Origin of the sequence: Vibrio sp. Isolate33 (genome assembly GCF_022397895.1) — a bacterium.
Classification (GTDB): domain Bacteria; phylum Pseudomonadota; class Gammaproteobacteria; order Enterobacterales; family Vibrionaceae; genus Vibrio; species Vibrio pomeroyi.
The window spans coordinates 461,371-786,057 of sequence record NZ_JAKEUP010000001.1; the positions used below are offsets into that span (position 1 = coordinate 461,371).

Here is a 324,687-nt window from a genome sequence, read left to right on the forward strand (position 1 = left end):
GACCAAATATCAAAGCGAGAGCCGTGATGTATCGCCTTCATAATGCCTAAGGGTATCGAAATCACATAGATGATTAACGTACTCCACAACCCTAAGGAGATGGAGACAGGTAAACGCTCAATGATTAAATCAATCACGTTACCGCCCTTAAACAGGCTTTCACCAAAGTTAAAGGTCGCGTAATTTTTCAACATATCGAAGTAGCGAACGTGAATCGGTTTATCAAAACCAAACTGCTTTTTGATCTCTTCTACCACTTCTGGATCCAGCCCGCGCGAGCCTTTATAGCCACTGGCAGATGCTTGGTCACTTTCGCTTAAATCAACTTCTTGTCCACCACCGGAAAAACGCTCCATGATGCCAGAATTGTGGCCTTCCAATTGAGCAACAGCTTGCTCTACCGGGCCACCAGGGGCGATCTGAATAATGAAAAAGTTGATGGTGATGATCGCCCACAGCGTGGGGATCACCAACAGTAAACGCCGAAATATATACGCGGCCATGCTAACTAACTCCTAGCGACGTTTTTCAGGAAGCAATGCCGCCTTCTCTTCTGAAATCCACCATGTATCGATACCTAAATCGTATTTAGGTAATACATCTGGACGCTCAAACTTGTCCCACATTGCAACGCGATATTCACCAACGTGCCATTGAGGGATGTTGTAGAAATTCCATTGCAATACTCGGTCTAGTGAACGACCTAAAGTCAGAAGCTTTTCTGGATTCTGTTGGTTGCTCGCGATTTGTTCTGTTAATGCGTCAACCACTGGATCCATCACACCTGCAGTATTGTAAGTAGAATCAATGTAGTTAGAGTTCCAAACAATCATTAAGTTCGGGCTAGGATAAGGGTTTGCTGAAAATGACGAAGACACCATGTCGAAGTCACGATCACGAAGACGCTTGATGTACTGAGTCGTATCGATGGTACGGATCTTCATCTCGATACCCATGCGCTTCAAGTTCTTCTGAACAGGCGTTGCGATACGCTCTGTGGTTGGACTGTAAATCAACAACTCAAATGACAGCGGCTTGCCAGTCTTTTCGTTGGTCATGACCTTGTCTTTCAGCACCCAACCAGCTTCCTTCAATAGTTTGAAAGCTGTACGCATTTGGCTACGAATACGACCGCTACCATCGGTGACTGGTGGTTGGAACTCTTCAGTAAAGACTCTCGGTGGAATTTGGTCTTTGTATTGAGACAGCAGCTCAACTTCAGCTTCGCTTGGTAAACCTTTCGCTTCATAGTCGGTGTTTTGGAAGTAACTACGCGTGCGCTTGTACTGACCATAGAACATGTTCTTGTTCATCCATTCAAAGTCCATCGCGTAGGTTAACGCTTCACGAACCTTTGGATCTGAGAACACAGGAGATTGAATGTTAAAGACAAAACCTTGAGTCGTTTCTGGCTTCTCATGGTTGATCTCTTCTTTGATGATGTAGCCTTTGTCGAAGTTTGCGCCTGTGTAAGAGTTGGCCCAGAACTTAGCTGAGTTCTCTGTTCGCAGATCGAACTCCCCTGCTTTGAAGGCTTCTAGCATTACAGTGTCGTCACGGTAGTAATCGTATTGCACTTCCTTGAAGTTATTACGACCGACGTTAACAGGCAGGTCGGCTGCCCAGTAATTTTCATCTAAACCGTAAGTCACGCTTTGACCCGATTTATAGCTGATGATCTTATAAGGGCCACTGCCTACCGGCGGCTCACTTAGAGGTTCAGACAGCTTCTTATCTTTCCAATAATGCTCTGGCAATACACGAGTGCTTTGGGCAAAGCTAAACAACTTCTCACGGTTTGGCTTCTCCATCTCAATACGAACCACTAAATCAGATACAGCGGTAACTGACTTAATTTCTTTGTAATACACACGATATTGAGGCACACCCTCGGTTGAAAACTTATTAAAGGTGAATGCCACATCATGAGCCGTAATAGGCTCGCCATCATTGAATCTGGCTTTTGGATTGATATCGATTTCCATCCATGTGAAATCACTGGCGTAGCGAACCTTTGAGGCGATCAATGGATAATACGCATCAATCTCGTCGCTCGGAGAAAACATCAAGGTATCGTAAATCTCACCCGTGTAACTTGCCGCAACGCCGCGAGAACCGAATCGATTAAAGCTATCGTAGGTGCCAATGCTGCCATAGGTTACTTTACCTAACTTTGGCGCATCAGGATTAACGTAATCAAAGTGAGTGAAATCGACTGGATATTTTGCTTCACCAAAACCAACCAGTTGAGTGGTTTCAATAACGGTAACGGCAGGAGTTTCGGTATCAGAGGCATGTGTAACGGAGGGATATAGAGCAATAAGCGGCAGCATGACTGCACATGAAGTTAAATTTAACCTGAAAAACTGAGTGCGCTGCGAGGCTTTGCTTCGGAAAACTGTTCCCATTTGACTCTCCCTTCAAATGTTATGAATTCGATATTCAACTTGATTAATCGGCTTTGAATGCACACCGTTAAAACAAGTATAGGTTCAAATCTAACATCATGTAATAACTAATAAAACCATCAGCACTTCATCTCTGACGGTTTATTTACAAATTACTCGGGTTCAGTCTAAAGAAATACGACGCGCCCTAACTACCGAACGTGGTACTCATCAAAGATAAGTTCACCAATTTCATTAATCACCGTGTCACGCTCTGGAATGGTTAGTTCTGTTTCTGTAAGAGAGATACTGATAATCAACGTAGCGCGAGTTTCACTCCACACGATAGCCGTGATAGCGCGTGAGCCATAAGCGCCCGCACCTGATCTATCCGCAATCTTCCAACCATCAGGCAGAATCGAACGTATCATCCCATCAGAGACTTTGTTATCCATCATCCAAGTCTTGAGCTGAGCTTTAGATTCTTCTGATAGCACGTTGCCATACACCAATTCATTTAACGTTTTCACCATAGTGTTTGGTGTCGTGGTGTCACGCTCATCGCCCGGACGAGCATGGTTCAAATCGGGTTCGATATGATCAAGGCGCGTTTTGCTGTCTCCAATAGCACGCAAAAACTCGGTTAATCCGTTAGGCCCACCAGTACTAGCTAACACAATATTAGCGGCCATGTTGTCGCTCATTGCCATGGTGGCGGCACATGCGTCTCTGAGTGAGATTTCTTTACCGACAAACGCTTTAGTCAGCGGAGACCAAGCGATAAGCTCATCAGATTTAACCTCAACCTTAGACTCTAAATCTAACCCTTCATTCTCATGGTCATAAAGAAGATTCGCGCACGCTAAAGTTTTAAAGGTACTCATCATTGGAAAACGTTCGTCACCCTTATAACTCCATGTTTGCTCAGTCGCGGAGTCATACACTGCGACACCAATTCGCGCCGAGACACGAGATTCGATTTGCGCAATAGATTGAGCCTCAAGGGAATGACTCCATGATGACGCGGAGAAAAGAGCACTCAATAACATAAGAGCAAGTGAAGTGTATTTTTTCATTGTTGAAACCATTTAAAAAACGATTGATTCATCGTAGATAAAAAGAAACGCGACGCCTTAAAGACGTCGAGCGGAGAGAATCTAATCAGAAAGTGACTCCCTAATCTAGAGCCAATGAAAATAACTGACTAAACCCGAACAATATCTTCATATTTTAGATATCCTTAAAAGAGTGATTTCAATAGGATTCAACCTTGAACAAACCAAACCAAATAACATTCTCAACGTTCAATCTTTTGAACTACCTCGAACCACCGAATGCTTATTATGATTTTGAGAACATCTACAGCTTCGAGGAGTGGCAAAAGAAACAAGGCTGGATAGCTGAAGCGATCCGCTCGTCCGATTGTGATGTGATTGGCTTTCAAGAGATCTTTAGCCCTGAATCTTTAGAGCAGTTAATGAAGCAACTGGGTTACCCATACTTTGCGGTGGTCGATAGCGCACATGTTGAAGATGATTACCTGTACACCTCTCCTGTCGTTGGTATCGCATCGCGTTACCCGATTGAAAATGTGCAGCCTGTGACACCGGATTTAGAGCTACTTTCAGCCTTCAACCTTGACGACAAATTCTCATTCAACCGAACACCTGTTCACGCCACGATTACGTTACCCCATTTAGGTTCGACCGACTGTTATGTTGTGCACTTCAAATCGCAACGTCCAACCGAACCCAAAGCTGAACCGCTAGAATCCAGTGGCCGCTCAGCAGATAAAAAGCCACAAAGCGACACCTTGATTAAGCTTCATCAGGAACAACTAGGATCGTGGTTATCGAGTGTTCAACGTGGCCTAGAAGCTCAAATGCTGCATCAATACATCACCAATCAACGCTACCAAACCGATCAACCTGTTGTGTTGATGGGCGACTTTAACAAGCCCCTATTCAACGATGAGTTCAAAGGGCTGTTGAGCTATTCATTGAATCGAGATGAAGCGAGCAGACATTGGTTATCGCATTTTCGATTGAGAGACAGTTGGGATCTCTATCATCAGTTGCATGAAGAAGACTTACTAGAACAACGCAAACCAACCCACTATTACGGTGCCTCTGGTTCTGTTCTGGATTACATCTTGATGTCGAACGAATTTGACTGTCAGAACTCATCGAGCTTGATGGAGATCTCTAGCTACGCAGTGTTAGACCATCACCTCATCAACCCAAGCTTTGAACACGACCAATTCAGTACTGACCATGCCGTAGTATCAGTTACCGCTCACATCCGTGACGCCTAGCGATTTTGTGACATTCTCACTCGATATTCACCAAAGATAAGTATTAAAAAAGCCGCAGTTCAAAACTGCGGCCTTCCACTTTAGCCAAACGGGTTGAGCCAACCGACGCCCCATTTAGAAACCGATTTACCGTTTAGCAAAGTGTGAAACTTAAAAGTTGTATGTTGCGCCAAGGTAGAACGAATCAAGTACTACGTCTTTCTCAACTTTTCTTTGGTTCCAGCTGTACCCCTCGTAAGTGTCTACCGTAAATGTATCCGCTTCGTAACCGAGTCTTAAACTAAATTCTGGGTGTTTTGTTGGTGTGTATTCAACACCAACACCCAAACGTACGCCTGTACCTGTATCGTCAAAGTCTGCGCCTGAAGGACGTGAACCGTCAGAGTTCTTCATATCTAAATCGATTGAAGATAAACCAATTGTACCAAATGGGCGCACGCCATTATCAAATGTGTAGCCAAGATTTGCAGCAGCCGAAAAGATTTGAGGAGTCCATGTAAAGCCGTCTCCGCTTCGTGGGAATTTAGCAACAACATCACCGAAATCCGTGTACTGTAGTTCAAGTGATACAATACGGTTAAACCTGTAGCCTGCGATAAGTCGGTAAGTATTGTCTTCTGCTTTGAAAGTCACAGGATCGTTATTTCCCGAAAACATACCACCATCATCCACACCAGACGTGCCGATTGCGCCGCCTAGGTAGAAACCATTGTCCGCTGCCATTACATTGTTTGCTGCCACTGCTGACATCATCGCAATGCTTAGAATAAATTTGTTGTTCATTACTGCTTGACCTTACTTATTGCAAATCAAGATTGTTACGCCTTCCTCTGCTGCACAATCTTGTTAGAGTTATCCGACACCCCGTCGAATTCGCAAGCAGGTTAAGCTCACAGAAAACAAAAAAATAAATAAAAATGTAATCACTTTGTCATTTCAAACAACACAATCAGTAATAAGCAAATAAACACATGAATAATAAAGAAATAAAAACAAGCCCTTTCTAAAGAAAACCTTCCACTCAATTTTCAAACCGTCTCATTTTTAGATTTTATTCGCGCAGACTTACGAACGCTTACTTTCAAGAGTGGTGTTATTTCGCATAATCCGCGCGCTTTGAATCACTAGCACACCTAACGAACTACTCGATCAATCTCCACCATTCAAAATAAGACGAACAGAAACACGATGAACCACATCATAAACCTCAACGGCTTAAGCCTTGATATCGACGCTCGAACTATCACCAACCCACAGGGAAACAAAATAACGTTGCGCCCTCATCTTTTGGCGGTGCTCTGCTTACTGCTAGAAAATGTGGGAAAACCCATTTCGAGAGAACACATCGTAGATATCTGCTGGGACGGAGAACTCTCGTCACCTCATGCTCTGGCTAATGTGGTTTATAACCTTCGTAATGTCTTTGCACGATTGAGAGCACCGAGTGTCCAAATAATTACCATCAACAAGTTTGGCTATGCGTTATCCGTTGAGCCCACTTAGTTAGCTAGAATTGGGGATTACGAACCGCCAGATTCAAACAACACTGTGCGAGTAACGCATCGCAACCATCCCCACTTTCTATTCAGTCTGATGTTCAATGAATACACCTTGTAGTCGCCAGTTTTGTACGTATTTATGCAATCAATGTCGGTGACTAAGATCACCAAAAAACACCCCATCGAAACGTTTCGATGATCGTTATCACACTCTAAGAAAGTGAATAGTGCAAATGATAAATCAGACACTATTATCACTATCGAAACGTTTCGATGACTTTTTCTTGAGTTGTTCTCAACCCATCAAACGTTATTTTTCGATAGGTCGTGATATGAAAAAAAGTACTCTAATAAACTCTGAACTCTCTTACCTAGTGGCGACTCTTGGCCACACAGATGAAATCACGATTTGTGACGCTGGCTTGCCGATTCCGGATCATGTAACTCGTATTGATCTTGCTTTGACTCACGGTGTGCCGAGCTTCGCTCAAACAGTGAAGACCATGCTTGATGAGTCTCAAATCGAAGGCGTTGTGATTGCAGAAGAATTCGCGAAAGTCAGCCCTGAACATCACGCGGCGCTGATTGATCAAATCAAAACGGAAGAAGCACGTTGTGGAAAACCACTTTCGATTACTTACATCACTCATGAAGAATTCAAGCAGCGTACACATGATAGCCGCGCTGTGATTCGTACAGGTGAATGCACGCCTTACGCGAATGTTATTTTCCAAGCTGGCGTAACCTTTTAATTAATCAAAACGCAACGACAGCTCAGTGTCATCACTGAAAAAATACATATACAGAACAATCAAATACAACTGGCCCCGAGTAAAGGAACCGACATGACTCAAGCCATTTTAGAACTTAGCTCAATTGAGAAAGCCTTCCCTGGTGTGAAAGCACTGGATAAGGCAAGCCTCAACGTTTACCCAGGACGCGTAATGGCGTTAATGGGTGAGAACGGTGCAGGTAAATCAACCCTCATGAAAGTGCTGACAGGTATTTATCACTTGGATGGCGGTACTATCGCCTACCAAGGAAAGCCTGCTGCATTCAAAGGGCCGCGTGATTCTCAACAAGCAGGCATTAGTATCATTCACCAAGAATTGAACCTAATCCCTGAGTTAACCATCGCCGAGAACATTTTCTTAGGTCGTGAAATCACGGGCACCATGGGTCGCATCTTGTGGAACGAGATGTACCAAGAAGCGGACAAACTACTTAAACGCCTTAACGTAAAACACAGCTCGAAAACACCTCTAGGCCAGCTAAGTCTTGGTGAGCAACAAATGGTAGAGATCGCGAAAGCCCTATCGTTTGAATCTAAGGTCATCATCATGGATGAGCCTACTGATGCGCTAACCGATACTGAAACTGAGTCTCTGTTTAAAGTGATTAACGAACTGCGTGATGAAGGCTGCGGCATTGTTTACATCTCTCACCGTTTGAAAGAGATCTTTGAGATTTGTGACGACATCACCGTACTTCGTGACGGTAAATTCATTGGTCAATGTGAAGTAAAAGACACAGATGAAGATGGCCTAATCGAGATGATGGTTGGCCGTAAACTGGATGAGCAATACCCAAGAATCCACTCTGGTTTTGGCGAGACTTGCCTTGAAGTGATTGGCCTAACCGGTTCTGGCGTTCATGACGTGAGCTTTACTCTAAAACGCGGTGAAATCTTGGGTGTATCAGGGCTGATGGGCGCAGGTCGTACCGAGCTGATGAAAGTGATTTACGGTGCCCTTCCGAGTGAGCGTGGCGTTATCAACCTAGAAAACAAAACCATTAACCCGGTAAGTCCGAAAGATGGCCTTGCTAATGGCATTGCTTACATCTCTGAAGACCGTAAAGGTGACGGCTTAGTGCTTGGGCTTTCAGTGAAAGAGAACATGTCTCTTTGTTCACTGGATCTACTGACTAAGAGCGGCCAAATCCAACACAAAGACGAAGTGATTGCGGTTGATGACTTCATCAAGCTATTCAACATCAAAACCCCTACTCGCGAGCAAATCATCGGCAACCTTTCTGGTGGTAACCAACAGAAGGTGGCTATCGCTAAAGGCTTGATGACCAAACCAAAAGTACTGATTCTCGACGAGCCAACGCGTGGTGTCGATGTCGGTGCTAAGAAAGAAATTTACCAACTCATTAATAAATTTAAAGCCGACGGCATGAGCATTATTTTGGTCTCATCTGAAATGCCAGAAGTGTTAGGAATGAGTGACCGCATCATGGTGATGCATGAAGGCCGTGTAAGCGGTGAATTTGATGCTAAAGAAGCAAACCAAGAATTATTACTGGCGTGTGCGGTCGGTAAAAAGATCAACGAGGACGCAGCATGAGTACTAAAACCATGAGCAAAACAACTGAAACTGAAGCGCCAAAGAAGAAACCATTAATCAGCAAAGAGTGGCTGATTGATCAAAAGTCATTGATTGCTTTGATCTTCCTGATTGTTGTCGTTTCTTTCTTAAACCCGAACTTCTTTACTGTCGACAACATTCTAAACATCCTGCGCCAAACCTCGGTTAACGCAATCATCGCTGTAGGTATGACGTTGGTTATCCTAACCGCGGGTATCGACTTGAGTGTTGGTTCTGTACTGGCGCTTTGTGGTGCGTTCGCAGCCAGCATGATTGGCATGGAAATCCCTGTGATGATCGCAGTACCAACCGCTCTTGTAGCTGGCGCAGCATTAGGTGCTATCAGTGGTGTGATTATCGCTAAGGGTAAGGTTCAAGCCTTCATCGCAACGCTTGTCACCATGACACTACTTCGTGGTGTAACCATGGTTTACACCGATGGTCGTCCTATCTCAACAGGCTTCACCGACACAGCAGACGCATTCGCTTGGTTCGGTACAGGCTACGCAATGGGCATCCCAGTTCCAGTATGGATCATGGTCGTGGTATTCGCAGCGGTATGGTACCTACTTAACCACACACGCTTTGGTCGTTACGTTTACGCACTGGGCGGCAACGAATCAGCAACTCGCCTATCAGGCATCGACGTAGACAAAGTAAAAATCGGTGTTTACGCAATCTGTGGTCTGTTAGCAGCGGTTGCAGGCATCATCGTGGCATCTCGTTTGTCATCGGCTCAACCAACCGCAGGTATGGGTTATGAGCTAGACGCTATCGCAGCCGTGGTTCTTGGCGGAACAAGCTTAGCGGGCGGTCGTGGCCGCATCATGGGCACATTGATTGGTGCATTGATTATCGGCTTCCTAAACAACGCCCTAAACCTACTAGACGTATCTTCTTACTACCAGATGATTGCAAAAGCAGTGGTTATTCTTCTGGCAGTATTGGTCGACAACAAAAACAAATAAAACCTATTCACACTCTAGGTTAATACAAGTAACACCCTGTTTTACCTTTAAATATTAGAATCTATAAATAATGTAACAACGAGCTAGGACTCACCTCCTAGCTCACCCTACACAAAGGACTTACACCATGAAAAAATTAGCGACTCTTATTTCTGCTGCTCTTCTTTCTACAACGGTATCTGTGTCTGCACAGGCTCAAGATACAATGGCAATCGTTCTGTCTACATTGAACAACCCATTCTTTGTAACCATGAAAGATGGCGCAGAAGCGAAAGCTGAAGAGCTAGGCTACAAGCTTATCGTTCTGGATTCTCAAAACGACCCAAGCAAAGAGCTGTCGAACATTGAAGATCTAACCATTCGTGGTGTTAAGGCAATCCTGATCAACCCAACAGATTCAGATGCTGTGTCTAACGCGATTCGCATGGCTAACCGTTCAAACATCCCAGTACTAACACTAGACCGTGGCGCAAGCCGTGGTGACGTAGTGAGCCACATCGCTTCTGATAACGTAATCGGTGGTGAAATGGCAGGTCACTTCATCATGGAAAAAGTGGGCGAAAAAGCGAAAGTAATCCAACTTGAAGGTATTGCTGGTACCTCTGCAGCTCGTGAACGTGGTGAAGGCTTCATGAACGCAGTAAACGGCAGCGACCTTGAACTTCTTGCAAGCCAACCTGCTGATTTCGACCGTACTAAAGGTCTGAACGTAATGGAAAACTTGCTTGCAGCTAACCCAGATGTACAAGCAGTATTCGCGCAGAATGATGAAATGGCACTAGGTGCACTTCGCGCAGTTCAAGCTTCAGGTAAAGAAGTAATGATTGTTGGCTTTGATGGCACAGACGACGGCATCGCAGCAGTTAACCGTGGCCTACTAGGCGCTACAGTTGCACAACAACCTGACCTAATCGGTTCTCTAGGTATCGAAATGGCAGACAAAGTACTGAAAGGCGAAACAGTAGACGAGTACGTACCAGTACCTCTAAAAATCATCGCTAAATAATCGTTACTAGGTAACGCGATATAAAGCAGGGAGTCCCCTATCTCCCTGCTTTGATTAGCTCACTGACTCAAACAAAAAGCAAAACCCGACAGTGCATCGCTGTTTCTCATAAGCCGCTAACAAGGCGAGCAATTTACGTAACGAGAATTAACGTAATGAGAAAGACCCATGCATTTTCAAATACGATATATCATAAGGCTCGTATCATGACTCAACTGATTGTTTTAGGTAGCGTTAACGCTGACCACGTACTGCAAGTTCCTTCGTTCCCTCGTCCGGGTGAAACCTTGATTGGCGGTAACTATCAGGTCATCCCTGGCGGTAAAGGCGCAAACCAAGCAGTCGCTGCTGCGCGATTAAACGCAGATATCGGCTTTATCGCCTGTGTCGGTGACGACCCATTCGGCATCAACATTCGTCAAGACTTCGCTAAAGACGGCATCAACATCGACGGTGTTATCGTGGCAGACAACACTCCAACTGGCATCGCGATGATCCAAGTATCCGCAACGGGCGAAAACAGCATTTGTCTTTCTGCAGAAGCCAATGACAAACTGACTTGCGACCAAATCGAACCACATCTAGAGAAGATTCGTGGTGCTAAATACCTGCTAACTCAACTTGAAACGCCAATTGAAGGTATTGAATACGCAGCGAAAACCGCAAAAGAGAGCGGTACTCGCGTGATTCTAAACCCTGCCCCTGCTCGCCCACTATCGGACACCTTATTAGCTTGTATTGATGTGATTACACCAAACGAAACCGAAGCAGAAGTACTGACAGGCGTTACCGTAACCGACAGCGCATCTGCTCATCAGGCGGCTTTGGCTCTGCATGCGAAAGGCATCGAGACGGTGATGATCACTCTTGGCGCTAAAGGTGTTTGGGTAAGTAGAAACGGTGAAGGTGAGTTAATCGCCGGCTTCCGAGTTGAAGCGACAGACACCACAGCTGCGGGTGATACCTTCAACGGCGCATTAGTGACGGGCTTACTTGAAGACATGCCATTAGAACGCGCAATTAAGTTTGCTCACGCTGCGGCAGCAATTTCAGTGACACGCTTTGGCGCTCAAACCTCGATTCCAAGCCGTGCAGAAACCGATGCGTTTTTAGCAGAGCAACTGTCTGCTTAGTTGATTTTTGACTGTTAACCTTAAGATTCGTTAACAACAAATAACAAGCATAAGCCCCTGTTTTCAGGCAGAATATTGCGCAACGTGGCAAGTTACTCCCACAAGGATTTTTTATGGCAACAATGAAAGACATCGCTCGGCTCGCAAAGGTTTCGACTTCTACCGTGAGCCATGTGATCAACAAGTCACGTTTTGTCAGTGAAGAGATAGCTGAGCGTGTTAACAATGCGGCTAAAGAACTCAACTACGCACCCTCTGCATTGGCTCGTAGCTTGAAAATGAAGCAAACCAAAACCCTTGGAATGCTGGTGACGACTTCTACTAACCCATTCTTTGGCGAGGTAGTAAAAGGCGTTGAGCGTCGTTGTTACGAAAAAGGCTACAACCTGATTTTGTGCAACACCGAGGGTGACAGCGAACGCATGAAATCATCCATCGATACTTTGCTGCAAAAGCGTGTCGATGGCTTAATGCTGATGTGTTCTACCCTTGAAGGCGAACATATCGATGTGTTTGAACGTTACCCTGAACTGCCTGTAGTGGTTATGGATTGGGGCCCAATGTTGTTTGCCAGCGATAAGATCCAAGACAACTCGCATCAAGGTGGTTACATGGCAACCAAGCACTTGATCGATAACGGTCACTCTCAAATTGGTTGTATCACTGGCCCGCTTCATCGCAATCAAGCCTCGTCTCGTTACCAAGGCTTCAAGCAAGCGATGGAAGAAGCGAACTTAGAGATCAACCCTAACTGGATTGTAGAATCTAACTTCGAATGTGATGGCGGTTTTGATTCTTACCAAACACTAAAAGCGCGTGGTGGAATGCCTAGCGCACTGTTTGTGAGTAATGACATGATGGCTATGGGCGTGATTCACGCAGCGGCTCAAGATGGCACTTCGATTCCGAATGACCTATCTATCATTGGTTACGATGACATCCACCTGTCGAAATACATGACACCAGCGCTAAGCACTGTCCACCAGCCAAAACACCGTTTAGGTAAAGCGGCTGTGGATACACTTTTGAGTAGATTACAAACGCCAGACGCTTACCCGCAAGTGGTTGAATTAGAGCCAACATTAGTTGAGCGAAGCAGCGTAAAAGCTATTTAAAGCGCTTTCTTACAGCTCTAATCAACAGTTAAAAGTAACAAAGGGCAAGGTTAAACAACCTTGCCCTTTTCGATCCTAATGCACTTCACTTATCTTCTTAGCGATTCAACACAAATGCGATTTGCTGTATTTCGTCTAACACATCGACGCCATTGTATTGAGGCGCGATAGACAAATCCTGAATCACCACCGTTTCTACAAACTGCTGTTCATTCAGCTCAAGTAACAAATCGCCTTTTGGAGAATAAACTCGACTGCCACCACAGTATGTCGCGGTAAACGCATCAACCACATCTTGCCCAACGCGATTACAAGTAACTATATGACACCCTTCCTCCAAGGCTCTCGCTTGAGCAATGGCAAAGCTATGATGGCCGCCAAAATTCGCTGGATGAAGAACAACGTCTACCGACTGATACGCTCTCATGATCTCTGGGAACCAAACATCAAAACAAATCGCCACACCAAACGTTAAGCCCTTGTGCTCAAAGGTTAGCACCTCTGAACCTCTCGAAAAGTACTGCTTATCGAACTTTGTTTGGCTGACTTTTCTGTATTTATGGCGCAATCCAGATCCATCAATCACAGCCACACTGTTGTAATACTGGCCGTTATCTAGTTCTGCAATACCAGCAACGATTAACGTCTCATGCTTCGCAGCTAAAACCGTTAACGAATCAATGGTAGGGCTATTAATGAAGTCTTCACACAACTCATGAATTTCTTCAGCATCGTTAAAAATATACCCCGTAGAGAAAAGTTCAGGCAGCAATGTTATATCACCCACCGACGTCTCGGCTTCTAAAAGCTCAGAGACCGACGAAATGTTCTTCTGTTTATTTTTGTATTCAACCTCAAGCTGAATAAGGGTTATGCTAACACTGTCCAAAATCGAATCCTTACTGGGTAACACTTAAACTTGAACCTAAGAACGGCAGAGTAACGAAATCCTCTCTCACTTACTGACACGAACGCGAATGGTTGAAGCAAGCGCACACTCTCATAAGCAGGTCATCTACTTCATCAGCTTAGGCTCTGGTAAAACGGGCGGCGTGCTATCCATATAAGTTAAGAAGTTTTCCCACACCTCATGTGTTCTTTGCTTGGTGAGTTTGGTTTTGCAAGAAAGTGCCATCAAGCCACGAATAGAGCCATCGCGCCATTGGGTATATACAGAGTCACAATGCGCTGTCATGTACGCTTGCCAACTCTCTTGAGCGACCTTTATGGAACTCACCAACTCCTCGTCATACGCGTTGTGTTCAAAGCTCGATTCAAGGTATTGATCAAGTTCCACTTGTGCAGATTCCAACTCAATCGACGCACAGTGGTTAATTTCTAACGTCGTCATCGCATTTTCACAATCGACAGCCTGTTCATCTGCTAATACAGAGCCAGACAGCAAAGTGAATGCGAGTACTGATATCAATCTTTTCATAAACATCCTAAATATTGTCACCCGTGAATGGTTCGATGACATTTCCTTATAACCTTGTTTAACTTGTGACCATATCAGCTAATTAGATTGAACATGGCTCAATATTTAAATCTCTTTCGATCTTTAAGCAAATAACATCAAAAATTATCGGGATATAAGCGCTTGTTATACGTATGAATCATGCAAAATATCACCAACTCCACCAAGAAAAAACGAGATAACATCAAGATTTCGCTGGTAAAAATGGAAAACATATTATCTTTATCAATAATTCATGCGCGTATTCACAATATTTATTATTACTATTGCTACGTAATCGTTAAATTTATAAATTAAATTGAATGCTCACCCAATCGGTAACGCTTCTCCGACTATGGATATCAAGTACCAACATTTTGCCAAGACTTCGTTCTACTTTGCCATTTCTTTCTTCTTCTCTATGGCATTGCTTATCCCGTTTACACCGTCTCACTACCAGAATTTAACCCAAGACACATCAAAGCTCGTCGAAACACGACTTGAAGGCATCCAATCAAGGTTCAACCGTTTTTTGTCGGGCATCACCCCAGACCAATCTTGCGATGCAATTGTTAGAGAGCTAAGACAAAACGTTTTTGATGCCGATTGGGTAAAAGAAGCCGCCGTATTCAACAAACAGAACCGATTTTATTGTTCGACCACCGATGGTGAGGTTTCGTTTCGCCTTTACAGCACGATCAGAGAAAGACTCAACGACGATCCAAATTTAACCACCCTATCGTATTCCAATTCAGCCATCACCCAAGTGCAATCCATCATGCTTATTTTCTCGAATAAGGAAGATGCAGGGGTGAGCCTGATGATTCCGCCGCACTTTATCTATGACATTGTAGAAGCGAACCTTCACAATCATGGCATTCAGGCCAAAGTTGATGTAATCCAAAGAGATATCCACCCTTCGAATATCGACGCATCCATTGCCAAAGTGCGGATACAATCGAACATCTACCCGCTGACCATCACCTCATACATTGGCTATCAGTATTATCTGCATTTCTTGTTGAGCTACTTGTGGTTTGGCTTTTTGATGGCTGGAATTACCACCATCATTCTTCTTTCTCTCAAGCATAAAAAACAGAGCCAACGCAGCTTAGAGTACTCGTTGTCTAGCGCACTCAAAAACAAACACCTACATGTTCACATGCAGCCTATCGTTAACCGAAACACAACTGAAATTGTGGGCTGTGAGTCGCTGCTCAGGTGGAACGACCCTATTGAAGGCAATGTATCCCCTGCCATCTTCATCCCTCTTGCAGAGAGCTTAGGGTTGATTGAAGACCTAACCTACTTTGTGTTGCGTGAAGTGCTGTACACAATGAAGAATCATCGCGAGCTGTTTGAGTCAAAATACATCAGCGTCAATATCAGCCGAAACGTTGTCTCTAACAGTAACTTCGCAAACAAAGTGATTAGTATCTACAAAAAGAATCCAGACATTCTCAAGCAAGTGGTTTTTGAAGTGACAGAAGATGGCGAGTGTTCTGATGCGGATATGGTAAAGATCAAAAACAACTTAACCAAGCTTGCTGATTTAGGCGTGAGAGTCGCGATTGATGACTTTGGTACTGGCTATGCGGGCTTGGATTTTGTGAGACAATTTCCGTTCAGCATTCTCAAGATCGACCGTGTGTTTGTGAAGAACATTTCTGACGAATCAAGCCTTGGTATCCCTTTGCTGGAGTCCATGCTTCAGTTGTCACAAACCTTAGGCATGCAAGTCATCGTTGAAGGCGTTGAGTACGAATCCCAAGTAAACATTTTGTCTAAACTGGGTGTCGATTATATCCAAGGCTTCTACTTTTATAAGCCGATGCCAATCAACCTAACAATAAGCTTGCTCAGGCAGCAACATGTAGAATCTAGCCTTGGTTTTCCTGCGTCATCGCCTTCGACTACAGCGTTAGAGTAACCTAGGCGCGATTGATACATTGTGTATCATTGATGTTTACCTAAAGCCTCGAAATAATAGAGCTAGAGCCCTGTTTTTAGTGCCCTAGCTCTACTTTTCGTTAACTACTATACCCAACCACACACTATGCATTTGTACACCCAACAATCTCACCTACACTAACAATAGGTTTTTAGTGTGTGGAATGCGTGTCTTTATGTTTGCGAGTTGGTTTGATGATATATCCCTACAATGGAAGTTATTAGTCAGTTTTTCCACCCCTATTGCGTTAATGGTTCTCGTCTCGTTTTCTGTCCATCAAAACACGCAGTCCATCGTCGAAGATAACCATTGGGTGGTTCACACCCACAAGGCCATTGCTCGCGCTCAAGAACTCCTTAACCTTGCGATTGATATGGAAACAGGCCAACGTGGATACCTGATTACCGGTGATCCTGTCTTCCTAGAACCTTACGATCTTGCACTTGATGTGTGGAATCAAAAAATCAGTACCTTGAGTGATCAAGTCAGTGATAACCCACCCCAAGTTGAACGACTAAAGCGCATAGATGATCTTCACGAAGCATGGCTAGCAGAAGCCGGAGAAAAAGAAATCGCTCAACGTAGCCTCGTCGGTAATGGCTACACCACAATGCAGAATGTTATCGAGCTAACTCAGAAACAAACCGGAAAGAAAATCATTGATGAGATTCGCAGCGAAATAGCCGTATTCATAGAAATTGAACAGAAACTCATTCAGATTCGAGTCGAAAAGTCCGAAAACTCCGCAAGCCAAACCACCTATGTACTGTTTCTTGGAACACTACTTTCAACGTTTATTTCGCTGCTTGTTGTTACATGGTCGTCAAACAGAATCAATAAACGTATTCACCTACTTCTCAATGCTGCAAACCAAGTGTCGGCAGGTCATTTGAAACAAGTCGCTTCAACCTTAGAACGTAACCCTTCAATGAAAGGTAAAGACGAGGTGGCTCAGCTCACCCACAGCTTCCACAAAATGGCGACAAACCTAGTAAGAAGTAACAGCCAGATGGAAGCATCCAATCAGGAACTGATCGCGGAACGTAAAAAAGCCGAAGCCGCTGCCAAGGCAAAAAGCGAGTTTCTTTCAACCATGAGTCACGAAATACGTACCCCGATGAATGGTGTGCTCGGAATCTCGCAAATCATCGCTTCTCAAACCAAAGAGCCCTCAACCAAAGAGAACATCAATGTCATCCTCGATTCAGGTCAGCACCTCATGACCATACTCAATGACATCCTAGACTTCTCTAAAGTTGAAGAGAACAAGCTTGAATTGGACATAGCGCCGTTTAACTTTGAACAAGTCATTAAACCGGTTTGTAGCGCTATCAAACCCATGGCCGATGAGAAAAGTATCCGCTTGATTGTCGAGAACGAGGTGCCTAACAACATCGACATCGTTGGTGATTGTGCAAGGTTACGACAAATCTTGTTTAACCTAGGCGGTAACGCAACCAAGTTCACCAACGAAGGCCATGTGTTGATTCAAGCCGAGCTTAACCAACCCATGAACGAACTATTACTGACAGTCACGGATACTGGCGTCGGCATTCCACAAGATAAGCATCAGCACATCTTTAACTCATTCGAGCAAGCAGACGCATCAACCACCAGAAAGTTTGGCGGTACAGGACTTGGCCTTGCGATTGTTAAGAAGCTTGTCGAATTAATGGAAGGACAGATAACGCTAAACAGCGCTGTTGGGTTGGGCACTAAATTCAAAGTATCACTTCCCATCATGTGGCAAGAACGCCAAGCAACCGACATACACCCCAACCTACTGAGCACAGCAGAGCCGTTCAATACACCATTGAATGTGCTTCTGGTGGAAGACAACCGAATTAACGCGATTGTGGCAAAAGGCTTTTGTGAAAACCTCGGCTACCATGTCGAGCTAGCTGAAAACGGAAGAATCGCAACGGAATACCTCAAAACGGCTAAGTATGATCTTATCTTAATGGATAACCACATGCCTGAGATGAACGGGATTGAGGCAACACAGTTTATTAGGCAACAACTTGGTTTAGAGACGTTGATCTTTGCGTATACCGCAGATGTGTTCCGCGAGGCACATGACAGCTTTATTGAAGCAGGCGCAGACCACGTTTTGACTAAGCCTCTACAGCAAGAAAGCTTCTTCGATGCACTGCAGCAGTTCTCGTCACGCCTTCCCAAACAAGCCAGCAGCGATAAAACCATCGACCCAACCAGCAACGTGATAGAACTTCACCGAGAACCGATTGAAAAACTGAGCCTGACTGAAGAAGAGATAAGCAAATCTGAAGTGATTCAATCATTCAAAGAGAACCACCATGAGTTGATCATACTGCTAGAGTCGACATCCAGAGAGCTTGAGGAGTCGATAGACCAACTCATCGAGTACTACATGCAACATAACATCAACTCACTAAGGCAAACCCTGCACTCCATTAAAGGGATGTCGTTGAACCTTGGCTTGAAAATGCTCTCTCACCAAGCCCTTACCCTTGAGAAACAAGTAAGGCATCAACAATTGCCAGACATCGAGCAACTTCAAAAACTCATCAACCGCATCTTAGTGAATGAACATCAGGCTCAGCGCATGATGATGGCTTATGCTCCGCAACTGCCTAATCGAACGGGTTAGGTGTGTTAGGATCATAGACACCAACCTTCTTTTAGCAAACAAGCCATACTCAAACCGCCATTTAGGCTTTCAATCACAAGCGATTCAACCAGACACTCCTTGTTACATAAGGCTTTGAAAAACCGCGAAAGAAAAACCAACGGCCATGGGTCTCCTTTGATGGACATTTAACTTCATCGCATCTTGAGTGCACAAAAGGAATATCATGGAAAAGACACTTCAAACCAAACTGGCAACCAGCCTACTGCTGCTGAGAATCGGCATTTTTATCGTCTTCTTGTTCTGGGGCTTAGATAAGATCCTAGTACCTGAACACGCTACAAAGGTGCTGTCTGGCTTTTACGGCATCGACATGCCGGTGAATGCGATGATGGCGCTGGGTGTCGCTCAACTCGGATTTTTAGGCGCGTTCGTCGTCGGCATGTGGAAGAAGTACACCTACGGTGCGATTTTGGTCCTGCATGCAGGTTCTACCTTCGCCTCTTTCGCAAAGTACATGGACCCGTTCAATAACCTACTGTTCTTTGCCTCTTGGCCAATGCTCGCAGCCTGTGTTGCACTCTTCTTACTGCGCGACTACGACACTTATAGTGTTGCTAACTAACACAAAGGGCGCCTGTTGGCGCCCTTTGTGACTCTTTAATACTAGTTATGCGTCTTTAAAGTTTGCCTTTTTTTGTACCTGCAACTCCGCAACAGGCTTAGCTCTTCGATATAACGCAAGCAACATTTTAAGCTGAACTAGTTCATCACCTTTGGATAGTTGGTGTAGCGCTTTAACTTGCTTTGAAGTTAACTTGAATGTTTCATGTAGGTCTACTACCGATTTTTTAACAAAAGCAATTTCGTCTCTCAATTGCTTTGCTTCCAAATCCTTGATCTTTAGCTGAGTGAGTTTCCTCTTTTGATATTGAGAATAAATAACATGATACGTGCCTGCTGCACTTGTAATTGCACCAGCAAGAGCACTAACGATAATGCCAATATCTTTGGCTACTTCAATTAAAAGTGTAAGTTCAATATAACCTGGTGAAGCATATTGAATCCGTTTGACCACAGGTTGCTCCTCATGGCTAACAAACTTTCCGACAATACTGAAAAAGCCAACGACGCTTCCACCACCAAGCCAAGGCATCCGCTCAAATTCTAAGTTAGAAAACTTTCCTTCATCGATTGCTCGCAACGCATGGAAAAAGCCATAAAGCTGCTGGTATTCTTTAGTGAGAATTGTAAAGTCTTCCAATTTCCAACGTTCAGCCAACAGTATTGTTGATTGACCTTTATTCATAAATTGCCTCTGGACACATAACGCCGCATACCGCCTTAAACACTAAAAACCAACGCATAGTAAAAATGCCACGCGTTGCGAATCCCTATTAAACAGTTTGTTATACCTATATATACGCCTTGGGGTTAACTCTGTTAGTCTTGATAAGTTTAAGTAAACCTTTAGATTCATGTTGTTCAATGCATTCATTGTTGTCACAAAAAAGAACGATAGCTTTATTCCCATTTTTCTTTGAACTTGGGTAAATAATACCGTCTACTTTTCTGCTATCTAGAGTAGAGTGGATAAACCTGAAATGCTCACTGACAATCTGAGTAGGAACGTATTCTATATGCTCAAGACCATCCTTAGATACAGGAGCAGTAAAGTCTTCCAGAAACTCATAAATAAACTCTAACTTATGCCGATAGTTGCGTTCAACGCCACTAAAGAAGCCTTTGGGATTAGGAAGTTTACTGAAATCAACAAGTTTCAAATCCCTTGTCACTTCAAATGTTCCTACCGTCGCAACTTTATCTTCACTACTAACCTCATATGTTTCAGCTATAGCGGTGCGTCGTTCAAACGCGCCGTAAAACATAGAAATTCCGGATGGACTCATACGGTTAGCGAAAGTTGAATACTCTAATGGAGGAGAACCTAATTGCTTTGCAGTACTCAGCTTCTCTTTTCTGTCGTGGATTCGCACACGCAGTACAGTACTATTAGCTGGTAACGTTTTATACAGATTAAGTGATTCAACAATGTCACTTAAGGAATCCATGAAATACTGTGCAGGGATTTCTTCATATCCACCATACTCATTTTCTTCTACTGTTCTGTAGAAAGAATAACGTGATTTGTGTTTGACTAGATCTACAAATTTTTTCCAACCAAAGATGTATGCCTGCGAGGGAGATAGCTGATAAAAGTCTTGTTTACACCATTGTTTTCCTTCTAATGATGAAAGTACATCATCTTGCAGTTCCATGCTTTCAAACGGAATACCAATTCTGTCTAGCAAATCGTATGAATCGAAAACGTCGCCACACCAACCACGATCCCAAGCTACTCCAACATCATTTGGGTCTCCATATTCTTGAGTGATACAGGCAACAAGATGTTTCATCACCATGTCAAAGTGAACGACATTCCTTAATTTGTTACCACAGTAGGAACATGCACCTCTTTCGCCTTTCTCACGAACATACGACGCTAAATCTTGTTCGCCTACACATCCTGAACAAAGGTACTTTTCACCAATGGAGTAGAAACCTCTTCTTTCTTCCTCCATCATAAAGTCTTTTACACGTCCCATAATCCACCAAATCAAAAGTATAGGTATAACGCCTTGCTAAGGTGTGAGCAACGTAATACCGAAGCCGCCGCATGCCACCTTAAACACTAGACGCAACGCATAGCAAAATTGCCAAGCGTTGCGAATCACTCTTAAACAGTTTGTTATATTTTTAAGCGACTTTAGCCTGAGGTGGCTTTTGAATATGCTCAAGAATTGAATGATACATACCCTTATAGTCATGTTCCACAACTTCGAACTCTACGACTTCAACGTTAAAGGATTCTAAGAGTTCCTTTTTCTCTAGCGGAATACCTTTACTGTCATAGAAGTAAACTTTGTTGTTAACTAAACCATCAGCATAAAATCGAGCACGTTTATTAAGCAACCACCAAATATCTGTTTCACTGTAATCTAACGAGAAACCCAGTATGTGAACATCGCCGCTAAAGAAAAGATCGACCCATGATGTTTGACAGTATTCGTTTGAAGCTAACTTTTCACGTATTGAATTAACAGAAACTGTATTACCACTAACCTTATGAAGGTACTTACCTTTTACGTAACTATCTAGTTTGCTGACCGAACCGCAGTAATGGTCAAGACCGAGCATAATTGACTTTGGATGGTCAATTTCACCATGTATGTTCCATAGTAACTTTTCACCGCTAGCAGTTTTATAACTGCGCTTTCGGCGTAAACTATAAATGTCTTCAGTGCTCAATTTCTGTGGATTACAATCTATAGCCTGCTCGAAGGCATAGTCGTAATTAGTGGTGATATAGTCAGTAAAAGGCATCTCAGTTAGTAGTTCGAATATTTCATTGGAACCCTGTGACTTCATAGCATCTGCGATATGCTGCTTTAACTGCAACTCATCTGATTTTTCGCTTACCTCTGGTTTGTGCTTTCCCAAAAATATACGTTCGTAGACCATCGTATTTGGTAGATCCTGATGGTCGAACTGATTTTCATTCTTTATATTGTTTAGTAAGTCATTCCAACTGACTGCATTATCCGAAATCCGATTCAGACCATTTCCAAAAAAGACTGTGTTTTTCATAACTTTCCAAAAAATATAACGCCACATTAAGGTGTGAGCAACGCAATGCCGAAGCTCCCGCATACCACCTTAAACACTAAAACCAACGCATCGTATAAATACCACGCGTTGCGAATCATTTTTAAACAGATTGTTATATGGCAGTTTATTGCGAAACCGTTGCTATCCAGTCCACGCCTTCTTTCCTTACTGTAGCATTTCGTAAAACTGGATCTATTCCGGCAATTTTCGAACGCCCATTAGAGTCATGTCCACCATGTATCATATTAAAGACCTGATAGCTATAACCTTCGTTTTCAACTAAATCTATATGTTTCAGTGCTTGGCTATACCCTAAGGCTTCTCGCTCCTTTCCTTTCCAACTCTCACAAAGAATCACAACATTATTTTCATCAACATATGCGGTGTTCCAGGCACCAAAAGCAATTACTTTTTTCTCCTGATTAACGAACGACCAAGACCACAACCAATTAGCACACGTAAAACCTTCGTCTTCCATAAATTGTTTGCGTTTAACGTCACTTTCTGGAACCAATTTTTTATACAAAACCGTATCTTGATATTGCGAGTAGTTAACGATGTGAGCCATTAATTTGCGACCTTGCTCATCACCTTGTTTCTCGGCGTTAGCGTATAACACTTGTAATTTATCCGATGAATAATCCCCACCGGAAATACGCTTTAACATTTTATCAAATAACTCAAGTTTCATTACTCACCTTCTATTGCGTCGATTTCTTGTTACTTATTGGATTTGCCATATAACGCCCAATTAAAGTGTGAAGCACGCGACCACGACACTTAACTAGACCACCGCAAACACTAAACTCAATCCAAACCAAAAATGCCAAGTGTGCTGAATCACTTTTAAATTGTTTGTTAGGCTTTTTATTTTAGGCTCTTCAATAAATCATTTACTTCTTTCTCTGCTGACTGATCATGACCATCAAATCTAGGAGCATTAGTCAACGTGATTTTCCTACCGTTCCAGTATTGTTCTTGAATCCCTAGTTTAATTTGGTTACAAAAACTAATGATGCCCTCTAACTCGGTAATATTAGTTTTTCCAAACAACTCTTCATTTTTGCCTATTTTCGAAAAATCTTTGTGCGCCATAACTTTGTTTCTAATTGGCTTAAATTTTGTTTCATAGGTTGTTTTATGACCTGAAATTTCCTCTTTGAGCCTTTTCATATCTCCTTGGTTGGGATAATACGCTCCATTTAAGTACTCTTCCAACCACTCAGGTTCTTCATCATACCCATCCATTTTTCTGGACTTGAGGTTAATCCGATCAAACTCGTTAATGTTTTTTGAACAGTAGCGGGCTAACCTATGAATTGAAAAAGAGCCACCATTAGAGTCAAAAATACGCCCTAAAGATATGAATGTGGTCGTTTGTAACGAATGCAAGAATATGTTCCAACTAGAAGGTGTTCTATTTAGTGCAGCTAGAATTTGTTTGTCTGCTGAGGCTATTGAGTTCACATACTTCCATGTGAAGTGAGCTATAGTGAGAATAGCGACTTCATTGGAGAACTCTTTCAAATAATCATCTACGTTTTTCATTATTTCTCCATTACTCGATTAAAAGCCTAACAGCTATATTAGACAGAATAATTCTGTCTAGTAATCTAAACAATTCAGGAACTGTCTAATAACTCATTTAATAACAGAACCTTACCTGATTACTTCTTTATCAAACATGACAAAAAGCAGAAAAATTCCATATAGTCTCCGCAAAATATAGAAAGTAGCTCAATGTGTGAGTTAGTCGTCATCTTGATCGTTGACCTCTTCATCGCATCCTAGGCATTTTGGTTCAATATCTGTAGGTAGCATGATGATTAAGCCGCAGTGTGGGCACAGGTCGCCTTGGTTATACATGGTCACTCCTAAGCAGCGCTGAATTCGCCAGTGTATGAGATAAGGCCGGTTTTCTTGCCTTTGAGTAGAATGGTTACGCCGTGGTCGTTCATGCCTGTTATTTGCCAACCGAGCTTTTCAGCCTTGGTTAATGTGGTAAGGGCTTTGGGTTTATCTTCAAGGCTTTCCATAATCGCAGCTACGTCGGTCTCTTCGCCAATCGCTTCAATGAGTATCGGGTTGTCGTAGTCGACTTCGGCTAGCGTTTTGCCCTGCTCGTTCACTGTTAGCGATAAAATGCGAAATACGACCTTGTCGTTGTAATCGACAATGTGAGATTTGCCTGCGTCATCTACGTATCCGTCTATTGCAACAATGTAACCCGGCTTACCTTGGTCAATAGCTTTAACGTGTTTAGCGCGCTCTACTCCACCCGCTCGGGTTCTACCATCGTTGTCTGTTTCCATGCTGCTGTTAGCAATATCGAACTTATCTCCGACTTTAGTGCGGTTCCATGCTCGTAGGTAAATCCCTTTGGCGTTCTCACTTCCCCAAGACCACACGGTGTTATGAAGCGGAGCCTCAAGTTTATGCTCAAAGAACTTAGAAATGGCTAACTTAGACATCAACTTACCTCTACCTGAAAATTACAGAACGACATACCAACACGTAAGCATAATATGTGAAACTTGTCGTTTAACCAATCGGTACCGCATACTTAAAAACGAAAACGCCGACGTTATTGTCGGCGCTTAACTTTAGGTATTAATAGGTTAGAGGTAGTCGGCTACTTCGCCATGGTACTCAAAAACTCGGCTTCAAACTCTTCATCGGCTTCTCGTGTTAGGCACTCCACCAGCCAATCAATACTTTGATGGTCGAGCTTACTGTTCACCACAAAGGCTTGCTTTACGCCAAATTGACCTAGCTTGGCTGAGCCGTAGTTCTTGAATGATTTATTGCCGTGGTAATGGAGTGATTTAATCGCCTCTGCGTTGGGCTCTGGTAAGGCATCGAGGGTGTTGGCAAGCTGAATCACCAACTCCATTGGGTTCTTAGATGATGAGATGCGATACAGAAAACCGCCTTCCACTCTTTGGCGTACCCAATAATCAAAGCCGCTGCAATCCATCACCTTGTCACTGACCAGTGCGGCTTCACTGCGATAGCCACAAGGCTCTACGACAACGGGTGTGTGTTTGAATTCTGGCTGGCCTGATGCGGCATCGGTATGAGGTAAAATCAGATCACATGGTTTGCTGTCTTTGGCGGTCGGGGCGTTCCAGTGGATAGGCATGAAGACTTGTTCCCGGCGCATCTCTTTGGTTACCACTAAACGAGCTTGGCACTCCCCTTGTGCACTGCGCACTTTCACTACCGGATTAATAATCGCTTGGTTGAAGGCATCTAGCCCAAATTCATCTAAACCAAGCTCTGCAACGGTATCTGGGTGCATGGCAACAAAGGGTTCTGGTGTGTGTTCACCTAAACCTGCGGCTAAGCCCGTGCGGCTCATGGTGTGCCATTGGTCTCGGATTCGGCCTGTGTTCATGATAAGTGGGAATTCGACACTGGTATCAGCAATCGGCTTGTCGTGCTCAACGGCAATAAACTGCGCTTTGCCAGATTCAGTAAAGAACTCGCCATTGGTGAACATGCGCTGTTCAATGATCTCTGGTTGATATTCGAGCACTGGCCATTGTTGTGGAGTGAGTTCACCATAACCTTTCTCATCTAACTGAGTAAGACCGATTAAGCACAAGTCACGCGCTTTACCTGTTTCATTACCGAGCGCCGTCATCTCGCAATACTCTTTGAAAATCTCGCCTTCGTGGCGGTAATCAAACTGGTCTTTGAATCCCATTTTTTGTGCGACTTCTTTTAAGATCCACCAATCAGGTTTCGCTTCTCCAGGGCTTGGTAACACTCGGCGTTGGCGTGAGATTCGACGTTCCGAGTTGGTTACTGTGCCTGACTTTTCACTCCACCCTTGCGCGGGTAGCACCACATCGGCCAAGCGTGTGGTTTCCGTATCGGCAATGCAGTCCGACACCACCACAAACGGGCACTTCTCTAATGCGGTTTTGATCTTTTCGCTATCTGGCAAACTCACGACTGGGTTGGTTGCCATGATCCACACGGCTTTTATCTTACCGTCGTTCATCGCATCAAATAGGTCGATGGCTTTTAAGCCTGCGCGAGTCGCTAAGCTGTCAGTTTGCCAAAACTCACTGACGGTTTGGTGTGACTGCGGATCGCCAAATTCAAAGTGCGCCGCTAAGGTATTGGCTAAGCCACCCACTTCTCGGCCGCCCATTGCGTTTGGCTGGCCTGTTACTGAGAAAGGCCCCATACCCGGTTTACCGATTTTTCCGGTCGCTAAATGGCAGTTAATAATGGCGTTTACCTTGTCGCACCCTTGTGTGGATTGGTTTACGCCTTGGGAATAGATGGTGAGCACTTTCTCATTAGAAGCAAACAACTTGTAGAACTGTTCGAGTTGCAGCTCTGTAAGCCCTGTTAGTTCGGGAACACTTTTGTCGCCCCAACCTGATTCTGTATAACGGTAATGCGTTGCGGATCGAATGGCTTCAGTAAAGCCTTGGGTGTGATGTTCAATGTAGTCAGTGTCAAGCTGGTCGTTATCATCTAAATAGGCTAGCAAACCATTGAACAGTGCAACATCTGAGCCTGACTCCAATGCCAAGTGCATGTCGGCAATTTCACAGGTATCGGTATAACGCGGGTCAATCACGATCACTTTCAATGCAGGGTTGGCTTGTTTGGCCGCTCTTAACCTTTGGAATAGCACAGGGTGACACCAAGCGAGGTTTGAGCCAGTGATAACGACGACTTCTGCTTGTTCTAAATCTTCATAACAGACAGGAACGGTATCGGTGCCGAACGCACGTTTATGCCCAACCACACTCGATGCCATGCAAAGGCGAGAGTTACTGTCGATGTTGGCGCTACCAATAAAACCTTTCATCAGTTTGTTGGCGACATAGTAGTCTTCAGTCAGCAATTGGCCTGATACATAGAAGGCGACCGAATCTGGCCCATGTTCTTTAATCGCTTGGGCAAACTTATCTGCCACCAATTGTGAAGCCTCGCCCCAAGGCAATTGCTGTTGCTCGTTCTCTACTCGCTGCATCGGCTGAGTTAAACGGCCAATTGGCGTCACGGTGTCGCCCAACGCTGCGCCCTTAGTACACAGCTTGCCGTAATTCGATGGGTGGTCTTTATCGCCACGCACTTCCAGTTTCCCCGAAGAAGTGGGCCTCACTTCAATGCCACAACCTACGCCACAGTAAGCACACGTTGATTTAATCCAATCCTTGTTTGAACTCATCACTCTTCCCTCGTGCAATGTTCTTATGTTTCTCATCTAGCGAACAGAGCGTCGTTTGTTACCCTTGCTCAGCCATGAAATTTTGTCTTTTTAATTACAGCAATTTGCACGCCACTATTTACACCTTTCCACAACAAGAAAAATAACCATTATTTACAAAGACTTAAAATAAGATCACTTACAAAAAATAATGTTAATTAAATGTAACTAGCGAAATATTGAGATTTTTGCACCATGTTGATCAATTTTGCACCACAAAGGCTCATTTTCATAAATATTCTCTTTTTTAAATCTACCACTTTAGGGGTAATTGAGCCATTTGCAATTTAATTAAACTACTGATTTAAATGATTATTTTTATTTTTCTCGATATCTATTTTTATCTGGCATCCTACTTGCTGCCCTATTTGCCAACAACTCAAAATTTACAGTTTTCAGTTCATTGGAAGAACAGCACATTATCCACCAGAGAGTGGGCAGTTTAGAAACGCTAGGAAGCCAGCAAAAAAGGAATTTACTATGAGCAAACAAAAGATTGTCGTCGTTGGTAATGGCATGGTTGGCCACAAATTTATCGACAACATCATTCAAGCTGATTCAGACCAATATGAAGTTATTACCTTCAGTGAAGAATCGCGCCTTGCCTACGACCGTGTTCAACTTACGGCCTACTTCAGCGGTAAGACAGCCGACGATTTGGCTTTAACAAGCGAAGCTTATTACCAAGAAAACGGCGTTAAGTATCTGATTAACGCACAAGTCACTGAGCTTGATACAACAAATCAAACGGTTATTACCGACAGCGGCCACGTTGAAAGCTACGACAAGCTGATTCTTGCAACGGGTTCATTCCCGTTTGTACCACCGATTCCGGGTAACGATCAGGAACACTGCCATGTGTACCGTACGATTGAAGATCTCGATGCGATTGAGCTATCGGGTAAACAGAGCAAATCGGGCGTGGTCATTGGTGGTGGCTTGCTGGGTTTGGAAGCAGCGAACGCGGTTAAGAACCTTGGCCTAGAAACTCATGTGGTTGAGTTTGCTCCTCGCCTGATGGCAGTTCAATTGGATGATGGTGGCGGTGCGCTACTAAGACGTAAAATTGAAGACTTGGGTGTGCAAGTTCACACCGAGAAAGCGACCTCTGAAATTGTGGCGGGTGAAACGTCTCGCTACCGCATGAACTTTGCTGACGGTACACATCTGGAAACCGATATGATCGTGTTCTCTGCAGGTATTCGCCCGCAAGATGCGCTGGCTCGCAGCTCTGACATCGCCATTGGTGAACGTGGCGGCATTGTGATTGACGACAACTGCCAAACCAACCTCGACAACGTGTACGCGATTGGTGAATGTGCCCTATGGGACAACAAGATCTTTGGCTTAGTGGCTCCGGGCTATTCAATGGCGAAGGTGGCTGCAAGTCATATCCTTTCTAATGGTGAAGATGAGAGCAGCTTTACCGGCGCCGACATGAGCACCAAGCTTAAATTACTGGGTGTAGACGTAGCCAGTATTGGTGAAGTGCACGGCAAAACCGAAGGCGCTCAGTCTTACACCTACAACGATGAAATTGAACAGGTTTATAAGCGTTTGATTGTCTCTGCTGATGGTAAGAAGATCGTCGGTGCCGTATTAGTCGGTGATGCAGACGCGTACGGTTCACTGCTGCAAATCAAGCAAAATGATATGCCTCTACCAGAGAACCCTTCTGTACTGATTCTTCCAAACCTTGCTGACGACTCAGGCAGCGCAATGGGTGTCGAAGCCCTCCCAGACAGCGCCGTGATTTGTTCATGTTTCGATGTGACCAAAGGCGATATCAAAGAAGCGGTGTCAGCAGGTTGCACCACAATGTCTGCATTGAAAGAGACAACCAACGCGTCTACAGGTTGTGGTGGTTGTTCTGCCCTAGCGAAACAAGTACTCGACAGCGAACTGAGCAACCTAGGCGTAGAAGTATCGAACGATATCTGTGAGCACTTTGCTTATTCTCGCCAAGAACTGACCGACATTATCCGCGTCAATAAGATCAAAACATTCGATGAGCTGCTTGAATCTCATGGTCAAGGCCTTGGTTGTACCGTGTGTAAGCCTGCGGTCGGTTCGATTCTCGCCTCTTACTGGAACGATTACATCCTTAAAGATGAACACATCGAGCTGCAAGACACCAACGACATCTACCTTGGCAACATGCAAAAAGATGGCACCTACTCAGTGGTTCCACGTATTGCAGGCGGTGAAATCACGCCAGACAAACTGATTGTGCTGGGTGAAGTGGCTAAGGAATACGACCTTTACACCAAGATCACTGGCGGTCAGCGTGTCGACCTGTTTGGTGCTCAACTTAATGAACTGCCGGCTATCTGGAAGAAGCTGATTGATGCGGGCTTTGAAACTGGCCACGCCTACGGCAAGTCGGTTCGTACGGTGAAATCTTGTGTGGGCAGCACGTGGTGTCGCTACGGCGTTAACGACAGTGTTGGCCTCGCGATTAAACTAGAGAACCGCTACAAGGGCTTGCGTTCACCACACAAGATCAAATTTGCGGTATCTGGCTGTACTCGTGAGTGTGCCGAGGCTCAATCAAAAGACATCGGTGTTATCGCCACAGACAAAGGTTGGAACCTTTATGTATGTGGTAATGGCGGTATGCGCCCACGTCATGCCGACCTATTCGCGACCGACTTAGACGAGCAAACTCTCATTCAATACATCGACCGCGTGTTGATGTTCTACACACGTACTGCTGACCGCCTGCAACGTACTTCTGTTTGGATGGAAAACTTAGAGGGTGGCTTGGAGTATCTCAAAGAGGTAGTGATTGAAGACAAACTCAGTGTCGCCGCTGAGCTAGAAGCCGACATCGCGCTCAACATCGAAAACTACCAGTGTGAGTGGAAAACCACTATCGAGAATCCAGTGAAGATGAAGCGCTTCCAACACTACATCAACAGTGAAGAAATGGACTCTAGCCTCTCGTTCATTAAAGAGCGCGAACAACGCTTCCCGAAACCTTCGGTCAACACCGACCAAGAAGCGGAACGTAACCAAGCGTTAAACAGCACTGAACAGATTGAAATTACGGAAGTCTCGTAGCCAGTTTGGTCGTTAGCAGCACCTTCGATCTCGGCAACATGCTGCTAGCGACCTTCTTTACGGCCTTCTTTTTTAGGAAATGGAACAAAATCAAAGACTCAACAAATTGACAAGGAGACTGTCATGGAAAACTGGACCACTGTTTGCTCGCAAGAGGAACTGTCACCCAATGCGGGTGTGTGCGCCAAAGTAGCTGATCATCAAGTCGCCATCTTTTACTGCAAACGCAGCGACAAGCTTTATGGCCTATCGAATTTCGACCCTGTGGGGAAAGCCAACGTTATGTCTCGCGGCATTATCGGCTCGTTAAGTGGAGAACCCTATGTGGCCTCTCCGCTCTACAAGCAGCATTACCATCTAGAGACTGGCGCTTGTTTGGAAGAACCTGAACATGCCCTAACCCGTTTTGAAGTGCGCCGACAAGGCAATCAGATTCAAGTACTGGCACCCGAAGCGTTGGCAAGTTAATCATCTGACGACTAGTTAGCAATTAGCAACAAGTGTTCAACTAACAACAAGTTATCGCCTAACTAAAAGGTTGTACTTTCAAATTCACCCATTAACATGCCTTAGCCGCCTATAATTAACAGTCTAGGCAAGCTACGGAGTTGGCATGTGGACGGCTAGATAACTCTAGACTCTTTCCATATTTAAAGGATTTAAAACATGGATAACTCAAAATTTTCGCTGTTTTCGTTTACAGGTAAGATGAAGGTCTTACACCTTAGCTGGATGGCCTTTTTTATCACGTTTGTAGTGTGGTTTAACTTTGCACCCCTGCTACAAATGGTAAAAACCAGCCTAGGATTGACCACTGAAGAGATCAAAACCCTTCTTATCTTAAACGTTGCCTTAACCATTCCGGCGCGTGTCGCCATTGGTATGCTCACCGACCGTTATGGTCCAAGGCTCGTCTACTCTTTGCTACTCGCGATCTGTTCGATCCCGTGTTTCATGTTCGCACTGGCTGATTCTTTCATTCAAGCCGCTATCGCTCGTTTCCTACTGGGCTTCATCGGTGCAGGTTTCGTGGTTGGTATTCGCCTTGTTTCTGAATGGTTCCCACACAATGAATTAGGTACTGCAGAAGGTATCTACGGTGGTTGGGGTAACTTTGGTTCAGCTGCGGCAGCATTCACACTTCCTACACTGGCATTGGTATTTGGCGGTGATGAAGGCTGGCGTTATGCGGTCGGTATCACAGGTGTAATGAGCCTACTGTTCTCAGTGGTGTTCTACAAAAACGTATCCGACACGCCAAAAGGTTCTACTTACTTCAAGCCTGCTCAAGTAACAGCAATGGAAGTGACGTCTAAGGGTGACTTTTTCTTTCTACTCTTCATGAAGATCCCTATGTACGCGGCACTGGCTCTACTGGCTTGGAAACTGTCTCCATCAGGTATTGGCATGCTTTCAGACACAGCAGTTTACGGTGTGTATGTAGTGCTTGCTGCCCTGTATGTTTACGAAGTATCTCAGGTTTGGAAAGTAAACAAGAACGTATTTAAAGAAGAAGTGCCAGAGATTCACCAGTACAAATTTAAGCAAGTTGCGGTACTGAACGTTCTTTACTTCGCGACCTTTGGTTCTGAGCTAGCGGTAGTTTCTATGCTGCCTCTGTTCTTCTCTGAAACTTTTGAATTAACGCCAGTTCTAGCAGGTATGGTGGCTTCGGCATACGCCTTCATGAACTTGATGTCTCGCCCAGGTGGCGGTTGGATCTCGGACAAATTCGGTCGTAAACCAACGCTACTTATCTTAACAGCAGGTTTGGCTGTGGGTTACTTCGCAATGGGTCAAGTAGACAGCACATGGCCTGTATGGCTAGCGGTTGTTGCTGCAATGGCATGTTCTTTCTTCGTACAAGCGGGTGAAGGTGCGGTGTTTGCGACAGTACCACTGATTAAGCGTCGTATGACAGGCCAGATTGCAGGTATGACAGGCGCTTACGGTAACGTGGGTGCGGTGGTTTACCTAACGGTACTTTCATTCGTAAGTTACCAAACTTTCTTCTTAGTGATTGCTGCAACGGCGGTTCTCGGCTTCGTTACTCTGATGTTCATGGAAGAACCCAACGGTCAAATTGCCGAAGTGAACGACGACGGTAGCGTGACGCTAATTAACGTCTCGAGCTAATCACTTATTGAATCGGGAGAAGTAACCGGGCTTGCGACACTCGGTTACTTCGTTCAAAGGCTCTGCATTCGCTAGAGCTTTTGTTCTTTCTCAGGTTTGCTCTTAAGCAGACGAGAAAACGGCCAGTTAAGAAGAAGACCAGTTATGACGATTTCATTCAGCCAAGGGCAAGTCATCAAGCCAGAAACCAATAACCAACTGACTTTGAAGTTTGGTGGTTATTCGAATAAAGGCGTACGTGATGAAAACCAAGACGCCATCATTGTAAAACACCCGAAGACTCGCGTAGAGCAAGAACTAAAAGGCAGTGTTGCCTGCATAGCCGACGGTGCCAGTTGCAGTGAACACGGCCAGAAAGCCAGTCACACCAGTGTGATGCAGTTTATTGACGACTATTACGCGACCCCACAAAGTTGGAGTATTCAGCGTTCGGCGCAAAAAGTCCTAACCTCGCTCAATTCTTGGCTCTTCAACACCTCAGTTTCTCACATTCACCCTTCGCAGCAAGTTAACCACAATGCCCTAGTATCGACTTTCAGCTGTGTGATATTGAAATCGAACACCGCTCATCTATTCCATGTTGGTGACAGCCGCATTTACTTGCTAAGAGATGGAGAATTACGCCAACTGACCCGCGACCACACTCGCAAGAACATGGGACAGAAGCATTACTTAACCAGAGCATTGGGCATGGATAATCAGCTCAACGTTGACTATCAAACCTTACCCATCAAGAAGAATGACCGCTTTATCCTCACATCGGATGGTGTGCATGAGTTCGTTTCCCCTAACACGTTTAAAGAGCACATCGATAAACCCGGTGCAGATTTCGAACACGCGGCTCAAACCATCTGTAACACAGCGTTAAGCCACAATAGTGCAGACAATGTGAGCTGCTTGATTGTCGAAGTTACTCACCTCCCTACACCGTCATTAATCGAATTTCACGAAAAGCTCTCTAAGCGCGCGATTCCACCAGCGCTAAAGCTTGGCCAGAGCATCGACAACTTTATGGTACTTGAGGTGTTATATGCAGGCACTCGAAGCCATGTGTATCGTGTGATGCAGAAAGAGACACAAACCGAATTCGTCCTCAAAGTACCTTCGGTTCAATACCATGATGACCCAGCTCAGCTAAGGGCTTTCTTTAACGAGCAATGGGCTGGCATGCTATTGAAAAATAAGAAAGTCATGAAGGTTTACCCAACGCCAGAACACTCTCAATTCCTATATCAAATTTGCGAATTGGTTGAAGGTGTCACGCTAAGGCAGTGGATGTACGACAACCCTAAGCCCTCGCTCGAACAAGTGCGTGAGATACTCGAGAAAATCACTCAAGGCATTCGTGTATTGCAACGAGCCGACATGGTGCACAGAGACTTAAAACCAGAAAACATCATGATTCAGCGCGATGGCGACATCAAGATCATCGACCTTGGTGCGGTGTTAGTAAGAGGAATTGAAGAGGGAGAACAAACAGACAAAGACCCAACGCCACTCGGCGCGGTGAATTACATTGCACCAGAGAGCATTAAGTACAACACAGCTACGACAAGCTCGGATTTGTTCTCTATCGCGGTAATCGGTTATGAAATGCTAACGGGCGAATTACCCTACTCTGAAATGAGCGCGCAATCGCTCAAGCAATCACGCCATCATCAATGGGAATACCAACCGCTGACACAAAAACGAACGGATTTACCGGCTTGGATTGATTTAGTTTTGCAAAAGGCGTGTGCAGAATCACCGACCAAGCGATATCAGGTTTTAGGCGATTTTGTGGCAGACCTCTACACACCCAATCAAAACCTAATGAAGCACAAAGCCAAGCAACCTTTGATAAACCGCCACCCTATTCAGTTCTGGAAGGTGTTGGCTCTATTGCTCGGCGTTGTCGCTATCGTAGAGTTAGTCTTATTGCTTGGTTCTAGCTAACGGTTAAACAAAAGCTAGCCGTTAAGCTCTGACTAACTGTTAAACGAAAGCTAGCCTCGTTTGACTAAGCTTCTTGGCACAAGCTCGATACCCGCTTGGTAACGCTTAGCCGACGCATTTAATGCCAAAGCAAATGCACTGTCTGCGATGACCTCAAATTGCTGCGGCAGTGAATGAACTTTGAAAGGCAAGAAATCCAATAAGCGGTTATCACCAAAGGTTGCCAGTTTCACTTGATTGATCAGCTCTGGTTTTTCAACCATCACATCCAATACACCTTCTAGCAAGGTGTAAGACATAGTCACAATCGCATCGGGCACTGTACCTTTAGCAATCCACTCTTCAAACACTTCTCGACCGGATTCACGATCAAAGTGCTCACCATAACCCACAACCATCGGCTTGTTTTCTGTCAGCCCTGTTTGTTGAGTATGCGCTTTATTTGCGGCTTCAAAACCTAGCTGACGTTCGCGTGAGATATTTAAATCTGGCAGTGCACCTATCAAACCAACACTATGAATGCTGTCATCAAGAATAGAATGCGTCAGTTCAAACGCGGCTTCGAAATCTTCACTGATCACACAAGCGAAGTGTTCATCGTCTAACGGACGGTCAATCGCAATCACAGGCGTGCCCGAGTTTTGCAACTTTAAGTAGAACTCATTGGCGTCTGGCATTGAGCTTGCCACCAACAAGGCATCAATACGACGACTCACCAAAGCTTCGGCTACTTTACGTTCGGTTTCTGCATCATCATCTGAGCAGCCAATCAGGATTTGATAGCCCACTTTACGTGAGTTCTGCTCTATCAATTTTGCTAAACGCGCGTAACTGCTGTTTTCCAGATCAGGAATAATCAAACCAAATGAACGGCTATTACCAGCACGCAACGACGAAGCAGCATGGTCTGGACGGTAGTTATACTCTTCCACCACCGCCATCACTTTTTGCTGCGTCTTCTCACTGATTCTGTATTTCTGCGCCTTGCCATTAATCACATAGCTGGCTGTGGTTTTCGACACACCGGCTAGTTTGGCAATTTCATCTAGTGTCATATGGGTGACCTGTATTTTGTGCGTAGGATCATATAACCAATCTTCTGATCCTTGGATTAGTTGAATTATATGCTGAATCGATTCAGTATAAAAGCTGAAAGGATTCAGCAAAATCTGAAAAGTGACTTCAATCATCCTTTTGAATGGATTGAGCGTCATTTGTTGTAATTCAACTTCTCGTTGTTAACGAAACTGAAATTACGACACGCAGCAAAACTATTTTGAAAACCAAAATCGGCTTTGCTGAATTTTTTTACACTGAATGCTGAACCGATTCAGCAAACATAAAGCAAAGAGCAAGCAAAGAATTAAGCTCCATGAATCTTGCTCTAGACTGAATCGTAGCGATACACAAATTCTCAAGCGATACGCTAAAGAGGCACCATGCTTAAATTATCAAAATCTGACATCACTCTTGGTCAAACGGCCGATGACAAATTCAAAGCTATCCAGAACATTGCTGGCGACCTAACCGCGAAAGGCTTAGTTGACTCTGGCTACGTTGAAGGAATGCTGAACCGTGAAAACCAGAACTCAACGTTCCTAGGTAACGGCATCGCGATTCCTCACGGTACCACTGACACGCGTGGCCTAGTAAAAGAGACAGGCGTAGCCGTTCACCACTTCCCAGAAGGCATTGATTGGGCAGACGGCAACCGTGTTTACGTAGCAATTGGTATTGCTGCGAAATCTGACGAGCACTTAGGCATCCTTAAGCAACTAACAAAGGTTCTAGCGGCAGACGGTGTTGAAGAGAAATTAAAGCAAGCGAAATCAGAAGACGAAATCATCGCCCTACTTAATGGCGAAGTTCAGCTAGAAGCCGACCTAGACGCTTCTTTGGTTCAGCTACTGTTCCCTGCAAGCGACATGGTTCAAATGTCTGCAGTTGCGGGCGGCCTACTTAAGAACACAGGTTGCACAGACAACGCATTCGTTGCTGACCTAGTAACAAAAACACCGACTCACCTAGGCCAAGGCCTGTGGTTGTTGGGCAGCGATAAAGGCGTAACTCGCACTGGCGTATCGTTTGTTTCAACAGCAAACCACTGTGAGTACGAAGGCACACCAGTGAAAGCATTAGTCGCATTCGCAGCTTGTAACAGCGCGCACCAATCTATTCTGGCAAACCTAAGCAAGATGGTTTTCGAAGGTAAGCAACAACAACTGTTGACTGCAGATGCAGCACAAGTAATTGGCCTTCTAAAAGGTGAAGCGGTTTCTACAGCCTCTCAAGACGATGACAACTGCGCAGTATTCAAAATTAAAAACGCACACGGCCTACACGCTCGCCCGGGTGCAATGTTGGTTGCTGAAGCGAAGAAATTTGAATCAACAATCCGCGTTTCAAACCTAGATGGCGACGGAAAAGAAGTGAACGCGAAGAGCTTGATGAAAGTCATCGCACTTGGCGTTAAACACGGCCACCAGCTTCAGTTTGTTGCTGAAGGTGACGATGCAGCACAAGCACTTGAATCGATTGGCAAAGCTATCGCTTCAGGCCTTGGTGAAGGTTAAGGAATCGATATGTCTGATAAACAAATCAAAGCCGTTACCGTTACGCTTAACCCTGCTCTAGACCTGACAGGTGCTATCGACGCACTAAATGTAGGTTCAGTTAGCCTAGTAAACAAAGGCTCACTGCATGCAGCAGGCAAAGGCGTAAACGTAGCAAAAGTGCTTTCAGAGCTTGGCGCTAAAGTAACCGTGACTGGCTTCCTTGGTCGCAATAACGAAGAAGCCTTCTGCCAACTGTTCGAACAGATGGGCGCAACTGACCGCTTCATCCGTGTTGATGGCGCGACTCGTATCAACGTAAAACTGGTTGAGAACTCTGGCCAAGTTAGCGACATCAACTTCCCAGGCGTTCCTGTTGATGCTGACGCTGTTAAAGCGTTTGAAGAAACCTTGCTAGAACTGGCTGAAGACCACGAATACTTCGTGATTGCAGGCAGCTTGCCACAAGGCGTATCGCCAGAGCTTTGCGCTTCTTGGGTACAACGCTTGCGTGACCTAGGTAAAAAAGTGTTGTTCGACAGCAGCCGTGACGCACTAAAAGCCGGTATCAATGCTCAGCCTTGGTTGATTAAGCCAAACGACGAAGAGCTGTCTCAGCTGTTCAATGCAGAACTGACAACTCGTGACCAATGCCAACACGCAGGCCAAGCCCTGAGTGAAAAAGGCATCGATAACATCGTGGTATCACTTGGCGCTGAAGGCGTGATGTGGCTAAACCAAGGTGAATGGTTGCATGCTCAACCGCCGCGTATGCAAGTGGTGAGCACAGTAGGCGCAGGCGACACCTTAGTTGCTGGCCTATGTTGGGGTCACATGCAACAGATGCCAAAACCAGAACTTATTAAATTCGCAACCGCCCTATCTGCTCTAGCAGTTTCACAGGTAGGCGTGGGCATCACCAGCCAACAAGAGCTGGATTCAGTACTACAAAATATCCAATTACAGGCGCTTAGTGCTCCAACTAGCCAGTTAGACACAAGCAAATAGGACAAAAGGTTTATTATGAATATTACCATTATCACAGCTTGCCCAAGTGGCGTAGCAAACAGCATCATCGCCGCAGGCTTGTTAGAGCAAGCGACAAAAGCACTGGGTTGGAACGCTGCTATTGAATGTCAATCAAGCGTGCTACCTGAATCTCCAGTATCGCAAGACGCTATCGACAGCAGCGACGTTGTGGTTATCGCAGCTAACACAAACGTTGATAAAGCACGTTTTGTCGGTAAGAAAGTGTATCAAGCGGCTATCTCTGAATGCACTGCAGATGCAAAAGCATTTCTAGAGAAAGCGGTAACAGAAGCAACGGTATTAGACGCTTCTCAAGTTGAAAAAACAGTTGCGGTTACTGGCACTTCACCAGCGACGGGCAGCAAAAAGATCGTAGCGATTACCGCTTGCCCAACGGGTGTTGCACACACCTTTATGGCAGCTGAAGCGCTTGAAGCAGAAGGCAAACGCCTAGGTCACCAAATCAAAGTGGAAACTCGCGGCTCTGTAGGTGCGAAGAACCAACTGACAGACCAAGAAATCGCAGACGCTGATCTTGTTATCATCGCAGCCGACATAGATGTTCCACTGGATCGTTTTAATGGCAAAGCGCTATACAAAACAACGACAAGCCCTGCTTTGAAGAAAACAAAGCAAGAGATGGAAAAAGCGTTCGCAGAAGCTAAACCATACCAACACACAGCTTCTTCAAATTCAGCGCCTGCTGACGAGAAGAAAGGCGTGTACAAGCACCTAATGACTGGTGTATCTCACATGCTTCCTGTGGTTGTTGCAGGTGGTTTGATCATCGCTCTTTCTTTCGTATTCGGTATCGAAGCGTTTAAAGAAGAAGGCACACTGGCAGCAGCACTGATGACTATCGGTGGTGGTTCTGCATTCGCACTGATGATTCCTGTTCTTGCTGGTTTCATTGCATTCTCAATTGCTGACCGTCCGGGTCTGGCTCCAGGTCTAATCGGCGGTATGCTGGCTAGTTCTACAGGTGCTGGTTTCCTAGGTGGTATCGCGGCGGGTTTCATTGCGGGTTACTCTGCTAAGTTCATTGCCGACAAAGTTCAACTTCCACAATCTATGGAAGCACTCAAGCCAATCCTGATCATTCCGTTTATTGCGAGTTTGTTCACTGGCTTGGTGATGGTTTACATCGTAGGTGGTCCTGTTTCTGGCGTGATGAGCGCGATGACAACTTTCCTAAACAACATGGGAACGTCTAACGCGATTCTTCTGGGTGTGATTCTTGGCGCAATGATGTGTTTCGACCTTGGTGGCCCTGTAAACAAAGCGGCTTACACATTCGGTGTTGGTCTACTGGCTTCGCAAACTTACGCACCAATGGCAGCTATCATGGCAGCAGGTATGGTTCCTGCGCTAGGTATGGGCCTTGCGACTTTCCTAGTGAAAGACAAGTTTGAAGCAGGCGAGCGTGAAGCAGGTAAAGCATCATTCGTTCTTGGCCTATGTTTCATCTCTGAAGGTGCAATTCCATTCGCAGCAAAAGATCCAATGCGTGTTATCCCAGCATGTATGGCAGGTGGTGCACTAACGGGTGCTCTATCAATGATGTTTGGTGCACAACTAATGGCTCCACACGGCGGTCTATTCGTACTACTGATTCCTGGCGCTATCTCTCCAGTACTTATGTACCTGGTGGCGATTGCAGCTGGTACAGCGGTAACAGGTTTTGGTTACGCTGCTCTTAAAAAGATGAGCGATTCAAAAGTGACTGCAGAGGCTTAATCCCCCAACTCTGTTTAACGGCTAAGCCTGATAAACTATAGCTCTTGGTAAACACTTAAAGCAAAAGGCTCCTCATTTGAGGAGCCTTTTTTATTATTCGTGGTCCGGAACAGTCAAAACAGGTAGCTGGAAAGAGAAAGTCACTCCTTCCACATCGTCATCATCTATGTGGCGAATCATCTCCACCAAATAGCCATTCACATCCAACTGTAAACCTTGCTGCTTAACCGCATTAAAGAGCGCTTCCAAGGCTGTGCTATAAGCCACATCTGAAACCAGATAAACATCGCTACATAAGTAGTAACCTTCTGGAACGATCTTGTCGTAACGGTCTCTGGCGACTTGCCAATTACCGATTTCAGCATCGATGTCGTCCCACTTGTTTCTCATCTGCTTTATTGGTGTAGTGCCCATGAGTTGTGTCGATTTCTGACCATACATCTCAAACACCGTATCCCAATCTGGGTCGTCTAGTTTAAGCTTCTGCATACCGCGTTCTGGATACCAAACCAGCTCGGTCGGCATTGACTTAACCAATTCTTGTTCCATCGAAGACTGCACCCCCGGATGCGCCAATCTCTGAATGAAATCCGCGGTCTCCTTAGGTGTCGCGTTGTAGCCCATGTCTCGAATATGTTTTGCCGTCACCCCTAATTCACGTTTAAGCGCCTTACCTAAAGACTGTGACGATGAGAAGCCACAATACTGAGCAATTTCAATCACGCTCCACGGCTCATCATTAATCAACAAACCCACTGCGATTTGTAATCGAACGCGACTCAAATACTGCCCCGGTGTTTCATTGAACAGTTCAGTAAATTGACGATGAAAGTGATAAGGAGAAATTGCGCTCTCCGTTGCTATCTCTTCCCAAGTACGACGTTCACCCCACTCTTCATGCATCAAAGTAAGCGCATGGCTAAAACGTTTTTGGAGGTGCTCTGGTAAAGATTCCACTAACGCAATCTCAGGCACCAACTTAAAACCAGGCACTGATTGATAGTCAGGTTTACTCTGTTGCGTCATACGGTCTTTGTTCTCAGGCATAGAAGCTCTTGTCTCTGTCGACTTGATTGGATTCGGTCGCTTGGCTTCACTATCGTCTTTGTCCTTTATAAAATCAATCACGAGCGCTCCAAAGTGAGTTCTTCTAATGCATCTTGTTCATGTAGTTCTCGTGCAATTAGATTTTCAACTTGAGGCGGCTTGCGGCAAAACAGGCCAAGCAGCACGGGGATCAAAATTAGCGTTACCGCAGTAGCAAACAGTTCACCAAACACCAGTGAGACCGCCGCAGGCTTTAAGTATTGTGCTTGTTCCGCAGTTTCACTTAGCAATGGCAACAGCCCGCACACAGTGGTAATCGTGGTTAAGAAGATCGCTCTCAAACGGCTAGTACCTGCAATCACTAACGCTTTCTGTAATGGCACACCTTGTCGATATTCAGCATTAAAGCGAGTGATCAGCACCAACGAGTCGTTGATCACGATACCCGTCATGGCCATCATGCCAAACATTGAGAGAATGCTGATTGGCAAATCCATTAAGTAGTGACCAAAAATAGCACCTGCGAATCCAAACGGTATCACGGCCATGATGATCATTGGCTGCCAGTAGGATTTCAGAGGCACAGCCAACAAGATGTAGATCATCAGCAACGTCAGAATCATTGCCGATTTAAAGCTATCCGACACCTCCCCTATCTCTTCAAACTCACCGCCCGCTTTGATGGTTACGCTTGGATATTGTTGCTGCAGAGATTCAATCGTATCTTCAAGTTGCTCACGTGTTTTCTCTGGTGATTGTAGGTCACGGTTTTGCTTCCAATAGAGGTTAATCACTTGCTCTCGGTCGCGGCGATAAACCACTTGTGGTTCTTGCTCATGACGAAATTCAGAAATATCTCCCATCATCACACTGCCACCGTTCGGCAACATGATGATGGCTTGTTCTAGCTGCGCTAAGGTTCTGCGCTCATCCCTTGGGTATTGCAGCAGCACCGTGGTCTCTTGCCCATTTTCTAATAGACGATGAACTTCTCTTTCACCAAACGCTTCTCCGGCAAGCTGCGCTAGTGTGGCTTGAGTTAACCCTAGTTGCTGACCATATTGATTCAACACCAAACGAACTTGCGGTAAACCGTCCTGACCATCATCGTAAACATCTGAAACGCCTTTTAAGGACGCTAAAACATCTGCTAGCTGATCACTGACACGAGAAGCCAGCTCACGATCGTTGGAAGAGATCGTTAAGAATGTGCCACCAGCAGGTTCCTCTGCTGCGCTGAATTTCACCGAGTAAGCCCCTTCGATTTCCCCAGTGCTTTCGCGCCATCGCTTCAACAGTAAGTTACCCGGCAATAGGCTTAAAGATTCATTGGTAAGCTCGGCAGTGACTTCAATTTCACCATAACCATCAGACCACGCGAGTAGATTCACCACGGGCTTTTCTTGCAAGAGATAATCTTCCATTAAGCCTTTTTCCACCTGTGTCATCGCGTTCTCTACTTGCAGCAAAGCTTGGCGCTGCAGTGGCAACGGCGCACCATCTTCTAATTCAATAACCGCAGTGATGTAACGCCCCGGAATTTCAGGGAACAATGCACTGCGAATTGCACCGTTTGACCACATACCATAAGCCAGCGAGATAACCGCCACGAACCCAAGCAAAGACGCTAGTTTGTAGCCAAGTGCAAACTCCAATATTGGCTTGTAGATATTGAGATTAAACCACTGCAACCCGCCTTGGGCGGCATTCTGAACCTTGGCAAAAATACTGGTCGATGGCTTTTTCACTGAAAGCTGAGCCAAGTGTGACGGTAGAATAAATTTGCTCTCAATAAGCGAGAAGATCAAAGCGAAGATCACCACAGCCGAAAACCCGGCTAGCACCTTAGCTAACTCATTGTTAATCCAGAGCATTGGAGAGAACGCCGCAATGGTCGTTAGCACGCCAAACACGGTCGCCACCGAAACGGAATGAACGCCCTGCCAAGCGGCTGTTTTTCCGTTTATATTAGAGGGGCCGTTTATATTTAAATTCCCAGAGCTACTGCCGTTACCTGTTCGTTTTTCATGTATTGCTTCCCCGACGACAACTGCATCATCCACCAGCACACCGAGCACCAAGATAAATCCAAACAAGGTGATGTCGTTGATGCTGTAGTTAAACCACTTCATTGCTGCAAGGGTCCCTGTCAGCGCTATCGGAATCCCCATCGCGACCCAAAACGCGAGCCTAACCTCAAGAAATATCCCGAGTAAAATCAGCACAATTAGCAAACCTTGCCATGCGTTTTCACTCAAACGAAACAGCTGCTCTTCAATGTAAGGTGCCATGTCAGCCATGGTATTTAGCTCAATATCCGACGGCAAAATCGCACGTTGTGCTTCCAGTGTTTCGCTGATCGCTTCACTGACTTTAAGCAGATTGTCGGTTTGGCTAGTACTGACCAATAAAGCAATGGCATTGGAACCGTTGTTACGCACGATAGAGCCGCTGTATTGGTAACCACGGGTCAGCTTGGCGATGTCTCCCAAGTGTATTTTTCCGTTGCTTCCAGAGATAACCACAAGCTGATTGAGCTTCTGCAAATCATCGGCGTAACCGTCACCCCGAATCACCATTCGACCTTTGTCACTGATAAGCTCACCGCTGCGAGACTCAAGCGAACGCTGCTCTACAAGCCTCGCGAGGTCTTCCAAGCTCAGCCCCAGCGCTTTGAGTTGATCAGGGTCTGGCTCGATGACCAACTGAGGCGTTCGAGTTCCCCAGTTTGATACCTTTGATATTTGAGGGTTCTTCTTTAACGCTTGTTCAAGTTGCTTGGCAATAGGTTGTAATTCGTCATCGGTTCTTGGCCCTGACACCACCACAAACGCAGCTAAATTGGTAAATTCATTACGCACCACTTGCGGCCTTTCTGCTTGCGCAGGAAAGCCGTTAATAGCGTTAACTTGATTACGAATGTCATCCAACAACTTGTCTAAATCTGTACTGCTGGTTTTACGTACCACGACTCTAGACACGCCAGCACTCGATTGACTGGTGATCTGTTTGATGCCAGCACTCGATTGACTGGTGATCTGTTTGATGCCAGCAATGCCGCTGATCGACTCTTCGATTCGTTGCGTCACACTCTCATCGATCTGTTGCGCGGTGCCGCCAGGATAAGCCACAGTAATGCTGATTGATGACGGTGCGATTTGTGGAAACGACTCGACACGCAATTGCCCAAACGCCAACACACCACTAATAACAATCGCCATCATCAACAAATTGGCAGCGACTGGGTTATTAATAAACCATTTTGTCATCCAACTCATTGGCTTGATTCCTTCATCTGTGTTGCATCAGATTTGCCGGCGAGTATGGCTTCAGAATGAACGTCATTGAATCTAGGCGCGACCTGTTTACCAATTAGCATCGAAGAAAGCGGATATTGCACCACGCGGCGAGCCTTTTCACTTTGATCATTAAAACGAATATCAAGCTCTTGGCTGCCTTGCCCAATAAGCGTTACCGACTCTTTTCGTAAACGGTCTTCTGTGTCTAACGTCCAAACGTATCCATCTCGTGTCATCGCACTCAGAGGTACGCTTACCACATCATCTTTTAGACCTAAATTAACCACGGCTTGAACCTGCTGATTAGGGAAAAGCCTTGGTTTGTCTTGGTAAGGATTTTCAACCGAGAGCACCACTTGCCTTTGACGAGTCACCGAATCCACTTCCGGCGATACATAACGCACCTTCGCTGGCCATTGATTCCCAGAACGACTCACGACACGAATACTTGGCTTAACCAAAGCAGCTTGCACTTGTTGCCAATGCATTTCAGAGATCGGCAGCTCGATATCAATCGAATCACTGGCAGCTAACTCAAAGGTCACTTGCCCAGCCTCTACCCACTCTCTAGGGCTAATGTGGCGCTTCATGACTACCGCATCAAAAGGCGCGGTGATAACTGACTCTTCCACTAGCTTCTTCGCACTTACGTAAGCTTGTTTGGCTTGTTGCAGGTTGGCTTTCGCTGCGAGCACTTGAGGCTCTCTGCGCGCAAAAGACGAGCTTGTTTTTGGGTTGAGCATTTTGAGCGCGACGGTCTGTTCATGTTGAGCTTGTTTCAATTCGAGCTTCGCTTGCTTTAGCGCTCCCAATGCTTGCGCCAAGTTAGCATCAACGGCGCTGGTATCTAGCCTTGCTAACACATCACCGTTTTTGACTAAATTTCCCGGTTCAATGCTTTCATCTAACCATTTCAATTGCGCGCTACTCGACGCTTTCAGCTGAATTGGCCAACGAGCAGCGGTTAAGCCTAATACCGTTAACGTCGATTCTTGCTGCGAGGGTGTCACCTCCAACACAGAAACGGGCGCCATTACCGCTTGTTTCTTCACTGGTTCGGCTGCCTCGGGTTCCAATTCATCGACAACAATCAAGGCAACAAAGATAGCCGCACAACCGACTAATACAGACTGTGGCTTTTTAAACTTCATAAGGCATCTCCTTGGTAGCCTGTTGGACGGAGGTGTGGTTAAGTCGCTGACTGATTTCAGTAAGACGAGAAAGGGTTTGCAGCGTAATTGGTAGCATCACTGCGGTTTCAACAAACTCCAGTGAGTAGGTAACGATAGAGAATACTTGGCCTGCGGTTGGCTCGATAAGCTGACTCACCATCCACAAATTGCCCACTACCGCGCCAAACAACACGGTAAAGATCAGCCCGTAGACAATCGCTTCGGTGTCTGAGAGTTTGATTTCACACTGTTTTAGTCGCTCAAAGTGCCAACGAAGCGCTGACAAGCGAACACCGCTCAGTAACTGAACCTGCTGTTCAACTTGATCGTTAAATTGGCCGTTAAGCCGAGTAAAGGTTCGGTGGAACACACCATAAATCGCGAGCATCGACAGCCCGGCAAACAACATGCAAAGCGCCAATGAGAAATGGAATGTGGAGAGAATCACCACAGTCGCAACAAGCTGAACCACAGCCGTCATCAAAGCAGGTAAATCGTCTTCTAAGAAATCAACCAGTTCACGCGACATGGTGAGTCGCGCGTCTTTGGCCGAAATAGATAAACCGCGCAGATTGCGCTCAACGATATTCGCCAGTTTTACACGAATCGCACCATATACACGGGTATCGTAAAAACGACGAACAACACTGATGATCACCAGCACAAAAAGAATCGCAGCCAGCATCATCAAAGGCTGAAAGCTTTGGTTTAACACGCCGTCGATAGCGTAACCAATAAACAGTGGCAACAGAATAAGCATCACGTTTTCAGCCAGAACCATTAACCAAGTCGCAGCGACCTTTAATGGATTCAGCCGAATAATCGTTAGCAGAGAGATGGGATGTTTAAATAGCATTATTGAGCCCATAAATGAATATGGCGTCAGTATTACCAATTCGGCATGGAAAAAAGTGTCCCAAATTGCTGTATTAGAAATAATAGGCTGTGTCCCGATTCGCTGTTGGCCAACTAAAAAGCTCACTCGGTTACCTTTTGTTTACCTCGACTCCTTTACTGTCCTTGATAAGAAAAATGAACAACAAGGAAAGAGCATGAAATTATTCGCTTCATTACTCACGACAGTCGGGATTACTGGCGTTGTCTGGGGGCTATTACATATTCAGCCTGCGATTGCGGATGCATCGACTGAGCAGCCAATAACTGAGTCATCAACGAACAAGCCCTCAAAGAAACAATCATCAGAAGTAAAACCACAGGCGACTGCAAACGCGACTTACCTGCAAGGCTTAAGCAAAACCATTCCTTTGGAAGACGTTCCAGAGTTGTGGGTCGATTTCTACCAAAACCTAGAAGCCAATGATGAGGAGATCGCAGAGCAACAGAAAGTCATCGTGATCTATCAAGACATCAGCTCAGACTTCAGCAAGGCTACAGTCACGATTGGTTTCCCGACTCAGCAATCAACATCAAATAAAAACAGCACCTTAATTAAGGTTCCAAGCAAGTCTGAAGGCACTTTGTTACTGAACCAAGGCGGGCATACTGAGCAGGAGCTAGCGCTGGCTTGGGAAGGTATTGCAGTCTTAAAACAGGTAGATATGGTTATCGAACACCACCAACTGAATCAGCATGGGTTGCCAGATTCTAGCGAGTTATACGTCTATTATAAGAATGGTCAGTAAAGGATTTAGTTATGGATTTCACTATGGATAGCATTGGGAACTTTCTCTCTCAAACATTCACCGAAACAAGCGTCATCCTGACCGAGACTTGGGTTGATGATAACTTTCTACTGCTTGCTCTGGCTCTGTTCATCTTTGAGCTTATCCGCTATGCCTTTAAGAAAAAGCTAAGTTGGAACATGTTGGGAGACAGCGCGACCAACTTAGTCACCTTGCTCTTCTTATTGGTTACCGTTTTCTTTGTCGGGTTAGCTTATGTGGGTGCGTTTGTTTACGCCTACGAGAATTTCAGCCTAACTCAACTGCCGATATCTGGTTGGACAATTCTTGGTTGCTTGATCTTGGCCGATCTAGCGTATTACTGGGAACACAGATTCTTGCACAGTAATGGTTTAGCTTGGGGAACACACTCAGTTCACCACAGCTCGCCTTACTTTAATATCTCAGTGGCTTACAGGTTTGGGCCTTTGGATTGGTTCTTCCCATTCTTCTTTCACTTACCGTTAATTCTTCTCGGCTTTAACCCGTTTGTCGTGCTGATGTGTGAAACCTTTGTGCAGCTATACCAAACGTTATTGCACACAGAAACGGTTAAGCGACTGCCCCGCCCTGTTGAAGCCGTGTTCAATACGCCTTCACACCACAGAGTGCATCACGCGACCAACAAACAGTACCTGGATAAGAACTACGCTGGGATATTGATCATTTGGGATCGTATGTTCGGTACGTTCGCCAAAGAAGAGGAAGAAGTCAGATACGGTGTGTTCCCTAGAATCAACTCTGTGAACCCATTTAAGGTATATTTTCACGGCTACGTTAAACTGTGCCAGCAGTTATGGCACGCGCCAAATTGGAACTACAGACTACAACTTCTTATTCAGCCGCCTATCTGGGCTTGGAAAAGAGAACGAGAAACAAAGTAAGGACACTTATGAGCATTAACGCCCTGTTGATTGAAGACGACAGTGACTTGGCAGAAGCCATTGCAGACTATATGGAACTCGACGGTTTCGAATTCGATTTTGCTTACAATGGCAGTGCCGGGTTAAATCTTGCGTTAGAGGGGCGTTATGACATCATCTTAACGGACATCAACATGCCTAAAATGGACGGGCTTGATGTCTGCCAATCTCTTCGCCAGCAAGGCGTGACCACTCCGATTCTCATGCTGACGGCAAGAGACACATTACAAGACAAAATCGCAGGGTTCGAGGTCGGTTCGGATGATTACCTAGTGAAACCTTTTGCGATGGAAGAGCTCAAAATGAGATTGATGGCGCTGGTTCGTCGTGCTCAAGGTACGGTGACGACTTTGTCTGTAGCCGATCTCAAATTGGACTTGGATAAGCACCAAGCTATTAGAGACGGCAAGCTATTGAAGCTCTCTCCAGTATGCTGGCGAATGCTCGTCACGTTAGTTCGAAACAGCCCCAATGTGGTGAGCAAAGCCAAGCTTGAAGAAGCCTGGGAAGACGAGATGCCAAGCTCAGACAGCATGAAAGCGCACCTATTTAAACTGCGCCAAGTGGTTGATACGCCCTTTGACTCAAAGCTAATTCACACCGTTCATGGCATTGGTGTTGTCTTACATGAGGAGCAGTCATGAAACAGGCAAATATGAATCGAGTCAGTATTAAGCGCGACATCTACCTCTACTTGTTTGGCATTGTCGTGCTATTGACGGTCATCTACAGCTTAATGGTGTCTCAGAGTTATCATATTGGCCTTAATGAGTCGGCAAAATATGGATTCTTGTATGAACTGGAAGTCGCAGAGCAACGTTACATCGAAACCGGGCAACTGCCAGACTATCAAAATCCGACATTCCAAGCCTTTCTAACCTATTCGGAACTGCCCGCTAAATTTCAACAAACTTTTGATTGGGATACATTTGATAACGACGCTATTTATGAACATTACGCGGCGTCATCTAGCAATGAGTCGGGGCAATACCTCTATGCAGCCAAACATCAAATTTCTGGAAAAGACGAATCGCTATACATCATTTCTGAGTACGATGAAGCGATTTACTTGAATCTATTCGAACTCAACCCACCTGAATCTGTGAACCAAATAAACAGTGCCTTCATCGCCATTGGCGCTCTTTTACTCTTGGTATTTTTGATCATTCGTCTGCTGATACATCGAGTCACCAAACCGATTATTACCTTATCAAAATGGTCTGAATCGCTTGATGTGAACAACACTGAAGGACTGACTCAGTTTAGATACAAAGAGATCGATAAGTTGGCTTCTCAACTGGTTAAAAGCGTACAAGGTGAGCGCCAAGCCAATGAGCGTGAGAGCTTCTTCTTAAAAACTGCAAGCCACGAACTAAGAACACCGATTGCCACCATTTCAGCCAGTGGCGATATGTTGGTTCGGTTGTCTGAAAGCATTCCTAACAGTGGCCAACGTGCCGTCGCGAGAATCCAACGTTCAGCCACCAACATGAAAGCCTTAGTGACGACTCTGCTGTGGATGAGCCGCAATAACGAGATGGAAACCAACTATGAGCAAATCAAGCTCGCTCCCCTACTCGACAGCATTATTGAAAGCCAACGTTACCTTTTGAAAAACAAAGAAGTCGATATCCGAATCAAGGTTTCTCAAGAAGAACATAATCTTCCCCGCGAGTTAACTGAGGTTGTGCTGACTAACTTAATCCGAAATGCATTTCAACACGGCGGTAGCGGAGATATCAGAATCACACTGACAGAACATCAGTTTGAGGTAACCAACCGCTTGGAAGATGAAAACATGGTAAACAACTCTGAACAACAAACCTCTTTTGGTATCGGCCTAGAGCTCATTGATCGCGTTTGTCAAAACCAAGGTTGGCAGTTTACTCATGAAACCAACAACAATGAGTTCAACGTTAAAGTTATGCTGTAGCGGTTTTCTAAATGGTTAGTTGATGGTGACCAAAAGTTTACCTTGGCTTGGTTATGCTAATCGCACAATCTAGTTAGGAGTTATATTATGGGCACTTGGATTTTAGAAACACTATTGTGGGCTGTGGTAACCGTGGCGGTTTGTGTCGCGATTTGGGGACTTTACTTACCCAATATCTTAATCGCTTTAGGTGTGTCGGTAGCGGTATCTTTGTTGCTGGGAAACAGCTGGAGAAGCTAGGTATAAAAAAGGAAATAGCTCGAAAATTAGTGAGCTTTGATACACCCGACAGCAGCTATGTTTGTTAAAAACGTTGATTAGCTAAAAACTGTCGGGCGCGAATTAAATTAGCTACTTAATGTCTCTTCAAACACACCTAGCTCACGACCAAGCCAAATCGCACGTACTGTGTGATCCAGCGTCTCTTCACCACCCGTTACTGGGTGAATCAGCACCGACATATCACCGCGCTCTTGCTCAAGCCACTCAACAATGCCCGACTCTTTGTTAGCAAAGTGAATCTCAAACATCGGCATTTTATGTGGGCCAACCAAACGCTGGATTAGCGGAAAAACCTCTAATACATCTTTACGTTCCGATAGAATTTTCTGACGCAGTGTTTCTGCCTGCTCTGCAAAGCGCAGAGGGAAATAGATATGACCGTGGTACATCGCACCATCCTTTAGAATTATGATACGCGCAGTTTAACCTGATTTTTCGCATAGATCTCTTTTATGGCTGTAAAAACGCCACACTAAAGTGAAGTGTGGCGTTTGATTCAAGCAATAAGCAGTTTAAACAATGGTTGTCCCTCTTAGATAGAGTCGACCTTCAAAGGACTATCCTTTGGTTTCGGCAAGTTTAATTGCTCTACCAAACTACGACCTTTCTCGCTGATGCCTCCACTGTAAGACTTTGAACCATCAGCATTAGTCATGGAGGTTTCACCTACGTTCCAAGCTTCAAAGAAGTCACTTAAGTCATAGTTCGAAACATAAGAAGCACACACCATCATCAGGTCTCCACCAGAAAGCCCAGTTTCGCTAGCACTACAATAGTTCGTATTCGAGTCACCTTCTCTATCGCCTCGTGCTTTACGATGCATAAGCTTGAACATATTCCAGCCTTCATCATCACCGTAAACCGCAGATTGGCTAGCTCCACGACCATACCAATCATCAATAGCAAAGTTCGATTTTGCCCAGATTTTCAGTTGCCCGAACATAACTAGACGTAAACCAGCATCACCATGTGACCAAGCATGTCTATCGTTTTGCTCTAGCCATTTTGGTGCCTTCTTAATATCCGTTTTAATACGATCCATTTCTGGATTTTCGTTACGCCCCTCTAACTCTTGCATATAAAGTGCGAGTAGGTTGTTCGTCACCTCAGTACTGCCCGCTGCTGAGAAAGGGGCAGATGCTAAGTTATGACCAACTTCATGCCACAGTAACCAATCATTCACAGGGTTAGTTGGGATGTAGGTACGGTTTGCATTAAAACTCGAATTCATCACTGGGTAGCCAGAGTGAGCAGCACCAATCGAAATTTGCACATCATTCACAAAACGATGGCGGAACGCGGTCAATTCTGGATAAGTGAACCTACGGTGTAAACCATCATCTTGCACCTCATCACGTCCGTAGAAGTCACTTGCAGCGTCAGCGAATCGATTCATGTCCGAAGCAAACTGTACCAAATCAGCGGATTCTATGTTCTTAACAGGCGTGGTATAGATAAATGAACCCGTGTCGACTTCCGCAATTGGAGCCTCTGCCGATTGAATAGAGTTAATCCACTCACCCTCTTTCCACCAAGCAGCTTTTAACGCGCCATCAACGATAAATGAGACTTCACCAACCTCTTTTACTTTCGGTTGAATGTAAATAAGGCCACCATATGGAACCTTGAAGGTTAAGTTCGAACCATCGTACGCATAGTTAGTTTGCATACGTGGAGGGCGCTTCAAACTGGTTTCATGGTTAGGCTTGCCTGTAAGATCATCCGCCATCATCACAGTGATCGTTGCAACGACACCATTACTAATCGTCACATCTTGTAGCTGAGGTGCCCATAAACCTGTCGATTGATTGTTCCCAGCCGAATACGTTACGCCCTTACCACCAGTTTGGATAAGAACTGAACTTGACGAAGACGCACCTGTAGTTCGACCTGGGTACATTGTCGTATCAACAACAATATTATGATCCCAGAAAGAGCGCCCCAACATGATACGAGTCAATGGCTTTTCCATATAGTTCAACGGGTAACTAGGGTTTAACTGCCCCACTAAGTCACCTTCACCATAGATCATGTTATTGGCTACCAAAGAAGCTTTAAGATCAACAGGGCATTGTGCTTCTACTGTATCTGTTTGATGTTGGCCATCGGTATAACAATTTAAGAATTGAACAGCTTGCTTAAAGCCTAATTCATCTTGTATATCGCTTTCAAAGCGATAAGCGTTGTCGTTCCACATCCAAACAGACAAGTTGTCGAAAGCTTGATTCAATTCACTGTTAGACAGGCGCTTGCCCTGAGTGCCTTTCGTGCGATAGTAAATTTCATGCTCATAAAGGGCAGTAAAGTTAGTGCCCAAGTTCGCGGCTTTAACCATGCTACCAACAACAGCTTCACTCACCTCATAGCGATCAAAGTCTGCGCGATGATAAGCACCACGAACAGTAACACCGTCTCCAGAACGAGTTTCAATACAGTTAAATTCGTACTCATATTCGTTGTTACAAAGAGGAGTCCCAGCAAATGCAGATTGCAGTTCTTTGATGGCCGCTGCTCTCTCCTCAGCAGATTCAACAAAAATACGTGCGTGTTTAGTGACCATGACTGGTTTACCAGACTTATCAAAAACAGCTTTGCCTTCTTCGTCTAGCTTTTGAACTTCATAAGTTGGTATTTCAAACTTAATCTTCGACTCATCTTTGATCCAATCAACTGTACCATCCTGATTGACAGTGAATGGAGGCTCCCCTTGGTTATCTTCAAAGCGCTCTAGTACCACCATTTCCTTTTCACTCTTCACATGAAGATTTGGATATGGCGCTTGGCAGTAATAAGAACTCCCACAGAAAGCTTGATTCGTTGGCGTAACGTTCTCACCACCTAATGAAACACCAGCGGCATCCGCTAAGCGTCCAATTGGTTCAGGGTTAGTAGTTTGAATCGCATCCATAAACAAGATATTGCCACCTTCATTAACATAGTTAATAAGCGCAGTAATATCGTCTTGGTTTAAATTCGGATTTTCTAAGTCAGCAACGAATTGGTTGGTCATACCATCTTGAATCAACTTAGGCGGGTATGCCTGAAGAATCAAAATTGGCGTAGTGGTCGCTTCTAATCCATCAAACTCACCTGATCCACGCTTTTCTACCGATGCAAAACCATACTGTGGACTAACAAAGAAGGTGTACTGCTTACCCATAGTGGAATGGTGATAAGCTGAATAAGCTTGGCCAATATTGGTGACTGCATTCATCCCCGCAATAGGAGAACCATTGTTGAACCATTCAAACAAGTTCGAGAAAAACAACCTCATGCTGCCGTGGTCATCATGCTGGAGGTTTTCGAACGTCGAAACAGTGCACAGTTGTTTGTTACTGTCGATATGTAATGCGCGATTGGCCCAATAGTTTTCCGGGCATGACAGAATACTTGGATATAAGCCATTACCCATGAACACAACCTTACCCTTGCCGATCTCGCCTGCTGTAACGAATGGAAAACCATAAGTGGCGTTATCTTCAGAAACGAAAGGAATGGGTTGCATTGCAATTTGAGGATGTTCCGCAATGTAAGGTTTACCTTCACGAGTCCAAGCTTGATGCTCTCCAAAAGGAATCTCTCGGTTCCTGTCAGCTCTCGGCATCATCACAGGGAAGGCTCTGTTCGAAATGTTTAGAGCTCGCATACCACGAGTATAACCCGTCGCACCATAGAAGCTGCCATTGTCGTTAAAGACATGGAACGTCGTTACGTTATGGAATATTTGCTGCAGAGACTCTGTAACATAATGGCCAGAACCCATAGATAGCATCACAGGTTGGCGCACATAATCCATAAACAGAGGTGTTTGACGTAACTCCTCATCGATTACAGCGGTTAACCCTTGGCTAAACTGACCAACAAACTCATTAGGAAGTTCATAGTCAGTACCTTCTATTACCCCACCGTTTGGCAGAGTTAGATTAATCAGTTCGTTAATAACATTCGGGTACTTTGAGAACGTACCCTGAACCTCTTCAGAGATCTCATAGTGACTATCATGATCAACAGCATAACGTTCAATCAAAGATTGGATATTTGCTTTCTCAACCACATTATTGGTCACATCAGACAATTTGTAGGCGATCTGATTGCCAGTGATATAACCAAACTCAAACGTATCGATACCAAAAGCAATACTGTCGCCCCATAGGTACTCAAATCCCCCGTCTTCATGAGTCACACCTGTCGCGTTAGCTGAAAAGAAACTGACCCCGGAAATCGGTTTACCATTCTCGTCTGTTAGCTTACTGCGCGTTAATACCTTTCCTTCAACACTTGGCTTGTAAGCATAAGTAGACTCTGCATCTGCAGAAACAAAGCCCGCGTTAAGGTTATTGTCCGCATTAGGATCAACAGCAGGAACGACGGTTGTATCTACGTGTGAACTCGGCGCCTTGCCAACTTCATCGGTAGATTCTTCTTCTTTTGACGAAAAATACGCATCGACTGCATCTTGATCATCAAGTTGTGAGAACACATCCTCGATATCAAAGGCATCAAGTTCTTTTAGGCATATCTCGCTTTCCGTCTCGCACACATCAATGGATTGCAGAACCTTGGTGACGTTCTTTCCATGTAATTGCGTCAACTCAAATGTAGCGGGAACGCCATCATTTGAAATCGATCTTTCTATAATGTCAGGAAAAGGAGCGGTAAAGTCACCTAAATTAAGATGGCCTAATGTACAGCTAAAACTCACGCCTTGTTGAACACTGAATGTGCCACTTTCAAGGCTGATACCATCACAATAAACCTCTCCCGATATTATCGTTCCACTCGACATCAACGAACCAATGTAAGTCGTTGGAGGGACAATATCTGTAGGAGGAATAATGTCAGTTGGCGGTAGGATGTCCGTTGGGGGGATAACCTCTGTTGGAGGTAATAGATCCGTTGGGGGAACGACATCAGGGGTCTCACCGTAGGTTGGTGAATCATCATTACACCCAGAAAGTGCGGCGGATATAATGACCAACGCAATTATGTTTTTTTTCATGGAGCGATGTTAATCGTAATTTTAAATGGACGGTTATTTTATAGATTTGGCCCATCTTGATGACTATAGTTTTTTATCCTCACAACAAAGAGCATTACTCATAAATAATTGAATAAATTGCTTTAATTTACACATTAACTCAAAGCTCTATTTTCGTTTTGCTATGGCCTAGTTAAAGAAAAACGCCATACCTCTATAGAGATATGGCGTTTCGAAAAAAACATCAATGTTGATCAAATCAAGCCTAAGGCTTGAGCTTCAAAACCGCGTCAATATCTTCTGCAGAGTGGCGCTCAGGAAGTTGCTCCCACGCTTCGCCCCATGAGCGGTTGATAATACGGCCACGTTGAACGCCTTCGCGAGCTTCTAATTGCTTCGCCCAGCGAACTACGTTGGTGTAAGACTCAACTTGTAAGAACTCAGCGGCGTCATATAGGTTGCCCAGTACAAGGTTGCCGTACCATGGCCAGATTGCGATATCAGCAATGCTAAACTCTTCACCCGCTACAAAAGTGTTGTTAGCAAGTTGCTTGTCTAACACATCAAGTTGGCGCTTAGCTTCCATCGCAAAGCGGTTAATTGGGTATTCTTGCTTTTCATCCGCATAAGCGTAGAAGTGACCGAAACCACCGCCTAGGAATGGGGCTGAACCTTGTGCCCAAAACAACCAGTTGATGGTTTGCGTGCGTGCTGCCCCTTCTTTCGGCAAGAAGTGACCAAATTTTTCAGCTAGATGCATCAAGATAGAAGCTGATTCGAATACATTCACATCTTCGTTGCCTGATTTATCAAGCAGCGCTGGGATTTTCGAGTTTGGGTTTACACCAACAAAACCAGAAGAGAATTGGTCTGACTCACCAATATTGATCAAGTACGCATCATATTCAGCTTCTTTAACACCCGCCGCTAACAACTCTTCTAGCATGATAGTGACTTTCTGACCGTTAGGCGTACCAAGAGAATACAGTTGCAAGGCGTGGTCACCAACAGGAAGCTCTTTATCAAATCGAGCGCCAGATTCAGGACTATTAATGTTTGCCCACTTGTTACCACCAGCAGCATCGTTAACCCAAACTTTTGGCGGTGTGTATTGTTGTGACATGATATTTCCTTATTAATATAGGGTCTCACAAACTGATATTAGGTCACATGTCCTTGGTTAAAACCCCTGAATACGATTTATTTTCAAACTGTTAAGCATGGCTTATTCCAGAAAGACATAACCCGTTTGACGAGATGGCTCATGTAAAAGGTAGGCATATATTCGTGTCCTATTTCGAACCTCATTCAATGTTGGTTAATCTACTGTACCATTTAGCAACGACAGTCCTGCCCGTTCCAGAAAGCTGTGATAAAATCGGGGGATTATAATTGATAAGGATTTGGCAATGTCTTCTGATTACACAGGCTCGAGTGCAGCGTACGCTCGCCAAGAGAAAGGCTACCGCGAAAAAGCACTAAAACTGTACCCATGGGTTTGTGGTAAGTGTGCGCGTGAATTCGTTTACTCGAACTTAAGAGAGCTGACAGTTCACCACGTGGATCACGACCATACAAACAACCCTGAAGACGGCAGTAACTGGGAACTATTGTGCCTGTACTGTCACGATCATGAACACTCAAAATACACTGACCATGAGCGTTATGGTGTTGATGCAAAAGCGCGTTTAGACGATCACCAAACAGCTACGCATAACCCGTTTGCTGATCTCGCGAAGATGATGAAAAAATAGAACGCTTTTCATAAAGACTCAATAACAAGAAACCCCAGTATGTCGCCATACTGGGGTTTCTTTTATCTACCGTCATAACTAAATAATAGAGTTCAGGTAGGCAGGATCAAAAAAGCCTTCCGAAGAAGGCTTTTTAAGAATAAATCAAATTATGCTGCCGCTTGTTTGCGAGATTCTTCTACCTGTTTAGCACGCTTTTTTAGCGTCAATTTATCGCGGTATGCAAACCAAACGTAAGACACAACCACTAAGAAGAACAGGTATGACAATGAGAAAATGAACGGCGATTGAATGATATCGTTCGAGATACCCCAAGAAACACCGATAACAGTCACTGCAATTTTCGCAAAAAAGCCACACATCAATAGCACTAATGCCAACTGTGGGAAACGCGTACTGCGGAATGCAAGCCAGTAGCAACTACCAACAGCTAGAGCCGCAACATAGAAGCCGAATAGGAAAGAGTGAATATGGTCAGCTGCCGCTACACCACCAGAAATTGACATCAATAGAATTAAAAACAGTTTCATAATACTCGCCTCGCAATAGACTGGAAACGCATCCTTTCAAATTTGGAATCTCATTTTGCATACTATTTTCCTTGTTTTTGAGGAGAACACAAGCCCAAAACATGACCAGTTTGTGTGTAAACATTAACCACAAAACCACATTTAACATCGCGTTAACAAGTTGATTTTTCAGAAAGTCCGTTACCACTTGTCCTACATAGAAAAAGTCCCATTTCAATTTATTTTGTTACACAAAATTAACCTTAGAAATTATTTAAAATAATTTCTAACTCTGTGATATCCGCACGGAATACGTGGCTATTAAAAAACCAATACCAAAAAATCCCTGAAATAATAAGGCGACACGTCTAAAAAGAACAAAATAGAAAGGTGTTGAGAACAATTTAAAAACTTACAAAAAACAACTTGTTAACAAAGTGAATTTAATTTACCAAAAATGGAAAAAGAGATTCCAATCACATTTTTATTGGTTATAATCCGCGCTCTTTTGCGGTATCTGTTGATAAACGCAAACTAATTTTGAAGAAACAATGACAATAACCCGTCTTTCGTTGAGTGACTGTTACTAAACAAAAGACAGAACCGAGAATAAAAATGAGCAAGATTGATAAAGCAACACGTATCCTGCTAGCAGGCTTCTGTATCAACCTTTGTCTTGGCATCCTGTATGCTTGGAGTGTATTTAACAAAGCGCTAGTAACTGAAGCTGGTTGGAGTGCTGCTGAAGCGTCTTCTCCTTACGCTATTGCAACTATCACATTCTCTGTTTGTCTTCTTGTTGCAGGCATCCTACAAGACCGTATGGGTCCACGTAAGATCCTAATCCTAGGTACGGCTCTAACAGGCCTAGGCATGATTGCTTCTGGTTTCGCTACAACGCCTATGATGCTGAACATCACGTTCGGTATTATGACAGGTGCTGGTATCGGCTTCGGTTACGCGTGTCTTTCTCCATCAGCAATGAAGTGGTTCCACTCTTCTAAGAAAGGTATGGTTAACGGCCTAATCGCAGCAGGCTTCGGTCTTGCAGCTATTTACCTAGCACCAGTAACTTCTGCGCTAATCGACAGTATGGGCATCCAAACAAGCTTTATGATTCTTGGTGTTGGTGTACTTGCAATCGCTGTACCTCTAGCAGCAACAATCAACAACCCACCAGCGGATTACACGCCAGCTGAGCCTAAAGTAAAAGCAGGCCAAGCACCTAAAGCGGTTAAGAAGACTGAAGACCTAACGTGGAAAGTAATGCTGAAGACTCCTCAGTTCTACTCTCTATGGATCATGTACGCATTTGCTGCATCTGTTGGTCTAATGATCATCGGTAACATCACCACAATCGCTAGCGTTCAAGCTAACCTGCCAAACGCAGTTTACCTAGCGTCTATCCTTGCAGTATTCAACTCAGGCGGCCGTGTTGCTGCGGGTATGCTTGCAGATAAAATCGGTGGTGTACGTACTCTACTTCTTGCGTTCATCCTTCAAGGCGCGAACATGGCTCTATTTGCTACGTTCAACTCTGAATTCACGCTAATTATTGGTACAGCAATTGCAGCTGTTGGTTACGGTACGCTTCTAGCAGTATTCCCAACACTAACTGCTGAATTCTACGGCCTGAAAAACTACGGTACTAACTACGGCGTGCTATACACGGCATGGGGTATCGGCGGCGCTATCGGTGCAGCAGTTGTTGGTTTCTCAATGGCAAACGGCGAAGGTTACGGCCTAGCTTACACAATCTCTGCAGTTATGATGGCAGTGTGTATTGTTCTAGCAATCATCACTAAGCCAATCTCTGAAGCTAAAGTTGCTGAACTAAAAGCATCACAAGCTTAATCATCAGAAAAGATTGAATTTGTTACTGAAGAGCTTAACCTTAGGGTTAGGCTCTTTTTGTATCAAGCGACTTCTCCATTGACGATAGAAACCACTCCTCAGCTCTCCCCTACTTATTATCTCGACAACTTCAATCGATTGGTTGAACACGCTCAAACGCTCTACCCTGATCTTCTGAGTGACGATGAGTGCCGTTGGTTGTCTGAATACAAACGTCTTTCTGTTGCAAGCCAATGCTTAATGGTGCGTTTACTTTCTCGTAAAGGCTGTTGGTTTCGTAGTGACAAGCTCGCTTATGTTGAAATCCCAGATATCGACACTGCATTGCAAGAGCTAAACTCTTCACGCTTCATTACGTTAAGTCACCCAACGGACAAGCATGACTTGGAAGTCACCCAGATCGAACTTGGATTGAACCTACTCACCAAGCCAGAACTGCTTAATGTATTCCCATCTCTTAAGAGCAACAAATCTGCTAAAAAAGACCAACTGTTAGCGTTGCTTGAACCACAAGCTTTTGATCAGTTCCAAAGCCTATCGTTCGATTGCATTTACGTTGTCGAATCTCAGGTGATTGATGTATTGCTGTTGCTGTTTTTTGCCAATACTTACCAAGACCTAAGCCAGTTCGTGTTAAGCGACCTTGGACTCAACACCTTTGAAAGCTATCCGTTAAGCAAACAACGTCGGTTCTTCACCGCTCGAGAACAGATCAATCAATTGCTTCAGATGAGTGAAGTTCAACACCAGTATTACGAAGGTGATCGAAAAGACCCCGAGTTTATTGAACACCTTCTGCATTCGATACCCGGAGAATCAGAACACCGAAGCATTGCTAGAAAACGATCGCGATTGATCAACGACCTCGCACGCGATCTAGAAAGGCTTAATCAAAACGACCAAGCTGTCTTTTGGTTCAAGCAATCAGAACTTACTCCGAGCAGAGAACGACTTGCGCGCATCTACGACAAACAAGACGAGTTAGACTCGATGCGTGACGTTGTCACGCAAATGCAAGAGAATCCATCGGATGTGTCAGAGCTAGAGGTCGCGGTTAAGCTTGAACAGAGGCTACTAAGAAAACAGGGCCACAAGGTTCCCCGCCCTTCAAAGCCGATTTGCGAACAAATTAGATTGGAATTAAGCCTTAGCCAAACCAAAGTTGAGCTTGCAGTAAAGCAGCATTTTGAAAGTCAAGGTTGGGATGTCTATTTCTCTGAGAACAGCTTTCTGTGTGGGTTGTTCGGTTTGGCCTTCTGGGATGTCATTTTCTCTGATGTTGAAGGCGCTTTTATCAATCGTTACCAACATCGACCACTAGACTTGTATCACTCAGACTTCGTAGACAAAAGAGCCGAGCAAATTGAAGCTGTTTTCCAAACCCTATCCGAGCACGGGCTGAATCACTTACTTGAGACTTACGATAACAAGCAAGGCATCGCTAATCCTTTTGTTCATTGGAATCATTTCCCTAAAGCACTTATTGAGCACAGTATGGCTTCGATCCCAAACACCCTAATTGTTGATCTCTTCAAGGTGATATTGAGTGACCTAAAGCTATTCCGAACTGGGATGCCAGATTTGATTGCCTTCAAGGGTGATGAGTTTCATTGGATTGAAGTAAAAGGGCCGGGAGATAAATTGCAAGACAACCAGTGGCGTTGGATCAAAGAGTTTGAACGCTTGTCTGTTCCTTTTTCGGTGTGTTACGTCAATCAATGAGCATTAGCTAAGCTTTCTGAACCTTGGTTTAATGATAGGGCTGACGCGATAAGTAGCTCAGTTCCATCAATATCTTGTCTACAAAATTGTTAGAACATGAGCATTTTCAATCATTTTCGATATAATTAGAGAAAATGCCTAATATCTAAATACGTATGAATTTGAAAAAACTTTTCATCTTAGCTTTTGTTAGCGTCTTCTCAGGTTGTGCCGTGTACGCGGGTTTAAACTTTGACGAGCTGTTTGGTGAACAACAAGTACGCGATCGCCAAGCCCCTATTCTTTCGGCTCAATCACAACACTTCATCAACGAAGTGAAACCGATCATTGATAACCGATGTGTGGTTTGTCACGCTTGTTATGATGCTCCTTGCCAACTCAAAATGTCTTCAGTTGAAGGCATCGATCGTGGCGCAAGCAAGGCTCTCGTTTATCAAGGTACGCGTTTAACGGCATCTGCCCCTACTCGCCTATTTGAAGATGCATTAACCACCCAAGAGTGGCGTGAAGCCGACTTCCACCCCGTGCTTAACGAGCGTATGCAAAACTCAACCGCTAACCTCGATGCGGGTCTTGTATCTCGAATGCTGATTCAAAAAGAGAACCATCCGCTTCCAGACCAAAAGCAGTTAGAAGGTTTCGACTTTTCAATTGATCGCGACCAACAGTGTCCGACCATCGAAGAGTACGCTCAATACGAAAGAGATTACCCAACTTGGGGCATGCCTTATGGGATGCCAAACCTAGACAAAACGGAATATGCGACGTTAATGAGTTGGTTGGAAAACGGCGCGTTAATGAATGAACATATTCCGTTGAGCGAAGCCGAGCAAAAGCTGGTTAATGTTTATGAAAAATTCCTCAATAAGAGTTCGAGAAAGAGCCAGCTCTCTGCGCGTTACATCTATGAGCACCTATTTCTATCTCACGTTTATTTTTCTGATTTAGGGCAACCAACACGCTTCTTCTCGATAGTGCGTTCTACAACACCACCAGGTGAAGCAGTACAGCGCATTACGACTCGTCGCCCTTACGACGATCCAAAAGTCTCTCGTGTTTACTACCGATTGATCCCAGAGCAAGGCACCATCGTCGACAAGACACACATGCCTTTCGCGCTAAATGAAGAGCGTCTAAAAAAATGGAACACATGGTTTGTTGATGCAGATTACGTGGTGAATAAGCTGCCTAGCTACGACGTTGATGTTGCCGCTAACCCAATGACTTCGTTTGAAGCTTTGCCAGTTAACTCTCGTTTTAACTTCATGTTGGATAACGCACAGAACACCATCATGGCGTACATTAAAGGGCCAGTGTGTCGTGGGCAACTTGCACTCAATGTAATTAATGACCGCTTCTGGGTGTTCTTTATTGACCCTGAGAAAGCTGATGTGCCGGAGATTAACGACTTCTATGCAAGCCAAAAGAAAAACTTAAAGCTGCCAAGTGAATTGGAAAGTAATACAGTTCCAGCGACCAATTGGGTACGTTACTCTAAGCAACAAGCACGATACCTAAACGCTAAATCAGACTTTACTAACAAGTGGTTTGAAAGTGGCGTAAACCTCGATACGGGCATCATTTGGGACGGAAATGGCACCAATCCGAATGCAGCTTTAACCATATTCAGACACTTTGACAGTGCTTCTGTCGTTCAAGGCTTAGTGGGGCCACAACCTAAAACGGCGTGGATCCTAGACTACGCCCTACTCGAGCGTATTCACTACCTGCTTGTTGCTGGCTTCGATGTATACGGAAACTTCGGCCACCAGCTAATCACCCGTATGTTTATGGACTTCCTAAGACTTGAAGGCGAAAGTAACTTCTTAACCCTTCTGCCTAAAGACGTTCGCCACCTCGAGCACTCAAGCTGGTATCAAAACCAGAGTGTACAATTGAGCGATTTCTTGCAGCGCAATATCGCCCCTTTCGATCAACCGACCAGCGTGGTGTACAAAACGGCCGATCCTAAGCGAGAGCTGCTGGATATGATCAAACAGAAGCTAGAGCCAGTTCTGAATAACCGTTTTGATATTGTCGAAACAGGCTTTAGTAAGAAAAACGAAGCATTACTGAATCAAGTGAGTTTGATCAAGGGAGAAGGCTTACGCCACGTTCCTCAGTTAGTGATGATCATGATTGAAGGCGAGAATGGCGAAGAGCAACTCTTTACCATGATTCACAACAACGCTCACAGCAACATTTCGAGCCTGTTTAATGAGGAAGGTAACCGAGATTACGCCAACGATGACTTAACACTCGTACGTGGCGTTGTAGGCAGCTACCCAGCGGCTTACCTATCACTAAACGAAAGCGACATTCCGACTCTGGTCAAAACGTTACAGAACTTGAACACGGAAGAAGATTACGTGGCGTTGCTTGATAAGTTTGCTGTACGACGCAGCTCTCCGGAATTCTGGCCGTTCAGTGACCGTGTCCATCGTTGGTATCAACAAGCGCAACCTATCGAGTTCGGCCTGTTAGATTACAACCGCTTTGAGAACCGCTAGTTTTCACACATAACATTTAAAAACAAAAATCCTCTGTCTTGGCAGAGGATTTTTTGTATATGAGGAAAAGTATCTTAAGTGCTATAGAGCAGCGAGAAGTGCTCTTGAGAAGCCAAAAGTTCTCTAGATTGAACCCGATGTTTCCGGCTGGTGTAGCTCATCAAAAAACGCACGAGCGGCGGGAGAAAGAGAATCCAAAGGCTGCTTCAACACCAGATAAAACTGACTCTTCAGGCTCCACTTATCCGGTTGTAGCGCAATCAAGGCTTGGTCATAGTGACCACGGTCGATTAAATGAGAAGGTAAGAAACTCAAGTGTGTACCTGCTAAGGTCAATATCACACCCGACTCTACATGCCAGCCATCAAAAGGCTTTACTGAATCGTACTGCTCTATATTAAGCAATCGGAACATCTCATCTTTGGCGTAGCCACCCATGTTGATACGACAGCCATCAAGGGAAAAATCGTTATCCATGATCTTCTCAGCCAGATCCTTGCGCGCATAAAGATAGCTGTGCTCTTCAAACAGTGGGTATTTATGTTGAAAGGCTGATTTTTGATGTGACCCGAGAACGACGATCATCATATCTATCTGGTTCTTTGCCAACTTCTCATTCAACTGAGTGAAATCACCGACATCGACACTCACCTCAACACTGTTACTGAGTTGGTAAAATGTCTCAATCGCTTTTGGAAGTGGGTTGTAGGGCAAAGTCACCGTGTTATCCAAACAACCAATTCGCACGTGTCCTGAGAGTTCTGTTTGAACACCTCGTAGCTTATAAGCGAAGTCAGTTAAGGTCGATTTTAGTTGGTTCGCATATTTATACACTTGCTCACCTTCATGAGTGAGCTTAAAACCGCGACGACCACGTTGGCATAATGTTAATTCTAAGCTTTTTTCCAAGGCAATAAGTTGATTACTGAGCACTGGCTGGCTAATTCCGGTACTCGCAACCGCCTGATTGATGCCTCCCTGCTCAACAATTTCACAAAAAAGTTCTAATCTTCGTAGGTCTCTTTTATCTAACTTATTGTTTGGGTTCACTTTGTCACTCACATTTGGTTTTTGCTATGTTTACATCTGATTATATTCATTTATTAACAATAAATACATCAGTATGCTTTATTCACACTTATGGAATAACAATGCATGGATGGCGCTATGGCGACAGAAGCTTACATGAATAAACCCGAAGCAACACACAACCACAAAAAGATAGATGACTTCGAGCTAGAACCCGTTCCCGAGAAGGCCAAGCGTTCTTGGTGGGTGATCAGCCTTATCTGGTTGGCTATCGGTATCGATATCTCAGGCTTGTTCCTTGGCTCGATTTTGAGCAGCGGGATTGGTTTTGAAGACGCGTTGCTTGCGACATTTATCGGCTCAAGCTTACTCGCAGTCATCGCGATGCTGTGTGCCAATATTGGTTTCCAAGCAGGTGTATCAACTCCACTTGTGAGTAGCGCGGTGTTTGGTCGTAACGGCGGTAAAATTCTTGGTTTCATCAATGGCATCTCGCTTGTCGGCTGGTTTGCTTTCCAAGCTGATTTCTTTGCCTTCATCATGGTGGATGCTCTCGCAAAATACGACATTATGATGTCTCACCTAACCGCGCTGATTGGCGGCAGTGTATTAATGATGATGACAGCCATCTACGGCGTTCGTGCCTTAGGTAAACTCAGCACCTATTCAGTACCTCTGATGGTGACGCTGATTACCATTGGCTTGTTCATGGCTGCCGACTACCAAGGTGGCGCAGCACCAACGATTGAAGATCCTCTAACACTAGGCCAAGCCATCTCTTTCGTTATGTCTATCTGGATTCTTGCAGCCGTCGCTGCGCCTGATATTGCTCGTTACGCTAAGACTCGTCGCGATGCGATTTTGGGAGCAGGTATCGGCTTTCTGGTTGGTAACAGTGCCATCATTCTTATCGCATTAATCTTGACAAAAATGACAGGCACCGATGACCTAGTAGAAGTTTTCTTCACGCTTGGTTTAGGCATGGCTGCCATCATCGTTCTGGTATTTGCTCAATGGACGACCAACAGTAGTAACCTGACTTCGGGTGGCTTATGTATGTCGATGGTGCTACCTAAGATTCCTCGCCCTGTATTGGTTGTGATCATGACCATCGTCGGCATCGGTATTGCTCAACTCGGCATGGTGAACAAGTTTACTGACTTCTTAATGCTTCTCAGCGTAACCATCGCCCCAGCTGCCGGAGTCTACATCGTTCAATACTACGTTTTAGATTCTACAAAAATGAGCTTTGAGAACATCCAACAAGTTCCAGCTTGGATGTTTAAAGGCCTCGCCTCTTGGGCGTTTGGTACTGCATTCAGCGCCTGTACCGCACCAGAATTCTTCAACCTGTTTTCATTAACCAGCATCTCGGCGTTAGACGGCATTCTCGCAGCTGGTGTTATTTACCTAGCCCTAATGAAGCTTTCTCCTTCAAGTGATAAGGAATAGTAGTTGTGATTATTACTGAACAAATGATTGATGACATCGCGCTTGGTGCCACTGTATTAGGCACGGGCGGCGGTGGTGACCCATACAGCGGCGCATTGATGGCGAAAGTCGCTATCGCAACGGCAAAACAACCTGTACGCATGATTCCTTTGGAAGAGGTACAAGACGAATGGATGACTGCGCCCTCTTCAATGATTGGCGCCCCCACCGTTGCAGTAGAAAAGCTCAACTCGAAAGATCAAATGTTGGTCGCATTCGAAGCGATGGAAAAGGCGCTTGGTACTGAGGTAGCGGCAACCTTCCCTATCGAAGTGGGTGGTTTCAACTCACTGATTCCAATTCTCGTTGCAGCGCAAAAGAACATCCCTGTAATCGATTGTGATGCGATGGGACGTGCGTTCCCTGAAGCGCAAATGGTGACCTTCTTCCTCGACGATTTACCTTCAGCACCCAACACATTGGCCGACGAACGTGGCAATGTAGTAACGCTGTACCCGATAGACGGTATTTGGTCTGAAAGGTTTGCTAGGCCGATTACAGAGCAGATGGGCGGCTCAGCGGCAATGTGTGATTACCCAATGAACGGTAAGAACCTAAAGCGCAGCGCACTACCAGCAACACTCACCCAAGCAATGAAGATTGGGGAGGCAATCAGACTTGCGAACGACAACAACCAGAGCGGTACACAAGCTGTTCTAGATATTGTTGGCGGCCACACGATCGTTAGCGGCAAGATTGTTGATATTCAGCGCGAAACCGATGGCGGTTTTGCAACAGGCGGTGTCGTGATCGAGAAACTGGCTCAGTTCGAAGATACCGGCGTAGATAACGTATTCGTGCAGTTCCAAAACGAATTGCTCCTGGCGCACAAAGGCACAAGCCGTGCCGACATGAATCAAGATAACCTTTTGGCTTCGACACCGGATCTTATTTCGATATTGGATCATGAAACCGGCAAGCCAATCACAACCGAACAGCTTCGCTACGGACAACGCATCGATCTTATCGCCTACCCTTGTGACCCGAAATGGCGCACCGACAAAGGCATCGAAGTCGCGGGCCCGGATTACTTTGGCTACACCGTCGAATATCAAACCATTGAACAACTAAAGTCTGCATTGAAGAGGTAGTAGCATGACAAACATTACGCTTGATTACTGCCGTTTGGGCATTGACGTTGGTGGCACCAATACCGATGGTGTGTTGCTCGACGCAGACTTGAATGTGATTGCTAAGGTGAAAACCGCAACCACAAACGACATTTCCACTGGTATCGATAACGCGATTTCTGCACTACTAAGCCAAGCGAACATTGACGGTAAGCAAGTGAAACACGCGATGCTTGGCACCACTCAATGCACTAACGCGATTGTGGAAAGAAAAGGTTTAGACAGAGTTGGTATGATTCGTTTAGCCCTTCCAAGTGGCGACAGCGTCCCGCCCCTTTGTGGTTGGAGTGAAGCGTGGCAAAACCTGCTTGGTGAACACTTCTACCAAGCACACGGCGGCTACGAATACGACGGCCAATTGATTGCCGACATTCAAGAGTCTGAAATCCGCGAGCTTTGCCAGAAAATGAAAGGCCACGTAGATTCAATAGCTATCTGCGGTGTGTTCTCTCCAGTCAATGGCGACCAAGAGCTTCAAGCCGCAGAGTGGATTCAGCAAGAGCTTCCGGGTGTGAACCTATCGCTTTCCCATAAAGTAGGCAGCTTAGGGCTTCTGGAGCGTGAGAACGCCACAATTCTCAATGCAGCCCTGCAAGGCACAGCAAAACGATTCGTTGACGGCTTTTGTGATGCACTCATCAATCATGAAATCCACACTACGCCTTATTTCGGTCAGAACGACGGAACACTGATGTCGCAACAGTTCGCTTTGATGTACCCGATTCTTACTGTGGCTTGTGGTCCAACAAACTCGATTCGCGGAGCAAGCCATCTAACCAAGCTTAAAGATGCGATTGTGGTCGATGTGGGCGGCACAACGTCTGACATTGGCGTGCTGACTCACGGTTACCCAAGAGAGTCGAGCTTAGCGGTAGAGATTGGCGAAGTGAGAACCAACTTCCGCATGCCTGATATTTTGGCATTAGCCATTGGTGGCGGCACCAAGGTTCGCTTTGAGCAAGACCGTATCGAACTAGGCCCTGAAAGTGTTGGCCACACTCTCACGCAAACAGCGCGCAGCTTTGGCGGCGATGAACTCACGTTAACCGACATTGCACTCAAAACCGGTCAAATGCAGTGGCAAGCGGAACACCAACTGAGTGATGAGATTGGTATTTCGAGCGAGCAAGCAAGTCAGGTGTATCAACAGATGGTGACTGATGTTGAGGAAGGCATCGATAAGATGAAGACCTCAGCAGCGAGTGTACCTGTCATCATGGTTGGTGGCGGTAGTGCCCTATTCCCAGATCACTTTGAAGGTGTGAGCCAAGTGGTACGTCCTGAGCACTTTGAAGTAGCGAATGCAATTGGTGTTGCGCTGGGTGAAATATCAGGTCAATTCGATAAGATTGTCCCGATTGATCCCGCTTCTCGTGAAGAAACCTTAAAAGGCTTGGAAGAGCAATCAAAGCAACTGGCGATTGAGGCGGGAGCATGCAGCGATAACGTGGCAATCATTGAACGCAGTGAGATCCCATTAAGCTACCTACAAGGCAACATGGTTCACGTGAAGATCAAAGCCGCAGGTCACATCAGAATGGCTTGAGACAGATCTTCTTTGGTCTGACTTTAAATTACATCCAAGACTAAAAAAGCAGGCTATAACTTCATGGAAACACGAAGATATAACCTGCTTTTTGATTTTTAAGCGATTTTGTTTAGCTACTGCTTTATTTGCTATTGGCTTACTGGCTATTAGTCTACTAAATATGAGCGTCTTATTTACAGTTGTTCGCGCAGTGCTGCTAGCGAGTCTCTCACCAATTCAGAGAGTGAATCGGCATTGTCACGATATTGGTTCAACGGCTCTTCACTCGCTTCAATGCTCTGGCACAAAGCAAACAAGGCAGATAAACCCAAGCTTCCCGCCGAGCCTTTCAATTTATGAGCCAGCGACTTAATTTCACGAGCATTTTCAGCTTCGTCCGCTACAACAAGTTCATCGAGGGTGGCTTGGCTGCTTTGATCAAACAGACCAACAATCTGCACTATTTTGTCGTGGCCTAAAATGGCTAAGTCATCTTTTATGATTTTCGGATCAATAATCTGCACGATCTGATCTCCTTGGTTATTTTCTGTGTCTTGATTTGCCAGTTGTGCTGAACCTCCAAGTGCCAATGCAGATAAATCTAACTCGGCATCTTGAGGTTTCGAACTGACCTTACAACAAATCGCATCCGATGGATCGGGCTGAGGCAACAATAGAGTGTGACCGTCTAATTGCTCTACAATCAATTCTGACAAGGCTTCTTTCTCTAAAGGTTTAGGCAAGAAACCATCGAAGCCCGACGACAAATAGCTTTCGACTTCTTCGTTAAACACGTGAGCCGATACAGCAATCATAGGTGGCAATTTACGTGTTGCAGCTTGTTCATGTTGGCTTGCATCATCTTTCAGCTGTTGAATCAATTCAACGCCATCGCAATCCGGTAAGTTGATGTCCACCAGTGCAATATCGAACTCTTGTTCACTGAATATAGCTCGTGCTTCTTGTCCTGTTGTCGCGATGACCACATCGTGGCCTAAGTTATTCAAGAAGCCTTCCGCAACGATGCAGTTCACTGGGTTGTCTTCAATCAGCAGCACCTTAGCGCGAATGCAGGCTTCAACAATCGTAACTTTGTTTTCAATCTTCTCTCCCACTTCAAGAGGCAGTGAGAACCAAAACTGGCTACCCTCACCTTCTTCGGAGTGAACACCAATATCACCGTTCATGGCGTGCATCACGCTCTTACTGATCGCCAATCCAAGCCCTGTACCACCGGTTTTGTTGCGGCCGCTTTCTGTTTGGCTAAACGCATCAAACAGACACTTCTGTTCACTGATATCGATACCGACACCAGTATCTGAAACCTCGAACATCACACGGTTTTCATCTTCCAGATCAAGGCTAACAAATATATCTACTGAGCCGCTGTCTGTGAATTTTATGGCGTTACCGACCAAGTTATTGAGGATCTGACTGATACGAGTGACATCTCCGCGCCAGTAACGCTGGACGTCACTTTCAATGAAGTAATGAAAGTCGAGTTTCTTCTCTGATGCTCGCCCTTCCATCAATTGATAGGTGTCTTGAACCATTTGATGTAGATCGAACGACGCGACACGCACTTCTAAATGCCCCGCTTCAATTTTGGAATAATCCAACACGTCATTAAGGATTGCTAATAGGTTCTTACCACTGCGGTTAATGATATCGGCATAGCCCGATTGCAGCTGATTCAAGCCGGTGTCTTTCAGTAATCGAGCCGTACCCAACACCCCATTCATCGGCGTTCGAATTTCATGACTCATGGTCGCCAAGAATGCAGACTTCGCGCGGCTTGCTTGTTCCGCTGCGCTGCGTGCTTTGGCGTGGTTGGTTACTTCGACATTTAGCTTTTCATTGGTTTGTTGAAGTTGATAGGTACGCTCAGTAATCAGCTCTTCCAGTTGTTCTTTATGTTCTTCAAGCTCACGCTTGGCTTTTGCTTCACCTACCGCCACCACTTGCAGCGCTTGTGCAGTGTTTCTCGCGGTAATGATCGCCTCACCCATATGGGCAATTTCATCGTTACCTTTTACCGAAATATCAATGTTCAAACGCCCTTGAGCGATAGACATTAGTGCGGTCGAGTATTCCGCAAGGCGTTTCACCACCGAGATATACACCACGCGCCACACAATAAACGCCACGATAATAAGACCAATAATCGAAATCACCGACAGTGACCATTGTGCAACACTCAGCGTTGAAGTCAGCTCGTCTACCGCCTTCTTAGTGCTCAGGTTTGAATCATCGACCAATTGGTTAACAGTGGTGTTCAACTTGGAGAAAAGCTGCAGCGTATTCTGCATCAAGAATTCAGATTTCTTGGTGTTCTCGTACTGTTCAAGCGAGATATCAAACACCACTTGGCGCTTACGAAGCTCATCAAGCAGCAATGACATTTGCTCTGAACGAGTCGGGTCTTCTACCGCTTTAACACGGCGATCCATGATTTTAAGATTGGCTTCAAACTCTGATTGGATTTGATGAATGCGTTCTACGTTGGTAACGGTTTGCGTTTCTTCAATCTGGTTAAGGATTTTAAAAGCAAGAAGATGGAGTTCGTGTAAGCGCTCAGAAAGGTCTAAATCGACTTCAACTAATGCATCAAGGGCTTGATAGGCTTTGTCGGTTTGTTTGGTTTCGAGCAGGTCGTAGATATGGGTTACGTTCGCAATCGCGATGGTTGCGGTGTTCAAAACTTGAGTACGCGTGAGTTGTTCTAGCTCTTCAGCCAAAAACTTCATCTCTTCCACGCGTGCAGTCAGCTCTTTGTTGAGCCAAAGCTTACGTTCAACCGATACACCCAGCTCTGCCAGTGTATTGATGACACTTTCAACGTGGGTTTCAAGTTCGTGCAGCAGTTGGGAGTCAAAGCTATCAACACCCAGATCTTTAATATGAGTAAGAAGAGCCTCAAGTTGTCCGAATAGCACGGTGCCCGCTTCTTTTCTCTCTTGCTCGTTCTTAGCGTTAGAGAGAGTTTGAACGGAGGAAATGATGCGGTTACTGAGCTCAGAAACTTGTCGTGCTTCAATCATAGCAGGGAGCGCAGAATCTACGACGTTTCTTTCTGTTTTCGCCACGAAGCTAAATCCAGAGACACCGATCAATGCCGATACAAGAACCAAAAGCGCCATGACCAAAAACGAAGCAAGTAGCTTGCGTCCAATACTTGCTGTGGCTAACAACATATAACTTAAACCTTAAAACGATCTTCTTTACCCACCCAGAATACGCTATATTTTGTAGTGTTTCTTATCTAAAGCCAATAAAACACCAATTCATGCTATCTAAAACGCTCGCGACAACAATCATTTCCTCTTTACTTGGCTTATTTGCGAATTCGGCCTTCGCTGCGACTTCATCAGAAGATCAAATCGCGCCATTGAACTCACTGATGACGGAAAGCTCCGATGTCGTGCTCAGTTCAAAGAAAATACCCAAACCAACAGATGAAAGCCATGTTGAGCTGCTCCCTGTACCAAAGGCTAAAACCTCTGCGGGCGTAGAAAAAATCTGTGCGATCTACCCTCACCTGAAGGACTCTTACTGGCTGTCGGTAAACTACGGCATGATCTCCGAAGCGAAAAAGCAAAATGTAGAGCTTCGCGTACTAGAAGCTGGCGGTTACCCAAACATTTCAAAGCAAGCCTCTCAAATGCAGCTTTGTGTTAAATGGGGCGCAGATGCCATTATCCTAGGCACGGTATCACCGGATGCTTACTACGACACACTAACCAACTGGGTAGGCTCTACCCCGGTTTTTGCAACGGTTAACGAACTGACCTTAAGTGAAAAACAACAAAAAGTATTAAAAGGCGTGGTGGGCGTCGATTGGTATCAGATGGGCTATGACTCAGGAAAATTCCTAAGCGAGTTGCACCCGAAAGGAACCGGTAAAACAGACGTTGCTTTGCTATTAGGCCCTCAAGCAAGTGGCGGCACCAAACCTGTCGCACTTGGCTTCTACGACGCAATAAAATCGAGCGATATTAATATTGCTGTAAGTTACTGGGCAGATAATGATAAAGAGCTGCAAAGAAACTTAGTCCAACAGGTCATTGAGCAGCCTGAAATCAAATACATCGTTGGCAGTGCAGTCGCGATTGAAGCGGCGATCAGTGAGCTTAGAGCAGCTAATAAATCGGACGAGATAGGATTGGTTTCAGCTTATCTCAGCCATGGTGTGTACCGTGGGTTGCTTCGCCACAAAGTACTGTTTTCACCAACAGACAAGATGGTTGAACAAGGACGCTTATCCGTAGAGCAAGCCACGAACTACTTGCGTTCAAAACCTTACGATAAACATGCGGCGCCAGAAATTGAAATTCTGACGCCATCAACACTAAAAGATCAGGTTATTGCCGACTCGCTCTCACCTTCTGAGTTTCGACCTGTATTCAGTGTTCAACCTTAGTGATATATTCGAGAAAGAATTTAGAACAATAAGAATTAGACCAATAATTTAGGGAACATTCATGCAAAAAACAACACGTACAATGCCAACGCATAAGCATATCGCTTTAGTTGCTCACGACCACTTCAAGCCTGAGCTACTAAGATGGGTAAAAGAAAATAAAGAAAAGCTACAAAGCCACTTCCTTTATGCGACAGGCACAACGGGTTCTCTACTAAGCAAAGAGACAGGCTTAGCAATCAAGAGCATGATCAGTGGCCCTATGGGCGGCGACCAACAACTTGGCGCACTTATCTCTGAAGGCAAAATCGATATGCTGATTTTCTTCTGGGATCCATTGAATGCTGTTCCACACGACCCAGATGTAAAAGCACTGCTTCGTATTGCGAGTGTTTGGAACATTCCAGTAGCAACTAACCGCGCAACTGCAAACTTCCTGTTTAACTCTTCATTGCTTGAAGAAGAAGTGATCATCGAGATCCCAGATTACGAAGCGTACCTAGCTGAGCGTACTTAACGCTTACGTTCAATGCGTTACATACTAAAAAGCCTGCTTAATCGCAGGCTTTTTCTTGTCTGAATATATTTTTATTGTCTGAATATAGAAGTGTTGAGTAGAGACTATTTGTCACTCCACACTGCCATTTCGTTGCCGCTGGGCTCTCGAAAGTGGAAGCGTCGACCACCAGGAAAACTGAAGATCTCGCGGTTTACTTCCCCACCAGCCTCAATCACATCACGTTCGGTCTGCTCAAGGTCTTCACTGTAGAAAACCATCAGCGCTGCACCCTTGTCTGCATTGGAGGCCAGATTCGCCAAGTAGAAGCCGCCCATTAAGCCTTTACCTTCGAAAGCAGAATACTCAGGTCCGTAGTCTTCAAATTTCCAACCGAACACTTGGCTGAAAAACGCCTTGGTAGCCGCGATGTCACGCGCTGCAAATTCAATGTAGTTGATTGAGCCATGTTCCATATCTGCTTCCTTTTGCTTTCAGACTTCAGCCTAATGAGAATCAGGCAAAAATGGCCTGAGAATCTAATCTTAGACGATCACCTCAAGTGACATCATTTTTTACGAACCACCGGGTAATCCGAACCATGTAGCTCTTGAACGAAACCAGACCCATCTCCGCTGTGCGTGATCCATACCTTCTCTTTCGCACGAGTCATTGCCACGTAGAAAAGGCGACGCTCTTCAGCATAAGGGAATACGTCTGACGATTCCGTTAACGCACCATCAATATGCAGCTGCTTCTTCTTCGCTGGGAACTGCCCTTCATCGACACAAAGGATAATCACAAAATCGGCTTCTTTACCCTTACTGGCGTGACAAGTCATGAAGTTGATATCGACGGAGGTAAAAATCTTCTTCCAATCTTCTAACAACTCTGGTTTGTGGTAATGGTTACGACCAAGCAACAGCACAGACTTGTTAGTTTTGCCTTTAGACTGTCGGTTCAATTGGTCGAGGATCTTCTCGACTTCTTTACTTGGCGCACTGTACACCGACTTTTGTTTCTGTTGCTTGAAGCTATTCAGTTCTTTCGGCAATTGAATCGGGTTTTCTTGTACAAAGCGATTGGCAACCGCACCTAACTGATTGTTAAATCGGTAAGTGGTATCGAGATGATGAATCGTCGAACTCTCGAAACGATCTTTAAATCCAGTCGTAAGATCGACATCAGCGCCTGCAAATTGGTAGATTGACTGCCAGTCATCACCCACTGCAAAAATAGAAGCTTGGTGCTGAGCTTTCGACTGATTACAAAGCGCTTCAACCAAAGCAAGACGATCTGGTGAGATATCTTGATATTCATCGATCATGATGAACTTCCAAGGCGAGATAAACTTACCTTTTTCCACGTATTGGGTAGCACGGCTGATCATGGTCGAGAAGTCGATATGGTTCTCTTCTTTCAGTGCTTTCTGCCATGCCGTCACACAAGGCCAGCACAGGGAGAGTTCGCTGTTAAGGCGCGTGTAATCTCTGTGATCAATCAGCCGTTGTTGTACTTCTTTTTTGGTTAGGCCTGATGCATTCAACTGTTCAAGTTGCTTCTCAAGCCAACCAATCAATTTGAGGTTTGAAACATGGCTGCCAAGTTCATCATCACCGGTTAGATAAGCAATTGGCCATTTAGACAAGTGCTTTTGCCAGCGCTTAAAGTTGGTTGGCGTCATCCAGTGCTTCTTCAACCAATCAATACACCATGCTTGGCGTTGATTGTCATCCAAGGCTAATGGAGAAATCACAACACGCTCGGTTTCAACCTGATTCAGGATCTTCAAACCTAACTGGTGGAAAGTACTCACTTGTACCTTCTCAGCGGATAAGCCGATTTTACTATCCAAGCGCTGCTTCATCTCTTCAGCGGCTTCGCGACCAAATGCGAGCAGTAGAAGCTCTTCAGCTTGCGCCTGATGACTTTGCAATAAATAAGCGACGCGAGCGGTCAGAACACTGGTTTTACCCGAGCCAGCACCTGCAAGAATCAGGTTATGGTCATCGTTCATCAAAACCGCGTATTGCTGCGACAAGTTCAAAGGAGACGACTCACACTGAGCAAACAACACTTCCCAGTTCTTCCTTTCTGTCTCTAGCCATTGCTGGTTTCGATCGGCTTGCTTGATCTCGGTTTCAGATAGCCAAGGCTGCATTCGCGCGATGCGGTTTGGCATGCGTTGTGCGGCTTCTTCTAAGGTCATGGTCATACTTTCTAAACCAGCGTTGACCATGTCGACCCAAGTGTTGACTTTAGAGTGAGGTAAGAAGGCAGGAAGCTGCTCTAAACGTGTTAACTCGGCTTCCCATTTAGGAACGTGCTCAGCCAATTGTTCACACTGTGTGTCGTGCCATTTTTGATAAGCTGCAACCGATGTACGTGCAAACTGACGACATTGATCCCATGGCAAACCTTGAACTAACCAACTGCGCTGTTTACCGTCTTGTTGGTTAGCAAAAAACTGTAACGATCCCCAAAACAATCCGCGCTTTATCGCGATCTTGCCACTCCAAATAGTAAACGGGATACGTTCTTCACTGCCTACTGAAGATAACAGCAGACGTGAACCATCAAGTTCAACCTGATGATATTCATTTTGAATAAAAAACTGTGCAGTCTTGTTAGCGCTTAGCTGCATTGGAGTGTGCTCTTAATTAGGAATATTGAATTTATATCATGATGCAATGAGAATTAATAATATCTCATATCTTATCGACGCTTTCATGACCACCTACGGGCAATTATGGATAAGTATCAAATTCTTGTGCTTGATTTCTGTTAGGATTATGGTTTTTAGTGTGTCAAGTGAGCGACTGTGGACTTTTCAGCCAAATTACGCCTCTATTGGGCGAATAAAACCATAAATTACAGCGTATTAATTCTCATCACTCTGCTTGGTGTTGTCGTTCCTGCTTGGTATTATGAGCAAAACACACTCATCACTCCATTGATCTTAGGTGTCATCGCCGCTGCACTAGCAGAAAGTGATGACAGCTTTACGGGACGCTTGAAAGCGCTCACCCTGACCTTTATCTGTTTTGCGATCGCCGCCTTTTCTATTGAACTGCTGTTCGACACACCTTGGTTATTTGCATTAGGTCTTTTCGCATCCACATTCTCGTTCATCATGCTCGGCGCAATTGGGCCCAAATACGCCAGTATCGCCTTTGGTTCTCTGCTGGTTGCTATCTACACCATGCTCGGCGCTCATGAAAGCATCAACTTATGGTTCCAACCGTTATTGCTCTTAACAGGTGCAGCTTGGTACTACTTCATGTCAATGATCTGGCAGATTGTCTGGCCAATGCAACCTGTGCAGCAAAACCTTGCTAACGTGTTTGATCAGATTGGCACCTACATGGGATCCAAGGCTGAGCTATTCTACCCAGTATCTGATCTTATCCCTCAGCCGCACCGCATTATTGAAGCCAAATTAAATGCGAGTACCGTCAATGCACTCAACATGTGTAAAGCCACGCTGCTCAACCGTTCTAAGCGCGGACATATTGACGGACCCAGTGACCGATTCTTAAATACTTACTTCATCGCGCAAGACATTCACGAGCGCGTAAGTTCGACCCACTATCGCTATCAAGAACTGGCTAAACACTTTGAGCGCTCTGATGTGCTGTTCCGTTTTAAATATCTGCTGGAAGCGCAAGCGACCGCGTGTAAAGAAGTGGCGAGCTCGCTAAAGGTTGGTGCGGAATATCAACATGGCGATAAATCGGTATTAGCACTTGATGAACTGATGTCTTCACTTAATCATCTGCATCAGCAAAACAAACCAGAATGGAAGCCATTGCTGAGCCAATTGGATTATCTATTCAATAACCTCGCAACGGTTGAAAAGCAGCTGTCGAACATCAGTAACCCAGATGCAGAGAAGTTAGAAGAAGATGTGTTAGACGATACCAACCCGCACACCTTGACTGCGATGTGGCAAAAGATAAAAGCCAACCTGCATACAGATTCGATGCTGTTTCGTCACGCGATTCGTATGGCAATTACGCTAACGCTCGGTTATGGCATTATTCAAGGTTTTGACATTGAACGCGGCTACTGGATTCTACTGACAACGCTATTTGTGTGTCAGCCAAACTACAGCGCCACTCGTCAAAAGCTGACAGCACGTGTCATTGGTACGGTTGCAGGCTTATTGATTGGGGTTCCGCTACTGACCTTCTTCCCTTCTCAAGAGAGCCAGTTAGTATTCATTGTGATCAGTGGCGTGATGTTCTTTGCGTTCCGTATCAACAACTATGGCTTCGCAACTGGCTTTATTACCCTGTTGGTATTGTTCTGCTTTAACCAACTTGGAGAAGGCTACGCCGTAGTGTTGCCAAGACTGGCTGATACCTTCATAGGCTGTGCCCTCGCTGTAATGGCAGTCGTTTATGTGTTGCCTGATTGGCAATCAAAACGACTACACAAGGTGATGGCTGATGCTCTTGATTCAAACAAGAACTACCTCGCGCAGATCATTGGCCAATATCGTGTAGGTAAGAAAGACACATTGAATTACCGCATCGCCCGCCGCAGCGCACACAATAACGATGCGAACCTGACTAGCGCTATCAGTAGCATGTTGGTGGAGCCGGGCAAATATCGAACCTCTGAAGATGAGAGCTTTCGCTTTCTAACGCTGAATCACGCCCTACTCAGCTATATTTCGGCATTAGGCGCACACAGAACGCGTATTGACGACGAATCCACACATAAGCTCGTTCTGGATGCACACCGTGTGATACACGAGCACCTTGATGCTCTGAATGACCAACTCTATTCACATCGTGAACAGTGTGAGGTTAAAAATGCATACGACCCTGAACTTGATAAACGTCTAAGTGAGTGGCGAGAAGAAGATGAAAGCTCTGTCAGAATGGTCTTACAACAACTTCATTTGATATATCGAATGCTTCCAGAACTGCATACGCTAGCGACCAAGTTTGCGGTTAAGGTGAAGATTGATAAACCGCTCGATAAAGCGGATTCTTAATAGACACACAAAATACTGTAAAAACAAAAAGATAGCATTAATCGCACATCTTTTGATCATTTGTTACAGTTATATGTTGCTCTACCAATACCTCTAATTGAGTAGAGCAACTGCTTACCTACCCTTACCCCATAAGGGTTAAGACGATTTTTACGTTGTAGGAATTTTCTGACTTTGATTGACCAAGCCTTAACTTTGCCTAACATTTCTCGGACAAAAAACGACCAGAGGAATTTATAGTTGTCTTAGTTCTAGGAAATTACAAATTTCGTTTAATATTCACTTAATCTTGTTTGATTTCCTGCACCAGTAGTCTATGCTCAATTGAGCATATGGATTTGCACCAAGGTCACATTATGAATACACAACAATTTGAAGCATTCAAACAACAGATTCAGCTTCTTAGCCCGCAGCAATTAAAAGCATTGCAGGGCGAGATTGACGGTAATCTTGAAACGGAACAACAAACTCTTCTTACTGATGAAGAACTAAATGCATTGAACGATCTGTTCAGTTAATAGACAGACGTCACTATTTTAGCTTAAGTACACTGTTTCACTGTAAATTTTACCCCTTCACCATTGCGCTCAAAATATCGTCCACCTAGACTTATTCAACACGTCAATTAAAGGTTCTGCTATGTCGATATCTGGTATTCAATCTGGTTACGCCATTATTCAGCAGTCAAACAACATGGCTGAAGAAGCCGCGCTCGAACTCAATCAAGCCTCTAAACACACTCCAGAATCCGATGATGCTTTCAAAGGCAGTGATCTCAGCTTCAACCAAGTAGAGCCTGAACAATCCATTTCGTTTAAAGACAAAGATCCAGAACCTGTTTCATCCTCAACCGACTCACTATTAAAGCTAACCCAAAGTGCCAGTTATAACCGTGTGGGTGCGAGTGTGGTTGATCGTCAAAACGAAGCGATCGGCAGTCTTCTCGACATCCACATCTAAGCTATACTTGCTGTTCGCACTTGTTTTCAATGTTCTAAATCGACTTGATTCAACCACTTTGGACGCTTTTTGACGCAATAAGCACACAAACTGTAACTCATTATATCTGACGCTTGTTTCTGGTTTATTACTCGGTAGAATCAGCGCAAACCAATTTGCTGCACAAACTTTACTTCATACTATTTATGCCAAAACTAAATCTGCATCGCCGTGACTATGTTTCTATTTTAGGAGGCGACATCTCCGCAGACGAATTAGAAAAAAAGCTTCAACCTCACTTTGAAAAGCCAGTAAACAAGCTGACACCTAGCCCCTACCTGACGGAAAAGAATCTCACACGCCGTTGGGCTGCTATCGATAACGCAGAATCGCAAAAAGAGCTGCTCGACTCGCATACCGAAAGTCAGATTCAAGCTTATGAGAAAAACATCGAACACTTCATTGGAACGGTGAAAGTGCCTGTCGGTGTCTCTGGCCCGCTAAGAGTCAATGGCCTGTTTGCTGAGGGGGATTATTTGGTACCACTCGCAACCACTGAGGCAGCGCTTGTCGCGTCTTACAACCGTGGTTCAAAGCTGATTACAGCTTGTGGTGGCGCAAGTGCGATGTTGCTTAATGAAGGCGTAACACGTACTCCTGGTTTTGCATTCCAAGGTTTAGTTGAAGCAGGACAGTTTGTGGCTTGGGCTGTAACCCAATATGAGCAATTTAAAGCGTTAGCTGAATCAACCACATCACATGGCAAGCTTACCGACATCAATATCAACATCGAAGGCAACCATGTTTACTTGGTGTTTGAATTTCTAACTGGAGACGCTTCTGGTCAGAACATGGTAACCATCGCAACCAATGCCGTGTTTGAATACATTATCGAAAATACGCCAGTTAAGCCTGACCATGCTTTCCTTGATGGCAACTTATCAGGCGACAAAAAAGCCAATACCCAAACCTTGCGCAGTGTTCGTGGTAAAAAAGTCACCGCTGAAGTAAACATTCCTGCTGAGCTTGTTGCTAAGTACTTGCACACCACACCTGAGAAGATGGTGCAGTTTGGCCAGATGACAACCGTTGGTGGTGCTTTGAGTGGCACGATTGGTATCAATGCCCACTACGCGAATGCACTAGCAGCGCTCTACATTGCTTGCGGCCAAGACGCCGCGTGTGTTGCTGAGTCTGCCATCGGTATGACTCGCATGGAACTGAACAAAGAAGGGGGTTTATACGCAAGCGTGACCCTACCTAACCTGATGCTAGGGACTGTCGGTGGCGGTACTGGGTTGCCAAGCCAAAAAGCATGTCTCGATTTGTTAGGACTACACGGTAATGGTAAATCACAAGCCTTAGCCGAAGTCTGTGCTGCGCTGTGTTTGGCGGGCGAGTTATCGATTGTCGGCGCATTCTGTGCAGGCCACTTTTCACGAGCTCACCATAAGCTAGCTCGTAAATAACCTTAATCTAATTTGGCTTGTTCGGTTTTGTCATTCGTGAAAAATCACAAGCCAATCTGAATACGTGAGTTACACATGGATTACTTACACTTATCGAGAGTGAGCCTGAAGCACCTCACTGCGCTGCATATTATGCTGAACACCCACAGTGTGACTCAGACGTCTGAGCAGCTTTGTGTGAGCCCTTCGAGTGTAAGTAAAACACTCTCGCAACTGCGTGACATCCTTAACGATGAACTCTTCTATCGAGACGGCACCAAGCTAATCCCAACACCTTTTGCCTTAAAGATAGCCCCAACCGTTCATGCCATTCTTTCCAGTATGAATGGACTCCTTCATCAGAAGAGTTTTACTCCAGAGGAGTACCAAGGCAGCTTTTCACTCTCGATGCGTGAAAGCACCTTTGAAGTGTTCGCCTCAAAGATCAGTAAAATCACCACAGAACTTGCGCCTAAAGCTAAACTCAATATCTATTCGAAACAGCAACTTGGCTTCGATGCTTTGCTTAGCGGCAAGGTGAATTTGATCTTGTTGCCTCATGATATCTCTCAGCCGCCAACCGATAACAAAGAGCTGGTTTGGGAAACGATTCTTCCTGATGAAATGGTGTGTTTGATGGGTGCCTATCACCCGCTCGCTCAACAAGAGCTGACGGTCGAGGGCTATTTAAATTACAAGCACATTGGTATTTTAGATAATGAACTGTCTCAGCCTTACTTCGAGCAAAACTTAGTTCAATGCCACCAACCGCGAGAAATGGCGATATCGGTAGCGGACTTTGGTGCTGCAGCCGTGCTTTGTCATCACACACCTTTCTTGTTCACCTGTTCAAAGCAATGGGCTGAGCATGCAAAACAAGCACAAGGTTTGGTGAGTAAGCCACTTCCCTTCGATTACGGAAAAGTGGCGTACAGCCTAGTATGGAACAAACCAAACATGAATGATCAAGCGATCAAATGGCTATGTGACTTGTTCTTAGAAGCTTAATCCTTTTAAATACTTAACGGTCTTAGAAGCCTGACTGAGCGTCTAAACAACTTAAAAGCTAGGTATAAACCTCTGGCGTTTGCATCGGTCTTTGAACTATCGTGTAGAGCTTATCGTGAAAGCTCTGCATTTGCTGTTCGGTGCATTTCGGCCAATCTAACGCTTCGCCAATCACACCATGATGTTGAAACGCATTCAGTCGAATTCGAACATCACTTGGTAGAATCTTCAAGTAACGCCCCACCTGTTCAATTTCATCTTCAAGGTCGCTTTTATTCGGAATATGCAGCAACCTAACTTCGTGCAGTTTTCCTTTATCTGCTAAGTAGTTAATGGTTTCAAACACCCTATGGTTGCCTCTGCCTACTAACCATTGATGTGTTTCCGATTGCCATGATTTTAGGTCAATCATCGCACCATCAAGATAAGGCAATATTCGCTCCCACCCTTGCAGTGACAGCGAACCATTACTATCAATAAAGCACGTGAGATGCGCTAACTGTGGATCACTTTTAATTGCTTCAAACAGTTCGATGATAAACGGCAGTTGCATGGTCGCTTCACCGCCAGAAACGGTGATGCCACTTAAGAAAAACTGATTATGCCTAACGAGTTCAAGTACTTCCGAGACCGTCATTGTGGTAATTTTCGGGCTCGACTTGTGATCGCAGATATCAATGCACTGATCGCAGTTGGTGCAGGCTGCTGGGTCCCACTTCACTTGGCCATCAACCATGCTTAGAGCATCGCTTGGACACCCGCTGATGCAGTCTCCACAGTGGTTGCAATGATTAATGGTGTGTGGGTTGTGACAGGTTATACAATCGAAATTACACCCCTGTAGGAACAGTACTAAACGATTTCCCGGGCCATCAACACAAGAAAAGGTCAGCACACGGCTGACCTTCGCTTGTTTTTCTGTCTTATTATTTTTAACCCTAGCCATTTGAGTTGTTAGATCAGAAATTTTCATAATTAATGTGATTCGATTGCAACGCTATTCGTACGTTGGCGACATTTCTAAGCTCGCGACGCGCGGTTTACGTTCTAAAATGCCCGTGTTCTTCGCAGCCTCGGCTCCCAAGAAAGTCGTGTTAGTACGCGAACCTTGCTCGTCGTATTTAGCGATATCTGACAGCTTAATCATGTAGCCCGTCACACGAACCAAATCGTTCGATGCCACGTTGGCAGTAAACTCACGGTAGCCCGCTTGGATTGCGCCTTTGCACAGGTTGAACATCGCTTCAGGATTCGACTTTACTGTTTCGTCGATGGTCAAAATGTCGCTGATACCTGAGGTGTAGAACTTGTGATGACCCGCAGTAGCACGCACGTAAGAGACAGGATCAGGCTCCGTACCATAAGGAATACGCACGCCTGGGGTTACATCTTCATCTAAGCTGATGCCACCTTGAGCGTGCAACAGAGCCTTGCCTTCCAACCCATACTTCACTTCAGAGCTTTCAACAATCTCAGCCAGCTTTTCTGAGATACGATGCCCAAGTTGGTTAGCTTGTTCGTCATGACCATAACGCCCTGCGTTGCCGTCTTTTTCCATCAAGATGTTGACAGCTTCAGCCATGCCGTAAATGCCAAACATTGGTGCGAAGCGATCTTCTTCGATCAAACCTTCTTTGGTTAAGAAGCCTTCGAAGAAATTAGACTCTTCATGCAAGAAACGGCTACGTGCGTTCATCAGCTCAACCATGATACCGCTATAGTTTGGTAGCACTTGCTGTAAGAAATTGGCACTGTCCTCAGACTTCAAGGCCACTTGTTTTAGGTTCATGCGTACTAGCGTATTTGAACCACCCGCTAAAGGTAGCGAGTTGTAGCAGCTCACGATACCAAAACGCTTATCACCATACGCTGCGGCATGTGCAGGATAGTTGGCAATGTGTGGCTTGCTGCATTCACAGATGTTACTCGCTGCATGACGCAACAGATCATCAGGTGTCACAGCTGGGTCGTACATAAAAGTTAAGTTAGGTGCGATCTGCTTGAGCTCAGCATCGACACGTAAAATAGTACGGCAGATGATGTTGTCGGTAGGGCCGATATTCACATGCATGAATGCATCTGGCAGCGTACGATCCAACATAATCCAGAACAGCTTAAGCTTTTGATAAACCTGCTCTTCCGTTAAGTCGCCAACGAAAGGCATCAACACATCATCCAGTTGACCTAAGTAAACCGGAATGGAAGTCACTGATGGAACGTGATGATAGAGGATGGTCAGCATGTTCAATGCTTCGTCGAAATTAGTTGCCGCGCTAAGCTCTAAATACTTTGAGCCTTGATGTAAGTATTTAGAATAATCGGGAAGCACATAACGCGGCTTAAATGGGGCGTGACCTTCAAACATGTCACATAGCACACCTTGTTGTAAGGCTTGCTCTACTTCATTGCTTACCGGCATATACGGCAGGCTCGCTTCAGCTTCTAAGGCAAGATAGCTCGATTTCTGTTTTGGCGACAGATTGGCATCTGAAATGATATTGCTAAAGCGTTGTTGTTGTTCAGAAAGTTGTGGAGAAGCAGATTGGTGGCTCATGATTAAACCCTTAAAATTGTTATGGGCTTATTTTATATCTCACCGTAACATTTCCACTAATGAAATGTATGCAAGACTATTTTTCCAAAATGGAAATTATCTATTTATAATTAGCCCTCATTAAGGATGGGGAGCTTTCGTTTAAAACACGAAGCCGTAAAAATAGAAAACCCACATAACTGACTTTAATGCCGTTGATGTGGGTTTCGTTATTTAGGTTTGCTCTGTCAGAGTTAGCTAAAAGCGATCTCTTTACAGATAAGGGAAGCAATTACAGATGAGGAAGCACTTGTTTGCGTCCAACGCCCATCAGTACTTTTAACTCACCTTGTGGTGTATCAACCGAGAACGGTGTCGACACTTCAACAACAGAGAAACCTGCCGCACTCAATACATTCTCTGAGCGCTGCTGGCTTACGCCATAATCTTCACTGCCGTTTTCTAGATACCAATCCCAGTGGACAAAGATGCCGTCGTTTTCAAGCAATGTGTAAATCAGACTGACTGTGTCTTGTAGGTTCGGGATAAAACCACACACCGAAGAAGCGACCACTAGGTCAAACTGGTTTCTGAATGCTGGATGTTGCGCTGCTAGTCCGCGCGATAAAATATCAACAACCGGTTCAACGTTTGGTAGCTCTTTCTTATCTAACTCTTCAATCATCCCTTCGGAGATGTCGAGTGCGATGATCTCTTTTGCTAAAGGAGATATTTTCTGGCTGAGTAGTCCTGTACCACAACCAAAATCAAGGACACGGGTTCCGTTTAAATCAACGAGCTGTGTCAACTGGTCAAATACGGACTGTGCGAATACTGCGGTCGCGGGATCTTTATCCCAATCAACGGCGTACTCGTCCCATTGTTTCGCCATCATGGCCTCCATCTTTACTTCTTGTAGGTTCGGAACTTCCCCAGAGTAAACCAAATTAGTCAATTCGTCATAGAGTTATCATGCAAAGATGGACTATTTCTAAGATAGTCAGCACAATATTCAGATAATATGCACCGACACCCGCTCAAGATGGAAATGAAATGAACCTTTCTCAAGTCCAAGCCTTTTGTTCTGTTGCTGATTTAGGATCAGTCTCTGAAGCTGCACGCCAGCTCGAATGCAACCGAACCAAGCTAAGTATGTCGATTAAAGCCTTGGAGAAAGAGTTAGATGTAGAACTGTTCGTGCGTAGCGGAAATCACGTCGAGCTGTCTGAAGCAGGCAAAGCCATCTACAAAGACTGTGAAGGCATGTTAGTGACAGCAGCACGCATTAAACAAACGTGCTTGCATGTGTCTGGCGAGTTCAACGCCGAGATATGGATTGCCCGTGACGACTCATTACCCGATGAGATGTGGCAGGATTTATCGCACGCCCTCAATAATAAGTACCCTTCTACCTCATTCAACTTTGTTCTCGCGTCGAGTGGCGACTTAGCCAATTTGGTTGAAACTCAGCAAGTGGATTTCGCTTTTGGTGTCGATTACGAACGTGTCGATGACCCGCGTATTATCTACAACCCGCTTGGCAAGATTCGAATGATGTCAGTGTGCAAGAAAGGACACGATCTGAGTGCGATGCGACGTGTTTCTGATGAGGTGTTAAGAAATTCGATGCAAGCGACCATGGTTTATCTCAATGAAAAGGATAATCCAGAGCTTGAGCCCTTCTCGCGTCGTTACATCGGCTTCTCTAGCTTTGATTTTATGCTGGATACAATTTTGCGTGAAGAAGCATGGGGCGTAATGCCAGAGCCACTGATTCGTCACTTACTACGTGAACAAGAGTTAGCGGTGATCAAACACACCTACGGCCTGACTCAAGAAGATTACTGCATGTTTACCGCGGCAGGTATGGCAGAACACCCAGGTATGAACTGGCTCGCGGATCAGCTCAGCGACTACTTGTTCGATTTCTAATTTTATCTTCCCAATATAAGATCGGCGCGAGCTATTGCCTGCGCCGCCTTTTGCGCTCTCAGACTGATGCAAACTAAGACTGTGTAACTTAATACCGATACAACCTAATGCTGAACCGCTTAGAAAACCATGACGTGATCCACTAAGTAACGCCCTTCTTCCTCAACCAGCACCATTTCAGCCACAAACTCGCCTTTGGCAATGGTATACGCTTGCTTCCACACAAAGGCGATGGAATCAGAACGTCTGAATAGCGCTACAGGCTCACGTTCAGCAAAGAAGCCGTTGCTGTGCTGATAATGATGACACACCTTCTCCAAGTACTCGGGCGTAACGATATCCTTCATTCGCTGTGTAAAGTCTCGGCAGTGTTGAGCATGGTCAACCTTGGTTGAACCTTCCATCAAGTTATCCATGATAGGCGTAGCAATCGCCCATAACTCGCTGTCACTGAGGTTATCAAACTTCATATTTATCCATTCCTTGATACTGATGTCATGCAGCTAAAACCGAACGATTTACGCAACGTATTCGAACGCTAACGTTGCCTTTATCGATATGCTTAAGTTTATGTAAACATTGAGCTCACGAAGCTATACGACACTGATGACTGATATATTTCATTAATCATAAACCATCTATTCTCAGTTGCACACATCCCCTAGAAAACAGTCATCGCCAACTTTATTGACACCTCAACTTCGGTCTAAACCACTGAATTACAATAATTTTACTGAACTACTTAAATAGTACATATAAACGTCATCAGATAAAGTTTGTAAAGTTAGCTCATTATTAGAACAATGAAGTTATCAAAAACATCTGGAAAATATTATGTGTGACAGGAAAAGCCAAAACGAAAATCGAGTACTATTGTTCTCAGCCCTTTTAGCATCAGGCTTCGCTATTGGCGGATTGGTGTTGGGGCTTATCGTTGGCTCTCTGGTCATAGTATTTGACGGTGTCTATTCTCTTATCAGCTTACTGTTAACTTTATTGTCACTAGCTGCTTCAAAATACATTAATCGCCCTTCAGATAGGGAGTTCCCGTTCGGTCGAGCTATCATCGAACCGATTGTGATTGCGATTAAAGCTGTTGTGATTCTACTTGTGGTTGGTTATTCACTTTACTCTGCGATTGGTGCCTTGATGACAGGTGGTCGTGAGGTCGATGCTTCTATCGCAACTCTGTTTGGTATTTTCAACGTGTTGGGTTGTGGTTACGCTTGGTGGTACATCGCTAACAAGAGCAAACGTATCTCTTCAGGTTTGATTCAAGCGGAATCTAAACAGTGGCAGATGGATACACTATTGAGTGTCGCGGTGACAGCTGGTTTCGTCGTTGCGTGGGCAATGACATTCTCGCCTCTTGCGTCATACGCAGTATATGCCGACCCAATGATGATGTTGCTGATGTCTTTCTACTTCATCAAAGTACCGTTCGACATGTTACGCGAAGCAATGCGTGAACTGCTGATGATGTCAGCAACCAAAGACATTTGTGATGCGGTAGATAAAAACGTGGTCGCTGTAGACAAAGAGGCGGATCAAGATTTGGAGCTAATGGGCGTAACTAAGGTTGGTCCTGAACTAAGAATCAACGTTGATATTCATACCAATGACCAAGATGCGATTGCGGTTGATGATATTGAACGTACGCGCCGCCAACTTAAGCGACGCTTATCGAAGATGCCTTATGAGCTTCAATTGAATCTCAATATCGCGAGTTAAGAGTCAAGAAAGCCTCTTACTAACTAAGACTCTGATTGAACCTTTTTAGAAGCCGACGCCGTAACCGTCGGCTTTTTGTCTCTGGTTACCCACCAGCAAGCTAAAGAGCCAATCGTCACCATACAAACGCCCTGCCAAAACGTCATGCTCAGTGACAAACCTAGAATCATGGAAGACAGTAAGGTCGCAAAAATAGGCGTGAAATAAGACATGGTCGCTAGGAAGACCATATTGCCGCCAAGTATCGCTGTATTCCAAAGTGCGTAACCTGCGCCCATACACACACCGGCTAACACTAAGTCGATTGCAGCACTGGTTGTCATCACCATGCCGGTTTCGTTACTCAATGCGTATTTGATCCACAAGGTGATTGCCGTCGCGATAAAGAACAACACGATCGCATTCTGCCCTTTCGCTACTTTCTGAGTGTAATTACAGTAAACCGCCCAAATAATCGCGCCGAAAAACGCCATTGAATAAGTTTTAGGGTTAGTAGCAACATTGGCAGCTATTTGTTCAACAGAAAGTCCCTGATCGCCACTGATACTCCAAGCCACACCAAAGAAGGCTAAGAAGATACTTGGGTAAACCAACCAGTTAATCTTTTTATCGCTGAGCAGGACTGCGAACAATACCGTCAATGCTGGCCATAAGTAGTTGATGACGGCCATTTCCAAGGCTTGATGTCGGTTGTTTGCCATCCCTAAAGCCAGAGCCAAGAAGATCTCATAACAAACGAACAGAGCACCACCAATCAACAGATACGACTTAGAGAAGCGCGATAGCTTAGGTAAACCCATAACACAGACCAACAACAGTGAGCTCACTGTATAAAGGCTGGCTGCGCCACCGATTGGGCCCAGTTGTTCTGATACGCTACGAGACAGCGCGATTAAGCAGCTCCAAAGTAAAATGGCAGCAATGCCGTAGCAGCTATGGCGATGAGATTTCAGCACGCCTCTTCCTTTTCTTTATTGTTATTGGGTAATCGAAGCGAGCTTAAAACAAAAATAGGCTTAAGCACCACTATCGATAACTTGCAGTAGGTAAAAATAAGTAGCCGAGCACATAACTGCACTCGGCTATCAATCATTCACTCAAAAATCTAAAAGCAATTAGCAATTAGCAATTAGCAATTATGCCAATAAGAGTGCTTGCAGGTCAGCTAAAGACTTAACTTGATAATGAGGGTTAATACCTGCTGGTGCCGCTTTCTCTTGGCTGTTCAACCAACACGTCTCAATCCCAAAATCCAAGCCGCCTAAAATATCTGAATGCGGGTTATCTCCGACCATCAATACGCGTTGTTTTGCTGGTAAGCCAACAAGCTTGTGTGCATGTTCAAAGATTTCAGCGTCTGGTTTCGCGACACCGACTTCTTCAGAGATGATCACATGGTCAAAGTAATCGGTCATTCCGGTGCGTTCTAAACGGATAGATTGCAGCTCGGTAAAACCATTCGTGATGATGCCCATGTTAACTTTGCCTTTTAAAGACTCCATCAACTCTTTTGCACCAGGGAGCAGAGAACAGATATCCGCCATTGCGGTCAAAAATGCACTGTTTAGTTCTGCTGTTGTTGTCTCTAACTTTGTTGCCCAGCTTTCAAAACGCGCGTGCTTCAGTTGAGCTGCCGTAATGCGGCCATCTTGGTAATCTACCCAAAGTGGTAGGTTAACTTCTTGATAAACGGAATAATCCTGCTCACTAAAGTCCACACCAAAACGGGAGAACATCAGCTTCATTCCTTGAAAAGCATCAAAATGGAACAAGGTTTCATCCGCATCAAAGAATATCCAATCGTACTTCATTTTCTGTCCTGTTATTCGCGCTGTTGAGCAGTGCTGTGTCTGTTTTTATCGTAGTTTTGCTTAATTTTTCTCTTCGCCTTGTAGGCTGGCAATCACTTTACTCGTAAATCTGTGAGCCTGTATATAAATCTAACAATTTATAGAAAACAAGCAGCAAGTCATGATGTATCGCAAATTTTGCCACATATTAAACCAATACCATACAAGAAATACATTTAAGTACCGGGAGGTATTATGAAGCACTTCTTACCGTCATCTGTCATGCTCACCCCATTTCTTGTTAAATATTATGATGAAGAATCACAAGACACCTCTGATTCTTTAAATTCCGATGAGCCTCAAAAGCCTCAAGTTACATGCAGCGATGACTCAATGGAGATATCGAAAAAAGATGAATTAGAAGCAACTTTGACTGAATAGCCGTTATTTTTCATGGTTATAGAGTGCCATTCTGCGCTTAAATCAATCAATTGCTTGCCATCCATTACTGACAATAAACATATCTGAAAACCATAAAAACGATTGCTATATGAGCCCTATCACAACGCATAACCACAAAGTGGTAGTTCGAAATCAAAGTTGTTCCAGATCAATGGTCGACCAGTTGATTGCCGACACCATGTAGGAAATTAAAAATCATAATTAACGGAGTTTTCCAATGTCTACTGCATTTTACATCCCTACAATCAACTTCATGGGTACTGGCTGTCTGAAGGATGCTGCTGATAGCATTCAGTCTCAAGGCTTTAAAAAAGGTCTGATCGTTACAGATAAGATCCTTAACCAAATTGGTGTAGTTAAGCAGGTACAAGACCTTCTTAGCCAGCGCGGCGTAGACGCAGTTGTATTCGATGGTACTCAACCAAACCCAACTATCACTAACGTTAACGATGGTCTTGAATTGCTGACTGACAACGATTGTGATTTCGTTGTTTCTCTAGGTGGCGGTTCTCCACACGACTGTGCAAAAGGTATCGCGTTAGTTGCTTCTAACGGTGGCAAGATTGCAGACTACGAAGGTGTCGATCAATCTGAAAAGCCTATGATGCCTCTTATTGCTATCAACACGACAGCAGGTACAGCATCTGAAATGACACGTTTCTGCATCATCACTGATGAAGAGCGTCACATTAAGATGGCTATCGTTGATAAGCACACAACACCGCTTATCTCAGTAAACGACCCAGAGTTGATGCTTGCTAAACCTGCATCACTGACTGCAGCAACAGGTATGGACGCGCTAACACACGCAATCGAAGCTTACGTTTCTATCGCAGCAACGCCAATCACAGATGCAGTAGCGATTAAAGCGATTGAACTTGTGCAAGCGCACCTAAGAACAGCAGTATCGCACGGCGAAGACATTGAAGCTCGTGAACAAATGGCATACGCACAGTTCATGGCGGGTATGGCATTCAACAACGCTTCTCTTGGCTATGTTCACGCAATGGCGCACCAATTGGGTGGTTTCTACGACCTTCCACACGGTGTATGTAACGCTATCCTGCTGCCACACGTTCAACGCTACAACGCGCAAGTTTGCCCTGAGCGTCTACGTGATGTTGCAAAAGCAATGGGCGTGAATGTTGAAGGCATGACACCAGAGCAAGGTGCAGAAGCGGCTATCAACGCGATTGTTCAACTAGCAAACGACGTGAACATCCCAACAGGCATCGCGCAGCTTGGTGCTAAGCTAGAAGACATCCCTACTCTGTCTGACAACGCACTTAAAGATGCTTGTGGTTTCACTAACCCTAAACAAGCAACTCACGAAGAGATCTCAGCGATCTTCGAAGCAGCAATGTAATCTAGGCTCTAGAAACCAATCGATATAAACACAAACGGGCTCACCTTCTGAGCCCGTTTTATTTTATCTGTCCAATCCCTTCCAATCTTTGTCTTCCCCACTCCCTAGAGCCTTTAATCAATAGCGACTCACCACGAAAAAGTCGCATTGTTGCGATCGCTTGGTTATAGTCAACCTATTGATATATAGAATGACAAACAGGTTCCATTGAGTCGTTGGATAGTTAGCACCTCATTATTAGCTTCACTCGCTTCTCACTCTGCACTCGCGGAGGAAAAAGATGAGTGCCACAGCCAACCGTTAGAAGACGCCCCTGTCGAGAAAGCCTATCACTACTTGAACAGTAAGTTTTGCCAACCGGCGTTATGGTTTGACAGCTTCTTTGTGGATGACCGTATTACCGAAGATGCTCGTGCAGGCACCTCTGTTCGTTGGTACAACGACTTTATCTATTCAGAAGGTGGTGAGGTTGATTACTCGACTAAGCTCAACGCACGCTTACACCTACCTTTTGTGAGTAAAAGACTGAAGTTAATCTATGAATCGGTGGGTGATGAAGAGTTCTTGGATTTCTTTCCGCAAGATTCAGAAGAATTAGAGAGTGCTCTTGGCCTGCGTTACGACGCTTATGCCAAGGGTTACAGTAGCTTCAATATCAAGGCGACGCTGCGTCCGCGCATCGAAGCTCGCTATCGATTTACCTATCCACTAACAACGGATGCGGTATTCAGGCTGACTCAGCGTGTATATCAAGAGAAGAAAGAGACCGGAGAGATCACCGATATCGATTTTGATCTTTCCCTAAGTGATGATTTCTTAGCGCGATGGTCGAATTTTGCGGGTTATAACGACGACCTCAAAGGTTGGGAATATGGAACAGGGTTGACCTTGTATCATTACCTTTCTCAAGACCAAGCTCTGCAATACAGCGCGACTATCTCTGCGACCAGCGAACCGTATAATCACTACGAATACTCTCAGGTATCTGTGACCTACCGAGAAAACGTATGGAAAGAGTGGCTGTTTTACGAAGTCATCCCGCGTTATCAGTGGGAAAGAGAGCCTTACGAAAAGCACACGGAAGAAGCCAATATCACTCTTAGAATTGAGGTCTTGTTCAATAACGTTTAGCTCGCAACGCTTAGCTCGCTAATGCTGAGCTTACATCGTCTAACCAATCAAAAGCCTTAGTGAAGATAAACCTAGCACCAATAAAAAAGCACATCGAATGATGTGCTTTTCAGTTTCTATAAGGCTCAGGCTGAAATCTTAACCTTTGTAATTTCTTACTCGCGCTGCTTCTGCTTCACGCTTATCAACAACCGTTTTGCCGATTGGCGCCAATGAGATAAGTGCTAACTTAAGGTGCTGAATCGCAAATGGAATACCGATGATGGTAATGAAACACGCTACAGCTGACATGATGTGACCAATCGCAAGCCAAATACCTGCAAATAAGAACCAAATCACGTTACCAATCACGCCTAACGGGCTGGTGCCGATGTCCATTTCGTTGGTCAATTCATCACGAGAAATTGCTTCTTGGCCGAATGGGAAGAATGAGAAATTACCCATGACAAAACACGCTCGTCCCCATGGAATACCTACGATGGTAAGGAACGCGAGCAGCCCGAAGAACCACCAAGCCAATCCCATAAATACGCCACCGAACAGAAACCAAATGATGTTTCCTATTGTTTTCATTCTGTATTCTCCAAATCTTTGAATGCTGTTTTTCATATGCCGAGTAAGGCAATACTTGTTCTGATAGGTTCATTATTATTGAGCCTTTATGAACCGCTTATGAATCAACGAGATTTTATGTGTTTGATACACGCCACGAAACGCCAAATCCGCATAGGGCTCATCGAGTTTATTTGATACCATGCTCTTAGATTATTTAGTACCACAAAGCTAAACAGACTCAACAACGAATTAAAGGCCGAATTTATGAACAACACTGAGCAACCTAAAAAGAAAATGAAAAACTGGGTGCCAATCGTCTTCTTCGGACTTCTCAGCACCGTGCCTGTATTCATGTTTTTAGTTGACGTGTACATCAACCAATATATGTAACACGCACCGTTATTTCTATTTGAATGAATACAGGGAACATGTCCTGTATTCACCTCGATTAACTCACCTCTGCTGCGAACAATTCAACGCTTCTGTAATCAAATCAGCTCTTCGTTAATTAAACCAACTCTTCGCTAATTAAATCAGCTCTTCGTTGATAAAATCTAGAATATCGATCAGCTCATGATCAGGTAAGTTCAACAAGTTATCACCCACATACCACTCGATCTTACATTGATTTGGTAGCTCGCTGATTGCTGGGTTTCCTATCCAAACCTTGTGCTTCTTGGCGATATTGTCTCGCGCTATGATGCCCTCTTCATAACTCACCGGTAAATAAAGGTGAAGCATGTTCACTTGAGGTTGCTGCGGGTTCACTTTGAATTGAGGATAGTCCAATAAGATTTGGTAAAGCTGCTTAGTACGCTCATACAAAGCCGGCATTAGTTCGAGTCTTTGGTCAAACTGCATGGCCGCCGAAACCACATAAGGCGTTCGATGGTATACATTGCCACCTTGACGCTTCATCCATGCCGACGCTTTCGCTACGAAGGCTTTATCACCTAATAAAAGTGAACCACCAAGGCCGTTTAACCCTTTGTAGAGTGAAACATAAGCCGTATCGAAACCCTTCGCGATCTCGCTGTAAGACTTTTGGTAATACGCGCCGCACTCCCACAAACGTGCACCATCCATATGAAGATGGATCGATTGTTCTTTGCAGTATTGCTTTATTGCTTCAAGCTCTTCCCACTCTGGCAGTTGCCCACCAATCTCACGCATCGGTAGTTCATACAACGCCGCCGCGATCTCATCTGGCCAAGCCTTTAAGTCATCAACATTCCAAGTTCGAAATACATTACCAACCGGAAGTACATTGAAACGGTTCTGGAGCTGATACCCTTGGCGTTCATGACGCATGATATGACTCGACTCATGCATCGCAACGAGTGGGTTTCTTTTCTCTTGGCACGCAATCTCTAACGCTGTCGGTTGGTTCATTGTGCCAGTAATAACAAACACCGCCGCTTCATAGCCAAGCAGCTCTGCAACTTTGGCTTCAAAGCCTTCGATGAACTCACCATCGCCATAGCTGTCATGACGCACATTATTCGTTTCACACCATTCAGCCATCTGAGCAAATGTTTGTGCCGGAGTCGGTTCAAAGTGACCAGAAAGCAACAAATTACATTGTTGACGCAAGTCCGTGCTCATATATTTTCCTTTATTCATTGTAGTTCTATGTAGGGTGATTGAATTATTTACGTTAGACGTCAACGGTGACATAAAATGCACCTGTTCGCTGTTATTATTCGCGAATAATTAGTTTTACTTAGTCATAGTCTGAATGTGCCATAAATACACAAACTGACGTGTGTTTTATACCCAATCTCAGAGAGTAAGTACGACACTCCCAAAACATACATCTAAGTAGATAAGTATGGGCTAATTCATTGTTCTTCAATCATTCATCTATTATTGTATATCTATAATTCCAATAAGCATTATTCGTTAATGGACAAAGAGGGCTATATGTCGAAAAATCGAGTCTTGGTGCTATTCGCCCACCCTTCTCAGCATCGCTCTGAAGCGAACAAACCCTTATTTGAACTAGCCAAGCGCATTGATGGGGTAACCTGTGTCGATCTCTATGCTGAGTATCCGACCTTCAAAATCAACATCGATCGTGAACAGAAACGCCTGTTGGACCATGACATTATCATTTTTCAGTTCCCACTATATTGGTATTCAACACCGGCAATTCTAAAAGAGTGGCAAGATCTGGTTCTTGAATATGGTTTCGCTTACGGCGCCGATGGCAATGAACTACAGGGTAAAAAATTGTTATGCAGCATCACTGCAGGTGGTAAAAAAGACGCCTATCAAAGTGATGGCTACAACCATTTCACTATCCGAGAACTGCTTCACCCAATTGAACAAACCGCGTCTTTATGTGGGATGACCTACCTCGCACCATTTGCTCTGTTTGGTTCACGTACCGCTTTGGAAGAAAACCGCATTCAAGAGCACGTTGATAGCTATAAAGTGCTGTTAGAAGCGCTAGTTGCTGGCGACATTAACATCAAAAAAGCCAGCAAGGCAGAAAAGCTAAACCACTACGTAGATGAACTAATGGCAGAGGTTAAATAATGACGGGATATTTTCTACAAGCATTTATCTACTTAGTTGCAGCTGTCATCGCAGTGCCTATTGCGAAGCGACTCGGGTTAGGCTCAGTGTTAGGGTACTTAATTGCAGGTGTTGTGATTGGCCCAATCATTGGCTTAGTCGGTGAAGAAACCACGACCATTCAGCACTTTGCAGAGTTCGGTGTGGTTATGATGCTGTTCTTAGTCGGCCTTGAGCTCGAACCTAAGATGCTTTGGGCGATGAGAAACCGCCTGATGGGTCTTGGTGGTCTGCAAGTTGGCGGCACTACTGCGATTGTGATGGGCATTGCCCTCGCCTTTGGTCAACCTTGGACTATCGCTCTCACTATCGGTTTGATCTTCGCGCTTTCATCGACAGCGATTGTTCTGCAAACGTTCAATGAAAAAGGGCTATCGAAAACAGAAGGCGGCAAGAATGCTTTCTCAGTTCTGTTGTTCCAAGATATTGCCGTTATTCCAATGTTGGCGTTCATTCCTTTGCTTGCGCTTCCTGAACTGGTTGCCTTGGCAGAAAGTGCAGCAGAAACCGCAGCGCATCACGATGAGCTGAGTTTGGTAGCAGGCCTTCCTAGCTGGGCATACGGTCTTGTTATTACCGCTTCAATCGCCATTGTGGTTGTTGGCGGGCACTTCCTAAGTCGCCCACTGTTCCGTTTTGTTGCGAGCTCTGGCCTTCGTGAGATATTCACTGCGACCGCACTAATGCTTGTTATCGGTATTGCAGCGTTAATGAGCCTTGTGGGCTTGTCTCCAGCACTTGGTACTTTCCTTGCGGGTGTTGTTCTGGCGAACAGTGAGTTCAGACACGAGCTTGAATCGAACATCGACCCATTCAAAGGGTTATTGCTTGGTCTGTTCTTTATTACGGTTGGTGCAGGCATCGACTTCGGTGTTCTATTCAACGATTTCGCACTCATCATTGGCTTAACCATTGGTGTAATGGCTCTAAAAGCATTCGTGCTATTTACATTGGCGCTGATCTTTAAAATCAAAAACAGTGACCGTTGGTTATTTACTCTGAGCTTGGCACAAGCTGGTGAATTCGGATTCGTGTTGTTGAGCTTCTCGGCACAAAACCACGTGTTACCTGCCGACCTGGTTCAAACACTGTCGCTAGTGGTTGCTCTGTCGATGTTCTTAACTCCTGGCCTGTTTATCCTATTTGATAAAGTGATTCTGCCTCGTTATGAGCAAAAGTCTAACGACCGAGAAGAAGACACCATCGAAGAGAAAGGCACGGTAATCATTGCAGGTATTGGTCGATTCGGTCAGATCGTTAACCGCTTATTGGTATCGAATGATGTCAAAACAGTGGTTCTGGATCATCAAGCTAACCAAGTGGACGTACTGCGCTCTATTAACATCAAATCTTATTTTGGTGATGCGACTCGTCACGACCTGTTGCATACCGCGGGTATAGAAGAAGCGGCCATGCTTGTTGTGGCTATCGACAACCAAGACTCGAGCGTCGAGTTAGTGAAGTACGTTAAACACACTTACCCTAAAGTGAAAGTCCTAGCGCGTGCATTCGACCGTGGTCATAGCTACCGCCTAAGAGAAGCAGGTGCAGACTTTGTCGAATCAGAAACGTACCATTCGGCACTTGAAATGGGCGCTGAAGCCTTACGTTCTTTAGGTCATCACCCTTTCTTCGTCGAACAGCAAAAATCAACGTATCAACGTGTTGAAAGCCGTAAGTCTGAAAAGCTATACCAAGCTTGGTCTGAGGCTGAAGACAACCCACGTTACGATAATAACTACCGACAAATCTTCATTCACCTAGAAGAAGCAATGAAAGAAGATATGAAGAAAGACCGTTCAGACAAGCACTCTCGTTCGGAGCGTGGTTGGACACCACCACCGAAAGGCTATGCAGACGGTTTTGAGGAAGAAGAATCCTAATCCAACGATTATAACTAACCACTAAAAAGCGGCCCTTGAGCCGCTTTTTCTTTATTTATAGGCAAACAAAGTAAGTAATGAAGCCTAAACATTGGCTCTAAACCAGATGAACCACATGATTTATGTGATCCAGTTATAATTTTTAATCTCAGTCCACCTTACAAAAATGGATTCATTTTTTACATTTTTGAAACATCCCCACCTTGCATAAACCACACCTTAAACATGGCTATATATGCACTCATTTTAGTCATGCAATTCCCGACTAAAATTATGTTTACCGTTTTTAGGGGTTTGAATAGTATTGCATATATTAAAATCGAGCTTACTAGCCCCAGTGGAAACATTCACAAAACCAATAAATTAACCGTTAAACTCACAAATTCACGTCATTTGAATTAACATAAATATTTCAAAGTATGTCTCCCGTTACAATTTGTAACGAATGGAAGTTGTCGGTATAGTCCTGCAATCAAAAAAGTGAGACCTTTGCGCTCACCTTAAAGGAGATATAATAATGATTACTAATGATGCTGTAATAATGGGCATGTTAGCTGTTATTCTTGGCGGTGTATTTATCACGGAAAGTAGCCAAAATAGCGCACTGAAAAAATTCTACTCGTTCGTTCCGGGTCTATTGCTCTGTTACTTTGTTCCTTCGCTATTGAACAGCTTCGGCATCATCGATGCGTCAAACTCTAAACTGTATTTCGTAGCAAGCCGTTACCTACTTCCAAGTGCACTGGTTCTTCTGATCATCTCAGCAGACCTTCGTAAGATCTTTGGTCTTGGCTCTAAAGCCGTCATCATGTTCTTGACAGGTACAGCCGGTATCATCATCGGTGGCCCATTAGCAATTCTGATTATCGATCAAGTCAACCCTGATCTTGTTTCGGGCGACGTATGGCGCGGCCTAACGACTGTTGCGGGTTCTTGGATCGGTGGCGGTGCTAACCAAGCGGCAATGAAAGAAGTGTTTGAGGTTGATGACCAACTGTTCTCAGCGATGATTACGGTAGACGTTATCTGTGCAAACATTTGGATGGCCGTGTTGCTTATCATGGCAGGCCGTCAGAAGAAGATTGATGCTTGGCTTAAAGCCGACACTTCATCAATCGAAGAGCTAAAAGAGACGGTATCTAAATACCAAGAAGAGAACGCTCGCCCAACGACGACAACCGATCTAATGAAGATCACTGCGATTGCCTTTGGTTTGACTGGCCTAGCTCACTTGTTCAGTGACCTTATCGCACCTTGGATCTCAACCAACGCTCCAGAACTTGCGAAATACAGCCTGACATCAGGGTTCTTCTGGTTAATCGTAATGGTAACGACGTTCGCGCTTATCGCTTCATGCTTTAAGTCGACACGCAGCCTTGAGCACAGTGGCGCGTCTAAAGTAGGCTCTGCGTTCATCTACATCCTAGTCGCGACTATCGGTATGCAAATGGATATTACCGCTATCTTGGATAACCCAGGTTACTTCTTCATTGGCATCACATGGTTAACTATCCACGCTCTACTTATGATTGCGATGGCGAAGCTAATCCGTGCTCCACTGTTCTTCATGGCAGTAGGTAGCCAAGCTAACGTAGGTGGCGCGGCATCGGCTCCTATCGTAGCGGCAGCATTCCACCCAGCATTGGCACCAGTAGGTATCCTAATGGCAGTATTGGGTTACGCTCTAGGTACATACGGCGCTTACATCTGTGGCCTAATCATGCAGGCTGCTGCAGGTTAATCGAGCTAACTTAGTTCAAACCAACCATTAAACATCAAAGTCCGATATTGGTACGCCAATATCGGACTTTTTTATGCCTACAAGTTAATCATGATGTAGTGAAAACATGGAATCAAAACCATCTGCAGCCCTAAAAATGCCAACAAGTATTGAAGAGTTTCATTTTTGGCCTTCTCAATTTTCTTGTTCACATACGATTGAGATACTGGGTCGATTTCGTTAATTGAATCTTTGAATGCTTTGGCAAGTAACACCGCCCTCTTCTCTGGAACGCCTGCATTGCTCAGTGTGTTAGATAACTTTCTAACGTCTACTCGTACCATTTGATACACCAATAATTAGATTAAGTGCTTGAAATCTATCATAGAGAATAAGTCGTATCTCGATTCAAAACGAATCGTTTGTTTTAAGTTTATTCTTAGTTTCAAACTGTTTTTGGTTTTGTTTTCATTAGCTTTTCTGTAGGGAGATTTAGGCTTGGTTCCATCCTATTGAAGATCAAACGAACCATCGTTCAGGCTGACTAAACGCCTGTTATATAATCCTTGATTTATACGAACACACCTATCCAGTTATATTGATTATCAAAGTAATTGAAGAGGTGATGACGATGAAAGAACTCGATAGATACTGCGAACAGATCAACATAGAACTGACAGAACAAGATGTAGCTCAGCTTGGCTGGGACAAGCCTATGTTTAACAAGCGCGTTGCTCTGTTCTCAGCTATGTCTTTATTTGCTTTGTGGTTAACCTATTGGCTTTAAAAAACAGGCTAAACGACCACCGTTCAGCCTCTCTCATTGAGTCAGACTAAACCAAGATTAATCGAATAAAGACGCCAGTTTATTTTCCACTACTGGGCTAATGTTGAAGCTCAACATAAAGTCTGGGCGCGTGTTTTCATCTTTCTCGATATAGTAATTAGCTTCAATGCCAAACTTCCAAGGCCGACCATTCAAAACGGTTGTTTTACTCACGCTAATATTCAACGGAATCTCAGCCTGATCGTTATTCCAATCGTAGGACAGTGTCGGTGCTGAACCTACCGTCCACCCACCTTCCAATAACTCAACCCAAAATAGCTGCGTAGACGTCTTGTTGATACGAGTCTCAGAGTGATCCGCCCCTTTGCCCGATACGCCATAAAGATGGCTTGGGAACACACCTACAACGCGTTCAGCACTCACTTTGCCGTACATAAATTCAGGGCCAACGGCAAACTGATCCGCAGTGAATTCGCTGCTACCGGTTGGTAACGAAGCAAACACACCAAAAGCAGCGATGGTCCCACCTTCCATTTTAGGCGCATAGGCTAGATCGAAAGATATGTCGCTCACTCCTGACTGATCCATATGTTGGGAACTTGCCGGCGTATCCACATTGAAATCATTCTGAACATAAGAGATAGCGGGACGGAAGATGACTTTGTCGCCATTATCCATAGGGAAAGGGAGAGTTGGTTGTAACACTGTGGCGAAGCTGTCTCCTCCCCCGTCATATCCCCCGGAGTATTGGAGCTTTAAGTTAAGGCTCGCGTAAGCCGTGTTGGGGTTTGCAAGTTCCTTTGCTGCCTCTTCTGCTGCTTGGTCGCTATTACCTTTCGAGATAGTGCTATTAGCGGTCGCAAAATTCGGCGTTAATAATATTCCAGTTATTATCAGTGCAAGTGGTTTACAAGCCATTGAAGCCCTCTTTAAAAATTAAACGCAGTATATTGCGCGTATTTTAAAGACTAGCGAGAGGTAAAATAGCCATTCAGCGACATCAAGAATTAATCGGTTCCTAGAAAACAAAAAATGCCCCAAATTTCTTTGGGGCATTTTCATTGTGGAAGTAGCTAAGGGTCTCCCCTATTTGCTTATTCCCAATCTAGGATTACTTTACCTGACATACCAGAGCGCATCATGTCGAAGCCTTTCTGGAAGTCGTCCACTTTGTAGTGGTGAGTAATGATTGGTGTTAGATCTAGGCCTGATTGAATCAAAGAAGCCATCTTGTACCAAGTTTCGAACATCTCACGACCGTAGATACCTTTGATAACCAAGCCTTTGAAGATTACTTGGTTCCAGTCTACTGCCATGTCTGATGGTGGAATACCTAGTAGAGAGATCTTACCGCCGTGGTTCATGTTAGTCAGCATGCTGTTGAACGCAGATGGGTTACCAGACATTTCTAGGCCTACATCGAAGCCTTCAGTCATGCCAAGATCAGACATTACGTCTTCAAGCTTCTCTTCCATCACGTTTACTGCGCGAGTCACACCCATTTTCTTAGCAAGATCTAGGCGGTATTCGTTTACATCAGTAATTACAACGTGACGAGCACCAACGTGCTTAGCAACCGCAGCAGCCATGATACCGATTGGACCAGCACCTGTGATTAGCACATCTTCGCCTACTAGGTCGAAAGAAAGCGCTGTGTGTACTGCGTTACCAAACGGGTCAAAGATTGATGCTAGATCGTCAGAGATTTCTGCAGGGATCTTAAATGCGTTGAACGCAGGGATCACAAGGAACTCAGAGAATGCACCTGTGCGGTTAACACCAACACCTGTTGTGTTACGACAAAGGTGAGTACGGCCGCCACGACAGTTACGACAGTGACCACATGTGATGTGACCTTCGCCCGATACACGGTCGCCGATTTCAAAACCACGAACTTCTTGGCCGATACCAACAACTTCACCCACGTATTCGTGACCTACTACCATAGGTACTGGAATTGTGTTTTGTGACCACTCATCCCAGTTGTAGATATGTACGTCTGTACCACAAATTGCGGTTTTCTTAATACGGATAAGAAGATCATTATGACCCATTTCAGGTTTTTCAACCTCGGTCATCCAGATGCCTTCTTCAGGCTTAAGTTTAGAAAGTGCTTTAATTTTCATAATGTTACCTAGTTCATCTCGCCTAACTGTAAGGCGAGAATCAAAAATCTCATTGTTCTTATCTAATCATCACAGCGTTAGCGTTACGCCAACAACCTGCAATAAAATTAGATGATACCCATGTCTTTACCAACTTGGATGAACGCATCGATTGCGCGATCTAGTTGCTCACGAGAGTGTGCTGCAGACATTTGCGTACGGATACGAGCTTGACCTTTTGGTACTACAGGGAAAGAGAAGCCTACAACGTAGATGCCTTTCTCTAGAGCGCGCTCTGCGAATTCAGCCGCTACTTTTGCATCACCAAGCATGATTGGGATGATTGCGTGGTCAGCACCACCCATAGTGAAACCAGCTTCTTCCATGCGAGTACGGAAGTGTGCAGAGTTTTCCCATAGTGTTGTACGTAGGTCACCAGATTCTGCTAGAAGATCTAGAACGCGGATAGACGCCGATACGATTGCAGGTGCAACAGAGTTAGAGAATAGGTATGGACGAGAACGCTGACGTAACCAGTCGATTACTTCTTTCTTACCAGAAGTGTAACCGCCTGAAGCGCCACCCATTGCTTTACCAAGCGTACCTGTGATGATGTCGATACGGTCAACAACGTTGTGGAACTCGTGAGTACCCGCACCGTTTTCGCCCATGAAGCCCACTGCGTGAGAATCATCAACCATTACTAGTGCGCCGTACTTATCAGCAAGGTCACAGATAGCAGGAAGGTTAGCCACTACGCCGTCCATAGAGAACACACCGTCAGTTACGATAAGTGTGTGACGAGCGCCAGCTTCTTTAGCTGCGATAAGTTGTTGCTCTAGCTCTTCCATGTTGTTGTTCGCGTAGCGGAAGCGCATTGCTTTACACAGACGAACGCCATCGATGATAGATGCGTGGTTTAGAGCATCAGAAATGATTGCGTCTTCTTTACCTAGAATCGTTTCGAATAGGCCAGCGTTCGCATCAAAACAAGATGTGTATAGAATTGTGTCTTCTTTACCAAGGAACGTAGATAGCTTTTGCTCTAGTTCTTTGTGAGAGTCTTGAGTACCACAGATGAAACGCACTGAAGCCATACCAAAACCGTGTTGATCCATACCGCCTTTCGCAGCTTCGATCAGTTCAGGGTGGTTAGCAAGACCTAAGTAGTTATTTGCACAGAAGTTTAGTACTTCTTCACCAGTCGAGATAGAAACCGCTGCTTTTTGAGCAGAAGTGATAATGCGCTCAGACTTGTAAAGACCTTCTTCTTTAACTTCTTCGATTTGAGTTTGAATCTGTTGGTAAAATGCAGAAGACATTGTTCATTCCTTCCTAATTATTATTCAGCAGCATCACGCGCCGCTTTATGTAGGGATATAAACGATCTCAAAACGATCATTTACACTGTAAAACTAATGCCTATATTCTAGTTGAACATCCGCATTCCGATTATCCCTTTAGTTGGAAAAACATTAGTGAATCTGAGGCACTAATAATAGTTCATCCCAGTGACACAGGGCACATAAACGCGTCTTACCTGCTCTTTTTAACGTCAAATTACCCTCCATTTCGGTCTAATTTCGCTTTCATATCAAATATCAATTTTTCATCTCAGAACGATATAGTGATGAATTTAGGTTTCTCTCAGAATGTGCGGCCGTTACGCCGCTATGCAAATGAAACAAGAAGAGAAGCTACACACATGAACCTATCAGACCACATCATACAAGAAGCCTTTGAAAACGACTGGTACACCTGCTTTTATCAGCCAAAGGTTGAGCCTAGTATCGAGAAAGTAACTGGGGTCGAAGCACTGTTTCGCCTAGATATCCCAGAGGAAGGCATTTTCTCTCCAGGTGTGTTTATCGATCGTGCGTTTGCATTGGGTTATGAAGAAGAGATCTTCTTTAGTGTGCTTGAGCAATCTCTCACTGAAGTGAAATCACTCTCTGTTCATCTCAACTTAGCAGTGAACATCAGCAAGAAAGTATTAGCGAACCCAGATAACGTTGAGAAAGTTCGTGAGCTGCTGTGGAATGCATCTTTCAAGGCGGAGCAACTGACTTTTGAGCTAAGTGAAAATGATCAGCTGGACGAACAATTGTGTGAACAGATTCAGCGTTTTAAATCTCTGGGCGTAAAAATCTCTATCGATGATTTTGGCATTGGCCATTCAGACATGAATAAGGTGAAGAGCCTCAATGTCGATGAAGTAAAATTTGATAAGTCGATTGTGAACAGCGCTGAACCAGCACGCTCTGAGTTGGTTAAACAAACATTGGCGTACTGCAAAGAGTCTGGCATTGAAACTGTGGCAGAAGGCGTTGAAGATTCTGATACACATCAACGAGTCCACCAGCTTGGTTTTGACCGCTACCAAGGCTTCTTATACTCGAAACCTCTGCCTCTCACTGATCTTAGATTGGTTATGTAGAACACATTAACTGGCTCTAACTTAAGACAAATTCGACGCTTTTTTTCTTCTGCTTAAGGTCGTGGTAACGGATGTACTTGAAGTAGATATCGTGTTTATTTTGGATGTTCTGAGAAAAGGGATTTTTCACTATCTTCTTTATATCTGCCTTGAAGAACGGCATGCCGAGCTTACTCATATAAGGTTCTAGATAAAGGTCATACAGGAACTGACTCATAGCAGGATCAAGAGTAGGAAAGCGGAATTCAGTACCCGATAAGTTGTCCGCCATGTAATCGAATATCTTACGACGAATAACAATACTAACGGCACCAACACTACAAAGCATCTTACTTAATCCGTCATACACCACATGCCCTATAATGACACCCTCAAAAAGAAAACACAGCACCTGCATATCTTCTTTTATCACACCTAGATGTTTAGAGACCTCGATAAAATCTTTGCCATAGGTTTTTTGATGCATGATTTGAATCGATTTGAGCCTTTTTTCTGGAAGTGTCCCCATGCTGTATGACTCAACGCTCGTCACCTCGTAGTCATAACCGATATCAACACTGAATGGACGCTCCACATTCTTAGTGGCGGCTTTCACCTGCACCATTTCTTCAACAGAGAAGTCGTAATCGACCTGAAAGAAGCTCGCGATACCCAGACGACGCACAAAACTCGGCAATGTTTTTGCCCTTTCCCACTGGCTCACCATCACCTGATTGACACCAGAAAATGCTCGGTGAGAATGGGACAACAACTCTGCAAACTCTTCCTGAGATAAAGCTTTCTCTTCACGCAGATACTTTAACTTTTGTGCAAAATTCGATTTATCCATAACTCACGTTACCTTAGTTATTATCAGTCGCTTAACACCCAAGGCTCATCTCGCTAGCTCTGGGTCATCGACTCTCTTTCGACACTGTCTTCAGTATGCTCTGCCAACCAGTACAACCAAATCATCACCAAACATAGGATGAAGCAGAGCACAAATAGCCAGTAGGCGCTCAACATCTCAATCACCACACCACCAAGCAGTGGCGCAATAGCAAAGCCAAGAGAGTAAAGTGCAGCCGCACCGAAGTAAGAGCCTCTTAGATGTGGCGGTGCCATTCTATCGATTTGTACATTAAGGGTTGGGAAAGCAATCACTTCTCCTAAACTTAATATAAAACAAGCAATCCCCCAACCTAGTGGCCAATCATTTGGTGTAAAAAGAAAACCAATTTGCGCAATCGCCATCAAAATCATGCCGATTCGAGTTCTTACAAACAACGGCACGTGCTCAAGCCATTTAAGCATTGGGAACTGGAAAACGATAATCGTCAGCGTATTCACCAACACTAATCCAGCAATGAGTTGAGCGGCATCAGCGATTGAAGAGCGCACGATGACTTGAGGAATTGACGACTCAACCTGAGCGTAGACAAACATCATGATGAAATTGGCGACCATCAGTTTTACAAAAATATTGTCTTTACGAATCACATTAAGCGTCGCGGCGAAATTAGGCAGTTGAGAGGGGTCTAGCTTGGTAAAAGTACCTTTGCGTTCAATTCCTAACAGTAGCCAGAAACCGTAAACAACATAGGTTCCACCAGCAACAAAGAACAGGTTTTGTGGCTGAGAAAGAGCCAAAGTGATACCAATCAATGGGCCAAGTGCGCCACCCAGATTAAGTAAGAAGTAACGAATGTTCAGCGCTAACTCACGATCTTTGGAGTCTTTGAGATTATCGCCTATGACTGCCTTAGCTGGCGCTTCGATCATTGGACGCATTAGACCCGTCATCATGATCAACACATAGAACTGCCACACTTCACTCGCTAATGCGATGCCAGTGTAGGATATCGAGGCAATCCAACTGCCTAGCACCATGACCCATTTACGTCCTAGCTTATCCGAAAGGTAACCCGAGTAGAGCCCAGTTCCAGCACCAACAACCGCGGATACCGCTAGCATGGTGCCGACTTCAATCGCAGAAGCGCCGTAATCTTCATAGAGAAAGACGATCAGAAAAGGCCATGCCATAAAGTAGCTTGTTCGGGCGAGTAACGTTCCAGTCAGAACTGTCCATACTGAAAAGTTAAACCGTTTTATACGCTGCTTTTGAAACAAGCTTTCTGATCTATCCATAGATAACGCCTCTATAACCAACTGATTTAAATATTATTATTCAGCCAGTATATAGAGTAAGTAGAATAGATACAGAGTATTCAATAAAGCTATGTAAATTATGGCACCTCCATACCTATTTCACATTAGCAGATGCTCACAGCCAACATACCATCAACGAAGAGTGGTCTAGAATTAAGGTAATAAAGCAGCCTCTAGTCAAAGATCAACGCACTAGGCTGAGTAATGTTGCCCTTTGCGGTCAGACAATACCTTTCCGTCTTTGATCGTCACGATTCGCTTGGTTCGTTCAGCAAGCGAATTATCATGTGTCACGATAATCAATGTTCGTCCCTGCGCATGAAGACGATTAAACAAAGCCTCTATCTCTGCGCCGGATTTTGAATCCAATGCCCCTGTAGGTTCATCCGCTAAGATGATTTGCGGATCGTTAACTAGGGCTCTCGCAATCGCCACTCTCTGCTTTTGACCACCAGAAAGCTGGTTTGGTTTGTGGTCGAGGCGATCCCCTAGTCCAACTTGCTCAAGAAGCTTCGCCGCGCGCTGGCGACGTTCTTTGGCTTTGATTCCAGAGTAAACCAACGGCAGTGCCACATTATCCAACGCTGTCGCGTATTCCAACAGGTTGAAGCTTTGGAAGACAAAGCCTATCTTTTGGTTACGAATACCGGCTAGCTCATTCGGACTTAAACTTGCGACGTTTTGACCACCCAAATGGTATTGGCCATCGGTCGGTTTATCTAAGCAGCCCAGCATGTTCATCAGGGTCGATTTACCTGAGCCAGACGGACCAAGAATGGAAAGAAATTCACCTTGGTTGATGGTCAAGTCGACACCGTCTAGCGCACGTACTTCCGCCTCTCCGCTTGAGTAGTATTTACAAATGTTGGTCAAATCAACCAGTGGCGTGTTCGACATCTTATCTCCAGAATTTTTGTTATTCACTTTGCAGCGCCTCCAATGGGCTCACTTTGGCAGCTCGGTTTGCAGGCAGCCATGCAGAGGCGACACCAATAAACACCAAGGTGGAAATCACAATCGCAACAACGATCCAAGACAGCTCAGGGACCGGTTTCCCAAGATGTTCATAGAAGGTGTTGCCTTCTAGGTTTATGGCGCTGATTGCCGATACAAGCGTGTAAGTCACACCTAGCCCCAGCACACCACCGAGCATCATGGTCATCAGTGATTGCACTAGGTAGTGAAGACGAATGGCTGTGGGCGTGGCACCAACTGCCATACGCACGCCGATGTCTCGGGTGGAACGTTTTACGGTCGCGTACATGACATTCGCAATCCCTACGCCCGCCACAGCCAGCGTGACAAAGCCGATGATGCCAAGAAAGCTTTGTAAACCAATCAAGAACTGCTGCATGCTTTTCTGTTTGAGGAACATGTCTTCCACTTGGACGACTTGCTCATCACTCACACTGGCGCCGTGTTTACGAGCAATCACCTGACGAATGGTCTTTGCCAGTTTTTCACGATCAGCATGAGCTTGCGGCTCGACATTGATGCCTCCGATATCGCCGTTGGTATGAAAGCGTTGCCACGTTGCTAACGGTACGAAGCTGGCGTAGTTGATTTGGTCGCCCTGTTCGATTTCAGCACTGTTCTTCTTCAACACACCAATTACGGTGAACTCTTCATTGCCTATCTTAACCTTTTCACCGACAGGGTTGGTTTGCAGTGTCACAGGGGTAAACCAGCTGAAATCTTCAATAGGGTTAAACAAGTCCGCAGCAAGTGAATAGCCCAACACAACGACTTTACGCATCTCTTTTTGGTCAAGTGGATTGAGCCAACGTCCGCCATCCATCGGGATTAAGTTGGTCATCGATGCGAAGTCTGTCGTGACGGCTAATGGTTTTTGCCATATTCCTCGATCACCGACAGTAATTCGCTCATCCCATACTGCGGTTGGCGCAACGCTTTTCACCTCTGGCAGGGCTTTAACGACATCGGTATCGTCAGCTTTTAAGGTTAGAAACTTACCTTGGTGGAACACACCATAATCGACAGTCGCCATGCCTCCGGTTAAGTAAATCAGATTACCGTTGCCATTTTGCGCGGTTCTTAATACGCCCTGACGAATGCCCTCGCCCACGGCCAGCATTGCGGCGATACACAAGGTCGCCCATGCCACAGCAAGAATGGTTAAACCCAAACGCAGCTTTTCTGCTGCCATTTCCTGAAAGATTTGTCTCATTGGTAGCAACATATTTAGGCCCTCGCACTTAATGCTATTACGGGGGTGAGACGCGATGCTCGCCTTGCCGGAAAGTAAGACGCCAACAGCGCTAGAACGAGAGTCACCAACAATGACAAAGTAATGGAATCTGCCGTAATCACAGGAAAACCTAACCAATCCGGTAAATGCATAGACCCGAGCAGTGCCACCACCAAGTAAGCCACGATTAAGCCAAGTGCTGTACCAACAGCCACCAAAATGAGTCCTTCAAGGATGAATTGGTTGAGTATAGATTTTTGCGTTGCACCAATCGCCAAGCGTACACCGATTTCTCGCGTTCGCTCTGTCACAGAGAGGAACATAATGTTTGCAACGCCAAGCGCACCAACCGCCATGGTCATTGCGCCGCTTGCACCCAGGAAGATTTGAATGCCGCGGAAAATACCCGTGATCACCGCCGCTCCCTCGCTAAAGTCTGGCAAGTTAATCGCTTCTTTATCGGTCGGGTCAAAGTGTAATTGTTTGGCATAAAAGTTTACGATGGCTTGTCGGAATGCATTGCTATCCATACCGTCGACAGGCTTGAGTAGCAGCATCCAGGGTTTAGCATCCCACAAATCAAGATACGTAGTATGAGGAATAAAAACTCTGCGGCTATCACCAAATGAAATGCCCGCATCTTCGTCTTTCATAATGCCGATCACCAAAAATGGAATGCCATTGACTTTGGTGGTTTGCCCGACATGAATTCCCCCCATCCTAGCGACTTGATCCCCCAAAATCGCTACGCGAGTGTGATTGGCAATATCACTGGGTGACAGATTACGCGAACCTGACTCCAACTTGCGTTGAATCAATGAGAAATAGTACGGGTCTATGCCGCTAACAAAACTCGTGAGTTTTTGGCCTTTTTCATTGGTTATGTTCGCATCCCACTTGGCATACACACTGGATGCAGATTTCACAAAGCCCGATTGTTCGATCATATCGACTTTATCCTGCGGGATCTGAATCTGACGTCGTAAAGGTAATCCGTGCCAAGGTTTGCTGGTGCTCGATGGAAACGCGACTTGCACATTGTTGACCATAAACGACAACTGCTGAGTTTGATGGCGATAAAAACCTTCACCCAACGCAATCAACACCACAACCGAAATCACACCCCAAGCAATAGCTACGATGGCCAGCATGCTCTTCATGCGATGCGCCATCAGTGTTTGCCATGTTTGCTGTAATAAAGTTTGCTGCAATAGACGGCTCATGAGTTAAATGCTCGGGAGATCAGTACCATGGTGTCGTCATCTAACTTACCTGCGGTTTGCAACAAGCCGATACGCTGACGCCAGTAGTTGTACAGATTGTTTTGCAGGCTATTTTTCGCCTCAAACAAGCTGTTGTGCGCACTAATCACTTCCGAGACTTCTAACATACCCGCATCGTAAAGTTTCTCTTTGCTGCGCAACACTTTCTCGCGAGAAGTCGCCAGCTCGTTCGCCATCAACACTTGATTCCAGTTGATGTCGACTTGAGTAAATTGCTGAATCACGCGCTTTTGGATGTCGATTTCGACTTTACGTAAGTCTTGTTTTGCGCTGAAGGTATTGAGTGACGCTTCGTCCACTCTGGCACGCGTTGCGCCATTCAAGTCAATAGGCACACTGAGTGTAATGCCCGCGCTGAATTCACCGTCTTTACGTCGGTCATCATCGTTATACCCAACATTACCTTTCACCGTTGGGTAGTAACCGCCTTGGGCTGAGTCTTTGGCAAACTCGCTGGCTTTAACGTTCTGTGCTGCTACCAGCAATTCTGGGCTACTGTCTTTAGCAAGCTTTAGCCATTGTTCTTGCGATTCCACCATCATTGGCGGTTGAACAAGAGAGTCAGTTCGAATTTGGTCAACATCTTGGGGAGCTTGGTTAATCAAGGCCGCCAGTTCTGCTCGTTTGACTTCTAAGTCTGAGCGCGCACTCAAAATACCCACTTTGTCAGCAACTTGTGTCGCACGGATCTCCTCGACATCCACGGATTTCACTTTACCCGCGAGGTAACGCTTCTCGATGATCTTCAGCAGTTTATTACCTTCTTCCAACTTGGACTGCGCCAACTGCAAATCACCTTGTGCACTCGCGACATCCAAATACGATGAAAGCAATCTTTGTGCTAATTCATTATGTGATTGAGCCAGTTCAAGCTGAGCTTTGATGTAGTTGGCATTCGCTTGGTCTAGATCCGACCACAAGCTGCTGTCCCAAATGGTTTGAGAAAGTGATGCGCCATAACTATTAGTATTGTCGGCAGATTCGCTCCAATTCGCTGATGCTGTCGCACTCAAACCGGGTAAGAGTGAACTACGGCTTGCATCGACACCCACTTCACCAAGTTGAACACCAATTTTGGCTTTCTCGTAATTTGGATCACTTTGCTTTGCCTGTTGCCACGCTTGTTCAATCGAAATTGCATAGCTTGGTAAGCTGAGTGTTGCCGCTAATATCGCAACACCAATTTTAGATAAGTGCAGCTTAGCCATGTGCAGCTCCCATCATCATGCTGTTATCGATGATCTCTTCATCTAGCTCAACACCTTCTAACACTTCTACATTGATACCGTCCGACAAGCCTAGCTTCACTTCCTGTTTGTGGAAGCCTTGTTCTGAACTATCAGGGATTAATACGTTTGGCGTGTCGCCATCAAATTGCAGCGCTCGTTCTGGCAAGGTTAATACGTTCTGAGATTTCTTCAGTGTGATTTGTGCCGTTGATGAAAAGCCCGAACGCAGCAACACTTCTTTCGGGATCTTCAGCTCACCCACTTCGACCTCAAATCCGTTATCGAAGCTTTTTGCAGAGGCATTGCCTTCTGGCGAGTTAAGGTTTTCTGATTGAATCGCCACTTTGGTTAGCACACCAGAGATTTCCACATCAGGATACGGCGCCACGGTCAGTAGAACTGGCATACCCGGAGAAAGCTGCGCGGCATCGTGCTCGCTCACACTGCCTTTGAAGATCAGGCTGTTCATGTCAGCCAGAGACATCATTTCTGTCGCCGCTTGGCTGGATTCAGTCGAGATGATTGGTTCACCCACTTCCACTTTGCGATTTAATACTGTGCCATCAATTGGTGCGTAAATGGTTGAGGTTAAACGAGCGTCACCAATGGAAGCTTCACCGCTGCGAATTAATTCGAGGTTTTGGCGTTTTTGCAGTACGTTCGCTTGAGCCGATTTCACGGTTGAACGCGCACTAACGTATTCATCGTAATTCTTTGGAATGATGTCTTGCTTCACCAAGCTTTCTAGGTTGGCGAGCTTTTGTTTGGCTGATTCGAGGTCCGCTTCGCTGCGCATTAGATCTGTTGATGCGTCGGTTAATGCTTGTGGCGTCGGGTTCGGACGAACCTTAATCAATGGTTGGCCTTGCTTGACTTTTTCACCGACCTGAACGTACATCTCACCCACGATGCCATCGATTTGTGACTTAATAGAGACCGAGTGTACAGGGACAATATTGCCGACTGCCACCGCTTGTTTCTCGATGGTTCCCTTTTCCACTGCCAATGTCGGAAACGCCTCTGGTTGAGCCGAAGATTGCAGATAGAAATACGCACCGCCGCCAAGTAATGCAACGCTCACAGCAGCGACAAGCCAAGTTTTTGCCATTATTGATTCCAATTATTTTTATGTAGTCTTGTGACCACCTTATGAACATAAAGTTCTTGAATAATATCGGCTTTAATGTCGCGAGTTTGTAATATTTGGTATGGCTATGTCAGATAGTTATTGACAGTAAGTTAGATGGATAATCCACCAAGTCGCATGAGTCTAAATGTTGCCGGGCGTAGGATGATTGAATCAAATACATTGAGCTGAAGAAGAGGCAAATCGATAGTTAAACATCATCACGACTAATTTTACTTTTGCAAATTAATGAAACTGATTCACAAATTAAGTTGAATCACTCACAATAACCATTACGCTCATCGCTGACTCTCATGGATACTTATGGTCAACCCCAAACTCATTGCCCTCCTTCCTGATCTCGCCTCATTCATTTTAGTAGTTAATGAAGGGAGCTTTACTGCGGCAGCAAAACAATTAGGGGTGACACCCTCAGCGTTGAGTAAACTGATCACACGTTTAGAAAAAGCGCTCTCAGTGAAGCTGTTTGAACGCACGACTCGTACATTGATCATCACGCAAGCAGGCCAGCTGGTTTATGACCAAAGCGTGGTCATGATTAATGCCGCGCAGCAAGCGGTTGAACTGTCTACCTCTGATCACACTGAACCTGCGGGCTCTATAACGGTGGCGGCACCAGAAGCCTTTTTGAACTCGGTTCTACAACCTTTCGTTGTTCCATTCTTAAACCAGTACCCCGAGATACAACTTAAGTTAAGAGCTGCTGATGGCGACATCGACATATTGCGCCAAGGCATCGACATCGCATTTCGCCTTACCGATAAGCCCGATGAAAGCTTAGTTTTGAAAGAGCTTGGAAAGACAAACCTCGTGTTATGTGCGAGCCCCGACTATCTAAATGCCAAAGGAATTCCTCACCACCCGACTGATCTTTCTCAGCACGACTGTTTATACCTTGCAGAAACAGACAAAGACCACATTTGGGATTTCTTGAAAGACGATGAATTCCACACGGTATCCGTCAGTGGCCGTTACGCGGTAAACCACTCCCAAATGCGACTCAAAGGTGTGAAAGAAGGCCTTGGCGTAGGTATTTTCCACGACTTTGTTATTCAAGATGCGCTGGCTGAAGGCTCTGTGGTGCAAGTATTAGAAGATTGGACGATTAAGAGTAATTACCACGGCGCTATCGCGATGCAATTTGCTCAAACCAAATACATGCCTGCTCGTCTACGTGTGTTTATTGATTACGCTATGGAGCACTTAGGTGACAAGTTGGCAGGAGAAATAAACTGATGCTGAAAGGAATACACCACGCTGCCATTATTTGCTCAGACTACCAAGCCTCAAAACGCTTTTACACTGAGATTTTAAAGCTGGAAATTATTGCAGAGAATTACCGTGAAGCACGCCAATCGTACAAGCTCGACTTAGCGCTACCTAATGGCGCTCAAATAGAATTATTCAGTTTCCCTAACGCACCTGAAAGACCTAGCTTTCCTGAAGCTCAAGGGCTGAGGCATTTAGCCTTTTGTGTTGATGACGTTCCACAAGTCAAAAGCTATTTGGAAGGACAAGGAATCGAAGTCGAACCGATTCGAGTGGATGAGTTTACGGGGAAATCATTTACGTTTTTCGCAGACCCTGACGGCCTGCCGCTCGAGCTTTATCAAACATAAGGCTTTATCAAATCTAGTGCAGTCTAAAGTCTTCCTCACAGAAGAAGCGCATGCCTGATGAATAAACGGACCTTCTCAAGTCGAGAAAGTCCGTTTGTGTATCAATTAGCTCAACGCCGTTTTGAATTTATCAACACGTGAGAACAGCAGCCAATCCAATAGCATGGCTGCCACAATCGTTGCTCCTGCAAGAGGGAACAGCACTGAAATAACCACCACGGTTACTAAGCCTACTTTCCATAAGCCTGCGTTACCAAACTTAGGTGGCGCGCCAAGCTTGCGTTGGCCAGAAGGTCTGCGCATCCACCACATCACACCGCCAGTCACCGACACCACAATAAATGCGAAACAGAACAGAGCGTTTAGAAGTTTATTGATGATACTGATGTCACCTTGGTGCAGGGAAATACCGACCGCTAATGTCTTGGCGATAAAGTTGTAATCCTGCCAAGTCACCTCACCCAGAATACGACCTGAGTATTGATCTAGGTGCGTGGTACGATCCTGAGTTGGGTCGATGATGTCACCGCCCATAGTATTCGCTGTCACCGTGTAAACACCTGTTTCTGAGCGTGGGAAGTTCACCTTGTATTGCGTGAAACCAAGAGAGCGTGCTTTTTCGATGACATCATCAATACCAAAGCTGCTTGCTGCCATCACATGTTGAGAGTGGTCTTCTCCCATTTTGGAATGATCATGAGGTTCAGACGCCTCTTCCGCGTGGTGTACATGCTCTACAGGCTTATCCTGAGACAACGGAAGTGGTGTTTGTTCTAAGTTCCACGGCAGTTCTTCTTCTGAACCGTGGTTAAGCGATGCGTGCGTCTTATCAGACAGCGGAATATCATCCCACATTTGAGCAGGGAAAGTGCTCCATGCTTGGACTAACTTGCCGCCCCAGAAACCTGTCCATGCCAATCCTGAAAGAATAAACAGCAGTAGAATGAGAGATAACGTGCCGCCGATGTTCGCATGCAGATCACGCATAAGCACACGTGGCCCAGATGACATTCTCAGCTTAAGAAAACCAGCACGGCTCGCGTTGTCTCTCGGTAGCCATAAGTAGATACCGCTAATAAGAAGTAGAATTGATAAGCTAATTGCCACTTCAATAAGGTAATCACCCCAATCGCCAATCAATAACGTGCCATGAATATCGTTCGCGAGTTCGTAGAGGCTTTCACTTCGTGGCACTTCACCGACAACTTCACCAGTGTATTGATTCGCGGTGGCGAAAAACGATGTGCCGTCTTCCAAAGAGACTGAAAATCGGTTCGCCAAGTCAGGCGCTTTGCTTGGTACGAACTGTGTCACCGAACCCTGTGGGTATTGATTCTGTACTGCGGCTAACTGCTGTGAAACCTTGATTGGTTCGCCAGATGCCACAATTTCAATCACTTCCTGATGGAAAGCCAGTTCGATCTCATCGTCAAACAGCATCACCAAGCCAGTAATACTCAGCATCAACATAAATGGGATAACAAATAGCCCTGCATAAAAATGCCAGCGCCAAGTTAAGAAGTAGAGGGTTTTATTGCGGTCATTTCTTTTTACATTGGTTTTCGAACCGTTTGTTGCACTGCTTGTAGACTGCGAAGTCGTTTGTGTTTTCGCAGTAGTTTGAGATTCATTTCTCAACATTATTATTTCCTTTGACACGCGCAAACGTACCTTCTGAAAAATCAGAAAGTCACTAAGGCATGTTTAACTTTACTTAATATTATATTTTTAATTATTTTAGTGGGTTAGGTTTAAGCAGTAACAAAGGGAGGGCCGCGCGGGGCTTGCCTCGTGTAGCGTTCGCTTAGAGCCAAAAAAGCGTAGCTGTCTGAGACAATAAAACTCAGTCGAGTTGTCAGTAGTGTAGTTGGAAGTTCATCTTGGTGAAATGTGGAAAAATGGCTAAACGGACACGGCTTACCTTTATGAGTATTAGGTTCGCCTTCTTCAATTTGAACCAGTTCAAAGCCGTTGACCGTACACAACGACGCCCACACTCCCGCACTGTTACCATGAGCATTGATAACAGGCATTAATGTCACTAGAGCCCAACTTAACGCTGTGGCAAGTAACATGGAGAGGTTGAACGAGGTTCGGCGCATTATTCCAAATCTTTATAAATTTCCCTTATTATGAGGCACTTGCTATATAGGTAAACGTAAAGATTAACATCAGGTTAAAAAATTGAAGCTAACGCACACTCTATTTGGTTAAAAACTGGTTACAACAGAAGTGCTAATAAAATATTACGCACCTCAGTGCATCAAACTGATTAGAAAAAAGACAATAAAAAACGCCGCTGATATTTTCCTGTCAAAGGAAATATAAGCGGCGTTTTAGAACTTGAACTTTGCTGTCAGGTAACTCTAGTGAACAAGCGAATTAACCGAAGATCTTGCTCCAAATGCTTGGGTTACGCTTCTCGTGGTACTCTTCGCGAAGGCCATCAATAGTGCGCAGTTCTTGCTGTGCCGCTTCAAAGTCACCTTGGTCTAGCTTCTGTTCAATGCTATCAATTGAAGCACTGATTTTTTTGAAGCCTTCCATGAAGTTGTCTTCTTTTTCTACTGGGTAAACACCTGTTTTCAGTTCTGCCACTAACGTATCTAAACGAACGATAGGTTTCTGCATCTCTTCGATGTTTTGAGCTTCTGCCGCTTGTTTAAACGCAAGCTTCATTTCTTGCATGTTTTTCTTAAGGTCAACGTTAGCAAATGCGTTGCCAGACATTACTGCAGCAGCGATTAAGCCAGATAAAAGGATTGAGCGAGTTTTCATTGTTTCTCCAAGTGAAACTGTGACTTTGAAGATAGCGCCATCATGATTGTGGCACTTCGACTTTATTATTTTCGGCTAGTGTATACAAAAATCTGACAGGCACAAAAATTGATTGTGTCGAAATGCAAACTCACCGACATTCTCTTAAGCAAGAGCCGAGTATTCTGGGATGTCATTACGTCCACGCAACGCCAAAAATGCTAGGAATTGCTTTGGCGAATGGGTAATCACCTTACTCGAATCCACGCCCACCTCATCAAGCAGTGAAGACACAAGATCCAACCCGCCCACGTCCGCACAGAAATGTGCATCACTTCCAGTAGTTATGAATGCCCCTTTCGCCTTCGCTATTCTCGCGATCTCGAAACAACGATCGACACTTCCAACACGGCTATTGCCTTTTAATGTGGTGTTATTAATCTCAATTGCGACGTTATATTGAACTGCGCATTCAATCACAGCTTCAAAATCGAAATCAAAATTTGGGTTGCCTAAGTGGCCAAGTGCATCGATTCGACCGCCCTTAATCACATTCAACAACGCCTCTGTATGAGTTGCGACATCCGATGGACGAAATACTGGCTCGTGGAAGCTGGAAATCACCCAATCTAGGTTCTTATCCACGCTCGGATGAATATCGATTTCACCCTGTGTGTTCATGATGTTTGATTCCACGCCGCGGATGATAGCAACGTCTTCGATAAAACGAGGAAGCACGCGCTGGTTGCTGAAGAACCAATAATGTGGCGCGCCCGGCATCGACTCTGAATGGTCAGTAGTGCAAAACATGTCTAAGCCATTTTGTTTTGCCGACTTAGCATTCTCGATAAGCGTGCTGTAAGCATGACCACTTGCGTATGTATGGGTGTGAGTATCTACTTTGAGTTCCATGAAACAATGCCCTCTAGCTTGGTCTCTAAACGTTTTTCAAAAAGGTATCCCTGAACCGCCTTCTGAAAAGGAGTGCCTCGTGGCAACAATTTAACCAGTTTATCAGTTGAAAGTGACAATTAGCACCAAAACGTAAGGCTTTATTATTACTTCGTTTGCACCGCACGATAAAATTGATAGCTCGTCTCTCCTACACGAATTCCAAGCAAATCCGGTAATTGAGCCAATTTTTTGCAACCTACTCAAGTTCGTCAATACTTAAACCAGTTCACAAGTTGGAGTGTTTGATGAGACAAAGACGATATCCGCTGAGTATCCACATCACTAGCCTTTTCTTAATTTTGACCACCTTTGTCGGTGCGGTATTGATATCAATAAGCTATCGGCATTCTCAAGAGTTATTGTTAGGCACAGTGCGCGAGGTCAGTAATGAACATCGTGATAAGTTGGAATCGGTATTCAAACAAGCCATCGCCCCTGTCATCACCACCTTAAACGTAATGGCAGTCAGCCCTTTTGTGGCTCAACAAACCTCTTCGGTTGAAAAAGAGTCTTGGTTGGCTTCGGTTGATATCATCTTCAAACAAAATACTAACTTGGTCGCACTGTTCTATGGTTCAGAGGATGGTGAATTCAGAATTTTTCGCCCATTAAGCACCAACAAACAAAGAGCCGACAACAATGCTCCCGCCAAAGCGACCATGATGGTCAGCAGTACCAATCTAGATGGCGAAAACTTCATTACCTTTTTAGATGGTGCGCACCAAGTGATCAGCACCATGCAAGCCGAGAGCAAGTTCAATCCAACCACTCGACCTTGGTTTCGTAATGCAAAACCAGACGGCTCAATACAACTCTCTGAACCCTATCTGTTCTATTTCCTGCAAACCAACGGCATTACGCTATCTAGGCGCTCGGCAGACGGCAAGCATGTGGTAGGTGCCGACTTCACCTTAAAATCACTCTCGTCTCAAATCAGTGAACTCGCTTATTCCCCACAAACTCGACTGGCACTGTTCGATCAACACTTTAATCTTCTCGGTCAGCATCAACTTGATTTATCGGTATCTAACTTAAAACTACGTCCCGAAAATAAAGACAGCAATGATGGTCAAGGCGTAGGAAAGGTGTCGGGAAGTGAACAAGATCAAAGCTTTTTTAACGTGCCAAAACGAGAGCAAATAGAGGCGCTAAAATCCTCCGTTTTAGGACCACTAATCTCAGATGAAGAGAAGTTTAATCTCAACCTGAAAAACGTTGAGTACAACCTAAATACATGGGCACTAACCTTAACGCCTGTCGAACTGACTCAGAATGTGACTCTCTACTTAGCCGAAGCAACACCACACAATGAACTGCTCTCTGATCTTATCTCAATGCGTGACAAGCAAGTGGCCGTCGCAATTGGGATGTTGTTCATCTGTTTCGGCATAGTGTGGCTGGTTGCCAATCGCTTATCTAAACCGCTCAATACCTTGATGCAATTGACGGATAACATCGCTCGGTTTGATTTCAGACGAACCCATTATCCCAAGAGTATGATCAAAGAAGTAGCTAACCTCGCCCACTCGATTGAGCTAATGGAGCACACACTTCATGATTTGATAGCTCTACTTCGAGACACTGCGGGTAATCAGGAATTTTCGATTTTAGCCAAGAACATTGCACATCAAAGTTACTTGATCACCAAAGCAGAAACCATCGTGTTATTTACCCAATCCGAAGAAAAGGATGTGTTTGATACGGCAGCTAACCTTGCCATTTTGCCTTTCAAAGCCGACATCAATGACTTCATCAAGCATACCCCGTGGTTGCTGTGTCAGCTTAAGTCTGGGGAGACGATCCACCTTAATCGAGAAGATAACGTTCTTAACTATTATCAGGATTCTATCTTCAATTCAGACTTGTATCTGTTCCCGTTGTTAAACCGTGAAAAACTGTTGGTGGGCATTGTAGCGATTGGCTATGAAAGACCGATTACCAAGATGCAGGCAGACAAACACGCCTTTTTGCGTGAGCTGCTGAGCTTTGCCGAAATCGCTAAAGACAACATCGACCAAATGCAGCAACAAAAAGACATGCTCAACGCGTTTATTGAGTTGATTGCCTCTGCGATAGATACCAAGTCGCCATACACTGGCGGGCATTGCCAAAGAGTACCTGAACTTACCAAGTGGATAACCCAAGCAACGATTGATGATGACCGTTACTACCCTCAGTTTTCACTCGATAGTAAGCAGTGGGAAGAGTTGATGTTAGCCGCGTGGCTGCACGATTGTGGCAAGGTCACTACTCCAGAATATGTGGTAGATAAAGCGACCAAATTAGAAACGATTTATGACCGAATCCACGAAGTTCGCATGCGATTTGAGTTGATAAAACAACAAGCGGAAACCGACTATTGGAAAGCGATGGCGAACGGTGGACTTCAAGAGGAACAACTTAAATTACTCGAGCAAAGCCTGTCTGAGCTGGATGAAGAGTTTGCCTTCGTTGCACAGTGCAACCTCGGTGGCGAATCGATGACAGAAGAGCAACTCGAGCGCTTAGACCAAATCGCTCAACGCCAATGGAAGCGTACACTGGACGACCAACTCGGTTTATCTTGGTCTGAAAAAGAGAGATTCCGCACACAAAAAGACACGACAGAGAAAGGTCAAACTGAGCTAGCAAATACAGAGCAAGCTCTGCCGGTTATGGAGCCTCTACTTGCTGACAAACCCGAGCATAAAATACCTTGGGACAACGGTTTTAACCCGGCAGATGTGTGGCAAGAAGCGTTTGTGCTCAAACCCGGAGAGGTCAAATACAATCAAGGTGAACTGCACAATTTGAAAGTACATCGTGGTACGTTAAACGATGAAGAACGCTTTATGATCAACGACCATATTATTCAAACCTTCACCATGCTCAACAAACTCCCTTACCCTTCTTACCTCAAGAACATCCCGGATATCGCGAGCGGTCACCACGAACGCATTGATGGTAAAGGCTATCCAAGAGGCTTAAACGAAGACCAACTGCCTCTGCCGTCTAGAGCGATGGCGATTGCAGATGTGTTTGAAGCGCTCACGTCCAGTGATCGCCCATACAAAAAAGGCAAGCTACTCAGTGAATCACTCAACATCATGACCGACATGGCCACCAGTGGTCATATCGATCCAAAACTGTATCTACTGTTCTTAGAAAACAAAATCTATGACAAATACGCTGAGCGATTCCTTGAAGCAAACCAACGCTGTGAGATTGATCAGAACCAGCATATTGAACGAGTAAAAGAGTACATACGCTCTTTATTCTAGATTTTAGGCTTAAGGTTCTATGTTCTTTGTTCTTTGTTCTTTGTTCTAGTTTTTAGGTCATAAGCTCAACGTTTAGCTTTTCGCGGCAGAATCCAACGCTGCAGCGTTCGCTACCGTCATTGCAGCTCGCGGTGCCTGCTTGGCTTTCGCTCTGCTGTGTCTTTTGGCCAATAACGTATTGCTAATGCTCGCAACCACAATGAGGTTAATGCCAATCATCTGTTGAGTAGAAAACACGTCATCAAAGAACAAGCCCTGCCATAATGCGCTAAACAGCATGTTAGTAAAAATTAACGGAGCCAATTGAGATCCACTGTCTGCCAACTTGTACGCTTTCGAACGGAAAATCTGCGTATTGATGGTGAATAGCGCCAACCCAAGTGCGCCAAGCCCTATCCAGCGTAAGTCATCAAAAGACCACAACGCCGATATGTTACCTGTGCTTTCAATTACCTCAGGAGCCGCTGATATTGAAGTAAACACAACCATAGGAATTACTATGATTGCCGCGACTAAAAACGTCCACGCGTTTAGCTCTGCTGGCGAAAGGCTTGTCTTGGATGCTCGATATAAGCTGACTTGTGAGCCTGAATTAAACATGCCCGCCATTAAACCCAGCAACAGCGCAGGTCTAAAAAACTCTGATCCAAATTCAAACTGCGACCAATCCCCTGCCATCAGCACTACGCCAACAAAGGTTATCACCAAACAAACGATGGTCGTTGTATGAATCTTAGTTCCGAATATTAATTTTTCTAACAACGGTATAAACAAAGGCCCTGTACTGAATAACACCACACCCTCAACCAAGGTTAAGGTTTGCAATGACGTGAGGAAACACCACTGACACGCCACCATAAAGATTGCACGCATCACCAACGGCTTCCACATATCTCCCGATGGTTTGGTCACTTTGTAAAACATCAAGAATAAGAATAAAAACAGACTGGGTAGGAAAAAGCGCACAAAACTCAACAACGAGATGGGCATCGCTTCAGATAGATACTTGGCCATTAGGCCACTTAAAGACAAACTGAACGTCGACAACAACATGAAAGTCGTTGCCTTGGTAATATCAGACATAATTATCACCTCCTATGACACCTATTTTAGAGACGTGACGTGATGAAAAATAGCGAGTAATATTAACCATAACTGTAAGGAAAACTTACCAATGAAGAAACTCGTTCCGCTTAAATCCGTTTATGCTTTCATTGCTGTGGCTGAAACTGGCAGTATGACCGACGCCGCTCGGGTGCTGTATGTCAGCCACTCTGCGGTAAGCCAAGCTATCAAGTCATTGGAGCAACTGGTCAACAAACCGCTGTTTCAACGTGTAGGTCGCCGTGTTGTGCTTAATGCCGCAGGTAAGCGATATTATCGAAAGGTCGCGCCAGCACTCGAACAGGTAATTGAAGCCACTGAAGAACTGGCAAAAACACCTAACGATCACCGTATTACACTCAACATGGTGAACTCACTCGCGATGCACTGGTGGATTCCCCGAGTCCCCGATTTCCAAGCTTTTGCTCCCTCACTCGATATTCGTATTTCCACCTTGACCGGCCCTTTTGATATCGAGCAGGAAGGTGTCGATATTGCCCTTGTTCACGGCAAACCGAACGAATGGGATCAGTATTACAGCGAAAAACTCGGCGATGATGATCTGGTTTTAGTCTGCAGCCCCGCACTATTGAAAAACCAAATGGGATTAAGCGTTGAACAACTCGTGAAACAAAACCCGACCATTGGTGTCTTTAACCCTAGGCGAAAGCATGACTGGCAAGTGTGGTGCGATCATTACCAAATCCCTATGCCCAACTTCCACAGTAACTTGACGTTCGATGTTTCGATTCAAGCTGTGCAAGGTGCGATTCGGTCACTTGGTGTATTAGTCACTCACCGCTTGTTTGTGAAAGATGACATTAGCCACGGCATGCTGGTAGAGCTTGGCGATCCAGTGGCTAATCCACACCAAGATTTCTATTTTGTTTGTCCAAAAAACAAATTAAAACAAGAAAGTGTGCTAAAACTGAGAACATGGTTGAGACATGAATTCACACGCTCAGAGACAAAACTCAGCGGTGGTATGCAAGAATAAAAATGTTCCACTCAACAATACAACTAGCAGTAAATAAACTAATAACTAAGTATCTAACTTACCGAGGCCATTATGATTATTACCACTACACAATCTGTCGAAGGCAAACGCATTGTCGATTACAAAGGGGTTATTGCCGGAGAAGCGATCCTAGGGGTGAACGTATTCAAAGATATGTTTTCGGGTATTCGTGACTTTGTTGGTGGGCGTTCTGGCACTTACGAAAAAGAACTGGAAAAAGCACGTAACTACGCATTCAAAGAGCTAGAACAGAAAGCCATTGAAGCAGGTGCAAACGCAGTAGTTGGTGTCGATATTGATTACGAAGTACTTGGCACAGGTAATGGCATGCTGATGGTTTCAGCAAGTGGCACAGCAGTGGTTGTGGCTTAGTTGAATCACTCGCTAAATCGTGTGATTACCTAGAAAAAACGCCCCTTAGCTAAATCACTAGCTAAGGGGCGTTATTGTATTCGGTGGACAACTTAGGCTTGAATATCTTTAACTTGCACGATCTGCTTGCTCAGAAATCATGTCATCAAACGATGCCATTCGAGCCAAAAACTCTTTCCTATCTTTAGGCATAATCGAGCTTGCCATCGGTAAGTTAGCCTTCATCGCATCGACAGCTCGACCACGAACCAAGACTTCAAAGTGCAAATGAGGACCGGTGATACGGCCAGTTGCACCCGATAATGCGATTTTCTGACCTCGCTTAATTTGCTGACCTTTCTTAACGAGGAAGCGGCTCAAGTGAAGATAACGTGTCGTGTATACGCTGTTATGTTCAATCACCAAATATTTCCCGGCATAAGGGTGGTCACGAAGCGCTACAACACGGCCATCACCCGTTGAGTATACGGGTGCGCCCACAGGCGTCGCAAAGTCAGTACCATTGTGCGGCGAGATTCGCCCTGTCACTGGGTGTCTTCGTTTAGGGTTAAACGATGAGGTAATTCTTCGGAACTTTCTGTCTACAGGGTATCTATCGAACGCTTGCTCTAGGCTATTACCCTCTCTGTCGTAGAAGAGGCCATCAGGTGCCAAAAACGCCGCCACTTCTCGGTTTCTCAATTGAATAGAGATGCCTTGAATTTCTGTTTTGCCCGTTAAGTGATCATTCGTGTACTGCTCTTTAACCAGTACATTGAAGTTATCACCTGCTCTTAGCTCACGAGCAAAGTTAACTTTATCTTTCAACGTGCGAGTAATATTGGCTATCTGAGCTGTCGTAAGCCCTGCTTTGTATGCAGATGTTGAAAAGCTACCATGCACACTGCCCGCATAGAGTTTTTCCTTCCATTCACCCGGTATCTCATGGAACTGATAGCTGAAGCTTCCATCATCATTTCGAGTAAAGGCAGCCTGCTCAACCAGACTTTCGTGGAAGATCAATTCAACAAGCTGTTTAGAATTACCATCGACAAGCAGCTCTAAGTGGTCACCAGGTTTTATTGTATCGAGTTTCAAAGATTCAAGATCGGCTTCCATGACCTTATGAACTGTTTCATAAGGCAGATTCCACGACTCAAATATATTACTGAGGGTATCCCCAACCTTCACAAAGTAGTGAATTTTGATCATTGGGTTCGAATTGGTTTGTGGGGGCGCCTGTTCCTCACCGTCCGTGTTCAGTTCTTGATAAGGCGTGACTTTTATTACAATTTCTTTTTCTGGTTCAGGATGAAAAGAGAGTAAAGCGGCAAGTGAAAATGCACTGATAGCAACAACAATCAGGCTAATACGGAGGTACTTCATAAATACTTAACGGTTATAACAAGGAACTTAGAAAGTGTTATAACATAACAATCATCTCAACAAAACAAACGAAATGTAAGAAACCGTTCCGTATAAAGCATAAAAGTATGGTGGGCTTAAGAAACCCACCATATCATAAAACATTTATTCTTCGCGAAGCGCCTCAAAGCGCTCTAGGCCACGTAACATCTCAAAGTCAGGTTCATCGGCTAATAGCTCTCGCATTGAACCACTGGCTTCGATAGAGCGCTCTAAGTCGTCTATCGCCTGACCTTCAGCACCTAGCCTTGCATATGCACAAGCTCGTTGATACAAAGCGTGGGCGTTCTGGTCATCTACCTCTAACACACGGTTACATAAGCTCATCGCCCAGTGGTATTCCTGCATGTCCATGGCTGCATCAGCTTTGTATGTAAGTGCTTCCAAATCACCCGGACGAACTTTTAAAATCTCATCGTAGATTTCAATCTTTTGTTCTGCGGTTTGAGCATTTTGAGCTCTCAACCACAAGTTGTGAATCTCATTGATGATTTCAATTTCTCGGTTGTTCTCTGAAATGATTCTGGTTTTACGTTTAAGGTCCCTCTCTAGAACGTTAAACTTCTTCTCATAGTCCTGGGCAATGTCGTTGAGTCGTCGATCTGCCATCTCTTTAGTGGTGTGTTTCAACTCTTTGAGTGATTGCCAACCCACCAAGGCAATAAGAGAAGCAACACCAGCAATGATGTAGAAGAAATACGTCACGGTAACATTGGCGTAGTTCAGCGATTTGTCCGCTACTGCCAATTCACGATCGGTCATCTGAATAGTAAGACGTCTTTCAAGATCCTGCTGTTCCATTCGCAGTTGCTTCAATTCATCCAAGATATAGCGTTCCATCAGCGGTCTATCCAAATACTCCTGTTCAGAGTACTTATCCTCTTCGCTTGCAAAACTCATCGAGCTGAACACCGAGATAACTGCAATCAATAAGATTCGAAGCATTATACATTCCTTATATATTTACTTTTAAGCTAACTGTATCTCGTAATAGGCATACAAGCTAGGAAGTCGACAAGTTTGCTTTGTCCGTATTGGAATTAACACTCTAAAACATCATTGATAATTATAAAACACCTGAAGCAACATCATTAATTTCTAAATTATCAAAATACCGAGTAATACTGTTCTATATAATTAATTCGCGATGCGAATATAGCGAAATTTGATTTATTGCATTGAGTTGAATCTTATATTAATAACGATCAGAGCGAGGTTAATTTGAATAATCCACGATACGATTTGGCAAGCCGTGTACTGCACTGGGTAATGGCTTCCGTCATCATCTATGCAACCGTTGCTGGGTATGTGATGCACTACGTCACCAATCATCCAGAGCTGTTTTCTTTCCTGTCGATACTCAATATGTCATTGGCGACGGTTGCAACGCCACTGCTCGTGGTCCGTTATATCTGGAGTCACTTTCGGTCTTCGCCAGCTATGCCTATCTCAATACCAGAAGGACAGAAATGCATCGCTAAGCTTGCACACTCTTTGATGTACTTAGTCATGTTCATGGTGTTCAGTACCGGTTATTTGATGCTAAAAGAACCTTATTCGTTATTTTGGCTAGCCACCGTCGATAATCTAATTACCGATCCTGCAATCAATGGCTTCTTCTTCTATTTACACCGTGCCAGTTGTATTGCCCTAGCCTGTTTAATTGTTCTTCATATTAGCGCTGCACTGAAGCACCACTTTATTTCTAAGAACTATGTATTGAAGATGATGCTCTAGCTTTAAACCCTCTCATTAAAGCTTAATTCTTAACGATCGAGTTTCCTACACACAAAAAAAAGCCATAGCTCGGTAGCCTATGGCTTTCTTCTTTTAATGTGGTTACTTGCTGTGAGTATCTATCATCACTTGCCAATATTCGCATTTGGCTAAGAACTCTTTTAAGTAAAGCTCTGGGTTAGCAAGCTTCTCACCGCCTTTCACATCAGCGCCAGTCACTCGCCAAAAGCCACGAGTCACAAGATTTCTGTGGTAGATAAAGTCGTTAAGTTCGTTTGTTTTTAACGGAAGCTGTTCACCAAAGGTTTGTTCGTACAAGCTCAACGTCGCAGCTTGCTCACTTGGTTTCTCTCTTAGAAAGGTATCCAAGTCCAAATCCAGTGGCAGCTGTGCTTCTTTCGGTAACGCTTTAACCAATTTAGAGATAACACTGAACAGAGCCAACTCAACTTTTTGAGACGCTAATAACGATGCACCTAAAAGCGCATGTTCATTGGAAATGTGTTGCTCTGTTGATGAAATGGTTGCTGTTGTCACTGTGTTAACCTCAAATAATCATAACGGGTGTTACTGAACTGGATAGAGTCTTTCAATTAAGCTGAATCTTATTCTTGTCATTAAGAAGAATCTTCAAGCTAAGCAGAGTCTTTCAACTAAGCAGAATCTTTTAGTAGAACGCGGTCAGCATCAATAATGGTGAAGCCTGATGCGTCTTCATTCTTTTCGACTTGCACTAAACCTTTAAAACCAATTTGCGATAATTTCTTCGCAAGCTGATCTGGTGCGGTTTCGAACACAACGTTCATAAAAGGCAAAGACTCAGCATCAACAAAACCATGCTCGTTAAACAGCTCCATTGCTTGAGATAAATGGTCTGAGTCGGTTAATTCAATAATTTCTACAACTTCTTCCAACAACATTTTCGATTCCATATTCGCCAGAAAGTGACTGACACAAGCCGGTGATTTTTGCTTGCATACATCCCGATGCCCGTAGACACCCCTTTAGTAGTAGGGAGATCATAACATATTAATAATCGTAAAATATGTTTTATTTTCCCTAAGCTACTGGGAATACTAGAAAAGAATAGAAATTGGTGAAACATAAGTAACACCAATCCATAGTATCGATAACGGTAGACCTGACTTGAGGTAATCAGGCAACCGTTACTTGAGAGTCGCTCGTTTCCACAATCGATTCCTTCAACAAGCCGGCATAAATGCCATTGTGTGCAACCAACTGTTGATGATTACCTTGTTCAACAATTTCACCCTTTTCCAACACCAAAATAATGTCAGAGTGGCGAACAGTGCTTAGGCGGTGGGCAATTGCGATCACGGTTTTTTCCTTGAACAGACGCTGCATGGCTTTTTGAATCAAGTCTTCGGTGATGGAATCTACCGAACTGGTTGCCTCATCAAGCATCATCAGTTGTCCGCCTTGAGCAACCGCTCGTGCAAAGGAAATAAGCTGCGTTTGCCCTACGGATAGGTTGGCTCCGTTCTTCTCTAGACGGAAATCATAGCCTTGTGGCAATTGCTCGATAAACTTATCCGCATAAACATAACGGGCAGCTTGCTCAACCTCAGTTCTTGACAGGTGTTCCTTACCCAGCGCGATATTGAACTGAATCGTCTCTTCAAATAAATGCACATCCTGCATCATCATCGAGAACAAGTGAGCAGAGTCTTCGCTTGAGATCTGCGATAACTCAACACCATTAAGCAGAATGCTGCCTTCGTAGTCTTGATAAGTTTTAGATATCAAACGCAGAATCGTCGATTTGCCAGAACCCGTCGAACCTACAAGCGCGATTTGATGCCCTTTCTCCAATACAAACGAGACATTCTTTAGAACGTACGGAGCGTCGTCTTTGTAGCGGAAGCTCACATTCTTAAACTCAAGGCTCACAAACTGTTCGAGCTGTTTTTCAACCTTGTTAGATGGCAGTAAGTTGCGACCTTCTTCTTCCGTCGGCTCAACAAACAGCTCTTCGATGTGGTCGAACGCAGCAAATGAGCTCTGAATCGAAGCAATCTGCGAGGTGAAGTCGCGAATCGGTACAAATACCTTTTCTAACGTGTTGATGAACGCAATCAGCACACCCAAGGTGAGTGCCCCTTCGATCACTTGTCCAGAACCGTACCAAATCATGATCGCGATAGTGATTGAGGTAATGCCAGAGATAAACGAAAACAGAATCGCATCGTATTTATTGATCTTTTTCTGTGCTTTCAAAAACTCATCGGTATAGCCTTGGTAACGCTGCTCGACTTGCTCTTCCGCTCGGTACATCTGAACCGTTTTCATTCCAAACAAGACTTCTTGTAGAAAGCCAATACCGCGAGCAAGTGAAGAACGCGTGACTTTATACAGAGCACGAAGTCGGTTTCGCACGTACACGGTTAAGTACATCACTGGCGGCATGATGATCAATACAATCAACGTCAGCTGCCAATCAATGAAGAACATCATCACCAACAAAGCAATGGTGTTGATACTGTCTTTCACCAAACCGACAACCGATTGAACAAAGGTCTCGCCGATGGTCTCTAAATCACTCGTCAGGCGCGAAAGCGTGACACCTATTGGCGTATTGTCAAAATAGCTACGCGGCAGTTTAAGCACGCGAGCAAACAACACAGAGCGCATGTCAGTTATCGTGTATTGACCTGTTTTACGCAGATTATACGAATAGGTGGTATCCACCACGTAGCTTGCCACCAGCACGGCAACCAAGTAGAAAACGTACTCGAGCAACCCATCCATATCACCATGGCTTAGATGAACGTCGATCACTTGAATGATCAACCAAGGAAACAACAAGCTCGTGATGACCGATAGCGGAAGCATCGCAATACCCAGAATGGCAGAGCCTTTGTATTTCTTAGCAAACTGAAAGAAATGCCTTAGATACTTGAGATCAACACCCTTTAACATGCTGTAGCCTCCGTTTCATTCTGCTGTAGCTGCCATGTCTCATAGTAGTAAGGACAGGTTTTGAGTAGCGTGGCATGGTCGCCCTTGGCAATTACCTTACCTTCATTCAACACAATAATTTCATCCATATATTCAAGGGCATTGACGCGATGTGACACTACCAGAACCGACTGATTTTCCAGTCGCTTAAACAAGCCTTCTAAGATCTTTCTTTCTGTCTCATAGTCGACCGCAGACAGCACATTATCCATGATGATTAAGTCGGTCGGCTGCAACAGAGCACGTGCAATACTGAGACGCTGCTTCTGACCACCAGACAACATGATCCCCTTCTCACCGACCATGGTTTGGTCGCCATGTTCAAAGCGAGTCACGTCACTGGCCAATTGGCTGAGCTCTAATACTTCATCAACCTGACTCTTGGCCAAATCGGTATCCAAGCTACCGAAGCGGATATTATCTTCGACTGTCGCTGAGAACAGGTAAGGGTCTTGAGTCACGGTTTTCACATAACGACGTAAATCGCTGCGCGAGAAACTAGTGACATCTTTTTCACCAAGGAAAACGGAACCTTCAGGCACATTTAAATGATGATTCAAACAGTTCACTAATGTCGTTTTGCCCGCACCGATTCCGCCTAACACACCCACTTTCTTACCCGCTGGAATGTCAAAGCTGATGTCATCAAGGATCAAGCGTTCTTCAGCGGCGTAACTAAAGCTAAGGTTACGAACAGAAAACGTTTTTCCCTTCAGCGATTCAACATCTAACTCAGAGAGCTTTTCTTCATCTAGCTCTGGTACTTTGGCGTTAAGAATGGTTTGCGCGCTCTGAATTCCGACCATGCCACGCTGGTAAATCGTCGCGATTCGACCAAGTTGCATCAACGGCATTGCAAGCAAAACCGAGTAAGTTAGGAAAGCGGTTATCTCACCCAGTGTGAGTTCCTGTCTCATCAACATGAAACCACCCAGACCAAGAATAATAATTTTCATCAGGTCATTGGCGTAATCGAGCACCGGCATGAAGAAGACTTGAATACGAGTGATCTTAAGGCGGCATTCAAGCAACAGTTGATTGAGCTTTTCGGTTTCCGCCTTCACCCAAGGTGACATCTGTTGGCTCTTGATCAGATCAATCCCAGATAAGTAACTCATTAACTGAGCAGACAGGTTTTGCAGGCGCTTCATGTGCTCTAAGTGCAATGTTTTCATACGCTTGAAGCCCACTCGGAAAATCACAAAAGCGATTGAGATAGGAATAATCGAGTAAAGCGTTAATTCTGGTGAGATACGCCACATATAAAGAGGCGTCAGCGACAAAGCAAGCAACGCATTGAAGAACTGTAAGAAGCCTACGCCGAACATCAAACGGATCCCACTAAGGTCATTATTAATGATTGAAATCAAACGACCTGAAGCGAAGCGTTCATGAAAGCTACTTGGTAAACGATTCAGCTTTTGTAGCAGTGTGCTTTTGAGCGCTGCCTCTGTGATTCGCCCAGGGTTTAACGCATAGATCCGTGACAGGATCCGCACAACAACCATTGCGACCGACATACCCACAACAATCCAAACATAGGTTTGAAGCTGCTGGTGACCTGTTGACGAGGCATCATCAATTAAATCTATCGCCAATTGAATATAACGAGGGATCTCTACTTGTAACCAGTTAACGAGAAAAATGAACACAATCGCCAACAAATAAGAGGTGCGATTCATGCGCAAGTAATGAGCAATAAACTGTCTTTTAGTCATAGTATTCTTTGTTTAGGGCAGGCACACGGCGATGTGATGGTGTTATCCGGCAAGATGGAACATCGCAGAGGTAAAGATACATCAAAAACACATAGTTGACAATGTCAACCATGTTTAATTGTTCGATATCGGTGTTATATTTTAGCGCCACAAGAAACAACTTTGCCGCCCTAATGGCGGCAAAGTATCTTAAGTACACTAAATGGGGAGCTTTAAACCAAACTCAATACCACAACAACAAAAATCGGATATTGCTTCAGCCTTCAAGCCCCTAATTTCACTAGGCGGTTAGAGAATCACATCGACCTGTCCGTTTTCGACATCAATTGAGCGTTTCACTTCGCTACCCATTGCCGATGGGTACCATACTTCAACCCAAACTTTTTCAACATGATTAGGAAGAAGTAGTGTCGTAGAGAAGTCGATGTCCTCATTGATCGGTACTCTCAGCACTTGTGATGTGTAGTCAACAACATCACCATTGAACTGAGTATACAGGCTCATAAAACCTCGTGAGCTTTGCGAGCTTGCCACATCAACAGTCACTTTAACTTCTCTTTCAGTTGAGAAGTCAAAACCTTCTGGTACAACGAGCTCTACCGATTTAAGTGTTTGCTGTGCGGGTGCAACGCTTGATGTCACTGCGCTACTGCCTCCCGATGGAGTATTCCCTGAAGAAGACCCGCTACCCGGTGGGGTTACCGCACTTGGCGTTGAGGTGGTTGAACCGCCACCACCGCCTCCGCCACCACAAGCCGTAAGGAAGACAACAGTCACGCTACTTATCATTAGTTTAGTTAGTTTCATACATCCTCCTTAATTAATCTTCTGTAGACCAAGTTTTGTCAGAATTAGGGTTCTGGTACCAGGTAGGTTTTGAAGCCCCTCCTGAAGTCGCCCATTCTGCAAACTCAGGGTACGCTTCACTGATATCAATGTACTCTGCTGGATGGTTCCACGGAGATGAAATCAAGATCCCCCACGGCATATTTTGAGTAGTTCGGTAGTACTTATCGGTAGATGGGTCAGAGTCATCTTGTGCGATACCATAGAAATCACTCACTAACGTACCACGTGTCGTTGGAGGGAAATCTGCTGTGTGGATCTCTAAGTCTTTACCCGGAGAACCAGAGAAGCTAGAACCGTGATACAAACCCTCACCCGGACCAAAGATGAACGGGTCAAAACCACTCAATGGCATCAGTGAGCTCGCACTTGGTTGGTTCTCAGCATTAAAAGGTAGAGAAATACTGAACGTCATTTGATCAGACTCTAGAGAAGGACTACAAGACGGATTCGTACGGTGGAACATACACTCAACGTTAATCGGTAAATCATTTCGTAGGTTCAATGAAGCAACGACAACAAGATCTCCACCTGGTGACGCTACGTCTTTATCTTCCCCTGTAAACGGAGAGATATTAAAGCGAGTCACACCATTTCTTTGTACTCTCGCAGTTTGCAGATCGATATCTGATTCATCGAAGCCACTCAGTTTCCAACCTAAGCCGTTACCATAAGAGGCACCGTAAGCCATGATCGTACCTGTGATGTCCATTCGAAGCACAGCATCGTCTTTACTTAAAATAGTGGTGCGGTAATAAACCACAACATCATTTAAATCAAAGTCACCCACTTCTGGCCAGTTATCTTCAAAGGCTGCGGTGTAGTAATTGGAGTGCTGGATAGTTGTGCCAGGGTCGGTAACATTGAACACGTAATCTTCGACTTCCCCGTCACCCACATATCCATCGCTAGGAATATTAGGGCTGCTCGCTAAACGGAATCGAGTTTGTACAACACCAACCACCGCATCATCACCAACACGAATAGGAACGACTTGACTTCCGTTGACAACAGAATAGTTTTTCAGTACTTGCTCGTCATCATCGAAAGTCCCGTCCATATCCCAGTCGGCCCAAGCTTGTAGGTAACCACTACCCGCTACGTTGACATTGATTAAGCTGTCTAAACCAATCTCAAGGTTCGACAACAAGGTAATACCGTCATCATCATTCCCGCCAATATCTAAATCATCGCCGTTTGATGAAGCACCCGGTTGACCATCCGTATCAGCGTCAATACTCGCACCTAAATAAAGCGTGGATGAAATCGCATGCTCTGCACCGTTGCTTACTTGCAATGTTCCGTAGCTATCAGGTGCATCACCAAAATCAGATTCGTCTGAGCTTTCAATCGGTGTGGTGAAGCCCGATAAGTCCCAGTTACCATCAAATGCTGAGAAAATTGGATTGGGGAAAGAACTGCCGCTAGTCGTAACGGTTTCGAACTGAAGTGTCACGATAGAGGTGTTTTTAAACGTGAATTTCACCGCGCCCGAAGTATCTGTCTCGTCAAAGTTGGTTCCGGGGCCACTGAACAGAACAGATGTGCCATCGGCGCTCTCTTCTGCTGTCAAACTTGCACCAGCTGAACCAGTTTGATAACTGAAGAAGCCTTCGCTTTTGAATACCCTGACTTGTTCAGACTGCACAGGCTCTCCATCAATGTCATAACCAATCATGTCAAATTCAGGAAGTGTATAGGGTTCAGAAAAGGTACCCGACAAACCATCGGTTCCATCATAAAACTCGAATGTATAGATGAGGCCAGCCGCCCCTGCGGAATTTGTTTGATAAAGAAACCCGATGTCTCCATCTGGTTGCCCTGCACCCACTTTGTAGTCGGGGGTATGGAACAAGAACGTAGCATCACCGAACACTCGACTACTCACTTTAGCGTCCACCGTTTTTCCGTTGTGTGTACCGACGTTTAAAAAGTGAATGACAGCGCCATCGTAAGAAGGCCCTGCCCATGTATCCATGTTGGTTGATTCAATATGGTTTGAAAAGTCTAAGTCTACGGTAGTCGCGTAGATGGGAGCACTGACTACCGCTGTAATAAGGGAAATAACCTGCTTGTATTTCATAGTAAACCTCTACTTCATCTTCGCGTGAGCGAATTCCTTGATAAGTATGTGAACTCTGAACGACGGTTAAATAATGGTTTCCATTTTTCCCAAGCGATTAATCTGGCCCAAGTCGTGGAATGTTATTCTTATGCCGATAAAGCGAGCTGCTTTCTACAATGAAGCAAGAGGGAAGCCAAGTTTGTAACTCTTCAAAATTAAATATAACACCATGAATAAATTGATTTATTTCATAAACCTTAAATTTATAAAAATTTAAACTTGAGGATTATTCAAAATAGGAATCAATTTGATGGAATATTTGTCAACTTGAAGATCAATCAGTTACTGAGGTGATTGACCACAGAAAGCAACACAAACAATGATCGATATGAGCATTATTACTAAGGAGAACATAATCACTAGCAAGTGGGATGAGATGAATTTGGAAAGGCTATTGTGGCAACTAAGATTATGTAACCCTAGAAATAAAAAGCCGCCTAAAAGTATTCCACTTTAGGCGGCTTCTGCTGATCTATTTAATACAACCGATGATACTGAAAGATAGTACAGCGATTAAAGCATCTCTTTGGCTATGAGATGAAGTAAGAAGGTTTCACGCTCAATACTCATGCCCTTTTTAGGACTTTCAGCCATCGTTTTTTCATTATGAGCGATCGCTTCATGGATGTTCATCCACACCGGCTTCATTCCATTTTTGACTTCGTAATCTTCGTAAGCCGTTTCACCAAGCTCACGGTCGATCTTGCATGAGTAGCAGTAAGAGATCATGTGCATCATATCTGCGTTGTCTTTATACCAAGGACGAAATTCTTCAAAGATACCGAATGGCTTGATGCTGTGAATGTTCTTCGCACCCGTCTCTTCTTCCAGTTCACGAACCATGCCTGCAATAACGTCTTCACCTTCATCCAAACCGCCACCAGGAATGGTGTAGTCGTGATAACGCTCTGTATAAAGCATCAGAATGTCTTCGCCATCTAACACAATCGCACGGGCTGCGTTGCGCTTATATACTGTTTTATTGTCTAGATGGTCGATATCAGGGTGAATAGTGGTTTTTAGGTGTCTCATGATTGTGACTGCTCTACTGAATTTGGCGGCATCATATCATAATCATCAATAGATTCGAGGTGCACAATCGCCTTCAAGAACGCTTTCCTACTTAGCCTCCCTGCTGTTAACGCATCGCCACCGAGTCACAGTAAACCTCAAACGAGCGCGCGTCACACAAGGAAGCTCCACTTATAGCTTGGCTCTAGTTAGCTTGATCTAGCACTCAAAATTCGGCGAAATCCAACGAAATATCAACCTATTTCAATATCTTGACCAAATTAGGACAACCTTTTCTGAAATCTAAAATATACTCATTTCATAGAGCTTCTAATTGGGTTCTGTAGAACTTAACGCATTTATTTATAGAGTTATCACGTAGGAGATAAACATGAAGAAAATTGGTTTGATGGCTGTATTTGCCGTTGTGTTAGGCGGTTGTGCAAACGACTATGCAGAATATAGCGAAGGCCAACGTGTTTCAGTCGCTAACCCAGCCGCGGTTTATTGTGTTCAACAGGACGGTGAATTAGATACGGTGACTGAAAACAATCAACGTACCACTTACTGTGTATTCGATGACGGCGAGCGCATTGAACAGTGGGAGTACTACCGCAATAACCACGAGCAAGAAGCAGAAAAGTAATCACTTAGACTGCGAGTTTCTAACCACACCGTAGTAAGACCCCACCTCAAAATTCTATTAAGTTACGTAAACTGCCTGCCTTAAGGCAGCGGTTTACCGTATACACACACCAATTGAACAGTGTTTTATTTCTGACATTTCCATGACATTGTAGAGACACTCGAAACGATAGAATGCCAGCCTGTTACAAAATATTACAAGCCGTATTGATATGAAAAGCCAATCTAAAACCAAAGAACAAACTCATATGTCACTTGAGCTCCCAGAGTTCACGCTGTCGCAATCAACTTCTCAAGTTATCTACAAACGATGTCAGACAGCGTTAGTCGTATTGGCGATCAGTATTGTCGCGAACCTTGCACTTCGAATTGACTTTGTATTGTTGAATGGCAATGTGGGTGAGATCTCAGTGACTGAGATGCTCCAGCAATTACTGCTTGTCGTGACTTCTGGTTCTTTTATTTATCTCGCAAGAGAGAGAAGCGAAGTTAAACATGCTGCCCTTCTAATCAGTGCCTTCTTTGCTGTGATGTTTATCCGTGAGATGGACTTTTGGTTTGACAAAATTGTACATGGCGCATGGGTTGTACCTGCACTTTTAGTTGCTGGTAGCGCGATTTTTTATGCTGTAAAGAACGGTAAGCGCACGATTGATCAACTGGCGCTGATCCTAGCATCTCCGCACATGAACCTTTTGGTTACCGGTGTCATGCTGCTCTTGGTATTTTCTCGCCTGTTTGGCATGGGCAGTTTTTGGCACAATGTTATGGGTGATGATTACGTTCGCGTGGTTAAAAATATCGCCGAAGAAGGTACCGAGCTACTGGCCTATTGTTTAATCGCTTTTGCCAGCCTAAAGACGGTTCTTGGTATCACGAGAAAGAAATAACTGCTTATCGCCACCAGCGATGTGTGTGATCCGATTCTGGATCTAAATATCGATTCAATAAAGTCAGGTTAGTGTCTAGTAGTGCTAGATATTCCCTGACTTTTTTAATGTCAGTATCCACTGGAGTCTGTTGAATACAACGCTCCAAAACCGGAAGCAGGCTTTCCACGATACCAAAAAGAGATGAATGCCCTACCAATTCTTTTGATTTAACCAACGCTTCAACGGAGAGTCTTTGTGGCTCTTCCCTAACGATATCTAAATCTCGTTGAAACGCCCCAGCGCTAACGCCTTCAAGATAAACTCTGTAGGTCGTTAGTACATCCATCAACAAAAACAGTTGGCCTTGAGTCGTTTGGTGTGGGTATGGCACCGGAATATGAGATTCCAACTTGCGATCTATCTGTAGTTCTACACCCAGCGCTGAACACTTTTCAATAAGCACCTTAAGTAAGCCTTGCTCGTCCATCAACGCTTGAATCTCAAAGATACGTTGCAAGTGATAATCGTTAGAAACAAACGTTACTTTCACACTCTGCCTGCGAGTAAACAGCCCGCTCTCAAGCATTTCTGAAGCCAAATTCTGAATGTTCTCTACCGTATTTGTCGAAAATTGCTCTAGTAAGATTGCACCCAAGTTAAATGGATGTTCACGCTGAGCTTCAAGTTCTCGAAAATACTGGTGCATTGCATCCGCTTCAGAGAGAGTTTGCCCCTTTGTTACCCCGCCACAAAATGCAACGGCCGTTTGCTGATTCGACTCTTCAACCAAAAGTTCCGCCAGATACCCAACTAAAGCATCAACTCGACTGATTCCTTCATCAGTCAATTTATTCTCATTAAGTCGCTTACCCAGCACAATAAGGAGGTGATTAATGCTCATTTTATGTTCAAGTCTCGTTTTGGTGATTAGATAGAGTGAATTATGTATACAATATCCAGTAACAAAAGTATTTTTAAATTCTCTTAGGTTGCTCGCAATAATGCTCACTATTGATGACAACACCTAAAGCAATGCAGGAATAGACGTGGCGCTTTGAAGCAAAAATAACACGCTCTTGCATTTCATTGTTCTGAGCTTGCTAACACAAGTTTCAATATAAAGAGACGTTTCAAGCACAGAACAAGCTCGACTAAAAATGTTTCATGAACAGTGAAACGAACAAAATACAAATTTTACACAGAGTTCGTACATCGAACCGTCTTCACAGGAAGTTACTATGCTGTCTATTTTTGACATTTACAAAATCGGGGTCGGGCCTTCCAGCTCCCATACCAACGGACCAATGATCGCTGGGTTCAACTTTACCCAAAAGATTGAATCTGTACTTGGTCAAGTTACCCGTATTCAAATTGACTTATACGGCTCATTGTCACTAACAGGCATTGGTCACCACACCGACCGTGCAACCCTGTTAGGCCTACTTGGCAACCGCCCTGATACGATCAAAATAACCAGCGCTAATGCGGCCATGCGTAAAGCAATTGAAGATAAATCTTTAATGGTGAGTGGCAACCATGAAATTCATTTCGATGTAGAGAGCGACCTACTCTTCCACAAAACCAATCTACCCCTTCATGAAAACGGCATGACTATCTCTGCCTTTGATGAAAGTGGCAGCCTTCTGGACATGGAAACCTACTACTCGATTGGTGGTGGTTTTATCGCAACTGCTGATGAACTTCAGAATGGCAAGCAAGAGTCAGAAACACAAGTTGAATTCCCCTTCTCTTCTGCCGATCAATTGCTTGAACTGTCCGACCAAAATGGACTGAGCCTTGGTGGTTTAGTCCTACGCAACGAAGTGTCATTCCAAGGCATGGATGTGATCGACCAGAAAGCTGACCAAATTTGGAAGGTGATGTCTCTGTGTATGCAACGTGGCTTCGACACCGAAGGTATCCTTGATGGTGGCCTAGAAGTCACACGCCGAGCGCCTGCACTTTTGAAGAAGCTCGAAGCGAATGCCTCTATTGAAAATGATCCAATGGAGATCATGGATTGGATTAACCTGTTTGCCTTTGCAGTAAGCGAAGAGAATGCAGCGGGTGGCCAAGTTGTGACATCACCGACCAACGGTGCTGCTGGTGTTATTCCTGCAGTATTAATGTACTACCATCGTTTCATCAAAGAACTGGATACTAAACAACTGAAAGACTTCTTAGCGGTGTCTGGTGCTATCGGCATCCTGTACAAAACCAATGCTTCTATTTCTGGCGCTGAAGTGGGTTGTCAGGGTGAGGTTGGCGTTTCTTCCTCAATGGCAGCTGCTGGCTTAACCGCCCTACGCGGCGGCAGTAACGAGCAGATCTGCATTGCGGCTGAGATTGCAATGGAGCACTCTCTGGGCATGACATGTGACCCAATCGGCGGGCTAGTACAGGTACCGTGTATTGAACGTAATGCTATGGGTGCGATGAAAGCCATCAATGCATCACGTATGGCGTTGAAGCGCACCAGCAAGTGTCTTATCTCGTTAGACAAGGTTATTGAAACCATGTACCAAACAGGTAAAGACATGAACAAGAAGTACCGTGAAACGTCTTTAGGCGGCTTGGCGGTGATTCACATGGCACCACCGTGTGAATAACAGACAAAAAGACTAGTACAGAGAGCCCCTTTAGAGACGGCATTCTTGTAAACTTAGTTTTCAATATCAAAACAAAGCCAGCCGCCAAGCTGGCTTTTTTATTGACGAGAACTCAGCCGCCAATTGAAAGTGATATTCACTTAAAAATATTTACCGAATGAATCTCGCTAACTTTCTCTTTAATAGTTCATTACTTAGCCACAAATGAAGGCGGCTAATTTTTACACAGCCACGCATCCACTAGCAAAATCTAACATTGCAAATTTCATTCATGAGAAATATGAATGCACTCATAAGAAAAGATATATCGAGCAAAGTCCGGTTTGGGATACATGTTTCAGTTTATGTATTACTGGCAATGGTATTATAATTGGGTAATTACACTACATATTAATACTAATGTGAGAATAAAATAATGTGGAATAGATTAAACAAATCAATGATGTTCTGCCAAATGATGTTTGGACTTTCGTTCTATGGCGTCATGGTGATCTTGACTCGTTTCTTCCTTGAAGACCTGAACTACAATGAAGCTGACACCATGATGGTCGTTGGTGCTTTCTCTGCAATCGGACCACTGTTTGCTATCGCAGGTGGCTTCATCGCCGACAAATTTTTAGGTGCTTACCGTTCTTTAACCATTGCCTTTTTAGGCTTCGCAAGTGGTTATGTTTTACTGGTACTCGGTGCAGCAGCAACCAATGTGCCAATGGCATTATGTGGTATCGCTTTAGCAAGTTATGCACGTGGTTTGATGTCTCCTTCTTACCCAAGTCTTTACAAACGCACGTTCAAAACTCAAGAAGATTTTGAAAACTGCTACCCTATCAACTACTCAGTAAACAACATTGGTGCACTACTAGGCCAATACTTGTTCCCAATGCTCGTGCTTGTTGTTGGTTTCCACGGCGGTTTCCTTCTTTCAGCTGTTCTAGCGGGCGCTGCGCTTCTAATGATGATCTTTGTTCGCAAGGGCCTTGTTGAAGCAAGTGCAGAGATCGATCAACAACCAGTAAGCACTAAAAACTGGGCAGCGTTCCTTGGTCTTTCTGCCGCTATGATTGGCTTGGTATTCTTCATGTTCTCTAACATGGATATTGGCCAAAACATCGTATATGCAATTGGCGGTGCAGCAATCGTCTACTTTGTTTCTTTGATGTTGAAATCGAAGAAATCAGACATGCTCAAGATGGGCACTATCTTAATCATCACATTCCTTACCACCTGTTTCTTCGTGTACTACGGTCAAATGATGACATCAATGACTATGGTAGCGATCAACACAATGCGTGGTGACCTATTTGGCTTCATCCCTGTCGCTCCAGAAGCTTCAATGGCAATGAACCCACTATGGTGTATGGTTGCAGGCCCTATCATTGCAGGCATCTTCTCTAACCTAGAAAAGAAAAACATTAACTTCTCTACCGCAACCAAAGTAGGTTTCTCATTCATTCTAACGGCTATCGCTTTCGGTATCCTGACAATGGCCGTGACCACAGTGGGTGACGACGTTCTGATTCGTCCTGAAGTATTCCTAGCAATCCACTTCTTCCTAGCATTTGGTGAAGTAATTGTTGGCTCTATGGTTGTGGCGTTCATTCTGTCTGTTGCACCTAAGCACATCGAGAACTTCTCAGTGAGCTTGTTCTCTGTAGCAATCGCCCTATCAGGCATTGTTGGTGCAGTATTCTCAACGTCAATTGCACTAGAGAAAGGTCAAGAGATCACACAAGAGATCGTGCAAACGGTTTACGGCGATTACTTCCAAATGCTGACTGTTCTAGCAGTCGTGATGGTAGGTATTGCGATGGCAGCATCATTCATTATTCGTAAGATGCTAGAAGCTGCAAAAGCCGCTGATGAAACGATTGAACTAGAGCAAGCTAACAGCTAATTACTCTCACGTTCAACCGCGCCAACACATCAAGCCCTTTAGTTCTCTAAAGGGCTTTTTTGTCGATGAGTTTTACCAACATAGATCGATGAATTCTGGTTAGATTGCACTTATGTAAATTACAGTAAATGATAATTATTAGTATTGAGTGTTTTCTGGTTCAGGATTATGATGTCGGAATCAAAATCTAAGAGAGCCTTATATGAGCAAGCCTAGCCCTATCACATTAACCGTTACTCAAACCTCAACCATTACTCCAAACATGCAGCGTATAACGCTGAGCGGTGAGGGATTAAGTAAATACCCAACAGAATGTGCCGGCGGCTACATCAAGCTTTTATTCTCGCCACTAGGCACCAGTGATTTGAGCCAATTGAATGAAGGTGAGCGTCCAACCATGCGCACCTACACCATTCGTCAGTACAACCCAATAGAGCAATTCATCGAAGTCGATTTCGTTCGCCACATCACTAAAGATTTGCAATGTGGCTTTGCTGCAAGATGGGCAATGAGCGCACAAGTGGGTGATACTATTTCAGTGGCTGGCCCAGGTTTAATTCAAGGACTGAACCTTGAGTCAGATTGGTTCTTCTTAGTCGCAGACATGACTTCACTCCCTGCGCTTTCTGCAAAGGTAAAAACACTTCCAGAGCACGCGACAGGCCACGCTGTGGTTCAAATCAATTCAGCAGCAGACAAGCAAGCTCTTGAAGCACCTGAAGGCATCAAAATCACTTGGTTGATTGAAGATAAAACTGAAGAAACACTATCGCAAACCGTTCGCAACATAGAATGGTTAGACGGTCAGGTTTCAGTATGGACAGCGTGTGAATTTGAAAGCATGCGCGAGCTGAGACAGTACTTCCGTAACGAAAAAGAAGTCGCAAAAGAGAACATCTACATCAGTAGCTACTGGAAACGTGGCGTCACTGAAGATGGTCATAAAGTTCTGAAACAACAAGATGCTCAAACTTTAGCGAGCTAAAGAGCCTTGCGACACAAGTACTTAAGCTAAAAGCATCAAAGACAAATAGAAACGCCCTTAACGAAATTCGTATCGCTAAGGGCGTTTTAGTTTCTCAGATAAATCTCATTGAAGGTATCTCAAAGTAATCTAGTCTAATAGGCGTGTTTTAAGTCAGTGAGATAACTAAACCGGCAATGATGAAAACAACGCCTATACCGCGAGTCATGTGCCACTTTTCCTTTAAAAAGTAGATCCCCATCACGACACCGAAGATAATGCTTACTTGCCTAAGTGCCACAACCAAGCTGACGTTCTCTGTCATGGTCATTGCAAATAACACTAAGCCATAAGTCGATGCCATCATAATGCCTGCCACTGTAGCTTTCTTACGTAGTCTCCACGCGTTGGTAAACTCGACTCTTTGATTACTCAGCAACAACCAAATACTCAGAGGAATCACGATCGCCCAAAATTGAATGCCTAGGTAGAAAATCGCCGTGTGTTTATTAGTAATGGTAGGCGTGCTTAACGGCTCCAATAATAGAAGCGCTTCTTTATCAATAATGGAGTAGCCCGTGGTGCCAATAGCAGCGATGAGTGCCCACAACACGCCAAGGTTTAGGTAAGCCTTCAGCCTCAGCTCAGAGAACTGTTTCAGTGGAACAAACAAACAGCCTAACGTGATCAATGCAAAGCCAATCCATTGATTCAATGACAACTCATAGCCAATCAATACGGTTCCCAAACCAACCATTAACACAGGCAGCGCTCGTGCCATTGGGTAGATAACACCAATATCAGCCTGTTTATAGGCGATGCCTAAGCCGATTAAATAGATGATTTGGCAAATGCCACTCAAGAAGAGCAACTGCCAGAATGGAATCGTGATGTTTGCAAAGCCGACACTGTAGACATACCAAATCAAATAGGGAGTAAGAATCGCGGCAGCGGCAAAGCCTGACGCTAAGAAGAAAGATGAGCCAGAGCCTTGATTTGATTTACCTAAGACATTCCAACCCGCATGCAGCAGAGCCGAAATAATCACGATGATGATGGCAGAGAATTCCATTTCATTCCTAACTTATTGACTAATAAAAGCAATCGCTGAAAACAGGGGATAAAAAAGGCCTCCAGATAAGAGACCTTTGATCATTCCAGTTGGGCAAATCCCTAAAGTGAGATGTGCCAGCGTTCTAACGTACGACTAACGATCTAGCTGCGCTATCGACTCGATGCTGATCGCGTCATGACGCCAATACTCAATATCGCAGTCAATCAAATCGCCGTTCTGATTGTAGTTAACACGCTCGACAACCATTGCAGGAGAACCAGAAGTCGCACGCAATGCTTGCGCGGTTTCTCCCAACAGAGACGTTGTGCTTACACGATAACGGATCTTCTGATACACCACACCAAAGTGCTCGCGGTAGATGTCCGTCAGAGATTTAGACAGGTCATAATCGAGCAAGTTAGGAAACAACTCTGGTCGAATATAGTTCGTCACATACACAACCGGTCTGTCTTCAAGGTAGCGAACTCTGTCGACTCGATAAACGTCTGAGAACGGTTGTAACTCAAGAAGCTTAGTCGCCTCCTTGGTTGCCAACATCCCTTTCGCTGCCACTAACTCTGTTTTCGGCTTACGATTCTGCGTCAGAGCCATATTAGTGAAGTTCAGTGTTTGTGTTGGGTCGTAGCGAAGTGGCGCTGGTGAGATAAACCAACCACGGCGATCTTCTCGGTAAATACGCCCTTCCGCTTCGAGCGAAGATAACGCTTCACGTAACGTAACGCGTGTTGTATCAAACGATTCAGCTAACTTACGTTCTGCAGGCAGCTTTTGTCGTGGCGTTAACATCCCCGACTCTATCTGCTCTACGATGACATCTTTGATTTTTACGTACTGCACTTAATTTCCTTTCATTCTTGTTCTTGTCGTCAGCCACTCCTTGGCCAACTGCAATATAAATGGTTCGCTAGCGCTTGCGCCAAGCTTGGGTGCGCTTCTCGAATAACTTATTGATTAACATATGAATCAACTTCGCACTCGCCGCAGAGATCATGATCATTACCGCCATGGCTGCTGCTGCACCGGTTTGCCCCGCATCGTCCATATTCAGTACTGAAACTGACGCAGGTATCGTATCAGTAGAATACAAGAATACTACCGCAGATGTCGTGGTAAGTGCATTAATAAACAGGTATGTCGCAATATCTAAAATCGCAGGCAGACAAACAGGTACCGTCACCTTAAAGAACAACTTATACTGCGGTAAGTTAACTGAGGCAGCCGTAGCTTCAATTTCCGAAGGTAGCTGCTTCAGCGCAGTTAGTGCCGTCATGTGCCCTACTGTGTAGTAGTGAACCACGGTATTGATAACCAAGAACGCCATCGTGCCATACAAGAAGTTGAGAGGGTTACTTAAGTCATTGAAGTAGAATATATAACCCAAACCCAACACCATCCCCGGAACCGCCATAGGCACAACACTGAGCATCTGCATCGCCTGACGAACAGGACCGAATGCTCTGCCCTTCTCAATGCAGTACGCACCTAAGAAAATCAACACGGTACCGATAATGGCAGTCCATGCGCCAAGCGTTAGAGAGTTGAAGAACGGAGTCCAACCATAGGTACTCATCTCTGCGAAATTATAGTTGTTCAGCGTAAGCGCTTTGTTCCAAGGCCAGAAGGTCACCATAGAACCGTATATCGCCATTCCTAACACGATAACGACAGCAGCCGAGATGATAGTGCAGTAAAGGAAACACAAGCCATCACGCATGGTATTTGGTTCTGGTTGGTACGCGACAGAACGAGTATCGAACAAACTCTTCTGTTTCTTCTGCACCCAACGATCAACTGTAAACGCAAGTAGCGCAGGCAATAGCAACAAGATACTGGTCACCGCACCCATCGAGAAGTTTTGTTGACCAACCACTTGTTTAAAGATGTCCGTCGATAGAACGTTGTAGCTGCCGCCAATAACCTTGGGTACACCAAAGTCACACACTACCAGCGTAAACACCACGATCAGAGTGCTGATTAAGCCATATTTTGCTGCAGGCAAGGTCACCATGAAGAAGGTTTTAAGCGATGAAGTATTTAGAGCGCGGGCTGCCTCATAAAGACGGGCATCGGACGTTCTCAGTGAAGTGGTTAGAATCATCAAGGCATGCGGAAAAGTCCAAAATATCAAGCCGAGTGAAATACCAATCAAGCCGTATACCGAGTTTCCACCCAGGACTTCTTTGGCGATACCTTGATTACCAAATAGGAAGATCAAACTGATTGCTGGAAGCAACGACGGCGCAAGAATCGGCGCAGAACCTAGTACCTGAAATAGTCCCTTAAAAGGCATGCATGAACGAGTCAAAGCATAGGCATAACCAAACGCTAAAACACCAACCACAGTCGTTACCAACAAGCCCAACGTAAATGTGTTACCAACGGATTGCCACAGGCTTTGAGAAGCGAAATACGTCGCGAAATTCTGTAAACCGACAAATTCGCCATCTGCGTTTTGAACACTCTTTTTCAACATTGCCCACAGTGGCATCAGAATAAATAGTGTCATGACTACAGACAAAAATGCCAACAGCCCAAATAGGATAACGTTGTCTTTACTCAACCGAGCAAGAAAAGGTTGTACTCGTCGTTGAAATAGCAGCTTAGATTGCATCATTTGAGTCGATTCCATGATTGATTACGCCGCCTCGTCTTTCATCACTTGCAAGCTTTTCGATGAGTAAGCTCTCAGGCCTTCTTGATCGAATGCCACGTAACGAATATCACTGCGGCGCAGCTTCAATCGATTGAACTCTTTAACAGGCACATCAACGATGATCTCTTTCGCGGTTGAGTCGTGTTGCAACTCGCACTCCACGCGATAGAAAGCTCCTAGAAATTCGCTTGATACGATTCGAACAGGTAAGGATTCATTAAAACGATCAACAAACTGGATTTGCTCTGGACGAACCGCGATATCAAACACATCACCCTGCTTTGGCGTCAGGTTGTCTAACCCAGGCAATGGCAGCATAGACTCAGCTATACGCATTTTGCCTTGAGCTGCTACAGACGCTTGAATGAAGTTCATACTGCCCACAAACTCAGCTACAAAACGGCTTACCGGTTTTTGGTAGATCTCTTGCGGAGCGCCGACTTGCTCGATAACTCCATGATTCATTACCACAATGCGGTCTGCCATGGTCAAAGCTTCATCTTGGTCGTGCGTCACCATAATAGTGGTGATGCCCAGCTTGCGTTGCAGTTGGCAGATCTCATCGCGCAGGTGTGTTCTTACCTTCGCATCCAATGCAGACAGCGGTTCATCAAGGAGTAGCAAGCCAGGAGACAAAGCCAAAGCACGAGCCAAAGCCACACGCTGCTGCTGTCCACCAGACAGTTGATTTGGGAATTTCTGACCCGACGTTGGCAAGCCTATGGTTTCTAACCAAGATTCCACCGTTTCAAGGGCTTCTTTGGTCGACATACCTTGATTTTTAAGGCCAATCGCAATGTTTTCTTCAACCGTAAGATTCGGGAACAAAGCGTAAGACTGGAACACGATGCCAAAGTCGCGCTTTTCTGGCGGCAAGAAGGTCGTGTCATTACCGTTTTGCTCGATAGAGCCAGAAGTTGGTAAATCTAAACCTGCAATCGCACGTAATAAGGTGGTTTTTCCACAACCAGACGGGCCAAGGAAACAGACGAACTCGCCTTTTTCGATCGATAAGGAGATGTCTTTTAGCGCTGTAAATTGGCCAAATTGCTTTACAACGTTTTCAATATTCAAATAAGTTTGGTTGCTCATACTACAGCACTCTTTAAATGGTATATACCAAATTTAAACTTTGAATATTTCAGTTGAGTGACAAATTTATAGAAGCTAAGTGACAGTTATATTGCAGAAATAAAATTCATTCTAGTGGAGGAGAATGCAAGTTAAACAAGCTCTAACATTCAATAACTTACAGAAAACCGATGGCTTCAGAAAAATATTTGGCGGTGAAAGCCAATGTACTTTTCACCGCCAAATATCAATGCTTGCTTATTGTTATACCTATTGTTTCTACCAATACTGAGATCAGTAGATCGCATATCGTGGAGCGGAATCCGAACGAGCCGTTAAACGTTCGTGTGGGTTAGCTAAATGAGGGCGATCAGCCAATTCATATTGAGGCAAGTCGTTGATTGACTCACCACTGTTTTGACGTTGATGAGACGAAGTACTGTGCTGCTCTAGCCACTCTTTCAAACCAACACTCTTGCCGTATGGATGATTTGGAAGCCCTAGAATTTTGGCAGTGTGTTGAGCCGATTCTTCCGTCAATTCGATGCCGACAACATTCGGAATATTAAGCCTTTTCGCTACGCACGCAGGAATGAATGAGACAATCGCAGAAATGATCACCATCGGCTGCCCTTGTGTTTTGGAAGACCAACTCCCCTGCATCACTTGAGGAAAGATTTTGCTCAGTACTTTGCTATCAATACACTCTTCTAATAAAGCACACACCTCTTGATGTGTCTTATTTGCTAGAGAGCGTGTAGCAAATTCAAGGTAAGTACCTTCATTAAGAATACCTTGAACATACAGCGTCATAAGTCGGCGTTCTTCGTTCAGAAAGCTAGGTTCATTCGCTAAGCCTTTCTCAACCAAAAACTCATTCCAAATCATGGCGCTGTTTCCGTCCATGAGTGTTTCATCTAGATCAAATACATACAGCGGGGTCGTCATATCAATTCTCACTTCAAATCAAATTTAACTTCCAACTCAGACTTAGCGGGCGAGAAAAAATCTAAACGACAGATTTACTCTACCTTGTCGGCTTTACCTGCCGCACCAGCTAGCTTCGCCAATTGCTTATCCAGCCACAATGGTGTGTTACCAGAATCTTCCGCGTTCTCTTTTCTTCGTACCGCATCGCGAACCATCATTGCCCCTACCCAACGGAATGGCTCTGGCGGGAAATGGCCAAGCGGTCCTTTGGTTAGTCCACAACACGTCCAAGCATTATCGGTTCCGAGTACCATGGACGACAAGATCTTTCCGCCCATACGAGTTTGAGCAACACCATTACCTGAGTAACCGAGCCCATAATAGATGTTGTTTTGGCCTTTTAGATTACCGAAAAATGGCAATCCTGTTACCGATCGATCTGAACCACCCGACCAGTTGTAATCGAATTCACTTTGTTCCAGTTTAGGGAACAGTTTTTGGAAGGATTGGTTGAGAATCGGCAGATAATGAGTGGCTTGGTTAAACATGCTTTCAACTTGATTGGCAAACGAGAACTTATTGCCACCTTTACCAAGCATGAGTCGTCCGTCTTGGGTGTCTCGGTAGTAGTGGACAAAGATGCGTGAGTCCACCACCGCAGCTCCTTTCTCTGGACCAAACTGTTTAAGTTTTTCTGGAATTGGTTTGGTTACCACCATATCTGACGAAACAACCACAATACTGCGTTTGAACTCTTTAAAGTGATCAAGCATCCATGCGTTGAGTGCCAAAATCACTTTGTCGGCAAATACAGAACCGCCCTTGGTTTGGATTCGAGCCGGAGAGCCATAATCGAGCGAAGTCATCTCTGTGTTTTCGTGAATTTCGATACCTAGTTCAATAGCAACTCGACGCAAACCTCTAGCCAATAACGCTGGCTGCACACTACCCGCAGCCTCTGAGTAATAACCTTCAATATGACGATCTGACCCAGCTTTATCGGGTAATGACTGATCGCACTTCTTCCAACTATTTATGCCTTGCTTGACCAACTCATTCACAACAGGTTCCATTCCACCTTTTTGCGCTTCATTGGTCGCCGTGTAATAAGTGCCGCTGCGATACAGATGCGCGTCAATGTTGTGTTCGTTACAGAAAGCTTTGATCTCGTAAATGACCTTTTCCGATTCTTTAACCAGCCATTTTGCTTGTTCTTTTCCGTAGAGCTTCTTCAACGTTGGATACTTAGTCGACCACGTCAACATGCAGCCACCGTTCGCGCCAGAAGCTCCGCTGCCACACAAGCCTTTTTCAATCACAACAACATGCTTTTGAGGTTGCTGCTGTTTGATTAAAATCGCCGTCCATAATCCTGTGTAACCGCCACCAACAATAGCGATGTCGCAGTTAACGTCTTTTTGCAGTGGCTTCGCGGATTCTAGACCTGCACCTATACTGCCAAATTCCTGTTCTAGTGCTTGCTTGAACCAATATGAGTAATGTTTTGTCATTTGTCGTACCTTACTTAAAACCTAAAGGCGTAAAACTAAAAAAGGAAGACCGAAGCCTTCCTTTACTGATTTCTAACTTCTAATGAACTCAATAGTTAATTAACTGACTAGCTCGATAGATTAAGATTTTGGCTCTGATTTAGCGTCAAACTTCTCCGACCATGTTTTCAATACGTCTGCACGCTCGCTGCCCATGCGTGCAAAGTCCATTTTTGCCATGTTCTTTTCGACGTTAGGGAAGTTTTCTATTGTTGCCGTCACATCTTTGTGGCCAACAACTGGGTACATTTCGATGTAAAGCTCGTTTGCTGCTTTAGAGATAGACCAATCGACAACGCGTTGCGCTGCATCAGACGGCTTCACAAGACCTACCGCTTCAGATTCCCAACCGATACCTTCAGGCGTAATCACAGAAAGTGGTGCACCTTGAGTTTTTAGCTTAGCGCCACGGCTCGCCATAGAAATACCGATAGCGACTTCACCCATACCCGCTTGAACACATGGCTTAGAACCAGAGTGCGTGTAGTGAGCGATGTTTTGATCTAGCTTCTGCATGTAGTTCCAACCTTGGTCTTCACCCATGTTTTGTAGCCACGCCGACACTTGCATGTAACCCGTACCAGAAGACGCTGGATTTGGCATTGCAATATGACCCTTGTAGATAGGCTTAGTTAGGTCATCCCAAGATTTAGGTGCAGGTAGGTTAAGTTGTTTCGCTACCGCTTCGTTGAAACAAACCGCATTGAAGAATGCATCGTTGCCATACCAAGCTTGAGTCGATTGCGGATCATTGAGGTTTGAACGCAGCGCTTCTACACCTTGAGGAGTGTAAGGCTTAAGAATGCCCTCTTCTTTAAGTAAAGCCATTGAAGAACCTGCAAGGCCCCACACGACCTCTGCACGAGGGTTGTTTTTCTCAGCCAATAATTTTGCCGTCATGATTCCTGTTGAATCACGAACCCATTTGATGTTGATGTCTGGGTTTTCACTTTCAAATGCGTTTTTGTATTTCGCTAAAATGTCAGTTTCAAAAGCTGTGTAAACCGTCACTTCCTGTGCTGCATAAGCATTACCAGCTAATAGAGTAACTAATGCTGCAAGTGATCCTTTCATAAAACGGTTTTTCATCATTTTCTCCAGTCAGGCCCGATGCCAAGGTTAGAAGTTAGAAGCTCCATCTAGAGGCTTCTATATCCATAAATTCATTTAGATTGTTAGCACACACCCTACACATTGGTATGTACCAGATTTCGAGTATTAAGCTAACTGGCTTTTATGACGATTAAATGAACAAAAAATGGCAGTTTAAAGATCGGAAAATTTATCAAGACAAGTGGCCAATTTTAATATGAAGCTTTTGTGAAAATGATGTTTGGGCTATTTACGACCGTTTAAATTGGTTGTTAAAGTAACTGTAAATATTGGTATAGTCCAAAATGAACATCACGAGAATTGAACATGAGAAACGAATACTTACTACTGACACCGGGTCCTCTATCTACTTCTGAAACCGTTCGCCAAGCGATGCTAAAAGACTGGTGTACTTGGGATGATGAATACAACAAAGACATTGTTGAAGTAATTCGTAGCAAGCTAGTGACTTTGGCGACTAAGCAAGCGGGATATACAAGTGTCTTAATGCAAGGTAGCGGCACAGCTTCAGTTGAAGCTACGATTGGCAGTGTTATCTCTAACAGCGGTAAGCTTCTGGTTGTTGATAACGGTGCGTACGGCGCTCGTATAGCTCAAATCGCAGACTATTTAAACATTCCATGCCATGTCGTTTCCCCTGGTGAAACATCACAGCCTGACTTGAACGAAATGGAAACGGCATTGGCCATGGATTCAGACATTACTCACGTTGCGATTGTGCACTGTGAAACCACGACTGGCATGCTGAATCCAATTGAAGACATTGCCAAATTGGCAAAGCAGCGCAACAAAACCGTCATTCTTGATGCGATGTCGAGCTTTGGCGGTATCCCGATGGATATTGCTGACTTAGGCATCGACTACATGATCAGCTCAGCGAATAAATGTATCCAAGGCGTACCGGGGTTCGGCTTTGTTATCGCCAAGCAATCGGAACTGGAAAAGTGCAAAGGCCAAGCTCGCTCATTAAGCCTTGACCTGTTTGACCAATGGCACTGCATGGAAAGCAACCACGGTAAATGGCGCTTCACATCTCCAACCCACACAGTACGTGCTTTCTACCAAGCCCTGCTTGAACTGGAACAAGAAGGCGGCATCGAAGCTCGTCACAATCGCTACCAAACCAATCAAACCACATTGGTTGCAGGTATGCGCTCTCTTGGTTTTGAGCCTCTGTTAAATGATGACCTTCATTCACCTATTATCACCTCTTTCTATTCTCACACTCATAGCGATTACCAATTCAAGGAATTCTATGACCGTTTGAAAGAGCAAGGGTTTGTGATTTATCCGGGCAAGGTTTCAAACGCAGACTGCTTCCGTATCGGTAACATCGGTGAGGTTTACCCTTCTGACATTGAAGCCCTCATTGGCGCAGTGAAAAACGCTATGTACTGGGACATCAAATAATGACCACGACCAATCAAGAGCCAACTCTAAAAGCGACGCACTTTCGAAGCGAAGGCGATGTGAACACCACGCCAGCGCGTGAGAAATGGAACGAGTCGTTAAACGATGATGCAACTCAAGCGATGTTAAAACGTGACTCTGACGTATTTCTTCATCAAGCGATGTCAACGCCTTGCCTAGACACACTTGAAGCCGCAGAAGGTATTTACATTCAAGATGCAACAGGCAAGAAGTACATGGACTTTCACGGTAACAATGTTCATCAGCTGGGTTATGGTCACCCACACATCATTAATAAAGTGACTCGACAAATGGCGTCATTGCCGTTTTCACCGCGTCGCTTTACCAATGAAACAGCCGTTCAGTGCGCAGAAAAGCTAACACAGATCTGCGGTGGTGATTTGAATCGCGTGTTGTTTGCTCCAGGTGGAACTTCAGTTATTGGTATGGCACTCAAACTGGCTCGACATGTAACCAACAACTTCAAGGTCGTTTCTTTGTGGGATTCATTCCACGGTGCGTCATTGGACGCTATCTCTGTCGGCGGGGAAGCTTGTTTCCGCGAAGGCATGGGACCATTAATGGCTGGCGTAGAACGTATTCCACCAGCGGTCTCCTATCGTGGTGCTTTCCCGCTTAACGGGGATAGCGGAGTCAATGCGAATGAAACTGCATGCGATGTTCACTATGCCGACTATTTAGAGTATGTCATTGAAAAAGAAGGCGGCATCGGTGCCTTCATTGCCGAAGCGGTTCGTAACACAGACGTTCAAGTGCCAAGTAAGGCTTACTGGAAGCGCATCCGTGAGATCTGTGACAAACACAACGTCATGTTGATCATTGATGATATCCCAAATGGCATGGGTCGTGGCGGCGAATGGTTTACTCACCAAGCGTTTGATATCGAACCTGACATCTTATGTATCGGTAAAGGCTTTGGTGGCGGCTTGGTTCCAATTGCCGCCATGGTCACCAAAGACAAATACAACACGGCAGCGCAAGTTTCACTGGGTCATTACACCCATGAGAAAAGCCCTATCGGCTGCGCGGCAGCACTGGCCACCATGGAAGTAATTGAGCAAGAAAGCCTACTTGAAAAAGTGCAAGCGGACAGCGTATTCGTTCGTGAACAACTGCTGCAAATGAAAGAGAAATACCCAGTTATTGGTGACGTTCGCGGCATCGGCCTGCTTTGGGGCGTTGAGTTGGTCACCGACCATATCACCAAAACCCGAGCGTTCGATGAAGCAGAAGCCGTACTTTACCAATGTCTGAACGATGGCCTTAGCTTCAAGGTGTCACAAGGTAACGTGATTCAATTAAGCCCGCCATTGATCATCAGTCGCAGCGAATTAGAACTTGCTCTGTCTGTATTCGAAAAAGCGATAGCCAAAGTCTGCAAAGATTTTGAATACCTTTAATTCATTCTCTAATTCAACATCTAAACCAATAACCTAAAACAATCATTTACTCTCCCAGAACTTTGGATTGGGAGTGACACAAAAATAGGACACTATTATGAACACAACATCACCTATCCAAGCGGTTATCTTTGACTGGGCTGGCACTATCGTTGATTTTGGGTCGTTTGCTCCAACTAGCATCTTCGTTGAAGCATTCAAACAAGGTTTCGACTTTGACATCGACTTAGCTGAAGCTCGAGAACCTATGGGTATCGGTAAATGGGACCATATCCAAGCGGTGGGTCGAATCCCTGCGGTTGATGCTCGTTGGAATGTCCAGTTCAGACGCTCTATGACCAGTGAAGACGTTGATGCGATCTACGCGGCATTCATGCCTCTTCAAAAAGCGAAAGTAGCCGACCACGCAGCGCCAATTTTAAACGCGATTGAAGTGGTGAATGACCTTAAAGATAAGAACGTGAAGATCGGTTCTTGTTCAGGCTACCCACGCGCAGTGATGGATGTGTTGATTCCTGCTGCCGCAGATTATGGCTACCGACCAGACAACGTAGTTGCAACGGATGACTTACCTCAAGGCGGTCGCCCTGCTCCATTCATGGCGCTTAAAAACGTCATTGACCTAGGTGTAACGAACGTTGCAGCGTGTGTGAAAGTGGATGACGCAGCACCGGGTATCGATGAAGGTCACAATGCAGGCATGTGGACGGTAGGCCTTGTTCTATCAGGTAACGAGGCTGGATTAACGTACCAAGAATACTTAGACGCAGACGAAGCAACACTGGCAGCAGCACGTGAAAAAGCGAGCGTGAAGCTAAATAAATCAAACCCTCACTACCTGATCGATACTATTGCAGACTTACCTAGTGTGATTACAGATATCGAGAAACGTTTATTGGCGGGTGAGCGCCCGTAAACAAGGTCGAGCTATTCACGTGATGCAAAACGTGAAAAGGCCGCTACAGATCCAATTCAAATCCCTATCTAATCATGTACTCAACCGAGTTAAACATGTTGGATGGGGATTTTGCGTTTATAAGCATGATAAAGCGCAAGTTTTTTACTTATTCCCCTCAAAGTCACTGGCAAATGCACGAGGCTAGGCTATAGCTTTAAATATAGGCATTCCAATAAATGATAAAATTAATAATAAAAGCCATCTAAATGTATAATATCTAACAATTTCATTGACTCCAATACGCAATCAGATTAACAATATAAGTACTGAGAAAGAAATAGGTTCAGCTGAACCAACACCTTGATTTACTTATTATAAGCAGTGTCGTAACCCAATAAGTGATCGTTTTACTGGTAAGTTCAGATAACAATAAGAGTTAATCCAAGGATAAGATTATGAAAAAACTGTCGAAAATCATGTGTGCTGTTGTTGCCGCTTCAGGCCTAGCAGCAGCACCTTCTATCGCTGCTACAACTTATGTTGGTGCTAAAGTGGGCGTGGGCTGGTTAGATAGCGCATGCGTAAGCGGTGAAAAATGTGATGATGATGCAATCGGTGCTGGTATCTACTCTGGCTACAATTTTAATGACAAGTTTGGTATTGAGCTAAGCTCTGACTTCCTTGGTGATTACAAAACAAGCTTTTCAAAGAACGGCACAACAGCTGCGTTCAGCGATCCACTAATCGCAATCTCACTAACGCCAATGTACCGCCTTCCAGTACAACAAGAGTTTGACGTATTCTTCAAAGCAGGTCCTGCTTACATCTCTCACGGTGGGGAAGATGACGTTGTACTTTCTGCTGGTATCGGTGTAGAGAAGCAGCTTTCTTCTGATTGGGCACTACGTGTTGAATACCAATACTTTGATGACTTCGACGACAACTTCGTTCAAGACCTAAACTCGAACCTATTGTCTGTTGGTGTTAGCTACAACTTCGGTACTGGTAACACAACTGCTTCAGCGGCGGCAGCAGCAGCTTCTGCGGTAGCAGTGACTCAAGCTCCATCTGAGCCAATCACAGAGCCTGCAGTTGTTGTTGAAGAGAAAAGTACTGTTGTTGTGACTAAAGCACAAACAGAGAGCTACTCTCAAGAAATGTTCGCAACTAACAGCACTGAGCTGTCTACAGACGGTAAGATTGCACTACAACCTCTAGTTGAAGTTCTAAAAGCTCACCCTCAATCGACTGTTGTTGTTGTTGGTCACACTGACTCAACAGGCGCTGCTGAATACAACATGATGATCTCTAAGAAACGTGCTGCTGCAGTTGCTGCACACATCGAAGAACAAGGTATCGAAGCTGAACGTATCACTGCTACAGGTGAAGGTGAAGAGAACCCAGTTGCATCAAATGATACAGCTGAAGGTCGTGCTCAAAACCGTCGTGTTGACGCAACGATCCCTGGTTTCGAATACCAAGAAGAAGTACAAGTTGAAGAAGTTATCGTAGAAACTGCTGAATAATAGCACTCTACCTTAGCCGAAATAATAAGGGCGGAGCACTCAAAGTGCTCCGCCCTTTTCTTTATCTGTCTTTACTAATAAGCCGTAAGCCGAAAAGTACCGACCCCAAGCTAAGCTATACAAACCGAAAACTAAACGATTTCCCAGCTGTGAGTCATTTCTACGCCAGCACCTAACATTAGACATACTGAACAGTATTTTTCTAACGAATCAGCACATACTTTAGCCACCAACTCAGGATCTAGGTTGTCACCAGACACTTCAAAGTGAATGTTAATCACGGTAAAGATTTTTGGTGCTGTTTCACGACGTGTCGTTTCAAGTTTTGCATTACAGCCTGTGATGTTCTGGCCTGCAGATTTCAAACCATCTACGACATCAACAGAGCTACAACCACCAGCGGCCATAAGGACCATTTCCATTGGGCTTGGCGCGGTTGCACCACCACTGCCATCCATTACTACAGAATGGCCAGATTGAGATTGACCTAGGAATTTAAAGCCTTCGACCCATTTAACTTCTGCTTGCATGTTGTTCCTTAGATGTACGATAACCGCCATCACTGTCTATTATTGGATATCAATACTGACACCCTACTACTGGCGGCATTTATGAGCAAGATTTTCTCGGCGACATATTTTTTTGTGAATGATGCAATTTTTTCCATCTAAAACCTGTCTCTATTCGTACATTCAAAATCGAATGAGAAGAACGTCAAGATGAGGTATCTATGAATAAATTATCTAAAATATTGGTATCACTCGTGGTTGCGCTACCACTGATTTCGCTGTTTGTAAGCCAGACTGGCACTGCCAATACAATGGATAAAACGGCTAATTCAGGTAAAAGTGAAATCGCGACACTGGCTGGTGGTTGTTTTTGGTGTACGGAGTCCGATCTAGAGAAACTAAAAGGCGTGTCCGACGTTATCTCTGGATACTCTGGTGGTGAACTGGAAAACCCAACCTACAAACAGGTTTCTTCGGGTAAATCGGGTCACATCGAAGTAATCAACGTGACCTATAACCCAGATGTGGTTAGCTATGAACAGGTTCTTGACCAATTCTTCCGACACATCGACCCAACAGATGACAAAGGATCATTCGTAGACAGAGGCCCTCAATATCGACCTGCTATTTTCTACCATAACCAAGAGCAAAAAGACGTCGCTCAAAACTTCATGATGGAGATCGACAAGGCTCAGATCTTTGGTGAACCACTTAAGACAGAACTGATTGAGTTTGAGAAGTTCTGGCCAGCAGAAGATTATCACCAAGATTACTACAAGAAGAGCAAGGTTCGTTATAACTACTACCGCTACGCATCAGGTCGTGACCAGTACTTAGATAAAATCTTCGGGGACGATAGAAAGGATAACCCACAAACACTCCGTCAGATCATCGATGGTAAGAATGCGACAGCCAATGCTAAAACCTACGTTAAGCCGTCTGATGGAGAGATCAAAGCCAAGCTAACGGCACTTCAATACGACGTAACACAAGATGACGCGACAGAACGCCCGTTTGATAACAAATACTGGGATAACAAACAGGAAGGTATCTACGTCGACATCGTTACTGGTGAGCCGCTGTTCTCTTCAAAAGACAAATACAAATCAGGTACAGGTTGGCCGAGCTTCACACAGCCAATCAGTGAGGCTTACGTGGTAACTACGACTGACTACAAGTTGCTTTACCCAAGAACAGAGGTCCGTAGTAAATTTGGTGACTCTCACCTAGGTCATGTATTTAAAGATGGCCCTAAACCTACAGGTTTACGTTACTGCATGAACTCAGCCGCAATGCGCTTTATCCCAGCGGATAAATTAGCAGAAGAAGGTTACGAAGAATACGTTGAGATGTTTGAGGGCTAATCACAGACTCAATCCCAACTCGTTCAATTCACCAACAGTATTCTATTCATAAACAACAAAGCCAGCATATCGCTGGCTTTCGTTTTTCTAGCGCATTAAAAAGAAGGGTTAACCCTAGTCTGTTAACATTATTAACCCGTTAACACAGTATCTTCTGGATACTTGAGTAAAGAAGGTTCTGGACGAGCTAACATATACGCTAGAGTCAGCGGACCAATACGCCCGATGACCATCACAACAATCATGATGTACTTGCCAGGCTCCGTTAGGTTCGCAGTTAATCCAGCAGTTAACCCTACTGTTGCAAACGCAGAGATCACCTCAAACATGACTCGATCAAAGGCGGCTTTTTCGGTAAGCATCAACAAAAACATTGCGATGGTTAATAGCGCCCCACTAACCACAATAATGGCCAATGACTTGGTTACCGCTTGCCAAGTGACAGTGCGCTTAAACATCACTACATGCTTCTTCTGACGCAAGAAGGTCCAAGTCGCGACAAAGGCAACAGCAAAGGTTGATACCTTAATACCACCACCTGTTGAGGTAGAGCCAGCACCAATCAGCATCAACACGATCATCACCAATAAAGCAGGCTGTGTGTATTGAGATAAATCGACACTGTTAAAGCCAGCAGTACGAGCACTTGCTGATTGGAAAAATGCCGCAAGCCACTGTCCTTGAACCGATAGACCTTCCATGGTCGCGGAGTTGCTTCTCTCCAACAACCAGAACAATATCGTACCCACTAACAGTAGAGTCGGTGTTGCAGTCAGCATTATCTTGGTATGTAAATGTAGATGTCTGAAACCTTTACGCCAATTACTGGATAGGTCACCCACTACCGTGAAGCCTAAACCACCAAAAATGAACAGAGCCGCGAGCGTAAAAATCACTAATGGGTCGTCAACAAAGCTCATCATACTGTCTGAAAACAGAGCAAAGCCTGCGTTATTGAAGGCTGATATTGCATGAAAAAGTGCGTAAAAACTTCCTGTTGCCCATCCCATTTCAGGAACCCATCGGAAACAGAGCAATACAAAGCCAATGAATTCAGCGACTAACGCAAAGATGATGATCTTCTTGACCAGTTTTCGAAGGTTGATTTTTCGATCTTGTCCCAATGCTTCTTTCGCTAAGGCTTGTTGCTTCAAGCTTAATCGAACACCAAACATATAGAGCAGTACCGCAGATAGAGTCATCTGCCCTAACCCGCCCACTTGCATCAAGAACATCAGTAAGATTTTACCAGCCAGAGTAAAGTGTTCGCCCGTATCAACAACACCTAAACCTGTCACACTGATCGCGGAAGTCGCGGTAAACAACGCATCCGTAAAGCTAAGCCCTGTAACAGAGAAAACAGGCATCGTTAGCAATATGGCCGAAGGGATAAGAACACCTAAGAAACTAGTCAGAATAATCTTAGGTTCAGAGCCTTTACGTGGCTTTTCATCTCTCTTAAGCGTGTAGAAAGTACCTTTTCGTTTTAACGAATTCATACTAATACCTTATGACCTATCGCCGGTTACCAATTACGTAGCTTTCTAGACAAGGTCTCTTTCGGCCCTGCAATGATAACGACATCACCGATTTCTAAACTCACATCCAACTCAGGTGCTTTGGTTAGGTTTGGGCCACGCTTGAAGCCAAGAACTTCAACGCCAGTCTCTTTACACAGCTTGAGTTCGCGAAGCTGCTTACCTAACAACTTGGCACCGATAACAATTTCGGTCATCGCTAAACCACTACCTAGGTCGATAAACTCAAGAACGCGTCTATCCAACATCTTACGTGCCACACGAATACCCATATCGCGCTCTGGCATGATGATATGGTCAGCACCAATCTTAGATAGGATCTTGCCGTGGAACTTATCGTTCGCCTTCACCCAGACGGCTTTTGCGCCTGACTCTTTCACCACCAAAGTGGTTAGAATGCTAGAGTTCACATCCGAGCCAATCGACACCATCACCATGTCATAATCGTCTAGCCTTAACTCTTTTACCGTCTCTTCGCTCGTACAGTTCGCAACAATCGCTTGTGAAACAAAAGCCGCAGCTTCTTTCACTCGCTCTTCATCAATATCGACGGCTAGTACCTGTGCCCCTGAACTTTGCAGCTCTTTGCATACAGATAACCCAAAACGCCCTAAACCGATAACTGCATATTGTTTGTCGCTCATTTGAAATCCTGTTGAGAAATTTTAATTACACGGGATAGCCAAACCTACATTAGTTTCTATCTCAAAAAAAGTTAGTTTTTCAATAATAAGGTTATACTAGTGTCATAATCGCTTGATTTATAAAGGTAGAGAACAACTCGAGTTTCTGCTAATTTCCAATTCATAATTTCTGCGGCAGCACACACAATGAATGAATTCTTAACCCAAGTACAAACCTACATTAACCAGAGCCATAGTGATTGGGCGAACAGTGTCCTGTTCATCACTATTGCAAGTTTTCTTGCTTGGGTAGCTTGGCGAATTATCCACAATCGTTTAGAAATTCTGGTTCAGAAAACCCCTTTTCACTGGGATGACCTGCTACTAGAAGCACTGAAAACCCCAGTCAGCACGTTACTTTGGTGTTGGCCAGCTACGGTCTCTATCGGGCTGATCCTCCAAGACCAGTTTGGCAATGAAATCAACTGGTTAAAGACGCTAAAGCACATATTAATCATATGTACCTTCGTTTGGTTTACCTTACGAATGATCACCAACACTGAAGCATATGTCTTAGAACAAAAAACCAGAGACGAAACCACAGTACAAGCTATCGCAAAAGTCGCTCGCCTATTCTTTATGGTGATGGGTGGTCTGACGATCATGCAGGCATTTGGGCTCAGCCTATCAGGCTTGCTCACCTTTGGTGGTGTGGGCGGTTTGATTGTCGGTTTAGCAGCAAAAGACCTGCTATCGAATTTCTTTGGCGGGATGATGATTTACTTCGACCGTCCTTTTAAAGTCGGCGATTGGATTCGATCTCCCGATCGTCAAATCGAAGGTACCGTCGAACGTATCGGCTGGCGCATGACTATTATTCGCACCTTCGATAAACGCCCATTGTACGTACCAAACTCGGTTTTCAGTAACATTGTGGTGGAGAACCCATCGCGAATGCTGAACCGCCGAATCAATGAAACCTTCGGGCTTCGTTATCAAGATGCGAGCAAGCTGGCTCTCATCGTGGATGACGTAAAAGCCATGCTTGAAACGCACCCTGATATCGATGCTAAGCAGACGCTCATCGTTAACTTTGATAAGTTTGGTCCATCAACGCTTAACTTCTTTATCTACACCTTCACCAAAACCGTCAACTGGGTGAGATACCATGAAGTTAAGCAAGATGTGTTGCTGCAGGTGCTATCCATTATTCACAAGCACAATGCGGATATCGCGTTCCCAACTCAAACACTCAAAATCGACCCGCAAGGTTTTAACGAAGCTCAGGACATGGTCACTTCCAATCCAGAAGGTCATCGATAAGTAAATTTCTTATCGATCAATAATAACGGTGAAGCGTGGTAACATGGCGCCAGTATTTTAAGGCACCCAATTAACACGATATGATTTTACCTGTCATTCTAGCTGGCGGCTCTGGTAGCCGCCTCTGGCCACTGTCTCGCGAGCTTTATCCTAAGCAATTCCTCAATATTGCTGGCGAACAATCGATGCTCCAACAAACCCTTTTTCGTTTGCAAGGCCTTGAAGCTCACTTAAGTGATACCGAGTGTGCCGCTCCCTTCATTATCTGTAACGAAGAACACCGCTTTATTGCTGCGGAACAAGCTCGATCGGCTAACATCCAACACAGTGGTATTCTGCTAGAGCCTGTAGGTCGAAACACAGCGCCCGCCATCGCACTCGCAGCTTTACAGGCCTTAGGTCACTCGCACAGCAACCAACAGAACGAGCCAGATCCAGTATTGTTGGTTCTAGCAGCCGATCATCACATCGCCCAAACGACCGACTTTCAGCAAACGGTAGCGAGAGGTATCGAATACGCGAAACAAGGCAAACTCGTCACATTTGGTGTTACTCCGAACGCACCAGAAACGGGTTATGGTTATATCAAGCAAGGAGAGCCTCTCTCCCAAAGTGCTTATGCGATTGAGTGTTTCGTTGAAAAGCCCGACATAGCAACTGCGGAGCAGTACATTGATTCGGGGCAGTACCTATGGAACAGCGGTATGTTCATGTTTAGAGCATCACGCTACCTTGAAGAACTTGCTGAACATCGTCCAGAGATCTTAGCGGCCTGTAAACTTGCTCTCGCAACGCAAAACACCGACCTCGACTTTATCCGTATTGACGCCGAAGCATTCAAAAGCAGCCCGAGCGACTCTATCGACTATGCCGTGATGGAAAAAACTTCACACGCTGCAGTAATTCCTATGGATGTCGGTTGGAACGACATTGGCTCGTGGTCTGCGATTTGGGATGTCAGTGACAAGGATGAGCACAACAACGTGATTGAAGGCGATGTATTGACTGTCGATTCTCAGCACAACTATATCCATGCTGAAAATAAACTGGTTGCGACTGTGGGTGTCGAAAACCTGATTATTGTCGAAACCAAAGACGCGATATTGGTTGCGAACAAAGACAAAGTTCAGGGTGTGAAATCAATTGTTAGCCAGCTAAACCAAGCTGGTCGCACAGAACATGTTCATCACCGTGAGGTGTTTAGACCTTGGGGTAAATACGATGTAATCGACCTAGGCAAGCGCGACAAAGTAAAACGTATCACCGTAAAACCCGGTCACAAGCTATCGTTACAGATGCATCACCATAGAGCGGAACACTGGGTTGTCGTAGCGGGCATCGCAAAGGTGACCAATGATGAGAAAACTTACCTAGTCGAAGAAGACCAATCCACCTACATTCCGCTAGGACACGTACATAGCCTAGAAAACCCAGGTGGACTGCCACTCGAAATGATCGAAGTACAAACCGGCAGCCATTTGAGTGAAGACGACATCATTCGGTATCAAGACAGCTATGGTCGAGACGTGAAATGCGAACAGTCCGACCCGTCTCAAATCACAAATCGAACTAAAGCAGCGACAAATCGATGAAATCAACATTAGACCTAAGCTGCTTTAAGAATAACGATATCCGCGGCATCATTGGTGAACAAATCAATGAACATTTAGCCTTTCTGCTTGGAAAGGCATTTGGCGAACACGTACTTTGTGCTTCAGCTGAAACGTCACTCGATGGCTCAGCTCAGGTAGTGATTGGCCGTGATAACCGCGAAACGTCCCTTTCATTACAAAAAGCTATCACCAAAGGCTTAAACGAATCTGGAATAAGCGTAATCGACCTCGGTATGACAGGTACTGAAGAGATTTACTTTGCAACTCGCCACCTTCGTGCCATTGGGGGAATCCAAATTACGGCTAGCCACAACCCAATCAATTACAACGGAATGAAATTAGTAAGTATTGACGCTAGCCCTATCAGCAAAGACAACGGCTTAGATCAAATCAAACAACGCATTGAGGTTCTGGTTCAAGAGCTAAACAGCGGTTTACCTATCAGTCGCGTACAACCCTCTTATTCTTGTAAAACGGCCAGTATTCTTGCTCCATACGTCGAGCACTTACTCTCGTATATAACCCCATCAAAGCTGTCACCGATGAAGATTGTGGTTAACGCAGGAAACGGCATTGCAGGGCATGTCATTGACGAGTTAGAGAAGAAGTTTAACGAACTGAATGTTCCTATCTCTTTCATCAAAATTCATCACACTCCAGATGGCAAGTTCCCAAACGGTATTCCAAACCCCTTAATCAAAGAAAACCAGATTGCGACACGAGATGCTGTGCTAGCTCATTCTGCAGACCTAGGTATCGCATGGGATGGAGATTTCGACCGTTGCTTTTTCTTCGATGAACAAGGCAATTACATTGAGGGTTACTATATCGTTGGTCTGCTCACCGAAGCATTCTTACTGAAAGAGCATAGCGCCACGGTGTTGCACGATATGCGTATGACATGGAATACGATTGAAGTTGCTGACAAGCTTGGTGGGAACGCTGTTGGCGTCAAAGCTGGGCATGCTCTGATTAAAGAGAAGATGCGAGAACTGAATGCGGTTTACGGTGGAGAAATGAGTGCACATCACTACTTCCGTGATTTTGGCTATTGCGACTCGGGAATGATTCCTTGGCTGTTAGTGATTGAGTTGATCAGTAAAACTCAACAATCTCTCCACCAACTCATCAGATCAAGCAAGAACAAATTCCCTTCTTCAGGCGAGATTAACCGCGAGGTAGTAAACCCTGAGCAAGTTATGGATCGAGTATTGTCACGTTACCGAGAAAGTGCTGTAGACATCGATCATACCGATGGAATCAGTATCAACATGGGCGAATGGCGTTTCAACTTAAGAAAGTCCAATACCGAACCATTAATACGCCTTAACGTAGAAACCAGACAAGATAGAACTTTGTTGTCACAAAAAGTGGAAGAGCTACTTCACCTAATCAAATAGGATTACCTTGTCATTGTCTAAATAAACAAAAGCCGCAAATGATTGCGGCTTTCTCAGGTAAGCAAACAGTACTATTTGAGCTGTCTAGCAGTATAACTTTCGCTCGTCACGCCAGAGCCTTTGCGCTTTTTCATTGTAACTTTTACTGAACGTTTAGCATCAGCAACATCATAGCGAATCGCTTGACCCAAGAACTTGTCGTTGCGTTTGAGTTCTCTGGCTTCCAACTTGATCGTTTTGTTACCGCGGTTCACATCGCAACGGTAATCCCAATCGTTATTGCCATCTTTCAAACTAAGTAGAATACGCTGATTGCTTTTTCCTGACGTCGCTTTAATGCCACGAGGTTGCTTGTCAATCGCTAGAGCAAGGCCAGCTTTACACAGTTGCTCAGTGTTAAAGCCAGTTGCGGCTTGTACATTTGATATAGAAAACGTGTTTACTGCAATTAATACAACACTCGCCAATACTGCTTTCATTGATACGACTCTTCAGTTTATGGAACACCACACCATTTAACCATTCACTATGCGATAAGTAAATAAATTTATAGTATGACAAACCCTAAAATGACAAATCCGTAAAAAAGCCCTTACTAGCAACGACTAATAAGGGCTTCGAATTTTCATTAACTCAGTGGTTGATTGTAATGATCAACCTACTTGTTGCGGCGAGCTTCAACAGCATCTGCCAATTGACGAAGTACGGTTTCAGTATCTTCCCAACCAATACAAGCATCAGTAATCGACTGACCGTATGTTGCAGCTTTGCCGTCGACTAAGTCTTGGCGACCTTCCACTAGGTGAGATTCGATCATCACACCGAAGATAGCTTTATCGCCACCAGAGATCTGTGCGCTTACGTCATCAGATACGTTCATTTGACGTTTAAACTGCTTAGAGCTGTTTGCGTGGCTGAAGTCGATCATCACCTTCTGTGGAAGACCTGAAGCTGCTAGCTCTCCTTTGATCTTACCAACGTGCTCGGCGCTGTAGTTTGGCTCTTTACCACCGCGTAGGATGATATGACAATCAGGGTTACCTGCTGTCTCAACGATAGCTGAGTGGCCGTATTTAGTTACAGATAAGAAGTGGTGAGAAGCGCTAGCAGAACGAATTGCGTCTGTTGCGATCTTAATGTTGCCATCTGTACCATTCTTAAAGCCAACAGGACAAGACAGACCAGAAGCCAGTTCACGGTGAACTTGAGATTCAGTAGTACGTGCGCCGATTGCACCCCAGCTAATTAGGTCAGCAACGTATTGAGGTGTGATCATATCTAGGAATTCACTTGCTGTCGGCATGCCCATGTCTGTTAGATCAAGCAGTAGCTTACGTCCTAGACGAAGACCATCATTAAGCTTAAATGTGTCGTCCATGTACGGGTCATTGATCAGACCTTTCCAACCAACGGTTGTACGTGGCTTTTCAAAGTAAACGCGCATTACGATTTCAAGCTTATCGCCTAGTTCGTCGCGTAGCACTTTCAAACGCTTACCGTACTCAAGAGCAGCTTCAGTGTCATGAATAGAACATGGACCTACAATAACGAGCAAGCGATCATCGCTTTCTTCTAAAATATTGTGAATCGCTTTACGGCTTTCAAAGGTTGTAGAAGAAGCAATTTCTGTCGCTGGAAACTTTTCTAAAACAGCAACAGGTGGTAATAACTCTTTTACTTTGTTAATTCTTACATCATCAGTCTGGAACATTGCTTACTTCTTCCTATTTTCTATCCTTGAGCTGAATGTACGTTGTCTCACGTAACTTTCCATCAGCACATATCTTCTTGTTCCCTGTAACTTAACTAGTAAAAACTCTAGTTTCAATCACTAATTTAAAAAAAACGCAATTTTTTTTGTGTTTTATATTTAAAACACCCCGTATAACATTATTTACACGCTATCGATTGCGCAATTTAAGGCAGGATAAGATTATATGTTGTGCGAATTGTTCTATGAACCTAATCCACTACTGAAGCTGAAAACAAAAAAGCTCACGTAATTAGCGTGAGCTTTAATTTAATTACATTCTTTTCAATGGCTTGACGACACTGTCAAGCCCTTCAATTTTCAGAGCCAGGCACAGCTTTAATAGGTCACCCAGTTCACCAGACGGAAATCCTTTTTTATCGAACCACAGCAAATATTCTTCAGGTAAATCGATCAATGTACGACCAGCGTATTTACCAAAAGGCATCTGCATTCTGGCAAGTTTGATGAGGTTCTCTTTTTCTAGCATTACAGGCTCTTTCTATGCGTCATCGATGTTCTGTAGAGTATCACCTAAACGTTCAACCCAATAGTTGATTGCGTCTTTGGCATCATCTAGGGAATCAATCATAGTCGAAAAGTCTTTGTTCCCGGCTTCGCGGTCGATAGCTGCGAACAGTGGTGTCCCCTCTTGAGCATCACTCACCAACAGCTCAACACTGGCGCTCCCTACGTTGGTGTGCTCACCTGTTGCCACCTTAGAAATAGTGGACATCGCAAGGCCAAATGGCAGAACGCTACTCGTCACGGCTAAGATAGGGTTTGGTGTTTCAACGTTGCTCAAGGCGATACTCAGTCGCAACGTCTTACCTGTGGGTTCGTAGACAATTGTTTTATGAGGCGATATTTTTTCTTCCAAGCGCGCAACCATGTGATCAGTCAGCTCTTTAATCTCTTCCTGATCGAGCGAACCTTCTTCTGCAAGCACAAAGATCTGGTCAATCACCACAGAATCATAATCGTCTAACTTAGATTTCAAACGTTGTGCGTCACGTAGGCCGATTCTAGCCCAAACTAAGTCAACACCACCGTCAGGGCCTGGCTGAAAATCTTCATAACTGGTGAATTTGGTTGCGGTTTTAATTGGACCGCCTGCACAACCAAACAAAAAAATGCTGGTTGCAACAAGCAAGAGAAGTTTTAAAGGTTTCATAGCGCACTTACGTTAAAGAGAAGAATCTAACTAAGTATGCCATACCCTATGTGGAAAGATTGTAGAAAAAGGGGTTAAAACTCAGAGCTAGCTCTAAAATTAGTCATGCTGCACGGTGTGAGCATACTCTACAATCACCTGGTTTCCTTCGATATAAGCGTTTTGAATCTCGCCATCAACACTCATTCTACTTTTCAAATAAACCACTTTAGGCCCAGATTCATTGCCTTCTTTCAGTGAAGGAAACACATTTCTAGGTTCTAAATGAAGTAAACGGCAAAAGTGACTGATGAAAGACATGGTCAATGGCGTCTCCCCTCTTAACACTCGTGAGAAATCAAGCTGGTTCATTCCTAGCTTTTTAGAAAATTCCATCTGTGTAATTCGCATTCGCGATTTTTGTGACATCCACGTTTGATACAACGCATCTCTGTCTTGTTCTGTGAATTCCATACCTACTCCTTTATATAATTCATACCAATCAATTGTCCGTTTTTTCATACACGACATGTCAGGGTTCGGTTAGTGGAAACCAAAGGTTTGGTTTTGATATGAGTGCAATTGTTGTACAGAACAGAACTCAAAAGCCTAAAAGCATTCACAAAAACGATTAGAGCAAATATTTTCTTTATTTATATCAATAATTTATACGTTAACTAACAAAACATATAGCAAGTTAATTTGTATTAAGAATTAAAAGTTCGAGATTAGCATTCCACATTTCAATCTATTGATTCGCATTTATAAAACTGGTTGGCTACATTCCGTTTGCTTAAACGCACTTCTGGCAAACTATTTGAAAGAATAGGACGCAAAGCCACCGGTCTGTCGACAAATATTCTGTCTATGATAGCGGGGCCGCCACTTAATAGGATTTAAGTGCACATGCATGCCGGAGTGTTCTCTTTTTTGTCGGCCAAATACAGTAAGGACAAATAATGAAACAACTCCCAAAAAAATCACTCATCGCGCTGTCGCTACTTAGCGTAAGCGGTGCAAGCTTCGGTCATGGTTATGTTTCGGCATACGATAATGGCGTTGCTGAGAGCCGTGTCGCCCTATGTAAGTTCCCTGCGAGTGACACACAACAGAAAAACACTGACTGTGGTGGTATCCAATACGAACCACAAAGTGTCGAAGGCCCTGAAGGTTTCCCTGAAGTCGGCCCTGTCGATGGAAAAATCGCCAGTGCAGAATCTTCTTTAGCGGCAGCACTAGACGAACAAACCGCAGACCGATGGATTAAACGCCCTATCAAGTCTGGTTCCCAATACTTTGAGTGGACGTTCACAGCGAACCACAAAACCCGCGATTGGAAATACTACATTACGCAACCTGACTGGAATCCAAACCAGCCTTTGGCACGCAGCTCTTTTGATTTAACGCCATTCTGTGTTGTTGAAGGCAATATGGAACAGCCACCGATGCAAGTAAGCCACTTGTGTAATGTTCCAGAGCGCGAAGGTTATCAAGTGATCCTTGCTGTATGGGATGTGGGTGACACTGCTGCAGCTTTCTACAACGTTATCGATGTGAAATTTGATGGCGACGGCCCTATCATCCCGGATTGGGATCAAGGTGGTCAGATCAACCCAACTCAAGACCTGAACGTTGGTGATGCGGTTTACACTCGTGTCTTCGACCAGTCTGGTGAGAACGCTTCATACAGCACTGAGCTAGTGATTGAAAGCAACGAGCAAGGCAAAGCAAACAACTGGTCTTACGCACTTGCCTCTAAGATCAACCAAGAGCAGACACAAATCAAAGCAGGTCAATTAAACGGCCAAGGCGATTTCGCTCCTGTATACGGTTCGAACCCTATTTACTTAAAATCAGGTTCAGGCTTTAACAGCGTAGAGATCGGTTACAAGATTGATACTCCAGAACCAGACCATGAGCTAGAAGTAACAGGTTTAGAGTCTGAGTACATTATTGATGAAAACCAGCCAACACAGCTTGATCTTACTCTTGCAGCAACAGGCGATATTCAAGCTGAATTGACTGTGTACAACCATCATCGTGAAGCACTTGCTTCTCAAAAATCTGAATTAGCAGACGGACAAGTGGAAGATGTTCAACTGACTTTGTCTAAATCAGAAGCTGGCCACCACATGCTTGTGGTTGTGACGAAAGATGACCAAGGTAACTTAGTGGATCAGAACACGCTTGATTTCCACCTGATGGATGAGCAAACACCGCCACCAGCGGGCGATTACGACTTCGTATTCCCTGAAAGCATTGAGTCTTACACAGCGGGAACTACAGTACTAAGCAGCGATGGTAGCGTTTATCAGTGTAAAGAGTTCCCATACTCTGGTTACTGTGTTCAATGGGCTCCAACAGCAACTCAGTACGAACCAGGTGTAGGTTCACACTGGCAAGATGCTTGGAACAAAGTGGACTAATTGATCACTAGAAACTGACTCTTAATAGATAAGAGTGAGTAATCAACCAAACAAAAACGGATGCCTAGCGCATCCGTTTTCTTGTTCAATAACATCTGAAAAGTCAGTTATCAAAGTAGATAGTGGTCCGCCAACAAGGCCACAAACAAGAGCATAAGGTGATAGATAGAGAACTTAAACGTCTTCATCGCCATGTTGGGCTCATCACGATACTTGAGTAGCCAAGCGTGATAAACAAAACCACCGTTTAGCACCAAAGACGCGCTCAGGTATATCCAACTGCTCATTCCAACTAATACTGGTAGTACACACACAATGCTTAACAACAGTGTATACAGCAAAATTGAAGTCTTGGTGTAGGCTATCCCATGAGTAACAGGCAGCATCGGGATATCCACTTTGGCGTACTCGTCACGACGATGAATCGCAAGCGCCCAAAAGTGTGGAGGCGTCCAGATAAAGATGATCATCACCAACAACCATGCGCTTGAATGTAGCTCATTAGTGACAGCCGTCCAGCCCAATAACGGTGGCATTGCGCCTGCGATCCCTGCTATGACAATGTTCTGCGGCGTCGCTCGCTTCAAGTACATAGTATAGATAACCGCATAACCCAATAAGCTCGCAAAAGTTAGCCAAGCGGTCAGTGGGTTTACCAACACCAATAAGGTAACGAAGCCAAGCAAGCCAATGCCTGCAGCAAACGCGAATACTCGTACGCTACTGAGATCTCCCGATGGTAAAGGACGACGATTAGTTCGAGACATTTGCCCGTCGATCTTCTTGTCGATCAAATGATTAAATGCAGCAGCCGACCCTGCCATTAACCCTATCCCTATCATGCCGAATAAAGCTTGCTGTAGTGGCAGCCCATTGGGCACGGCCAAACACATTCCGACTAATGCCGTTAGCAACATCAAAGCAACCACTTTAGGCTTGGTCAGTGTTAAATAAACCTTCCAAGCAGCTTTGTTTTTTGCAGCCATTTCATGACTTAAAGCTGGGGCTTGAACCACCACTTGATGCTGTGTTGAAGTTCTACTGACCATGATTACCTCCTTGTAATACACTGTTCTTGACCAAGTTCTCACTTGGTTTTCGCTGCCACACGACAAAGTTGGTTACAACCATGCTAATAAGCAGCATCGCCGCGACTAGATTATGTAAAACCGCGACTGATATTGGCAGGTGAAACCACACGTTGCTGATTCCAAGGCTGATTTGAGTAACCAACACTATTGCGACAATCACGCTCAACTTTTGTTGTGGTGTTTGACCAAACTTCCACAACTGATACACGACCATTAGCACCGTCAACGTTGCCACAATAGCGCCAAACCTATGCATGACATGTATAGTGAGCCTTGCGGGATACTCCAATACACCGAACTCATAGTTCTCATGGCCGTGCTGTGCAAAATCGAACGCGTTCTTAAAGTCTAGGTAGCTTGTCCAGTTCCCCTCACAAATTGGTAGCTGGGTACACACCAACGCGGCATAGTTTGACGAGGTCCACCCGCCAAGCGATATCTGCCCCGCCACAATCACCAAGCCCAACGAGGCCCAGAATTTAATCTGAGGCGCGTAAAAGGGTTCGCCAAATCGGGTTTGGAAATTAGAGAGACGGCAGTAGAGTAAACACAGCAGAGACAGCAGCGTAAAACCACCCATCAAGTGCGCCATAACCACGACAGGCATCAGCTTGAGTGTCACTGTCCACATGCCTAATAAAGCCTGAAAAATCACGGTTGCCGATATAAGTAACGGTAGTCCAGAAGAGGTGATGTTCTTCTTAATACACCAAGCAACCACAACAAAGATAAGAAGCCCTAATGAACCCGCAAAGTAGCGATGTATCATCTCAATCCAAGCTTTGTCTGCTTCAAGAGCGCGTTCAGGAAATTGGAGATTGGCTTGATTCACTGCTTGTGCATCAGAAGGAACGGTGATTTTCCCATAACACCCAGGCCAATCAGGGCAACCAAGACCAGCATCAGACAAACGAGTATAAGCACCTAAAACAATCACGGTAAGCGTCAGTAAGATAGTCACTCGCATCACGAGCATGAGTAAATCAGGGGCTTTATTCTGCATCGTTTATCTCCCTATATTTATTCCCTGTTCCCAATAGAGTTCAATCGCTACGGTCAAACACGAATGCTCTATCAGCTACCCGACGCGCGACAGTTTAAGAAGCTTTCTGAGATCATGGATCATGCCTTTAGACTGCCCGACTAACTGCGACGATTCTGAGACACTTTTGTATTCCATAACGAGTTGCCCAAGAGGGTCGATGATAACGATGGAAGCAGGTGCGAACTTGGTGCTCAACTGATCTCCACCGGATAGAAACGACAAATCAGGTTTGTTAAAAGCTCCTGGTAGCGCATCCCCTTCAGAGACAAAAACCACCGCTGTCACTCGTTCCTTATTTTTCCCTAACGCTAAATAGCTTTGGTTCAAGTAGTAGAGCTGTTGTTCACACAAGCTATCGCACTCCGTTGGCGCAATGTAACCCACCAGCCACCCCTCTCCTTCCACCGGAGCCGTCAATCCAAAATCCTGCAACGTCACTCTTGGTTCAACCAACTCACCCGTGTTTGTCACACCAGAAGTGTACCAATTTTGCTCCAACACGGTTTTAGCGATAATGGCAGGCAAGGCGAAGATCAGAATCAAACCGATTAATACAAGGCGACCACGTGAGCGACGCTGTTTAAACGCAACCAAGTTTGCATCGGTACTGTCCTTGTTCATTTGCACTTGAGACTTATCCATTTTGATTCCCTGTATTAAGCGCTGCCGTTCGCTATCTGTATTTATGTCATTCCGATCATTTACTTCTTATTAATGTGACTATGTTTCTTTAAGTGTCGGTAGCCAATCAATAACATCAGCGAGAGCAATACCGCAGCCATAACGAACCATTGAAACGAGTAACCAAAGTGCTTCTCAGACTTCATCGCCGTAGGGCGCCATAACATCTCATAAGGCCATGAATCTAAACTCTGAGGTTGAAAGATAAACGGCAATACCTCTTGTCCTGTATATTGCGATAACGCCTCTATATTGATGTTTTGAATTCTTTTCGGTGCCGTATTCTCTAACCCAAGCTCCTGACTTAACGGATTCACCGAACGTGTGTACAAACGCCCGGACATCTTGGTTGGTAACGTGAGGTTTCCTATTTGTGGAAGCTCTCTTCTGTCATTACTTGCTGCAACAAACCCAAGATCGATCAACAGTTGTTTTCTTCCATCCTGTGTTAGAACCTCACCCAGCATGTAAATCACATACCCAACCGTTCCATGGTTGATTTGATTGTCCAACAAGAACACCAAACCACTCGGTTTCACCAATTCAACGTCAGCTTTAAAACCATTTAAGGTTGAAGGATTCAATGACTGCTGAGTTCGAATGCTTTTATCTCGCCATTCTGAAATCACGATACCTAGAGGCCTAGAGGACTGCGTTGCTCTCTGCGATAACTGTTGCTCGTAGCGTAATTTCTCGTTACCTCTGTCTAACTGCCATAAACCCAACTTGATTAAAATGCCGACTGAAACCAAAGTTAAAACAACCGCAACCCAAAAACCTTTACTGCGGAACTTTCGTTCATCATGATTCAAACCGTTTGGAGTTATCACTATGGCGTCATCCACCTTTATCTTGTTATTCAAAGTTGTATTGGTTGCTCTACTGTTTTTCATCGCCTTCAACTTAATGAAAGGCCTCATCCAAATCGCTTCTGGCAAACACAATGGCAAAAGGCTAAGTCACTTCTTAGGACGTCGAGTCATGTGGTCAGCCGTTGTCGTGTTAATGCTGTTACTGGCTTTGGGAACAGGGGTGATCACACCTAACCCTCGTCCTTATTAAGCCTAACGAAACTCTAAAAGGATGTTTCGTTATAGGACATAAACGAACACAAACAGCCCTAACCAAACCACATCAACAAAGTGCCAATACCAACTGCCGGCTTGGAAAGCAAAATGGTCTTTCGGAGTGAAGTGGTCTTTCGCAACCCTTGCCAGTAACACAATCAAAAAGATCGTCCCTAAGCAGACATGCAAACCATGGAAACCTGTCAATAAGAAGAAGGTGTTGCCATAGATACCCGATTGAAGGGTCAGCCCCATCTCTTGGTAAGCGTGAACGTACTCTTCGACTTGGAAAAACAAGAAAAAACCAGCCAGAACAATCGTAATTTCTAACCAAACGATTAATGCCATGCGCTTATTTTGTTCAAGGCTTAGATGCGCCATGTGCAGCGTTACGGATGAAAGCAGTAAGATTATGGTGTTCTTAAGTGGGATACCTTGCCACGGCATAGCCTGTGTTGTTACACCATCAGGTGTCGTGGTCAGCGGCCACATCGATTGAAACATCGGCCAAAGTACTTCGTGAGTCATCTCATTATTGCCCGCCCCGCCAATCCAAGGGACAGATATCATGCGAGCATAGAAAAGCGCACCAAAGAAAGCACCAAAAAACATGATTTCAGAGAAGATGAACCAGCTCATGCCTTGCCTAAAAGAGCGAGATATTTGCTCGGAGTAAACACCACTCAATGATTCTGTAATCACATTACTAAACCAACCCGCGAGCATATACAGAAGAACAGCGAAACCGACTAACAACACCGCTTTGCCGAATACGCCACCAGCAGCGTCAGTGCCCATGTTTTGCACGGTTAACCCAGCACCAACCGCAACAAGGAACAGAGCAACGGCACCGACTAACGGCCAATGGCTTTGATGTGGAACGAAATACACTTCCTTTTTAGAACTCATCGCTCAACTCCTTTTGTTGATTCTGGTTCTGTAATTTCTTAATTACTAGCGAGTACGTTAGGCTCAGGATCGTTTACTCCCCCAACCACCTCGCTCGTGATATTGAATAACGTATAAGAGAGCGTCAGCGTGTGTATCGACTCTGGAATATCTGGCTCTATATAAAATATCAAACCCATTTCAGCGCTCTTGAAGCCATCAAGTGGTTGCTGATTGAAGCAAAAGCATTCCATCTTGTTGAAATAAGTCGCTCCCATTCCTGGAGACACCGATGGCACAGCCTGTCCAATCAGTGAACTCGCAGATAAGTTTTTCGCGATGTAATTGGTTTGCACCACCTCGCCAGGATAAACTTCCAACACACGCACTTCAGGCGAAAAAGTCCATGGCATATCAGGCTTAATATGAGACATGAATTCCACTCGGATCGTACGAGAGTAGTCCGGTTGCATCCCCTGAGGTTGAACAACAGAAACAGTATTAGTTTTACCGTTGATTCCCAACGCCTCACACATCACATCGTAAAGCGGAACCAAAGCGAAACCGAAGCCAAACATCGCCACTACACTCAATACCAAGTAGCCCGTCAGCTTCTTAGTTGAACGCTTTGGTTGTTTTTCATCTTGATTCGGATTGCTTTGCTTATCACTCATAGCTCATCCCTCTAATCGATTTTAGGTGGATGAGTGAAGGTATGATGAGGCGCTGGACTTGGTACCGTCCACTCCAGCCCTTCAGCACGTTCCCATGGCTTGCTTGATACAGGCTCGCCGCCTTTCACACACTTGATAACTAGCCACAAGAAGATAAGTTGCGATAAACCAAAGGCAAACCCGCCTATCGACACCACTTGGTTAACGTCAGCGAACTGAATAGCGTAGTCTGGAATACGACGTGGCATGCCCGCCAAACCTAAAAAGTGCATAGGGAAGAAAAGCACATTGACTGAGACGACTGAAGTCCAGAAATGCCACAGACTGAGCTTATGATCGTACATATGGCCAGTCCACTTAGGCAGCCAGTAATAGGCCGCAGCCATTATCGAGAACACCGCACCCGTTACCAGAACATAGTGGAAGTGAGCTACCACAAAATAGGTGTCATGATATTGGAAATCCGCAGGAACGATGGCGAGCATCAATCCAGACAAGCCGCCTATCGTAAACAGCACAATAAAGGCGATGGTGAAAAGCATTGGGGTTTCGAAGGTCAATGCACCTCGCCACATGGTTGCGACCCAGTTAAAGACTTTCACCCCCGTCGGCACCGCAATCAGCATGGTGCAATACATGAAGAATAGCTCAGCAAAAACGGGCATCCCCGTAGTGAACATGTGATGTGCCCACACTAAGAAAGACAAGATGGCGATACTACAGGTCGCGTACACCATCGAGTGGTAACCAAACAAGCGCTTGCCACTAAAGGCTGGGATGATGGCAGAGACGATACCAAACGACGGTAGAATCATGATGTACACTTCGGGGTGTCCAAAGAACCAAAATATGTGTTGGAACATGACGGGATCACCACCACCTGCCGCATCAAAAAAGCTTGTTCCAAAGTATTTATCGGTCAATACCATGGTCACCGCTCCGGCGAGAACCGGCATCACGGCTATCAGCAAGAAAGCGGTAATTAACCAAGTCCACACGAACATAGGCAGTTTAAACCAAGTCATACCCGGTGCTCGCATGTTCACGATGGTCACGATGACGTTGATCGCCCCCATGATCGAACTGATCCCCATAATATGAACAGAGAACACAAACAGTGCCGTACTGTCTGGGCCGTAAGTCGTTGAGAGCGGCGCGTAGAATGTCCAACCAAAACTCGGGCCACCTCCCTCAGTAAACAGAGAACCAATTAAGATTAAGAAAGCAAAAGGTAGAATCCAAAAACTGAGGTTGTTCATTCTAGGCAAAGCCATATCGGGAGCGCCGATCATCATCGGGATCATCCAGTTAGCGAGCCCCGTGAATGCAGGCATTACCGCACCAAACACCATGATCAAGCCGTGCACTGTGGTCATCTGATTAAAGAAATCAGGCTCAACAAGCTGCAGACCCGGTTGGAACAACTCAGCACGGATCACCATTGCCATCGCACCACCGGTTAAGAACATTGCGAAACTGAACCACAGATATAATGTACCGATGTCTTTGTGATTGGTTGAATACAGCCAACGCGCCCACCCTTTTGGAGCGGCGTGAGAGTCGTGACCATCCAGAGGTAGGTCATTGCTATCCAATGTACCTTCCACAGAATGACTCAAGGCCTGATCTTCTGCAGGCGCCGATTTCACCGGCTTATCAATTGGTGAACTCATAGCTGCTCCTTAGCATCACTTTGTGCTTCATCCGTTGAGCCCTGTTCGTCAGGTGCTTGGGCTCCGCCTTCTTGTTTAACCTTGTAAGCGTTAATATCTGAAGCCTGAACAATATCGCCCGTGTCATTACCCCAAGCGTTTCTTTGGTAAGTAACGACCGCTGCGATCTCTTTCTCGGTTAACTGGTTATCGAAGGATTGCATTGCCGTGCCTCCACGACCATAAACAATGGTATCGATATGCACATCGACATCCCCAAGAGCAACCGAGCTACCTTTAATCGCTGGGAATGCACCGGGAATACCTTCCCCGTTCGCTTGATGACAAACCGCGCACCGAGTTTTGTAAACCTCTTCACCTATGGCATTCAATTCGTCTAAAGAAAGTGACGCATCTAACGCATCTTGAGCCGCTTGTTGTGCGGCAATCGTTAACTCTTTCTGCTCCGCCAACCATGCATCAAACTCGTCTTCTTCCATGGCATGTACCACTATCGGCATAAAGCCATGCGCTCGGCCACACAGTTCAGCACATTGGCCGCGATACACACCGGGCTCATCGATCTTTGTCCAAGCTTCATTAATGAACCCTGGAATGGTGTCTTTCTTCACAGCAAAGGCCGGAACCCACCACGAGTGAATCACATCGTCAGAGGTCATCAAGAAGCGAACTTTTCTATCAATAGGAAGGACGAGTGGCTTATCAACCTCTAGTAGGTAATGCGCGCCTTTCACTTCGATGCCTTCGATTTCTTTATCACTGGTCGCCAGCAAGCTGAAGAACTCAACATCTTCGCCAAAATAGCTGTAATGCCATTTCCATTGTGAGCCAGTAATTTTAACGGTGAGTTCAGATTGAGAAGTGTCTTCCATCGCTATCAAGGTTTTGGTCGCGGGTATCGCCATTGCGATGAGGATAATAATAGGAATGATGGTCCAGAGGATTTCGACTTTGGTGCTTTCGTGAAAATGAGCCGCCACCGCGCCCTTCGACTTTCTGTGCCTCAGAATCGAATAGAACATGACACCAAAAACGACGAAGGCGATTGCACAGCAGATGTAGAAGATAAGCATATGAAGTTCATAAACCTCACCGCTGATCTCAGTCACGCCTCTTGTCATGTTGTATTCACTACTTGCATGCACTAAAGGCGACACTAAAACCACAACAAAACTCTTCAAAAGCCACGCTAGCCTAACCAGTAATCTTTTCAAAAGATCTCTCCTTATCCTTCCTAATTGGATACTTGCGACCTAAATGTCGTTACGAGCCATATTTCGTTGTGAGCTAAGTTTCGTTACAAGCTATATGTCAATACGAGCGAGACAACATTCATTGTTATCTCGACTACACATGAAAAGGCTGAATCTCAATCTACAACTCACATGGAGACAGCTTTAAAGCGCTATCAACCTCGTATATCCCCATGAGCCAATACGGCTCAAAAGCGTTAGAGGTTTCCATGAAAGATTCAAAAACGGCGAATTTGTTAAATTTTGTTATATTTATGTAAAAGGCTAGTTAGTGATATCCAATTGTTCAAGGTAAGTTTACTTGCTAAACAGTCAATTATTTGAAGTGACTAAGCTACATGCCCTCTTGCCGTTGGAATTTATTTTATATCGAGTTTTACGATTGCTTTCATAGAAATGATAATCAATATCACTTAAGTTAAATCAACAGTAAGTCATACAGACATTAAAAGGTTTAGTGATTATGCAAGATGCAATGAATTGGTTAGCGAGAGACCCAGACCCGAGAACTCGTGAAGAGCTTCAACACCTCATCGATGAAGGAATGCACGACGAATTAGAAGATCGCTTTACGCAGCGATTAGAGTTCGGAACAGCAGGTCTTCGTGGCAAAGTGGGATGCGGTCCAAATAGAATGAATCGCTTAGTGATACAAGAAACCGCGACTGGGCTTGGTCACTATCTGATAGAGCACGTTACAAATGCGAAGATTCGTGGTGTTGTTGTGGGCTATGACGGCCGCTTAGATTCAAAGCAATTCGCTATTGATACCGCTTCTGTACTCACAGCTTTAGGCATTAAGGTTTACTTAACCTCGAATGTCGCTGCAACCCCTATCGTTGCTTTCGGCATTGAGCATTTCAATGCAGCCGCAGCCGTTGTGGTCACAGCTAGCCATAACCCGCCAGAATACAATGGCTTCAAAGTGTACTGGGAGAATGGTGCTCAAATCATTCCACCGCATGATGCTGGCATTGCTTCTGAAATCGATATCGCATCGACCAAGCCTATTCCTTTAATGAGCTTGAGTGACGCGGAAGCACAAGGCAAGTTAGTGTGGTTGACTGAGGGCTATTACCAAACGTATCGCGCTGCGATCAACCAGAGCCCATATGTGAGCAAAGATATTGAATCGGCGAACACCACCATCACCTACACCGCGATGCATGGTGTAGGCGCACAAATGGCTGAAGATCTTCTCCATGATTCTGGTTTCCATAAGGTATTCAGCGTTGCAGAACAAAGGGAGCCCGATGGTAACTTCCCAAGCGTCAACTTCCCTAACCCGGAAGAAAAAGGGGCGATGGACCTTGTGGTCAACCTCGCAAAAAGTGTCGATGCAGACATAGCTTGTGCCAACGATCCAGATGCAGACCGATTCGCCGTCGCGGTCAGAACTGAAGATGACTCATACAAAATGCTGACGGGTGATCAAGTAGGTGTGTTATTCGCTCACTACTTGTTGTCAAAGCCACACACTAAAAATCAGTTGGTTGGTAATAGTATCGTCTCTTCAACTCTGCTTGAAAAAGTGGCGAATGCTCATGGTGCTACCTATTTCCAAACACTGACAGGCTTTAAATGGTTAGCCAACATCGGCATGCAATTAGAAGACGAAAACAATGAGTTCTTATTCGCCTATGAAGAAGCGCTAGGCTATACGATTGGCACTCAGGTTCGAGATAAGGATGGATTGTCTGCTATCGTTGTTTTCGCTCAACTGGTTGAGGAGCTGAAATCTCAAGGTCGAACGGTTTGGGATCTTCTTGCTCAGATCTCGTTGGAGCATGGTGTTCACACCAACGCACAACGCAGTATCGCGCTTGACCCAGATTCACCATCGATAGGTTCGAAACTTAGATCAGCACAACCCAAAGCAATCAATGGTGTCGCTATATCAGTGATTGAAGATCTGCAGTCGTCGTTACGTTTTGTTATTGGTGGGAATACTGAAGCGATTAACCTGCCCGCAAGTGACGTACTCATATATCATCTCGAAGATGGTTCACGCATTATCGTCCGTCCTTCAGGAACAGAGCCTAAAGTTAAGGTTTACTATGAGACGGTGACAAAGTTCGAAGGAACAGAAACCTACGACGAAACTCGCCTGCGTGGTGAAGAGTATATGGACAAACTCATAGAACAACACCAACAAGAACTGAATTCTTAACGACTGGTGTGTTCAACATATAACGGCTAAAAACAAAAAATGGACGCTCTAAGCGTCCATTTTTCTATCGTCGTTCACTGCGCGATAATATGTTCGATTTGGAACTTTACGAAGTAAAGAATGAAGACAACATCCAAACCGCCAACACGATGAATACACCGCCCATCACTTTCTGTTGATAAGTGCGGAACTTAGCATTTTCTACTAGAGACTTACCAATCGTACCCACCAACGCCACCAGCAAGAAATTGAACGTTAAACCTAAGACATTCAGTAACAAGCCAAGCACTAACATCTGCTCGCCCGAAGTCGCTTCAATATTTGTCGACACGAACTGAGGTAAAAACATCACAAAGAACACTAAGGCTTTAGGGTTAAGCAAGTTGCTGATCAGCGCTCGTTGATAATAGGCTTTTGCAGCAAAATTATCGTTTAACTCCGGTGCATTCCCCTGCTCTGTTCTCAGGCAATCCCATCCCATCTTTAACAAGTATGCACCGCCTAACAAATGGAGAGCTTTAAGCGCTATTGGGCTCATTGCGATCAACGCTGATACACCCATAGCCGCTAATACTGTCAGAATGATTCCAGAAGTCGCATTGCCTAGGCTTGCAAACACGCCGACCTTACGGCCATAGCTCATGCTTGAACTCGCGATCAGTAACATATCAGGGCCAGGTAAAAGGAGAAGTGCAACAACGGCAGTCAGGTAGACAGGTAAAATGGTTAAGTCGATCATGGGTTTCAGCATTGATAAAAACGGAGGCGGATTTTATATCAATTACCAACACCCTTCCAGGTGCAATCAATTGTTCGGCGTTTATTTATTCGAATTAAAAACCAACATCAAGTAAAAAAACCAATTTATTAACTAAATAGAAAAGACTAATTAACTTGCTACCCACTCGATCTCAATCAATGTCGTATCACCACACTTTAGGCGACCAAGGAAAATATCGCCTCGATGTACGGCTCCAACACCTTTTGGCGTGCCCGTCATCACAACATCGCCGTCTAGCAAGGTAGTATAAGAAGATAGCTCTTCTAGGATAGTTTGTGGAGAGTAAAGCATCTGCTCAACATGTCCTTTCTGAACACGAACACAGTTAATAAACAGCTCTAGATTTAAGTCTGCAAGGTCTAAGTTATCAGTTGGAACGAAGCGACTAAAAACGGCAGAACCATCAAACGCCTTGGCGCGCTCCCAAGGTAAGCCTTTTGCTTTTAAGCTACTTTGCAACTCACGCTTAGTGAGATCTAACCCTAAGCCCACGGCTGAGTATTGGCCATTTTCAACGATAAAGCAGATCTCAGCTTCGTAATGTAGTGCTTCTTGATGGAATGAAGAGAGAGAGGAAGTCACACTGGTGCTTGGTTTATTGAACACCACCATAGAGTCAGGGATCGCGTTGTTAAGTTCTTCAATGTGATCGACATAGTTACGCCCAACACACAGTACCTTGGTTGGTGTTGCGGTTCGTTTCAAATTTATCAATTGTTCCTGATCTACAACGCTGCTCATAGTTTGTCCCTGAACTATTTTTGGAATGCAGAGTTTACCGCATCACAAAATGAGAGTCTTCGACAAGATGGTCACTAAGATCTAAATTCTGATCTTTAGTTCAATTCGATGATTTGAAAGTGTTTATACGAAGGTCGCGACAGTGCGAAATGACAATTCAAGACAGAAGTCCAAAACGAAAAAAGCCCTCTCTAACCAAAAGGTTTGAGAGGGCTTAGCATGGTGTCTAGGACAGTATCCTAAAAGGTAAACCTAAGGAGTAAACACTATGCTAAATCAGTCTGCGACTTATAGGTAGTAACGAGCACCAAGTAGCCATTGGTCGTCAGCTTTCTCTTTGTACTCACCAGAACCTTGTAGGTCGAATTGGTAACCAGCGAAGCCTACGAACTGAGATGTGAAGTTGTATTCAGCTTGTAGAGCAGTTGTGCTGTACACAGTTTCGCTCTTCTTGTCGTCTTCTACCGCTTCGTAGTTAACGCTTAGGTTAAGGCTGTTAGAAAGAGCGTAAGACGCTAGTAATTCAATAGCAACTGACTCTTCAAGAATCTGCTTGTTACCAGTGTTCATGTAGTTGTTCATTGCGTAAACACCAGCAAGGTATAGACCTTCAGCGCCGTACGAACCGTAAGTTGCACTTACTACGTGAGAATCAGCAGTTTTTGAACCAACAACACCTGCGTAATCAACATCACCTGTATTGTATGCATAGTTTGCAGAGAAACCAGCAATTGCATAGTTCAACGCGATTTGACCACGGTTACCGTATTCATTCAAATCAGCAGCCTTACGACCTTGCCATGCAACACCAACGTTTAGAGAACCTGCGTTGCCGAAATCGATAGCGTTACCGTAGCTCACCATCTCTTCGCCACGACCAGTACCTAGGTTACCGTGATCTTCGTAGATGAAATCATTCGCGAACGCGATTGGCATATCAGCTACACCAGCAACGTTGTAGTAAGGTGCCCATTGAGTACCTACTGCTGCGCGACCGTAATCATCGTGAGAAAGGCCAACGTAACCAAGACGAGTTGTGAACGACTCATCACCGCCGTCTAGCATGTTTAGCGCCCATTCACCTTTAGCATCAGCAGTGAAGCCGTTACCAAGTTCGTGAGTTGCACCGAAGTTGATACGTGGAGAAACAGTTTCTACGCCGATGTCATCGCTGTTAATGCGGTCATCGCTGTTTACATCACCAACTGCAACTGAAACGTGACCGCCAACTGAGAATGTTGTGCCGTCTTCGTTGTAAAGTTCTACTGCAACTGCCTGTGTACCAAATACTGCACCAGAAATTGCTAGCGCTAAAAGTTTCTTATTCATTTGTCATGTCCATTATGTAACTGGGTGAGTTATTCACTAACAACCTCGTGCTTACGAAGAAGTTGTTACCTGCATTTAACAAGTAGGCAAACACTAATCGATGAATGACAAAAAAGTTGCATTAAAATATATAAAATAAAAACAACAATGCTATAAAAAACAAAAATCACTTTAAAAACAAGAAAATAAAACACAACCACAAGAAAGTCTTTGTGTTTTATTTATATTGGTCAAAGCGATTTTTTGGTTTTTAAATCACTAAAAAAGCATTTAAAATCAAAGAAAAGAAAGAGTGAACCGTCGATGAATAGGAGAAACTTGACAATGAAACATTCTGTAACATTTAGAACCTACTAGAAAACTTTCAAACTAAAGCTTACTAGCGAAGCCCAAGCTGAACTCACTAATATATGGATAAACCACTGCTATCAAGCTAGAGCGTTAGACACAAAAAAGGGCAACCAGTCGAAGACCAATTACCCTAGTTATCTTTTTCTAATTGCGTAATAGCCCTAATGGGGCCACACGAATTAAGCTGTTATTTAAAACAAACCTCAGCCCAACGAGCTAGACCCGCGGTTACAGAACCAAAGTAATTGCCACTCACAATTGGAACATTTGGCACAGCTTGTTGTACGGCTTCTCGCAGTATTGGCGAACGAGCTGAACCACCTGTCATGTAGATGACATCTGGCTTTTTCTGACCTTGCTGTATCGCTTCTTTCACCAACTCAATCATCTTAGACTTTGGCGTTTCGATTGCATCGATCATCTGTTCAACTGAGATATCCACCTCAACCAACTCAGAAGCTACGTTAATTGCTGTTCGATACTGAGCACATTCTGCTAGCGCAATCTTGGTTTCTTCCGCGCGACGAACAATGCCATAGCCTAGAGTATCGTGATAAACCTTCATCAAGCGATCTAACTTTTGAGGTTCTGACGCTTCTTTACGAAGTAACTTCAACGCTGCAAGGTTTTCACGAGAATAGAAGTTCTTCTGAGCTTCTACATTGTTAATCGCAATCGGGTTCCAGAATTGAGTCAATGGCATATCAATACCAGAGATACCTTTACTGCCCATACCGAAAGGTGACATCAGTTGTTTGAACGCTAGATAGATATCGAGGTCATTACCCCCTACCCTTTGCCCGCTATGTGCCAATAAGCTCTGTGTGCGATCGGCTTGACCAGTCCAACTAGGACCCATTTCTAGCAATGAACAGTCGGTCGTACCACCACCAATATCGACCACCAATACCGTTTGGTTTTCAGTTAAGGTGCTTTCGTAATCTAGGCCTGCGGCTACTGGCTCAAATTGAAAGGCGATATCAAGGAAGCCAGCACGCTTAGCAGCGCGAGTAAGGATATCTTCTGCTTGTCTGTTTGCCTCTTCACCACCTCGACCATGAAAGTTAATTGGTCGGCCAATAACCGCTTGTTTGATCTGTTCTTGAGTCGTGCGCTCGGCTTGGTGTTTAATATTTGCCATCATGGCACACACCAAATCTTCAAAAAAGCTGACCTGAACATCGTGCAGGCCACTTGCACCAAGGAAAGACTTAGGAGACTTAACGTAATAAACGTCACGAGGGTCTTCTAAATATAAGTCTAGCGCAGCCTGACCGAATGCCATATCTTCCGGCACTAGGTCGATGCTCTCTTCTCGGTTCAATGCAATCGCACGTCGTAACACTTGCTCACCAACCGCATCACTTGGCTTGATGTTTAAATGGCGAAATAGATGCTCAGACACACTCTCACGAGTTGGAGCAAACACAGTTGAGGGAATATAATGGTTGCTACCTTCTAGTGGTAACAGGCTTGGTTCTCCATTAACCATCGCCGCGACAGAACAGTTCGCTGTTCCATAATCAAATCCAATAAACATAATATCCCCCAAGCAACAAAAGGGGCGAGATGCTACATGAAAAGCCTTGAAATTACGAGGTCATTTGTCGATTTTACTTAGGGTCTGTTGACCTTTCGTGGTTAAATTTTTGTTCGAGATAGAATCGTTTTAGGCGCGGCAAGATGTATGTAGCCTAGTCATTCTAAGTAAATACTTCTTAACAAAGTATCAAACGATTCTAACCGAACCCTTCGGGCAACCTTTGTGGTTCATTTCTACTGTGTTATCGGCTTCTCATGTAGGCTAGCTACACTTCAAAGCCTCCGCCTTGTAGAAATTTCCCACAAAGTGCTGCAAAAATCAGCTCAAAAGATCAACAGACCCTTGTTGTTTTTGCTTTGACGACTCTTAAAAAGGAAACAAATATGCTACATTTCAGCGCAAATAAATCACGGGTCAGATAGATGAAAACACCTTGCCGAGCGGCTTGTAAAAATAATGGCGGTATGTGTAGCGGTTGCTTTCGCACAATGGATGAAATTATAGGTTGGAAAGGCTTATCTGAGAATGAAAGAGATTCTGTTATGGATAACGTCAGTGGCGCGAGTTCAACTCACCAATGTCCACAATGTAATGAACCCGCTCAATGCGATATCAGCGCTGGTAAAGAAACGTGTTGGTGTTTTGAATTAGAGAAGCGCGATACGAGCGATATTCCAAAAGCTGGCGTTTGCATGTGTCGTAAGTGCCTGTCTGAGCTGCCGATTCAGTAATTGGCACGCCTATTCTTGTACACTTGTCCTTGTAGAACTAATGAAGCGAGATATGATTTTCTCGCTTCAAAATACTTGTTGTTTAGTGAGTGTTTACTTCGTCTTTAAACCTATTTACTTAATCTTTAAAAACAATTTATTTAGCCTTTAAAACCAATGCAGGCTGAGAAAACTCTACTCCACTCCAACCGTGAGTCATGAAGTTACGAATATTTTGATGGTCGGTATTCTCAGGAAAACCTAATACGTCATTGCGGTAATACTGGCCAAAGCAAGCCAATGTCTGCTCCGCTGAAAGGCCTTGCTCTAAACCAAAAGCAAAAATCTTACACGAACCATTATTCTGACCAGCAGTATTCACAACATCACCGTTGCGAAATTCACACTCTGAAAAATCATAGTGTGCTTCTATCACTTGCATTGTATCTTCAAATTGCACGCTTTCCGGGGCATTAGACAACGTGCTTAATAGGGTTTCCAGTTCCATTTACTATTTCTCCATCAAGTAAGTAACGTACAGCAGTGTATCTTTTTTTTCGATAAGAGTAAGCCGTTGTTTAGTTGGCTAAGCGATTCATTTTTTAGCCCTGCTAGTATAATTACTTCAATGAAACTAATGACATAGTTTTATCAGGACGTTATATTATTTTATCAGATGGTTAACATTGTTCAGTAACGAATATGCATAAAGATAAAAACTTAGAACTGTTCAGATACCTAAAGCCAGGTACAAAAACAGCAGGTGTATTGGAATTTGGCCCAGACGATTCAATCCAGATCAGTACGCTCTATATCGGACACAAACAAGATCAATACCTTATCCTTGAGCTTTCACAAAAAGCGACCGAGGCACTGACACTCAGAAAGCTCATCAACGTCGATATTATTGTCCGCGCTATAACGGATACTGAGCTTGGTCATATCGTCGCATTTAAGACCAATGTATTGGCTCATATCACCTCCCCTGCGCATCTTATCTTCCTGCGTCCACCTTCTAACTTTGCCACTAAACCGATCCGTGAACACGAAAGATACAAAGTACGCCTCAACTGTGAAGTGACCTTTGATACCTTGTCATTAGATGCCACTCTGGTTGATTTTTCAGTATCAGGTTGCGGGATTTATCTTACACAGCAATCAGATATCGACGTGGGCTGGAAAATAAAGGTCAATTCACTCTTAAACGAGCACTTAGATGACGACCTAGTTTACAAAGTCGTGAGTAAGAAAAGACAGGGACAGGGTTGGCTATTAGGCATCCAATTCCCCGAGCACTTAGATATGAGTGATGAGTTAAAAACGCTGCTTTTAGAACAAGCTTTTGTAGCTGGCTCTATTTAGAGCTCTATATTTCTGCTTCGAAACACTACCTCGCTAAAGCACGACTTCAGTAAGCCGTTACTTCAGTAAACCAGAGCTTCCGTAAACCAGTGCTTCAGCATGCAACTCTTTAGCTAAGCCTCATTCCAATATGAGTTTTTGAAGTGCACAAAGGCTTGGTGTAGTGATTCTTCTTTAATGGGTTTTACTATCACGTAATTCGCCCCGGCAGCCATGAAACTGTCTCGCGTCGACTCTTGAGCATCGGCAGTGCACGCGTAAATAGGAGCAACGACACCGATGTCCTCTCTCAGCTGTTGTGTGGTTTCAACACCACCGAGGTTAGGAAGTTGGTTATCCATCAAAACAAGATCATAAGTCGTGGTTTTCGCCATCTCGATAGCCTCTAAGCCATCTTTTGCCCAAGTGACCACCATTCCGTACTTTTTGCAGAAAGCCTGCGCAATAAAGGCATTGGTGTGGTTATCTTCTACCAGCAGAACCTTCAAAGATCGACTAAACAATGCTTCAGGTTCGATATCAGATTGCGGCTTCGCATCGATTAATGGTTTAGAGTGTATTTCCACAGGAATTTCGATGATGAACTCAGAACCTTGACCGATATGACTGCGAACTTGAATGTCTCCTTCCAGCATATCAACAAGGTTTTTAACAATCGTTAACCCCAAGCCAGTCCCACCATACTCACGAGTTGTGGTCTCTTCTGCCTGAACAAAGGGTTCAAACACTGCGTCTATCTTGCTTTCATCGATACCAATACCCGTGTCTTTCACTCGCACAATCAAACTGGCTTGGTCGGAATTAAAGATGCTTTCGAGCTCAAAGCTGACCGAAATGCCCCCTTGGTGGGTAAACTTAAGTGCGTTACTCAGCAGGTTAAACATAATCTGGTTTAGACGGACTTGGTCGGTGTTGATTTCGATGTCGTCTACCAAGTGATTCACTATGGTAAACGTAACCGCCTTGTCTTCACACAACGGACGATAGATGCTATCTAAGGTGTTGACCAACTCGCCCAAGCGGAAATCTTTCTTTTGGATATTGAACTGCCCCTGCTCGATCTTTGAGAAGTCCAAAATATCGTTAAGTACCGCCAGTAGATGTTCCGCACTATTACAAAGTACATCGACTTGCTCGCGATTATCTTCACTGTGTATCGAGCGTTTCAGCAATTGAGACACACCCAGAATACCGTTCAGTGGTGTGCGAATCTCGTGGCTCATCTTCGCTAAGAAATCAGCACGCACATTCGCAAGGTGCTCTGCTTCTTCTCTTGCTCGATCGGCTTGTCTCTCAGCTTCAATCAGCTTAGTAATGTCTTGCCCTTGTACCACCACGCCCGTGATGCCGTGCTCAACACGAATGGCCGACATATTCCAACGAAACACCTTTTCACCAATAGGCACATTAATACCCGTTAGTTTCGCCCCCTGAACCACCATTTGAATGTTCGGCAACATACGATGCTCAAACTCTTGAGCCATAGCGCCATAGTTGTCATCCTCATCAAACAACGCCATACGAGCCGCAGGGTTCATCTGAATCAAATCGCCTTTTTCAGACCAAACCAAAATCGGTGAGTGGGCAAAGTTAAAAAGGTCTTGGAACTTTTGATTCTGTTCAGATAAGCGTTCAAACGTGTCTTCAAGCGTACAACCGATATGGTGAAATTCGAAGATATTAGAGCCGTCGAACTTATTGTACTCTTCGCTATCACTGGCAGAACGAGTGAAGTCCATCAATTTATCGAGCTCCGCCGCGACCCTTCTCTGAATCCAAGCGCGCGCAAAGAAAGACATGAATACGATCACCACAATCACAACAATGATTGCACGCTCATAGTTCTCTTCTAGCGCGATGAAGTTTGTGTTCTTCTGCACCGCACGAATGATGAGAGGGGTTTCAACTGCATTGATCTTAATGGTTGCAATAGTCACGAAATGACGAGGCAACTGCTCGTAAATTTGGTAATTGAGGATATCGGCTATGGTGTAGCTTTCATCGCCACTGAATGTCGATGTCACAGGAGTGCCGTGCGCTTCAATCACAATGTTTTCGCAATTGCTGCCCTGTTGAATAGATTCTGCAAGAGAGAAGTTATTATCTAATACAATCGCGATATAGAGCTGACCAAGCACCTCCCCGGTATTATTATCAACAATCGGGGTTCGACGAGCCAATAAATGGCGTTTGCCGATATCTGTCATGAGTTTAATGAAATGCCAGTTGCTGCTGAACGACACCTCATCTGATATATGTTTTAAGCTGGACGTATCCAAACCATAAAACTGACCGTTACCATCTTCCCATGCCAAACCATCATGAGTAGAAACAAAACGTAAATCCGGTGCATGGTCCGGTTCACGTTGGTCAACACCAAAGAAAAAGTAGCTCAGAGCCTCTTCATTACCTGTTTCAAAATACTCTTTTAGCGTTTCGCTGTGTGAGCTACTGTCTTGGTGGATTTGCAGCACCGACAAGCGGTAATCAAACATGTTTTGAATCAGACTAGATGTCTGCTGAACGGTTCGATTGGTCTCTTGTTTTACGATGCTGCTGCTGGTTTCATAATTGTGAATAAGCACGCCGAGTGCCATCACGCCTATCACTAAAATAATGATACGCGTAATGAGTTTGGCTAAGGTGTTCCTTGGTGTACTGGCGTAGCTTTTCTTCATTATTGACCTGAGTACCTAAATGCTCGCTGTTTAAGTTCTGAAATACGTTCTGCAGAATCCTCTTTGGTCACGACTTCAAATTCACCAGAGTAAACGGTAGGAACTTCCAACCCGGCCAGATCCCACTTGATAGCCTCTGCCATCGCAATACCGGTGTCGTCGTTCATACGCATAACGGTCACATCTAAGTCACCTCTCGCAAGAGCTTCAAGCTCAGCGGAACCACCGCCCCAGCCATTAACTAAGATATCTCGACCTGATTCGCGAATAGCTTCTGCCGCGCCTAGAGCGACATCGGTTGCACATGCATAGATAAAGTCTAGATCCTTATCGTTCGCTATGCTGATTTTAGCCGCTTGGTAACCGGTCTCTTTGTCTGACTTTGTGTAAAACGAAGACTTGAGGGCAAAGTTGGTGTCGGTGTTCACTTCATGGATAAAGGTATCTCCACGAGCATCACTGATATAACCTTCAGAGCGGTACAACACAGAGTATTTGCTGTCTGGTTGGCTCACTTCTTTAAAGTAATCCGCCAGTTTTAAACTGCCTGTCGCGTGGTCAAAACCCACGTACATAAATGGCTGTCTATCTGCCCAAGCACGCACCGGTGTGGTGATATTTTGCAAGATCAACTTTGTATCGGTGGAACTCAACACGTGTTCGATAAACTTACGGTGTCGCGTGGTATCTAAGGTAAAGATCAAGTAATCCGTTTTGTTCTCAATCGCCTCTTGCAAAGAAATACTCTGCTGAGTGAGATCGGCATTAACACGTGTAAACACCTGATTTATCTGATAGTTAATTCTCAGCTTATCAAGGCGCTTCTCAAATGCTTGGATATTACGAACCCAGTAGTCAGAGATCTGTTGACCTGGATACACAACCGAGATCGTGATCGGTCGATCTTGAGGTCGCCTCAATGGCACAGGATGGTTTTGCACAGCTTCGACCATTTTATCGGTCAATATTTTTTGTTCTGGAAACTTGGAAAGATAATCTTGGTATTCCCAGTACCCATTGAGGACATGAGTACCATGGGAGAGAGCGGACGCAGAAAATACGGCAAGTCCAAACAACATCAGTAAACGTTTCATATTTTTCTCGTTTTATATGAGCTACTTTGGCTCATTTTTTAACCTAGCATGACACCATATCTTTGTATGGCTGAACGATATTATGTAGGACAACGATTAGAAATGATAGCGTCTAGCGCTAATTAGAACGACATTCTAAATGAGCGAAATGTTAATTTGGAATAGAGATTAGGGTTAGCGTGTTAAATAGTGAAATTAGCCCGATCAAGCAAAAGTGAATTATCATTTAAATTCAATTAGTTAATAACAAACAATATGAAACCAAATATTATTAAGATTTAGTCAATAACGAATATTTTAGCTATGAATTATGAGACTTCGATATATTGAATTTGGTCTTCTTGCCACTCAATGATTAGTTTGAGTGATACCAGTTTTTCTTTACGAGATTTGGGTAATTGTTTGATCGCGTATTCGGTTTTCAATGCCTCACTTTTTGACCTAACATCGAAACTCCAAACCAACTTAAGCGGGCCTTTCCCTTTTAAGGCTTTGGCGCCTTTACCTGCCTGATGCTGTTCAAAACGGCGATCTAAATTATTCGTCACTCCACAATAGAGAGCATTGTGACGATTGCGGATCAAGTACACGACCCAATCCGCATTTTTATCAGACTCAGACATCTAAAGCAGCGATTCAACCAGAGCCTTAAGCTCTGCCACTTCTGCTCGTAGGCTTGCGACTTCTGCCTCTAATTCTTCAAACTTTTCATTGGATGCGGAAGGTGCTGCCGCGCTTACCGATGCCGTCGCAAACGCTTCAACATCCACTTCACCGCTCAACAGATGTTGGTAACGTGATTCACGCTTGCCCGCTTCACGAGGTAGCTTCACGACTAATGCACCCGCTTCTCTTGCAGCTAGCTTCTCAAGTGCCGCTTCCACCTCTTTCACATCGCTGAAGTTAGCCAGGCGGCCAGTTCGAGTACGGAGTTCACCTGGAGTTTGCGCACCACGCAGCAACATACAACAGATGATTGCGCGTTCTTGCTCGGTAAATTGCAGATCACCAAATTCTGTGTTGCAGAAACGATGTTGATATTTGTTTACGCGGCTATTGAAACTGCTTTCGTCGCTTACCATGCGACGCGAAATCAAACCATCAACCGCATCTAAAACGTCTGATTCAGACAGTGAAAGAACTGGTTCACGGTTGCTCTTTTGATTACAAGCCGTTGTTAAGCTGTTCAGTGTTAATGGGTAGTGATCGGGAGTAGTGACTTCTTTCTCGATCAAGCAACCAATAATTCTCGCTTCAATTGGGGAAAGTACTGTGTTCATCGTTTTTCCTTTTTATTATTTTGATAATTCCATCTCAACACCTAACAATGCAGCCACTTAGGACTAGTGCTCAGACAAAATCGGTACTCGTTTCTTTCTGCCTTGTTCATCAATCATTATGATCTTAGAACGGTTTAGCTCTATTTCCACGACTTCCAAATAAGTACGCTCTTGTACATACGCATCACGAAGCTTGTTTTGTTCTGCTGAAGATTCAGTGACGTTATCTTCCAATTCTTCGGTTTCTAATTGTTGTTGATTCATTTCACATTTCGTATCAATGCAGTATCTACATGGGATACTAACTTGATCGGTGAGATAAAAACAATCACACATCAGCGAGAGTGACGAATAATTAAACAACCTTACTTTTGCTTTGATCTAAAGACTGTTACATCATCAATTGATGTGCTTTAATCAGAACCAGACAACGTATTTGACGAATAGGAAAAGGAATCTATGAGCAGCGTATTTGAAATTGTTAACCAAGCACGACGTAAGAACAAACTTAAGCGTGAACTTTTAGACAACGAAAAGAAAGTTCGTGACAACCGCAAGCGTGTCGACCTTCTTGATAACCTACTTGATTACATCAAGCCAGAGATGACTCACGATGAGATCCTAGGCATTATCAAAAACATGAAAGCAGACTACGAAGACCGCGTTGATGATCACATCATCAAGAGTGCAGAAATTTCTAAAGCTCGTCGCGACATCAGCCGCCGCATTCGTGAACTAACAGAAGAAGACAAGCAAATCCAAGGTAAGAAGTAATCTCACCTCGTTGATTAACTTGTAATAATGTTAGTAACCCACTCTTTGTAGTGGGTTTTTTTGTACATAAATTCCAGTGTCTATACTTAAGCTTACGCATTTACTGATTCAAATATCACTAGCAAAGCCAACGTAAGTAATGGAGCCACCTTATGTACTCAAGCATCCTGATTACCATAGCGCTATCAACGACTCAACCTTATCCTGAAGAATTTGAAAGGCTGTATACCGAAGAGACTGAGATCACCTACGAAGACCTCGTAGTGGACGTTCATGGCTACAAGGTTCCGACTCGCTCGGCATTTCGTGGTTGGATGCTGCTTAACCACGCAGAAGACCAAGTAAGAGAGATCGGGCAACAGCTCAAAGATGCGGGAATCACACAAAGCATGCCTTTACATCTGGTGTTGTTGCAAGGGACTGACTGGGCAATGAGTAACACCACCTTGTTTACCCTCCCCAACAAAAAACATGTGCCCAACATGATCAACACCTTGAAGTACATTCAACAATACATCGAGCCTGAAATCGGTGTGGTTATTCCTGTTTCTGGCGAACGTTCAAAACTCTACAATCAACAAGCTGGCGGTGCCCTGCAAAGTAAGCACTTAGAGTTCTGCGCCTTAGATCTTGTCCCAGCCAACGGTATTTCTCGAGCAGATTTGCACGTTAAACTCAAAAAAATTCACGCTGAACACGGTCAGAAGAATAACGTAGGATTAGGTCTATACGCCGGCGTTCGATTCCACATCGACACCTGCGGCTTCAGAAATTGGTGATCACAAATAGACACGTAAGAGTCAAAAGGACACAATGAATAGCCATGTCGTTTTGACTCTAAAAATATTGAGAATTCAGTTAAAGCATTGATATTTGAATAAAATAAAACTGGAACGCTAATTGCTATTACTAAGTATCAAAAGAAACTAATAGCAATTAGGAATTCAATATGAAAACTATGACTCAACGCTTTCAAACTCTACTTTCTGTATCGAACTTCAGTTTAGCGATCACCGCGTTACTTATGCTACTCAGCATTATTGTTGCTTATCCTATGGCCGACCACTTCTCACTGCCGATTCAAATCCTCGCTCACATCAGCACGATCTTGGTCGCTGCCTTATTGAAAATCAGCTATGTAGGTCGCTGTCTTGCCCAGTACAACCTTGGCTTAGAAGTCCGCTAGACGATATCAAGGCTACTGAAAAGATCGTACAACTGGTGGGATTTATAAGGTTTGGGCAAGTAAGCGTCCATGCCCGCCTCAAAACAATCTTTGATGTCTTCTTCTAATACACTCGCGGTTAAGGCAATGATCGGCAGTGGTGTAGCTTCTTGTTCACACTCCCACTGTCGAATAGCTCGAGTCGCGGTGATGCCATCCATCACTGGCATCATACAATCCATTAAGATGGCATCAAACTGGGCACCTTGAGTGATCACGTTCACTGCTTCTTGTCCGTTACTGGCAATCAAATACTCATAACCCGCTTGTTCAAGGAAGAAGCTCGCTATTTTCTGGTTCATCAGATTGTCTTCAACAATCAAAATACGTCGATTCAGCGAACGAACCTCTTCATCCTTTGGTTCTACCTGCGGTGTTGGCTCTTCGCCAACATCAAGTGATTGCAAACTGTTGAAGAACCGTCGACCCAAAAATGGCAAGGTATGAGTCGAGTGAACCGTCTCAGTGATTAGGTTGGTTTTAAATAGGTGATGCTGACACACAATCACACGAGAAAGCGGATATACGGCCTTTAGTGCCGCCAAATCCTTCTCCATAGAGTGATGCAGCGTATGGCAATACAGTATGAAGTCGCTCTCTTTGAGACTGTCATCGAGATCCGAAATAGATGAAACGACATTAGGTCGAACATTCAAACGTTCACACTCTTTCACCAATTGGTCTAGGTAATTGAAAGAGTTCGAGACAACCGTCACGGAGCTTAAATTCTCGAAGCTTTGAACCTGAGATTCAACAATGTCGACATACAAACAAAAAGTGAACGTCGAGCCCTCTCCTTTAACAGAGCGCGCGGTAATATAGCCACCCATCAAATCAACAAGCTGTCGACAAATCGCAAGCCCAAGCCCTGTACCACCAAATTGGCGCGTGATACTGCCATCTTCTTGTGTGAAGGGTTCAAAAATCGATTCTAACTTCTCTGGCTCAATGCCTATCCCAGAGTCCGACACACTACATTCGAGCTTCCCTCTTCCCAGAGACATGGGCGTGTACGCAATATCCGTCGTGATCGTTCCTTTAGACGTAAACTTGATGGCGTTTGACAACAGGTTCGTGAGCACTTGCCTAACTCGATACTCATCAAAAAACAATTGTGGCGGGGTTTGGGAGTCAATGTTGATGTCGAGTTCGATATCTTTGCTGATCGCTTTAGATAAAATCACACTCACCGAGTCATACACGGCTTCTCGCAAATCAGCATTGTGTGGCGACAACATCAAATTGCCTGACTCGATTTTAGACAGGTCTAGAATGTCATTCAGTAGCACTAACAACGAGTGAGAAGACGATTCAATATCCCCTAGTACTTCTTGTTGGTTGGCACTTAACTGGCTCTGAGACAAGATCTCCGCCATGCCGATAATCCCATTGAGCGGCGTGCGAATTTCATGAGACATATTGGCAAGAAAGGCGCTTTTCGCTTTATTCGCTGAAATCGCATCTTCCTTAGCTTTTATTAACTCTTTGTTGTGATGATAGTTACGCTCCATCACTCGGTTCAGAGCCTCAGTAAACTCAGCAAGCTCATCGTTCCCTTGAATGTGAATCACCTTGGGTTTGCCATAGCTATCTGCGCACTCTGTTACCCCTTTAAGAATAAGCGATAGGTTGCGATTTAAACGTAGAGAGGTTGCGATACCGAGCCACAGCAAAACACCTGATGCAGCTAAAATCAGCAGTGTCATGACCAAGGTTTGTCTTTTCTGTAGCGCGATGTTCTTTGTCAGATCGAACTGCAACTGCTTGGTATAAGCGCCAATCGCTTTTGAAATCGCACGTTTTTTGAGTTCCAAACCTTTGAGGTGGTCATAGATTTCAGGTGACGAGAAGTCCCCTTCGAGGATTCGTGATGTGAAGCTGTTTTGAAGTTCATCTTTGGAGAAAGCGTTTAGCAGTTCTCTAATTTCCGGGGAGCGACTGCCCGATCGAAAAAACGAATCTAATAACTGTTGCTGCCTTTCCAACGCGCCCACATAACTCAGTAGATATTGATTTTTTAACTCTGGAGTACGATACAGGCTGTAGCTTAACCACGCTTCTCTTTGAGTCCAGAATACATAGTTAGTGAGATGGACGAACACTGCATCAGCTTGACCAATATCTTCATCGACTAAAATCATCTGATATTCAGACAACTCCATCAATACATCTTTTAGCAAGTCGAATGCGCGCTCGGTCAATTGTGTGTTGTTTGTGGCTTCTGTCTCTTGAGCAAGCCTCATCAACACGCTTTTAAGCTCAACCAACTGCGGTTCAACGCTCCAGTTACTGTCGAACTGTTGGAGTCGAACCTCATATTGAGTGAGCTTATCCAATTCTGATTGCAGCTTTAACAGCAACTGACCTTTCTCAGGGGAGTCATTAGACAGAACCAGCCATCGATAAGCACTACTTGAAATGGTATTAAAAGATTGAAGCGCTTCGACCTTAATACGCGTTGTTTCAAGGTGATTCATCTTCTTATCGTTCTTTAGCACTTCGTTGACTGTAAATCCAAACATAATGAATACAGAAACGGTGGAAAGAAAAATAAGACGCCATCTAATTGACATATTTATCATTTTTATAACTACTCCCTTCCCGAAAGTAATTTACCTAGCCCAAGTTAAGAATAGGACATTAACAGAGGTTATTGATCAAATTGGATATGAACAAACGATACTCCGAGTCCAGAACGGACATTTAAAATGAACAAGCATCGATATCAGTACGGTCAAAGTAGAAAGGTTAACCGAGTTATTATCACTCGCATAACAAGTAAAAGAGAAAGAGGTTAAACGCCGTGAGGTAGCGAATAACCGCCCTACACACTAACAAAGTCGAAAATTAGGTTAAATTTGTGAGATCCAATCGTTTGCGTATTGCTGTTTTTCCACTCAACCTCGGCTTATTCGAAAGTCGAACAACAAAACCCATTGAACAGCTTATCTATTGTTTACCAATTCCGTGTAACTTGAGTTGATGATCACACCTTGAATGAGCGGTATGACTTTTATTACATATCATATTTTGATTTGAGTATTTTTTGGCGAAAATTAAGTGCTACAGATTGTTAAAGTCAATAGTCTTTCTTAATACTGAAATCTTGATTTATGGCTATTATCGCGCCAACTTGCAGATAATTTATCTGCATTTATTTTTCCTAGCAGAATAACCAGTCGTACCTTACAATCCTGCCACATAAAAATTACAAGTTACACACAAGGCATATCAAGCAAAATTAAGTGGCATTAAAGACCACCGCTTGATAGCTCAACCCCCTATGCTGATTGGCTTCCCTACAACCGCCATGACTGCAGAAACTTAACGTGAAAGGTCCCGAGTAAAGATGAGTCCCGAAAAGCACCTCCTAGACTGGCAAACTAGTCAAACTATTGCTGAATCCATCGCTCCAACTTTAGGTCAGTTATACCGCCAAAAAGGCGTAGAAGTTATCCTCTTCGGTAAGACCTTAGTTAACGCAACCACTATCGACATCATCAAAGCTCACCGCATCGCAAAACGTTACACTGGCTCACCGCTAACCGCAGAACAAACTCAACCAATTATCCAGCATCTACTATCAATGCGCTTGTCTCCATGCCGCGTTGATGTTGGTCGTCTTGCAGCTCAGTACTGGGAAAACCACGAAGACCTTAGTGCGATGGATGATTTCCTTCAAACGGCTCTAATGGGTTCACTAGAAGGCGACGCGATGACAAAACCTCGTGACGTTGTGTTGTACGGCTTCGGTCGTATCGGTCGTCTACTAACTCGTATTCTTGTAGAGAAAAGCGGCCCAGGTTACCCACTTCGTTTACGTGCAATCGTGGTTCGTGGTGGTAAAGATGGTGATTTAGAAAAACGCGCAAGCTTGCTACGTCGTGACTCAGTACATGGCCAATTCAACGGCAGCATCGTGGTAGACCAAGAGCGCAAAGCGATCATCGTTAACGGTAACTTCATCCAAGTTATCTACGCAAACAAGCCAGAAGAAGTAGATTACACCGCTTACAGCATTGATAATGCATTAGTTGTTGATAACACTGGTGTGTGGCGTGACGCTGAAGGCCTAAGCCAACACGTTGCTTGTAACGGCGCTAGCAAAGTACTTCTTACTGCACCTGGCAAGGGCGACATTAAAAACGTTGTATTTGGTGTGAATGAAGATGTGATTAAGCCAGAAGACACAATCGTCTCGGCAGCAAGCTGCACAACCAACGCGATTACACCAGTATTGAAAGCGGTTCACGACAAGTTTGGCGTTCTATCGGGTCACATCGAAACGGTTCACTCATTCACTAATGACCAAAACCTAATCGACAACTTCCACTCAGGTGACCGTCGTGGTCGTGCTGCTTCATTGAACATGGTACTGACATCGACTGGTGCTGCAAAAGCAGTATCAAAAGCGATGCCAGAGATGGAAGGTAAGCTAACGGGTAATGCGATTCGCGTACCTACGCCAAACGTTTCAATGGCAGTAGCAAACCTAAACCTTGAGAAAGGCACGAACAAAGACGAGCTAAACGCGTACCTACGTGAAATGGCACTGTCTTCTGCTCTGTCAGCTCAAATTGATTACACCGATTCAACTGAGATTGTATCTACCGACTTGGTTGGTTCTCGCCACCCTGGTGTCGTTGACGGTGTTGCAACTATCGCGCAAGACAACCGCGCTGTTCTTTACATTTGGTACGACAACGAGTTTGGCTACAGCTGCCAAGTTGTTCACTGTATGGAACAGATGATGGGTGTTCGCTACAAGACTTACCCAGCGGTTTAAGATCTCGATCTTATAACTAACACAGCGCAATCAGCTCCACAACATAATAACTATATCTGCGAAGCCTGTTCCAGGCTTCGCAACCCCTTCTGTTTTACTCCCCCGTATAAATAAAAGGGTTGCCACTTAGATCTGCTCTCTCTAACTGATCTAGGTGGCCTTTTTACATCCAGCCTCGCTATGCCTTCATATCTGTTACAACTCAACCTCAACATCCGACTGAATCGTGCTTGAACACGCCAATACGTATCCTTGTTCAATCTCTTCTGCTGTCAGTGTCTCTTGGCTACTAGATTCCACAGAACCTTTGGTCACTTTACATTTACACGAGCCACAAATTCCGCTGCGACACGCGATAATAATTGGCACACCTGCTTTTTCTAAAGAGTCGGCTAATGGCGTCCCCGCCTCGGCTTCCACTTCTTTGCCAAACGTCGGGACAAATACCTTAACGGCACTATTCGTATCTCCAGAAGCCTCTACTTGTGACTCTTCTGACTGAGCATTCTGAGTAGCAGGCGTAAAGCTCTCTTGATAGAAATTGTCCATATTGAACTCAAGCTCTTTCAGGTAGCTTTCTATGTCTTGCATAAAGCCAACAGGGCCACAAAGGTAGACGGTTCTGTCTAGGATGTCTGGGCTCAGTTTCACCAACCAGTTCTTATCCAGTCGACCTTGAGGCGCTGTAGTGCCTTGGTTATCTTTAAGCAGCAACTTAAGGTTGAAGTTTTCATACGCTTCATCGAGCTGGTGAAGCTCATCGAAATAGATAGTCTCAAGCTTATTGCGCGCCATATGGACGAAATCTATCTCCATCTCGCTGTCTTGAGACAACCAATACTTCACCATCGCCATCACTGGCGTGATCCCGCAACCAGCGCTGACTAGCGTGACCTTCTTGCTCTCAGTCGGCATGCAATCAATACAGTTAAAGCCACCAGCAGGTTTTAAAACAGAAACCTCATCGCCTTCATCAAGCTCATCGACAATAAAGTTAGACACCAAGCCGCCTTCAACACGCTTAACCGTCAACTTCAAACGATTGTCTTCAGGACAAGAAGCGACCGAGTAAGCGCGGTAATCGGTTTTTGTCGGCATATCCAAGCCCAAGGTGATGAACTGGCCTGGCTTAAAATTGAAATGTAGGTCTTGTGGAATACTGCCAAGCTCAAAGCTGACCGTATCTGGCGTCTCGTGCCATTTTTTTAAACACACTAAATTAATTGAATCACTATCCGACCATGCATACATAGTTCACACACCTTACTGATACTAAAAAATTAAATCTAAAAAGCCCCGCCACTGCACGTTCGAAGAGAACAGCAACAACGGGGCTTGGGAGTGGGCTTACATTAAGCCGCTAAGATTGTTTTAAGATCTTGCTCTGGCGTTGAAATAGAACGCATGTCGAACTCGTCTTGAATAATCTTTAGTAGGTTCTCTGTTAGGAACGCAGGCGCTGTTGGACCTGTGTAGATACCTTTCACACCCAGTGCGAACAGAGTAAGCAGGATAACAATCGCTTTTTGCTCGAACCAAGATAGAACCAGCGTTAGTGGTAGTTCGTTGATGCCACAGTCAAACTCTTGAGACAGCGCAAGCGCAAGCTGAATCGCCGAGTAAGCATCGTTACATTGGCCAACATCTAACAGACGCGGGATACCGTTAATATCACCAAATTGGTTCTTATTGAAACGGAATTTACCACATGCCAGCGTTAGGATAACTGAATCTTCTGGCGCTTGAGCTGTGAAGTCTGTGTAGTAGCTACGCTCAGATTTGTCACCGTCACAACCACCCACAAGGAAGAAGTGTTTGATGTTGCCTTCTTTCACTTGTTCAACAACCGCAGGTGCTGCTTCCATCAATGCATTGCGACCAAAACCGACAGTGATCATTTGCTCGATCTCGTCATGCTTGAAGCCTTCTTGTGCGAGTGCACAATCGATTACCGCACTGAAATCGTCGCCTTCAAGGTGTGCAACACCCGGCCAGCCAACAATGCTACGTGTAAATAGACGATCTGCGTACGCACCAACATCTGGGTTAAGTAGGCAGTTAGACGTCATCACAATTGCGCCAGGGAAGTTAGCAAACTCTTTCTGTTGGTTCTGCCAAGCGCTACCGTAGTTACCCGCAAGGTGTGGGTACTTGTTCAGTTCAGGGTAACCGTGCGCAGGTAACATCTCACCATTGGTGTAAACGTTAATGCCCTTGCCTTCGGTTTGTTGAAGGATCTTTTCTAGATCGTGAAGGTCGTGACCAGAAACAAGGATACAGTGACCCTTCTTAGTCTTCACATTCACCGTTGTTGGTTGTGGGTGACCGAATGTATCTGTCTCGCCCTTGTCTAGCATTTCCATTACTTTGTAATTCATCAAGCCAATCTGCATTGATGTATCAAGTAACTGTTTTAGGTCGGTTGGATCAGTACCTAAGAAAGCCATGATTTCGTGGTATTCAGCAAAGATTGCATCATCGGTTTGGCCAAGAACACGTGCGTGCTCCATGTAAGCCGCAGCACCTTTTAAGCCGTATAGGCAAAGAAGACGAAGACCAATCACATCTTCGTGTTGAGAGTCGTGACCACGGTTAACTGCTGCTTGTGGTGCAAGTGCCAAGAGTTCTGAAGAATCCGTTGGTAAATTGAACTGCGCGGCAGGAGAAAGCGCTGGAATGTCGAAACCAATTAAAGTCGCGGCAGCGCGAACTTTTTGCTCTAAACGCTGTTTAAATTCGTGAGATTGCTGTGCAAATTCGATGATACGAGCAGGGTCGAAGTTAACGTTGGTCAATGTTGCGAAGAACGCTTTTGGTGCCCACTCGTCAATTTCAGTATCAATAACATCGCAAGTGCGACCTAAATTTGCCCAAAAAGAAACACCTTGAAGAGAATACACCAACACATCTTGAAGGTCTGACACTTCCGAAGTTTTACCACACATACCTTGTGCGAAAGAACAGCCTTTTACAGTGGGTGTTTGAATGGTTTGTTCACATTGAATACAGAACATATAGGGGCTCCAGTAATTTTTATTAGCTGTAAGTACTTTGCTTACAGTGACTTATTCCAAACCCTATAGAGCATCAACTGTGCCAACTTTTAACTCATTGATTTTAAAGAACTTGACTATATTCCATATTTTTAGTGCGTGTTTATGACTACATTTACACACCCAAAGTCAACACACCCGTGTCATAGTGACTCTCGGTAATTATTTAACGGCGTTCATGTTTCGTTCAGAATAGAAGCGATAAAGTAACAACATAGAAAAAGAGGAATGAATATGAAAAATATCTTAGTTACGATTGTTGCGCTGTTTACTGGCCTTTTAGCGCTATTCACAAGCTTGATCCTTGCTATTCCTTTAGCTATTGCAGCTTTAATTACTGGCAAGCGCATTCAAAATCAAATGAAGAAACAAGGCTTCGCAGCTCATATGAACACTCGTCAGTCATCAACCAGTGATGCCGGTGTGATTGAAGGTGAATACGAAGACCTTTCAAACAGAAAATAGTCTAAGCTTTTGCTTCAAGACAAAAACGATAGAGACAACACCAAAAAATGCATAGCAAGACCATTCTAACGCTACTCGCCCTAACGACTTTAAGTCTCGTTGGTTGCTCCAACGAGACCATCGCCCCAGCTTACGAAACCTCTCCTGACTTGCCTGAATATCAGCAAGACAGCTTTGATGCCTACGTAAATGACACTCAAGATTGGTTACTGAAAAACCGTGTGTTCATGACCGAAGACAAGCAATTGGAGATCCAACTCAATTCTCCGACTGAGTATCAGCCTGCCACACCTAACGGAAAGGCCGTTCTATTGGTTCACGGGTTGGGCGACTCACCCTATTCGTTTAAAGACATCGCTACGCACTTAGCAGAGCAAGGTTACCTAGTGAGAACGGTATTGCTACCAGGCCATGGTAGCCGTGTGGGCGATTTAATGCAGCCAAGTTTGGAAGACTGGCAAGGCGTTGTGGCTCACCATACTAAGTTACTCGAACAAGAGTATGACTCTGTATGGCTTGGCGGTTATTCAACCGGCGCGAACCTCGTCACGTCACAAGCGATGAATGATCCAAAGATCTCTGGTTTGCTGCTGTTCTCTCCTGCGTTCCAACCGAGTTCGTCTGCGGTTCAATATGCTGGACTAGCGAGCTACTTTGTGACTTGGGCCGATCAAGATCCTGAGGACAATGTATTGCGTTACAACTCGCTGCCAATGAACGGTGCTTCGGTTTATTACGAGACATCAGAAGTGGTGCGTGAAGACTTACAAGATAAACACTTCGACAAGCCAGTGTTTATTATGATGAGTGAAGGCGACAGTGTGATTGATACTAGCTATGTTCAGCAGGCGTTTACTGAATCTATGCCAAACCCAAACAACGTGTTGATTTGGCAAGGGGAAACCACACTCGACGATCCTCGCACGGTTCAATACAGCATGAAGATCCCTGAACAACGCATCTCAAACGGTTCGCACATGGGCTTGCTGTTCTCGCCAAACAATCCGTACTACGGCATCAATGGCAGCGAGAAAATCTGCTCGAATGGTCAGGCTGAAGGCTTTGAAGAACAGTGCAATGCGACCAGTGAAGTATGGTACTCAGCATGGGGATATCGCGAAGAAGGTAAAAACCATGCGCGTTTAACCTACAACCCTTACTTTTCAGATTCGATGAAAAAACTAGACGAAGTTCTGAACTCAGAAGGCTAAAGCTCACTCGATAAAAACCTACTCGATAAAAACCTAAAAAGGCTCACTAGATAACGTCTAGTGAGCCTTTTTTATGGGTATCGTATTTTTTTTGGAGTATGAGCGGCCGCTAGATCGTCCAAACCACACGAACTGCAAGCAGAATCAAAACCACACCAGAAAGTCGGTCAATCAGCTGCGCTTTAGAACGGATTCGTTCAACGATCAGTGGGCTAGATAGCACCAAGGTAATGAAGGTGTACCAAAGACCATCAACAATCAACGGTGTTGAAACAATGATCACTTGATTGCTGAGTTCATTACCTAAGGCTACGAATTGACTAAACAGAGCGATAAAGAACAGCGCGATCTTTGGGCTCAAGATAGAGATCAAGAAAGCCTCGCGAGCAGACTGCATGTAGCTCATCTGTTCACCCGCTTCTAATTTCGCTGCTACCCCGCCTTTCGAACGCAACGCATTCACACCAAGGTAAAGCAGATACGCGGCACCCGCTAAGCTGATCCCTTTAAATAGCATTGGCGATTGTTCTAGTAGCACCGCCAAACCCACGATGGTTGCGAAGGCATAAATACCAATACCAGCGGCATGTGACCAAGCTGCAATAAGACCATTAATACGGCCACCAGCCAAACTGTGTTTAGCGATCATCGCCAAGCTTGGGCCCGGAGACATCGCGCCCAACAAACAGATAGCTAATAAAGAAAACCAAATTGTTACTGTCATCATTCCATTCCTAATAAAACCATACGCTCCAACTGAACGCCTTTACTTGCTAACCACCATAATTCGCCGAAGGTATTATTTGAAATCAAAGATTATCATCATCCTTATGATTTCAAGTCATACTGATATTGTAGCTCGATTTCTGCATAGCTTGGAATGCCTTTTCTCGTGCCCATTTGTGAGCAGAATCGTTGTCATACTTAGGGTGCCACATTAGCCAATAGGTGTGCATTTCCGTATCAAACGGCAAAGAAAAGTAGGTCGTTTCAAGGTGTCGACCTAGGTTGTAGGCAATGTGTTCCGGCACAATCATCAGGTAATCATCTTGCATCAACACTGTACCCGCCGATGAAAAGAACGGAACCTGCAGGGCGATTCGACGCTTAAGGCCCTGTTTCTTTAGAGCAATGTCTGCGTAGCTGTCTTTGTCCCCACCACCCGTCACCTTTATATGCGAATAATTGACGATGTCTTGTGCACTCAGAGCCGATTGTTGAGCCAACGGGTGAGATTTGCGCATCAAACACACAGACTTATCTTCACCAAGCTTCATGCTCGACACGTGGTCTGGCTTTTGAGGAAACATACTAGAAGCCAAGTGAATACCCGACTCATTGAGCGCTTCAAGGTAGTTTGGTTGCCACAATCGATACGCCAAATTGATGTTCGGCGCTTCGGCGGACACTTCAGCCACAATCACAGGAAGAATGTGCTGAGCGACATAATCACTCGAAGCCAACACCAACTCACCGTGCCAATCTTGCGGCTCAAATGGCTTATCATCTAACAGGTGGTCAAACTCACTAAGCAAATCATCAAGTTTATCTTTAAGCTGCAGAGCACGACTGGTCGGAACCAGTGTGTTACCATCACGAACCAACAAAGGATCACCACACAAATCTCTTAGTTGGCTAAGTTGGCGGCTGACCGCGGATTGTGTAATATGCAGACGTTGAGCCGCGCGGCTTACATGACACTCTTCTAGAAGCACATGCAGTGAACGCAGCAGGTTTAAGTTGATATTGCCTAACATGAATGTACCGTCGGATTCAGTTTGTTAAAAAACTCAGTCAGCACAGTATGAGTCATTAGGTGACGCAGATCTGGATAGCTTTGCAATTGGTCGCGAACTTGATTTAAACGCTCCATGCTTTCTACTTCAACATACAGCATCATATCGGTCTCACCGCTGATCGAGTGACACCATTGCACACCATCAATGCTCTCGATTCGTTGCGCGTAAGATTCACAACTATGGTCGCTGCTCGACATGTCGAATTTCAGCAAAATATAAGCGCACACATTCTTCGTTTGGTTTGGCTCTGTCACTTGAGCGCAATAACCCGTTATCACTTTGTCGCTTTCCAGTTTTTTGATTCTGGCATTCACAGCCGAGCGCGAGAGGCTCACATCTCGGGCGATATCACTCACAGAGCATCTTGCGTTGGTTTTGAGAATATCCAAAATCTGGCGGTCAAATTTATCCATGCTTTTGATTCTTTCCACTTATTGTTCTATTTATAACGCCTAATTTGACACAACTTTCCGACTTATAACAGCCATTATGGCAACCGACATTTTCACGCTTAAACGGATTAATACCGTCAAAATGGCGGTGTCTTACGACGTTTCGCTAGCTGTATTATTGATGTCGACAATGTATGCTTTCAATCTCAGTATTACCCACCCCAAAATAAGCACCAAAAGCTAGGAGAGCGAATGACACAACTCAAACAAGAAATCACGCTAATGTCCGGAATTGGACAACTCTCTACAACCTTACTGGGTACTGGGTTGTTTATGATTCCCGCTATCGCTGCAGGTATCGCAGGTCAGTTGTCGCTATTGGCATGGTTAATCTTGTTTATCGCCATTTGCCCAATCGCCCTTACCTTTGCTGCATTAGGGAAACGCTACCCTAATGCAGGTGGCACCGCCTACTTTGTACGCCAAGCGTTCAGCGAGCGTTTAGAAACGAGTGTTGCTTGGCTGTTTGTGAGTGTTATTCCTGTCGGCATTCCCGCTGCGATTGCATTAGCGGGCGGCTTTGCTCAACAACTGTTACCTTCGCCTCTCGACACACCGCTTGGTGCTCAGACCTTTACTGTAGCCCTGCTGATTGCCGTCAACTTGATGGGCAGTAAGTCTTCTGGTCGTCTGCAAACCGTGATTGCATTGTCGATCTTTGCCTTAGTCAGTGCTTTTGTTTGGAAAGCTGATATCACCGTTGCAGATGTTGCGATTCCCGCTATATCACCCGACTCGATGTGGTCTATTGGCGCCGCATTGGCAGTGATGTTTTGGTGCTTTGTAGGGATAGAAGCCTTTGCTCACATGGGAGAGGAATTTAAGAACCCACAGCGCGATTTCCCAATCGCTATCATTACAGGGTGTTTCGTCGCAGGCCTAGTGTATTGGGCTTGTTCAGTGGTCATTCTTAAACTTGGGGCTTATGGGTCCGCTGAATTTGATGCTGCATCGATTCCATGGGTGACAGAGCAACTGTTTGGCAATGGCTTCAAAACGGTCATCAGTGTACTGGGTTTCTTTGCTTGTTTTGCGAGCCTAAACCTATATACCCAAAGCTTGTCTCGCATGATCTGGGCTCAAGCTCGCCAGCACAGCCCGACAAGTAAAATGGCACAACTGAACCGTCGTGGTGTACCTCTTTACCCAACGTTGGCGATTGGCTTTATCGCGCTGATCTCATGTGTGATTGGCGAGTTGTCTAACTTGGACCTCGAATTCTTTCTTAAACTCGCCAACGGTATTTTCGTTCTGGTTTACCTGCTTGCGATGTTAGCGGCTTGCCGATTACTAACTGGCATTTCCAGATATACCGCAATGGTTTCATTAGTTATCTGTACTCTAGTGTTTATCTGCCTAAGCTGGTCGATGTTGTATGCGGTGACCATTTTTGTGACATTGTCACTCCCATGGAAGAAGTGGTTGGGTAAACCCACCGTTTCAATCGACAAGTTGTAAGCAAGCCCTACCAAATTCACTGATAAAAAAGCCGAGCGATCTGTTTGATCTTCGGCTTTATGTCAGCTAAACGGATATTACCAAAGCCCAATACCGCCCCACTCCAATCTCGCTCATCACTTGAACCATATTCATAGAAATCAAACGGCCGAATGATGATGTTCTCAAGTTCGGCTCTTCGGCTCCATTCCTGTTCTGATATTCCGTTCGACCATTTCACAGTGACATGCAATCCTGCCGCTTGACTGATCACTTCAAGATCACCGTAAAACTCGCTTTGAATGGCTTCTATCATCGCTTCATACTTGAGTTTGTATGCGCGACGCATCTTTCTTATATGTCTTAGTAAATCGCCTTCATGAACAAAGTCAGCCAATGCTTCTTGTGTATGTGCAGCAGTATCTCCAGTGAGCGCATCCTTAATCTCGAGGCATCTCGCCACCAAATGTTCCGGTACAACTAAGTAGCCTAAGCGCAGGCCGTTAAACATGACTTTACTCAGTGAACCAACATAAATGATCCTGTCATCAAACCCGAGTTTACCCGCCAATCCCTGCATACTGGTGTAAGGGCGATGTGCAAACTGAAACTCACTGTCGTAGTCATCTTCAATAATCCAAGACTGATTTTTGTTGGCCCAATCGATCAGTTTGAGGCGTTGTTCGGTATTGAGTGTCGTCCCCATCGGATATTGATTACTTGGGGTAACATACAAAGCTTTGGCGTTGCTGGAGAGCACTTTTTCAATATCAAGGCCGACCTTTTCACGAACACGCACACCATCCAGTTCGAGCTTCAACAGGTCAATAATTTTATGTACCTGTCGATAGCCCGGCTCTTCAACAAGGATTTGGTCGCCCATCGCTAACGTCGCCATTAAACCTATCGAAATAGCTTGCTGAGCACCGGCGGTGATAATAATTCGATTAGCATGACAACGAACCGAACGGCTGCTTGCGAGGTAACCGCTAAGTGCTTCCCTCAAAGCCAAACTGCCTTGAACGTCTTGGTTGCCCGCAATGTTCTGCCTCGTAGCGTGGCGTTGCAACAGTCTCTGCCACTTAGCAAACGGGAATGCATCCAGATCAGGGACACCCGGTGCAAAACTGCGGTTAATGTCATTGGGTGTCACTCTAGGTGGTGCACCAGTTTCTGTGCTCAAGTCATGTGAACTCTGAATATAGCTCGATTGAGACAAACTAAGAAAATGCTCTGGCTGTTCAACCGACACATAAAAACCTGAGCCTTGTCTGCTCTCGATGTAGCCTTCGGTGACCAACTGTTCATACGCATAGATCACCGTATTTCGACTTACCGACAGTTCTGCGGCCAACTTGCGGGTTGAGGGTAACTTACTGCCTTTGCTCCATAAATCTTGAACGATCTTCTCTCGGATCGCATGAAACAAGGCGGTTTGGCGCGTGTTGTGTTGCTCATCTAACTGTAGGTCACCGACATCAATAGGCTGCATAACTGGATCCAAATAGTGTTTAAAAGTGGCTCTATTTAATAGACCAGTTAATCGCTACATTAATCAAAAGGCAATGATTAAGGAGCGATTATGTTATCTAACACGAAAAGAACCACGATTAAGAAAGGGGCTCACAAAGCCGTATTTGAACAAGAGAAACTGCATCAGATCATTGATGAAAGCTTAATCGCACACATTGCATTGCAAGGCGAACACGGCACGATGGTTATCCCTATGCTTGCTTGGCGAGTGGATGACATGGTCTATATTCATGGCGCTAAAAACAGCCGCTTACTGAAAGGGTTAAAGAAAGGAGAACCAACCTGTTTAACGTTCACTCTTTTCGATGGTTGGGTATTGGCGCGTTCGGCATTTCACCACAGTGCGCATTATCGTTCTGCAGTGGTATTGGGGTCTTTTTCAGTTATTGATAACAACCAAGAAAAGGATCGCTTGTTGAACATCTTCATTGAGCAGATAGCACCGGGAAGAACCGATGAGGTTAGGCTGAGTAACGAAAAAGAACTCACCGCTACTGAGTTACTGGCGATTCCGTTAACCGAAGCATCGGTAAAAATTGGTAAGCATGGTGTGAATGATGACAAAGCTGATATGGAGGTTCCCGTTTGGGCTGGCGTATTGCCTTACCGAACCGTTGTTGGGCCACTAGAAACAGTACCAGAACAGGAAGGAATCATTGAAAAGCCAGATTACCAACAAGCCTATGGTGAACGTTGGTATCAGAATTAACACACGAAGATGGTCAACCAAGAATAGTTGTATACAATCTGGCGTATCAAAAATTTAACATAATGAAATTCTGTCGCCAGATGATGAATACGAATAAGGACATTCTTCCACTTCAAGGCTTGCTCAATGGTATTGGGCAAGTCTATTTCACACCATCTGTCGTAACATCCTTTCTGTTACTGTTAGCTATCTCTATTGAATCCGTTCCACTGGCTTGTCTTACTTTACTTGGTGCCAGTTGCAGTTACACATTAGCTCGCTTTATTCATAACAGTATTAACACCAACAGAAAAAAAACTCATGATCTTAATAGTGGTATGTATGCGTTAAATGGCGCACTGATCGGTTTGTTCATTGGTAACTTCTTTGGGGTTACACCGACACTGGCTGTTGTGACGGTCTTCGGTGCCCTACTCACCGTTCCAATCGCCAAAATTGTGTTAAGTTTTAAAAAATACCGCGGTTACACCAGCGCCTTTGTTATCACCTCTTGGGGAATTTATGTTGTCCAATCAACCTTTGAGCTTTCAGTATTTTCAACATCCAGCATAGCGTTGATGCCACTCATTAATATCGGCACAGATGTAGGAACCTACTTACCAACGTTTATGGTGACCTTGCTAAAAGGGATCAGCCAAGTCAGCTTTATCAATAATGAATTTTCCGGATTAGTTGTCTTGATCGCAATCGCACTGAACAGCTTCAAGCACGCTGTTTGGATACTGTTTGCGGTGTTGATCAGCACCCTATATAGCTCTTTGGTTGGTGCTGACAACCAACTGATTTCCCAAGGTCTTTATGGTTACAACGCGATTCTTGCAACCTTGGCTCTGGTGCTTTACCCAAGAATAGCTTGGCCATTCGTCATCTTAGGTATCCTATTAAGTTGCCTTATTACTCTAGGCTTTCACACCTTGGCACTATTGCCATTAACAGCACCTTTCATCTTGAGCACTTGGGCTGTAGTTTACCTATCAGGCTTATTACAAAAACGAAGCTTGGCCTAAAACGTAACCTATAAATCCGTCCAAAATCGCTCAACATATTGCTTCGGCGTTAAGCCACGGTGCTTTTTAAACATTCGATTAAAGCTTGCTACATTGGTGTAGCCTAAACGTTTCGCGACCTCTTCGACCGGGAGTTTATAGCTCAACAATTCCACGGCGACATTGCTCAGTGCATAACCCATGATGGTGGAAAAGTTGACGCCCAACTTATGCAAACGGCGTTGAAACTGCTGCTCAGAGAGTCCTAATAAACTGGAAACCTTGTGAAGGGTTGGTAAACCAAAGTGACGACTGTAATTGATCATCTCATAGGTCACCTTATGTTCATCACCTGCATCTGGCATGTTGAGATAATTGTCTAAATCGTGGAAATTCATCGCCAAGCTCATTTTACCTGCCGCCGGAGACTGATTAATGGATAACCTCAGCTTACTTGGGATCCAAACCTCAGTACGTGGTTGTCCCCATTGGATATTGCACCCAAAGTACTCGTGATAAAGCTCAGTATTCTCACGATACCCTGCGATCGAAACCGCAGCTGGTTTGAAATCAGGCCCTAAATAACGCCTTAGGATCTTCATCATAAAAATCGCGATACGCACTGAGTCGTGCACTTTACCAACCTCAGAATACTCAGGGTTGTCATAACACCATTTAATGAGTGTCCCAACTTGCGCGCCATATAAGAAAGCCCCCGACTGTAAACAGTGTAGCCCGATATTGACTCGACGAATCGCTGAAGCAAGGTCATGACCAGAGAAAAACCAGTTAGCCAGTGGCCCTAGCTTCTCAATATCCACCCTATCGGCTAGCTTCAAAATAATGTCGGGATCGCGGGTTTCCTGTTCGAGTAAGCCATACCATTGGTCCACTTCATTCACTGGAATCAAGTTCATCGCGTTAGCAAATACTGACTTTGGAATGCCCAAAGAGTCCATATCTAAGTCACGATTGGCCGCTGCATACTGATATACACCTAAAATTCCTAGTGCTCTTAGGAAGTTACAATTGTTCATTTGCTACCAAGCCTCGAAATCCAAATTACAGATCAAATCATATAAAACCCATTATTAAAGTAATTAGTAAATTTGCAACCTATAAATCTGATATCAATCACACTCGGCGCTCAATTTAACCTAGGGTTTATCAATGAGTTTACTTAGTGTCCCATTTGTCGGAACAGGCGCAGATACTGCACTACACGTAGTAGCTGGTGTAGTGTTGGTCGCAACTATCGCGGCAGCATGTTACGGGTTCTGGCGTGTGCATGAATTACCAATCAATAAAGCTCACAGCAAAGATCATCATCAGCTCGGTTTGATTACCGCACTAACATGGATTGGCTTCGTATGGCACTGGGTATGGGTACTCGCGGTAATCTTGGCATTTATTGATATGGAAAAAGCCATCATCAACCTAAGAGATACATGGAGATCTCCGGCAGCACCCAAGGAACAGGCAACGACCGACAAGCAAGATGAGGAGAGCCAAGCATGTTAGAAGGCTTAGCAATTTGGGCACTGTTCATTTATTTACTTAGACTGGTTGGTATGCCTTGGAATAAAGGCACCAAAGCATTTGCGTACCTAGGTGGGACATCTTGGTTATTGTTTGTATGGGTCGGCCTACTCAACTTTACTCCAATGGATTTATCAGGCGGATCGGTTGTTCAGTCTCCGCACATTCAATTGCGTCCAGACTCAACCAATGTGTCGGGTAAAACAACGAAAGTCCATATCCACCCCAACCAAGATGTGACAGAAGGACAACTGATCTATGAGATTGACGACACCAAGTATGTGATAGCAAGAGACAAAGCAAGTGTTCAACTTGAGTCAGCTGAGGTCGCTTTAGACACGGCTCGCCAAGAAGTCAGCATTGCTAAAGTCAGCTATCGCTCGGCGCAAGAAGACATCAAAGCTTCAATTGCACAGATAGAGTCAGCGAAAACAGACTTAGTACTGCAATCGAAAACGCTCGATCGTTACCAGAAGCAAAACAGTGTCGTACAACACACGATTACTGAAACTGACATCGACCAACAAACGGCAAAGGTAGATTTGGCGACTCACAATGTGACTACGTTGGAATCTCAACTGAGCAAGAAAGAAGTCGATGCAGAAAATGCGAAGCTCGACATTCACAAAGCCGAAACTAACGTTAGTAAAAAGCAAACAGAGGTGGATTCAGCGAAGGCAACATTGGCTCAAGCACAATGGGATCTTAACAGTACTAAAGTCACCGCTCCGACGGATGGCTTTGTGACTAACTTTATTCTTCGTGAAGGTCAGCGCGTTTCAATGATGCCTCGTATTCAAATGTACACCGAAGAAAAGTACGTGTTGATGCGAGTTAACCACCAAGCGATTCGTAACATCAAAGTTGGTCAACCTGCAGAATTTGCGACGGCGGTTTACCCTGGCAAGATATTCTCGGCAACCGTAGAAGGCATTGTTGAGGCGACGGGTGAAGCACAGGCGAGCTTGCTCGGTATCGATGAACAGGTGCGTGTCACCACAGGTCGAAACCTTCAGAACAAGCACCACTTTGTGCGTTTAAAGATCGATGAAGCAGAAGGTTACGATATTCCTGTCGGCTCTGTCGGTTTAGCATGGGTAAGTGGTGAGAAGCCGATTAGCTTCATGGCGTTTCTAGATGTAATACGCGGGATCATCATTCGAATGAAGTCTCAGCTATACTTCTTCTACTCTATCTAATACACCTGATAGGCAAAACAAGACAAAGCCCGTGTGATCTCAGATCGCACGGGCTTTTTAACTTGGTTGATTAGTTGCTTAGTTGCTTAGAATCCCATGTTTTTAGGCGTAGGAAGAGTCCATAGAAGACAAACAACTCAGAAACGCGCTGTGCTCGCCTTTCATCTCTTCTCATCTCATCGCGACACTAGATCACCACCACCTAGCTCACCCTACAGTAGCATTAAATTGCAAATCGCAATTGCATAATGCAACAGGGTGATTCTAAAACGCGAATAAAACGCCCAAATACGCACCAAATTGCTATTAAACAGCCTATATTCGAGTTTTTTAAAGTTGGCACGCTACCTGCAAAGTATATATCGACCCTTCTTAAGCCGAGGGTCACCTAGCCAACTGACGTTGTTAGTGAACCTTATTCTTGTTCACAAAATATATAAGCCAATTGCGGTTATTGCGATTGGCTATTTTTTTGCCTGTCGTTTGGCTAACCGCTCCTCTCTCGATACAGACACCCATTCAATCGCATAATAATCAACATTCATAGCCAACTATCGATAGCAGATATTCAATACACTATAGAAAACGTTTTCTATTTATTTTCATGAAACAATTGAAGAAAATAACCTTATGTTTTACAAGAGATTTAAGGTGATAATTGATTATCAAGTGCCTTTATTGACAAAATTAGCATTGACTATGTGATTTATATCACCATAATGCGCACGTTTGCCTGCAATACGGCGACCGTTAATTTTAATTTTGATCATTTGCGGAGGTAAAAAATGGCTGCTGATAATAACTACAGTCTAGGGCCGGTTCCTACATCGGCTAGGAAAGGAGTCGCTTCACTCACCATGGTAATGCTTGGACTCACTTTCTTCTCTGCAAGTATGTGGACAGGTGGTTCACTCGGGACAGGCCTCTCATTCAACGATTTCTTCCTCGCCGTTCTCATCGGTAACCTAATTCTTGGTATTTACACTTCTTTTCTTGGCTACATCGGCTCATCTACTGGCCTCTCTACTCACCTCCTAGCGCGTTTCTCTTTCGGTACAAAAGGCTCATGGCTTCCTTCTGCTCTACTTGGTGGTACACAAGTCGGTTGGTTTGGCGTAGGTGTAGCGATGTTCGCAATTCCGGTACAGAAAGCGACAGGCATTGATACCAACACCTTGATTATTGTGTCAGGCCTTTTGATGACAGGTACCGTGTACTTCGGTATTAAAGCGCTAATGGTGCTTTCAGCGATTGCTGTTCCAGCGATTGCTATTCTAGGTGGTTACTCAGTATTGACTGCGGTAGACAGCGTTGGCGGACTAGAACAGCTACAACTGATTAAGCCAGAAACTCCAATGGACTTCTCAATGGCCTTAGCAATGGTTGTGGGTTCATTTGTTAGTGCAGGTACGCTAACGGCCGATTTTGTTCGCTTTGGTAAAAAGCCAGCAAGCGCAGTATTAATCACAATGGTTGCATTCTTCATCGGTAACTCGCTGATGTTTATCTTCGGCGCAGCCGGTGCAGCAGCGACAGGCCAATCAGACATTTCAGATGTGATGATTGCACAAGGGCTACTGCTTCCAGCAATCATCGTGCTTGGCTTGAACATCTGGACAACCAATGAAAACGCACTTTATGCATCTGGCCTTGGTTTATCTAACATCACTGGTCGCTCAAGTACTACAATGTCTATCATTAACGGCATCATCGGTACGATTTTCGCGCTGTGGTTGTACAACAACTTCGTAGGTTGGTTAACCTTCCTATCGTTGGCGATTCCACCAATTGGTGGCGTAATCATCGCTGACTTCTTCGCGAACCGTAAACGTTACAAAGATTTTGCAAATGCAGAGTTCCAAACCGTTAATTGGGCTGGCATTATCGCGGTAGCAACAGGCGTAGCCGCTGGTCACTTCCTTCCTGGCGTTGTTCCTTTGAACGCAGTGTTAGGTGGTGCAATCAGTTACCTCGTGCTTAATCCTCTATTGAACAAAAAAGCTCTGAAATCTCAGGCCGCTTAAGGACACACTATGACAACCTTATTAATCAAGAACGCGAAACTTCAAGACCAAGAGGGCTTGAAACAGATTCTGATTGAAAATGGTCAATTTTCTCGCATTCTCGATAATGACGCACAAATCAATCATCAAGGTGACATTCTTGATGCTGAAGGTGGCATTGCAGTTACACCGTTCTGTGAACCGCACATCCACCTAGACACTACTCAAACCGCTGGTGAACCTAACTGGAACATCTCTGGCACTTTGTTTGAAGGTATTGAGCGTTGGGCTGAGCGCAAAGAACTGCTATCAATTGAAGACGTAAAATCTCGTGCGAAGCAAACACTGAAATGGCAGATCGCTAACGGTGTTCAACACGTGCGTACTCACGTTGATGTATCTGACCCAACGTTAGTTGCGTTACGAGCAATGGTTGAAGTTCGTGAAGAGATGAAAGAGTGGGTCGACATTCAGATCGTTGCATTCCCTCAGGAAGGCATTCTTTCATACCCTAACGGCAAAGAGTTGCTTGAAGAAGCCGTAAAGATAGGCGCTGACGTTATTGGTGCTATCCCTCACTTCGAATTTACTCGTGAATACGGTGTTGAATCTCTGCATTACGTGTTCGAGCTTGCACGCAAGTACGACTGCTTAATCGACGTTCACTGTGACGAAATCGACGACGAACAATCTCGTTTTGTTGAAACACTGGCAGCCCTAGCTCATAAATTTGAGATGGGTGAAAAGGTAACGGCAAGCCACACAACGGCTATGGGTTCTTACAACGGTGCTTACGCGTCTCGTCTGTTCCGTCTATTGAAGATGTCTGGTATCAACTTCGTAGCAAACCCGTTAGTGAACATTCACTTACAAGGCCGTTTTGACGATTATCCGAAACGCCGTGGTGTGACTCGAGTGAAAGAGATGCTAGCAGCAAACATCAACGTTTGTTTTGGCCACGATGATGTGTTTGACCCATGGTACCCACTGGGTACAGCAAACATGCTTCAAGTTCTGCACATGGGACTGCACGTAACACAGGTTATGGGCTACGACCAAATCAACAACTCGCTTGATTTGATCAGCAAAAACTCTGCTCGCACACTGAACATCCAAGACAACTTCGGTATCGAAGAAGGTAAGCCAGGTAGCCTACTGATTCTTCCCGCTGATAATGGCTTTGATGCAGTGCGTCGCCAAGTACCCGTGCAGTATTCAGTGCGCCACGGTAAGGTGATTGCAGAGACTCAGCCAGCTAAAACAAAAATTAACTTAGCTCAAACAGAAGATATCAACTTCAAGCGTTAATATCGTCTATACTAATGAAGAAAAGGAAGCTGAGATGCTTCCTTTTGTTGTGTTAGCGAAGCGACAAAACTATCACTAATTCAGTGTTTTTTTGTACATTCGCACGGTATGACAAAAAAAGCACAGATTTCGCAATCAATGTGTGTACATCTCAAAAGACTGTGTTAACATGCTCTCGCTCTGTTAGCCGGAGTTATTTAAGTTAGATGAATAGTAAAAAATTGACATGTAAAATCGTTACCCGTTTTTGTAAGTAGTTTTTCCTTATTTCTTAGCAATATTAAATAATTCAATTATCAGCGCATTGCAGTAATGCAATCAACAATTTAGAAAATTTATGAATAAGGGACAAATTATGTCTAACACAAATACTGGCACTGTAAAATGGTTTAACGAAGAGAAAGGTTTCGGCTTCATTTCTCAAGACAACGGCGGCGCTGACGTATTCGTACACTTCCGTGCTATCGTTTCTGAAGGCTTCAAAACTCTGAAAGAAGGCCAAAAGGTTTCTTTCGAAGTTGAAAACGGTCAAAAAGGCCTACAAGCAGCAAACGTTGTTGCTCAATAATTAGCTTTTAGCTAAAAAGAATTTTAAAGCGCTGATTTTTATCGGCGCTTTTTTATGTCTGCTCAGCTTTTTATATCTGTTCATAAGTACTCCCCTCTTCTTTTCTTTCGTTACACGCTTCATTCTCTCCCCCCTCTTGCGGATCTAATTGTATCGTTCAAAGGTCCAGATCCAATTGTTCATACAGATTCTACGCTAAGAACATCACCCCAAGCTTCAATGCACCACAGCCCAGAGATTGAGTTGAGCTTTTCATCTAAAACCTCACCTATGTTCCAAAATGAATAACCAAAAATATGGTTAAAGAACAATCCATTAGATGTAAGTTATGAATACGCAATCGATATTCATAATAAAAATGAGTAATTTATCCAACCCTCATCCATTAATTATATAATTTTTAAAGCAAAGACCTTCGAAATCCGCTAACCTTGTCCACAAGTGGCTTAAGTTAGTTTGGTACCTGCAGAAAAATAATGAAGAAAGACGAATTTCAGAAATCCACCGCAAATCTCAAAAAAGCGGTGCCTCTTATGATGAAGAACAGGGTGTCTACCACACCGGCAAATTACGCACTTTGGTACACCTATGTCGACAATGCTATCCCACAGCTAACTCAAGATATGGATGGTATTTTAGAACACTACGGAATCTGCCCTCCTGCCGTTGGTGAACAGCTTTACAACAATTACGTTGCCAGCAAATCCGAAACCAATATCAATGACCTTCGTGCGAATTTAGAACTGTTAGTTTCTGAAGTATCGAACTCGATGAACGACACACTGACCGATACCTCTGCTTTCTCTGACATGATCGACAAAAGCTTCGAGGATTTGGCTCGTGTTGATAACGAAAGCTTATCTATCGATGAAGTGATGACCCTGGTTCGTCAGCTGGTTTCGGAGTCTCGTCATATTCGTCACTCTACTCAGTTTTTAAACTCGCAGCTGAACTCGGCTACCTCAGAAATCACTAAGCTAAAAAGCCAACTTGTCGAAGTTCAGAAAGACGCGCTTTTTGATAGCACAACCACACTGTATAACCGTCGTTCATTCGACCGTGATATAGAAACCTTATGTGAAGCGCAACAATCTCTTTGTTTGATTCTTCTCGATATCGACCACTTTAAAAATTTCAACGACACCTATGGTCACTTGTTTGGTGACATGGTTCTGAAAGGAATAGCACGCAAACTCAAGCTAAGTTGTCGTGAAGGTATTTCTGCTTATCGCTTCGGTGGCGAAGAGTTCGCTCTCATTGTGCCAAACAAATCTGTGCGTATTGCTCGTCAGCTTGCTGACACCAACCGTCGCTCTCTAGAAAAATTGTCGATCAAAGATCGCCGCAGCGGTCAACAGGTTGGTAATATCACCGCATCGTTTGGTGTGGCCGAACTTGAACCGGGTGAATCAGCACAGTCGCTGATCGAACGTGCTGATAAGCTACTTTACGAAGCGAAATCACTGGGTCGTAACCGAGTCATGCCTTTGTAAGACGCAATCAATGCTCCTTTCGACACATTAGTCGCTCGAATTGAAACTAGAAAGCCCCAAAGACATTATCTTCGGGGCTTTTTCTTTAACTGTACAAATAGGTTTCGTTACCTAGGAGTCACCGTTAAATTTGAAAGCAGTAATTCAGGCAGTAGTCTTCACCGCTCTTGGCTCTGAACTCTTTATCTTCACTGCACGCTTTTGGTTTTCCTTTCTCGTCACCTTTTACCAGGCTGATCCAGTGACGCATTGCTGCGATAGTTTCTTGATGTAATGTAGAGCTCGTTGTTTCTGTTGGCGATTGACCGAAGGTCGTGCACGACTCTAACTGAATGTCATCAATCTCCACGAGCTCAATGCAACCCGTCCCTTTATGACAACCAAACATCACTTCTAGGTGGCTTCCGCTGCCATCGCGGAACAAGATTGAGTCTGGGTCACTCTTTTCACCCATGTAAGCCACAAACTGCTTAGGGTGCTTGAGACCGCTGTGTTGGCCATCTTTAAAGTAAGCCATGATATGGCGGTAATCGACTACGTAGCTCGTTACATCTTGGTGTGAGCCATGCTCCAGTGGGAACAGACGGTCAAGTAATTGCTTTGCTTTCACTTGCTTTTCAGTTTGCTGGTTTGCGCTGATTGTCTCCACGGCAAAGACAGCTTCAGCGATAAATGGCTTTGATTGTTTTTGGATTTCTGTTTTATCGAATGTAAGCATATTCATAGTCTTTCCCTCTTGACCAGTCCGGTGAAAGCCACCGATTTGTAACGCAAAAATGTGTCCTAGAGCAATTATTCCAAACTAACGTTTAATTTATTTGTCATTTTGTGAATTGCTTAGTTTGTAGATTAGCGGTTTTTTACATACAATTTCACAACAAAAATTTTACAATGTGAATTTTACAAATATGGCCTTGTCAAAAAGTTTAGTTCGTCAGTCACATTTCCTAGGTACGAAAATACGTAACCTTAGGAAGCGTAACCATTTAACGATGGAAGACCTGTCTGCGCGTTGTATTAGAATCAACCCAGAATACGCGCCTTCCGTTTCTTATCTTTCAATGATTGAACGTGGAAAGCGGGTGCCAAGCATCGACATGCTGGAAGTGATCGCGCAAGTCTTTCAGAAGAACCCTACGTGGTTTCTCGACGACGAATCAGAACAACAAGCCATAGCTCCAGATAAAGGGAATCGCGGCGGGATAAGCGGTATGGCGCTCGAGCCTAGCTTTCTTTTCTCCAACGACATCTTGCAGATTGCGATACCTGAGATGTTGTCACAAACCGGTATCTCTGGCCGCCAGTTTGCACACCTATTGATTCGAGCACACCAAGAGAGCAATCAAAACCACTTCCCTGACCTTGAGCGTGCCGCAGAGGAAGTTGGCCTAAAACGTCTCAACCTCGGCGTAGAAGACCTTATAGACATCGCGAGAACCCTTGGAATCAATATCCGCTGGGTAACACGCACACCGCAAGACGTGGTCGATGAGCTAGGCATTAACGCTAAACAGTTAGTGACCTCGTTCTTCGAACCTCCAGGTACGATTTTCTTAAACGAGATCCTTAAAGAGTACCCTACGCGTCTGAAATACGACCTCTCGGTTTATATCGGCCATTGCATTTTGCATAGCAAAGAAGGATTAAAGAGTGTGTTGTCGGTTGGCAATAACAACACATGGGACGACAACCAAGTATCAGGCTCTTCCCAGCTCAACTCTCAAGACATTCTTCAAGCATGGCGTGACTTTGAATCCAGCTTCTTTGCTGGCGCACTGTTATGCCCGAAAGTCCCGTTCAGACAACTGCTCGATCGTACTGGTTACGAAATCGACGTTCACAAAAGAGCAGGGGTTTCCCCCTCTGTTGCGATGCGTCGAATGACGGTAGTATCGCCCTACCCTCACTGGCACTACTTTGATGCTTATGGACCGGGGAAACTCAAGGCGGTGTACCGCGGGAACGGGATTCCATTGCCTTGGGGGAATATGAGAACGGTCGCTGACCCATGTCAACATTGGGCTGTGTTCCGTCGATTATCCGAACCTCGAGCGGGTAGCTCTGCTCAGATCTCCATTTTGAATGTGGGTGATGAGCCAAGAATCTACTGCTGCGAATCCATCAATATGACGGATCCTGCGGGTAACAATCGCGTTTTGTGTGCTGGTATAGATCTCAACCCTGCGATTGATGCTCAAGGCGGCAATTCGAGAGAGATAGCAGAGCAGCTTAAGGCGTCATGCGTCAACAATGGCGGCTCTGTAGCAATACCGCGTAACATCAAGAAAGATCTCACGACAATAGCCAAGATTCTAAATATAAATTGGATTGAACGTGGGATAGAGACAGAGGCGAGGCTTATCTGCTCCAGAGGCGGAGAATGCCCACGCCAACCAAGCTGTTACTCAAAGTGTGGTGAGTGTTAAAGCAATTGAGGTACGAGCATGATAACAATTATTGTGTTCTACTTATTTTGTCTGGTTAGCTTTTTTAGCCTGCTTGGCTTTATCTAACAACAACCATTAGTAAAAAGCAATAAAACAAATAGAACCTAAAATTCAGGCAAAAAAAAACCAATCACAAAAGGGTGATTGGTCATATATTTTGTGTGAACAATAAAGGTTCACTAACAACGTCAGTTGGCTAGGTGACCCTCGGCTTAAGAAGGGTCACCATTACTAATGCAGCATACGTGCCAACTTTTAAAACACGTATTTACTACGCATCTGGACACGTATTAGCCGTAAATTCTTGTTTGTTTTGCAAACTGGAATTGCAAATTGCAAAAACCCACAAAAACGCTAGTGATTATGTTGTTATTAAATAATCATTAAAGATTCGTTACCCTTCCTCTAAAGTCCAATTTATCAATAGATTCAAAAGTTTTACCCTCACCTACCACACTCTCAAATTGCAAAATAACAGGCATAAAAAAACGCGAACATTGAGATTCAATATTCGCGTTTATTCGATTTCGATGACAGAAAGAACTTAGCCAACGAGACGCCTTTTTATAAAGCGACTCTCGTTCGCTGCTCTTTCAATATCTCAGCAAAGATTACTTCTGAGGAGCTGGCTTAGAGCGGCTTCGAGACGGTTTGTTTGTCGAAGGCTTGCTTCCTGCTGGCTTGTTCGATGACTTGCTTGGGCCATAGCTGCCACCGTAACCTGACTTCTTAGGTTTACCTGCTGGCTTGCCTGTATTGTTTGACTGACCTGAGCTTTTTGGCTTGCCAGAACCGTTTGCTTTACCCGCACCGCTTGGCTTGCTCAAAGTACTTTGATTACCGGTTTTGTTCGCAGAAGGCTTATTGCCTGCACTACCGCGCTTGAAGTTGCTGCCGTTGTTTCTTACAGACTTATCTTCGCCCGCTGCTGCGTTATTTTCGGCAGGTTTCTTACCCGATGTCGGCTTACGCTTTGGCGCAGAACCTGTACCCGGTACGTGACGCTTGTTCTTGCCTGCTGGCTTGTGACCACGAGCGTTGTCACCAGAACGTTGACCGTCTGCATGTTCACGTGGTTGTTTCGCTTTCTTCGGCTTCTTAGGCTTGATTGGACGTGTATCCAAACGAGACTCTGGCAGCTTGTTTACTGGCGAGAAGCCTTCAAGTTCACGACGCTCTAGCACTTGTTGAATTAGGCGTTCAATACCGAACAGTTCACCTACTTCATCGGCACAAACCAATGAGATAGCTTTACCCACTTCGCCAGCACGGCCTGTACGACCAATACGGTGTACATAGTCTTCTGATACATGAGGAAGGTCGAAGTTAACCACTTGAGGCAATTGTGGGATATCGATACCACGTGCTGCGATGTCTGTTGCTACAAGTACTCGAACCTTACCCGTTTTGAAGTTCTCTAGGGCTTTGGTACGTGCGCCTTGGCTCTTGTTACCGTGAATCGGCGCAGCCGTGATGTCTTGCTCTTCAAGGAAACGAGCAAGCTTGTTAGCACCGTGTTTTGTTTTGCTGAATACCAGCACTTGTCGCCAATCATTGTCTTTGATTAGCTTCGCTAGCATGGCGCTCTTTTTCTTTTTATCTACTGGGTAGATGCTTTGCTCAACGGTTTTCGCCGTAGAGTTTGCAGGGCTTACCGAGATCTCAACTGGGTTATTCACCAAGCCTTTTGCTAAGCTACGGATATCATCAGAGAAAGTTGCAGAGAACAGCAGGTTCTGACGTTTCTTAGGCAAGAAAGCCAAGATCTTACGGATGTCACGGATGAAACCCATGTCTAACATACGGTCCGCTTCGTCTAGTACTAGGATCTCTAGTTGATCGAAACGCACTGCATTTTGGTTGTATAGGTCAAGTAGACGACCCGGTGTTGCCACCAGCACATCACTACCTTTACGCAGCTTTTGCATCTGAGGGTTAATTTTCACGCCACCAAACACAACGGTAGAAGTCAAAGGTAAGTTAATACCGTACTTAACTACGCTGCCATTCACCTGCGCAGCAAGCTCACGGGTTGGAGTTAACACAAGTGCACGAACTTGATTCTGACGTACGCGAGTGCCTTTCGATAAGATTTCAAGAATAGGTAGCGTGAAGCCTGCAGTTTTACCTGTACCTGTTTGAGCAGCGGCCATAACATCTTTGCCCGTTAGGACAGCTGGTACGGCTTTCTCTTGGATTGGTGATGGCTTATCGTAACCTTGTGCTTCAATAGCTTTAAGGATCGGTTCAGAAAGGCCAAGGGAGGTAAAACTCATAGATTATTTTCTCAGTTGAATAACATTTAGTATGAGCGACACCTTAAAACTGGTGCTGCTACAGCTTTTGCTGATCAGATGATTGATACGGAGCAAAGCGCGGTATTCTGAGGCTTTTCCCCACATTCAGCAACTAAATTCTAATCGCAACTAAGATTCTGTCGAGGTTATCTGACGCTTCTGCTCGTACATTTTTTCATCAGCGGCTTTTAAAAGGCCATCCACATCGTTGAAGCTATCGTTATAAACAACCCAACCCACACTGATTCTGAGATAAATCGAGTGTGTTTCATAAACCACAGGTGTTTCGCAGATCGCGCCTTGCAGTTTATTGGTAATCGATGCCACATGTTCTTCATCGATAATGCGCGGCAACAGAACTAGAAATTCATCCCCGCCCATCCTCGCTACAATATCTGAGGTACGCAGCTTACTCTTGATTCGTTTAGCACACTCAATCAAGACTTTGTCACCTGCGGCGTGACCATAGGTATCATTGATGGCTTTAAAGGCATCTAGGTCGATGTTAACCACCGCAAAGGTTTTAGTTTTCTGCTTTTGTACCGTTTTGAATGCTTGCTTGAGGCTGTACATGAAGTAACGGCGATTAGGTAGCATCGTCAATTCATCATGCATTGAACGGCTATCCGCAATGCGATAGAGCCTGTAAATCATGATGTAAGCAACCGCTAGAATCAGCATTAGAGTGTAACCCACCAGCCTCACCCCATGAACGCGATACCAAGGCACATCCATTAGCACATGTTCATTGCCCGACAGCGCAAGGTACCAGCCACCGTAAGGGAAGCTCACCTGCTCTGTCGTGAAAGCATTGGAAAAGACACTTGGTTTGCCATAGAAAACATCGCCCTCTTTACCAGCGCTGTTGGTTCCACGTATTGCCAATTCGTATTTCTTCTCAATCTTTCCGATACCCACATCTTTCAGCAGCGCATCGAGATCAATCACTGCACTCGACACGCCCCAATAGTCTTGATTAAAGGGAGGATCTCTAAAGATAGGCGTGCGCGTAATCAAGGCTTGACCACCTTGAAACAGGTCAAATGGCCCCGCGATAAAGGTATTGCCGATGTTGCGCGCGATCTCTACCGACTCCCATTGGCTTGGGTGGTCACGGTAATCAATCCCGAGGATCTGTTCATTGCCTTCCATTGGATAAACGAAATTAAGTACATCGTTTTCAGCAAGGCCAATCAAGCGAATATGGAAGCCGTCACGGATAATGTTCTGCGCGATCTGATCCCACCCCTTCTGATCCCCATTAGGGTTAATGGTCACAAGAGTCGAGAAATTATTGAGGATATACATGTCCGACACGATCGTCGCTTCTATGCGGGATCGAATAATCGAGAGCTGCTTTTTTGCCTCAGAATAGGATTCATTTTTAAGATAGGTTAGTTCCTTGGCGTGAAAAAACTCGATAGCACTCACTACCACTAGGAAAAACAACAAAGATAATAATTTGGCAGGCAATTGCTTGCTAGAACCACTTGGCATTCACGAACCTCTAACACTTTTGTTCTGTTTACTGCCTTAAATCGGCTCATTTCTGGCTAATTCTTTCAGTATGCCGACAAGCAGTTAAAAATCCACACTTTGCGTTGGGTCTCATTTCATTATTGAGCGATTCATCACTTCACTGTGAGTTAACTACACTGATTAATAAATCAAAAAACCTTAATGAACCTTTTAAAGCTTACATTGTATTGACCCAAACCTTACATTAAAGGATTCATCAGTGTTATTTTATACTTACAATTAATCAGCTTGGTACCTTACAAACATGAAGCTAAAATCTCTCACTCTGTGCACTTTGTTATCTGCCTCTGTCGCAGCAGCGTTTCAAGTACAAGCGACTTCTGACGAGCAACAGACTGTTAACGTACAAGAGCGTGTTAACATACAAGCAACAAGCGTACCAAATGTTCAATCACAAGCTGATTCTCTCTACTCTCAAGAACAATCTTTCAAACAATCCGCCGATTTGATTCGCACTACCTACGAAAGCCAACTCTTCACCCTCCCAGCCTTCAAAGAGGGTCACTATGGTTTGCGTATGTATCGACAAACATTAGACGACAAATATTCTGCCGCGGTGTGGAGTGATATGGCACGCGTATCAAGCAAGCTCAGCCGCCTGTCGAATGATGTTCACACCATGGAACAAATCGTCCTTTATTCAGAGAAACGCGTGGCTTCTTATGTCGGCGACGACGATGAACGCAGTGTTCGACGCTACAACATCACCAAGCACATGCCTGAGTATCTGTACCTCGGTGTAGACCTGCTAGGTTCTATGGCGCGTGCAAATGAATACGGTTTGGAACACAAGAACGATGCCAAACTGCGTGAAATTATTCGTCGCTATGACTTCTCTCGCTACGTAACCAATGAAGACATGGTGAAAGCGTGGGCCGCTCAACTTGCGAATCAAGTTTACTGGCTGCGTCAGTTGGGTGAGCAAGATGTGGTTGATGAGTTCGTTGATACCTTCAAAAAAGCGTACTCAGACGACAAAGACAAGAAGCTCTCAAGCCAGCAATACGGTAATAAAATCTATGGCATGACACATGTGATCTTTGGTGACTCGGAATACTACCAACACCAAGTGAGCGAACAAGAACACCAATGGATCTACGATTACTTCAGAGAAAACATCGATACTATCCTGCTGCGCGCAAAAGAAGATGTGATTGCAGAGGTTGGACTAACCTTTCTACTTGCAGGCCTAGAAGATGATCCGGTTGTAGAGAAAACTCGACTCGCTATCCAAGCTTCTATCGATAAAAAACACGGGATGATCCCTTCTATCACCGGTGACTTTGACCTTGAGTACGGCGAACATCGCAACGTATTGGCAATCATGCTGCTTGATTGGCAACAAGTGAACGAAGCGCCAACGTTCAAGGGCAATCCAAAAGTGTTTAAGACTATTCCTTACGGGCTCATTGAAAACCAACCATTGAGTAAATAGAAACTCTAAGGTTTATCTACAAATCTAAAAAGCCGCACACCTTTCGAGACCTGCGGCTTTTTAATGTCTGTTACGTTACTACTAAATCAATCCAAGAATAGCCGTTCATCAAGCTTCAGAGGCGGCTTTGTTCATCACTATCGTGAAATCCCCTTCGGTGTAACCTTCTATCAAGGAGACATCGTCACACAGCGTTTTACAGAAGCGATAAACACCTTGAGGGTGATAACTCATCAAGGTATTGCGCGAAGGATATTGGCTTGAATTGAGCAGATTAAAAATCACTGTCTGATTCGCTAGCCCAAACATACGAGTAATCATGTTGGTCAGATAGTCGGAATCGCGAGAGATGTAGTTCAGTGAACCACTTGCGATAACCACATCATGCGTTTCTAGGTTCATCTTACTCATGTCACCCGCAATAAACTTGCAACGAGCTTCGGTGTAGTTTTGCTTGGCCTTCTTAAGAAAATCGGCGTGTTGGTCAACGCCTGTGTACGATTGAATGCGATAGATACTGTCGAGCAGCTCGAATAACTCTCCATAGCCACACCCCAAATCCAAAACACTCTTCTTTTCAAAGTCGGCCGATCGCGCAATAACTTCAAAGCGACATAATTGGCTCTCTTCGTTAGTCCAGCCTAATGCTTTAGCCTTATCGCCGTTCGAGCGGTTTGTTTGCTTTCGGTGATACCAATACACCTTAAAACGATCACGCCAGTGCATTATGAGAAATCTACCCACACTTCACGACCACCAGCCAACTCTTGGTTATGGTATTGCCATTGATATTGCGCGAGCAGCTTTTCGGTTAATTCTAGCCCCAGACCAAAGCCGAGATTATTGTCTTCTACCGTGCCGTCGGTGTTGTGGTTAACAATGGTGACTTTTGAACCGACTTGAACCATATCCACAGTACCGCTTCCTGTGTGTTGAAAGGCATTACGAATCAAGTTAGTTAATACGATTCGAGTGAGCCCGACTGGCAACTCGCACTGTGTGTCATCACTTTCAAGATTCACGACCACAGCCTTTCCATTCAATAGGTAAATTAGGTCATGGTTTATCTGTTGCAGCATGTCGCCAAGATGTGTGTTTTGCAGAGGCAGGTCTTTGTCTTGTTGTCGAGTTAGCCACAACAAGGTCTCTGTCAGGTCTGTCATGGTAAAACCCGCACGCTTGATTCGGTCTATTACTTCAAGCTGCTTTTCTGGGCTCTTGCCTTTTTGAATCAGCTTCTCTAGCAGTTCACTGTTGGTTCTTGTTACAGCGATAGGTGTGCGTAGCTCGTGACTCGCGTAACCTAAGAACTTCTGCTCTCGTTCTAAGCTGCTTTGAACCGAACTTAAGCTGTCACGAATGATGTTAGCCAAGGTGTTCAGCTCGCTGAAATGAAAATCGGGAGTCGGTTCACTCAGGTTATCTTTGTCTAACGACTTAGCCCAATTCTTTAGCTGTTCAACAGGCGATGCCACCTTACGTAATACCAGAATCAGAATAACAACGAACAGCGCAATCGCGCCTAATGCGGTCAAAAAGATCGTCACAAAGTGCGGAAGCCCTTCTTCGTTTTTGAAGGGATCGTGTTTTTGACTAAACACCGCTGAAACATAACGAACCTCATCCCCTTTCATCACCTTCATGGCGAAGTACCCTTCCTCTGGCGGTGAGAATATGGATTTCCCAATGACCATTTTTGTGATGAGGTCGAATTGGAGTTCGTTCTGCTTAAGGTTGTTCTGGATGCTTTGTGGCAGATCGCTCCATTGAGTTGCTACAGTAAATTCTTGATTGTTCATCGGTTTGCCCGGTTTCACCGCGTCTTGCTGAGCTTGAGCAATCATAGAACCACGCATCGCGATATCCATACCCGAGACAAAGTATTTTACGCTCAATGCGGACAGAACCAGAATCGTCGTGACACCTGTAACCAGAATCGCCAATAAAACGTAGATCCTTAAACTTGGTCTGATCTTCATTCTTGTCGCAACTCCTTAATCGCAAAGCCTTTGCCCGCAATGGTATGCAGCAACTTATTGTCTTGTTCAGCATCAACTTGTTTACGCAGGTTGAAGATATGCACTTTTAAGCTATTGCTGTCGGGTTGATCGTCACCCCACACGCCCTGCATGATCGTCTCTCGTGAAACAGGATTAGGGCTAGAACGCATCAACACCTCTAAGATTTTGAGCGCTGTTGGGGAAAGCTTGAGAGGTGAGTTCGCACGATAAGCTTGATGTTGCTTAAGGTCGATCTCCAAATCACTCACCGATAAGCGGCTCACCTGACCACTGCGTCGCTTTGCCAATACTTGCGCTCGAACAATCAGCTCTTCCATTGCAAATGGTTTGATCAAGTAGTCATCGGCTCCCTTTGAAAAACCCGTCAACTTATCATCAAGCGTATCACGCGCCGTCAGCATCAATACGGGTGTATCGATACCCTGTGCTCGTAAGTTTTCACACACCTGCAAGCCATTCATTTTTGGCAAGTTGAGATCGAGTATCACCGCATCATAGCGGTTGGTTTCGATAAGGTTGAGTCCAGCTAGACCATTCGCTGCGTGATCGCACTGAATGTCTTCTAAATCGAGGTAATCGATAACAGCCCTCGCCAAATCGAGGTCGTCTTCAACCAATAGCAATTGAAGCTTATCTGTGAGTTTATTAGTGACGGGTTCTGCCATCATGACGACCTCTGTTATTAGGGTCTGTTGACCTTTAGTGGTTAAATTTCGTTCGAGATAGAATCGTTTTAGGCGCGGCAAGGAGTATGTAGCCTAGTTATTCTAAGTTAATACTTCTTAACAAAGCATAAAACGATTCTAGCCGAACCCTTCGGGCAGCCTTTGTGGTTCATTTCTACTGCGTTATCGGCTTCTCATGTAGGCTAGCTACACTTCAAAGCCTCTGCCTTGTAGAGATTTCCCACAAAGTGCTGCAAAAATCAGCTCTAAAGGTCAACAGACCCTTGCTGTTGTGTGGCTTGTTATGCAGTGATCTTTAATATCTTGTTTAGTAACGAACCTAGACCGATGTAGCAGAGACTCACTCAGCAATCATCAGCCTAGATATCATTAGCTTAGCCATTGTTAAGCTGTTTGTTCAACGCCTTTGACTCGATTTGTGACTTTAAGAATCAGAGACTTAATCTCACACTGAATCATTAACAATGCTGGTGTCAGAATCAGTGTAATAAACGTCGCAAACAAAATACCGTAGCCTAATGCCGCTGCCGCAGGAATCAGGAATTGAGCCTGCAAAGACGTTTCACTTAACAATGGCGTCAAACCTGCGAACGTCGTCACCGATGTAAGTAATACGGCTCTCAGTCGGCCTGAACACGCTTCAACAATTGCATCGTGAACCGATTTACCCTTTTCTTTGATTAACTCGTTAAAACGAGAAACCAACAACAAGCTGTCATTCACCACCACACCGCTCAACGCGAGAATACCGTTTAACGATAGGATACTGATTGTTAAGTCATTCCACCAGTGTCCTAGGATTGCGCCAACAATACCAAATGGAATCGCCGTCATGATGATCACCGGCTGTATATAAGACTTCAGCGGGATAGCAAGCAGTGTGTAAATCGCAATCATAGCGAGCACAAACATACTCATCATCGAGCTAGCCGTCTCTTCTTGCTCTTCCGTTTCGCCTGCAAAATCGACCGTTAATCCCGGGTACTGCGCTTCTAGATCCGGTACTAATGTGTCTTGTAGCTGACGAACAAGCTCTGCCGGCGCAACTACATCTTTATCCAATACAGCACTAATATAAACCGCTCGCAGGCTATCAATGCGTGTAATCTCTGATACTTGGTAATCTGAATGTACTTCAGCAACCGTACTCAAAGGCACCACGGTACCGTCGTTGGTTCTCACACTTGATTGCTTGATATCCGCAATGGTTTGGCGATCCGACTCCGGGTAACGAACTCGAACTTTCACCTCATCTTTACCACGTTGGAATTGCTGAACAATGTCACCACCAAACGCCTGTAATACTTGCTGTGAAAGACTTGCAGTATCAAACCCTAATGCTCGGCCTTGTTGTGTTAATTCAAAGCGATACTGAGGTTCACCAAGGTCCAAGTTGTGGTCAATGCCACTCACACCGTCGATGGTTTGCAGTTTGGCTAAGAACTCATTGCCCGCAGCCGTTACTGATTCTTCATTCCACGCTTTCAGTTCTACTTTGAAGTTGTCGACCATCTCCATTTTAGACAAGACTTTCAACTTCTTAACGCCTTCCATTTGGCCAACTGTTTCTTCCCATAAATCTGCAAATTCATTGGATGTGTAAACACTGTCGCTGTCGAGCTCAATTCTTACCTGCCCCGAATCATCAGCATCGGCGATAACCTGAAGGCTAAGCAATTCAGATGGTTCACCTTGAGCACCGTATTGAGATCTCAGTGTTTCATCGGTTTGTTTTGCTGCCGCTTCAAGCACCAACAAGTTCTGCTGTGTTTGACCAAAGCTGGCATCGTTTTGCATCGACATATCGGCTGTCACTGTGTCGCCCGGCATATCAGGGAAGAACGCCACACGAACCGCCCCCGTCATTGGTAATCCTGCTACTAAGATTAGTAGCGACAAGAAAACCATCACCACGGCATAACGCAGTTTCAGCGCCCATTCAATCACAGGGCAGTAGATGCGCTTATTAAACCAACCTAAACCAGTATCGGCAGCGTGTTGAACGCGAGCCCACAGCCCCTTCTTCTCACTGCGCTTGGTATTAATGTGTGCAAGGTGCGATGGCAGGATGAATTTAGACTCAACCAAAGAAAGTAACAAACAGATGGTCACGACCGTGCCGAATTGAGCGTAAATCTGCCCCATTTTGCCTTCAACATTAGCGAGAGCTAAGAAGGCAACGACGGTCGTTAACACACCAAATATGGTCGGTGACGCCACCTTCATAGTGCCTCGAATGGTACTGCCTATCGAGTCGCCTTCTTCTTTGCGCGTGGAGTAGATACTTTCCCCGACCACCACAGCATCATCGACCACTATCCCGAGCGCCATAATGAAACCAAAGGTGGTCATTTCATTGATGGTTAACCCTATAAAGGTGTCGGTCATGAAGAACATGGTGCCAAAAAAGACAAACGGTAAGCCCGCTGCTACCCAGAAAGCGACACGCACGTTAAGGAACACTGCTAACACGATGAATACCAAAGCGATACCGGTGAGCGCGTTCTTCACCAACAGGCTCAAACGGTCTTTGATCATAGTACTTTTGTCGTACCAAGTTTCGATTTCGACATCGCTAGGTAGCATGTTGCTGTTTTCCCAACGATCTACCACTTTCTCTGCTTGCTCAACAATGCTGACGACGTCTCCGTATTCATCCATTACAATCTGAATCGCCATCGCATTCTGTTGGTTATAACGAGACAGCATGAGGGTGTCGTCGGCAAACATGTCTTCGACGTTGGCAATGTCACCCAGTGTAATTTGAGTGCCATCAGTGGTCGTCATCACCGGAATTGCATTGAAATCTTGGATCTCATACGCCTGTTCCGACACCTTCAAACGAACCGTTTTTTCACCGTTGCGAAGGCTAGTAGAGATTGCAGCAGAAGACTCCGCATTGATCGCTTCTGAAACGTCAGTCAGAGTTAAACCGTAAGCTTGTAGCTTGTTCTCATCAACCTCGACTGAAATCATAGGATCAGCCTTGGCCTTGATTTCCAGATCGCGAATCGAAGACTGACTCAGTAAATCCGACTTAAGTTGCTCGGCTAAGCTTTGAAGCGTTGCTCTGTCTGCATCCCCATAAAGCTGTACCCATAAGGCGTGATCTTGCATACGAGCCTTATCAATCACTGGATTATCAGCGCCTGCAGGCAGGTTATTGATTGCATCAACCTTGGTTTTCACGTCGGCTAATAGGGTATCAAGATCGTAAGTGCTCGTTTTCTCAATCGAAACATGGCTACCGTTGGCATCAGAAGTCGACGTTATACGCTTAATGCCCGGCACGGTTTCTAACGCATCTTCGATCTTAATCGCGAGCCCTTCTTCCGCCTGAACAGGGTCACCACTGTCATAGGTCACCGACACTGTCACCACATCAGGTTCAAGGCTTGGAAACGCCTCTTTACGCAATGAGTTCAGTGATAACAGACCAATGATGATCACGCCCACTAACAGTAAGTTTGCCGCCACGGAGTTGTTCGCGAACCATGCGATAGCGCCAGTATGTGGCTTGCTTGGCGTCTGGTTACTGCTCACTTGATTATTAGGTTTCCAATCATGAGACATGATTAACTCTCCGCCTTAGCTAGAACGACCATGCCCGCTTTAAAGCTACTTAACGGACGCTTAACCACTTGAACACTATCGTCAATTTCCACGCCCAGTTTGGTTGGATCGATGTAAATCAAACCGCCCTTTTCAAACTCAACATCCGCGTTTGATTTAGAAAGCTGACCGTTATCATCGACAAACCACAGGTCACCCTGTTGCGAAAGTGCAGAAGCTGGAAGCTCCCATAATTGAGTTAGTTGCTTGCCTGAAATCGTTGCTTGCACGAACGTGCCTGGATAAAGATCTTTCTCTTGCTCCAAAGGATTATCGACTTTTACGATCAATGAGCGCTGACGCGTATCTTGTTGTAAGTGCTGCTCTACTCGCTCGACATAGCCTTGCCATTGGAATTGACCATCAGAACTCGACAGAGTCACTGGCCACGGTTGCTCTTTCAATTGCGAGTTGTCGCTGCTTGGTAGGCTCAACCATTGGCTTTCTGAAAGAGGCACAGAAACTTCAACCTCATCGATACTATACAACGTAGCGATCTGCGCGCCCGTTTGTGCGTAGCTTCCCGGTTGAACATCACGGCTCACGACCAACGAATCAAAAGGGGCAACCAAGGTTGTTTTTTCGAGGTCTTGCTCAGCCTTGACCAATTCAAGCTTGGCGTTCTCTAGAGCTGCTGTAACTTGCGCCAGTTGTGGCTCACGCAGTACCAAAGGTGAATCAGGTTCGCCAGACAAACCAGAGCGTTGCCATTCAGACTTAGCTTGTTCGCCTTGTCTTTGTTCTTCCAATAAGTCCAGTTGAGCTTGAGCCACATTTGCCTTTGCTTGGGTTACCGCTTGTTGGTAACTGGTCGAATCGATATTGGCGATAACCTCACCTTGGCCAATCACTTGTCCTGTTTCAAACTGCGAGCTGATCGTTTCTACTCGGCCACCGACTTCTGTTGAAAACATCAATTCGTAACGCGACTTTGCTTCGCCATAACCCACAACTTCGGCTTGGTAGTCACCCAATGTTGCGAGTACCACAGACACTTGTTGCTGTTGAGATGCAGCCAAGGTCGTCGCTTCGATAGACTTCGTTTCAATAGACTTCGTATCAAGAGACATAGCTTGAGGCTCGGAAACCGTGAGTTCATTCGCCTTCTCAGGTGCAGGAGCAACTTGAGAACCGTTGTAAGCGAGGGCCGCAAAGATGCTTGAACCAGCCACTAGAGTGATGGCAATTGTGATGGTATTCAGTTTCATGAAGATACTCCCAAGCCCAGAGCTAGGCCTAAATCAATTCGGTTTACGAGACGGTTATAAATGGTTTGTGTTAGCTGAGCTTCAAGGTCATAGGTTTGTTGCTGAACAGAAAGTAGATCAAAAATGTCGACCAAACCCTGACGGTATTTTTCTTCATAACTGGTGAAGCTGCGTTGTGCGCTCACCAAAGCGTTTGCTAGGTGTTGCTGTTGAAGTGTGAGTGACGACTCTTGTCCCATCGCGTTTTCCACTTCATTCACCGCACTAAGCAATGTTTCTTGGTAAGCCCAGTAGCTGGTTTCTGTGGTTAGGTCTGCAATCTCAGCTTGTGCTTTAAGCTTGCCACCTTGAAACAGTGGTGCTGACACTTGACCCAGTGCGCTCCACAAAGGTCCAGTCAGCAAGGCTTCACTCGGAGAGTCCGCCATGTCAGTTAGGCTCGCTGATAAGCTGATCGATGGCAGCATCGCTTTGTATGCCGCATCTGCGCGCAATGTTTCTGCTTCGATGTTGAAGAAAGCGGCTTGAAGATCCGGACGCCCTGCCAAATCTTGCGTCGGCATGTTGTCTAGTGGATTAATGATGGTTGGGAATGAACCAAGTTCCGCAAGCGACAACTCATCAGACTCACCACTCCACTGCCCAGTTAACAGAACCAACTCACGTCGGCTTTGTGCTAGCTGCTCGCGGTAATCAGCTAAAGTTGCCTGAGTCGATGCGCTGCTGGTTTTCGCGTTATCTAGATCTTCAAGGCTACCTAGCCCTGCGCGATAACGTTCTAGAACCAGCTCTTCGTTATTTTCTAGAATCACTAAGCGCTGCGTTTCAATATCAACAAGCTGCTGCTTCAAACTGATATCAAGCCAACCTCTCATCACACTCGCGACCAAAAGATCTTGAGCGCCCTGAAGGTTAGCCTGAGACGTCGCGATATCTTTCAAAGCGGCGTTGTTTGTATCTGCAAGCTTCTGCCATAGGTCGAGTTCCCAACCAACCGTCACATCTGTGGTATAGGTTTCAGTGGTGCTTGAACCATTGGTGCCTTCGTCCGCTTTACCTGAAAAGCTCGCATCTACGGTGGGTAAACGGTCGCCAGACGTCACACCTTGTTGTGCATAGGCTATTTTGAGCGCAGTGATGCTTTGTTGGAGGCTTGGACTGTTCTGGAGTGCGCGCTCGATATAAAGATCGAGCTCCGGCGCATTCACTAAATCGGTGAGCTGTAACTTCTCAACTTCCAGATCTTGGCCGTTAGAAGCCGTTTGATTCGAGGCTTGTTCATCAGCAGTTTTCTGGATCAGCTCTGAAAGCAGGCTTTGCTGTGTTTGGTTGGTGCTTTGTTCGGCTAGCGATACGTAATCAGCCTGACTGGTTGAAGTACAACCCATCAAACCAACTAGAGCCAGCGCGATAACGGAATGTTTTAAAGGAAGATTCAATTTCATCTTCTTGTCTCCTGTAAGAATGGAGACAAGATAACGAGCTGGGGGTTAAGGGAGGGTTAAGAGGAACGTTAACCCTAGAGAAAATGCATAGAGCGTACGTTTAAACTTCTGATTTACGCCTCTGACTTGCTTGAGAAGAGTCCACCGATCTTATAACCAATCGCATAACAAACCACAGCAATAGTCACAAACACCAATGCCGAGAAGAAGTACGCCACCGATGCTGCTACGCCAGTGCCCCACACGACGCTAAACACCAAGCCGAGATAAGCCTCTTGCGGCCACTGAGAGATAGGAAACTGAGTACCACCAGCAATAAGATAAACCATCGCAAACAAGCCGATAAAGGCGGTGATAAGACCAATGAGAACGCGCATGTTCATGGGAAGACCTTTGATTTATTAGACTTGGTTGCTTTTGTTCTGGTGAAAACCGATTGTTCTTAATCGAAGCCGAACGTTACTAATCGCAACCTAATGATATTCAAGTATATCGGATAAAACAGGCTTGCTCTATTACTCTTCCGAGTGAGCCTGAAACGCAATAGAAGCGATAAGAGTGATGACTAAGTCCGAATGAACTTAACGAGCAGGCATGAAAAAACGGACACCCTTCTTACGTAAACTCCGTAAGTAAGGTGCCCGTTTCTACTGAATCTAGCTGTTCTTTCTAAATCTAGCTTAAAGCAGGATGAAGATACCCGCTAAACATGCACTCATTAGGTTTGCTAGCGTACCAGCAGCTACTGCTTTCAAACCTAGGTTAGCAACTTCAGCACGACGCTCTGGCGCCATCACACCGATAGAACCCAGCTGAATCGCGATAGATCCGATGTTAGCAAAGCCACATAGAGCAAATGTCACAATCACTTGGCTGTGTTCAGATAACAGTGCTTTGTTCTCAACAAAGTCGATGAAAGCAACAAACTCGTTCATTACGATCTTCTGACCGATGTAAGAGCCCGCCATCAATACTTCATCACTCGGGATACCAATCAGCCACGCTAGTGGTGAGAACAGGTAACCGAAGATAGCTTGCAGCGTAATACCCGCAAAACCGAACGTCTCACCTAAACTTTCTAGGCCCGTGTTCACCATCGCAATCACACTCACGAATGCAATCAACATAGTACCTACCGCCACAGCGACTTTCATACCGTTCATTGCGCCACTTGCCAATGCATCAATCACGTTGCTTTGGTCTGCTTTATCTAGTTCGATATGGTCGTAGTCACTTGGTGTGCTGCGCTCAGGAACAATGATCTTCGCCATTAACAGGCTACCCGGTGCAGCCATGAAGCTTGCGGCAATCAGGTATTTAAGTTCAACACCTAAACCAGCATAACCACCAAGCACACTGCCTGCTACCGACGCCATACCACCGGCCATTACAGCAAACAGTTCAGAACGAGTCATAGACTTTAAAAAAGGACGAATAAGAAGAGGAGACTCACCCTGAGAAAGGAAGATATTACCTGTCGCAACAAGAGATTCAGCTTTACTTGTACCAAGCAGTTTTTGCACCGCTCCGCCCAAGATTTGAATCACTTTCTGCATGATACCTAAGTAATAAAGCGCAGAGATCAAAGCACTGAAGAAGATAATGATTGGAAGTACGCGAACCGCGAAAATGAAGCCTTCAGTAGCAAGGTCACCGAAAAGGAAAGCGATACCAGCGTCTGCAAAACCAAGTAGGCTAGAAACGCCATTACTTAGGCTTGTTAACGCCAACTGTCCCCATGGGAAATACAATACTAGAGCAGCAAAGCCAATCTGAAGTAATAGAGCACGAGAGACCGTTTTCCAGTTAATCGAAGAACGACTTTCAGATAGCAGGTACGCGCAAGCAATCAGTGCAATAACACCGACAAAACCAAATAGAATATTCATAATGTGTCCTAGTAATCCTTATAGAGTGAACATGAGCCAAGCAAATGACATCAAAGGAACAGGACAAAGAACCGCAAGCAAAACGCTACGCGATGAAGGATCTAACAGAGTTAGCGACTGTAACAACGAGTTGTTCATGTAAAAAATCACCTTATACAAGCAGTGGAACGTAGCTGGTCCGGTCCATGGGGTCATTCACATATCCATGTGACGGCTTGTATTGGCTAAGCACCGGCTTAAAACCGGAAGAGAAGTATAAACAGTTAAGTGAGACTTTCATCACATTTTTTAACGCAAACGATCGCGCGGTCAAGGATTAAACAAAACGTATTGTTTGTCGTCGTTTTCGTGCTTCAAAAACTGTAAACAATCTGTATAAGGTTGAATTTCGAATGTTAAGTCCTTAAGCGTATGAGCGTAACCTCTCGGTTAATTCTGTGTGATTATTAGCAGTTTTCTGTGCTCTACCTCATTTCCCATGACTTGAAGATTCATCTTAACTTTAGATGCGTATATACTTTGTAGGTATCTCACCAAATAATATCTACAAAATACTAATAGAGCTGATTAGATATAACAGCCATTGAGACTAAGAGAGGAAACACGTGAAGAAAATGGAAGCTCCGCACGACATGAACAATGGAGCTAGATTCAAAACAAATAGACACGGCTATGTGACAGTAGTTGAATATTATAATACCTACACTGTTATTGTCGCGTTTGAAAACACCGGAAATATCCGCGCTATCAGTGCAGCGAAATTACGTACAGGTCAACTTACCGATCGTTCGGTTGCACCTGAGTCAATTATGATTGGTGAAAAGGTTGAGTCTGTTAAACACGGAATATTAACCATTACTCAAGTTGAATCTGAAAATATTGTTGTACTGACCAATGCTAATAATGAAGAAATTAGAATGCTATTGCCTGCAGTACAAAAAATGAAAGATAAAACTGAAGACGTCGACAGTGAAAATGTTGCCGCGCCAAAACCGACTTCGCTTAGTCAGTTAACGAAAAGAAACAAAAAGACCAAAGACGTTAATAGCATGCTTAAGAAAATGCTTACTGACTACGGTCGATACGATTAATTACTCATTATCTGCAATAAAGCCTCTAAATATTTATACCCTAGCGTCAAAATTAATTAAGCCTTCCTTCTCAATAAAATACGTTGCATATTCGAGTGAAAAGTTAAATTTGATCAAAGTCTCACTCTAGATCTTTACTGCAAATTAACGAGATCTCCATCACAATCTCATTTTAGCTTTGTGATGGAGATCTTATTGAAATCTGAGTATTTCCATTACTATGCTCTCACACAATAAGAGAACGAAGTTTCTCAACCCCTAAAATCCAATTGAGACAAATATTATGAAAAAGATTCTTGTAGTTTGCGGTAACGGCCTTGGTACTTCTCTAATGATGGAAATGGCAGTGAAAGAAGTCGCTAAGAAAATTGGTTTTGAAGCAGAAGTTGATCACGAAGATCTATCATCAGCAGCATCAAGCAATGCCGACATTTGGGTAGCAGCGACAGATGTTGCAAACCAACTAAAAGACGCTGGTAAAGAGAACATCATCAGCCTTAAAAATATTTTTGACAAAGCATCAATCGAAGAACAACTAAAAACTTTCATGTAAGGTCAAAATTATGCAAAACTTTTTCGAGTTCATGCTCGGCTTATTAAAAGAGCCAGCGATCATGGTAGGTTTAATTGCTTTCATTGGCCTAGTTGCTCAGAAAGCCGATATTTCTACCATTCTTAAAGGCACCATTAAAACCGTAATGGGTTTCCTAATTTTAGGTTTTGGTGCAGGTGCTCTTGTTGGCGCTCTAAATAACTTCTCTGTTGTATTTACTGAAGCATTCGGCGTAAGTGGTGTTATTCCAAATAACGAAGCAATTGTGGCACTAGCACAAGAAGCATTCGGCTATGAAATGGCACTTATTATGTTCTTCGCATTCGTTGTGAATATTTTATTGGCTCGTTTAACACCTTTAAAATATATTTTCTTAACGGGTCACCACACAATGTTCATGTCTATGCTAGTAGCAGTAATCCTGTCTACAGCGAACATTCAAGGCACGGCTCTAGTTGCGATTGGCTCGATCATTGTGGGTTCATTGATGGTTATCATGCCTGCACTTGCTCAAAAATACACAGAGAAAGTGATGGGTACCGATCAACTGGCGATGGGTCACTTCTCAACATTCTCATACTTGGTTTCTGGTTACATTGGTAGCAAGTTCGGTGATACGTCTAAATCAACAGAAGACATCAACGTACCAAAGAGTCTAATGTTCCTACGTGATACGCCTGTAGCAGTAGCAACAACAATGGCAATCTTCTTCATGTTTGCTTCTATTGTTGCTGGCGGTGACTTTGTTGAAACCGTTTCAAATGGTCAAAATTGGGTAGTGTTCACTTTCATGCAGTCTCTTGTGTTTGCCGGCGGTGTTTACATCGTACTGCAAGGTGTGAAGATGCTGATTGCTGAAATCGTTCCTGCATTTAAAGGTATCTCTGACAAGCTAGTACCGGGTGCGAAACCTGCTCTAGACTGCCCAATGGTATTCCCTGTAGCGCCAAACGCGGTACTTATCGGCTTCCTTTGTTCTTTCGCTGCTGGCCTACTAGCAATGGCAGTTCAAGGTGCTCTTGGCTGGACAATCATTGTAGCGGGCGTTGTTCCTCACTTCTTCGTAGGTGGTGCAGCAGGCGTTTACGGTAACGCAACCGGCGGTCTACGTGGTGCGGTTCTAGGTTCATTCACTCAAGGCCTATGTATCTCTTTCCTACCAATGCTACTACTTCCAGTTCTGGGTGGCCTTGGTCTTGAAGCAACAACATTTGCTGACTTCGACTTCGGTGTAGTTGGTCTGATTCTAGGGTGGATTGTTTCATGAGCCTATTCGATTTAATTGGTAACCAAGGCGTTATCATCAACTCTGAAGAGAACCTAACGGTTGATGCAGCGATTGATGTGACATGTTCAACACTGCTAGCGAGCAACAAAATTGAAGCAAGCTATGTTGAAGCTATCAAGCAAAAGCACAAGGACATCGGCGCGTACTATGTTCTAGCACCAAAGATTGCCATGCCTCATGCTCGTCCTGAAGATGGTGTGAACGAAGCATCTCTTCAGGTGACAGTATTCAAAAAGGGTGTTGATTTAGAGTCGGAAGACAACGGTGACGTTTATCTTTCAATTACTCTGGCGGCGATGGACTCAGATAGCCACATCCATACGATTATGGCGCTATCAGAGTTGTTCCAAAATGATGATGACATTGATGCCATTATCGCAGCGAAAACTGAGCAAGCGATCATCGAGATCTTAAAGCGCTACTAATCTCGCTCAAAGATCCTGATAAGACCCCCATTAAAAAAGCGATAGCCTCGGCTATCGCTTTTATGTTTCTGGAATTAAGTCATTTTTCATCGCGCGTGATTTAGGGAATCACATCTAAAAGACTCACTGGCACTAAAACGCGTACATTCTTTTATCTGTCGATAACTCAAAGCAGTATTGCGCATGTTTTTTAAGACACTCAAACACTTCTCTATCCAGCTTAAAGTTATCAACGTGGTCAGTCAGAATAGCCATCGTCTGCTCTAACGTCATACCTGCACGATAAGGGCGAGACTGAGTCAACGCTTGGAATACATCGACCACCGCAACGATTCGACTCGGTTGATCCAACTCTTCTGCCGTTTTACCCATTGGATAGCCAGAGCCATCTAACCTTTCATGGTGATTAGATGCCCACTGGCAAACCTGAGGAGAACTGAATAGCTCCTGCAGAGCGAATCGAGTGTCCGTAGCATGGCGCTTAATACAACAATACTCTTCTTCAGTAAGTAAACCCGGCTTATGCAGAATATCGTTAGGGGTTTGCAGTTTACCGATATCATGAACCAAGCCCGCTAAATAGAGTTTACGCTGAGTGGTGTACGAATAACCCATCTGCTTGGCAAGGTATTCAGAGAGCTGCCCTACCTTCAGCGAGTGCTTAAAGGTAAACGAGCTTTTGGTATCCACAACATTGGCAATAAACTCAGCGAAGGCGACCGTCTCATCCAACGACATTTGTTGGGAGAAGAACGGCACAGGTTCAAAGTTATCCCTCATATTTTCAATATAAGGGATCTCCATCGAGAACCAAAAGTCATCCAAATCGACCAACTCACACATGTGTTGCACAAGGTTGGATTCGAACATCTCATCCGCTTGTTCAGTTAAGCGTTCAATGATGCTCGCTTTGCCATCGGGTGTGAGGTTTCCATAACGATCTGAAGAAGTGATGCCATACAAGTAGTCGACCCTATCGGCCAACATCACGATGGCTGCTAGCTCTTTTTCCAACTCGCTAATATGAATAGCCTTTAACTCAACCCAAGGGGTGTGATGATAAAGCACTGGCTTAGCGAATATAGAAAGAACCGGGCACTCTTTTAGAATTTGGTAGCCCTTTTGACAATGGTGGTCACTCGAGTCAGGAATGAACCCTGAAACCAAACTACGCTGCTCATCAATTTGCGACACACCACAGTCGTGAATTAACCCCAATGAGAACGCAAGTTGCGCTTGTTCTTCTTCCCATCCCACACTCAGAGCACATCGATACGCGATGTAACCCACCCTCTGTCCATGATTTTTGCTTTCGAAACCGACGTTATCAAGCGCCTTAGCAATACCGAATAGAGCCTTCCTTAGGTCTACGGTCACGTCCTGGCAATGTTGATTCATTAATTAAGCCTAGATTTTTTATAGTTTTTATATATTTAGGCCGCCAATACTAATGCATACTTAATGATTATATACACAACTATTGTAAGGTTTAATGAGTTTCGTGATAGATCTAACGTATCACGAAAATTACGTGCTACAAATGGTTGCATATTAAAAATCATGCGACATTATATCCTGCCGACTAAGATTCACTAAAATCAGCAGCCATAAGAAAAGGAAAGACATGTTTAAAACAGTTATTGATAACGAACTATCCATTGCATTGGTTGAAGAGAGTTTCGCTGCTCATTACGCAGAGATCTCACAAAGCCAGAATGAATACCTAAGCCAATGGCTTGTGTGGCCACCGCATTGCAAAACCGAGCAGGATTTTAGGATCTTCATCCAACGCTCGCTGCACGATTACGCAGAAGGCCAAAGCATGACCTGTGCAATTGTGTATAAAGATAATATCGTCGGTAACTGTAGCTTCAACACCATTGACCACAATAAGCAAAAAGTCACGATAGGCTATTGGCTATCTGAAACGTATCAAGGAAAGGGGATTGTTACCCGCGTGGTCGCGAAGCTGATTGATATTGCTTTCAATGAGTTAGATATGGAAAAGGTCGAGATATCAGCCGCAACGGGCAACCAAAGCAGTCGCAAGGTTTGTGAGCGCTTACATTTCACCTTAGAAGGCATCATCACGCGTAATGAGAACTTAAATGGTCGCATCGTTGACCATGCGATTTACGGGCTCCACCGCTCTTAGCATTACCTCCTAAGCGCTTACTTCTTGGTAAATGAGCATATTAAAAAGCCACGGTATTCGACCGTGGCTTTGTTGTTTTACGAAGCTAAACCTAGAGCATAGAACTTAGAATCTAAAACCTAGAATCTAGAATCTGGAACCTGGAGCTTAGGCGACTCTCAAAGCGCCCAGTTATACGGTCTTAGGAATTACGATACTGAACTTTGCTCCGCCATGGTTACTGTCATCAATTTTAATGTCCCAAGAGAGCTTTTTAGCCGCAGATAGAGCAATCGCAAGACCTAACCCTAACCCACCCGTTGCCGATGTTCGACTCGAATCTAAACGAGAAAACGGAAGAAACACTTCATCACGTCGCTCTTCCGGGATCCCAGAACCATTATCTTCAATCACCACCAGCCAGTTTTCTGAGTTCTCATCCAGCGTCATCCACACTTTGTCTTGTGTGTAATTGCCTGCATTCTTAAGAATGTTATCAAACACTAAGCGCGCCATTGAGCAATCACATTTTATCGTGCTCTCTTGCTGAACTTTAGAATCGAAGGTCACGTTATCCAACTGCGAATAGCGAATCCTATCAAGACAATACTCAAGCAGGCTAGCTCTCACTTTTACCAGTTCAAAGAAGGAGTTATCCATAACGTTCAGTTTCGACAGCATGATAATTTCAGATGTGAGGTCGTTGATATCCTCAATGTAAGTGTCAATGTCATCAAAAAGCGCTTGATGATGTTCTGGTGCTCCCCTTCTTAAAATATCAGTCGCCAACTGAATGCGACTCAACGGCGTACGCACTTCGTGTGGAATTGCTTGAGCAAAGATATGACTCTGTTTCACCTTGCTCTCGATCTCTTCAGCCATGAAGTTAAAACTGCTAGCCAAATCAGAGACAGGGTGAATCTCGTCCAATTCCGAACGGGTACTGAGCTTGCCTTTACCGAACTGTTTTTGCTTCTCGACTAACAGCTCTATTCTTTCTTGAAAACGCCTCACAGGTAAGTAAACACTTGCTCCAATCGCCACAATGACAGCCAGTAACAACCCTATTAGGAAGTGTCTTTCTGAATCCTCATACCATTCAATTTCGGGAGAGAAGAAATCCCCTACCTCACTGAATGCAAAGCTAAATCGAGAATTAGGCAACTGAAAAACTGCCGAATAAAGATTGTTGTCACTCAGATAAATCGGCACACCATTCAAGGTGGTGTATAACTCACATCGTTGGCAAGGCGCTTCGCCCGACCAATTCTCCAACAGGCGTAAATTGAAGATATAAAATTGTTGGTAGCCTGTTCTATCGAGTTCTTTATAGAGTGAGTTTTCTTGGTTATGTTGGCGAGTGTACTGCTCAGCAAAGTAAATACCGTCGTTGAGGAAGGTTTCAATCTCGGTTCTTCGCATGTGCCCTTCACCAAGGTTCAAAAACAAAAATATCGTTGCCGACATTCCCGTCACAATCCCAAGGTACAAACGAGCAAACATCGAAACCGAGCGCAGTTTCGCAGTAATGAACTTACGCAACCAGCATGTACCCCTTGTTGCGAACTGTGCGGATCAGCTGTTTATCTTTTGCGTGAATGCGCAGCTTGCGGCGTAAACCAGAAACACGCATGTCAATCGAGCGGTCGTTAAACGCGTAATCGATCCCTCGGAATAGCTGACAACACTGGTCTCGTGTCACTACCTGACAGATGTTATTCACAAGGAGGTTTAATATTTCAAACTCAGCAGAGGTAAGTTTGAGGTTTTGCCCATACAAGGTGGCACTTTGAGCCGCACTATTGATGACAATATCGCACTGCTTTTCAGCCGCGGTTTCTTGCGCTTTTGCAACAGGCGCCGCTCGACGCAATAACGCTTCAATTCGAGCTAATAAGGCATGGCCACGAATCGGTTTGGCAACATAATCATCCGCACCAAACTTGAATAAGCTGACCTCACTCATTTCATCGGCAGAAGCTGTTAGCACTAAGATCATGCCATTGTAAAACTCACGAGCCTGACGGCAGATCTGCGCGCCGCTCATGCCTGGAAGCATCAAGTCCAACAGCACTAAATCAGGTTCAATACTTCGGATCGCTTCAAGTGCCAAATTCCCTTCATGAACAACGCTAACACTGTAGCCTTCAGCTTCGAGGTAAAGCGTAGTTAAACGAGCTATCTCTTGGTCATCTTCAACAATGAGCACTTTGGTTTTTGACATTCCTATCACCAGTATTTATTAAAAGCGAGGGCAGTATATATACTGGTCATATATCATCAATGTTGTTATTAGAGCCTTAACTTTACCGTACGCAAAACATAGTAATCACTTTTGTACATGCACGTTTACAAAATACGGAATTCAGCAACCACTGAGCCTTTCTTTACAAAGGCTGTAGCATAAAGGGTGCTGCAAACTGAGGGAGGAGTTGACGTGTTTTGTCCGCTTATCGCTCGCTTACATTTGCTTTATTTTCTTACGCGCACTTACATTTAAGGCGTTTACAAATTCCGATCAAATCAACTATCCGCACACTCAGCTCATATCAGTGAATAACACTATAAAGTAACAACCAAGCAGGCTAATAAACCAACTCACTGAGTCTTAAATCAAAAGAAATCGATTACTTATTTAATAAGCCAGTGTTTTCCATTATTGAGCACGCCACAAATCCTGTTAAGCCGTAAGTTCCTAAAGTAACATTCACCCAACCAATGAATTAACTCGTTATTAGACAACCACCACTTGGACACAGGGCCCTCTTTAAGATGAATAAATCGCTTTCACTGTTACTTACAACCACTGCTTTAGTTTCAACACCGCTTATTGCTGACACCAATAAACATGACACAGTGAACAAGATTCAGGAACAAGTCAGTGCTTGGATAGACATTCAGGTAACACCACAAAGCAGCATTATTCAGAAGATGGTTTTTAGCTGTGAATTCTACAGCGCCACGCCTTCAATCAAGTCGCCAGACGGCAACGAGAGCAGCAGTGGTTCATACCTCTTTTACTCGCACAACGGTGTATTGGGTACGGTGACAGAACCTTACACAACCCAACCATTGCCAGAGTTAACCATGTGTCTTAAGGAAAACTTCGTGGTCACTAACCAAGATGAGGCTCAGCTGTTGTTCGAAGCCATCGAAACGGTTTATCCAAATTATTCGATGTTCGACAAAGATTTTCCTAAAGAGATCACAAAACAACCGAATGGATGGCAGTTGATTGATGGTGAGATATTTGATGACAAAAAAGGCTATGTCATCGAGACCACGCCGCAAGGTAAAGTGACGAAAATCATCCGCTCACTGAACCTGTAAAAGTTGAAATTAAAAATAAATATAAAGACAAACAGCCTACTGACGGCATGAGTTCAGTGGGCTTCGTTCGACCCAAATATCCGTGTGCCGAGTTCAATATGATGACAAGTTATCAGCCCTTCGAGTATCTCCAATGTCCTATTTGGATATATGACATTGATAATAAGAGAATAACTTGGGCAAACAGCAGTGCTCTACCTCTCTGGGAGTCTGAATCTCTGTTTGAGCTGACGTCACGTGATTTCAGTGTCGAGATGTCCAAAGCGATAGAAGCAACACTTGAAGAGTACCAAAGGCAGTTTCTCCGAAATCAAAGCATCAAAACTTGGTGGAACTTCACGCCCAAGTATATAGCTAAACGAGCACTGTGTTTGTTTTCTGGGATCCCACTGCCAGACGGACGAACCGGCATGTTGGTACAAGTCGTCGCGGAGGAAGGGAGCCTAAAGCACGACCTCGCTTGCTCGGACGGTTCGAACCTCTCCCTTCTATTTGATAGATCGGGAGCGGTAGTAAGTGCTAACTCAGCGTTTTTCCAGAACTATGGCGCACCGTTTTCCACCCTCTCCGACTTTGTTTCAAGTGAAGAAATTGCAGCCCACTGGTTGTTCTCTGCACGCAAAGGGCGAGAGATTTTAGAAGAAGTCAGCTGCCATATTGGTGATAAAGCCCACCACTTTGATGTGCAGGGAAAATGGCTATTTGATAAGAGTGAACTGCTGTTAAACCTGACTTGTACCACCAAACAGAAAGAGAAGCTGATCAAGGCCAGATACAATGCAGAGCACGACTGTTTAACCGAGCTATACAATCGCCGTGGAATCACCAACCTCTTGGAAACCAGTATTGCCTATCGCTCTCCCTTTGAGTTGATGTTCGTTGATCTTGATGGCTTCAAACTGGTTAATGACACCTACGGGCACAGTGTGGGTGACCAACTGCTCAAACAAGTGGGCGAACGTCTGAAGCAACTCGTTGACGAGACCTGCATGATTGGTCGATTCGGTGGTGATGAGTTCATAGTGATTGCCCACACCTGCCGAAATCAAAATATCCCACTGCTTTGCACCCGAATTATCGATGCCTTAAACCGAAGTTTTCATATCAGAGGTATTGGTACGCTCTCAGTCGGTTGCAGCATTGGTACTGCACATTTCCCCGATAATGCCGTGGATCAAGAATCATTGCTCAAACAAGCGGGGATGGCGATGCATATTGCTAAAGCCAATGGTCGAAACCGCTTCCAAACCTTCACGCCAGATTTAGCACAAACGCTTCACCGAAAAGTAGAAATCCGCCATCGATTAACCCAAGCCCTAGAAAACGAAGATCTCGATCTGCATTATCAGCCGATCATGAATACCAACAGTGACAAGGTGAAGGGCTTTGAAGCGCTACTTCGATGGTCAGACAAAGAGCTCGGTAACATTGGCCCTGATGAATTCATCACCTTGGCGGAAGAAACTGGGCAGATAGTGCCACTCGGAAAATGGGTGCTCAATTCAGCACTGAAACAGCTATCAATATGGCATCGAGAGTTTGATAGCGAGCTGATGATGAGCATCAACATCTCGAGCATTCAAATGCACGCAACCTTTGCTGAGCAGCTGTCTGCGATGCTTAACTTCTACAATATCCAACCGCAAAACATTGCACTTGAAATCACTGAGTCTTCGATGATTTTCAAACACGGTGAAGTAAGACAAGCATTAAGCGACATCTCCAAATTAGGCGTTGAACTCCACCTTGATGATTTTGGCACTGGCTACTCTTCCCTCTCTATGCTGCACGACTTACCAATTAGCACCGTAAAACTCGATAAAAGCTTTGTTCACGGTTCGCACAAAGGAAGCAAAGCGATTGTCCAAGCGACCCACGCAATTTGCGACAAGTTGGGGCTCAAAGTGGTGGCAGAAGGCGTCGAGACCGAAACACAAAAAGACTTCTTAATCGACTGTGGATACCAATACCTTCAAGGGTATTTGTTTAGCAAGCCAATCCCGTCAAACGAAGTCGAAAGCCAATTTTTATTCGTTCGATAAGTCGATTAATAAAGTTATTTTTATCAACAAGTTAGAGCTTTGAATGATTAATAAACAAGGTAATAGCACCAATGTGAACGCTTACGTAGGCTTACATTACGCAAAACAACAAAGATACACACATAACTCTTTGTTAATTAATGATTTAATCATAATGTCGAATTAGACCATCAGCTTGTACTTACACCTACTCTCTGTAATGGTTTTAGCATTTCGATTACCCTCAAACCGTCACTTAATCAGATTCATTCATTGGTAAATATGAGCAGACAAAACGGCTTCACTCTCTTAGAACTTATCGTCGCTGTACTGATCTTAGCGGTGGTTTCTGCCACGGCCATGGTCAAATTCTTAGATATTCAGGGCAGCGCTCGCGCGAGCAAAATACACGATGTGGCTGGCAAGCTTTGCACGGGCATCGACATGATCTATGCGAAATCTGCGATTGCTGGTGTGGAGGGAGAATGTGACTACGTTGAAAAGACTGAAATTGAAACCTACTACGTCTGTCATGGTTACCCAATCGCTTACGTCGATTCCTTAAGACGTCTGCTGAATATTGACCAAGCTGAACTCTACGTAAACAACAAAGAAGTCGAGGAAGGCAGCAATGCAGAAAGAGTCGCTGCTATCTCTTTTGATACGGAGAGTTACACCTATTCACCTGTTGGTGATTTTTGCCAGGTACTCTATCAACCGGAAAAAGAACCGCAAATCGTCGTTCTTGACGGTGCATGTTAAACGACATCTACCGCTCACTGCCCAACCATAAAACCTTACCTTGATCTCCATATTTAGGTGAGTTTTATCCGCCTAATGTCAGTTCTTTTTCAGCTCATTCTTGACTGTGCCGCGACTCATATTTGAGCCTCATTATTGCGTAGACTTTTTCCATCCTGACAAAATGAGAAAGAGAATCATGAAAAAGAAAACCTTCGTTTTACCAGCCATCGTTATCGCAACGGTATGTATCCCATTGTCTGCATTCGCAAAAGACCGCGATAACTCTATCGAAGCTGGTGTCACTTTCATCGGCAATCAAGAACTGGCAACCTTCGGCTACAGTAGAGAGTTGTCGAACAATATCGTGGTCGGTGGTGGTTTCTCATTGGGAACAGAAGCAGTAGATCTGCCTGAACCAAACTCACAAGATGCATGGGGCCTTTACTCCAACATCGGTTATAAGTTTGAAATCGCCGAGTTCGATATCATCCCTAAAATTGGTATCAACTACCTAAATGCAGATGTGGAGTTTGACGATGCTTCACTTAACGGCCTCAATATCGATAACGTCTATGGCTCAATCGGTACAACAGTGAACTGGCGCATGATAGGCCTAACGGTGGATTACGGTAAGATCAACGATTCTGCAATGGTGCCAGATGGTTCTGGAGGCACAACACCATTTGAAGAAGATGTGGTGCGTGTTACCGCCAGCTTCAACTTCTAGCCTCTTTGGCGTTTAGTCTTTAGCCTTACGTTCTTTGTCAAAAAAGCGGTAGAAAGAAAAGCTGCCAAAGGAACGTTTAAAACAAAAGGCGTCGCAAGAAAGTCTTCAAAAGAAAGCTGCCGAGAGCTCCTATTAGCCCGTCTAATTAGGGGCTTTTTCAGCGCTGTAAATAAAACAAAACCGACTTACTTAGAACTATGTTTGATAGTGCGTATTAATTAATCAAAAGCCACTCTTGCTTTCTGGTTATAAGTCACTCAAAAAGAATGTTTATTGAAACAAGTCGTTAATATAGTAAGGTTTCTCCAGTGACACAGGCATTATAAAAACCTCACTCATATAAAATTGAAATATCTTTCAACAAAATAGAGCACAAACCTAACCAAAAACAGCTTAATCATGGAATCAACGTCACAGTTCAATCGACCTAACGCTTTGAGTTACACCCTTCTTAGTTAAAATTAAAAAGCAAGATTTTAATAACATTACATTAATTGATAAAGCCTATTCATAAAACCCCGACAAAACCACTACTGATATTAGTGTCAATTAGAAATCTCATTAAATAAAGAAATATAATGCCTCAATTAAATGATATTAATATTACCTACTTCCTTATAATTAAATTTTATCCTGAAAAAACCTGATAAATCAGCCCCATCAATAACCACCACAAATACCACGCGCAACTACATTAGCAATCACTAAAGTTATGGTTAAAACTGCTGATATAGCGGCTTACAAATGGATAAATACCAAAACAAATGGATAAATCCCCCTTGTCTCTTGTAAAACATCGGCTTTCATTTATAAATTCAAGTTTTGGGTGAACATCTCTATAACCTTTCATTACAGCCCAGATTCTGCGATTAGTATCAACATCTTAAGAGGAAATGGTGACATTTTAGTTATGTTATTTAGAACGGACTCTTGGGTTGAATGACAATCCCAGCCATCACATATCAATCACACAAATATAATAACTATCGCTTAGGAGTTGAACTATGCACTGTTCTTTCAATATAAATAACAATAATGAGAGCTTGCAACTAATCTATAATGAAGAAAAAATATATATCAAAAGAGACAGTAATAAGATATCAGAGGAAACTCTTAATAGTAAAGAGAGTTTTGTCTTCAAATATTTAATTGAGAATGCTTCAATTTCTAACCCTCAATCCGCTAGAGATGTTGAAGAGTCTTTTAAATCGCATTTTGATGAAGAGTTCAGTTTGTACGCATTAAAGAATATTATCGCGTCTATAAGAAAGAAATATCGAAACTTATGTGAAGAAGCCGAGGTTGATAATAATAGTGAACTCATTTCTAACCTTTATAAGGTTGGCTATTTTATTGATCTCGATAAGAGCTCAGAAAACCGCATAGCGCCCAAAGACAACATCAACCAGTTCAAACCCAGTCAGGTAGAGATGCTCAAGCTGATGTTCAACACCTATCACAAGGAGTTGATCAGGGCTTTGATAACCGTGTTCACCGCGACGTCATTCTTCTTGTTCGTTGTCTACTTTTTCCAAATCCTTTATACAACGAAAATTGCAGATGAATACAGTGGGAACACCAAACATATTGCAGAAGAGGTAATGGATTACGGCTGTGACAGCCCTGGAGCGGTGCATTCATTAAGGCACTCACTCAACCTCGATTCGGTCGTCATGACCACCCCTCATGGCTCGTGCTATATATCCAAAAGCCGCTCACAGTATGTGGAACTCGATAAGATTGATGACTTCTACGACAGTGGTGACTTCACTTATTCGCGTTTCAGTGACCCTGAAAATGATATCGATCTGACGGTTCGAATTTCCAAAGGTTCTATTGAGGCGCGTTACAGAAACTCACTGTTGCCTCTGTTGGTTGATTCGGTCTCTATACAAAAGAATGGCTACTACATTCTCAACCTCGGCGATAACAGTCAGCCGATTTATACTTCTGAGCTACCGAGCGGTGCCTCGATCACTTTCTACAGTGACGATATCGTGGCACTGTGGGTTGCACTCTCACTGCTGCTCGCCACCCTACTTTATCGCTCATATATTTTAGGTTTCTTTATTTACCTGTATCGCTGGAAACACATCTCGTTTGAAGAAGAGCCAATCATCAACACAGAAGACAACACCGTTTTGTACTACGAGCTATTATCTAGGGTGCGCAATGTCGGGGTTTTGAGCTTCATCAACACCATGAGACGCACCAACCTACTGACATTTCATACGATTTTACTTGTCGAAACGGTCAAAAACGCCAAGTTGAACAACAGCCATGAGATCTACGGTGTCAACGTCTGCCCAAGTGCTTTAGTCGGGAATAACTTTTCAAAGCTCAAAGTGCATTTGGATGCGATGGAAGCGAATGAATTTGTGGTTGAGATAACTGAATACTCAAACATTGGTTATGGATGTGAGGTGATAGACAACATCAAGGCAATCAAAAAGCTGGGGATCACCATCGCATTGGATGACTTTGGGACAGGTAATAACAACATCGAGATCATCGGTATTATCTCGCCAACCTATCTAAAGCTGGATCGTTGTTTTGTTAAAGACATCGAATCAGGTGAGCACCATCAAGGTGTCTTGCTTAACATCTCAGAGATTGGACGCTTATCCAACATTACGATGATTTACGAGGGTGTCGAAACGCGCAGGCAGCAATATATCTTGTGTCAGTTGGGCTACAACCTGCATCAAGGTTACCTATATAGCCGACCTCAAGGCACGACAAGCTAATCACTTTGAGCGCTTAATCCTAGCAAAGCACCTGTGAACGCTAAGGCATCAATTGGATTAGGCGTTACTTAACGCAAGACTTTCAGAGCTCACAGGAAAATAGGCATCAACTAACCCTTGAGCAGAGAGTGGCTTATCGAAGTAGTAACCTTGTAATAAGTCACAATGGTATTGCTGCAACTTCGCCATCTGCTCTGGGGTCTCGACCCCTTCCGCGACGACTTTCATTTGGCAAGACGCACCAATATCAATGATCGCTTTAACCAAGGTTTCGCTGTGTTGGCTGGAGTTGAGCTTGCCAATGAAAGAGCGATCGATCTTGATCTCGGTGATCGGCAACGTATTGAGGTAATTCAGTGATGAAAAGCCCGTTCCAAAATCATCGAGCGAGATACCAAACCCATACTCACGAAGCCTTCTCAGTATCGGCTCAACAATGTGCAGATCTTTAATGAGGATGTTTTCTGTCAGTTCGAGAGTGACTCGACAAGGGTCGATGCCCACTTCTTCAACGAGACTAATCACCTTGTCATCGAAGCCAAGTTCAAAGACTTGTTTAGGTGACACGTTCACAGAAACACATACTGCTTCTGGTCCGTTTGGCATTAAGCTTAAGGTGTCTACACACGCTTTTCTTAACACAAACTCACCAATCTCGTGAATCTTACCGACTCGTTCTGCTGCCGGAATGAAATCCAGCGGAGACACAAAACCAAGCACACTATTGTGCCAACGACACAGCGCCTCTACCCCTTTTAGTTGCTCGGTATGAGAATCCACTTGAGGTTGATACAGCACACTGAACTCGCCCTTGTCTAAGGCTGTTTCTAACTGTTCTTCAATCGAAAAGTCATACTTCACTTTCTGATTGATCACATCGTCATAGAAAACCGCATCGCCTTTGTTCAGCTCCTTCGCCTTATACAACACAATATCGGCTTTGGTTAGCAACTCTTCCACCTCTGTTCCATCATAAGGATACATAGATACGCCCGCAGAACATTGCGCAGAAACAGAAGAACCATGCAGATCAAACGATGGCTCGAACACACCTTGGATTTGTTTGACTTTGTTTTCCGCTTCCACGAGGTCATGAATGCCCGGCAGACAGAAAACAAACTCATCGCCTCCGAAGCGTGACACGATATCGTTAGGCCCCAAGATACGCTCGAAGCGCTGACCTATCTGTTTCAGCAATTCATCTCCGCTCGCGTGACCATATTGGTCATTGATGCGTTTGAAGTTATCTAAATCAACAAACACTAACGCCACCAGTTTGCCTTCAAGCTTTGAATGCGCAATAGCTCGGCTGACTTGCAGTTCGAGTTCTGAGCGGTTTGGGAGAGCGGTTAAGGAGTCGTGTCTTGCCATATGTTGAAGACGGCGGCGGCTATTTTGGATTCGATTGAAGTCATCGGAAATTCGCTGTTCCATTTGAGCAAAGCGTATCGAGATCCTTCGGCCAACCAGAGCGCTGATAAAAATGCACGCTAGGGAAACGAGTACGCTCATGACGAGAACGAGCCCGAATTCGTTGCGAGACTCAGCTAATAACTCATCCTTTCGCTTCTCTATCGAGGCATTGACGTTATTCAGGTAAATACCCGTCCCGACAATCCAATCCCACTCGCCTACATTCTGTACATAGCTACTCTTTGGGCCTATCACGCCCTGTTTATCTTCCGCCATGTAGTCGACAAACCCGCCTGTCTCAGCTTGAGCCAGAACATCTTGTTTGAAGTCATCTCCAATGAGGTCATACACATTAAGCTCTCGCCCGGCATAAATCTGGTTCGCATGAAGCAAACTGTTGCCGTTCTTCTCAAAAACAAATAAATACCCATTATCGCCAATCGTCACTGTCGACAGGATCTCAAGGATTCGTTGGTAGCTCGTGCGCTTAACATCTTCAATCGAAACACCTGTACCGAAATACCAATCAAACGGCTCAAATCGGCGGATATAACTGAGTTTTTCAAAATGGTCGCTGCCGAGATGAGGCTTTTCAAAATCCTGCCCATCAAACCCCGGACGAGGAGCAAAATAACGAGAATAAGCCCCATCAGTCGCTTTCAGAAGGTCGATTTGCTCTTTAATGACAGGCACGCCACGGATGTCGGTCTCTTCCAACTGGTTTGTGTTTTCAAGTTCAGGATACAGTGGATGGACTAACACATTACCTTGCATGTCATAAGCATAGATATAGCCCTTTTCCTTGGCATAACTCAGCTTTCTAATCTCATTAAGAATGAGTAACTTGAGTTCTTCTTGTGGCAGGTGTTGATTAGATGAGTAGATATTTCGAGCGGCGGTATAGGCTCTGTCTAAGCGACGAGTGATTCTCTTTTTTGTCTCAGATTCAATAAGGCGCTGGGTGTGCGTGATTTGCTGAGACACCTGCAACACCTGGGTCTCAATCGATTCCTTTTGCGCTGCAATGTAATCCGTTCTGATGAGATTAACCAACGCCTTAACCTTGTGGTCTACGCTCGTGAACATCGCCACATTCAATATGATCGCAGAAAAGATGATGATGGTTATTGGCAAATACTTGGTAAACCAAACCAGTTTTTTGTCATTAATGTGCAACATACGAATTCAACACCACAGTACGGAGTGCTATATAATGACATTGTTTTTACTGAACATCCAACTATAAAAATATTCTATCTATTTCTATAAAACCCTTGCCAATTCGAATAAAAAGGTTAGTGTTATACACATGTATATCACCATGCAGTTTTGATTATGACCGAATGGAAAGACGACCAACCGATCTTTAGGCAGCTCGCTACCAAGATCAGTGACCAAATTCTTCAAGGTGTTTGGTTAGAACAACAAGCATTGCCTTCGGTGCGTGCCGTTGCTGCCGATCTCAAAATCAACCACCTTACTGTCATGAAAAGCTACCAGTTACTGGTGGATGAAGGCTTGGTAGAGAAAAAACGCGGCCAAGGCATGTATGTGGCCGAAGGCGCGCTTCAAAAGTTGAAAGAGTCGGCACACAAAACTTTCATTAACACACAGATCCCAGCCATCGCTGAGACGCTAGGCATCATTGATATGAGTGTCGAAGAACTCGTGAAACAGCTAGAACAACACATCAAGGACAAGTCATGAGTACTTTACTTTCCGTGAAAAACGTAACCAAAACCTATTCAAATCAAGTGGGTGTCGAGAACATCAGCTTTGAGTTAAAACCGGGGCAAGTGCTTGGGTTACTTGGCCACAATGGTGCGGGTAAATCGACACTGATCAAATCACTGCTTGGTGGGCACAACTATCAAGGTGAGATTGAGGTCAATGGTTACCACCCTATCCACCAGCACGCGGAGCTCATGCAGCACCTATCTTACATTTCAGATGTGAACGTGTTGCCAGAGTGGATGACAGTGAAACAACTGCTTCGCTACACAGAAGGTGTGCACCCAAGCTTCAATAAACAAAAAGCCGAACAGACGCTAAGCAGCACCAACATTAAGATCTCTTCAACGATCAAGCAGCTTTCTAAAGGGATGAAGGTTCAACTTCACCTTGCGATCATCATCGCAACGGATACTCAAGTCTTGATCTTAGATGAGCCTACGCTTGGTCTAGATCTACTCTACCGCGATACTTTTTATCGCCATCTTCTAGAGTGGTTCCACGACGGCGAACGCGCGATGATCATCGCCAGTCATGAAGTTTCAGAGATCGAACACCTATTAACGGATGTGTTGATTCTGAAACAAGGTCACTGTGTGATGCAAAAGAGCATGGAAGAGATCGAGAACGACTACTTCATTATCGATATGGCAAACAACCACTCTAGTGAGATCCAAAAGCTTAATCCACTGACCTCACAACCGGGGCTGGGAACGACTAAGTGGTTATTGGAAAGTCATTACAAAGAACAGGTTGAATCATTGGGTAACATCTACAACGTTGGTCTCGCGGACCTATTCCTTGCAACACAGACGGAGAAGGCATAATGCACCCAAGTTTTTACATGCTAGAAAAAGAACTTATCGAGCATAAAATTAACACTCGACTGCCTCTGTTTATCGGATTGTGTGGTTTCTTGCTTTTCGTTAGCTTGTTCTTTAGTGGTCAAGCACAACACGACTTTTTCTTCCAAATGGAAGTTAACGGCGACGTAAGCAGCATGCACAGAGACTTCTCACGAGACCTCAATTCAGTGATCTACTTTGGCGCAGGCCTAATTTCACTGTTGCTTTCTACGCTTTATATCCCTAAAACACTGCGTAAAGAACGCCAAGAAGGCAGTTCGATGTTTTGGAGAAGTATGCCTGTATCGAATGCCATGACTCACGCCGTGAAGTTAGGTTTCGGATTAGTGGTGATCCCTGCTATCTGTGCGCTATTGGTTCTATTTGCTGATGTTCTGTTCTGGATTCTGAACCTATCGAGTGAACAACCATTGGCACTGTTAGTTGAGCAGCAGTCGTTATTTTATGTACTCAGTAATTGGGTGGTGTTCTTTGGTCGCATGCTGCTGGTTGCGTTAGTTCTATTGCCACTGGCAACGATGACTCTGGCGATTTCGCAACTGGTTAACTCTCCGCTGCTTGTCATCTTTGTCTCTAGCTTTGCCATTAAATGGTTGGCTATCGCACTATTCGGTTTCTATGGCATCAATGACTTTTTTTCGGTTATCGCTTCACTACCAATGAAAGTACTGACGACAAGCAACCCATTCAGCGCGCTTTCAGAAGTTTCGATTCTGTCTCTAAGTATTTACATCCTGCTCGGTATTGGCGGTTACTTGCTGAGCCTTAAGTTAAACAGAACCGACGATGTGAGCTTGAAGACGCTGTTCCAACGCTAGAGTCATCGCGCCTGAGCCTCAAGGTTCATCACGCACACACAAAATCTAAATCAAAGCTTCTGAGAAATCGGGAGCTTTTTTATTTGCTAACGCTTTCTTTCAAGGGAAGTGCGTTTCAGATACTTGAATAGTGAAAAAGATATAGTCGAGGATGCGAGTTGATTTTGGTGCGTAAGAATTAAGTGAAGTAGGTATAACGATAGAGGGTATTAATGAGCTGACATTGAATTGCATTGTTGTTAATGCCTGCCAGCTCTTTGGGGATAATTTCTTTAGTCGCCGACCAGATGAAGGTCCTTGAGAGTGCTATTGAAATCGGTTTGTTGCGTTTTACATACCCAATTGAGGGTTTTGTTTGAAAGCCTTTTCGCTTTCAGCTTTGTAACTTTATAGGTTTAGATATAAAGCTTATTTCTTTGAAGCTTCTTTTGACGTGTCTTTCCAGTATTGGATACGAACGCGATGAAGCTGTGCTCTTCTCATTTTTTTCATAAGGGATATTTCCTTTTCTTTAACTGCTCTTCTTGAGCTATTTTTTATTGCCAACCATTCGAATTTAACGGTGTTTGACGGCCAGATCAATGATACAAATCACAAAACATATAGGGTTTTAAGTACCATTTACATCAAAGTATGACCTAGATATCAACTATGGCTCCATTTAATCCGATGAGCCGTTGTTCGAAATTAAGATTAGTTATCTCAGATGACAAATTCATTTCAGTACCAATACAGTTCAATGATACCTGTTTAATAGACCGGACCAACGCAGATTAAGTTCCCAATAACTTACCTTTCCTACCTATTAACTTATCACCTTCAGCAATAAAAGTTACGGTGTAACCTAAATTCCAACTATATTGACCATTTTTTATTCACATTAGCCTATACGACACAAACTCAAAATGGGATTATGTTTGTAACGGACGGCGCTTTTATTGGAAAAAGCGAGTAATGGGCAAAATTAAATGGACGTAATAATGAGTAAAGTCATTCTACAAGGGCATATTCTCGTGCCTGACAACGACCTAGAAGCGGTCACACAAGCGTTGGTTGTTCATAAAGAACTTACACTGTCAGAACCTGGCTGTATTGTGTTTCGAGTCAGTCAAAGCACACTTCAACCTAATCGCTTTGAAGTTTACGAGGAATTCACGAATCGTGATGCGTTCGAAGCCCACCAGCAACGCGTCAAAGCTTCTGAATGGGGTCAGATCTCAAAGAACGTGACACGTCATTATCAAGTCACCGACGTGACCACACCACAATGACAGAGCCCTTAGCCGATCGCATCATCACATTGATCAAACAAGATCTCTTGCGAATGCAGGTATTAGAGTGTGTCTCTCAATTGGGTTTACCGCAGTGTTATGTCGCCGCTGGCTTTGTGAGGAATCGAGTCTGGGATCACCTACATGGTTTTGACTCCTCTACACCACTCAATGACATTGATGTGATCTACTTTGATCGCGGTGATACCTCTTACGAATCGGCTATTCGATACGAAGCCCAGCTTCAAGAGAGGTTACCTGAACTCAACTGGCAAGTTCGTAATCAAGCCAACATGCACATCAGAAACAAAGATGAGCCTTACCACGGCTCATTAGATGCGATAAGTTACTGGCCAGAGAAAGAGACCGCTATCGCCGTAAAACAAAACCTCGATGGAGATATAGAGTGTATCTCAGCTTTTGGTTTAGAAAGCTTATTTGATTTGAAGATCACGCCGAACCCCAATCGCAGCAGAGATGTGTTTGACCAACGAGTACAATCTAAAAACTGGCTAACTCACTGGCCCAAGTTAAGGATTGGAAACACGATTGACCAAAATTAGCTATCGACCAAAGTCAGTCATTGGCACCAATTAACTGGCAGTCGAACTCAAAGCTAAAACCATTGACTCGAAGTCCAATCAGATCGAATATGCCCCGCTTGTTAGCTTAGTAAGTTAGTAACTAACCATCTCATTAACTGCGCGCGCCACTAACTGCTGCGCCCTCTCGTCATACAGAGTAACGACCATGAACCAACAATACATGTTGCAAGCTCTCGAAGCTTCGCGCCAAGCCCTACCTGATTGCCAACCAAACCCGCCAGTAGGCTGTGTTTTGGTGAAAAACGATAAGGTGGTGTCGGTTGGGTACACACAAAAGGTCGGTGGAAATCATGCCGAGGTCGAAGCACTGAATAGATATGACGACAAAACGGATGGAACAATGGAAGGCGTTACCGCTTACGTAACTTTAGAGCCTTGCTCTTTTGTTGGCAGAACACCCGCTTGCGCCAATACATTGGTCAAAGCAGGTGTAAAACACGTCGTCGTTGCCATGCTAGACCCTGACCCGCGCAATAATGGTCGTGGTGTAGCGATACTCGAGTCGCACGGAGTGAAAGTGGATATAGGGCTATGCCAAGTGCAAGTGAGCGCCTTTTTAACCCCGTATCTTGGTAAGTCTTAACTGTTAAACAGCCAATGCTAGTTCAGTTTCACTCGGTAAAGCGGATTGACTGGCTTATCAACAAAATACGACCAAATATGATCGTAGACGGCATGCTGGTTAGGGAATGGCGCGAGCGCTTTCGCTTCCTCTAAATCGCACCAGCGGTACTCTGTGTGTTCGTCATTCAGTTCAATCGCTTGGTTGGGCGGACATACAACTGCAAACACTGGGATTAGCTCAATCACGTTCACGTGCGCCTCGTAAAACTGCTCCAGAAACTGCGCGTTATACAAGGCTTCCACTTGAATTTTTGTCTCTTCTTCAAACTCACGAACAATAGCCTGCCAGCCTGTTTCACCTGCTTCAATCGAGCCTGCAACATGGCACCAAAACTCGCCTTTCACACGCTTCATTAATAGCATTTTCGTTTGTCCGTCGATCTCAGAAATTGCGACACCGGATACAATCGAAGTATTGAGTGGAATCATAACGTTACCTTAGGTTGAACAAGAGGGCGGCAAGGCTACCACCCTTCGTTTGCGAAGTTGTCTTCTATGATTAAAAACGAGAGGCCACTCATCAATTTATAGCTATCGAGCGCAACTGCTGAAGTTTTGTGCCAAAGAATAAACCTTATATGTTCAAGAACAGCCTTGGTACCCAGTCATTGAGCGAATCTTATTTGAGGCGCATTTCGATAAAGAGTAGAATCGCCGCCTTGTACTGTGTTTAAGCTCTCAAAGCATACACCATAGTTCCACAGCCATTTATCACCATGAAGTAAGACGACAATATGCACTCATCAAAACCAACGCACGACTCAGAAAACAGCCACACACCTGAGCATTGCTTCACTCGTTTTCAACAGCCGATCGAGTCATATTCGTTACCTGAGCGTTTCACCTTCCCGTTCTATTATGAACCGCACCCTTTGTGTGAAATCGCCTCGCATCAGCTTCAACAATACTTAGAAACTCAAATCGATTGGCAACATGACTTCGGACTCGATTCTGATGCAGGTCGCGGCAAGATGTTTGGTGTGTTGTTAGTAAGAAGCCCAGAAGGTGAGCTGGGGTACTTCTCTGCTTTCTCTGGGAAAATCGCCGACCAAAACCTACTGCCCCATTTTGTGCCGCCCGTATTCGACATGTTGAGCAGCGACAGCTTTTTCCATCAAGACACAGCTGACATGATGGCTGTGAATGCGAAATTTAAAGCGCTGCAAGTCAACACTGAATATCTCGAATTGTGTGAGCAGTTAGCACAGCAGAAAGCACAGGCAGAAAAAGAGATCGAAGCGCAACGCTTGTTGATTATTGAAGGTCGCAAAACGCGTAAAGAACAACGTGAACAAGGTAAAGAAAACCTTAATGAGCAAGCTTTCGAACAGCTAAATAACGAGCTAAACAAAGCCAGTGTTGCCGACAAGAATCAGCAGAAGTACCTTAAGCTCAACTGGGAACAAACTCTGAATGAGCTTCAGGGCAAAGTTGAAGTATTTACGACTCAATTAGCTGAGCTCAAAGAGCAAAGAGCACACATCTCTCATCAGCTTCAACACAAGTTGTTTTCACAATACGCTTTCCAAAATGCGGAAGGTAATGTCGAAGACCTGAACCAGATATTTGAAAACACGCCAAATAAGATTCCACCAGCTGGTTCTGGCGAATGCGCTGCGCCAAAACTTCTTCAATATGCGTATCTGAATGGCTATACGCCACTGGCACTGGCTGAATTTTGGTGGGGTCGCTCACCGAAGTCTGAAATCCGTAAGCACAAGAAATACTACGCCTCTTGCCAAAGCAAATGTGTACCGATTTTAGGCCACATGATGAAAGGCCTAGAGGTGGATCCAAACCCATTGCTAGAAAATCCAGCTGAAGGCAAAGACCTCGATATCTTGTTCCAAGACGATCACATCGTTGTGGTACACAAGCCAGCCGGTTTTCTATCCGTACCAGGCAAAACCATCAAAGATTCGGCCTATACTCGCGTTCAAGAAATGCATCCTGATGTTGAAGGCCCATTTGTGATTCACCGTTTGGACATGGCGACCTCTGGCATTCTGATATTCGCGCTTACACGACGTGCGAACAAAAGCTTGCAGAAGCAGTTCATTACTCGTGAAGTCGAAAAGCGATACGTCGCAATGATTGAAGGCGTTCTAACGGAAGATGAAGGTTATGTTCGCTTGCCATTACGTGGCGATTTGTACGATCGTCCTCGCCAGATTGTCTGCTTCGAACACGGCAAGCCAGCTGAAACCAAGTGGGAAGTGATTGAGCGAAACCAAGAAACAACCAAGGTTTACCTGCACCCGAAAACTGGCCGTACGCACCAATTGCGCGTTCACTGTTCACATGAAGAAGGGCTTAACATGCCTATCGTTGGTGACGGCTTGTATGGCAACAAAGCTGACCGATTGCACCTGCACGCTGAAAGGCTTGCGCTGCATCACCCAGTCACCAAAGAGTGGATGGAGTTCCAGTTTGACGCTGAATTCTAAGGGTTCTCGTTAATAGTAGGCTCTAGTTAATAGTAAGCTTTAATTGAGGGAGCCACGCCGTTTTTGGCTCCCCTTTTCACTCACCATCATTCTCACTCCCTTATTTCCCCTACCTCTTTCGGATATATCTCCACGCTTATTGCACTACATCAAGGTTCACGTTCTTGTGAAGAGTAGGATGCCCCTCTTCTTCTTTCCTTGAGGCCTTTGATATGTCATCAGCTGCTTTGAATTTACAATCCAACACACAAACTCCTTCAATGATCGCGCCTCAAGCACAAAGCTTAAAACCACTCACCAACAAGAAGCCAGACTTAAACTCAGCGATGTTGAATCTCATCGAAGAAGTGAAGAACGAACTCCCTCTTTACGAGTCAGAGACGTTTATCTGTGGCCCAAAGGGTAACTGCTCTGGTTGTTCTAAAAAATTGCTAGAGATGGTCGACACAGAATTGATGTACTGGGAACACAGTATTTCAATCGGACAAGGACCCAACTTCGAAGAACTGCGTCGTTTTGGTAAACTCTGCAGCAGCGTAAGACGCGGCTTAGAACGCAATGGCTTGGTAGAAAAGCGTCCGAGAAAGAGGTAACGAGTCACTCTCATACCTACTTTTGTTTCATGTAAAAGCTCGATTTGACCGCTTTTTGTTTTATCCGAACGAATTATTGGTACAGCTGACCATTAATTAAACCTGTCGGATAAAACAAGAAACCGCATCTGAAACACGTACTTATCTAACCTATCCATCTCCCCTTAAATTTATACCAAATTCGATATAAACCCTATTCAATCAATAATATAGAACCAAAAACCAAGAATCGTTAACCTCTTGTCATCCACTAATTCAGCCACAACGTAGCCACTTCGGTTTACTCAATGTGGTGCATGACGATAGGTCTACTATGAAAAAAAACGCTTACCTTTTATTCACCATTCCTCTGATGTATTCCATCAATGTCTTCGCCGATGACAACAACGCCGTTGAAGATATGTCGGACCCGTTGGCTGTATTTACCCAAGTGGGCGGAGGGATCACCGACAAAGGTCTTAACCTAAAAATTGGCCAAACCTACGATACCGGTAAAGACAACCAAGCCGGTATGAACGTGTTCGAGGTTAAAGGTATTGGAGGTGAAACTTTTGGCTGGACTGACAACGACCAACATCCAGTCAACGACTCTATTGACTCTGTTCGCTATCGTAATTTCTCAGTGAACACGATCAATGGTCGCGCTAATCAAATTGATCTTAATTACGATTTTAATAGCGAATCAGGTACAGCTTCCTACAGTTTCATTCAAGCTTTACCGAAATTGGGGCGACTCAATCTATACCCACTGGCAGGTGTCGGTACAGCATTTAGTAATAGCTTTGACGAAAATGGCGATGCTGTCGGTGGTTATGGTTTCCCAGGCACATTTGCGGTAGTGGGTACTTACACCAAATTTGAAGTCACAGATAATATTTGGATCAACTACAACCCAATGTGGATGACAACATTGTCAGGTTCTGACGAGTTTACTCAATATGGAATGGAAAATTCAGACAGTGTATTCACTCACGAACTCGCTATTTCTTATCAATTTACATCCCGCTTTAATGTTCGTTACTACGCAAACTGGACTGAAAACACCGACTTTTCTGATGGTGACCAGCGTATAGAGTTCAACTACCAGCTCTAATACTTTGCGACACAAACAGGTTTCCATTAATTCAAATTAACACCGTAAATGCCAGTACATGATTCATTCGCTTGCCTTAATTAATATCAATTTTGATATTAATTAAGCCCAATAAATACCATTTATAGCAAATAATAGAACATGTACTCTTCCAAAATCACAACAACGAGAGTCAAGAGAATGAAAAAATCTTTTATCGTATTTGCTTTAACCAACGCTCTATTAATTGCGCCTGCCATGGCAAACAGTCCATCAGACACAATACGTGTAGTCCAAGCAAACGCTGCTATTCAACAACACGACAAACAAAAACTTGAGCAACTAGCTTATGAATACGCGTATAGCATTGATGAAGCATACAAATACTTTTACGAAACGGTCGTCGAAGCAGATTACCCACTGAACCGATTCCAGAATATTCGAGTTCTGGCTGATGATACTTATACCTCTCATCCAACCATCAATAATGACACCTTGCACCTAATGGGTTGGATGGATTTAGCCGCTGAACCAGTGATCATTACAATCCCTGATCATGACGAGAATCGTTACTGGTTGTTCCATACTATGAACATGCAGCATTTTACTGACTCTGCGTTCGGCTCCCCACAAAGAGGAACGAAAGGCGGCACTTTCATGTATGCCGTTGAAGGTTGGCAAGGTGATGTGCCCGCGAGTGTTGATCAAGTGATATACGTAGAGCATCCTTTGGTGAAAATGATGGGCCGAATTATGGATTTAGGTGGCGATGATTCCGCGAAAGCCCAAGCGCTAATGGACCACTGGACCATTCGTACTCTCTCTGAGTTCTTAGGACAAAAAGGCCCAAAACAGATAGAGCGTAACTACCCTAACCCAGAAACTACCAACTGGGTTGAACGAACAAATTTCGTTCTAGCGGAAGGCACCATGCGTGATCATGACGCAAAACTATTGAGCGACTTCGCTAAGCTCAAACTAGGCGCTCCAGTTGGCACTACCTTTACAGACCAAGAACAAAAAATGATTGAGCTTGCACGACAACAAGGACTTGATCACATTAGTAACGCTGGTTTCGATGACTCTCGCGACATTCTGGGTACTCGTGAGGAAATGACTGCAGTGCCAAGCTTCCAGCACGCCTTTGGCACTTACATGGGTCAATGGGGACTACCTGCTGAACATACAATGTATGGTGCCGACTATGTCGACAGCCAAGGGGATCCTCTTGATGGTAGCAAATACGATTACACGGTGACTTTTGAAGCACCTGACATCGAAAAAGGCGGATTTTGGTCATACACAGCTTACAGTGCTGAGACGCGGTTCATGGAAAAGAATGACATGAACCGTCATTCTCGCGGCGACCGTACTCTCACTCCCAATGCTGATGGCACGTATACTATTTTCATGAGCTCAAATACGGAAGGCCAAGCAGATAACGAAAACTTCTTACCGATTCCAGACCACGGATGGTACGCAGTACTTCGAATGTATACTCCGGGCGATAAAGTAAAAAATGATGAGTGGAAAGCAACGCCATTCACTCGAATAAAAAAATAATTTATCACTGACCTAATTTACAATTAATTCACCGCCACCATAGAGAGGGTACTTTTCTATGGTGGCTTAGCATTTGACTCATGAAACTTACCATTTCGTATTGTGTTAGTCTGAATGCACTTTTAAGCAAAAATATACCTAATTTTTGATGGGATTTATGTATGGCAAAAATTGACTTGAACTTACTCTTTACGCTGCAAACTTTATTGAAAGTAAAAAGCACAACATTAGCAGCTAAAGAACTCAATACTAGTCAGTCTGCTATCAGTCGGTCATTACTCAAACTACGAGAGTTGATAGGAGATGAAATACTCGTACGTAATGGTCAAAAATTGGAACTAACGGTTCGAGGTGAAGAATTGGCGCATGAAGTTCCGCATCTGATGTCTCAAACCAACTCACTCTTTGCACCCAAAGAATTTATTCCAGCGACTTGTAAAGAGAAGCTCACTGTTGCGATGAATGCCTCCATTGCTGAATGGCTCGTACCACCTTTCATCCAGCTTCTTTCACAGCAAGCACCTAAGGTTGAATTAACAATCGAAGATTGGGAAAGTTCGACGCCTGACTCGCTCGACAAGAAAGAAACAAGAATTGGAGTCAATTACTTCCCTATTGAGTTACCAAAAAGCTTCATTCAACGTAAGGTAGGAAAAGACGACTTTGTTCTTGTTTGCCGTACCGATCACCCTCTCAGTCAACTTGAATACATAACCTTTGAGGATATAAAATCGCAATCTTTCGCCTTTCATATCATGAAAGACTGGAACGATGATGCGCCCAAAGCGGAACGTGTGTTCAAACAAAATGGCCTAGAAATGAATGTACACCTACGGTGTCGCCATATCAGCATCATCCTCAAAACAATCCTAGAATCAGATATGGTGTTCTTCTGCTCTTCTTTGGCTGCCAAGCAGTTTGACGAGCGATTTGTTGCAGTCCCTTTAGATAAAAACTTAGACACACCCACTGGTGATATAGGTTTATTTTATTCTAACCAATACACTTCAGACCCGATTACTAAATGGCTAGAGAGCTTGTTACGAAAAGCCATCAAAGCTGAGAATGCATAAATCACGACTATCACAACTAGCTGATTGAATTCATTAGCTATAAGAGTGATAATGTTTTGTAATACAATTGAGCAGTCAGACAATATCCCAGAAGCTTTCGCCACCTTCTTTAGCGAATCTATCCTTCATGTCTGACGTGCCTACGCCTTCTGAAACACAACATCACATCCATTAGAAATCTTTTCTTGGATAACGGGGAGAGACCTTGAAGAAACCACAACCAGTACTGGGTAAGACCGGTATGCTATTTTTCCTCGTCATCATCAGTGCGTTTCCTCCATTGACCATCGACCTGTATTTGCCAGCACTTCCGCAAATGGTTGAGGTGTTCAATACAGATCAATCCATGGTTAACCTAACCCTAAGCAGCTACTTCGTGACTTATGCTGTAGGCCTGTTGTTCTGGGGACCGCTGAGTGAAAAATTTGGCCGTAAGCCTATCCTATTGATTGGCTTAGCAAGCTATATGGTCGCGAGCGTGATATGCGCAATGACCAACAGCATCGAACAATTGATTGGCGCTCGCGTCTTCCAAGCGTTTGCAGGCAGTGCCATTACGGTTATCGCCACCGCCATTGTGAAAGATCTTTATGAGGGTCGAGAACGTGAAAAGATCATGGCGACTATCATGTCACTGGTGATCATCGCGCCAATGGTCGCGCCTGTATTTGGTGCCTTCCTACTGAAAATCGCATCGTGGAGAATGATGTTCGTCACTCTCGCGATTTTTGGTGCGTTCGCCTCAGTATTAGCGTTCTGCTATCGAGAGACGCTAGAAACCAAGTACCAAGGTTCTATGTTCCGTTCATGGGGAAGAATGGGCGTGGTCATGAAAAACCGCTCGTTCGTCAAGCTACTGGTTATTTTCTCTATCACACCAATGGCGCTGATGGGCTTTCTGGCTGCCGGCTCTTACATCTACATCAATGACTTCGGACTCACCGAACAACAGTTCAGCTACGCGTTCGCATTCAACGCATTGTGCGCCTCATTCGGGCCAACCATTTATATGAAGTTGTCCTATCGAATGCCAGTTCAAAAGGTCATTACCGGGTGTTTTGCTCTACTGGCGATCGCCGGAATCTTCACGCTGACTGTTGGTGGCTTGTCACCTTGGTTCTTTGCTTTCATCGCAGCCCCTGCCACTTTAATGGCCATCATCATGCGAGTGCCCGGCACTAACTTGATGCTGAACCAACAAGACCACGACACTGGCTCTGCAGTTGCACTGATTCAATTCTTTAGCATGATCTGTGGCTCACTAGGCATGGTCTTAGTTTCAATTCGCCCAGACTCGCTAATTGAAAACCTTGGCTTTATCCAGTTATCCGTCGGCACCCTAGGCGGCTTGATGTGGCTTATGGTTAGAAACAAAGAGTATGTGACGACGAAGCTGAATTAAGGTTGTTCCAATATCTAATCTTGTACTTAAACACGATCTAGGGCGTCCTCGATCGTGTTTGAGGTCTCGTGATACCTAGCCTTAGCGCATATTAACTCCAATCACCTCAATTGGAGCAAACCCCATGAAATGGATATATTTACTGTTCACATCCCTACTTTTCCTTTGCAATTCTGCCATCGCTTCGGGTGTCGGATTCACTCAAGTCACCTTAACTGACGATCCTAGTCGCCCGCTAAATACTGCCATTTGGTATCCCACACAAGATGTTTCCGACACTATCTTGATTGGCGATAACCCCGCTTTCATTGGTACTCAAGTCATCAAAGATGCCCGAGTTCAATCAGGCATTTTTTCATTAATACTGCTATCACACGGCTACCGAGGAAACTGGCGAAACCAAAACTGGTTAGCGACTAAACTTGCGAGTCTTGGCTACATCGTAGCAGCCGCTGATCATCCGGGAACCACTTCTTTCGACCACTCCCCCAAGCAAGCAGCGAAATGGTGGGAGAGGCCAAGGGATCTTTCACGCATTCTGGACTACTTGTTATCCGAAACCCCGTGGAAGCAGTCTGCTAACGCCGACAATATTACCGCTATCGGGCATTCATTAGGTGGTTGGACTGTGATGCAATTGGCGGGAGCGAAAATAGATAGAGCAACGTTTAAATCGGAATGTAAGCAATATAACAATCCGAGAACTTGTGGGCTTTCCGAAGAGTTAGGGCTATCCAAAGTCCAAGCTAAAGAACCAAACAATAAAGATCTTTCAGATCCAAGAGTTCAACGTGCGGTCAGTCTTGATTTAGGGCTTGCTCGTAGCTTTTCAGTCGGCAGCTTAAATGGCATTACAGTGCCAACATTAATACTGGCTGCTGGGATCGATATAGGAGATCTTCCTCAGGCATTAGAGTCTGGTTATATTGCCGAGCACATGCCATTGAACTTAAGACGCTACAAAGTCTATGAAAACGCCACTCATTTCAGCTTCATTCAAGGCTGTAAACCAGGTGCTATACCAATGCTTAATGAAGAAGTGCCAGGCGATGGCATTATTTGCAAAGACGGCCTAGGGGCTTCACGCAGTGAACTACATCAATTGATGTTAAATGACATTGTTGGCTTTCTGAATCAATAAACAGAACAACAAGCAAACTCAATCTGCCATTTGTGGTGAACTTCGAAACTCACTCGGAGTTTGCCCAGTGATTCTTGAAAACTCACGATTGAAATTAGACTTGGTCTGAAAGCCTGAACTCAGGAAGATTTCAGTTATCGCTTCATCAGTTTGCTTCAGTAACGTCTTAGCATGCTCAATTCGATAGGTGTTGATTACCTTCGAAATGTTTTCGTTATGAGTTTTGTTAACCGCCGATGATATTTTTCGAGCTGGAATGCCTAACTTTCTCGCTAGCCTATTGAGAGACAAATCAGGATCCTTGAATACTTCATGCTCCCTCATTAATGCATCGAACTTGGCCATGATCTGAGCAGTTTCTTCAGCTTGGTCTTCATCTAAGCTGATCGCTAGTGTGGTCGATGTGCCGGCCTCTTCTGGCGAGCGTTGTGACATGGAAGATAAAGCCTTCGCTTGCTGGTTTTTTTCTTCGACAGGCATACTAATACTGACAACAATCACAGCGGACACAATGGCTGGAATAAGAACCAGATAGCCAATCGATAGGATTAAGTTGGTGTGTTGCGAATCCAGCAACAAGATATCGTAAGAGAGTACACCATCGACCAAAGCGGAAAACAGTAGCATTCCGCCTGCAACCCGCTCTGCAATTAAGACTTTCGATACATCAGTTAGCCTTACCTGTTCCGGCATAGTGAACGATGATTTCAACAGCAAACTGCCATAGCCGAGGTATAGCGAAATCAGTAATACATCAATGGTCCCAACCCAGATATGCTGATACAAGAATGAACTAACCAGAACAACAACAGGGCCTATCCAATGCAAATGTGTATTTGGTTTACTTCGATGAGCCCCCACAAAGCAGAGCCAAGCCGCCACTGGAACACTGGCTCCGAGAATGGGCTGTAAGAAGCGAAACAACGCAACATCTACCGTCCATCGCAGCCCCACCACCGTAACCATTAACGCGCATAGAATGATAAACCAGAATGGCTTTTGACTGTTTTGTGGGTAACGATATCTAAGTAGCGCGCCAGTGATGAATAACAGCAACGCAGCGACAAATGGTAAAGGAATGGCGAGCATTAAAAGTCCGTTTAAATTCGAAAAAGATCACTTCAATCTCACGCTACCAGCTTTATTATCAGAGCTACTGAACGAGCTAAGTAATACGTGTTGAATATCAATCTATGGTAAATCATTCTTCTGATAGAAATCTAGACCGAAACCTTGATGGCGTTAAACCAATGATTTTCATAAAGACTTTTCGAAAGCTGTTCACGTCTTCATAGCCCACAAGATAGCTGATTTGCTCCACAGATTTATGAGAGCTTTCCAATAGCTCACACGCGCTTTGAATTCGTACGTGTTGGATATAATTGATAGGCGTAAAAGTGGTCGCTTTGGTAAATTGACGAATAAAGGTTCTTCGCGTCATAAACGCTTCGTCAGCCAATTGATCGAGTGTCAAAGGGAGGTGGTGGTTCTTTTGAATAAAACGTTGCACCTGAACAATCTTGTCATTGCCATGAGCATAGTTCGGTACAAAGCTCTGATAGTAGCGTTGCTCTCTCAACCCCGTATCAAGTACTAAGTATTTACCCAAATTGCGCGTATTGGTCGGTGTCGTATATTTAGTCAGGATAAACAAGGCCAGATCCATCCAAGACATCAAACCACCTGCGGTGATAATGTCAGCATCATCAATCAAAATTTTGTCGATATCGATATCAACATCTGGGTACAAACCCGAGAATTTTTCTTGAGCTTGCCAATGCGTAGTGACGGTTCGCCCTTCTAGCAATCCGGTTTGAGCAAGAATGAACACGCCTGCGCACGCTGAACACAATATAGAACCCTTTTGATGAGAGTGAATCAGATAATCCGTTAGCCTATCATCACGCTCTAAGTAGTAGCTGCCATCTAGGTTGGGCGGCAATAAAATGATATCGGCTTTAGACTCTTCATTTGAGTTAGCCGGTGAAACCGATAAGTCACCATAAGGCTTGATCTCTACCTGAAACTGAACAGCTTCATTTTCAGAATCAAGGCTGTTCGCCATCTGAAGGAACTCTTTGACTCCAAACACAGCGCTCTGCAGAGAGCCTGGATAATCGATGATTTCGACCTTTACTGATTTTGTCACTATTGCCATATAGTCTGTCATTTTTGACGTGAGTTAAAAAACAGAGAGTAGTCATAATAGCCCTACACCACAAGACATTAACAACAAAGGTCTGGATTATGACAAACACTGCACTACTACTTATCGACTTCCAAAACGACTACTTCCCTTCATACGAAGGCGCGAAATGGGCGCTATCTGAAACAGAAAAAGCGGCAGCTAAAGGAGCACAATTGCTTACGACATTCAGAAGCAAGAAGCTGCCAATCGTTCATGTGCGCCATGAATTTCCAACCGATGAAGCACCGTTCTTCTTGCCTGATTCAGATGGTGCACAAATCCATAGCAGCGTAGCGCCTCTGCAAGGTGAACCTGTCATTGTAAAACAGCAGATCAACAGCTTTAGAGATACTGAACTGGACAAAGTATTGAAAGAACAAGGCGTTGAAAGGTTGATCATTGTTGGAGCAATGAGCCACATGTGTATTGATGCGGTGACTCGCGCAGCAACTGACTTGGGTTATGAATGTCACGTCGCCCATGATGCTTGTACAACATTAGATATGGAGTTCAACGGTGTGAAGGTACCAGCAGCACATGTCCATGCCGCGTTCATGGCTGCACTTAGCTTTGGTTATGGCAACGTTGCAACAGCAAACGAGCTAGAGAAGCTGCTTTAATCAAGATCCGCCTAAGTGGGAAGCACTCAGATTTGTGATTGCCACCTAAACTGACAATCTGCATATTTAGAGCACAAAAAAGGCGCCGATTACGGCGCCTTCTTATATAAAGGGGTCTCGTTATGCAGTTGCAGTTTGACGAGCTGGATGTTTGATAAACACAGTAACCACAGCCACGATAGCAAGCGCAAAACAGTAGTACGAGTTAGAGACAATCTCTAGCGGCGATAGGTTGAATACCGAACCTAATAGCAACACCTGCGCACCGTAAGGCAACACACCTTGAATCACACAAGAGAAGATATCCAACAAACTTGCTGAGCGACGCGGAGACACGTTGTTCTCTTCCGCCAGTTGGCGAGCCACGCTACCAGATACAATAATCGCTACTGTGTTGTTTGCCGTACACATGTTAACCATAGACACCAAACCAGCAATACCTAGCTCACTCGCACGACCATTCGCTTGCTTAGAGTGTGAAGAACCAAACGCACGAATCACACCGCTTACAAGGTTAGTCAGGAACGCAAGTCCGCCTTGGCGACGCATCAGCTCACTCAAACCACCAATCAGCATCGACAGTAGGAAGATTTCCTGCATATTACCGAAGCCTGCATAGATATCTTGAGCGTAATCCGTCAAACCATAGTTCTCAACAGAGCCTAGGCTCACACCACCCGCCAGCAGGATACCGATTGTTAGCACAACGAACACATTCATGCCCGAAACTGCAAGAATCAAAATAGTGATGTACGGCAGAACTTTCAGCCACTCGATTGGACCCGTTTCAGGCACTTGAGTTGCGGTGCTGTTGAAAGCAAAGATAACAATCGCAATCAATGCAGCAGGAAGTGCAATACGGATGTTCTCTTTAAACTTGTCTCTCATCTCACAGCCTTGCGAACGTGTCGCGGCAATCGTGGTATCAGAGATGATCGAAAGGTTGTCACCAAACATCGCGCCACTTAAAACAACACCGGCTGTTAGTGGAATGCTCATGCCTGCTGAGTCTGCAATGCCTAATGCAACAGGCGCTACCGCGGCAATAGTACCCATCGAGGTGCCCATTGCTGTCGCGATGAACGCAGAAATTAGGAAGATACCCGGTAGGATCATGCTTGTCGGAATCGCAGATAGACCAAGATTTACCGTCGCGTCAACGCCACCAGACGCTTTAGCCACAGCCGCAAAAGCACCCGCCAATAGGTAGATCATACACATTGCGATAATGTCTTTATGACCGACTCCACCCAAGAATTGTTCGATAGCACGGTTCAATTTATCTTTGCTTAGCAACAACGCCAGCATCACAGCAGGTAAAGCTGCAATTGGAGCTGGAAGCTGATAGAACGCAAAATCGACACCTTGCAGTGACAAGTACGTACCTACGCCAATAAACAGCGCAAGGAACACGATCAGAGGGATAAGCGCCACTGCCGAAGGGGCAATTACCGCATTAGAATTTTTCGAATTGGACATGGAACGACAACACAATAGAACAGGAAGGTGAGCAGACTAATGTCACACTTAAGGCTTGTCAACGTCTAGACGTCTAAACGCCCAATTTAATGCAAAGTAATAAGCACACCATTGAACATCACATAATAGAAAAGGCTATTTACTCACCAGTAAATAGCCTTTTGAGAACAGATTGCTTCTCGAGAACCGATAGCTTTTCGAGAACAGATAGCGTTTATGCAGAAGCTGGCTTTTGCCTGCTTAGTGCTGTTGCTAATTTAGCTGTTTTCTTGCTTAGTTTTTTTGTTGGAACGTCACTTGGTATTCGCCAATGCCTTCGTAATGGAAGGTCGTTGGCTTATCGAAACCCATCTCCACGATACCGCAGTAAGAACCCGTGATGATTGCTTCGCCCGCTTGGAAATCAACGCCACGACGAGTCATATAGTTAATCAGCCAGTAGATAGGGCTTGGTGGTAATGTATTTGGGTGCTTACCTGCGAATGCTTGAACTTGTTCGCCTTGAGTCACTTCGATATTGATCTCAGCAGAAGTGAACGCTTTTTCGCGATCAATCTCTGGGCCAATGAACAAACCTTGGTTTACTAGTCCGTCAGCAAGCTTTTCGTAGAACTCAGCACCGCTGTCATCAGCAAAACGAGACTGCATCAACTCAAGTGCCATGTGGCAAGAACCGATCGCATCGTTGATTTGCTCTTCGCTGTAACCTTCTTGGTTTGCAGGTAGGCTCTTAGCAAGCGTGAATGCAATTTCAGGCTCAACACGCACTACGTCGTTGTCAGCAAACAGTTCGCAAACTTCGCCTTGTTGAATGCTACCTGAAAAGATAGGTGCAACAACAAACTTGTCTTCAGCCAGAGGAAGTAAACACTTCCAACCACCGACTTTGTCGCTCTTGAGATCGATCATTGATGATTGGATCTTTAGCGCATCTTCCAAGTTGTTCGGACGGTATTGTTCGTTCAATCTTGGTGCTTTGGTTCCCGCAACGCGGCGACTTAGCAGTTCTTCAGCCGCTTGCTTAAATACATTTGTCATATAATACCACCTTTAGTTTTATGACCCGTATAATATCGGATTTATTGAAGCTTGAATAGACAATTCAACAACGATGGAACACCGAAAATTCAGCCCTCAATTTTCGCATATTCTAGACGCAAACAACTGAAACTATTTTGATTTATACCAATCACAGTAAGTAAGTGTTCAGAAATAGCGCCGGAAAAAGGTTTGAGAACAAGGCATCATTTTTTGATAAATAGTTATTCTACAATCAAAAATTATAACGCAGTTATCGAGCGTTTTAACCAGCTAGGCTGACCAGTTATTTACTACGATTGGTATTAGATATAAGAAAAGCCAGTAAGTTCGTTACTGGCTTTTCGATGTATTACTGATGATTAGACTTTACTGTCCTTTCAACGTCTTCTTCAAATTCTGCATGAAGTTTCTGAAGTGCGGCATGAAATCAACAAACAGAGGATGTTTTCTATCTTGCATCATCAAAGGGCCTAGCAAGCGAATGCTCACTCCTAGTCTCGCTGCAGATTGCTCATCTAAGCCGCTGTCTTGTTTGATCTTCTCAACAATCGCGAACATATTTTCTCTGTCTTCAATTTCAAACTGCATGGTTTGCAGTTCACGATCTTCTTTGATGTTCACTTCTTCGATAGTGATACGGTAGTTATTGTGTTTGCCTGTGAATGCTTTCATGTGGATCTCCTAAAATGCTTAAAAAGTGTTTTGGTTAGCTCTTCATGAATCGTTCGAGCTTAGGTTTAACCGTCATCGACATCACGACCATGATCGCAAGGCCAATGGGAAGTGCGGCAATAAATCCATTAAACCATCCACTGGTAAACGCCGATGTATCCGAAAATCCAACGTTATTTGCCGCTGTTACAAATGCCATGATGGACTCCATGATAAAAGCCATAATCAATCCCACGATTAGGTTGCGAGCTTTCTCGCCGTAATTGGGGAATACCTTGGCGACCAACTTAGTCACCAAAGTCATCATTACCATGCCAATTGGCATCATAATCACGACAACTAGAGCTAACGAAGAGAGCCAGTTGCCGATGAATGCCTCACCAAATCCGACATTCATGTAGGTCATCACGGCCGTTAAGCTGCCGCCAATGGTTAGCATTAAGCTCATCATGACCAAAATTTTGTATAAAACGGGTGTGCCTTTTTGCTCAGGAAGAGTTGGCGTTAGTGTTGCTTGAATCGTCATATCTATTTCCTGTCTTGAATTTACGAACAATTAAGTTGATAATGTCAACTATAAATACAGTAGTTGATATTGTCAACTACTTTTCTGAGGATCGTTTATGTCTGATAACACATCGCTAGAATCCATCTTTCGCTTAGTGCACTCTTTGAAACGTCAAATGAGCGAGCAGATTGAGAGCTTGGATTCTGAGATCGCACCCATGAACATTCGTGTCATGAAGATCATCACTAAGAAGTCTCCATGTACGGCTATCGATATCGCGCACTTCTTAAATCGCGATAAAGCGCAGGTCACGAGATTAGTTAACGCATTGATCAATCAAGAGCTTGTGAAGAAGTCTCCAAACCCAGAAGACAAGCGCAGCCAGTTATTGGTTCTGACCGATAAGGGTGAAGAGATCATGGGCAAAGTCTCGAATATTGATCGAGAGATGCTGCAGAGAATGACTAAAGGCATGGCCGAAGATGAACTAGAACAGTTCCGAAAGGTCGCTAAAAAAATGGCTAAGAATCTGGAAAGTTGCTCTAAGTAACAAGCAGCCCTTTCGAACAAGCCACTCGTTTCAAAAAGCAAAAACGCCACCGAATCCTGCGATCGGTGGCGTTTTGTGTATGAGTTGGGTTTGTACAGTTTAGCGGTTTATCTATATCTAGCTTGATACAAGCTCTAATTCGATGTCAGTTTCCACCAAGCTTGAACTGGTACTGGTTCTGAAATGACGAGTCGTTCACCCATCACAGGGCTCACCATCTGTACATCTCGCTCCTTGCTTATCGCGAGAGCTTGTTCCATTGGGTCTTGCCAGTCGTGCATAGAAAGGTCAAACGTACTGTTGTGGATTGGCATCATCACCTTACCTTGAAGGTCGATGTGCGCTTGAACGCTCTGCTCTGGGAACATATGAATATCTGCCCAAAGTGAGTTGTATGCGCCCGTTTCTACCATAGTTAAATCAAACGGCCCGAAACGCTCACCAATCTCTTTAAAGCCATTGAAGTAACCAGAGTCACCACTAAAGAATACTTTCTTATCAGAAGCATTAATCACCCAGCTACCCCATAGAGTTTGGTCACGATCAAGCAAGCCACGGCCAGAGAAGTGCTGTGTCGGCGTCAAAGTAAACTCAATATCTGAGGCGGTTGCCGATTCCCACCAGTTCAACTCAATGATCTTTTCTTTATCCACGCCCCACTTTTCCAATAGTGCGCCAACTCTAAGTGGTACCAAGAATGTCCCTACTTTGTCGGCTAATACCTTTACTGCACCTTTATCTAAATGGTCGTAGTGGTCATGGCTGATCACTACCACATCAACGTAGGGAAGCTCTTGCAGTGAGATAGGGGTTGGGTGGAAGCGCTTTGGCCCCATCCATTGCACTGGCGATGCGCGATCACTGAACACAGGGTCAGTCATCACTAGCTTGCCATCCAGCTTCATCATCACACTTGAGTGACCTAAGCGGTACGCAACGTCTTCTTGCTCTTCGATCAATTGCTCGGCTGTCATCGGCATTAAAGGCAATGCTGCGCGTGGCACTGGCTCATTCCTTTCTACGGTTACATACGCTTTCAAGATTGAAAAAATATCAGACATGCCCGATTTGTACTCTAACTCACTGTTAGAAAACTTCTTTGGAAGCTTATCTAGATTATCATTTGATTGTGAACCTGTGCTTACGATAGCGACCACGGCAAGTACTCCTAAAATCGGTAATAGATATTTTTTCATTGGTATCTCTTCAACCGTTGGGAAAAACCCAACTCAAAAACTACACTGACTAGTTTACATACCAAAAAATAAAAGTAAACCAGTGAGTGTAATTTTTATTTAATCTAAACGTGAGCGTGCCAAAATCGATTTTGGAAAAACCGACTTTGGCGAAGAGTTACTCTATTTGGTAGGCAAGGTTAGTCAGCAGACCATACATTCTTGAAGTCGGGCCATCCCCAGTTGGTGATGGCGACGTTTTTCAAGATGCCTTGGAAACGCACGGTTTGTAGGTGGTGGAACATCGGCACTAACCAATAATCAGAGATCAATGTTGATGCGATAGGCTCTAGCTCTGCTAGGTAATTGGGCAGTTCAACCGACGCTTTGTGATGATCTAAACGCTGCTTCAGCCAATCGCTGTTCATGTCTCCCAATGCAGAGTGCAGAACAGGATCGTTCATCAACCACGAGAACAGTGAAGATGGCGCATTGTCGTCTAGGTTTAAATTACACAACACCAAGTCTTCTTTTAAATCGCCACTCTGCGAGAGCTGCGCCAATTCGCGAAAGCTGTAGGTATTCACCTCAACTTCCACACCATATCGTTTTAGGATGTCTGATACACAAATAGCACAACGATAGAGCGCGTAGTAATTATAAACCGCAATGCTCATCTTCTTAGGCAGTTGCGCCTCTTTCGAAGGGGTTCGATACAGTTTCTGCCAACTTGGCAGTATGTTCTGAGCCAGAGAGACACTGAACAAACCTTGATTTTTTTCCAATTGAGACAAAATAGCTTGTGGGTTCGCAAGCCCAGAAACGTACTTACGTTGCTCGTCGCTTAACAGGTTCGCCGCTGAGTTTTGATTGAACAGGATAAACAAACAGCCATCTTCGATTCGACTGCGAAGCCCGTCTGTTTCAGCAGACACTAACTCCGTGTCGCTTTTCCCTAACTGATGAAAACAGGCCGAGTCTTCATACGGCGACACCTGCATTTGGCTGTCGTCGAAACGAGCACTGCCCGTCATAGACTCTTCGAACTGCCAAATGGTCACTTCATCCGTTAAAGAACGACACCCATAATAGTGCTCAAATGCAGCAAGCTTGATACGTTCATTATTGGTTTCGACCACTTTGAATGGGCCTGTGCCCACCACCGCGTGAGACACAGAGCTTAATGGTGACGGCTCACGGGTCACTTGTGCTGCAGGTTGAATCGAATACTTAACGCCAGCCAACAAGCCTGCGAAGCCGGTGTCAGCTTTAGTCAATTGGAAGCTGATCCTCAGCGGCTGTTCACTGTAAACCGAAGCTACATGAGCTAACTCTGTTTGATAGAAAGGTAAGGTTTGCAAGGCTGAAAACAGCGAGACTAACTGTTTAGCATCAACAGGTTGGCCATCGTGGAAGGTTAGTCCTGGGCGCAAATAGAAAGTCCAAACTAACTTCTCAGCATCATATTCCCAATGGTGTGCTAACTCAGGCTTCAACTCGCCTTTGCCATTACAAGTGACAAGGCAACTGAATACTTGCCTGATCAAAAATCGTTCGCTACTGCGGTGAATGTGGTGTGGGAACAGGTCTTCAAACTTACGTTTATAGGTTAATTGAACGTGCAGCAGCCCTTCACGCATTGTCGCGCCCGAGGTTTCTTGAAGAAGAGAACCAAAGATTGAGCGGTCATTATCTAGAATCGAGAGCGCTTTTTCGTATTTGCCCTGCTCTATTAATTTTCCGGCAACATGTTGAGTCAGCTCTTGGTTGCTAAAGCGTAAGGTCAGGTTAGATCGTTGATTCCTGCCAACTTTTGGTTCCCACACTACCCATTCAGCTTGATGCATCTTACCTAACAAGGTTCGAGCATGGCGCAAACTGGTAAACAGCTTGTCTGCGACCTCAGTTAAGGTCACCGAATGTGAGAGGTTCGGTTCGAACGAATCCAGCCTTGTGTAGTAACGCATCATGTTTAGATCAGACAAATAATGAACCTTTTTAGAAACAACCCTTCCTGATTAAGCCCATTATAAAACACATCGACTAAAAAGTAGCGATAAAAGACAAAAACAGGAACAACTTAGTAAAAAACCATCTGTTTATTACTTCCTATTAAATAACCATAATTAATGGGTCAGCAGGGAACGTTAAGTTCCCACCAAAGCCTAATGCAAGAGAAGTAATCATCATGAGAAAATACTATCTTAATAAGTTAAAAAGCACCTGTAGCAAGCTCGAAAGAGAAGCACTACGAACACTTATAGAGCTATGTAACTGGCGTTATTAGTACACTTTTTAGCACCGAGTTAACGCGAGTTGAGCACAACCTAATATGCTCCTACCCCCAATATGAGTTAGGTCTCAACTCGCTTTTCCATTCCAAATCCCCTCTCAAGCCCGCTGTACCAATAGCTCACACATTCGATAAATTTCTGTTGTCGACTCGACAAATTTAATTCGTTTTCTTAGTTAAACGAAAAGCCTTAAGGTTCGCCCCGAAGCAAGCAAGGAGCCTAAGAAAAAACTGAAAGCTCAGCTAACAACTAATTTATTTGCAGTTACCAATCAGGTATTAACTAAGGAAACGCCATGCGTATCGCAATTCTTTCTCGTAACGAAAATCTATACTCTACCGCTCGTCTAAAGCAGGCTGGAGAAGCACGTGGTCATCAGGTCGATGTTATCGACACGCTGCACTGTGATATAGATATCGCGAGTAACAATCCGAAGATTCGCTACATGGGTGAAGAGCTACCTCAATACGATGCTGTTATTCCACGTATTGGCGCTTCCATTACCTTTTACGGAACTGCGGTTGTTCGCCAATTCGAAATGATGGGCACTTTTTGTATCAATGAGTCAGTAGCAATCAGTCGTTCTCGCGACAAACTGCGCTCGCTACAACTGTTGTCTCGTAAAGGTATTGGCTTACCAAAAACAGGTTTCGCTAGCCGCCCAGACAAGATTCAAGACTTGATCAAAAACGTAGGTGGCGCGCCACTGGTTATCAAGCTTCTTGAAGGCACTCAAGGTATCGGCGTTGTACTAGCAGAAACAAACAAAGCAGCAGAAAGCGTTATCGAAGCGTTCATGGGCCTAAAAGCGAACATCTTGGTTCAAGAGTTCATTGAAGAAGCAAATGGCGCAGACATCCGTTGTTTTGTTGTTGGCAATAAAGTAATTGCAGCGATGAAGCGTCAAGCTGGTGAGGGTGAATTCCGCTCTAACCTACACCGTGGCGGCACAGCTCAACTGGTTAAACTATCTAAAGAAGAGCGCGCTACAGCGATCAACGCGGCGAAAATCATGGGGCTAAACCTATGTGGTGTAGATATTCTACAATCTAAGAATGGCCCAGTGGTAATGGAAGTGAACTCTTCTCCAGGCCTAGAAGGTATCGAGAAAGCGACAGGTAAAGACGTTGCAGACATGATTTTCGAATTTATCGAGAAAAATGCAAAACCAAACGCTAACCGTACTCGTGGCAAAGGCTGATTAAACGCCGTTAACTCATGATTGGAAATAACATGAACAATAAAATGATCATAGGGAATACTGAAGCACTTTGCTTACCAGAGTTAGGGATAACTGGACTACATACACGTGTTGATACAGGGGCTAAAACCTCTTCTCTACACGTAGACAATCTACTATGTGTAAAAACAGACGGTGAGAACTTCGTGGAATTCGATCTTCACCCAGATGTGTACCACCTAGAAGAGACAGTGCGCTGCAAGGCGAAGCTGAAAACAAGCAAGAAAATCAAATCATCTAACGGCGAAGTTGAACACCGTTGTGTGATTGAAACCATGCTAAAAATCGGCGGTCAGGAATGGCCTATCGATATCACGCTAAGCAACCGTCAAGATATGACTTATATGATGTTGCTTGGTCGTCAAGGCATGAGTGACAAAGTGATTGTTGACCCAGCGGGTGAATTCCTGCTGACTCACTAATCCGAGTCATCGTAACCGCTCCACAGGTTATAGCTAAAGCTAGTCACAACGATATAAGGCCAGTCTCATAACTGGCCTTATTGCGTTCTATTCTTGAATTTCGAGTTGCTGATCTTACTTTGAGCTTATCTATTTCTTAGAGTTACCATGAGACTGGAAACCAAAACGCCAAATCGATAACAGCAGTTTCTTAGCTTTGATTTTGGTTACCCGCCAATGTGTCACAGGTCTTCTTGGAGCACTCATCAATAAGTGCTCAAAGGCTGTCTGATTAAAATCGACTTGTCCTCCATGCGCCACCAGCAGGGTATCAAGCTGCATGTCATAGATTCGAGATACTGACTCTCGGTACTTGTTAGGATGAAAGATAGGGAAAGGCGGAATCAGTTTCTTTTTCACTTCCACCATTAGGTCTGCCACATAGGCGACGCTGTGAGATGGGCAATAAACCGACAGATCTCTATCAGTGTGCCCCGGCGTTTCTAGAACCAACCAATCATCAAAACCCGGAATGCTCTCACCATCCGACAACTTGTAGTCCGGCTTTAACTTCCTCGAATACCATAGGTTTGCTTTAGGCTTGCCTAAGCGATTCGCCATCCATCGTGCCAGCGCCAGATCAGTCAAATGCATCAAGATACCATCAATTCCGTGATACCAGTCTTTGTCTCGATTTGCTGCCACCAAGTTACAGTTCGTTAGCTTTCTGAGCTTGTGCGCTGCCCCTGCATGATCAGGATGCATGTGTGTCACCACAACCGTGTGTAGATCAGAAAAATCACGCATAAGCTCGGTTTCAATGAAAGTCTTCAAATGCGGGATGTCGGCTCGACATGCGCCATCAAGCAACAGTAATTTGTCTGGATACTCCACCAAGTACATGTCTTGGATGTAACCTTTAATGGTATGCAGCTGCAAACCCACTCCTTGTGATAAACCAACTGGTCAGACCTATACCATAGCAAACTCACAACCAATTGTGATCATTTTGTTAATAACAACATCTATAACCCCTTTATTTTCATGGATTATGAAAAGTACATCTTTCAGAAAACCTCAAAAACTTCAAATAATTCAATAGCTAACTAACAATTCACCGCTATAACTAAATACACTCCCAAATATATTTCGATTTTTATCGAAATATTTATTGACGGTCTAATTTCGCAAGCGTATATTTCGACTATTCCAGAAATATAGAGAAAATAAATTATGACTATTACACAAGATATGGTTATGGATACCTTAGGTATGTTCGGCTTCTTAGCGGTTGAATTAACACTACTATTCCTATTGATCAGCTACATCGTAGGTGTACTGCAGGAGTACATTCCACCAGAGAAAATACAAAGCATTCTGAGTGGCAAAAATGGTAAGGGTTACTTTGTTGCAGGCTTATTGGGCGCTATTACCCCATTCTGCTCATGCTCAACAATTCCATTTTTGAAAGGTCTACTGCGTGCAAAAGCAGGTTTCGGCACCATGATGGTGTTCCTATTTGCTAGCCCACTTTTAAACCCAATTATCATCGGCCTATTCGCCGTGACATTTGGACTAAAAGTGACGGTGTTCTACTTTGCTATCGCAATGGGTGTGTCGGTAATCGCGGGTTACACCTTAGAGAAACTTGGCTTTGAAAAATACGTAAAACCAGAGGCTTACATTGCTCCTGAAGCGAAAGGCTGTGCTTCTTCATGCGGCGCAAAAGCAAAACCTATCAACAAATGGGTAAGAATTTGGAACAGCACATGGGCTGACTTCAAAAAAGTGGTTCCTTACCTAATCGGTGGTATTGCTCTTGGCTCAATGATTTACGGCTTTATGCCAACGGAATTTGTGGCAAGTGTAGCAAGTGAAGACAACCCATTTGCGATTCCAGTGGCGGCTGTAATTGGTATCCCACTGTACATCCGAGCTGAAGCAGTGATTCCTTTGAGTGCAGCATTAGCAGCGAAAGGCATGGGACTTGGAGCAGTAATGGCGTTGATCATTGGTAGTGCTGGTGCGAGTTTAACTGAAGTGATTCTGCTTAAATCTATCTTCAAAAACAAAATGATTGCAGCGTTCTTGTTCGTAATCTTGAGCATGGCAATTGGCGCTGGTTTCTTGTACCAATTCATCTTCTAACCCTAAAAGCACACTCTCTTGAGTGTGCTTTTTCCAGTATCAAAGAATAGAAAATAGAACAGAGAAACAAGTAGATAAACGAATTACTCCAGAAATCGAAGAATCAGAGGTGCAACATGGTTGAGCAAATCATTATTATCGGCGCAGGCCAGGCGGGTCTATCTACCGCCTACTACCTAAAAAGAAATGGGCTCAACCCACTCATTCTTGATGCGAATCCAACGCCAGGCGGCGCTTGGACAAAAGGATGGGACAGTTTGATGCTGTTCTCACCAAAAGAGTACAGCTCGTTATCTGGGTTGATGATGCCGAAGACTGAGCTCGACTACCCGAGCCGTAACGAGATCATCAGCTACTTAGGTCGCTACGAAAAACATTACGACTTTAGAATCGAACGCCCAGTGCAAGTGCAAAATGTTGAGAAGAAAGATGGTCTGTTTTACATCACTACCGACACCGGCGTTTATCAGTCTCACGCTTTGGTGTCTGCGACCGGTAACTTCTCTAGCGCCTCTGTTCCCTACTTTGAAGGCATTGAACAGTTCAAAGGCAATCAAATTCACTCTAGCGAGTACCAAAACAACAAGTCGTTTGAGAAACAAAATGTCGCGGTGATAGGCAGCGGCAACTCAGGCTCACAGATCCTTGCAGAAGTGTCAGAAGTTGCCAACACGCACTGGTTTACGAATCACCCACTACAATACCTTGATGACGATTTAGATGGCCGATACCTGTTCGACCTTTCAACCAAACGCTACTACGCCTCTTTGAAAGGCGAAACACTTGAGAATACTGACGACTTTTCCAAGATAGTAATGACGCAAAGCGTGAAAGAAGCCCGAGAGCGAGGCGTGCTGATCAAAGAAGAAGACATTATTCGCTTTACCGAAGACAGCATCATCACTAAAAACAAAACGATCCCGATCGACGCGATCATATGGTGCACGGGCTTTAAAACCCAACTCGATCACTTACAGGGTTTAGGGCTAAACAGCGATCTTAGCAAGATCTCAGACGTTACTCGCTCCAATCAACATCAAGGCCTGTGGTTTATGGGCTATGGCGAATGGTCAGGGTACGCCTCTGCGACCATTGTTGGCGTTCAAAAACACGCACGAGAAGCCGCTAAGCAAATCAGTGAAGCGCTCGCATCAACAGTAAGTTAGCTCGGCCTTCATTCTAGTTATCGCCTAATTCGAATTGCCCCTCACAATTAACGCCTCAGCGTTGGCCCAATATGGACTGGTTCTGAGGCGCCATGCAAGCTTTCTCCTCTCCAAATTTAGACACCTTCTACGATTTTATCGTGACGACAAAATACGTGATTTGTTGACCTGAGTTATTAGGACTATATATGCGCCTCTAATTTATTGTCTGAGTGCTATACATGAACCAACTAATCGATGCTCTTTCTACCCAAGGTTACTTTGTTTGGGATGACTTCTTAACGCATGAAGAAGTAGTGGCATTGAGGGATTGCATTCCAGAGAACTGGAAAAAGGCTAGGATTGGCCGTAACGATGAAGTAACGCGAGAGTCGACCATTCGTAGTGACAAAATTCAGTGGGTACGCCGCGACATGGGCGAGCCAGCTTCTCTGTTCCTAGACAAGATGGAGCAAATTCGTTTAGAAGCAAACAAAGCGTTCTTTTTGGGTCTGTTCGAGTACGAAGCGCACTTTGCTAAATACGAGAAAGGCGACTTCTACCAAAAGCACTTAGACTGCTTCAAAGGCAATGAGAACCGCCGTCTGACTACTGTGTTCTACATGAATGACGAGTGGACAAAAGAAGATGCAGGTGAGCTTGTGGTTTACGATCTAAAAGACAATCACATCGTGACTATTCCGCCAAAATCAGGCCGTTTGTTTGTGTTCTTGTCTGAACAGTTCCCACACGAAGTATTGCCAACCAACACAGAGCGATTCAGTATCGCAGGTTGGTTCCGTATTAACGGCGTAAAAGACAACCAACTCGATATCGCACACTAAAGCGAGATTTAGGACTAGAGACTGATAGTTGAAGACTGAGAATTAAAAACTAAAAGCTATCTTGTCCAAAGTCCGTCAACCTAAAGCCTCTCCATCGAGAGGCTTTGTTGTTTTGGGCATAATGCGTATATCTACGAACCATGACGTATCAGAGCCACCGACAAATACATCCCAACCACGATAACCGTTCCCACAAACCAAGTGCTTAAAAACGGTACGCTTGAAACCGATAAGCGTCGAATCAGCTTACGCTTATTAAAATCTGAGCCACACACAGCACACGATGATGCACGTGACTGCATGCTGCCAAATTGCTGATTCGCAGTCCATGCGTGACAATGTTTACAGAAGCGTAATTTAGCACTTTCTTCATGTGCATCCAGCTCCAGTTCAGCGTTGTTTAAGCTTTGGAGCGATAAAGTAGGTACCGTTTCTAACGATGATTTTGGTGATTGATACGACATGATGAAGGTTCCGGTAGCGAGTCATTGATGCCGAGGACGATACCCACAACAAGCTCAAATAGCCTGTTAAGTGTTATTAAAAGCAATGAAACGACATTAATCGAGTTTTAGACACGGGTTAACTCAACCTTTACGATAATCTAAGCCACTGAGTTGTTGAACAATCTCACTAACATCTAAATTATCAATAACCTTCCCCTTACATAAAATCGAAATGAATCTTTCATAGCAGTGAAACGGTTTAGCCACGTAAGTGAAATACGTCCTGTTCAAGATAGCTTAAAACGACACCCCTACCGTCTCGTTAACATTCTGACTCAATACCCCTACATAGATTTCATCCAAAAGGAAAAGAAGATGAATAAGCTAATTTTGGCAGGCGTTCTTTCTGCAACAGCAGCAATGCCAGCGTTCGCAACGACTCAAGTCACTTGGTGGCACGCAATGGGCGGCCAACTTGGAGAAACCGTCAACAAAATTGCGACCGACTTTAACGCGTCACAAGATGATTACGAGATCACGCCAATCTACAAAGGGTCATACACAGAGACCTTAACAGCGGGTATCGCAGCCTACCGAGCAGGCGAAGCACCAAACATTTTGCAAGTCTTCGATGCGGGTGCAGCAACCATCATGAACGCCAAAGGTGTCGCGAAACCAGTACAGGATATTCTGGTTGAGTCGGGTTACAGCTTTGATTCAAATGATTACCTAGCAGGTGTTCGTAACTTCTATGCCGACAACCAAGGCAAGATGGTCGGCATGCCTTTCAACAGCTCGACACCGGTTCTTTACTACAACAAAGACCTTCTTGCGGAAGTGGGTGCCGAGGCGCCTAAAACTTACGAAGAACTCGAAGTGGTTGCTAAAAAGCTAAAAGCAGAAGGTCACATCGCCTTTTCCCAATCTCTGACGCCGTGGATCATGTTCGAGAACTTTAAGTCTCGCCATAACCTACCGGTCGCAGACCAAAACAACGGCTACGACGGCCTATCAACCAAGCTGATGTTCAACACCGAAGATATGATGATGCACGTTAGCAAGATGAAGGAGTGGTCAGATTTAGGGTACTACAAGTATTACGGAAGCGATTGGGATGCAAACCAAACACCTTTTGAACGCCAAGAGGTGGCAATGTGGATGGGTTCTTCTGGTTCATTCGGTGGCTTACGTAACCGCGTACCTTTCGAGTTGGGCACCACCTACCTTCCCTACTGGAAATCAGTTAACCCAGATGCAGGCTTAACCTTCATTGGTGGTGCGGCTCTGTTTGCACTGAATGGCCACGACCAACAACAAGACAAAGGCGTCGCGGCGTTCTTTGATTACCTGACTAAACCTGAAACTCAAGTCTACTGGCACAAAACCACAGGCTACGTTCCGGTAACGACAGCTGCTTATGACCTAGCGAAAGAGTCTGGCTACTACAAAGAACAACCCGACGCAGAAGTGGGCGTTAAACAGTTGAGCCTAAAATCGGGCGAATGGACTAAGGGTTATCGCTTAGGTTACTACCCTCAGATTCGTGAAGTGATGCATCGTGAGTTCGACAACATCTTCGCTGACCGTTCTAGCGTCGAGAACAGCCTAGACAAAGTCGAAGATGAAAGCAGCAAGCTACTAAAACGCTTCGCTCGCACCATGAACTAGATAGGTTGATGGGCTAGCTCTGTTTATGGACTGGATCTATTAATGAAATAGAGCGGTTCAACCGCTTAAAACTTAGCGAAACAAAGCAGTTCATTCCTCCTCACTACTTGTCCGTCACCTTGAATCAATAGAGTGATAACGAGTCGTGAGGAGATTCTTCACTCACGCCATTTCTTGCTCCAAAAACTACAACTCAACTGGAAGCATGCCTTGTTATAGCGCGAGTGGTCACGGTAACTAAAGTGGTTCAAGCCACTCATTTGGGGATTACCCTGTGGAACGACGTCAGCAATTTTTTCACTCTCCACTGCCTTACTTATTTTTGGCACCTCAGATACTCATCATCGCAGTTTTCTTTATCTATCCAGCGGCAAAAGCGGTGTACCTTTCCTTTATGCTGGAAGACCCTTGGGGCACCTCTTCGCTCTTCGTGTGGTTTGAGAACTATCAAATGTTATTCGAATCGAGTGAGTATCTAAGCTCAATTGGCTTCACCCTGATGTTCGCGGTTGTTGTATCTTTCTTGTCGTTAGCGTTGGCGCTGCTGCTCGCCGTAAAAGCCGACAACATCATTCATGGCCAAGGGGCTTACAAAGTCACCCTCACTTGGGTATATGCCGTTGCTCCCGCGATCGCTGGCGTTATCGGTGCTTTCCTGTTTAACCCGCACATTGGCGTGTTCACCGAGATATTTGCAGTGGTGGGTTGGGATTTCAGCTTCCAGACCGATCCGGTGGATGCCACGTTCGCTCTGATATTGGTGTCGGTGTGGAAGCAAGTCTCGGTGAATTTCATCTACTTTCTGGCTGGTCTTCAATCAATCTCGTACGCGGTAAAAGAAGCGGCGATGTTGGATTGTGTCAGCGATTCAAAACGCTTCTGGACCATTACCTTCCCGCTACTCGCACCAACGGGATTTTTCCTGTTGGTCATCAACCTCACCTACTCGTTCTTTGAAACCTTTGGCGTGATAGACACCATGACCAATGGCGGCCCGGGCGGAGGCACAACCTCGCTAGTGTACAAGGTGTATCGCGATGGTTTTGTTGGCGCAGATTTGGGTGGCAGCTCGGCACAATCGGTTGTGTTGTTGCTGTTGGTACTGACGCTCACTTTTATCCAGTTTCGTGTTGTTGAAAAGCGTGTTCATTACTAGCCCATCACAGCTAGGTTTTAACGCGACAGGAGTTATTCATGAAAAGTAATAAGGTCTCTGACCACTTGATTTTGATTGCTGGGATGCTGTTTATGTTGGTCCCAATTTGGCTGATCTTCGCCAGTTCGACCCATAATCCGAACACCATTGTCAGCGAGGGTTTGCAGTGGTTACCGGGCGATAATTTTACGAGTGTTTATAGCGAAGCTTGGAACAAGAGCATGGGTTTTAGTGGCGAAGTCACCGCCAGCAAAATGATCGCCAACTCGATGATCATGGGACTCGGTTTTGCGATCGGTAAGATCATCATTTCGATGATGGCTGCGTTTGCTTTAGTCTATTTCAGACTGCCTTACGCAACTGCTTGGTTCTGGCTGATCTTCGTTACTCTGTTGCTGCCACTAGAGGTTCGTATTATCCCGTCTTATGAAGTAGTTGCAGGGCTTGGGCTACTCAATAGCTACACCGGTTTGATTCTGCCTTTGATCGCCTCTGCCACCGCAACATTCTTCTTTAGGCAGTTCTTCAAAACCATCCCCGACGAACTGCTCGAAGCCGCTCAACTAGATAACGCAGGCCCGTTTCGATTCTTTGTCGACATCTTGCTGCCGCTGTCTAAAACCATGATCGCCGCAATCTTCATCATCATGTTTGTCGTAGGTTGGAACCAATACCTGTGGCCAATCATGATGACGACGGATGAAGGCTACAACACCATCGTGATGGGCATCAAACAAGTACTCAATAACATTAATGAAACCAGTTTACCGCGCTACGACTATGTGTTCGCCATGGTGATTTTAGCGATGTTGCCACCCGTTTTAGTGGTGGTTGTATTTCAGCGTTGGTTTGTAAAAGGGCTCGTAGAAAGTGAAAAATAATAACGACACAACTCAAATGAACGATAACCGAATCCAGTCACTCGATGAGTATAAGACGTCTCACCAGACTTATCCCCAAAAGACAGAGGACACTTCTATGCCTATTCGCAATCACTCGTTAGCTCACAAGAATGCTGGTAGAGGGCATAAACTCAAGGCCAAGCCACCCGCTATGCTGGGTATCAAGAACTTGGTGAAGACGTATGAAAACGGTCATCAAGCTGTAAAAGATGTCTCACTTGATATCGATAAGGGCGAGTTCCTTGTATTGGTTGGTCCTTCAGGCTGTGGCAAGTCTTCAATTCTGCGTTCTATCGCAGGCTTGGAAAGCATCTCTGGCGGTGAGATTCACTTAGGTGGTCGCCGTGTTGATAACGAAAAACCTGCACAGCGTGATATCGCGATGGTCTTTCAGAATTACGCGCTCTACCCTCACATGACGGTGTATAAAAACTTGGCTTACGGTTTAAAGAACCGAGGTGTCAGCCAACATGTGATTGAAGAGAAGATTGAGAAAGTCGCCAAGACACTCAAAATCGAAGAATACTTAGATCGTAAGCCTGCCAAGCTCTCTGGTGGACAGCGCCAACGTGTGGCTATGGGCCGAGCGATCGTACGCGACCCGCAACTGTTCCTATTTGATGAGCCTCTGTCTAACCTCGATGCCTCATTGCGTGCTCACATGAGATTAGAAATCAAAAAGCTGCAACGTGAACTCGGCGTGACCAGTGTTTACGTGACTCATGACCAAGTAGAAGCCATGACGCTGGCAGATAGAATCGTGGTTCTCAACCAAGGACAGATTGAGCAAGTCGGCACACCAAGAGAGGTCTACCACCAGCCAGCTAGCACCTTTGTGGCGAGCTTCATTGGCAGCCCCGCGATGAACTTTTTACCCGCCACACTCGACGACGGCTATCTTGAAATTGGCGATCAACAGATGTACTTGCCAGAGTACGCGCACGTTAAGAACACAGAAATAACCCTTGGCATTCGCCCTGAGCACTCTGAGGTTTGTTCCGAATTAATGATGAACACCTTACCTCTTGAACTTCGTATCAGCGTGGTTGAGCCGCTAGGGCCAAATCAATTGGTACACGGCCTTGTGAACGACCAGCCTTTTATAGCCGTTACGCCAGAAACAACCCTATGCCAAGCGGTGCCACTCGGATTAAGCATCGACAAATCTAACCTGCATATTTTTGATGGCCGCGGGAAGCGTATTCAGCCGAATAACTTCACCTCACAAGAGTTACACGAAGAGACAACAAGCTTAACGACGGCTCTAGCTTAATGGAGTACACTGATATTTAATGCGTTTTTACGGTGCGTCTTTAAGAAGGATTAATTATGTCGTCTATCATCGTAGGTCATCGGGGTGTAGCAGGTACTCACCCGGAAAATACCAAAGCAAGCATTGAACAAGCCGCTAAACTCGGTTTGAAATGGATTGAAGTAGATATTCAGCCAACTCAGGATGATCAACTGGTGGTTTGTCATGACCACACTCTTGAGCGCTGCAGCGATGGCAAAGGGCGTGTTGATGAACATACCCTTGCCGAATTGCGTCAGCTCGATTTCGGCAGTTGGAAGTCTGAGCAATTCGCTGGAGAGAAAATACTAACGTTGGAAGAGCTACTCGCACTTGTTGAGCAGTACGATCTCAGCGTTAACCTTGAGATCAAAGTCGATAGCCGACACCAAGCGCCTCATGTGGTCGATCTGCTGCATTCAGAACTGATTCGTTCAAACCTCGATACCGACAGAGTGCTACTTTCAAGTTTCAGCCATCAAGTGGTTGCTGAAATGGCTCATCACCTGCCAAGGTATCGCGTTGGTGTGATCACAGAGCAACTGACTCAAGACGATTTACTGCTGATTGATGAGGTAAAAGCGTTCAGCTGTCACATGAATTACGAACACGTGATTCAGAGCGATCTTGATACGCTCAGCGAAGCGAACATTCAAACATGGTGCTACACAGTCAACGATCCGCCTCGCTTCGAATTCCTCTCAAATGTGGACGCGGTATTCACTGATTTTCCAAATAAATTCAGCTCGATAAATTGACCCCGCAAATACTATAAAAATCACCCTGAGAGACTTTAAAATTAACGTCTAGAAACTTCAAAATTAGGTAGCAAACACAAGTGAGTAGGAGTACATTCCGCTACTCACTTGGTTTCATTAGCTCGCTCTATTCAGACAGCTTCATTGGTTACTTAATTTATGGATCTCATTTTTAGTCCAACTTTCCCAATTTTGGGTGCAATCTTCATTTTCGCCGCTATTGTTCGTGGCTTCTCAGGTTTCGGTTTCACTTTAGTGGCATTGCCATTAAGTGCGTTGTTCGTGCCTGTTATCGAACTGGTTCCTGTTTTCATGTTGATCGACCTACTTGGCAATGTTCAATTGCTGCCTAAGGTTCGAAAACACGTTAACTGGCGCTGGGTTTCAAAGGTATTTATCCCTTGTTTTGCCTTCACGCCTGTCGGCTTGCTTCTGCTTAAATCGGTTAGCCAAGACACGATCATCTTGATCATCAGTGCCTTCATCTTTGCGTCTGCACTCATGATCTACAAAGGTTTTCAGTATAAAAGCGAACCAAGATTTGCCCCTTATATTCTAGGTAGCCTTGCAGGGATCATGAATGGCGCGGCGTCGATGTCAGGGCCTCCGGTTGGCACGCATGCCTTGGCAAGCCCAGTTGCTCCGCACATTGCCAGAGCTGGCCTGATTGCGTTCTTCGTGTTGGCGGATTCGAGTGCGTTTGTTTCAGCATCCATCGCAGGGTTAGTCGATCGAGATGTGGTGTGGCTGACTCTTGTACTCTTACCGAGCAGTATGTTTGGCGGCTATGTGGGTTCTAAGTTGTTCGATAGATTTGGCGGAGAGAAATTCAAGCCCGTGACTATTGCTCTGCTTATCGTGATTGCTATTTTCAGTGCAGGGCGAGTTTTACTGTAACGAGCTTGATAGGTTTGAAATCACTCTATAAAAAGAGTTCTGGAAATGGGTACCAATATCTACCATTCGATATGGATAGGGGTGCCCATTTTTACGAGTTGAATAAACTCATCCATGTCTTGATTGGTTAGTGCAATACAGCCATCGGTCCAATCAAAGCTTTGAATGAAGCTCGGTGAACGACGCTCACCATTCTTGATACCGTGGATTTTGATGTTCCCACCAGGGTCGACATCATTGTTTTCTGCCCACTGCCTGTCCGAAGGTTGCGGGTAGTTGATATGCACTGAGCGATAGAAATCCGACTCTTCCATCACATAGTCGAGTTGGTATTCCCCTTCAGGTGTTCGGTTGTCCCCTTCGAAGCGTTTATGTCCTTTCGGTTGCTTGCCGAGTGCAATTCGAAATTCCTGAATCACCTCATCCCCTTTCATCAGATACATTCTACGTTTCGATTTATCCACTTTGACCAAGGTCACCACTTGCAGCAATGGATCTATCTCAGGGACATCGTCCGGCACGTTGTAAAACTGTCGAGATGAACTTTGTGGTGGGCGCTTTGATGAGCCTTGAGAAAGCTGAGCAACCTGTTTATCTGAATCATTGTTAAGCACATCATCGACAATAATCACATGCTGGGATTTTGAGCCTGATGAAGAGGAAGAAGACGTTGATACACGCTGAGAGTGGGAAGGCGCGGACTCAAACACAATGGTTTCAATCGCGGTCGCGTCAGACACTATTTTCTCAACCAAAACCTTTTTGGCTTCCGGTGACGGAACATACTGTGGGGTATCGGTAGCAGATACCGTCACTGAATAAATCAGCGAACTCGATAAAAGCATGCACAGCGTAAAAGGCAAAAAGCGACGCACCTTTAGATCTCCTCAAAACTCATGGACATGGTTCGAGACTGAGTTTCCATTCCTAGCGACTCATAGAAACTTTGAGCTTGTTGGTTAAACTCCATCACCTCTAACCTAAGTTCTATCGCACCTCTCGCTTGCGCCCATTGGTTGAACGACTTCATTAATGCGCGCCCAGCTCCTTGGCTCTGAACCTGATCGCTCACAACAATGGTATTTACCCTTGCCACCTTATGTGATTGGATAAAACTGACGCCTTTATTCTGCGTGACCTTGCCCGCTAAAAAGCCAACTACTTGCTTCTCATCAACCGCAACAAAGAACGCGCCAGTTGGGTCAATCATCAAGCCTAGCCAATACTCTTCACTGTCTGCAAAGCTTTGAGAAGGTGGCGCAAATACCATAGGCGCACCAAGATGATGTTGACGATTTATCTGATCAGAGAGCGCTAAGATCGCGTTAATGTCAGTTACCTTGGCTGTCCGGATTTGCATATCATCACCTTGTTTGAATTCAATAACACCTTAGCAAAAATGGCTTAGTTGTGCACCGTTACACTGGTCGACTCAGACGCTCTGTGAAGGTGGGTTACCAATATTAGGCACTAAGTTTGGGGAAATTGTTCCGTAAATCTCAGGCACATTGCCAGCCTTTGAGTGCTACTATCTCTGCAGAATCAATACACTAACGACTGGACACCTCTATGATTAAGTTCGCTGTAATTGGAACCAATTGGATTACACAAAAATTCGTTCAAGCTGCACATGAATCACAATCGATGCAGTTGGCTGCGGTTTATTCACGAAACCTAGAGAGCGCTGCACAATTCGCACAAGAATTTGGTGTTGAAACCACCTACGATTCACTCGATGCATTAGCCAATGACAGCACGGTCGAAGCTGTGTACATCGCTTCACCAAACTCACTGCACTGCGAACAGTCCATCTTCATGATGGAACACGGTAAACACGTTATCTGTGAAAAGCCGGTCGCATCAAACATTGATGAAGCAACACGCATGTTCGAAGTCGCTAAGAAAAACGGCGTGGTGTTGTTCGAAGCGTATAAATCTCAATTCCTACCAAACTTTAAGCAAGTCCAACTCGGCCTAGAAAAGATTGGCAAAGTACATAAAGCGCACATCAACTACTGCCAGTATTCATCGCGTTACCAGAAATACCTTAACGGCGAGAATCCAAACACCTTCAACCCAGCTTTCTCGAACGGTTCATTAGTCGATATTGGCTTCTACTGCGTAGCTGCAACGGTTGCTCTGTTTGGTGAGCCGGAAAATGCTCAAGCTTCAGCAAAGCTGCTTGAGTCAGGGGTAGATGCGCATGGCTGTGCGATCTTCCAATACCCTGAGTTTGACGTAACCCTAGCGCACTCTAAAGTCAGCGACTCTTACGCACCAAGCGAGATCCAAGGTGAACAGGGAGCGATCATCATCGATCACATCGCAGAGTGTACCGACGTTAAGATCCGCTACCGTGATGGCAGCATTGAAAACCTCACTCAAACACAGAGCGAAAACTCAATGAGCTACGAAGCACAAGCTTTTGCAGGTTGCATTGGGGGCGATAAAGAAACTCAAGCTCAAGCCAAACTTCGCGCTTTAACCGTTGCCAAGTTGATTACAGAGATGCGTCAGCAAGTTGGTGTCGTTTATCCAGCCGATAAATAACATCACCATTAGGTTAACCAGCTGATTTTTAACAAATACCGATTTATACATAACTAAATTTAATCTTTACGACAAACAACCGGATTAGTCGATTGGGGTACCATCTGTTTAAATCCGCGTTCGATATCTATCGTATTAATTTAATTTATTGAAGGTGTGTAAAGTGTTTTCAGTTGATGATCGCGTTGTAGCAACAAAAGGTGTTGAGCTAGGTGAAATGGTTGTAATTGGCCTAAGTGCTGGTGGCGGCTACGTTCACGTTACAACAGTAGAAGGCGCAATAATGACGCTTACTTACCCTGCAAAAGACCTTAAAAAAGCATAGTTTAACCGCTCCGCTCTTTTAGTAGTCACTCTGCTAAAGGTAACAAAATTGAGGCCTTGGCTGATTTCACTCTTCTGCATTAGAGTGAACAGCCAGGGCCTTTTTTATGCCTGCTATTCCTTAACAGCCTTCCCATTACTTTACTCGTTGCAGTAAAACCGAATCCAACAGACAATAGAATCAATCAAAAAGTATTTACACCAAGTACTTATTGACTGTTGATGCTTAGTATTCGCAAGATCTTCTGGTACATTAGCATTATCTTATATTTATAATAATCTGAACTGAGGGAAGCTATGAAGCTTTATATTTACGACCACTGCCCTTTCTGTGCAAGAGTAGCCTACATTGCTCAATCTCTAGGCTTGGACATCGAGCTTGTCTCTGTCGATTATGATGACGCCCAAACGCTTATCGATTTGATCGGTAAAAAGATGGTGCCTGTATTACAAAAAGACGACGGTTCTATCATGGCTGAGAGCCTAGATATCATCGCGTACTTCATGGACTTAAAATCAAGTGACGAGCAACGTGTGCCATCAGAGCAAGTCACTGTGTTCCAAACTCGCGCATTCCCGCTAAGCCAGCGCATCGGTTTGCCACGTTGGTGGAAACTGGATCTTGCTGAATACCAATCACCAGCAAGCAAAGAAGCGTGGCGCGCAGCCAAAGAGACTGAAGAACTCAACTTCGATAAGCTGATTGAGCAAACACCGCAGTTTGTTGAACAGATTAACCCGCTTCTGAAAGATGCAGAGCTACTTCTGAACCTAGAAAATGGTGAATCGTCACTGCCTCTTATCGATCAAGCGGTGTACTTCTCTATGTTGCGCGGTTTCTGCGTAGAGCCAAGCATCACATGGCCACCAGCGCTTGAGCGTTGGTTAGAGAAGCAAAGCGAAACGTTGAAGTTGTCTTTACTTCGCTAAAAACTGTCTCTGCTTCGCTACCGTGATTGCAACGAGCACAAACAAAAAATCGAAGCTCTCAGGTACTGCCTGCTAGCTTCGATTTTCTTTTAGCTGCTCATTCTTTCTATCTGACCAAGCCTTTTGTTACATCAAGCTCTTGTTACACCAAGCTCTTGTTACTACAGCAGGCGCCTTCTCAAACCAGTTCGCTCCAAGATTCGTGTCGAGATCTCTTCGACCGATAATGAAGACGTGTTGATGTAAGGTATCGCTTCTCGGCGGAACATCGCCTCTACTGTTTGTAGCTCATACAAACATTGCGAATCACTCGCGTATTCACTGCCCGCTAAACGGTTCTCACGGATCTCAGTCAGCCTTTCTGCGTCAATCGTTAAACCAAACAACTTGTGTCGGTAAATCTCAAACTCAGGCAGCAGCTTCAAGCGCGCTAAATCGTCATGGATAAATGGGTAGTTTGCTACGCGTAAGCCAAACTGCATCGCCATATACAAGCTTGTTGGTGTCTTACCGCTTCGAGATACACCTAACAAGATGATGTCGGCTTCTTCCAGACCTTTGAGCGTGATGCCATCATCGTGTGCCAGTGTGTATTCAATCGCAGCAATACGGTCGAAATACTTAACCGAATCTTTGTTCACGCTGCGTGAGCGTTGCAGTTTGGGCACAGGTGCCATCTGAATATCATCCTGAACCTTCTGAACGATACTTTCCAACACGTCATAACAGTGCGCTGGCGCTTCAAGCAGCTTAGCCTTGATATCTGGAATCACGATTGAAAAGAACACCAATGGTTCGACTCCATTATCGCGATACGAAATTTCGATCTCTTTTAATAAATCAGAAAGTTTGTCCTCACTTTCCACAAACGGAAAGGTTTTTTCATTGGCTTTGAAAGGGAATTGACCTAGAACAACATGCCCTAAAGTCTCACATGTTATGGCCGTTCCATCAGAAACATAGAATACATCACGACTTTGAATATCAATTTGCATTTTTTATTTAATGTTTAAAATTATTTTGAGTAGGATGGGAACCATAATATATATAACAAAACCCTGCTGACTATTACGTCCCCCACAGCTTTAAAAAATAATTTACATTTTTTTAAACTGATACGTAATCGTTTGCCTTTAAATCCCTACAATGCTTGCTATGTTTCTGGAGAAATAAATGCAAAATAATACCCTATGGTTCAATGGCCTATCCATGGAAGATGTCGACAAAGTCGGCGGTAAGAACGCCTCACTGGGCGAGATGGTTTCTAACCTATCCAATGCTGGTGTTTCTGTACCTAATGGTTTTGCTACCACTTCGTATGCGTTTAACGACTTTCTTGACTACAAAGGTCTTGATGAGCGCATCCACCAACTACTTGATGAACTTGATGTTGAAGACGTTGACGCACTGCGTAAGACAGGTGCAACGATTCGACAATGGGTTCTAGACGCACCCTTCCCAGAATCACTCGAGCAAGACATCCGTGATAACTACCGCGAGCTAATCGAGGACAACGAAGAATTGTCTGTAGCTGTGCGTTCATCTGCAACCGCAGAAGACCTTCCAGATGCTTCTTTCGCAGGCCAGCAAGAGACCTTCCTTAACGTGAAAGGCATCGACGCTGTACTAGAAGCAACCAAGCACGTTTACGCTTCTCTGTTTAACGACCGCGCTATCTCTTACCGTGTACACCAAGGCTTTGACCACCGTGGCATTTCATTGTCTGCGGGTATTCAACGCATGGTTCGCTCAGACAAAGCCTCTTCAGGTGTGATGTTCACCCTTGATACAGAGTCAGGCTTCGACCAAGTGGTGTTCATCACTTCATCTTGGGGTCTCGGCGAAATGGTTGTACAGGGTGCTGTGAACCCAGATGAATTCTACGTCCACAAACCAATGCTAGAAGCGGGTCACTACCCAATCGTTAAGAAGACGTTTGGTTCTAAGCTGATCAAGATGATCTACTCAACCAACCAAGAGATTGGCAAGCAAGTTGATATCATCGACACCGATACGCAAGAGCGTAACGAGTTCTCACTGAACGATGAAGAGATCAAAGAATTAGCAAAACAAGCGATGATCATCGAGAAGCACTACCAACGTCCGATGGACATTGAGTGGGCGAAAGATGGTATCGACGGCAAGCTATACATTGTTCAAGCTCGCCCAGAGACCGTATGTTCTCAAAGCGACCAAAACGTTATCGAGCGTTACGAGCTAAACAACAAGGCCGATGTGTTAGTTGAAGGCCGTGCTATCGGTCAACGTATCGGTTCAGGCCCAGTTCGTTTGGTTGACTCACTAGACCAAATGTCACTGGTTCAAGAAGGCGATGTACTGGTAACAGACATGACAGACCCAGACTGGGAACCTGTGATGAAGAAAGCCTCTGCGATTGTCACTAACCGTGGTGGCCGTACTTGCCACGCAGCAATCATCGCTCGTGAACTAGGCATTCCAGCAATCGTTGGCTGTGGTACAGCGACAAGTAACCTAAACGACGGTGACACCGTGACAGTGTCATGTTCTGAAGGTGAAACTGGCTACGTTTACCAAGGCGAACTCGACTTCGAGATCAAACGTTCTGAAGTTGATGAGCTACCAATGCTGCCAACCAAAGTAATGATGAACGTGGGTAACCCAGATCGCGCCTTCGACTTCGCACAGATTCCAAACGAAGGGGTTGGCCTTGCTCGTTTAGAGTTCATCATCAACAAGATGATCGGTATTCACCCGAAAGCCCTATTAAACTTCGATGCTCAAACTGACGAGCTAAAAGCGGAAATCAGTGAACGTATTCGCGGCTACAAAGATCCAATCGACTTCTACGTAAGCAAGCTAACAGAAGGCATTGCGACTATCGCGTCTGCATTCTGGCCTAAGCGTGTAATCGTACGTATGTCTGACTTTAAGTCGAATGAATACAGCAACCTAGTCGGCGGTAAAACGTTTGAACCGCATGAAGAGAACCCGATGCTGGGCTTCCGTGGCGCATCTCGTTACATCTCGCCAGTATTCGAAGACTGTTTCGAGCTAGAGACTCAAGCGATCAAACGTGTTCGCAACGAAATGGGCCTTAAGAACGTTGAAATCATGATTCCATTCGTTCGTACTCCAAGCGAAGCAGCATCGGTTATCGACATTCTGGCTAAATTCGACCTTCGCCGTGGCGACCAAGGTCTGAAAGTCATCATGATGTGTGAGCTACCATCGAATGCAATTTTGGCTGAAGAGTTCTTGAAGTACTTCGATGGCTTCTCTATCGGTTCAAACGACATGACACAGCTGACGCTTGGTCTCGACCGTGACTCTGGTGATGTTGCTCACCTATTCGATGAGCGTAACCCAGCTGTGAAAGCGATGCTGAAAATGGCTATCGACGCTGCGACCAAAGCCGGTAAGTACGTAGGTATTTGTGGCCAAGGCCCATCTGACCATGACGACCTAGCGGAGTGGTTAATGGAACAAGGCATCAGCTCTGTATCGTTGAATCCAGATACGGTTATCGATACATGGTTGAAGCTAGGTAACGTTGCTAGCAAGTAACCTTCTCTAATCGAGATACGAATAAAGCCAGTCATTACGACTGGCTTTTTATTTGCGGTATTTCAATGCGAAGCACTGAGCACTTTAGAAGTAGTATCTAACGCCAACCCAAGCTTCTGTCTGCCACTCACTTGCCATAGACACGCCGTTCACATCGATATCGCCTTTGGTGATGTCATAACGAGTATTCAACCACCAAGTACGGGCACTGTTCATTGGTACATTCAGTGATGTTTTCAACGAGAAGTTTTGCATGTTGATATCGCTGCCCGATAGGTCTTGCCACTCTGGCACCAAAGAAACATAAGCACCAGAATCACCTAAGTGCTTCGCCGTGATCAGCCCAAGTGAATAACCCGTTAAGTCATCTTTAGATGAGTTCATAGCGGGAATTTCCATACTGCCCGTCATCAAACCAGCTCTTGGAAAAACCAAGAAACCACCGGTATAAGCAGGATTGATCGCCACAACACCGCCAACCGACAACAAGTCATTTTTAATGCTTGTGCGTGTATTAATGTAGTCTAACGACAGACCCACTTTAGGCGCGGCTTTAGCACCTGTCTCGAAGACATGGAAATATTGAATTCGCGAGTTGCTGTATTCCGAACCAAAGTCGTTCGGATCGCGTTGTGATTCGTCATTGTCATCAACAAAGGTCGCTTCTGCGAGTAACGCAAATTGCTGACCGTTGTCCATACCACCAGAAACCTGTCCCTGAAATTGAATATCAGAACTGCCACTCACCATCAACGCAGTCTGTGTATACACCTTAGTCACGTCGGCAGGATCGATAACTCGCTCTGATTCGGCATAGGCAGGAATCGATAAACCTAAGCTCAATGGAATTATAAGGGCAAACTTTTTCATTATACCTCTCGAAAGTCGTTTGCTTCTTCCTTGAAGCTAGAAAGTCCTTCTGTCTCAAATGGGTTATTATTTGTCAGCAAGTAGTTTTGCAGCAGAACGCATCAACGCAGGGCCTTTGTTCTCACCAAAGCCAGAGTGGTAAGGGTTGTTCGAGAACATCACGCCAACAAAATCACGCTCTGGGTCAATGTAAATGAACTGACCAAGGTTGCCACTTTTCGACATTGCACCGTCATTGAAGATGAAGTCGAATTGGTAAGCGTTGTAGTCCGCTTTTTCGTTGTAGGCATGCAGTGAGCTGCTCTCTTTGCTGGTACCAACAAAGGCTTTTGGATCGCCGCCATTACGAATACGATCAATCACCGCTTGTGAGATAACCGGCTCATCCGCTACCGCTTTCCAACTTGGTGTAAACAGAGTGCCCCAACGCGCCATGTCTTCGACTGTGGTCGAAACCAAACCAACTGCGATCGCCATGCCATCTGGCGTTAGATTAAATTCCATCGATTGGCGAGCATGTACTTTCGACCACACACGATCTTCAAACACTTGAGTCCATGTTTTGTTTTCGATGTTCTCTACCATTTTGGTCAGTACCATGGTGTTGATAGAGGCATAACGGAAATGGTCGCCCGCTTTCTCGCCTTCGATCTTCTGAGCGCCTTTAGCCACATTCATCCATGTTTCCATTTCGCCTGTCTTAGCTCTCGGCGAGTTGAATGAAGCCGCAAAGAAACGCACCACATCTGAGTCAGGGTTTAAGATAGATTCAAGCGTCTCTTCGTTATCAAGCGCGGTAGACATATTGAGCACCTGATGAACGGTGATATCTTCCCAGTTAGTCCCTTTCAGCTCAGGTACATAGTGAGCGATGCTCTTCTCTGGGTCGACTTTGCCCTCTTCCACCAGCATCGCAACGACCGTACCAACCGTAGTTTTAGCCGTTGAAGCCCAAACGTGACTGTCTGTTGGGCTCATACCCGGATACGCTTCGTAAACGATCTCGCCTTTGTGAATTAGCATGAAACCTTGAGTTCGGAACTGTTCATCAGCAAGGTAATCAGCCATTGTCAGCTCACCCTTGGTGTCTGTTTCTACCTTCAGCTTGGCAAGGCGTGGATCAATGTTTTTAACCAGTGGCTTGTAATTCTCGCTCGGTGCAGCAAACGCCGTTGGCATGAACTCACTCATGTGCAAGTTGTAGTAAACACTGTGGTCACCACCCATTTGCCAATGGAAGTTATTGAAGTTTTCTCGTGCTGAAGCAACAAAAGCAGGGGTAAAAGATTGTTGAGCATCTTTCACCGTAAGGGTCACCGCCGCGCCTTCGACTTTCAGTGCTGCTTCAACTGGGTTCTCTGCAAAAGCCATGTCTGCAAAGGCAAGTGATGACACTGCAAGCGATGACACAGCAAGTGACGAAATAATTAGGGCAAGGGGCTTAAGTTTCATATTCTTCTCCTCATTTGGGTTGGAAGAAGTATATGGAGTTGCGCTACACTTAATTAGGTCATTTGGTGACATTTAAAGGCGAACTCAGAAAGCTATGAAAACTAAGAAAGCATCATCGAACACCACCAACATTTTGCTGAGCTCTACCAGTAACATCGCGCCCTATATTCAATATTGCGAAAAACGCTCTCTTGACTGGCGCTCGGTTGCCATCGAATGTGGACTGCCCATTGAGCTAACACACTCCAACCAATGGCTACCAACTCAAGATTTGATTCGCTTTATTCACGGTTTAGAGCGTAAGTTTGGTCATTCCATTGGAATTGAGGTTGGTCGCAAAGCCTCTCTAGAACAACTGTCGCCAGAGTTAAGCCAAAAGATTGACCAATGCACATCACTTGAGCAGGCAATACGTTGTTTGATTACTGAGATCTCTACCCTAAGCAATCACGTCACTATGTGGACAGAAAAACGAGATGGGATGTGGTGGCTATGTCATCGTAGTTGCTATCACCCTTCGACCGCGGGTTTTGAACAATCTGAATGGTTTCGCACGCTGACTGTGATTAGCTTGTGTCGTAAATTCATAGAGAGCAAATGGCAGCCATCACACGCGAAGCTCATCTCGACAAACAACCGAGAGCGCAAGTTACCCAAGCACTTCTTTAATTCGGATATACAGTTTGAGCAGCAATATGGCGCGATCACCATTCCCTTGCCGGATGGGTATCGTGCTATATCTGAGCAAGACATGACTCAAGATTGGCACCAAGCCGTCCAAGCCTTGATTAACACGTATGCGACCTTGCCGTGGTTCAACATCGAGTGGTTTGCGACCATGCTAGGCATGACCAAACGAACACTGCAGCGAAACCTAAAAAGTAAGAACATCCTGTTTAAGCAAGCCAAAGAACATGTTAGAGAAATCAAAGCAAAACAATTACTCGATGAAACCGACCTGTCAGTACAAGAGATCAGTTGGCAGTTGGGTTACAGTGATTTGAGTAACTTTAACCGCGCCTTTAAAGGCTGGACTGGCATGACAGCACCAAGTTTCCGGAGTCGAAATAAAAAAGCCCGGTCAAATAACCGGACTTAATCGCAGGTCTAAATATCGCTTCATTACTCTAACAAAGCTCTCGCGTTGTCGCCCTGCTCGTAGATATAGAGGCTGACGCGAGACAGTATGGTTATCTCTTCCATGCTGACTTGAAGTGAGTTCTGCCCTCTTCCTAAATTCGCTCGTAGGCGGTTAACGAGTTGTTGAACTGCTTGCAAATCATCTCTCGCTTTTGGCACGCGAGTATTCATAAAGGTGAACCACTTTTCACTCATGTTACGACTTATCTTGGCGAGCACTTCGCTGTTGGTAATGGTAAATGCTTTATCAAGGTTGCCTCCGTCTCGAAGGATGTCATAAATGATGTGACCGTTCTTCTTCGCCACCATCATGTTCTTGGTGTTGAGCTGCAGCTCACCAATGTGTCCATTGGCCATTTTTAAGAAGAACTTAATGTCTTTATAGCCAGCGTCAGTTGCACCACAGTTGAATTTAGCGTTGTCGCCTTGGCTGGTACCGTAGCGATCTTTCATCGCAGACTGGTGATGTTTCAGCTCGACAAACTCTTTGGTCAGGATGATCATCGCTTTGGCAATGATCATATCTTCCATGGTTTCGAATACGATGGTCATACGGGCTGCATCTTTCAGATCACCGATGTCGTAATGACGTTTACGATTGGTGATCTTATCTAGCGCTCCATGGAAATCTTTGACACCTAAATAAGCACCTGGTGGTTGTTTGAGTGTTCCGTTACACACCGAAGCTACTTTTACGGCAAACTCTCTGAGCGCCTCTTGCGCTTCGACCGTTTCCATAAACATCATGAAGAGTTGTTTCTTCTTGAGCGTGGCGTTGGCGACCTGATTTCGAGAACCAAAATCGAGGCTCCCATTCGCTAACTTCTGACTCGATGTTTCATCTAGATAGTTATGGATCTTCTCTTTCTGAGTCATGATGTCGAGAATCACCTGATCTTGCTTTTTATTGGCGTCATTCAGGTAATCGAAGTTTTCGACCTTCTGTTTTAGAGCTTGTAACTTCTGTTGGTAATCTTTGACGTTAACTAAGCGAAAGCCCTGAGACATGATACCTTGCTGGTTAATCTTAGCGAGTACCTTCGCTTTGTTCTTCCTGACTTGCTCTTGGCTGATCTGAATTTCTTCTGTCGTCGGCATATTTAGGTTCCCTCTCTAATATGCAGTTAAATTTGTGCTTGCTGACTCGCAATTCTTTTCCCTACAACGATATTAGTTTATGGATTTGATAATTACATTAAGCAACAACGATAACCCTATAAAATAAATAAGGTTTGAGAGGTAGTTCCATAAAGTCACAGCACATATTCCTTAACTCAACAGAACTCTGAGTTAAGGAATATGCGGAGATCCGGTAACAATTATTGGTATCGAGCTGACCTTACGTTATCCTTTACGCAATTCTTCACAGAGAGGCTTTCCCCACAGTGAGCCTATCTTCAAGACCAATAAGACAGATATGAATTCGACTACCGCAACTCCTTCGCCTTCGCTTGGCCGACAACTCTATACCATGACATGGCCAATGCTGTTTGGGGTGCTTTCCCTGATGAGCTTCCAACTTGTAGACAGTGCCTTCATTGGTCAGCTCGGCGTTCTACCGCTTGCTGTTCAAGGTTTCACGCTTCCAATACAGATGATCATCATTGGTATTCAGGTTGGGTTAGGTATCGCAACCACGGCTGTCATTGCGAGAGCCATTGGTGCCAATGAAACACGTTACGCTAAACAACTGGGCGGACTGGTGATTGCGATGGGCAGCGTGAGTGTCGCTCTTTTCTCGGTCATCATCTATCTGCTTCGTGGACCTATTTTACAGTTATTGGATGCGCCACCGACGGTATTACCGATCATTGATTCTTACTGGATCTATTGGTTAATCAGCTCTTGGACAGGTGCTCTGCTCTACTTCTTTTACAGCGTGTGTCGTGCCAACGGTAATACCATGCTACCCGGCTCAATGATGATCGCGACCAGTATCATCAACTTGATATTAGACCCAATCTTCATCTTTACTCTCGACATGGGTATTAATGGTGCCGCGATTGCGACTATCTTGGCGTTCGGCTCAGGCATCTTTATCGTGGCTCCCAAAGTGACCAAGAAGCATTGGATGACATTCGATTGGAGCGACCTAGATATAGGCAAGAGTGTTCGATCGATTGGTAACATCATGGGTCCTGCGATGATCAGCCAACTGCTGCCGCCAGTCTCTTCTATGTTGGCGACTAAACTGTTGGCAGGTTATGGCACCGCAGCGGTTGCAGCTTGGGCTTTAGGATCTCGTTTTGAGTTCTTCTCTATTGTGGCTGTGTTAGCACTGACCATGTCGATGCCACCTATGATTGGTCGCATGTTGGGTGAAAAGAACCTTGGGAACATACGTAGTCTTGTGAAGATTGCCGTTACCTTCGTGTTAGGTTTCCAACTGGTCATCGCACTGGTGACTTGGTTATTCTCTGGCGGATTGGCAAACCTCATGACTAGTGACAATGAAGTATCAACGATTCTGAACTATCACCTACTGATCGTCCCTATCAGCTTAGGACCTTTGGGTATCTGTATGCTGATGGTTTCTATCTCTAATGCTTTGGGCAAGTCTTACACCGCATTAACGATTTCTGCACTGCGCCTGTTTGCTTTCTTCTTGCCTTGTTTGTGGGTTGGCTCTCAGCTTGCAGGAATTGAAGGCCTGTTCTGGGGGGCTATGGTAGGTAACGTGCTTGCAGGAACCTGTGCATGGTTTACGTACCGACGCGCTCTAGGGCAAGTCGAAGCTAAGCTAGCCAGCGAGTAAACAGGAAGAAACAAAAAAGCAGCCACTTAGGCTGCTTTTTTGTTTTAAGAATAAAAGGATATCGAGTTTAAGCTTGCTCAAAGTGACACAAGAACTCTCCACAATCTTTTTGAAACAATGGCAATGCCTCTGCGAGCTTTTCATCATCCCAATGCCACCACTCAAGGCTTTCTAGTCGCTCTGCATAGCTAAAGTCATCAAAGCGAGGGCGCAGCACCTTGGCTGGGTTGCCAACCACAATTGAGTATGGAGGCACGTCTTTGGTCACCACGCTGCCTGCGCCAACGATCGAACCATTGCCAATCGTGATGCCCGGAAGCACAATCACACCGTGACCAATCCACACATCGTGTCCAACATGTACTTTGTCTTCTTCGCGCCACGAGAACACCTCATCATCCAGTGATGAAGGGTCATCACCTAGCTGATACTTGCCCGGGCGATAAGTGAAGTGATGCAGCGTTGGACGCCACCACGGGTGATTGCTCGGATTTAAACGAACCGCCGCCGCAATGGATGTGAATTTACCAATTTCGGTAAACATCAGATTACAGTCGTTTTGAATATAACTGTAATCTCCAACCAATACGTTATTTAACACACAGCGGTCGGCGATTTCAGTCCAACGCCCGAGTTCAACATTGTGTAACTTACTGCTCTCAGCAACGCTAGGTTCGCTGTTTAAGGTAGGGGAAAGCGGTTGGCTCATAAGGTTATCTCCTCGCCATCATTGAGAATACGTAAACGTTGTGAAAAGCCGTGGGGATGTTGTGCTGCCCAGACGAGCATGTGGTGGCTAACATGAATCAAACCAAAGTTCTTCGGACGACAGGTTTCATCAATATCTAATATGTGGTGAAAGTCGTTATGGTTTGAGTTCGATCGAACTTGAGGGTCTTCAATTGGCGGGTAGTTACAATCAGTAATTAACCAATCTACAGGAAACTCTTTCAGCCAACGCTCGGTTTGCTTTGGCAGCCCTACCGTATCGGTTAAATACGCTAATCGCTTCCCATCCAATTCAAAGCAATAACCAAGGCAAAGTTTAGAGTGATTGAGTGGTAATGGTGTAACGGTGATTCCCTGCCAATAAAACGACTTAAACGCTTGAGCACGCTGTGAAAAATCTAGGATACCCGGATGTTTATAGAGATCATCACAGCCAAGCGGATCATCAGGAGAAATCACCGAGATCTTATCGCCAGCACCCCATCGGAGATCAAACAAACTCTGAACATGATCCATGTGGTAATGAGTCAATAAGATCTGGTCAATCGATCCTGCAGGAAACCGGTGCATCAGGTCAGGCGCATTAGCATCCAACAGCAGAAACTTACCATTATGTTCAAGAAACGCTGATGACTTTTCTCGTCTTAAACTTGGGTCTTCAAGGGCTGACACACACACCGAACAATCACACCCGTAAACTGGCACCATCGCGCTGTTGGCCGTGCCTAACATGGTCAACTTCATGCGACACCGCCTGCTGGTTCTGCGAGCCTTTCTGCTTGCTCTTTTAACCGAGCAAACTGCGCAATACTCTGTTCAAGCGTGCCACTGTTATCAATACACAGCGTGTTATTTAGAGTGGATTCTGAGTCCACACAATAGTCCGCCGCTCGTTGCAATCGAAGGGCTATCTCAGCTTCACTTTCACGACCGCGTGCTCGTAAGCGTGCTTCTAACACCTCTGGCTTAACGCTCACTACAACGGGCACTAACCGCTCGCCAAACAAGTCTCTGGCTGCATCTAAATACGCACGCGACCCATTGACCACAACACTCAAGCCCGCATCCATCCATTGGTGAACTTCTTGCCCAATGCCGTAGCTCATGCCATGCGCCTGCCAACTCATCGCAAACATATTACGCGAGTAGCGAATAAAGAATTCATCATCACTGAGCTCTACATGATTTTCACCACCAGCATGAGCTGCACGTGTGATGTAGCGATGGGCAACCACTAAGTCTTTGACGAACTGTTCACGAAGTGCCGAGATAATCGAATCTTTACCAGCACCAGAAGGACCAATTACGTAATAAAGCTGACCCGGTTTGTCAGCTTTAGGGGCAGCGTTTACCACCCCATTTGCATCAAATGAGTAACCTTTTGACATGGATTAGAATACCTTCTTGCCTTCGCGCCACACACGAGAAACGAGCTGATGGCCATCAACACGATGCGCTAGCAGCAAATCAGCACGTTTGCCTTCTGCAATCACACCACGGTCGTGTAGACCAAGAGCTTGTGCTGGATTCAACGTTGCTAGTTGCACCGCTTGCGCCACATCGAGGTTGTTACGTTCATCATTGACCAGCGTAAATACTGCGTCTAGCAAGCTCACAGGGTAATAATCCGAAGACAAGATATCCAGCACACCCAAAGACGCCAATTCATGCGCAGCGACATTGCCCGAATGCGAACCGCCACGAATCACGTTTGGCGCCCCCATCATCACCTTCAAACCTAATTCATGAGAGCGTTTCGCTGCTTCAACCGTAGTTGGGAACTCTGCGATGACCATGCCTAACTCTTTAGATTCGGTCACATGCGCACTCGTTGCATCATCGTGGCTTGCCGTTGGAATGTTCAAATCACGGCACTGACGAGTGATCTCATCACGATTCTGTTTCGACCAACGCTCAGACTGAGCCACTTGGTCTTTTTCGTACTCCGCCATTTCAGCATCCGTCATGTTATACTTTCCTTGATAGTAAGTTCGATACTTATCTAGGTTTACAAACTGACGCTGACCGGGCGCATGGTCCATCAAAGACACCAACTGCACTTCTGGCATGTTCACGTAACGCTCAAACAAGCCAACCGTGGTTGAGTGCGGTACTTCGCAACGCAAGTGAATACGGTGTTCGGCTCGGGTTAGACCACGCTTCTGACTCTCAGCCACGGTATTAATGAACTGGTCGAGGTTTTCTTGGCGATTACCATCTCGGTAGTCACCCAAAGCAACCGCATCAAGCACGGTAGTGATGCCAGAGCCAATTAGCTGAGTATCATGGGCGCTCATCGCCGAAAGCGGAGGCCAGTTCACTTTTGGCCTTGGCGTGAAGTACTTCTCTAGATTGTCGGTATGTAGCTCAATCAAGCCCGGCATCAAGAAGCCATTTTCACCGTCAAAGGCACCTGGCAGTTGACTAGTAGAGTCAGACATATTGGCAATCACGCCGTCTCGCAATTCAATCGAGCCACGTACCACTTCATTTTCAAGCACCAGATTTACGTTGGTAATAATCATTTGCGTCAGCTCCCTTTACGCACACGCTGTAGTGAGTTGTTTTGGTGAAATGTCTTGTTGTAGCTTCACGTCATACAGACGGTCAGCGACCAAGTCTCGTGTCGCTTCATCATGGAAGATACCGATGATTGCAGCGCCGCCTGCTTTTGCTTCTTCAATCAAACTCACGACGACCGCACTATTGGTCGCATCAAGCGAAGCCGTTGGTTCATCAAGCAGTAGGATTGGGTAATCAACAATAAAACCGCGCGCGATGTTCACACGTTGCTGTTCACCACCAGAAAAAGTTGCTGGTGCTAGGTGCCATAAATGTTCAGGTACGTTTAGGCGAGTCAGCAGCAGCTTTGCTCGCTCTTCGGCTTCTTGCGCGCAACCACCCATTTCCAACATAGGTTGCATCACCACCTCCAGCGCACTGATACGTGGAATCACACGTAGGAACTGGCTGACCCAACCTATGGTGTGTTTGCGCACGTTGATGATTTCTCTTGGTGTTGCTTTAGCAAGGTCAAGTGTGTTGCCTTGATGCTCAACATTAATCGAGCCTGAGTCCACCAAGTAGTTGGCATACAACGCGCGTAGAAGTGTTGATTTACCTGAACCTGAGTGTCCGTGCAGAACCACACACTCGCCGCTGTTTACAGAGAAGTTCGCACCAGTGAGTACTGGCAGTTCAACGCCGTTTTGATTGTGCAGCACAAAGGTTTTGCTGATGTTGTTTACGGTTAGTTTGGTATTCATGTCATCGTCCTTAATTCTGCAATACAGAAGAAACCAGCAGTTGTGTGTATGGGTGTTGAGGATCATCAAGCACTTGATCAGTAAGGCCGCTTTCTACCACTTCACTACGGCGCATCACCATGAGTCGATGGGCAAGCAAACGGGCTACAGCAAGGTCATGTGTGACGATCACCACAGCTAATTCAAGCTCTGTAACTAAGCGGCGAAGAAGATCAAGCAACTTAGCTTGCACCGACACATCCAAACCGCCAGTCGGCTCATCCATGAAGATCAACTTCGGGTGAGTCACCAAATTGCGTGCGATCTGTAATCTTTGCTGCATACCACCAGAGAAGGTCGTCGGCATGTCGTCCATTCGATCCGTTGGGATCTCGACATCACCTAGCCATTTCGCTGACTTTTCACGAATTTCGCCATAGTTACGTTCACCCACTGCCATCAGGCGCTCACCAATATTGCCGCCCGCCGATACTCGGCCACGCAAGCCATCCATTGGATGTTGATGCACCACGCCCCACTCGGTACGAAGCAAGTGACGGCGCTGGCTTTCCGCCATTTGGTACAAATCTTCCAGTTGTGAGATTTGCTTATCCGCGTCACCACGTAAGTAGATAACTTCACCGCTGTCTGGTGTTTGGCGGCCAGAAAGTGACTTCAATAAGGTACTTTTGCCAGAGCCAGACTCCCCGACAATACCCAACACTTCACCGGGGTAGAGGTCGAACGATACATTCTGAAAGCCTTTGCCTGGCGCATACAACTTAGTTAGGTTAGAGACAGACAACAGAGGTTGCTCTGACTGATTCCATTCGTGTTTCATGTTCGTCACCGCATTCATGCGTTGATCTCCTCTTTGCGGGCTATCTCGTTATGAACGAACTGATTGCCATCAAGTTGTTGACTGCTTTCTTGTTGCTCACGGCAGTAATCCGTATCAGAGCAAACAAACATATGTGAGCCTTGGTCATCCATAACGACCTCATCAAGGAAGGTATCCGTAGAGCCACAAATCGCACACGGCTCGTCCCATTTCTGAACTTCAAACGGATGATCTTCGAAATCTAAACTCTGAACCTTGGTGTAAGGAGGAACGGCGTAGATGCGCTTTTCGCGACCCGCGCCAAACAGTTGTAGTGCGGTCATGTTGTCCATTTTTGGGTTGTCGAACTTAGGGATTGGCGATGGATCCATGATGTAACGATCATTGACTCGCACTGGGTAAGCGTAAGCCGTTGAGATATGGCCAAAACGTGCGATGTCTTCATACAATTTGACGTGCATGATTCCGTACTCTTGCAGTGCATGCATTTTGCGAGTTTCGGTTTCACGAGGCTCAATGAAACGCAGTGGCTCAGGGATTGGCACCTGATAGACCAAGATCTGATCTTCTTGAAGATCAACTTCTGGGATGCGATGTCGAGTCTGGATGATGCTCGCTTCCGTGGTTTTCTCAGTCGTATTTGCACTGGCGATGGATTTGAAGAACTCACGAATCGACACTGCATTGGTGGTGTCGTCTGCACCTTGGTCGATCACTTTTAGCGTATCTGGTTGACCGATAATTGCCGCGGTGATCTGTACACCACCGGTTCCCCACCCGTAAGGCATTGGCATTTCACGGCCACCAAACGGGACTTGGTAACCCGGAATAGACACCGCTTTAAGCAAGGCACGACGAATCATTCTTTTAGTTTGCTCGTCAAGGTAGCCATAGTTGTAACCTGTCGCACCTACTGGGCTATGAGATCCGGCCTCCTCAGAATTAAATACCGTTGAAGCGTTACATATCGGCGCGTTAAGTGTTGCTGTGTTCATGACTGACCTCCTTGTTCGTCATTACAGTGTTCGTAACTACCTGACTGAGCCACCAATTCATCGTGCTCTTTATGCATTTTTCTAAGCAGTTCCAGTTCAGCTTGGAAATCGACGTAGTGAGGAAGTTTTAGGTGGGACACAAAGCCAGCGGCTTCGACATTGTCTGAGTGAGAAAGCACGAACTCTTCATCTTGAGCTGGGCCATCGACGGGCTCATCGTATTCTGCGGCTTGCAAAGAACGATCAACCAAGGCCATCGACATTGCTTTACGCTCAGTCGCACCAAACGTTAAGCCGTAGCCGCGAGTCAGTTTGGCTTTCTGTTCTTTATTGCCAACAAAGCCGTTGATCATCTGACACTCGGTCAGCTCAATTTCACCAACGTCGATGCTAAAACCTAGCTCTTCAGGTTCAATCGATAACGTTGAGAAACCGGTACGAATCTCACCCGCGAATGGGTGGTTACGACCATAACCACGTTGGGTTGAGTAGCTCAGTGCTAGCAAAAATCCTTCATCGCCACGCACTAAATTTTGTAGACGGGCACTGCGGTCACATGGGTAGTTCACCGGATTCATGGTGATGTCTTCAGGAGCCTGTTGGTCATCTTCCTCCGTCAGCATCATGTCGAGGTTTTCAAGAATACCCAGTACCTGTGGGCAAGGTTCAGAGTCAGTAACATCTTGAGTTGTGATCTGCGGTGCTTCACCTTCAGCAAGCAAGCTGAAATCCAATAGGCGATGTGTGTAATCGTAAGTTGGACCTAAGATTTGACCGCCAGGTAGGTCTTTATAGGTTGCCGAAATACGACGCTCAATGCGCATTGAATTGGTATCAACGGGTTGCGCAGTGATCAGACGAGGTAACGTGGTACGGTAAGCACGCAACAGGAAGATCGCTTCAACTAAATCACCCGCCGCTTGTTTGATTGCCAATGCCGCGAGCTGTTTGTCGTAAATGCCACCTTCTGTCATCACTCGGTCGACCGAACCTGACAACTGCTCTTGAATCTGCTCTACGCTCAGCTCTGGAAGCTCAGGATTACCGCGACGCTTCTTGGCTTGCAGTTGGTGCGCCAGACTAATGGCCTTTTCTCCGCCCTTTACAGCAACGTACATGAAGTCGCCTCCACTTTGGTTGTACGTGGCAGACATAGCACTTGCTGGCCTGCTACAAAGATAAAGTCGACACCTAATGGGAACTTCACCAGTGACTGACGCTCTTTAAGGTAAGAAACAAAGCCCTCTGGTAATCCGTTGAATGAAACGACTTGTTCACTTTGAATTCCAGGACCACTTAGTGACAGCTCAGTACCCGAGGTAAAGTTATCCACTTCAATCACAACCGTTGTTGAGGTGTCTGGATACTCTTCGTTGCCAAGATTGAATGTCAGTTCAGACCAATCAATAGCCAGTAAATCTTGTGCTGATATCACCGCAAAACCGGCTTGTTGAGCCTGCCCGACAATCGGAGCACCAACGTGAAACTTGATGTTTTCAGTCACTGCGTGATCGGATTTTAATGTCTCAGATAGCCAAATTGGCGTCGCATTATCAGCCATTGAAAGCAGTGTTTGAGCGGCTGCACTCATCATTGAACCAAAGCCCTCACAACGGTTGAGTGTTACTACGGTGCCGGGTTCTGACATCGCCTTCAGCAGTAATCGAAAGCACTGCTGGCTGTCATGAACTGCATCTTGAAATGCAGGAGAAATCATACTCATTGAATTCGTTCTAACCTGTTTAATTCGTTAATCTTATTCTTGAATGACATGTGGTTATTTTGCTTATGGGCGAAACTGTTCTTCTTTACAAAAAAGCTTCCTCTTCGAACCTAGTCTTCTCCGCGAACCATCGTAAAAAAGTCCACCTTGCTTGAAGCCACTTCTTGGCGACGTTGACTGTCTCGTTCGTGCTTCACCGCAGCCAACGGCTCAATAAGTTGCGCGTTGATCACCTCGGCTTGTTGTCCGTTTTGCATCAAGGCATCAACAACAGCGGCCAGCTCTGCATGAGGCTTGCTTCGTCCCTGTAGGTAGCTGTAACCAAGCTCTCCACTTGTTAGCTTGATTACTGCGCGAGTAATCGTGACATCCCCCATATTGAACTGACGGCCTGTTGAGCCCATTCGTGCACGCACTTGTGCTAACCCAATCTCTGGCTGGCGAACCATGGCGTATTCTGCGTCTAGCCCTAATGCTTCCCAGCGCGTTTTCAATTCTGTGAACTGGCTCTGCGCGAGTACTGACATCCACTTTTGTCGCTCTTTCAAAGCTGTCATTTAGTGCTCCATTACTATTTCGGTTGCGTCGGCACGAGTATTGGAACTTGAGAATTCCGCTATTACTTGAGTGCCTTTAATTACGTTGGTGGTTTTAATTTTGAGTAGCGGTGTACTGGTGCTGATTTGCAATAAACGACACTCTTCATTGGTTGGGATTTTCGCGCCCACTCGAGTCTCTTTTCGCTCCAAATCAGTATCCAAACCACGCTGAATAAATTGGTGCAAAGAACCGTTGGTGAAGTTTTTGAGAATCGGCCACCACTCCAGATTCGGTAGGTAATGGTCGATGATGGTTCTCGGCGTATCTCCGGTTTTTCGCAGGGTACGGATATGAATAACCTTGCTGCCTTCCTCCACCTTCAAGTAGCCCGCAATCTTGGGGGATACATTGATAAGGCGAGACTGAAGCACCTCACATCTTGGCATCGCACCTTGCTCAATCAGGTTCTTGGTGAAATGGGCGCCCGAATGAAGTCGATACTCACTTGGCTGACGAATCACCATGTTGCCTTTGCCTTGGTGACGTTGAATCAAGCCCGTTGACACCAGTTCATCGACTGCGCGGCGAAGCGTGTGACGATTCACAGCAAAGCGCTCAGCCAATTTGGATTCAGGTGGTAAGTAGTCACCCGGTACAAAGCGGTCTTTCACTTCCTTTTCCAGCTCTGAGGCAATATCTAAGTAAACGGGCATAAGGGTTTCCTTTCCTAAAATTCAATCACTTATCTAGACAAGTTCTTTTAAATAGACATCTAAGATGCCTAGATAAACTTCTTACGGATGATTTGAGAAACGAAGTCGATAATGCTTACCGTCACGATAACAATCGCCATGATTGCGGCAGTTTGTTGCAACTGGAAACCTGAGATAGATTGCCAAAGCAATACACCGATACCGCCTGCGCCAACCATGCCTACAACCGTTGCCGAGCGAATATTTGACTCTAAGCGGTAAAGTGAATAAGAAATCCAAAGTGGCATCACTTGCGGGATAACGCCGTAAAGAATCACCTCTATTGGGTTTGCACCTGTCGCTTTCACCCCTTCCATTGGGCCGGGTTCTATCGCTTCGATGGCTTCTGCAAATAGCTTGGCAAGCACGCCTGTCGTGTGAATGAACAGCGCCATCACACCTGCAAACGGGCCCAACCCGACCACCACCACAAACAGCATCGCAAACACCATTTCGTTGATAGCGCGTAAGCAGTCCATCAAGCGACGAATTGGAAATGTCACCCAGCTCGGCATCAGGTTCTCTGCACTCAAAATACCGAATGGAATCGCTAACAAAATCGATAACACCGTTCCCCAAATACCCACTTGAATCGTCACCAGCATTTCGCTGAGGTACACATTGCTTTCACTGAAATCAGCGGGGAAGAAATCTTTGCCTAGCTGAACCATGTTCTCTGGGTGTTCGAAGAACATCATTGGCGCCATTTCTGCGCCTTGCCACGCCCAACTAAGGACCAGTAGCGCTATCACAGCAATCACGCCGTTTTTAATCGACAGCTTCGATGAAGGCTCGTAACTTTGAGTCATTGCAGTCATTGTTCTCTACTCTTTTGTTGCGCCGCCCATAGCGGCGCAAGGGAATGGGTTAGCCTTTCAGTGCATCAATTTCTGTTTGCAGCTGGTCGATTTCGGCTTGGTATTGCGCCATACGATCGGCTCTCACTTTCTCGCTTAGGTTGCTGTTGTTTTCAGCTTCAACTAGCTTCTTGAACGCTTCCATTTGACGAATAGGCAGTAGCTGGTTGTTATCGGTAGCAGCAAAGCCAGACCAAGCCAGTTGATTTAGGTTTTTAAGCTGCTCTGGCTGTTCACCGTAACTGACAAAGAAATCACGCGCCTTTTGTTTCAAACCTTCATCTAAGTCTTTGCGGTAGGTAATTACGTCTGATGGGATAAGCTCTGACTGCCAAACCACCTTCAGCTTGCTAAACAGCTCAGGGTTCTGATCTTCAATGCGAATAAGGCTCATGGTGTGATTAGTTGCGACATCGACTTGGTTATTCGCCACAGCCATCACGTTAGCACCATGGCTTGCGGTCACATTGCGGTGGAAGTCATTCGCGGAGATGCCATTGTTGGCAAATGCTTCGAAGTTCGGGACGAGAAAGCCCGAAGTAGAGTTAGGGTCGCCATTACCAAGCTTGAGTGTTTTGTGTTGCTCTAAAACATCTTCAAGTGTGTTGATATTGTCGTTTTCAGCATTAACAATCAGTAAGCTGTAATAACCCTGTAAACCATCCTCATCGATGTAACGAACAAAGGCTTCAGCATTTGCACGGTCAACCGCTTCCATCGCTGCCTTATTTCCATAGTAAGCAAAATCAACTTTGCCAAAACGCTGTGCCTGAATGATGCCCGCGTAATCAGGGGCAAAATAGGCGTTCACTGGCATACCTAACGCTTTACCTAGATCATCCAGAAGAGGCTCCCAGCGGCTACGCAAGTTTTGTTGTGCATCGGTCGCGATAATGCCGAAGTTGATCGAATCTTTAGCAACAGCATGACCTGCAGTGAGCGTGGTCATTAACACAGTCGCTAGTGTCACTGCCTTCTTAATTCCTGATTTCATTGAATGAAACATCTTAATTTCCCTGATATTTAAAAAGACGCAGCGAGCACGTCGTTAGATTGGATTTGTGGTGTGTTTGTCGATTTTTTCGAACGGTATAAGTCTTCAAGCTGAGGCTTGGTTAATTCCGCACTCTTCCCTTCGTAAAACACTTGGCCATCTTTAAGCGCGATGATGTTTTCGCAGTACTTAAGGGCGTGGTCGACTTGGTGAAGCGTGACGATGACAGGAATGCCTTCCTTCTCATTGATATCCGTAAGCAGCTCCATCACGATGCGCGCTGATTCAGGGTCAAGCGACGCGATAGGTTCATCGGCAAAAATGATTTTGGCTTTCTGCATCAGTGCGCGTGCGATAGCGACACGTTGCTGCTGGCCACCAGATAGATTGCCAACACGCTGACCTGCAAAATCTTCCATGCCAACTCGACGCAGTGCTTCAAGCGCTTCTTGCTGTTGCTCAACCGTAAAAATGCCTGTCAGAGTGCGCCACTTCGGAGTAGAGCTCAGTGCGCCAATCAGTACATTGGTCATCACGGATAAGCGGTTAACGAGATTGAATTGTTGAAAGATGTAACCCGCTTGCGAACGGATATTGCGGACATTGTTGTCTGCCTTACCATTCGCTTGTACCGTTTGACCAAGCACGTTGATTTGAGAGTCCGTGCTTTTGTCTCCGATGATTAAGCCGCTTAAATGGCGAAGCAGCGTAGATTTACCAGAACCCGATGGGCCAAGTAGCGCTGTCATCTTGCGACTAGTAATCGTCAAATTGATGCCATTCAGTGCCTTGTTCGAACCGAATGTTTTGTTGACCTTCTTAACTTCAATGATGTTATTCATCGTCAATGTCCCTGTTTGATTTAAGGCCACTTTGACGTCTGATTATTAAAGTTACGTGTCGGTTTATTTGCAGAAATGAAATATTCCAAAGAGTTAGCCAACTTGTCTAGACAAGCTTAACTCGCTGTTTTAAATGCCAAAAAGTGAAGAGAATAGAATGGGAATATCAACTTATATACAGACGTAATTCACAGTAATTTGACAATAAAAAGCTCAATTAAATTGGCAACGTCTTGCTGTTCTCTGAACAATAGATAAGCATCTCAAATAGTTGAGAAAGTCACATATAAAAAAAGCACCCCATGATGGAGTGCTCAAAGTGATTAAGTGTTTAATTTCAAAGCGATGTGAATACCGCCTCAGCACAATCTATGTCTGCGATAAACACGATTGAGTACGAGCTAGATGAAGCCTTGATACGGTGACTATCGAGACAAAACCAACAATAGCACTACCAAAGATACTCCACAGCACCCATTGATAACCGCCGATCTGCCAAATAACGGCGCCAAAGTAAGGTGACAAGGCAAACGCCAACAGATAAGGCACAGCCATGGCTCCTGCTAAAGAGCCGAAGTTAGCCTCTCCCATCACCTCACGAGTCGTTAGAGGCTTCACTATACTCATCACGCCATAGGCGGAACCCTGTAAGAGCACGAAACTAAACACCAGATACAGCATATTCTCAGACAGAATCAAACATAGGGTCGCACAACAGATACTCAGAAAGCACATAACGGTGATTCGTATGATCGACCAGTGTTTATCAACCAACAACCACATCACACGCCCAGCAACTTGCATAGGACCAATCAAAGAGATCACTAATATTGCTAAGTCATCTGGGACATTACGCTCATCCAACAATGGCAAGAGATGGTTTAACACCACACCATGATTAAGCGCGATCATAGAAAAGCCAAAAGCGAGTAACCAGAACATTGGATTAGACAGGTAAGAAGCCGAGTTCAAATAAGTAGTTGAAGAGCTTGATACTTTGGAAGGCAGTTTTGAGTCAACCTCGTTGTTAGAAGACACATGAAGCCGAGCAAGCGTTCGAGTATTGATGAACAGTAGCGGAGCGGCGGCGAACAAAACCACTCCTGCAAAAATCTGCAATGTCACCACTGGGCCGTAATGCTGAGCTAAATAGTGAACTGTTGGAAAGCTGATAGTACTCGCAAAGCCTGCCACTAAGGTGATCATAGTGATCGCGCGTTTGGCTTTGGTCCTCAAGCTTCGAATAAGAAAGGCAAAACAAGATTCATAAAGGCAACCCGCCATTGCAATTCCCATCAATCCCCAAAGAACATAAAACCAAACAAGTTGCTCTACCAAACTGACTAGAAACAGCAGCACGCCGCCAATCACTGCCGAAACAGTCATCATCAATGCACCATAACCTTTGTCAATTAGGCGCCCAGCAGGTAAAGCAGCAATGGCAGACACGCCCACCGCCAATGTCAGCCCCAACATGAACTCAGAACGACTCCAGTCATATACTTGCTCCCAATGCAGAAGCATCGCCGGAAAAACGTAATAGAGACAACACCAGAGCAATGTCTGGCCGAGGGCTAAAACCCAAACCGCTTTGTTCATAAATCCACACTTCTAGAAAATTCGAATAATTTAAATACAGTGATAGTAAGGGACCACCTTATATAGCCACCCTATCGTTTAAAAATGACAATCTTAAGACGTTAAGATGAAGAGTCGACGAAGTTCGTTTTCAACTGAATTTAGAATTTGTCCTAGATCATTAAAGTCTTCAAAAACGCAACCTTTGGTTTTAAATATGTAAACTTTGATGGAGTTTAAGAAATTAAACCATATCGAAGATGGTTTGGTGATCCTGTTCAAATTATGATCTTAATTTAAGTTAAATTTTCGTTATTTGTTGATGTTTTGAACGTCTTTTATGGTTTACAGAAGTTTACTGCATCTTGTTCAAATACCACCAAAGGAGTAGATTTCAGTCATTGAGTTCAAAAATGTAAACCGAAATCATGAATGTAAAACAAGTTCGATTCACCGATGAAGACAGAGAATGTTTAAGCAATTACTTCCGCTTAGCGGACACAATTGCTGACTTGATTGGCCCTTACTGCGAGGTGGTCATTCACTCCTTTGAAAGCTTAGAAAACTCTGTCGTGAAGATCGTTAATGGTCATCACACAGGTCGTGAAATCGGCTCGCCTATCACCGATTTAGGTTTACGTATGTGGAGCACATTCGAGAAAACTGGCGAAGTTTCTCCAAAGAGCTATTTCACCAACGCAGCAGACGGTTCCCTACTGAAATCGACCACCTGTGTACTGGCTGGTCCACAACAAAAGCCGATTGGCATGCTGTGTATCAACATGAACTTATCTTTTCCATTCCCAGAAATCGTCAAGACGCTGATGCCGCAGTGCAATGTGCCACAAACCATTGTCAGCGAGACCTTCAGTAACAATGCAAATGATGTGATTCAGCAAGCATTGAGTTCAGCCATTAAAGAAGTTGACCAAGACGAGACGATTTCTTCCAAAGGTCGCAATAAAGCCATCATCCGTTGCTTATTTGATAACGGAGTATTTGAGCTAAAAGAGACGACTACACAAGTATCAGAGCAACTTGGGATCAGCCGTCAGGCGGTTTACAAGTTTATCCGTGAATTTAAATCAGAATAAAACCAATAATTTAGGAGTTACATCGTGAAACAGATCATTGCCACTGAACAAGCACCTGCAGCTATCGGCCCTTACTCACAAGGTACGTCTTACGGCGACATGGTTTATACATCAGGCCAATTACCTCTCGTTCCAGAAACCATGCAGTTTGTTGAGGGCGGCATCAAAGAGCAGGCTCGTCAGTCTCTAGAAAACTTAAAAGCTGTATTAGAAGCGAGTAATGCGGGACTGGACACTGTGCTTAAGACAACCTGCTTCCTATCAGACATGGAGAACTTCGTAGCCTTTAACGAAGTGTACACAGAAGTGTTCGGTACAGAGAACGCACCTGCTCGTTCTTGTGTTGAAGCAGCAAGATTACCAAAAGACGCATTGGTTGAAGTTGAAGCCATCGCATACAAAAAATAACCGACTTAGTTATTAATGGGTATCATAGGAGATTCTCATGAGCGTTTCATTTATTGGATTAAGCATACTGTTCTTTGGGTTCTACGCACTGCTGTCGAACTTCAAAAAGCAAAAGAAAAGTTTTAACTTCCGCGTACTGAGTGCGCTTGCTGCTGGCTTACTGTTCGGTGGCTCTATTCAACTTGTTTTCGGTGTCGGTAACGTTGCGACATCTGGCTTCGCTGAACTGATTTCTGTGTTCGGTAAAGGCTACATCAAACTTCTACAAATGATCGTTATCCCGCTCGTATTCGTGGCGATGATCTCTTCGATCATGAACGTTGAAGGTGGCGGCGCGTTATCTCGTATCGCACCGAAAATCATCGGTATTCTACTTTTCACTTGTGCAATCTCAGCAGCCGTTGGTATCGCAAGTATTTACCTATTTGGTATCGATGCGAACGCTCTAGTAAGCACAATCGGCACAAACAGTGCAATTGAAGCTCGCGGTGATTCATTGGTAGCAACACAAGATGCAATGGCGAGCAGTGGCCTGTCTGGTATGGCTCTGTCTATCATTCCAACCAACATCTTCGACATGCTAACGGGCTCTCAACGTACTTCTACACTATCTACTGTACTGTTCGGTATGTTCCTTGGCTACTGTATCCTACAAGTGAAAAACCGTAAGCCTGAGAAAGTGCAAAACTTCGTTGATTTCATCAACTCTGCAAAAGAAGTGGTGCTTTCAATGGTTCGTGAAATTCTGAAGCTAACGCCTTACGGTGTATTCGCTCTGATGACCACGTTCATGATGACGAACGACCTGTTTGCACTGGCAGAAATGGGCCGCTTCCTTCTAGCAAGCTACGTAGCAATTGGCGTGATGTTTGGCATCCATTTCGTGATGGTGTCTATGTTCGGCCTGTCTCCTGCTAAGTTCATGAAGAAAATCTGGCCAGTATTGGTATTCGGCTTCGGTTCTCGCTCAAGCATGGCAGCTATTCCACTAAACGTTGAAACACAAACTCAACGCCTAGGTGTCGACGAAGAAACAGCAAACATGTCGGCGACGTTCGGTACCAGTATCGGTCAGAACGGTTGTGCGGGTATCTACCCAGCAATGCTAGCAATCATGGCAGCACAAGTAATGGGTATGCCAGTTGACCTAGGCTTCATCCTACAGTTGATTGCTGTTATCGCGATTGCTTCATTCGGTATCGCTGGTGTTGGTGGCGGTGCAACGTTCGCAGCAGTAGCAGTACTGACCATCATGGGCCTAGACATTACAGTAGTAGCGATTCTGGTGTCTATCGAAGCACTGATTGACATGGCTCGTACAGCGCTAAACATCTCAGGCTCTATGTTGTCTGGTGTTCTAACGGCTAAGAAAAACGGTTCGCTAAACACAGAACAATACGACGCTGACGTTACAGCGACAGTATCAAAAGAAGCAGCAGTATAGTTCTCAAACTTAATTAAGAGCACTCGACTTGAGTGCTCTTCTGTTTTCCTGAGTTCAGGTTATTTAGGTAGTAAATATGAAAGTTGTTGTTATAGGCGGTAGTGCCGCTGGTATGAGTTTCGCAGCAAAATACAAACGTAATCAGCCATCAGACGAAGTCATCGTTTTAGATAAGCGTAGTTACATCTCTTTTGGAGCCTGTGGCTTACCTTACTTTGCAGGTGGCATGTTTGATGACACCGAGCGAATGGTCTCTCGAACACCAGGTCAAGCCATTAAGTCAGGCTTAGATGTGCGTGTAGAAACAGAAATGGTGTCGTTCGACCGCACTGAAAAACAAATTACGGTACGTAACCAAAATAAAGAAAGCGTGATCGATTACGATATGTTGGTCATTGCAACAGGTGCGCGACCAATCGTTCCATCATTCGGTGAATTCAATCCAGAACACGTATACACACTAACAAGCATGGAAGACGGCTTGGCCGTTAAAGAGGCGCTAAAGGATAGTAACAAGCAGCGTGTGTGTGTTATTGGCGCAGGCTTTATCGGCTTGGAAGTATTCGACGCTGCACACGGCTTAGACAAACACGTGACGATCATCGAGCGTGAACAGCACATCATGAGCCGTCAGTTCAGCCCAGAGATCATTGAAGTCGTTGAAGGTGCGATTCGAGAATCCGGTGCTGACCTTAAAACAGGTTGTAGCGTGTCTGCAATTCGCGATGCGGAGCAAGGCGGTTACATCGTTGAAACTGATAACGGAAACTTAGAAGCCGATGTCGTGATCCTGTCACTCGGTTTCAAACCAAATACCGAAGCATTCGAACTGCCAAAAACCGCAAACGGCGCTTTACTGGTAAATGAATATGGTGCCACTGAGGATGCTTATATCCATGCTGTCGGCGACTGTGCTGTTGTCCATCATATGGCACTAGGCAAACCGGTTTATGTTCCTCTAGCAACCACAGCCAACAAGCAAGCGCGTATGATGGCGGACAAGCTAGCAGGTAAAGATACCTATATGTCAGGCTTCTTAGGTTCATCTTGTTTGAAAGTGCTCGACTACGAACTTGCCTGCACTGGCGTGAATGAACTACTGGCGAAAGAACACAACTTAGATGTGAAAGTATCAACGATTTCCGATAAGAACCAAACTGATTACTACCCTGGCCAAGAAGACATCAAGGTTAAACTGGTTTATCACCCAGAGACTAACGTTCTTCTAGGTGGAGAAGTCGTAGGTAAGAAAGGAGCAGTAGGCCGTATTAACGCACTAGCTGTTGCCATCACTGCAAAGATGACCACACAGCAACTTGGTTATATGGACTTCTGCTACGCGCCACCATTCTCCCGTACATGGGATGCACTGAACGTGGCAGGTAACGTCGCCAAATAGCCCTTGCTAATCGTAAAGACATGCAGCTAAAACATCAAAGCAGAGCCTAAACGCTCTGCTTTTTTAATACCTAAATTCTACATAACCTGAAGCAAAGTAAGATAAGGACGTATCTAATAGTATTTGAGCTTTCTTTTACCAAATTCAAGACGACAAAAAGCCCGCTGATTTCTCAGCGGGCTTTTTAATGGTGGTGGAGGGATAGGGATTTGAACCCTAGAACCGCTATTAACGGTTGCCGGTTTTCAAGACCGGTGCTTTCGACCACTCAGCCATCCCTCCAACAAATTGTCATCAACAAATTAGTACACTGCTGAGGTTGTTACTTGCTATGCAAATAACGAAATTAAAGCCTGGCGATGTCCTACTCTCACATGGGGAAGCCCCACACTACCATCGGCGCTATTGTGTTTCACTTCTGAGTTCGGCATGGAATCAGGTGGGTCCACAATGCTATGG

General features: G+C 44.8%; 284 protein-coding genes, 1 tRNA gene, 1 rRNA gene and 1 riboswitch (1 of these 287 only partly in view). Of the genes, 135 read left to right on the forward strand and 151 right to left on the reverse strand.

Going from position 1 to position 324,687, the window contains the following annotated elements:
* From L1D37_RS01890 to bla, 3 genes are all read right to left on the reverse strand, one after another.
* Positions 1-503 carry the 5' portion of a microcin C ABC transporter permease YejB gene (locus L1D37_RS01890; RefSeq protein ID WP_239846667.1) on the reverse strand. It extends 586 nt beyond the left edge of the window, so the window shows 503 of its 1,089 coding nt (coding positions 1-503); it begins with the start codon at positions 501-503; the stop codon falls past the left edge of the window.
* A gap of 12 nt (positions 504-515) precedes the next feature.
* Positions 516-2,408, reverse strand: coding sequence for an extracellular solute-binding protein (locus L1D37_RS01895; RefSeq protein ID WP_239846668.1), 1,893 nt, complete (start codon positions 2,406-2,408; stop codon positions 516-518).
* A gap of 191 nt (positions 2,409-2,599) precedes the next feature.
* On the reverse strand, positions 2,600-3,463 hold the full coding sequence (bla, locus tag L1D37_RS01900) for a class A beta-lactamase (RefSeq protein WP_239846669.1): 864 nt from the start codon (positions 3,461-3,463) through the stop codon (positions 2,600-2,602).
* A gap of 194 nt (positions 3,464-3,657) precedes the next feature.
* On the opposite strand from bla, the gene L1D37_RS01905 reads away from it, so the two are divergent.
* Positions 3,658-4,701, forward strand: a complete 1,044-nt coding sequence (locus L1D37_RS01905) for an endonuclease/exonuclease/phosphatase family protein (protein WP_239846670.1) — start codon at positions 3,658-3,660, stop codon at positions 4,699-4,701.
* A gap of 150 nt (positions 4,702-4,851) precedes the next feature.
* Here L1D37_RS01905 and L1D37_RS01910 read toward each other — a convergent pair whose 3' ends face one another.
* The gene (locus L1D37_RS01910) at positions 4,852-5,484 is read right to left on the reverse strand and encodes a porin family protein (protein ID WP_239846671.1); all 633 of its coding nucleotides are present in this window, start codon (positions 5,482-5,484) and stop codon (positions 4,852-4,854) included.
* 405 nt (positions 5,485-5,889) lie between these two features.
* Here L1D37_RS01910 and L1D37_RS01915 point away from each other — a divergent pair, with 405 nt between their 5' ends.
* Positions 5,890-6,204: a winged helix-turn-helix domain-containing protein gene (locus L1D37_RS01915; protein WP_239846672.1), complete on the forward strand. Its 315-nt coding sequence runs from the start codon at positions 5,890-5,892 to the stop codon at positions 6,202-6,204.
* A 17-nt stretch (positions 6,205-6,221) separates the two neighbouring features.
* On the opposite strand, the gene L1D37_RS01920 is transcribed toward L1D37_RS01915, so the two are convergent.
* The gene (locus L1D37_RS01920; protein WP_239846673.1) at positions 6,222-6,449 is read right to left on the reverse strand and encodes a hypothetical protein; all 228 of its coding nucleotides are present in this window, start codon (positions 6,447-6,449) and stop codon (positions 6,222-6,224) included.
* Between the two features lie 83 nt (positions 6,450-6,532).
* Here L1D37_RS01920 and rbsD point away from each other — a divergent pair, with 83 nt between their 5' ends.
* The 6 genes from rbsD to L1D37_RS01950 all read left to right on the forward strand — a co-directional run bounded on the left by rbsD (position 6,533) and on the right by L1D37_RS01950 (position 12,794).
* A complete protein-coding gene (rbsD, locus tag L1D37_RS01925) occupies positions 6,533-6,952 on the forward strand; it encodes a D-ribose pyranase (RefSeq protein ID WP_048663521.1) in 420 nt (139 codons plus the stop codon).
* Between the two features lie 93 nt (positions 6,953-7,045).
* The gene (gene rbsA, locus L1D37_RS01930; RefSeq protein ID WP_145575226.1) at positions 7,046-8,551 is read left to right on the forward strand and encodes a ribose ABC transporter ATP-binding protein RbsA; all 1,506 of its coding nucleotides are present in this window, start codon (positions 7,046-7,048) and stop codon (positions 8,549-8,551) included.
* Positions 8,548-9,540 carry a ribose ABC transporter permease gene (gene rbsC, locus L1D37_RS01935; RefSeq protein WP_009844905.1) on the forward strand — a complete coding sequence of 331 codons (993 nt, stop codon included), beginning with the start codon at positions 8,548-8,550 and terminating at the stop codon, positions 9,538-9,540. Before rbsA ends, rbsC begins: the two co-directional genes overlap by 4 nt.
* A 127-nt stretch (positions 9,541-9,667) precedes the next feature.
* Positions 9,668-10,546 (forward strand): ribose ABC transporter substrate-binding protein RbsB, encoded by an 879-nt coding sequence (rbsB, locus tag L1D37_RS01940; protein ID WP_017060856.1) that lies wholly within the window; start codon positions 9,668-9,670, stop codon positions 10,544-10,546.
* Between the two features lie 206 nt (positions 10,547-10,752).
* Positions 10,753-11,679 (forward strand): ribokinase, encoded by a 927-nt coding sequence (gene rbsK, locus L1D37_RS01945; RefSeq protein ID WP_239846674.1) that lies wholly within the window; start codon positions 10,753-10,755, stop codon positions 11,677-11,679.
* 113 nt (positions 11,680-11,792) lie between these two features.
* Complete coding sequence (locus L1D37_RS01950) at positions 11,793-12,794, forward strand: substrate-binding domain-containing protein (protein ID WP_132744138.1); 1,002 nt, start codon at positions 11,793-11,795, stop codon at positions 12,792-12,794.
* A 97-nt stretch (positions 12,795-12,891) separates the two neighbouring features.
* Here L1D37_RS01950 and L1D37_RS01955 read toward each other — a convergent pair whose 3' ends face one another.
* The gene (locus L1D37_RS01955) at positions 12,892-13,683 is read right to left on the reverse strand and encodes a carbon-nitrogen hydrolase family protein (RefSeq protein WP_239846675.1); all 792 of its coding nucleotides are present in this window, start codon (positions 13,681-13,683) and stop codon (positions 12,892-12,894) included.
* 126 nt (positions 13,684-13,809) lie between these two features.
* The gene (locus L1D37_RS01960) at positions 13,810-14,232 is read right to left on the reverse strand and encodes a lysozyme inhibitor LprI family protein (protein ID WP_239846676.1); all 423 of its coding nucleotides are present in this window, start codon (positions 14,230-14,232) and stop codon (positions 13,810-13,812) included.
* A 373-nt stretch (positions 14,233-14,605) separates the two neighbouring features.
* On the opposite strand from L1D37_RS01960, the gene L1D37_RS01965 reads away from it, so the two are divergent.
* The 3 genes from L1D37_RS01965 (at position 14,606) to L1D37_RS01975 (ending at position 19,434) form a co-directional block, all read left to right on the forward strand.
* The gene (locus L1D37_RS01965; RefSeq protein ID WP_239846875.1) at positions 14,606-16,180 is read left to right on the forward strand and encodes an EAL domain-containing protein; all 1,575 of its coding nucleotides are present in this window, start codon (positions 14,606-14,608) and stop codon (positions 16,178-16,180) included.
* 196 nt (positions 16,181-16,376) lie between these two features.
* Entirely contained in the window at positions 16,377-18,830 is a 2,454-nt protein-coding gene (locus L1D37_RS01970; RefSeq protein ID WP_239846876.1) for a CHASE3 domain-containing protein, read from the forward strand.
* A gap of 205 nt (positions 18,831-19,035) precedes the next feature.
* Positions 19,036-19,434, forward strand: a complete 399-nt coding sequence (locus tag L1D37_RS01975) for a hypothetical protein (RefSeq protein ID WP_239846677.1) — start codon at positions 19,036-19,038, stop codon at positions 19,432-19,434.
* 45 nt (positions 19,435-19,479) lie between these two features.
* On the opposite strand, the gene L1D37_RS01980 is transcribed toward L1D37_RS01975, so the two are convergent.
* The 7 genes from L1D37_RS01980 to L1D37_RS02025 form a co-directional block, all read right to left on the reverse strand.
* Positions 19,480-20,118, reverse strand: coding sequence for a hypothetical protein (locus L1D37_RS01980; RefSeq protein WP_239846678.1), 639 nt, complete (start codon positions 20,116-20,118; stop codon positions 19,480-19,482).
* A gap of 106 nt (positions 20,119-20,224) precedes the next feature.
* Positions 20,225-21,415, reverse strand: coding sequence for a HEPN-associated N-terminal domain-containing protein (locus tag L1D37_RS01990; RefSeq protein WP_239846679.1), 1,191 nt, complete (start codon positions 21,413-21,415; stop codon positions 20,225-20,227).
* A gap of 151 nt (positions 21,416-21,566) precedes the next feature.
* Positions 21,567-22,457 carry an SIR2 family protein gene (locus L1D37_RS02000; RefSeq protein WP_239846681.1) on the reverse strand — a complete coding sequence of 297 codons (891 nt, stop codon included), beginning with the start codon at positions 22,455-22,457 and terminating at the stop codon, positions 21,567-21,569.
* A 145-nt stretch (positions 22,458-22,602) separates the two neighbouring features.
* Complete coding sequence (locus tag L1D37_RS02010; RefSeq protein WP_239846683.1) at positions 22,603-23,169, reverse strand: hypothetical protein; 567 nt, start codon at positions 23,167-23,169, stop codon at positions 22,603-22,605.
* Positions 23,170-23,345: 176 nt separating this feature from the next.
* Positions 23,346-24,026 (reverse strand): hypothetical protein, encoded by a 681-nt coding sequence (locus L1D37_RS02015; protein WP_239846684.1) that lies wholly within the window; start codon positions 24,024-24,026, stop codon positions 23,346-23,348.
* 326 nt (positions 24,027-24,352) lie between these two features.
* A complete protein-coding gene (locus L1D37_RS02020) occupies positions 24,353-24,949 on the reverse strand; it encodes a hypothetical protein (RefSeq protein WP_239846685.1) in 597 nt (198 codons plus the stop codon).
* A 161-nt stretch (positions 24,950-25,110) separates the two neighbouring features.
* Complete coding sequence (locus tag L1D37_RS02025) at positions 25,111-27,693, reverse strand: nitrate reductase (protein ID WP_239846877.1); 2,583 nt, start codon at positions 27,691-27,693, stop codon at positions 25,111-25,113.
* A gap of 501 nt (positions 27,694-28,194) precedes the next feature.
* On the opposite strand from L1D37_RS02025, the gene nirB reads away from it, so the two are divergent.
* From nirB to L1D37_RS02045, 4 genes are all read left to right on the forward strand, one after another.
* Entirely contained in the window at positions 28,195-30,777 is a 2,583-nt protein-coding gene (nirB, locus tag L1D37_RS02030; RefSeq protein ID WP_239846686.1) for a nitrite reductase large subunit NirB, read from the forward strand.
* A gap of 123 nt (positions 30,778-30,900) precedes the next feature.
* Positions 30,901-31,245, forward strand: a complete 345-nt coding sequence (gene nirD / locus L1D37_RS02035; RefSeq protein ID WP_061031137.1) for a nitrite reductase small subunit NirD — start codon at positions 30,901-30,903, stop codon at positions 31,243-31,245.
* Between the two features lie 198 nt (positions 31,246-31,443).
* Positions 31,444-32,913, forward strand: coding sequence for a NarK family nitrate/nitrite MFS transporter (locus L1D37_RS02040; RefSeq protein ID WP_239846687.1), 1,470 nt, complete (start codon positions 31,444-31,446; stop codon positions 32,911-32,913).
* A gap of 144 nt (positions 32,914-33,057) precedes the next feature.
* Positions 33,058-34,848 carry a bifunctional protein-serine/threonine kinase/phosphatase gene (locus L1D37_RS02045; RefSeq protein ID WP_239846688.1) on the forward strand — a complete coding sequence of 597 codons (1,791 nt, stop codon included), beginning with the start codon at positions 33,058-33,060 and terminating at the stop codon, positions 34,846-34,848.
* Between the two features lie 50 nt (positions 34,849-34,898).
* Here the strand turns inward: L1D37_RS02045 and cra are convergent, their stop codons facing one another.
* Complete coding sequence (cra, locus tag L1D37_RS02050) at positions 34,899-35,903, reverse strand: catabolite repressor/activator (RefSeq protein WP_076668000.1); 1,005 nt, start codon at positions 35,901-35,903, stop codon at positions 34,899-34,901.
* Between the two features lie 384 nt (positions 35,904-36,287).
* Between cra and fruB the strand changes: the two genes are divergently transcribed.
* Genes fruB through fruA form a run of 3 tightly spaced genes read left to right on the forward strand, consistent with a single transcriptional unit; the run spans position 36,288 to position 40,166 of the window.
* Positions 36,288-37,421, forward strand: a complete 1,134-nt coding sequence (fruB, locus tag L1D37_RS02055) for a fused PTS fructose transporter subunit IIA/HPr protein (protein ID WP_102534371.1) — start codon at positions 36,288-36,290, stop codon at positions 37,419-37,421.
* Positions 37,422-37,430: 9 nt separating this feature from the next.
* A complete protein-coding gene (gene pfkB / locus L1D37_RS02060) occupies positions 37,431-38,408 on the forward strand; it encodes a 1-phosphofructokinase (RefSeq protein WP_239846689.1) in 978 nt (325 codons plus the stop codon).
* A 15-nt stretch (positions 38,409-38,423) separates the two neighbouring features.
* Positions 38,424-40,166, forward strand: a complete 1,743-nt coding sequence (gene fruA / locus L1D37_RS02065) for a PTS fructose transporter subunit IIBC (RefSeq protein ID WP_239846690.1) — start codon at positions 38,424-38,426, stop codon at positions 40,164-40,166.
* 93 nt (positions 40,167-40,259) lie between these two features.
* Here fruA and L1D37_RS02070 read toward each other — a convergent pair whose 3' ends face one another.
* Genes L1D37_RS02070 through L1D37_RS02085 form a run of 4 tightly spaced genes read right to left on the reverse strand, consistent with a single transcriptional unit; the run spans position 40,260 to position 46,540 of the window.
* Complete coding sequence (locus L1D37_RS02070) at positions 40,260-41,294, reverse strand: AraC family transcriptional regulator (protein WP_239846691.1); 1,035 nt, start codon at positions 41,292-41,294, stop codon at positions 40,260-40,262.
* Positions 41,291-44,491 carry an efflux RND transporter permease subunit gene (locus tag L1D37_RS02075; RefSeq protein ID WP_239846692.1) on the reverse strand — a complete coding sequence of 1,067 codons (3,201 nt, stop codon included), beginning with the start codon at positions 44,489-44,491 and terminating at the stop codon, positions 41,291-41,293. Before L1D37_RS02075 ends, L1D37_RS02070 begins: the two co-directional genes overlap by 4 nt.
* The gene (locus L1D37_RS02080; RefSeq protein WP_239846693.1) at positions 44,488-45,663 is read right to left on the reverse strand and encodes an efflux RND transporter periplasmic adaptor subunit; all 1,176 of its coding nucleotides are present in this window, start codon (positions 45,661-45,663) and stop codon (positions 44,488-44,490) included. Before L1D37_RS02080 ends, L1D37_RS02075 begins: the two co-directional genes overlap by 4 nt.
* A complete protein-coding gene (locus tag L1D37_RS02085; protein ID WP_239846694.1) occupies positions 45,653-46,540 on the reverse strand; it encodes an ABC transporter six-transmembrane domain-containing protein in 888 nt (295 codons plus the stop codon). The genes L1D37_RS02080 and L1D37_RS02085 overlap by 11 nt, the downstream gene beginning before the upstream one ends.
* Before the next feature lie 196 nt (positions 46,541-46,736).
* Here L1D37_RS02085 and L1D37_RS02090 point away from each other — a divergent pair, with 196 nt between their 5' ends.
* From L1D37_RS02090 to L1D37_RS02110, 5 genes are all read left to right on the forward strand, one after another.
* Complete coding sequence (locus tag L1D37_RS02090; protein WP_239846695.1) at positions 46,737-47,327, forward strand: hypothetical protein; 591 nt, start codon at positions 46,737-46,739, stop codon at positions 47,325-47,327.
* Positions 47,328-47,338: 11 nt separating this feature from the next.
* Complete coding sequence (locus L1D37_RS02095) at positions 47,339-48,250, forward strand: sterol desaturase family protein (protein ID WP_239846696.1); 912 nt, start codon at positions 47,339-47,341, stop codon at positions 48,248-48,250.
* An 8-nt stretch (positions 48,251-48,258) separates the two neighbouring features.
* Positions 48,259-48,933, forward strand: a complete 675-nt coding sequence (locus tag L1D37_RS02100; protein WP_239846697.1) for a response regulator transcription factor — start codon at positions 48,259-48,261, stop codon at positions 48,931-48,933.
* Positions 48,930-50,222 carry a HAMP domain-containing sensor histidine kinase gene (locus L1D37_RS02105; protein WP_239846698.1) on the forward strand — a complete coding sequence of 431 codons (1,293 nt, stop codon included), beginning with the start codon at positions 48,930-48,932 and terminating at the stop codon, positions 50,220-50,222. The genes L1D37_RS02100 and L1D37_RS02105 overlap by 4 nt, the downstream gene beginning before the upstream one ends.
* 87 nt (positions 50,223-50,309) lie before the next feature.
* Positions 50,310-50,462 (forward strand): hypothetical protein, encoded by a 153-nt coding sequence (locus L1D37_RS02110; RefSeq protein WP_009844874.1) that lies wholly within the window; start codon positions 50,310-50,312, stop codon positions 50,460-50,462.
* 107 nt (positions 50,463-50,569) lie between these two features.
* Here L1D37_RS02110 and L1D37_RS02115 read toward each other — a convergent pair whose 3' ends face one another.
* The 3 genes from L1D37_RS02115 to yghU form a co-directional block, all read right to left on the reverse strand.
* Positions 50,570-50,893, reverse strand: coding sequence for a DOPA 4,5-dioxygenase family protein (locus L1D37_RS02115; RefSeq protein ID WP_017632314.1), 324 nt, complete (start codon positions 50,891-50,893; stop codon positions 50,570-50,572).
* Positions 50,894-51,036: 143 nt separating this feature from the next.
* Positions 51,037-55,503: an SslE/AcfD family lipoprotein zinc metalloprotease gene (locus tag L1D37_RS02120; protein WP_239846699.1), complete on the reverse strand. Its 4,467-nt coding sequence runs from the start codon at positions 55,501-55,503 to the stop codon at positions 51,037-51,039.
* A 244-nt stretch (positions 55,504-55,747) separates the two neighbouring features.
* A complete protein-coding gene (gene yghU, locus L1D37_RS02125) occupies positions 55,748-56,605 on the reverse strand; it encodes a glutathione-dependent disulfide-bond oxidoreductase (protein ID WP_239846700.1) in 858 nt (285 codons plus the stop codon).
* A 286-nt stretch (positions 56,606-56,891) separates the two neighbouring features.
* Between yghU and L1D37_RS02130 the strand changes: the two genes are divergently transcribed.
* Positions 56,892-57,236: a YajD family HNH nuclease gene (locus L1D37_RS02130; RefSeq protein ID WP_017632311.1), complete on the forward strand. Its 345-nt coding sequence runs from the start codon at positions 56,892-56,894 to the stop codon at positions 57,234-57,236.
* A 149-nt stretch (positions 57,237-57,385) separates the two neighbouring features.
* Here the strand turns inward: L1D37_RS02130 and L1D37_RS02135 are convergent, their stop codons facing one another.
* The gene (locus tag L1D37_RS02135) at positions 57,386-57,766 is read right to left on the reverse strand and encodes a hypothetical protein (protein WP_017060877.1); all 381 of its coding nucleotides are present in this window, start codon (positions 57,764-57,766) and stop codon (positions 57,386-57,388) included.
* 594 nt (positions 57,767-58,360) lie between these two features.
* Between L1D37_RS02135 and L1D37_RS02140 the strand changes: the two genes are divergently transcribed.
* From L1D37_RS02140 to L1D37_RS02150, 3 genes are all read left to right on the forward strand, one after another.
* Positions 58,361-59,599: an OFA family MFS transporter gene (locus tag L1D37_RS02140; protein WP_132762405.1), complete on the forward strand. Its 1,239-nt coding sequence runs from the start codon at positions 58,361-58,363 to the stop codon at positions 59,597-59,599.
* 57 nt (positions 59,600-59,656) lie between these two features.
* On the forward strand, positions 59,657-61,321 hold the full coding sequence (locus L1D37_RS02145) for a VRR-NUC domain-containing protein (protein WP_239846701.1): 1,665 nt from the start codon (positions 59,657-59,659) through the stop codon (positions 61,319-61,321).
* Positions 61,322-61,476: 155 nt separating this feature from the next.
* Entirely contained in the window at positions 61,477-63,831 is a 2,355-nt protein-coding gene (locus L1D37_RS02150; RefSeq protein ID WP_239846702.1) for a fatty acid cis/trans isomerase, read from the forward strand.
* 123 nt (positions 63,832-63,954) lie between these two features.
* Here L1D37_RS02150 and L1D37_RS02155 read toward each other — a convergent pair whose 3' ends face one another.
* A complete protein-coding gene (locus L1D37_RS02155; protein ID WP_239846703.1) occupies positions 63,955-64,893 on the reverse strand; it encodes a LysR family transcriptional regulator in 939 nt (312 codons plus the stop codon).
* A 93-nt stretch (positions 64,894-64,986) separates the two neighbouring features.
* Here L1D37_RS02155 and L1D37_RS02160 point away from each other — a divergent pair, with 93 nt between their 5' ends.
* From L1D37_RS02160 to L1D37_RS02170, 3 genes are read left to right on the forward strand one after another with little or no spacing between them, the layout of a single operon-like run.
* On the forward strand, positions 64,987-66,312 hold the full coding sequence (locus L1D37_RS02160) for a cytosine permease (protein WP_239846704.1): 1,326 nt from the start codon (positions 64,987-64,989) through the stop codon (positions 66,310-66,312).
* Between the two features lie 5 nt (positions 66,313-66,317).
* The gene (locus tag L1D37_RS02165; protein ID WP_239846705.1) at positions 66,318-67,442 is read left to right on the forward strand and encodes a DUF917 domain-containing protein; all 1,125 of its coding nucleotides are present in this window, start codon (positions 66,318-66,320) and stop codon (positions 67,440-67,442) included.
* Positions 67,443-67,446: 4 nt separating this feature from the next.
* Positions 67,447-69,027 carry a hydantoinase/oxoprolinase family protein gene (locus L1D37_RS02170; protein ID WP_239846706.1) on the forward strand — a complete coding sequence of 527 codons (1,581 nt, stop codon included), beginning with the start codon at positions 67,447-67,449 and terminating at the stop codon, positions 69,025-69,027.
* 176 nt (positions 69,028-69,203) lie between these two features.
* Here the strand turns inward: L1D37_RS02170 and torS are convergent, their stop codons facing one another.
* Positions 69,204-72,203, reverse strand: a complete 3,000-nt coding sequence (torS, locus tag L1D37_RS02175; protein WP_239846707.1) for a TMAO reductase system sensor histidine kinase/response regulator TorS — start codon at positions 72,201-72,203, stop codon at positions 69,204-69,206.
* Positions 72,204-72,295: 92 nt separating this feature from the next.
* On the opposite strand from torS, the gene torT reads away from it, so the two are divergent.
* Both torT and L1D37_RS02185 read left to right on the forward strand, forming a co-directional pair.
* Complete coding sequence (gene torT, locus L1D37_RS02180; RefSeq protein ID WP_239846708.1) at positions 72,296-73,429, forward strand: TMAO reductase system periplasmic protein TorT; 1,134 nt, start codon at positions 72,296-72,298, stop codon at positions 73,427-73,429.
* A gap of 61 nt (positions 73,430-73,490) precedes the next feature.
* Complete coding sequence (locus L1D37_RS02185) at positions 73,491-73,946, forward strand: methylglyoxal synthase (protein ID WP_017632301.1); 456 nt, start codon at positions 73,491-73,493, stop codon at positions 73,944-73,946.
* 104 nt (positions 73,947-74,050) lie between these two features.
* On the opposite strand, the gene L1D37_RS02190 is transcribed toward L1D37_RS02185, so the two are convergent.
* Together L1D37_RS02190 and helD are read right to left on the reverse strand one after the other, a co-directional pair.
* Complete coding sequence (locus L1D37_RS02190; RefSeq protein ID WP_239846709.1) at positions 74,051-74,401, reverse strand: VOC family protein; 351 nt, start codon at positions 74,399-74,401, stop codon at positions 74,051-74,053.
* A 92-nt stretch (positions 74,402-74,493) separates the two neighbouring features.
* Positions 74,494-76,569, reverse strand: a complete 2,076-nt coding sequence (helD, locus tag L1D37_RS02195; RefSeq protein ID WP_239846710.1) for a DNA helicase IV — start codon at positions 76,567-76,569, stop codon at positions 74,494-74,496.
* Between the two features lie 177 nt (positions 76,570-76,746).
* Between helD and yccS the strand changes: the two genes are divergently transcribed.
* From yccS to L1D37_RS02220, 5 genes are all read left to right on the forward strand, one after another.
* Positions 76,747-78,930 (forward strand): YccS family putative transporter, encoded by a 2,184-nt coding sequence (gene yccS / locus L1D37_RS02200; RefSeq protein ID WP_239846711.1) that lies wholly within the window; start codon positions 76,747-76,749, stop codon positions 78,928-78,930.
* Between the two features lie 332 nt (positions 78,931-79,262).
* On the forward strand, positions 79,263-79,448 hold the full coding sequence (locus L1D37_RS02205) for a hypothetical protein (RefSeq protein ID WP_017629650.1): 186 nt from the start codon (positions 79,263-79,265) through the stop codon (positions 79,446-79,448).
* A gap of 121 nt (positions 79,449-79,569) precedes the next feature.
* Entirely contained in the window at positions 79,570-79,890 is a 321-nt protein-coding gene (locus tag L1D37_RS02210) for a hypothetical protein (RefSeq protein WP_239846712.1), read from the forward strand.
* A gap of 185 nt (positions 79,891-80,075) precedes the next feature.
* The gene (locus L1D37_RS02215) at positions 80,076-81,338 is read left to right on the forward strand and encodes a hydroxymethylglutaryl-CoA reductase (protein WP_239846713.1); all 1,263 of its coding nucleotides are present in this window, start codon (positions 80,076-80,078) and stop codon (positions 81,336-81,338) included.
* 75 nt (positions 81,339-81,413) lie between these two features.
* The gene (locus L1D37_RS02220; protein WP_239846714.1) at positions 81,414-82,325 is read left to right on the forward strand and encodes a LysR family transcriptional regulator; all 912 of its coding nucleotides are present in this window, start codon (positions 81,414-81,416) and stop codon (positions 82,323-82,325) included.
* Between the two features lie 58 nt (positions 82,326-82,383).
* Here the strand turns inward: L1D37_RS02220 and L1D37_RS02225 are convergent, their stop codons facing one another.
* The 3 genes from L1D37_RS02225 to L1D37_RS02235 form a co-directional block, all read right to left on the reverse strand.
* Positions 82,384-83,298 (reverse strand): YjjW family glycine radical enzyme activase, encoded by a 915-nt coding sequence (locus tag L1D37_RS02225; protein ID WP_239846715.1) that lies wholly within the window; start codon positions 83,296-83,298, stop codon positions 82,384-82,386.
* Between the two features lie 24 nt (positions 83,299-83,322).
* The gene (locus L1D37_RS02230; protein ID WP_239846716.1) at positions 83,323-84,879 is read right to left on the reverse strand and encodes a YjjI family glycine radical enzyme; all 1,557 of its coding nucleotides are present in this window, start codon (positions 84,877-84,879) and stop codon (positions 83,323-83,325) included.
* A 271-nt stretch (positions 84,880-85,150) separates the two neighbouring features.
* A complete protein-coding gene (locus L1D37_RS02235) occupies positions 85,151-85,750 on the reverse strand; it encodes a methyltransferase (RefSeq protein WP_239846717.1) in 600 nt (199 codons plus the stop codon).
* A 161-nt stretch (positions 85,751-85,911) separates the two neighbouring features.
* Between L1D37_RS02235 and L1D37_RS02240 the strand changes: the two genes are divergently transcribed.
* Complete coding sequence (locus L1D37_RS02240) at positions 85,912-86,790, forward strand: LysR family transcriptional regulator (RefSeq protein WP_016797108.1); 879 nt, start codon at positions 85,912-85,914, stop codon at positions 86,788-86,790.
* Positions 86,791-86,909: 119 nt separating this feature from the next.
* Here L1D37_RS02240 and L1D37_RS02245 read toward each other — a convergent pair whose 3' ends face one another.
* Positions 86,910-87,260, reverse strand: a complete 351-nt coding sequence (locus L1D37_RS02245) for a hypothetical protein (RefSeq protein WP_239846718.1) — start codon at positions 87,258-87,260, stop codon at positions 86,910-86,912.
* A 364-nt stretch (positions 87,261-87,624) separates the two neighbouring features.
* Between L1D37_RS02245 and L1D37_RS02250 the strand changes: the two genes are divergently transcribed.
* Complete coding sequence (locus tag L1D37_RS02250) at positions 87,625-88,521, forward strand: cation diffusion facilitator family transporter (protein WP_017629660.1); 897 nt, start codon at positions 87,625-87,627, stop codon at positions 88,519-88,521.
* Between the two features lie 23 nt (positions 88,522-88,544).
* Here L1D37_RS02250 and yddG read toward each other — a convergent pair whose 3' ends face one another.
* Positions 88,545-89,477, reverse strand: coding sequence for an aromatic amino acid DMT transporter YddG (yddG, locus tag L1D37_RS02255; RefSeq protein WP_017629661.1), 933 nt, complete (start codon positions 89,475-89,477; stop codon positions 88,545-88,547).
* A gap of 180 nt (positions 89,478-89,657) precedes the next feature.
* A complete protein-coding gene (gene yjjG / locus L1D37_RS02260; protein ID WP_065584585.1) occupies positions 89,658-90,332 on the reverse strand; it encodes a pyrimidine 5'-nucleotidase in 675 nt (224 codons plus the stop codon).
* A gap of 234 nt (positions 90,333-90,566) precedes the next feature.
* Between yjjG and L1D37_RS02265 the strand changes: the two genes are divergently transcribed.
* The 3 genes from L1D37_RS02265 to L1D37_RS02275 all read left to right on the forward strand — a co-directional run bounded on the left by L1D37_RS02265 (position 90,567) and on the right by L1D37_RS02275 (position 93,270).
* Positions 90,567-90,752, forward strand: coding sequence for a hypothetical protein (locus L1D37_RS02265; RefSeq protein ID WP_239846719.1), 186 nt, complete (start codon positions 90,567-90,569; stop codon positions 90,750-90,752).
* A gap of 238 nt (positions 90,753-90,990) precedes the next feature.
* Positions 90,991-92,139: an L-threonine dehydrogenase gene (yiaY, locus tag L1D37_RS02270; RefSeq protein WP_176679892.1), complete on the forward strand. Its 1,149-nt coding sequence runs from the start codon at positions 90,991-90,993 to the stop codon at positions 92,137-92,139.
* 207 nt (positions 92,140-92,346) lie between these two features.
* On the forward strand, positions 92,347-93,270 hold the full coding sequence (locus L1D37_RS02275) for a hypothetical protein (RefSeq protein ID WP_239846720.1): 924 nt from the start codon (positions 92,347-92,349) through the stop codon (positions 93,268-93,270).
* A 138-nt stretch (positions 93,271-93,408) separates the two neighbouring features.
* On the opposite strand, the gene L1D37_RS02280 is transcribed toward L1D37_RS02275, so the two are convergent.
* Entirely contained in the window at positions 93,409-93,843 is a 435-nt protein-coding gene (locus L1D37_RS02280; RefSeq protein ID WP_017629666.1) for a YccF domain-containing protein, read from the reverse strand.
* Positions 93,844-94,089: 246 nt separating this feature from the next.
* Between L1D37_RS02280 and L1D37_RS24000 the strand changes: the two genes are divergently transcribed.
* The gene (locus tag L1D37_RS24000) at positions 94,090-94,215 is read left to right on the forward strand and encodes a hypothetical protein (RefSeq protein ID WP_017060906.1); all 126 of its coding nucleotides are present in this window, start codon (positions 94,090-94,092) and stop codon (positions 94,213-94,215) included.
* Positions 94,216-94,353: 138 nt separating this feature from the next.
* Here the strand turns inward: L1D37_RS24000 and L1D37_RS02285 are convergent, their stop codons facing one another.
* Complete coding sequence (locus L1D37_RS02285; protein WP_239846721.1) at positions 94,354-95,430, reverse strand: beta-eliminating lyase-related protein; 1,077 nt, start codon at positions 95,428-95,430, stop codon at positions 94,354-94,356.
* Between the two features lie 318 nt (positions 95,431-95,748).
* Here L1D37_RS02285 and L1D37_RS02290 point away from each other — a divergent pair, with 318 nt between their 5' ends.
* From L1D37_RS02290 to L1D37_RS02300, 3 genes are all read left to right on the forward strand, one after another.
* Positions 95,749-96,366, forward strand: a complete 618-nt coding sequence (locus tag L1D37_RS02290; protein ID WP_239846722.1) for an NAD(P)H-dependent oxidoreductase — start codon at positions 95,749-95,751, stop codon at positions 96,364-96,366.
* Entirely contained in the window at positions 96,366-98,288 is a 1,923-nt protein-coding gene (locus tag L1D37_RS02295; RefSeq protein ID WP_239846723.1) for a monovalent cation:proton antiporter-2 (CPA2) family protein, read from the forward strand. The genes L1D37_RS02290 and L1D37_RS02295 overlap by 1 nt, the downstream gene beginning before the upstream one ends.
* A gap of 517 nt (positions 98,289-98,805) precedes the next feature.
* Positions 98,806-100,029 carry a DUF819 family protein gene (locus L1D37_RS02300; protein ID WP_239846724.1) on the forward strand — a complete coding sequence of 408 codons (1,224 nt, stop codon included), beginning with the start codon at positions 98,806-98,808 and terminating at the stop codon, positions 100,027-100,029.
* Between the two features lie 77 nt (positions 100,030-100,106).
* Here the strand turns inward: L1D37_RS02300 and L1D37_RS02305 are convergent, their stop codons facing one another.
* Positions 100,107-100,352: a hypothetical protein gene (locus L1D37_RS02305; protein ID WP_239846725.1), complete on the reverse strand. Its 246-nt coding sequence runs from the start codon at positions 100,350-100,352 to the stop codon at positions 100,107-100,109.
* A 287-nt stretch (positions 100,353-100,639) separates the two neighbouring features.
* On the opposite strand from L1D37_RS02305, the gene L1D37_RS02310 reads away from it, so the two are divergent.
* Complete coding sequence (locus tag L1D37_RS02310) at positions 100,640-100,795, forward strand: hypothetical protein (protein WP_239846726.1); 156 nt, start codon at positions 100,640-100,642, stop codon at positions 100,793-100,795.
* 57 nt (positions 100,796-100,852) lie between these two features.
* Here the strand turns inward: L1D37_RS02310 and L1D37_RS02315 are convergent, their stop codons facing one another.
* The 3 genes from L1D37_RS02315 to L1D37_RS02325 form a co-directional block, all read right to left on the reverse strand.
* Positions 100,853-101,713 carry a hypothetical protein gene (locus L1D37_RS02315; RefSeq protein ID WP_239846727.1) on the reverse strand — a complete coding sequence of 287 codons (861 nt, stop codon included), beginning with the start codon at positions 101,711-101,713 and terminating at the stop codon, positions 100,853-100,855.
* 176 nt (positions 101,714-101,889) lie between these two features.
* Positions 101,890-102,921: an L-threonine 3-dehydrogenase gene (gene tdh / locus L1D37_RS02320; RefSeq protein WP_017059546.1), complete on the reverse strand. Its 1,032-nt coding sequence runs from the start codon at positions 102,919-102,921 to the stop codon at positions 101,890-101,892.
* Between the two features lie 107 nt (positions 102,922-103,028).
* Positions 103,029-104,222 carry a glycine C-acetyltransferase gene (locus tag L1D37_RS02325; protein ID WP_239846728.1) on the reverse strand — a complete coding sequence of 398 codons (1,194 nt, stop codon included), beginning with the start codon at positions 104,220-104,222 and terminating at the stop codon, positions 103,029-103,031.
* Positions 104,223-104,605: 383 nt separating this feature from the next.
* On the opposite strand from L1D37_RS02325, the gene L1D37_RS02330 reads away from it, so the two are divergent.
* Positions 104,606-105,337 (forward strand): EAL domain-containing protein, encoded by a 732-nt coding sequence (locus L1D37_RS02330; protein ID WP_239846729.1) that lies wholly within the window; start codon positions 104,606-104,608, stop codon positions 105,335-105,337.
* Positions 105,338-105,353: 16 nt separating this feature from the next.
* Here L1D37_RS02330 and L1D37_RS02335 read toward each other — a convergent pair whose 3' ends face one another.
* From L1D37_RS02335 to L1D37_RS02365, 7 genes are all read right to left on the reverse strand, one after another.
* On the reverse strand, positions 105,354-106,166 hold the full coding sequence (locus L1D37_RS02335; protein ID WP_239846730.1) for a helix-turn-helix transcriptional regulator: 813 nt from the start codon (positions 106,164-106,166) through the stop codon (positions 105,354-105,356).
* Between the two features lie 53 nt (positions 106,167-106,219).
* On the reverse strand, positions 106,220-107,464 hold the full coding sequence (locus tag L1D37_RS02340) for an MFS transporter (protein ID WP_239846731.1): 1,245 nt from the start codon (positions 107,462-107,464) through the stop codon (positions 106,220-106,222).
* 213 nt (positions 107,465-107,677) lie between these two features.
* Complete coding sequence (locus L1D37_RS02345; protein ID WP_239846878.1) at positions 107,678-108,382, reverse strand: ABC transporter ATP-binding protein; 705 nt, start codon at positions 108,380-108,382, stop codon at positions 107,678-107,680.
* Between the two features lie 19 nt (positions 108,383-108,401).
* Positions 108,402-109,685, reverse strand: a complete 1,284-nt coding sequence (locus L1D37_RS02350) for an ABC transporter permease (RefSeq protein ID WP_239846732.1) — start codon at positions 109,683-109,685, stop codon at positions 108,402-108,404.
* A gap of 2 nt (positions 109,686-109,687) precedes the next feature.
* On the reverse strand, positions 109,688-110,917 hold the full coding sequence (locus L1D37_RS02355) for an ABC transporter permease (RefSeq protein WP_239846733.1): 1,230 nt from the start codon (positions 110,915-110,917) through the stop codon (positions 109,688-109,690).
* Positions 110,914-112,185, reverse strand: a complete 1,272-nt coding sequence (locus tag L1D37_RS02360) for a TolC family protein (RefSeq protein WP_239846734.1) — start codon at positions 112,183-112,185, stop codon at positions 110,914-110,916. Before L1D37_RS02360 ends, L1D37_RS02355 begins: the two co-directional genes overlap by 4 nt.
* Positions 112,178-113,314 carry an efflux RND transporter periplasmic adaptor subunit gene (locus tag L1D37_RS02365; RefSeq protein ID WP_239846735.1) on the reverse strand — a complete coding sequence of 379 codons (1,137 nt, stop codon included), beginning with the start codon at positions 113,312-113,314 and terminating at the stop codon, positions 112,178-112,180. Before L1D37_RS02365 ends, L1D37_RS02360 begins: the two co-directional genes overlap by 8 nt.
* A 342-nt stretch (positions 113,315-113,656) precedes the next feature.
* On the opposite strand from L1D37_RS02365, the gene L1D37_RS02370 reads away from it, so the two are divergent.
* Both L1D37_RS02370 and L1D37_RS02375 read left to right on the forward strand, forming a co-directional pair.
* Complete coding sequence (locus L1D37_RS02370; protein WP_239846736.1) at positions 113,657-114,589, forward strand: LysR family transcriptional regulator; 933 nt, start codon at positions 113,657-113,659, stop codon at positions 114,587-114,589.
* Positions 114,589-114,972 carry a VOC family protein gene (locus L1D37_RS02375; protein ID WP_239846737.1) on the forward strand — a complete coding sequence of 128 codons (384 nt, stop codon included), beginning with the start codon at positions 114,589-114,591 and terminating at the stop codon, positions 114,970-114,972. The genes L1D37_RS02370 and L1D37_RS02375 overlap by 1 nt, the downstream gene beginning before the upstream one ends.
* 105 nt (positions 114,973-115,077) lie before the next feature.
* Here L1D37_RS02375 and L1D37_RS02380 read toward each other — a convergent pair whose 3' ends face one another.
* From L1D37_RS02380 to L1D37_RS02395, 4 genes are all read right to left on the reverse strand, one after another.
* Positions 115,078-116,613, reverse strand: a complete 1,536-nt coding sequence (locus L1D37_RS02380; RefSeq protein WP_239846738.1) for a PepSY domain-containing protein — start codon at positions 116,611-116,613, stop codon at positions 115,078-115,080.
* 110 nt (positions 116,614-116,723) lie between these two features.
* Positions 116,724-117,074 carry a hypothetical protein gene (locus L1D37_RS02385; protein WP_048657751.1) on the reverse strand — a complete coding sequence of 117 codons (351 nt, stop codon included), beginning with the start codon at positions 117,072-117,074 and terminating at the stop codon, positions 116,724-116,726.
* 280 nt (positions 117,075-117,354) lie between these two features.
* Positions 117,355-117,750, reverse strand: coding sequence for a cytochrome b562 (locus L1D37_RS02390; RefSeq protein WP_132815909.1), 396 nt, complete (start codon positions 117,748-117,750; stop codon positions 117,355-117,357).
* A 144-nt stretch (positions 117,751-117,894) separates the two neighbouring features.
* The gene (locus tag L1D37_RS02395) at positions 117,895-118,641 is read right to left on the reverse strand and encodes a phosphatase (protein WP_239846739.1); all 747 of its coding nucleotides are present in this window, start codon (positions 118,639-118,641) and stop codon (positions 117,895-117,897) included.
* A gap of 287 nt (positions 118,642-118,928) precedes the next feature.
* Between L1D37_RS02395 and L1D37_RS02400 the strand changes: the two genes are divergently transcribed.
* Positions 118,929-121,943: an HD domain-containing phosphohydrolase gene (locus L1D37_RS02400; protein ID WP_239846740.1), complete on the forward strand. Its 3,015-nt coding sequence runs from the start codon at positions 118,929-118,931 to the stop codon at positions 121,941-121,943.
* Between the two features lie 72 nt (positions 121,944-122,015).
* Here the strand turns inward: L1D37_RS02400 and L1D37_RS02405 are convergent, their stop codons facing one another.
* Positions 122,016-123,026, reverse strand: a complete 1,011-nt coding sequence (locus L1D37_RS02405) for a DMT family transporter (RefSeq protein ID WP_239846741.1) — start codon at positions 123,024-123,026, stop codon at positions 122,016-122,018.
* 91 nt (positions 123,027-123,117) lie between these two features.
* Here L1D37_RS02405 and L1D37_RS02410 point away from each other — a divergent pair, with 91 nt between their 5' ends.
* Positions 123,118-124,044: a LysR substrate-binding domain-containing protein gene (locus L1D37_RS02410; protein ID WP_239846742.1), complete on the forward strand. Its 927-nt coding sequence runs from the start codon at positions 123,118-123,120 to the stop codon at positions 124,042-124,044.
* Positions 124,045-124,116: 72 nt separating this feature from the next.
* Complete coding sequence (locus L1D37_RS02415; RefSeq protein WP_004730185.1) at positions 124,117-124,437, forward strand: heavy metal-binding domain-containing protein; 321 nt, start codon at positions 124,117-124,119, stop codon at positions 124,435-124,437.
* Between the two features lie 108 nt (positions 124,438-124,545).
* Here L1D37_RS02415 and L1D37_RS02420 read toward each other — a convergent pair whose 3' ends face one another.
* Both L1D37_RS02420 and L1D37_RS02425 read right to left on the reverse strand, forming a co-directional pair.
* Positions 124,546-125,802, reverse strand: coding sequence for a peptidoglycan DD-metalloendopeptidase family protein (locus tag L1D37_RS02420; protein WP_176679916.1), 1,257 nt, complete (start codon positions 125,800-125,802; stop codon positions 124,546-124,548).
* A 144-nt stretch (positions 125,803-125,946) separates the two neighbouring features.
* Positions 125,947-126,786, reverse strand: coding sequence for an alkyl sulfatase dimerization domain-containing protein (locus tag L1D37_RS02425; RefSeq protein WP_176679917.1), 840 nt, complete (start codon positions 126,784-126,786; stop codon positions 125,947-125,949).
* A gap of 276 nt (positions 126,787-127,062) precedes the next feature.
* On the opposite strand from L1D37_RS02425, the gene L1D37_RS02430 reads away from it, so the two are divergent.
* A complete protein-coding gene (locus L1D37_RS02430; protein WP_275665428.1) occupies positions 127,063-127,578 on the forward strand; it encodes a cytochrome b/b6 domain-containing protein in 516 nt (171 codons plus the stop codon).
* A 102-nt stretch (positions 127,579-127,680) separates the two neighbouring features.
* Here L1D37_RS02430 and L1D37_RS02435 read toward each other — a convergent pair whose 3' ends face one another.
* The 7 genes from L1D37_RS02435 to L1D37_RS02465 form a co-directional block, all read right to left on the reverse strand.
* Complete coding sequence (locus L1D37_RS02435; protein WP_239846743.1) at positions 127,681-128,115, reverse strand: hypothetical protein; 435 nt, start codon at positions 128,113-128,115, stop codon at positions 127,681-127,683.
* Between the two features lie 116 nt (positions 128,116-128,231).
* On the reverse strand, positions 128,232-128,498 hold the full coding sequence (locus L1D37_RS02440; protein WP_017059525.1) for a hypothetical protein: 267 nt from the start codon (positions 128,496-128,498) through the stop codon (positions 128,232-128,234).
* A gap of 235 nt (positions 128,499-128,733) precedes the next feature.
* Positions 128,734-130,518, reverse strand: a complete 1,785-nt coding sequence (locus L1D37_RS02445) for an ABC transporter ATP-binding protein (RefSeq protein ID WP_239846744.1) — start codon at positions 130,516-130,518, stop codon at positions 128,734-128,736.
* Positions 130,512-132,275, reverse strand: coding sequence for an ABC transporter ATP-binding protein (locus L1D37_RS02450; protein ID WP_239846745.1), 1,764 nt, complete (start codon positions 132,273-132,275; stop codon positions 130,512-130,514). Before L1D37_RS02450 ends, L1D37_RS02445 begins: the two co-directional genes overlap by 7 nt.
* 288 nt (positions 132,276-132,563) lie before the next feature.
* Positions 132,564-133,082 carry a hypothetical protein gene (locus L1D37_RS02455; RefSeq protein WP_239846746.1) on the reverse strand — a complete coding sequence of 173 codons (519 nt, stop codon included), beginning with the start codon at positions 133,080-133,082 and terminating at the stop codon, positions 132,564-132,566.
* Positions 133,083-133,095: 13 nt separating this feature from the next.
* A complete protein-coding gene (locus L1D37_RS02460; protein WP_239846747.1) occupies positions 133,096-135,204 on the reverse strand; it encodes an LruC domain-containing protein in 2,109 nt (702 codons plus the stop codon).
* A 555-nt stretch (positions 135,205-135,759) separates the two neighbouring features.
* On the reverse strand, positions 135,760-136,278 hold the full coding sequence (locus L1D37_RS02465) for an NUDIX hydrolase (RefSeq protein WP_123961973.1): 519 nt from the start codon (positions 136,276-136,278) through the stop codon (positions 135,760-135,762).
* 370 nt (positions 136,279-136,648) lie between these two features.
* Here L1D37_RS02465 and L1D37_RS02470 point away from each other — a divergent pair, with 370 nt between their 5' ends.
* Positions 136,649-136,903, forward strand: coding sequence for a DUF333 domain-containing protein (locus L1D37_RS02470; RefSeq protein WP_017105223.1), 255 nt, complete (start codon positions 136,649-136,651; stop codon positions 136,901-136,903).
* Positions 136,904-137,114: 211 nt separating this feature from the next.
* Entirely contained in the window at positions 137,115-137,792 is a 678-nt protein-coding gene (locus L1D37_RS02475) for a hypothetical protein (RefSeq protein ID WP_123961972.1), read from the forward strand.
* A 4-nt stretch (positions 137,793-137,796) separates the two neighbouring features.
* Here the strand turns inward: L1D37_RS02475 and L1D37_RS02480 are convergent, their stop codons facing one another.
* Positions 137,797-138,675: a YdcF family protein gene (locus L1D37_RS02480; RefSeq protein WP_239846748.1), complete on the reverse strand. Its 879-nt coding sequence runs from the start codon at positions 138,673-138,675 to the stop codon at positions 137,797-137,799.
* Between the two features lie 337 nt (positions 138,676-139,012).
* On the opposite strand from L1D37_RS02480, the gene L1D37_RS02485 reads away from it, so the two are divergent.
* The 3 genes from L1D37_RS02485 to L1D37_RS02495 all read left to right on the forward strand — a co-directional run bounded on the left by L1D37_RS02485 (position 139,013) and on the right by L1D37_RS02495 (position 143,262).
* Entirely contained in the window at positions 139,013-140,383 is a 1,371-nt protein-coding gene (locus tag L1D37_RS02485) for an L-serine ammonia-lyase (RefSeq protein WP_017631269.1), read from the forward strand.
* A gap of 415 nt (positions 140,384-140,798) precedes the next feature.
* Entirely contained in the window at positions 140,799-142,277 is a 1,479-nt protein-coding gene (locus L1D37_RS02490) for a peptide MFS transporter (protein ID WP_128644377.1), read from the forward strand.
* 202 nt (positions 142,278-142,479) lie between these two features.
* Positions 142,480-143,262: a siderophore-interacting protein gene (locus tag L1D37_RS02495; protein WP_239846749.1), complete on the forward strand. Its 783-nt coding sequence runs from the start codon at positions 142,480-142,482 to the stop codon at positions 143,260-143,262.
* A 148-nt stretch (positions 143,263-143,410) separates the two neighbouring features.
* Here the strand turns inward: L1D37_RS02495 and L1D37_RS02500 are convergent, their stop codons facing one another.
* The 7 genes from L1D37_RS02500 to L1D37_RS02530 all read right to left on the reverse strand — a co-directional run bounded on the left by L1D37_RS02500 (position 143,411) and on the right by L1D37_RS02530 (position 151,612).
* A complete protein-coding gene (locus L1D37_RS02500; RefSeq protein ID WP_239846750.1) occupies positions 143,411-144,313 on the reverse strand; it encodes an EamA family transporter in 903 nt (300 codons plus the stop codon).
* Positions 144,314-144,448: 135 nt separating this feature from the next.
* Positions 144,449-145,153, reverse strand: a complete 705-nt coding sequence (phnR, locus tag L1D37_RS02505) for a phosphonate utilization transcriptional regulator PhnR (protein ID WP_239846751.1) — start codon at positions 145,151-145,153, stop codon at positions 144,449-144,451.
* A gap of 67 nt (positions 145,154-145,220) precedes the next feature.
* The gene (locus tag L1D37_RS02510; RefSeq protein WP_239846752.1) at positions 145,221-146,945 is read right to left on the reverse strand and encodes a putative 2-aminoethylphosphonate ABC transporter permease subunit; all 1,725 of its coding nucleotides are present in this window, start codon (positions 146,943-146,945) and stop codon (positions 145,221-145,223) included.
* 6 nt (positions 146,946-146,951) lie between these two features.
* Positions 146,952-148,061 (reverse strand): putative 2-aminoethylphosphonate ABC transporter ATP-binding protein, encoded by a 1,110-nt coding sequence (locus L1D37_RS02515; RefSeq protein WP_239846753.1) that lies wholly within the window; start codon positions 148,059-148,061, stop codon positions 146,952-146,954.
* A 273-nt stretch (positions 148,062-148,334) separates the two neighbouring features.
* Entirely contained in the window at positions 148,335-148,988 is a 654-nt protein-coding gene (locus L1D37_RS02520) for an HAD-IB family hydrolase (protein ID WP_239846754.1), read from the reverse strand.
* Positions 148,989-149,062: 74 nt separating this feature from the next.
* Entirely contained in the window at positions 149,063-150,481 is a 1,419-nt protein-coding gene (locus L1D37_RS02525) for an FAD-dependent oxidoreductase (RefSeq protein WP_239846755.1), read from the reverse strand.
* A gap of 120 nt (positions 150,482-150,601) precedes the next feature.
* Complete coding sequence (locus L1D37_RS02530; RefSeq protein WP_239846756.1) at positions 150,602-151,612, reverse strand: putative 2-aminoethylphosphonate ABC transporter substrate-binding protein; 1,011 nt, start codon at positions 151,610-151,612, stop codon at positions 150,602-150,604.
* Positions 151,613-151,939: 327 nt separating this feature from the next.
* On the opposite strand from L1D37_RS02530, the gene phnW reads away from it, so the two are divergent.
* From phnW to L1D37_RS02550, 4 genes are all read left to right on the forward strand, one after another.
* The gene (gene phnW / locus L1D37_RS02535; RefSeq protein WP_239846757.1) at positions 151,940-153,043 is read left to right on the forward strand and encodes a 2-aminoethylphosphonate--pyruvate transaminase; all 1,104 of its coding nucleotides are present in this window, start codon (positions 151,940-151,942) and stop codon (positions 153,041-153,043) included.
* Positions 153,043-154,464 carry an aspartate aminotransferase family protein gene (locus tag L1D37_RS02540; protein ID WP_239846758.1) on the forward strand — a complete coding sequence of 474 codons (1,422 nt, stop codon included), beginning with the start codon at positions 153,043-153,045 and terminating at the stop codon, positions 154,462-154,464. Before phnW ends, L1D37_RS02540 begins: the two co-directional genes overlap by 1 nt.
* Positions 154,465-154,561: 97 nt before the next feature.
* Positions 154,562-155,380, forward strand: a complete 819-nt coding sequence (phnX, locus tag L1D37_RS02545) for a phosphonoacetaldehyde hydrolase (protein WP_239846759.1) — start codon at positions 154,562-154,564, stop codon at positions 155,378-155,380.
* A 437-nt stretch (positions 155,381-155,817) separates the two neighbouring features.
* Positions 155,818-156,888 (forward strand): OmpA family protein, encoded by a 1,071-nt coding sequence (locus tag L1D37_RS02550; RefSeq protein ID WP_176679939.1) that lies wholly within the window; start codon positions 155,818-155,820, stop codon positions 156,886-156,888.
* A 131-nt stretch (positions 156,889-157,019) separates the two neighbouring features.
* On the opposite strand, the gene L1D37_RS02555 is transcribed toward L1D37_RS02550, so the two are convergent.
* The gene (locus tag L1D37_RS02555; protein WP_017068628.1) at positions 157,020-157,418 is read right to left on the reverse strand and encodes an OsmC family protein; all 399 of its coding nucleotides are present in this window, start codon (positions 157,416-157,418) and stop codon (positions 157,020-157,022) included.
* A gap of 200 nt (positions 157,419-157,618) precedes the next feature.
* Here L1D37_RS02555 and msrB point away from each other — a divergent pair, with 200 nt between their 5' ends.
* On the forward strand, positions 157,619-158,761 hold the full coding sequence (gene msrB, locus L1D37_RS02560) for a peptide-methionine (R)-S-oxide reductase MsrB (RefSeq protein WP_239846760.1): 1,143 nt from the start codon (positions 157,619-157,621) through the stop codon (positions 158,759-158,761).
* A gap of 131 nt (positions 158,762-158,892) precedes the next feature.
* Here the strand turns inward: msrB and L1D37_RS02565 are convergent, their stop codons facing one another.
* Together L1D37_RS02565 and L1D37_RS02570 are read right to left on the reverse strand one after the other, a co-directional pair.
* Positions 158,893-160,260 carry a TrkH family potassium uptake protein gene (locus tag L1D37_RS02565; protein WP_239846761.1) on the reverse strand — a complete coding sequence of 456 codons (1,368 nt, stop codon included), beginning with the start codon at positions 160,258-160,260 and terminating at the stop codon, positions 158,893-158,895.
* Between the two features lie 26 nt (positions 160,261-160,286).
* Positions 160,287-160,943, reverse strand: coding sequence for a TrkA family potassium uptake protein (locus tag L1D37_RS02570; protein WP_017629937.1), 657 nt, complete (start codon positions 160,941-160,943; stop codon positions 160,287-160,289).
* Positions 160,944-161,129: 186 nt separating this feature from the next.
* Here L1D37_RS02570 and L1D37_RS02575 point away from each other — a divergent pair, with 186 nt between their 5' ends.
* The 3 genes from L1D37_RS02575 to L1D37_RS02585 all read left to right on the forward strand — a co-directional run bounded on the left by L1D37_RS02575 (position 161,130) and on the right by L1D37_RS02585 (position 165,258).
* A complete protein-coding gene (locus L1D37_RS02575) occupies positions 161,130-162,245 on the forward strand; it encodes a mechanosensitive ion channel family protein (RefSeq protein WP_239846762.1) in 1,116 nt (371 codons plus the stop codon).
* 80 nt (positions 162,246-162,325) lie between these two features.
* Complete coding sequence (locus L1D37_RS02580; protein WP_239846763.1) at positions 162,326-163,837, forward strand: mannose-1-phosphate guanylyltransferase/mannose-6-phosphate isomerase; 1,512 nt, start codon at positions 162,326-162,328, stop codon at positions 163,835-163,837.
* Positions 163,834-165,258, forward strand: a complete 1,425-nt coding sequence (locus L1D37_RS02585) for a phosphomannomutase CpsG (protein ID WP_239846764.1) — start codon at positions 163,834-163,836, stop codon at positions 165,256-165,258. Before L1D37_RS02580 ends, L1D37_RS02585 begins: the two co-directional genes overlap by 4 nt.
* A gap of 71 nt (positions 165,259-165,329) precedes the next feature.
* Here the strand turns inward: L1D37_RS02585 and L1D37_RS02590 are convergent, their stop codons facing one another.
* The 5 genes from L1D37_RS02590 to L1D37_RS02610 form a co-directional block, all read right to left on the reverse strand.
* Positions 165,330-165,737 (reverse strand): hypothetical protein, encoded by a 408-nt coding sequence (locus L1D37_RS02590; RefSeq protein WP_239846765.1) that lies wholly within the window; start codon positions 165,735-165,737, stop codon positions 165,330-165,332.
* Between the two features lie 179 nt (positions 165,738-165,916).
* On the reverse strand, positions 165,917-166,969 hold the full coding sequence (gene aroG, locus L1D37_RS02595; RefSeq protein ID WP_239846766.1) for a 3-deoxy-7-phosphoheptulonate synthase AroG: 1,053 nt from the start codon (positions 166,967-166,969) through the stop codon (positions 165,917-165,919).
* Positions 166,970-167,282: 313 nt separating this feature from the next.
* The gene (locus tag L1D37_RS02600; RefSeq protein WP_004730103.1) at positions 167,283-167,498 is read right to left on the reverse strand and encodes a DUF3820 family protein; all 216 of its coding nucleotides are present in this window, start codon (positions 167,496-167,498) and stop codon (positions 167,283-167,285) included.
* A gap of 12 nt (positions 167,499-167,510) precedes the next feature.
* Positions 167,511-168,182 carry a DUF3313 domain-containing protein gene (locus L1D37_RS02605; protein ID WP_239846767.1) on the reverse strand — a complete coding sequence of 224 codons (672 nt, stop codon included), beginning with the start codon at positions 168,180-168,182 and terminating at the stop codon, positions 167,511-167,513.
* Positions 168,183-168,281: 99 nt separating this feature from the next.
* The gene (locus tag L1D37_RS02610; protein WP_017630160.1) at positions 168,282-168,635 is read right to left on the reverse strand and encodes a hypothetical protein; all 354 of its coding nucleotides are present in this window, start codon (positions 168,633-168,635) and stop codon (positions 168,282-168,284) included.
* A gap of 323 nt (positions 168,636-168,958) precedes the next feature.
* Positions 168,959-169,048: riboswitch (cyclic di-GMP riboswitch) on the forward strand.
* Positions 169,049-169,120: 72 nt separating this feature from the next.
* Between L1D37_RS02610 and gbpA the strand changes: the two genes are divergently transcribed.
* Positions 169,121-170,587 carry an N-acetylglucosamine-binding protein GbpA gene (gbpA, locus tag L1D37_RS02615; RefSeq protein ID WP_239846768.1) on the forward strand — a complete coding sequence of 489 codons (1,467 nt, stop codon included), beginning with the start codon at positions 169,121-169,123 and terminating at the stop codon, positions 170,585-170,587.
* Between the two features lie 110 nt (positions 170,588-170,697).
* Here gbpA and cyoE read toward each other — a convergent pair whose 3' ends face one another.
* From cyoE to L1D37_RS02635, 4 genes are all read right to left on the reverse strand, one after another.
* Complete coding sequence (gene cyoE / locus L1D37_RS02620) at positions 170,698-171,636, reverse strand: heme o synthase (RefSeq protein ID WP_239846769.1); 939 nt, start codon at positions 171,634-171,636, stop codon at positions 170,698-170,700.
* Positions 171,626-172,681, reverse strand: coding sequence for a COX15/CtaA family protein (locus L1D37_RS02625; protein ID WP_239846770.1), 1,056 nt, complete (start codon positions 172,679-172,681; stop codon positions 171,626-171,628). Before L1D37_RS02625 ends, cyoE begins: the two co-directional genes overlap by 11 nt.
* A gap of 75 nt (positions 172,682-172,756) precedes the next feature.
* Positions 172,757-173,365, reverse strand: coding sequence for a hypothetical protein (locus tag L1D37_RS02630; protein ID WP_239846771.1), 609 nt, complete (start codon positions 173,363-173,365; stop codon positions 172,757-172,759).
* A 59-nt stretch (positions 173,366-173,424) separates the two neighbouring features.
* Positions 173,425-174,324 carry an SURF1 family protein gene (locus L1D37_RS02635; RefSeq protein ID WP_239846772.1) on the reverse strand — a complete coding sequence of 300 codons (900 nt, stop codon included), beginning with the start codon at positions 174,322-174,324 and terminating at the stop codon, positions 173,425-173,427.
* On the opposite strand from L1D37_RS02635, the gene L1D37_RS02640 reads away from it, so the two are divergent.
* Positions 174,236-174,466, forward strand: coding sequence for a DUF2909 family protein (locus L1D37_RS02640; protein WP_017630007.1), 231 nt, complete (start codon positions 174,236-174,238; stop codon positions 174,464-174,466). The two genes, L1D37_RS02635 and L1D37_RS02640, sit on opposite strands and share 89 nt — an antisense overlap.
* 29 nt (positions 174,467-174,495) lie before the next feature.
* On the opposite strand, the gene L1D37_RS02645 is transcribed toward L1D37_RS02640, so the two are convergent.
* The 4 genes from L1D37_RS02645 to coxB are packed head-to-tail and all read right to left on the reverse strand — an operon-like array spanning position 174,496 to position 178,920.
* A complete protein-coding gene (locus L1D37_RS02645) occupies positions 174,496-175,380 on the reverse strand; it encodes a cytochrome c oxidase subunit 3 (protein WP_176679950.1) in 885 nt (294 codons plus the stop codon).
* 38 nt (positions 175,381-175,418) lie between these two features.
* Complete coding sequence (locus L1D37_RS02650) at positions 175,419-176,033, reverse strand: cytochrome c oxidase assembly protein (protein ID WP_239846773.1); 615 nt, start codon at positions 176,031-176,033, stop codon at positions 175,419-175,421.
* Positions 176,034-176,044: 11 nt separating this feature from the next.
* On the reverse strand, positions 176,045-177,706 hold the full coding sequence (gene ctaD, locus L1D37_RS02655; protein WP_239846774.1) for a cytochrome c oxidase subunit I: 1,662 nt from the start codon (positions 177,704-177,706) through the stop codon (positions 176,045-176,047).
* The gene (gene coxB / locus L1D37_RS02660; RefSeq protein WP_239846775.1) at positions 177,703-178,920 is read right to left on the reverse strand and encodes a cytochrome c oxidase subunit II; all 1,218 of its coding nucleotides are present in this window, start codon (positions 178,918-178,920) and stop codon (positions 177,703-177,705) included. The genes ctaD and coxB overlap by 4 nt, the downstream gene beginning before the upstream one ends.
* 502 nt (positions 178,921-179,422) lie before the next feature.
* On the opposite strand from coxB, the gene L1D37_RS02665 reads away from it, so the two are divergent.
* On the forward strand, positions 179,423-181,129 hold the full coding sequence (locus L1D37_RS02665) for a phospho-sugar mutase (protein WP_239846776.1): 1,707 nt from the start codon (positions 179,423-179,425) through the stop codon (positions 181,127-181,129).
* A gap of 106 nt (positions 181,130-181,235) precedes the next feature.
* On the opposite strand, the gene L1D37_RS02670 is transcribed toward L1D37_RS02665, so the two are convergent.
* The 4 genes from L1D37_RS02670 to yegD all read right to left on the reverse strand — a co-directional run bounded on the left by L1D37_RS02670 (position 181,236) and on the right by yegD (position 185,871).
* On the reverse strand, positions 181,236-181,868 hold the full coding sequence (locus L1D37_RS02670) for a LysE family translocator (RefSeq protein WP_132762461.1): 633 nt from the start codon (positions 181,866-181,868) through the stop codon (positions 181,236-181,238).
* A gap of 150 nt (positions 181,869-182,018) precedes the next feature.
* On the reverse strand, positions 182,019-182,651 hold the full coding sequence (locus L1D37_RS02675; protein ID WP_239846777.1) for a fumarylacetoacetate hydrolase family protein: 633 nt from the start codon (positions 182,649-182,651) through the stop codon (positions 182,019-182,021).
* A 288-nt stretch (positions 182,652-182,939) separates the two neighbouring features.
* Positions 182,940-183,980 carry a porin gene (locus L1D37_RS02680; RefSeq protein ID WP_239846778.1) on the reverse strand — a complete coding sequence of 347 codons (1,041 nt, stop codon included), beginning with the start codon at positions 183,978-183,980 and terminating at the stop codon, positions 182,940-182,942.
* A 538-nt stretch (positions 183,981-184,518) separates the two neighbouring features.
* On the reverse strand, positions 184,519-185,871 hold the full coding sequence (gene yegD, locus L1D37_RS02685) for a molecular chaperone (RefSeq protein WP_239846779.1): 1,353 nt from the start codon (positions 185,869-185,871) through the stop codon (positions 184,519-184,521).
* Positions 185,872-186,296: 425 nt separating this feature from the next.
* On the opposite strand from yegD, the gene L1D37_RS02690 reads away from it, so the two are divergent.
* Positions 186,297-186,605 (forward strand): DUF1289 domain-containing protein, encoded by a 309-nt coding sequence (locus tag L1D37_RS02690; RefSeq protein WP_239846780.1) that lies wholly within the window; start codon positions 186,297-186,299, stop codon positions 186,603-186,605.
* A gap of 136 nt (positions 186,606-186,741) precedes the next feature.
* On the opposite strand, the gene L1D37_RS02695 is transcribed toward L1D37_RS02690, so the two are convergent.
* The gene (locus tag L1D37_RS02695; RefSeq protein WP_239846781.1) at positions 186,742-187,092 is read right to left on the reverse strand and encodes a HopJ type III effector protein; all 351 of its coding nucleotides are present in this window, start codon (positions 187,090-187,092) and stop codon (positions 186,742-186,744) included.
* 194 nt (positions 187,093-187,286) lie between these two features.
* Between L1D37_RS02695 and L1D37_RS02700 the strand changes: the two genes are divergently transcribed.
* Positions 187,287-187,946: a PilZ domain-containing protein gene (locus L1D37_RS02700; RefSeq protein WP_239846782.1), complete on the forward strand. Its 660-nt coding sequence runs from the start codon at positions 187,287-187,289 to the stop codon at positions 187,944-187,946.
* 113 nt (positions 187,947-188,059) lie between these two features.
* Here L1D37_RS02700 and luxQ read toward each other — a convergent pair whose 3' ends face one another.
* The 5 genes from luxQ to L1D37_RS02725 form a co-directional block, all read right to left on the reverse strand.
* On the reverse strand, positions 188,060-190,624 hold the full coding sequence (gene luxQ, locus L1D37_RS02705) for a quorum-sensing autoinducer 2 sensor kinase/phosphatase LuxQ (RefSeq protein WP_239846783.1): 2,565 nt from the start codon (positions 190,622-190,624) through the stop codon (positions 188,060-188,062).
* Positions 190,624-191,718, reverse strand: coding sequence for an autoinducer 2-binding periplasmic protein LuxP (locus L1D37_RS02710; protein WP_176679962.1), 1,095 nt, complete (start codon positions 191,716-191,718; stop codon positions 190,624-190,626). The genes luxQ and L1D37_RS02710 overlap by 1 nt, the downstream gene beginning before the upstream one ends.
* A 308-nt stretch (positions 191,719-192,026) precedes the next feature.
* Positions 192,027-192,341 (reverse strand): GIY-YIG nuclease family protein, encoded by a 315-nt coding sequence (locus tag L1D37_RS02715; protein WP_176679963.1) that lies wholly within the window; start codon positions 192,339-192,341, stop codon positions 192,027-192,029.
* Positions 192,342-192,998, reverse strand: coding sequence for a YceH family protein (locus L1D37_RS02720; protein WP_239846784.1), 657 nt, complete (start codon positions 192,996-192,998; stop codon positions 192,342-192,344).
* A 63-nt stretch (positions 192,999-193,061) separates the two neighbouring features.
* Positions 193,062-193,262, reverse strand: a complete 201-nt coding sequence (locus L1D37_RS02725) for a hypothetical protein (protein ID WP_239846785.1) — start codon at positions 193,260-193,262, stop codon at positions 193,062-193,064.
* 195 nt (positions 193,263-193,457) lie between these two features.
* Between L1D37_RS02725 and L1D37_RS02730 the strand changes: the two genes are divergently transcribed.
* From L1D37_RS02730 to L1D37_RS02740, 3 genes are all read left to right on the forward strand, one after another.
* Positions 193,458-193,772 carry a DUF496 family protein gene (locus L1D37_RS02730; protein WP_004742367.1) on the forward strand — a complete coding sequence of 105 codons (315 nt, stop codon included), beginning with the start codon at positions 193,458-193,460 and terminating at the stop codon, positions 193,770-193,772.
* A gap of 152 nt (positions 193,773-193,924) precedes the next feature.
* Positions 193,925-194,551, forward strand: a complete 627-nt coding sequence (locus L1D37_RS02735; protein WP_239846786.1) for a D-Ala-D-Ala carboxypeptidase family metallohydrolase — start codon at positions 193,925-193,927, stop codon at positions 194,549-194,551.
* A 170-nt stretch (positions 194,552-194,721) separates the two neighbouring features.
* Positions 194,722-194,958 carry a hypothetical protein gene (locus tag L1D37_RS02740; RefSeq protein WP_239846787.1) on the forward strand — a complete coding sequence of 79 codons (237 nt, stop codon included), beginning with the start codon at positions 194,722-194,724 and terminating at the stop codon, positions 194,956-194,958.
* Here L1D37_RS02740 and L1D37_RS02745 read toward each other — a convergent pair.
* On the reverse strand, positions 194,955-197,519 hold the full coding sequence (locus L1D37_RS02745; RefSeq protein WP_239846788.1) for an ATP-binding protein: 2,565 nt from the start codon (positions 197,517-197,519) through the stop codon (positions 194,955-194,957). The two genes, L1D37_RS02740 and L1D37_RS02745, sit on opposite strands and share 4 nt — an antisense overlap.
* Before the next feature lie 827 nt (positions 197,520-198,346).
* Here L1D37_RS02745 and L1D37_RS02750 point away from each other — a divergent pair.
* Complete coding sequence (locus L1D37_RS02750) at positions 198,347-199,783, forward strand: glyceraldehyde-3-phosphate dehydrogenase (RefSeq protein WP_239846789.1); 1,437 nt, start codon at positions 198,347-198,349, stop codon at positions 199,781-199,783.
* A gap of 195 nt (positions 199,784-199,978) precedes the next feature.
* On the opposite strand, the gene L1D37_RS02755 is transcribed toward L1D37_RS02750, so the two are convergent.
* Entirely contained in the window at positions 199,979-201,034 is a 1,056-nt protein-coding gene (locus L1D37_RS02755) for a hybrid-cluster NAD(P)-dependent oxidoreductase (protein ID WP_239846790.1), read from the reverse strand.
* 101 nt (positions 201,035-201,135) lie between these two features.
* Positions 201,136-202,797 carry a hydroxylamine reductase gene (gene hcp / locus L1D37_RS02760; protein WP_176679969.1) on the reverse strand — a complete coding sequence of 554 codons (1,662 nt, stop codon included), beginning with the start codon at positions 202,795-202,797 and terminating at the stop codon, positions 201,136-201,138.
* 273 nt (positions 202,798-203,070) lie between these two features.
* Between hcp and L1D37_RS02765 the strand changes: the two genes are divergently transcribed.
* Positions 203,071-203,301 carry a hypothetical protein gene (locus L1D37_RS02765; protein ID WP_017630489.1) on the forward strand — a complete coding sequence of 77 codons (231 nt, stop codon included), beginning with the start codon at positions 203,071-203,073 and terminating at the stop codon, positions 203,299-203,301.
* Positions 203,302-203,348: 47 nt separating this feature from the next.
* Positions 203,349-204,512, forward strand: coding sequence for an alpha/beta fold hydrolase (locus L1D37_RS02770; protein WP_239846791.1), 1,164 nt, complete (start codon positions 203,349-203,351; stop codon positions 204,510-204,512).
* 109 nt (positions 204,513-204,621) lie between these two features.
* Here L1D37_RS02770 and L1D37_RS02775 read toward each other — a convergent pair whose 3' ends face one another.
* From L1D37_RS02775 to L1D37_RS02785, 3 genes are all read right to left on the reverse strand, one after another.
* The gene (locus L1D37_RS02775) at positions 204,622-205,236 is read right to left on the reverse strand and encodes a LysE family translocator (protein ID WP_017630487.1); all 615 of its coding nucleotides are present in this window, start codon (positions 205,234-205,236) and stop codon (positions 204,622-204,624) included.
* Positions 205,237-205,348: 112 nt separating this feature from the next.
* Positions 205,349-206,269 carry a LysR family transcriptional regulator gene (locus L1D37_RS02780; RefSeq protein WP_239846792.1) on the reverse strand — a complete coding sequence of 307 codons (921 nt, stop codon included), beginning with the start codon at positions 206,267-206,269 and terminating at the stop codon, positions 205,349-205,351.
* Positions 206,263-206,724, reverse strand: a complete 462-nt coding sequence (locus L1D37_RS02785) for an Lrp/AsnC family transcriptional regulator (RefSeq protein WP_176679972.1) — start codon at positions 206,722-206,724, stop codon at positions 206,263-206,265. Before L1D37_RS02785 ends, L1D37_RS02780 begins: the two co-directional genes overlap by 7 nt.
* Positions 206,725-206,955: 231 nt before the next feature.
* Between L1D37_RS02785 and yjeH the strand changes: the two genes are divergently transcribed.
* Positions 206,956-208,221 carry an L-methionine/branched-chain amino acid transporter gene (gene yjeH / locus L1D37_RS02790; protein WP_239846793.1) on the forward strand — a complete coding sequence of 422 codons (1,266 nt, stop codon included), beginning with the start codon at positions 206,956-206,958 and terminating at the stop codon, positions 208,219-208,221.
* A gap of 16 nt (positions 208,222-208,237) precedes the next feature.
* Here the strand turns inward: yjeH and L1D37_RS02795 are convergent, their stop codons facing one another.
* Complete coding sequence (locus tag L1D37_RS02795; RefSeq protein WP_239846794.1) at positions 208,238-209,692, reverse strand: PLP-dependent aminotransferase family protein; 1,455 nt, start codon at positions 209,690-209,692, stop codon at positions 208,238-208,240.
* A gap of 90 nt (positions 209,693-209,782) precedes the next feature.
* On the opposite strand from L1D37_RS02795, the gene L1D37_RS02800 reads away from it, so the two are divergent.
* Together L1D37_RS02800 and L1D37_RS02805 are read left to right on the forward strand one after the other, a co-directional pair.
* Positions 209,783-210,442: a pyridoxamine 5'-phosphate oxidase family protein gene (locus tag L1D37_RS02800; protein WP_239846795.1), complete on the forward strand. Its 660-nt coding sequence runs from the start codon at positions 209,783-209,785 to the stop codon at positions 210,440-210,442.
* Positions 210,443-210,522: 80 nt separating this feature from the next.
* On the forward strand, positions 210,523-211,449 hold the full coding sequence (locus tag L1D37_RS02805) for an urea transporter (protein ID WP_239846796.1): 927 nt from the start codon (positions 210,523-210,525) through the stop codon (positions 211,447-211,449).
* A gap of 8 nt (positions 211,450-211,457) precedes the next feature.
* Here the strand turns inward: L1D37_RS02805 and L1D37_RS02810 are convergent, their stop codons facing one another.
* Positions 211,458-212,465, reverse strand: coding sequence for an AraC family transcriptional regulator (locus L1D37_RS02810; RefSeq protein WP_239846797.1), 1,008 nt, complete (start codon positions 212,463-212,465; stop codon positions 211,458-211,460).
* 133 nt (positions 212,466-212,598) lie between these two features.
* Here L1D37_RS02810 and L1D37_RS02815 point away from each other — a divergent pair, with 133 nt between their 5' ends.
* From L1D37_RS02815 to L1D37_RS02840, 6 genes are all read left to right on the forward strand, one after another.
* A complete protein-coding gene (locus tag L1D37_RS02815; RefSeq protein WP_239846798.1) occupies positions 212,599-212,949 on the forward strand; it encodes an MFS transporter in 351 nt (116 codons plus the stop codon).
* Entirely contained in the window at positions 212,943-214,166 is a 1,224-nt protein-coding gene (locus L1D37_RS02820; protein ID WP_239846799.1) for a biotin/lipoyl-binding protein, read from the forward strand. The genes L1D37_RS02815 and L1D37_RS02820 overlap by 7 nt, the downstream gene beginning before the upstream one ends.
* A gap of 785 nt (positions 214,167-214,951) precedes the next feature.
* Positions 214,952-216,190, forward strand: a complete 1,239-nt coding sequence (gene codB, locus L1D37_RS02825) for a cytosine permease (protein WP_032548041.1) — start codon at positions 214,952-214,954, stop codon at positions 216,188-216,190.
* 9 nt (positions 216,191-216,199) lie between these two features.
* Positions 216,200-217,477 carry a cytosine deaminase gene (locus tag L1D37_RS02830; protein WP_239846800.1) on the forward strand — a complete coding sequence of 426 codons (1,278 nt, stop codon included), beginning with the start codon at positions 216,200-216,202 and terminating at the stop codon, positions 217,475-217,477.
* A gap of 355 nt (positions 217,478-217,832) precedes the next feature.
* Entirely contained in the window at positions 217,833-218,045 is a 213-nt protein-coding gene (locus L1D37_RS02835) for a cold-shock protein (protein WP_004740083.1), read from the forward strand.
* 476 nt (positions 218,046-218,521) lie between these two features.
* Positions 218,522-219,538 (forward strand): GGDEF domain-containing protein, encoded by a 1,017-nt coding sequence (locus L1D37_RS02840; protein ID WP_239846801.1) that lies wholly within the window; start codon positions 218,522-218,524, stop codon positions 219,536-219,538.
* 124 nt (positions 219,539-219,662) lie between these two features.
* On the opposite strand, the gene L1D37_RS02845 is transcribed toward L1D37_RS02840, so the two are convergent.
* A complete protein-coding gene (locus L1D37_RS02845) occupies positions 219,663-220,262 on the reverse strand; it encodes a hypothetical protein (RefSeq protein WP_176679982.1) in 600 nt (199 codons plus the stop codon).
* A 169-nt stretch (positions 220,263-220,431) separates the two neighbouring features.
* Between L1D37_RS02845 and L1D37_RS02850 the strand changes: the two genes are divergently transcribed.
* On the forward strand, positions 220,432-221,964 hold the full coding sequence (locus tag L1D37_RS02850; protein ID WP_345779414.1) for a DUF3612 domain-containing protein: 1,533 nt from the start codon (positions 220,432-220,434) through the stop codon (positions 221,962-221,964).
* 632 nt (positions 221,965-222,596) lie between these two features.
* Here L1D37_RS02850 and L1D37_RS02855 read toward each other — a convergent pair.
* Both L1D37_RS02855 and L1D37_RS02860 read right to left on the reverse strand, forming a co-directional pair.
* On the reverse strand, positions 222,597-224,261 hold the full coding sequence (locus L1D37_RS02855) for a DEAD/DEAH box helicase (RefSeq protein WP_239846802.1): 1,665 nt from the start codon (positions 224,259-224,261) through the stop codon (positions 222,597-222,599).
* Between the two features lie 150 nt (positions 224,262-224,411).
* Positions 224,412-225,779 (reverse strand): diguanylate cyclase, encoded by a 1,368-nt coding sequence (locus L1D37_RS02860; RefSeq protein ID WP_239846803.1) that lies wholly within the window; start codon positions 225,777-225,779, stop codon positions 224,412-224,414.
* A gap of 286 nt (positions 225,780-226,065) precedes the next feature.
* Between L1D37_RS02860 and L1D37_RS02865 the strand changes: the two genes are divergently transcribed.
* Positions 226,066-227,256: a DUF3541 domain-containing protein gene (locus L1D37_RS02865; protein ID WP_239846804.1), complete on the forward strand. Its 1,191-nt coding sequence runs from the start codon at positions 226,066-226,068 to the stop codon at positions 227,254-227,256.
* Between the two features lie 108 nt (positions 227,257-227,364).
* Here the strand turns inward: L1D37_RS02865 and L1D37_RS02870 are convergent, their stop codons facing one another.
* The 8 genes from L1D37_RS02870 to L1D37_RS02905 all read right to left on the reverse strand — a co-directional run bounded on the left by L1D37_RS02870 (position 227,365) and on the right by L1D37_RS02905 (position 238,117).
* Positions 227,365-227,982 (reverse strand): class I SAM-dependent methyltransferase, encoded by a 618-nt coding sequence (locus L1D37_RS02870; protein ID WP_239846805.1) that lies wholly within the window; start codon positions 227,980-227,982, stop codon positions 227,365-227,367.
* Positions 227,982-229,235 (reverse strand): HAMP domain-containing sensor histidine kinase, encoded by a 1,254-nt coding sequence (locus tag L1D37_RS02875; RefSeq protein WP_239846806.1) that lies wholly within the window; start codon positions 229,233-229,235, stop codon positions 227,982-227,984. Before L1D37_RS02875 ends, L1D37_RS02870 begins: the two co-directional genes overlap by 1 nt.
* Positions 229,232-229,942, reverse strand: coding sequence for a response regulator transcription factor (locus L1D37_RS02880; protein WP_176680087.1), 711 nt, complete (start codon positions 229,940-229,942; stop codon positions 229,232-229,234). Before L1D37_RS02880 ends, L1D37_RS02875 begins: the two co-directional genes overlap by 4 nt.
* A gap of 405 nt (positions 229,943-230,347) precedes the next feature.
* Complete coding sequence (locus L1D37_RS02885) at positions 230,348-233,536, reverse strand: efflux RND transporter permease subunit (protein ID WP_239846807.1); 3,189 nt, start codon at positions 233,534-233,536, stop codon at positions 230,348-230,350.
* Positions 233,537-233,538: 2 nt separating this feature from the next.
* Positions 233,539-234,783, reverse strand: coding sequence for an efflux RND transporter periplasmic adaptor subunit (locus L1D37_RS02890; protein ID WP_239846808.1), 1,245 nt, complete (start codon positions 234,781-234,783; stop codon positions 233,539-233,541).
* Complete coding sequence (locus L1D37_RS02895; RefSeq protein WP_239846809.1) at positions 234,780-236,228, reverse strand: TolC family protein; 1,449 nt, start codon at positions 236,226-236,228, stop codon at positions 234,780-234,782. Before L1D37_RS02895 ends, L1D37_RS02890 begins: the two co-directional genes overlap by 4 nt.
* A gap of 113 nt (positions 236,229-236,341) precedes the next feature.
* Complete coding sequence (locus tag L1D37_RS02900; RefSeq protein WP_055319859.1) at positions 236,342-236,611, reverse strand: hypothetical protein; 270 nt, start codon at positions 236,609-236,611, stop codon at positions 236,342-236,344.
* Between the two features lie 297 nt (positions 236,612-236,908).
* Positions 236,909-238,117 (reverse strand): NupC/NupG family nucleoside CNT transporter, encoded by a 1,209-nt coding sequence (locus L1D37_RS02905; RefSeq protein ID WP_146492737.1) that lies wholly within the window; start codon positions 238,115-238,117, stop codon positions 236,909-236,911.
* A gap of 614 nt (positions 238,118-238,731) precedes the next feature.
* On the opposite strand from L1D37_RS02905, the gene L1D37_RS02910 reads away from it, so the two are divergent.
* The 4 genes from L1D37_RS02910 to L1D37_RS02925 all read left to right on the forward strand — a co-directional run bounded on the left by L1D37_RS02910 (position 238,732) and on the right by L1D37_RS02925 (position 241,474).
* The gene (locus L1D37_RS02910) at positions 238,732-239,208 is read left to right on the forward strand and encodes a hypothetical protein (RefSeq protein ID WP_017630885.1); all 477 of its coding nucleotides are present in this window, start codon (positions 238,732-238,734) and stop codon (positions 239,206-239,208) included.
* Between the two features lie 283 nt (positions 239,209-239,491).
* A complete protein-coding gene (locus L1D37_RS02915) occupies positions 239,492-239,761 on the forward strand; it encodes a PTS sugar transporter subunit IIB (protein WP_017064872.1) in 270 nt (89 codons plus the stop codon).
* A 10-nt stretch (positions 239,762-239,771) separates the two neighbouring features.
* Entirely contained in the window at positions 239,772-241,028 is a 1,257-nt protein-coding gene (locus tag L1D37_RS02920; protein WP_017630886.1) for a PTS ascorbate transporter subunit IIC, read from the forward strand.
* Complete coding sequence (locus tag L1D37_RS02925; protein WP_239846810.1) at positions 241,025-241,474, forward strand: PTS sugar transporter subunit IIA; 450 nt, start codon at positions 241,025-241,027, stop codon at positions 241,472-241,474. The genes L1D37_RS02920 and L1D37_RS02925 overlap by 4 nt, the downstream gene beginning before the upstream one ends.
* A gap of 132 nt (positions 241,475-241,606) precedes the next feature.
* Here the strand turns inward: L1D37_RS02925 and L1D37_RS02930 are convergent, their stop codons facing one another.
* The gene (locus tag L1D37_RS02930) at positions 241,607-242,872 is read right to left on the reverse strand and encodes an HD domain-containing phosphohydrolase (protein WP_239846811.1); all 1,266 of its coding nucleotides are present in this window, start codon (positions 242,870-242,872) and stop codon (positions 241,607-241,609) included.
* A 226-nt stretch (positions 242,873-243,098) separates the two neighbouring features.
* On the opposite strand from L1D37_RS02930, the gene L1D37_RS02935 reads away from it, so the two are divergent.
* Positions 243,099-243,629, forward strand: a complete 531-nt coding sequence (locus tag L1D37_RS02935) for a GNAT family protein (RefSeq protein ID WP_239846812.1) — start codon at positions 243,099-243,101, stop codon at positions 243,627-243,629.
* A 171-nt stretch (positions 243,630-243,800) separates the two neighbouring features.
* Here the strand turns inward: L1D37_RS02935 and L1D37_RS02940 are convergent, their stop codons facing one another.
* Positions 243,801-245,150, reverse strand: a complete 1,350-nt coding sequence (locus tag L1D37_RS02940; protein WP_176679996.1) for a HAMP domain-containing sensor histidine kinase — start codon at positions 245,148-245,150, stop codon at positions 243,801-243,803.
* A complete protein-coding gene (locus tag L1D37_RS02945; protein ID WP_239846813.1) occupies positions 245,143-245,832 on the reverse strand; it encodes a response regulator transcription factor in 690 nt (229 codons plus the stop codon). Before L1D37_RS02945 ends, L1D37_RS02940 begins: the two co-directional genes overlap by 8 nt.
* Before the next feature lie 548 nt (positions 245,833-246,380).
* Between L1D37_RS02945 and L1D37_RS02950 the strand changes: the two genes are divergently transcribed.
* The 5 genes from L1D37_RS02950 (at position 246,381) to L1D37_RS02970 (ending at position 253,177) form a co-directional block, all read left to right on the forward strand.
* Complete coding sequence (locus L1D37_RS02950) at positions 246,381-246,938, forward strand: hypothetical protein (RefSeq protein ID WP_239846814.1); 558 nt, start codon at positions 246,381-246,383, stop codon at positions 246,936-246,938.
* Positions 246,939-246,985: 47 nt separating this feature from the next.
* Positions 246,986-248,980 (forward strand): EAL domain-containing protein, encoded by a 1,995-nt coding sequence (locus L1D37_RS02955; protein ID WP_239846815.1) that lies wholly within the window; start codon positions 246,986-246,988, stop codon positions 248,978-248,980.
* 261 nt (positions 248,981-249,241) lie between these two features.
* Positions 249,242-249,721, forward strand: a complete 480-nt coding sequence (locus L1D37_RS02960) for a type II secretion system protein (protein ID WP_239846816.1) — start codon at positions 249,242-249,244, stop codon at positions 249,719-249,721.
* 178 nt (positions 249,722-249,899) lie between these two features.
* The gene (locus L1D37_RS02965) at positions 249,900-250,430 is read left to right on the forward strand and encodes a hypothetical protein (protein ID WP_239846817.1); all 531 of its coding nucleotides are present in this window, start codon (positions 249,900-249,902) and stop codon (positions 250,428-250,430) included.
* A gap of 1,004 nt (positions 250,431-251,434) precedes the next feature.
* Positions 251,435-253,177: an EAL domain-containing protein gene (locus L1D37_RS02970; protein ID WP_239846818.1), complete on the forward strand. Its 1,743-nt coding sequence runs from the start codon at positions 251,435-251,437 to the stop codon at positions 253,175-253,177.
* 57 nt (positions 253,178-253,234) lie between these two features.
* Here L1D37_RS02970 and L1D37_RS02975 read toward each other — a convergent pair whose 3' ends face one another.
* On the reverse strand, positions 253,235-255,769 hold the full coding sequence (locus tag L1D37_RS02975) for an EAL domain-containing protein (RefSeq protein WP_239846819.1): 2,535 nt from the start codon (positions 255,767-255,769) through the stop codon (positions 253,235-253,237).
* Between the two features lie 156 nt (positions 255,770-255,925).
* On the opposite strand from L1D37_RS02975, the gene L1D37_RS02980 reads away from it, so the two are divergent.
* The 6 genes from L1D37_RS02980 to L1D37_RS03005 all read left to right on the forward strand — a co-directional run bounded on the left by L1D37_RS02980 (position 255,926) and on the right by L1D37_RS03005 (position 260,464).
* Positions 255,926-256,297 carry a GntR family transcriptional regulator gene (locus L1D37_RS02980; RefSeq protein WP_239846820.1) on the forward strand — a complete coding sequence of 124 codons (372 nt, stop codon included), beginning with the start codon at positions 255,926-255,928 and terminating at the stop codon, positions 256,295-256,297.
* Positions 256,294-257,148, forward strand: a complete 855-nt coding sequence (locus tag L1D37_RS02985; protein ID WP_239846821.1) for an ABC transporter ATP-binding protein — start codon at positions 256,294-256,296, stop codon at positions 257,146-257,148. The genes L1D37_RS02980 and L1D37_RS02985 overlap by 4 nt, the downstream gene beginning before the upstream one ends.
* Positions 257,148-258,005: a hypothetical protein gene (locus L1D37_RS02990; RefSeq protein ID WP_215403675.1), complete on the forward strand. Its 858-nt coding sequence runs from the start codon at positions 257,148-257,150 to the stop codon at positions 258,003-258,005. The genes L1D37_RS02985 and L1D37_RS02990 overlap by 1 nt, the downstream gene beginning before the upstream one ends.
* 980 nt (positions 258,006-258,985) lie before the next feature.
* Positions 258,986-259,276 carry an antibiotic biosynthesis monooxygenase gene (locus tag L1D37_RS02995; RefSeq protein WP_239831146.1) on the forward strand — a complete coding sequence of 97 codons (291 nt, stop codon included), beginning with the start codon at positions 258,986-258,988 and terminating at the stop codon, positions 259,274-259,276.
* On the forward strand, positions 259,273-259,839 hold the full coding sequence (locus L1D37_RS03000) for a nucleotidyltransferase family protein (RefSeq protein WP_239846822.1): 567 nt from the start codon (positions 259,273-259,275) through the stop codon (positions 259,837-259,839). Before L1D37_RS02995 ends, L1D37_RS03000 begins: the two co-directional genes overlap by 4 nt.
* Positions 259,840-260,026: 187 nt before the next feature.
* Positions 260,027-260,464 carry a bifunctional diaminohydroxyphosphoribosylaminopyrimidine deaminase/5-amino-6-(5-phosphoribosylamino)uracil reductase RibD gene (locus L1D37_RS03005; RefSeq protein ID WP_176680008.1) on the forward strand — a complete coding sequence of 146 codons (438 nt, stop codon included), beginning with the start codon at positions 260,027-260,029 and terminating at the stop codon, positions 260,462-260,464.
* A 17-nt stretch (positions 260,465-260,481) separates the two neighbouring features.
* Here L1D37_RS03005 and L1D37_RS03010 read toward each other — a convergent pair whose 3' ends face one another.
* Positions 260,482-260,934 (reverse strand): NUDIX domain-containing protein, encoded by a 453-nt coding sequence (locus tag L1D37_RS03010; protein ID WP_176680009.1) that lies wholly within the window; start codon positions 260,932-260,934, stop codon positions 260,482-260,484.
* A 305-nt stretch (positions 260,935-261,239) separates the two neighbouring features.
* Here L1D37_RS03010 and L1D37_RS03015 point away from each other — a divergent pair, with 305 nt between their 5' ends.
* From L1D37_RS03015 to L1D37_RS03045, 7 genes are all read left to right on the forward strand, one after another.
* Positions 261,240-262,952 carry an RluA family pseudouridine synthase gene (locus L1D37_RS03015; protein WP_239846823.1) on the forward strand — a complete coding sequence of 571 codons (1,713 nt, stop codon included), beginning with the start codon at positions 261,240-261,242 and terminating at the stop codon, positions 262,950-262,952.
* A gap of 212 nt (positions 262,953-263,164) precedes the next feature.
* Positions 263,165-263,545 carry a hypothetical protein gene (locus tag L1D37_RS03020; RefSeq protein WP_239846824.1) on the forward strand — a complete coding sequence of 127 codons (381 nt, stop codon included), beginning with the start codon at positions 263,165-263,167 and terminating at the stop codon, positions 263,543-263,545.
* A 313-nt stretch (positions 263,546-263,858) separates the two neighbouring features.
* Positions 263,859-264,638: a hypothetical protein gene (locus L1D37_RS03025; RefSeq protein WP_239846825.1), complete on the forward strand. Its 780-nt coding sequence runs from the start codon at positions 263,859-263,861 to the stop codon at positions 264,636-264,638.
* A 180-nt stretch (positions 264,639-264,818) separates the two neighbouring features.
* Positions 264,819-266,180 (forward strand): DUF1254 domain-containing protein, encoded by a 1,362-nt coding sequence (locus L1D37_RS03030; protein WP_239846826.1) that lies wholly within the window; start codon positions 264,819-264,821, stop codon positions 266,178-266,180.
* Between the two features lie 161 nt (positions 266,181-266,341).
* The gene (locus tag L1D37_RS03035; RefSeq protein WP_239846827.1) at positions 266,342-267,253 is read left to right on the forward strand and encodes a LysR family transcriptional regulator; all 912 of its coding nucleotides are present in this window, start codon (positions 266,342-266,344) and stop codon (positions 267,251-267,253) included.
* A gap of 241 nt (positions 267,254-267,494) precedes the next feature.
* Positions 267,495-268,655, forward strand: a complete 1,161-nt coding sequence (locus L1D37_RS03040; RefSeq protein ID WP_176680089.1) for a multidrug effflux MFS transporter — start codon at positions 267,495-267,497, stop codon at positions 268,653-268,655.
* A gap of 124 nt (positions 268,656-268,779) precedes the next feature.
* On the forward strand, positions 268,780-269,796 hold the full coding sequence (locus L1D37_RS03045; RefSeq protein WP_239846828.1) for an alpha/beta hydrolase: 1,017 nt from the start codon (positions 268,780-268,782) through the stop codon (positions 269,794-269,796).
* A gap of 18 nt (positions 269,797-269,814) precedes the next feature.
* Here the strand turns inward: L1D37_RS03045 and L1D37_RS03050 are convergent, their stop codons facing one another.
* Both L1D37_RS03050 and L1D37_RS03055 read right to left on the reverse strand, forming a co-directional pair.
* Complete coding sequence (locus L1D37_RS03050) at positions 269,815-270,885, reverse strand: AraC family transcriptional regulator (protein WP_239846829.1); 1,071 nt, start codon at positions 270,883-270,885, stop codon at positions 269,815-269,817.
* A 112-nt stretch (positions 270,886-270,997) separates the two neighbouring features.
* Positions 270,998-271,954, reverse strand: coding sequence for a helix-turn-helix domain-containing protein (locus L1D37_RS03055; protein WP_210450155.1), 957 nt, complete (start codon positions 271,952-271,954; stop codon positions 270,998-271,000).
* Positions 271,955-272,043: 89 nt separating this feature from the next.
* Here L1D37_RS03055 and L1D37_RS03060 point away from each other — a divergent pair, with 89 nt between their 5' ends.
* Entirely contained in the window at positions 272,044-272,604 is a 561-nt protein-coding gene (locus tag L1D37_RS03060) for a cysteine hydrolase family protein (protein ID WP_239846830.1), read from the forward strand.
* A 120-nt stretch (positions 272,605-272,724) separates the two neighbouring features.
* Here the strand turns inward: L1D37_RS03060 and L1D37_RS03065 are convergent, their stop codons facing one another.
* From L1D37_RS03065 to L1D37_RS03080, 4 genes are all read right to left on the reverse strand, one after another.
* Complete coding sequence (locus tag L1D37_RS03065; RefSeq protein ID WP_239846831.1) at positions 272,725-274,083, reverse strand: Na+/H+ antiporter NhaC family protein; 1,359 nt, start codon at positions 274,081-274,083, stop codon at positions 272,725-272,727.
* Between the two features lie 273 nt (positions 274,084-274,356).
* Complete coding sequence (locus tag L1D37_RS03070; RefSeq protein ID WP_239846832.1) at positions 274,357-275,121, reverse strand: hydratase; 765 nt, start codon at positions 275,119-275,121, stop codon at positions 274,357-274,359.
* Between the two features lie 369 nt (positions 275,122-275,490).
* Positions 275,491-275,796, reverse strand: a complete 306-nt coding sequence (locus L1D37_RS03075) for a DUF3861 domain-containing protein (protein ID WP_065584990.1) — start codon at positions 275,794-275,796, stop codon at positions 275,491-275,493.
* Positions 275,797-275,830: 34 nt separating this feature from the next.
* Positions 275,831-276,322 (reverse strand): DUF2798 domain-containing protein, encoded by a 492-nt coding sequence (locus L1D37_RS03080; protein WP_239846833.1) that lies wholly within the window; start codon positions 276,320-276,322, stop codon positions 275,831-275,833.
* Between the two features lie 97 nt (positions 276,323-276,419).
* Between L1D37_RS03080 and L1D37_RS03085 the strand changes: the two genes are divergently transcribed.
* Positions 276,420-276,854, forward strand: a complete 435-nt coding sequence (locus L1D37_RS03085) for a MarR family winged helix-turn-helix transcriptional regulator (RefSeq protein ID WP_239846834.1) — start codon at positions 276,420-276,422, stop codon at positions 276,852-276,854.
* Between the two features lie 134 nt (positions 276,855-276,988).
* Here the strand turns inward: L1D37_RS03085 and L1D37_RS03090 are convergent, their stop codons facing one another.
* Complete coding sequence (locus L1D37_RS03090; protein WP_239846835.1) at positions 276,989-278,050, reverse strand: MBL fold metallo-hydrolase; 1,062 nt, start codon at positions 278,048-278,050, stop codon at positions 276,989-276,991.
* Positions 278,051-278,229: 179 nt separating this feature from the next.
* Positions 278,230-280,014 carry an SgrR family transcriptional regulator gene (locus L1D37_RS03095; protein ID WP_239846836.1) on the reverse strand — a complete coding sequence of 595 codons (1,785 nt, stop codon included), beginning with the start codon at positions 280,012-280,014 and terminating at the stop codon, positions 278,230-278,232.
* Between the two features lie 604 nt (positions 280,015-280,618).
* Between L1D37_RS03095 and rimK the strand changes: the two genes are divergently transcribed.
* Positions 280,619-281,524, forward strand: coding sequence for a 30S ribosomal protein S6--L-glutamate ligase (rimK, locus tag L1D37_RS03100; protein WP_176680022.1), 906 nt, complete (start codon positions 280,619-280,621; stop codon positions 281,522-281,524).
* A gap of 32 nt (positions 281,525-281,556) precedes the next feature.
* Complete coding sequence (locus L1D37_RS03105) at positions 281,557-281,985, forward strand: RimK/LysX family protein (RefSeq protein WP_017631356.1); 429 nt, start codon at positions 281,557-281,559, stop codon at positions 281,983-281,985.
* Positions 281,986-282,114: 129 nt separating this feature from the next.
* Here L1D37_RS03105 and L1D37_RS03110 read toward each other — a convergent pair whose 3' ends face one another.
* On the reverse strand, positions 282,115-282,903 hold the full coding sequence (locus tag L1D37_RS03110) for an MBL fold metallo-hydrolase (RefSeq protein WP_239846837.1): 789 nt from the start codon (positions 282,901-282,903) through the stop codon (positions 282,115-282,117).
* Between the two features lie 291 nt (positions 282,904-283,194).
* Here L1D37_RS03110 and L1D37_RS03115 point away from each other — a divergent pair, with 291 nt between their 5' ends.
* The 3 genes from L1D37_RS03115 (at position 283,195) to L1D37_RS03125 (ending at position 286,102) form a co-directional block, all read left to right on the forward strand.
* Positions 283,195-284,112: a permease gene (locus tag L1D37_RS03115; protein ID WP_239846881.1), complete on the forward strand. Its 918-nt coding sequence runs from the start codon at positions 283,195-283,197 to the stop codon at positions 284,110-284,112.
* Between the two features lie 116 nt (positions 284,113-284,228).
* Entirely contained in the window at positions 284,229-285,278 is a 1,050-nt protein-coding gene (locus L1D37_RS03120) for an FAD-dependent oxidoreductase (protein WP_239846838.1), read from the forward strand.
* A gap of 221 nt (positions 285,279-285,499) precedes the next feature.
* A complete protein-coding gene (locus L1D37_RS03125; protein ID WP_239846839.1) occupies positions 285,500-286,102 on the forward strand; it encodes a 2OG-Fe(II) oxygenase in 603 nt (200 codons plus the stop codon).
* A gap of 131 nt (positions 286,103-286,233) precedes the next feature.
* Here L1D37_RS03125 and L1D37_RS03130 read toward each other — a convergent pair whose 3' ends face one another.
* Positions 286,234-286,566, reverse strand: a complete 333-nt coding sequence (locus tag L1D37_RS03130; RefSeq protein ID WP_239846840.1) for a hypothetical protein — start codon at positions 286,564-286,566, stop codon at positions 286,234-286,236.
* Positions 286,567-286,923: 357 nt separating this feature from the next.
* Here L1D37_RS03130 and L1D37_RS03135 point away from each other — a divergent pair, with 357 nt between their 5' ends.
* The 6 genes from L1D37_RS03135 (at position 286,924) to L1D37_RS03160 (ending at position 293,220) form a co-directional block, all read left to right on the forward strand.
* Positions 286,924-288,216 carry an extracellular solute-binding protein gene (locus L1D37_RS03135; RefSeq protein WP_239846841.1) on the forward strand — a complete coding sequence of 431 codons (1,293 nt, stop codon included), beginning with the start codon at positions 286,924-286,926 and terminating at the stop codon, positions 288,214-288,216.
* A 274-nt stretch (positions 288,217-288,490) separates the two neighbouring features.
* The gene (locus tag L1D37_RS03140) at positions 288,491-289,372 is read left to right on the forward strand and encodes an ABC transporter permease subunit (RefSeq protein ID WP_239846842.1); all 882 of its coding nucleotides are present in this window, start codon (positions 288,491-288,493) and stop codon (positions 289,370-289,372) included.
* Positions 289,373-289,410: 38 nt separating this feature from the next.
* Entirely contained in the window at positions 289,411-290,253 is an 843-nt protein-coding gene (gene ugpE, locus L1D37_RS03145; RefSeq protein ID WP_239846843.1) for a sn-glycerol-3-phosphate ABC transporter permease UgpE, read from the forward strand.
* Positions 290,243-291,547, forward strand: coding sequence for a sn-glycerol-3-phosphate import ATP-binding protein UgpC (locus tag L1D37_RS03150; protein ID WP_239846844.1), 1,305 nt, complete (start codon positions 290,243-290,245; stop codon positions 291,545-291,547). The genes ugpE and L1D37_RS03150 overlap by 11 nt, the downstream gene beginning before the upstream one ends.
* 56 nt (positions 291,548-291,603) lie before the next feature.
* On the forward strand, positions 291,604-292,323 hold the full coding sequence (locus tag L1D37_RS03155; RefSeq protein ID WP_239846845.1) for a glycerophosphodiester phosphodiesterase family protein: 720 nt from the start codon (positions 291,604-291,606) through the stop codon (positions 292,321-292,323).
* 159 nt (positions 292,324-292,482) lie between these two features.
* Entirely contained in the window at positions 292,483-293,220 is a 738-nt protein-coding gene (locus L1D37_RS03160; RefSeq protein ID WP_239846846.1) for a sulfite exporter TauE/SafE family protein, read from the forward strand.
* A 59-nt stretch (positions 293,221-293,279) separates the two neighbouring features.
* Here L1D37_RS03160 and L1D37_RS03165 read toward each other — a convergent pair whose 3' ends face one another.
* Both L1D37_RS03165 and L1D37_RS03170 read right to left on the reverse strand, forming a co-directional pair.
* Positions 293,280-294,095, reverse strand: coding sequence for a L,D-transpeptidase family protein (locus tag L1D37_RS03165; protein ID WP_239846847.1), 816 nt, complete (start codon positions 294,093-294,095; stop codon positions 293,280-293,282).
* A gap of 2 nt (positions 294,096-294,097) precedes the next feature.
* Entirely contained in the window at positions 294,098-294,580 is a 483-nt protein-coding gene (locus tag L1D37_RS03170; RefSeq protein ID WP_017629731.1) for a GNAT family N-acetyltransferase, read from the reverse strand.
* Positions 294,581-294,789: 209 nt separating this feature from the next.
* Between L1D37_RS03170 and L1D37_RS03175 the strand changes: the two genes are divergently transcribed.
* From L1D37_RS03175 to grxB, 3 genes are all read left to right on the forward strand, one after another.
* A complete protein-coding gene (locus tag L1D37_RS03175) occupies positions 294,790-295,770 on the forward strand; it encodes a Gfo/Idh/MocA family oxidoreductase (RefSeq protein WP_239846848.1) in 981 nt (326 codons plus the stop codon).
* A gap of 163 nt (positions 295,771-295,933) precedes the next feature.
* Positions 295,934-296,095, forward strand: coding sequence for a hypothetical protein (locus tag L1D37_RS03180; RefSeq protein ID WP_009846296.1), 162 nt, complete (start codon positions 295,934-295,936; stop codon positions 296,093-296,095).
* A 296-nt stretch (positions 296,096-296,391) separates the two neighbouring features.
* Positions 296,392-297,024, forward strand: coding sequence for a glutaredoxin 2 (gene grxB, locus L1D37_RS03185; protein ID WP_048663255.1), 633 nt, complete (start codon positions 296,392-296,394; stop codon positions 297,022-297,024).
* 161 nt (positions 297,025-297,185) lie between these two features.
* Here grxB and L1D37_RS03190 read toward each other — a convergent pair whose 3' ends face one another.
* Positions 297,186-298,019, reverse strand: coding sequence for a pyruvate, water dikinase regulatory protein (locus tag L1D37_RS03190; RefSeq protein WP_048661622.1), 834 nt, complete (start codon positions 298,017-298,019; stop codon positions 297,186-297,188).
* A 178-nt stretch (positions 298,020-298,197) separates the two neighbouring features.
* Between L1D37_RS03190 and ppsA the strand changes: the two genes are divergently transcribed.
* On the forward strand, positions 298,198-300,570 hold the full coding sequence (ppsA, locus tag L1D37_RS03195) for a phosphoenolpyruvate synthase (protein ID WP_123283801.1): 2,373 nt from the start codon (positions 298,198-298,200) through the stop codon (positions 300,568-300,570).
* An 84-nt stretch (positions 300,571-300,654) separates the two neighbouring features.
* Here the strand turns inward: ppsA and L1D37_RS03200 are convergent, their stop codons facing one another.
* Both L1D37_RS03200 and L1D37_RS03205 read right to left on the reverse strand, forming a co-directional pair.
* Positions 300,655-301,440 carry a hypothetical protein gene (locus L1D37_RS03200; protein WP_239846849.1) on the reverse strand — a complete coding sequence of 262 codons (786 nt, stop codon included), beginning with the start codon at positions 301,438-301,440 and terminating at the stop codon, positions 300,655-300,657.
* Between the two features lie 66 nt (positions 301,441-301,506).
* On the reverse strand, positions 301,507-302,892 hold the full coding sequence (locus L1D37_RS03205) for a serine hydrolase domain-containing protein (protein ID WP_239846850.1): 1,386 nt from the start codon (positions 302,890-302,892) through the stop codon (positions 301,507-301,509).
* A gap of 94 nt (positions 302,893-302,986) precedes the next feature.
* On the opposite strand from L1D37_RS03205, the gene L1D37_RS03210 reads away from it, so the two are divergent.
* Positions 302,987-303,991: an AraC family transcriptional regulator gene (locus L1D37_RS03210; RefSeq protein ID WP_239846851.1), complete on the forward strand. Its 1,005-nt coding sequence runs from the start codon at positions 302,987-302,989 to the stop codon at positions 303,989-303,991.
* Between the two features lie 23 nt (positions 303,992-304,014).
* Here the strand turns inward: L1D37_RS03210 and L1D37_RS03215 are convergent, their stop codons facing one another.
* Positions 304,015-305,130 (reverse strand): hypothetical protein, encoded by a 1,116-nt coding sequence (locus tag L1D37_RS03215; RefSeq protein ID WP_239718385.1) that lies wholly within the window; start codon positions 305,128-305,130, stop codon positions 304,015-304,017.
* Positions 305,131-305,449: 319 nt separating this feature from the next.
* Between L1D37_RS03215 and L1D37_RS03220 the strand changes: the two genes are divergently transcribed.
* On the forward strand, positions 305,450-306,787 hold the full coding sequence (locus tag L1D37_RS03220) for an MATE family efflux transporter (RefSeq protein ID WP_239846852.1): 1,338 nt from the start codon (positions 305,450-305,452) through the stop codon (positions 306,785-306,787).
* Between the two features lie 67 nt (positions 306,788-306,854).
* Here L1D37_RS03220 and L1D37_RS03225 read toward each other — a convergent pair whose 3' ends face one another.
* The 15 genes from L1D37_RS03225 to L1D37_RS03295 all read right to left on the reverse strand — a co-directional run bounded on the left by L1D37_RS03225 (position 306,855) and on the right by L1D37_RS03295 (position 319,904).
* Positions 306,855-307,496, reverse strand: a complete 642-nt coding sequence (locus L1D37_RS03225) for a DapH/DapD/GlmU-related protein (RefSeq protein ID WP_239846853.1) — start codon at positions 307,494-307,496, stop codon at positions 306,855-306,857.
* Positions 307,493-308,260 (reverse strand): phosphonate metabolism protein PhnP, encoded by a 768-nt coding sequence (gene phnP / locus L1D37_RS03230; protein WP_239846854.1) that lies wholly within the window; start codon positions 308,258-308,260, stop codon positions 307,493-307,495. The genes L1D37_RS03225 and phnP overlap by 4 nt, the downstream gene beginning before the upstream one ends.
* A complete protein-coding gene (gene phnN, locus L1D37_RS03235) occupies positions 308,257-308,904 on the reverse strand; it encodes a ribose 1,5-bisphosphokinase (RefSeq protein ID WP_239846855.1) in 648 nt (215 codons plus the stop codon). Before phnN ends, phnP begins: the two co-directional genes overlap by 4 nt.
* 3 nt (positions 308,905-308,907) lie before the next feature.
* On the reverse strand, positions 308,908-310,041 hold the full coding sequence (gene phnM / locus L1D37_RS03240) for an alpha-D-ribose 1-methylphosphonate 5-triphosphate diphosphatase (protein WP_239846856.1): 1,134 nt from the start codon (positions 310,039-310,041) through the stop codon (positions 308,908-308,910).
* Between the two features lie 15 nt (positions 310,042-310,056).
* Complete coding sequence (phnL, locus tag L1D37_RS03245; RefSeq protein WP_239846857.1) at positions 310,057-310,782, reverse strand: phosphonate C-P lyase system protein PhnL; 726 nt, start codon at positions 310,780-310,782, stop codon at positions 310,057-310,059.
* A gap of 10 nt (positions 310,783-310,792) precedes the next feature.
* Positions 310,793-311,620, reverse strand: a complete 828-nt coding sequence (gene phnK / locus L1D37_RS03250) for a phosphonate C-P lyase system protein PhnK (RefSeq protein WP_017629947.1) — start codon at positions 311,618-311,620, stop codon at positions 310,793-310,795.
* Complete coding sequence (locus L1D37_RS03255) at positions 311,617-312,597, reverse strand: alpha-D-ribose 1-methylphosphonate 5-phosphate C-P-lyase PhnJ (protein ID WP_275665430.1); 981 nt, start codon at positions 312,595-312,597, stop codon at positions 311,617-311,619. The genes phnK and L1D37_RS03255 overlap by 4 nt, the downstream gene beginning before the upstream one ends.
* The gene (locus L1D37_RS03260) at positions 312,594-313,715 is read right to left on the reverse strand and encodes a carbon-phosphorus lyase complex subunit PhnI (RefSeq protein WP_239846883.1); all 1,122 of its coding nucleotides are present in this window, start codon (positions 313,713-313,715) and stop codon (positions 312,594-312,596) included. Before L1D37_RS03260 ends, L1D37_RS03255 begins: the two co-directional genes overlap by 4 nt.
* Positions 313,700-314,320, reverse strand: a complete 621-nt coding sequence (gene phnH / locus L1D37_RS03265; RefSeq protein WP_239846858.1) for a phosphonate C-P lyase system protein PhnH — start codon at positions 314,318-314,320, stop codon at positions 313,700-313,702. Before phnH ends, L1D37_RS03260 begins: the two co-directional genes overlap by 16 nt.
* Positions 314,321-314,430: 110 nt before the next feature.
* Entirely contained in the window at positions 314,431-314,877 is a 447-nt protein-coding gene (gene phnG / locus L1D37_RS03270; protein WP_239846859.1) for a phosphonate C-P lyase system protein PhnG, read from the reverse strand.
* A complete protein-coding gene (gene phnF / locus L1D37_RS03275; RefSeq protein WP_239846860.1) occupies positions 314,878-315,573 on the reverse strand; it encodes a phosphonate metabolism transcriptional regulator PhnF in 696 nt (231 codons plus the stop codon).
* 68 nt (positions 315,574-315,641) lie between these two features.
* Positions 315,642-316,421 carry a phosphonate ABC transporter, permease protein PhnE gene (gene phnE, locus L1D37_RS03280; RefSeq protein WP_345779417.1) on the reverse strand — a complete coding sequence of 260 codons (780 nt, stop codon included), beginning with the start codon at positions 316,419-316,421 and terminating at the stop codon, positions 315,642-315,644.
* 58 nt (positions 316,422-316,479) lie between these two features.
* The gene (gene phnD, locus L1D37_RS03285; protein ID WP_239846862.1) at positions 316,480-317,475 is read right to left on the reverse strand and encodes a phosphonate ABC transporter substrate-binding protein; all 996 of its coding nucleotides are present in this window, start codon (positions 317,473-317,475) and stop codon (positions 316,480-316,482) included.
* A gap of 17 nt (positions 317,476-317,492) precedes the next feature.
* Positions 317,493-318,305, reverse strand: a complete 813-nt coding sequence (phnC, locus tag L1D37_RS03290) for a phosphonate ABC transporter ATP-binding protein (RefSeq protein WP_239846863.1) — start codon at positions 318,303-318,305, stop codon at positions 317,493-317,495.
* 369 nt (positions 318,306-318,674) lie between these two features.
* The gene (locus tag L1D37_RS03295) at positions 318,675-319,904 is read right to left on the reverse strand and encodes an MFS transporter (RefSeq protein WP_239846864.1); all 1,230 of its coding nucleotides are present in this window, start codon (positions 319,902-319,904) and stop codon (positions 318,675-318,677) included.
* Between the two features lie 407 nt (positions 319,905-320,311).
* On the opposite strand from L1D37_RS03295, the gene L1D37_RS03300 reads away from it, so the two are divergent.
* The 4 genes from L1D37_RS03300 (at position 320,312) to L1D37_RS03315 (ending at position 324,228) form a co-directional block, all read left to right on the forward strand.
* Complete coding sequence (locus L1D37_RS03300) at positions 320,312-320,977, forward strand: PAS domain-containing protein (RefSeq protein WP_176680040.1); 666 nt, start codon at positions 320,312-320,314, stop codon at positions 320,975-320,977.
* 24 nt (positions 320,978-321,001) lie between these two features.
* Positions 321,002-321,385: a RidA family protein gene (locus L1D37_RS03305; protein ID WP_017111552.1), complete on the forward strand. Its 384-nt coding sequence runs from the start codon at positions 321,002-321,004 to the stop codon at positions 321,383-321,385.
* Between the two features lie 37 nt (positions 321,386-321,422).
* On the forward strand, positions 321,423-322,829 hold the full coding sequence (locus tag L1D37_RS03310; RefSeq protein ID WP_239846865.1) for a cation:dicarboxylase symporter family transporter: 1,407 nt from the start codon (positions 321,423-321,425) through the stop codon (positions 322,827-322,829).
* Positions 322,830-322,905: 76 nt separating this feature from the next.
* Positions 322,906-324,228 carry a CoA-disulfide reductase gene (locus L1D37_RS03315; protein WP_239846866.1) on the forward strand — a complete coding sequence of 441 codons (1,323 nt, stop codon included), beginning with the start codon at positions 322,906-322,908 and terminating at the stop codon, positions 324,226-324,228.
* Between the two features lie 191 nt (positions 324,229-324,419).
* Here the strand turns inward: L1D37_RS03315 and L1D37_RS03320 are convergent.
* A tRNA-Ser gene (locus tag L1D37_RS03320) sits at positions 324,420-324,510 on the reverse strand.
* 69 nt (positions 324,511-324,579) lie between these two features.
* Positions 324,580-324,687, reverse strand: a 5S ribosomal RNA gene (gene rrf, locus L1D37_RS03325); the annotation flags it as partial.

What these genes read in the sequence shown, in the direction of transcription:
- L1D37_RS02805 (WP_239846796.1), top strand. Translation starts at nt 210,523, where the DNA reads ATGATGAATACGAATAAGGACATTCTTCCACTTCAAGGCTTGCTCAAT.
- L1D37_RS02670 (WP_132762461.1), bottom strand. Translation starts at nt 181,868, where the DNA reads ATGATCGACTTAACCATTTTACCTGTCTACCTGACTGCCGTTGTTGCA.
- gbpA (WP_239846768.1), top strand. Translation starts at nt 169,121, where the DNA reads ATGAAACAACTCCCAAAAAAATCACTCATCGCGCTGTCGCTACTTAGC.
- luxQ (WP_239846783.1), bottom strand. Translation starts at nt 190,624, where the DNA reads ATGAAGAAAAGCTACGCCAGTACACCAAGGAACACCTTAGCCAAACTC.
- L1D37_RS02895 (WP_239846809.1), bottom strand. Translation starts at nt 236,228, where the DNA reads ATGAAATTGAATCTTCCTTTAAAACATTCCGTTATCGCGCTGGCTCTA.
- phnX (WP_239846759.1), top strand. Translation starts at nt 154,562, where the DNA reads ATGAACACAACATCACCTATCCAAGCGGTTATCTTTGACTGGGCTGGC.
- L1D37_RS02495 (WP_239846749.1), top strand. Translation starts at nt 142,480, where the DNA reads ATGAGCAAGCCTAGCCCTATCACATTAACCGTTACTCAAACCTCAACC.
- L1D37_RS03010 (WP_176680009.1), bottom strand. Translation starts at nt 260,934, where the DNA reads ATGATTCCACTCAATACTTCGATTGTATCCGGTGTCGCAATTTCTGAG.
- L1D37_RS02450 (WP_239846745.1), bottom strand. Translation starts at nt 132,275, where the DNA reads ATGACTAAAAGACAGTTTATTGCTCATTACTTGCGCATGAATCGCACC.
- L1D37_RS03045 (WP_239846828.1), top strand. Translation starts at nt 268,780, where the DNA reads ATGAAATGGATATATTTACTGTTCACATCCCTACTTTTCCTTTGCAAT.
- L1D37_RS02485 (WP_017631269.1), top strand. Translation starts at nt 139,013, where the DNA reads ATGCTGTCTATTTTTGACATTTACAAAATCGGGGTCGGGCCTTCCAGC.
- L1D37_RS02240 (WP_016797108.1), top strand. Translation starts at nt 85,912, where the DNA reads ATGAACCTTTCTCAAGTCCAAGCCTTTTGTTCTGTTGCTGATTTAGGA.
- L1D37_RS02865 (WP_239846804.1), top strand. Translation starts at nt 226,066, where the DNA reads ATGAAGCTAAAATCTCTCACTCTGTGCACTTTGTTATCTGCCTCTGTC.
- rbsA (WP_145575226.1), top strand. Translation starts at nt 7,046, where the DNA reads ATGACTCAAGCCATTTTAGAACTTAGCTCAATTGAGAAAGCCTTCCCT.
- L1D37_RS01975 (WP_239846677.1), top strand. Translation starts at nt 19,036, where the DNA reads ATGGAAAAGACACTTCAAACCAAACTGGCAACCAGCCTACTGCTGCTG.
- L1D37_RS02910 (WP_017630885.1), top strand. Translation starts at nt 238,732, where the DNA reads ATGGAAGCTCCGCACGACATGAACAATGGAGCTAGATTCAAAACAAAT.
- L1D37_RS02215 (WP_239846713.1), top strand. Translation starts at nt 80,076, where the DNA reads ATGCCAAAACTAAATCTGCATCGCCGTGACTATGTTTCTATTTTAGGA.
- L1D37_RS03000 (WP_239846822.1), top strand. Translation starts at nt 259,273, where the DNA reads ATGACAGAGCCCTTAGCCGATCGCATCATCACATTGATCAAACAAGAT.
- fruB (WP_102534371.1), top strand. Translation starts at nt 36,288, where the DNA reads ATGCTTAAATTATCAAAATCTGACATCACTCTTGGTCAAACGGCCGAT.
- L1D37_RS02585 (WP_239846764.1), top strand. Translation starts at nt 163,834, where the DNA reads ATGAAATCAACATTAGACCTAAGCTGCTTTAAGAATAACGATATCCGC.
- phnW (WP_239846757.1), top strand. Translation starts at nt 151,940, where the DNA reads ATGAGAAACGAATACTTACTACTGACACCGGGTCCTCTATCTACTTCT.
- L1D37_RS02605 (WP_239846767.1), bottom strand. Translation starts at nt 168,182, where the DNA reads ATGAAACCTTTAAAACTTCTCTTGCTTGTTGCAACCAGCATTTTTTTG.
- L1D37_RS02955 (WP_239846815.1), top strand. Translation starts at nt 246,986, where the DNA reads ATGAGTTCAGTGGGCTTCGTTCGACCCAAATATCCGTGTGCCGAGTTC.
- ctaD (WP_239846774.1), bottom strand. Translation starts at nt 177,706, where the DNA reads ATGAGTTCACCAATTGATAAGCCGGTGAAATCGGCGCCTGCAGAAGAT.
- phnL (WP_239846857.1), bottom strand. Translation starts at nt 310,782, where the DNA reads ATGAATACCAAACTAACCGTAAACAACATCAGCAAAACCTTTGTGCTG.
- L1D37_RS02325 (WP_239846728.1), bottom strand. Translation starts at nt 104,222, where the DNA reads ATGTCTTCTGCATTTTACCAACAGATTCAAACTCAAATCGAAGAAGTT.
- L1D37_RS02130 (WP_017632311.1), top strand. Translation starts at nt 56,892, where the DNA reads ATGTCTTCTGATTACACAGGCTCGAGTGCAGCGTACGCTCGCCAAGAG.
- L1D37_RS03030 (WP_239846826.1), top strand. Translation starts at nt 264,819, where the DNA reads ATGAAAAAATCTTTTATCGTATTTGCTTTAACCAACGCTCTATTAATT.
- L1D37_RS02375 (WP_239846737.1), top strand. Translation starts at nt 114,589, where the DNA reads ATGCTGAAAGGAATACACCACGCTGCCATTATTTGCTCAGACTACCAA.
- L1D37_RS03130 (WP_239846840.1), bottom strand. Translation starts at nt 286,566, where the DNA reads ATGTCGTATCAATCACCAAAATCATCGTTAGAAACGGTACCTACTTTA.
- L1D37_RS02840 (WP_239846801.1), top strand. Translation starts at nt 218,522, where the DNA reads ATGAAGAAAGACGAATTTCAGAAATCCACCGCAAATCTCAAAAAAGCG.
- L1D37_RS02310 (WP_239846726.1), top strand. Translation starts at nt 100,640, where the DNA reads ATGAAAGAACTCGATAGATACTGCGAACAGATCAACATAGAACTGACA.
- cyoE (WP_239846769.1), bottom strand. Translation starts at nt 171,636, where the DNA reads ATGGTCAGTAGAACTTCAACACAGCATCAAGTGGTGGTTCAAGCCCCA.
- L1D37_RS02440 (WP_017059525.1), bottom strand. Translation starts at nt 128,498, where the DNA reads ATGTTGTTGGAAGAAGTTGTAGAAATTATTGAATTAACCGACTCAGAC.
- L1D37_RS02220 (WP_239846714.1), top strand. Translation starts at nt 81,414, where the DNA reads ATGGATTACTTACACTTATCGAGAGTGAGCCTGAAGCACCTCACTGCG.
- L1D37_RS02985 (WP_239846821.1), top strand. Translation starts at nt 256,294, where the DNA reads ATGAGTACTTTACTTTCCGTGAAAAACGTAACCAAAACCTATTCAAAT.
- L1D37_RS02820 (WP_239846799.1), top strand. Translation starts at nt 212,943, where the DNA reads ATGTTAGAAGGCTTAGCAATTTGGGCACTGTTCATTTATTTACTTAGA.
- L1D37_RS02400 (WP_239846740.1), top strand. Translation starts at nt 118,929, where the DNA reads ATGAGACAAAGACGATATCCGCTGAGTATCCACATCACTAGCCTTTTC.
- L1D37_RS01990 (WP_239846679.1), bottom strand. Translation starts at nt 21,415, where the DNA reads ATGGGACGTGTAAAAGACTTTATGATGGAGGAAGAAAGAAGAGGTTTC.
- L1D37_RS03225 (WP_239846853.1), bottom strand. Translation starts at nt 307,496, where the DNA reads ATGAGCCAACCGCTTTCCCCTACCTTAAACAGCGAACCTAGCGTTGCT.
- L1D37_RS02970 (WP_239846818.1), top strand. Translation starts at nt 251,435, where the DNA reads ATGCACTGTTCTTTCAATATAAATAACAATAATGAGAGCTTGCAACTA.
- L1D37_RS02075 (WP_239846692.1), bottom strand. Translation starts at nt 44,491, where the DNA reads ATGAGTTGGATGACAAAATGGTTTATTAATAACCCAGTCGCTGCCAAT.
- helD (WP_239846710.1), bottom strand. Translation starts at nt 76,569, where the DNA reads ATGCAGCTAAGCGCTAACAAGACTGCACAGTTTTTTATTCAAAATGAA.
- L1D37_RS01965 (WP_239846875.1), top strand. Translation starts at nt 14,606, where the DNA reads ATGGATATCAAGTACCAACATTTTGCCAAGACTTCGTTCTACTTTGCC.
- L1D37_RS03200 (WP_239846849.1), bottom strand. Translation starts at nt 301,440, where the DNA reads ATGAAAAAGTTTGCCCTTATAATTCCATTGAGCTTAGGTTTATCGATT.
- L1D37_RS02630 (WP_239846771.1), bottom strand. Translation starts at nt 173,365, where the DNA reads ATGGATAAGTCTCAAGTGCAAATGAACAAGGACAGTACCGATGCAAAC.
- L1D37_RS02750 (WP_239846789.1), top strand. Translation starts at nt 198,347, where the DNA reads ATGAGTCCCGAAAAGCACCTCCTAGACTGGCAAACTAGTCAAACTATT.
- L1D37_RS03070 (WP_239846832.1), bottom strand. Translation starts at nt 275,121, where the DNA reads ATGACAAATGTATTTAAGCAAGCGGCTGAAGAACTGCTAAGTCGCCGC.
- L1D37_RS02745 (WP_239846788.1), bottom strand. Translation starts at nt 197,519, where the DNA reads ATGTTTGGATTTACAGTCAACGAAGTGCTAAAGAACGATAAGAAGATG.
- L1D37_RS02520 (WP_239846754.1), bottom strand. Translation starts at nt 148,988, where the DNA reads ATGACGACCCCGCTGTATGTATTTGATCTAGATGAAACACTCATGGAC.
- L1D37_RS02250 (WP_017629660.1), top strand. Translation starts at nt 87,625, where the DNA reads ATGTGTGACAGGAAAAGCCAAAACGAAAATCGAGTACTATTGTTCTCA.
- L1D37_RS02730 (WP_004742367.1), top strand. Translation starts at nt 193,458, where the DNA reads ATGAGCAGCGTATTTGAAATTGTTAACCAAGCACGACGTAAGAACAAA.
- L1D37_RS02315 (WP_239846727.1), bottom strand. Translation starts at nt 101,713, where the DNA reads ATGGCTTGTAAACCACTTGCACTGATAATAACTGGAATATTATTAACG.
- phnH (WP_239846858.1), bottom strand. Translation starts at nt 314,320, where the DNA reads ATGAGTATGATTTCTCCTGCATTTCAAGATGCAGTTCATGACAGCCAG.
- L1D37_RS03295 (WP_239846864.1), bottom strand. Translation starts at nt 319,904, where the DNA reads ATGAACAAAGCGGTTTGGGTTTTAGCCCTCGGCCAGACATTGCTCTGG.
- L1D37_RS03020 (WP_239846824.1), top strand. Translation starts at nt 263,165, where the DNA reads ATGTCATCAGCTGCTTTGAATTTACAATCCAACACACAAACTCCTTCA.
- nirD (WP_061031137.1), top strand. Translation starts at nt 30,901, where the DNA reads ATGGAAAACTGGACCACTGTTTGCTCGCAAGAGGAACTGTCACCCAAT.
- L1D37_RS01960 (WP_239846676.1), bottom strand. Translation starts at nt 14,232, where the DNA reads ATGAAAAGATTGATATCAGTACTCGCATTCACTTTGCTGTCTGGCTCT.
- L1D37_RS03055 (WP_210450155.1), bottom strand. Translation starts at nt 271,954, where the DNA reads ATGGCAATAGTGACAAAATCAGTAAAGGTCGAAATCATCGATTATCCA.
- L1D37_RS02885 (WP_239846807.1), bottom strand. Translation starts at nt 233,536, where the DNA reads ATGTCTCATGATTGGAAACCTAATAATCAAGTGAGCAGTAACCAGACG.
- L1D37_RS02090 (WP_239846695.1), top strand. Translation starts at nt 46,737, where the DNA reads ATGAAATTATTCGCTTCATTACTCACGACAGTCGGGATTACTGGCGTT.
- yiaY (WP_176679892.1), top strand. Translation starts at nt 90,991, where the DNA reads ATGTCTACTGCATTTTACATCCCTACAATCAACTTCATGGGTACTGGC.
- phnC (WP_239846863.1), bottom strand. Translation starts at nt 318,305, where the DNA reads ATGAATAACATCATTGAAGTTAAGAAGGTCAACAAAACATTCGGTTCG.
- L1D37_RS01980 (WP_239846678.1), bottom strand. Translation starts at nt 20,118, where the DNA reads ATGAATAAAGGTCAATCAACAATACTGTTGGCTGAACGTTGGAAATTG.
- L1D37_RS03210 (WP_239846851.1), top strand. Translation starts at nt 302,987, where the DNA reads ATGAAAACTAAGAAAGCATCATCGAACACCACCAACATTTTGCTGAGC.
- L1D37_RS02570 (WP_017629937.1), bottom strand. Translation starts at nt 160,943, where the DNA reads ATGAGCGACAAACAATATGCAGTTATCGGTTTAGGGCGTTTTGGGTTA.
- L1D37_RS02305 (WP_239846725.1), bottom strand. Translation starts at nt 100,352, where the DNA reads ATGGTACGAGTAGACGTTAGAAAGTTATCTAACACACTGAGCAATGCA.
- L1D37_RS03075 (WP_065584990.1), bottom strand. Translation starts at nt 275,796, where the DNA reads ATGAAAGCATTCACAGGCAAACACAATAACTACCGTATCACTATCGAA.
- L1D37_RS03315 (WP_239846866.1), top strand. Translation starts at nt 322,906, where the DNA reads ATGAAAGTTGTTGTTATAGGCGGTAGTGCCGCTGGTATGAGTTTCGCA.
- phnM (WP_239846856.1), bottom strand. Translation starts at nt 310,041, where the DNA reads ATGATTATTACCAACGTAAATCTGGTGCTTGAAAATGAAGTGGTACGT.
- L1D37_RS02355 (WP_239846733.1), bottom strand. Translation starts at nt 110,917, where the DNA reads ATGAGCCGTCTATTGCAGCAAACTTTATTACAGCAAACATGGCAAACA.
- L1D37_RS02410 (WP_239846742.1), top strand. Translation starts at nt 123,118, where the DNA reads ATGAAGAAACTCGTTCCGCTTAAATCCGTTTATGCTTTCATTGCTGTG.
- L1D37_RS03105 (WP_017631356.1), top strand. Translation starts at nt 281,557, where the DNA reads ATGAACAATAAAATGATCATAGGGAATACTGAAGCACTTTGCTTACCA.
- L1D37_RS02100 (WP_239846697.1), top strand. Translation starts at nt 48,259, where the DNA reads ATGAGCATTAACGCCCTGTTGATTGAAGACGACAGTGACTTGGCAGAA.
- L1D37_RS02715 (WP_176679963.1), bottom strand. Translation starts at nt 192,341, where the DNA reads ATGTCTGAGTCTGATAAAAATGCGGATTGGGTCGTGTACTTGATCCGC.
- L1D37_RS02540 (WP_239846758.1), top strand. Translation starts at nt 153,043, where the DNA reads ATGACCACGACCAATCAAGAGCCAACTCTAAAAGCGACGCACTTTCGA.
- torS (WP_239846707.1), bottom strand. Translation starts at nt 72,203, where the DNA reads ATGTTGTTAGCCACAGCAAGTATTGGACGCAAGCTACTTGCTTCGTTT.
- L1D37_RS02345 (WP_239846878.1), bottom strand. Translation starts at nt 108,382, where the DNA reads ATGTCGAACACGCCACTGGTTGATTTGACCAACATTTGTAAATACTAC.
- L1D37_RS02040 (WP_239846687.1), top strand. Translation starts at nt 31,444, where the DNA reads ATGGATAACTCAAAATTTTCGCTGTTTTCGTTTACAGGTAAGATGAAG.
- L1D37_RS02425 (WP_176679917.1), bottom strand. Translation starts at nt 126,786, where the DNA reads ATGCTTCGAATCTTATTGATTGCAGTTATCTCGGTGTTCAGCTCGATG.
- ugpE (WP_239846843.1), top strand. Translation starts at nt 289,411, where the DNA reads ATGAAAAGTAATAAGGTCTCTGACCACTTGATTTTGATTGCTGGGATG.
- L1D37_RS02360 (WP_239846734.1), bottom strand. Translation starts at nt 112,185, where the DNA reads ATGGCTAAGCTGCACTTATCTAAAATTGGTGTTGCGATATTAGCGGCA.
- L1D37_RS02900 (WP_055319859.1), bottom strand. Translation starts at nt 236,611, where the DNA reads ATGAACATGCGCGTTCTCATTGGTCTTATCACCGCCTTTATCGGCTTG.
- L1D37_RS03015 (WP_239846823.1), top strand. Translation starts at nt 261,240, where the DNA reads ATGCACTCATCAAAACCAACGCACGACTCAGAAAACAGCCACACACCT.
- L1D37_RS02490 (WP_128644377.1), top strand. Translation starts at nt 140,799, where the DNA reads ATGTGGAATAGATTAAACAAATCAATGATGTTCTGCCAAATGATGTTT.
- L1D37_RS02515 (WP_239846753.1), bottom strand. Translation starts at nt 148,061, where the DNA reads ATGAGCAACCAAACTTATTTGAATATTGAAAACGTTGTAAAGCAATTT.
- L1D37_RS02905 (WP_146492737.1), bottom strand. Translation starts at nt 238,117, where the DNA reads ATGAATATTCTATTTGGTTTTGTCGGTGTTATTGCACTGATTGCTTGC.
- rbsC (WP_009844905.1), top strand. Translation starts at nt 8,548, where the DNA reads ATGAGTACTAAAACCATGAGCAAAACAACTGAAACTGAAGCGCCAAAG.
- L1D37_RS02690 (WP_239846780.1), top strand. Translation starts at nt 186,297, where the DNA reads ATGAAAACACCTTGCCGAGCGGCTTGTAAAAATAATGGCGGTATGTGT.
- L1D37_RS02390 (WP_132815909.1), bottom strand. Translation starts at nt 117,750, where the DNA reads ATGAAAACTCGCTCAATCCTTTTATCTGGCTTAATCGCTGCTGCAGTA.
- yegD (WP_239846779.1), bottom strand. Translation starts at nt 185,871, where the DNA reads ATGTTTATTGGATTTGATTATGGAACAGCGAACTGTTCTGTCGCGGCG.
- L1D37_RS02990 (WP_215403675.1), top strand. Translation starts at nt 257,148, where the DNA reads ATGCACCCAAGTTTTTACATGCTAGAAAAAGAACTTATCGAGCATAAA.
- L1D37_RS02225 (WP_239846715.1), bottom strand. Translation starts at nt 83,298, where the DNA reads ATGAAAATTTCTGATCTAACAACTCAAATGGCTAGGGTTAAAAATAAT.
- L1D37_RS02765 (WP_017630489.1), top strand. Translation starts at nt 203,071, where the DNA reads ATGAAAAATATCTTAGTTACGATTGTTGCGCTGTTTACTGGCCTTTTA.
- L1D37_RS02160 (WP_239846704.1), top strand. Translation starts at nt 64,987, where the DNA reads ATGGATGGCGCTATGGCGACAGAAGCTTACATGAATAAACCCGAAGCA.
- L1D37_RS02835 (WP_004740083.1), top strand. Translation starts at nt 217,833, where the DNA reads ATGTCTAACACAAATACTGGCACTGTAAAATGGTTTAACGAAGAGAAA.
- L1D37_RS01950 (WP_132744138.1), top strand. Translation starts at nt 11,793, where the DNA reads ATGGCAACAATGAAAGACATCGCTCGGCTCGCAAAGGTTTCGACTTCT.
- phnD (WP_239846862.1), bottom strand. Translation starts at nt 317,475, where the DNA reads ATGTTTCATTCAATGAAATCAGGAATTAAGAAGGCAGTGACACTAGCG.
- L1D37_RS02265 (WP_239846719.1), top strand. Translation starts at nt 90,567, where the DNA reads ATGAAGCACTTCTTACCGTCATCTGTCATGCTCACCCCATTTCTTGTT.
- L1D37_RS02675 (WP_239846777.1), bottom strand. Translation starts at nt 182,651, where the DNA reads ATGAGCAGCGTTGTAGATCAGGAACAATTGATAAATTTGAAACGAACC.
- L1D37_RS02405 (WP_239846741.1), bottom strand. Translation starts at nt 123,026, where the DNA reads ATGTCTGATATTACCAAGGCAACGACTTTCATGTTGTTGTCGACGTTC.
- L1D37_RS02500 (WP_239846750.1), bottom strand. Translation starts at nt 144,313, where the DNA reads ATGGAATTCTCTGCCATCATCATCGTGATTATTTCGGCTCTGCTGCAT.
- L1D37_RS01910 (WP_239846671.1), bottom strand. Translation starts at nt 5,484, where the DNA reads ATGAACAACAAATTTATTCTAAGCATTGCGATGATGTCAGCAGTGGCA.
- L1D37_RS03310 (WP_239846865.1), top strand. Translation starts at nt 321,423, where the DNA reads ATGAGCGTTTCATTTATTGGATTAAGCATACTGTTCTTTGGGTTCTAC.
- L1D37_RS02925 (WP_239846810.1), top strand. Translation starts at nt 241,025, where the DNA reads ATGAGCCTATTCGATTTAATTGGTAACCAAGGCGTTATCATCAACTCT.
- yjeH (WP_239846793.1), top strand. Translation starts at nt 206,956, where the DNA reads ATGACACAACTCAAACAAGAAATCACGCTAATGTCCGGAATTGGACAA.
- L1D37_RS03040 (WP_176680089.1), top strand. Translation starts at nt 267,495, where the DNA reads ATGCTATTTTTCCTCGTCATCATCAGTGCGTTTCCTCCATTGACCATC.
- L1D37_RS01970 (WP_239846876.1), top strand. Translation starts at nt 16,377, where the DNA reads ATGTTTGCGAGTTGGTTTGATGATATATCCCTACAATGGAAGTTATTA.
- L1D37_RS03170 (WP_017629731.1), bottom strand. Translation starts at nt 294,580, where the DNA reads ATGCAAATCCGGACAGCCAAGGTAACTGACATTAACGCGATCTTAGCG.
- L1D37_RS02710 (WP_176679962.1), bottom strand. Translation starts at nt 191,718, where the DNA reads ATGAAACGTTTACTGATGTTGTTTGGACTTGCCGTATTTTCTGCGTCC.
- L1D37_RS02775 (WP_017630487.1), bottom strand. Translation starts at nt 205,236, where the DNA reads ATGACAGTAACAATTTGGTTTTCTTTATTAGCTATCTGTTTGTTGGGC.
- L1D37_RS02380 (WP_239846738.1), bottom strand. Translation starts at nt 116,613, where the DNA reads ATGTTGAGAAATGAATCTCAAACTACTGCGAAAACACAAACGACTTCG.
- L1D37_RS02480 (WP_239846748.1), bottom strand. Translation starts at nt 138,675, where the DNA reads ATGAGCATTAATCACCTCCTTATTGTGCTGGGTAAGCGACTTAATGAG.
- L1D37_RS02370 (WP_239846736.1), top strand. Translation starts at nt 113,657, where the DNA reads ATGGTCAACCCCAAACTCATTGCCCTCCTTCCTGATCTCGCCTCATTC.
- L1D37_RS02185 (WP_017632301.1), top strand. Translation starts at nt 73,491, where the DNA reads ATGCAAAAAACAACACGTACAATGCCAACGCATAAGCATATCGCTTTA.
- L1D37_RS02120 (WP_239846699.1), bottom strand. Translation starts at nt 55,503, where the DNA reads ATGAAAAAAAACATAATTGCGTTGGTCATTATATCCGCCGCACTTTCT.
- L1D37_RS02810 (WP_239846797.1), bottom strand. Translation starts at nt 212,465, where the DNA reads ATGAACAATTGTAACTTCCTAAGAGCACTAGGAATTTTAGGTGTATAT.
- L1D37_RS02950 (WP_239846814.1), top strand. Translation starts at nt 246,381, where the DNA reads ATGAATAAATCGCTTTCACTGTTACTTACAACCACTGCTTTAGTTTCA.
- L1D37_RS02330 (WP_239846729.1), top strand. Translation starts at nt 104,606, where the DNA reads ATGAACCTATCAGACCACATCATACAAGAAGCCTTTGAAAACGACTGG.
- L1D37_RS02785 (WP_176679972.1), bottom strand. Translation starts at nt 206,724, where the DNA reads ATGGATAAATTTGACCGCCAGATTTTGGATATTCTCAAAACCAACGCA.
- L1D37_RS02190 (WP_239846709.1), bottom strand. Translation starts at nt 74,401, where the DNA reads ATGGAACATGGCTCAATCAACTACATTGAATTTGCAGCGCGTGACATC.
- L1D37_RS02830 (WP_239846800.1), top strand. Translation starts at nt 216,200, where the DNA reads ATGACAACCTTATTAATCAAGAACGCGAAACTTCAAGACCAAGAGGGC.
- L1D37_RS02875 (WP_239846806.1), bottom strand. Translation starts at nt 229,235, where the DNA reads ATGAAGATCAGACCAAGTTTAAGGATCTACGTTTTATTGGCGATTCTG.
- L1D37_RS02510 (WP_239846752.1), bottom strand. Translation starts at nt 146,945, where the DNA reads ATGGAATCGACTCAAATGATGCAATCTAAGCTGCTATTTCAACGACGA.
- pfkB (WP_239846689.1), top strand. Translation starts at nt 37,431, where the DNA reads ATGTCTGATAAACAAATCAAAGCCGTTACCGTTACGCTTAACCCTGCT.
- L1D37_RS02580 (WP_239846763.1), top strand. Translation starts at nt 162,326, where the DNA reads ATGATTTTACCTGTCATTCTAGCTGGCGGCTCTGGTAGCCGCCTCTGG.
- L1D37_RS03060 (WP_239846830.1), top strand. Translation starts at nt 272,044, where the DNA reads ATGACAAACACTGCACTACTACTTATCGACTTCCAAAACGACTACTTC.
- L1D37_RS02085 (WP_239846694.1), bottom strand. Translation starts at nt 46,540, where the DNA reads ATGCTATTTAAACATCCCATCTCTCTGCTAACGATTATTCGGCTGAAT.
- L1D37_RS02550 (WP_176679939.1), top strand. Translation starts at nt 155,818, where the DNA reads ATGAAAAAACTGTCGAAAATCATGTGTGCTGTTGTTGCCGCTTCAGGC.
- L1D37_RS02960 (WP_239846816.1), top strand. Translation starts at nt 249,242, where the DNA reads ATGAGCAGACAAAACGGCTTCACTCTCTTAGAACTTATCGTCGCTGTA.
- rbsD (WP_048663521.1), top strand. Translation starts at nt 6,533, where the DNA reads ATGAAAAAAAGTACTCTAATAAACTCTGAACTCTCTTACCTAGTGGCG.
- L1D37_RS02665 (WP_239846776.1), top strand. Translation starts at nt 179,423, where the DNA reads ATGCAAGATGCAATGAATTGGTTAGCGAGAGACCCAGACCCGAGAACT.
- L1D37_RS03090 (WP_239846835.1), bottom strand. Translation starts at nt 278,050, where the DNA reads ATGAAAAAATATCTATTACCGATTTTAGGAGTACTTGCCGTGGTCGCT.
- L1D37_RS01895 (WP_239846668.1), bottom strand. Translation starts at nt 2,408, where the DNA reads ATGGGAACAGTTTTCCGAAGCAAAGCCTCGCAGCGCACTCAGTTTTTC.
- L1D37_RS02115 (WP_017632314.1), bottom strand. Translation starts at nt 50,893, where the DNA reads ATGTACCACGGTCATATCTATTTCCCTCTGCGCTTTGCAGAGCAGGCA.
- L1D37_RS02295 (WP_239846723.1), top strand. Translation starts at nt 96,366, where the DNA reads ATGACGGGATATTTTCTACAAGCATTTATCTACTTAGTTGCAGCTGTC.
- phnN (WP_239846855.1), bottom strand. Translation starts at nt 308,904, where the DNA reads ATGTCAAAAGGTTACTCATTTGATGCAAATGGGGTGGTAAACGCTGCC.
- L1D37_RS02415 (WP_004730185.1), top strand. Translation starts at nt 124,117, where the DNA reads ATGATTATTACCACTACACAATCTGTCGAAGGCAAACGCATTGTCGAT.
- L1D37_RS02105 (WP_239846698.1), top strand. Translation starts at nt 48,930, where the DNA reads ATGAAACAGGCAAATATGAATCGAGTCAGTATTAAGCGCGACATCTAC.
- L1D37_RS02965 (WP_239846817.1), top strand. Translation starts at nt 249,900, where the DNA reads ATGAAAAAGAAAACCTTCGTTTTACCAGCCATCGTTATCGCAACGGTA.
- L1D37_RS02280 (WP_017629666.1), bottom strand. Translation starts at nt 93,843, where the DNA reads ATGAAAACAATAGGAAACATCATTTGGTTTCTGTTCGGTGGCGTATTT.
- L1D37_RS02020 (WP_239846685.1), bottom strand. Translation starts at nt 24,949, where the DNA reads ATGTCTAAGTTAGCCATTTCTAAGTTCTTTGAGCATAAACTTGAGGCT.
- L1D37_RS02230 (WP_239846716.1), bottom strand. Translation starts at nt 84,879, where the DNA reads ATGAGCCACCAATCTGCTTCTCCACAACTTTCTGAACAACAACAACGC.
- L1D37_RS02245 (WP_239846718.1), bottom strand. Translation starts at nt 87,260, where the DNA reads ATGAAGTTTGATAACCTCAGTGACAGCGAGTTATGGGCGATTGCTACG.
- L1D37_RS02000 (WP_239846681.1), bottom strand. Translation starts at nt 22,457, where the DNA reads ATGAAAAACACAGTCTTTTTTGGAAATGGTCTGAATCGGATTTCGGAT.
- L1D37_RS02600 (WP_004730103.1), bottom strand. Translation starts at nt 167,498, where the DNA reads ATGCTAGAAAAAGAGAACCTCATCAAACTTGCCAGAATGCAGATGCCT.
- L1D37_RS02860 (WP_239846803.1), bottom strand. Translation starts at nt 225,779, where the DNA reads ATGCCAAGTGGTTCTAGCAAGCAATTGCCTGCCAAATTATTATCTTTG.
- L1D37_RS02285 (WP_239846721.1), bottom strand. Translation starts at nt 95,430, where the DNA reads ATGAGCACGGACTTGCGTCAACAATGTAATTTGTTGCTTTCTGGTCAC.
- msrB (WP_239846760.1), top strand. Translation starts at nt 157,619, where the DNA reads ATGAATAAATTATCTAAAATATTGGTATCACTCGTGGTTGCGCTACCA.
- L1D37_RS02110 (WP_009844874.1), top strand. Translation starts at nt 50,310, where the DNA reads ATGGGCACTTGGATTTTAGAAACACTATTGTGGGCTGTGGTAACCGTG.
- rbsB (WP_017060856.1), top strand. Translation starts at nt 9,668, where the DNA reads ATGAAAAAATTAGCGACTCTTATTTCTGCTGCTCTTCTTTCTACAACG.
- L1D37_RS02650 (WP_239846773.1), bottom strand. Translation starts at nt 176,033, where the DNA reads ATGAGTGATAAGCAAAGCAATCCGAATCAAGATGAAAAACAACCAAAG.
- L1D37_RS03175 (WP_239846848.1), top strand. Translation starts at nt 294,790, where the DNA reads ATGATTAAGTTCGCTGTAATTGGAACCAATTGGATTACACAAAAATTC.
- L1D37_RS02635 (WP_239846772.1), bottom strand. Translation starts at nt 174,324, where the DNA reads ATGAGGCCTTTCATTAAGTTGAAGGCGATGAAAAACAGTAGAGCAACC.
- L1D37_RS02625 (WP_239846770.1), bottom strand. Translation starts at nt 172,681, where the DNA reads ATGCAGAATAAAGCCCCTGATTTACTCATGCTCGTGATGCGAGTGACT.
- L1D37_RS02530 (WP_239846756.1), bottom strand. Translation starts at nt 151,612, where the DNA reads ATGATGAAAAACCGTTTTATGAAAGGATCACTTGCAGCATTAGTTACT.
- codB (WP_032548041.1), top strand. Translation starts at nt 214,952, where the DNA reads ATGGCTGCTGATAATAACTACAGTCTAGGGCCGGTTCCTACATCGGCT.
- L1D37_RS02720 (WP_239846784.1), bottom strand. Translation starts at nt 192,998, where the DNA reads ATGAACACAGTACTTTCCCCAATTGAAGCGAGAATTATTGGTTGCTTG.
- L1D37_RS02445 (WP_239846744.1), bottom strand. Translation starts at nt 130,518, where the DNA reads ATGTTAAAGGGTGTTGATCTCAAGTATCTAAGGCATTTCTTTCAGTTT.
- L1D37_RS03050 (WP_239846829.1), bottom strand. Translation starts at nt 270,885, where the DNA reads ATGCTCGCCATTCCTTTACCATTTGTCGCTGCGTTGCTGTTATTCATC.
- L1D37_RS02455 (WP_239846746.1), bottom strand. Translation starts at nt 133,082, where the DNA reads ATGAAACTAACTAAACTAATGATAAGTAGCGTGACTGTTGTCTTCCTT.
- L1D37_RS02385 (WP_048657751.1), bottom strand. Translation starts at nt 117,074, where the DNA reads ATGCGCCGAACCTCGTTCAACCTCTCCATGTTACTTGCCACAGCGTTA.
- L1D37_RS03025 (WP_239846825.1), top strand. Translation starts at nt 263,859, where the DNA reads ATGAAAAAAAACGCTTACCTTTTATTCACCATTCCTCTGATGTATTCC.
- L1D37_RS02590 (WP_239846765.1), bottom strand. Translation starts at nt 165,737, where the DNA reads ATGAAAGCAGTATTGGCGAGTGTTGTATTAATTGCAGTAAACACGTTT.
- L1D37_RS03125 (WP_239846839.1), top strand. Translation starts at nt 285,500, where the DNA reads ATGAACCAACTAATCGATGCTCTTTCTACCCAAGGTTACTTTGTTTGG.
- L1D37_RS02290 (WP_239846722.1), top strand. Translation starts at nt 95,749, where the DNA reads ATGTCGAAAAATCGAGTCTTGGTGCTATTCGCCCACCCTTCTCAGCAT.
- L1D37_RS02770 (WP_239846791.1), top strand. Translation starts at nt 203,349, where the DNA reads ATGCATAGCAAGACCATTCTAACGCTACTCGCCCTAACGACTTTAAGT.
- L1D37_RS02725 (WP_239846785.1), bottom strand. Translation starts at nt 193,262, where the DNA reads ATGAATCAACAACAATTAGAAACCGAAGAATTGGAAGATAACGTCACT.
- L1D37_RS02080 (WP_239846693.1), bottom strand. Translation starts at nt 45,663, where the DNA reads ATGAAGTTTAAAAAGCCACAGTCTGTATTAGTCGGTTGTGCGGCTATC.
- L1D37_RS02135 (WP_017060877.1), bottom strand. Translation starts at nt 57,766, where the DNA reads ATGAAACTGTTTTTAATTCTATTGATGTCAATTTCTGGTGGTGTAGCG.
- L1D37_RS02815 (WP_239846798.1), top strand. Translation starts at nt 212,599, where the DNA reads ATGAGTTTACTTAGTGTCCCATTTGTCGGAACAGGCGCAGATACTGCA.
- L1D37_RS02140 (WP_132762405.1), top strand. Translation starts at nt 58,361, where the DNA reads ATGAGCAAGATTGATAAAGCAACACGTATCCTGCTAGCAGGCTTCTGT.
- L1D37_RS03255 (WP_275665430.1), bottom strand. Translation starts at nt 312,597, where the DNA reads ATGAACACAGCAACACTTAACGCGCCGATATGTAACGCTTCAACGGTA.
- L1D37_RS02335 (WP_239846730.1), bottom strand. Translation starts at nt 106,166, where the DNA reads ATGGATAAATCGAATTTTGCACAAAAGTTAAAGTATCTGCGTGAAGAG.
- rimK (WP_176680022.1), top strand. Translation starts at nt 280,619, where the DNA reads ATGCGTATCGCAATTCTTTCTCGTAACGAAAATCTATACTCTACCGCT.
- yjjG (WP_065584585.1), bottom strand. Translation starts at nt 90,332, where the DNA reads ATGAAGTACGATTGGATATTCTTTGATGCGGATGAAACCTTGTTCCAT.
- L1D37_RS24000 (WP_017060906.1), top strand. Translation starts at nt 94,090, where the DNA reads ATGAACAACACTGAGCAACCTAAAAAGAAAATGAAAAACTGGGTGCCA.
- L1D37_RS03035 (WP_239846827.1), top strand. Translation starts at nt 266,342, where the DNA reads ATGGCAAAAATTGACTTGAACTTACTCTTTACGCTGCAAACTTTATTG.
- phnK (WP_017629947.1), bottom strand. Translation starts at nt 311,620, where the DNA reads ATGAATGCGGTGACGAACATGAAACACGAATGGAATCAGTCAGAGCAA.
- L1D37_RS02935 (WP_239846812.1), top strand. Translation starts at nt 243,099, where the DNA reads ATGTTTAAAACAGTTATTGATAACGAACTATCCATTGCATTGGTTGAA.
- L1D37_RS02205 (WP_017629650.1), top strand. Translation starts at nt 79,263, where the DNA reads ATGGATTTGCACCAAGGTCACATTATGAATACACAACAATTTGAAGCA.
- aroG (WP_239846766.1), bottom strand. Translation starts at nt 166,969, where the DNA reads ATGTTCCAGACTGATGATGTAAGAATTAACAAAGTAAAAGAGTTATTA.
- cra (WP_076668000.1), bottom strand. Translation starts at nt 35,903, where the DNA reads ATGACACTAGATGAAATTGCCAAACTAGCCGGTGTGTCGAAAACCACA.
- nirB (WP_239846686.1), top strand. Translation starts at nt 28,195, where the DNA reads ATGAGCAAACAAAAGATTGTCGTCGTTGGTAATGGCATGGTTGGCCAC.
- grxB (WP_048663255.1), top strand. Translation starts at nt 296,392, where the DNA reads ATGAAGCTTTATATTTACGACCACTGCCCTTTCTGTGCAAGAGTAGCC.
- L1D37_RS03260 (WP_239846883.1), bottom strand. Translation starts at nt 313,715, where the DNA reads ATGTACGTTGCTGTAAAGGGCGGAGAAAAGGCCATTAGTCTGGCGCAC.
- L1D37_RS02695 (WP_239846781.1), bottom strand. Translation starts at nt 187,092, where the DNA reads ATGGAACTGGAAACCCTATTAAGCACGTTGTCTAATGCCCCGGAAAGC.
- L1D37_RS02575 (WP_239846762.1), top strand. Translation starts at nt 161,130, where the DNA reads ATGAATGAATTCTTAACCCAAGTACAAACCTACATTAACCAGAGCCAT.
- L1D37_RS02640 (WP_017630007.1), top strand. Translation starts at nt 174,236, where the DNA reads ATGGCGTCATCCACCTTTATCTTGTTATTCAAAGTTGTATTGGTTGCT.
- L1D37_RS02845 (WP_176679982.1), bottom strand. Translation starts at nt 220,262, where the DNA reads ATGAATATGCTTACATTCGATAAAACAGAAATCCAAAAACAATCAAAG.
- L1D37_RS02525 (WP_239846755.1), bottom strand. Translation starts at nt 150,481, where the DNA reads ATGACAAAACATTACTCATATTGGTTCAAGCAAGCACTAGAACAGGAA.
- L1D37_RS03065 (WP_239846831.1), bottom strand. Translation starts at nt 274,083, where the DNA reads ATGTCCAATTCGAAAAATTCTAATGCGGTAATTGCCCCTTCGGCAGTG.
- L1D37_RS03135 (WP_239846841.1), top strand. Translation starts at nt 286,924, where the DNA reads ATGAATAAGCTAATTTTGGCAGGCGTTCTTTCTGCAACAGCAGCAATG.
- L1D37_RS02780 (WP_239846792.1), bottom strand. Translation starts at nt 206,269, where the DNA reads ATGTTAGGCAATATCAACTTAAACCTGCTGCGTTCACTGCATGTGCTT.
- rbsK (WP_239846674.1), top strand. Translation starts at nt 10,753, where the DNA reads ATGACTCAACTGATTGTTTTAGGTAGCGTTAACGCTGACCACGTACTG.
- L1D37_RS03220 (WP_239846852.1), top strand. Translation starts at nt 305,450, where the DNA reads ATGAATTCGACTACCGCAACTCCTTCGCCTTCGCTTGGCCGACAACTC.
- L1D37_RS02235 (WP_239846717.1), bottom strand. Translation starts at nt 85,750, where the DNA reads ATGGCGAAACAATGGGACGAGTACGCCGTTGATTGGGATAAAGATCCC.
- L1D37_RS02300 (WP_239846724.1), top strand. Translation starts at nt 98,806, where the DNA reads ATGATTACTAATGATGCTGTAATAATGGGCATGTTAGCTGTTATTCTT.
- ppsA (WP_123283801.1), top strand. Translation starts at nt 298,198, where the DNA reads ATGCAAAATAATACCCTATGGTTCAATGGCCTATCCATGGAAGATGTC.
- L1D37_RS02855 (WP_239846802.1), bottom strand. Translation starts at nt 224,261, where the DNA reads ATGAGTTTTACCTCCCTTGGCCTTTCTGAACCGATCCTTAAAGCTATT.
- bla (WP_239846669.1), bottom strand. Translation starts at nt 3,463, where the DNA reads ATGAAAAAATACACTTCACTTGCTCTTATGTTATTGAGTGCTCTTTTC.
- L1D37_RS03300 (WP_176680040.1), top strand. Translation starts at nt 320,312, where the DNA reads ATGAATGTAAAACAAGTTCGATTCACCGATGAAGACAGAGAATGTTTA.
- L1D37_RS02475 (WP_123961972.1), top strand. Translation starts at nt 137,115, where the DNA reads ATGAAAAGCCAATCTAAAACCAAAGAACAAACTCATATGTCACTTGAG.
- L1D37_RS03085 (WP_239846834.1), top strand. Translation starts at nt 276,420, where the DNA reads ATGTCTGATAACACATCGCTAGAATCCATCTTTCGCTTAGTGCACTCT.
- L1D37_RS02975 (WP_239846819.1), bottom strand. Translation starts at nt 255,769, where the DNA reads ATGTTGCACATTAATGACAAAAAACTGGTTTGGTTTACCAAGTATTTG.
- L1D37_RS03160 (WP_239846846.1), top strand. Translation starts at nt 292,483, where the DNA reads ATGGATCTCATTTTTAGTCCAACTTTCCCAATTTTGGGTGCAATCTTC.
- L1D37_RS02945 (WP_239846813.1), bottom strand. Translation starts at nt 245,832, where the DNA reads ATGTCAAAAACCAAAGTGCTCATTGTTGAAGATGACCAAGAGATAGCT.
- phnF (WP_239846860.1), bottom strand. Translation starts at nt 315,573, where the DNA reads ATGCCCGTTTACTTAGATATTGCCTCAGAGCTGGAAAAGGAAGTGAAA.
- L1D37_RS02995 (WP_239831146.1), top strand. Translation starts at nt 258,986, where the DNA reads ATGAGTAAAGTCATTCTACAAGGGCATATTCTCGTGCCTGACAACGAC.
- L1D37_RS02915 (WP_017064872.1), top strand. Translation starts at nt 239,492, where the DNA reads ATGAAAAAGATTCTTGTAGTTTGCGGTAACGGCCTTGGTACTTCTCTA.
- L1D37_RS02470 (WP_017105223.1), top strand. Translation starts at nt 136,649, where the DNA reads ATGAAGAAAATTGGTTTGATGGCTGTATTTGCCGTTGTGTTAGGCGGT.
- L1D37_RS02555 (WP_017068628.1), bottom strand. Translation starts at nt 157,418, where the DNA reads ATGCAAGCAGAAGTTAAATGGGTCGAAGGCTTTAAATTCCTAGGTCAA.
- L1D37_RS02880 (WP_176680087.1), bottom strand. Translation starts at nt 229,942, where the DNA reads ATGGCAGAACCCGTCACTAATAAACTCACAGATAAGCTTCAATTGCTA.
- L1D37_RS01915 (WP_239846672.1), top strand. Translation starts at nt 5,890, where the DNA reads ATGAACCACATCATAAACCTCAACGGCTTAAGCCTTGATATCGACGCT.
- yghU (WP_239846700.1), bottom strand. Translation starts at nt 56,605, where the DNA reads ATGTCACAACAATACACACCGCCAAAAGTTTGGGTTAACGATGCTGCT.
- L1D37_RS02350 (WP_239846732.1), bottom strand. Translation starts at nt 109,685, where the DNA reads ATGTTGCTACCAATGAGACAAATCTTTCAGGAAATGGCAGCAGAAAAG.
- torT (WP_239846708.1), top strand. Translation starts at nt 72,296, where the DNA reads ATGCTATCTAAAACGCTCGCGACAACAATCATTTCCTCTTTACTTGGC.
- L1D37_RS03205 (WP_239846850.1), bottom strand. Translation starts at nt 302,892, where the DNA reads ATGAAACTTAAGCCCCTTGCCCTAATTATTTCGTCACTTGCTGTGTCA.
- L1D37_RS03080 (WP_239846833.1), bottom strand. Translation starts at nt 276,322, where the DNA reads ATGACGATTCAAGCAACACTAACGCCAACTCTTCCTGAGCAAAAAGGC.
- phnG (WP_239846859.1), bottom strand. Translation starts at nt 314,877, where the DNA reads ATGACAGCTTTGAAAGAGCGACAAAAGTGGATGTCAGTACTCGCGCAG.
- L1D37_RS02395 (WP_239846739.1), bottom strand. Translation starts at nt 118,641, where the DNA reads ATGGAACTCAAAGTAGATACTCACACCCATACATACGCAAGTGGTCAT.
- hcp (WP_176679969.1), bottom strand. Translation starts at nt 202,797, where the DNA reads ATGTTCTGTATTCAATGTGAACAAACCATTCAAACACCCACTGTAAAA.
- L1D37_RS02795 (WP_239846794.1), bottom strand. Translation starts at nt 209,692, where the DNA reads ATGCAGCCTATTGATGTCGGTGACCTACAGTTAGATGAGCAACACAAC.
- L1D37_RS03155 (WP_239846845.1), top strand. Translation starts at nt 291,604, where the DNA reads ATGTCGTCTATCATCGTAGGTCATCGGGGTGTAGCAGGTACTCACCCG.
- L1D37_RS02800 (WP_239846795.1), top strand. Translation starts at nt 209,783, where the DNA reads ATGTTATCTAACACGAAAAGAACCACGATTAAGAAAGGGGCTCACAAA.
- L1D37_RS02010 (WP_239846683.1), bottom strand. Translation starts at nt 23,169, where the DNA reads ATGAAACTTGAGTTATTTGATAAAATGTTAAAGCGTATTTCCGGTGGG.
- L1D37_RS02700 (WP_239846782.1), top strand. Translation starts at nt 187,287, where the DNA reads ATGCATAAAGATAAAAACTTAGAACTGTTCAGATACCTAAAGCCAGGT.
- L1D37_RS02015 (WP_239846684.1), bottom strand. Translation starts at nt 24,026, where the DNA reads ATGAAAAACGTAGATGATTATTTGAAAGAGTTCTCCAATGAAGTCGCT.
- L1D37_RS02740 (WP_239846787.1), top strand. Translation starts at nt 194,722, where the DNA reads ATGAAAACTATGACTCAACGCTTTCAAACTCTACTTTCTGTATCGAAC.
- L1D37_RS02565 (WP_239846761.1), bottom strand. Translation starts at nt 160,260, where the DNA reads ATGAATTCGTTAAAACGAAAAGGTACTTTCTACACGCTTAAGAGAGAT.
- L1D37_RS03120 (WP_239846838.1), top strand. Translation starts at nt 284,229, where the DNA reads ATGGTTGAGCAAATCATTATTATCGGCGCAGGCCAGGCGGGTCTATCT.
- phnE (WP_345779417.1), bottom strand. Translation starts at nt 316,421, where the DNA reads ATGACTCAAAGTTACGAGCCTTCATCGAAGCTGTCGATTAAAAACGGC.
- L1D37_RS03215 (WP_239718385.1), bottom strand. Translation starts at nt 305,130, where the DNA reads ATGCCGACGACAGAAGAAATTCAGATCAGCCAAGAGCAAGTCAGGAAG.
- L1D37_RS02045 (WP_239846688.1), top strand. Translation starts at nt 33,058, where the DNA reads ATGACGATTTCATTCAGCCAAGGGCAAGTCATCAAGCCAGAAACCAAT.
- L1D37_RS02610 (WP_017630160.1), bottom strand. Translation starts at nt 168,635, where the DNA reads ATGGAATTCACAGAACAAGACAGAGATGCGTTGTATCAAACGTGGATG.
- L1D37_RS02870 (WP_239846805.1), bottom strand. Translation starts at nt 227,982, where the DNA reads ATGCACTGGCGTGATCGTTTTAAGGTGTATTGGTATCACCGAAAGCAA.
- L1D37_RS02890 (WP_239846808.1), bottom strand. Translation starts at nt 234,783, where the DNA reads ATGAAACTGAATACCATCACAATTGCCATCACTCTAGTGGCTGGTTCA.
- L1D37_RS02920 (WP_017630886.1), top strand. Translation starts at nt 239,772, where the DNA reads ATGCAAAACTTTTTCGAGTTCATGCTCGGCTTATTAAAAGAGCCAGCG.
- L1D37_RS02755 (WP_239846790.1), bottom strand. Translation starts at nt 201,034, where the DNA reads ATGTATGCATGGTCGGATAGTGATTCAATTAATTTAGTGTGTTTAAAA.
- L1D37_RS02680 (WP_239846778.1), bottom strand. Translation starts at nt 183,980, where the DNA reads ATGAATAAGAAACTTTTAGCGCTAGCAATTTCTGGTGCAGTATTTGGT.
- L1D37_RS02980 (WP_239846820.1), top strand. Translation starts at nt 255,926, where the DNA reads ATGACCGAATGGAAAGACGACCAACCGATCTTTAGGCAGCTCGCTACC.
- L1D37_RS02095 (WP_239846696.1), top strand. Translation starts at nt 47,339, where the DNA reads ATGGATTTCACTATGGATAGCATTGGGAACTTTCTCTCTCAAACATTC.
- L1D37_RS02460 (WP_239846747.1), bottom strand. Translation starts at nt 135,204, where the DNA reads ATGAAATACAAGCAGGTTATTTCCCTTATTACAGCGGTAGTCAGTGCT.
- phnP (WP_239846854.1), bottom strand. Translation starts at nt 308,260, where the DNA reads ATGAAGTTGACCATGTTAGGCACGGCCAACAGCGCGATGGTGCCAGTT.
- L1D37_RS02465 (WP_123961973.1), bottom strand. Translation starts at nt 136,278, where the DNA reads ATGAGACACCTAAAAACCACTATTCACCCTGATATCGACCATCTAGAC.
- tdh (WP_017059546.1), bottom strand. Translation starts at nt 102,921, where the DNA reads ATGAAAATTAAAGCACTTTCTAAACTTAAGCCTGAAGAAGGCATCTGG.
- L1D37_RS02645 (WP_176679950.1), bottom strand. Translation starts at nt 175,380, where the DNA reads ATGAGTTCTAAAAAGGAAGTGTATTTCGTTCCACATCAAAGCCATTGG.
- L1D37_RS02420 (WP_176679916.1), bottom strand. Translation starts at nt 125,802, where the DNA reads ATGAAGTACCTCCGTATTAGCCTGATTGTTGTTGCTATCAGTGCATTT.
- L1D37_RS02365 (WP_239846735.1), bottom strand. Translation starts at nt 113,314, where the DNA reads ATGGCAAAAACTTGGCTTGTCGCTGCTGTGAGCGTTGCATTACTTGGC.
- L1D37_RS02930 (WP_239846811.1), bottom strand. Translation starts at nt 242,872, where the DNA reads ATGAATCAACATTGCCAGGACGTGACCGTAGACCTAAGGAAGGCTCTA.
- L1D37_RS02150 (WP_239846702.1), top strand. Translation starts at nt 61,477, where the DNA reads ATGAATTTGAAAAAACTTTTCATCTTAGCTTTTGTTAGCGTCTTCTCA.
- fruA (WP_239846690.1), top strand. Translation starts at nt 38,424, where the DNA reads ATGAATATTACCATTATCACAGCTTGCCCAAGTGGCGTAGCAAACAGC.
- L1D37_RS02735 (WP_239846786.1), top strand. Translation starts at nt 193,925, where the DNA reads ATGTACTCAAGCATCCTGATTACCATAGCGCTATCAACGACTCAACCT.
- L1D37_RS02210 (WP_239846712.1), top strand. Translation starts at nt 79,570, where the DNA reads ATGTCGATATCTGGTATTCAATCTGGTTACGCCATTATTCAGCAGTCA.
- L1D37_RS02170 (WP_239846706.1), top strand. Translation starts at nt 67,447, where the DNA reads ATGACAAACATTACGCTTGATTACTGCCGTTTGGGCATTGACGTTGGT.
- L1D37_RS03190 (WP_048661622.1), bottom strand. Translation starts at nt 298,019, where the DNA reads ATGCAAATTGATATTCAAAGTCGTGATGTATTCTATGTTTCTGATGGA.
- L1D37_RS02340 (WP_239846731.1), bottom strand. Translation starts at nt 107,464, where the DNA reads ATGGATAGATCAGAAAGCTTGTTTCAAAAGCAGCGTATAAAACGGTTT.
- L1D37_RS03005 (WP_176680008.1), top strand. Translation starts at nt 260,027, where the DNA reads ATGAACCAACAATACATGTTGCAAGCTCTCGAAGCTTCGCGCCAAGCC.